Annotated in this window: 330 protein-coding genes, 5 tRNA genes, 1 rRNA gene, 1 other RNA gene, 7 pseudogenes, 1 riboswitch and 1 other annotated feature; of the genes and pseudogenes, 239 read left to right on the top strand and 105 right to left on the bottom strand. The window is 52.6% G+C overall.

Features of this window, described 5'->3' with window-relative positions:
- Positions 1–82 precede the first annotated feature (82 nt).
- From IEV46_RS10070 to IEV46_RS10060, 3 genes are all read right to left on the bottom strand, one after another.
- Positions 83–403, bottom strand: coding sequence for an NAD(P)-binding domain-containing protein (locus IEV46_RS10070; protein ID WP_229736022.1), 321 nt, complete (start codon positions 401–403; stop codon positions 83–85).
- A 92-nt stretch (positions 404–495) separates the two neighbouring features.
- A complete protein-coding gene (locus tag IEV46_RS10065) occupies positions 496–819 on the bottom strand; it encodes an ArsR/SmtB family transcription factor (protein ID WP_040387547.1) in 324 nt (107 codons plus the stop codon).
- A 78-nt stretch (positions 820–897) separates the two neighbouring features.
- Complete coding sequence (locus tag IEV46_RS10060) at positions 898–1,326, bottom strand: ArsI/CadI family heavy metal resistance metalloenzyme (protein ID WP_009710660.1); 429 nt, start codon at positions 1,324–1,326, stop codon at positions 898–900.
- Between the two features lie 382 nt (positions 1,327–1,708).
- Here IEV46_RS10060 and IEV46_RS10055 point away from each other — a divergent pair, with 382 nt between their 5' ends.
- Positions 1,709–2,593, top strand: a complete 885-nt coding sequence (locus IEV46_RS10055) for a tyrosine-type recombinase/integrase (RefSeq protein ID WP_040387546.1) — start codon at positions 1,709–1,711, stop codon at positions 2,591–2,593.
- 11 nt (positions 2,594–2,604) lie between these two features.
- A pseudogene (locus IEV46_RS18095) lies at positions 2,605–3,108 on the top strand (DUF4158 domain-containing protein); the annotation flags it as partial.
- A gap of 514 nt (positions 3,109–3,622) precedes the next feature.
- Here the strand turns inward: IEV46_RS18095 and IEV46_RS10045 are convergent.
- The 45 genes from IEV46_RS10045 to IEV46_RS09825 all read right to left on the bottom strand — a co-directional run bounded on the left by IEV46_RS10045 (position 3,623) and on the right by IEV46_RS09825 (position 34,045).
- Positions 3,623–4,882 (bottom strand): replication-relaxation family protein, encoded by a 1,260-nt coding sequence (locus tag IEV46_RS10045; RefSeq protein ID WP_188432428.1) that lies wholly within the window; start codon positions 4,880–4,882, stop codon positions 3,623–3,625.
- 189 nt (positions 4,883–5,071) lie between these two features.
- Complete coding sequence (locus IEV46_RS10040) at positions 5,072–7,570, bottom strand: type IV secretory system conjugative DNA transfer family protein (RefSeq protein WP_188432427.1); 2,499 nt, start codon at positions 7,568–7,570, stop codon at positions 5,072–5,074.
- A 32-nt stretch (positions 7,571–7,602) separates the two neighbouring features.
- Positions 7,603–8,262: a hypothetical protein gene (locus IEV46_RS10035; protein WP_188432426.1), complete on the bottom strand. Its 660-nt coding sequence runs from the start codon at positions 8,260–8,262 to the stop codon at positions 7,603–7,605.
- Positions 8,263–8,274: 12 nt separating this feature from the next.
- Positions 8,275–9,333 carry a CHAP domain-containing protein gene (locus IEV46_RS10030; RefSeq protein ID WP_229736030.1) on the bottom strand — a complete coding sequence of 353 codons (1,059 nt, stop codon included), beginning with the start codon at positions 9,331–9,333 and terminating at the stop codon, positions 8,275–8,277.
- Positions 9,287–9,904, bottom strand: a complete 618-nt coding sequence (locus IEV46_RS10025; protein WP_009710655.1) for a hypothetical protein — start codon at positions 9,902–9,904, stop codon at positions 9,287–9,289. Before IEV46_RS10025 ends, IEV46_RS10030 begins: the two co-directional genes overlap by 47 nt.
- Complete coding sequence (locus IEV46_RS10020) at positions 9,901–11,850, bottom strand: acyltransferase family protein (RefSeq protein ID WP_188432424.1); 1,950 nt, start codon at positions 11,848–11,850, stop codon at positions 9,901–9,903. Before IEV46_RS10020 ends, IEV46_RS10025 begins: the two co-directional genes overlap by 4 nt.
- Positions 11,847–12,296: a hypothetical protein gene (locus tag IEV46_RS10015; protein ID WP_009710653.1), complete on the bottom strand. Its 450-nt coding sequence runs from the start codon at positions 12,294–12,296 to the stop codon at positions 11,847–11,849. Before IEV46_RS10015 ends, IEV46_RS10020 begins: the two co-directional genes overlap by 4 nt.
- Positions 12,296–14,953, bottom strand: coding sequence for an ATP-binding protein (locus IEV46_RS10010; protein WP_188432423.1), 2,658 nt, complete (start codon positions 14,951–14,953; stop codon positions 12,296–12,298). The genes IEV46_RS10015 and IEV46_RS10010 overlap by 1 nt, the downstream gene beginning before the upstream one ends.
- Positions 14,954–14,994: 41 nt before the next feature.
- Positions 14,995–15,468, bottom strand: coding sequence for a TcpE family conjugal transfer membrane protein (locus IEV46_RS10005; RefSeq protein ID WP_009710651.1), 474 nt, complete (start codon positions 15,466–15,468; stop codon positions 14,995–14,997).
- Positions 15,469–15,474: 6 nt separating this feature from the next.
- On the bottom strand, positions 15,475–15,771 hold the full coding sequence (locus IEV46_RS10000) for a hypothetical protein (RefSeq protein WP_009710650.1): 297 nt from the start codon (positions 15,769–15,771) through the stop codon (positions 15,475–15,477).
- 13 nt (positions 15,772–15,784) lie between these two features.
- Entirely contained in the window at positions 15,785–16,588 is an 804-nt protein-coding gene (locus IEV46_RS09995; RefSeq protein WP_040387545.1) for a conjugal transfer protein, read from the bottom strand.
- Positions 16,589–16,643: 55 nt separating this feature from the next.
- Entirely contained in the window at positions 16,644–17,507 is an 864-nt protein-coding gene (locus IEV46_RS09990) for a tyrosine-type recombinase/integrase (protein WP_009710648.1), read from the bottom strand.
- Positions 17,508–17,837: 330 nt separating this feature from the next.
- Positions 17,838–17,987 carry a hypothetical protein gene (locus IEV46_RS09985; RefSeq protein WP_009710646.1) on the bottom strand — a complete coding sequence of 50 codons (150 nt, stop codon included), beginning with the start codon at positions 17,985–17,987 and terminating at the stop codon, positions 17,838–17,840.
- A gap of 21 nt (positions 17,988–18,008) precedes the next feature.
- Complete coding sequence (locus IEV46_RS09980) at positions 18,009–18,161, bottom strand: hypothetical protein (protein ID WP_188432422.1); 153 nt, start codon at positions 18,159–18,161, stop codon at positions 18,009–18,011.
- 1 nt (position 18,162) lies between these two features.
- Positions 18,163–18,753: a hypothetical protein gene (locus IEV46_RS09975; protein WP_009710644.1), complete on the bottom strand. Its 591-nt coding sequence runs from the start codon at positions 18,751–18,753 to the stop codon at positions 18,163–18,165.
- Positions 18,754–18,757: 4 nt separating this feature from the next.
- Complete coding sequence (locus IEV46_RS09970; RefSeq protein WP_052528785.1) at positions 18,758–19,243, bottom strand: hypothetical protein; 486 nt, start codon at positions 19,241–19,243, stop codon at positions 18,758–18,760.
- Positions 19,244–19,310: 67 nt separating this feature from the next.
- Positions 19,311–19,901, bottom strand: a complete 591-nt coding sequence (locus IEV46_RS09965; RefSeq protein ID WP_040387544.1) for a metal-dependent hydrolase — start codon at positions 19,899–19,901, stop codon at positions 19,311–19,313.
- 63 nt (positions 19,902–19,964) lie between these two features.
- Complete coding sequence (locus IEV46_RS09960) at positions 19,965–20,240, bottom strand: HU family DNA-binding protein (protein WP_009710641.1); 276 nt, start codon at positions 20,238–20,240, stop codon at positions 19,965–19,967.
- A gap of 22 nt (positions 20,241–20,262) precedes the next feature.
- A complete protein-coding gene (gene srtD / locus IEV46_RS09955) occupies positions 20,263–20,934 on the bottom strand; it encodes a class D sortase, LPxTATN-specific (protein WP_009710640.1) in 672 nt (223 codons plus the stop codon).
- 12 nt (positions 20,935–20,946) lie between these two features.
- Complete coding sequence (locus IEV46_RS09950; RefSeq protein WP_040387543.1) at positions 20,947–21,651, bottom strand: hypothetical protein; 705 nt, start codon at positions 21,649–21,651, stop codon at positions 20,947–20,949.
- Positions 21,652–21,779: 128 nt separating this feature from the next.
- Positions 21,780–21,977, bottom strand: a complete 198-nt coding sequence (locus tag IEV46_RS09945) for a hypothetical protein (protein WP_009710638.1) — start codon at positions 21,975–21,977, stop codon at positions 21,780–21,782.
- A gap of 251 nt (positions 21,978–22,228) precedes the next feature.
- Entirely contained in the window at positions 22,229–22,906 is a 678-nt protein-coding gene (locus IEV46_RS09940) for a DNA-methyltransferase (protein WP_229736029.1), read from the bottom strand.
- A 319-nt stretch (positions 22,907–23,225) separates the two neighbouring features.
- Complete coding sequence (locus IEV46_RS09935; protein ID WP_229736021.1) at positions 23,226–24,383, bottom strand: helix-turn-helix domain-containing protein; 1,158 nt, start codon at positions 24,381–24,383, stop codon at positions 23,226–23,228.
- A 27-nt stretch (positions 24,384–24,410) separates the two neighbouring features.
- Positions 24,411–25,067 carry a hypothetical protein gene (locus IEV46_RS09930; RefSeq protein ID WP_009710633.1) on the bottom strand — a complete coding sequence of 219 codons (657 nt, stop codon included), beginning with the start codon at positions 25,065–25,067 and terminating at the stop codon, positions 24,411–24,413.
- Positions 25,068–25,349: 282 nt separating this feature from the next.
- The gene (locus IEV46_RS09925) at positions 25,350–25,856 is read right to left on the bottom strand and encodes a hypothetical protein (protein ID WP_040387542.1); all 507 of its coding nucleotides are present in this window, start codon (positions 25,854–25,856) and stop codon (positions 25,350–25,352) included.
- A gap of 106 nt (positions 25,857–25,962) precedes the next feature.
- A complete protein-coding gene (locus tag IEV46_RS09920) occupies positions 25,963–26,529 on the bottom strand; it encodes a sigma-70 family RNA polymerase sigma factor (protein WP_009710631.1) in 567 nt (188 codons plus the stop codon).
- Positions 26,513–26,665: a hypothetical protein gene (locus IEV46_RS09915; RefSeq protein WP_188432421.1), complete on the bottom strand. Its 153-nt coding sequence runs from the start codon at positions 26,663–26,665 to the stop codon at positions 26,513–26,515. The genes IEV46_RS09920 and IEV46_RS09915 overlap by 17 nt, the downstream gene beginning before the upstream one ends.
- A complete protein-coding gene (locus IEV46_RS09910; protein WP_009710630.1) occupies positions 26,666–26,953 on the bottom strand; it encodes a hypothetical protein in 288 nt (95 codons plus the stop codon).
- 3 nt (positions 26,954–26,956) lie between these two features.
- Positions 26,957–27,121 (bottom strand): hypothetical protein, encoded by a 165-nt coding sequence (locus IEV46_RS09905; protein WP_009710629.1) that lies wholly within the window; start codon positions 27,119–27,121, stop codon positions 26,957–26,959.
- Positions 27,106–27,267, bottom strand: coding sequence for a DUF3970 family protein (locus tag IEV46_RS09900; RefSeq protein WP_009710628.1), 162 nt, complete (start codon positions 27,265–27,267; stop codon positions 27,106–27,108). The genes IEV46_RS09905 and IEV46_RS09900 overlap by 16 nt, the downstream gene beginning before the upstream one ends.
- 19 nt (positions 27,268–27,286) lie before the next feature.
- Entirely contained in the window at positions 27,287–28,549 is a 1,263-nt protein-coding gene (dndC, locus tag IEV46_RS09895; RefSeq protein WP_009710627.1) for a DNA phosphorothioation system sulfurtransferase DndC, read from the bottom strand.
- On the bottom strand, positions 28,543–28,815 hold the full coding sequence (locus IEV46_RS09890) for a hypothetical protein (protein ID WP_009710626.1): 273 nt from the start codon (positions 28,813–28,815) through the stop codon (positions 28,543–28,545). The genes dndC and IEV46_RS09890 overlap by 7 nt, the downstream gene beginning before the upstream one ends.
- 2 nt (positions 28,816–28,817) lie before the next feature.
- Positions 28,818–29,102, bottom strand: coding sequence for a hypothetical protein (locus IEV46_RS09885; protein ID WP_040387541.1), 285 nt, complete (start codon positions 29,100–29,102; stop codon positions 28,818–28,820).
- A 94-nt stretch (positions 29,103–29,196) separates the two neighbouring features.
- Positions 29,197–29,508: a hypothetical protein gene (locus IEV46_RS09880; protein ID WP_188432420.1), complete on the bottom strand. Its 312-nt coding sequence runs from the start codon at positions 29,506–29,508 to the stop codon at positions 29,197–29,199.
- Between the two features lie 57 nt (positions 29,509–29,565).
- Positions 29,566–29,805: a hypothetical protein gene (locus IEV46_RS09875; RefSeq protein ID WP_009710623.1), complete on the bottom strand. Its 240-nt coding sequence runs from the start codon at positions 29,803–29,805 to the stop codon at positions 29,566–29,568.
- Positions 29,806–29,816: 11 nt separating this feature from the next.
- A complete protein-coding gene (locus IEV46_RS09870) occupies positions 29,817–29,999 on the bottom strand; it encodes a hypothetical protein (RefSeq protein ID WP_009710622.1) in 183 nt (60 codons plus the stop codon).
- A 3-nt stretch (positions 30,000–30,002) separates the two neighbouring features.
- Positions 30,003–30,212, bottom strand: a complete 210-nt coding sequence (locus tag IEV46_RS09865; protein ID WP_040387539.1) for a hypothetical protein — start codon at positions 30,210–30,212, stop codon at positions 30,003–30,005.
- A 64-nt stretch (positions 30,213–30,276) separates the two neighbouring features.
- Positions 30,277–31,143 (bottom strand): ATP-binding protein, encoded by an 867-nt coding sequence (locus tag IEV46_RS09860; RefSeq protein ID WP_083820578.1) that lies wholly within the window; start codon positions 31,141–31,143, stop codon positions 30,277–30,279.
- Positions 31,061–32,047 (bottom strand): phage replisome organizer N-terminal domain-containing protein, encoded by a 987-nt coding sequence (locus tag IEV46_RS09855; RefSeq protein WP_009710619.1) that lies wholly within the window; start codon positions 32,045–32,047, stop codon positions 31,061–31,063. The genes IEV46_RS09860 and IEV46_RS09855 overlap by 83 nt, the downstream gene beginning before the upstream one ends.
- Before the next feature lie 53 nt (positions 32,048–32,100).
- Positions 32,101–32,415 (bottom strand): hypothetical protein, encoded by a 315-nt coding sequence (locus tag IEV46_RS09850; protein WP_040387537.1) that lies wholly within the window; start codon positions 32,413–32,415, stop codon positions 32,101–32,103.
- Complete coding sequence (locus tag IEV46_RS09845; protein ID WP_009710617.1) at positions 32,375–32,686, bottom strand: SH3 domain-containing protein; 312 nt, start codon at positions 32,684–32,686, stop codon at positions 32,375–32,377. The genes IEV46_RS09850 and IEV46_RS09845 overlap by 41 nt, the downstream gene beginning before the upstream one ends.
- 166 nt (positions 32,687–32,852) lie before the next feature.
- On the bottom strand, positions 32,853–33,098 hold the full coding sequence (locus IEV46_RS09840; protein ID WP_009710615.1) for a hypothetical protein: 246 nt from the start codon (positions 33,096–33,098) through the stop codon (positions 32,853–32,855).
- Between the two features lie 177 nt (positions 33,099–33,275).
- Positions 33,276–33,416 (bottom strand): hypothetical protein, encoded by a 141-nt coding sequence (locus tag IEV46_RS09835; protein ID WP_188432419.1) that lies wholly within the window; start codon positions 33,414–33,416, stop codon positions 33,276–33,278.
- A gap of 50 nt (positions 33,417–33,466) precedes the next feature.
- Positions 33,467–33,760, bottom strand: a complete 294-nt coding sequence (locus IEV46_RS09830) for a helix-turn-helix domain-containing protein (RefSeq protein WP_009710614.1) — start codon at positions 33,758–33,760, stop codon at positions 33,467–33,469.
- A gap of 15 nt (positions 33,761–33,775) precedes the next feature.
- Positions 33,776–34,045: a helix-turn-helix domain-containing protein gene (locus IEV46_RS09825; protein ID WP_052528783.1), complete on the bottom strand. Its 270-nt coding sequence runs from the start codon at positions 34,043–34,045 to the stop codon at positions 33,776–33,778.
- A gap of 169 nt (positions 34,046–34,214) precedes the next feature.
- Between IEV46_RS09825 and IEV46_RS09820 the strand changes: the two genes are divergently transcribed.
- The 3 genes from IEV46_RS09820 (at position 34,215) to IEV46_RS09810 (ending at position 36,455) form a co-directional block, all read left to right on the top strand.
- Complete coding sequence (locus IEV46_RS09820; RefSeq protein ID WP_009710612.1) at positions 34,215–34,541, top strand: helix-turn-helix domain-containing protein; 327 nt, start codon at positions 34,215–34,217, stop codon at positions 34,539–34,541.
- Between the two features lie 92 nt (positions 34,542–34,633).
- Positions 34,634–35,257 (top strand): ImmA/IrrE family metallo-endopeptidase, encoded by a 624-nt coding sequence (locus IEV46_RS09815; protein WP_009710611.1) that lies wholly within the window; start codon positions 34,634–34,636, stop codon positions 35,255–35,257.
- A 40-nt stretch (positions 35,258–35,297) separates the two neighbouring features.
- Positions 35,298–36,455: a site-specific integrase gene (locus tag IEV46_RS09810; protein ID WP_188432418.1), complete on the top strand. Its 1,158-nt coding sequence runs from the start codon at positions 35,298–35,300 to the stop codon at positions 36,453–36,455.
- 74 nt (positions 36,456–36,529) lie between these two features.
- Here the strand turns inward: IEV46_RS09810 and IEV46_RS09805 are convergent.
- The 18 genes from IEV46_RS09805 to guaB all read right to left on the bottom strand — a co-directional run bounded on the left by IEV46_RS09805 (position 36,530) and on the right by guaB (position 52,209).
- Positions 36,530–36,622, bottom strand: a tRNA-Ser gene (locus IEV46_RS09805).
- 77 nt (positions 36,623–36,699) lie between these two features.
- Positions 36,700–37,158, bottom strand: coding sequence for a tRNA adenosine(34) deaminase TadA (gene tadA, locus IEV46_RS09800; protein ID WP_188432417.1), 459 nt, complete (start codon positions 37,156–37,158; stop codon positions 36,700–36,702).
- Positions 37,159–37,170: 12 nt separating this feature from the next.
- A complete protein-coding gene (locus tag IEV46_RS09795; RefSeq protein ID WP_188432416.1) occupies positions 37,171–37,611 on the bottom strand; it encodes a Fur family transcriptional regulator in 441 nt (146 codons plus the stop codon).
- Positions 37,612–37,623: 12 nt separating this feature from the next.
- Positions 37,624–38,478 (bottom strand): metal ABC transporter permease, encoded by an 855-nt coding sequence (locus tag IEV46_RS09790; protein ID WP_188432415.1) that lies wholly within the window; start codon positions 38,476–38,478, stop codon positions 37,624–37,626.
- The gene (locus IEV46_RS09785) at positions 38,475–39,266 is read right to left on the bottom strand and encodes a metal ABC transporter ATP-binding protein (protein ID WP_188432414.1); all 792 of its coding nucleotides are present in this window, start codon (positions 39,264–39,266) and stop codon (positions 38,475–38,477) included. Before IEV46_RS09785 ends, IEV46_RS09790 begins: the two co-directional genes overlap by 4 nt.
- A gap of 308 nt (positions 39,267–39,574) precedes the next feature.
- Complete coding sequence (locus tag IEV46_RS09780) at positions 39,575–39,946, bottom strand: YndM family protein (protein ID WP_188432413.1); 372 nt, start codon at positions 39,944–39,946, stop codon at positions 39,575–39,577.
- Between the two features lie 192 nt (positions 39,947–40,138).
- Positions 40,139–42,292 carry a YhgE/Pip domain-containing protein gene (locus IEV46_RS09775; RefSeq protein WP_188432412.1) on the bottom strand — a complete coding sequence of 718 codons (2,154 nt, stop codon included), beginning with the start codon at positions 42,290–42,292 and terminating at the stop codon, positions 40,139–40,141.
- An 89-nt stretch (positions 42,293–42,381) separates the two neighbouring features.
- Complete coding sequence (locus IEV46_RS09770) at positions 42,382–42,984, bottom strand: TetR/AcrR family transcriptional regulator (RefSeq protein WP_188432411.1); 603 nt, start codon at positions 42,982–42,984, stop codon at positions 42,382–42,384.
- Positions 42,985–43,053: 69 nt separating this feature from the next.
- A tRNA-Arg gene (locus IEV46_RS09765) sits at positions 43,054–43,129 on the bottom strand.
- Between the two features lie 99 nt (positions 43,130–43,228).
- Positions 43,229–43,357: a hypothetical protein gene (locus IEV46_RS18350; RefSeq protein WP_268235887.1), complete on the bottom strand. Its 129-nt coding sequence runs from the start codon at positions 43,355–43,357 to the stop codon at positions 43,229–43,231.
- A gap of 154 nt (positions 43,358–43,511) precedes the next feature.
- Complete coding sequence (gene asnB, locus IEV46_RS09760; RefSeq protein ID WP_188432410.1) at positions 43,512–45,356, bottom strand: asparagine synthase (glutamine-hydrolyzing); 1,845 nt, start codon at positions 45,354–45,356, stop codon at positions 43,512–43,514.
- A gap of 111 nt (positions 45,357–45,467) precedes the next feature.
- Positions 45,468–45,704, bottom strand: coding sequence for a hypothetical protein (locus IEV46_RS09755; RefSeq protein ID WP_188432409.1), 237 nt, complete (start codon positions 45,702–45,704; stop codon positions 45,468–45,470).
- A gap of 5 nt (positions 45,705–45,709) precedes the next feature.
- Entirely contained in the window at positions 45,710–46,027 is a 318-nt protein-coding gene (locus tag IEV46_RS09750) for a hypothetical protein (RefSeq protein ID WP_188432408.1), read from the bottom strand.
- A 634-nt stretch (positions 46,028–46,661) separates the two neighbouring features.
- Positions 46,662–46,751, bottom strand: a tRNA-Ser gene (locus tag IEV46_RS09745).
- 83 nt (positions 46,752–46,834) lie between these two features.
- Complete coding sequence (gene serS / locus IEV46_RS09740; RefSeq protein WP_188432407.1) at positions 46,835–48,115, bottom strand: serine--tRNA ligase; 1,281 nt, start codon at positions 48,113–48,115, stop codon at positions 46,835–46,837.
- A 37-nt stretch (positions 48,116–48,152) separates the two neighbouring features.
- Positions 48,153–48,381: a binding site (T-box leader), on the bottom strand.
- Between the two features lie 32 nt (positions 48,382–48,413).
- Complete coding sequence (gene pdxS, locus IEV46_RS09735) at positions 48,414–49,298, bottom strand: pyridoxal 5'-phosphate synthase lyase subunit PdxS (protein WP_188432406.1); 885 nt, start codon at positions 49,296–49,298, stop codon at positions 48,414–48,416.
- Positions 49,299–49,377: 79 nt separating this feature from the next.
- Complete coding sequence (locus IEV46_RS09730) at positions 49,378–50,622, bottom strand: D-alanyl-D-alanine carboxypeptidase family protein (RefSeq protein WP_188432405.1); 1,245 nt, start codon at positions 50,620–50,622, stop codon at positions 49,378–49,380.
- 129 nt (positions 50,623–50,751) lie between these two features.
- On the bottom strand, positions 50,752–52,209 hold the full coding sequence (guaB, locus tag IEV46_RS09725; RefSeq protein ID WP_188432404.1) for an IMP dehydrogenase: 1,458 nt from the start codon (positions 52,207–52,209) through the stop codon (positions 50,752–50,754).
- A 370-nt stretch (positions 52,210–52,579) separates the two neighbouring features.
- Between guaB and IEV46_RS09720 the strand changes: the two genes are divergently transcribed.
- Both IEV46_RS09720 and IEV46_RS18655 read left to right on the top strand, forming a co-directional pair.
- Positions 52,580–53,644 (top strand): YaaC family protein, encoded by a 1,065-nt coding sequence (locus IEV46_RS09720; RefSeq protein WP_188432403.1) that lies wholly within the window; start codon positions 52,580–52,582, stop codon positions 53,642–53,644.
- A gap of 26 nt (positions 53,645–53,670) precedes the next feature.
- Positions 53,671–53,940 (top strand): annotated as a pseudogene (locus IEV46_RS18655) (group II intron maturase-specific domain-containing protein); the annotation flags it as partial.
- A 51-nt stretch (positions 53,941–53,991) separates the two neighbouring features.
- Here the strand turns inward: IEV46_RS18655 and gyrA are convergent.
- From gyrA to dnaA, 7 genes are all read right to left on the bottom strand, one after another.
- A complete protein-coding gene (gene gyrA, locus IEV46_RS09715) occupies positions 53,992–56,454 on the bottom strand; it encodes a DNA gyrase subunit A (RefSeq protein WP_188432402.1) in 2,463 nt (820 codons plus the stop codon).
- 31 nt (positions 56,455–56,485) lie between these two features.
- On the bottom strand, positions 56,486–58,411 hold the full coding sequence (gyrB, locus tag IEV46_RS09710; protein ID WP_308420297.1) for a DNA topoisomerase (ATP-hydrolyzing) subunit B: 1,926 nt from the start codon (positions 58,409–58,411) through the stop codon (positions 56,486–56,488).
- Entirely contained in the window at positions 58,412–58,717 is a 306-nt protein-coding gene (gene remB / locus IEV46_RS09705; RefSeq protein WP_188432401.1) for an extracellular matrix regulator RemB, read from the bottom strand. It abuts the gene before it with no gap.
- Positions 58,718–58,721: 4 nt separating this feature from the next.
- Entirely contained in the window at positions 58,722–59,840 is a 1,119-nt protein-coding gene (recF, locus tag IEV46_RS09700; protein ID WP_188432400.1) for a DNA replication/repair protein RecF, read from the bottom strand.
- A gap of 13 nt (positions 59,841–59,853) precedes the next feature.
- The gene (yaaA, locus tag IEV46_RS09695) at positions 59,854–60,072 is read right to left on the bottom strand and encodes a S4 domain-containing protein YaaA (protein ID WP_188432399.1); all 219 of its coding nucleotides are present in this window, start codon (positions 60,070–60,072) and stop codon (positions 59,854–59,856) included.
- A gap of 19 nt (positions 60,073–60,091) precedes the next feature.
- Complete coding sequence (dnaN, locus tag IEV46_RS09690) at positions 60,092–61,228, bottom strand: DNA polymerase III subunit beta (RefSeq protein WP_188432398.1); 1,137 nt, start codon at positions 61,226–61,228, stop codon at positions 60,092–60,094.
- A 342-nt stretch (positions 61,229–61,570) separates the two neighbouring features.
- Positions 61,571–62,923: a chromosomal replication initiator protein DnaA gene (dnaA, locus tag IEV46_RS09685; RefSeq protein ID WP_229736020.1), complete on the bottom strand. Its 1,353-nt coding sequence runs from the start codon at positions 62,921–62,923 to the stop codon at positions 61,571–61,573.
- Between the two features lie 599 nt (positions 62,924–63,522).
- Between dnaA and rpmH the strand changes: the two genes are divergently transcribed.
- From rpmH to rsmG, 8 genes are all read left to right on the top strand, one after another.
- Positions 63,523–63,657, top strand: coding sequence for a 50S ribosomal protein L34 (gene rpmH, locus IEV46_RS09680; RefSeq protein WP_009710580.1), 135 nt, complete (start codon positions 63,523–63,525; stop codon positions 63,655–63,657).
- A 372-nt stretch (positions 63,658–64,029) separates the two neighbouring features.
- Complete coding sequence (gene rnpA / locus IEV46_RS09675; protein WP_188432397.1) at positions 64,030–64,413, top strand: ribonuclease P protein component; 384 nt, start codon at positions 64,030–64,032, stop codon at positions 64,411–64,413.
- The gene (gene yidD, locus IEV46_RS09670; RefSeq protein WP_188432396.1) at positions 64,410–64,619 is read left to right on the top strand and encodes a membrane protein insertion efficiency factor YidD; all 210 of its coding nucleotides are present in this window, start codon (positions 64,410–64,412) and stop codon (positions 64,617–64,619) included. Before rnpA ends, yidD begins: the two co-directional genes overlap by 4 nt.
- A gap of 63 nt (positions 64,620–64,682) precedes the next feature.
- Positions 64,683–65,420 carry a membrane protein insertase YidC gene (gene yidC / locus IEV46_RS09665; RefSeq protein ID WP_373284591.1) on the top strand — a complete coding sequence of 246 codons (738 nt, stop codon included), beginning with the start codon at positions 64,683–64,685 and terminating at the stop codon, positions 65,418–65,420.
- 18 nt (positions 65,421–65,438) lie between these two features.
- The gene (gene jag, locus IEV46_RS09660) at positions 65,439–66,071 is read left to right on the top strand and encodes an RNA-binding cell elongation regulator Jag/EloR (protein ID WP_188432395.1); all 633 of its coding nucleotides are present in this window, start codon (positions 65,439–65,441) and stop codon (positions 66,069–66,071) included.
- A 157-nt stretch (positions 66,072–66,228) separates the two neighbouring features.
- Positions 66,229–67,605 (top strand): tRNA uridine-5-carboxymethylaminomethyl(34) synthesis GTPase MnmE, encoded by a 1,377-nt coding sequence (gene mnmE, locus IEV46_RS09655; protein ID WP_188432394.1) that lies wholly within the window; start codon positions 66,229–66,231, stop codon positions 67,603–67,605.
- A gap of 13 nt (positions 67,606–67,618) precedes the next feature.
- Positions 67,619–69,505, top strand: a complete 1,887-nt coding sequence (gene mnmG, locus IEV46_RS09650) for a tRNA uridine-5-carboxymethylaminomethyl(34) synthesis enzyme MnmG (RefSeq protein ID WP_188432393.1) — start codon at positions 67,619–67,621, stop codon at positions 69,503–69,505.
- Positions 69,506–69,535: 30 nt separating this feature from the next.
- Entirely contained in the window at positions 69,536–70,264 is a 729-nt protein-coding gene (gene rsmG, locus IEV46_RS09645) for a 16S rRNA (guanine(527)-N(7))-methyltransferase RsmG (RefSeq protein ID WP_188432392.1), read from the top strand.
- 108 nt (positions 70,265–70,372) lie between these two features.
- On the opposite strand, the gene IEV46_RS09640 is transcribed toward rsmG, so the two are convergent.
- Both IEV46_RS09640 and IEV46_RS09635 read right to left on the bottom strand, forming a co-directional pair.
- Positions 70,373–71,890 carry an FAD-dependent oxidoreductase gene (locus tag IEV46_RS09640; RefSeq protein ID WP_188432391.1) on the bottom strand — a complete coding sequence of 506 codons (1,518 nt, stop codon included), beginning with the start codon at positions 71,888–71,890 and terminating at the stop codon, positions 70,373–70,375.
- 154 nt (positions 71,891–72,044) lie between these two features.
- Positions 72,045–73,235, bottom strand: a complete 1,191-nt coding sequence (locus IEV46_RS09635) for a ParM/StbA family protein (protein ID WP_188432390.1) — start codon at positions 73,233–73,235, stop codon at positions 72,045–72,047.
- A gap of 767 nt (positions 73,236–74,002) precedes the next feature.
- On the opposite strand from IEV46_RS09635, the gene noc reads away from it, so the two are divergent.
- The 6 genes and pseudogenes from noc to IEV46_RS09605 all read left to right on the top strand — a co-directional run bounded on the left by noc (position 74,003) and on the right by IEV46_RS09605 (position 80,772).
- Positions 74,003–74,821, top strand: a complete 819-nt coding sequence (noc, locus tag IEV46_RS09630) for a nucleoid occlusion protein (RefSeq protein ID WP_188432389.1) — start codon at positions 74,003–74,005, stop codon at positions 74,819–74,821.
- 649 nt (positions 74,822–75,470) lie between these two features.
- Complete coding sequence (locus IEV46_RS09625) at positions 75,471–76,865, top strand: reverse transcriptase/maturase family protein (protein ID WP_188432388.1); 1,395 nt, start codon at positions 75,471–75,473, stop codon at positions 76,863–76,865.
- A 431-nt stretch (positions 76,866–77,296) separates the two neighbouring features.
- A pseudogene (locus IEV46_RS09620) lies at positions 77,297–78,019 on the top strand (ParA family protein); the annotation flags it as partial.
- Positions 78,006–78,878 carry a ParB/RepB/Spo0J family partition protein gene (locus IEV46_RS09615; RefSeq protein ID WP_188432387.1) on the top strand — a complete coding sequence of 291 codons (873 nt, stop codon included), beginning with the start codon at positions 78,006–78,008 and terminating at the stop codon, positions 78,876–78,878. The pseudogene IEV46_RS09620 and the gene IEV46_RS09615, both read left to right, overlap by 14 nt.
- A 28-nt stretch (positions 78,879–78,906) precedes the next feature.
- Positions 78,907–80,055, top strand: a complete 1,149-nt coding sequence (locus tag IEV46_RS09610; RefSeq protein ID WP_308420296.1) for an aminotransferase class V-fold PLP-dependent enzyme — start codon at positions 78,907–78,909, stop codon at positions 80,053–80,055.
- Positions 80,056–80,070: 15 nt separating this feature from the next.
- A complete protein-coding gene (locus IEV46_RS09605; RefSeq protein WP_188432385.1) occupies positions 80,071–80,772 on the top strand; it encodes a DUF554 domain-containing protein in 702 nt (233 codons plus the stop codon).
- 110 nt (positions 80,773–80,882) lie between these two features.
- On the opposite strand, the gene yyaC is transcribed toward IEV46_RS09605, so the two are convergent.
- On the bottom strand, positions 80,883–81,476 hold the full coding sequence (gene yyaC, locus IEV46_RS09600) for a spore protease YyaC (protein ID WP_188432384.1): 594 nt from the start codon (positions 81,474–81,476) through the stop codon (positions 80,883–80,885).
- Between the two features lie 98 nt (positions 81,477–81,574).
- On the opposite strand from yyaC, the gene IEV46_RS09595 reads away from it, so the two are divergent.
- From IEV46_RS09595 to IEV46_RS09535, 13 genes are all read left to right on the top strand, one after another.
- The gene (locus IEV46_RS09595; protein ID WP_188432383.1) at positions 81,575–82,612 is read left to right on the top strand and encodes a YkvI family membrane protein; all 1,038 of its coding nucleotides are present in this window, start codon (positions 81,575–81,577) and stop codon (positions 82,610–82,612) included.
- A 64-nt stretch (positions 82,613–82,676) separates the two neighbouring features.
- Entirely contained in the window at positions 82,677–83,291 is a 615-nt protein-coding gene (locus tag IEV46_RS09590) for a lysophospholipid acyltransferase family protein (protein WP_188432382.1), read from the top strand.
- A 56-nt stretch (positions 83,292–83,347) separates the two neighbouring features.
- On the top strand, positions 83,348–83,554 hold the full coding sequence (locus IEV46_RS09585; RefSeq protein WP_040387529.1) for a DUF951 domain-containing protein: 207 nt from the start codon (positions 83,348–83,350) through the stop codon (positions 83,552–83,554).
- A 634-nt stretch (positions 83,555–84,188) separates the two neighbouring features.
- Positions 84,189–85,289, top strand: a complete 1,101-nt coding sequence (gene ychF, locus IEV46_RS09580; protein WP_188432381.1) for a redox-regulated ATPase YchF — start codon at positions 84,189–84,191, stop codon at positions 85,287–85,289.
- Between the two features lie 123 nt (positions 85,290–85,412).
- A complete protein-coding gene (gene rpsF, locus IEV46_RS09575) occupies positions 85,413–85,706 on the top strand; it encodes a 30S ribosomal protein S6 (protein ID WP_188432380.1) in 294 nt (97 codons plus the stop codon).
- Positions 85,707–85,751: 45 nt separating this feature from the next.
- A complete protein-coding gene (ssb, locus tag IEV46_RS09570) occupies positions 85,752–86,219 on the top strand; it encodes a single-stranded DNA-binding protein (protein ID WP_188432379.1) in 468 nt (155 codons plus the stop codon).
- A 46-nt stretch (positions 86,220–86,265) separates the two neighbouring features.
- Positions 86,266–86,493 (top strand): 30S ribosomal protein S18, encoded by a 228-nt coding sequence (gene rpsR / locus IEV46_RS09565; RefSeq protein ID WP_188432378.1) that lies wholly within the window; start codon positions 86,266–86,268, stop codon positions 86,491–86,493.
- 134 nt (positions 86,494–86,627) lie between these two features.
- A complete protein-coding gene (locus IEV46_RS09560) occupies positions 86,628–86,939 on the top strand; it encodes a MazG-like family protein (protein ID WP_009710554.1) in 312 nt (103 codons plus the stop codon).
- 7 nt (positions 86,940–86,946) lie between these two features.
- Positions 86,947–87,861 carry a DUF2232 domain-containing protein gene (locus tag IEV46_RS09555; RefSeq protein ID WP_188432377.1) on the top strand — a complete coding sequence of 305 codons (915 nt, stop codon included), beginning with the start codon at positions 86,947–86,949 and terminating at the stop codon, positions 87,859–87,861.
- A gap of 549 nt (positions 87,862–88,410) precedes the next feature.
- Positions 88,411–90,372, top strand: coding sequence for a DHH family phosphoesterase (locus IEV46_RS09550; RefSeq protein ID WP_188432376.1), 1,962 nt, complete (start codon positions 88,411–88,413; stop codon positions 90,370–90,372).
- Positions 90,369–90,821 (top strand): 50S ribosomal protein L9, encoded by a 453-nt coding sequence (rplI, locus tag IEV46_RS09545; protein WP_188432375.1) that lies wholly within the window; start codon positions 90,369–90,371, stop codon positions 90,819–90,821. The genes IEV46_RS09550 and rplI overlap by 4 nt, the downstream gene beginning before the upstream one ends.
- A 166-nt stretch (positions 90,822–90,987) precedes the next feature.
- Complete coding sequence (dnaB, locus tag IEV46_RS09540; protein ID WP_188432374.1) at positions 90,988–92,337, top strand: replicative DNA helicase; 1,350 nt, start codon at positions 90,988–90,990, stop codon at positions 92,335–92,337.
- Positions 92,338–92,472: 135 nt separating this feature from the next.
- Positions 92,473–93,759 carry an adenylosuccinate synthase gene (locus tag IEV46_RS09535; protein ID WP_188432446.1) on the top strand — a complete coding sequence of 429 codons (1,287 nt, stop codon included), beginning with the start codon at positions 92,473–92,475 and terminating at the stop codon, positions 93,757–93,759.
- A 124-nt stretch (positions 93,760–93,883) separates the two neighbouring features.
- Here IEV46_RS09535 and rlmH read toward each other — a convergent pair whose 3' ends face one another.
- The 8 genes and pseudogenes from rlmH to yycF form a co-directional block, all read right to left on the bottom strand.
- Complete coding sequence (gene rlmH, locus IEV46_RS09530; protein WP_188432373.1) at positions 93,884–94,363, bottom strand: 23S rRNA (pseudouridine(1915)-N(3))-methyltransferase RlmH; 480 nt, start codon at positions 94,361–94,363, stop codon at positions 93,884–93,886.
- 40 nt (positions 94,364–94,403) lie between these two features.
- A pseudogene (locus IEV46_RS18650) lies at positions 94,404–94,559 on the bottom strand (CxxH/CxxC protein); the annotation flags it as partial.
- Positions 94,560–94,620: 61 nt separating this feature from the next.
- The gene (locus IEV46_RS09525; protein ID WP_229736019.1) at positions 94,621–95,811 is read right to left on the bottom strand and encodes a S1C family serine protease; all 1,191 of its coding nucleotides are present in this window, start codon (positions 95,809–95,811) and stop codon (positions 94,621–94,623) included.
- A 516-nt stretch (positions 95,812–96,327) separates the two neighbouring features.
- Entirely contained in the window at positions 96,328–97,137 is an 810-nt protein-coding gene (locus IEV46_RS09520) for an MBL fold metallo-hydrolase (RefSeq protein WP_188432371.1), read from the bottom strand.
- Entirely contained in the window at positions 97,134–97,925 is a 792-nt protein-coding gene (gene yycI / locus IEV46_RS09515) for a two-component system regulatory protein YycI (protein WP_188432370.1), read from the bottom strand. Before yycI ends, IEV46_RS09520 begins: the two co-directional genes overlap by 4 nt.
- On the bottom strand, positions 97,895–99,280 hold the full coding sequence (yycH, locus tag IEV46_RS09510; RefSeq protein ID WP_188432369.1) for a two-component system activity regulator YycH: 1,386 nt from the start codon (positions 99,278–99,280) through the stop codon (positions 97,895–97,897). Before yycH ends, yycI begins: the two co-directional genes overlap by 31 nt.
- Entirely contained in the window at positions 99,277–101,061 is a 1,785-nt protein-coding gene (locus IEV46_RS09505) for an ATP-binding protein (protein ID WP_188432368.1), read from the bottom strand. Before IEV46_RS09505 ends, yycH begins: the two co-directional genes overlap by 4 nt.
- Before the next feature lie 5 nt (positions 101,062–101,066).
- Complete coding sequence (gene yycF / locus IEV46_RS09500; RefSeq protein ID WP_188432367.1) at positions 101,067–101,774, bottom strand: response regulator YycF; 708 nt, start codon at positions 101,772–101,774, stop codon at positions 101,067–101,069.
- A 1,005-nt stretch (positions 101,775–102,779) separates the two neighbouring features.
- Between yycF and IEV46_RS09495 the strand changes: the two genes are divergently transcribed.
- Both IEV46_RS09495 and IEV46_RS09490 read left to right on the top strand, forming a co-directional pair.
- Positions 102,780–103,541 (top strand): YheC/YheD family protein, encoded by a 762-nt coding sequence (locus IEV46_RS09495; protein WP_188432366.1) that lies wholly within the window; start codon positions 102,780–102,782, stop codon positions 103,539–103,541.
- 219 nt (positions 103,542–103,760) lie between these two features.
- Positions 103,761–104,417, top strand: coding sequence for a hypothetical protein (locus tag IEV46_RS09490; protein ID WP_188432365.1), 657 nt, complete (start codon positions 103,761–103,763; stop codon positions 104,415–104,417).
- A 218-nt stretch (positions 104,418–104,635) separates the two neighbouring features.
- Here IEV46_RS09490 and IEV46_RS09485 read toward each other — a convergent pair whose 3' ends face one another.
- On the bottom strand, positions 104,636–106,033 hold the full coding sequence (locus tag IEV46_RS09485; protein ID WP_188432364.1) for a PTS transporter subunit EIIC: 1,398 nt from the start codon (positions 106,031–106,033) through the stop codon (positions 104,636–104,638).
- Between the two features lie 325 nt (positions 106,034–106,358).
- Between IEV46_RS09485 and IEV46_RS09480 the strand changes: the two genes are divergently transcribed.
- The 3 genes from IEV46_RS09480 (at position 106,359) to IEV46_RS09470 (ending at position 109,204) form a co-directional block, all read left to right on the top strand.
- Positions 106,359–108,116, top strand: a complete 1,758-nt coding sequence (locus IEV46_RS09480; protein WP_188432363.1) for a sensor histidine kinase — start codon at positions 106,359–106,361, stop codon at positions 108,114–108,116.
- A gap of 143 nt (positions 108,117–108,259) precedes the next feature.
- Entirely contained in the window at positions 108,260–108,757 is a 498-nt protein-coding gene (locus IEV46_RS09475) for a YwhD family protein (RefSeq protein WP_188432362.1), read from the top strand.
- Between the two features lie 204 nt (positions 108,758–108,961).
- Entirely contained in the window at positions 108,962–109,204 is a 243-nt protein-coding gene (locus tag IEV46_RS09470) for a hypothetical protein (protein WP_188432361.1), read from the top strand.
- 24 nt (positions 109,205–109,228) lie between these two features.
- Here the strand turns inward: IEV46_RS09470 and IEV46_RS09465 are convergent, their stop codons facing one another.
- Positions 109,229–111,274: a transglycosylase domain-containing protein gene (locus IEV46_RS09465; protein WP_188432360.1), complete on the bottom strand. Its 2,046-nt coding sequence runs from the start codon at positions 111,272–111,274 to the stop codon at positions 109,229–109,231.
- A gap of 270 nt (positions 111,275–111,544) precedes the next feature.
- On the opposite strand from IEV46_RS09465, the gene speE reads away from it, so the two are divergent.
- The 8 genes and pseudogenes from speE to IEV46_RS18090 form a co-directional block, all read left to right on the top strand.
- Entirely contained in the window at positions 111,545–112,384 is an 840-nt protein-coding gene (gene speE / locus IEV46_RS09460) for a polyamine aminopropyltransferase (RefSeq protein WP_188432445.1), read from the top strand.
- Between the two features lie 3 nt (positions 112,385–112,387).
- On the top strand, positions 112,388–113,257 hold the full coding sequence (gene speB / locus IEV46_RS09455) for an agmatinase (protein ID WP_188432359.1): 870 nt from the start codon (positions 112,388–112,390) through the stop codon (positions 113,255–113,257).
- A gap of 214 nt (positions 113,258–113,471) precedes the next feature.
- A complete protein-coding gene (locus tag IEV46_RS09450) occupies positions 113,472–113,903 on the top strand; it encodes a YwiB family protein (RefSeq protein WP_188432444.1) in 432 nt (143 codons plus the stop codon).
- Positions 113,900–115,570 carry an arginine--tRNA ligase gene (argS, locus tag IEV46_RS09445; RefSeq protein ID WP_188432358.1) on the top strand — a complete coding sequence of 557 codons (1,671 nt, stop codon included), beginning with the start codon at positions 113,900–113,902 and terminating at the stop codon, positions 115,568–115,570. Before IEV46_RS09450 ends, argS begins: the two co-directional genes overlap by 4 nt.
- A 660-nt stretch (positions 115,571–116,230) precedes the next feature.
- A complete protein-coding gene (locus IEV46_RS09440; protein ID WP_188432443.1) occupies positions 116,231–117,193 on the top strand; it encodes an AAA family ATPase in 963 nt (320 codons plus the stop codon).
- Positions 117,190–118,323 carry a DUF58 domain-containing protein gene (locus tag IEV46_RS09435; protein WP_188432357.1) on the top strand — a complete coding sequence of 378 codons (1,134 nt, stop codon included), beginning with the start codon at positions 117,190–117,192 and terminating at the stop codon, positions 118,321–118,323. The genes IEV46_RS09440 and IEV46_RS09435 overlap by 4 nt, the downstream gene beginning before the upstream one ends.
- Positions 118,320–119,549, top strand: coding sequence for a DUF4129 domain-containing protein (locus IEV46_RS09430; RefSeq protein WP_188432356.1), 1,230 nt, complete (start codon positions 118,320–118,322; stop codon positions 119,547–119,549). The genes IEV46_RS09435 and IEV46_RS09430 overlap by 4 nt, the downstream gene beginning before the upstream one ends.
- A gap of 101 nt (positions 119,550–119,650) precedes the next feature.
- Positions 119,651–120,246, top strand: a pseudogene (locus IEV46_RS18090) (group II intron maturase-specific domain-containing protein); the annotation flags it as partial.
- A gap of 84 nt (positions 120,247–120,330) precedes the next feature.
- Here the strand turns inward: IEV46_RS18090 and IEV46_RS09425 are convergent.
- The gene (locus IEV46_RS09425; protein ID WP_188432355.1) at positions 120,331–121,914 is read right to left on the bottom strand and encodes a hypothetical protein; all 1,584 of its coding nucleotides are present in this window, start codon (positions 121,912–121,914) and stop codon (positions 120,331–120,333) included.
- Positions 121,915–122,286: 372 nt separating this feature from the next.
- Here IEV46_RS09425 and IEV46_RS09420 point away from each other — a divergent pair, with 372 nt between their 5' ends.
- Positions 122,287–122,526 carry a hypothetical protein gene (locus IEV46_RS09420; protein WP_188432354.1) on the top strand — a complete coding sequence of 80 codons (240 nt, stop codon included), beginning with the start codon at positions 122,287–122,289 and terminating at the stop codon, positions 122,524–122,526.
- A gap of 360 nt (positions 122,527–122,886) precedes the next feature.
- Here IEV46_RS09420 and IEV46_RS09415 read toward each other — a convergent pair whose 3' ends face one another.
- Together IEV46_RS09415 and IEV46_RS09410 are read right to left on the bottom strand one after the other, a co-directional pair.
- Positions 122,887–123,117: a hypothetical protein gene (locus tag IEV46_RS09415; protein WP_188432353.1), complete on the bottom strand. Its 231-nt coding sequence runs from the start codon at positions 123,115–123,117 to the stop codon at positions 122,887–122,889.
- On the bottom strand, positions 123,118–123,465 hold the full coding sequence (locus IEV46_RS09410; RefSeq protein ID WP_188432351.1) for a hypothetical protein: 348 nt from the start codon (positions 123,463–123,465) through the stop codon (positions 123,118–123,120). It lies immediately after the preceding gene.
- 264 nt (positions 123,466–123,729) lie between these two features.
- Between IEV46_RS09410 and IEV46_RS09405 the strand changes: the two genes are divergently transcribed.
- From IEV46_RS09405 to IEV46_RS09240, 34 genes are all read left to right on the top strand, one after another.
- On the top strand, positions 123,730–125,145 hold the full coding sequence (locus IEV46_RS09405; protein ID WP_188432349.1) for a sigma-54 interaction domain-containing protein: 1,416 nt from the start codon (positions 123,730–123,732) through the stop codon (positions 125,143–125,145).
- 179 nt (positions 125,146–125,324) lie between these two features.
- Entirely contained in the window at positions 125,325–126,386 is a 1,062-nt protein-coding gene (gene kdd / locus IEV46_RS09400; RefSeq protein WP_188432340.1) for an L-erythro-3,5-diaminohexanoate dehydrogenase, read from the top strand.
- Positions 126,387–126,425: 39 nt separating this feature from the next.
- A complete protein-coding gene (kamA, locus tag IEV46_RS09395) occupies positions 126,426–127,733 on the top strand; it encodes a lysine 2,3-aminomutase (RefSeq protein ID WP_188432338.1) in 1,308 nt (435 codons plus the stop codon).
- A gap of 5 nt (positions 127,734–127,738) precedes the next feature.
- On the top strand, positions 127,739–128,770 hold the full coding sequence (gene kamB, locus IEV46_RS09390) for a lysine 5,6-aminomutase reactivase subunit KamB (protein ID WP_188432337.1): 1,032 nt from the start codon (positions 127,739–127,741) through the stop codon (positions 128,768–128,770).
- A gap of 20 nt (positions 128,771–128,790) precedes the next feature.
- Positions 128,791–130,449: a lysine 5,6-aminomutase reactivase ATPase KamC gene (gene kamC / locus IEV46_RS09385; protein ID WP_188432334.1), complete on the top strand. Its 1,659-nt coding sequence runs from the start codon at positions 128,791–128,793 to the stop codon at positions 130,447–130,449.
- Entirely contained in the window at positions 130,446–132,053 is a 1,608-nt protein-coding gene (gene kamD, locus IEV46_RS09380; protein WP_188432332.1) for a lysine 5,6-aminomutase subunit alpha, read from the top strand. The genes kamC and kamD overlap by 4 nt, the downstream gene beginning before the upstream one ends.
- Positions 132,028–132,783 (top strand): lysine 5,6-aminomutase subunit beta, encoded by a 756-nt coding sequence (gene kamE / locus IEV46_RS09375; RefSeq protein WP_188432329.1) that lies wholly within the window; start codon positions 132,028–132,030, stop codon positions 132,781–132,783. Before kamD ends, kamE begins: the two co-directional genes overlap by 26 nt.
- A gap of 240 nt (positions 132,784–133,023) precedes the next feature.
- Complete coding sequence (locus tag IEV46_RS09370; protein ID WP_188432325.1) at positions 133,024–133,830, top strand: ParM/StbA family protein; 807 nt, start codon at positions 133,024–133,026, stop codon at positions 133,828–133,830.
- A complete protein-coding gene (locus IEV46_RS09365; RefSeq protein WP_188432324.1) occupies positions 133,823–134,155 on the top strand; it encodes a three-fingered domain-containing protein in 333 nt (110 codons plus the stop codon). Before IEV46_RS09370 ends, IEV46_RS09365 begins: the two co-directional genes overlap by 8 nt.
- A gap of 752 nt (positions 134,156–134,907) precedes the next feature.
- Positions 134,908–135,594 carry a hypothetical protein gene (locus tag IEV46_RS09360; RefSeq protein WP_188432322.1) on the top strand — a complete coding sequence of 229 codons (687 nt, stop codon included), beginning with the start codon at positions 134,908–134,910 and terminating at the stop codon, positions 135,592–135,594.
- Between the two features lie 130 nt (positions 135,595–135,724).
- Complete coding sequence (locus IEV46_RS09355; RefSeq protein ID WP_188432320.1) at positions 135,725–135,982, top strand: hypothetical protein; 258 nt, start codon at positions 135,725–135,727, stop codon at positions 135,980–135,982.
- A gap of 12 nt (positions 135,983–135,994) precedes the next feature.
- Entirely contained in the window at positions 135,995–136,198 is a 204-nt protein-coding gene (locus tag IEV46_RS09350) for a hypothetical protein (RefSeq protein WP_188432318.1), read from the top strand.
- A gap of 180 nt (positions 136,199–136,378) precedes the next feature.
- Entirely contained in the window at positions 136,379–138,487 is a 2,109-nt protein-coding gene (locus tag IEV46_RS09345) for a (Fe-S)-binding protein (protein WP_188432316.1), read from the top strand.
- Between the two features lie 662 nt (positions 138,488–139,149).
- The gene (locus IEV46_RS09340; protein WP_188432314.1) at positions 139,150–140,328 is read left to right on the top strand and encodes an acetyl-CoA C-acetyltransferase; all 1,179 of its coding nucleotides are present in this window, start codon (positions 139,150–139,152) and stop codon (positions 140,326–140,328) included.
- A gap of 371 nt (positions 140,329–140,699) precedes the next feature.
- Entirely contained in the window at positions 140,700–141,557 is an 858-nt protein-coding gene (locus IEV46_RS09335; protein WP_188432312.1) for a 3-hydroxybutyryl-CoA dehydrogenase, read from the top strand.
- 31 nt (positions 141,558–141,588) lie between these two features.
- Positions 141,589–142,731 carry an acyl-CoA dehydrogenase gene (locus IEV46_RS09330; protein WP_188432310.1) on the top strand — a complete coding sequence of 381 codons (1,143 nt, stop codon included), beginning with the start codon at positions 141,589–141,591 and terminating at the stop codon, positions 142,729–142,731.
- Positions 142,732–142,793: 62 nt separating this feature from the next.
- Entirely contained in the window at positions 142,794–143,936 is a 1,143-nt protein-coding gene (locus IEV46_RS09325; protein ID WP_188432308.1) for an acyl-CoA dehydrogenase, read from the top strand.
- On the top strand, positions 143,933–144,928 hold the full coding sequence (gene meaB, locus IEV46_RS09320) for a methylmalonyl Co-A mutase-associated GTPase MeaB (RefSeq protein ID WP_188432306.1): 996 nt from the start codon (positions 143,933–143,935) through the stop codon (positions 144,926–144,928). The genes IEV46_RS09325 and meaB overlap by 4 nt, the downstream gene beginning before the upstream one ends.
- The gene (locus IEV46_RS09315; RefSeq protein ID WP_188432304.1) at positions 144,925–145,569 is read left to right on the top strand and encodes a TetR/AcrR family transcriptional regulator; all 645 of its coding nucleotides are present in this window, start codon (positions 144,925–144,927) and stop codon (positions 145,567–145,569) included. The genes meaB and IEV46_RS09315 overlap by 4 nt, the downstream gene beginning before the upstream one ends.
- Position 145,570: 1 nt before the next feature.
- On the top strand, positions 145,571–148,831 hold the full coding sequence (gene icmF / locus IEV46_RS09310; protein WP_188432302.1) for a fused isobutyryl-CoA mutase/GTPase IcmF: 3,261 nt from the start codon (positions 145,571–145,573) through the stop codon (positions 148,829–148,831).
- Between the two features lie 307 nt (positions 148,832–149,138).
- Positions 149,139–149,585: a DNA-directed RNA polymerase subunit delta gene (gene rpoE, locus IEV46_RS09305; protein WP_188432300.1), complete on the top strand. Its 447-nt coding sequence runs from the start codon at positions 149,139–149,141 to the stop codon at positions 149,583–149,585.
- A gap of 181 nt (positions 149,586–149,766) precedes the next feature.
- The gene (pyrG, locus tag IEV46_RS09300) at positions 149,767–151,380 is read left to right on the top strand and encodes a CTP synthase (RefSeq protein ID WP_188432298.1); all 1,614 of its coding nucleotides are present in this window, start codon (positions 149,767–149,769) and stop codon (positions 151,378–151,380) included.
- Between the two features lie 368 nt (positions 151,381–151,748).
- A complete protein-coding gene (locus tag IEV46_RS09295) occupies positions 151,749–152,126 on the top strand; it encodes a response regulator (RefSeq protein ID WP_188432296.1) in 378 nt (125 codons plus the stop codon).
- A gap of 27 nt (positions 152,127–152,153) precedes the next feature.
- Positions 152,154–152,549 (top strand): 3-aminobutyryl-CoA ammonia lyase, encoded by a 396-nt coding sequence (gene kal / locus IEV46_RS09290; RefSeq protein ID WP_188432294.1) that lies wholly within the window; start codon positions 152,154–152,156, stop codon positions 152,547–152,549.
- 613 nt (positions 152,550–153,162) lie between these two features.
- Complete coding sequence (gene kce, locus IEV46_RS09285; RefSeq protein WP_229736016.1) at positions 153,163–153,987, top strand: 3-keto-5-aminohexanoate cleavage enzyme; 825 nt, start codon at positions 153,163–153,165, stop codon at positions 153,985–153,987.
- A 616-nt stretch (positions 153,988–154,603) separates the two neighbouring features.
- Positions 154,604–155,458, top strand: a complete 855-nt coding sequence (gene fba, locus IEV46_RS09280) for a class II fructose-1,6-bisphosphate aldolase (RefSeq protein ID WP_188432292.1) — start codon at positions 154,604–154,606, stop codon at positions 155,456–155,458.
- A 51-nt stretch (positions 155,459–155,509) separates the two neighbouring features.
- A complete protein-coding gene (fsa, locus tag IEV46_RS09275) occupies positions 155,510–156,169 on the top strand; it encodes a fructose-6-phosphate aldolase (protein ID WP_188432290.1) in 660 nt (219 codons plus the stop codon).
- Positions 156,170–156,282: 113 nt separating this feature from the next.
- Entirely contained in the window at positions 156,283–157,530 is a 1,248-nt protein-coding gene (murA, locus tag IEV46_RS09270) for a UDP-N-acetylglucosamine 1-carboxyvinyltransferase (protein WP_188432288.1), read from the top strand.
- Positions 157,531–157,837: 307 nt separating this feature from the next.
- Positions 157,838–158,803, top strand: coding sequence for a class II fructose-bisphosphatase (gene glpX / locus IEV46_RS09265; RefSeq protein WP_188432286.1), 966 nt, complete (start codon positions 157,838–157,840; stop codon positions 158,801–158,803).
- A gap of 99 nt (positions 158,804–158,902) precedes the next feature.
- The gene (gene rho / locus IEV46_RS09260) at positions 158,903–160,165 is read left to right on the top strand and encodes a transcription termination factor Rho (RefSeq protein ID WP_188432284.1); all 1,263 of its coding nucleotides are present in this window, start codon (positions 158,903–158,905) and stop codon (positions 160,163–160,165) included.
- An 87-nt stretch (positions 160,166–160,252) separates the two neighbouring features.
- Positions 160,253–161,230 (top strand): peptidoglycan DD-metalloendopeptidase family protein, encoded by a 978-nt coding sequence (locus IEV46_RS18480; RefSeq protein ID WP_188432282.1) that lies wholly within the window; start codon positions 160,253–160,255, stop codon positions 161,228–161,230.
- A gap of 185 nt (positions 161,231–161,415) precedes the next feature.
- A complete protein-coding gene (gene rpmE / locus IEV46_RS09250) occupies positions 161,416–161,613 on the top strand; it encodes a 50S ribosomal protein L31 (protein WP_188432279.1) in 198 nt (65 codons plus the stop codon).
- An 85-nt stretch (positions 161,614–161,698) separates the two neighbouring features.
- Positions 161,699–162,307, top strand: a complete 609-nt coding sequence (locus tag IEV46_RS09245) for a thymidine kinase (protein WP_188432277.1) — start codon at positions 161,699–161,701, stop codon at positions 162,305–162,307.
- Between the two features lie 31 nt (positions 162,308–162,338).
- Positions 162,339–162,824 carry a hypothetical protein gene (locus tag IEV46_RS09240; protein WP_188432275.1) on the top strand — a complete coding sequence of 162 codons (486 nt, stop codon included), beginning with the start codon at positions 162,339–162,341 and terminating at the stop codon, positions 162,822–162,824.
- 179 nt (positions 162,825–163,003) lie between these two features.
- On the opposite strand, the gene IEV46_RS09235 is transcribed toward IEV46_RS09240, so the two are convergent.
- The gene (locus IEV46_RS09235; RefSeq protein ID WP_188432273.1) at positions 163,004–164,068 is read right to left on the bottom strand and encodes a CPBP family glutamic-type intramembrane protease; all 1,065 of its coding nucleotides are present in this window, start codon (positions 164,066–164,068) and stop codon (positions 163,004–163,006) included.
- A 445-nt stretch (positions 164,069–164,513) separates the two neighbouring features.
- On the opposite strand from IEV46_RS09235, the gene prfA reads away from it, so the two are divergent.
- From prfA to IEV46_RS09070, 33 genes are all read left to right on the top strand, one after another.
- Entirely contained in the window at positions 164,514–165,581 is a 1,068-nt protein-coding gene (gene prfA / locus IEV46_RS09230) for a peptide chain release factor 1 (RefSeq protein WP_188432271.1), read from the top strand.
- 186 nt (positions 165,582–165,767) lie between these two features.
- Positions 165,768–166,661 (top strand): peptide chain release factor N(5)-glutamine methyltransferase, encoded by an 894-nt coding sequence (prmC, locus tag IEV46_RS09225; protein ID WP_229736014.1) that lies wholly within the window; start codon positions 165,768–165,770, stop codon positions 166,659–166,661.
- 356 nt (positions 166,662–167,017) lie between these two features.
- Positions 167,018–167,704 (top strand): stage II sporulation protein R, encoded by a 687-nt coding sequence (gene spoIIR, locus IEV46_RS09220; protein ID WP_188432269.1) that lies wholly within the window; start codon positions 167,018–167,020, stop codon positions 167,702–167,704.
- Between the two features lie 110 nt (positions 167,705–167,814).
- On the top strand, positions 167,815–168,261 hold the full coding sequence (locus tag IEV46_RS09215) for a GNAT family N-acetyltransferase (protein ID WP_188432267.1): 447 nt from the start codon (positions 167,815–167,817) through the stop codon (positions 168,259–168,261).
- A gap of 289 nt (positions 168,262–168,550) precedes the next feature.
- The gene (locus IEV46_RS09210; RefSeq protein ID WP_188432265.1) at positions 168,551–169,609 is read left to right on the top strand and encodes an L-threonylcarbamoyladenylate synthase; all 1,059 of its coding nucleotides are present in this window, start codon (positions 168,551–168,553) and stop codon (positions 169,607–169,609) included.
- 107 nt (positions 169,610–169,716) lie between these two features.
- Entirely contained in the window at positions 169,717–170,280 is a 564-nt protein-coding gene (locus tag IEV46_RS09205; protein WP_188432263.1) for a manganese efflux pump MntP, read from the top strand.
- 120 nt (positions 170,281–170,400) lie between these two features.
- Complete coding sequence (locus IEV46_RS09200; RefSeq protein WP_188432261.1) at positions 170,401–171,045, top strand: low molecular weight protein arginine phosphatase; 645 nt, start codon at positions 170,401–170,403, stop codon at positions 171,043–171,045.
- A 330-nt stretch (positions 171,046–171,375) separates the two neighbouring features.
- Positions 171,376–171,816 (top strand): ribose 5-phosphate isomerase B, encoded by a 441-nt coding sequence (gene rpiB / locus IEV46_RS09195; protein WP_188432260.1) that lies wholly within the window; start codon positions 171,376–171,378, stop codon positions 171,814–171,816.
- Between the two features lie 4 nt (positions 171,817–171,820).
- Positions 171,821–172,381, top strand: coding sequence for a TIGR01440 family protein (locus IEV46_RS09190; RefSeq protein WP_188432258.1), 561 nt, complete (start codon positions 171,821–171,823; stop codon positions 172,379–172,381).
- Positions 172,382–172,412: 31 nt separating this feature from the next.
- Positions 172,413–173,705, top strand: coding sequence for a serine hydroxymethyltransferase (glyA, locus tag IEV46_RS09185; protein ID WP_373284595.1), 1,293 nt, complete (start codon positions 172,413–172,415; stop codon positions 173,703–173,705).
- Positions 173,706–173,819: 114 nt separating this feature from the next.
- Positions 173,820–175,247, top strand: a complete 1,428-nt coding sequence (locus IEV46_RS09180) for an RtcB family protein (protein ID WP_188432254.1) — start codon at positions 173,820–173,822, stop codon at positions 175,245–175,247.
- Positions 175,248–175,544: 297 nt separating this feature from the next.
- A complete protein-coding gene (gene upp / locus IEV46_RS09175) occupies positions 175,545–176,174 on the top strand; it encodes a uracil phosphoribosyltransferase (RefSeq protein ID WP_188432252.1) in 630 nt (209 codons plus the stop codon).
- A 258-nt stretch (positions 176,175–176,432) separates the two neighbouring features.
- Positions 176,433–176,651 (top strand): AtpZ/AtpI family protein, encoded by a 219-nt coding sequence (locus IEV46_RS09170; protein WP_188432250.1) that lies wholly within the window; start codon positions 176,433–176,435, stop codon positions 176,649–176,651.
- Positions 176,652–176,710: 59 nt separating this feature from the next.
- Positions 176,711–177,124, top strand: coding sequence for an ATP synthase subunit I (locus tag IEV46_RS09165; RefSeq protein WP_188432249.1), 414 nt, complete (start codon positions 176,711–176,713; stop codon positions 177,122–177,124).
- A gap of 9 nt (positions 177,125–177,133) precedes the next feature.
- Entirely contained in the window at positions 177,134–177,850 is a 717-nt protein-coding gene (gene atpB / locus IEV46_RS09160; RefSeq protein ID WP_188432247.1) for a F0F1 ATP synthase subunit A, read from the top strand.
- Between the two features lie 50 nt (positions 177,851–177,900).
- On the top strand, positions 177,901–178,128 hold the full coding sequence (gene atpE, locus IEV46_RS09155; protein WP_188432245.1) for a F0F1 ATP synthase subunit C: 228 nt from the start codon (positions 177,901–177,903) through the stop codon (positions 178,126–178,128).
- Between the two features lie 106 nt (positions 178,129–178,234).
- The gene (atpF, locus tag IEV46_RS09150; protein ID WP_188432440.1) at positions 178,235–178,699 is read left to right on the top strand and encodes a F0F1 ATP synthase subunit B; all 465 of its coding nucleotides are present in this window, start codon (positions 178,235–178,237) and stop codon (positions 178,697–178,699) included.
- Positions 178,696–179,241, top strand: a complete 546-nt coding sequence (locus IEV46_RS09145) for a F0F1 ATP synthase subunit delta (protein ID WP_188432243.1) — start codon at positions 178,696–178,698, stop codon at positions 179,239–179,241. Before atpF ends, IEV46_RS09145 begins: the two co-directional genes overlap by 4 nt.
- Positions 179,242–179,268: 27 nt before the next feature.
- On the top strand, positions 179,269–180,786 hold the full coding sequence (gene atpA / locus IEV46_RS09140) for a F0F1 ATP synthase subunit alpha (RefSeq protein ID WP_188432241.1): 1,518 nt from the start codon (positions 179,269–179,271) through the stop codon (positions 180,784–180,786).
- A gap of 90 nt (positions 180,787–180,876) precedes the next feature.
- Positions 180,877–181,749, top strand: a complete 873-nt coding sequence (gene atpG / locus IEV46_RS09135) for an ATP synthase F1 subunit gamma (protein WP_308420295.1) — start codon at positions 180,877–180,879, stop codon at positions 181,747–181,749.
- A 76-nt stretch (positions 181,750–181,825) separates the two neighbouring features.
- Complete coding sequence (gene atpD, locus IEV46_RS09130) at positions 181,826–183,235, top strand: F0F1 ATP synthase subunit beta (protein ID WP_188432239.1); 1,410 nt, start codon at positions 181,826–181,828, stop codon at positions 183,233–183,235.
- 23 nt (positions 183,236–183,258) lie between these two features.
- Entirely contained in the window at positions 183,259–183,663 is a 405-nt protein-coding gene (locus tag IEV46_RS09125) for a F0F1 ATP synthase subunit epsilon (RefSeq protein WP_188432237.1), read from the top strand.
- Positions 183,664–183,920: 257 nt separating this feature from the next.
- On the top strand, positions 183,921–184,199 hold the full coding sequence (locus tag IEV46_RS18075) for a group II intron maturase-specific domain-containing protein (protein WP_229736012.1): 279 nt from the start codon (positions 183,921–183,923) through the stop codon (positions 184,197–184,199).
- A 543-nt stretch (positions 184,200–184,742) separates the two neighbouring features.
- Complete coding sequence (locus tag IEV46_RS09115; RefSeq protein ID WP_188432235.1) at positions 184,743–185,117, top strand: NADH-quinone oxidoreductase subunit A; 375 nt, start codon at positions 184,743–184,745, stop codon at positions 185,115–185,117.
- The gene (locus IEV46_RS09110) at positions 185,108–185,632 is read left to right on the top strand and encodes a NuoB/complex I 20 kDa subunit family protein (protein ID WP_188432233.1); all 525 of its coding nucleotides are present in this window, start codon (positions 185,108–185,110) and stop codon (positions 185,630–185,632) included. Before IEV46_RS09115 ends, IEV46_RS09110 begins: the two co-directional genes overlap by 10 nt.
- On the top strand, positions 185,622–186,344 hold the full coding sequence (locus IEV46_RS09105; protein WP_229736011.1) for an NADH-quinone oxidoreductase subunit C: 723 nt from the start codon (positions 185,622–185,624) through the stop codon (positions 186,342–186,344). Before IEV46_RS09110 ends, IEV46_RS09105 begins: the two co-directional genes overlap by 11 nt.
- A 290-nt stretch (positions 186,345–186,634) precedes the next feature.
- Positions 186,635–187,603, top strand: a complete 969-nt coding sequence (gene nuoH / locus IEV46_RS09100; protein ID WP_188432231.1) for an NADH-quinone oxidoreductase subunit NuoH — start codon at positions 186,635–186,637, stop codon at positions 187,601–187,603.
- A gap of 211 nt (positions 187,604–187,814) precedes the next feature.
- Positions 187,815–188,249 carry an NADH-quinone oxidoreductase subunit NuoI gene (nuoI, locus tag IEV46_RS09095; RefSeq protein WP_188432229.1) on the top strand — a complete coding sequence of 145 codons (435 nt, stop codon included), beginning with the start codon at positions 187,815–187,817 and terminating at the stop codon, positions 188,247–188,249.
- A gap of 5 nt (positions 188,250–188,254) precedes the next feature.
- Positions 188,255–188,755, top strand: a complete 501-nt coding sequence (locus IEV46_RS09090; protein ID WP_188432437.1) for an NADH-quinone oxidoreductase subunit J — start codon at positions 188,255–188,257, stop codon at positions 188,753–188,755.
- Positions 188,755–189,060: an NADH-quinone oxidoreductase subunit NuoK gene (nuoK, locus tag IEV46_RS09085; protein WP_188432227.1), complete on the top strand. Its 306-nt coding sequence runs from the start codon at positions 188,755–188,757 to the stop codon at positions 189,058–189,060. The genes IEV46_RS09090 and nuoK overlap by 1 nt, the downstream gene beginning before the upstream one ends.
- Before the next feature lie 39 nt (positions 189,061–189,099).
- The gene (nuoL, locus tag IEV46_RS09080; RefSeq protein ID WP_229736010.1) at positions 189,100–190,959 is read left to right on the top strand and encodes an NADH-quinone oxidoreductase subunit L; all 1,860 of its coding nucleotides are present in this window, start codon (positions 189,100–189,102) and stop codon (positions 190,957–190,959) included.
- Positions 190,956–192,494 carry a complex I subunit 4 family protein gene (locus IEV46_RS09075; protein ID WP_188432223.1) on the top strand — a complete coding sequence of 513 codons (1,539 nt, stop codon included), beginning with the start codon at positions 190,956–190,958 and terminating at the stop codon, positions 192,492–192,494. The genes nuoL and IEV46_RS09075 overlap by 4 nt, the downstream gene beginning before the upstream one ends.
- A gap of 3 nt (positions 192,495–192,497) precedes the next feature.
- Positions 192,498–194,003: an NADH-quinone oxidoreductase subunit N gene (locus IEV46_RS09070; RefSeq protein ID WP_188432221.1), complete on the top strand. Its 1,506-nt coding sequence runs from the start codon at positions 192,498–192,500 to the stop codon at positions 194,001–194,003.
- A 79-nt stretch (positions 194,004–194,082) separates the two neighbouring features.
- Here the strand turns inward: IEV46_RS09070 and IEV46_RS09065 are convergent, their stop codons facing one another.
- On the bottom strand, positions 194,083–194,448 hold the full coding sequence (locus tag IEV46_RS09065) for a hypothetical protein (protein WP_188432219.1): 366 nt from the start codon (positions 194,446–194,448) through the stop codon (positions 194,083–194,085).
- 400 nt (positions 194,449–194,848) lie between these two features.
- Here IEV46_RS09065 and IEV46_RS09060 point away from each other — a divergent pair, with 400 nt between their 5' ends.
- The 26 genes from IEV46_RS09060 (at position 194,849) to IEV46_RS08935 (ending at position 221,405) form a co-directional block, all read left to right on the top strand.
- A complete protein-coding gene (locus IEV46_RS09060; protein ID WP_188432218.1) occupies positions 194,849–195,088 on the top strand; it encodes a DUF1146 family protein in 240 nt (79 codons plus the stop codon).
- Positions 195,089–195,172: 84 nt separating this feature from the next.
- Positions 195,173–195,913 carry a YwmB family TATA-box binding protein gene (locus IEV46_RS09055; RefSeq protein ID WP_188432216.1) on the top strand — a complete coding sequence of 247 codons (741 nt, stop codon included), beginning with the start codon at positions 195,173–195,175 and terminating at the stop codon, positions 195,911–195,913.
- Positions 195,914–195,934: 21 nt separating this feature from the next.
- Positions 195,935–197,239, top strand: a complete 1,305-nt coding sequence (gene murA, locus IEV46_RS09050; protein WP_188432214.1) for a UDP-N-acetylglucosamine 1-carboxyvinyltransferase — start codon at positions 195,935–195,937, stop codon at positions 197,237–197,239.
- 123 nt (positions 197,240–197,362) lie between these two features.
- Positions 197,363–198,397 carry a stage II sporulation protein D gene (gene spoIID / locus IEV46_RS09045; RefSeq protein WP_188432211.1) on the top strand — a complete coding sequence of 345 codons (1,035 nt, stop codon included), beginning with the start codon at positions 197,363–197,365 and terminating at the stop codon, positions 198,395–198,397.
- Positions 198,398–198,426: 29 nt separating this feature from the next.
- Complete coding sequence (locus IEV46_RS09040; protein WP_188432209.1) at positions 198,427–198,681, top strand: YciI family protein; 255 nt, start codon at positions 198,427–198,429, stop codon at positions 198,679–198,681.
- A gap of 206 nt (positions 198,682–198,887) precedes the next feature.
- Entirely contained in the window at positions 198,888–199,559 is a 672-nt protein-coding gene (locus IEV46_RS09035; protein ID WP_188432207.1) for a M23 family metallopeptidase, read from the top strand.
- A 182-nt stretch (positions 199,560–199,741) separates the two neighbouring features.
- Positions 199,742–200,029 carry a sporulation transcriptional regulator SpoIIID gene (spoIIID, locus tag IEV46_RS09030; protein ID WP_009710430.1) on the top strand — a complete coding sequence of 96 codons (288 nt, stop codon included), beginning with the start codon at positions 199,742–199,744 and terminating at the stop codon, positions 200,027–200,029.
- Positions 200,030–200,383: 354 nt separating this feature from the next.
- On the top strand, positions 200,384–201,154 hold the full coding sequence (locus tag IEV46_RS09025; protein WP_188432204.1) for a DNA-directed RNA polymerase subunit beta: 771 nt from the start codon (positions 200,384–200,386) through the stop codon (positions 201,152–201,154).
- A 107-nt stretch (positions 201,155–201,261) separates the two neighbouring features.
- Entirely contained in the window at positions 201,262–201,783 is a 522-nt protein-coding gene (locus tag IEV46_RS09020; protein ID WP_188432202.1) for a CDP-alcohol phosphatidyltransferase family protein, read from the top strand.
- 70 nt (positions 201,784–201,853) lie between these two features.
- Positions 201,854–203,158, top strand: a complete 1,305-nt coding sequence (locus tag IEV46_RS09015) for an NAD-dependent malic enzyme (RefSeq protein WP_188432199.1) — start codon at positions 201,854–201,856, stop codon at positions 203,156–203,158.
- A gap of 390 nt (positions 203,159–203,548) precedes the next feature.
- A complete protein-coding gene (fabZ, locus tag IEV46_RS09010) occupies positions 203,549–203,977 on the top strand; it encodes a 3-hydroxyacyl-ACP dehydratase FabZ (protein WP_188432436.1) in 429 nt (142 codons plus the stop codon).
- Between the two features lie 191 nt (positions 203,978–204,168).
- The gene (wecB, locus tag IEV46_RS09005) at positions 204,169–205,239 is read left to right on the top strand and encodes a non-hydrolyzing UDP-N-acetylglucosamine 2-epimerase (RefSeq protein ID WP_188432198.1); all 1,071 of its coding nucleotides are present in this window, start codon (positions 204,169–204,171) and stop codon (positions 205,237–205,239) included.
- An 87-nt stretch (positions 205,240–205,326) separates the two neighbouring features.
- A complete protein-coding gene (locus tag IEV46_RS09000) occupies positions 205,327–206,538 on the top strand; it encodes a glycosyltransferase family 4 protein (protein ID WP_188432196.1) in 1,212 nt (403 codons plus the stop codon).
- Positions 206,539–206,689: 151 nt separating this feature from the next.
- Complete coding sequence (locus tag IEV46_RS08995) at positions 206,690–207,763, top strand: Gfo/Idh/MocA family protein (protein WP_188432194.1); 1,074 nt, start codon at positions 206,690–206,692, stop codon at positions 207,761–207,763.
- Positions 207,760–208,872: a DegT/DnrJ/EryC1/StrS family aminotransferase gene (locus IEV46_RS08990; protein ID WP_188432192.1), complete on the top strand. Its 1,113-nt coding sequence runs from the start codon at positions 207,760–207,762 to the stop codon at positions 208,870–208,872. The genes IEV46_RS08995 and IEV46_RS08990 overlap by 4 nt, the downstream gene beginning before the upstream one ends.
- Before the next feature lie 18 nt (positions 208,873–208,890).
- Positions 208,891–210,204 (top strand): nucleotide sugar dehydrogenase, encoded by a 1,314-nt coding sequence (locus IEV46_RS08985; protein ID WP_188432190.1) that lies wholly within the window; start codon positions 208,891–208,893, stop codon positions 210,202–210,204.
- Positions 210,205–210,224: 20 nt separating this feature from the next.
- On the top strand, positions 210,225–210,965 hold the full coding sequence (locus tag IEV46_RS08980; RefSeq protein ID WP_188432188.1) for an acyltransferase: 741 nt from the start codon (positions 210,225–210,227) through the stop codon (positions 210,963–210,965).
- Positions 210,966–210,982: 17 nt separating this feature from the next.
- Positions 210,983–212,446 (top strand): lipopolysaccharide biosynthesis protein, encoded by a 1,464-nt coding sequence (locus tag IEV46_RS08975; protein ID WP_188432186.1) that lies wholly within the window; start codon positions 210,983–210,985, stop codon positions 212,444–212,446.
- Between the two features lie 24 nt (positions 212,447–212,470).
- Positions 212,471–213,850, top strand: a complete 1,380-nt coding sequence (locus IEV46_RS08970; protein WP_188432184.1) for an O-antigen ligase family protein — start codon at positions 212,471–212,473, stop codon at positions 213,848–213,850.
- Positions 213,847–214,950, top strand: coding sequence for a glycosyltransferase family 4 protein (locus tag IEV46_RS08965; protein ID WP_188432182.1), 1,104 nt, complete (start codon positions 213,847–213,849; stop codon positions 214,948–214,950). Before IEV46_RS08970 ends, IEV46_RS08965 begins: the two co-directional genes overlap by 4 nt.
- 23 nt (positions 214,951–214,973) lie before the next feature.
- The gene (locus IEV46_RS08960; RefSeq protein WP_188432179.1) at positions 214,974–216,227 is read left to right on the top strand and encodes a glycosyltransferase family 4 protein; all 1,254 of its coding nucleotides are present in this window, start codon (positions 214,974–214,976) and stop codon (positions 216,225–216,227) included.
- 323 nt (positions 216,228–216,550) lie between these two features.
- Complete coding sequence (locus tag IEV46_RS08955) at positions 216,551–217,465, top strand: NAD-dependent epimerase/dehydratase family protein (protein WP_188432177.1); 915 nt, start codon at positions 216,551–216,553, stop codon at positions 217,463–217,465.
- 188 nt (positions 217,466–217,653) lie between these two features.
- Positions 217,654–218,304: a sugar transferase gene (locus tag IEV46_RS08950; RefSeq protein WP_188432175.1), complete on the top strand. Its 651-nt coding sequence runs from the start codon at positions 217,654–217,656 to the stop codon at positions 218,302–218,304.
- Between the two features lie 439 nt (positions 218,305–218,743).
- Positions 218,744–218,853, top strand: a riboswitch (SAM riboswitch).
- A 74-nt stretch (positions 218,854–218,927) separates the two neighbouring features.
- Positions 218,928–219,932: a methionine ABC transporter ATP-binding protein gene (locus tag IEV46_RS08945; RefSeq protein WP_188432435.1), complete on the top strand. Its 1,005-nt coding sequence runs from the start codon at positions 218,928–218,930 to the stop codon at positions 219,930–219,932.
- Entirely contained in the window at positions 219,922–220,578 is a 657-nt protein-coding gene (locus tag IEV46_RS08940; protein ID WP_188432173.1) for a methionine ABC transporter permease, read from the top strand. Before IEV46_RS08945 ends, IEV46_RS08940 begins: the two co-directional genes overlap by 11 nt.
- A 17-nt stretch (positions 220,579–220,595) precedes the next feature.
- A complete protein-coding gene (locus tag IEV46_RS08935) occupies positions 220,596–221,405 on the top strand; it encodes a MetQ/NlpA family ABC transporter substrate-binding protein (protein WP_188432170.1) in 810 nt (269 codons plus the stop codon).
- A 50-nt stretch (positions 221,406–221,455) separates the two neighbouring features.
- Here the strand turns inward: IEV46_RS08935 and IEV46_RS08930 are convergent, their stop codons facing one another.
- Positions 221,456–222,094, bottom strand: a complete 639-nt coding sequence (locus tag IEV46_RS08930; protein WP_229736009.1) for a YigZ family protein — start codon at positions 222,092–222,094, stop codon at positions 221,456–221,458.
- 96 nt (positions 222,095–222,190) lie between these two features.
- Between IEV46_RS08930 and IEV46_RS08925 the strand changes: the two genes are divergently transcribed.
- Entirely contained in the window at positions 222,191–222,610 is a 420-nt protein-coding gene (locus IEV46_RS08925) for a hypothetical protein (protein ID WP_188432168.1), read from the top strand.
- Here the strand turns inward: IEV46_RS08925 and IEV46_RS08920 are convergent.
- On the bottom strand, positions 222,607–223,566 hold the full coding sequence (locus tag IEV46_RS08920) for an LCP family glycopolymer transferase (protein ID WP_188432166.1): 960 nt from the start codon (positions 223,564–223,566) through the stop codon (positions 222,607–222,609). The genes IEV46_RS08925 and IEV46_RS08920 overlap by 4 nt on opposite strands.
- 113 nt (positions 223,567–223,679) lie before the next feature.
- On the opposite strand from IEV46_RS08920, the gene IEV46_RS08915 reads away from it, so the two are divergent.
- The 11 genes from IEV46_RS08915 (at position 223,680) to IEV46_RS08865 (ending at position 236,956) form a co-directional block, all read left to right on the top strand.
- A complete protein-coding gene (locus IEV46_RS08915) occupies positions 223,680–225,989 on the top strand; it encodes a S8 family peptidase (RefSeq protein WP_188432164.1) in 2,310 nt (769 codons plus the stop codon).
- Positions 225,990–226,350: 361 nt separating this feature from the next.
- Entirely contained in the window at positions 226,351–227,544 is a 1,194-nt protein-coding gene (gene metK / locus IEV46_RS08910; protein WP_188432433.1) for a methionine adenosyltransferase, read from the top strand.
- Positions 227,545–227,755: 211 nt separating this feature from the next.
- A complete protein-coding gene (locus IEV46_RS08905) occupies positions 227,756–228,154 on the top strand; it encodes a glycosyltransferase family protein (RefSeq protein WP_188432162.1) in 399 nt (132 codons plus the stop codon).
- Between the two features lie 74 nt (positions 228,155–228,228).
- Positions 228,229–229,878: a DEAD/DEAH box helicase gene (locus IEV46_RS08900; RefSeq protein ID WP_188432160.1), complete on the top strand. Its 1,650-nt coding sequence runs from the start codon at positions 228,229–228,231 to the stop codon at positions 229,876–229,878.
- Entirely contained in the window at positions 229,875–230,585 is a 711-nt protein-coding gene (locus IEV46_RS08895) for a ComF family protein (RefSeq protein ID WP_188432158.1), read from the top strand. Before IEV46_RS08900 ends, IEV46_RS08895 begins: the two co-directional genes overlap by 4 nt.
- A gap of 257 nt (positions 230,586–230,842) precedes the next feature.
- Positions 230,843–231,115, top strand: coding sequence for a non-specific DNA-binding protein Hbs (gene hbs, locus IEV46_RS08890; protein WP_188432156.1), 273 nt, complete (start codon positions 230,843–230,845; stop codon positions 231,113–231,115).
- 317 nt (positions 231,116–231,432) lie between these two features.
- Positions 231,433–231,630, top strand: coding sequence for a cold shock domain-containing protein (locus IEV46_RS08885; protein WP_009710392.1), 198 nt, complete (start codon positions 231,433–231,435; stop codon positions 231,628–231,630).
- Positions 231,631–231,783: 153 nt separating this feature from the next.
- The gene (gene hpf / locus IEV46_RS08880) at positions 231,784–232,335 is read left to right on the top strand and encodes a ribosome hibernation-promoting factor, HPF/YfiA family (RefSeq protein ID WP_188432154.1); all 552 of its coding nucleotides are present in this window, start codon (positions 231,784–231,786) and stop codon (positions 232,333–232,335) included.
- A 225-nt stretch (positions 232,336–232,560) separates the two neighbouring features.
- On the top strand, positions 232,561–235,104 hold the full coding sequence (gene secA, locus IEV46_RS08875) for a preprotein translocase subunit SecA (protein ID WP_188432152.1): 2,544 nt from the start codon (positions 232,561–232,563) through the stop codon (positions 235,102–235,104).
- A gap of 101 nt (positions 235,105–235,205) precedes the next feature.
- Positions 235,206–236,319 (top strand): peptide chain release factor 2 gene (prfB, locus tag IEV46_RS08870; protein ID WP_188432145.1). Its coding sequence is split into 2 segments (ribosomal slippage): positions 235,206–235,277 and positions 235,279–236,319, totalling 1,113 coding nucleotides; the frame shifts between segments, so codons are not numbered across the junction.
- A 196-nt stretch (positions 236,320–236,515) separates the two neighbouring features.
- Positions 236,516–236,956: a hypothetical protein gene (locus IEV46_RS08865; RefSeq protein WP_188432143.1), complete on the top strand. Its 441-nt coding sequence runs from the start codon at positions 236,516–236,518 to the stop codon at positions 236,954–236,956.
- 118 nt (positions 236,957–237,074) lie between these two features.
- Here the strand turns inward: IEV46_RS08865 and IEV46_RS08860 are convergent, their stop codons facing one another.
- Positions 237,075–237,857 carry a YwqG family protein gene (locus IEV46_RS08860; RefSeq protein WP_188432141.1) on the bottom strand — a complete coding sequence of 261 codons (783 nt, stop codon included), beginning with the start codon at positions 237,855–237,857 and terminating at the stop codon, positions 237,075–237,077.
- A gap of 219 nt (positions 237,858–238,076) precedes the next feature.
- On the opposite strand from IEV46_RS08860, the gene IEV46_RS08855 reads away from it, so the two are divergent.
- From IEV46_RS08855 to IEV46_RS08645, 43 genes and pseudogenes are all read left to right on the top strand, one after another.
- Positions 238,077–239,207: a conserved virulence factor C family protein gene (locus tag IEV46_RS08855; protein WP_188432139.1), complete on the top strand. Its 1,131-nt coding sequence runs from the start codon at positions 238,077–238,079 to the stop codon at positions 239,205–239,207.
- Between the two features lie 115 nt (positions 239,208–239,322).
- Complete coding sequence (locus tag IEV46_RS08850; protein ID WP_188432137.1) at positions 239,323–240,108, top strand: enoyl-CoA hydratase-related protein; 786 nt, start codon at positions 239,323–239,325, stop codon at positions 240,106–240,108.
- 102 nt (positions 240,109–240,210) lie between these two features.
- Complete coding sequence (locus IEV46_RS08845) at positions 240,211–240,525, top strand: hypothetical protein (RefSeq protein ID WP_188432135.1); 315 nt, start codon at positions 240,211–240,213, stop codon at positions 240,523–240,525.
- An 82-nt stretch (positions 240,526–240,607) separates the two neighbouring features.
- Positions 240,608–240,931, top strand: coding sequence for a c-type cytochrome (locus IEV46_RS08840; protein ID WP_229736008.1), 324 nt, complete (start codon positions 240,608–240,610; stop codon positions 240,929–240,931).
- Between the two features lie 143 nt (positions 240,932–241,074).
- A complete protein-coding gene (locus IEV46_RS08835; RefSeq protein ID WP_188432133.1) occupies positions 241,075–241,845 on the top strand; it encodes an ABC transporter ATP-binding protein in 771 nt (256 codons plus the stop codon).
- The gene (locus IEV46_RS08830; protein WP_188432131.1) at positions 241,820–242,803 is read left to right on the top strand and encodes an FtsX-like permease family protein; all 984 of its coding nucleotides are present in this window, start codon (positions 241,820–241,822) and stop codon (positions 242,801–242,803) included. Before IEV46_RS08835 ends, IEV46_RS08830 begins: the two co-directional genes overlap by 26 nt.
- 1,060 nt (positions 242,804–243,863) lie before the next feature.
- Entirely contained in the window at positions 243,864–244,895 is a 1,032-nt protein-coding gene (argC, locus tag IEV46_RS08825) for an N-acetyl-gamma-glutamyl-phosphate reductase (RefSeq protein WP_188432129.1), read from the top strand.
- Between the two features lie 18 nt (positions 244,896–244,913).
- On the top strand, positions 244,914–246,158 hold the full coding sequence (argJ, locus tag IEV46_RS08820; protein WP_188432127.1) for a bifunctional glutamate N-acetyltransferase/amino-acid acetyltransferase ArgJ: 1,245 nt from the start codon (positions 244,914–244,916) through the stop codon (positions 246,156–246,158).
- 21 nt (positions 246,159–246,179) lie between these two features.
- Positions 246,180–246,989: an acetylglutamate kinase gene (gene argB / locus IEV46_RS08815; RefSeq protein ID WP_188432125.1), complete on the top strand. Its 810-nt coding sequence runs from the start codon at positions 246,180–246,182 to the stop codon at positions 246,987–246,989.
- Positions 246,958–248,151, top strand: coding sequence for an acetylornithine transaminase (gene argD, locus IEV46_RS08810; RefSeq protein WP_188432123.1), 1,194 nt, complete (start codon positions 246,958–246,960; stop codon positions 248,149–248,151). The genes argB and argD overlap by 32 nt, the downstream gene beginning before the upstream one ends.
- Positions 248,129–249,184 carry a carbamoyl phosphate synthase small subunit gene (locus IEV46_RS08805; protein WP_188432121.1) on the top strand — a complete coding sequence of 352 codons (1,056 nt, stop codon included), beginning with the start codon at positions 248,129–248,131 and terminating at the stop codon, positions 249,182–249,184. Before argD ends, IEV46_RS08805 begins: the two co-directional genes overlap by 23 nt.
- Positions 249,177–252,398: a carbamoyl-phosphate synthase (glutamine-hydrolyzing) large subunit gene (carB, locus tag IEV46_RS08800; protein ID WP_188432118.1), complete on the top strand. Its 3,222-nt coding sequence runs from the start codon at positions 249,177–249,179 to the stop codon at positions 252,396–252,398. The genes IEV46_RS08805 and carB overlap by 8 nt, the downstream gene beginning before the upstream one ends.
- Positions 252,395–253,372 (top strand): ornithine carbamoyltransferase, encoded by a 978-nt coding sequence (gene argF, locus IEV46_RS08795; protein ID WP_188432116.1) that lies wholly within the window; start codon positions 252,395–252,397, stop codon positions 253,370–253,372. The genes carB and argF overlap by 4 nt, the downstream gene beginning before the upstream one ends.
- A 268-nt stretch (positions 253,373–253,640) precedes the next feature.
- A complete protein-coding gene (locus tag IEV46_RS08790) occupies positions 253,641–254,090 on the top strand; it encodes a hypothetical protein (RefSeq protein WP_188432114.1) in 450 nt (149 codons plus the stop codon).
- Between the two features lie 19 nt (positions 254,091–254,109).
- Entirely contained in the window at positions 254,110–254,388 is a 279-nt protein-coding gene (locus IEV46_RS08785) for a hypothetical protein (protein WP_188432112.1), read from the top strand.
- The gene (locus IEV46_RS08780; protein WP_188432110.1) at positions 254,385–255,629 is read left to right on the top strand and encodes a glutathionylspermidine synthase family protein; all 1,245 of its coding nucleotides are present in this window, start codon (positions 254,385–254,387) and stop codon (positions 255,627–255,629) included. Before IEV46_RS08785 ends, IEV46_RS08780 begins: the two co-directional genes overlap by 4 nt.
- Positions 255,630–256,100: 471 nt before the next feature.
- Positions 256,101–256,556, top strand: a complete 456-nt coding sequence (locus IEV46_RS08775; RefSeq protein ID WP_188432108.1) for a hypothetical protein — start codon at positions 256,101–256,103, stop codon at positions 256,554–256,556.
- Between the two features lie 843 nt (positions 256,557–257,399).
- Positions 257,400–259,010: a DNRLRE domain-containing protein gene (locus tag IEV46_RS08770; protein WP_188432106.1), complete on the top strand. Its 1,611-nt coding sequence runs from the start codon at positions 257,400–257,402 to the stop codon at positions 259,008–259,010.
- Between the two features lie 322 nt (positions 259,011–259,332).
- On the top strand, positions 259,333–260,568 hold the full coding sequence (locus IEV46_RS08765) for a Tm-1-like ATP-binding domain-containing protein (protein WP_188432103.1): 1,236 nt from the start codon (positions 259,333–259,335) through the stop codon (positions 260,566–260,568).
- A 21-nt stretch (positions 260,569–260,589) separates the two neighbouring features.
- Entirely contained in the window at positions 260,590–261,411 is an 822-nt protein-coding gene (locus IEV46_RS08760) for a phosphoenolpyruvate hydrolase family protein (RefSeq protein WP_188432101.1), read from the top strand.
- Positions 261,412–261,563: 152 nt separating this feature from the next.
- Positions 261,564–262,826 carry an argininosuccinate synthase gene (locus tag IEV46_RS08755; protein ID WP_188432099.1) on the top strand — a complete coding sequence of 421 codons (1,263 nt, stop codon included), beginning with the start codon at positions 261,564–261,566 and terminating at the stop codon, positions 262,824–262,826.
- Positions 262,777–264,180: an argininosuccinate lyase gene (argH, locus tag IEV46_RS08750; RefSeq protein WP_188432097.1), complete on the top strand. Its 1,404-nt coding sequence runs from the start codon at positions 262,777–262,779 to the stop codon at positions 264,178–264,180. The genes IEV46_RS08755 and argH overlap by 50 nt, the downstream gene beginning before the upstream one ends.
- A 244-nt stretch (positions 264,181–264,424) precedes the next feature.
- The gene (gene ftsE / locus IEV46_RS08745; RefSeq protein WP_188432095.1) at positions 264,425–265,111 is read left to right on the top strand and encodes a cell division ATP-binding protein FtsE; all 687 of its coding nucleotides are present in this window, start codon (positions 264,425–264,427) and stop codon (positions 265,109–265,111) included.
- Positions 265,101–266,000 carry a permease-like cell division protein FtsX gene (ftsX, locus tag IEV46_RS08740; protein ID WP_188432093.1) on the top strand — a complete coding sequence of 300 codons (900 nt, stop codon included), beginning with the start codon at positions 265,101–265,103 and terminating at the stop codon, positions 265,998–266,000. Before ftsE ends, ftsX begins: the two co-directional genes overlap by 11 nt.
- A gap of 43 nt (positions 266,001–266,043) precedes the next feature.
- A complete protein-coding gene (locus tag IEV46_RS08735; protein WP_188432091.1) occupies positions 266,044–267,180 on the top strand; it encodes a murein hydrolase activator EnvC family protein in 1,137 nt (378 codons plus the stop codon).
- A 163-nt stretch (positions 267,181–267,343) separates the two neighbouring features.
- Complete coding sequence (locus tag IEV46_RS08730) at positions 267,344–268,408, top strand: M23 family metallopeptidase (protein WP_188432089.1); 1,065 nt, start codon at positions 267,344–267,346, stop codon at positions 268,406–268,408.
- A 370-nt stretch (positions 268,409–268,778) separates the two neighbouring features.
- Positions 268,779–270,227 carry a S41 family peptidase gene (locus tag IEV46_RS08725; RefSeq protein ID WP_229736007.1) on the top strand — a complete coding sequence of 483 codons (1,449 nt, stop codon included), beginning with the start codon at positions 268,779–268,781 and terminating at the stop codon, positions 270,225–270,227.
- Between the two features lie 101 nt (positions 270,228–270,328).
- Positions 270,329–272,320 (top strand): excinuclease ABC subunit UvrB, encoded by a 1,992-nt coding sequence (uvrB, locus tag IEV46_RS08720; protein WP_188432087.1) that lies wholly within the window; start codon positions 270,329–270,331, stop codon positions 272,318–272,320.
- Positions 272,321–272,323: 3 nt separating this feature from the next.
- A complete protein-coding gene (gene uvrA, locus IEV46_RS08715; protein WP_188432085.1) occupies positions 272,324–275,215 on the top strand; it encodes an excinuclease ABC subunit UvrA in 2,892 nt (963 codons plus the stop codon).
- Positions 275,216–275,283: 68 nt separating this feature from the next.
- The gene (locus tag IEV46_RS08710; RefSeq protein ID WP_188432083.1) at positions 275,284–275,673 is read left to right on the top strand and encodes a DUF302 domain-containing protein; all 390 of its coding nucleotides are present in this window, start codon (positions 275,284–275,286) and stop codon (positions 275,671–275,673) included.
- A gap of 373 nt (positions 275,674–276,046) precedes the next feature.
- Positions 276,047–276,394, top strand: coding sequence for a phage holin family protein (locus tag IEV46_RS08705; RefSeq protein WP_188432081.1), 348 nt, complete (start codon positions 276,047–276,049; stop codon positions 276,392–276,394).
- A gap of 321 nt (positions 276,395–276,715) precedes the next feature.
- Positions 276,716–277,705 (top strand): PucR family transcriptional regulator, encoded by a 990-nt coding sequence (locus tag IEV46_RS08700; protein ID WP_188432078.1) that lies wholly within the window; start codon positions 276,716–276,718, stop codon positions 277,703–277,705.
- A 108-nt stretch (positions 277,706–277,813) separates the two neighbouring features.
- Positions 277,814–278,923 (top strand): ABC transporter ATP-binding protein, encoded by a 1,110-nt coding sequence (locus tag IEV46_RS08695; RefSeq protein ID WP_188432075.1) that lies wholly within the window; start codon positions 277,814–277,816, stop codon positions 278,921–278,923.
- A gap of 222 nt (positions 278,924–279,145) precedes the next feature.
- On the top strand, positions 279,146–280,063 hold the full coding sequence (locus IEV46_RS08690) for a CDP-alcohol phosphatidyltransferase family protein (protein WP_229736006.1): 918 nt from the start codon (positions 279,146–279,148) through the stop codon (positions 280,061–280,063).
- A 101-nt stretch (positions 280,064–280,164) separates the two neighbouring features.
- A pseudogene (hprK, locus tag IEV46_RS08685) lies at positions 280,165–281,102 on the top strand (HPr(Ser) kinase/phosphatase).
- Positions 281,103–281,248: 146 nt separating this feature from the next.
- Positions 281,249–282,157 (top strand): prolipoprotein diacylglyceryl transferase, encoded by a 909-nt coding sequence (lgt, locus tag IEV46_RS08680; protein WP_188432071.1) that lies wholly within the window; start codon positions 281,249–281,251, stop codon positions 282,155–282,157.
- Positions 282,154–283,107, top strand: a complete 954-nt coding sequence (locus tag IEV46_RS08675; RefSeq protein ID WP_188432069.1) for a nucleoside recognition domain-containing protein — start codon at positions 282,154–282,156, stop codon at positions 283,105–283,107. Before lgt ends, IEV46_RS08675 begins: the two co-directional genes overlap by 4 nt.
- Positions 283,104–283,775: a pyrophosphatase PpaX gene (ppaX, locus tag IEV46_RS08670; RefSeq protein ID WP_188432067.1), complete on the top strand. Its 672-nt coding sequence runs from the start codon at positions 283,104–283,106 to the stop codon at positions 283,773–283,775. Before IEV46_RS08675 ends, ppaX begins: the two co-directional genes overlap by 4 nt.
- On the top strand, positions 283,772–284,257 hold the full coding sequence (locus IEV46_RS08665; protein WP_188432065.1) for an acyltransferase: 486 nt from the start codon (positions 283,772–283,774) through the stop codon (positions 284,255–284,257). The genes ppaX and IEV46_RS08665 overlap by 4 nt, the downstream gene beginning before the upstream one ends.
- A gap of 232 nt (positions 284,258–284,489) precedes the next feature.
- Positions 284,490–285,140, top strand: a complete 651-nt coding sequence (locus tag IEV46_RS08660; protein ID WP_188432062.1) for a TetR/AcrR family transcriptional regulator — start codon at positions 284,490–284,492, stop codon at positions 285,138–285,140.
- A 41-nt stretch (positions 285,141–285,181) separates the two neighbouring features.
- Complete coding sequence (locus IEV46_RS08655; RefSeq protein ID WP_229736004.1) at positions 285,182–288,235, top strand: efflux RND transporter permease subunit; 3,054 nt, start codon at positions 285,182–285,184, stop codon at positions 288,233–288,235.
- A gap of 472 nt (positions 288,236–288,707) precedes the next feature.
- Complete coding sequence (locus tag IEV46_RS08650; RefSeq protein WP_188432058.1) at positions 288,708–289,331, top strand: thermonuclease family protein; 624 nt, start codon at positions 288,708–288,710, stop codon at positions 289,329–289,331.
- Between the two features lie 439 nt (positions 289,332–289,770).
- Positions 289,771–291,444: a CocE/NonD family hydrolase gene (locus IEV46_RS08645; RefSeq protein ID WP_188432056.1), complete on the top strand. Its 1,674-nt coding sequence runs from the start codon at positions 289,771–289,773 to the stop codon at positions 291,442–291,444.
- On the opposite strand, the gene IEV46_RS08640 is transcribed toward IEV46_RS08645, so the two are convergent.
- Both IEV46_RS08640 and IEV46_RS08635 read right to left on the bottom strand, forming a co-directional pair.
- The gene (locus tag IEV46_RS08640; protein ID WP_188432054.1) at positions 291,416–292,906 is read right to left on the bottom strand and encodes a YutH/CotS family kinase-like spore coat protein; all 1,491 of its coding nucleotides are present in this window, start codon (positions 292,904–292,906) and stop codon (positions 291,416–291,418) included. The two genes, IEV46_RS08645 and IEV46_RS08640, sit on opposite strands and share 29 nt — an antisense overlap.
- Before the next feature lie 24 nt (positions 292,907–292,930).
- Positions 292,931–293,449, bottom strand: a complete 519-nt coding sequence (locus tag IEV46_RS08635; RefSeq protein ID WP_188432051.1) for an adenylyl-sulfate kinase — start codon at positions 293,447–293,449, stop codon at positions 292,931–292,933.
- Positions 293,450–293,639: 190 nt separating this feature from the next.
- Here IEV46_RS08635 and IEV46_RS18645 point away from each other — a divergent pair, with 190 nt between their 5' ends.
- Positions 293,640–293,771 carry a helix-turn-helix domain-containing protein gene (locus IEV46_RS18645; RefSeq protein ID WP_188432049.1) on the top strand — a complete coding sequence of 44 codons (132 nt, stop codon included), beginning with the start codon at positions 293,640–293,642 and terminating at the stop codon, positions 293,769–293,771.
- Between the two features lie 173 nt (positions 293,772–293,944).
- Here the strand turns inward: IEV46_RS18645 and IEV46_RS08625 are convergent, their stop codons facing one another.
- Positions 293,945–295,027 (bottom strand): quinone-dependent dihydroorotate dehydrogenase, encoded by a 1,083-nt coding sequence (locus IEV46_RS08625; RefSeq protein WP_188432047.1) that lies wholly within the window; start codon positions 295,025–295,027, stop codon positions 293,945–293,947.
- A gap of 95 nt (positions 295,028–295,122) precedes the next feature.
- Positions 295,123–295,266: a hypothetical protein gene (locus IEV46_RS08620; protein WP_188432045.1), complete on the bottom strand. Its 144-nt coding sequence runs from the start codon at positions 295,264–295,266 to the stop codon at positions 295,123–295,125.
- Between the two features lie 197 nt (positions 295,267–295,463).
- On the opposite strand from IEV46_RS08620, the gene IEV46_RS08615 reads away from it, so the two are divergent.
- From IEV46_RS08615 to IEV46_RS08535, 17 genes are all read left to right on the top strand, one after another.
- Positions 295,464–296,054 carry a non-canonical purine NTP pyrophosphatase gene (locus IEV46_RS08615; RefSeq protein WP_188432043.1) on the top strand — a complete coding sequence of 197 codons (591 nt, stop codon included), beginning with the start codon at positions 295,464–295,466 and terminating at the stop codon, positions 296,052–296,054.
- 69 nt (positions 296,055–296,123) lie between these two features.
- Positions 296,124–297,290, top strand: a complete 1,167-nt coding sequence (locus IEV46_RS08610; protein ID WP_188432041.1) for an ATP phosphoribosyltransferase regulatory subunit — start codon at positions 296,124–296,126, stop codon at positions 297,288–297,290.
- Positions 297,280–297,930 carry an ATP phosphoribosyltransferase gene (gene hisG, locus IEV46_RS08605; RefSeq protein WP_188432039.1) on the top strand — a complete coding sequence of 217 codons (651 nt, stop codon included), beginning with the start codon at positions 297,280–297,282 and terminating at the stop codon, positions 297,928–297,930. The genes IEV46_RS08610 and hisG overlap by 11 nt, the downstream gene beginning before the upstream one ends.
- Entirely contained in the window at positions 297,930–299,210 is a 1,281-nt protein-coding gene (gene hisD, locus IEV46_RS08600) for a histidinol dehydrogenase (RefSeq protein WP_373284593.1), read from the top strand. Before hisG ends, hisD begins: the two co-directional genes overlap by 1 nt.
- On the top strand, positions 299,203–299,793 hold the full coding sequence (gene hisB, locus IEV46_RS08595; RefSeq protein WP_188432035.1) for an imidazoleglycerol-phosphate dehydratase HisB: 591 nt from the start codon (positions 299,203–299,205) through the stop codon (positions 299,791–299,793). The genes hisD and hisB overlap by 8 nt, the downstream gene beginning before the upstream one ends.
- A 1-nt stretch (position 299,794) precedes the next feature.
- Complete coding sequence (gene hisH, locus IEV46_RS08590) at positions 299,795–300,418, top strand: imidazole glycerol phosphate synthase subunit HisH (protein ID WP_188432033.1); 624 nt, start codon at positions 299,795–299,797, stop codon at positions 300,416–300,418.
- Positions 300,415–301,155 (top strand): 1-(5-phosphoribosyl)-5-[(5-phosphoribosylamino)methylideneamino]imidazole-4-carboxamide isomerase, encoded by a 741-nt coding sequence (gene hisA, locus IEV46_RS08585; protein WP_188432031.1) that lies wholly within the window; start codon positions 300,415–300,417, stop codon positions 301,153–301,155. Before hisH ends, hisA begins: the two co-directional genes overlap by 4 nt.
- Entirely contained in the window at positions 301,152–301,910 is a 759-nt protein-coding gene (gene hisF, locus IEV46_RS08580; protein ID WP_188432029.1) for an imidazole glycerol phosphate synthase subunit HisF, read from the top strand. The genes hisA and hisF overlap by 4 nt, the downstream gene beginning before the upstream one ends.
- Positions 301,907–302,536, top strand: a complete 630-nt coding sequence (gene hisIE, locus IEV46_RS08575) for a bifunctional phosphoribosyl-AMP cyclohydrolase/phosphoribosyl-ATP diphosphatase HisIE (RefSeq protein ID WP_188432027.1) — start codon at positions 301,907–301,909, stop codon at positions 302,534–302,536. Before hisF ends, hisIE begins: the two co-directional genes overlap by 4 nt.
- Before the next feature lie 518 nt (positions 302,537–303,054).
- Complete coding sequence (locus IEV46_RS08570; protein WP_229736003.1) at positions 303,055–304,779, top strand: tetratricopeptide repeat protein; 1,725 nt, start codon at positions 303,055–303,057, stop codon at positions 304,777–304,779.
- 158 nt (positions 304,780–304,937) lie between these two features.
- The gene (locus tag IEV46_RS08565) at positions 304,938–305,417 is read left to right on the top strand and encodes a CBS domain-containing protein (RefSeq protein WP_188432023.1); all 480 of its coding nucleotides are present in this window, start codon (positions 304,938–304,940) and stop codon (positions 305,415–305,417) included.
- Between the two features lie 159 nt (positions 305,418–305,576).
- Positions 305,577–306,029, top strand: coding sequence for an 8-oxo-dGTP diphosphatase (locus IEV46_RS08560; protein WP_188432016.1), 453 nt, complete (start codon positions 305,577–305,579; stop codon positions 306,027–306,029).
- A gap of 174 nt (positions 306,030–306,203) precedes the next feature.
- The gene (locus tag IEV46_RS08555) at positions 306,204–307,166 is read left to right on the top strand and encodes an ROK family glucokinase (RefSeq protein ID WP_188432014.1); all 963 of its coding nucleotides are present in this window, start codon (positions 306,204–306,206) and stop codon (positions 307,164–307,166) included.
- Between the two features lie 38 nt (positions 307,167–307,204).
- Complete coding sequence (gene rapZ, locus IEV46_RS08550) at positions 307,205–308,086, top strand: RNase adapter RapZ (RefSeq protein WP_188432006.1); 882 nt, start codon at positions 307,205–307,207, stop codon at positions 308,084–308,086.
- Positions 308,087–308,108: 22 nt separating this feature from the next.
- Positions 308,109–309,077 carry a gluconeogenesis morphogenetic factor MgfK gene (gene mgfK, locus IEV46_RS08545; protein ID WP_188432004.1) on the top strand — a complete coding sequence of 323 codons (969 nt, stop codon included), beginning with the start codon at positions 308,109–308,111 and terminating at the stop codon, positions 309,075–309,077.
- Positions 309,078–309,119: 42 nt separating this feature from the next.
- On the top strand, positions 309,120–310,064 hold the full coding sequence (gene whiA / locus IEV46_RS08540) for a DNA-binding protein WhiA (protein ID WP_188432002.1): 945 nt from the start codon (positions 309,120–309,122) through the stop codon (positions 310,062–310,064).
- A gap of 181 nt (positions 310,065–310,245) precedes the next feature.
- Positions 310,246–310,506: an HPr family phosphocarrier protein gene (locus IEV46_RS08535; RefSeq protein ID WP_188432000.1), complete on the top strand. Its 261-nt coding sequence runs from the start codon at positions 310,246–310,248 to the stop codon at positions 310,504–310,506.
- A 277-nt stretch (positions 310,507–310,783) separates the two neighbouring features.
- On the opposite strand, the gene IEV46_RS08530 is transcribed toward IEV46_RS08535, so the two are convergent.
- The 4 genes from IEV46_RS08530 to IEV46_RS08515 form a co-directional block, all read right to left on the bottom strand.
- Complete coding sequence (locus IEV46_RS08530; protein ID WP_188431998.1) at positions 310,784–310,921, bottom strand: hypothetical protein; 138 nt, start codon at positions 310,919–310,921, stop codon at positions 310,784–310,786.
- A 525-nt stretch (positions 310,922–311,446) separates the two neighbouring features.
- Positions 311,447–312,157: a hypothetical protein gene (locus tag IEV46_RS08525; protein WP_188431996.1), complete on the bottom strand. Its 711-nt coding sequence runs from the start codon at positions 312,155–312,157 to the stop codon at positions 311,447–311,449.
- Between the two features lie 709 nt (positions 312,158–312,866).
- Entirely contained in the window at positions 312,867–313,451 is a 585-nt protein-coding gene (gene clpP, locus IEV46_RS08520) for an ATP-dependent Clp endopeptidase proteolytic subunit ClpP (protein ID WP_188431994.1), read from the bottom strand.
- Between the two features lie 119 nt (positions 313,452–313,570).
- Positions 313,571–313,645 (bottom strand) — tRNA-Arg (locus tag IEV46_RS08515).
- Positions 313,646–313,930: 285 nt separating this feature from the next.
- Here IEV46_RS08515 and rpoN point away from each other — a divergent pair.
- The 18 genes from rpoN (at position 313,931) to IEV46_RS08430 (ending at position 330,931) form a co-directional block, all read left to right on the top strand.
- A complete protein-coding gene (gene rpoN / locus IEV46_RS08510; RefSeq protein WP_188431992.1) occupies positions 313,931–315,328 on the top strand; it encodes an RNA polymerase factor sigma-54 in 1,398 nt (465 codons plus the stop codon).
- Between the two features lie 161 nt (positions 315,329–315,489).
- Complete coding sequence (locus IEV46_RS08505) at positions 315,490–316,515, top strand: sugar-binding transcriptional regulator (RefSeq protein ID WP_188431990.1); 1,026 nt, start codon at positions 315,490–315,492, stop codon at positions 316,513–316,515.
- 38 nt (positions 316,516–316,553) lie between these two features.
- On the top strand, positions 316,554–317,567 hold the full coding sequence (locus IEV46_RS08500; protein WP_188431987.1) for a glyceraldehyde-3-phosphate dehydrogenase: 1,014 nt from the start codon (positions 316,554–316,556) through the stop codon (positions 317,565–317,567).
- A 69-nt stretch (positions 317,568–317,636) separates the two neighbouring features.
- On the top strand, positions 317,637–318,818 hold the full coding sequence (locus IEV46_RS08495) for a phosphoglycerate kinase (RefSeq protein ID WP_188431985.1): 1,182 nt from the start codon (positions 317,637–317,639) through the stop codon (positions 318,816–318,818).
- Positions 318,819–318,836: 18 nt separating this feature from the next.
- Positions 318,837–319,607, top strand: coding sequence for a triose-phosphate isomerase (gene tpiA, locus IEV46_RS08490; protein WP_188431983.1), 771 nt, complete (start codon positions 318,837–318,839; stop codon positions 319,605–319,607).
- Complete coding sequence (gene gpmI, locus IEV46_RS08485; RefSeq protein WP_188431981.1) at positions 319,604–321,139, top strand: 2,3-bisphosphoglycerate-independent phosphoglycerate mutase; 1,536 nt, start codon at positions 319,604–319,606, stop codon at positions 321,137–321,139. The genes tpiA and gpmI overlap by 4 nt, the downstream gene beginning before the upstream one ends.
- Positions 321,140–321,168: 29 nt before the next feature.
- Complete coding sequence (eno, locus tag IEV46_RS08480) at positions 321,169–322,455, top strand: phosphopyruvate hydratase (protein WP_188431979.1); 1,287 nt, start codon at positions 321,169–321,171, stop codon at positions 322,453–322,455.
- A 141-nt stretch (positions 322,456–322,596) separates the two neighbouring features.
- Complete coding sequence (gene secG / locus IEV46_RS08475; protein WP_188431977.1) at positions 322,597–322,827, top strand: preprotein translocase subunit SecG; 231 nt, start codon at positions 322,597–322,599, stop codon at positions 322,825–322,827.
- 24 nt (positions 322,828–322,851) lie between these two features.
- Positions 322,852–322,965: a glycine zipper domain-containing protein gene (locus IEV46_RS18345; RefSeq protein WP_505712043.1), complete on the top strand. Its 114-nt coding sequence runs from the start codon at positions 322,852–322,854 to the stop codon at positions 322,963–322,965.
- A gap of 232 nt (positions 322,966–323,197) precedes the next feature.
- Positions 323,198–323,314: ribosomal RNA gene (rrf, locus tag IEV46_RS08470) — 5S ribosomal RNA — on the top strand.
- On the top strand, positions 323,306–323,629 hold the full coding sequence (locus IEV46_RS08465) for a hypothetical protein (protein ID WP_188431975.1): 324 nt from the start codon (positions 323,306–323,308) through the stop codon (positions 323,627–323,629). Before rrf ends, IEV46_RS08465 begins: the two co-directional genes overlap by 9 nt.
- Positions 323,630–324,055: 426 nt before the next feature.
- A complete protein-coding gene (locus IEV46_RS08460) occupies positions 324,056–324,817 on the top strand; it encodes an alpha/beta hydrolase (RefSeq protein WP_188431973.1) in 762 nt (253 codons plus the stop codon).
- Positions 324,818–324,849: 32 nt separating this feature from the next.
- Entirely contained in the window at positions 324,850–327,150 is a 2,301-nt protein-coding gene (gene rnr / locus IEV46_RS08455; RefSeq protein WP_268235888.1) for a ribonuclease R, read from the top strand.
- 82 nt (positions 327,151–327,232) lie between these two features.
- On the top strand, positions 327,233–327,700 hold the full coding sequence (gene smpB / locus IEV46_RS08450; protein WP_188431963.1) for an SsrA-binding protein SmpB: 468 nt from the start codon (positions 327,233–327,235) through the stop codon (positions 327,698–327,700).
- Positions 327,701–327,811: 111 nt separating this feature from the next.
- Positions 327,812–328,182, top strand: a transfer-messenger RNA (tmRNA) gene (gene ssrA, locus IEV46_RS08445).
- A 13-nt stretch (positions 328,183–328,195) separates the two neighbouring features.
- Positions 328,196–328,271: transfer RNA gene (locus IEV46_RS08440), tRNA-Thr, on the top strand.
- A gap of 1,224 nt (positions 328,272–329,495) precedes the next feature.
- Positions 329,496–330,227 carry a FadR/GntR family transcriptional regulator gene (locus tag IEV46_RS08435; RefSeq protein WP_188431957.1) on the top strand — a complete coding sequence of 244 codons (732 nt, stop codon included), beginning with the start codon at positions 329,496–329,498 and terminating at the stop codon, positions 330,225–330,227.
- A 77-nt stretch (positions 330,228–330,304) separates the two neighbouring features.
- On the top strand, positions 330,305–330,931 hold the full coding sequence (locus IEV46_RS08430) for an extracellular solute-binding protein (protein WP_188431954.1): 627 nt from the start codon (positions 330,305–330,307) through the stop codon (positions 330,929–330,931).
- On the opposite strand, the pseudogene IEV46_RS18070 reads toward IEV46_RS08430, so the two are convergent.
- Together IEV46_RS18070 and IEV46_RS08425 are read right to left on the bottom strand one after the other, a co-directional pair.
- Positions 330,833–331,213 (bottom strand): annotated as a pseudogene (locus IEV46_RS18070) (cation:proton antiporter regulatory subunit); the annotation flags it as partial. The gene IEV46_RS08430 and the pseudogene IEV46_RS18070 sit on opposite strands and share 99 nt — an antisense overlap.
- An 804-nt stretch (positions 331,214–332,017) precedes the next feature.
- Positions 332,018–335,320, bottom strand: a complete 3,303-nt coding sequence (locus tag IEV46_RS08425) for a golvesin C-terminal-like domain-containing protein (RefSeq protein ID WP_188431945.1) — start codon at positions 335,318–335,320, stop codon at positions 332,018–332,020.
- Positions 335,321–335,800: 480 nt separating this feature from the next.
- Here IEV46_RS08425 and IEV46_RS08420 point away from each other — a divergent pair, with 480 nt between their 5' ends.
- From IEV46_RS08420 to IEV46_RS08410, 3 genes are all read left to right on the top strand, one after another.
- Positions 335,801–341,377 carry a DNRLRE domain-containing protein gene (locus tag IEV46_RS08420; RefSeq protein ID WP_188431937.1) on the top strand — a complete coding sequence of 1,859 codons (5,577 nt, stop codon included), beginning with the start codon at positions 335,801–335,803 and terminating at the stop codon, positions 341,375–341,377.
- 878 nt (positions 341,378–342,255) lie between these two features.
- On the top strand, positions 342,256–342,432 hold the full coding sequence (locus tag IEV46_RS18640; protein ID WP_083820616.1) for an RHS repeat-associated core domain-containing protein: 177 nt from the start codon (positions 342,256–342,258) through the stop codon (positions 342,430–342,432).
- 157 nt (positions 342,433–342,589) lie between these two features.
- Positions 342,590–342,847: a hypothetical protein gene (locus IEV46_RS08410; RefSeq protein WP_188431921.1), complete on the top strand. Its 258-nt coding sequence runs from the start codon at positions 342,590–342,592 to the stop codon at positions 342,845–342,847.
- Between the two features lie 98 nt (positions 342,848–342,945).
- On the opposite strand, the gene IEV46_RS08405 is transcribed toward IEV46_RS08410, so the two are convergent.
- A protein-coding gene (locus IEV46_RS08405) for an IS3 family transposase (RefSeq protein ID WP_268235881.1) occupies positions 342,946–344,111 on the bottom strand; the annotation gives its coding sequence in 2 pieces (ribosomal slippage) (positions 342,946–343,850 and positions 343,850–344,111; 1,167 coding nt in all).
- Between the two features lie 1,030 nt (positions 344,112–345,141).
- Between IEV46_RS08405 and IEV46_RS08400 the strand changes: the two genes are divergently transcribed.
- The 4 genes from IEV46_RS08400 to IEV46_RS08380 all read left to right on the top strand — a co-directional run bounded on the left by IEV46_RS08400 (position 345,142) and on the right by IEV46_RS08380 (position 348,936).
- A complete protein-coding gene (locus tag IEV46_RS08400) occupies positions 345,142–346,215 on the top strand; it encodes an RHS repeat-associated core domain-containing protein (RefSeq protein ID WP_188432430.1) in 1,074 nt (357 codons plus the stop codon).
- Positions 346,216–346,648: 433 nt separating this feature from the next.
- Positions 346,649–347,140: a hypothetical protein gene (locus tag IEV46_RS08395; RefSeq protein WP_009711480.1), complete on the top strand. Its 492-nt coding sequence runs from the start codon at positions 346,649–346,651 to the stop codon at positions 347,138–347,140.
- A gap of 954 nt (positions 347,141–348,094) precedes the next feature.
- Positions 348,095–348,802, top strand: a complete 708-nt coding sequence (locus tag IEV46_RS08385) for a hypothetical protein (protein ID WP_172998893.1) — start codon at positions 348,095–348,097, stop codon at positions 348,800–348,802.
- A complete protein-coding gene (locus IEV46_RS08380; RefSeq protein WP_188431919.1) occupies positions 348,787–348,936 on the top strand; it encodes a hypothetical protein in 150 nt (49 codons plus the stop codon). The genes IEV46_RS08385 and IEV46_RS08380 overlap by 16 nt, the downstream gene beginning before the upstream one ends.
- The last annotated feature ends 696 nt before the right edge of the window (positions 348,937–349,632 follow it).

Genomic DNA, 349,632 nt, shown 5'->3' with positions numbered 1-349,632 from the left:
TTGCCCTTTTTTCGCCATAAGAAAATCCCCTCCGGCAGTTCAGTGCTTTTGTCCATCTTACCAGATGGACTTTTTTCACTGTCTACCGTATGGGGATAATACCAACTTCCACGGCTTTTTTTGTGGTTTGCACATTGAGATTGAAATGCTCCCGATATTGGTTCAAATAGCGGACGACTTCATCTTTGGTGGGATAATGATCGGGACCTCCAGGAATATCCATACCAGGCAGAGATGAATATTGGACTGGAGAAAATAACGTTAAGCTATCATAGTATTTTGGCCATGATCCTGCTGTTTGTTCGCTGGCTTCCAAAATGACATAATCGAGTTTTTGGTTGTGTAAATGATATCCGGCTGCTAAACCGGCTTGACCGGCTCCCAAAACAATGACTTCATACAAGTTATCTGAACCTCCGTGAATTCGAATAAATTGTGCTACCTGGCAACCAAATGGTTTGTTACCAAGCATTTAATCCAATCTTCATGGAGTCTTTAATCAACGCTTAAGTGAAAACGGAGGGACAGTTCATCACAGAAGGCCTTCAGCATGGCTTGGTTGACGGAGTAGTAGTTCCATTTTCCTTGTTTACGCTCATGCAGCAGACCGGCGTTTTTTAGCTCCTTGAGGTGGTAGGAAACCTTGGATTGTTTCAAATCCAAGGTTTCCTGGATATCACAAACGCACATCTCGGTCGAACAGCAAGCTACAGTATCCTCCGTACCACCCCGGGCGATCAGGTCAAGTATCTGATACCGGATCGGGTCCGACAACGCCCGGGCGATCAGAGACAGTTGTTCACTGGTACAACAAGTCATCGTTTTCCCTCCCTCCTTATTGGACACGCGCAAAATCCAGGCATTGCCCAGGTTTTCGCAAATTCTATCGGTTTATGATTATTTGGAGGTGCAACAAGCGCTGCCGGTTTCTGGAATGACGGGTGACTGTCCAAATGAATCGGCATCTTCTTTCACGAAGAAGACTTCCCATCGGTGACCATCGGGACTGGTTACCCAAATTTTGTCCTGTCGGGCGTAGCAACAGGTGGTATCCATTTCGTCGAAGGAGGCCAACCCCGCGTTTTTCAAGCGCTCCTTGGCAGCGATTACCGCCTCTGTCGACCCCACTTGGATTCCCAAGTGATTGAGCCCACCGGTGATTTCTCCTCCCTCATTCAAGGTGAAGTTCAGAGCCGGTTCATCCAGGTCAAACTTCGCGTAGCCGGGACGCACCTTCGCCGGCTCCTCCCCAAACAGATGGCGGTAAAACTCGATCGAGACGTCCAGCTCCTTTACATTGATGGCAACATGGGGTTTCAATATCATTTTCCATCCTCTCCTCTGGGTGGGTTATTCACAGCAAAGCGGCGCTGAGCAACAAGACAACTGTCGTTTACATGCCTGAGGAACTCGTTCATCACAATGGATCGGAGTGCTACTGCTTCACCTCAAATCAATTTTTGTTGATTCGATGATACATCAAAAACGATTGATCCGTCAATCCATAAATCAAAAAAAGTTGATTCATTTTGTGACGAGGTATTCCGAAAACTTCATCAGGAGACGAAGCCCCAAACAGGAGCTATTTTTTCGCAGAAAGTCCATTCTGCGATATAATCAAGGGGCATTCCGTCGGAGGAGGCCCATCAACGGATCAATTATCTCCCGGAATTTTCATCGTAGAATGATTTTCAAAGGAGGTTGGTCTGTGCATCCCACGATCCCCAATTTTCTATTCGACCTACAGTCGGACGGACGAAGCCCAAAAACGATGAAGACGTATGAGGGAGTGGTCCATCAATTCATCCGGTGGTTTGAAGACACGACGGGGGAACGATTCGATCCCGAGAGCGTGACCCCAATCGATGCCGCCGATTATAAGCGCCATCTGTTGGATCGTTCCAAACCGGCGACCGTCAACAAGGCCCGAATCGCGCTAAAACGTTACTTTGATTGGCTGGTCAAACAAGGCGTGTGCAAGGAGTCCCCCTGGAAATCCATCCAGCCGGTCAAACAGGGGCGACAAGCACCCCGGTGGCTGGACCGCAAAGAACAGCGGGCCCTAATCCGCCAAGTGCAAAAAGAGCGGAATCCCCGGGACATCGCGATCGTTTTTTTACTCCTGCACGGGGGTCTTCGGGTCGAGGAGCTGTGTCACCTGCAATTGGAGGACGTGAAGCTGTCGGAGCGGAAAGGCAAAGCGGTCGTCCGGCATGGCAAGGGTGGCAAATGGCGGGAGGTCCCGCTGAACCGGGACGTTAGGAAGGCGCTGGAGGAATGGCTGGCAGTGCGGTCCTCCTTCAGTCCCTGGCTGTTCGTTTCTACTCGAAAAGATCAGATGACCACTCGCGCCGTTCAGTACGTTGTGCGAAAATACGGGCAACGGGCGGGGATGGACCAATGCTCTCCCCACACCCTTCGGCATACATTTTGCCATGAATTAGCGGTCAAAGGAGTGCCTCTCGACGTGATCGCCGCCTTGGCGGGACACATGACCGCTGACGGACGCCCAAACATCGCCACAACGGCAATCTATACCACGCCGGGGGACCAAGACCTGCGCCGTGCCGTTGATCAACTTTCCTGGGAATAGGGGGGTGAAGGGTGTATCGCAATACCAGGCAACTGTTGACGGAAGAGCAGAGAAAACAATGGATGTGTATTTCCCCCACATTGGATGAATGGGAATTGGGCGCTCATTACACCCTGTCGGAGCAAGATCGGAAGATGATCCGGCAAAACCGTCGGGATGCGAACCGGATGGGATTCGCCGTTCAATTGTGTGTGCTTCGTCACACGGGGTGGTCCTTCGTGGATATTAAGGAGGTCCCGAACCGGGTTCTTTACTACATTGCCAACCAGATCGACGTGGATTCCGAAAGCTTTCACAACTATGCCCGAAGGGATGCCACTCGCCGGGAACATATGCAGAGGATTCGTGAGGAATACGGTTACCGTTCCTTCACGGCCCGGGAGTACCGGCAATTAGCCAAAGCCTTGCTTCCGCGAGCTATGGAAAAGGACCAGGTGATCCCTTTGATTCACTGGGCTATCGATTGGCTTCGGGAACGGAAGATCATTCTTCCGGCTCTCACCACAGTGGAGCGTTTGGTCTGGGAAACGCGGCGGCGGGCGGAAGAAAAGATCTACCGCCTACTGAACGCCGCTTTGACGCCCGACCAAAAACAGCAGTTGGACCAGCTGGTCGGAAGCCGGATGGAAAGCGGGAAAACGACCCTGGGTTGGATCAAGGAGGATCCCGGTCAATCATCTCCCCGGGCATGTAAAAAGGCGATCGATCAACGGAACCAGATCCTTTCCCTGGGGTTGGAGATCGACACCCGGGGGATCCAACCCCAACGTCTCCGACAGTTGGCCCGCCTCGGACGGAATTATGACCCGCACGCCTTCCGCCGGTTTCCTGAAGCCAAAGTAGGTGCAACGGGGGTAACCCGTGGTATTCAAACACGGATAAAGCCCTTGAAAACGCAATCAAGGGGCATAGGCGAAGTTTTTCCGACGCCTACGCCCCTTAGCTTACAATTTTCCCTTTTTGGTCTGGTCAGTACAAATAATAAAATTATCAACACCTTTTCATCCCAACAATTTTGGTCCGATTCTCTTATTCCCCCGGCAGCTTGTTATTTTGCATATACTCCTCCAAGGCCCAACCGGGTGTCACCTTGGACAAGAACCCTCCTTGTTGATTCTGAAGATGCTCCACCAACCCCCGGGTCCAGTCCTCCCACTCCGTTTTCCCCCGCTGATTTTCCTCCACCATCCGGGTCAAATATTCGATCCGGCTTTCTTTCCGTTCCAGTTCCGTTTGCAACTCCTGCACCTGTTCCTCCATTTGATCCCGTTCCTCTTGGATCCGCTGGATCTCTTCAGATGACTGTGCTTCCCCACTTACCCCGGCCACCCCCTCAGCCGTCTCCTTTCCCTCCCCATTGACAAATAGTTCCGTCTCTTCTCCCTCAGTAAAAAAATACATCGTCGGAACCGGAAAACTTTCCGGATACTTCGCCAGCACCTTCGGATAAATCCGGTCCCGCAGTTCCTCCGTCCGCTCCACGTTCGGCGTGACCCACACCACCGGGTCTATCGGTTTCCCCAGCTTGGCCCGTAACTGGATATATTGATCCAACTGATCCCGGATCTTTTCACCGGTTTTCGAGCCCCGGTCATACTCGATCCAATACCACTGATCCTCTATTTGAACACTGGCATCCGGCAGAATGTGGGGGCCGATGTATTCCCGTTTGACTTCCCAACTCCCCTGACCGTCCGGCTCCATGTTCCACTGTTCCCGCATCCTTTTCAGCCGGTCCGTTGTCTCCCGGGTATTCAACCACTGCCGGGGACGAATCCCAGCCCGCAACAAGCGAACCAAGATTTCCGTGGTCCCCACCGTATGAAGCCGTTGCCCTGGACTCAACTCCCGATAGCTTCCCAGCGTCCGCCCCATCAAATCGGCCACATAACGGTTACCCTGTGATCCCAGGGTGTAAATGATCACCTCCCGTTGAAATGTAGTGTAGAACCTGAGCCACTCGTCTTTCTTCACTTCGCTTTTGGCCAAGGCACGCAACCCGTTCCGGATCCACTGCAGTTGGTTCTCCGTTGCTGGAACCTCGCCATCTGCCATGGATCGAACCTGTTTAACCACCTGATGCAACAACTGTTCCTCTGCCTTTGGCTCCCCACTCTTTCCCCGAGACCGAATCCCCTCCCGTGCATCCTTCAGTTGTCGTTTACTCCAGCCGGTGATCACTTCCAATTGATCCGCCGTCGCCATCCCCAGATCGAACAGGACACCCATCAGCCGCTCCGATTTGGTCAATTCTGGTATTTTCTGTTCATCCAGCCAGTCGAAAATCACCGGCTTCCGCCTCCTTTTTCGCCGGGGAAAACCCCTCTGTTCTCCCCGGCTCAATGTCCGCTCCTCGTCCGCTCTATGCTCGCTCCTCGTCCGCTCAATGTCCTCTCTCTATCGCTCAAATCTCCCGATTCATCGCGCTTCCGCTCCGGACTTTTATCTCCTATAGGAGATAAACCCCCTCCCCGGAGGTCATCCGCCGATCTGCTGGTACCTTGTCAAAATCTCCTCATCCACCTTCTTCACCGGTGTCCCTTCCCCCGATCGTTTCTGCAGTTCCATCGCCTTTTCCAGTGCGATCTCCTTCGCTTCGTTCTCCTCCGGCGAATCCTCCGCCGTGGCCTTTCCGTTCAGGTAGTAGACCGGTGGCTTCAGCTTCACGGTCACGGTTCCCACTGATCGCACCCATGCCGCCGCTTCCAGGGTCTTCAGATCGCTCAAATATTCCGGGGTAAAACTCCCCCCCAGTAACTCCGCCGCCTTCCTTGCACCGGCTGATCCCGGGTTGAGGGAAACGACAATCCCGGAGTTCACCTTTAGCGATTCCGTCAAATCCTTATCCAACTTATCGACATCCTGGGTGAACATGGCCAAACCCAACCCCCGTTTTCGATCCTCCTGCACGATCTCGGTAAAGGTAGGCACCTTCTTCAACAGGGGAGCCTCGTCAATCCACAAATAGTGAGGCCGCCCGGATACCCGACGGACGGCCTCATTGTGATACCGGTTGGTAATCATGCCCCCCGCCAATTGAAAGGTGGCTGGGGACACGCCGTTCATATCGACCAAAACAATGTGTCCCTCTTCAAAAAAGCAACGAGCATCCAAGATGTTTTTGGACTGCCCAAACATCCGCTGCATCGCCATATTTCGGAAGAAAGGGTTTAATCGAGTTAGCAAGGCATCAATATTGGTGTCTTTCTTCTGCTTTTGCTGGCTTTGTTTCCGGTCTTCGTTGGCCCAGAAATCCCGTACCGCTGGATTCTTCACCCGATCCAAAATACCGTTCCGGAATGCTTTATCCTGAAACAACCGGGGCAACTCGGCAATGGTCCGGGTCCGGTTGTCAGAAAGAAGGGTGGCAATTCCGTTTTCGATCAACACACTGGTTCGGGAAAGTTCTCCCGGGTATGCAGTTTTGATCAGTTCTGCCGCCTGTTCCGTCAACTGATCTATATCATCGCCTTCCCGCTTATACAGCAGATTCAGCCCTGCCGGATGATCATTCGGCCCCAAATAAAAATAATGAACCCGGTTCCAATCGATGGGGCATCCTTCCTTCTCCATCTTCATCAGCAAGGTGATCACCTTCAAAATGGTGGACCGGTGAGGGTCCACAAAGGTCCATCCGGCGTGGTGAGTCGGGTCCTTTGCCCACCCTTGTAAAAACTCTTCGGCAAAAGTGGTGATAAAAGCCCCTTTCCCGGATCCCGTGGCCCCGGCCACCACCGGATGCCAAACAAATTGCCGGACGGGAAATTTAATCGGTCGCTCCGGAAGGAAAGGATGCATTTGGGTTCCAACGGTGTACCCTTCGTGAAACTCATCTTTGCGAAGTTGCCGCTGCCCCTGAGCCAGACGGACGAGTCGCTCATGAACCTGATGCTCCGGATCCGGAAACATGAAGAAGTTCGCCAACTCACTGTCACTTAGGACCAATCGACGCCAAGGCAATGGCACCGTCCATTTCCAGGACACTGCATTCCGCCAAGCCGCAAGCCAAAGATACCGGTTTAATTTCAGTGCATTGTGCAAGCGGAAACTGCTGTAGATCTGTCCGGCCAGACTGCTCGTCTTGTTTTTGCTATCCCAAAGGGAGATGGAGACGCTAAAGGCTGTGTGTCCTAAGTAACGATCTGTTGCTGCCTCGATCTTTTTTCGGTCCTCCCGAGTTCGCATCGTCCACTGTTCCTTTTTCCCCCGGGTCAGCTTTTGGACCAACCGTTGTCCCGGCTTGGTCAATCGCTTCCGATTCTCCGGGCTGAACCGAATATCGATCCAAGAACCCTGATTCATCGCCCAGAGGATGCCTCCCATTTGGTTGGTGGATTCTTGAATCCCAAAGGCGCTTTCTTCCCCTTTATTGCGAACTAATTTGAGATGACCCCCTTCTCCCTTTTTTCCTTTGGGAAGGGGAACGGTGTGCTCGATATGCAATTCCGCATCCGGGTAAGAGTTTTCTAGCAATCCCCTCACCCGGGCGATTTGATCCATCGGGGTGACCAGCCAAACATGAATCTTCCCCTGTTTGGCGTCCCGATGAATCACCCACCGGAGCCAGACCCTTCCCTTTTGGACACGACCACCCAACCGCCGCCGGACAGTATTCATCTTGGTAGCCAATTCGGCCACCTGCTTCTCATCCACCTTCATTCCTTCCCGTGGTGTGATCCGGATCGCCTTTCCGAACTGAGTTTGATGAATCTGGTATCCCTTTAGACTGACATAACCGATCAACAACAGAAGCAACAGGATTCCGACGGTTGTAGCATCTGGAAGCCAATCGGGTATCCAATCAAACGGAATCCCCAACTTCGATAGAGAGGGCCACCGAAAGGAACCCCGATCAAAAAAAGTCTGGTCCACCCAGGGCTTCAGGTGCTTATTCCATGCAAAATACCCGATCAGCCCCAACAGCGCAATCCAACCTAGGATCGTCATCTCATCCTGTTTGGCCAGCCATTTTCCCACCTGATCGCCTCCTCAAAATAAAAAAAGCCCATTCAGGCTTTGTACTCCTTTTGATACATCTGATATCCCCACCGGCCAGCCTTCCACGCACCAGCCAACACCATCACCGATAGGATCGTCCAGATGGCTTTTTCCACAGGTGGCCATATATCCACCATGAAAAAGAAACCGCCCGCTGTGTAAAACCCTGCTATGATCCAAAGCGAAAAACTGGGATCTTTTCTCATCAACCCGACAGTCGCTTTCACAGTCAGCCGTAATCCCATGCTAAATACGAAGATCGCTACACTTAAAAACAGCGATTTTTCCAGTCCTTTTGTGTTTGGGAGAACTGTTGCCGGGATCATCTCCGCCGTCCACAACCCCAAAAGCAAACCTCCAAACAGGGCAATGCACCCAGAGGTGATCACCCAGATGGCCCCCTCCCTGGCTCCTTTAAGGATCCATCCAATGCCCACAGTCAACAGGAGGAGACTGAAGAGGTGTGGTGCAATGGACTTGAAAAAGGAAAGCGGAACCTCAAGCCCCATCACCTCCGTCATCCCCATCCAACTGAGAATATATCCCACCCCTGACATTCCAACAGCCAACCAAGGCGAAATCTTGGAGGCGTGCTGCCAACTCTTCATCACTGGAGATATCGGAAAGTGGATCACCAACAAACCAAAAACAATAAGCATCCATCCAAACATCCAGATCACTCCTCATTTGAAATGCAAATAGTAGCTGGGCTGACTGGCCGGAAGTGTCCGACGGGAGAAGCTATACGGCTTGTAGTTGTACTCTTCGATGGTGATCTGGTCTCCCTTCACCTCCGTCACATAAGCCACATGACCGAATTGGCTGGCATGGTTCCCGGCCTTCCACTGTGCTACTGCCCCCGGAGCCGGTGTCTTGTTCACCTTGATACCTCCGATCTGTCGGGCATTCACATCCCAGTTGGTGGCGTTTCCAAACCGTCCGCCCTTCATATGGTTGTGAAAGGGGATCCCGGCATCGTTCAAGCGCCACGCCACAAAGGAGGTACACTGCCGGTTGTAGAACTTCCATGCGTCTACACCGGTGACGCTTGCATTCCGATATGGGTACGCCGTAGGAGACGAACCCTTCGCTTTTCCGGACTTCCCCGCTTCTCCACACTTGTACGTAGCTCCGCCCAGCTGCTTCATTTGTGCCTTAATCCCGGTGACCCAATGTTTGTTTAATCCAAGTGGGTCGTTTTCTGCACCAACGGGTGCATATTTGGGACCGATTTTCTCGGGGGTAGTGAGTCCAAGCTTGATATACAGCCGGTATAAGTTGCTTGTCATCCGGTCAATCCCCTCATCCAGTGAAGAAAAGGACATCGGCCCGTTTTTTTCCCTCAATCCACCAGGATTGTTCAAATCCCGGACCTCATCTGAGGTTCCGTTTCCAGTCTCATGCATGGCGATGGCCGCGACCAAAATGGGATCAACGCCATGCCGTTCCCCGGCATCGATAAAGACTTTCCCTTTCCCCTTGAAGACCCCCTTGTTTTTCAATTTTTTATCTAACCTTTCAGGACTAAGCCGCTTTGAATCCGACCAGCAATAAACCTCTTTGCCTTTTTTACTGTTTTCATTCTCTATCGAAATCGCCCCAAGGATAGACAGAAATAGAATCAGCCCCATAAAGCCGATAAAAAACATCCCCGCCACGGCTCCACAGCCGATGACAGGGATGATCGCTTTCCATTTACTCTTCTTCGATTCCTCCGATTTGGAGGGGTTCGGCTCCGGCATCGCCACCTGGATTCACCTCCTCCACCACCCATTTATCTCTCTCTTTCCCTACAACCACCTCATACAGGGACCAGGCTTTCTCCGCTCCGCCACGGTCAAAAGTGGTTTCCGTCTGTGCTTTCACCGTCCAAACCCAACCCCCGACGTCTTCCGCTCCCGCTGCCGTTTCCACCTTCAACACTTTGGCCTTTTTGATCCCGTCTGGATAATCCAGCCCTTCCCACCCTTCAGCCATTGTGGAGGAGAGGTACGGCCTCATTTCTTTTAGCTTCTTCTCCGGATCCTTGGCATCAAAAGATAAATAAGCCCGGATAAACCGGGCCACCACCTGTTTCGTTTCCTCGCGAGCTTTTTCGGCTTCATCCTCTTTCACCACTTCATCCGTTCCTTCCGCCTCAAAAGGCTCCTGATTGGGCTCTTCCGGCAACGCTTTCTCTTTGGCGGTAGGAGGCTTCGTCTCCGCTTCTTCCCCCCCGCTGCCCCAAAACATCACGACTGAGATACACATCCAAATGAAAACCGCCCCCAGAAACAACACCCATTTCCGAAAAGCGGATCTTTGCCGACTCATATTTTGGTCACCACCTTGATTCCGGTCCTGAGGGCGATTTTCCCGGCTGCCTTCGCCGCGGCCTTGGTTCGTTCATCCTTCATAACCGCTTTTACCCGTTCATATTTCTGGCCGTTCACAATCCGGCCGTTTTGGATCGACCGTTTGGTTGGCACATAAGTGACCCCGTTTCCGCTTATCGGGCTACTGACGGGCAGGGCCGTCTGTCGCCGGGTAGCTGCCGTGGTTGCCGGAATCGCCCGATTCGTTGTTCCTCCGATCATCCCGCCTGGTGCGGAACCTTGCGGAGCGCCGCCCCTTCGGTACAGACCATCTGGTGTTTCTTGCTGGCTGGTAGTGTTTCTTATCGGCTCCACATACCGAGGGGGCCGCTTTGACCCGGAGGAGCCCATCAGGTAGCTCTGAAGGTAGGCTTTTCCGCCCTGGTACATTGCCTTTCCGGATCGAATCCCGACCCCGGCGCCTTTAGTCGCCAGCTCCTCCGCCGCCTTCGCTTTATTTCTTGCCCACATCTCTGCCCGGTTTTGGATCTCCTTGGGTGTCTGCCTGTTTAGATTCTGTGTAAAGTTTCGGGCCTGGGTCATCGGGCGTTTCAAGATCTGGAAGACCTTTTTGTGTTTCCAGATGATGATGACGAGCAAGGCGATCTGGATCACAATACTTCCAAACCAGCCCCATCCCCGAAAAATCGTGTACAGCTGGGTCGATATCAACAGGTACAAGGACAGCAAAAAGACGGCCACGATTTTGTATAACCCGGCTCCCAGCCATTGCTGGAACCAGTTCACGATGGACCAAATGCCCCCTTTGGGCCAGAGAGCATACAGGAATACAAACGCCGCCAGCCCTCCCAACAGGAGAAAACCGATGCTGTATCCCGCTACAAAGAGTGAGAGCACCAGCAACAGAGGGATGAAGATCACCGCACCAATAAACGCAAAGAAGGTGATGGTTCCCCGGGACATCAGTCCGCCCCAGCCGGTCATGGAAGAGTAGACGGGAGCGTCTTTCTTCTTTTTCGTTCCGAACACATTCTTAAAGTGTTTCTCCAGCTCCTCCACTTTCCCACCAACAAGGGGGACATCTTTCAAAAAGCTGACAATCGCGTTCTCATCCACTTTTACAAGTGCTTCGGTATAGTCGTTACGTTTTTTAGGATCTTTTTCATTTAGCATCTTGTACGTTTGTTGAGCAATCGGGTCCTTTGACTTCGGACTGATCTTCGCGTTGGGATCTTTCATGGTCTCCCCAAACTCCCCCAGTTGCCAGGGGATGATTACAAAGTTCCTCCAGATCTGATTGCTCGTCTCCACCATGGCTTCTTTCCCCGGTTCAGTAGAGACTTCCTCTCCTTCTTCACCTTCTTTTTTATTTACAGAGTTCATCCCCAAAACAATTTCATCCCCGGCCTTGGAGCTGAAATCATCCACCTGGGTGAAGACAGTGTACATATTGTTGAACAACAGTGAGGCCAACGATAGCAGGAGCAGGCTCTTCCCCACTTCCTTCATCGAGTCGGCATACCGGTGCCGTATCAATTCGAAGAGGATATAAACCCCCATGATGGTGAATCCGGCATGGAGGAGCGCATCGAAAAAGGTGCCTCCCAACTGCTCCACCAAATCAGAAACGGCTCTCGCCAGCGTTTTAAAACCGGGGATCTTGTACCCCAATTGATACAGATAGATCCCCATCTTCACCGTCAGGGCCACCATCACCATACCCCAACCAAACATAAAATTGAGTGTTTCTTGAATCAGCCCCACCCCGCCGGGGTAATAACCGTCAAAGTGATAGGCTTCAATGTCAAATTGCTCGTACAGTTCATTTTCCGGATCGTTGGCAGGAGAGTGGCTGGGCAACATGTTGTCCAGCGCACTATCTGCAAACACGGGTTCAGGGGTTAACACCAACAAAAAAAGAAGGAGGAGCCATCCCTTTCTCATGGGCGCTCCACCCTCTTCCAACTATCCTCGTCTGCAAACTGATTGATTTCGATTTGATTAATCGACTCGTGATCAAAAACACTCCATTCGCCATCCTCTTTGTAAACCTCTACCCTAATATAAGTCTGATCTGGCATCCGGATGTAGTAGGTTCCCCTAGACTCGGTTAATGTTTCTCCTTTCATAGGTTGGATTTCAATTGGGCCATTAGTTGACTTCCTCACTATCCCTGTCCTATCTTTTCCAGCAAGCTTTTGAGCCCTTTTTTCGTCCCCGTCCACATATTTCGCCTTATAAAACTCGATCGCGGCTCGCTCCCCCGGCGTCAACCCCGGTCCCTTGGGTTCCTCCGGCTGCTCCTGTGTAGACGCCTGCCCGCTGCACCCCGCAGCCACCAGGAGGACGGCCAAGACTCCCCCCAACCATTTCAGCCTATGGGATCGCATTAACTCACCCCCTTTGCTTTCGATTCTCCAACCGTAATCCTATTCTCGCGAAGATGCCCAAATTCCTTCTCCCTCCTTCGGTTTGCCTCCGGTCGGGTATCAAAAGCCCGAAACAAGCGCGGATCCAATCGTTCCAGATCCAGTTTCACTTTTGCGACGCGATCATCCAGATCCCGCATCAGCCATTCCCCAGGACCTAACCCCATGATTTCGTTGAGGTTTTTCCCGGTTGGTGGAATGCCCAAAATGTCACAGGCGGACTCCGCCTCCGCTTCATCCCCCACTGAGAAGCAGAACCGGTACCCCAGGTTGGAACGGATCTCCTCTCCGCCGTCCTCCCCTTTCCGAAGTTTTTTGTCCTGCTTGGTTCTCAAATCCCGGGCATTGTGAACGATGGTCATGACATCCGCATCTTTACTTCGGCACGTCCGCATAAACTCCCGGTACGCCATTTCCCCTTCCTTCACTTCGATCAGCCGGTGGTTTTCCTCGAAGATCACGCCCTTTGGAAACGGCGTTGGCCGGTTGACGAAGCGTCGGGCAAATTCCGTCATGGCGATCAACAATGTCATATTCAAGCGATAATCCGGTCTTCCCTCCTGGGGCATCTGCAAACCTTGCATTTGAAGCAGGGTCAGAGGATAGGAAAGATCAATCGGCTTTTCGCTTCCGTCCCCAAAAAGGAGCTGGGCCTGAGACTGTCGTGCCTTCCGGTTCAAGTTGGCCAGCACCCGGGCCACATCATCCCGAGCATGTTCGTTCAGCACCAGATCCGGATACTTCCGTTCCCCGGTGGCAATGGCCCGTAAGTGATCCAACACCCGCATCATCGAGGGATGATCCTCCTGAATCGTTTCATGGACGGCGTAACCCAGAGCCGTCCCTGCCCAAGAAGAGTCCGATTCCCCTGAAAGAAACAGCAGCATGCTTTCCGCCAACTGCTCCTTGTACAACCGTTCCTCCGGATCCTCCCCGACTCCAATCAAAGGATCAAACTTTCCTTTGTCCCTGACGGAATTGCTAATGGATACAATATTCGTCAACTCGGCCAGCTCCGGCAGTTCATGCGCAATCGCCCAAAGCTCATCCTTGGGTTCGAACAGGAGCTGATGCACCCCTCTTTGTAGCCGCCGGTACATCAGGTAACATTTCAGCATCGTTTTCCCCCGACCCAAAGAGCCCAAAATGAGGGAAGACGACGTTTTTGACAAATGCTCCCGCGCCCTCCGCTCATCCATAAACACCGGGGTGTTCCCTCGCGCCCACTGATCGATTTGATCCTGATCCGCCCGGGTGCCCGTCATAATCGTAGTGCCCAGAAAAATCCCCGCTGGGTCCCCCACTTCCGTGGTTGCCAGGGGCATCAAGCTGGAGATGAACTCCGCCGTCGGCCGGACAATATAGTGACTGTTGATCTGTTCCGCCCCGGGCAAAGTAGACTGGTATAACGTTTTCTGTTCAGTTCGGGGGATCTCCAAGCGCAATCCGATCTCTTTCATCTTGGAGATCAATTGCCGTCGCCGGTTTTTCACTTCTTCCGTGGTATCCCCCCATACACAAAAGACCAGGCGCATCTTGAAAAGTGGGGTTTTCTCCTGCTCCAGCCGCTCATCCAGCTCTTCGTTTGTGGCCTTTCGTTCCGCATCCCTTCCAATGTCCCTTTGTTCCGTCTCCTCCCCTTTGGACCTAACGGTATGCTTGATTTGCCCTACAATCAGGTCATACTTTTTCTTCAGCTCTTTTCGAGCTACCTGGTTGGACATCTGCTCCAAATCCATGTCGATCTCGACGGGAAATGGGAGTTCCTTTGCCTTTTGGAATGCCTCCGACCGATTCGGAAAAAGAATGGCCGGGGGCAGCCAGGAAGTGGACAAAAACTGAAAGTAACCCGTCCGGGTCTCCTCCGGGAAGTCTTTCCGCCAGCGGACCATCCCCATCGGTTTTTTGAAATTCAGGTCCACATCGGTTAGCCCCCGCTCCACATCCGCTTTGGAAACGTGGATGTAACCGTCCCGGACCAAGAGGTCCATCGGCTCTTCCTGCATCCCCGGACTGACTCCCCGACAACCGCAACGCTCCGTGAGATAGAGTACCTCTTCCTCGGACAACGGGGTAATCCCGCCGTGAAAATAGGTCGTCAGGTACTTAAAAACATCCCGCTCCGCCTGTTCAAACCGTTCCCATTCTGTAACGGGAAGCCGATACCGCTCCCCTCCCACGAACTGATCGGTCATCGCCAGCGGATCCCGCACCAGTTCAAAAAATCCCCGCTGGATTTCCTCCAACCAGTCTCCACTGACGCTCTCCATGCTCACCCGCAATACCAGCATCTCCCGGCTGGGAACCAACGCCTGCAAGACCCGCTCCACATTGGCCAGAGAGGTTTTCCAAGCCTCCCGCAAGCACTCCGGCACCTGATCGGGATCATCGTTCACGCTTTCCCAGGGCGAATAGGGGATCGGAATCGACTTGAAGCCCACATGATAGGGGCACTCATTCAAGAATTTTTCCAGGTGGTTCCGCAGTTGAAACCGTTCCCCGTCCGAGAGAAACTCGTAATTCAGTTGCGGAATGTGATAAAAACCATGCGCCTGCCCGTTTTGCGAAACGACAAGATTTGCGGAACGGAGCAGAACGGGAAACCTCATCTGTTTCATCTTCTTGCCTCCCTCAAAAAATGAAATGGCGGCTTTCCTGTTCAGGAAGCCGCCATCGTCTTGTTGGATCGGCGGAACCATCTCTTCCGCCGTTGTTTTTTCTTTTCTTGCTTTTCCCCTGGGTAATACCGATTGAGAATGACCAACCGGCCCGGAGAGGCATCCACTGGATTCAACGCCCCATCCGTCTCTTTTTCCGTAAACATGTAGCGAAAAAAGGAATGGCACCACTGATACAAATACTTTCCTTCAGGCTTGATCTTTTTCAGCAAAATCGTCAAGCCGATCGGAATCACTCCATATTGAGTCAACGGTTCAAAACCGAGCCCCATGGAGTCAAACGCATAAGCCAGCACTTCCAAAAGAATGAAGAAAAGACCTTCCTGGAACTCAATAAAAAATCCCGGAAGGTATGGCAGCTTCACCCACACCCGAATGGGAACGTTCCATCCCTCATGATAGGAATAGACGGTCTGCACGTTAAAGGATCGGCGATATTCATCTTCTGCAGACATTTTTCATCAACCTTTCCGAGTAGCCAAGCCTTCCAAAAACTCGACCACGGTCTCGAGAAAATCCGTCCCTAAAACAAAGAGACCTGCCAATGCAATCCAACCAATAATATTCAGTATCCTCGGACGCAATTGCCGAACACAGATGTGGATCAATATCAAAACCGATGCGACTAAAAAATAGGCTTCTTTCAGGTTCGGACGAAGCCAGTCACTAAAGTTGTTAACGACTCCCCACAAAGACGAATTTTCCGGGTCAGCCAGATAAATTCCCGCGGTGGCCAGGTACGTCAACATGTCTGTCATCAAAAGAACCTCCCTATTCCTCCAGTGGAATCACTGGATTGGTTTTGTCAATGAGCCATTTCGATCCGCTTTTCTTGAGCCAAAATTCATAGGTCTGAGAAACCACCTGTCCGTCGATTCGAAGGGATGCATCCGCCTGGACATAGACTTGACCATTTTTCGGATGACTGATCTCCATTTGCACTCCCTTCAAAAACTCCCCCTCCAGATCCAACACCATCCGAGGGCGGCTGTCCAAAAACAAGTTGGAGAGATCTTCTGGGGACCCCCCTGCATAGTTCCGGAAGAAGGATTGGACGATCTGCCGGACTCCTGCCTCCGCCTTCCGGTCATCGATGGAATCGATCTCTGGGGAATCCGGTTTTTTCGCGGTTCCCGGCTCCGGAACGAAGGTCGGGATCCCATACACCCCATAGCTCCCCCGATCCGCCACCACCGGCACCTCCAACCAGAGGACCCGATCTTTTTCTCCCCGGGCCCGGATGGTGACCATCACCCGGTGATCGTCCAGACTCCGAGCCCCCCAGGTGATGATGTTTTCCACCTTTTGCGGTTTGGGAAGGCTGTTAGGCACTTCAAATCCTTTGGCCGCATATTTTTGGGCTTCCTCCAGATTCCCGGTCAGCCAGTAGTTGGTGAAATACAGGGCATAGGTGGCGGCTCCCTGGGTGGAGTCCACCGACACCCCGGTGGGTTGTTTGGACTCCTCCGCCGCCGGAGCGACCTGAGAAGGAAACAGGGCGTTATACGCCCCGACTCCCACGATCCCCAGCATGAGGGTAGTGGTCGTGGTGATGCGGATCTTTCTCCAGTTCATGACGTCCTCCTTTCTTTGCATGAAAAAAAGCCTTTCGGCCCGGTACCTATCTTGATCAAAGTCGGTCAATCTTCTCCAGCATTGACTTCCGGCTGGGGTGGGCATAAATCAGGGTGGTGTTGACGTTGGCATGACCGGCAATCTGCCTCACCTCCTCAATTGTGTATCCCGCCTCCAAAGCCCGAGTGCAAAAAAAGTGCCGAAGGCTGTGCGGTGTAATCTCCGGATTCACCCCTGCCTGTCGGCTGTACTTTACCAGTAGACTGTATACTGTTTTCCGTGAAATCTGCCGTCCGCGTGAACTGACAAACAAATAAGGGCTTCGTTCCGCCGTTCGGTATTGAGGCCGGGTGTCCCTCAGGTAGCTTCGGATGACCTGAACCAGGCGGGTACTCAGCGGAATCTCCCGCCGCTTCTGCCCCTTCCCAAACTGAACCACCAATTGTCTGGCCGGGAGGTTCACATCCTTTATCTGAAGGTGGATCGCCTCAGATACCCTTAACCCCGTGTACGCCAAGAAGAAGGCCAGGGTGTAATCCCGCCGGTTTCCGGATTCCAATATCACCTGCAGAAACCGCTCTACCTCTTCTGTCGTATGCTGGGTGGGCGATTCGTTTCCGGCCTGTGCCTTCCACCGGTCCCGTTTGAGGATCACAGTATCCGACTGAACGCCGCTTTCAATCCAGAAAGCATTCAACCGTTGAAGTGCCGCCAGATGAGAGTTGTATGTGACGTGCCCCACCTCCCGGACCTTCAGATCCTGAAGGTAATCCACAATGTTTTCTCTGAACAACTCCCGGGGATCCCGTCCATACTTTCCGTTGAACCAATCGAAGTAGCTTCTGACTCCCCGGATGTAACTCTCGATCGTGTTCGCAGAATAGCCGTTCATTTCCATCCAGCGACGGAAATCATCCAAGGCCTCTCGTCCTGATTTATTATGTCTCATCGCATTTCTAACCTCTGCCTTTCTGTTATGTCTCAAAAACCCATCGAATCCCCACCGCTTTTCCCTCTTTTTCGGACATAATTCCCATTATGTCTATCCCATTCAAGAACTTATCCTGACCTTTATCGTAGGTCTGTAGGTTTACCTTGGATTATTTCAAATGGTGCTCCCACCAACCCGGAATAAGCCCGGTCCATATTTTCTTGCCCAATTACAATCAACCCACCGGAAAGTACAAGTAACAGCAAAGCAGTGATTCCAATTTTCCTCACTCATCTCACTCCTTTGGTTTCTTATCTCTCAATTGAATCCCCACACGAAGTAAACAACAGCAACTGAAACAGCCGTACCGATGACAATCGACAACATCAAAAGAAAATCAATCGGGTCAGCCAAATAAGAAAAAACTATCCCAAAGATGAGAAGGCCGAAAAACAAGACCGTTTCCAACCTATTTCCCTCCCCTGTTTATTACCGGAACCACCTTCCCATCAGTCGGCCCGTCACTTTTCCAGCCAGCCGCCGCTTTAACCTCTCCTTCACTCTCCCCTGTCGTACCGCATTGATGTCCCCCAAAAACCGGGCCGCGCCGTATAACAGGGTTCGGATCTTTCCAATGCTCATATCAGTCATCCTCCAGCTCGACTGATGTTTCCAATCGACTCGGATGAACTGGTTTTCTTCCAAGAGCCCAGAAAAGCAATGAGCTACAAATCAAACTTCCTATCAACAACAATAAAATCGCATCCAAAACTCTCATTCCAAACGAGTTTGTTAAAAAATATTTCATCCAAAAGCTTATACCTATCGTTGATAGGGCGATAAAACCCAACTTCATTTCGAGTGAAATTAGGTCGCCTTCCCGCAATGGAGTAATCACCTGGTCTGGATAGTACCTTTCATAGCTCCGTATCGTGTGTTGAAACATTTGGTCGACCCTGACATTCCCTAGCACAGACTCTGTAACATAGAAACGGTGATAGTATATCCTTTTCCAAGGGAAGGTTTGTGCTATTTTACCGGAGCGCTTTTTCCACAACGTCACCTTGCAAATTCTTTTCTCGATTTTCTTCGTTACGTCCTCCGCAATCCAGTCCCAGCTCACCCAATACTCTTCTCCAGTCTTCTCGGATATCACCTTATAGCGACTCTCACGAGGAGTAACTTTTGTTTTACCTGGCTGGTAATGATCCCGGAAAATCACCCGCTGTTCCACTTTTTTATCCTCCTTCTACTCGTACCAAATTCCCATTGGTCTCCATATGAAAGGCTGTCCCTGTTAACCTCTCCCTTTGAAGCCGCTCATTTTCTCGCTTCAATTGGCGTATCACCTCCTCTTTTCTCCGGATCTTCTCCTTCAACTCCTTTCTTTCACACTCTCTCGCTGCCCAACGATCCCTCCACCACCGCAAATAGCGAATCATCCAGTTGACCAACCTAGGAATTTCTTTTTCATCCCATCCGTCTTCCAGGCGGAGCTTGGATCGTGTCCGAACGGAACGGGCCTGCTCCTGTGCGATTTGCAATGACGCTTCATATTTTTTTCGCAACACGTTGTTCCACCGGAATCCACAGGCTTCCGGTGATCGGCCTAACCGTTCTCCTGTTTCCGCAAACGCTGCTAATTGAGTGCTTCCGTCTTCGATGTGTTTGAATATGGTTTCCGCCAGCAATTGATCCTCATGTTTGCTCCACTTCCTCGCCATCTCTCCTCCAACCCTTTCGTTTTTTCGCATAACAGAAAGCAGCCCGAGACCGCCGGACCGCTTTGTCTTATGCGAAAATTAGCCAAATCAACATGAGCCCGGACCCCCATCCGGCCAAAGTGCCAGTCACCTGATCAGTTGTTCTTCCTGTCCGGATTCGCACCCCCACATTGCTCAGGCTTACTCGCTTCTGCCACGGCCAAAACAGCGGAACACCTTGGCTGGTTACTGCATCCGCCAGTAAATGTGACAAATAACCGGTTCCCACCGCCAGGGTGTAGGTGGAGAAAGCCTGAAATGTTACCCATACCACAGCAACCAAGGCAAGTAATGAGTGCGTGAGTCCTCGATGGGGAGCCACAGCAGTTAATACGGCAAACAGACTCAATACCAACACCCACAACGGTAACGAATACAACATAAAACCGCCGACACCCGCCAAGCCTATAACAGCAAGAGCCGCTGATCGGTAAGATCGTGGTAACCTTCCAAACAGTGCTTGATTGATTTTGCTGGACTGCTCATCTAGATCTGGCAGAAGTGCCGCTACAGTGGCCGCAGCTAAGGTGAAAACCAACTCGCCTCTCTGGGCCTCGGTATACCATGCTACCGCCGTACCCGTAGCCAACCCGAGCGATGCGTGTGTCTTCCCAGTCATAGAGATCCTCCTTTGAAAGGAATAATAAAGGCGTCCCGCTTGTGGCAGGACGCCCTGATTAATTTATCCATTGACGACTTCTTTCAACTGCTTTCCGGGCTTGAACGCTGGGATGCGTTTCGCCTCAACGTGAATTGTTTCTCCTGTCTTCGGGTTCCGAGCCATTCGTGCCGCTCGTTCCCGTACCTCGAAGTTGCCAAACCCGAAAAGAGAGACCTTTTCCCCGCGTTGCAAAGCTTCGGAGATCTGATCCAAGACTACATCAACCATTTGTCCGGCTTCTGTTTTGCTCTTCCCCGTTTCCTGCGCCACCCGTTTGGTCAATTCCGTTTTATTCATGATTCATCTCTCCTTCATTTTGTTATTTTTGAACATCCACCAGATCCGCCTGAACGATGTATCTCTCAGGACTCCCGATTGCATTGAAAGGATAGCAAGTTATCACGGTAAGCTTTGATGATTCGTGTGAAACAATCACGGACCGATCATTCTCGTCTGTAATCCAATGCTTGGTCACTTCATAGGTAAACGTCCCTTCATGTTTCGTCTTAACAACAATTTCATCACCCTTCTTCAGCTTCCCGATCTTCCCGAGTGCCGATTCTCGATGTCCGGCTAAGACTGAATTGTCCGGTTCCCCCGGGAAAACGGAGGTGGCATAGTGGCCGACACCCTTCCGCAATTCTTTCACACCAGTCCCCTCCACCACCGGAAGCCGAACTTTCAAAGCGGGGATCTCCAGATCCGCAAACCGCTCCCCTTTCTTGGGAAGGTGTTGCCAGACGACTCCAGAGTCCTCCTCTGATACCCGTACTTGGGATAAAGCGATTCTAATCGCTTCCTCTCCCACCTTTTCAGGAGTGGCATTCACCTGCGGGAGTGGCTTTGCTGACTGGCCCAGTGTTGCTTGCTGATACCAATCGACTCCACCGTAAAGGAGAAGGGCGAATCCTCCAAGAAGAAGGATCCGCCCGATCAACTGCCTTGGATACCACCATGGATAGTTCAGATAGTATGGCTTTTTACGAAACATCAGCAATCACACCTACCCACGTCGGAAGCGGAACCGTTTTACCACCGCACCCCCCACCATCAGTCCAGCCCCCATAAGGGTTGCCAGGGGACCGGGTGCAGCGGTCTTCGGCATCTTCCCACCATCTTGGGTCTCGGGTGTCCGCTTGGCTTCTTCTTCAGTCGTCCCGGCATCCGCTTTTTCACCCTTGCTCTTTTCGCCATTGGGAGCCCCCTTCTCTTCTTTTCTCTCCGAATCCGACGCGGCAACTTGCTTTTCTTCAGATACATTCACCGGTTTTTCCCCAGCGGGTTTCATGGCAGATTTTGAAACGTCGCCTGTCGCTCCGTTCGCTCCACTTTCACTTTTGGAAGCTGAGGAGGGAGGTGTTTGCTGTGAAGAAGCCTTTTCTTCGCTCCTTGCTGGGCTCCGCAGCTCCTGTTTTGGCGGCTCCTGTGCGGGCTTTTCCACTGCTTTGGGCTTCTCTTCTACCTGCCCACCGACCTCAGCCTGGACCCGAGGTTCCGGTTGGGGCTTCTCCTCCGGCGTTGGTTCCACTTCCGATTGCGGCGCCTCCTCCACTGGAACGGACTTCACTTCCGGTGTTTCCACTTGGGCTGGTAGATCGCTGGCCGGGGTTCCGTCCGGGTTGGCAAAGACCGCCGCCGTCCCTCCAGCCGCCACCATGCCCAGAGTCACCGTTGCTACGGGAATCACTTTTTTCATGTTCTTTTTCACTCAACTCTCCCTTTCTTGTGTTGAATTGTGAGCAAAAGAAAAACACCCTGTTGGGTGCCTATTCTTTCGATGTTTCCGTGTCCGCTTTACTTCGCCCCAAGTTCAACACTTTCCGAAACATTTCCTCATCAATAAGAAGGTTCGTTTCGTCTGGAAGCCACAGCAACCTTTGTCACCTCCTTTCGGATTCCCTCACCCAACTTTCCAAAGGTTAACCCCTCCGGCCAGTCTGACTTTGGATCTACGAAAACGATCCTCGCCCCCCTTTGTTCCAACTCAGCCAATCGTAACATGCTTTGCATAGCTTGGAGGTGTCCCATACTCATTTTTCATCCCCCTTTGGTTCAGCTTCTATGGTCATCAGTCGACCGGATCGCCTTCCTCATCGAAAACGACAGTCACATCCCGATATGCTCCACAAGCGCAAGTTGAAACAGCTTCATCCGGATCCGAAATCCGTTCGTAACTCACTTTTTCACATGATCCGCAGTATACTTCCGCCGTATAAACATCGTATCCACCCATCTTAATCGTCCTTTCCATTCCGTTTACAAGAGTAAGCACCCTACTGGGTGCCCTATCTCTTGATCGAATCAACCTTTTCCAACTCCGTCTCCGCCCGAAGCCGCTCCTTGGAAACTTCCGCATAGTACGGATCCCGCTCGATCAGAACATAATGGCGGCCGGAGCGCAAACAAGCCACCCCAGTCGTTCCACTACCCGCAAAGCTGTCCAGAACCAAGCCATGTTCAGGACACACCACAGAAATGAGACGTTGGATCAGATCCACTGGCTTTTCTGTGGGATGCTGACCGTTTCGGACCGGCTTCTGGGAAAGGACATTGCCCACGTCTCTCCGTTGCGGCACGCCCTTTCCTTTTGAAAAGTGGAGAATCAACTCATGTTGGTTCCGGAAGCAGGCCCCCATGGTGAAGTAGGTTTTGTCCCAGACCAGCAGGGAGTTGTACCGAAAGTCGGCACTCTCTATGGCCGCCGCCAAGTAAGGCATCATCCGCCAGTCGATGAAGACCAGAACATGACCGCCTGGCTTCAACAATCGGTTCCACTCCAAAGCGCACTGTCGCATAAACCAAAGAAAGCCCTGGGTGGAGAGACCGTCACCCCCGAACCACCGGCTGGATTTGGTTGTCGTCATCCGGTTTCGCTGTCCTTTCCCCGACTCCTGTCGGGATCCGCTGCAGTATGGTGGGTCCGTAATGACCGCATCCAGAATTTCCGACGGCAGGTTTTTCATTTGCTCCAAACAGTCACCTTCAATTACTTGATTGAGAAAACGTTTATACCCCTCCTCTGCAAAAAATAAAAGGCACTCGGATATACCGAATGCCTCTCAACCTATTGTTTATTTTGTTTTCAAAACCTCGCTTATTCCTGTTATACCCGATTTCCGCTGTTTTTTTCCGGAGGTTTTCCGGTGTTTTTCCGGTACTTTTCCGGTTTCTTTTTCACTTTTATAGCATGCCATTTTTAACATATAGATTTCCTATCTCCATGTTAAGGGCAACTTACCTAAAACAGGAATGTACGTTCGGTTCCTTGGTGATAAAAAAAACTTACATCCCCATTTTTTTTCGATGTCTGAATCGAATTATGTTTTGATCGGAAACAATCTTATCAGAAAGAGTTCCCGTTTCTAAATTCGCATAGATTTCCAATTCACCTTTTGTGAGACCTAGATACCGCTCGATATCTGACTTATTTATAACATTATGTTTTATAAGCGCTTTGATTGCTTGCTTGAGTACAGTAGGTTGTTCAAGTTCAAACTGTTCATCCAAAGGTTCATGTTTTCTCCAATTGTTTTGACCAATTTTCCTCATAATATTCCTGTACTGAAATTCACTAATAATATCAAGATCACGTGCACGATAAGCCATTGCTTGTATAGACACCTTCCACCTCTTTTTCAAATTAATAAGGTATTCTAGAGAAGTAGAAACAAATTCACTGCTGAAACTTTCAACAGGCATTAAGAAAGCTGATGCAAAACGGTCCGCTTCGGATTCGATCAATTTCATGTTCTTTTCAAATTCATTACGCTTTAGATTAGAATGTAACACCAGATGACCCAACTCATGGGCTACATCAAATCGTGAACGCACAGAAGATTTTTCTGTTCCTAATAAGATAAAAGGTCTTTGATCATCACGCCAAACAGAACAAGCATCAACTTTTTGATCATTAAAATCAGCTCTAGCAGCAATAACGCCTTTCTTTTCAACTAGAAGCAATACATTACTAATTGGACCGTTACCCAACCCCCAAGATCTCCTTACTTCCACAGCCAGTTCATCTATATCATCCATATCGGTAGGAAAATATATGGGGGAGGTATTTATTTTCGGAATAAGAACTTTAGGGAAATCTAGAATTTTCTCTAATTCCACACTAATATCCTGTAGCCAGTTAATCTTTATCTCATGTAATTTTTTAGATCTAGATGTTGTTGCAGCTTTGCTACGAAAGAAAACAACTGAATCCTCAATTCCTCTATGAATTGGTTTATAAAAAAAATGAATAGGGAGATTCAGTGTGAAAAGCAATTTTTGAAAAACCATCCCACTAGGTACAGCCTTTCCATTTTCATATTTGGATATAGACTGGTGAGAAACTCCTACTCTCTCGGACAATTCTTGGATGGTTAATCCTCGAGCCTCCCTCCCTTCACGTAACCTCTCTGGTATAAAATTGCGACGAAGATCATTCAACACCACGACTCTCCACCTCTTTACAGAAGCCTAACTACCAATTTCCTTACTAAATTCCTTAAAGCGAATCATTTCTTCCTCAGTAATTTCTTCCTCTGGCACTTGTTCAACTGCACTTCTCTCTAGCTCATCTATTAACTCTATACGATAAATCCAGTTCTTTTTACCCGGTATCCCCAGATTAACAAAATGTGGTTCACTTCTTTGATAACCGTGTGTCAACAATAAAACCCGATCCTGATTGATATTCACGCCAAGATCTTCATCAAACAAATCCAATCTACCTTGACCATACTCATATAAGTCATCTCTGAAATCTGCTTTTCTTGGCACCTTAGTAGAGGATTGAACCTGACTTACTGTTATTGTAACTGTATTCGTACACAACAAGAAATATTGAAAGGTTCTAGGTTTGTTATGGTCAAGTTTAAAATCTAAGGGAAGCTTCCCTTGCTCAATAATTTCCTTAAACGCAAAAGCAACACCAACATTTAAGAGATCACCTCGCTGTTGACGCCCAATCGACCAATTTAACATTTTGTTTGTTCTAATCAACTCATCAGTATATTGATACCCTTTTCTTACAATCGGAACAAAATTACTCCGTATTTCAAACGGGACAGTCTCGTTAATAACCTGACTCGGAGCCTCCGGGACTGTGACGATACCATTGTTCCAAATTACCAACTACTAACCCCTCCCGCAACTTTTTGCAACTATATTACTAAATCCAAACTCTTTTTGCAACTAGGGAGAGGCCACATTTTACTGTCTTAGTGACAAAAAACCTGATAATGTCCAATAGGAAAGGGCATTCAGATTCCCGAATGCCTAACCTATTGTTTATTTTGTTTACAAAACCTCGCTTATTCCTGTTCTACCCGATTTCTTCGGATTTTTTCCGGAGGTTTTCCGGTACTTTTCCGGTTGTTTTCCGGTCACTTTTCACCATACATTCTTCGGGATACCCTATAGCTGATCCCCCAACACATCCAACACTTCCGCAAGAACCTCATAAAACCTGCTTTTCTGGATCCGCATCTGTATACAAGTGCTCTCCCACCGCTCTTTCTGAAAATAATACCGCCTCACGATCTCCGCATGAAAGGGGTTTAGCTCGTTTACGGCCATCTCGATCACATTCAAATCCCGTTTTAAGTCGTGCAATCTTAGTTCATTTTCCATGATCGACAAATGAAGTTCATCTCTCTTATCCACCAGCCGGGCCACAAGATCACCGACTTTATCTGAAACACCTTGCCCCCCGGGCATATCCATCGTTTCGTATTTGGGAATCATGTATGAATGAATTTGATCATCCAAGTGCCGGAGAGCTTCCCGGTCCTGTTCAATCAACCGCTGAAGGCGTTGGGCCTTCTTGTCAAGGTCTGGCCAAGAGAGTAGCCGATCCCGTACCCGCCTCCGGGCATCAGTTCCGAAAATGGTCAACTGTGCTTTATCCACCATGCGACTCATCCAAACCCTCCCTTTGAAAGAGGTTTCCCCCTCCCCGGTCTTGCGTTAGACTCGGGGAAGAGGGGTTGCCTGCCTCTCGTTTTCTCCCCTTAAGGATGGAGGGGCTTTATCTTACCATCTGCCGCCGCAGCTTGCGGATCGCTTTCTGTTCGATCACACGGATCCTCTTTTCCGGAACATCGAACAGCTCCGCGATTTCACCCTGGGTCCATTGTTTGCCGAAGCGAAACGAGATCACCTCCCGCTCCTGATCAGTTAGATCAGCCATGCTCTCCTCCAGAGCAACCCGGTTACTTACTGTGGTTTCAACCTCGTCCGGATCCGTTCCCAAGGTATCCATCAGCCGGATCTCGTCATCTTCCCCACCGCCTTCCACCACATTCTCAACGGAGACTTCCATCGCCGGATTATGCCGTTTCAGAGCCCGCAACTCGTGTAGGATTTCGCCTCGAATATAGTGGAATGCGAAAGTTGAAAACTTCACTTTTTTGATGCCTGGATTATACCGGTCAACAGCCTTGATGAGTCCAATGAATCCGATCTGGACCAAATCATCCCATTCCATTTTGGACTGTCTGAACTGGTTCGCAACAAAGTACACTAACCGTTGATGCTGTTCCACCAACTCCTCACGTAAATCCCGACCCATCACTTTTTCAACCGGCTTTGCCACTCACTTCGCCCTCCTCTAGATGTTTTTCTTTCATGGCATCTGTAACAATGTCTATCGCAAGCTGGATCTTTTTGTTTCGCGGGTCCTGCTTTCCGGCTGCCCAGAGGTGGTGTAATGCCTCTTTCAGTGCTGACATTTACCCGTTCTCCCTTCGGTATTCCTGAAGAGCCGTAAATAAGAACCTACTTTCATCCCGTGTCAGCTGATAATAATCATCGTAGGCAAGTCGCTCCCCCTCTTGCAGTTTTCCCGTAAACCAAGTGATGTTCAGCTGGCCGGAACCGATCCGCCCTTTCTCCTTCGTCTTCGCCTTCGGGCGGCAGGAAAGGCAATATTTTTCGTCCCTGTATGCCTTGTCGAAAACATCCTGTTGCACGCTGATCTTTCTCTTGCATTCCTGACACTCGAACTGAACAATTTTCACCCGTCATCCCTCCCGGTTCAATTTTTCCGCCAGAGCTTCTGCCTGTTCCATCGTGACAAAGTCGGCAAATACCGTTTCCCCACCGTCGTCGTCCACTTCCACAACCGCATATAGGTAGTCAATGAACCCCAAGCATTCTCCCGTCTTTTTGATTACCTTGTAGTGCATACCACCACCTCCACATACGTGCGAACCATCTCATTGTTCCGGTTCTGGTACGGCTCCGATACATTCATCACCTGAAACACCTTTCCCAAACGCTCCACTGTCTCTTCAACCTTCTTCCGGTCTCCCATCACCCGGATCTTGACCATGGGGATCCCCTCCCGTCGTCTATGCAATATTTTTTGCTTCGGCTTTCCAAATGCTTTGGATCATGGCGATCTCATCCGGTTGTATAAGCCGGATATCATGTCCGCTTTTTCGTACCACTCTTTGAACATTCAAGAGCCGCCGGAGTATCTTTCTTCTAGCCCTTAGCGTGAACGGTCCAAGACCCAACACATACTCCTCAGGAAACAGCAGTCCCTCATCCTTCTCAATGATGATGTCTTCCTCGATCGTTCGAAGGTCAACAGCATCCAAATAGTCATCAAGCCTTTCATAGACCACCCGGGGCGTGTTGGGGTTCACTCCGGGGTTCTTAATCAGATAGATCCTCCCACCCGTCCGGCATTTTTGCCTCATCTTCCGATCAGACCGGATCTCCACTAGCCAATTCCGAAATTCCAGCAGTGGTCGAAGCCAGTCGGAGCCGCTTTGGATGAACCCGTTGAGGGATTTATCCTTGCTGACTACCGTGCAGGTCCAGCATCCGAAACGACTGCTCCCGCAGGATCCGGACTTCTTCATGCCGGGATCGATGACTAGGGGACAGTCGCCGCCGCTCGAATCCCGATACATCCGGTTCAATTCGTGATTGTCCCCGCCCCAGGGAGATGGGGTGCCCAAGAGATAGTCCCAAACATCTTCAGTAGAGAAGTTTCGAATCGGTGCAAAAGTGAATGCGTTGTGGAGGGTGGTATGCCGCATCAGGTCGGTTCCTTCGATACTATGCAATCGGATGGAGTCCCCCCGGGCTTTCGATTCATCCTCCCGGACACCTAGGACTACGATGACTTCGCCGTGCTCAGAAACTTTATCCATGATGAAGCGGTTGGCCGGGTCAATTTTCAGCCGATCGGTGCACCAGCGGAAGGTCGGAGTGGGTGAGGGATAGCCCCGTCCAATGAGATTGACCCAGAAGGATTTCTCGATATCCGGTCGGACTTTATGTGCCTCGACGGGAAGACCCTGTTCCCGGGCCGCCGTTTGGATCTGATTCAGTGCCAGATCCACCGTAGCCATCACCAGCGGGTTCTCCACCAGGGTATCGCTTGAGATCACATAAACCGGTTTTGTCCGGCTTTCCTCAGGCAGTTCGCTCAGTGCTTCAAACAGTAGTTGAACCACCACGGTGGAATCTTTCCCGCCGCTAAACCCCACGACCCAGGGACGAGTGTCGGCCAGATACGTCTGTTGGATCAGTGTTTTTGCTTCATCCACCACCGTCTGCTTCCCGTCCAGCAAATCGGTAATCAGATTGGTGATCAGCATAGAACTTCACCCTGTAAACCCAGCCGTTTCATTTCTTCCTTTGCGCCAGATACAAGATTTTGAGGACTTGTCACTCTCACGGCTCTGCCTGTATTTTCCACAACGATGGAGAAATAGGCGGTCTCCCCTTCCCCTGGAGTATGAGTTTTCAACAGATCTTCAACCAGCTGAACAAGTATCCCGTACACGTAGTGGCCGGTATCTCCGTGCCAGGCTCTGCTTCCTCCACCGTCAACCACAACCGTCGCTGTCACCTTTTTTCTCATCCCTATACCTCCATGGTCAGCATACCTCTCTCCGCTTGTAAGAGCTCGCTGACGGGTTTTAAATTCGTTCCGAGGGGTTTTGGTACCTGACCGGTCTTTTTTTCGTCTCTATCGCCCCGTTTCGTGACGGATGATAGTTTTTCTTTCACCCTCTCCCGTCGATCATGGTACTCTGTCATATCCTCCGGGAATAAGCGGGCCAGGATCGCCAAATCGTTGATCTCATCCAGTCGTTCGTCGATCTCCATCTGATCAATAGTTCGCTTCACCTTGTCGTCATGCGCCACCCCTTCCACCTCCTTGACATACCCCTCAGACCTTGTGAGCGGCGTGAGGAGTGGTTTAAATCCCGTCCGAGGGTCTTTGTACCCAAGCGCCTTTTTACACGTCTCTATCACGCCGATTTTTTTTTTTTTTGCCTTGACCAACTTTTCCGTGCTCCAACTCTTGAACCGCTTCAATGATCTCCGCCTTGGCTGCCATGATCTCGATCTTAAGTTCCTCGATGGATTCTGCTTTGCTCTTGAGAACCCGTTGGTCCAGTGCCCACTTGCAAAAGTGCTCCAGCTTGCTGAAGAAGGCGACAGGCCGGAGTGAAGGTTCTCCTCCGTCCTTCCTCTTGGCCGTTTCATTAGCGATCAGATTGTGATGTCCGTCAGATGTCAGCGTGTACTTCCCGATACGAATTTTCATGTTGGCCTCCTTTGCCAATCTCACAAATTCCTGAGCGATTTCACCGCCAAGATCTCTTCACCAGTCGCCCTCCCATTCATGGTCTTTCTGATCCACATCCCAGAAGGTTTCCAAGAAGTCATGTTGCACTGTCTTCCCCCGCTGAACCTCACATTCGATACAGTTGGGGATCATCAGCCCCACCATGTATTCCGGAACCGTAACCCTCCGGCCACACTCGGGGCATTGGTACCGGCCATACATCAGAAGATCCAGGTTATCGGGTCCTGCTCCTTCCCGCACATAGATGTTGCTCATTCGTATCCCCCTTAGGCCCTCGTGCTGAAATTCAATGACATGTGAATCTCTACCGTGACGGAGCCACCGCAGGCCCAGCACTCATATTCGATCTCGTCTCCATCGCCCGTGGTTTCATCCATGATCTCAAGATAGTCTTTTTCCACCGTCCCACAATGAGGGCAAATTGGGAAATCCGTGCACTCCAGATCCATCTCTCACCGCTCCTCTGCTTTCCGTAGTAGTTCCTGCCACTTCCTGAGTCCTTCCTGATCGCCCGACGCCGCACACTCCAGGGCCGCCTTCCGGAAGACACGAATCAGGGTCTTGTCTGCATCTCCCAGAACCTGCCGCTCCCAGCCTTGCATTTCGTTGATCAGTTCCCGGTTGGTCATTCGGCGGTAAAGATCATCATTTGGATGGCTCATAACTTTTCCGCCCCTTCTGTCTCTCGGGCCGCGGATCGATTTCCCCCTTGAGCGCCGCACGTTCTCACTCGCCCCCAGCCAATCTCTTCTTGGCAAGGTATCGCCGGTAAGACTCCCCTTTAAGCCGGATCGGCTGGGCTTGCCCGAGCAGACGGTCGAACAATCGTCCATGGGGATCCAGGGGTTTACCGTTTCGGTCGTATTTGAACCATTGTTCCAGCTCTTCCAATCCGAGATTGCTCGTGAAATTAGTCAACCTCCCTTTTCGTCCGTTGATGATCTGGAACAGTAGATCAAACTCATACTGGCTTAACGGCGTCAGCCCGATTTCATCCAAGGTCAGAAGTTCGCACCGGATCGCCGCCTGAACGTAATCCTGATCCGTCTTCTTGCTACTGTTGTTAAAGGTGCTTTTCGCCAGGCCGAACAGTTGCGGTGCGTCGATGTAGACAGAGGCAATTCCTTGTCTGCTCAGATGATTGTGAATCGCCGCTGTCAAGTGACTTTTCCCCACTCCAACTGGTCCGAACAGATACATTCCCGCTGATTGTTGCTTGAAATTCAGAGCAAAGTCCTTTGCCATCTGATAAGCTTTTTCGGAACCTTCCCGGGGGATAAAGTTATCGAAAGACGAGCGTTTCAGGTCATCGTCGATCAGCCCCTCACCATAAACCCGCCGGATATAGTCCCGCTTGTTCGCCAGCTCTCGCTCTTGCCTTCTACGTTCGGCGTCCTCCGAGACACATTTACAAACTGGGAGGGGGCGGATGGTTTTTCCCAACAGCTTGATTTCCAACCGACGGATTTCTTTTCGACAGCGCGTGCAGCAGTAGGCATAGGCCATGGGGTCATTCGATGACAAATTCTTCGTATCGATCTGCGGGTTCAGCGGGGGAAGAGCTTCCAGAAGGGCTGGTCCAAGGTGGTTCATGTTGGGGTACCTCCTTGTTACTTTGTTTTTTGTTTTTCAACAGGATCATCTTCCTGTTGGCCTCATGTTCATCGGTGTTTCGCATGATCCCCAGTGTGTATTCTTCTTTTTTGTCGTCATGCTTTGTTAGGTGGATATACATTGCGTATTGAACGACAACTGGGGGAAACTGCTGCCATTTCTCCCAGTGGCTGAGGATGATGCTTTGGGAGATCCGTCCCGTCTTCCGTGTCAGCCTCAGGCAGTTGATATATTTGATCAAGAGATCTTGAGGAATAGGTAAGGGGTTGGAAGCCGATAGGCTTTCAACAAAGGTCTTTATATCCTCCGTGGAACAAAGATTTTCTCTCCCCCCAGTCCTCCCTCTCTTTTCTCTTTCTCTATCTTTATCTATATCTTTATCTTTATCTTCTTCTTTATCTGTTGCGTGACTTGGCGTGACTTCTTCCGGGACGTCACGTGACATGTCACGTGAATCATCGGAACCAGAGTCCGGATGAGGTTCAGGTTCTGGAAGCTCTTTTTGCCGTGCTCTCTGTCTCCGTTTACGCTCCCGGTTCTGTTTTCGGATCTTCTCCAGTCCGTCAATGTTCTGGTGCTTCTCCCAGTTGAGAATGCAAATCCCTTGTTCATTGACCTCGATCATTTGAAAGTCTGAGAAGGTTTGGAGTGCCAAATCCACTACTGTTTGAGGTTTGTTCATGATGATAGATAGCATTTGCGGGGTGTACGGAGTCCCTTCGTCTAAGTAGATATAACCTCGATCGTTCGTTTTTCCAGCTAGAGTCAATAGCCGAAGCCAGATAACTACCAATGAGTCTCCTTCAGGAAGTGCTTGAATCAATTTGACCTTTTCATCTTCAAACATGTTGGTCGAGATTCGTATCCAAGGAACACCAGCCATTACTTAGTCTCCCCTCCTCTTCCCTTCTACGTAAGCAATTGTGACCGCCCCATCTAGAAAAGTGATCCTTGTATGGATCTTGTATCTACTGGTTCATACACCGCACATTTCTTTCCGGAGATACTACAGGTTCGCTTCCCGGTCACTGCCACTTCCCCAGCTTCAACCAACTCATTCAGCCGGGGGTGCACCCGGTTCCTCTCCGGCATTGGAATGACTCCGCTGTTCCACAGCCGGACAGCTAGCTCGTTGGCCGTCAACCGAGGGCATTTCCGAAGCTCTCGCAAGACTACCGCCTGACGGGTCTCCAGCGTTTTCAGAACCGAATCATACGCTTGCCGCCGGGTCTCCCGTGTGATCGTTCCCATTGCTCTCCACCTCCCACGAGTTCACGATCCACCATTTTCCGTCCTCATAGACCAGTTCAACCCGATCACCAACTTCAAAGCAGGTTACACACTCAATGCCACCACGGACGGACTTGATGCGGAGCACCGCCGGATAGTTGGGGTCATTGATACCCGCCACACCACCCGTAACTCGCCCCCACCGGCCCATTGCCCTTGAGTGAACCTCTTCACCCTGTTTGATCAGATCCAGAATCCGCTGATGGAAGCCGTACCGGCGTTTTTGTTTCACTCTTCCTCCTCCTTCAAGCTCTTCAATTTTTGCCGTCGGTCGGCGGTGTTCACCCTCATGAGTGCTCCAAACATCACCAGCATTTCATGCAGTGAACTCACTTCATCCTTGAATCCGTGGTCATCGATTGCGTCCGCCAGCTCTGCCGCCTTATTTTGCAATCCTTTTAATGACTGGATCTCAACACGGAGTCGTCCGATTTCTTCTGCCCGTGCATTTTCCCATCCCATGTCGACTCCTTTTCGATAGTGGTCCGGGGGTTACCCGGTGTGGGCTCCCATCCGCCCGGACCGTTCACCCACTTTTGGGTGAACCGTCCCGGCAGATGAATGCCGGTGCCGTCCCCGATCCGGTCCGCCCGCTGTCCGCGTAATGCGTCCCGCTCGCCGGTGACCCGGGTCGTCGCGCTCACGGAGCTTCTGCTCCCGTGCTTCCTTGATCGGTTCCGCGCTATCCAATTTTCAAGGTGCAAGATTGAGGCGGTTTCCCGCCTTCGATTCAGGTTCCGGACAATACCGGAATCTGAATCCAGGGCGGGATGCCCTGTTGCTTTCAGCTTGCCGAATCGGTAAACTTAAATCGGATTTCCTCAATCACTACCGATCAACTTTTTGAACAGAGGTCCAAACGGTGGCCGCCGTTGGTCCTCTTCATCTCCTTTCAGCTCCTCTTGCCGCTCTTCCTCAAGAAGTGGCCAAGCTTGCTCCACATGAGTAAAGAACTTTGTCATACCATCCCCCCCTGTCAAAAGAGCTTTAATGTACCTATGAGAAATTGAAACTAGGTAATCGAGATCATGGCTTTGCTTTGCGCCGACTCTGACAACCAGCGTAAAAACTCATCGCGTGGAATCTTGTGGGACCGGCCCAGTTTCAAGGACGGAAACTCTTTCTTTTTCATCAACTCCAGGGCTGTATAGTGACTAACCCGCAAGATTCGTTCAACATCATCTACGTGTAAAACTTCAGGCAATTGGTTTTGTTGTAGTGCAGTGAGTAATCGAACGATATCCTTGGCTGAGATACGAAAGTCTGCTTCTTCTTGAGCTTGGATCAACGCAAATGGCGCAGACATGTTCCTCCCCCTTTTTTAGGCAGTTATCTTTTTCGGCGTTTTACTTGATGTTTCCTCAACATCATCCTCATAAAAAAGAAGGGTAACCAATTGAACGATCGTCAAACCCAACATTTTCGCTATTATCGGCAGATGTTCTGCTTTCAATTTGACATTTCCAGATTCGATTCTTGCATACCCCCCTGGAGTTTTTAGCCCAAGCGCTTCAGCCATTTCTCGCATCGAAATCCTTTTTTTTGACCTGTAGTTGGATAATGCCTTCAGGTTGAGAAATAGTTGTCTCACGAACGAATCCTCCTTTCTTGAGCTTTCCTCAACTTCTTGATCTCAGTTTATTTGATCATAGCTCAAATGTCAACAACCAATTTGCTATTTGATCAACTGTTTATTGGTACAATATATAACGTGGTAAGATGAATTTGATGAAACAGCAAAATAACGGAGGACGAATTAAATGTCTTTTGGCCAACGCCTTAAAGAACTTCGGAAAAAAAGAAAGATCACGCAGGCGGAACTAGCTAAAGTATTGGGGGTTGATAACACAACCATTTCAAAATGGGAATCAAATACTTATGAACCTGAAATGACCGCAATTAAAGAGATAGCTGACTTTTTTAACGTCTCAGCCGATTACCTATTAGGACGTACTAATGTACCTAGCCAATTTGAAACGGAAGCTGCTCACCGTACAGACGATCCAATGGACGATCTTCCACAACAAGCTCGTGAAGACATCGAAAAATTCAAGGAGTTTATTCGGCAGAAATACGGTATTGAATAATGCCGTATTTCTTTTTGTCATAAAATTGCACGGATATCCAGATTGTTATACAATAGGAACATATGATCCCCAAAGACATCTAAGGAGGATACATGCTAGCAAATCTAAATCTTTTCGACCTTGCGCAAGAGGAAGGAATCATTGTTGACTGGTTTCCTTTCCGTCCCCCTCTTTTGGGATACTACTGGTGTACCAATAGCGGACAAGCGGTGATCGGATTGTGTGAAGAAATCCAAAACGATAAAAAAGCAACTCGATCAATTCTCGCTGAAGAATTAGGACACCATTATACATCGGCAGGTAGATTCACAACTCAGCACCACTACCGTTATAGAAATCGATTGAATGTCAGTCGCTGTGAAGAAAAGGCCCTTCGGTGGGCTGTAGAAACATTGATTCCCCTTGATGAGCTACAAAAAGCATACTCAAAAGGGATCACGAATCCTTGGGATCTCGCTGACTACTTTGATGTTTTGGAAGAAACCATTCATTTCCGTTTGAAATTCGCACAATTAAAAGGGGAATTAAAAAGATTGATCAAGTATATTTGTGATGAGTGCGAGAAAGAAGTTGAGAACCTTGATTTCCCGGAATCTTGGGTAACTATGATCGACAAAACTGCTTACAGCCTTGAAGAAAAACATTTTTGTTCATGGAGTTGCTTAAGAGATTACAGACAAAGGGAAGATGCTTTGTTGAAGAAAAAGGTAATTTAAAACTTTCGTTTAAGCGAGAGTTTTAACGGGAGGGATATCGTTGAGGGGACACATAAGAAAAAGAGGTAGCAAGTGGGCGATCGTTTTGGACATTGGAAAAAAAGCGGACGGTTCACGAAATAGGAAATGGTTCAGTGGGTTTAAAACAAAGAAAGAAGCTCAAAGCTTCCTAAACCAAAAACTGCATCAAATTGAGTCTGGCACCTATGTAGAGCCTTCTAAAATTACACTTGGGGAGTATCTTAATCGCTGGCTTAAAGATTATGCTGAGCTAAATACGGCTCCACGAACATATCAAGGTTATGAGTATATGATCACACAGCACATAATTCCTCAAATCGGGGACATTCCGATGGACAAACTCAAACCAATGCATATTCAGGGATACTACTCAGAAAAATTGGCTAAAGGGAGAAAGGATGGTTCTGGGGGGCTGTCTCCCCGATCTGTACTTCATCATCATCGGATTCTCCATCAAGCCTTAGATCAAGCCGTAAAGTGGCAAGTGATCCCTATGAATCCAGCGAAGTCTGTTACTCCCCCAAAACCTCAAAGGAAACAGATTAACACACTTAGTAGAGAACAGGTTCATCAACTTTTATCCGCAACAAAAAACACTCCGTATTATGAACAAATCTTTTTTGCAATCAATACCGGAATGCGTCGAGGTGAGATATTTGGGTTAAGGTGGAAAGATATTGATTTTGCGAATCGTACCATCAGCGTTCGACAAACCATTCAAAGAATAAAAAATAAAGGGCTTGTTTTCCGGGATACAACTAAAACAGATGGCAGTCGTCGGTCCATCGCCGTTTCCGATTCAGTCATACATATGCTTAATAGGATTAAAAAGCGACAAGCTCAAGAGAAAATAAGTTGTGGGCCACTGTATCAAGATCATGATCTTATTTTCGCTAATTCTGACGGTACTCCCATTAATATCGATTATCTTTCCCGAGAGTTTGGCCGTCTAATCAAGAGGATGAAATTACCTCATATAAGGTTTCATGATTTGCGTCATACTCATGCCACTTTATTACTTCAGCAAGGAGAGCATCCGAAGGTTGTATCCGAACGTTTGGGACATTCAACTATCACGATCACCATGGACACTTATTCCCATGTAATGCCCAATATGCAAAAAGAAGCTGCCCAAAAACTGGACAACTTCCTCTTTGGTAGCAAGAATACGCTTTAGTCAGGTGAAGGGTTGCAAATGGGTTGCAAACGGTCAATTTCTTATCCGTTGGATAGCCCCAAAAACCCTTGATATGGCGGAGAGGGTGGGATTCGAACCCACGGTACGGGGAGAACCCGCACAACGGTTTTCGAGACCGCCTCCTTCAACCACTCGGACACCTCTCCATAATGCCTGACAATTTATTATCATAGTCGAAAAGAACGCCGAAGTCAAGAGGCTTCCTGTGGACCCCTTTCCGACTTCACTTCCTTTGCTCCCTGAGTTTACGGAAAAATCCTCTCAGTAATTCCCCGCATTCCTGTTCCAAAATTCCCCCCACCACTTCCACCTGATGGTTGAAGCGATCATCCCGGGGAAGATTCATCAGGGTACCGGCACAGCCGCCCTTGGGGTCATACGCACCGTAGACCAGGGTGTCCAATCGGGACAAGAGGATGGCACCTGCGCACATGGGGCAAGGTTCCAGGGTGACATACAACTCACATCCCGCCAGTCTCCATCCGCCCAGGAGGCGGGCGGCTTCCCGGATGGCGATCATCTCCGCGTGGGCGGTGGGGTCCTGATGGCTTTCCCGCAGATTATGCCCCCGACCGATGATCTCCCCCTCCCGAACCAAGACAGCTCCAATCGGCACTTCTCCCTTTGCTTCCGCTTCCCCGGCTTCGCGGATCGCTTCCTTCATCCACCGATCATAACTCATACCGACACCGCCTCACGCTTTGCTCTGCAATTCTTTCTGACCGGAACCGCAATCCTGACAAAATCCGAAGATCTCAAATTTATGATCGGTGATGGTGAAACCATCAGGCTCCCCGAGGATGGCATTCATGGGACAGACGTTAAGTTGACGGGTCTTGCCACATTCCTTGCAGATCAAATGGTGGTGATGTTGATCCCCACCGCAGTGGAAGCGATAGCGGCGCTCCCCTTCCCATTCGGTCCCTTCCACAATCCCCAATCTCTCAAACAGGGACAAATTCCGGTAAACCGTATCCACACTCAACCCCGGATACTCCCCCTGCATTTCCTCCAGGATCTGTTTTGCAGTCAGATACCGGTTTTCCCTGTTGAAGATCTGAACCATTCGTTCCCGTTTTCCAGTGAATTTGTATCCTTGGGATTTTAATGTGTCCAAAGCCCGTTCCAGATCCACCGCTTATCCCTCCTAAATCTTTCTTCCCTTGGCCAAGCTCCGAAACAGTCGTTTTCCTCCCGTCACCAGCAGCAGGATCAGGATGGAGACGAGAATGATGGTCCCTCCCGACGCCCAATCCAGATAAAAAGCGGCCACCAATCCACTTAAAACGGAAATCTCGGCGAGAAGCACCGACAAGAACAAAGCCTGCCGAAAGCTGGATGCCAATTGCATACCGGCGGCCACCGGCAAAGTGACCAACCCCGAAACCAACAGAATGCCGACGACACGGATGGAAGCAGTAATCACCAGTGCCGTCACCAGGCTGAAGAGGAGAAGGATCCGGCGGCGGGGCACCCCTGAAAACACCGCAGCCTCTTCATCGAAGGAGAGTACAAACAACTCTTTGTAAAAAAGAATCACCATCACCGTCGCCAACATGCCCGCCGAGATGATCGCCATCAGATCGGACTTGTCCACAGCCAAAATACTGCCAAAAAGATAACCCGCCACATCCACATTGAACCCGTCGGCGGCGCTGATCAACACCACTCCGAGACCCACCCCGCCGGAGAGAATCACCGGTATCGCCAGTTCCTGGTAAGAGCGATGCAAATGGCGAAAACGCTCAACAAAAAGGGCTGCCCCCGCCGAAAATCCCATCCCCATATATAACGGATTCCACGACTGGAATAAGGGAACATGCTTTTGCAACAGGAGACCCGCCGCCACTCCGGACAAAGTGACATGGGCCAGGGCATCGGCGATCAGGGAGAGTCTTCTCACCACCAGGAAAAGTCCGACCATCGGAGCAATCCCCCCGATGATCAGTCCGGCGATGAGCGCCCGTTGCATAAATTCATAATGAAGAATCATGTCCATCATAACAGAGGATGCGCCGATTTCGCATCCACCCCTCCCTCCCGGATCTCTTTCCCTGCAACGTCACCGGACGCCATCAGGATCCGGTCTTCCTCCTCCCAGACCGGTGGACCGGCATCCTCCTCAGCAACAAAGTGCCCCCGGTCCAACCAGACCACCCGATCCACCACATCGGTCACCGCTTGGAGATCATGGGTGATCAATAAAAGAGAGAGACCCTTTTCCCGGTGAAGGCGACCCAGCAAGCGGTGAAAATCTTGGGCAGAGCGGGAGTCCACCCCGACGGTGGGCTCATCGAGGATCATGAGATCCGGATCACTCACCAGCGCTCTGGCGATAAAAGTTCGTTGTTGCTGACCGCCGGAGAGGTGGCCGATCCGCTGACCGGCCAGAGCACTGAGGCCGACCTGATGAATCGCTTCTTCCACACGCAACCAGTGTTGTCTCTTCATCCGCCGCAAGAGCCCCAGCTTCCCGTAAAGTCCCGAAGCCACCACTTCCCTGACTGTGGCTGGAAAATCAAGATTGAAGCTGTTGGCCTTTTGGGAAACATAGCCGATCCGGGACCACTCCTTAAACCGGCTCACCGGTTTTCCAAACAGAAAGATACTTCCTGAATCCGGTTGGATGGAACCGAAGGCCAACTTGACCAATGTCGATTTCCCCGAACCGTTGGGACCAGCCACTGCCAGGAATTCTCCGGACCTCAGCGTCAGGTTTACTCCCTTCAGTACTGGGTGGCGACTATATGAAAAATGGATCCGTTCCATTTTCAGTACAGATTCCGTCATATCCTCGCCCGCGTCGATCCACGATCAACAGCGGACCCCCTCCTTATTGTTGCAGGTTACCAAGTTATTATATCTGAACTCCGCCTCTTTGTAAATCGTAACAGTTACGTTTTGTCTCCCAAAAAAATAGACGGGGGCATTCCCTCGTCAATTCCAGTCATCAACGATTTATCAAGTATGTCGATGAGCCTCGGGTTTTTAGAATCATGTTTTTACCAGAGCTGTTTACCCCCATGGAACACAAGTTTCTCCCAACGTCATTTCGCTCCCAGTCTCGCTGTGACACCTTTCCAACACCGATTTTCCGGCTAATCGACAGCCCCCGCAGGATCCATTAAAACTTGATTCTTCATATACTTGTGGAACAATATTTCTCCAATCGCGATAAAGAAAGCTGACATGAAAGAGGCAGCTCCCAACGATACCGCTTGTTCAAACAGAAAAGAACCCAAAACCCAGATTCCCAGCCACACAAGACCCAGATCAGCGATCGTCGCCACCGCATTTCCGAATTTGGGCAGGATCAGCAAATCTCCGATTAAAAACGAAACACCGGTCAATACCACACTTGCAGTCAGTATGGCTGGAAAGGAAATTCCAAAGAAGGCTCCCAAAACCAACCATGAAATGACGACAGTCATTACAAACTTAATCAACAATCCTGTTACATATCTCAACATTTCTTCTTCCTTCCCACATGGTTTACTAAAATTGTGTCCTTTTGCTCCAGGACCTACTCAATGCTCGGCCAACAAAGACTGCGTGCCACTTTTTAATGGGAAATAATCAAAACCCGCCCGTCTCCTTCCCTGCAGGAGACGGGCGGGTTTTTCTCCGTTCAGAGGACCATTATCACCATCCCGTTTCGGTGCTTATCCGTTGTCAACTGCAGTCTTCGATTTCAGCTTGCCAGGCAGGGTCCGCCACAGCCATTCCGCCAGCTTGCGCAACAGCCAAGCCGCGATGCCGATTCCGATCAGGATTTTAGCCTGATCCATGATCACCGCCGTATCCCCTGTGGAGATAACTGCCCGCAACCCCTCAATCGAATAAGTCATGGGCAAGAAAGGACTGATCCCCTGGAAGAAGGAGGGAAGCAGATCCGCTGTATAGGTGCCTGAGCTGGAGGTGAGTTGAAACATCAGAAGCAAAATCGCGATAAAGCGTCCCACATCCTTAAAGGCTGAGACCAGGAGGTGATTGATCGATGTAAACACAATGCCTGTAATCACTGCAAACAGGTACAGCCAGCCTTCATGCACCGGTTCAATCCCCACCAAGTGAATCAGGACCCAAATGAGCAGCAACGCCTGCAGGCTGCCCATCAACAGGGCGGACAGGCCTGAGAGTGGCCGGTTGTCATTCCCGAGCAACGGCCGTTTCAGATCCATGACGGTAAAGAAAATCATCGCGCCCACCCAGAGAGACAGGGAGATGAAGTAGGGGGCAAAACCCGTGGCATAGTTGGGAATCGGATGCACCCGATCTTTATCTACCTGGACGGGATCAGCCATCTGGTCCGCCTTTAGACCCTTTCCTGCCAGCGCCTCCCTCGCCGCATCCACCCCTTCAGCCAACTTGTCAGCCAAGGTGTTTTGCTCATCGGAAATTTTACCCAATCCTTGGGACAGTTCCTTTAATCCTGCGGAAAGTTTGGAAAAACCGTCAGACAGTTTTCGTGGGGCTTCCGACAACTGTCCCACGCCTTGATCCAGCTTTTCCCCGCCGGCAACCAACTTATCAAGGCCATCCTTCAGCTCTCCCAGTTTTGTGGACAGGAGAGAGGCACCAAAGTGAAGTTCCTTCACACCTTTCAGCTGCTGGTCCATCCCCTTCTGAATCGCCCCGATTCCATCCACCACTTGGGTCTGACCCTCATACATCCGATCGATGGCGTTTTGTGCCTGTTTCAAATCCTGTTCCAAACGGGCCGCCCGATCCAACAGGGTAGAATGATCCCTTCGACTGTTGTCCAGCGTTCTCTTCAGTTGAATCACATCGGGGTCATCGGCCAGTTCGGGATATTTTTGAATCATCCGTTCAAAGCGACGATCCGCTTCACTGTTGTGCCCCTGCAATTTGCGAGCAATCTCCGAGATCGCGCCCACTCCCCGTTCCAGTTTCGGATTGTGAATAATATCTTTGAATTGGCCGATTCCATCCCGGATCTGTTCTGCTCCTTCTTTGAGACGGGGCAAATCTTTCATTCCCTTTTCAATGCCCGATTCCAATTGACCGAGGCCGCTGTCCAACTTGCCCGCCCCGGACTTCAGTTGATCCGCGCCGGTTGCGGCAGTGTGCAGACCTTTCACCAGTTCGCTGACACCAGCAGTCAAGCTACCGATGGCCTGGTCCAACCGGTCCACTCCAAAGACCAGTTGAATCGCCCCTTCCTCCAGCTGGCCAGTTGCATTCTTCGCTCTTCCTGTTGCCCCCGCCAGTTCCGAGGCACCCTCCGACGCTTCATCCAACTGATCAGCGGATTCCTCCATCTCCTCAAAAAGAGCTTCCGCATAGGTGTGAATCAACTTTTCTCTTACATGATCCTGCAATCCCTGGATCATCCGCTGACCGATTTGGGAAGAGAGATAGTTGGCTCCTTCGTTCACGCGATATTCAAGCTTACCTTTCAGGGGCTTGGGATCTTTCAAACTGGTAGCGTGACGGGAGAAATCTTCCGGGATCACCACCGCCAGATGGTATCTGCCTTTCTCCAAACCATTCTCCATCTCCGACCGGTTCACAAATTTCCACCCGAACTGATCGTCATCCTTCAGACGGTCAACCAATTCTTTTCCCACATTAATCTTATCACCGTCGTTCTTGGCTCCCTGATCTTCATTGACAACAGCCACAGACAGGTTTTTCATCTGATCATAAGGATCAAAAAAGGCCGTCAGGTAAATTCCGCTATATAAAAGAGGGATACAAAGGATACCCAATATCACCACAATCAACTTACGCTCTTTCCAAATCATTTCATTTAGCGCAAGTGTTGTCTTTCTCCTTTTTCGCCACAACCCCATGGAGAAAAACCCCCTCCTTCTTCCACGAACATGAACTGACTGGTCAGTACAAAAGGGATTATATAATGAACACTCCTTTTTGAAAAGGGTTATTTTCCTGATCGGGAGGCCACTACGCCTTTGTAGATCAATTGTTTGAGGTGATCCGCCATTTCGCCTATCCGTTCTTCAGGGGCCGGTTTTTCATCCGGATCGCGAAAAAGATCCTGCAACACGGCCACACTGGCCGCTCCAAAAATAGCCACGGCCGTATCGTGCCCTTTTACCGGAAGAAAACATCCACGGGCGCCCCCCCGGCCCAGCACATCTTCGATCAGTTCCACCAATTCACGAAGGCGGGCGCGAAACTCATGTTGCCTTTCAATGGAGCCCCAGGATTCACTGATCAACAATTTGGCAAAGGTCCCGTTATGGTAAAGATATTCAACCAATCCTTCCAACAGACCCTCCAATTGATGAACTGGATCCTCCGTCACCTCCATCCGTCGCCGCAGTTGATCCATGATCCGTTCCATACCGTCATTCATCAGGGCGACAAACAGCTCTTCCTTACCCTTGAAATGATAATAGATCGTTCCTTTGGCCACCCCGGCACGACGTGCGATCTCATCCATCTTGGCTCTCTCAAAACCGCTGTGAGCAAAAACTTCGACGGCCGACTGAAAGATTTGTTCAATGGTTTCCGGGCGCATGAGCCAACCTCCCCCGCTTTTTCCAAGCAAAAGAAACGCCTCCCCTTGAACAGGGAGGCTCTGCCGTTCTGGCACGCCCGAGAGGAATCGAACCTCCGACACGTGGTTTAGGAAACCACTGCTCTATCCACTGAGCTACGGGCGTATGATTTCAATCTATATCATATCAGATGGATGTCATAGGACGCAACCCCCACCGAAAGAGCAGCCCTCCCTCTCCCGGATGGCTGCCCCTTTTAAAGCCTCAGCGCCTGCCTTTGATGCGCCCCTTTTTCCGGTGCTGCTTTTTCCATTTGAACAGAGTTTCCGGCAACTCCAGAAGAACTCGGACCAACGATACAACTGCCACCAACAATTGAACCCACTTTTCCATCAGATCGCCCCCTTTTGAAGGTGGGTCGGGTTCAGTCCTTGTCTCAATTATAGAACATATGTTCGTAATTTAACACCCGTTCGACAAAAACTCCGTTTATTTTTTCCCATAAAAAAATGCCGCCGATTTATTAGCGGCGGCGATAACCGGAATATTACTTGATGATCACGCGATATTCTCTCATCCATTGATCCAACTGAATCAGATAGGCGAACCACTGGGGAACATTCATCAATTGGCCGAACCAGGGAAAGTGGCTCCCCTTCAAATCCTGACCGGCAAACCGGCGCCAGGCGTCGATATTGAGAAGATCCAGTACCTGTGATGTTCCGTCATTCAGGATCCCCAGCGCCTGATCCACCACCTGTTCCAGGTAGACGGGGTTGTGAGTCTTGGGAAAAGGACTCTTCTTCCGCCACAATACATCCTCTGGCAGAAGGCCCGCCATCGCCTTTCGCAACAGCCCTTTCTCCCTTCCTTCGCTCTTTTTCATGGACCAGGGAACATTCCAGATATATTCCACCAAGCGATGGTCACAGAAGGGAACCCGCACTTCCAGTCCGGCTGCCATACTCATCCGGTCCAACCGATCGACCAATGTAGGCATCCACCGGGTCAAGTTGAGATGGAAAATCTCCCGGATTCGCGCTTCCTCCGGATCCTCCCCCGGCAACCGGGAGACCTCGGACAAAGCCTCTCGGTAGCGATCCGCCACATACTCCGAAGGTCGTATCTTTTGAATCACCTCCGGTGAGAGAAATCCGATCCTCTCCCCAATCAGGCGGGCCCAGGGAAAGGTGGCGGCGTGGGTCAGTTCCCGTCGGTGGAACCAAGGGTATCCTCCGAACACCTCGTCGGCACATTCTCCAGAGAAGACCACCATCGCCTGCTTTTGGATCTCTCTGCAAAACAGAATCATGGATGAATCCACATCAGCCATTCCAGGCAAATCACGGGCTATGACGGCATCCTTCAGCGCCGTCACCAAGTCCGGGGTATCTATCAGGATTTCGTTGTGTTGGGAGCCGATCCTTTCCACCATTCGATTCACCCAGGGAGCATCGGCATGGGGCTGGAATTCATTCGGCCGGAAAAACCGGTCGTTTCCCACGTAATCCAAGGAAAAAGTTTGCAGCTGTCCCCTCTCCTCCTTATGGAGGATTTCAGCGACACAGGCGGAGATGGCACTGGAGTCGAGCCCTCCGGACAACATCGCTCCCACAGGCACATCAGAATCCAACTGGCGCTGAACCGCATCCATAAACAATTCCCGAACACGTCGCACTGTAGTCTCCAAATCATCGGCATGGGGTTGGCTCTCCAGCCTCCAGTAGGAATGGTGGCGGATGCCATTTTGGTTCGCTCTGAGCACATAACCGGGCAAAAGTTCCCTGATCCCTTTAAAAACCCCATGTCCGGGAGTTCTGGAGGGTCCCATCACCAGCACCTCTGCCAATCCCTCCCCATCCACTTCCGGCGCCACCTCAGGATGGACCAACAATGCCTTCAACTTCGAAGCAAACAAGATTCCCCCTGCTCTCTCAGTATAAAAAAGAGGCTTGATCCCGAACCGGTCCCGGGCCATGAACAGGCTTTGATCTCCTTCATCCCAAATTGCAAAAGCAAATATTCCGTCCAGGTGTTCGGGAGCCGCATCCCCCCATTCTGCATAAGCTGCCAAGACCAGTTCCGGGTCGGAAGGGCTATGCACGGGGTATCCTCGGGATTTCAATTCCCGGGACAAATCCCCTGTGTCAAACAGTTTCCCGTAAAAAGTGATGATTAGATTCCTGTTCCCGAATCGACGTACCATCGGTTGGGAGAAGACTTCGGGGTCGGTACCGAGCAACTGCCGGTGGCACAGACCTGCATGTTGGGATTGCCAGATCCCCTCCCCGTCCGGTCCATCGCATGTCAGTTGCTGATTCATCCTTTCCAACGTTTGTCGTTCCCGGCTCAGGTCCCGATTCCAATCGATCCAACCGGTGATCCCGCACATGATGAATTCCCCCCAGACGGAGATGTTGATTCGGCCCTGCAACGATGACCGGATGGCCGAATGCCCACCTCATTCTATGCAGGGGGGAGAACAGTGGTGCGGAGAGGATGATTACACCTGGATTCCGGCATAGTTATTGGAGTCAATACTTTGACTATCCTGAAAATCACTGTCCAGGTTGTTCACTTGACCAGTAGGCAAAGATTGGTGCCCATCGCCGATTACGAAATTTCCAATATTCTGCTTGGTGGAATTGCGATTCTGAACCACATTCACCCCCAAGGTGATCGTCGCTCCCTGACTCAGGTTGTTGTTTTTGATTACGCCGACACTGATATGGGCCGGCATCCATCCTACACCTGACCCGTCCCAAGGTTGTTAGTATCGAGGTTCAATTGATCCTGCAGATCCGGATCCCCATTACCGGGTTTCTTTATCCGCTTCTTAATCTCGGACCGGATCTCAGGGGTCCATTCGTTTTCAGTGAAGATATGAAGGTTTCCGCCGCATAGAATCTCGTCTGTTGCCTCGTCCCGTCGAACCCATTCAAAAGACTTGGCTACCTTCTCCGCCGCTTCCTGAGTGAAAAAATCGGTCCATCGAATCTGAATGCTTGCTCCCATGATATTGGTCCCGTCGGTACTGAGAATATTGCCCCGAAAACTTCTCAACCTTACACAGTCTTTTGTATGAATATTGTGTCCAAGAGTCTAAGCGTACAATTTTCCCGAAATGGCCCGGTGCCCCTATTTTCATAATATACACACAATTTATTTTACACTCAATACCGGAATGAGACGAGGAGAAATTTTCGGATTAAGATGGAAAGTCAAGGATTAGTAATCCGAGAAACAACCAAAACAAACAAAAGTCTCCATACCGTAGCACTTTCTCATTCTGTTATCAATCACCTGAAACATATTAAAATACATCAAGGTAAAGAACGTTTGAAACTTGGAAAAGCGTATGATGACCACGATCTGATTTTCCCCAGAAAAAACGGAAAGCCAATCGATATAAGTCTGCCACATGTTCGTTTTCATGATCTACGACACACTCATGCTACATTATTACTCCAAATGGGATCCATCCCAAGGTCGTTTCGGAGCGCTTAGGGCATTCCACCATCACGATCACCATGGACACATATTCTTACGTGATGCCTAATATGCAACAAGAAGCTGCCCAAAAATTGGACAACTTCTTGTTTGCAGACTACCATATGCTTTATCTAAATAAAGGGTTGCAATTGGGTTGCAAATGGTCTGTTTCTCATCAGACGATCAAGCCCAAAGCCCTTATTTTTGGCAGAGAGGGTGGGATTCGAACCCACGGTACCCGCGAAGGTACGGCGGTTTTCAAGACCGCTGCCTTCAACCACTCGGCCACCTCTCCACATTCTCCATCAGATCACCATTATAGAGGTGGATCGCTGTCTGTGTCAAGAGGGCTGCGTACGACAGCCCTCCTTGCCAGCTTTAAGCTTTTTCGATTTTCTCCAGTCCCCCCATATAGGGACGCAACACCTCCGGGATACGGATGCTGCCGTCTTCCTCCTGATAATTTTCCAACAGAGCGGCCACAGTTCGGCCAATCGCCAGTCCCGATCCGTTGAGGGTATGGACATACTCCGGTTTGGATCCGGCATCCCGGCGGAAGCGGATATTGGCCCGACGGGCCTGGAAGTCTTCAAAATTGCTGCAGGAAGAGATCTCCCGGTAAGTATTTGAGCTGGGAAGCCAAACCTCCAGGTCGTATTTCTTGGCGGCGGTGAATCCGAGATCTGCCGTGCACATCAGCAGGACCCGATAAGGAAGGCCCAATTGCTGCAACACCATCTCCGCATTTTGAACCAAGCTTTCCAACTCATCATAGGAGTCCTCCGGTTTGACCAATTTCACCAGTTCCACCTTGTTAAACTGGTGGGTGCGGATCAGACCCCGGGTGTCCCGTCCCGCCGAACCTGCCTCGGAACGGAAATTGGCGCTGAATCCGGCGTATTTGACAGGTAGTTCCGTGGCGGACAAGACCTCTCCCCTGTGGAAGTTGGTCACGGGCACCTCCGCCGTGGGAATCAAATAGTAATCCGTGTCCGCCACTGCAAAGGAATCTTCGGCGAACTTGGGGAGTTGCCCCGTCCCGGTCATGCTGTCACGATTCACCATATACGGTGGGATCATCTCCGTGTAGCCGTTCTTTTCCGTGTGAAAATCCAGCATGTAGTTGAACAATGCCCGCTCCAGTCGGGCACCCACTCCTTTGTAAAAAACAAAGCGGGATCCTGTCACCTTGCCAGCACGCTCAAAATCGAGAATATCCAATTCCGTCGCCAACTCCCAATGGGGCTTCGGTTCAAAGTTCCACTGGGGAACTTCTCCCCAATGACGGACAGGTTGATTATCCTCTTCGCTCTCGCCGATAGGGACACTCTCATGAGGCAGGTTAGGCAAGGTGAGTAACACATGATCTAGTTCCCGCTCCACCTGACGCACTTCTTCATCCAGTTCCTTGATCCGGTCACCCACACGTCTCATCTCGGCGATGGTCTCCTCTGCCTCTTCCCCCGCTTTCTTCTTCTGTGCAACCTCCTTGGATACCACATTGCGCCGGTTTTTCAATTGTTCCGTTTCCCTCAACAACTCCCGTCGACGTTCATCCAGTCGGATCACCGAGTCCAGACCGCTGATATCCTCTCCCCGATGTTCCAACCTCTTGCGCACCTGCTCCAAATCCCGTCGCAACATCTTCAAATCCAACATCAACTGAACCCTCCTCATAAAAAATAGAACTCCCATCCCAAGGGACGGAAGTTCCGCGTTGCCACCCTCATTGGCCGAAACCGGGTTTCGGCCCTCTCCACGGCGGGGATTACGGTCCGCCCGACCGGCAGCGCTTCACGGATCATATCGTCCGTTTTTCGCGTGCAGCTCCGAGATGGATTCCCCGGCTCGACGGGACGGTTCACACCAACCACCATCTCTCTGAGCCGCCTGTGCCAGGTACTGATTCTCATCGTTGCTTTTGGGTGATCTTCTCCGAAAAGGAATTTTCCGTCGGTTACCAGCCCCGCTCCTGCATTCGCTGGGAAGCTTCCAGGGTGGAGATTTCAATCCCTGGCATCGCCGCTCCCAGTCCCTTGGACAACTCAACAATCCGGCCGAAATCTTCATAATGGGCGGCCGCTTCCACGATGGCCCGGGCGAACTTGGCCGGGCTGTCCGATTTGAAGATCCCTGATCCGACAAAGACACCATCAGACCCCAACTGCATCATCAAAGCCGCATCCGCCGGAGTGGCCACACCCCCTGCGGCAAAGTTGACCACAGGCAGACGTCCTTTTTCGTGGACTTGCCGCAACAGTTCATAGGGGGCACCGATGGCTTTCGCTTCCGCCATCAGTTCGTCCCGGGACATGTTTTGAACTTTGCGGATCTGGGACATCATCTGACGCATGTGCTTGACCGCTTCGACAATGTTTCCGGTCCCCGGCTCCCCCTTGGTCCGGATCATGGAAGCCCCTTCCCCGATCCTCCGCAAAGCTTCCCCGAGGTCACGGGCTCCGCATACAAAAGGAGTGGTGAATTCGTTCTTGTCAATGTGATATTTATCATCCGCCGGAGTCAGCACTTCGCTCTCATCGATGTAATCAACACCCATCGCTTCCAACAGGCGTGCTTCCACAAAGTGTCCGATCCGCGCCTTGGCCATGACAGGAATGGAGACCGCTTTTATCACCTCTTCAATAATACGCGGATCCGCCATTCGCGCCACTCCACCCGCCGCACGGATATCCGCCGGTACCCGTTCCAGAGCCATCACCGCCACGGCACCCGCATCTTCAGCAACTTTCGCCTGTTCCGCGTTGACGACATCCATGATGACGCCGCCTTTCCGGAATTGGAGGGTGCCCCGGCTCGCTCCGCCCCTCTGTTGATCCTTCATGAGTTGTTTCCTCCTTCATTTCCCCGACACTATTTAGAAACATTGTAACCAAAGGATCTGTCATTGACAACAAAATCACTTATCGGAACCACTCGGTGACGGAACGGAAAAATAGAGTCCACCAACCGGCTCTCTCTACATCCTTGCCCGCTTTCAATGGAACCGGCGGCACCCCTGGTACATCCTTTCCTTTCAACTGAATCCGAGCCGTTCCAACCACATCTCCGGAGCGAATCGGGGCTTCCAGTCCGGACTTGAAGTCCACCCGAAGGGTATATGGGGCTTTCTCCCCGTTGCGAACCGGGAGGGCACGGGAGGCTGCCGCCACAACCGGCACCTCTGTCTCCACTCCCCCATGGAGGGCGACTTTGCTATGGCTTGGAACGGACTTTCCTTTCTTCAGCAGGGGTTTCATCCTATAATTTTGAAAACCGAAGTCCAGCAGTTTCTTCGTTTCTATAAACCGGCGACTCTTGGAATCGGTTCCCATCACCACCGTGATCAGACGCATATCATCCCGTTTGGCCGTACCTGTAAAAGTATAACCCGCTTCCCGAGTATATCCTGTTTTCACTCCATCCACACCATCATAAAAGTGAGATAAACCCGGTAACATTCGGTTGGAGTTGGGCAGGATCAATTCCCGTTTTTCCCCTTGACGGAATATGTATTCCGGAAGCGAAATGGTCTGGATCACCTGGGGATGATCCCGAAGAAGGTGACGTGTCAACCGGGCGATGTCCTTAGCGGACATCCGATGCTCTCCCTTTACCTGGGGAGGATCTGGATAACTGTGCCGCGGCAGACCTGTACAGTTGATAAAATGGGTCTCTTTCAGTCCAAGGCGCTTGGCTTCCTTATTCATCTTCCCCACAAAGGCCCGCTCGCTGCCGGAGATGTACTCGGCCAGAGCGACAGCGGCATCATTGGCCGAATGGATGGCCATGGCATGGAACAATTCCTCCACGGTCCGTTTCTCCCCGGCGACGAGATTCACTTGGGCCTCTCCAATGGAAGCTGCATTTTCACTGATTTTCACCGGGTCATTCCACCGGATCCGACCCGACTTCACTTCCTCCAACACCAGATATTCTGTCATGATTTTAGTCAGACTTGCCGGAGGATAGGGACGTTTCTCCCCTTTTCCGGCCAATACCTGCCCCGTCTCCATCTCCATCAAAACGTAAGAGCGGGCCTGAATATCTAAAGGAGCCTTCTGTGGGCCGTCGGCAAAAACTTCCCCAGCAGGCAGAAGCGACAAAACCGACATCAACAGAACACATAAAATGATGATGACCGGCACTCTACTCTTCCATCCGACCATCCTTGTACCCCACCCCGTTCCACTCAAGATGCGAACTTGTCATTCCAAGTGTAACGGATGGGGAGAAAAATTGGAAACCATTCCTCGGTATTTGTTCACTCACAGGGAAATCCCTGTATCGCCCATCCCTCAGAGATTATAGTTGGGCGCCTCTTTCGTGATTTGGATATCGTGGGGATGACTTTCCTGCAAAGATGCGTTGGTGATCCGGACAAACCGGGAATTCTCCTTCAACTCCCGCAGATTCCGGGTGCCACAGTACCCCATTCCCGCCCGGATCCCTCCCAACAGTTGATAAACGGTTTCCGCCAGCGGCCCTTTATAGGGGACACGACCTTCGATTCCTTCGGGGACCAATTTCCGCTCGTTCTCCTGGAAATAGCGGTCCTTGCTTCCCGCCTTCATCGCTCCGATCGATCCCATACCGCGATAAACTTTGAATTGCCGCCCCTGATAGATCTCCGTTTCACCGGGGGATTCCTCCGTACCCGCAAAGATGCTACCCAACATCACCGCATCCGCTCCGGCAGCCAGGGCTTTTACGATATCCCCGGAAAAACGGATCCCCCCGTCGGCGATAATGGGAATCCCGTACCGGCGGGCGACGGTGGCGCAGTCATAAATGGCTGTGATCTGGGGAACCCCGATCCCGGCCACCACCCGTGTGGTGCAGATCGAACCGGGGCCGATTCCCACTTTGACCACACTGGCTCCGGCCTCGATCAAATCCTTCGTCCCTTCCCCTGTGGCCACATTTCCGGCAACAATCACCAGATCGGGATGCTCCCGCCGTAACCCGGCCACTGTCTCCAACACACCCTTGGAGTGGCCGTGGGCGGTATCCACCACCAATACATCCACTTCGGCCTCCACCAATGCAGCGGCGCGCTTCATCGTGTCTCCAGTCACCCCGACGGCAGCACCGGCGAGCAGTCGGCCCTGGGCATCCTTGGCTGCGTTGGGGAACATTGTCGCCTTCTCTATATCTTTGATGGTGATCAGTCCTTTGAGGACTCCCTCCCCATCCACCAACGGCAATTTTTCAATCTTGTGTTTCTGCAGGACCTCCTCCGCATCGGTGAGGGTGGTGCCCACGGGTGCCGTCACCAGGTTGTCACGGGTCATCACTTCGGAGATCGGAATGGAGTAATCCCGGACAAACCGCAGGTCCCGGTTAGTGATGATACCCACCAACTTCCGCCCCCGATCCACAATGGGCACCCCGGAGATACGGAATTTGGACATCAGGGACTCGGCATCATACACCTTGTGATCCGGGTGCAGGTAAAAGGGATTGGTGATCACACCGCTCTCCGAGCGCTTCACCCGATCCACTTCCTCTGCCTGCTCTTTGATCTCCATACTTTTATGGATAATCCCGATCCCCCCTTGGCGGGCAATCGCAATCGCCATGGGAGCTTCAGTCACCGTATCCATCCCCGCGCTCAAGAGGGGGGCATTCAGCTGAACCTGATCCCCCAAGCGGGTGGCCACTTCCACATCCCGCGGAAGAACTTCGGATTTGGCGGGTATGAGCAACACATCATCAAAAGTGAGTCCTTCTTTGGCAAATTTATCTTCCCACATCGGAGTTCAGTCCCCTTTATTTATCAATCCGCATTTTGGTTTGTGCAATCGTACCAGACAGCCTTGGGCCCTGTCAAGCCGCGCCATGACAAGGTTTTCGCCTTGTCGATCTCTTCGGAAAACGTTCCGTTTTCAAAACACCTTTGGAGCCGAAGTTCAGTCATATCTATCTAATCCCGGGAAAAAGAAATAAAAAACCGCCCTGCTAGGACGATTTTTTATTTGTTAAAAAGTTCTCCCCATTTATCCACAAGTTGTCCACAGCTATAGAAAGAGAACCTCTTAAAAACGTCTTGCTCTCTTCATGATTTATAAAAACCGAAAAAAGGGTACAGACTACTCTGTTGTAGAAGGGAAAGCAGGGATGGACATGGTCTCACAGATTCGGCGCATTCTCTGTGATTCACCGGAGCAAAAGATGTGGAACCTGTTTTTGCTTCTGGAGAATGAAGCCACCGTCCGCACCTTTCTGGAAAGCAAATACCGCAAACATGGGGTGGAACATCCCTCAAGGGCCGCCTTCCGGGCAGCCCAACCCCTCATGTATCATGTCAAACAAGCCCGAACATATTATGAGGCGGCCCGAAGAAGTGACCTGTTTGTCCGCCCGTTGCTCTCCTACTATGGAATGATGACCCTGTGCAAAGCTCTGATGCTCACCAGGGTTCCCGATTACCCGGAAAACACTTCTGTTCTTCGCCACGGGATTTCCACGCGAAAACGAAAACGTGGGGATTATCAATTTTTCGCTGATGAAGTCCGGGTGCAGCGGGAAGGATTGTTTCCGGAACTGGCCCGTTACCAGGGGCGAGAGTCTCTGATCGGAGAAAACTGGACCTTAAAGGAATTGTTCTCCCTGATCCCGGAACTGCAAGACGGATACCGTCAGCTTTTTCCGGAAGAGACCCTGTTTCCTGTTGCCGTTCCGGAGGTCACTTCAGTTCCAAATCGGGGGATGCCCCTGGTTTTGGAGGATCGGATTCTGGATGCGCTCCATCTGACTCCCCGGGGATTGGTCAACCGGCTCAACCGTTTTTCACCCGGCGGGGAAGTCCGTTTCACCTTTGAAGAGGATCCCGTCTCTGTTCCCCGGTTTCTTCTTTTTTGGCATCATCCCTTCATTTCCCATGTCAACCAGTGGGAGCGGGGGTTTGACCACCCCCTGTTTCGGGAAGACATGCATGGAAACCACTGGCTGTCCCCTTTCCAACGGGTGGAGTCCTGCCTCCCGGAGATGTTTGTTCATTATGCCCTTCTGTTCGCCCTCAGCATGCTATGTCGGTATGAGCCCCCTCTGTGGGGGGAGATGATTTACGGGATGGCTTCTGAAGAGATGGTATTGATCCAGGAATTTCTTCAAGTGACGCAACGGAAATTTCCCAACCTGATTCTGAACGAGTTGTTTGAAGAGAAGATTCTGTTTCAGCAGATGTGATATAACGCCTCCGCCGGGCGGAAACCCCAACGGTGTTTCGGCGCTTGGATGAATGGCTGCGAAGGCGCCTTCGGATGATCCGCTGGAAAGAGTGGAAACGGCCGAAGACTCGGGTACGCCAGCTTATTTCTATGGGCATTCCGAAAGGGAAGGCCGATAAGTGGGGCAACACCCGGAGGAAATACTGGCGCATCGCAAAGAGCCCTATTCTACACCAAACCCTTGACCTTGCCTATTGGCAAGACCAAGGGCTTCTGAGTGTCGCTCGTCGAACCCAATTCCTTCGTCAGACGTAGTGGAACCGCCGTATACCGAACGGTACGTTCGGTGGTGTGAGAAGACGGGGGTTAGTCGCCCTCTCTTACTCGATTTTCTTCCTCTTCTTCCTCTTCTTCTGTGGGAACCCGGGCCAAGGTGGCCACCTCTTCATCTGGCTTGACCGAGATCAGTTTGACCCCTTGGGCATAGCGGCCCATGCGGGAGATTCCCTCCACATTCATCCGGATCACCACACCGGAATCGGTGACGATCATCAGATCTTCCTCCGGAGAGACCACCTTCAGACCCACCACTTGCCCTTTGGTTTTGGTCACGTTCTGCGCTTTGATCCCCTTTCCGCCGCGGGACTGGGTCCGGTATTCGGACAGGGCCGTTCGTTTTCCGTATCCTTTGCTGGTCACCACGACCACTTCCCGCTCGGGATCCACCACTTCCATCCCGACCACTTCGTCATCTTTGCCCAGGGCGATTCCCTTCACCCCGGTGGCTGTCCGACCCATCTGACGAACATCCTGTTCCGGGAAACGGATGGACATCCCCCGGCGGGTGCCCAGCATGATCTCCTGTTCTCCGTCCGTCAGACGGACACCCACCAGTTCATCCCCTTCCCGCAGATTGATGGCGAACAAGCCGTTCCGTCGAATATGACCGAACTCTTCCAGGGGAGTCTTTTTGACCACCCCGAATTTGGTACCGAAGAAAAGATAACTGTCCGGGGAGAACTCCCGAACCGGGATGACCGCTTCGATATATTCCCCCTGTTCGATCTGGATCAGGTTGATGATCGGCGTGCCCCGGGCGGTCCGGGACAGTTCCGGAACCTCATAGGCTTTCATCCGGTAAACCTTACCCTTATTTGAAAAGAAGAGAAGGTAGTTGTGGGAATTAGTGACGAAGAGATGCTGAACGAAATCATCTTCCCGCGTTCCCATACCTGATACACCCCGGCCGCCCCGGCGCTGGGCCCGATAACCGGAGAGGAGCATCCGCTTGATATACCCCCGATGAGTCATCAAGATGGTGACCTCATCTTCCGGGATCAAATCCTCATCAGCGATCTCCCCTGTATTCAACATGATTCGGGACCGGCGTTCATCACCGTACTTGTCGCGGATCTCTGTCAGCTCGTCCCGGACCACCCCGCGGATCTTCTCTTCGCTGGCCAAAATCGCCTTCAATTTGGCGATAGTCTTCAGGAGCTCACTGTACTCGGTCTCAATCTTTTCACGTTCCAGACCGGTCAAACGTTGCAGGCGCATATCCAGGATCGCCTGGGTCTGCTTTTCACTCAATCCGAATCTTTCCACCAAACCGTCCCGGGCTTCCTGAGTCGTGCGGGAGCCCCGGATCAGTTCGATCACTTCGTCGATGTGATCCAGTGCGACCCGGAGTCCTTCCAGGATATGGGCCCTCTCTTCCGCTTTGCGAAGATCAAACTGGGTCCGGCGGCGGATCACTTCCACCTGGTGTTCCAGGTAATGATGCAACACCTGTTTCAGATTGAGCACAAGGGGTTTTCCATCCACCAGTGCCAGCATATTGACCCCGAAACTCGTCTGGAGGTTGGTCTGCTTGTAGAGATTGTTAAGCAACACCTTCGGATTGACGTCCCGACGCAATTCGATGATGATGCGCATTCCGTTGCGGTCGGATTCATCCCTCAGATCGGTGATCCCGTCAATCTTTTTATCCCGGACCAACTCGGCAATTTTCTCCACCAGTTTAGCCTTGTTGACTTGGAAAGGGAGTTCCTCGACCACAATCCGCATCTTGCCGTTGTTGGCTTCTTCGATCCGGGTCTTGGCCTGCATCTTGATGCTACCACGCCCGGTCCGGTATGCCTTCCGGATCCCGTCTCTGCCCAGGATGAGGCCGGCAGTCGGAAAGTCCGGCCCTTTAATGTGCTCCATCAATTCATCGATGGTGATCTCCGGATTTTTAATCATGGCCAGCAATCCGTTGATCACTTCTGTCAGGTTGTGTGGCGGGATGTTGGTGGCCATTCCGACGGCAATTCCCGCCGACCCGTTCACCAACAGGTTGGGAAAGCGGGCGGGAAGCACCACCGGCTCTTCCAAGCGTCCGTCATAGTTCGGGGTGAAGTCAATCGTCTCTTTCTCAATATCCCGCAGCAATTCCCGGGTGATCGGCGCCATCCGGGCCTCGGTGTACCGCATCGCCGCCGGGGAATCCCCATCGACGGACCCGAAGTTTCCGTGTCCGTCCACAAGCATGTATCGATAAGTGAAATCCTGAGCCATGCGGACCATGGTGTCATACACGGCCGCATCCCCATGGGGATGATAGGAGGCGAGAACGTTACCGACGACGTTGGCCGATTTCCGGTAGGGCTTGTCCGCGGTCATCCCCAGCTCATGCATCGTATACAGGATCCGCCGGTGCACCGGTTTAAGGCCGTCCCGGACATCGGGAAGGGCCCGGCTGACGATGACACTCATCGCATAATCCAGGAAGGAGCTGCGCATTTCCTGGCTGATATTGATCTCATTGATGCGCTGTTCTTCAGGCATTCGCTTCCCTCCGTTTTTTGTTCACATCCGCTCAGATATCCAGATTGCGCACCTGCTTGGCATACTCTTGGATGAATTTCCGACGGGGCTCCACCTTCTCTCCCATCAGGGTTTCAAAGACCTGGTCCGCATCCAGGGCATCCTCCAGGGATACCTGCAACAATGTCCGGCTTTCCGGATCCATCGTCGTTTCCCACAGCTGGTCGGCAGTCATCTCCCCCAGACCTTTGTACCGTTGAAGCTCCACTTTCCCTTTGGATTCCAACTCCGAGACGGTTCTGTCTTTCTCCCGGTCGTCAAAAGCATACAAGATTTTTTTGCCCTGGGTGATCTTGTAGAGGGGGGGCTGGGCGATGTAGACATACCCCGCTTCGATCAAAGGACGCATGTACCGGTAAAAGAAAGTGAGGAGCAAGGTGCGGATATGGGCTCCGTCCACATCGGCATCGGTCATGATCACGATTTTGTGATAACGGGCCTTCTCCAGCTGAAAATCTTCTCCGATCCCGGTTCCCAGAGCGGTGGTGATCGTTCGGATTTCGTCATTGGACAAGGCTTTATCCAACCGGGCCTTCTCCACATTGAGAATCTTTCCGCGCAAGGGGAGGATCGCCTGGAACATTCGGTCCCTTCCTTGCTTGGCCGTACCTCCTGCGGAATCCCCCTCCACCAGATACAGTTCACTGATTTCCGCTTTGCGGGAGGTGCAGTCAGCCAGCTTTCCCGGGAGAGAACTCACTTCCAGGGCGTTTTTGCGCCGGGTCAGCTCCCGTGCTTTGCGGGCGGCTTCCCTTGCCCGGGCTGCCATCACCGCTTTGTTAATCACTTTTTTGGATACGGAGGGGTTTTCTTCTAGGAAGGTGAGGAATTGTTCGGAAAAAATGGCTTCTGTCACTGTCCGGGCTTCGGAGTTGCCCAGTTTGGTCTTGGTCTGCCCTTCAAACTGGGGATCCGGGATTTTGATGCTGATGATGGCTGTCAGGCCTTCCCGGGTGTCGTCTCCGCTCAGATTGTTGTCATTCTCCTTGAGCAGATTGTAACGCCGGGCATAATCGTTGATCACACGGGTGAGAGCCGACTTGAAACCTGCCTCGTGGGTGCCTCCCTCATGGGTGTGAATATTGTTGGCATAGGAATAAAGGTTACTTGAAAATCCGTCATTGTACTGCAGGGCGATCTGGACCACCAGGTCATCTTTCTCCCCTTCGATAAAAACCGGCGGTTGATGGAGACTTTCCCGGTTCTTGTTCAAGTGTTCAACAAAGGATCGGATACCTCCGTCATACTTGAACTCGTTAGACTTTCCTTCACCCCGTTCATCCGAAATCCGGATCCGGAGTCCTTGGTTGAGAAATGCCAACTCCCGCAGGCGGTTTTGCAAGATTTCATAATCATACACAATGGTCTCCGTGAAAATTTCCGGATCGGGTTTGAAGGTGATTCGTGTTCCTGTCTCCTTTGTCTCCCCTGTCACTTTCAGATCGGATTCCGGCACCCCTTTTCGATACCGTTGGACATGAATTTTTCCTTCCCTTTTCACCTGCACTTCCAACCATTCGGACAGGGCGTTTACGACGGAAACGCCCACTCCGTGCAGGCCGCCGGAAAATTTGTATCCTTCGTTATCAAATTTACCGCCGGCGTGAAGGACGGTCATCACCACCTCCACAGCAGGCCGGCCCACTTTGGGCTGAATCCCCACCGGAATCCCACGCCCGTTGTCCTCCACGGTGACACTGTTATCTTCATGAACGGTCACTTGAATCGTATCACAACGTCCGGCCAAGGCCTCATCGATGCTGTTGTCGACCACTTCCCATACCAAGTGGTGCAGTCCCCGGCTGCTCGTGGCCCCGATATACATTCCCGGCCGTTTCCGGACCGCCTCCAGCCCCTCCAGCACCTGAATCTGCGATTCATCATAGTTTTTCTTCTCAACGGTCACCTTTTCGTTCACCTACTCCTTGAGTTCCTTTTTCTCCGGATTTGGTCCGCACCATTCATCAATCATCCGACGGGAGCCGCTCTGTCGCGCCCGTTTCAACAAAGTCAGGGATGAAATCGGCGAAGCATATACTCCGGTTTGGGTAACCACGTAGGACTTCACCTCTTCCTGGGTGGAGATTTTCTCCATTCTTCCCTGTCTTTCAACATCATCCAAAAAAGGAATCATGGTGACGGGAGAGCGCCGATTCCCGGCATCCAGGATGGTGATCACTTCACTGATCCGAATCATCTTATTGCCGCCGAGATGGATAAACACCGTTTCACCCCTGTTCTGTAATACTGCCCTGATGAACCCGGCGAATCCGGGCTCGGTCCAGTGTCTCCCGGTCAATTCCCTCCAAACCGGTGGTTGTGACAAAGGTCTGAACACGACCTCGGATGGTCTCCAGCAGATGCGTTTTTCGACCATCGTCCAGTTCCGATAAAACATCATCCAACAAAAGAATGGGATAAGTGCCGGTCTCTTGATGAATCAATTCGATTTCCGCCAGTTTGAGAGAGAGTGCGGCGGTGCGCTGTTGTCCCTGAGAACCGAAAGTGTGCAGGTCCGTACCGTTGGCGGCGATCCGCAGATCATCCCGATGGGGACCGATCAGGGTGGTCCCCCGCTGAATCTCCTGTTCCCGAATCAACATCAGCTCCTGGGTCAACACCTCCTCCATGGTTGACCGATCCATCCCGGGATTCACGGTGGCCAAGGGGCGGTAATGGAGGGTGAGACTTTCACTCCCCTGAGTGATGGAGTGGTGAATCTCCTGTGCCCATCGGGAAAGGATGTTCACAAAGGAGAAGCGTTTGATCCACAAGTGTGTGGATAACTCGACCAACTGTTCGTTGAGAACATCGAGGAGTGCGGCCTGTTTTCCCCATCCCTTTCCCAGTTCTTTGAGCAAGCTGTTTCGTTGCTGAAGCAGCTGATTGTAACGGGTCAGATGATAGATATAAGCGGGACTGACCTGTCCGATCTCCATATCGAGGAAACGTCTCCTCACTTGGGGACTGCCCTTGACGATGGACAAGTCCTCCGGAGCGAACAGGACAGCTGTGAGGGAACCGATATATTCGCTCAACCGGCGCTGCTCCACTCCGTTTCGCAGCACCCGCTTTCCCCGGGGCGTCAGTCGGATCTCCAACCGTCGAGCCGACTCTTTTCCGGAAACCTCAGCCTTCAGGAGAGCTCCTGTCTGTTCCCAGTGGATCAGCTCCCGGTGACTGCGGGTTCGATGAGACTTCCCGATGGCCAGGACATAGAGAGATTCCAGGATATTGGTTTTACCCTGGGCATTGGGCCCGACAAACATGTGGAGCTCTCCGGAGCAATCCAGTTTGAGGTGTTCGATATTGCGGAAGTGTTTCAGTTCCAGCCGCTCCACGAACATAGCCGCTCCCCTCTCAATCCCTGGCAACCAGACTGATGTTGCCGTAGCCTTCGATCACGACCTGATCCTGTGGATACAGCTTTCTCCCCCGCCGTACCTCCAGCTCCCCATTCACCAGCACCCGGTTTTCGGAGAGAAAGTGTTTCGCCTGTCCGCCTGTGGCCAAAATATCCAACTTTTTAAGGAGTTGACCCAGTGTAATGCTATCGGTTTGAATGGTCACCTGTTTCATCGGACTCACCTCTTAAACCTCAGCGCGTCCGGATCGGCACAATCAGGTGCAAGGCATCTTCCCGGTCGGCCGGCTGGATCAAAAACGGCGTCATTGTCCCGGTCAAGAGAATCCGGATTTCATCGGAATCCACGGCGCGCAGGGCATCCATCATGTATTGAGCGTTAAAGGAGAGACTGATCTCTTCCCCGTCCACCCGGGCACCCACTTCCTCCAACACACTGCCCACATCCTGGGCTGCGGACTGGACCTGAACCACTCCTTCTTTCTTCACTGTCCATTTTATCACATTATCGCGACCGTCCCGGCTGATCAATGCGGCACGATCCACGGACTGCAGGATTTCCTTGGTGGAGACCCGAATTTCCGTCTTTCCTCCTTTGGGAATCACCCGGTTGGTATCGGGATAAGTTCCATCCAGAAGGCGGGAGAAAAAGAGAAGGTGGTCTGACCGAATCATAATTTGGTTATCCGCAAGAATCACATCCACCCATCCCGTTTGATCCGCGAGGATCTTCCCCAATTCAGACAAGCTTTTTCCGGGAATCACCACATTTTCCAAGGTGAATTCCTCCGGAACCTCCACCTCCGCTTCCCGTCGGGACAGACGAATGCTGTCCGTGGCGACAAAAGTGAGCCGACCTGACTCCAATCGCCACAAGACACCGGTTAGAACTCCCCGGGCTTCTGAGGTGGAAACCGCAAAGCCAGTCTGGCGAATCATCGATTTCAAAAGCTCTGCCGGCAAACTGAACATCTGATCTTCATTAAATCGGGGAACCCGAGGGTATTCCTCAGGATCCAATCCCTTCAGCTCAAAGTGAGCCTGGTCGGAATGAAGGGTGGTTTTCCAACGTTCATCCACATCCCATTCCACTTGGTCCCCGGGTAATTTACGGACGATATCTGAAAAGATCCGCCCAGGCAGAACAACACTACCCATTGTTTCCACATTGACCAGTTCTTTATCATCCCGGCGAAGGGGAATACAAACCTGGATGGTCAAATCCGAATTGCTCCCGGTCAGCCACAACCCTTCTTCGTCGACAGTGGCATGGATCCCGGTCAAAATCGGAACGGTGGTTTTGGTGGATACAGCCTTGGACACCTGGGATACGGCTTCCGTCAAAGCGGTACGGCAGATCCTGAATTTCATCGGGTTTTTTTCCTCCTCATCTTTTCCACAGAGGGTGGATCTGTTTTTTGTTTATCCAAGAGAAAGAACCCCACTGTATCATTCAATCATGCTTTTCCCATCCTTGAAAGCCTTTGGAGGAAAAATAGGAAAAGTGGTGGGGTGTCATAATCGCTTGTGAATAACATATATATATTAATTTAAAGATCATAGTCATAGTAATAGGGGCTGTGGATAGTGTGGAAAAGTGCCTTCAACCCTTGTGGGACAAGGGATTTAAGCTGTGGATATGTTGTGTATAAGTAGGTTCATTTTATCCACAGTTTCCACAGGGGAGGCGTTTCAACTTTTCAGGGAAGATGTTCAGGACTCCTTCATGAGGCGCTTTTGCAAATCTTCCACTGCCTGTTGAAGGCTGAGATCCATCGACAGGGTTCGGGTGATTTTTTCATGGGCGTGGATCACCGTGGTGTGGTCCCGTCCGCCAAACTCTTCCCCGATTTTGGGTAGGGAGGAATCTGTCAGTTCACGGCAGAGATACATAGCGATCTGACGGGGAAGGGCCACATTTTTGGTTCGTTTTTTGCCTTTCAGATCTTCTATGCTGAGTCGATAATAGGAACAAACTTCTTGTTGGATATCTTGAATCCCGATGATGCGGGGTTTGGAATCGGAGATGATGTCTTTCAAGGCCTCCGCAGCCAGTTTGACGGTGATCGGTTGATTGGTCAAGGCAGAATAGGCGACCACCCGGATCAATGCTCCTTCCAATTCACGGATGTTGGTTTCGACCCGATCCGCGATAAAAGCCATCACTTCGCTGTTGTTAATTTCCAGATTATCGGCGATCGCTTTTTTTCGCAGAATGGCGATTCGTGTCTCCAGATCCGGGGGCTGGATGTCTGTGATCAATCCCCATTCAAAGCGGGATCGGAGCCGATCCTCCAAGGTGGGGATCGCTTTGGGCGGACGGTCGCTGGATATGACAATCTGTTTACTTTCCCCGTGAAGGGCGTTAAAGGTGTGGAAAAATTCTTCCTGGGTCTGTTCTTTTCCTGCCAGAAACTGAATATCGTCGATCAAGAGAATATCCACATTCCTGTATCGGTTGCGAAAATCATCGACTTGGTTGTCCCGGATCGAGTTGATGAATTCATTGGTGAATGTTTCGGAGGAAAGATAAACGACCCGGGTGTGGGTCGAATGGGATTGGACGTAATTGCCGATGGCGTGCATCAAGTGGGTTTTCCCGAGACCGACGCCTCCATAGATGAACAACGGGTTGTAGGACTTGGCCGGTGCTTCCGCCACTGCCAGAGAAGCTGCATGGGCAAACCGGTTTCCCGATCCGATGACAAAAGTGTCAAAAGTATAGCGGGAATTGAGCATCGTCTTGGGAGGCTCGTCCTGAAAGAGGATTTTTTCAGCACTTGTTGCGGCTTCTTCCTCCCCTTCCGATCGTATGGAGGAATGGGTGATAAATTGGATCCCGATCACTGAACCGGTCACTTCCTGCAGAGTGTCGCGGACCAGATTGGCATAACGGGATTCCAGCCAATCCCGGGCAAACTCGTTGGGTGCCGACACCACCAAGGTGTCATCGCGGAAATCGACTGCTTCCGTAGCCTGAAGCCAGGTTTCAAAGCTCGGTTTGGAAAGTTTTCCTTGAATATGTTCCAGCGCTTGTGCCCACAGTTCCTGAATATGTGTATCCACAGGCTTCCCCCTTTCATCCGGATTCTCTTTTTTCTTTTCCACAAGATTATCCACAAGAGGATTCCTTGTTTGAGGGGAGAGTCCCCATCTTTCCACAGTTTCCACAGGCTGTGGAAAAAAGGTATCCACAAGGCTCTGTAAATTTCCACAAAGTTATCCACAGGCTGTGGAAAACTTTTGGGTCCGACATACTTATCCACAGACGGAAACATGAACATCATATCAAATCTATCCAGACTCCACAACGAAATCCAGTTTCTTTCCACACAATTCACAGGCTGTGGACAATTTTTTATCCACAGGTGTGTATTCTGTGGATAACCGGTGGATAACCGGTGGATAACCAGTGGACAACCCTGCTGATAAAATCAGTTATCCACAGCAGAGGGGATTCCCCTCCCTTTCTTGACATATTTTCGGTTCCACAGCTATAATGATTAAGACTGTCATCCCGATGATGTCTCTCTTTCGGGGAACCTTTCGGTGGAAAGGAGGAGGATCCGGTTTCAAGGCAATGATTGGACGGGTTTGGTTGACCCTTCGGCTGAAAACGAGCATTGATTCGGTGTTTTTGCCTGTGAAGAGACCGGAGTGAACATATGAAGCGCACATTTCAACCAAGCAACCGGCGCCGTAAAAATGTACACGGCTTTCGGCAACGTATGAGCACCAAAAACGGACGCAGGGTGTTGAAAAATCGCCGTCGAAAAGGCAGAAAGATTTTGTCCGCATAAGGCCACTCCCTAAAAGTGGCCTTTTTTCCTATCAGATATGGGTTTATTTCCGTCCGGATCCGATACATACTAGTATGCAGGCATGTTGATCAGCCATATTTTATGTAGAAAACAGGATCGGGATCATGGGGCTTTGATTCACCTATGCACTCAGAGGAGACAAGTCTCGCCCGGGTCGCTTTTGTTCCCGATCTTCGATCTTCAGATACTTTTTTGCAAGAGATCGTAGCCGGCACATCCATCTCCTCCAACAAGTAATATTTACGATTGGGCGGGTGAAGGGAAAAAGGTCGGTTTTGTTTCAACACCAATGAATCAACAGCCCTGACTGGTATGGATCCATCGTTTCGGAAATGGAAGGATGCGTTTTTCTTGCAGAAAAAATATCGCCTGAGACACCGTGTTGATTTCCGGCGAACTTTTCGAAAGGGCACATCGGTGGCCAACCGTCAATTTGTGGTGTATTGGTCTGTTCGTAAAGAGGAGGGACCGGTTCGCATCGGGATCTCTGTGAGCCGGAAGGTGGGAAATGCAGTGACTCGCAATCGGATTAAACGATTGGTGAAAGAGATCACAAGGCAATGGGTGGACTCCCTCCCTCCTGAGACCGACCTGGTTTTGATCGCTCGCAAGCCCGCCGCGGATATGGATTTTCACCGGATGAAGACCAGTCTGGGCCACCTGATGAACAAGGCCGGGCTCTTTGTGAAAGAATCAGGATCATCCCAACCCCGTAATCCAGGAGGGTCTGTATGAAACCTGCAGCTCTTTTTCTGATCCGATTTTATCAGCGTTTTATTTCCCCCCTGACCCCTCCCACCTGCCGTTTCGCTCCCACTTGCTCCCATTACGGCTATATTGCCGTCTCGCGATACGGCGTTCTTCGGGGTGGGTGGCTCACCGTCAAACGAATTGCCAAATGCCACCCTTTTCATCCGGGGGGATTTGACCCGGTGCCCTGAACGATCCAGTTTAAATCTGTTGGATCAATTTTTCACCGGCCGATTTTGAAGGAGGAGTCTTTCTTGCGCAGAGGACGCCTGATGTTCATTCTAACCCTGGTCGCAGCGGTTTTTCTCATGGGCGGTTGCAGTCCCGACCCAGACCAGATGAAGCCCATCGACCCGAAAAACGCGGGTTTTTGGGAAACCTATTTTGTCTATCCCTTGCAACAATTGTTGGATTTCTTCAATGATATCCTGGGGAGCTGGGGCTTGGCCATTTTGGCGGCGACGATTCTGATCCGGTTAGTGGTGCTTCCGCTCACTCTGAAACAGATGAAAAGTTCCCGAGCGATGCAGGTGTTGCAACCGGAGATGAAGAAGATTCAGGAAAAGTACAAAAATAATCAACAGAAATTGCAGGAAGAGACGATGAAGCTCTTCCAGAAGCATAATGTGAATCCCATGGCCGGATGTCTTCCGATGTTGATTCAGCTACCGATCCTGATCGCTTTTTATCAAGCGATCATGCGGGATCCGACCATTGCCAAGTCAAGCTTTCTGTGGATGCAGTTGGGAGAACACGATCCATACTATATCTTGCCCTTATTGGCTGCTCTGACCACTTATTTGCAGTCTGTGGTCATGGGGATGAGTGACAATCCTCAGCAGAGAGCCTTTCTGTTTATCATGCCGGTCATGATCTTTGTATTGGCTTTCCAATTTCCGGCAGCTCTGCCCCTGTACTGGATCTACAGCAACTTGTTCACGATGGTTCAGTATTACTTTCTGGGGGATAAATACAAAGTTAACAAAAGCTGAGCGGGAGGGTGCAGCCCGTTGAAAAGACTGACCGTAACGGGAAAAACGGTGGAAGCCGCAGTGAGGGAGGCCCTCAAACAATTGGGTGCCACCCGGGATCAAGTGAAGATCTCTGTGTTGGAAGAGGCGAGTCGGGGATTTTTGGGTTTGATCGGCAACCGGGAGGCTAAGGTGGAGGTGGAACTGATCCCCACTCCCTTGGACAAAGGGCTCTCGTTTCTGCGCGATGTCCTGGATCGGATGGGACTGAAATCGGTGAGTATGGAAGTCAAAGAGGAGACGGACCAAACTTGGATTCTCTTTGACGGAGAAGATTTGGGGATGCTGATCGGTCGACGGGGCCAAACCTTGGATGCCCTGCAATATTTGGTCAATGTGGCCGCCAACCGGAATGCCGGGCCCTACACCCGGATCGTGCTGGATGCACAAGGGTATCGGGAACGGCGGCGACAAACCTTGATGGGCTTGGCGGACCGAGTCGCCGAAAAGGTGATGGCAACCCGGCGATCCGTTTCCCTGGAGCCCATGAATCCGATGGAACGAAAAGTGATCCATACCCGAATTCAAGAGAAGCACACCGGCGTGGTAACTTACAGTGAGGGGGAGGCTCCCCGTCGTCATGTGGTGGTGGCTCCCAAAACCGACCGTTGATATTTATTTCCGTTACGGCTGATTCGGCTGATTGTTATGGACTCTCCATTCCGGGGAGTTTTTTTGCTTTGCCCGGGGGTTGTTTGTTTTCCATTTACCGTATGCTATGATTAAAGATCGGATCATATGTGAAGGAATATTCGAGGGGTGAAGCGGGATGGAAACCGATACGATTGCGGCCATCTCGACTCCCGTGGGTGAAGCGGGAATCGCGGTCATCCGGGTGAGCGGTCCGGAAGCCATCCGAGTGGCCGATCGCATATACAAGGGGAAAAAATCATTGAACGAAGTGGAAAGTCATACCGTCCATTACGGGACCATCGTGGACTCGGAGCAAGGAAATCCCATCGACGAAGTGCTGGTGACGGTGATGCGATCTCCTCGCACTTTTACCAGGGAAGATGTGGTGGAGATCAGTTGTCACGGAGGAATGGTGCCGGTTCAGGCTGTGTTGGAGGAAGTCTTGTCGGCCGGAGCACGGCTGGCGGAACCTGGAGAGTTCACTAAACGGGCTTTTGTGAACGGACGGATTGATCTCTCCCAAGCGGAGGCTGTCATCGACCTGATCCGATCCAAGACGGATCGTGCAGCCCGGGTGGCGATGCAACAGGCGGAGGGGAGATTGTCCCGCCTGATTCAGGAGTTGCGGGGAGAGATTCTTGAGACCTTGGCTCATCTGGCTGTCAATGTGGATTATCCGGAGTATGATGCGGAACAGTTGACAGGTGAGATCATGCTGAAAAAATCCCGGAGAGTCGAAGAGAGAATCACCCATCTTCTTCAGACCGCCCGCCAGGGAAAAATCTACCGGGAAGGGATTGGGACGGTGATTGTCGGCCGACCCAATGTGGGGAAATCATCCCTCTTAAATGCCCTGGCCCGGGAAAATAAGGCGATTGTCACGGATATCCCCGGAACGACCCGGGATGTGATCGAAGAATATGTCAATGTGAGGGGGATTCCCCTTCGTCTGGTGGATACGGCGGGGATTCGGGAAACGGAGGATGTGGTGGAACGGATCGGTGTGGAACGCTCCCATCAAGCACTGGAAGGGGCAGATCTGATCCTTCTGCTTTTGAATTATGGGGATCCACTTTCGGAGGATGACAAGAAACTGTTGAAAATGGTCCGGAATCAGACCGCGATTGTGGTCGTGAACAAGATGGACCTGCCACAGCGCCTTGACCTGCAGGAGGTGCGCAATCTGATCGGGGAATCGCCTTTAATCACCACTTCGATGATCCGTGAACAGGGGATTGATCAATTGGAAGAGGCGATCGTGGATCTCTTCATGGGTGGAAAGGCTGCTGCTGCTGATGCCACCTATGTCAGCAATGCCCGCCATATCAGTTTGCTAAAACAAGCCCGAAAGCAGATCCGGGATGCTATTGAGGGAATTGAGGCGGGGGTTCCGTTGGATATGGTGGAAATCGATCTGAAGAACGCTTGGCAATCCCTTGGTGAGATTATCGGGGATGCTGTGGCCGAGGATTTGATCGATCAGATCTTTTCCCAGTTCTGTTTGGGTAAATAAAAGGGGGATAGCCATGCCAACTTCTGGAGATGAATTTGACGTAGTGGTGATTGGAGCGGGTCATGCCGGATGTGAAGCGGCTTTGGCCGCTGCCCGGATGGGGTGCTCCACGCTCCTAATCACCTTGAGTCTGGATACGATCGCCTACATGCCCTGCAATCCATCCATCGGCGGCCCTGCCAAAGGACATGTGGTGCGTGAAGTGGACGCACTGGGCGGGGAGATGGGGCGAAACATTGACAAGACCCATATTCAGATGCGGATGCTGAACACGGGGAAAGGACCCGCTGTCTACGCACTTCGGGCCCAGGCGGATAAAGTGTTGTACCAACAGGAAATGAAAAAGACACTGGAGAGCGAACCGCATTTGCTACTTCATCAAAATATGGTGGAACGGCTGTTGGTGGAAGACGGGGTCTGCCGGGGTGTGTTGACCCGGACTGGGGCAAAGTATTATGCGAAAAGTGTAGTATTAACCACAGGTACATACCTGCGGGGAAAGGTTATCATCGGAGATCTGACATACGAGAGCGGACCCAATAATCAGCAACCCTCCGTCAATCTGGCCCATCATCTGCATGAGTTGGGCTTTGAAACCGTGCGCTTCAAGACAGGGACACCTCCCCGGGTCAACAAATTGACTGTGGATACGGATAAAATGGAGATTCAGCCCGGAGATGAAGAGCCGAGGGCATTTTCATACGAAACCAAGGAATATATCACCGATCAACTGCCCTGCTGGCTCACTTACACCAATGAAAAAACCCATGAGTATATCCGTGACAATCTCCACCGGGCACCAATGTATTCCGGGATGATTGAAGGACAGGGACCCCGTTATTGTCCTTCGATCGAGGACAAGATCGTTCGGTTCGCCGATAAAAACCGGCATCAGATTTTTCTGGAACCCGAAGGTCGGGAGACGTTGGAGATGTATGTTCAGGGTCTTTCGACCAGTTTGCCGGAGGAAATTCAGCAACCGTTGCTTCGGACCATCGACGGTTTGGAAAACGCGGAAATGATGCGAACAGGATATGCCATTGAATATGATGCCATCGTTCCCACCCAACTGTGGCCCAGTCTGGAGACCAAGCAGGTGGCAAATCTTTTTACTGCAGGGCAGATTAATGGAACTTCCGGCTATGAAGAAGCAGCAGCCCAGGGAATTATGGCCGGGATCAATGCGGTTCGGAAGGTCCGGGGGGAAGAACCGGTTATCCTCGATCGCTCCCAGGCATATATCGGAGTCCTTATTGACGACTTGGTGACAAAGGGTACCAATGAACCCTACCGTCTGCTCACTTCACGGGCGGAGTATCGTCTGTTGCTTCGCCATGACAATGCGGACCTCCGGTTGACGGATCTCGGTTATGAAGTGGGTTTGATCTCTGAAGAGCGATATCGTCGGTTCCGGAAGAAGCGGGAGGCAATTGAACGGGAGATCCATCGCCTTCGGGAAACAATTCTAAAGCCGACTCCCGATGTGCAGGCCTTACTCCGAAAACTGGGATCCAGTGAATTGGACCAGGCTGTGGAGTTGGCTAAGTTGATCAAACGGCCGGAGGTAAAAATAGAGCATATTTACCAATGGTCTCCGCCGGCGGAACCGGTGGCTCCCGAGGTGGCGGAACAGGTGGAGATTCAGCTGAAATATGAGGGATATATTAAAAAGTCCCTGCAACAGGTGGAAAAAATGAGAAAGATGGAAAACAAGCGGATCCCGGAATGGGTGGACTATGATCAAGTGAAGGGAATTTCGGCGGAAGCGAAGGAGAAATTGAACCAGGTTCGCCCCTTGTCCTTGGGTCAGGCTTCCCGGATCTCCGGAGTCAATCCATCGGATATTTCCATCTTGCTGATCCATCTGGAGAAGGGAAGGCAGTCACGTGCCAGCAGTTGATCTGTTTTCAGAAGATGAAAGGAGAGCATCATGGATTATCGGGAATGGTTGGGGGAAACGGCCCGGGAACTTTTGCGGGTTCCCTTGAACACAGAGCAGCTGGACCTTTTATACCGTTATTACCGCCTGTTGGTGGAAGGTAATAAAAAGATGAATCTGACAGCGATTACTGATGAGAAGGCAGTCTTCGTGAAGCATTTTTTTGATTCCCTCACCCCGGCACCACATCTCTCCTTTTCTGAAGTGGATTCCCTGATCGATGTGGGAACGGGAGCCGGTTTTCCAGGGATCCCCTTGAAGATTGCTTACCCTCACTTGCGGCTGGTTTTGTTGGATTCGTTGAACAAACGTGTCACATTTTTGAGGGAAACCGTGGCGCAGCTGGGGTTGCATGGGGTGGAGTGTGTGCACGGACGGGCGGAAGAAGTGGCACGAAGACCCTTGTTTCGGGAATCCTTTGATGTAGTGACAGCCCGTGCAGTGGCGAAGTTGAACGTACTGGCTGAATACTGTCTTCCCTTTGTTCGGGTCGGAGGATGGTTTGTGGCGCTGAAGGGAGCCGATATAGAAGAGGAGGTGGGACAAGCGCGTCCAGGAGTGAGAACCTTGGGAGGGAAAGCACCTGATTCCATTTCTCTTTCCTTGCCGGAAGGAATGGGAAAGCGGCATTTGATTTTTGTAACAAAGGAGCGACCCACACCTAAATCGTATCCCCGTAAAGTGGGAACTCCCGTCCGGAACCCGTTGCACAGCTCATGAGACTTTCGGTTTCTCCCCCGTTGGATGCTTTTTTCCGAAGGGGGTTTTTGCTTTTTTCAGAGGAGATTCAACAAAGGAAAAAGCAGCCGCTGACAACGGCTGCTTTTTCTAGCCCAGATTGTTGATCAAATTGTGGAGTCCACGAAGGGCCAGCTTTCGTTTTTCCAATTGCTCATCCTGAAGATTTCCTCCTGAAAATGGGGTGAAAAACTCGTCGTAGGATTGTCCAAAGGGATCAGATATATCGAGTTCATCTTTTTTCAATCCGTCATTGGAGTTTTTCAATACGTTACGGGCCACCTCCTGATTGAGATGGAAGTGGCTTCCGGTTTTGGGCTCCTCTCGCCGAGGGGGAGAAGCGGGTGCCATCTGCTGTTGTTGGGATATCATCCCGTGATCCTCCCGCTTTGCAGTTGGGGGAGACTTCCGGGATTGGCTCTGTAATGGCCCGGGGGTGGGAGGAGAGAAGGGGTGGCCCCCTCTATGATTGCCGGATTTCCTCCGGGTTGAAGCACTGTGGCGGGACAGGGGCCCTTTCTCCTTCATTTCCTGAAAAGGTTCATACGTCAAGGTCTGCTCCCGATGAGAAATACTCTCCTCCCATACCAGTGAAGAATCGGAGGAGGTTGGCTCCAGATTCGATGAGGAAGATGGTGCCCGTTTCTCCTTACTGACGAAACGGAAAGGCTCTTTTTGACGGCTGGACTTCCGATACTTCATCCGACCTTGTTCCATGGGTATTACGGAAGAAGAAGTCCGTTTCCCAGGGCCTCGACTGGTTTGGGTGAAGGGCTTTGGATGAGATTCCTTTGCATCCGGAAGGGGAAGCTCTTCGGTTGCTAGCGATTCCCCGGTTCGTTTTCCGTGAAAAGACGGAGAAGAAGGGAGATCCCTTAATCCCGGGTGTGTCTGATCCATAGGGGAACGACGATCTTGTACCAGCTTTTTTCTCAAATCCTTTTCCCTTTCCCGGAAGACCGGTTCCCTTGATTTTTCCTCTGGACCGGACGGGATGCCGGTGGTCGATTGATCTTGGTAAACCAGAGGGGATTGACGGTGCAACAAGCGTTTTCGGTTGTAAATTTCCCGCTGATGGAGGACACTATCCTCCTCCGGTTCGGGCTCGGAAGGAGAGGAGTTGTCATCCTGGCGATAAAGAGAGTAATCGGAGGCTGAGACATTGTCACGAGTCTCCTCGAAAGGTTCCATGCTCTGATCGGGTGAATCCGATTCGGCAGCAATATCCACTACCTCAATCGCAGGTTGAACCGGTTCGTCCTCATTGGGAAGACTTTTTCCATACAGGGAGATTTCTTCTTGACTCACTTCCGGGACTTGCAAGATATAAACAGAGTGATGAGAGATGGAATCCAGCTTTTCAAACTTCAATTTGGGTGACCAATTGCTCTTATCTTCTAGACTGACGAGTTGGGCATCGATTCCGGAAGGAATCCCCTCTGGGGATTCCTGTTGGGAAGAGCTGCACATGACGGAGGCGATGGAACCCGGATTCAATTTGAGCAGTAAAGCTGTCTTTCCCATACGGGCCGCTTTTTTTGCTGCTTCCTTTCCGGCATGCCCTTTACCGATCACAATGACATCATAATCTTCTCCCGAATAAGTCATGGGCTTTCCCTCCTTTTCATTTCCCCCGGTGTTTTCGGGTTTTTACGGCTGCCGCGGAATGGTTGCAGATCATCGGCCCTTTGGGTAAAGGGTTACGGAATCCCCCAAGGTCTCCATGCCTTGGGGGATTACCCGGATCGGAAGGAAGCTTCAGTTATTTTTTAGTTTGTCCTTTCCGTCCGACCCGTTTCTCCGCGGAACTGGGAACTGTAAACTCCTCTTGAATGGTGGCGGCCACTTCCTGTTGTGTTTTCAGCGGAACGGTTTTCGATTTGGACTGGGTGAACTTGCACAAGCCGAAAGCATTGGCGAACTGGGCATCAATGCCGTAATCTTCGGCAAAGATCAGTTTGTCTCCAAATCGATCCCGGTAATATGGTTTGAAAGGAATGGATGAGCCGCCGGTCAGGATGATATATGTGATGTCATCAGCGTAATCGAGTCGATTCCACACTTCCTCCACAAGGGAGGTCCCCACTTCCTCTATGCATCCTTTGACAATTTCATTTACATCGTAGACTTTTCCTTTAAAGCTGATCTCCCCGGAACGGATAATTCGGTTCAGACTCCAAATCGGATACTCTTTTCCTTGTTTGTCCGGATCCACTTCCCGGGAGAATTCTGTCAACCGCTTGGAGAGAAGTTGGTAGACATTGATCATTGCATGGCGGGAGGTGAAGCTTTGCCGCTTAATGATGGTCTCCCCATGAAGGGTTTCCACATCGGAAGTTCCAAAACCCAGATCGTTGATGCTCACTTTTTGAATGAACAAGTCCTCATTCAGAAGTTGACCTTCCCGGTCCAGTGCGATATGGAAGAGGGTGGCCATGGGCTGGCTGATCACATATAAATTTTCCCGTTTGATTTCAAATTCAATCTTCCGGTAGGGAAGGTTGCCCTGTTTTACTTCAAAGCTATGCTTTCCGACGAGACGCCGTTTCAGTTCTTCTTTGTAGTCGATATAGCTGTCTGTGGGTAAGGCGACAGAAACGACGGGTTCGGGCTTGTCGGTTCCCTGCAGCATCAGACCGGTGCTTACACGGAACATAATCATGTATTCTTCTTCCCGAAACCAGGTGGGGCTGAACAGACGGCGCTCGTGGGAGTCGAAGAGTTCATCGTCGGCGGATTGTTCAATGGCCAGTTTCCCTACAAACCATTCCCGGTCTCCTTCCCGTTCCCGGTACATGATGTTGTGAGGGTCGTTGTTATAGGTGATTTCACCCACTCGGTTGGGGACCACCATGTTACGGATAAACATCTTCAAGAATTGGTCCCCGTTCCTGCTGACAACTTTGGTCCCGTAATATCCTTGGTCATTCCCTATGTAGATGGGTACGCTCATAACTTGTTCCTCCTGTTTTTTGTCAAAGGTCTCAAACTGTTCTTTCTACTGGTCTTCTATTGATTCTATCAATCCGGGTTACAGGGGGTCAATAAGAAGAAAGGCGGGTTTCTGCATTCACCGACCATACCTCCTCTTTTTCGACAAATTTTTGGTGATGGGATGATGCTTTTATGTTTTTATAGGGAACCTTTGTTTGGTGAGGTGTGCAAGGGGGAGGGATATGTTTCACGTGAAACATGGATCGGTTTTGCAAAAAACCGGAGGTCGAGAAGCGATGTGATTTAGCGATTTCCAGGTCTGTCGGGATGGGGGTTCGGATTCTGCACAAAAGTCCTGAGAGCTAAAGAGGCTGCATATGCAACTCTTCTTGTGATGAGTTTTACTGTAACGCTTCGTGTGATCAACTTTGAAACAAAAGTTTGACTACCTGTGAGAGACAGGAGGGTCTTCCGAAAACATCGAATTAGATATAAAGTCTATATATGGTCACAGTTTAATCAGATCCGGAAGGGAGAGCATGCTTTTGGGAGGATCATTCCAAGTACTGTGCATGGGGCAGACCTGTGTGAGTTTAGAAGCGGTTTGGAAAAGTCATTGATTGGGCGATTCCACAGATGTCTCTGGATGTCATGTCAAGGCAATGAATTGTGAGGCCTGATTATTCTCCGGTCCAGTGTGGAGCCGACGGATCCCTGCAATCCGCAGCCGGAGAAATAACAAGGGATTATAAACGAGGGATCTTACAGTTATTACAGGTGGTGTCCATGAAGATGAGAGAGCCATTCAGCCGGTTGTTTGGGATGGCGGAAAAAGAAGAACATGAAGAAGTAAGACAGTTGGAAGTCAGATTGATCCGGCCGAGTCCCTATCAACCCCGGTCGATTTTTGACGATGATCGACTGAATGAATTATGTAAAACCATTCGTACCCATGGGGTCATTCAACCGGTGGTGGTGCGGCGGATTCAGGATCAATATGAATTGATCGCCGGTGAGAGAAGGCTTCGTGCCGTCAAGAAATTGGGGATGGAAAGAATCCCGGCCATTGTTCGGGAAATGTCCGATATGGATGCAGCTTCGGTCTCCTTGATCGAAAATCTGCAACGGGAGGGTTTGACTGCTCTCGAAGAAGCAGAGGCTTACCATCAGTTGATCGAGATCCACGGCTTGACACAGGAAGGGTTGGCCAAACGGTTGGGGAAGGGACAATCCACTGTGGCGAATAAACTGCGTCTGTTGCACCTTCCCAAGGAGGTTCAGGATGCAGTTCTGGATCGGTCGATCACGGAAAGGCATGCCCGGGCATTGTTGGGATTGAAGGAGAAGGAACTGCAATTGAAACTGTTGAATGAAATATTGCAGAAGGGCTTGAACGTAAAACAGACCGAGGAACGGGTGCAACGCTTGACGCAGATGGGGAATACTCCCAAACCCAAACGAAAATCCTTTTCCAGGGATGTGCGAATTGCGGTTAATACCATCCGCCAATCCGTGGACATGGTGAAAGAGACCGGTCTCCCGGTGACTGCCGATGAAAAGGATCTGGATGACTTTTATGAAGTGGTTATTCGCATCCCAAAATAAAAAGTGTACAATTTCGGGGAAGGGACTCGTGAAGCCCTGACTCCTATCAGCCATGAAATGAGGTGCAAGTTCATTGAGTCGAATTGTAGCCATTGCCAATCAAAAAGGCGGGGTTGGAGTGCGTCCGTAAGGGACTGTGAACAATGCCTCCATGGAGGTTGGGATTGGGGAGGAATCCCATGGTCAACCGGCTTACCTGAGGTGGAAACGCCGCAAGGGACCATAGCATGCCGGGAAAAGCCGATCGGTTGATCCAATCAGCGTGCAGCCGGATCGGCGAGACCAAGGAAGTGATATGGTCAAGGCTATACTGCCTGAATCCCAGTTTCTTGGCCCTGAGCGCCGGGGTGTGCGAAAGCTGATTGAGACGCACACGGAAAGAGGCTATGAAGAGTATTTCCAGCGCTCTTCATACTCCCCGCCTCTTTCCCAGCGCATCGGAGATGCGTCAAAGAGACGAACAGGAACCTACGTCACTTCCATTGTGTTTATGTGTCCTAAACGGAGATGGCCTAAGGCGGGACTCCAGCTGGGATGAGAGGATCTCGCTATGGCCACGGAGCCCCCATAGTAGTTTGAGACGGGGAAAGCCCGTTACTTGGCGAAGGGGGGCAGGTCGTTCAAACGATGGATTATGGAGGTATGCGAAATGCAGAGAGCCGAAGTAATCTTATCGTTACTGGGCCGGAAAGCCGAAAGCGATGAGAATTTTATCTTCCGAAGACTGTACCGCAACTTGTTTAATCCGGATTTCTATCTGAACGCTTGGGCCCGAATCCAAGAGCGGCTGGAACAAAAGCCTTCCGGGTTGCCCAACTGTTCTATGGACAGAATGAAGCCCGATTGGGAACAAGTCATCCGGCAGATGAAAGCCGGAACATATCATCCCAAACCATTATTCAAAAAACAGGAGAGATGTGATGAGGATTTCGCCTTCCGGGATCGATTAATCCTGGAGATACTGAGACAGATCCTGGAGGCGATCTACGAGCCGCACTTTTTGGAAACATCACACGGTTTCAGACCCCAACGGAACCATCTGACAGCTTTGCACACGATCCGGACATCCTGCCAGGGTACCAATTGGGTTATCAAAGGTGAAATTAAAGACATCCTTCATCGAATGGACTCTCAGCTCCTGATTTCCCTGCTCGCCAGGCGGATCGACGACGGAAGGTTTTTGGATCTGCTCAACCGGTTTATCCGGGCCGGATATCTGAAATCCGGGGGGATTTCCACCGATGTTCCGGCTTCATTTCGCAGAGAGGATATTCGCTTTCTGCTTGTGAATATTTATCTTCATGAACTGGACCGATTTATGAAGAACCGATCCTTGTCCACCATGGATGCGAGGACCCCGATGAACTATCTCAGGTATGCTGGGAGATTCCTGATATGCATTAGCGGTGGAAAAGTCTTGGCTCAATCCATTCGAAATGATATTCAAACTTTCCTTCAATCCACCCTTCACCTGGATCTCACGGGAGACGATATCCGAATCACCCACCTGGCGAAGAAGGGAGTGCGGTTTCTGGGTTACGAGATCCGATCGGAAAAGCCCATACCGAGGCAAAGTCCTTCGGACTGCGGAAAGAGATCCGCCTTTGGAAATATTCAATTGTTGGTACCGGGTGAAGTGATTCGTCAGAAGATCCGGCCTTTCATTAAGAAGGGCAGGCCGGTTCATATCAACTCCAGAATTCATTTGTCATTGCCGGATTTGATTCATCGATATCATGAGGAAATGCGGGAGTTGTACAACTTCTATTGTTTGGCTGAGGATGTCAGCGCCAAACTGGGGAAGTTTAGATATTATCACTATTGGAGTCTGGTGAGGACCATTGCCCGCAAGGAAAAATCCTCAGTGAAAAAGGTGTTGGACAAATACGGCACAGACATCAAAGGAATCCAGGGTACCGGGACAAAAAAGCGGATCGGTGTAAAGATTCAAGCCGGAGACGGAAAGGAAAAGGTGATCACATATTTTCACGCACCATTGAAGAAGAGAGTCCATCCGAATCCGGTCTTCCCCCCACCTTGCTGAAAAGCCAACTCCAAGTTGCCTGAAGAGGCACGGATCGTGTTGTGATTCAGAGTGTTCCGGGGCCACTTTTTCAGTTCCTAAGAACATGACGATGGATTGCTTTTTGAGTCCGTCGGGATTGGGTTTCACATTTCGCTTCAGGTTCTTACAAGGCAAAGATGCTCCATGTGAAATCGAACCCTCCCTGGAACCAGCGTTTTTCACAATGTTTTGATGCAAACCTTGACAGGACATCTCAAACATGACAGTTGCGGCGCAATCAACTTGAACAGGGTGCCGGGATAAATTTTGAAGGAAGACTCTCATCAGTTTCTCACCTGGCTCAGGAACGGCCGGAGAGCCGAATACACTGAAAGGTGTACGTTCGGTTCGGAGGGGGGTTCACAGAAACCTGTCATGTAACATGATAAGGCGCTGGGTTCCCACCCTACAAAACCACAACATCTATCAATTTGGGAGCTAGTTTGGTTCACCAAGGTAAACGAACTTTAGTCGTGGACACGGATCCGCAGGGCAATACCACTTCCGGACTGGGGATCAATAAAGCGGATGTGAAACAGTGTATCTATGATGTGTTGATCGATGAAGTACCCGTCAAAGATGTTCTGCTCTCCACTTCCATTGAGGGATTGGATCTGGTCCCCGCGAGAATCGAATTGGCAGGGGCGGAAATTGAATTGGTCCAAACCCTTTCCCGTGAACATCGACTGAAGCGGTCACTTCAATCGGTCAGGGATACTTACGACTATGTATTGATCGACTGCCCACCGTCTCTCGGTGTGCTGACGGTTAACTCGTTGACAGCGGCCAATTCTGTGTTGATCCCGATCCAGTGCGAGTTTTATGCTTTGGAAGGGTTGGGACAATTGCTCAATACGATCCGAATTGTGCAAAAACACCTGAATAAGCGTTTGGAAATTGAGGGTGTTCTGTTGACGATGTTCGATAGACGTACCAACCTTTCTGTACAAGTGATGGAAGAAGTGAAGAAATATTTTCAGGAAAAAGTTTATCATACAGTCATCCCCCGAAATGTCCGCCTCAGTGAAGCACCTAGCCACGGGATGACCATCCTGGATTACGATGCCCGTTCCCGTGGAGCGGAATGCTATATTGAATTGGCGAAGGAAGTGATCCGGAATGGCCGGCAGTAAAGCTTTGGGCAAAGGACTGGGTGCTCTTTTCCCCGGTGCCCAGGTGAACGATGAGGATGTGGTGAATGAGATTGCGGTGGATGAACTTCGTGCCAACCCTTATCAACCGCGCAAGCATTTTGATCCCGACGCATTGGAGGAACTGATCTCTTCTGTCAGGGAACATGGAGTGGTTCAGCCTTTGGTCGTGCGAAAAAGCATTCGGGGATATGAGATTGTAGCTGGTGAGAGACGGTTTCGGGCTGCAAAGGAAGCCGGATTGGATCGGGTCCCCGTTGTGGTTCGGGAATTTACTGATGAGCAGATGATGGAGATCGCTTTGATTGAAAATTTGCAGCGTGAGGATCTCAACTCCATAGAAATCGCAGAGGCTTATCAAAAATTGATGGATCGTTTCTCCCTGACCCAAGAAGAATTGGCTAAACGGGTGGGGAAAAGTCGTCCCCATGTGACAAACTATCTTCGTCTGCTTCAACTCCCCCGGGAGATTCAGGAAGATGTTTCACGTGGAACATTATCCATGGGACATGCCCGCGCGTTACGTGGAGTGAAAGATCGTGAAACCTTATTAAAATTGGCCAAGCGGGCGGTAAAGGAAGGGGTCAGTGTCCGCCAGTTAGAAGATTGGGTTCAACAAGTAAATGAGGGCGTGAAGCGGACTCAGAAGAAAAAGGTCCGTTCCCAAACTCCTCTCCGTCCGGAATTTAAACGTTATGAAGATGTGTTGCAAGAAGCTTACAGCACCCCAGTTCGAATTCGACACGGAAGAAAAAAAGGACGGATTGAAATCGAGTATTATTCGGAAAGAGAACTGGAACGGCTGGTGGAAATGTTGCAGAAGGATCGGATTCTGGATTGATACCCAGACCGGCGATGGAGGGGTGACTGTGATTTATCTGGATAACGCTGCCACCACCTGGCCAAAGCCAAAGACCGTTTTGAAGAGTATGGAGGATTGTTTGGCAAACTACGGGGCAAATCCCGGCAGGGGCGGACATCGATGGTCCGGAATGGCGGGGGAGAAGGTGGAAGAAACACGTCGCAAGCTGGCACAATTGTTTCGAATCCGGGATCCGAGAAATCTAATCTTTTGTCAAAACGGAACCCATGGGATCAATCTCTCTCTCAAAGGATGGTTGAACTCAGGCGATCATGTGGTGGCCACCGGCTGGGAACACAATGCAGTTGTCCGTCCACTGGAGATGTTGAAAAAGACCCGGGGGATTCAAGTGGATTACATCCCCCCGGGATCAGAAGGGCCTGTGGATCTCCGCCGGTTGGAAGAGGCTTTGGGGTCTCGTACCCGTTTGATTGTTTCCACCCATGCTTCCAATGTGACCGGGGTGTTGCTCCCGGTGGGAGAAATCGGCGATATCGCCCGCCGGAGGGGAATCCCTCTGTTGGTGGACGCCGCCCAGACGGCGGGAGTGGTCCCCATCGATGTGGAATCGATGGGAATTTCCATGTTGGCTTTTTCCGGTCATAAAGGACTGATGGGTCCGCAAGGCACCGGAGGATTATATATCTCGCCGAAATTGTCACTTCGCCCCTTGATGGAAGGGGGAACAGGGAGTCACTCCGAACAGTTGTGGCAACCTGATGAACGTCCGGCGGGCTTTGAAAGCGGGACGCTCAATACTCCCGGAATTGCGGGCCTGAATGCAGGACTTCAATTTTTGTCTGAACAGGGGATTGAATCGATCCGGCAACATGAAACCCTTCTCGCTCAACAAATCTCTGAGGGATTGAGTCGGATGGAGGGGATTCGTGTATACAAACCAGAATCCTCTTCTGTTCCCGTGGTTTCATTCAATGTGGAGGGAGTGGACGGAAACGAGGTGGCCGCCATCCTGGATCAGCATTATGAAATTGCGGTCCGGTCCGGATTTCATTGTGCCGCTTTGGCCCATCGGACACTGGGGACAGCAGATGCGGGAACCATCCGGGTCAGTCCGGGCTTTTTCAACACGGATCAGGATGCGGCGGCATTGCTGCAGGCGGTGGGTGAAATCCGGGAATCTTATGTGCTGGGATAGGGAGTGGAGCGGGGAGTGATTTTACTTGGCACTCTGGTGAACGGGATTGCGATTGCATCGGGATCCCTGTTGGGGATTTTTTTTACCGGCATGCGAAAAGAGATTCATGAGACGGTGATGCAAGGGATTGGGCTGGTGGTGTTGGTGATCGGCCTGTCCATGGCTTTGGAATCCCAAAACTTTATCAGTGTATTGCTCTCTTTAGCGATAGGGGGAATCCTGGGTGGTTGGTTGAAAGTGGAGGATCGGTTGAATCAATTTGGAAAGTGGGTGGAGAACCGATGGAAAGGCGAAAGTCCCTTTGCCACCGGATTTGTAACCGGGACTTTGGTTTACTGTATCGGTCCCATGGCTGTTTTGGGAGGGTTGGACAGTGGATTGCGGGGAGATCATGAAGTGTTGTACACGAAATCCTTACTGGACGGGTTCACCGCGATCCTGTTTTCTTCCAGCTTGGGGAGCGGAGTGCTCTTTTCGATGATTCCTGTGGTGTTATATGAAGGGGCGATCACCTTGTCTGCAGGGTGGATCACCCACTTTCTCGACAAGGAAGCCTTGGATCAGGTAATTCAGCAGGTGACGGCAACAGGAGGAATCCTGATTATCGGGATCGGGATCAATTTGCTCGGGTTGGGAAAGATCCGGGTGGGAGACTTACTTCCAGCCATCCCTGTTGCAGTTGCGGCTGCTCTGGTCATGATTCGATTTTCCATCTGATGCTGAAAGCTGATATGTCCCCGAATTTCGACAAAAATATGCTTGATTTTATTCCGTCACGACAAACCCGGCCTTCCTCTGGTTGGCCGGGTTTTCATGTTCATCATGATTTAAAGAAATCTTTGGCGAGAACTTTCGGTCTGGGCCGCAGAATAGATGGCGGAAGCAATCACATGGGCCATCTTCATCACCATGCTCAGGCGTGTGTTCTGAAGAACAAAGTACTCCATAAAGCCCGCCACATTGACGATCCCTGTCACATGTACCTGTCCCACCTCGGGAAGCTGTTTATTGACCCCGGCTCCGGGCCTTACCGGTCCGTTGCCTACCTGGATCCATCCCACGCTGGAAAGCTGTCCGAGACAGGCATCAACGGCGATCACTCTGGGATTCCGCATTTCTTTGTTCAACTGAATCAAGGTGTTCTCCAAGTTGACCGCATGTACAGGCTCGTCCAATGTTCCGTATACACGGAGGAAGGGAGACGCCATCTTCTCCAATTGAGTTCCGACCAATGGGCCGAGGGAGTCCCCTGTCGACCGGTCGGTTCCGATACAAATACAGGCCAATTCCCGGGTACCGGGATACAACTGAAGTGTATTGATCAGCCAGTCAGCACATCGGTGAGAGGCACTGGGATGGGTGAATTTGATACGGTTCGGACAGTCGGACCCAAGGTCCGGGGTTGGAGCCGGTTCGGTCATGGCAGTCAACCTCCGAAAAGGAATTCAAATCCTTACCAGTATACGGATGGAGAATAGGAAATATACATGTAGGGACAACCCGGACAAGGGGGATCAATATGCGGTTCAACCTGTGGAACTCCCTCAAAATCAGTATGACAATTATCGGCACCACCATAGGAGCCGGATTTGCTTCGGGTCGGGAGATATGGGAGTTTTTCGGTTCTTACGGGGAAGAGAGCAGTTCCGGCATTGTTCTCGCCACTCTACTGCTCTTTGCGGCAAGTGTAGTGATCCTTCAGATCAGTTGGAAAGAGAGAACTCAGCACTATTCAGAGGTGCTGGTTCATGTGATCGGAGTTCGCCTGGCCCGTCTGTTTGACTATCTGGTGATGGCATCTCTCGTGACCAGCACGCTGGTTATGGTGGCCGGAAGTGGGGCCACATTTCAAGAGTGGAACGGCTCCTTCACCATGGGAATTTGGGTGATGGCGGCAGCGGTGATTCTGATCCTCTTCTTTGATCTCAAAGGGTTGATGTCGATGAATGCCGTTTTAATTCCTGTCATGGTTACAGTATTAGTGGTGGTTTGCCTCCAATTTCTACAAGGGACTGGATGGATGTTTGTTCCGGAGGAGGGAGACCTGCCCACTCTTCCTGTTTGGCCGTCGGCTATCACTTATACCGCTTTTAATATTTTGTCTTTGCTGGCTGTACTGTCCACCATGGGCAGACAGATTCAACACCCGGCAGAGATCTGGGTGTCCGGAGGAATCAGTTGCCTGTGTCTGGGACTGTTGGCTAGTCTGTATAATTATTCGTTGTTGCGAGTGAAAAGTCTCATTTCCCAATATGAAATTCCGTTGTTTGCCCTGATGCGTGATTATTCCGATCTTTGGGTGGCCACGATCTCATTGATCCTGTGGCTGGCCATCTATACGACGGCGGTCAGCAATGTTCATGGTTTATCTTTTCGCCTGTCGGAGTACCTTTCATTTCCCCCCTGGGTGATCGGTGGAGGGGTGATCCTGTTGTTGGTGCCGGTCAGTCGATTGGGTTTTTCCAATCTGGTCACCCTTTTGTACCCTCTCTATGGTGTGCTCAATCTGTTGATCCTGACGATGATCCTTCTTTATCCTTTTACCAAAGAACAATGACCGGCTGGGAATCCCCTCCTTGCTTGGGTACAATAGCAGAGAAGACAAGGGGAGGGAGAACCGAATGTATCGCTTGATTCAAAAGGGAATCTGTCTGTTTCTGAAGATTTACCATCGATTGGAGATGGACGGGCTGGAACATGTACCAACAAAGGGGCCGTTTTTGGTAGTGGGAAATCATATCAGTGTTCTGGATCCTTTTTATATTGCAGCCGTCCTGCCGGGACGGATTTCATTCATGGCCAAGGAGGAATCCTTCTCCCATCCTGTGAGCAGATGGTTTCTATATCGGGTGGGTGCCTTTCCCGTAAACAGAGAGGGGGTGGATACGCGCTCCCTCCGGACCGCCCTGGCTCTGTTGAAGGAAGGGAAAAGAGTGGGGATCTTTCCCGAAGGAGGCCGGAGAGAGTCAGACCCGCTGAAAGAGTTGAAAGATGGAGCCGCCTGGCTGGCAATCCGGTCCAATGTTCCAATCCTCCCTGTAGTGATCGAGGGGACGGATCAGGCTCTTTCCCGCGGCAGTCGTTGGCTTCGGCCGGCAAAAGTCCGCATTCGGTTTGGCAAGCCCCTCTCTGGTTTATACCAAGGGAAACCGAGGGGAAAACAGGAATATCTGACCGGCAGAATTCTGAACTCCTTCCGGTCTCTCCAGTCTGAATCCCAAGGGGCCCCCCGTTGAAATCCACCGACAGACTTTTTATAATAAAGGGCAACAGACAGGGAGGACGGTGGCCGATGGAGCGTAAAAGCTTTCAGCTCGGGGATGTGGTGGAGATGAAAAAAATGCACCCCTGTGGAACCAACGCTTGGAAAGTGATCCGGATGGGAATGGATATCCGGATGAAATGCACAGGGTGCGGTCACAGTGTATTGCTTCCGCGTTCTCGTTTTGAAAAACGGATGAAGCGGATCTTGGTTCATGGGGAGGCGGAGGCAGAATAAAAACACCCACAGGGCTGTTGATTAACCAAAAAGTGGACGGCGGAGGGAGTTGTGTACTGCCAAAGTGACCTTTGCCATCCTACCCAGTGGGAAGTCTTACGGGAGGGGCGTTTAGGGGCAACATTCTCCCTTGTGATACTTCGTGATCGGGCTTTGCCCCCGCCCTGACCGGAAGATTCGGAGCGGACAGTCTACACATCCTTGCTGGATGGCAACCGGAGCGGGGCAGAACACGATCTCCCCACCTAAAATATGGTTAATCAACACGCCTGAAACACCCATACCTTTATTCCAACCGGGGTCCCATGACCCCGAACCTGTACCGGTTTGGGAGCAACCAATCCGGTGTTTTTTTCGGTGAGGAAATCTTCGATAATGATTTCCTGCGGATGTTGTGCTATTTCCTTTATTCTGCAGGCTGTCCACCTTTCAAGAGCTATGGTCAGTTCAACCATAGAGTTTTTGAAACGCTTTTGTTCAATTTATGATTTCAACCCCCGCCGGGGAAATTGCCGAAGGAGGCCCGTTTTCATCCCTCCCTTCAGAATGTGGATTTCTCCCTTGTCCTTTTAACGGGTCAAGTGGTTGCCTGAGTGGGGGTTTATTCCCTGAAATCAAGAGGAGCTGACATTCCATGTCGCTTACAACCGGTATTGTCGGTCTGCCGAATGTAGGCAAATCGACCTTGTTTAATGCGATCACCCGGGCCGGTGCGGAATCGGCCAATTATCCCTTTTGCACGATTGATCCCAATGTGGGAGTGGTGGATGTTCCCGATCAACGGATGAATCGCCTGGCGGAGATCGTAAAACCCCAGCGGATCGTCCCTACATCTTTTCAATTTACTGATATTGCGGGTTTGGTGAAAGGCGCCAGCAAAGGTGAAGGTCTCGGCAACCAGTTTTTGTCCCATATCCGTGAGGTGGATGCGATCATTCACGTGGTCCGCTGTTTTGAAGATGAGAATATCACCCACGTTTCCGGCGGGGTGGATCCGGTCGGAGATATGGAGACCATCAATCTGGAGTTGGTCCTGGCAGATCTTGAAACCGTGGAACGGCGGTTGGATCGGGTCGCCCGTCAGAAGCGGAGCGGTGATGCCGAAGCGAAAAAGGAGCACGAAGTCTTGGAGAAACTGCAACAAACTTTGGCGGAGGGAAAACCGGCCCGAGGATTGAATCTGAAGGAGGAAGAGGTGGAACGGATCCGTTCTCTCCATCTGCTCACCCTTAAGAAAATGCTTTATGCCGCCAATGTGTCGGAAGAAGATGTGTCCGAACCCGGTGCCAATCCCCATGTCCGGGCCCTTCGCAAGCAAGCGGACGCGGAAGGAGCGGAGGTGGTGACCATCAGTGCCCAGTTGGAGGCGGAGATCGCAGAGTTGGAAGGGGATGAGCGGGATCAATTCCTGTCTGAGTTGGGACTGGCCGCATCCGGGTTGGATCGTTTGGTGTCGGCGGCCTATCGCCTGTTGGGATTGATCACTTATTTCACCGCCGGGGAAAAAGAGGTTCGGGCCTGGACGATCCGGCAAGGAACTCGGGCGCCGCAGGCCGCCGGTGTAATCCACTCCGACTTTGAGCGGGGATTTATCCGGGCGGAAGTGGTTTCGTTCACTGATCTGGTCCAATCCGGCTCTCTGGCCAGCGCCCGGGAGCAGGGACTCCTGCGCTCCGAGGGTAAGGATTATGTGGTCGAAGACGGAGATGTAATGCATTTTCGGTTCAATGTGTAAGAACCTTTAACCTTGCCTTCTCCAACCATCTTTGATAGAATACAGTATCGTGAATATGGATTATTCACTCCTTGCTCCGCTGATCCGGTGGGGCCGTCTCAGTCCAAAAGGAGGTGGAACAACGTGCACAAGTATGAGCTGATGTATATCCTGCGTCCGGAACTGGATGAGGAAAAAAGCAATGCCAACCGTGAAAAATTCCGGGGGATCATCGCTGACAACGGTGGGGAATCCATCGAGATGGAGCATTTCGGCAAACGCCGTTTGGCTTATATGATCGATGACCATCGCGAAGGCATTTACACTGTGGCGACCTTCAACGGCACCGTTGACACCGTAAACGAACTGGATCGTCAACTGAAGCTGGATGATGATGTGATTCGCCACATGGTGATCAACATTGATGACAAAAAGTAAGGAGCATGACACGGGACCAAAATCGGCTTTGGGGAGGGGTTGCCGATGTTAAACAGAGTGGTTCTGATCGGCCGTTTGACCAGGGATCCTGAGCTTCGCTACACACCTGGAGGTGTGGCCGTCACCAGTTTTAATTTGGCGGTCAATCGCCGTTTTACCAACCAACAGGGAGAACGGGAAGCGGACTTCATCGATATCGTGGCTTGGCGCCAACTGGCGGAAACTGTAGCCAATTACATGAAGAAGGGACGCCTGGTTGCTGTGGAAGGGCGTCTCCAGATCCGCAGTTATGAAAATCAAGAAGGCCGTCGGATCAAGGTGGCGGAAGTGGTCGCCGATAATGTCCAGTTTTTGGAGTCGCGGTCTCAAGCCGGCTCAGGTTCCGGATACAACCAGGATTATGGAGACAATGGCGGTTTTGATAAGAACCAAGGCAACCGGGGCCCCTCCACCGACCCCTTTGCGGACGACGGTAAACCGATCGATATTTCCGATGATGATCTGCCCTTTTGATCCGATTGTGGGACCAAATGAATCTCTCAGGAAAGGGGGTCTTTCCATGGCCCGCCGTCGCGGTAATAAGCGCCGGAAAGTCTGTTATTTCACAGTCAATAAGATCGAATATATCGATTACAAAGATGTGGACCTGCTCCGGAAGTTTGTCAGCGAACGGGGCAAAATCTTGCCTCGCCGGGTGACGGGGACATCTTCCAAATATCAGCGGCAGTTGACCCGGGCAATCAAACGTGCCCGGCAAATGGCTTTGTTGCCGTACACCACGGACTGATGAGGCCGAAGAAGGGGCGTGTGTGCTCCTTCTTTTTTTTGGGGATTTCCGTTTCCCTCGGGAAAAGAAGGAAAATGACAGGTAATTGTTGAAATTAGCACCTGAGTCAAGCTTTTTCGAGGGGTGTGGAATCCATGAGCAGGCCGGAGAGAAGCATGCACATCGCAAAAAGCATGAAAGCGATCGAATGGTTGAAAACTGAGATACTGGATCAAATTGCAAATCTGTATAAGGGATTGCATACGGCGAACCAATCCCTCATTTCCGACAGTCTGGCCAGCCTGGTGGTTGCCACCTATGTTCTTGCCCGACGGGTGGGGTTTTCTTTCCGGGAAGTGGATCAGGCGGTGACGAGAAAACTTCGAGAACATGCAAGAGAACGTCACCAGTTGGAAGATTGGTACGGCGATCTCTCCCAGTTGGAAGAATACATTAACAAGAGGTGAACCGGGTTTGCCCCGTATTCCAGAGGTTCGTGATGGACTGATCACCACGATGCTGTTCCTGCTCATTGTCTTCTCATTGATGACTCCACTGAACATCTTGACCATCTGGCTTCTTCCCCTCCCTTTTTTACTTCAGACAGCAAAAAACGGATGGGTTTCCGCTGTCTTCCCAATTCTCCTCATTATATTCTCCTTTCTGGCTGTCACCGATCATCTGTTCTATCCGGGGGCTGTTTTATTGGTGGCGACGGCCGGAGTGGTCATGGGGGTGTTGTACCGGCGCCCTGACACTTCCGGAACGGATGTGGTACTGGGGGGGTTGACGATTGTAGGGATCAGTCTTTTGATCCTGATGATGGCAGCCACTCATTATTTTGATCTCCAGAATCGGTTGAACAGCTACCTGGCGGAAGAGTGGCAGCGGAATGCGGAGTGGTTCCGGATTTACGGGGTGGAATCCGCCACGGATTTGATCCCCTACGTGGCCACAGTGATTCCGTCTGTGATTTTCATGCTGGCCGTCCCCGTTCCGCTGTTCAATCTTGTGGTGGCTCGCAAATGGCTTACCCGTCGGGGATTGCCCGGGAAATATTTGCCCCCATTCAGAGAATGGCGCCTGCCTCGTTCATTCTTCTACTTCTATCTCGTGTTTTTTCTTCTGTTTCTTATTTTAGGAGTCGGGGAAGAGTCGTCCATGTGGATTCCGGCCAATGTGATGACCGTGCTGTTCTTTCTCTTCTACATACAGGGACTTTCCTTCATTGCTTGGCTCCTCCATCGATCGGGAAAAGGGAAGGGTTGGGTGATTCTTGTTTCTCTTGGTTCCCTTCTGATTTCCCTGTTTACCGTGGTCGTTCATCTGCTGGGGATCATGGATACTGGGAGTAAGATCCGGAAGTGGATGGACAGTAAAAGGGAGTGACTGATCAAGAATTCTCGGACCTTGCTGAAATCATCGCCTCATCCCTGTGAAATCATCCCCAACTGGGGTAAAATAGAAAAAATCAGGCGTGTTGATTAGTCATATTTTGGTTGGGGAGATCGTGTTCTACCACGCGACGGTTACAATCATAAGGAACAAGTCGCACCTGGGGGCGTTCCTCCCTAGTCGGCTTGCCATCCTGCAGGGAAGTAATGACCGGCCGCTCCGGACACTGATTGTTGGGCAGGGGCAAAAGCCTTGCGGAAGCGTCACAAGGAAAATGTTGCCCCTAAACGCCCTCCCGTAAGATTTCCCGCTGAGTAGGAGGGCGACCTTCACCAGGGCTTCAGCTCATTTGGATTGCAGTACCTGTGGTGCAAAGGTCGCTTTGCACCCATAGGGCACAAGTCTCGCCAGAATCGCTTCGCCCCCGTTCTCGCTATGGCAACGTAGGGTTGCCATCTCCCCGCCCATTTTATGGCTAATCAACTGCCCTGAGAAAAGATATCTTTTTGTAAAATACGGGTTCCGGGAGTAAGGGAGGTCATCATGCCGAATCTTATCACGAAACGGTGGCACGGTTATCACATGGTTTTGGCCATGTGTTTCAGTTTGGTGTTGATCGCCCTTCTGTCCACCTACAACTGGGCCTTCGCCTTGATTGGACTCTTCTTTTATCTGTTGTTGGGGTATGTGCTCTACCGGGCGGAAAAGCAATTCAGACACGAATTTAATGAATACGTCCAAACCCTTACCCAACGGGTGAAGGGGGCCAATCAAGCAGCCTTTGATGAGATGCCTGTGGGGATCCTCCTTTATGATCGGAAAGGTCAGGTGGTCTGGCACAATCCCTTTATCAAAGGGATGGCAGACAAGGATTCCCTCGTCGGGTCAGCTGTGACCGATGTATTTCCCGACTTGGCCGGTAACGGGAGCGACACGGAGAAGCTCCTCTTGAACAACAGGACCTTTGAAGTGATTCATGATCATGAAGAGCGGTTGTATTTTTTCCGGGAGATCACCCGCTTGGAAGAATTGAGAAAACGATATGAACGGGAACAAAATATCGTTGGCTTTCTTCATATGGATAATTTTGAGGAAGCGGGAGCGGGCTTGGATGATCAGGAGCGGACTCTGCTAGTAACCGATGTGCAGTCGGTGATCACCCGTTGGGCACAGAAACAGGATATCACCCTCAAGAAGTTTGATGCGGAGAAATATTTCATGGTTTTTCGCCGGGAAACCTTGGAGCGCCTGATCCGGAATCGTTTTGACATCCTGGATGTGGTGCGGGAGATGACCCACCACAACAAAATTCCGATTACGCTGAGCATCGGTGTGGCCACCTTCCGTTCTTCGGTTGTGGAGCAGACTCATGCAGCGGAAGCGGCCCTGGATATTGCTCTGGCGAGGGGTGGAGACCAGGCGGCAGTCCAGCAAAAGGACCGAGTGGTCTTTTTTGGGGGAAAAACCAATGCCGTGGAGAAAAGGACCCGTGTTCGGGCTCGGGTGATCTCCTATGCACTTACCAATCTGATCCGAGACAGTGAACGGGTATTGATCATGGGTCACGATCAGCCAGATATGGATGCAGTGGGAGCGGCAATCGGCGTCTTGCGGTCGGTTCGTATGGCGGATCGGGAAGGATATATCATTTTAAAGGACTCCAACCCTTCCATCGATGCCTTGATGACGGCCATCTCGGAACATCATTCCCTGGAGGGGGCTTTCATCCCGCCGGAAAAAGCTCTTTCTCTCACCGGAAAGAACACCCTGCTCATTTTGGTGGATACCCATAAGCCATCTTTGACCATTGAACCCCGGCTGGTGGAACGGTCGGAACGGGTGGTGGTGATCGATCATCATCGTCGCGGAGAGGAATTTGTGAAAGATCCGGTATTGGTTTACCTGGAACCTTATGCCTCTTCCACCAGCGAATTGGTGACAGAGTTATTACAGTACCAGGATGAACGGTTGACCATTGAACCCTTGGAGACTACCGCCCTGTTGGCGGGGATTGTGGTGGATACCAAAAGCTTCGCTTTCCGGTCGGGTTCCCGAACCTTTGAAGCGGCATCTTTTCTCCGCCGGCACGGAGCTGATCTGTCCATGGTTCAAACGCTGTTGAAGGAGGATCTTTTCCGCTTCGTCAAACGGGCTGAGATTGTCAAAAATACGGAAGTGGTATACGATAAAATTGCGATCGCCATCGGGGAAAAGGATGAGCGGTATGACCAACTCATCATTGCCCAGGCGGCAGATACGTTGCTCAATATGAAAGGGATCAGTGCCTCCTTTGTCATCGGGTGGAGGGATGATGGCAAAGTGGCAATCAGTGCCCGCTCTTTGGGAGAGCCCAACGTTCAGTTGATCATGGAATCCCTCGGTGGCGGAGGACACTTGACCAATGCAGCGGTACAGTTCGAGGGACTGACCCCGCTGGAAGCGCGACAGCGCTTGCAGGAAGTATTGAGGGAGTATTGTGAAGAGGAAGGGGGCGGCGTCAAGTGAAAGTGATCTTCCAACAGGATGTCAAAGGCCAGGGGAAAAAGGGGGAAGTGAAGGAAGTCTCCGAAGGGTATGCCCGTAATTTTTTGTTTCCCCGGAAATTGGCTGTAGCAGCCTCCGCTGGCAATCTGAATACTCTAAAAGAACAGCGACGACGGGAAGAAGAACGGAAGAAAGAAGAGTTATCCCGGTCCAGGCAGCTGGCGGAGAAATTGGAAAAGACGGAGATTACCCTCCATACCAAAGCCGGAGAGGGCGGCCGTCTGTTCGGTTCGGTTACTTCCAAACAAATCAGCCGTTATCTGGAAAGAGAATACGGCCTTCAAGTGGATAAAAAGAAGATACAATTGAGTGAGCCCATCCGCACACTCGGTGTAACCAAAGTGCCGGTGAAACTGCATCCGAAGGTGACGGCGACTCTTTCCGTACAGGTCTTGGAGGAGAAAAGTTGAATATAAAGAGAAGCGACTTCCCTAATTGGAAAGAGAGTCAACGGGTGATAGAGACTGAACGTTCGGTTGCAGGGCGTGGAGCGGCCTCCCGATTTTGGATTTAACAGCTCCGGCGCTTCAGAGGGGGAAGCGCCTTTTTTTTGTAGAGGGTGGAGGATGATGGAGGATGAGTGAATTATTTGCGGATCGGATGCCACCCCACAACCAGGAAGCTGAGCAAGCGGTTCTGGGGGCGATCCTGATCGAACCTTCCGTGTTGGTCACGGTTTTGGAGCGGATCCGACCGGAGGACTTTTACCGACAGGCTCATCAGCGTCTGCTTCAGGTGATCATAGATTTGAATGAGCAAGGGGAACCGATCGACTTGGTAACCCTGACATCGGCGCTCTCAGACCGGAAACTGCTGGACGAGGTCGGGGGAGTTTCCTACCTGACGGAATTGGCGGAATCGGTGCCTACAGCGGCCAATGTGGATTATTACAGCCGGATTGTGGAGGAGAAGTCTGTTCTCCGCCGCTTGATCCGAACTGCCACTGAAATTGCCACCTCTGGTTATACCGGTGGGGACGAGGTGGCCCATGTGATCGATTCTGCCGAAAAGAAAATCCTGGAGATCTCCCAACGTCGAATAGGCAAAGGGTTTACCCCCATCCGGGAGATTTTGATGGAAACCTATGAACGGATCGAAAGCCTTCACTACAATAAAGGGAAGTTGACCGGAATCCCTTCGGGATATACGGATCTGGATCGGATGACTTCCGGTTTTCAGAAGTCGGATCTGATTATCCTGGCGGCCCGACCCAGCATGGGAAAGACTGCTTTCAGTCTGAATGTGGCCCAAAACGTGGCTGTCCGGGCAGGTGTACCCGTGGCTATCTTCAATCTGGAGATGTCCGCTCCCCAGTTGGTGCAACGGATGTTGGCGGCAGAGGGAAACATCGATGCCCAAGTGTTTCGGACAGGGGAGCTGGCGGAGGAAGATTGGGAAAAACTTACTATGGCGATCAGCTCTTTGTCGGAAGCTCCCATCTTTATCGATGACACTCCGGGAGTCACTGTCTTTGAGATTCGTTCCAAGTTGCGGCGTCTGCAGGCGGAACACGGTTTGGGAATGGTTCTGATCGACTACCTGCAGCTGATTGAAGGCAAGGGGCGGGACAGTCGCCAGCAGGAGATCTCTGAGATCTCGCGGTCGTTGAAGTTACTGGCACGGGAGCTGAATGTTCCGGTGATCGCTCTTTCTCAGCTGTCACGTGCGGTGGAACAGCGGCAGGACAAACGGCCGATGCTGTCCGATCTTCGGGAATCCGGCTCCATTGAGCAGGATGCCGATATTGTATCCTTTCTGTACCGGGATGATTATTATAACGAGGATTCGGAGAAAAAGAATATAATCGAAGTGATCCTGGCCAAACATCGGAACGGTCCGGTGGGGAAGGTGGAACTTCTCTTCTTGAAGAACTATAATAAGTTTCTCAGTCTGGATCTGCATCATGGCCAGCAAGAGAATGGATAAAAAGCGAATGATTTTATATTTATATATCTTAATGTTCGGTTTTTCGTTGACACTGAACTTTTTTCACTGTACACTGATAAAGGCTGAATGCAGGAGGTCGTGAGCAGAACCCGTCAGGAAAGGAGAGCCTTGATCATGTCGACGGTGGTCGTTGTCGGGACTCAGTGGGGGGACGAAGGGAAAGGAAAGATTACTGATTTCCTTGCGGAAAAGGCGGAAGTGGTCGCTCGCTACCAGGGAGGAAACAATGCCGGTCATACCATTGTCTTTGGTGGAAAGCGATATAAACTTCATTTGATTCCGTCAGGAATCTTTTATTCCGAAAAGGTTTGCGTTCTGGGAAACGGAATGGTGCTTCACCCGCAGGCGATGGTGGAAGAGTTGGATTATCTTGAGGAACATGGAGTTTCCACCGGCAATTTGCGGATCTCAGACCGGGCCCATGTGATCATGCCATATCATATCAAGCTGGACATGGCGGAGGAAAACCGCAAGGGTTCAGGAAAAATCGGAACCACTGGAAAAGGGATCGGTCCCGCCTATATGGACAAGGCGGCCCGAATCGGAATCCGGGTCTCCGATCTTCTGGACCGGAATCGTTTTGCTGCCAAACTGAAAAAGACCCTGGAAGACAAGAACCGGTTGCTGGAGAAGTATTATGACACCACCGGGTTCACTTTTGAGGAGATATACCAGCCCTATCTGAGCTGTGCGGAGCGGATCCGCCCTTATGTGACAGACACCTCCGTCGTCTTGAACGAGGCGATCGACCAAGGGAAGCGGATATTGTTTGAAGGGGCTCAGGGTGTGATGCTGGATATTGATCAGGGAACGTATCCCTTTGTCACTTCTTCCAATCCAGTTGCCGGAGGTGTCTGTATCGGATCCGGTGTGGGGCCTACCAAGATCCATCAAGTGATCGGAGTGGCCAAAGCCTACACCACCCGGGTCGGGGACGGCCCGTTCCCGACGGAACTTCACGATGACACGGGGGAACGGATCAGGGAAGTGGGACGGGAGTATGGAACGACTACAGGGCGCCCCCGCCGGGTGGGGTGGTTTGACAGTGTGGTGGTGCGCCATGCTCGCCGGGTGAGTGGGATCACCGGTCTCTCCCTGAATTCCCTGGACGTGTTGACCGGCCTCCCCACAGTCAAGATTTGCACAGCTTACCGTTACCGGGGACAGGTATTGGAAAACTATCCGGCCAACTTGGATATACTGGCGGAATGTGAACCGGTGGTTGAAGAGTTGCCAGGGTGGGAGGAGGACATCACCGGAGTGCGGAATCTGTCAGACCTTCCCTTGGCGGCCCAGCATTATGTAGAGCGGATCACTCACCTGACGGGAATCCCCCTCACTCTCTTTTCTGTCGGTCCCGATCGGGAGCAGACCATTCAAGTACGTCCGGTGTACGCTTGAATCACTGCAGCTGTTCAGAAATACAGCAATGGATTTATCAAAAGCGCTCTTCCATGGCGCTTTTTTTTATGGAAGTTTACCCACCTTCCCGCCCAGCAGGGGAAGGTGGGTACGAGAGGTTCCTTTACTTATGATAAGTTTCTCCGCGGTTGATCTTGAAGGAGCGGTAGAGTTGTTCCAATAAAATTAAACGCATCAATTGGTGGGGAAACGTCATCTTGGAAAAGGACAAGGAGTAATCAGCCCGTTGCCTCACCTGTTCTGACAATCCATAGGAGCCGCCGATGATAAAAGCGATGCGGCTTTTACCGTAGGTAGCCAGTTGTTCCAAGTGGTTGGCCAAAGTTTCGGAGGACAGTGCAACCCCTTGGATGACAAGGGCGATGGTGTAGGTATCCGGAGACAACTGACGGAGGATCCGTTCCCCTTCCCGGTTGGTCACCCGCCGGATTTCAGCTTCATTCAGAGGTTCTGCGGTCTTTTCCTCGGCAATCTCTTTCACTTCCACTTTGGCGTAGGTTGAGATTCGCTGAAGATAGTCTTCCACCCCCATGCGAAGATAAGATTCCTTCAACTTTCCCACCGCAAGGATTTGAATTTTCATTTTCTCCTCCCATTCTTTCATTCAGGGTCAGTAGATAATCCGGCTTTTTTCCACACCATTGGCAACGGACTTCTCCGGCGCACTCTTTCGTTGTCAGGGGGAGGAGATCCGGGGCCCGACCCTGTTCATCCACCATTTCGTCCAGGACAGGATCGAGATGTTCAGCACAAGCATACCGGATCAGGCATTCCCGCATGGATTTCACTCCTTTTTGCGGCAAAGGATCCGCCCCGCACTCGCGGGGCGGAGAGGAAGGGTTATGACAGGTGTTTGGGAGCTTTGGTCAAGGTAAGGGTGACACTTTTCTTCTCACCGTCACGATAAAAGACGACTTTCATCTGATCACCGATCTCTTTTTTCTTCCACAGATAGGATCGAAGGTCGGAGCCGTCCCGGATCTTTTGTTCGTCCAGTTGAACAATGACGTCCAACCGTTGCAATCCCGCTTTGGCAGAACTGCTGCCCGGGGTGATGTCCAGGATGACGACGCCCCGTGTGACAGAATCGGGCAGATGAAGTTTGGTGGAACGGGCTTGCAAATCAACCGTTTCCAGATCCCTTAGTGCGACACCCAGATAAGGCCGGTGCACCTCGCCGAATTGGATCAGATCATTGAGGATCGGTTTGGCGTCATTGACAGGGATGGCAAAGCCGAGTCCCTCCACCCCCTGTTCCGCAATCTTGAGGCTGTTGATGCCGATCAGCTGACCGGCGGCGTTAACCAGAGCTCCACCACTGTTTCCGGGGTTGATGGCGGCATCTGTCTGGATCACGTCCATATCCATCGTTTCGGAAACCTTGATTTGCCGTTGGGGAGAACTGATTACTCCGGCGGTGACTGATTGGGAAAATTCCAGTCCGAGGGGATTTCCGATGGCAATCGCCGGTTCACCCGCCTTCACTTGATCCGAGTTGCCGAATTTGGCCACCTTTGTCACGTATTTTGATGAAATCTCCAGAACAGCCAGATCGGTGGCCTTGTCACTGCCCAACAGTTTGGCTCCAACGTTCTTCCCGCCGTCTTCCCCGGGAATCACCACACCGATTTGGCTGGCACCCTCAATCACATGGTGGTTGGTCACCACCAAAGCTTTCTCCCCTTTTTTCTCAAAGATAACTCCGGAGCCAGTTCCACTTTGCACAGGTTCCTGGTTGAAGGGGCCACCGCTCTCCTGTATGTTGACCACACCCACCACCGCCGGACGCACTTGCTGCACTGCCTTGGTGATATCATTGTTCACATCGACGCTGACAGATTGGGTGGGGCCGGCTCCTTCCGAGAGGGGGGCATTTCCGCGGGAAAAGTATTCTTGTGGCAACAGGCCCATCCTCACCAAGGCCGGGGACAGGGTGAGGACCAGGAGCCCTCCAATCACGGCGGATATGATTGCAGTCAGAAACACCAACATGCCGCGGCGTACACGGTCAGATTGGTCATAATAGCCCACGGCATCAAGCCTCCTCATTTCATTTTTGCGTGAGAGCCTGTTTTTACTATTTCCCATTCATCCCGAATTAAAGCCCAAATCGCTTGTATTTCGGAATCCGGTTTCACCTGGCTGTTCAATGGTTTCCTGGGACGGGGATCTTGGGACTCCTCGGGGAACATGAGTTGTTCCCACTACCATATCATAACAAGGTGATAGGTCGGACAAAAGGGAGGAGAGTGGTTTCTCATGAACTTTTTTAGTGCTACTTTGATTGTGGATGAATTTCGCCAATGTTGACGAATAGTGTATGAAGTCAACAGTGAGACTACATCCAGAAGCATTGTGATTTAAATCGTTCTTGGGGAGACGGGATCGAGTTTCACAGGAAGCCTCTTATTGCCAGAACAAATGAAGCGGGATGTGAAACCCAATCCTCCCTGTGATGTTGTTTCACAACGCTTCCAGAGCCAGAATTACTGACAATGCTCGATATCCGCTGATGATTTTAAACCTCAAAGCAGTATAGAAGGCCCTTCACAAAAAGCGGTGCTTTTTTTCAAGTGTGGTGAGTGGGGTGGGACGGTCCGGGTGGGTCTCCCAAAGTCGGACGTCCCGTCCCACGTGAAGCCCCTGTTCTTGAAGCACCTCTTTGACGGTCAGATGTGCGAGCTCAGTCAGATTGTTATCCTGGCTGAGATGGGCGAGAAAGATATCCTCCCCGTTTCCCCTCAAAATCTCCACAAGAGCCCATCCCGCATCTTCATTGGAAAGGTGACCCACATCGCTCAGGATCCTCCTTTTCACATTCCAAGGGTATCTTCCCATCCGCAACATATTGACATCGTGATTGGACTCAAAGATGAGGGCGTCACAGCCGGCCACCTTGTCAAGAATCCGCTGATGGATGTATCCGGTGTCGGTTACCAGGCCCAACTGGGCCCCTTCATGATGAAAGCAAAATCCCATCGGTTCCGCTGCATCATGGGAGATCGGAAAGGACTCCACTGTCAGGTCTTCCAATTCCAGTGTGGACAGAGTGGAGAAGACATGTTGTTGTTCCGGAGGGATCCGGCCCACACTGGAGGGAAGACTCTCCCAGGTGGCTTCATTCATATAAACGGGCAGTCCGTATCTGCGGGCGAAGACACCCAACCCTTTGATATGGTCGCTGTGTTCGTGGGTTACTAGAATAGCTTGAAGAGTGGAAGGATTGACATCGATGGAACGGAGAAGATTCTCCAGCTGTTTCCCGCTCAATCCGGCATCCACCAGAATTCGGGTCCTCCCGGTTTCCACATACAGAGCATTTCCACTGCTGCCGCTCGCCAGGACACTGAATTTCAATTCAATCTTCCTCTTTCTGTTTGTTGCTCATGGATCTGACTGTTGGTATCAATTTCGCTGGCACCGGTGATTGCATTGACATAGAATGTGGTGTCCTCGGTGCGGATTCTCCAGACGGGGGACAATAACCGTTTATCGCCGTCATAGGACTGGCCGTGGTAGCCCAAGGTGACATCGGTGACCGCGGAGCCCTCCCGGATCTGGCCTGATTTGATCAGAGTGACCAGTGCACTTTGAGCCGACCAACCGGGTCGGGTGGCGGTATGGTTGTCTGAGCGGATCTGATAAGGGGTGAGTTCCAGTCGGGTGATGCTCTCTCCTTCCATGACCACGGTCAGACGATCATCAAAGATCGGCCGATCGTTCCACATTTGGAAAAAGGTTGAGGAATCCCCTTCCGCTTCGTCCAACAACTTGTATTGCTTCAGGTCGGGGACGTACTGGTTCAGGATTTTCTTCAAGTCCCCGTTTTTCTGCAAAGGAGTCCCGAAAGTTAGTGTGTAACCTCCTGATGAGTTTTTCCGCCAACGTGGATCCTGTTTGCGCAGGTTCTCTATTTGGAGAGGTTCGGCCTGCAAATAGGAGACGTTGGGAGTGTTTTCCGGAAGTTGGTCCCGAATGTGGATGTTTTTATCGGAAGTGAGCTCCGTCAGCTCCCTCCGGGTATCCTGGGATACCTGCTGGGTCTGGGATTGTTCCCCCTTCGCCTCGAGCAATTGGTAGGCGAGAAAAACATTTAGAGAGAAAAAAGCCAGGATCAGGATGGATTTGGCTTTGCTCCAATCCATTTTGCCCCCCTCCCCTCTTCCGAAGCCGCCAGGAACCCCTGTTTGCCATTTTGAAATTGAATCACCCATACCGGTTCCAGTTCCATCTTTTTTTCCTTCAACGCAGCCTGGTAGCCGGGATGGATGGAACGAAGATTTGCCCAATCGGAGCCCACACTCTTCAAAGCCGTGAGCACTTCATTGCGTGTTGGCAGCCGGCTCTTTTCCTCCCGGCTGGGCTGGGGAGAGAAATAATGGAGAGACCGTTCATAGGTGGAAACCCCTTGCCGAGCGGTCAATCGAATGGTGTTCAATCCGGAGCGTTCGGAGGCGTACACGGGGTAGCCCTTCAGATAGAGTTGAAAAATGTAGTTATTGCTTCCGTTGTCCAAATCCATCTCCACGCGATCCAAGAGGAAGTTTCCTGTCCAGCCATTATGCCGATTCATAAATGTGGTGATCGTGGCCAGATCATTGCTGGGAGAGGATTCCTCCCCGGTCTCGTTCAAGGGATTGTTGTACACCATGGTCTGATTTTGCTCGTTATGCTGAAGAGTTCGCCCGGAGTCTGAATCCATATAGATGTAGGTGGAATCAAACACCTGGCTTCTTTTCGGGTTGTATGGATTTCTGAACAGGATCAGGATCATGTCGTTCACATCGATTTTTTTGGGACGAAAGGTGAGTCGGTTCACCACGGGGGATTTCTCCGGAAGGTAAAAGGCATAGGGAATTTCCCCGTCCCTCAGCTTTTTCTTATCCAGGTTGGATTTCCCGTCGGGGAAGACCGGGTGGAGAAGTTCTCCCTTGAACCGTTCTGCCTGGTCCAACCAATCTGTGTAATCCCGGATCAGAGCGGTTCCCTCCAGCACCGATTGTTCCCGGTCTGAAATCAACCAGATGGTGACTCGGTTGTTGTCTCCCTCTCCAAAAAGCCAAATTCGGTTGATAAATTGGAGTCCGTGGATCTCCTCGTTTCCGGAGAAAAAGGTATTCACCACATCAGCAGGGAAATCCTGGTGAAACCTCAACTCCAGTCCCGGCTCATTCTTCATCAATCCGATCCACTGGGCGGGAGAGGGTTCCACGGTTCGAATATCTTCCAACCGGGCACGATGGAGTTGATCTGTCAGGGACCAATACTCCTTGCCGGGGAGGATCCGCTGCTGTCTTCCTTCCCGATGCAACAGGATCTCCGGAGGAGAGATCAATTGATATCCCCCTTTCTTTTGAAAGGTTTCATGTCCGATTTTGGGGATATCTTCGACGTTTCTTTTTTCCTGGTAGGACGGCGAACTGTACCAGAGGATCCCGGTTTGGAGCAAACTTGCGCCCACCAGGAAGATCAAGGCCAGGGATTTCAGATGCTCCTTCACAACTGCGTCACCTCCGGCTCACAGGGCGGGAGTGTGAATCGTACGGTGGTTCCCTTTCCATACGTGCTTTCCAGTTGGATCGAACCTCCGTGGGCCCGCACGATTTCCCGGGCGATGGAAAGGCCCAGCCCGGTCCCGCCCAACCTGCGGGAGCGGGCTTTGTCCACCCGGTAGAAACGTTCGAAAATTCGTTCCAGGTCCTTTTTGGGAATCCCGATTCCTTTGTCGGCGATAGACACCTGCACGTACCCATCAGAACATTTGCGGGCAGACAGAGAGATCTTTTTCCCCTCAGGGGTGTACTTGACTGCGTTGGACAGAAGATTGTCCAGGACCTGATCGATTTGGTCCCGATCAGCGTAGACCCGTGGCAGGTCCTCCTCCAGGGAAAGTTGGAAATCGATCTCTTTCTGCCGGCATTGGAAGGAAAACCGGTCAGCGGCATCCGACAGGACGGTTTCCAGTGGGAGCGGGACTTTGCGGAAGCGGACTTTCTCGGCATCCAATCGGGACAACTGCAACAAATCGTGGATCAGCCGGGTCATGCGCTCCGCTTCCTGCCGGGTTACCCGCATAAAACGGGAGGCCAGTTCCGGTTCTTCCATCACCCCACCTTCATCCAAGGCTTCCAGATAGCTTTTGATGGTCGTCAGCGGTGTTCGCAACTCGTGGGAGACGTTGGCCACAAATTCCTTCCGCTGTCTGTCCAGCTTATCTTCTTCCGTCACATCCTGCAAAACTACGATCAGGCCTACAGCTTCCTTGGCCCGGAGAACCGGGGTGAAGGTGAGTTTGATGATGGTCTGCTCTTCCTCGTCCTGTGCATCTAGTTCCAGGAAGGTTTGCCTCTCTTCCGTCACCGGGAAAACCAGGGGATTGGCCAAAGGTAGAACCTGGTTGATCGCTTCCCCGTCGCTGATTTTTTTGTCCAGCATCTCTTCCGCCCTGCGGTTGGAGACAATCACTCTTCCCTTGCGATTGGTGGCGATCACCCCGTCACTCATGTTGGCCAAGACGGACTGCAGTCGACCTTTCTCCTCCTCGTTTTGGGAGAGGGCGTCTCTCAGATGTTGGGCGAGATGGTTGAAGGCTGAGGCCAGCTTTCCGATCTCATCATCGCTTTTGACCGTCACTTGGCGGTCAAAGTCACCTTCGGCCATGACCGTGGCCTGTTCTGTGATCTCCTTGATCGGATTGGTGATGGTCCGGGCGAGGACAATCCCCAGGACGGAGGAACCTACCATGGAGACCACTGTGATTTTGATCAGAATCTCTGTGATGTTGCGGATGTTTTCATACATCTCCCGCATCGGTGCTTCGATATAGACGGCGCCGAGAACCTTGCCGTCCTTCTTGATGGGGAGACTGAACAACATGTATCGGTTGCCGGCTTTGGGAATGATCTTGGTCAGTTTTTCTTTACCTTGCAAGATGGGGTTCACCCAGGTGTTTTTCTGTGCCTGGGAGCTGTCGTCTCCAGTGGTAGCGATGATAAAGCCGTCCTGGTTCACGATCTGGACGGTATTTTTTTTATCCAGCGTGAGTTGATCCAGGAGTTTATCCAGTTTTTTTCGGTCAGAATCAGCCATGGCGGAGGTGCCGATGACGGAACGGATGGATCCGGCCTGCTTTTCCAGACTGTTTTCGAGATTGTTTTCAAAGGTGGACTTCAGCTCCTTGAAAAAATAGACCCCGATCAGTTGCATGGAGATCAGAAGCAGCAAGCCGTATATGGTCACCAGTTTCCAGTGGACGCTGTTGAAAATGCGCAGCCATTTCATGAGGTTCACCGGTCGGACCCGGGATCCCGCATGGTGTAGCCGATTCCGCGCCGGGTGATGATGTACTGGGGTTGACTGGGATCTTGTTCGATTTTCTCCCGCAGGCGTCGAATCGTCACATCCACGGTGCGGACATCACCGAAGTAATCATATCCCCACACCGATTGCAACAGATGTTCCCGGGTCAGAACCTGGTTGACATGTTTGGCCATATAAAGGAGAAGTTCAAATTCCCTGTGGGTCAGATCCAGCGTTTTTTGATTCTTGGTGACGAGATAACTCCCCTGATCAATCGTGAGTGATCCCACTTGAATTCGACCGCCGGGATCGGTGGAGGATTGGCCCTGATCCCGGACTCGGCGTAGATTGGCCTTGATTCGGGCCAACAGTTCCCGATTGCTGAAGGGCTTGGTGACATAGTCATCCGCCCCCAGTTCCAATCCCAGCACTTTGTCCACTTCCGAGTCCTTGGCGGTGACCATGATGATCGGCATCCGGTATTTCTCCCGGACTTTACGGCAAATTTCAATGCCGTCCGTCCCCGGGAGCATCAGATCGAGCAGGATCAGGTCCGGGGGTTCCTCATAGATTCGTTTCAAGGCTTCGTCCCCATCATGGATGCACTCCACTTCAAAACCTTCTTTGCTCAGGTTGAACTGCAAGATATCAGCAATCGGTTTCTCGTCTTCAACGACGAGGATTTTAGCAGCCATCGATCTTTACACCCCTGTCATCTTAAAAATTAGGTTGTCTGTCGGTACTATTCTTCAAAGGATTCCCTGGGAGAGCTTCCAAAGACCCGATTATAGGCAAAATCAAAAGGAATTCCCCGGAACAGTCGGTGGTGGAGGCGGTCGAGGGAGGAGTCCTCATGGGCCTCCACCATCCAACAAGCCACAGAAAGGTTTGTCGGTAGGCGAGAGCCGGGCTGGAAAGCTCAGTCCCCGCTAGTTCCCGGTATTTATGAGTGGAAGCTGGGATAGGCCGTTCGCCGGGACCGCACATTCAGAACCGAGCTCCCGGTATTCCACCCGTTGAGCAGGACTCAGTATAACAGAGAAGATCATTGCCACCTGGTACCGGTCGAGACAGAGACGGGCCGTTTCACAGTGCAGGGATCCCGCCTATGGAAAAGGAGGGCCCAGCGTTTGGGAACCATCTCAGCAGAAGGAACTCCCTCGTTCCACACCTGCGATTCAGAAGATCTCTTCCGGAAAGGTAGACTTCCGTGGCACCCCCAGGAAAAGTGGTCTGAAGAGAGTTGCGATCGGGAAAGAGAAAGACGTAAACAGGCCATCCCGGATCAAATCCATATTCTTTTCGAAACCGGCGAGGACCCGATCCTACTCCCGGGCCGACAACTCTGCCTGGTTCCGGAATTCGGGATGACAGTATCGATCACATTTTTGCCGGGCCATTGTGGGTCAATAATCCCGGAGGCGCTGACTTCCTTTATGAAGAACAGATTGGGCAAACATCTTGCCCTGAGGACTGAGAAGAGTCGTTGATAGAATGGAAAACTGAAGCCAAGCTGAAAGATTTTTTATACGGGAGGGATGTTTTTTGTACATTTTTTCACCATCCCTTCCATGCGGAATTTAACGCCTGTTGCCTTTACATTTTAACACATTCAGCAATTTTGGGCGGAAAAACCCTTCCTGAAGAAGCGGACCGGGAATAGACTGACAGTGTCGCGACTTGCCAATGAGACGGAAGGGATGGCTGTGATGCAGTATAAGCGAAAATACCGTCAGATCGCCAGCAAAGGGTTGAAACACGTTGTGATGTGGCAACACCCCCATCTGCGGTCCTGTCTGCCTGAAACCATCTGGTATTCTGAAGAAAACATAAAAAAAATGTTGAAGCAATCCCCCTCCGTATTTGTAAAGCCGGATAAGGGTGGAGGCGGTTCCGGAATTATCCGGGTCCGGAAGCTCATCCCCCGGTTTGAGGTCTGTTTTCGAAAGAACTGCCGGATGGTGGAGGAAAGGGACTTGGGCCGGATGGTAGGGAGGCTTCTGTCTCCCTCTCGCAGGTATATTTTGCAGGAAGGGGTGGAGCTGGCCACCATCGAAGGGAGGCCCTTCGATATCCGGGTTTTGTTGCAAAAGCCCGGGAACCGATGGATCCTTAGCGGAATGGTGGCAAAGGTGGCCGCTCGGGGACGGTTTGTCACCAATCATTGTAAAGGCGGTCAACCCATGGATATGAAAAAGGCTCTGCAATTCATGGATGGGGAAGGGATTTTTCCCGAGAGGGTCATGCGGGATTTGGCGAAAATTTCGTATTTGACTGCTGAGGTGTTGGAGCGGCGTTTTCCGGGGTTGAAGGAGTTGGGGATCGATGTGGGCTTGGACTGGATGGGCAAGCCGTGGATTTTTGAAGTGAACACCCGCCCATATTTCCGCATGTTCAGCAAGATCAGAAATCCATCCATGTATCGGAGAATTATGAACAATCATTATCGGATCATCAAGTGATGCAGGTTCCGGGAGAACTTGTCCATATTCGACAAAATATTCTGTTGACGATTCAACCAAGCCACTGATAGTATATTTGCCAAAAGAAGGGTTCGCGGCGGTATGGAGAGAAAAAAATGCAGCGTCACCTTCTTTGTCTGTTTTCGGGTTCCGATTCCGTTTTGGCAGTCGGCCAAAACGGAATCCCCATCCTAAATCAATGAAAGGCGGGTCGACAGAATGGCAATTACTGTGGGGGTTTACCTCGGGAAGAAAGACCGTTTTCTTCGTAACTGGTATGATATCCTGCCCAGAGGACAGTTTCCGTTGCTGGTTAAATATTGCATACAGTCCTATTTGAGAGGGATCTACTTTCCCTTGGACACGATCTGTGATTCCGATGCCTTCCGGGAACGGCTCACCTCAATGAAGGAGTTGTCCCCCACTCAGCGAAACGTGACCTTTACGAAAGAGGATGGTCCGGTGTTTAAGTGGGTGGAAGAAGTGGACAATGGGTACCGGAGTGAGGAAATCAAAACGATTCTGAAGGATACCATCGTACATACACTCCTGGAGGAACACGAGCGGACGCCCCTGGCCCGGCAGCGCTACAACAAACTGTGGAAGGATTCAAAGCCTCCGGTGTACGAACCTGCCGGTAACGGAATGATGGTCCGTTGGCAAGACAGGGCAGATTCCCCAGCCGAAGGCCAAGAACGATGGACATCGACAGCGGTCGGGGAAGGGGTGGATGCGTATCCGGTCCCCAGGCCCGGGAAAAACAGACCGGAGGAAGGGGGTCAGCGGGTTTTGTATCGTTGGCAGGAAGAGAGCAAAGGAGATTCGGGAGACCGGAAGAAGGAGCCATCCCCCCGTTGGGTCGGCCGGATGGTCTAGGGCGGGTTCTGTGTTTCCAACACCCATTTTCGGTTTATCGTCATCCCCGGCTTCAATGGTTTTCATCCTGACGGGTGCCGGGGGGACAGAAGAAAAAGAAATTCCAGAGAGAAGGTCACTGAGGGTCGGGAAGGAGAAGGATAAAAAAACAGCCCCCGTGGGAAGAGGGGGCTGTTTTGCGAACAAGGAGTGGTTGGTTACCGGTTCGGTGACGGGTGTCAGGTTGGCAAATTCATCCCCGACTGGCTGGTGCTTTTACCGTAGTTGCCATCCAGTTCTTTGTTAAACCCGAAGAAGTAAGTGAACACGAATCCAGCCCCGTAGGAGATCACCACACCGAGCAGGTACATCAGGATCTGTCCAGGTTGGACCAAGAGAGCCATCGGCAGGCCTGAGACTCCGATGGCGACGGTGGCGATTCCCAGGACCGCTTGAAAAGCGCCGCCAACAGCTGCACCGAGGCAGGCGGTTACAAAGGGACGCCCCAGGGGCAAGGTGACGCCATAGATCAGGGGTTCACCGATACCCAGAATTCCCACAGGGAGTCCTCCCTTGATCACGTTACGCAGGGTGTCGTTCTTTGACTTGATGTAGATCGCGATGGCAGCTCCCACTTGACCGGCGCCGGCCATGCCCAAAATCGGGTACAGGGGATCGAGACCTGTCTGGGTCAACATTTCCAGATGAATGGGAGTCAGTCCCTGATGAAGGCCGGTCATCACCAAGGGCAGGAAGGTTCCGGCTAAAACCGCTCCGGAAACGATCGCCATCAACCCGCTTTGGCCCGCATCCAGCAAACCGGTCAAGACACCGGTGATTCCGTCGGAGATCCATCCGCCGACCGGCTGCAAGACGATATAGGTGACAAACCCGGTCACCAGAACAGAGAGGGTGGGTGTGAAAATGATATCGACGGCGTTGGGCACAATTCTCCTGATCTTTCCTTCCAACCAGCTGATAAACCAGGCGGCCAGGAGAACACCGATCAGTCCGCCGCGATTGACCACCAATTCTTCGCCGAACAGTTCGATCCCTTCAATACCGGGGAAGGAAATCATTCCTCCGGCCAGCGCCCCCAAGGCGGGCGTGCCACCAAATTCCCGGGCCGTATTGATTCCGACCATCACCGAGAGGTAGAAAAAAACCACTCCACTGATGGCATTCAAAAGCTGGATCCACGAACTCTTCTCATTGACATCAAAAGAATGGATGGCCACATTGGTCAACCCCATGATCATCCCGCCGGCGACGATGGCGGGAATCAAGGGGATGAAGATGTTGGCCAACCGACGCAGGAACAACTTGAAAGGCGTACGGTTTTTATCTTGTACAGCTGCTTTGTAATCCTGCACTTCTCCCGCTTGGATTCCCGTTTGTTCGGCGATGAGGCGGGTCACCTTGGCAGCGGTACCCGGTCCCAGAACCACCTGGATCTGATTTTGAGACTGAACCACTCCCATCACACCGGGAAGCGCTTTCAATTCTTCCAAACGGACTTGTTCCCGGTCTTTGGGCGTGATGCGGAGACGGGTCATACAATGATTCAAACTCCCGATGTTCTCTTCTCCACCCAGCAGTTCCACAATGGAGTCGGCCAGGATTTTCTCCTTTTCCATGAACGGTCCCCCCTGAGCACACAGAGAATCTGGTGGATTTGTCCACCATTAAAGCGTACGATGATTCTGAGGAAAGCATTCCTCACTTTCGGGACTGGTCAGAATATTTACAATTTGAATTTTAACACAAAGGGAGAAGTGAATTTTATATCATTTTTTGATAGGTTTTGTCGAAGGCTGATTTTCAGGAAGGAAATATGGGAACGAAAATGGAATCTTAACTTGATTTTTACCGGCAATCTGCCATATGGAATAAACAAGCGGGGAAGAAAAACCGTTAGAATAGATCTTGAATCGCCGATTGGAAAAAATGGGGGGTTCAAACTTGGCAAACAGGTATGAAGCCCTTGGAGCAATGGCTCTGTCGCTTTTCGAACCAGAGCTGAGGTGGTCTGCAACCGGGGTCATCCTAGGAATCCTGCTGCTGATGCTTTGGATGAGGCGCAAATGGGCTCCGTCGTTTCCTTTTCTCCTGTATCCCTTGACCGTGCTCGGTCTGTTGGCGATCTTGGACCTTCTGACCGGGAACGTGACCTTTCTGTGGGCTTACCTTGTAGTTCTGGCTCTCTTACATGATCGTTTATCCACAGATACCACGATTGTTTCTGCAATCTGTTTTTTCTTGGTGTACGAATGGGTGAGTCCCGGTGCATCGGCGGGAGAAGATTCCTTTCGTCTCATGGGTGAGATCATCCTCTTTGCCTGTTCTGCGTGGCTGGGCACCCACCTTCGCCGTGTAAATCGCCGATCGGATGACTTGAAGGAGGAAAACAGAAAGCTGCTTCGGAAGGTAGAAGATGCCCACACCCGTCTTCATTCCCATATCGATGAATTGAAGGAGATCTCCCGAAGAGACTATCTGACCGGAATGTACAATTTCGGCGGTTTTCAGGAGCAAGTGACCAAAAGTTTGTCCCGGTGTTTGGCGGCTCAACAGTCCTATCATGTGGTCTGTGTCGATTTGGTCGACTTCCGGCAGGTAAACACGAAGGAAGGGATCGATGCCGGAGATCAACTGTTGATCGGGATCGCACGGGAATTAAAAAAGAATCTCCCTTCCTATGCACAAGTGGCACGCTATGACGGGGATCAGTTCGCCATCGGGCTGATGGGGGATGATTCCACCATGCGCCTCATTCTGGATACGGTGGAACTGGTGATCAACGGCTTTCGGTTGGAACGGTGCAGTGTCCATTACTGTATCGGTGCAGCATCCTATCCGATGGATGCTCAAAATGGAGCCGAACTGATCCGGCTGGCGGAACATCGGTTGTCCATTGAACAAACCCGGATTCGGCACCGGGAGGAAGAACAGCGGCGCCATCTGGAGAAGCTGTCCGCTGTCGGTCTGCTGGCGGCGGGGCTGGCCCATGAGATTCGCAATCCCCTTACCTCCATTCGTGGTTTTATCCAAATCTCAGCGGCGGAGTCACCGGAAGTGAAAAAGTGGGAGTCTGTGATCCTGCCTGAGATCGATCGCATCAATGATCTGTTGAAACAGTTTTTGCACTTGAGCGAATCCCGGCCGGTCAGGCACACCTTGTTCAATCTGGATCGATTGATCGATGATGTCCTGCAACTCCTTAACCCCCGGGCCATTTTGATGGGACATGAACTGGTTCCCCGCCCTCCGGCTTCTCCTGTGATCGTCGAGGCGGACACCGAGCAATTGAAGCAAGTCTTGATCAATCTGGTGCAAAACGGTCTGGAATCCCTCAACACCAAGGGGATGGTCAGCGTTGGTTGGAAAGAGGCGGGAGACCGGGTTGTGGTCCGCGTTCGGGACAGTGGCAGCGGAATCCCACCGGAACATATGTCCCGCATCTTTGATCCCTTTTTCAGCACCAAAGGGGACGGGACGGGAATGGGACTTTCCATCTGCCACCGCATTATATCGGAGCACGGGGGGCAGATTCATGTGACCAGTCAACCGGGACGCGGCACGACCTTTAACATCCATATGCCATTAAGGCAGCCGGCTCGGGAGAAAAAACGCTCGCCGGAGCCGGAACAGGTGCCCCTGGTTCATAATCTCAACCGGAGTGAAGTGGTGGAACGGGTCAATATGTTGAGGAATTTCTAGAAAATGTTGTTTCGGTGCCTTTGAATCCGTCTCGCTCCATGTAAAACCCAACTCTCTGTGACGTGTTTTCACAAGGTTTCCGGTACCCTCTTTTTGAAAGGTGATGAGCCCTGAGATACAATACAACAAAAGGGGGGAGTTCGGTGAGCAGAAAGAAAAAATCGGAATTCAACATCATCCGGAGTGACTCCACCACCCATGGCGGTTACTACACGGGGACACTCAACCTGAGCAACCTTTCCGCTGTCCTGATCGAAGGGGATGAGGCCCGGATCGACCTTGGCTTGATACATGCCAAAAGCAGAGTGGAGAGAGGAATCAAATTTCTGAGCAACCCGGATGAGGTTTCGGGTGGAACAGAGTACCGGGTGGTTTGGGTGGCTGTGGATCGCAAGGAGGAAGGACCTTACTATGCCGGTGTGGCGGCCTGTTCAATGCGAGTGAACCGGGAAATCAGGCGGGGGTGGAAAAACCTGGCGGATCATGTCAATCGGATGGATGACGCTCTGAAGCGGCGGATCCGAGTGGAGGAATTAAATGAAGTGGAAAGGGGTGCCCTGCGCCGGTTGTTGATAGAGAATGATCCGGATATGTGGAAGCGGTCATCCAATGAATTGAAAGAAGCCTTGGCTGCCGAATAATGAACGCTGTGTGAACAATCGATGGGTCTCCTTGTGTGGGGGGATTTCGTGGGTTACACTTAGATCCAGGTTGCGGAACCAACTTGCTAGGACACCAAAACAGCGGGCTGATCAGCCCGCTGTTTTGGTGTCTTTTTCAAGTGGTTTCAACCTTTGTGGATTCCTTCTTCGGTGCATGCTACAAAGCAGAAAGGAGGAATTGTCATGACACAGGAAGGACGGGAAGAAGCCAAGGGAGGACACTTTGCTCTTCACGGAGGGACACATTTTACCCCCAAAGCATCTCCGGAGAAGATCAACCGGTTTGTGCAAAACCTTCCGCCGGAGCGTCGGGAAACCTTTTATGAAATCATGAAGGAACTGAGCCGAGCGGATCTGATCGCCTTGCATAATGACGGTCTGTTGGCAGATGGAGAAGGAAAGATCGGCGGCAGTGATGATTGTTGAAGATGCAAAAATGGTGGGCCGGGTTTAACCGGTCCACCATTTTTTGATCCGTTGCCACAAGGAGGGTGGGGATGTGGTTGAATCCGCAGGTGGTGGATGAGCTCTGCAGGTGTGCTTCGGTTCCGTTCCGGTCAGAAACCAGTAGTCGATGGATCGGGGACAAGATGGGCTAGCTAGTCCCCCCGTTTCAGGATCCACCTTTGCTTTGACAACCCCTGCAGGCGGTTGAAAGGATTGAGGAGGGATCCCCTCCAAAGCGGCACGCATGTAACTTCCCCAGATTCCGTGAGTGAGACGGGAGGCCCCGTCGGGCAGGGCTTTCCCGCGGTCGAATCCCACCCAGACTGTGGTTGCCAGACGGGGGGTGTACCCGGACAGCCAGGAATCCCAATCGGTGCTTCCGGTTTTTCCTGCCACCGGCCGGGAAAGCATCTGCTTTACCCGGTTGGCGGTTCCTCCCGGAGTGAAGACACCCTCCAGCATTCGGGTCATGACGAAGGCCTCTGCAGGAGTGATCACCTGCTCCGGCGACGGTCGGCTTTCGGACAAAATGTTTCCCTCGGCGTCCTCAATCCGGAGGATGGAGACTGGAGGGTGATGAAGACCTCCGGCCGCCAGACTGGCATAGACTTGAACCATGTCAAAAGGGCTGACGGCACTCGTTCCCAATGCCAGGGAGGGAACCGGTTTCAACGGGCTTCCGATTCCCAGTCGCCGGCCCATGCGGACCGCTTTTTCCTCTCCGATGGCCAAGTGGGTGTGGACAGCATAAATGTTGTCCGAGGTGGCCAGGGCTTCCGCCATTGTGATCGGCCGGTTGGCATACCGATTGCGATAGTTGGTGGGGCGGTAATTGCCACCTTGGTAAACGAAGGTGGTCGGTTTGCTGTCAAAGCGGGAGACGGGGGTGAAACCCTGTTCCAGAGCAGCCAAATAGAGGATGGGTTTAAAGGTGGATCCCGGCTGTCGTTTGCCGAAGACCCGGTTATACTGGGAACGACCGTAGTCTTTCCCTCCAACCATCGCCCGGATCTGTCCGTTTCGCGGGTCGATGCTGATCAGGGCAGCCTGCAATTCGCCGCTGTTTTTCAAATACTTATGGACCGCCTTCTCCGCTTCTTCCTGCATCTTCAGATCGAGGGTGGTATAGATCTTCAATCCGCCGTTTTGGAGCAGACTCTCATCCAATCCCAACCGGCCCGCCTCTTGAATCACATAATCCCGAAAATAAGGGGCTTGTGCCGGCTGGGGATGGGGAGGGTCGGCATAGACGAGGACTTCTTTTTTGGCGGCTTCCGCCTCCTGTGTGGTGATCCGACCCGACCGGGCCATCCGGTCCAGAATCGATTCCTGACGCGTTTTGGCCCTGTCCGGGTCGTTCAAGGGAGAATACCAACGAGGGCCCCGGGGGATCCCTGCCAACATGGCACTTTCCGCCAAGGTGAGATCATGGGCCGCTTTGCCGAAGTAGATCCGGGCAGCCCGCTCAATGCCATAAGCTCCATGACCGTAATAGATCTTGTTCAGATACATCTCCAAAATCTCTTTCTTGGAAAAATGGAGCTCCAGTTGAGTGGTTAGAACCGCTTCCCGCCATTTACGGGACCAAGTCCGGTCATGGGTCAGATAAAGATTGCGGGCCAACTGTTGTGTGATCGTGCTGGCCCCCTGGGAGACCCGACCCTTTTTCAGATTGATCCATACCGCCCGGAGGATCCCCTTGGGGGAGAACCCCCGGTGTTCGTAAAAGCGTTGATCTTCCGCTGCTAATGTCGCCTCCTGAATCGATCGGGGCAACTCTTTCAACTGAACGGGATCCCGTCTCTCCCCGTGATCCAGGGTATCGATCAGATTACCGCGGGAATCCAGAATACGCGTGGTCAGTCCCAGTTGGGGGGGCGGCAGGGGCTTGGATTTCAGATAAAGAACGGTAATCAGCGCCAGGCTGATTCCCGCAACCAGGCAAAATCCAAACCAGCGCAGAAACATCCGGCTCCACCACTTCTCAGGGGGGAGGCTCTCCCAGGCTGATGTCTTCGCCGGCAATGACCGATTCAGTTCGTCTCCCATCGGACCCCACTCCTTGACAGGCTCATCCATAGGCGGCTGGTAAGGGGAAGATTGGAAAAGTCCATGGAGTAGTATGAGAGATAAGTGATTCCTCTATGCATCTTAGTTGGGATATCAGAGCTGTTGATAAATTGGAAATGGAAGTTGGAAAGGAAGTGAAATGGAGACCGATCCATGATTGTCTCCGGCGGGGAGTTGGATTATCCTAAGGAAAGGTTTTTCATTCCAACGGATATGGACCATCGGAAGGAGCAGTTGAAATTTATGGATATGGAACTTTGGTATACAGAAAAACAGACTCCCCACTTCGGAATCACGGCAAAGATCAGCCGCACACTTCATCATGAGAAGACAACGTTTCAGAAGATCGATGTGATCGAAACGGAACAGTTTGGGCGCATGCTCGTGCTGGACGGCATGGTGATGATCACTGACAGGGATGAATTTGTTTATCACGAGATGTTGACCCATGTGGGAATGAACACCCATCGGTCACCGAAGCGGGTTCTGGTGGTCGGCGGGGGAGACGGCGGTGCGATCCGGGAGGTGTTGAAACACCCTTCTGTGGAAAAAGCGGTTTTGTGTGAAATCGATGGTCGGGTGATTGAGGTTTCCAGGGAATACTTCCCGGAGATTGCCGGTGCTTTGGGGGATTCCCGGGTGGAGATTCGGGTGGAAGATGGCATCAAGCACATTGAAGCCCATCCGGGGGAATATGACCTGATCCTGGTCGATTCCACCGAACCGGTGGGACCGGCGGTGGGATTGTTCCAGAAACCGTTCTATCAGGGGATTTTCGATGCGTTGCGAACCGGGGGCGTGATGGTAGCTCAGACGGAATCCCCTTGGTTTAACCGGGATCTGATTGCACAGGTGTATCGGGATATCTCGGATATTTTTCCCGTCACCCGTTTGTACACTGCCAGCATTCCCACCTATCCCAGTGGATTGTGGAGCTTTACGCTGGGATCCAAGGGACCGGATCCTCTAGAGGTGCCACCGGAGCGACTCCGTGTGCCGGATACCCGGTATTATTCTCCCGAATTGCATCAAGCTCTTTTTCAGTTGCCCCGCTTTGTGAAGGAATTGATGGTTCAGAAGGAGCGATGAGGGATGCGGTTTGACGAAGCTTATTTGGGAAACGTGTTTATCGGAGCCTGTCCGGATCTGGAATCATCCAAAATTGTCATCTTCGGCATGCCGATGGATTGGACAGCCAGTTTTCGGCCGGGGTCCCGCTTCGGTCCCAAGCGGATTCGGGAAGCGTCCCTGGTGTTGGAAGAGTACAGCCCCTATCTGAGAAGGGAGCTATCGGAAGTAAACTATTACGACGCTGGAGATATCCCCCTGCCCTTCGGCAATCCGGAGAAAAGCACGGCTGCCATCGGGGAGTTTGTGGACCGGATCATGCAGCGGAAGAAGATGCCGCTGGGAATCGGCGGAGAGCACCTGGTCACCTGGCCGGTGGTTCGGACCATTTATAAATATCACCGGGAATTGGCGGTGATCCATCTGGATGCTCACGCCGATCTTCGGACCGACTATGAAGGGGAAAAATTGTCCCACGCCACTCCTCTGCGCAAGATCGCCGAGCTTCTGGGGCCGGAAAATGTGTACCAATTCGGCATCCGTTCGGGAACCCGGGAGGAGTTTGCATATGCGGAGCGGGAGAAGATTCATTTTCACCCCTTTGAAGTGCTCAGTCCGTTGAAGGAGGAGCTCTCCGGACTCCGGGGACGGCCGGTTTATATCACTGTAGATATCGATGTGCTGGATCCGGCCTTTGCACCGGGTACGGGAACCCCGGAACCCGGCGGAATCACCTCCGGGGAACTTTTGGAGGCGATCCACACCATCGCCCGTTCCGGAGTGGAGGTGGTGGGAGCCGATTTGGTGGAAGTAGCCCCGGTCTACGATCCCACAGAACAGACACCTGTGACTGCGGCCAAAGTGATCCGAGAGATGCTTCTCGGTTTCTACTGAGGATCATCTTCCGGAAACGAAGAGTGCATAGGGAGACCAGAGAGTGGGGCGACCTGGGCGAGACTGGCCCTATGGGTGCAAAGGCGAATCAAATCCCCATCCTTGCCCTTCTGTGATTTTCGACACCATGTTTGCTGAGGGAGGCACTAGGTTACTGGTAATGGCGGGCTGCCCATGGTAAGATACAAAGCAATCGAAAGGAGAGCGATCAGCCCTGAAACAGATTCGACTTTCGATCATCTCCACGATCGACCCTGAAGACGGCGGGGATCCCGAGGAGATTGTACAAGAGATGGAAGGCCGGTTGATTGAACGGGATTTGGAATCGGTGCTAAAGTATACGGAAAAACCGGGGACGCCGGATGAAGTGAAGACCACAGTAAAAGCAGGCGAAGATGAGGTGACGATCATCCGGCAGGGGATGATCGCCTACAGACAGAGGTACCATCCGGGGGAGACCACCATCTGTGTGGTGGAGACGCCGGGGGGCACATCGGAAATGGAAGTTCATACCTTATCTTACCGGCGGGAACGGAAAGGGACACATGGACGGATTCAATTTTCCTTCCGGCTGGCCATGGCCTGTGAGCCGATGGGCCGGTACCGGTTGCTGATTCAATGGACGGAGGTGCCTGCACAAGCATGAATGCATTGGAGCAATTGAAGGAAAACTTGAGACAGGAGATTCGGGAGGCAGTGCTTCGGGCAGGCTTGGCTGCGGAGGAGGAGCTTCCCGAAGTGGTTCTGGAAGTGCCCCGGGAAAAATCCCACGGGGATCTGGCCACCAATATGGCGATGCAACTGGCCCGGATCGCCAAGAAAAACCCCCGCCAGATCGCGGAAGCGATTGTGGCCGGGATGAACGGGGATCGGGTGGCGGTCAAGGAGATCCACATCGCAGGACCCGGTTTTATCAACTTTTTCATCGATCGTTCCCACCTGCGTGAGGTGCTGATGGAAATCGGGCAGGCAGGGGATGCCTACGGCCGCAGTTCTGTCGGTCACGGGGGGAAAGTGTTGGTGGAATTTGTTAGCGTCAATCCCACCGGCAGCCTTCACCTGGGACATGCCCGGGGGGCGGCCATCGGGGATGTTCTGTGCAATGTGTTGGAAGCGGCGGGTTATGATGTTACCAGGGAGTATTACATCAATGATGCCGGCAACCAGATCCGCAACATGACCCTGTCCCTGGAAGCCCGCTACCGGGAGGCCCTCGGCCAGAAGGTGGACTTTCCGGAAGATGGATACCGCGGTCAGGATATCGTCGATCTGGGGAAACGGTTGGCCGAGGAGGAAGGAGACCGACTGCTTAATTTAGGTGAAGAGGAGCGGCTTGCTTGGATTCGCAGATACGGGCTTGACCGGCTGTTGGAAGGGATCAAAAAAGACCTGAAGGAATACCGGGTTCAATTTGACAGCTGGTTCAGTGAACAATCCCTGCACGACTCCGGTTTGGTCCAAGAGAGTGTGGAGGAGTTGACCCGACGGGGCCAAACTTATGAACGGGACGGAGCCCTCTGGCTGAAGTCCTCCCAATTTGGAGATGACAAGGACCGGGTGTTGGTGAAACAGGATGGTTCCTATACCTATATCACTCCGGACATCGCTTATCATCGCAATAAATACAATCGGGGCTTTGACCGGATAGTCGATATCTTCGGAGCGGATCATCACGGCTATGTGCCTCGGATGAAAGCGGCTATGGCCGCCTTGGGCTTCGATGTGGAGAAGATGACTTTTCTCATCACCCAGATGGTGAAACTGTACCGGGGCGGAGAATTAGTCAAAATGTCCAAACGGACAGGAAAGGCGATCACCTTGGCGGAACTGATGGAGGAAGTCGGAGTGGATGCCACCAGGTACTTTTTTGCCTCCAGAGGACCGGACAGCCACTTGGATTTCGATATGGATCTGGCGGTCTCCCAATCCAATGAGAATCCCGTTTTCTACGTACAGTATGCCTACGCACGCATCAACAGTGTCTTTCGTCGCGCACGGGAACAGGGGATTGAGGTGAAGCTGGATCCGGACAGCCTGTCCGCTTTGGAAGAGGAAGCAGAGTTTGATCTGTTGCAGATACTGGCGGAATTCCCTGAGGAAATCGTCACGGCGGCAAAGCAGATGGCTCCCCATCGGATGGTCCGCTACCTGTATGATCTGGCCACCCAGCTGCAAAGCTATTACAATGCTTATCGGGTGATTCAGGAAGATGAGAGGCTGACCCGCGCCCGTCTCTCTCTCTTGATCGGGGTGGCCCAGGTACTGAAAAACGGTCTCCGGATGATCGGTGTCTCCGCGCCGGAACAGATGTAACCTCCAGCTAGAAGAGTTGTGAATTCGTACTGGACGGATGGTCGGGAATGGGTTTCACATGACCTTTTTATTGTTCTTACGAAACCCAACCCTCCCTGTGAACGACTTTTTCTCAAACGCTTCTAGACCTCCTTTAATAAGAAGACCGGACCCGGGGAAACCCCCGGGTCCGGTCTTCTTATTGCGTGACGGCGTCTTTACGGCCCCACGAACAGCAGTCCGGCACCCATGAATGCACCGGCGACCGCAAAAGAGTAGATCAATGCGATCACCTGGTTATTCCTCGACATCCCGATACCCACCTTTTCCAAGTCCTTGTCATCTCCAGAGTCATCGGTTGCAGGATCAAAGACGGGATCTGTTGGATGGAAAGTTTTTGCGAAGCTCTCATTACAGAGGATAGCACCTTATACCCCGATTTGGGACAGTTTTTGTGTCCAACAGTTGACAAGTGGTTGCCCGTTGCTTTCCGGTCGGGTTTGAAGCCATTTGGGGCCACTGCTCAAGCGGAATATGTACAGTGATGGGGAGGTATCGATCCAAGACATGGCTGATTGCACACTTTCAGTGCTTCTCAGATTGTAAGAGTGTATCAAAAAGAGTAGTATCGGTATGTAAAGCTTGGGAATATTGATTTTTTCAGGGGGCGATGAGTTGGAAATGATCATAGAGGAGACCGCGAAAAAGATTCGCAAGGCTGTGGCCAAGGCCGTGGTGGGACAGCGCGAGACGTTGGATTTGCTCTTGGTCGGGTTGTTTTCCGGGGGGCATGTGTTATTGGAGGATGTGCCCGGGGTGGGGAAAACCCTGTTGGCCAAAGCCTTGGCGGCCAGTATTGACAGCTCATTCGGCAGAATTCAGTGCACACCGGATCTACTGCCATCGGATGTGACAGGAACGACGGTCTACAACCGGAAAGAAGGAAACTTTTATTTCAGAAAAGGCCCTCTGTTCCATCGATTGCTTTTGGTGGATGAGATCAACCGGGCCATTCCCCGGACCCAATCCGCCCTGCTGGAGGCGATGGCTGAGGGACAGGTGAGTGTGGACGGGGAGACCCGTCTGCTCGATTCCCCCTTCTTTGTGATCGCCACCCAGAATCCGGTGGAATCTCAGGGGACCTTTCCCCTCCCGGAAGCCCAGTTGGACCGGTTTCTGATGAAAGTCTCCATGGGTTATCCCAATGCAGAAGAAGAGCGGGAAATCTTCCGGTTGGCCAAAAACGAGGAGGTGTCGAAGGAAGTCACCCCGGTGACGGAACCGGCGGAAATCATGGCCGTACGGGAAGCGGTCCGGAAAGTTTACATGAACGAAGCGGTGGAAGGTTATCTTTTGGAAGTGGTGTGGCAGACCCGGGAGATGGACGGGGTGGAACTGGGAGTCTCTCCCCGGGGATTGATCGCTCTGGGGTTGGCCGCTCAGGCTTTGGCCGGGATCCGGGGACGGAACTATGTCATCCCCGACGATATCAAGGAACTGGCCCCCCATGTCCTGTCCCATCGCCTGTTATTAACCCCTTCTGTCCGCATGAACCGGCAAGGCCCCGCCGATCTGATCCGGGATCTGGTAAACCGGGTCCCCGTACCTGTGGAAGGGGATGGGGAGTCGGTGGAAAGCCGATGAGTCTTCTGTGGTGGATGTTGCTTCCGGTGGGAAGCATCTGGGTGTACAGTCGATTGTGGAGGCGCTGGACCGACGGAAAACTCTCCTATCGAATCCAGATCCCTTCGGAAACAAGTTGGGAAGGGGATTCTTTGACGGTGGAGATGGAACTGGAGAATCACTCTTGGTTGCCGTTGCCCTGGGTGGCGGTGGAACAACCCTTGCCACCCGTACTCCGGAGTAAAGGGAGGGACTCTGAGCGCTTGCGGTGGGCCACCTATCTGTTACCGCGACAGCGGGTGAAGGCCGGTTTTCGAGTGACCTGCGTTCGCAGAGGGTTTTATCATTGGGAGCCGGCCCGGTTGGAGACCAGTGACGGGATCGGGCTGGAGGAAAGACTGTACCAGCTGGATCCCGGGTGTTCAGTGCTCGTCCGGCCCCGTCCGCTGGAGGAAGCGGAGCTCATTTCCGAACTGCGGGAGATCCTGGGGGAAAAAGTCATCCACAGATGGTACCAGGAAGATCCCTCCCGGTTGTCCGGGGTTCGCCCCTGGCAGGAAGGGGATCCCTTCCGATGGATCCACTGGGCGGCAAGTGCACGCAGTGATGAGTGGTTGGTGAAGCAGTTTGAGACCACATCCCACACCACTATTCACCTGCTTCTCAACTTTCAGTTCTTTGAGTTGCATCGGATCGGAGCGGATTCCCGGATGATCGATTTTTCCTGCCGCCTGGCTGCCAACCTTTTTCGACAGGCGGAGGGGATGGGATTGAGCTATGGGTTGGAGAGCAATGCTTCCTGGCAGGGAGTCGGAGGGATGTCCGTCCCTCCCGGCAATTCCCCGGTTCACCTGGACTGGACGGAGGAGGCGTTGGGGCGTCTCCGCCCCACAGCGGCGGAGTCCTTTTCCCATCTGTTGGATCGGTTAAGCGGCAGATTGGATCCAGGGGCTCAGCTGTTGGTCATCACCGGGTACTGGGATCGGCGAATCGCCGCCGGACTGGAGCGTCTGCGGGGGGAAGGACACCCTCTCACCCTGTTTCTCCTGGATGAACCGGGACGGGAGTGGGATCTTTTTGGGCTCCCGCAGGATGTGATCCGGATTCCGGTCCCCTTGCCGGTAGGAGAACAGAAGGAGGTGCCGGCATGAGACCGGGTCGACGTTTATTGCTTTGGGCGGCTCTCAGTCAGGGAGCGGCCCTGGCCACCCTCTTCTCCGCTCTGGGGGAGCCGGGACCGCTGTTTCTGTTGGTGGCGGGTTTGTTGCTGGTCAATTTGTCGATCACGCTTGGCCGTCGCGAGGGGGTCGCCCGGGTGAGACTGGTCAATCCGAGCCTCTTCATGGCGGCGGGTCTGGGGATCTGGGCGATGGCCGAAGGGTTCCCCTCTCTCTGGACTTTCTTGGTGGCCGTGGGGCTCGGGTACTGGTTATGGAGCCGGATGCAGTCCCTTTCCGGCGGTCATCCCCGCCAGCTTCGAAATCAGCTGTTGAATGAAGGGAAACTGGATCTGGTTTTGATCCCGCTGGCTCTTGGCCTGGCAGCAATCTATAACCAACAAGTGGACGTGGGAGGGGAAGTGGTTCCCCTTCTGCTGCTGTTCTTCTGGACGCGCCTGTTTGCCCTGATTCAAGCGACCTGCTCCATGGCTGCCGGGGAAGTTTCCCGGGGCCTGATCGTAAAAGAAGGGATGCCGTATCTGTTTGTGACCGGCGTCCTGTTGCTTCTGCTCTGGAGTTTGCCTTTCACCGGTCCCTTGTGGAAGACGGTTGCCGGTTGGGCGAAATGGGGATTGATATGGATCTTCTACGGGGTCGGCGTGTTGCTTGAGCCCCTCGCCAATTGGTCCGGCTGGAGGGAGGGATGGGAGCGTTATTTTTCCAAAATGGAGCCGGAGGAACCCGAATCCTTTTCTGATGAATGGCAGACGGTTTCCGGGGGGAGCCTGATCGAACAGGACATCCTGTACCTCTTGTTCACGCTGGCGGCACTGACTGTGATGATCCTCTGGTTCCGCCGCAGGTGGATCCGTCGTTCCCGAATCGCCGCCGAATCAGAGACCACCGGAGAGGTGCGTCAGTTTATCCGGACCGACAGACGAAAGTCCCCCGGTCCTCCCGTTCCGGAAGAGGCTCCCACCTGGATGCGAAGACAGTACCGCCTGTTTCTCGAAAGGATGTGGGAACAAGGCAGAATCCGCCAAGTGGGAGAGACACCGTTGGAATTTGCGCACCGGGTGGGTGAAGAGCAGCCCGGCTTGGGGGAGATCTCAAGGGAGCTGACCGCCTACTATATGGAAGAGCGATACGGGGATCTGCCGTTGGAATCCCGGCGGCGACGGGTCACCGAATTGTTGGAGTTTCTGAAAGGGCGTTAGAAAGCACCAATCCTCCAAAAGATGGAGGGTTGGTTTTGATGCGCGCCCGGCATGGGCACATTCTACAGGGGGAAAGTCCCGAGCGGTGAAGGCAGCAGTGTCACCGGTTCACCCAGTATGCGGATGACTGCCAAATCTTCGTGAAAACGAAGAAGGCGGGACGACGCATCCAAGACTCGAGGACCTGCTTTCTCGAGAAGAAACTTCGTTTAAAGGTCAATCGGCGGAAAAGTGCGGTGGACCGCACATGGAAGCGGAGCTTCCTTGGATTCTCCTTCACATCGCATCAACAACCTCGCATCCGGATCGCCAAGGAAATAAAATCCGTCAACTGACATCCCGCAGTCGCCCCATTCCCATGGACCGGCGGATTCAGGAACTGAACCACTACCTCATGGGTTGGTGTAGCTATTTCAAGTTGGCGGAAACCCCAACGGTGTTTCGGCGCTTGGATGAATGGCTGCGAAGGCGCCTTCGGATGATCCGCTGGAAAGAGTGGAAACGGCTGAAGACTCGGGTACGCCAGCTTATTTCTATGGGCATTCCGAAAGGGAAGGCCGATAAGTGGGGCAACACCCGGAGGAAATACTGGCGCATCGCAAAGAGCCCTATTCTACACCAAACCCTTGACCTTGCCTATTGGCAAGACCAAGGGCTTCTGAGTGTCGCTCGTCGAACCCAATTCCTTCGTCAGACGCAGTGGAACCGCCGTATACCGAATGGTACGTTCGGTGGTGTGAGAAGACGGGGGTTAGTCGCCCTCTCTTACTCGATCCTACACTCAGGATGTGGCCGGTGGGTGGTTGGCGTAACGTTCCGCCACGACGGGGGCGAGGTCACAGGGGGTTCCCCAGCTCTGGGAGACCAACAGGCGGACATATTCAGCGTGGGCGGCCAGGTCGGGAAGGGTCCCCCCTTGTTCGGTTTCCGGCAGCAACCCCCATTTTTCCGCCAGAGTCTCGATGGCAGAGAGATAAGAAGTCACATCCCGGTCCAGCAACAGTTCATAATGGGCTCTCTCTCCGATGGAGATCAGCCGCTGCCCATTTTCCGTCCCGGGCTGTCCAAAAGAGGGGTTCTTTTCCAATGCAGTCCGCACCAGGGGATCTCTCGCCGGTCGCACTCCCATCCGGACGTGTCGGATCAATTCCTCCACCTTGAATGACTCCGGCGCTTGGAGGATCTGCTGCTTCAGCCAACGGTCGGCTGTTTCCCGATAGCGGCGCGCGGATGATTTATCGCCGCGGGATTCCGCCAGATCGGCGGCACAGATCAGGGCGGCGATCCCTGTTTCCGGGGGCGTGGTTCCACCACTTTTCACCAGGGAATCGGCAGCGGACCGAATCCCTTTTTCAAAGAGACGGACCGCTTCCAACTGCCAGGCCAACTGAATAATGCAGGCGGTCTCCTCCGGAGAGGATGGGTTCCCCGCCGTCGATGGGGGGAGAAAACCTCCATCCGCCTGCTGTCTCCGGGAGAGTAGATACTTGAGTGCCCGTTTGGGAGTTTGCAGTTCCCCTGCTGCCCAGAAGGCAGTCAGGAGCGGAATCAGTGTCTGGACAGAAGAATCGGCTGCGTCTTCCGGAAACCCGGCGCGGAAAGATCCGGGTTCCTTTTTATCCTCCAGTGCCCGGAACAGCATCAGGCTTTGGTAATAAAGCGGAGGCGCCCATCCCTCCAGGCTGTTCAATTTGCGGCAGTAGAGCTGCCAGTCCCGATTGTAGGATTCCAACAGTTCAGGCCAGGGGCAGCGCAGGGTTCCTTCCGCCTCTTCCACTGCTTTGGCTTCTGTTTCACCAAAACTGAGGACAAGGGTGAACCCGTCTTCCTTCCCAGGATGGATGGGGATGGACAGGATTCCTGCCTCTGTCACCTGCACCGGACTTCCCAATGGGACGGTGGAGGCGACAACGGTGACTGCTCCTTCTTTTTCCTGCAGAATGAGAGCTTGCCGTCCCCCGATAGAATCGATTCGGAGTCGGTGGTTGTTCCCTGTCAGCTGAAGAGAAAGGTGGAGATCTCCGGGGGAGGCCGACGGGAGATTCGGTTGAACCCGGAGTGCCAAAGATTGACGAAGCGGGTCGGTGATCACGGTTTGATTCACCCTCAAGCGTCGGTCGGTGTCCATGAGGAGTTGTCGAAAGGCAAGAGAGTGTTCTTCCACCGGTTCCACCTGTTGGGCAGCACTCTGAAGAGGGATGGACCCATCGGCGACTGTCCACTGCAATCGGCGGAACCGGGGAGAGGCGAGGTCCGGATAAAAGACTTCCCCCAAAGCTTCCTCAGTCAAAGTGAACCAGACCTTGGAGTGATGATTTTGTGCGGTTCCCCAACCCAGTCGATACTTGGTTTGTGATGGTTTCATATGGTGTTTTCCTCCCCCGTTTGTCGTTGTTCAGCCCTTTCCATTACGGATCGATCCGGCATATTCATAATGTGAAGCCGGAATTGAGGAATACCGGCAACCGCCCGGTCGAGCCGGATGTCTACTCCGGGAAACCGGGTTGCGAGGTGAGCCTATGATATTTTTGCTTGGAATGGCCATCGCCTTGACCAAAGCACTTTGGCTGTTGTTTTTCATATTCCTGTCCTTATGGACCATCTGACCCCTCCCGGTCGGGCCTCCGGAATTCCGCTGATGAGGGGGATTCCTTTTTCCTGATCTGTTGAAAGATTGAAACGACAAAAGGTATGATATGGAAAAGTTGAACTGATTGAGGAGAAGGGGGTTCAGATCGTGAAACTGTTGCGATGGGCGGTGATGGCCATGTTTATTTTGATGACGGCCACCTTGTTGCCTTTCAATCTGTATGCTCAATCGAAAGCCCCTGAGGTGGAAAATCGAGAAAGGGTGGGGATCCGATTTCCGGTGGACAGTCTGGATATGCAAGAGGAAGAAGTCAGGCCGGGTCAAATCAAGCCGGGGAACAAAGGAGTGGAAAAAGTGGATGTCCGGTGCCGGGCCGGTCCGACGTAATCTGCCGCTGAAATTCGGGCAATCATCAAGAGGATGTCCGGATCACCCCCCCCTTAAGCCCGAAAAAACCCGGGTGATTCGTCCGACAGATGATCAAATTCCACTCCACATCTCCTTCACTCCGGGTCAGGCAGGATGATTGACCACATGGGATGAGGTGATCGTGTTGTTTCAGGTGACTCGCCCCCGCAGGGCATAAGTCCGGCCTGAGCCGTTTCCCACCCGGTCTCGCCAAGACAGTACACACGACACCCTTTCCAATGCATGTTTTTCGTTGATCAACCAGCTCACTTCAGAGTGTGTCGGATTTTCATCATCCATTCTTCAGGAGGTGATCATGCAAACCCGCTTTTTATGCGATTAGCTCCCGGTATCGGTGATATCTGACTGTTTGTACGCGATTTGGCCTCCGGATCTGCTGCTGTACAAGTTTGAATCCACCCATGTTTCCCCGGTGATTTTTCCGGCTTCCGCCACGGGAGCCCTTTTCTTTTTCAAAGAGAGTCGGGGAGACCTTGGTGACGCAATACTTGATTTAGGCAGGGAACCGACCGATGTCACTTTGGAGAAAGGCATGGCCGGCCTCCGCATTCATTCACCCTCCATCTCTTTCCGTTCCGGACTTCCCGGGGGCGCCCACAGGGTGTGGCCAGGGACGAGCAAATCCGGATCGGTTCCCAAGTGGTGGAGGAGAGCCGGTGCCACTTCCCGGGGAAAGAGATCCAGGTGATGAGCCAGAAAACCCGCTCCATACTCCTTAAAGGTGGGATGACGCTCTTCCCAATCCCGGTCATAGTAGTGTTCAAAGCTTTCGTTCCAGTGGGCCTCGATGATTCCGAGGGCGGCTTCCAGGCGTTCCCTCATCTCCCGCTGACCATCCTTCACCATCGGCCACAGTTCTTCCAGGACTCCTTCCCGTTCTTCACGTGTCCAAGCCATCCCAATCCCTCCGTGTACTGAGTGATCCCTTGAAGCGTTGAATGAGTGCCGGCCGGGCCGGTCGGGATTGGGCTTCACATTTCTTGCGATCCAAAATCACTCCATGTGAAACCCAACCCTTCCTGTGATGACATTTTCACAACGATATCTTGTGACAGAGGATGTGATCAAAATAGACTATAACCAATGTTTTGCATATAATCAAAGTGATGAATTTTCGGCACACCGGTGATCAATATTCGGCACAGGTCAGGGGGGAGACGCATGGAGGAGATCTCTTTTACGGAAAAGGTGTTGCGGGAGGTGCTGAAAGGGATTGATGAAGGGATACATGTGGTGGACGCTGAGGGAAGAACCGTCTTTTACAATCAGTTTGCCGCCCGTTTGGACGGGATGGAGGAAGGGGAGGTTCTGGGGAGCCACCTGTTGGAGGTGTTCCCTTCCCTCACACCCAAAACGAGTACCCTGTTGAAGGTGATCCGCACCGGGGAGCCGATTTACAATCAGCAACAGAGCTACACCAACCGTCACGGGAAACGGATCGTGACCGTCAACTCCACCATGCCGGTGTTGGTGGAGGGCCGGCGGGTGGGGGCGATGGAGGTGTCCAAGGATATCACCCGGATCCAAGAGCTGTCAGAGAAGGTGATCGATCTGGAACGGAGGATGCGTTCCCCGGTGGAAGGGAAGCGATCTGTCAGCAGGGGATTATATCGCTTTGAGCAGATCCTTACCCAAAGCCCTGTGATGAAAGGGGAGATCCATCGGGCCAGACGGGCGGCTGCCACCCGGTCACCGGTGCTGGTGGTGGGGGAGACGGGGACGGGGAAGGAGCTGTTGGTTCAGTCCCTCCATTCCGCTTCCCCCCGTGGCAAAGGGCCTTTTATCGCCCAAAACTGCGCTGCCATCCCCTCTTCCCTGCTGGAAGGGATCCTCTTCGGAACCGTGCGGGGGGCCTTCACCGGCGCCGAGGACCGGCCGGGTCTGTTTGAACTGGCGGAGGGGGGCTCCCTCTTTTTGGACGAGATCCATGCCATGCCCGTCGATCTGCAGGCCAAACTGCTCCGGGTGCTGGAGGATGGTGCCGTGCGGCGGGTGGGGGATGTGAAGACACGACCGGTGGATGTGCGGATTTTGGCGGCCACCAACGAGGATCCGGAAACCAGTGTGAAAGAGGGGAGGCTGCGGAAAGATCTATACTACCGGATCCATGTGGTCCGGTTGGAAATTCCTCCTCTCCGGGAGCGGCGGGAAGATATCCCCCTACTCACCCGCCACTTCATCCAAAAGTACAATTATCGCTTTGAGACCTTGGTCACAGCAGTGTCGACAGAAGTGGAAAATTTGTTTGCCGATTACAGTTGGCCGGGAAATGTACGGGAACTGGAACACGCCATTGAAGGGGCGATGAATCAGGTGGAGGGGGATCGGATCGAGTTGGAGCATCTACCCCGTCACCTGACCGATTCTGGGAGAAGAGAGGGAAAGTTTGAGCTCTTCCGGGATATGGACCTGAATCTTCCCCTTCCTCTCCTGCTGTCACGGGTGGAAGAAGAATCCATCCGCCGGGCTTTGAAAACCACCGGCAACAATGTGCGTCGAGCGGCGGCACACCTGGGCATTCCCCGCCAAACATTGCAGTACAAGTTGCGAAGACTGGGCCTGAACCCGAACCGGTGAGTGGATGTACAGGAGAACAAACACTTCTGTTTCAGAAAAAAATTTTTTATTTCCCTTGTGGATGCCGATTTTTCGGCATCTCTTTTTTTGAGGTGTGAGAGAAATTCCCGCCATTACCCGCTTTCTGAAGATGGCATACTTTTTGCTTTCTAAAAACAGGGACGGATGGGGGTGATGGTTTGGAAGACAAAAGCAGTCACAGGAAAGGGAACCGGTTCGGATTGCACCGGGTGGTCCAACCCAAGGGGTTGCTACCGCAGCCCGCCTGGAAGCTGGATCCGGAACCGGTCTGTTATGACAATGAACTTCTGATCGATGCCATTTGCCTCAATATCGACTCCGCCTCCTTCAATCAACTGAGGGAAGAGGCGTGCGGGGATCCGGCCGGAGTAAAGAAGCGGATTCTGGAAATCGTGCGGGAGCGGGGAAAGATGCACAACCCGGTCACCGGCTCCGGAGGGATGATGATCGGACAGGTGGCAGAGGTGGGCTCCGCCTTTCCCGATCGAAAGATCCGTCCAGGAGATCGGATCGCCACGTTGGTCTCTCTCAGTTTGACCCCGCTGGTGCTGGATTCCATTGAGTCGGTCGATCTGGCGACAGGACAAGTGGAAGTCCGGGGAAAGGCAGTCCTGTTCGCCAGCGGTTCCTTTGCCGTTTTGCCGGAGGATCTGTCGGAAAGTCTTTCTCTGGCAGTCTTGGATGTGTGCGGAGCACCGGCCCAGGCCGCCCGGTTGGTGCAACCGGGACAGAGGGTGACAGTGCTGGGGGCCGGTGGGAAATCGGGGCTTCTCACCTTGTATCAGGCCCGGAAACAAGTGGGGACGGAAGGGATCGTCCTCGCTTTGGAATCCAGGGGGGCCGCCTGTGAGGAGCTCCGTTCCCTGGGACTGGCCGATCAGGTGATCCAGGTGGATGCCAAGGACCCGGTGTCGGTTCTGGAAGCGGTGGAGACTGCCACCGGGGGCTGTTTGTCTGATGTGACCTTTAACTGTGTGAATGTTCCGGATACAGAGTTATCAGCTGTCTTGGCCACCCGGGAGAGGGGAATCGTCTACTATTTCAGCACTGCGGTCCGGTTCACTCAGGCGGCCCTTGGAGCGGAAGGGTTGGGCAAAGATGTCCAGATGATGATTGGGAACGGCTTTGCTCCAGGACATGCGGATCTGGCGCTCAACCTTCTGCGGGAATCGCCGGAGCTGAGGGCACTTTTTGAATCCCGGTATGTGTCGACCTGCTGAAAGGATCACCTAAACTTATCAAGGAAGGAAGGGATTTATATGGCGCGGGACTGGCGTGAAGTGGAGCTGTGGAAAGATGTGACCGAAGAACAGTGGAATGATTGGTTGTGGCAGCTGACCCACACCATCCGCAAGCTGGATGATCTGAAAAAAGTGGTCCACTTGAAGGAAAACGAGGTGGGAGGCGTCGGAATTTCCCATCAGACGATCCCGCTCAACATCACCCCATACTATGCATTGCAGATGGATACAGAGGATCCGACCTGTCCGATCCGGATGCAGTCGGTCCCGTTGTCCACGGAACTGGAACAGACGAAATACGATATGGAAGACCCCTTGTTGGAAGACACCGATTCCCCGGTGCCGGGCCTGACCCACCGTTACCCGGATCGCGTTCTCTTTCTGATCACCAACCAGTGCTCCATGTATTGTCGATACTGCACCCGTCGTCGTTTCTCCGGCCAGATCGGGATGGGCGTCCCCAAAAAGCAGATGGATGCCTGTATCGACTATATCCGGAGTAATCCGCAAGTGCGGGACGTGCTTCTCTCCGGCGGGGACGGTCTGTTAGTCAATGACCGGATTCTCGAGTATCTGTTGAAAAACCTGCGGGAGATTCCCCACGTGGAGATCATCCGGATCGGAACCCGGGCACCGGTGGTGTTTCCCCAACGGATCACCGAGGATCTGTGCAATATTCTGAAAAAATATCACCCGGTCTGGCTCAACACCCACTTCAACCATCCGAAGGAGATCACACCGGAAGCGAAGCGGGCCTGTGAAATGTTGGCTGACGCCGGTGTTCCCCTGGGCAACCAGGCGGTCATTCTGGCGGGGATCAATGACTGTCCCCACATTATGAAGAAGCTGAACCATGAGCTGGTGAAAATCCGGGTCCGCCCCTATTATATCTACCAGTGCGACCTGTCCGAAGGGATCGGTCATTTCCGCGCCCCGGTTTCCAAAGGTTTGGAGATTATGGAATATTTGCGGGGTCATACCTCTGGCTATGCGGTGCCCACCTTTGTGGTGGATGCCCCCGGCGGCGGTGGCAAAATCCCGGTGGCCCCCAACTATGTGATCTCTCAAAGCTCACAAAAGACCATCCTGCGGAACTTTGAAGGGGTGATCACCTCCTACCCCGAACCACAGAATTATAAAGAGCACGATGCGGAAAATTGCGAGTACTGCCGGGCCAGTGCCGGGAAAAATATCGGGATCACCTCCCTGATGGCGGATGAGAGGATCAACCTGGAGCCCAAGGTGTTGAGCCGGGAAGAACGTCGCGGAGATTTTGAACGGAAGAAGAAAAAAGTGCCGAAAAAGTCTCCAGCAACCAAGGCCTGACCCCGATGCTGAAGCGGTTGGCAGAGGAAGGGGTCCGCTCTCTTTCTGTCGTCGGTCTGTCCAAAAACGCAGGCAAGACGACAGTGCTGAACACCTTGGCGAAAGAGGGCGAGGAGAAGGGCTTACTCCCCGGTTTTGTCAGCATCGGGGTGGATGGGGAAGAGCGGGATGTCTGGAGTCTGCGGGAGAAGCCTCCCGTTCGGGTTCCGGCGGGGGGATTGGTTGCGACAGCGGCTTCCCTGCTGGAGGTCCGGGGCGGGGATTGGGAGCTGGTGGAATCGACCCCTCTTCAATCCCCCTTGGGCCCCGTCATCCTGGCCCGCGCTCGTCACCGGACAACGGTCAAACTGGCAGGGGTGACCCGGAGCGACGGGGTGCGGAAGGTAGTGAGCCGTCTGAGTGACCTGGGAGCCGGGATGGTATGGGTGGATGGAGCCTATGACCGGAAGGCGGCGGCCAGCCCCTGGGTGACGGATGCGACTGTCTGTGTGGTCGGCGCTGCCATGGGACGGTCATTAGATCTGATTCTGCAACGAACGGAAGAGATGATTCGCCTCCTCACCCTTCCCGAGGCGAGAAACCCGTTGGTCCGATCCGCTGCTGAGATCGCCAGGTCGAACAACAGTCTGGTGGGGATGCGGGAAGGACGCATCGAGGTGTTGCCCGCATCTTCCCTGTTGTTGGAGGAGTCGGTTCGGGAAGCTCTGGCCGGGAAGAGTTGGGCGGGATTGGCCTTGCCCGGCTCTCTTACGGACCGGGGGTTGGAATTTTTGATGAGTTTGGGGTTCCCTCTCTCCTTGACGGTAAGGGACCCCACCCGTTGTTTTGTCTCCCTGTCCACACTGCGTAAGTTTTACAGGAAGGGAGGCCATCTTTCCTACTTAAAAGGAATCCGGTTGGCCGCTGTTGCCATCAACCCGGTTTCCCCCGACGGATATGCCTTCGACCCGGCGGGGATGAGAGCGCAAGTGGCTCAAATCTGTGAACCGGTTCCTGTCTTTGATGCGGTTCGGGATCTGCGGATTCCCGGATCATGAAATTTAAGGGATAGCGGGGGATGAAAGTGTGGATGGACGAGGACACCGGGCGGTCCCTCCGCTGGTATGACATTTGGTCCCGTTTTCAGCCCCGAACCCCGATGGGGCAGCGTGCCAAAGAGTCACTTTCTCCTTTTATGCCGGGGGAGGAGAAGGAGTGGCAGCGGTCGCTGGCGGAACAGGAAGGGTTACGGGCAGCCCGGAATTCCCGGGCGGATTGGGGGAGGCGGGTGGAGGAGCTTCTGAAGCGGTTGCCGGATCCCTCTGCCGTTCTCCGGATGTTGGAGCGGAGGGAGACTCCAAAGGTGTCCGATTGGTTCAGGCTGAAGCAATTTTTGTGGCAGGGCAGGTTGTTGCGGGAGTGGATCCCGGAGGCGGCACCTGATTTTCGGTTTCGGACCCAGGAGGAGGAGTGGCGGGAGGGGATCGCCTTGATGGATCCCGGTTCAGTCCCTTCCGCCGCTTTTGCGCTGACCCCGGCTTTGGATCCCAGGTTGGGCCCGCTTCAATCCCGCCGCGACGAGGAAGAGCGACGGGCGGAAGAAGCCAGGGAACGAGCGGCAACGGTTGTGGAGGAAGACTATCCGCTGCGGCGAAACCGGGAGGGGGAATGGGTGGTGGACCGTCACTCCCCCCTCCTAAAAAAGATACTGGAAGATCCACGGGTGCTCCGGGTGCGGGAGACCCCCTTTGAAGTGATCTGTCGACCCTCTCCCACCCGGGAGGAGACAGAAGCGATACGTCGGTTGAACTTGGCAAAGGAAGAACTGGAGGCGGTGGAGCGGGAGATTCTGACCCGCCTCGTCGCCTCTTTCCAACCCAAACTTCCCTTCCTTGCGGAGGCCGTGGAGGAGATGGCTCATCTGGATCTGCAATGGGCACGGATGCAGGCGGCGGAAGGATGGGATGGCACCCGTCCCCTTCCGGGAGAATCCTACCGAATCGAAGGAGGGGTTCATCCCCTGGTCGCCGAAACCCTGGAGCAGCAGGGGAGAAGTTTCACCCCGGTGAATGTAGAGGTGGGACAGGGGGCTACGGTGATCATCGGTCCCAATATGGGCGGAAAAACCGTGGCGCTCACCACGGTGGGCCTGATCGCAGCCCTTGGGCAATACGGATTTTTGGTACCAGCCTGCCGTTCCTCCATGCCTTTGGTGCCCTGGATTGTCGCGGTGATCGGGGATGGCCAGGATTCCCGATCCGGGCTCAGCACCTTCGGAGCGGAGGTGCGGCGGATCGCCGACACCTTTTCTCTCCCGGAAGGAGGGTTACTGTTGGCTGATGAGGTGGGCCGGGGCACCAATCCGGTGGAGGGGGCGGCTTTGTCAGCGGCTCTCACCGGTCACTTGGCAAGATGCGGCAACCGTTCGCTGCAGGTGACCCACTTTCGGGAGGTGCTTGAAGTTGGGGAGGCGAGGGTATACAGGGTGATGGGCCTGTCCCGAGATTTAGGTTCCTCATCCTTTCCTCCTTCGAATGGAGAGGGGGAAAGAATCCTGGCAGAGGGGATGGATTACCGGCTCATCCCCTGGGAGGGGGAACCCGTACCCCGGGATGCACTCACCATCGCCGGCCTGTTGGGACTTCCCCGTGGGATTTTGCAGGATGCGCAGCGCCGTCTCGGGCAAACCGCGACAGAAGGTGGGAAAGCAACGAAGAGCAAGGGGGTTACGGAATGAGAGATAAATTGCGGTTGGATCCGTCGCAAATTGCCCGGGCCCGAACTGCGGCGACCCGGATTGCCGCAGATATGGACGAATTTATCGCAAAGCGGACGACGGTAGCGGTGGAACGGACCGTCCTGCGGTTGATGGGGGTAGATGGAGTGGATTCCGAGGGGGTCCCCCTTCCCAATGTGGTGATAGATCATTTGCTGCAAAAAGGGGAGCTGGAAAAGGGAGCGGCATTCTGGGTAGTGAACGCCGGAGTCCAATACGGGCTGACCCCACAGCAGGTGGCGGAACGAGTGGCATCAGGTTCCCTGGACCTGACATCGATTTCCCGCTGTGACGGGGAAGCCCTCCGCCGGGAAGGGAGCCGGTTGGCTGCGGCGGGATTGAATCGGATTGCTGCCAACCGGAAGGATCGGGAAGAGCGGATCCGGCGATTGGGGGAAGGGAGGAAGCCCTACCTCTATGTGATTGTGGCCACGGGAGATATTTATGAGGATGTGATTCAGGGGAAATCTGCCGCCCGTCAGGGAGCGGATATTGTGGCTGTCATCCGGAGCACAGGACAGAGCTTGATCGATTATGTTCCCTTTGGTGCCACCCGGGAAGGATTCGGCGGAACCTACGCCACCCAGGAAAATTTTCGATTGATGCGGAAAGGGCTGGATGAAGTGGGGGAAGAGGAGGGACGGTATATTCGTCTCTGTAACTATTGCTCCGGCCTCTGCATGCCGGAAATTGCCGCTATGGGGGCCATGGAACGGCTGGACGTGATGCTCAACGATGCCCTCTACGGGATCCTGTTTCGGGATATCAATATGCAACGGACTTTGATCGACCAAGCTTTCTCCCGCATGATTAACGCATATGCCGGAATCATGATCAATACCGGGGAAGATAACTATCTTACCACCGCCGATGCCGTGGAAGCGGCACATACCGTGCTCGCCTCTCAATTCATCAATGAGCAGTTCGCCCTTCAGTCCGGTCTTCCGCCGGAACAGATGGGACTGGGTCATGCCTTTGAGATCAACCCAGAGCTGGAGGACGGGTTTTTATTGGAACTGGCTCAAGCCCAGATGGCACGTCAGATCTTTCCTGAGGCTCCGTTGAAATATATGCCTCCGACCAAACACATGACCGGAAATATATTTAAAGGACACCTTCAGGATGCGATGTTTAACCTGGTCAGCATCATGACGGGCCAAGGGGTGCAGCTCCTCGGAATGATGACGGAAGCGATGCATACTCCTCATATCCATGACCGGAAACTGGCGATTGAAAATGCACAATACATTTTTAACAATGCCCGTCATTTAGGGGAGGAAATCTTGTTCCGACCCGGGGGACGGATAGAACAGAGAGCTCAGGAGGTGCTGAATCGGGCGGTCGCCATGTTGGAGGATGTGGAAAAGATCGGCCTGTTCACCGCTTTGGAACGGGGGATGCTGGCAGATGTGAAACGGAGCCGGACCGGAGGCAAAGGACTCTCCGGTGTGCTGGAGAAAGGGGAAGATTACTATAACCCCTTGGAGACCGAGCTGAGAAAACGGATCGGACTTCCCCGACGGGAGGAGGAACAGGCACATGGCTGTGGACTTGAGGCGAATTAAACCTTATGGGGATACAATGGATGATGGAGCCGTGCAACTCAGTTTCTCCCTCCCGGTGCCCTGCGGCGAAGAAGCCCGGGAAGCGGCCCGGCAGCTGGTGGCTCAAATGGGGATGGAGGATCCCCAAGTGTATCACATGGCCGACTTGGGGGAAGGGTACACCTGGTTTATCGTTTACGGAAAATGCATGCATCGGGTGGACTTCACCCGGATCCGCGTTCCCAAAGTGAAATCCGACCGGATGGATTTTTACCAGATCAATGAATGGATCCGGAAGCGGATCGGGCGAAAAGTGGTGGTGATCGGCGCTTGCACCGGCACCGATGCCCATACGGTCGGGATCGATGCCATCATGAACATGAAAGGATATGACGGAGAATATGGATTGGAGCGCTACCCCGAAATCGACGCCTACAACCTGGGCAGTCAGGTGCCCAATGAGGAGATGTTGGCCAAGGCGATTGAACTGAAGGCAGATGCGATTCTCGTATCCCAGGTGGTGACTCAGAAAGGGATTCACATCGCCAATCTGACTCAGTTGGTGGAATTGGCCGAGGCGGAAGGTTTGAGGGAGAAGTTGATCCTCATCTGCGGTGGCCCTCGCATCAATCATGAGATGGCCCTGGAGTTGGGGTATGATGCCGGGTTTGGACCCGGCTCCCTCGCCCCCGACGTTGCCTCCTTTATCGTTCAGGAGTTGGTACGGAGACAGCAGGGAACGGACGGCTGATCATATCCTGATCAGCAGGGATTTCTCTCCAATCATTAGATGCCCGGACCGCCGGTATGGCGGTCTTTTTTTACCCTGGATTTTCGGTCCATGGAAGAGGGATGGCCATGCCGGAAAAATCAGTCGACTGAAATCCAAAGGCTGTTGTATAATCAAATGTATATACAAACTTAGTTTGGATTTGCAATTGTATATACAAATGTAAAACTCCCATGATTACATAATAGGAGTGGTGAATCGATGTCTTCTCAGTTGGTAGCGGTGGATGCCGGTCGTCATGGCACAAAAGTGAAATACAAGGAAGAAGGAGGAACTTTTTGGTTCCCCAGTGCTGTCAGTAAGGCGATTGAAGGTCATCGCGAGTTTCTGGAAGGGGATTTGGAGGTCCGATACAAGGGCAAAGCCTACTTCATCGGGGAACTGGCTCAGCGGGAAGGATATCCCCAACGTTTGATGACGGAATCGAAGGTTCATGAACAGACTTTGTTGGAAGTCCTCGTGGCTGTGTTCAAATCAGGGGTTGCGGGGAGCTGTCAAGTGATGACCGGTCTGCCGATCAACCTGTATACGGATGAGAAGGAACGTGCGGGCGTGAAACGATTACTGGAAGGGAAACATGATCTCACCGTGAACGGTATCCATCGGGAGATAACCATCGAAAAAGTGGGCCTGGCCCTTGAATGTGCCTCCAGTTTTTTTGCCCAACCGGAACAAGGTACGATCCGGATCCTCGATCCCGGTGCCCGTACCACCAACTATGCCACTTTTCAGGATGGTACGTATATTGGGAGAGAGTCCGGTACGATTCCATTGGGATGGGACAGTGTGCGTGGCGCCGATGCGGATGTGATGGCGGGCCAAATTGTCTCCGAAGTGGGAAAATCTTGGAATCCCTCTGACCGAGTGAAGATCATCGGGGGGAATGCGGCGCCTCTTGAGGAGCCCTTGAAAAGAATCGGGTTCGGATTTGCCTTTGCTGCGGAAAATCCGATGTTTGCCAATGTGGAAGGTTTTTATGCGGTGGGAAGGAGCCTGATCGATGCCTGATCCATATGAGGGAAAAAGTCGGGTTCATCGCTTGGTCAGCTTTAATCCCCGGGATCGTACACAACGGATGCTGTTGGAATACATCGATCGACGGGATGTGAACTTCAGCGGGTTGGTCAAACATCTGCTGTTTGCTCATCTGACAAGTGGTGGAAGCCCGGGAGGAGCCCTTGCACAGTCGGTATTTTCAACACCTACCGCTGGCAGGGGAGAGCGACAAAGGGGGATGGAAGCTGAACATATGCCAACCTCCACTTCACCCTCATCTCCCGTTCTATCCACCTCCAATAAACCGCCCTTCGGGGGAATGCCCGTTGACTTTTAGACCGCAGAAGCGGTCTTTTTTATTCCAATGAAGAAATGGGACATCCCATCACTTGGGAGTGCTGATCTATCCATTGTTGGGGATCCAGCTGTCTGACTGTATCCGATCTCTTGCAGAAAGTGCATCATGAGATATCGGGGAGCGGAAGCGCCCCCCAGGCGAGACCGGTGCCCCCTGAGTGGTAAGGCTCTCCCCGGTCACACCAGTCTCTGCCTGCATCACAGAATCTTGAATTATCGGACTCACCCTAGTACTACCTTGAGCCTTACTTAAAGAGTGTCAATCGATGTCGAACATAGTCTGTATTGTGGGTGTGGAGCGAGCTCCAAATGCAGAGTCACGGTCTGTTTTCAATTGATTTGGGACAATATTCGACGTTTTCTTGAGTAAAATTCATCAACACTCAAAGCAGTACCAGAAGTTCTGTTAATATAGTGTTTCCGAGTTGGGAATAGGTTTCACATTCCACTTCATTTGTACCGGTGATCCGATACCGTTCCATGTGAAGTCCAATCCTCCCTCTGACGGGTTTTTTCACAATGTCTTTAGGTCCCTGCAGTAGTTCCGGTATCGACGATTTTAGAGTAAAATGAGACCCACTTCCGAAATTTGAGGTGGAAGCGCGGATCTATAAATTGGAGAGTGAGGGAGTCGATTGCGCATCCGAGCGATGATGTGGACGATGGCTGTGTTTGCAGTCGGGATGGCGGTAGAGACATGTTTTTAACCGGTACGATGAGTTCTTGGAATATGTGCCCGTAACAAACCGGATTCAAGGCGGAAAAAAGGGTTGGAAAAAAGCTGCGGCAATGGCGGGTTCTTTTCTCATTCATTGGGTGCCAGGTTTTTTCACCTGCTGGGTCCTGCTTTGGTTTTTCAACAACACTGCGGTTCTTCTCCTTTTCTTCCCCACTTTCTTTGTGGTTTATGAGATGGTCAAAGCCAGAGGGAGATATAAAAAGGCTGTACTGAGTCTGGGAGGGCTTGCCCTTTTGTCCCTTCTGACTTATTCAGGTTTTCTGGGATACATGGAGGCGGGTAAATCTCCGGAATCGGAGAAACCGATGATATCCGACAGGGCTTTGGAGCAGGCGGAACTGGCCCTGAAATCTTATCATCTTTTGGAAAGTTATCATGTGGAAGTGGATCACGATAAGAAGAATGTCAAAGTTAAGATCAGCACGACCCGAAAGGTTCCACATTTCGAAGCGGTGCAAGTGGGTGAGACCTATGCACAGGTTTTGGCGGATGATTTCGGGGGTTCAGCAAAGGTTGACTCAGGTTTCCATGAATATACAGCGGAATTGTGGAATCACTGGAATCTGGAGATCACGGTGGGACCCGGGTTCCTCTGTGATTACCGGGGTGAAAAGAAGCGGGGGGAGGAGTTTCATTGGCAAGGTCCCCTGACGTGTCCGGAATGGTTTGGGGTTCATTAAAGTGAAGTTTGTTCTTTTCGGTTTCGCTCAAGATTCTGTACAATGGGTACAGGATAAAACTTATAACCCTTTGACTGTTTTTTCAGAAGGACTTTTCCACGGGAATCGGAGGTGAAAAGGAGGGAGTGTTGTGCAGGGGTGGAACAAGAGAGGTTTGCTCCGTGAACAGGGGAACCGAGTCTTGTATGAGGGTTACTCCATCCGCGGGGTGATCACTGAAGATTACTGTTCCAATTGCGGGACGCCCTCTGTTTTTTCCGAGGAGTATGTGGCTTGTTGCTGTCTCGTTTGCAATGAATGGTTGGAGGGAAGTTGTGGTAGTCCGGATTGTGACATTTGCCTTCACCGGCCGGTTACTCCCCTTCCTCCCGATCATTTTTCTGATTGAAGAGGTGTAACCATGACGGTATCCGATGGATCAGAGACAGCGGGAAAGGGATGGAAGCATCCTGTTTCGCGGAAGGTCCGGGGAAGGGGACTTCTCTGCTCATCAGTCATGGATCAAAAGGGTCTGTTGATCGACGGGCTCTTTTTTTGGAATATCCAAGAGATCCCCCACATCGGCGGGGTGTCTCGACATATTTTCTTCCTGCGGGTAAGATGAAATGCGGAGATTTGAACCGGAAGAAAAAATGAATGAATGACCACTCATTTTATGCTACAATGAGATTAAGAAAAAAGTTGGATATCCGATCCAAGTGATGTGGTCAGACCGGAGTGTAACCGGTGTCAACTGTACGAATATTCCCCCGTGGCTGATTCTCGAGCAAAGGAGTGGATTGACGTGTCCTTGTTGGAAATCATCAACCTGATCGCGTTTCTCGCGGTTTTCGGGTATGCGTTTTACCTGTTTGCCAAGGTTGTCTATTCCCGTTATATGTATGTCCGACTGGGAAAATCGGCGGATTTCTCCGCGGATCTGAAGTATCGGATGAATCAGCTCCTGGTCAATGTCTTTGGGCAGAAAAAACTGATGAAAGATCCCAAAAGCGGATTGATGCACATCATCCTCTTTTATGGTTTTATCATTATTCAGTTCGGGGCGATTGACCTTTTTATCAAAGGACTGTTTCCAGGGAAGCATTTACCCTTGCCCGCCTATCCGGTGTTCACACTGATCCAGGAGATCACGGTGTTCACCGTGCTCCTGGCCACCCTGTATTCCTTCTACCGGCGCTTCATCGAGAAGTTGCCCCGTCTCAAACGCGGTTTTAAATCTGGCTTGGTGGTTATCTTTCTGACTGTTTTGATGACCTCGATTCTCTTTTCTGCCGCTTTCGAACATCTGTGGGGGTTGACGGAGCCGTTGCCAGCTTGGTCGACACCGGTTTCTTCCGTGATTGCCGCAGCTTTCTCCTGGATGACGCCGACGGCGGCCATCGTGATGTTCTATATCTTTTGGTGGATTCACACCCTTGATGTGCTTGCCTTTCTTGTCTACGTGCCCCAATCGAAGCATTTTCACTTGCTCGTGGCACCGATCAACTGGTTCCTCAAGCGTCAGAAGCCGCCAGGGAAGCTGAAACCGATCGATTTTGAAGATGAATCCTTGACAGAGTACGGGGTCAACAAAATCGAGCAGTTTGACCAAAAGGATCTGATCGACCTTTACGCTTGTGTGGAGTGCGGCCGTTGTACCAACGTCTGTCCCGCCTCCGGGACGGGAAAGATGCTTTCCCCGATGGACCTTTTGGTCAAGATGCGGGATCATCTGACGGAGAAAGGGGCTGCCATCACCTCCAAGAGTCCTTGGATGCCAGCTTATGCTTTCAGTGGAGCCAATGCTGCCACGGAGGTGGCAGTAACCAAGGAAGAGGGCGGGAGCTACGATTATCCCGTCGATCTGATCGGGGATGTGATCACGGAAGAAGAATTGTGGGCCTGCACCACCTGCCGCAACTGTGAAGATGCCTGTCCGGTTTCCAATGAGCACGTGAGCAAGATCATCGACATGCGTCGTCATCTGGTGATGACGCAAGGGAAGATGCCGGCGGAAGCCACCCGCACCTTCCAAAACATTGAGCGCCAGGGAAATCCCTGGGGACTCAGCAAAAAGGACCGGGAGAAATGGCGGGAAGATCTTGAAGAAGGAATCCAAGCCCCCACAGTGAAGGAGCAGAAAGACTTTGAATATCTGCTCTTTGTCGGCTCCATGGGTTCCTATGACAACCGGAGCCAAAAGGTGATGCAATCTCTCGTGAAACTGCTCAACCATGCCGGAGTCAAATTTGCCATACTGGGTAAAAAAGAGAAAAACTCCGGAGATACCGCCCGTCGTATGGGAAATGAGTTTCTGTTCCAGCAACTGGCCATGGATAACATCGCTCAATTCCAAAAATACAATGTGAAGAAGATTGTGACCGCTGACCCCCACGCTTATAATGTGTTTAAAAACGAATATCCGGATTTCGGTCTGGAAGGGGTGGAAGTTTACCACCATACGCAGCTGTTGGCGGAGTTGCTCAAAGAAGGACGGCTGAAACCGGTGAAGGAAGTGAAGGAACGGGTCACGTATCATGATTCTTGTTACCTGGGCCGGTACAACGACGAGTACGATGCTCCCCGATTTATCTTCCAGTCCATCCCGGGAGTGGAGCTTGTCGAAATGGAGCGGAACCGGGAGAACGGGATGTGTTGCGGTGCCGGCGGGGGAATGATGTGGCTGGAGGAACAGTCCGGGGTTCGGGTCAATACCGCCCGAACGGAACAAGCCCTTGCTGTCAACCCCACACTGATCGGAAGTGCATGTCCTTATTGTCTGACCATGATGAGCGATGGAACCAAAGCCAAAGAGGTGGAAGACAACGTAAGAACCATGGATGTGGCCGAGGTGTTGGCGATGTCCGTCGATTTCGGGAAACAGCTGGCCCCAGTTGCCGAAGAAGTCCACTGAATCGCTGGAGACGGATTCCGAGGGTTCCATACCGACTGCCTTTGGCATTTCAGGAAGTTTGACAGTTATGGGAACCCTGAGCCGCTCAGCAAGTTAAATCACTGATCATGAATCACCCGGGGGGGGGATTTCCCCCGGGTCTGTTTTATTGGAGGGAAAATCTTTTTGTAAAGGGGCAATTTCATACGCTGTGGAAGCTGTGTCTTCCCGGTCATGGGAAGGAGGATTTTCGCATCTCCATCAAAGGAACATTGTATGAAAGATTGTTATTCCATTTTATGGGGTAAATCCAAAGGCGACCCCTGGGGAGATCAAGCAGGCCTATCGGCAACTGATCACGAAAGGCCTTGGAGCGATCCGGGAGAGGTTCCTTCCGCCTCCGGTGGAAGGGAGAGGGATTTTCAGGCTCGTCGTCAGGACTGTAAAGCATCATCTGGGCAACGTCCCGGATATGGAAAACAGAACATCTTGTGGTTTCAAGGGTCCGTCGATGGCCAGGATGCCTTTTTTACTCGGAACGGGGGGGTTGCATTTTTTTCCAGTCGGGAAAAGAGCGTTGCCAAGGTGGAAGAAACAGAGTAATCTTGATATTGGAAGCGTTTTTCTGACCCGATTCCGAACGAGCGCTCAGTTGGATGAACGGATTTCATGGAGGTGCTGACATGAGGGAAACAGTTGTGCTCGGGGGGGCCCGTACCCCTTTTGGCCGGTTTGGCGGTACATTGAAGGATGTTGCTGCAGTGGATTTGGGGGGGATCGCAATCCGGGGTGCCCTGGATCGCTCGGGAGTTCCCGATGAAGCGGTGGAGGAAGTGATCATGGGCATGGTTTTACAGGGGGGGCAAGGTCAGATCCCCTCCCGCCAGGCGGCCCGAAAAGCAGAACTTCCCTGGGAAGTGGGAACGGAAACGATCAACAAGGTTTGTGCCTCAGGAATGCGGAGCGCCACTTTGGCGGACCAGATCATCCGCTCGGGAGATGCGGAAGTGATCGTGGCGGGTGGAATGGAGAGTATGTCCAATGCCCCGTACTTGCTTCCCGGCAGCCGCTGGGGTCAGCGGATGGGAGATGGGAAAGTGGTTGATCTCATGATCCACGATGGTCTCTGGTGTGCCTTTGATGGGGTACACATGGTGGTGCACGGAAGCAATGTGGCTGCCGAATACGAGGTCTCCCGGGAACAACAGGACAGATGGGCTCTTCGCAGTCATCAACTGGCCACTGCAGCCATTGACTCCGGCAAGATGGCGGAAGAGATTGTGCCCGTGAAGGTGAAAGGGAGGAAAGGGGAGACATGGGTGGACACCGATGAAGCACCCCGCCGGGACACCTCCCTGGAAAAACTGGAAGGCCTGAAGCCGGTCTTTCTCAAAGATGGCACAGTGACCGCGGGGAACGCTCCCGGAGTGAACGATGGGGCCTGTGCTCTGGTGCTCTCCTCCACCGACAAGGCGGAAGAGCTGGGGATTCGGCCCATCGCCCGCATCCTCGGGCATGCGGCAGTGGGGATGGAGGCCCGTTATTTTCCTGTCACTCCGGCCTATGCCATTCAGAAACTCTTGAAGAAACACGATCTCACCCTGGAGAGCATCGATCTGTTTGAAGTGAACGAGGCGTTTGCCGCCGTCGCTCTGGCGAATGGTAAGATCCTCGGTTGGGACGAAAAGAAGGTGAATGTGAACGGAGGTGCGATCGCTCTCGGTCATCCGATCGGAGCCAGCGGTGCCCGGATCATCCTCACCCTGATTCACGAACTGCAACGGCGCGGGGGTGGATTGGGAGTTGCCGGCATCTGCAGCGGCGCCGCCCAGGGTGACGCGGTTCTGATCCGGGTCGATTGAACCGATTGGTTCCGGAGGCAGACGGGGTGGTTAGGGATAAGGGCGTGTCTTGTAATTCAAGCGCCTAAAGGAAAGTCGGTTACATCTAGAGTTGTGAAAACATCGGAGGGAGGGTTGGTTGGGTTTCACATGGAGTGATTTTGGATCGTAAGAACAACGAAAAGGTCATGTGAAACCCAATCCCGACCGGCCTGGCCCCAGTCCTTTGTCAGCATGTTTACCGGAAGTGCGAAAACAGGAAAATGTAGGGTCGTCGCAATTTTTAGCAATTATTTACCAGTCACCCACAAGCATTACATTGAGATGGTTCTCTCCGCGGGGGACTTTCGCCTCCCGCGGAATCACTACAACCCACAGGAGGGGGATATGCTTTGAACATCCGAAAATTCACCGTGATCGGTGCGGGTCAGATGGGCAGCGGGATCGCCCAGACGGCGGCTCAGTCCGGACTGGTGGTCTGTCTGCACGATTTGAAGGAAGAGATTGTCCAAAAGGGATTGAAGGGAATTGAGAAAAACCTGTCCCGGAGCGTGGAGAAAGGGAGGATGAGTGATGCGGAGAAGGCGGAGGCTTTGGGGCGGATCCGGGTCACCACTAGTTTGGAAGAAGCCGCATCCGAGGCGGATATCGTGGTGGAGGCCGCTGTTGAGAATATGGAAGTGAAGACCGACCTGTTCCGACATTTGGATCGCTATGCCCCCGCTCACGGAATTCTCGCCACCAACACTTCCTCCCTGCCCATTACCGAGATCGCCGCTGTCACCCGTCGTCCGGAGCGTGTGATTGGAATGCACTTTATGAACCCGGTGCCGGTGATGAAACTGGTGGAAGTGATCCGGGGCTTGGCCACTGCCGATGAAGTGTTTGATGCAGTGGAACAACTGGCTCGCCAGATGGGGAAAACTCCGGTGGAAGTGAATGATTTTCCCGGATTTGTTGCCAACCGGATCCTGATGCCGATGATCAATGAGGCGATTTACACCGTCTATGAAGGTGTGGCCGAGCCGGAAGCGGTGGATCAGGTGATGAAGTTGGGCATGAATCATCCCATGGGTCCTCTCACTTTGGCGGACTTTATCGGGTTGGACACCTGCCTGTATATCATGGAAACCCTTTATGAAGGTTTCGGGGACTCCAAATACCGTCCCTGCCCCTTGTTACGGAAGTATGTGAAAGCAGGCTGGCTCGGCCGGAAAACGGGACGAGGCTTTTATACCTATGAATCCTGACACCCAGAGTGGTTACGGGGAGGTTTGAATTATGGATCTCCGGTTCACGGAAGAACAGGAAATGATGCGGAAGATGGTGCGGGATTTTGCCCGCACCGAAATTCCCCCCTGGATTCCTTCGATGGACAGGGAGGACCGGTTTCCAAGAGAGTTGGTCCGAAAAATAGGGGAGCTGGGATTGATGGGGATCCCGATTCCCGAAAAATGGGGAGGAGCGGGGGCTGATTTTATCAGCTATATCCTGGCCCTTGAAGAGATCTCCAAAGTGAGTGCGGCTGCAGGTGTGATCCTGGCCGTACACACTTCAGTGGGTACCTTTCCCATCCTCCGCTACGGGACGGAGGCGCAAAAGAAGAAGTATGTATCCCGCTTGTCCCGGGGGGAGTACCTGGGTGCCTTTGCCCTGACGGAACCCCATGCGGGCTCCGATGCCTCCGCGATCCGGACCCGGGCGGTGAGAAAAAAGGATCGGTACATCCTGGATGGGAGCAAGATCTTTATCACCAATGCCGAGGCTGCGGATACCTATATCACCTTCGCCGTCACCGATCCCGATCAAGGTCCCAAAGGGATCTCCGCATTTATCGTGGAGAAGGACACCCCTGGATTCATCATCGGTAAAAAAGAGAAAAAGATGGGACTGGGGGGATCCAACACCTGCGAGCTTATCTTTGAGTCGGCGGAGATTCCGGTGGAAAACCGACTGGGGCGTGAGGGTCAGGGATATGAGATCGCTTTGTCCAATCTGGCTGGTGGCCGGATCGGCATCGGTGCACAAGCTTTGGGTATTGCGACATCGGCTCTGGAAGCGGCAGCCGCTTATGCCAAGGAGCGTCATCAGTTCGGGAAGCCGATCGGAAAGCTTCAGGCGATCCAGTTCAAATTGGCGGACATCGCCACCGAGGTGGAGGCGGCCCGCCTGCTGATTTATCGGGCGGCAAATCTTTATCAGGAGGGTCGTCCCTGTCGGAAAGAGTCCTCGATGGCCAAAATGTTTGCCTCAGATACGGCGATGAAGGCGACCATCGAAGCGGTCCAGGTGTTCGGCGGTTATGGCTACACCCGGGAATATCCGGTGGAACGATTGTTTAGGGATGCCAAGATCACTCAAATCTATGAAGGAACCAATGAAATCCAGCGGATCGTGATTGCCGGGGAGTTGCTGAAGGGTTGAATTTTGAGTGAATCCCATGTTGACATCGTATGATAAAGAGAGTAAAAGGGAGGATCACCACCATGCAGTTCCGATTAAATGAGGAACATGAGATGATGCGGAAGATGGTCCGGGAGTTCGCAGAGAAAGAAGTGGCCCCCACCGCAGCGGAGCGGGATGAGCAAGAGCGCTTTGATCGTTCGATCTTCGATCAGATGGGCCAGTTGGGTATGACGGGAATTCCGTGGCCGGAAGACTTAGGGGGTGTAGGTTCCGACTTCCTCAGTTATGTGATCGCCGTGGAGGAACTGTCCCGGGTGTGCGCCTCCACCGGAGTGACCTTGTCAGCCCACCTGTCCCTGGCAAGCTGGCCGATTTATAAATTTGGAACTCCAGAACAAAAAGAGCGTTTTCTCCGCCCGTTGGCGGAAGGGAGCCAATTGGGGGCATATGGCCTGACCGAACCGGGTTCCGGATCAGATGCGGCGGGCATGCGGACGACGGCGGTCCGGGACGGGGATGCTTATATTCTTAACGGAAACAAGATCTTTATCACCAACGGTGGGGAAGCGGAGATTTATGTGGTCTTCGCTGTGACCGATCCGGAGAAGAAACACCATGGAGTCACTGCCTTTATCGTGGAAAAGGACACCCCGGGCTTTTCCATCGGAAAGAAGGAACAAAAACTGGGGATTCGTTCCTCTCCAACCACGGAAATCATCTTTGAGGACTGCCGGATTCCCGTGGAGAACCGTCTCGGGGAGGAAGGTCAGGGCTTTAAGATCGCCATGATGACTTTGGACGGAGGCCGTAATGGGATCGCCGCCCAAGCCGTCGGAATCGCCCAGGGAGCACTGGATGCTGCCACCGCTTATGCCAAGGAGCGAAAACAGTTTGGTAAGCCGATCGGAAAGCTGCAGGCGATCCAGTTCAAGCTTGCGGATATGGCGACCCAGATTGAAGCAGCCCGGCTTCTCACTTATCAGGCGGCCTGGTTGGAAAGCGAGGGTCTCCCCTATGGAAAGGCTTCGGCCATGGCCAAATTGTATGCCGGTGATATCGCCATGCAAGTAACCACCGAAGCGGTTCAGGTGTTCGGTGGGTACGGTTACACCCGTGAATATCCGGTGGAGCGTTTCATGAGGGATGCAAAAATCACCCAGATCTATGAAGGGACCAATGAGATTCAGCGGGTGGTCATCGCCAACCACTTGATGAAAGAATGACCTTTTTCCGGGAGTATGAGGAGGATGGGATCCGACAATGGGCTGATCAGATTCAAAATGGCGATAACCGGATGATCGCCCGGGCGATCTCCTGTCTCGAATCCGGGGACTCCCGTGGGGAAGCCTTGTTGGAAGAGTTGTATCCCCGGACCGGTCGCGCCTTTCTGGTGGGGTTGACGGGAGCTCCCGGAGCAGGTAAGAGCACCCTGACGGACCGGCTGATCACCCATTTGAGGGGGGAAGGATACAGGGTTGGTGTCCTTGCCGTCGACCCCACCAGTCCCTTCACCGGTGGTGCCATCCTGGGAGATCGCGTCCGGATGGGGCGTCACGCCCTGGATTCCGGAGTCTTTATCCGGAGTATGGGCAGCCGGGGGAACCTTGGCGGCCTCGCCCGCGCCACCCGGGAAGCGGCCCGCGTTTTGGATGCCGCCGGGTTTGAGGTGATTGTCATCGAAACCGTGGGCGTGGGCCAATCCGAAGTGGAGATCATGCATCTGGCCGACACCGTTGCTCTTGTGCTGACTCCCGGCAGCGGAGATGCGGTTCAGGTGTTTAAGGCCGGGATCATGGAGACAGCGGATCTTTTCGTTGTCAACAAGGCGGATCGGGAGGGAGCGGCCCGATTGGTCCGGGATATCGAAGAGATGTTGAGTCTGGTCAAAGAAGAGGGAGACTGGATCCCTCCCATTCTCCGAACGGAAGGGAAAACCGGGCGGGGGATTGACGAGCTGTGGTCCGGCCTTCAAAAACACCGACAATTCCTTCAGGAGAGCGGGCAGTGGGAGGATCAGCGCCGCACCCATCTCCGCCGGGAATTGGAAACCATCATCGAAGAAGCGATGCGCACTCACCTGTTGAGGGAAATGAACACATCCGCCTTTCAAAGAGATTTGGATCGGATGCAGATTCGACAGGAAAGTCCCCGCCGGGTGGCGCGAAAATGGCTGGACCGCCTGGTCGGGGGAAACCCGGAAGGAGGGGGAACATGAGCCGGGATTCGAAAAGGATTCCTTCCGTGGTCAAAAACCGGCAACTGGTTGAAAAACGTCGGCAACAGATTATCCGGGGAGCTTGCGACCTGTTTGTCCGAAAGGGGTTTCACAGGACCACCACCCGCGAGATCGCCCGGGAGTGCGGTCTTTCCATCGGCACCATGTACGAATATATTCAAAGCAAAGAGGACGTTCTTTACCTGGTGTGCGACCATATCCATTCCGAATTGGAATCCCGACTGAAATCAGCCCTTGCGGAAACGGGAAGCGGCAGGGAAGGACTCACGAAGGCCATTGCCCAGCATTTTCGCGTGATGGCGGAAATGAGCGATGATGTTCTCCTCATTTACCAGGAGACCAAATCACTGCCCGGAGAGGCCATGTCCTATGTCTTGAAAAAAGAAGAAGAGATCACATCTTTGTTTGAAGAAATTTTGCAAAGGGGCATCCGGGACGGGACCCTGACACTGGATCCCTCGGTAGTGAAGCTGATGGCTCATAACATCATGGTTCTGGGTCAGATGTGGACCTTTCGCAGATGGGCCTTGAAGGGGCTTTACACTCTGGAAGAGTACACCCGTCACCAGACAGCCCTGTTGCTTAATCAATGCATCCATCCGAAAACGGGAGGGAAGTGACATGTCAACAGAGGTGTATCAACCGCGAAATCCCGTTCGGTTTGTGACTGCGGCCAGTCTCTTTGATGGTCATGATGCCGCGATCAATCTGTTCCGAAGGCTTTTGCAGGCGAGCGGTGCGGAAGTGATTCATCTGGGGCACGACAGGTCCGTGGACCTGATCGTCGATGCCGCCATCCAGGAAGATGTTCAGGGGATCGCCGTCTCCTCTTATCAGGGGGGACATATGGAATTCTTCAAATATATGATCGATCGGCTGAAAGAAAGAGGAGCCGGTCACATCCGAGTGTTCGCAGGAGGAGGCGGGGTGATTGTTCCCCGGGAAATCCGCGAATTGGAAGCTTATGGTGTGGTTAAAGTGTTCTCTCCGGAAGACGGGCGAAACTTGGGCCTGCAGGGAATCATCAACCATATGATGAAAGCCTGTGATTTTCCCACAGTGGAACAGGAGTCCTGGGAGAGGGAAGCCGCGGAGAAAGGGGATCACCGAGCGATCGCTCGTCTGATCACCCTGGCTGAGAAGGATGTTTTGGAGAAGTCAGATGGAAACCCTTCCGGGCAGCAGCCACCCACTGCAGGAAAAGGAGAGGATTCCGGATACAAAGTGCCTGTGGTCGGTCTCACCGGTACCGGCGGCGCCGGAAAGAGCTCCTTGACCGACGAACTGGTGCGGCGGTTTCTGGCGGACTTTCCTGATAAAAAAGTGGCCGTTCTGTCCATCGATCCCTCCAAGCAGAAAACTGGCGGGGGGCTGCTCGGAGATCGAATCCGAATGAATGCTGTGCACCATCCTCGGGTTTACATGCGGAGTCTGGCCACCCGGAAAAACCGGTCGGAGCTCTCCGGAGCCACTCAAGAAGCATTGTCTGTATTGAAACGATCCGGTTTTGACATCGTTTTTCTGGAAACCAGCGGAATCGGTCAGGGGAATGCCGATGTAGTCGATGTGAGCGACTTGTCCGTCTATGTGATGACATCGGAATTTGGGGCTCCCTCCCAACTGGAGAAGATTGAAATGCTGGATTATGCCGATTTGGTCGTGATCAACAAATTTGACCGCAAAGGCTCCAAAGATGCTCTGCGGGATGTGAAAAAACAGTATCGTCGCAACCACGAACTTTTTGATGCCCCTGACGAAGAGGTTCCCGTCTTCGGTACGATGGCCAGCCGATACAACGATCCCGGTACCAACCGGTTTTACCGGGCACTGATGGATCGGTTGACGGAGAAGATGTCTTTGGATTGGAAATTCGGTTGGGAGCCGGGCACAGACCGGCAAGGAGACATCCATATCATCCCGCCGGAACGGAGTCATTACCTGAGGGATATATCCAACACGGTCCGAAAATATCGGAAGCACGTGGAAGAACAAAGCCGGCTGGCACGGAAAGCCCATCAGTTGGAAGGAAGCCTGGAAACCCTTGCGGAGTACGAGGAGGAAGCAGAAGGACTCTCGGAGAGGTTGCATCGGGTCAAAGAGAAAGTGGAAGTGGGGATGGACCCCGAAGCGAAGCGGTTTCTCGAAGAGTGGCCCAAGCTGAAGGAAGCCTATCGACAGGATGAATATAAGGTGACCATCCGGGACCGGGAGATCCGCACTCCCCTGTTCACGGAAACTTTGTCCGGAACCCGTATTCCCAAAGTGTCGTTGCCCAAGTTTGAGGATCGGGGCGAGCTGGTGCGATGGGGGATGCTGGAGAACGTACCGGGACGATTCCCCTTCACGGCGGGAGTGTTTCCCTTCAAACGGACGGATGAAGATCCCAAACGAATGTTTGCCGGCGAAGGGACCCCGGAGCGGACCAATCGCCGCTTCCACTACCTTTCCGAAGGGGAGACGGCCAAACGGTTGTCCACTGCTTTTGATTCGGTGACACTGTATGGAAGGGATCCCGATGAACGGCCGGACATCTATGGGAAAATCGGGGAGAGCGGGGTCAGTGTCTGTACCCTGGAGGACATGAAAAAGCTGTACGCCGGTTTTGACCTGTGTGCTCCCAACACCAGTGTCTCCATGACGATTAACGGACCTGCCCCGATCATTCTTGCCATGTTCCTCAATACGGCCATCGATCAGCAGATTGACAAATTCCGGGAACAGAAGGGGCGGGAACCCAAGCCGGAGGAACAGGAGGAGATCCGGGCCCGGGCCCTGTCCACGGTCCGGGGCACGGTACAGGCGGATATCCTGAAAGAGGACCAGGGACAAAACACCTGTATCTTCTCCACCGAGTTTGCTCTGAAGATGATGGGAGATATCCAGGAATACTTCATTGCCAACCGGGTGCGAAACTATTACTCTGTCAGCATCAGCGGTTACCACATCGCCGAGGCGGGGGCCAATCCGATTTCGCAGTTGGCTTTCACTCTGGCCAATGCTTTCACCTATGTGGAGTATTATCTTTCCCGGGGAATGGACATCGATCAGTTTGCTCCCAACCTCTCCTTCTTTTTCAGCAATGGGTTGGATGCGGAGTACTCTGTGATCGGTCGGGTGGCCCGCCGCATCTGGGCAGTGGCGATGAAAAGGCTTTACGGGGCCGGTGAGCGAAGCCAAAAGTTGAAATACCACATTCAAACCTCTGGCCGCAGCCTGCACGCTCAGGAAATCGACTTTAACGATATCCGGACCACTCTCCAAGCTTTGATGGCCATCTATGACCAGTGCAATTCCCTGCACACCAACGCTTATGATGAAGCGATTACCACACCGACCGAAGAATCGGTACGACGGGCTATGGCCATCCAGATGATTATCACCAAGGAACTGGGCCTCGCCAAGAATGAAAATCCGCTTCAGGGTTCCTTCATTATCGAAGAGCTGACGGACCTGGTGGAGGAAGCGGTATTGTCGGAATTTGATCGGATCAGCGATCGGGGAGGCGTCCTCGGGGCGATGGAAACCCAGTATCAGCGGGGAAAGATCCAAGAGGAGTCCCTTGACTACGAGACCAAGAAGCACTCCGGGGAACTGCCGATCATCGGAGTGAACACTTTCCTCAAAGAAGGGGACGAAGCGGAACCGGAAGTGAAGCTGACACGGGCCACCCCCGAAGAAAAACAGACTCAGATCCAAAACCTGCGCGAATTCCAGGAAGCTCATCGGGAAGAGGCTAAAGCGGCCCTCGACCGACTGAAACAGACAGCCCGGGAGAATGGCAATCTGTTTGCGGAATTGATGCATACCGTTCGCCATGCCAGCCTGGGGCAGATCACAGACGCCCTTTTTGAAATCGGCGGTGAATACCGTCGCAATATGTGATCTGGGACAGTATCCGTTCTCTGCCGGCCGGCGGGCCGGCTTTTTTTATATCGGCACAGGGAATCTGATCGGGTTCTCCCGCATCAGTTGACTTCGCAAAGGTTTTGGTTAAAATAGACATACGGTAAACAAGAGATTGCGGAGTTCCCCAGAAGTGTTGTGAAAAAGATGTCACAGGGTGGGGGTTACATGGAGCGTCGGATTGTCAGAACGTCTGAGCGAAATGTGAAACCTTATCCCAACCGTTCAAAGAAAGTATTAAATCACAACATTTCTGGACTTTTTAAAGGAAGGAAGTGCGTGACGGATGAACCTGGCAGAGTTGAATGAAGAAGACATCCGGGAGACCGCCATGGTCGACATTGCTTATCATATATTGCGGGAAAAAGGTGAACCGATGTTATATCGGGAGATCATGGGGGAGGTTGCCGGGTTGAAAGGGTTTTCAGAGGAGGAAACCCGAAGCTTGATCGCCCAACTGTATACGGAAATCAATATCGATGGCCGCTTTATCTGTGTCGGTAAAAGTCTGTGGGGATTGAAACGATGGTATCCCACGGAACAGGCCACTGACGCCGCCGTCGCCCAGAATGTCAAAGAGGATGACTCAGACGAGTTGGAAGAAGATCCGTTCGATGAGGAGGATCCGGATCTGGAAGAGGCGGACACCGACGGGGATGAGGATTTTGGCGGGGATTTTGACGACAGGGAGTTTGATGATGCCACCCTGGACAAGGAAGAAGAGGGATCTTGACAAAGCGGGACCTCAGCAGTAAAGTAGCATATGGGCTAAATTTTGTTTTACCTTTAACAGCTGAGCGGCTGTTGCCGCTGAATAAGCCTTTTGCGCGTAAAGTGCCCCCCAAGCACAGGGAGGCGCTTTTTTTTAATTTCTGGAAGCATTCTGGGAACGATAACCGGAGGAGGGCGGATCGATGACGAAGTTTATTTTTGTAACCGGCGGCGTGGTATCATCCCTGGGAAAAGGGATTACTGCGGCTTCACTGGGGCGGTTGCTGAAAAACCGTGGTTTGAGTGTTACCATTCAAAAATTTGATCCTTATATCAACGTGGACCCCGGAACCATGAGCCCTTATCAACACGGAGAGGTCTTCGTCACTGACGACGGAGCGGAGACTGATCTTGATCTGGGTCACTATGAACGGTTCATTGACATCAATCTGTCCAAAAACAGCAATGTGACCACCGGAAAAATCTATTCTGCCGTGATCAACAAAGAACGGCGGGGGGACTATCTCGGTGGGACGGTGCAAGTGATTCCCCACATCACCAATGAGATCAAAGACCGGGTGTTCCGGGCGGCCCGTGAGACCCATCCCGATGTCGTGATCACCGAGATCGGTGGGACCGTGGGGGATATCGAGAGTCTCCCTTTCTTGGAGGCCATTCGCCAGATCAAAAGCGAAGTCGGTCGGGAACATGTCATGTATATCCATTGTACATTGATTCCCGAACTCTCAGCCACCGGTGAGCTGAAGACTAAACCGACGCAGCACAGTGTAAAAGAGCTGAGAAGTATCGGAATTCAACCCCATGTGATCGTTTGCCGGGCCGGACGTCCCCTTTCCGAGGAGATGAAGCAGAAGATCGCCCTTTTTTGTGATATTGACCGTGAAGCGGTGATTGAGACGCTGGATGCAGATACATTGTACGAAGTGCCCCTGATGGTACAAGCCGAAGGATTGGATCGGATTGTGGTTCGTCACCTGGGGCTGGATTGCAAGGAAGCCGATATGACGGATTGGATCGCCCTCGTCGAAAAGGTGAAAAATCTGAGCCATCGCTTGAAAATCGCCGTGGTGGGCAAGTATGTGGCCTTGCGGGATGCTTATATGAGTGTGGTTGAAGCCTTGAATCACGCCGGGTTTGCCAATGATACCGAAGTGGAGATCCTCTGGATCAATTCTGAAGAGGTGACATCTGAAAATGTCCATGAGCTTCTGATGGAGGCTGACGGCATTCTGGTGCCGGGCGGTTTTGGCGACCGGGGCATCGAAGGGAAGATTGCGGCGATCCGTTATGCCCGGGAACGTAAGATTCCCATGTTCGGAATCTGCCTGGGTATGCAGATGGCCTGTATCGAAGGGGCTCGTCATATACTGGGTTTGAAGGGGGCCAACAGCTCCGAGATCGATCCGGAAACCCCTCATCCGCTGATCGATTTGCTCCCGGAACAGAAGGAAATCGAGGATTTGGGCGGAACGATGCGACTCGGCCTTTATCCCTGCAAACTGAAACCCGGTACCCGGGCCCAAGAGGCTTACGGGAATGGATTGGCGTATGAACGGCATCGACACCGCTATGAATTCAACAATGAATACCGGGAGCAGATGATGGAAGCAGGCTATGTATTCTCCGGCACCTCACCGGACGGACGTCTGGTGGAGATCGTGGAACTGAAGGATCACCCTTGGTTTGTCGGCTGTCAGTTCCATCCCGAATTCACTTCCCGGCCGGACCGTCCCCAACCCCTGTTCCGGGAATTTGTGGCGGCATCATTGAAAGCGAAACAAAGGGCCCATGTCTGATCGGGTGTAATCATCCTTCATCATCCGTCATTTTTCATCGCGCCACCCGGCGCGTTTTTTTGTTTTTATTAAATGGAAAGAAAGTGATTTTGATTCATTTATGAAAGGGGCGAAAGAACACGAAACAGGGGTTCTGTCCGTAATTGCTTCTTTTCGAAAAGGGGTCCTTGACAGCTTTTTCAGTCGAGAATAGAAGGAAAACAGACATCGGATTGTGAATATAAAAAAAGAATCCACTTTTTCCTCAACCGGCACAGCCAGTTCCGAGAAGTTGATACCGGTTATACATAGATCGAAAAGTCAGGAGTCAGCATGGATCATGATTTCCTTTTATATGCCGAAACGGGTTCTCACAAGGGGGGACAAGTATGTCGCTATCAGACAAAAAAGTCCTGGTTGTCGATGATCAGTACGGGATCCGTATTCTTTTGACAGAGGTATTTTCCCGGGAGGGGATGAACATCTTTCAGGCAGCCAACGGTAAATTGGCGTTGGAGCTCATCCGGAAAGAAAACCCGGATTTGATTTTACTGGACATGAAAATGCCGGGAATGGACGGTCTCGAGCTGCTTCGACAACTGAAAAAAGAGCAAATGGACGTGATCGTGATCATGATGACAGCCTACGGGGAATTGGATATGGTGGAGGAGGCAACCAAATTGGGAGCCCGTGCCCACTTTACGAAACCTTTTGACATTATGGAACTGCGGACAGAAGTGATCCGTCAACTGACACAAACAGAGTGACGGAACCAAAAGACAGGAGGGAAAGAGATGCTGGAAGAAGTGAAAATCCGTTTGCGCATGAGTCAAGCTGATGCCCATTATGGAGGAAATCTGGTGGATGGTGCCAGAATGATGTCCCTGTTCGGTGATGTGGCCACTGAACTCCTGATTCGTCTGGACGGGGATGAGGGCTTGTTTGTGGCTTATGACTCGGTTGAGTTCACAGCACCGGTGCATGCAGGGGATTATATCGAGGCGACAGGCAAGATCACAAGGAAGGGGAAGACCTCCCGGGGGATGAGTTTTACCGCTCATAAAGTGATCGAGGCCAATATCGACCCTGTCAATCCCTCCGCCGCACGTGTGCTGGAAGAGCCGCAGCTGGTGGCCCGGGCGACTGGGACTTGTGTGGTTCCCTTGGAAAAGCAGCGTTTGAACAGATAAGGCAAAAAGATTCGAGTGCCTGAGTCCATTTGGAAGCGTTGTGATCCCTACAACCTTGATCCTTACTCCAAGAGTGTCAATCGATGTCGATCATTGTCTCTATTGTGGGAAGCGAGCTCCAAATGCAGTAATCACTGTCCAGGTTCATTTGTTTTGGGACAATCTTCGACATTCCATAATTCATCAACACTCAAAGTAGTACTGGAAGCATTGTGAAAAACCGTTCACAGGAAGGTTTGGTTTCACATGTAGCGTCTTTGGATCGCATGAGCTTTGGCTCCAAAATGCGAATTCCAATCCCGACGGACCCGGCCAGCACCAATTCACAACGTTTTTAGGTGACAGGCACGGGTTGGTGACTCATACGGCTTTCCCCAAACTACGACAAGTGAGAGGCTTTCAAAGAGGAATATGGTGTTACCAAAGAGCATAAAGGCCGGGGTTTTTATGCGGGTCGGTAGCAAAGGGAGTTTTTATGTGAAAAGTGATCTCTGAGACAGTGCGGGGCTTGGCTCGCAAACATCTGCAACTGTTCAGAGAATGGATATCACTAAAAAAGGAGGGCGCGCCTCCGCCCACGGCTAACCCGTGGGTTTTCGGCGCTATCATTTCTATGAAGACCATGGAGAAATTGATCATCACCGCTGCCTTGGTCGGGGCTGAGGTGACCCGGGAAGACACCCCCCACCTCCCCGTCACTCCGGAAGAGATCGGGGAGGCGGCCGCCCAAGCATGGGAGGCGGGAGCAGCCATCGCTCATATCCATGTCCGGGATGAAACAGGCAAGCCCAGCCAGAGCCGGGATCTGTATGAGGCGGCCATCCGGGAGATTCGGAAGCGTTGTCCGATCATCGTTCAGGTATCCACCGGGGGAGCTGTCGGGATGTCACCGGAGGAGAGGTTGCAACCGGTTTCCCTAGGCCCGGAGATGGCGACCCTGACTACGGGCACGGTCAATTTCGGGTCGGAAGTGTTTATGAATCCTCTCGCGGAGATCCAATTCTTTGCGGAGGAGATGATGCGGTATGGAGTGCGGCCGGAATTTGAAATTTTTGATACAGGGATGATTGGAACCGCTCTGGGGCTGGTTCGTGATGGGTGGGTAACCGGACATCTCCATTTCGACTTTGTGATGGGTGTTCCTGGGGGGATGCCCGCGACGGCCCGTCATCTCCTGCTCCTGATCGACCAATTGCCCAAGGGTGCCACCTGGACGGTGGCGGGGATCGGCAGACATCAGTTGCCCATGGCTGCTCTGGGAATCACTCTGGGGGGACACGTCCGGGTCGGGCTGGAGGACAACATTTACTACCGCAAAGGGGAGTTGGCCACCAATGCCCAACTGGTGGCACGGGTGAAACGAATCGCCGGTGAACTGGAGCGGGATGTGGCCACGCCGGAGGAAGCCCGGCAGTTGTTGGGTCTGGGAGAGAAGTAGAGTATTGTTCGGCCATCATCGAGTGGGCGGTCGAATTCATATTTTGGTGTAAAATCGGGTAAAAGAGAAGGAACAAGCAGGTGGACAGAGCTTCCACAGGGACGGCCAAAGGAGTATGAACCTCTGCTGGATGCCTTCAAGAAGGTATGAGGAAAGACGGTTTTAGCGGTCACCCGGGTCACGGGTTTAGTATCACGTCCTTGTGGGGAGGGATCTTCTCCTCTTATGGTTGCCAAACATTGGAGATCTTGTGGGCATTACGGGGCTCTGATTCCGTGTGCAGCCGCCGGTGAGTCTTTCCACACGGGGAGTACATGTCTCGTCAAGGTCGCTTTCGCTTTCCAGGTCTCGCTGCTGTGTGTTGGTAAGAGAGTGGGTCACATCGGCCCGACTCTCAGTATCAGACACGCTCCGGTGCGTTGACAGTCATCATAACCGGATGTCGGTTCAGGTACCGCAGGGTGTTTTATGTTAAAATACGGGTGGACACTTTCCCGATGCGGGGTGGACCCGCTTTGTTTGGGCGAAGCCGGCGCTCCTGGTATATTAGTAGATGGTACATAACGGGATTTCGACGGTTCATTTTTCAAACCCATCCAGATGAGGAGGATTTCAAATGCCATTGGTACCGATGACCGAGTTTCTCCCCCGTGCCAAAAAAGAGGGATTTGCGGTGGGACAATTCAATATGAACAACCTGGAGTTTGTCCAGGGAATCGCTGCTGCGGCGAAAGAAGAAAAGTCCCCCTTTATTTTCGGTGTCAGTGAAGGGGCCATGCGTTATATGGGACTTGAATATGTGGTGGCCATGGCTAATATCGCTGCCGAAGAGGCAGGAGTGCCGGTGGCACTGCATCTGGATCACGGCAGCAGTTTTGAGGTGGCGATGAAATGTATCCAAGCCGGTTTCTCCTCTGTCATGTTTGACGGTTCCCATCATCCGTTTGAGGAAAACATCCGTCTCACCAAGGAAATCGTCAAAGCGGCCCATGCAGTGGGTGTATCGGTCGAAGGGGAATTGGGAACTATCGGCGGAGTGGAGGATGATGTTCAAGTGGATGAGGCGGAGGCTGCCCTGGCCAAACCTGAGGAAGCGATCCGCTTCTGGGAGGAGACCGGGGTCGACGCGATGGCGATCGCCGTCGGAACCGCTCATGGCATGTATAAAGGGGAACCGAAGATCCGCTTTGATATTATCGAAAAAGTCGCTGACAACATCGATGCCCCCATCGTGCTTCACGGAGGTTCCGGAGTTCCTGACCAAGCGATCCAGGATTCGATCCGGCTGGGTGTGGGCAAAATCAATGTCAACACGGAGAGCCAGGTTGCCTGCACCCGGGTGGTTCGTGAACTGCTCGACAGTAAACCTGACATGATCGATCCCCGTAAATATTTGGGTCCCGGCCGGGAGGCGATCCAGGCGACCGTTCAAGCGAAGATGCGTCTGTTCGGCAGTTCCGGAAAGGCTTGATTTCAGGGGAAGCGTGACCCCTTGCTCATTTTTCACAGGAGATGATCCGCTTTGAAATTTTTTATCGATACTGCCCAAGTGGATGAGATTCGTGAGGCAAATCAATGGGGCATCCTTGCCGGAGTGACCACCAATCCAAGTCTGGTGGCCAAGTCCGGGCGGGAATTTACTGAGGTCCTCCGGGAAATCGTGGACATCGTCGACGGTTCAGTCAGTGCGGAAGTGATGAGTGATGATGCCGAGGGAATGTGGAAAGAGGCGGAGCCGCTCACGGCTATTTCCGAAAAGGTCACCATCAAGGTTCCGATGACTGCTGAAGGATTGAAAGCGGTCCACCGCTTTTCCCGGGAGGGGATCCAGACCAACGTCACCCTGGTTTTTTCTGCTAATCAGGCTTTGATGGCCGCACGGGCTGGGGCCACCTATGTGAGTCCTTTTATCGGGAGATTGGATGATATCAGCCATGACGGAATGGAATTGATCAGACAGATCGCCCATATTTTCGATATACATGAAATCGGGACAAAGATCATTGCAGCGAGTGTACGCCATCCCCTTCATGTCACCCAAGCAGCGGAAAGCGGTGCCCATGTCGCCACCTTGCCCTTTGGCGTCATGAAAAAACTGTTTCAACATCCCCTGACCGATCAAGGGATCAAGCGGTTTAAACAAGACTGGGAACAAGCGAACAAAGGATATAGCAGGAACTGACGATCACCATCATCAGTGTTCCGGCGGTGCGGGTGTGTGGCCTGTCGCCGCCGGATTTCCCTTTTCATGAGGGGTCCGCCCGGGTCAGACGTGAATTGGGAAGGAGGGTCAAGATGGAAAAGCTGATGATCAAAGGAGGACGCCCGCTTTACGGCCATGTGCCGATCAGCGGGGCAAAGAACAGTGCACTGGCTTTGATCCCCGCCACCATTCTTGCCGAGTCGGTCACGGTGATAGAGAATCTACCCGGTATCCGGGATGTGCAAGTCTTTGAAGAAATTCTACGCCGCTTGGGAGCGGAAGTGATCCGGGATGGAGATACTCTGCGCATCGACGGGCGACAATTGAGAAACCTGCCGATGGACGATTCAAGCGTGAAAAAATTGCGGGCCTCCTATTATCTGATGGGGGCGATGCTGGGTCGGTTCGGGGAGGCGGTCGTGGGAATGCCCGGAGGCTGTAATCTGGGCCCCCGCCCCATCGATCAGCATATCAAGGGGTTTGAAGCATTGGGAGCCCAGGTGGTTTACAAGGATGGTTCGATCCATCTGACCGCGTCCCATCTGAAAGGGGCAAGAATCTATCTCGATGTGATAAGCGTGGGGGCAACGATCAATATCATGTTGGCGGCCTCCCGGGCGGAGGGTGTCACTGTGATCGAAAATGCAGCCAAAGAACCGGAGATCATCGATGTGGCCACCCTTCTTTCATCCATGGGGGCCAGGATCAAGGGAGCCGGTACCGATGTGATCCGGATTCGGGGGAAACGTTCTCTTCAGGGATGCCGCCACTCCATCATCCCCGACCGGATCGAGGCCGGAACCTATATGATTGCTGCAGCGGCCACCGTGGGAGATGTGACAGTGGAAAATGTCATCCCCCTTCATCTGGAGCCTCTGTCGGCTAAATTGAGGGAAATGGGCATCACTGTTAAGGAATCCGATGAGTCGCTCCGGGTGATCGGGAAGGAAAATTATCAGGCTGTAGATATCAAAACCCTCCCTTACCCCGGCTTCCCCACGGATTTGCAACAGCCTTTCACTTCCTTGCTCATCCAAGCGGAGGGGACGAGTCTAGTGACAGATAACATTTATGTTTCCCGGTTTAAACATGTGGATGAGCTGTATCGAATGGGTGCCGATATTCGGGTGGAGGGGCGGACGGCACGGATCCGGGGAGGCTCATCCCTGCATGGAGCAACTGTCCGGGCGACTGATCTTAGGGGAGGAGCCGCTCTTGTGGTGGCGGGCTTGGCAGCAACCGGAGTGACAGAGATCATCGGAGTAGATCATATTGACAGGGGATACGAAAACCTAGAAAAAAAACTTTGCTCCCTGGGAGCGGAAATCTGGCGGGTCTAATCGATTCCTTCCTGGCTGATCGACCGGGTTCACTCTGCGGGGTCAAATAGTGTAACATATAAAGGTGATTATGCCACTCCGTTGGGTGTTTTTATAAATTGGCAGGGTTATTGATTAACCAATAAATAGGAAGAGGGAAGGAGTCATGTGTTACCAAAGCGAGATCGGAGTGAAGCGTATGCCCTATGGGTGCAACGGTCGCGTGGTGGGACACGATCTCCACTCCCAAAATACAGCTGATCAACACGCTTGATAAATTTGAATTCCGGAGGTTCCCGGAACGGAAAAAGCTGGGGAGGGATTGAAGTTGGAACGTAGTTTGACAATGGAATTGGTCCGGGTTACGGAAGCGGCTGCCGTGGCATCCGGTCGCTGGATGGGTTTGGGGAAAAAAGATGAAGCGGATGAGGCTGCCACGTCTGCTATGCGAACCGTCTTTGACACGATTCCGATGCGGGGTACCGTTGTCATCGGTGAAGGGGAGATGGATGAAGCACCGATGTTGTACATTGGAGAGCGGCTGGGTCTCGGTTACCTTCCGGAGGTGGATGTGGCGGTCGACCCTCTGGAGGGGACCAATATCGTGGCGAAGGGACTTTGGAACGCTCTGTCCGTCGTGGCTGTAGCTGACCGCGGCAACCTGTTGCACGCCCCGGACATGTACATGGACAAAATTGCAGTGGGACCGGGTGCTGTCGGACATGTGGATCTCAACGCCCCGGTGGAGGACAATCTCTGTTCCGTTGCCCGGGCTCTCGGTAAGGATGTCAATGACCTGGTGGTCGCGTTGCTCGACCGTCCGCGGCATGCAAAAATCATTGAAGATGTCCGCCGGACCGGTGCCCGGATTAAACTGATTCCAGACGGGGATGTAGCCGCGGCCATCCATACCGCTTTTCCTGATACCGGTGTGGACCTGCTTTTGGGTCGGGGAGGAGCTCCCGAAGGGGTGTTGGCAGCGGTGGCCTTAAAATGTCTGGGTGGAGAAATCCAAGGGCGTCTGATCCCCGAGAATGAAGAGCAGTTTCAACGTTGCCTCAACATGGGGATCCAGGATCCGGGTCAAACCTTGTTTATGAAGGATTTGGTCGGTGGAGATGACGCTATCTTTGCAGCCACGGGGGTAACCGACGGTGAATTGCTGAAGGGAGTTCGTTACAACGGCACCATCGCCACCACCCATTCAGTGGTGATGAGGGCCAGGACCGGAACAGTCCGATTTATTGACGGTAAGCATCGTTTGGAGAAAAAGCCGAATCTGGTCTTGGAATAAGGGGAAATCATCCGGCAGGTTCGGAGACTCCGGAATATCCGCCGGAGGAATGGGCCAAGCTGATAGGACATTCTGAAAAAAGTGCGGTGATGGCTATTGATGGATCTTTCCTTAAACAATCTGGAGAACCGGCGGTTGCCGGAACTGTATAAACTGGCCAGGGAGTATCAGATTTCCAATTACAGTCAAATGAAAAAGAAGGAACTGATTTTTGCAATTCTGAAGGCTAAGGCGGAAAAAGCGGGTTTGATGTTCATGGAAGGAGTGTTGGAGATTATGCCGGAGGGATATGGGTTTCTCCGCCCCATCAACTATCTTCCGTCCACAGAAGACATCTACATTTCCGCTTCGCAAATCCGTCGCTTTGACCTTCGCACCGGGGATCTGGTGTCCGGAAAAGTGAGAGCCCCGAAAGAGAATGAGCGGTATTTTGGTCTGTTGCAAGTGGAAGCCGTCAATGGCGAAGATCCAGAGCAGGCCGCAGAACGTCTTCATTTCCCCGCCTTGACCCCCCTGTATCCCCAAGAGAGGCTCAGTCTGGAGTCGCAACCGGATAAGTTATCCACTCGAATCATGGACCTGGTCGCGCCGGTCGGGTTGGGACAGCGCGGGCTGATCGTAGCCCAGCCAAAGGCCGGGAAGACAATGTTGCTCAAAGAGATTGCCAACAGCATCACAACCAATCACCCCGGAATATCCCTGTTTGTTCTCCTGATCGACGAGCGGCCGGAGGAAGTGACAGATATGCAACGCTCGGTCAATGGAGAAGTGGTCAGCTCCACTTTTGATGAGATGCCTGAGAACCATATCAAAGTGGCGGAGTTAGTCCTGGAGCGGGCCAAGCGGTTGGTTGAACACAAACGGGACGTGGTGATCCTGCTCGATAGCATCACCCGACTGGCCCGGGCGTATAACCTGGTGATTCCGCCCAGTGGTCGTACCTTGTCTGGAGGGATTGACCCGGCTGCCTTCCACCGGCCCAAACGATTTTTCGGTTCCGCCCGAAATGTGGAAGAGGGCGGCAGTTTAACCATTTTAGCCACAGCGCTTGTCGATACGGGCTCCCGGATGGATGATGTGATTTATGAGGAATTTAAAGGAACCGGCAATCTGGAACTTCACCTGGATCGCCGTCTTTCCGAGCGACGGATTTTTCCGGCCATCGACCTCCGCCGCTCCGGCACCCGAAGAGAGGAACTTCTTCTGTCCAAGTCGGAACAGGAAAAATTGTGGACTCTGCGCAAAACCATGTCCGAGGGGCTGGAATACACCGATTCATTTTTGCGCAAGCTGGCTGAAACGGAGACCAACGAGGAGTTCCTCTCCAAACTTGAATCCCGTCCTCGGTCTTCCACCGCATAATTTCATAATCCCTGCTTTTCCGTCATAGGATGCATTGGAGAGACGGGTTTTCATCTTTCCAAAACATCCTTTGGGGTGGGTGGTGTCATGACCAATAAGACCACACTGGTGGCTTCCTCCCTTTCATTGTGCACGGCTTCCTTTTTCACAGGCAGTGATGGAGAATCCGTCAGTGCCGCAACAGAAGAGGGGATCCAACCCCACTCTCCGGAATGGAAAAAAGAGAGACTCGCCCAGGAAGCTCTCTATCAATACCTGAATCCAGTTTCCTCTGTTGCGGAAGGGCATCTGGCAGTCAAATGGGATAAAAAGCTGCTTTCCTATAAGGTGGAAAAAGGGGATACTCTCTACGGGATCGGTCTTCGCTATGGGGTGGACCACAAGGTCCTGGCGGATTTGAACCGCATTAAAGATCCGCAGTTATTACAGGCGGGGCAACGATTGAAGATTCCGGTGGAATTGAAGCGGATTCGAGTCAAGGAAGGACAAACCTTGATCTCCATTGCCGAGGAAAACGAAGTGACGGTCACTGCGCTTAAAGAGGCCAATCCGGATCTGAATCTCTCTTCTGCCCCCTATGTGGGACAAGTGCTGACTATCCCCCTGGAATTCACTCCTGCTATATCCCGATCTGCAACCCAGCCAGCAAAGGGCGGTGTCCGGCTGGCAACGTCGGACACCGGCGTGGGCCATTCATTTTTTCGTTGGCCTGTCACCGGCCAGATCACCAGCCGGTTCGGCTTGAGACACGGAAAGATGCACACAGGGATCGATATCTGGAATGAGCGCGGTGCACAGACACCGATTCAGCCGGCTCGGGATGGCACCGTGGTCCGGGCCGGGTGGGGAGGCAATTACGGTAATTTGGTGGTGGTGGATCACGGCGGGGGCTGGACCACCTATTATGCTCATTTGAGTCGGATTTCGGTCAGCATTGGACAGAGGGTCACCCGTAAAAGTGAGATCGGCCATATGGGGACCACCGGAAATTCGACAGGTGTCCATCTTCATTTTGAGATACGACGGAATGATCAACCGATCAACCCACTCACAAAGCTCCCTTGACCGGTCTGCGGGAAGCACTTTTATTGTTTATCACTGAGACTCCGATAATCAAGCTGGTTTTGGGAAAAGATGGGATGTCCGCCTCCTTCCTCTTGCAGGTGAGGATTATCCGTGATATAATTTCTTAGTGGTTTTACGTCGGATAAGCGATGGATGGAACCCGATGTGAAAAGAGGTGAAGTTTCATGAAAGCGGCTATTCATCCTGAGTACAAACGGACTATGGTGACCTGCGCTTGCGGGAATACCTTTGAAACCGGCTCGACAAAGGAAAACCTGCGCGTGGATATCTGCTCCGCATGCCATCCCTTTTTCACCGGCAAACAGAAGCATGTGAGTGCCGGGGGTCGTGTGGATCGATTTAAGAAGAAATACAACCTCTAAATCTTGATATAGATGGTTCAGGGGAATAAACAGGCAGGCGGCCATCGCTTGCCTGTTTCTCCGTTGATACATAGGGGGGAGAATGATGAACCCGGTGACCAGGGATGGATGGATTGAGGTCATCTGCGGGGGGATGTTCTCGGGAAAGAGCGAGGAGCTGATCCGCCGGATCCGCAGGGCACGGATTGCGAGGCAGAGGGTGGCTGTTTTCAAACCTGCCGTCGATACCCGTTATCGCTCTGAAGCTGTCACTTCCCATAACGGAGTTTGTACGGATGCGACGGTTTTGCACAGGGCAGTACATATTCTGGATTATGTATCTGATGAGATCGATGTGGTGGCAGTCGATGAAGTCCAGTTTTTTGATGAGGAGATCGTCCATGTCGCTCAGGCATTGGCCGACCGGGGAATTCGGGTGATCTGTGCAGGGCTGGACCAGGATTTTCGGGGAGTTCCTTTCCGCCCGACGCCAGACCTGATGGCGGTGGCTGAGTATGTGACCAAGTTGCAGGCAATCTGTGTTCGCTGCGGCAACCCGGCAGGCCGGACACAGCGGCTGGCCGACGAGGGGCCGGCGGGTGTGGACGAGCCTGTTGTACAGGTGGGAGCCAAGGAAAAATATGAAGCCCGATGTCGACACTGTCATGAATTGGCGGAGCGGAAATCTTTATCCAAGAGTTTTTCACCTTCCTGAGAGATACACTAGTCTCAGGGAGGTGTTTTTTATGAATCGGTGTACCGGTGTCTTCATCATCCTATGCCTCCTGTTTGCCGGCTGCGCCGGTGCGGGGAATCAGGGGGCGGCCACCGACCGGGATCAAAGTCCGGCCCGGACCGGTTACCGGTTTCAAAAGGATCAATACAGATATCTTCAAGATGACGGTCGGTTCGGGATCCGAAATGCCAATCCCAACCTGTCAGATGTGGGGCAATGGTCCGAGATCAAACCTGTGCGGACGGACGCCGAAAAACAGATGGGGGCCGTCGCCCGAAGCGTGGAAGGTGTCAAGGATGCCGAAGTTCGGATAGTGGGTGGACATACTGCAGTCAAGGTCACACCCGAGAGCAAAATTTCCCGGAGGGATTACAGGTTGTTGGAGGAGAAGGTTCTCAGGAAATTGACCTTCGTTTTTCCTCGTTATGAAATCCGGGTCCGTGTTGGAATGAGCAAATGGAATCCTCTGCGCTATCTTCCCAGTGGAGGGAAATGAGTAACAAAGGCTTGAGCCATGGAGGGATTGGCTCAAGCCTTTGTGCACCCAGAAGTATTGTGAAAAAGCGTTGACAGGGAGAGTTGGGTGTCACATGGAGTGATTTTGGCAGTTCAGAACAACGAAAAGGTCATGTGAAATCCAATCCTGACCCGGGCCAGCACTCATTCACAACGCTTCTAGGAGTAGAGAGCGGCCAAGACCCCGAGGGAAATGTTGTAAGTGGCATGGACCACCATGGTGGTGCTGGTGTTGTAACGATTGCGAAGCAAGCCGAGGACGAGACCGACCAGGAAAACGACCAAAGTGGACAGACTGAGTCCGTAATTGCTATGAAGCAATGTGAACAGCAGGGTGGTCAGCAATAACCCGAATCGGGGCAGCAAGGCTCCCCGGAAAATGGCTTCTTCCCCCAAGGCGGCGGACAGTCCCAATGTCAGGATTCCCCATAACGAACCGTAAAGGGGCCCCAACAATTCTTCCGTCAATTTTTCCACATGGGGATCCTGGGTAAATCCGATCCACTGAGCCAAATTTTCCAACAACAAGGCTCCTGCCACCAATAACAGGCCTGAACCGATTCCGATTAGCACCTGACGCCCGGTCGGCAGGACCAATCCCAGGCGGCGAAGGCTCTCTTTCAGGTTTCGTCGGGTGAACCAACCCACTCCGATCAGGGCAATGAAGAAAAAAGTGATCTGTTGCGTCCATAATTCCGGCATCGGATTGGCAACCTCACCAGGAGTGGCGGTCAGCCGGCTGATGGTGTCCAGTCCCAGGGCGATAAAGAAGAAGAAATAAATCCAGATACACATGGAAAAGGACAGGGAAGCCGTGTGGACCATATGATCCGACCGGATGGGAAGGACACGGGCAATCATTCGCCGCACGGCCGGGATCAACAGCAGGAGCCCTATCAGAGATGGAATCCAGAAGCTGGCTCCCACATAGGGAAGGGATTGAAACAGGGTGTTCACCAGTTTGGGGTCGATTCCGGGCATTTCAACCGGAACATCGATTCCCTCCCGGGAGGCTATGAAACCGGTCAGGTGAACCATTGCTCCGACGATGAACATAAAGAGATAGGACATGATGAGGAGTACATAAGAGAACACCAGCAGTGTGACAGAGGCTCCTCCCCGTTTTCCATCCTTTATCAAGCGGGGACTCTCCGCCCCATTTGCCAGCAACAAAAGAATGAGAAGAGGAATGAATTGTATAATTACTGCGATTACTTCTGTCATGGATACACTCCTTTATGGCTCGCGCCTTACTTGGCAGGATCTAGTGTTTTCTCCAGACTGCGGGTATGATGTAATACTTCTCAACACAAGCTTGTTGATTAGAAGCGTTATGAAAAACCTGGAACAGGGAGGGTTGGTTTACTGATTACCAGACACCTCATGTGGGAAGATCACAGTCCTGCACAGAAGGATCGGAATACCGCCTTTCATCCACCGCAAAAACCTGTAACGGGATACAGCCTGAATTTGGTTTCCCAGTTCAACTTCCGATCTCCATTATATCACAGATTTTCAGATTAACTGGTACAAAAGGTGTCCGGGATCTGTATCCCTTTTTGACGGAAAGGGCTGATTATCCTATAATAATTACGTTATCCAACTATTCGGCTCATCACACACAGGCGGGAGATTCTCCCCCTCAATGAACCTGCGGGAGTGAAGCGGTGTGTTGGAGCGATTGGAATCGATCCGTCAACGGTATGAAGAATTGAATCAACTTCTCAGCGACCCTGAGGTGATCCATAACACCGATTTGCTTCGCAAATATTCGAAAGAACAGTCTGATCTGGAACCGAAATATCATGCCTACTGTGATTACACAGAGGTTGCCACTCAGTATGAAGAGGCCAGAATGATGCTGGAAGAAGAGTCGGATCCTGAGATGTTGGAATTGGTCAAAACGGAACTAGAACAGCTCTCCGATCGGAAAAAGGAATTGGAAGAAGAGATTAGGTTGTTACTTCTCCCCAAAGATCCCAATGATGACAAAAATGTCATTGTCGAGATCCGGGGAGCTGCCGGCGGGGAGGAGGCAGCTCTGTTTGCGGCGGATTTGTATCGGATGTATACCCGATACGGAGAGCAGATGGGTTGGAAATCGGAGATCCTGGATACGAACACCACGGGGTTGGGCGGTTTTAAAGAAGTGGTGTTTTCCGTTCAGGGGCAAGGTGCATACAGCCGGTTGAAATATGAGAGTGGGGCTCATCGGGTTCAGCGGGTGCCGACGACGGAATCCGGAGGGCGGATCCACACCTCCACCGCGACAGTAGCTGTTCTCCCCGAAGCAGAAGAGGTGGATGTGGAGATCCAGGACAAAGATCTTCGGATCGACACCTTCTGTTCCAGCGGCCCGGGGGGACAAAGTGTCAATACGACCAAATCCGCCGTTCGCATCACCCATCTGCCCACCGGGATCGTGGTCTCCTGTCAGGATGAAAAATCCCAGCTCAAAAACAAGGAGAAGGCGATGCGGGTGCTCCGGGCCCGGCTGTTGGATCAAAAACAGCGGGAAGAAGAGGCTAAACTGGCCGATGCCCGCAAGGTGCAGGTGGGTACAGGGGACCGCAGTGAGCGTATCCGGACATATAATTTTCCACAGAGCCGGGTGACGGATCATCGGATCGGGCTCACTCTTCACAAACTGGATCTGGTGATGGAAGGGGAGCTGGATGAAATTATCGATGCCCTGGTGCTGGAGGAACAGGCGAAGCTTTTAAAACAGGCAGAGTAAAAAAGGGTGGCGATGCCGCCTGTTTTTTTGTCTTTTTGGAAGCATTGTGAAAAACTGATCACAGGAAGGGTTGGGTTTCACATGGGGTTCTTTGGCTCGTCTGAAACTTTGGCATCCGTTTGTGAAGCTCCATCCCGATCGTTTCAAAAGCGCGCTATATCACAGGGATCTTGAGAGGTGGTCCCCTTGAATTCGGAATGGAATCAGATGGTGACCGTTGCACAAGCCTACCGACTGGGAACCCGTTTCCTGGAGGGGTATCGGGTGGAAAGCCCCCGGTTTATTTCGGAGCTGTTGCTGCGGGTTGCCTTGGGCTGGGATCGGACGGAGCTGTTCACCCGGTTTCATGAGCCGTTGCCTTCAGAGGCAGCCCATCGTTTTATCACTTGGTTAAAGAAGAGGGCTGAGGGAATTCCTGTTCAGTATTTGACCGGGGAGCAGGAATTTTTCGGCCGCTCCTTCCGAGTGGAACCTTCCGTGCTGATCCCCCGCCCGGAAACAGAAATCCTGGTGGAGACGGTTCTTCGGGAAGCGGACAACATATGGAAGGGGAGATCTGTAACCGCAGCCGATATGGGAACAGGAAGCGGTGCCATTGCGGTCACACTGGCCTTGGAAAGACCCGACTGGGGAATAGTTGCTGTGGATCGCTCCCCGGAAGCGCTAAATGTGGCCCGTCAAAACGGAGTGAAAAATGGGAGTGGGGATCGTATCCGCTGGCTGCAGGGGGATTGGTTGGATCCGCTTCGGAAGCGGGATATCCGGGTAGATGTGCTGGTTTCCAACCCGCCTTATATCCCGGTGGGGGAGATTCCCCACCTCGATGCAGAGGTGAGAGAGCATGAACCCCGGATCGCGCTGGACGGGGGACGAGACGGATTGGACCCTTATCGTATCCTGGTGAGGGGGATTCCGGCAGTTTTGAAAAATCCGGGTCTGGTTGTTTTTGAAGTAGGAGAGAACCAATCGGAAATCGTCGGGAACATGCTGGAAGAGAGTCTTGCCGGCGCACAGGTTTCCTTTGTGTCCGATCTGGCCGGGCGACCGCGGGTGGTAGTCGCCCGAACAGACAAGAGGTGACCAGGGTAAAAGGAGTCGTCTATGGTCACAGCGAGACCGGGGGCGAGTTCGTCGGGATGGTTGTTTTGTGGGCTGAGTGGTCGGAGACGGATTCCCCCGGCAACTTATAAGCGTTGTGAAGAATCGTCACAGGGAGGGTTGGGTTTTACATGAAGCCTTTGGTTCGTCGGAATCTTGGGGCGCCGTATGTGAAACCCATCCCGACTGATTCAAAAGTGCTATATCACAGAGCTTCTATGGATGGGAAGGAGGGAGGAATTCCCCGGGAAATGAAGTTCAAACCCGTGTAATCTGTGATTAAACCTGTGGCTGCCTGTCCATAATGAAGGATAGATCAGTCTAGGAGGGTTTATCCGATGCGGGTTCGCACTTATACGGTATTGTTTTTGTTGACAGTCATTATTTTTGCATTCATACAATGGACCGACAGTGGAGAAGATAGGGAGCACGGGGTGGGGGCGGTGAGGGCGCATTCCGGTGAAGAGGGGGAGATTCCCGACGAGGCGATTCGTCTCCGGATTCTCGCCAACAGCGATTCAGACCGGGATCAACGCTTGAAACAGCAAGTGCGGGATGCGATGATCCGGGAGATCGGAGGTTGGGCACAAAAACCGGCCACTCTGGAAGATGCCCGGCAACTGTTGCGCTCCCATCTTCCCCGACTGGAAGGGGTCGCCAAGCAGACCCTTCGGGATAACGGATTTTCCTATCCGGTCAAGATTCGGTTCGGGGAAGTTCCCTTTCCGACCAAACTTTACGGAGACAAGGTGTATCCCGCCGGGAAATATGAGGCTCTGTTGATCACCATCGGGGAAGGGAAAGGAGACAATTGGTGGTGTGTACTGTTTCCACCGCTCTGTTTTGTCGATATGAGCAACGGGGATGCCTTGGAGGAGACGGACCGGGCTGTTGCTGCCGGCCAGGCGATGGCAGCACCTGCCCGGGTGGAGAAGATCAATTTCCCCCAGGGGCCCGAAAAAACGGAAATTCGTTTTTTTCTCCTCGATTCTCTGGAGGATTTCTTTTCCGGACTCTTTGATTGATCGAAGGTTCCCTGTCACTTGTGGACAGGGAACCTTTTCATCTGTTTTTGGTTCTGCATCCTCTGTTCACTTCATAGATTCATAGAGAGAAGTGAGAGGAGGATGGGACTGTGTTCACTGTCAGGCACGCAAATCAAGGAGATCGGGAAGTGATCCTTCAGTTGCTTCAGCAGGCAGGGGTCAGCAAAAAAGGCGTGGATCGTCACTTGGAAAATTTTTTACTGGTGGAAGAGCCTCCAAAGGGAAGAAAAGTGGGGACGGTGGGGTTGGAAATCTACGGTGACCGGGGGCTGTTGCGTTCCTTTGTGATGGAAAGGAGTTCCTGGAATGCAAAGACCGGCTTGGAATTGATCACAGTGGTTCTCTCCTTTGTACAGCGGTTGGAGTTGAAAGAGATTTATCTTCTGACAGGGATCTCTCCAAATTTATTTGAATATTTCGGATTTCAACCGGTGAAGTGGGAAGAGCTTCCCGGGGAGATCCGCCATTCCGCTGATGTCCGGGTCGACGAAATAAGGGCAGTGCCGATGGTGTACCGGAATACCGGAGGCTGTTGATCAACCGGGAAAACATTATTCAGAAAAGGGACTGCATTTTGGCAAAGTGAATCCTGGGGAGACTTGTGCTGGTGAGAGTACAAAATCTCTCCGCCGATATACACGGCCCGATCCGCAGCAATGGTTGGATCAGACACGGCCTGACCCAACCGCCTGTTCTTTGCCTGGGTGGGATGAGAACCAGAGGATATGGTATCATAGGGAAAGTTCAGCCGGACCCGGCCTGTGACACTGGTGTAAGACCGTTTTTGCAGGCTGATTTTTTCCATGGAAAGGGTCGAATTCGGGAATGGAAACAAAACACTGGCAGATCGACGTGGAAGCTGACCTGAACCATCATCCCGCGATCCGGGAAGCGGCGACACTGTTGCGGGAAGGACGTCTGGTGGCATTTCCCACGGAAACGGTTTACGGATTGGGAGCCAGTGCGACCGACCCGGAAGCGGTCGCCTCTATATACAAAGCGAAGGGAAGGCCATCGGACAACCCTTTGATCGTACATCTTGCCGATGAACAAGGATTGAAGGATTGGGTTCGGGAAATTCCGGAGTCAGGCTGTTTGCTGGCTCGCCGTTTTTGGCCCGGTCCCTTGACCCTGATTTTACCCCACCGGGGAAATCTGGCCCCTCAAGTGACTGCGGGATTGCCCACTGTGGGGGTGCGGATTCCTTCTCATCCCGTGGCGCTCGCCCTATTAAAAAACAGTGGGTTGCCAGTGGCGGCCCCCAGCGCCAACCGGTCAGGTAAGCCGAGTCCCACAGAAGCCGGACATGTACGGACCGATTTGGCGGGTCGGATCGACGGAATTTTGGATGGAGGGGCCACGGGGGTGGGGGTGGAATCCACTGTGGTGGATGTGACGGTGACACCTCCGGTGTTGTTGCGGCCGGGGGGTATCACCTTGGAGATGCTGCGGGAGGTCGTCGGGGAAGTCCGGGTTGATCCCGGATTGCAGGAAGAACGTAAATCCCCCCGTTCACCCGGAATGAAATATCGCCATTATGCGCCCAGAGGGGAGATGTGGGTCATTACCGGGGAAGGGGAGGAACAAGTGAACCGGATTCAACAGATGGTAGATGAGGCGGTTCGGTCCGGAAAGAAGACAGGAATCCTGTGTACAGAAGAACATGCTTCCCGTTACCGGGCCGACTGGGTCGTTGTATGCGGAACCCGCTCCCGTCCGGATACCATCGCCCGGGAATTGTACGCAGCACTGCGCCGGTTTGACGAAGTGGGTGCCCAATGGATTGCAGCGGAAGGCTTTCCACCGAGGGGAGTATTATACTCTGTGATGAACCGGTTGAGCAAAGCGGCGGAAGGCCGGGTGATCGACCCTGATCGAGATTGAAGCGGCGGAGGCCCTGCCGCTTTGCCCGTCCCTTGGGACGGGCGGTTCTTTTTGTCCACTCCACCGCATATCTTTCAAAGACATGAGAGGTGCGGGGAGGAGTGAGAATGGACTTTTCCTTGCCACTGTGGGGGCAGTTTTTCACTTTGTGGATGATATCCGTGGCCCTTGGGATGGACGCCTTTTCTCTGGGGATCGGAGTGGGGATGCAGGGGCTCAGGTTTCGTCGTATCTTGTTGATCAGCGGGATGATCGGTGTTTTTCACATATTGATGCCTCTCGTGGGCTTCACCGTCGGACGGTTTTTGGGTTCATTGGTGGAAGAGATTGCCGTGATGGTGGGTGGAGGACTCCTCTGTTTATTGGGGACCAATATGTTGATGAATGCATTTCACGTCACAGGGGAAGAGGAATCCCCTCTCCATGACAGCCTGTGGGGTCTTCTTCTGCTTTCTTTCAGTGTCAGTCTCGATTCTTTGTCAGCGGGTTTGTCCCTTGGCTTTTTTGCGGCAGATCTCCTGCTGGCAGTGCTGTTGTTTGGAACGACAGGGGGTGTCATGGCCTGCACGGGCATGTTGCTGGGACGCCGCGCGAGGTCCTGGATCGGAGATTACGGAGAGGCTGTTGGGGGCTTGATCCTGATCTCTTTCGGTCTCCGGTTTTTACTGTGACGGGACAGACTTGTTTTGATTGATGTATGATGGGAAAAACAACGGTTGCATAACCTTGTCGGGGCTTGAGACAATGTAAAGTATCAACCGCCAGTACTTCCCGGAAAGGGGGATGAATGGGTGAAAAGGGTGTTGTTTGTTTGCACCGGGAACACTTGTCGCTCCCCCATGGCTGAGGCGATATTGCGTGAGAAAGCAGTCAAGGGGGGATTCCGGCTGGAAGTTCGGTCTGCCGGAATTTCCGCCATGAACGGAGCATCCCCATCCGATGCAGCCCTCCAAGTGATGAAAGAAAAGGGCATCGACCACAGCTCCCACCGGTCCCGTGCCCTCTGTGAGGAATGGGTGGACTGGGCAGACCTCATTTTGACGATGACCCCGGCTCATAAACAGATGTTGATCCGCTATTATCCCGAGGCGGTGGACAAGTCGCACACACTGAAGGAGTATACGCTTGGAGACGCCCAAAAGGAAAAGGTGAAAACTCTCCAACGCCTTGAGGCGGAATTGGAAACCCGCAGGGCATTGCTGGAGAAGGCCCGGAAAGAGGGGGACCATTTGAGGGAAAAGGATTTGCAGGTGGAATTGAAGGAGCGGGAGGTCTCCTCTGCATCTCTCCGGAAAGAAGTCAACGAGATGTTGTCCCGGATGGATGTGGCGGACCCCTTTGGCGGAGATGTGGAGGAATACCGGCGCTGCGCCGCTGAGATCGAGGTGCAGGTGGAGAAATTGTTGGATCGATGGAAGAATGAAAGAAAATCATGAAACAGGGTTTGGAGGATCAAAAAGCGTGGTGAACATGTTCACGGGGAGTGCCTTTGGATCCAAAGTGCGACAGGTCGGGTGAATCCAACCCCGTGGGATCAAAAAATGGCAACGTTTTTAGAAGCGTTGTGAAAAAGCTGTCATACCCACAGGGCACAAGTCGTGCCTAGGGTCGCTTCGCTCCCTGATCACGCTATGCAGGGAGGGTTGGGTTTCACATGGAGTGATTTTGGCAGTTCAGAACAACGAAAAGGTCATGTGAAACCCAATCCCGACCGATCCGGCCAGCACTCATTCACAAAGCTTTTAGTGGACAGGGGGACTCAAGAGATGAGAATCGTGATCGGATCCGACCACGGAGGATTAAATCTGAAAGAAACGGTGAAGCAAGTGTTGAATGAACTGGGGATGGAAGTTACAGATGTCGGTTGCGACTGCCCAGACTCCGTGGATTATCCCGATTATGCTCTGCCTGTGGCGGAAAAGGTGGCACAAGGTGAATTTGACCGTGGCATTCTGATCTGCGGTACTGGGATCGGCATGTCCATTGCCGCCAACAAGGTGAAGGGGATTCGTTGCGCCGTGGTGACGGATGAATATTCGGCCCGGATGAGTCGGGAACACAACAATGCCAACATCCTGGCCCTGGGTGAACGGGTGGTGGGTCCCGGGCTGGCTGAAGACATTGTCAGAACATGGTTGACGACGGAGTTTGCCGGTGGCAGGCACCACCGTCGTGTGGACAAAATCGGTGCTTTGGAAGGGAAGTGAACTTGTGCGGGAGCAGATCCGGAATCAAGTGGTCCGGGTGACGGAAGAGCTGCTCAAGACCAAGCCTTTGGATCACCGTAACCTCCTGGTGATGGGTGTCAGCACCAGTGAAGTGGCAGGCAAGCAAATCGGGAGCGGGGGCAGTGACGAAGTGGCCACCGCCATTTTGGAGGGGGCCCTTCAGGTTCAGAATTCATATGGTTATCACCTTGCGTTTCAGTGTTGTGAGCATCTGAATCGGGCACTGGTGGTCACCCGCCAGACACAGGAACAGTTTCAACTGACAGAGGTGGCGGCCGTTCCGGTACCCAAGGCAGGAGGTGCGATGGCTTCCCGGGCATACCGTCATCTGAAAGGGGCGGTCTTGGTGGAGGAAGTCCTCGCCGATGCGGGGATCGATATAGGGGATACCCTGATCGGGATGCATCTGAAGCCGGTGGCAGTTCCGGTTCGCCCCTCGCATTACATCGGCGAAGCCCATGTCACCATGGCTGTCACCCGACCCAAATTGATCGGCGGAGCACGGGCGGTTTATATTTTGACAGAGACGGAGAAGAAGGGTTGAAGAGTTTGATGGATGGTTTTCTCCGTTTTTGATGTTAGAATGGACGGGAACGGCTGGAATAAAGGAGGAGAAGCCAGTGAATTCTGTCAGGCAAAAGGATCCGGAAATCGCGGCGGCCATCAGTAAAGAACTGGGCCGGCAACAAGAAAAAATTGAACTGATCGCATCTGAAAACTTCGTAAGCCGGGCTGTCATGGAAGCCATGGGCAGTGTGATGACCAATAAATATGCTGAAGGTTATCCGGGCAAACGCTACTATGGTGGCTGCGAATTTGTTGACGAAGCGGAGGAGCTGGCAAGGGACCGGGCCAAGCGATTGTTTGGAGCAGAGCATGTCAATGTTCAGCCTCATTCCGGAGCTCAGGCCAACATGGGGGTTTATTTTTCTGTACTGGAACCGGGGGATACCGTTCTGGGCATGAACCTGGCCCATGGTGGTCATCTGACCCATGGGAGTCCGGTCAATTTTTCCGGAAAAATGTACAACTTCATCGCCTATGGGGTGGATTCGGACTCCCATCGGATCGATTATGAAGAAGTGCGGAGGCTGGCTCTGGAACACAAACCAAAGTTATTGGTGGCCGGGGCCAGCGCCTATCCCCGAACCATCGACTTTGCCAAAATGGGGGAAATCGCCAGGGAAGCAGGAGCCTATCTGATGGTGGATATGGCTCACATCGCGGGACTGGTGGCGACGGGACACCATCCCAGCCCTGTATCCCATGCCGATTTTGTCACCACCACCACCCACAAAACTTTGCGCGGCCCCCGGGGCGGAATGATTCTTTGCAAGGAAAAATACGCCAAACAGATCGACAAATCGATTTTCCCGGGAATTCAAGGCGGTCCCCTGATGCATGTGATCGCAGCCAAGGCTGTCGCTTTCCGGGAGGCTTTGGACGATTCCTTTAAAAAATATTCCGGACAGGTGGTGGATAACGCAGCCCGCCTCGCGCAAGCATTGATTGGGCGCGGTTTTCAACTGATTTCCGGTGGGACGGACAACCATCTGATTCTGATCGATGTCCGCAACCTCGGCCTGACAGGGAAAACGGCGGAGCATCTGTTGGATGAGGCCGGGATCACCACCAATAAGAACGCCATCCCCTTTGATCCGGAAAGCCCCTTTGTCACCAGCGGTCTTCGCATCGGAACCGCGGCGGTCACTACCCGGGGGATGGACGGGGAAGCGATGGATGAGATTGCCAATATCATGGAGCTGGTGTTAAAAAATCCGGAAGACGGGCAGTCGAGGGAGAAAGCCCGCCGGCGTGTCGCCTCCCTCACATCCCGCTATCCACTATATGCCGATATGGAGAACTGACCGGAAGCCCCTCCTTCGAGGGGCTCATTTTTTGAAGGAAAAAACGGAAATGATCGTATTTTCTGCCCCCTTCTGCTAAAATAGTGGGACTTGGGTGATTCGGGGGAGGATACGATGATTGAAAATCATGGAAACAACCATCGCGAACTAAGGCTGACCCATGGGAATCTCCATGTATTCGCCAACGATGAAGTGTTTGCGCAGCTGGATCAAAAAGTGTTTCAGATGGCCGATAACAATTTGAGAATTCCCCGCAGCATTCACATGAGCTACACTCCAGACACCCATGTGGGAATCGGCACCTGCATCGGGACGACGGCGGTGTGGGGGATGAAAGACGGTTTTGTCTCCCCTTCCATCGTCGGTTCCGATATCGGTTGCGGGATGCGTCTTCATCTGACCGGTCTCAGGGAAGAAGATTTGCGGGGACGCCAGGTGAGACGGGAGTTGGTACAGGCGGTGGAGAAGTTTGTGCCCGTCAACGAGCGTTCCACTTCGAGATACAGTGACATCCGACTGGAGAACGTGGTCAAGGAAGGGATTAAGGGCCTACCGAAAAAATATGTCCCTGATGCTTACACTCCGCGCTCCACCCGTTCCTTAACCCATGTGGAAACCGCCCGGTTCAAATTTGACACAAATTTCCTGGGAGAGATTCCCGATAAGGTGTGGGGGCGAGCTTGGGGACAACTGGGAACTCTGGGGGGAGGAAATCATTTCATCGAATTTCAGCGGGTGGAAATTTCAGAGCAGAAGCGGGATGTGGCTGAAGCCTGGGGATTGTTCGATGGACAGATCGTGGTGATGATTCACTCCGGGTCCCGGGCATGGGGCGGAATGATGGGAGCTCGCTATGTAAAGGACTTCAAGCGGGCGATGCAAAAGTGGGGTGTGGGGACTCCGGACCCCAACCTTGTCTATGCCCCCATCGATTCGGAAGAGGGAAAGCGGTACATCAACTTGATGTATTCCGCACTCAATTTTGCCGTCGCCAATCGGCATATGATCGCTTACGGGGTACTTCAGGGATTGAAAGAGTTCGCCGGGAATAACATGGAAATGCCAGTCTTGTATGACCTGATGCACAACTATGCCCTGAAGGAAGTTCATCGCAACCAACCGATGCTGGTTCACCGAAAGGGAACCACCCGAGCTCTCCCGCCTGGCCATTTCATGAACGCGCCTCCTTACAGAAAAACGGGGCATCCCGCCTTGATCCCCGGGTCCATGGGGACGGCTTCTTACATCATGGTCGGAGAAAAGGCCGGGGAGAAAAACTTCCACTCCATCTGTCACGGGGCCGGACGACTTCGCTCCCGGCGTGCCACCAAAGAATTGGTCACAGTGGATGCTTTCTCCCGTTCGATGAAAGTGGGAACCGATGAAGAAATCGTGGTCAATCAAAACACTTTGGAGTCAATTCTGGATGAGTCTCCTCAAGCATACAAAGATGTGGATCAGATCATCGACTCCGTGGAAGGGGCGGGTCTGGCCACGGTGGTGGCCCGCTGCAAGCCGGTGGCCGTGATCAAGGGAGTTTGAGCTAGATTTGGACCTGGGCGCACCTTGGTTGGGAAATGGGTGATGATCAGGGAGTCCGTCTGTTGTAAAAATTCTCTTTGCCCTCCATGGTAATAACTCGTACATCACTTTCCGATTTGCACATCAAACCCGCCAATTGAGGGCGGGTTTCCTTCTTCCGGGGCAATATATAAAAGAGGATCGAAAGTATTGTGCAAAAATCACCAGTCTATTGTCCGTCAAGTCGATGGACAATCGCCGAAAAGACCAGTAAAATGTTTGAGAACTGTTGAGATCCGATGGAAGGGAGTGTAAAATTTGAGCAATGTTTATGTTTTTGATCACCCGCTGATTCAGCACAAACTGACCTACATCCGGGACAAGAACACGGGAACCAAGGAATTCCGGGAACTGGTGGATGAGGTTGCGGCACTGATGGCCTATGAGATCACCCGGGACATGCCCTTGCAGGAAGTAACCGTACAGACTCCGGTATCCGAAGCCAAATGCAAAGTGCTGTCAGGAAAGAAATTGGGTCTTGTTCCCATTCTGCGTGCAGGCTTGGGGATGGTAGACGGCATATTGCGTCTAATTCCCACTGCAAAAGTGGGTCATGTCGGATTGTACCGGGATCCAAAGACTCTGGAGCCCGTTCAGTATTATGCTAAGATGCCATCGGATATCGGAGAGCGGGAGTTGATCGTGATCGATCCCATGCTGGCTACGGGGGGATCTGCCGCCGAAGCGATCCGTCGCATCAAAGATATGGGGGCGAAAAACATTAAACTGATGTGTTTGATTGCAGCCCCCGAAGGGATTGAACGGGTGCAACAAGCTCATGAAGATGTGGACATCTATGTTGCCGCTGTGGACGAAAAGCTGGATGAAAACAGCTATATTGTCCCCGGTCTGGGGGATGCCGGCGATCGCCTCTACGGTACCCGGTGAAGAAGTGGCAGTAGCAAAAAAACCGTAAATGACCGCCCCTTCTGGAGCGGATACGTTTTTAGGAACCCTGTTGGGAATAGTATTTCTCTGTTCCCAAAGGGGGAACAAAATGTGACAAATTGTTCATCTTTGGGGCCGGTGGAAGCGTTGACACATTCCCCGAGCCTTCGATACGATGTAAAGTGGGATGGAGCGATTTTTGGCTTGCTCCTTACAACGGCATCTTACCTGCAACCCTTTTGTGAATGGGGGAGATCCTTGAAGAAACAACCGGAGAATCCCTGGAAGATCATTGGTTTGTTCGGTTCTTTGGGCGTGGAAATCCTCTTGTTCATCGTGGGCGGAGCTTGGCTCGGTCGGTTCTTGGACGACAAATGGGGGAGCTTTCCGACCTGGACAGCCACAGGGTTGCTGGGAGGAATGTTGCTGGGAGGAGTCAGCACCTTCATGGCCATCCGTTTTTTACGGAAGAAATAGTGTTGAAAACTTCTCAAGCCGTGACAGCAGTCAGCTTTGGTCACTGAGGGAGGTTGCCATTGGACTTTCAACCCTACAGGGAATCCCTGGAGATTCGGCGGCGCCGTGTCATGATCCTGACAGCTTGTTCTCTGGCACTGATCTTTCTTCTGTGGTTTACCTTGCCCACGAAATCTTTTTTTGCCGGAATGTTTTTGGGGGGGCTGGTCAGCCTATACAATGTTCTCCATATCGCCAGAAAACTCCGGTTGGCCGGAGAAATGGCCTTAGCCGGTGAAGGGTCTCGTCCGGGCCTCGGATTGACCAATCGCTTCCTCGCCTTGATTCTCCCCTTGATCCTGGGAATCCGCTATCCGGAGCAAGTAAATGTCCTCAGTATTTTCCTTGGGCTTCCCCTCGGCTATGTGGCTGCAGTTGTGGTAGAGTTAAGTTTGATAAAATCTGGTTTTGGCAATCAAGAAAAAAGGGGGTGAACGAAAAGGATGGAGTCAACGCCGAAGGTTGAGTTCCTCAACATGACCTTTGATCTGACCATCATCATCGGGACAACGGTGACCTGTCTCATCGTTTTCCTGATCTCGGTGCTGGCCACCCGGGGTCTCAGCAGGGTTCCGAGAGGTCTTCAGAATTTGGTAGAGATGGCGATCGACTTTGTCAGGGGCATCACCCGGATGACCTATGACAACAAAACAGCGGATAAGTATGTGGTTTTCAGCTATACGCTGTTTATGTTTATCCTGGTCGCAAACCAACTCGGCATTTTCCTCATGGTCACCATGCATGCCGATCAACCCTTCCCTGCCTTGGGGATTGCGGAAGATGACCATGTCGCCTGGTTCAAGTCACCCACGGCGGATCTGAGTGTCACCTTGGCAATGGCGGTCGCCGTCGCTCTGTACACTCATATTGTCGGGATCCGGTCGGGGATGAAGAACTATCTCGGTCACTACCTGACTCCGTTGGGACCGATTCATTTAATTGAAGAGTTTTCAAAGCCCTTGACCCATGGGATGCGTCTGTGGGCCAATATCTTTGCTGGTGAAATCCTGATCACGATCATGATCACCGAGGGATCCCCCTTGATCACAGGTGCTCCCGTCATTGTTTGGATGGGCTTCTCGCTGTTTGTGGGTGCAATTCAAGCTTATATCTTCACGGTCTTGGCCAATGTGTACATCTCTCAAAAAATGGCACACTGAGTTTGGTGATACAACAGATTTTTGAACAGGTATAAGGGAGGAAAATGAGAATGGATTTCAACATGCTTGCCGCCGGTATCATGATTGGTTTTGCTGCTCTGGGTGCAGCTCTGGGGAACAGCTTTTTGTTCAGCAAGTATATCGAAGGGATTACACGTCAACCGGAAACCCGCGGCACCCTCTTCGGGCAAACGATGATCCTCTTCGGTCTGATCGAGGCCCTTCCGATCATCGGTGTCGGGATCGGGATCCTGCTGGCTTTCGGTATTATCGGTTAATAAGCCGGTTCAAAGTGAGTGGCGGGGGAGTTCTCTTTTCCCCGCCATCTGTTCGATCCTAGGGTATTGAAGGGAGTGATCCGGATTGTCTTTCACATGGGGGACCATGTTATTCCAGGTCGTCGCGATTTTGATTTTGATGTTCCTGTTGAAGCGTTATGCCCTGGGCCCGGTCATGAAGGTGATGAACGAGCGATCAGAGCACATTGAGCAACAGATCACCACTGCGGAGCAGAATCGGGCGGAAGCGGAAAAATTGGTGGCTGAACAAAAAGAAGCTCTCAGTCAAGCCCGCCAGGAGGCCAAGGATCTTCTGGAACGAGCCAGAGCCCAGAAGGAGCGGGAAGCGGAGGAAATCATCCGGGATGCCCGTGAACGCGCTGAACGTTTGATCAGTGAAGCCAAGTCCGAAATCATCTCGGAGAAGGAGCAGGCGATCCAGGAACTCCGGGATGAAGTGGGAACTCTTTCGGTGATGCTGGCTTCCAAAATGATTGAAAAAGAAATCAAAGCGAAAGATCAGTCTGCCTTGGTGAAAAAATACTTGAACCAGGTGGGCGAACTGCAATGAGCCGCTCCATCATTGGCAGACGATACGGAAAAGCCCTCTTTGAAGCCGCCAGGGAACAGAACGCTCTGGATCAAACGGCCCAAGATTGGCAGCTGGTGACCGACGTTTGGACCGGGCATCCGGAGCTTCGGGAGTGGGCCCTTCATCCCCGTGTGACCCCGGGGGAGAAGAAGGAGGTTTACGACAAACTGTTCAAAGACTTGTCTGAGCTGACCCGCAACCTCCTTCATCTGATCGCCGAACGTAACCGGGAAGATGCCATCGAGGCCATCGGCTCCGAGTATAAGGCCCTTGTCCATGAAGCGAAAGGGGTTGCGGAAGCGGAAGTGATCACCTCCCATCCTCTCACCAAGGCAGGGGAGAAAGAACTGATCGCTGTCTTCCAGAAAATCATCGGAAAAACCCTGGTGATCACCAACCGTGTCGATCCCGACATCCTCGGCGGAGCCGTTGTCCGGATCGGGGATCGTCTGTATGACGGCAGTCTGGCGAACAAACTGAAACGATTCCGGAAAGAATTGACCGCGTCCCGCATCGGATAATCGGATGGGAAGGATAGAGGTGAAATCATGAGCATCAAGCCTGAAGAGATCAGCTCTCTGATCAAGAAGCAGATCGAACAGTTTGAAGGAGACATCGAGGTGGTCGATGTCGGCAGCGTGATCCAGGTCGGGGACGGGATTGCCCGGGTCCACGGTCTGAAAAATGTCATGGCCGGTGAGCTCGTCGAGTTTGAAAACGGCGTGATGGGCATGGCGCAAAACCTGGAAGAAGATCATGTGGGTGTGGTGATCCTCGGTCCCTACACTGAAATTGGCGAAGGAGACCAAGTGAAACGGACCGGCCGGATCATGGAGGTTCCGGTGGGAGAAGCCCTGCTGGGCCGGGTGGTCAACCCTTTGGGGCAGCCTCTGGACGGAAAAGGGGCTGTCGAAACTTCAGAGTACCGTCCGGTGGAATCTCCCGCACCTGGTGTCATGGACCGGAAGTCGGTTCATGAACCGCTCCAGACGGGGATCAAGGCGATCGATTCCATGATCCCGATCGGCCGCGGCCAGCGGGAATTGATTATCGGGGATCGGCAGACCGGTAAAACCACGATTGCGGTGGATACGATTATCAATCAAAAGGATCAGGATATGATCTGTATCTATGTGGCGATCGGTCAAAAGCAATCCACTGTGGTCGGTGTGGTGGAAAAACTGCGTAAAGCAGGTGCCATGGATTACACCATCGTGGTGAGTGCCAGCGCCTCGGAACCGTCACCGCTTTTGTTCCTGGCTCCCTATGCCGGGTGTGCCATGGGTGAACATTTCATGTATCAAGGGAAGCACGTGTTGGTGGTATATGACGACCTGTCCAAACAGGCTGCCGCCTATCGTGAACTTTCCCTGCTCCTGCGCCGTCCGCCTGGACGTGAGGCGTTTCCGGGGGATGTCTTTTACCTGCACTCCCGCCTGTTGGAGCGTGCTGCCAAGCTATCCGATGAAAAAGGTGGCGGTTCCTTGACAGCTCTTCCCTTTATTGAGACCCAGGCCGGCGATATTTCAGCCTATATTCCGACCAACGTGATCTCCATCACCGACGGTCAGATCTTTCTGGAGACCGACCTTTTTCACTCCGGTGTGCGTCCCGCGGTCAACGTGGGTACGTCCGTATCCCGAGTCGGTGGGGATGCCCAGATCAAGGCGATGAAAAAAGTGGCGGGTACCTTGAAGCTGGATCTGGCTCAATATCGGGATTTACAGGCTTTTGCCCAGTTCGGTTCCGATCTGGATAAAGCTACCCAGGCCAAGCTCTCCCGCGGGGAGCGTCTCGTGGAAATCCTGAAGCAGGATGAAAACGATCCGATGCCCGTCGAAAAACAGATCATCTCCATCTACACCGCCACCCGGGGTTATCTGGATGATATTCCGGTGGAAGATGTGCTCCGGTTTGAAAGCGAACTTCTCTCTTTTGTGGATGCTGAACGGGCCGATCTGTTACAGAAGATCCGTGAGCAAAAGACACTCAGTGAAGAGATTGAAGAAGGCATCAAGAAGGCAATCCAAGATTTCAAAAAGGGTTTCGCTCCTTCTAATCAGTAACCGATGTTGAAGTCGCGGCTGGACCGTCGTCGGCTTCCTCGTGATGGAAGCCGACGACTCCGCCCGACGGTGGAAAGGCGGTGAAGATGGTTGGCTGAAAATATGCGGGATATCAAGCGGAGGATCACCTCCGTTCAAAATATCAAACAGATCACCAAAGCCATGGAGATGGTGGCTGCGGCCAAGTTGCGCCGGGCTCAGGAGAAGGCCGAGTCCGCCCGCCCATACACAGAAAAGATGAGGGAAGTGATCGCCTCTGTCGCCGTCGCGACGGATGAAGTTCAACACCCGATGCTAGTCTCCCGTCCCGTGAAGAAAACGGGATACCTGGTGATCACATCGGACCGGGGACTGGCGGGGGGATTTGACGGAAACGTGTTGCGCACTTTGGTCCAAACTGTGGAAAAACGTCACGGGAGCAAGGACGAATATGTGGTCTTCGTGATGGGGCGGAAGGGGAGCGACTTCTTGAAACGCCGGGACATTCCGGTGATCGGGGAGGTGACGGGTCTTCCCGACAGTCCGGAATTCAGCGACATCAAATCGATCGTATCCCAGGCGGTCGGTATGTTTGCCGAGGAAGAATACGATGAATTGTTTCTCGTATATAACGAATTCATCAATCCGGTCACTCAACGCCCTGTCGAAAAGCGGCTCCTCCCCCTGGCTGATCTGGGAGAAGAGGAGAGCAAAAGCGATCTGAAGGCTCTGTACGAATACGAACCCTCCGCCGAGGAGGTACTGAGCGTACTGCTTCCCCGTTATGCGGAAACCTTGATCTACAGCGCACTTCTGGAGTCCAAGGCGAGCGAATTCGGAGCCCGGATGGCAGCGATGGGCAATGCGACTGACAATGCTTCCGAGATGATCGGGGCTTATACATTGCAGTACAACCGGGCCCGCCAAGCCGCCATCACCCAGGAGTTGGCCGAGATTGTGGGTGGGGCCAGCGCTTTGGAATAAAGCCGAACCGTGTATTTGAATCATATATCCCGTCAGGTTCCACGGGATGGCACTTGCAGTTTAAGGAGGGAAACGGATGAGCACCGGACGCGTCATGCAGGTGTTGGGTCCCGTCGTCGACATTCAATTCGACCAGGGTCACCTGCCTGAAATCAACAACGCGATCAAGATTGATTATAAAGCGAAATCTTCAAGTGAGCGGGATCTCAACCTGACTGTTGAAGTTGCGTTGCAACTGGGAGATAACATTGTTCGTTGCATTGCGATGGGTTCCACCGACGGTGTGGTTCGCGGTATGGAAGCGGTGGACACGGGCAAACCGATCACCATCCCGGTGGGGCGCCCCACCTTGGGACGGGTGTTCAACGTATTGGGAGATCCCATTGACGAAAAGGATCAAGTCAAATCGGAAACCCATTACTCCATCCATCGTCCCGCACCCAGCTATGAAAATCTCTCCACCCAGGAAGAGGTGCTGGAAACCGGAATTAAAGTGGTGGACCTGTTGGCACCCTATGCCAAAGGTGGAAAAATCGGGCTCTTCGGAGGGGCCGGTGTGGGGAAAACTGTGTTGATCCAGGAACTGATCAACAACGTCGCCCTTCAGCACGGGGGGCTGTCCGTTTTTGCCGGAGTGGGTGAGAGGACCCGGGAAGGGAACGACCTCTACTATGAAATGAAGGATGCTGGCGTTCTGGACAAAACAACCATGGTCTTCGGCCAGATGAATGAGCCTCCGGGGGCCCGGATGCGGGTGGCCTTGACCGGGCTGACCATGGCGGAGTTCTTCCGGGATGAAGAAGGACAGGACGTATTGTTCTTCGTCGACAACATCTTCCGTTTCACCCAGGCTGGATCTGAAGTGTCCGCTCTCTTGGGGCGGATGCCGTCCGCCGTTGGTTACCAACCGACTTTGGCCACAGAGATGGGTCAACTTCAGGAACGGATCACTTCCACCAAGAAAGGGTCCGTCACCTCGATCCAAGCGATCTACGTACCTGCCGACGACTACACCGACCCGGCGCCGGCCACCACCTTCGCCCACTTGGATGCCACCACCAACCTGGAGCGTTCCTTGGCGGCAAAAGCCATTTTCCCGGCGGTGGATCCCCTGGCATCCACTTCCCGGATCCTGAGTCCGGCCGTTGTGGGAGAGGAACACTACAATGTGGCCCGTGGGGTTCAGGAAGTGTTGCAGCGCTACAAAGAACTGCAGGATATCATCGCCATCCTGGGGATGGATGAATTGAGCGAAGAAGACAAACAGATTGTGGCTCGTGCCCGCCGGATCGAGAAGTTCCTGTCTCAGCCGATGCACGTGGCTGAGCAGTTTACCAACGTGCCTGGTAAATACGTTCCGATCAAAGAAACCGTCCGCAGTTTCAAAGAGATTCTCGAAGGCAAGCACGACGATCTGCCGGAAGATGCTTTCTATATGGTGGGAACGATTGAAGAAGCAGTTGAGAGGGCAAAAACTCTCGTCTGACGGGCTGGAAGGAGAGAGTGTCCATGAGCACCATGCAGCTGGACATTGTGACGCCCGAGCGTAAGGTCTACTCGGAACAAGTGGAGATGGTGATTGCCCGTGCGGAGGAAGGTGACATCGGAATTCTGCCGAATCATGCACCTTATGTCAGTCCGCTGAAAGTCACCGCGGTGAAAGTGAAGAAAGATGGGGATGAATTTTTCATCGCCGTCAGCGGTGGTTTTATCGAAGTGAGGGAGAACACTGTCACCATTTTGGCAGAAACCGCCGAGATGCCGGGCGAGATCGACATAGAACGTGCCGAATCGGCCAAGCGAAGAGCAGAAGAGCGCTTGGCTGACCGCAAGCGGGATGACATCGATTTCAAACGGGCCGAAATCGCATTGCAAAAAGCTCTTACCCGACTTCGAGTCGGAAAGAGCGGATAAGTGTGGAACGGCTGAAAAGCAACCCACATTTGTGGGTTGCTTTTTTTGATGCGCGCCCGGCATGGGCACGTTCTACAGGGGGAAAGTCCCGAGCGGTGAAGGCAGCAGTGTCACCGGTTCACCCGGTATGCGGATGACTGCCAAATCTTCGTGAAAACGAAGAAGGCGGGACGATGCATCCAAGACTCGAGGACCTGCTTTCTCGAGAAGAAACTTCGTTTAAAGGTCAATCGGCGGAAAAGTGCGGTGGACCGCACATGGAAGCGGAGCTTCCTTGGAATCACCTTCACATCGCATCAACAACCTCGCATCCGGATCGCCAAGGAAATAAAATCCGTCAACTGACATCCCGCAGTCGCCCCATTCCCATGGACCGGCGGATTCAGGAACTGAACCACTACCTCATGGGTTGGTGTAGTTATTTCAAGTTGGCGGAAACCCCAACGGTGTTTCGGCGCTTGGATGAATGGCTGCGAAGGCGCCTTCGGGTGATCCGCTGGAAAGAGTGGAAACAGCCGAAGACTCGGGTACGCTAGCTTATTTCTATGGGCATTCCGAAAGGGAAGGCCGATGAGTGGAGCAACACCCGGAGGAAATACTGGCGCATCGCAAAGAGCCCTATTCTACACCAAACCCTTGACCTTGCCTATTGGCAAGACCAAGGGCTTCTGAATGTCGCTCGTCGAACCCAATTCCTTCGTCAGACGTAGTGGAACCGCCGTATACCGAACGGTACGTTCGGTGGTGTGAGAAGACGGGGGTTAGTCGCCTTCTCTTACTCGATTTGGGCAGGAGAAGATTGGGATCCAGTTAAAAACTGTGTTAAAATATCCAATAGTGCCCAAGAATGTGGAAGATAGGCCATCAGACCATTCTGATATCAGCCCTTCTGAGGTTCCGTTCGGTTTTCGGTTGGAGGAAAAGAAGGACTTCTGATATAATCAGTAACTGGAGTTCCTTTTTCGAATCTTTCCAATTGGGGACTACGATTGAATATTTCAGTCAAGTGTAAGTCGGGCAATAAGGTAAAGCAGACCCTTCGGATGCCGGTCTGCAACAGGAAGGTGGGGGAGACGTTAATGGAGTATGCACAGAGCTACATGACCATCCTCGTGTTTATCCTGGTCGGGTTGGCATTGCCGGCGGCGGCCCTAACCCTGGGTGCCTGGCTCAGACCGCACAAACCGACGTCGGCCAAGGCAATCACCTATGAAAGCGGTGTCGATCCAACGGGTGACAGCTGGGTCCGGTTCAACGTTCGGTATTATCTCTTCGCCCTTCTGTTTGTCATATTTGATGTGGAGACCGTCTTTCTCTACCCTTGGGCGGTAGCTTATGATGTCCTGCGGGCGGATGTCGGTCTTTTTGTGTTGGTTGAAATGCTGATCTTTGTCTTCTTTTTGGTGATCGGTTTAATCTACGCCTGGAAGAAGAGGGTGCTGGAATGGACATAAATCTGAAAGACCTTCTCCCCGAAGAGGCTGAGGAACTGAAGCGAAATGTGTTCACCACCACGTTGGAAAACGTGAAGGCATGGGCCCGTAGCAACTCCCTATGGCCGATGACTTTTGGCTTGGCCTGCTGCGCCATTGAGATGATGGGAACCGGGGGTGCCCACTATGATCTGGATCGGTTCGGTTCTTTCTTTCGGGCTTCACCCCGTCAGTCTGATGTCATGATTGTGGCGGGGACGGTGACCAAGAAGATGGGGCCTCTGTTGCGCCGTTTATACGATCAGATGCCCGAACCCAAATGGGTGATCGCCATGGGTTCCTGTGCCACGGCGGGAGGCCCCTATGTGAAGTCCTATTCGGTGATCAAGGGTGTGGATCAAATCGTGCCGGTGGATGTTTATATCCCCGGTTGTCCGCCCAATCCGGCGGCTTTGATTTACGGAATTCACAAACTGAAGGAGAAAATCCGCTATGAAGCCGGAACCGGAAAGAAGGTGACCACCCTTGACCCGTGATGACCAAAAGAAACCGGAAAGGACATCGGTGAGACCCGACCGGCAGCATTCTTCCACCTCCGGTGAGAAAGAGGGTCTTTCCGGGGAAAACAGGGAGGAATCCCTTGATCCACAGGTTGGGAAAGAACAGGAAGATCGGGCTGCACAGGCCGTCCAGAGATTAACACAGGCTAAAGCCCGGGCGGCGGATGTGAAAAAACGTCCCTCAAAAGAGAAAAAGCCCCCGGAACCTTCACCCCTTCAACCTTTGTTGGATCGATTTGTCAAGGTGTTAACTGAAGGAGTGGGTCTTGATGCAGTGGAGGAAGCTTATATCAACCGGCCCGGAGGAGACCGTCCCACATTGGTGATCACTCCGGCAAAGTGGTTTGAGGTGGCCCGTCTGCTGTTGAAGGAGGAGTCTTTAGCTTTTGACTACCTGGAAAATTTGTCAGGTGTCGATTATGAAGATCATATGGAAATTCTCTATCATTTGACATCGCTGACCCATGGCCATGATATCTGTGTCAAGGTGAAGACCGGACGGGAGGAGCCGGAGGTGCCATCGGTGACCGGAGTATGGCGGGCCGCCAATTGGCACGAACGGGAGATTTACGATCTGCTGGGGGTCCGTTTCCCCGGTCACCCTAATCTGGAGCGAATCCTGATGCCGAAGGAATGGGTGGGGCATCCATTGCGGAAGGATTATGAACCTTATGATCGTGGAGTTTGAGACAAGGGATGTAAACAGCGGAGGGAGGATGGCGTTTTATAGAGCGCGCAATTCCGACCGTTCGAAACGCATCGTCCAGACCGGTTGAAAGCGCTGTCACCAGAATTGTTGTAAAGGTATGAACCGACCCCCAGAACGCATATGATCACCAAACAATCGGACGTGGTTGAGAGCGAATGAGAGGAAATCCCGGAGTGGAATGGTATGGAATCGACAGATCTTCCTGATCCGGAAGAAACAGATGTTGAAGAGGGAATGTCGGAGGTTTATGCGGGGAGGTGGATGAGGACATGAACGTGTGGATGTTGCTCGGCCCGGTGCTCCTCTTGGGGGTGGTGCTCGGGTTTGTCACCTACGCCATCCTGCTGGAGCGAAAAGTGCTCGGCTGGATGCAGGGGCGACATGGACCCAACCGGGTCGGTCCCTGGGGAATTTTTCAGACAGTGGCCGATGTCTTTAAGTTGTTGATCAAAGAGGATACGATACCGGCCAAGGCGGACCGGACCCTTTTCAAAATGGCACCGGTGATCGCATTTGTCCCGGCCTTTGTCGTGCTGGCTGCGATTCCCTTCAGCGAGGATCTGGTGTTTGCCGATATCGGTGTGGGGGTTCTCTATATCATCTCGCTTTCCAGTATTACCACGATCGGGATCCTGGTCGGGGGATGGGCTTCCAACAACAAATATGCCCTGCTCGGGGCGATGCGGTCTGTCGCTCAGATGATCAGCTATGAGATCCCCTTAGTGATGTCCGTGGTGGGGGTGGTGATGGCCGCAGGGACGCTCAACCTGACCGGGATCGTGGAAGCCCAGCAGCGGATGTGGTTTATCATTCCTCAAATCATTGGATTCCTTGTCTTTTTCACTGCTTCTTTGGCGGAGCTGAACCGGACTCCCTTCGACCTTCCGGAAGCGGAATCGGAGTTGGTGGCCGGTTACCATGTGGAGTACAGCGGATTCCGTTTTGCTTTTTTCATGTTGGCGGAATACGTCTATGTCTTTGCCATGGCGGCTTTGACCACGGTTTTGTTCTTGGGCGGGTGGAATCCGGTCTTTGGTCTGGAGTTTATTCCCCCGTTGATCTGGTTTGTTCTGAAGTTTGCTCTGATTGTATTCACGATCTTTTGGATCCGGGCGACACTTCCCCGGATCCGGGTGGACCAGCTGATGCAACTGGGTTGGAAAGTGCTTCTTCCCCTGGCTCTGTTCAATATTTTCCTCTCAGCACTTCTCAAGGAAGTGCTCGAGGGTTGGTACTAGGGCGTGTCTGATAACTCTCTGGGCCGAACCGGTCGGGATTGGGTTTCATTGTTCTGAACTGCCAAAATCACTTCATGTCAACCCAATCCTCCCTCTGTTGCTCTATACGTCTCACAATCCATGGAAACTTGAATGACCAGACGCGTCCCAGAAGCATTGTGAACCCACTTGTCACCGAGCTTCCGGACTTTAAATGAACGGGGGGATTCTCATGATGGGTCTGATCAAAGGGATGGGGGTCACTCTCAAAACCATGACCCAAAAGAAAGTGACCCATAAATATCCTGACGAACCCATTCCGATGCCGGACCGGTTTCGGGGAATTCAGTACCTGGATCCGGACAAATGCATCGTCTGCAATCAATGCGCCCGGGTTTGCCCGACGGACTGCATCACCCTGACCGGCCGGAAAAACCCGGAAAAGCGGGGGAAAGTGCTTGAGACCTTCGATATCAATTTCGAAATCTGCATCTTGTGTGATCTGTGCACAGAGGTCTGTCCCACAGAAGCCATCGTGATGACGCATAACTTCGAGTTGGCCAGTTACAGCCGGGATGACCTGTTTAAAGACATCCACTGGCTTAGGGAGAACAACTCCAACATCCGGAGTGAAAACAACGTGAATGCGCGGGGTGTGAAAAAATGATCGAGATGAGCGGTGAGTTTATCGCTTTTTTTGTCCTGGCTGTGTGCGCTATCGGCGGGGCAGTCTTCATGCTCAATTTCACCCGGGTCGTCCACATGGTTCTGTCCTTGGCCTTCACTCTGTTGAGCATCGCCGGGATCTATGTTCTGCTGAATGCGGAGTTTCTGGCAGTAGCCCAGGTGCTGATCTATACCGGGTCTGTGTCGATTCTGATGTTGTTCGGAATCATGTTGACCCGGCACAGAGATCAGGAGGAGACGGTGGTCCGTCCCTGGCACGGTTTCTTCAGTTTTATCGGGGTAGGGGCTTTGTTCGGGATTCTGGTCCACACCATTTACAACACTCCTTTTGAAGAGAGCACAGCCTCTGTCAAGGAGTTTACGGTCTCCCGTCTGGGAGAGATCGTCTTCAAGCAGTATGTCATTCCTTTTGAAGCCCTCTCCATCCTGTTGTTGGTTGCACTGGTCGGGGCTGTGATTCTGGCGAGAAAGGAGTCGAAGACCTGATGCCGGTCTCATCTTATCTCGCATTGGCGGCAATTTTGTTCAGTGTGGGATTGTACGGGGTTCTGACCAAACGGAATGCTGTGATCGTCCTTTTTTGTATCGAACTGATGCTGAACGCGGTCAATATCAATCTGGTCGCCTTCTCCAAGTACGGATTGTATGCCAATCAGACGGGACAGGTGTTCACCCTGTTCACCATGACGGTGGCGGCGGCGGAAGCAGCGGTGGGGGTGGCCATCCTGCTGGCCATCTACCGCAATCGGAACACGGTCAATGCCGACCGCTACAATTCGATGAAAGGTTGATCCGGCATCATCAACATCAGATGAAGGATGGGTGATCCCATGATCGAGTATGCGTGGATAATCCCCCTCTTTCCATTGGCCGCCTTTGTCTTGCTCCTGCTGGGGAGAAAAACCTTCAGCGAAGGGACGGCGTCTTGGGTAAGTTCCTTGGCGGCTTTTTTCTCCCTTGCAGGATCCGCGGCGGTGTTGTGGGAACGGATGGGTGGGAAAGACCGCGTTTTTGGGCTGGAGTGGCTTTCCTTCGGGGAGACGACGATCCGGTTCGGAATCGAAGTGAACGCCCTCAATGCATTGATGCTTCTGATTGTGAGTTTGGTGGGCTTTCTCGTCCAGGTGTATTCCAGGGGATATATGATGGGAGATGGGCGTGTCCCGGTCTTCTATGCCTACTTGAGCTTGTTTACCTTTTCCATGCTCGGGTTGGTTCTGTCCCCCAACTTGCTCCAACTGTATATTTTTTGGGAACTGGTGGGGGTCTGTTCATTCCTGCTGATCGGCTTCTGGTATTTTAAACCGGAAGCGAAGCGGGCGGCCAAAAAAGCCTTTATCGTGACCCGCATCGGAGATATCGGGCTGTTGATCGGGGTGATTCTCACCTTTGTGCATGTGGGCAGTTTTGAGTTTGACCGTGTGTTTGAAGCGGTGGGTTCCGGGGAGATCCCCCCCGGGACGGTGACACTGATCAGCTTGCTGCTCTTTGCCGGGGCTGTGGGAAAGTCAGGTCAGTTTCCGTTACATACCTGGTTGCCGGATGCCATGGAGGGACCCACTCCGGTCAGTGCTTTGATTCACGCGGCGACGATGGTGGCAGCGGGCGTCTGGCTGGTCGCGGGAATGTTTCCCTTGTTTGCCTCATCACCGGTGGCTATGGACACGGTGGCTTGGACAGGGGCATTCACGGCGATCTTTGCTGCCGGCATCGGGCTGGTTCAGTATGACATCAAGCGCATATTGGCTTACTCCACCATCAGTCAGTTGGGGTATATGATGTTGGCCCTCGGGGCCGGGGGTTATGTCGCCGGGGTCTTTCACCTGATGACCCATGCCTTTTTCAAGGCGCTGTTGTTCCTGGCGGCGGGTGCGGTGATTCTGGCTCTCCATCACGAACAGGATATTCGAAAAATGGGTGGTCTCTGGAAAAACCATCGGCGGGTGGGGTGGCTCTTTTTGGTCGGTTGCCTGTCCATCGCCGGGATTCCGCCCTTCTCAGGCTTTTTCTCCAAAGATGAAATTCTTTGGTCTGCATATGCCGATGGTCGGCTCGGGGTGTTTCTGGTTGGGACCGTAACAGCCTTTTTAACCGCTTTTTACATGTTCCGCCTTTTCTTCCTGGTGTTTGGGGGAGAAACCCGGGGGGAGAGGGAAGCCCAAAGGGTGCCGACTGTCTTGATCTGGCCGCTGGGAGTGTTGGCCCTGTTCTCGGTGGTCAGTGGATTCCTCAATTTCCCGGGAGACTTTCTGGGCCGGTGGTTGACCGAGGGGATGGGAATATCGGGGACGGCGGGGACCGCCCCGGTCTGGATTCCGCTTCTTTCCGTTCTCGTCTCACTGAGCGGGGTGGCTCTCGCCTGGGCGATGTACAGTAAAAAAAGTATCGACCCCGACGGAGTGTCCCGTGCACTTCCCGGAGTACAGCGGCTGTTGTACAGGAAATATTATGTGGACGAAATTTACGGTTTTGTTCTGGTGCGCCCCTACCGGTGGTTGGGAAGGTTCTTGAATGGATTTGACCGCTATATCGTGCAGGGGGCGGTCGGACTTGTGAGCACACTGGTCCGATCGGCGGGCGGTCTTTTCGCCGGAATCCAAAACGGCCAGGCCCAGACCTACGGCTTGGTGAGTGTCGTTGGACTGGTTCTGATGATTCTCTGCCTGACAGCGGGGAGGTTGTTCGGATGATGGAGAGTTGGCTCAACTGGCTTCCCACCTGGATCGTGTTGTCGCCCTTGCTGGGGGTGGCAGCCCTCCTATGGATTCCACGGGAACAGACGGGTTGGCTGAAGAGGGTTGGTCTTTTGGGAACCCTGCCGCCACTGGTGTTGGTCCTGATCCTGTTCTCCCGTTTTGATCCGGGATCCGGTAAGGTTCAATTTGAGCAATCGATGACGTGGTTTCTGATCCATCTGCCACAGGTTCAAGGGCCGGTCCCTCCCTGGTCGGTCAGCTATCATCTGGGGGTGGATGGACTCTCCCTTCCATTGGTGGTACTGTCGGCTGTGATTGCGACACTGGCGGCCTGCGCCTCTATGTACATCAGGGAGCGGCACAAAGGGTATTTTCTGATGTTTCTGCTCCTGGAAGCCGGAATGCTTGGGGTGTTTCTGGCCCGTGACCTGTTCCTCTTTTTCCTCTTTTTTGAGGTGACCTTGGTCACGCTGTTTTTCCTGATCGGGATTTGGGGAGGTGTCTACCGGGAACAGGCGGCCAACCGTTATCTCCTGTATAACGGATTGGGATCAGCCTTTCTGTTGTTGGGGATCATCGGGCTGTTTGTTCTCTATCAAACCCTGGACTTCGATCGGATCCGGGAACTGGCCCATCTCCCCGAAGCTCGCCAACTCTTTGCCCAGCCAGCTTTTCAGAGGGTCTTCTGGGGAAGTTTCCTGTGTCTCATGTTGGCATTTGGCATCAAGCTCCCCGTGTTCCCTTTCCATACCTGGATGTTGAAAGTTCACGCGGAGGCACCTCCGGCAGTGGTGATGATCCACTCAGGTGTTTTGTTGAAAATGGGGGCCTATGGGCTGATCCGGTTCGGCGTTGAACTTTTTCCCGATCCGATCCGGGAGAGTGCCATTGTTCTGGCCGCTCTCGGCTTGGTCAACATCCTCTACGGGGCTGTTCTCGCCTTTGCACAGTCGGATCTGAGGCGGATTCTCGCATACGCCAGTGTCAGCCATATGGGGATGATCCTCTTCGGAATCGCCGCCCTAAATGAAGCCGGACTGACCGGGGCGGTATTTCAGGCGGTCTCCCACGGCTTGATTTCCGCGCTCCTCTTCTTTTACATCGGAAGCTTGCATGAGCGGACGGGAACCACTGAGGTGAATGAATTGGGAGGTCTGGCCCAACCGGCCCCGGTACTGACGGGAATTTTTTTGGCCGGTGGGCTGGCACTCCTGGGATTACCGGGAATGTCGGGATTTATTTCGGAATTTCTGACCTTCCTCGGTTTGTTCCAGCGAGAGCCCGTCCTGGCAGCTCTTGGGACCTTGGGGCTGGTCCTGGCAGCGGTGTATACCCTTAGGGCTGTGTTGAAGACCGGATTTGGACCGCAACGGGAGCGCTGGTCCCGGATCCCGGATGGCCGGAGCGTGGAGACGGTTCCGATGTTGGTTCTGCTGGGCTTCATCATTTTGATCGGCGTCTGGCCCAACGTCCTCGGGGGACCGATGCAAATCACTCTGCAGACGATTGCGTCGAGGATCGGAGGGTAGGGGATGGAAAAATATTTTCTGGATTACGACTGGACGGTGTTGGCTCCGGAATTGATCATTGTCGCAGCTGCTGCCCTGCTGTCCATTATCGATCTGTTCTTGAAAGAGAAGAACGATCGGCATTGGCTTCATTGGGTTGCGATTGTGGCGGTGATTACGGCGGGAGTGTTCGTCTTTCGGCAATGGGGGGGAGCACCCGCTGAAATACTGTTGGACACATATCGCGTGGATGACTTTGCTCTTACCTTCAAATTGATTCTCCTGGCCGGAACGGCCCTGGTGTTGTTGGCTTCTTACCGGGACGACGGGCCGAAGGAGGCACGGGGTGAGTATACGTATCTTCTGTTGACGGCCCTGTTGGGGGGGATGTTGCTGACTTCCTCTGCCGATCTGATCACTCTCTTTATCGGATTGGAGTTGTTGAGTCTCTCCTCCTATATCCTGGCCGGGATCCGGAAGAAGCGGCTTGCTTCTAATGAAGCAGCCTGGAAATATGTTGTACTCGGCAGTGTGTCCACAGCTTTTATCCTGTACGGGATGTCCTTTGTGTACGGATTGGCGGGCACCACCCACTTGTATACAGCCCAGCAAAGATTGGTCGAAGCGTACAACGGGGGGTATGAATCCTTTGTGCTGTTATCCTTGTTTTTGATGTTGCTGGGATTCGGCTTCAAAGTGGCCTCAGCCCCCTTTCATATGTGGGCACCGGATGTATATCAGGGTTCTCCTACACCGGTGACCTCATTTTTGGCGGTAGTGTCCAAGACAGCTGCCTTTGCCTTCATCCTGCGCATGCTGTTGTCCCTCTATCTGTTCCTCGTTCAGACAGGACCTTGGACGGAACTGGTGGGTCCAGCGCTGTTGACCCTGGCGGCCGCTTCCATGATCCTGGGTAACATGGCTGCTCTTCGGCAGCTTCGGACCAAGCGGCTGCTGGCCTATTCAGCCATTGCCCAGGCCGGTTATATGTTGGTGCCCGTTGCCACCTTGACCGGAGCGTTGATGTTTGAGAGCACTGTCTATTACCTGATGGCTTATCTGTTTATGACCTTGGGTGCATTCACCGTTGTGATGCAGGTGGAACGGGACTCCGGCAGGGAAGGGATTGAGGCATTCGCCGGGTTGTCCCGCCGTTCTCCTTGGATGGCGGCGGCGATGACCGTCTTCCTTCTCTCCCTGGCGGGGATTCCGATTACTGGCGGGTTTTTCGGCAAATTTTACATCCTTTTCCATTCGGTGACGGCGGAAGCCTATTGGATTGCGGCTGTCATGCTGGCCACGACGGTGGTCTCCTACTTTTACTATTTCGGGATCATCCGGATGATGTACTTTCGTCCGGCGATGGACGGGACGAAAGTGCGGATTTCGGTTACGGCTGGAGCGGTGGTTCTAGTATCCCTTGCCGGAACCCTTCTCCTCGGATTTTTCCCCCAATGGCTCCTCGATCATTTGGGCAACCTGGATTGGATCCAGGGTTTTCAGCCCATCCATGGGCCGGTGGAACAGTGACTCGAGTTGCGAAGATACCTTTCTCCCCTTCTTTTACGGAAGGGGATTTTTTCACGCCACTTGGAGAGAGACCATTTTTTCAGGTGTTCCGTCCTTTGCCGGCGGTTACTGATAAAAGGGGGTGGAAGAGCAACTCTGAGCCTGCCAGCAACAGTCCCACCGTCAGGGCTGTATTGGTGTCCACATAAACCGATGGAAACAGGTATTGCAAACCGTAAAAGAGTGATGAGTAGATCAAAAGGTCCACGATCGCCGCTGTGGTGGAACGATTGTCAGCAACCATCAGCCGGTCCAGCCAGAGCCCGATGACAGCCAAGATGAAAGAGATGGAAAGCCCTTGGTGGGAAGCCCCCAAAGACAAACCGTCAGTCCATCGATCGACCAGTATGATCATCATCCAGGCCACTCCCCATTTCATTGCCGCGTACAGGTACACAGGAGACATGGGAGTTCCTCCGATCCGCTTTTCCCGTAGTTTTCCCGGAAAAACAACATGTAAAGTTCAGGGGAAAAAATTCTCCCCTTTTTGATTAGAAGCGTTGTGAAAAATCCGGTCAAGGGAGGGTTGGGTTTCATATGAAGCGTCCTTGGATCTCTAGACTTTGGCGCCGAAATGTGCAACCCAACCCCGACGGACCCGGCAGATACGAATTCATAACGCGATCGTACCGGGTCGGGTTCATGCATATGGGACAAAGGCACCTTCACATGTGAACTCCAACTTTTCTGTGAGATTTTTTCACTGTCTGTTCAGAACTCAGGGGAAGGAAAAACGTTGCGTTACTTCTGGTTTTGGGTTAGCATGGGAATATCGTGAACCCACTGTACCGGGGGTGCATAAGCATATGGATGGAGCGACACAATTCGCTGTCTCAGCACTTATCAATATCTTGACATCCTTGATCTGTATCACCCTGAGTTGGTGGGTCTTGCAGAATGTTCGTCTCGATCTTTTTTTGCGTAATCCCGGGGGGATACAGGGGAAAATGTTGCAGGTTCTCCTCTCGATTGTCCTCGGGCATGGTTTGGCTGTCTTTTTCATCGACTATTTGGGTTGGTCGGGAATGATCGGCCAACTGTTTTGACTCCGTTCTGAACACCTGAGAAGGGTATATCCTCTCACTGTACCGAGAACAATGGTGAAAAAGAGGTACGGGAGAGGATGAGGGATGCATCGGAAAAGAATTGCTGTCTGGGTATGGCTGTTTTTATCGGTCTTTCTGATCGCCTCTGCCAAAGATCCATCACAAGAAGAAGAATTGCTCCGGGTATTTGACCGGAGGGGGGCAAAAATTGATCGCTATATGTTGCATGTGGGAAGCCGCGCCCCTGGAAATTATTCATCGGCGGATCTCCAAAATCTGGCAGATCGACTATCTGGTGAGTTGGGGCTGGGGGAGGTTCAGACGAAAAACATGGCCGATGGGACGCGTTATGAGGCACATGGAAAGTGGAACCGAAACCTTCAGGTGAAAATGGCCGTTATCAACGATAGGCCGGGAGATTCGTTTGTGAAACCTTATATTTCCATAAGTGCAGCGGGCCGCGGGCCGCTGAACCAGGCACATTTTTTTGAAGCCCACGGCCGTCTGTTCCGCACACTGCAGAAATTCCGGATAGACACAAACACTCATTTTTCCATACAGGGGAAGCTTCCCTTTGAGCACCGGGCAAACAGAGATGACCGGGAAGAACTCGTCAATCAAGTGGTCAGGGAGCTCGGGGCTGAGGAAGTCGAATCGATGCGGACGGAACGGACCACAAGTGTGTCAGCACACACCCCTCTTTTCAACGGGGGATTGAAGACCAAGGGTGGGACGATGAATGTTCAAGTGGCAGCCAAGATCGGTGATGACGACCGGCAGATCATTCTTACCCTGGGGACCCCGATCATCACGATAGAATACTAGACATGCTCGGAGGGAAAAGTCTTGGAAAAAATCATCGTTCGAGGTGGCAATCGGCTAAAAGGACGGGTGAAGGTGCATGGAGCTAAAAACGCCGTCCTTCCGATTATTGCTGCTTCCATCTTGCCATCTCGGGGGGATATCGTTATCCGGGATGTTCCCATGTTGGAGGATGTAAAAACAATAACTCAGTTGCTTGCGAACCTGGGTGTCAACACGGAGCTGGATACTGAAAACGAAGCGATCCGGATTCAGGCCGAGTCTGTGGGAAATACAGAAGCACCCTACGATCTCGTTCGAAGAATGAGGGCATCTTTTCTGGTGATGGGACCGTTGCTCGCCAGGAAAAAACACGCCCGGATTCCTCTTCCCGGCGGTTGTGCTATCGGGAGCCGCCCTATTGATCAGCACCTCAAAGGCTTTGAAGCGATGGGGGCGGAATTCACCATCGGGCAGGGCTTTATCGAGGGGACTGTTCCCCAGAGATTGTCCGGCGCCAGGATTTATCTGGATGTGGCTAGTGTCGGGGCCACAGAGAACATCATCATGGCTGCTGCCTTGGCAGAAGGCCGAACCGTCATTGAAAACGCCGCTTGTGAACCGGAGATCGTCGATCTGGCCAATTTCATCAATGCTATGGGGGGCCGGGTTCGAGGAGCCGGTACCGACACGATCCGGATCGATGGCGTGGATTTCCTTCATGGCACTGAATACACTGTGATTCCGGACCGGATCGAAGCGGGTACATATATGGTGGCCGCCGCGATTTCCGGAGGGGAAGTGTTTGTTGAAGGAGCTATCTCCGACCATCTCAACCCCTTAATCGCCAAAATGAGAGAGATGGGGGTGGAGATCCTGGAGGGCGTAAACGGCGTTCATGTCCGGGCAGATCGGCCACTGAAGCCCGTGGATGTAAAAACTTTGCCCTACCCCGGTTTTCCCACAGATATGCAGTCCCAAATGATGGCGTTGTTATTGACCGCCGAGGGCAACAGCATGCTCACTGAGACTGTGTTTGAAAATCGGTTCATGCATGTGGAAGAGATGAAGCGGATGGGGGCTCGTATGAAAATCGACGGCCGTTCAGTCTTGATCGAAGGAGGGCTCCCGCTGTCCGGTGCCCAGGTGAAGGCGACAGACCTTCGGGCCGGTGCTGCCTTGGTGTTGGCGGGTCTCGTGGCCAAGGGTACGACGGAAGTGACGGAACTGCATCACATCGACCGGGGATATGTCGGTTTGGTTGAAAAGTTGTGCGCACTGGGTGCCGATATCGAACGGGTGATGGTGGAACCCGGGGAAAAAGTGGACGTTCAGCACTCATACGCTTAAATATGGAGGTTTAACCGCAGCCGGGAGGTCTGGTTGCGGTTTTTTTGTTCTAGGTTGATTCAACCCCTCATAGGTTGGAAGAGAGGTTGTCCCTCGGATGATTCCAACAGGAGGCGGGTCGGATTGCATAAAGGGATGGTCCTGATCTTGGCGGTTTTGATCGGAGTGATGGTTGCCGTTCCGGCAGCTTTGGTCAGTTTGGATCGGAATGACCGGCCGGTTTCCAGCATACGGGTCGATGGCGGCTCTTCAGCGTCATCTTTGGATTCAGGCCCTGAAGTGAAGGTTTATCTCAGCAAGGAGAAAAAAATGGAGACCTTTCCGATGGAAAGCTATATTCGGGGAGTGGTGGCGGCGGAAATGCCGGCCCATTTTCACCCCGAAGCCCTGAAAGCACAAGCCCTTGCAGCCCGGACCTATATCGTGGACCGATTGTCCCGTGGGGATTTTTCCGATATGGCCAAGTGGGGGGAACAGGCCGAAAAAGCGAATGTGACCGATACCGTGAATCACCAGGCATATCTTACAGACAATCAGTTGAAGGAACAATGGGGAGATCATTATGAAACCTATTCCGCCCGAATCAACCAGGCGGTGGCAGAAACAGCGGGTCAAGTGATCGAGTATCAGGGCAAGCCGATCTATGCTGCCTTTTTTTCCACCAGTAACGGCAAAACGGAGAACTCTGAGGATTATTTTTCCGAAAAGTATCCCTATCTGAGAAGTGTCTCTTCCCCCTGGGATAAAGCTTCCCCCAAATATCGTGACCGCAAGCAATTTCAGGTGGCGGATTTAGTGGACAAGATTTCTCAATCCACCGGAAAACAAGTGGCGGTGGAAGCATCTACCGGAGGCGATTGGCTCCAGGTGACCCAAAAGACAGAAGGAGGCAGTGCCGACAAGGTTCAGGTCGGGGATCAGGTATTTACCGGACGGCAGATTCGGGAGGCTCTCCAACTCTCCTCCGCCGATTTTACTTTTCAACTCTCAGAGGGTATAGTCACGGTGGAGACAAAAGGTTACGGTCATGGAGTGGGAATGAGTCAATGGGGGGCCAACTTTATGGCCAAACAAGGAAAGTCGGCCAAGGAGATCATCCGACATTACTACCGTGGGGTGGAGCTTGGAAGCATGAATACTTATCTGAAGAAGAATTGACACCGATAAATGGTAAAGGAGAGAGGACTGTGCCCCATTTTGCGGCAATTCTCCATATGGAAAGACCGGAGTTAAATCAGGAATATCGTCCCCTTCATCTGGAATATCTAAACAGGCTGGAACAACAGGGGAAAATATTTGCGAAAGGTCCTTTTGCCGACGGTTCCGGAGGGATGGTGATCTACATTGCGGACACGGCGGAAGAGGCGCGGGAATTGGCGGAGGGGGATCCCTATGTAGTGAAGGGGGTTCGGCGACTGGAACTGCATGAATGGAAGATATGATTGGATAAGAGAATCGGGGGATGACGGTCTGCAGGCCATCATCCCCCGATTTTTAAGAGAAGGTGACCGGCCCGACCCAAGACTCTGCTTTGAAAAAGGCGGTGGCATTTATCCTTTTCTATCTTGGGATATATATGAAAAAAGGAGAAGAAAAGGTATAAATTCAGGATTCCGTGTCCACAATGGATCCTGAGGTGATAACCCAAATGAAACCAGAAGATCGCAGGCCGACGGGATCGGTCGAAAAAATCTCCCGATTGAAGTGGAAAAGATGGATGTCAAAAAAATGGTTTTTCCCCACCGTTTATCTGACAGCTGCAGCACTTATCCTCAGCCTGGTTTGGTGGTACCAAAATGCCCAGGATCTGGGTGTGACCAAACCCAACACCGGGTTGGAAGAGCTCAAGCAGGAAGAGACGGTGCCGACGGATAAACCGGCGGTCGAAATGAAACCGCCCATCTCCCCCGGATCCAAAGCCGGGACCACGATGGAGTACTACGATGAAGCGGGTTCTGAAAAGTCGAAAGAGGCCGCCCTGGTCCATTATGCCAACACCTTCTGGCCCCATTCTGGTTGGGATTTTGCCCGCAAAGACGGAAAAACCTTTGATGTTACCGCCGCTCTTGCCGGTAAAGTCATCCGGGTGGAAGAGAATCCACTGACAGGCCATCTGGTGGAAGTGAAACATAAAAACGGCCTTATCACCGTGTATCAGAGTTTGTCCGGTGTGATGGTAAAAACCGGGGACACGGTAAAGCAAGGTCAGAAAATCGCTGAAGCCGGTCACAATAAATTCGAAAAAGAAGCGGGGGCTCATTTACATTTTGAGGTGCGAAAAGATGGAGAACCTGTAAACCCTGCTGCTTATTTGAAATAAACTTGAGACCGGTGTACCCAGGATCCGCTCCCCGTGAGTGGATCTATTTGTTTTTTGGTTCGCCGGGTCAGAAAATTGGCTAAAAAATGGCGGAATCGGGCTTGTCAGGGCTTGTTAGATGAGAATAACGGGCAAGACGGCTCATATAATGTACCAGACATTAGCAGAGGGAGGCGAGGGGAGTGCACGATTACATCAAAGAGCGGACAATCAAGATCGGACGTTACTTTGTCGAAACCCGAAACACCGTCCGCACGATTGCAAAAGAGTTTGGGGTTTCCAAAAGCACCGTGCACAAGGATCTCACGGAGCGGTTGCCCGAGATTAACTCCGAATTGGCCAACCAAGTAAAGGAAATCTTGGAGTACCACAAATCGATCCGTCATTTGCGGGGAGGGGAAGCGACCAAGATTAAATATAAAAGAGCACGTCCGCAAAAGGAGAAGAAATTGGAGGCGACAAAAATCTGAGGAGGACCAAATTTTGGCACACCCCGCCCACCAATCAACCAATGGACCCGGTTGCGACATTTGGTCGCTACATAGAGGCAAAAGCCTCTCCGGCCGCTTCGGATTGTTGCATATGCGCACAGGAAACCCAGGGTGGAAAATGTTTCAGATTCCACCTGGTTTCTGTTTGAAGGAAGCTTTGGGTTTGCAGTGGACTTCACGGTGGAGTTGCGATATATTCTATCTATGGAGATCTGTTGCTGGCGTTTTAAAAAAGGAAATACATAAACAGGCGGGTCCGTTTTTTGGGTTGGACAGGCAGGCCGGGGCGGACCCGTCCCATCCCACCATAACGGCTGCTCGGAGAGGATAGTTATGCAGCAAAAAGAAGAAAAACCAACCCAAGTTTGGGCCAAAAACACGGAATCGAATACGAAGGAAGCTCAGGCGGGAGTGTCAGAAAAGGAGAAAGCGGTGGCAGATGAGCAGCTGACCAAACCGACTGCCTCCCCTCCCCCTTCTGAACAGGATGCGGAGGAGAAAAGGGGATCCCCCCCCAAACCGGTTAAAGAGGAGGCTTGCGGGAGCGGGGAGACTCCACCGGAACCGGCGGATCAGATTTTCCGGTCAGATAGGGAAAAAACCGGGGCGGACCGCCAGCCAACAACGGACTGTGAGGATCAGCCGGATTGCGACTCAGTGGGTGGAGCAGCCCCTCCCCCATACCATCCCAGGACGGAGGATGGGAAAATCGAGGAGGATCCCGGCGTTACCACGAAGGCTTCGAACCGACCGGAAGAGTATCCCAAGCCGGCCGGGGTCTTAAAATGGAAAAAAGGTGACTCCGGAGAGGACGTGAAGACGGAGCCCGGACCGGTCAGGGAATCGGCAAAAGAGAAAATCTCATCTGGGGAACCGGGCTCCCCGTTGGATCATCAGGAGGAAGAAGAAGCACCGGAGAAAGGGGAGCGAAAGAAACTCACCAAAAAAGTGTTGCTGTTCACCTTTGTCTGGTTCCCTTTGTTGCTCGTGGCGGCATTGGCCGGAGGGTTGTTGATCGGGTACAGTGTCATTGGAGACGATCCGGCCGGTGACGTGTTCACCCGGGATTTGTGGGAGCACTTATACAATCTGATCTACGGGTAACACCCGTCCCCGCCCGGACCACCGGGCGGCGGAGACGGGTCTTTTCTCGTAACTCCAGTTTTTTCCGGGTATCAACAAGCGGTGGAATCCTTGAGGAGGGACTCCGATTGAATTTACCCAATACAGTCACCTTGATAAGGTTTACTCTGATCCCAATCTATCTGGCTGTTTTTTTCTCCGATCTTCCCTATCGGATGCAGTGGGCCTTTGGAGTGCTTCTCCTGGCTGGGATCACCGATGTGATCGATGGGTATCTGGCAAGGAGACACAGTCAGGTGACACAGTTGGGAATCATGTTGGACCCTCTGGCGGACAAATTGATGATGTTGGCGGTGTTTCTCTCCCTGCTTATATCACAGCGGATCAGCATCCCTGCGGCGGTCGCGATTTTTCTCCGGGATCTGGGGATGATTGTCGCCTCTGCCTTTTTTCATTTTCGGGGAAAACTGACAGTGCCGGCCAATATCATGGGAAAGTTGACCACCGTACTCTATTATTTTGCTCTTTTCCTGTTGATGTTTGATCACCCGATCGGGGAGAAATTCCTTTGGGGTGTGATCATCTTTTCCTTCGTCACTTCACTGGTTTATCTGATCCAATTCAATCTGATCAATGAACGATCCATGTGAGGAAAAGAATCGGTTGTTGCCGGTTCCCCCCTTGCCGGATCGGTTTTGAGGTTGTGGGAGGTGTTCTTTTTTGGCTGACAGAAACATTATCCGGTCGCTGGTGGTGGAAACACCGTCCTTTCCCGGAAATCTGGGCAAGGTGGCAACCGCCATCGGTTTGTCGGGAGGAGATATCGGCGACATTGAAACGGTAAAAGTGGGAGTCGCCTCCACCCTGCGAAATATCACCGTTCACTGTGATGATGAAGAACAACTGGAACAGGTTTTGGATGGAATTCGTCGTCTCGGGGATGGAATCCGGCTACACGCAGTCTCCGATGATGTGCTGAGGGCCCATGAAGGCGGAAAGATTCGCATGAAGAGCAGGTTGGACATCCGCTCCCTGGCCGACCTGCGCCGGGTGTACACTCCCGGGGTGGCCGATGTCTGTCGCGAGATCCACAAAGATCCGGAAAAAGCCCGTCACTATACCTCTATCGCCAACACAGTCGCCATCGTGACCGATGGAACAGCCATTTTGGGATTGGGAGATATCGGTCCGGTGGCCGGGTTGCCGGTCATGGAAGGAAAAGCAGCTCTTTTGGACCGGTTTGTGGGCATCAGCGGAATCCCCATCTTGTTATCCACGCAGGACCCGGAGGAAATGGTCCGGACGGTCAAAAATATTGCTCCGGGATTCGGCGGGATCTTGCTGGAGGATATCTCCTCCCCTCGCTGTTTTGAAGTGGAGGAGCGGTTAAAGCGGGAGCTGGACATCCCGGTGATGCACGATGACCAGCATGGGACCGCAGTGGTCACCTTGGCGGCGGTGATTACAGCAGGTCAGAATGCAGGCGTCAATTTGAAGAATGCCGTGGTCGGACAGATCGGACTGGGAGCTGCCGGCCTTGCCATTTGCCGGATGTTGATGGATTACGGAGTGAAACAAGTGATAGGCGCCGACAAGTCAACGAAGGCGAAGGAACGCCTGTGGAATATCGGTGGTGAGACCGTGGATGGTCTGGAGGAGCTGATGGAACGGGCTGATATCGTAGTTGCCACCACCGGCGTTTCCGGTTTAATCCGGGAGGAATGGGTTCAAAAGGGACAAGTGATCCTGGCCCTCTCCAATCCCAAGCCTGAGATTGAGCCGGATGTGGCTCGGCGGGCGGGGGCGGCTTATGCCGCTGATGGCCGTTCCGTCAACAATCTTCTCGGCTTCCCGGGAATTTTTCGGGGGGCACTAAACGCCCACGCCAAAAAAATCACCAGACAAATGTTGGTGGCGGCTGCAATAGCGATTGCCGAATGTACGAAGGAGGGGGATTTGGTACCTCATCCTCTGGATCCTAAAGTGCATCAGGCAGTGGCGAGAGCTGTGGAAAAACATGCGTAAAAAGAGCACCGGGGGATCATCCTCCGGTGCCTTTTATTTGAACCCCCGCCGTATGCCGGCAGGGGGACACTTTTATTGTAGTAAGGCTTTCGGCCTTTCATACATGGAAAAGTGGTTCCGATGCCTGGATCTTGGCGGAGCGTTTGGCTTTTTGATCAGGACCCTGACGATTGTGTTAGAATCAAAAAGAATGAAACCGGGCTGTCGATGAACCAGAAAAAAGGCGGAGGGAAGGGATACGTGTGTTGTCGCAGCAAGACCGGGAGAGATGCGACCCTGGGTTTTACGGTCTCCTGTCCACACACGATCTTTCCACCTGGAGTATGGTTGATCAATATGCCTGTGAATGACCATCACTTCGCATAGGGAAAGAGAGGATTTTGAGTGGAGATGGATATCAATCAGATTCAGGAAGTGATTCCCCACCGCTATCCGTTCTTGTTGGTTGACCGAATTTTGGAATGTGAAGTGGGGAAGCGGGCAGTGGGCACCAAAAATGTGACCATGACGGAGCCGTATTTTCAGGGACATTTTCCCGGTCAGCCTGTGATGCCGGGAGTGTTGATCGTGGAAGCGTTGGCCCAAGTGGGAGCTGTCGCTGTTCTCGGGATGGAGGAAAATCGGGGAAAGCTGGCTTTTTTCGCAGGCATTGAAAAGTTTCGCTTTCGGGGTCAGGTCGGGCCAGGGGATGTGCTCACACTGGAAGTGGAGATGTTGAAGCTGCGCCCCTCTTTCGGAAAAGGGAAAGCGGTGGCACGGGTCAAAGATACGGTGGTGGCAGAAGGAGAGATGTTGTTTGCGATTCAGGATCCATCCTGAACCATGCAATGAAGACCCCTTGAAGAAGGGGTTTTCTTTGTAAATGGTAAATAAAAAAAGTGTAAACTCCGGAACAAGGGACTGGAAGATTCCGTTTCTCCAACATAGGGGGTATCCCGTTGCGTATCGAAGTTGAATGAGCAGACATGCCCTGACAACGCCAGATAGTTGCCTGAGAAGGAGTGTGGTTCGTGAAAGTGGTCACCGTGGTGGGGGCACGCCCACAATTTATCAAAGCGGCTCCCGTCTCCAGATGTCTCAGGAGAAGGGAAACGGAAATCCTGGTCCATACCGGCCAACATTATGATCCGGCGATGTCCGAAATCTTCTTTGAAGAACTGAAAATTCCCCGGCCGGATTACCATCTGCAAGTCGGATTCAAGACCCATGGGGCCCAGACCGGAGAAATGTTGTCCGGATTGGAAGAGGTGCTGATTCGGGAACAGCCGGATTGGGTACTGGTGTACGGAGACACCAATACGACTCTGGCAGGAGCCCTTGCCGCCGCCAAGCTCCAAATTCCAGTCGCCCATGTGGAAGCCGGGCTTCGCAGCTTCAATCGACAGATGCCCGAAGAGATCAACCGCGTCCTGACTGACCATATATCGGATCTTCTGTGTTGCCCGACAAAGACGGCGGTTGAACAGTTGGCTTCGGAAGGTATTTTTCGGGGGGTGGTTCAGGTTGGCGATGTGATGGTGGATGCAGTTGAATTTAACCGCGCCCTCGCCAATGACCGCAGAATCCTGGAGCAACTGGGGGCCAAGCGGCGAGAGTATGTCCTGGTGACTCTGCACCGCGCGGAAAACACAGATGATCCCGATCGGTTGGAGGAAATCGTATCCGCTTTGAACGAATTGGAATCCTCGATGATCTTGCCATTGCATCCACGGACGCGCAACCGGATGGAGAGACAGGGACTCACCTTTACCAATTCCCGCTTGAAAGTGATTGAGCCCGTGGGCTATCTGGACATGCTCCAACTTGAAATGAATGCTGCCAAAATCTTGACTGATTCCGGTGGAGTACAAAAAGAAGCCTTTCTCCTGCAAGTTCCATGTATCACGATGCGGGACGAAACGGAATGGACAGAAACGGTGGAACAAAAAACCAATATCCTTGTCGGGGCAAATAAGAGGAAAATTATCGAATATGTGGAAACTTTTCATGTGGATTTCTCCAAAGCTTATCCCGTTTTTGGGAAGGGTCACACTGCGGAGCGGATCGTGGAACTGCTGAGAAAGAACGGAGGATGCCGATAGTAGTCGCGGATCCCCCCCGCCCAGGCCTGTTTGGCAGTCGGGTTTTGGCGACGGGGGAGCGCAGGAGAAAGGAAGAACAACAACATCATGAGCCTGAAGATACTAGTGATTTCCCATATGTATCCCAACCCGGCCAATCCGATGTCGGGGGTCTTTGTTCACAACCAGGTGAAAGCGCTGAAACAGATGGGGATGGAAATTCGGGTCGTTTCCCCCATTCCCCGGTTTCCGCTCTACCCCAAATGGAGGGTGTATACCAAATTCCCCCGGAGGGCCACAATGGACAGGATTCCGATTCACTATGTACCGGCCCGGATGTTCCCAGGCGGTCTGTTTTTTCAAGCTTTCGGGTATTTGTATTATCAAGCCTTGGTTGGTGAAATTCAGCAACTGAAAGAGTCCTTCGACTTTGATCTCATCCATTGTCACACCATATTTCCCGATGGATATGCGGGAACTTTGTTGAAGAAGGTGTTTTCGGTTCCGGTGGTCAGCACGATTCATGGATCTGACATCCGTCTGTATCCTTTCCGGAATAAGGGAGTGCTGGAACGCACGGAGCTTGCTCTTAGAAACTGCGATCATATCGTGACAGTGAGCAACCGGTTGAAACGGGATGCCCAGAAGCTTGTGGCCGGAGTGGAGGCGACCACCATTTATAACGGATTTGATCCGAAGCGTTTTTATCCCCGGTCTCAAAGTGTGGCAAGAGAATATCTTCAGCTTCCGGAAAAGGAGAAAATCATTCTGTATGTGGGCAATCTCCACAAAGTGAAGGGGATTGAATATCTGATCGATGCTTTTGCCACAGTGGCCGCTCAGCATCCCGATTCCCACCTGTATCTGGTGGGGGACGGTCCCTTGAGAGGATCACTGAAAAAAAGATCCCGGGAGAAAGGCATCAAAGATCGAATACATTTTATGGGGAGAAGACCCCACAATGAAATTCCCTGGTGGATCAACAGCAGTGATGTGGTGGCACTGTCCAGTCTCAGTGAAGGGCTTCCCTCCATTCTTCTGGAAGCCATGGGGTGTGGAAAGCCGGTGGTGGCGACGGATGTCGGAGGGGTCTCCGAGATCCTTCAGCACCGGAAGACGGGGTTTTTGGCAAAACCGAAAGATCCGGAAGACCTGGTTCACTATCTGGGGATTCTGTTGATGGATGACGAGGGTCTTGCCCATGATATGGGAGAACGGGCCTATGCGGAATCCGGCTCCCACACCTGGCAGAGAAATGCTGAGCGGATGGTGAAGCTGTACACCCACCTGTTAGATAAGAATCGTAAAAGAAATGACTAAGGTTTCGTAAAGATTAGCCTTTTCGGATTCTAAATATATTTCAGCTGTGTTACATTGATACTGGTGTTGTAACATGTTTGTAATAAAGGACAGACCGTTAACTGTGCCCGTCTTCGGACGGGCACAACCATTCAGAAAGTGAGGGACCATCATGATCCATTACGGCATCATCGGATGCGGACACATCGCCAATAAGCATGTGGCAGCGATCCAAGCCGTGAAGGGGGCCCGATTGGCTGCAGTTTGCGATACGGATCCGATCCGTCTGGAACCATTCATGGGCGGGGACGTGGTTGAATATACCGATGTGGAGGAGATGTTGGCTCATCCTGATCTGGATGTGGTCAACATCTGCACGCCCAGCGGCACGCACAAAGACCTCACGGTTCAGGCAGCCCATGCCGGGAAACATGTAGTGGTGGAAAAGCCGATGGCGCTCACGCTGGAGGATGCTGACCAGATGATTGAGGCTTGCAGGGAAAATGGGGTTCAACTTTGTGTGGTCCACCCCAACCGCTTCCGGCCGGCGATGCGCCGGTTGAAGGAGCGGGTGGAGTCCGGCGCTTTCGGCACCTTCAGTCATGCCAATGCCACTCTCCGCTGGAACCGAAATCAAGCATATTATGACCAAGCCCTTTGGAGAGGCACACGCCGGATGGATGGAGGAGTGTTGATGAATCAAGCCATACACAACCTGGACCTCCTTCTGTGGTTGATGGGGGAGGTGGAGGAGGTTGCCTCTTATCAGGCTACGCGTCTCAGACAGATTGAAACAGAAGACACTTCGGTATCCATCCTCAAATTCAGAAACGGGGCTCTCGGCGTAATTGAGGCAGCGGTCACGGTTTATCCGAACAATCTGGAGGAATCCCTGTCCCTGTTTGGAGAAAGAGGCACCGCGGTGATTGGAGGGACTACGGCCCACCGCATCCGAACCTGGAGATTTGCCGATCTGAGTGAGGAGTATGGGAACAGAATCATTCAACAGGTGGATGAGGACCCTTGGGGTGTGCCGGGGCATCAATGCCTGATCGAGAATATGACTGCAGCTGTCCGTTCTGGAAAAAAGCCTTCTGTGACCGGGGAAGATGGCAAAAGAGCCCTCAGCTTGGTGATCGCTTGTCAACAGGCAGCTGAGTTCGGTCGACCGGTCAGGATCAAGGAGCTTTTGGCAGAGTCGGGGGAGCGACATTCCCCGACGCGAACAAGGGGGATGGAGAAATGAACCGGACACCATTGTTGGATCTGGCAGGCCAGCACCGGTGGATTCGCGTGGAGATTCAAGAGGCGATGAGGAGGGTGTTGGATAGCGGACGTTACATTCTGGGGCCTGAGGTAAAAGCCCTGGAGGAGGAAGTGGCCGCCTTCAGCGGTACCCGACATGGGATCGGGGTGGCCAACGGAACGGATGCTCTGCTCTTGACCCTGGATGCCTGGGGGATCGGTCCGGGGGATGAGGTGATCACCTCTCCCTTTACTTTTTTTGCTACCGCAGAGGTGATCTCCCGGTTGGGGGCCCGACCGGTTTTCATCGATATCGACCCTGAAACTTATCTTCTCGATGTGGAACAGCTGGAACAGAAATACACTCCCCGCACCCGGGCGATCCTTCCGGTCCACCTCTTTGGTCAACCGGCGGATATGGATGAAGTGACGGCATTTGCAAAGGATTATGGACTCAAAGTGCTGGAGGATGCCGCCCAAGCCATCGGAGCGGAATATAAAGGGCGGAAGGTGGGATCCTTCGGTGATGCGGCCAGCTACTCCTTTTTTCCCACGAAAAACCTCGGTGGGTACGGGGACGGGGGAATGGTGATCACCGATGACGAAGAGCTGGCGAAAAAGTTGCGCAGCCTCCGGGTTCACGGCCGAGGTTCTCAATCCAAATACCATCATATCGCCCTCGGCTACAACAGTCGCTTGGATGAGTTGCAGGCGGCGGCTCTCCGGGTGAAACTTCGCTATCTGGAAGCCTGGAATGAGGCGCGGAGGGTGAAGGCCGAGATCTATGATCAGTCCCTGGCAGATCTGCCGATTGTTATACCGACTGTCCCGGCGGATCGGAAGCATATTTACCATCTCTATATCATCCAGACCCGGCGGAGGCAAGAATTGATGAAACATCTGAGAGACCAGGGGATTGACACCGCCGCCTACTATCCGGTTCCGCTTCATCTCCAGGAAGTCTACCGGGATTTGGGATACAGGGAAGGGGACTTGCCCGTGGCTGAAGAAGTCTCCCGCCGTGCGATGGCATTGCCCCTCGGTCCGGAGCTGGATGAGGTGGCCCAGGATGGAGTGGTAGCTGCGATCAGAGATTTTTTCCTTGGATGAACGGAGGGAAGAGGAAGGATGAACACCGAAGAGGTGTTGGATAGGTTCAACCGGAAGGACGCAGTGATCGGTGTCGTCGGTCTCGGTTATGTCGGACTGCCGCTGGCGGTGGAAAAGGCGAAGGCCGGCTACCGGGTGATCGGGTTTGATATCCAGCAGAAGCGTGTGGATATGGTGAACCGGGGAATCAATTATATCGGGGATGTGGTGGATGAAGAGCTGGCCAACCTCGTTGAGACCGGGCAGTTATGCGCAACTGCGGACTACTCGGATATTGCCCGGGTGGATGCCGTCTCCATCTGTGTTCCCACTCCTCTGGATCGTTATCAACAGCCGGATACCTCCTATGTGGAGGAATCGACGCGGCAGATCGCCAAGCGACTCCACCCCGGGATGCTGGTGGTCCTGGAGAGCACCACCTATCCCGGTACCACAGAGGAAGTGGTTCTACCCATCCTAGAGGAGAGCGGGTTGAAAGTGGGACGGGATTTTTACCTCGCCTTCTCCCCGGAGCGGGTTGATCCCGGGAATAAGGTCTATAAGACCAAAAACACTCCCAAAGTGGTGGGTGGAATCACGGGGGACTGCACCCGGATGGCAGCGGCCCTCTACCGAAATGTACTTGAAGGGGAAGTGTTTGAGGTGTCCGGTCCGGCAGTGGCTGAAATGGAAAAAATCCTGGAAAACACCTTTCGCAATCTCAACATCGCCCTTGCCAATGAGATGTCAATCCTGTGCAACAAGATGGGCATCGACTACTGGGAAGTGGTGGAGGCGGCCAAAACCAAACCCTACGGGTTTATGGCCTTCTATCCGGGCCCAGGTCTCGGGGGACACTGTATTCCGATTGATCCCTACTACTTGACCTGGAAAGCCAGAGAATACAAGTACCACACCCGTCTGATCGAGCTGGCGGGTGAAATCAACAATTATATGCCCGATTTTGTGGTGGAGCGGATCATGAAGATGTTGAGCCGCCACGGAAAACCCCTGAAAGGTTCCAAAGTGCTGCTCTTAGGCGTCGCCTATAAGCGGGATATTGATGACATGCGGGAATCCCCGGCGATCGAGATCCTCCGACAATTGGTGAAACAAGGTGCCGACGTCCGGGTGAATGATCCCCATATCCCCTCTTTCCATTTGGACGGTCAGATCTATGAAAGTGAATCCCTGAGTGCCGAACTGTTGGAAGAAGCGGATATCACTGTGATCACTACGGATCACAGTGCCTATGACTATCCTTTGATCGGGGAGAAGGCCCGGTTGATTTTTGATACCCGTAACGGATTGAAAGGTGTACAAAAGATCCGGGGGGATTACGAAAAGATTTAATACGAAGGGAGGGGTGGTTGATGGACTGTTGGATTCATCCGAAAGCTCAGATCGGAGATGGAGTGAAAATAGGTCTTTTTACCGTGATTGAAGAAGGAGCCGTTTTGGGCGATAATGTCACCGTCGGAAACCATGTGACCATCCACGCGGATACGATCATCGGAGCTGGGACGACGATTGCCGATCAGGCTGTGGTCGGACGCTGGCCCCGGCCGGCCCAAACCAGCACGGTCCAGGTGGATCCCACCCTTTCTCCCTTGTCCCTGGGGGAGGGATGCACCATCGGCACCCACGCTGTCCTGTATCGGGGCAGCCGGATCGGAGCGGAAGTCCTGGTGGCGGATCATGCTTTTGTCCGTGAACATTGTCTCATCGGCAACCGCGTCCTCATCGGCTGCGGAGTTGCCGTGGAAAACCGGGTGGAGATCGGTTCCTGCACAAAAATCCAAACCAACGCGTATATCACTGCCCACTCCCGGTTGGAAGAGCAGGTCTTTATCGCTCCCGGGGTGATCACCACCAATGATAACTACATGGGGCGAACCGAGGAGCGCTTCCGGCAAATCAGGGGGCCCACGGTGAAACGGAGGGCCCGGGTCGGGGGCGGGGCCATCCTCCTGCCAGGTGTGGTGGTCGCAGAGGAGAGTTTCATCGCCGCGGGGGCGGTGGTCAACCGGGACACGGAACCGGCCTGGGTCTATGCCGGAGTTCCGGCGAGGCCGCTCCGCCGGGTTCCCGAGGGGGAGATGCGCGGAAGTTAGAGAGAGGTAAAGGGGTTATGCTAACCAAGATCAAGCAACTCTTCTCCGATTCCACCGCCTTTGCATTTGCGTTGATGGGAAACAAGATTGTCAGCTTTCTGTTGGTTCCGGTCTATACCCGTCAACTGCTCAGTTCGGAGTTTGCGGATTGGGATCAGACGAACACCATTGCCATGGTTCTCACTTATTTGTGCATACTGGGTACAGACACTGCTTTTGCCTATTATTACTTTGCGGCCAAGGATGAAAAAGACCGGAACGGGTATTTTACGGCGGCGGTGATGTTTCCGACGCTGATCAGCCTCGTCTTTCTCCTGATTGTCTATTTCATCAGCGAGCCTTCATCCAAGCTGCTATACGATCATCCCGAAGGATATCCGCATTTGCTGACGATGGCGGTCTTGGTGATCGTCTTCAATGTGATTATCCAGCAAACCCTCGCTTATGCCCGCTACAGCCGTCAGGTATGGACCTTCAATATCGGAAGTATGAGCTTTGTTATCGGCTCTTCTCTGGCCAGTGTTTACTTTGTCGTGGTGGAAAAACAGGGTGTAATGGGGATCTTTTACGGACAAATCGTGGCCCAGGCGCTGGTGGCTGCCGTGCTGCTCTGGCATTACCGGGATAAATTCACGCTGTCAGTGCATAAGCGGCATGTGAAAGATCTGTTGAAGTACGGGGTCCCCCTGTTGCCGGCGTTGCTTGCGTTCTGGGTGATGAACGCCGTCAGCCGCCCCATGATCTACCACATGGTCTCTTCCGAAGTCGCTGGGGTGTTTGGCTTGGCGCTGCGCTTCGCCAGCATGATCGCCCTCCTGACAACGGCTTTTCAGCTGGCTTGGCGTCCCTTCTCCGTCTCCATCAAAGACAGGGAGGACGCACAGCAGATCTACAGTTTGCTGGGACGGGGATTTTTGGTGTTGGCCACTTTCTTCATCTTGTTTTTAACATTCTTTATCCAGCCGCTGATCCAGGTGGTGGCCGGGAGTGAAGAATACTTTGGAGCCTACCCGTATGTCTGGATGCTGGCTACAGGCACGGTGCTCAACACCATGCACTTGATCGTCGGGGTCGGTCTGCTGATTCAAAAAAGGACCAAAGAGATCTCCAAAACCTTTTTGGTGGCTGCCGCCATCTATCTGGTGGGCAATGGGATCCTGATCCCCATCGTCGGTCCATGGGGAACTGCAGCCATGAACGTGGTCACTTATCTCTATGCATTCCTCTCCATCTACCGGAAAGGACAGAAGGTATACCGGGTGGATTTCCGGATGCGATCGATGCTGACCTATTTCGGGATATACGTGGTGGTTCTCTCCACGATCACCTACGCCCAGGTTCAGGGATGGAGCGGGTTGTGGATGGTTTATCTCTTCTCCCTGGCCGTGATGGTGGCAGCGGTGTTTATGACGGGCGTGTTCAACAAAAGTTCCATCACCTACCTGCGTGAACGATTGCCCAACCTGATTGGAAAAAGGTGAGTGTGTTTGATGAGTTCCCCGTGGATGACAGGACAAAGACAGCTGAACCGGCTCTTCCACCTGATGGTGGTGTGTGCCGTATTGGGTCCAACCCTGGGAGTGCCACTTCTTCCCGGATTCAGATTGACCTGTTTCCGGGTGGTTTTCTTCCTGTTGGTGGCTGGACTGATCATCCGTCAGGTCCGACATCCCTCCCTCGCATTCTCTCAGTTGATTCCGGTGCGGTGGTATGTCGTTTTCTTCGCCGGATGGTTGATCTATGGGGGCATCTCTTTGGCCTGGGTCGGCCACTTGGAATTGGGTCTGAAGTATATGGCATTTTTGATGATGATGTTGCTCCTGTGCCTCTCCTTCCCTTATTTTATCCGTAGCTCAGGAGGCATACGGCAGACTTCCCGGATCCTGTTCGGCGTCTTTTTTGTCCTTGTCGTCTTCGGGCTGGTTGAATCAATCACCTTATGGCATCTTCCCGTATCCCGGTACTTTGGGGAAGATCAACCTTATCCCACTTCTTTTTTCACCAATCAGAACGACTTTGCCACAGCGATCACCCTCGGCCTTCCCTTCTTGGTGACGGCCTTGTATATGATCCCGATGCGTCGCTGGAATAGGTCAGTGGTGTATGCGACGGGGGTGGTCGCCCTCGGTTGTCTCCTGATGACCGGCTCCCGCAGCAACAATGGATTTGTCCTTCCTCTGGCGGGTTTGGTGTGGGGATTGCTGATCCCCTTCACTGTGGAACGACGGAAGTTGACTCGAGCAAATCTGCTCAAAGGAGCCGGGTTGCTCCTGTTGGCGCTCCTGTTGGTTCATCAGTTGACCTCCGTCCTGCTCTCTCAGCATACCCGTGACAAGCTGGGTTCCACCTTGGGTGTCATACAGGATCTTCAGGGGAGCTGGAACTTCCGGGAGGAGGGGGGAGAGGAGCCGAATCAGGCGGTTTCCGGGGATCAGAGTATTCATACGCGCAAGGCATTGATTATGAATGGTCTGCGGTTGCTTCATCAGAGCCGCTATTTGGGAGTGGGGGCCGGAAATATCGAGTACTACATGCAGAAAATGCCTGAAGTGGGCAAGACCAATATCCATAATTGGTGGGCAGAGGTGCTGGTCAATTTCGGGGTGGTGGTTTTCATTCCGTATATACTTTTGTACTTCCTGCTTCTGTACCGGCTGTGGCGATTGGCCCGAGTGAAAGGGCCAAATCCCCCCTCTCCCTGGATCCGCTGGGGAGCGGTCTCCAGTCTGGTCGCTCTCATCGGCTATTTCTTTGGCGGCATGTCTCCCAGTACGGCGATCCATTTCACTCCGATGTGGATCGTACTGGGTTTTGCGCTGGCAGTGGTGGCGATGGGGAGCCGGGAAGAGGAGGCAAGTTTGCCCCGAAGAAGGGATGCCACATGAGGAAAAAGGTGATGATCTTCAGCTCTGTCCACAGCTACAATGATTCCCGGGTGTTTTACAAAGAGGCGGTCTCTTTGGCCCGGGCAGGATACCAGGTGGAATTGCACGCTCTGGCTGATTTTGACCGACGGGAGGAACAGGGTGTGCGAATCATCGGTCTCCCTCGTCCCAAAAACAGAGTCGCCCGATTGTTGAGAGGGTGGCGCCTCTTTCAACGGGCACGCTCCAGCGGGGCGGACCGATTTCACTTTCACGATCCGGAGCTGCTGCCCTGGGGAGTTCTCCTTCGTTGGTGGACAGGAGCCCCCGTTATTTACGACGCCCATGAGGATCTGCCGAAACAGATTCACACCAAGCCATGGATTCCAAAGCTGTTGCAAAGGCCACTCTCCCGGATGGCTGACCTCCTGGAAAAGAGGATGGCCCGACACTTGTCGGCAGTGGTGACGGCGACAGAGCCGATCGCCCGCAATTTTTCCACCTGTTCCCGGGTGGAGGTGGTGAAGAACTATCCTCTTCCATTCCATCCGACCCCCTTCTGTGGAGAGGATGAAAAAAACAGGATCTTGTATATCGGCGGGATCTCCTACTTGCGGGGCTACCGGGAGATGATCGAGATGATGGATCACCTGCCCGGGGAGTTGAAGGCGGAGCTTCATCTGATCGGACCCTTACAACATATAAAGCCCGAAGATCGAAAGGAGGAGTTTCTGCGGCAGAAGGGGATCATCCTCCACGGAAAGGTTTCCTATACAGAAGTGCAGCAGTGGCTGGGACGGGGGAAGGTGGGCCTGGTCTGTCTTCATCCCGTGGAGAATTACCGGGAGTCACTTCCGATCAAGATGTTTGAATACATGGCAGCCGGATTGCCTGTGATTGCCAGCCGCTTTCCTCTGTGGCGGGAGATCGTGGAGGGAAGCGGGGCCGGTCGGACGGTGAATCCGCTTCGACCACGGGAAATGGCGGCGGAAGTGGCGCAGATCCTTCAGGATGATGGGCTGCGGAGGCGGATGGGAGCCAACGGGCGGCGAGCTCACCGGGAAGTATACAACTGGCGGGCGGAGGAGAAGAAATTAATACAGCTCTATCAAGAGCTGTGAGGGATCAAAGGGAGTGAAGCCAATTGCGTATCTGGATCGCCAATCACTATGCGGCTCCCCCCCATCTGGGCGGGATTACCCGACATTATGAGCTGGCCCGGGAATGGGCGACGGAAGAACAGGCGGAAGTGACCCTGTGGCTCTCCTCTTTCAATCATGTCCGGCGGCGCTTGATCCGGGAAGCGGAACGGGGTTCGGCAGATATCCCCGGTCTCCGCCTCCGCTGGTTGTGGTCCTTTCCCCATACCCGGAATGATTTCCGTCGGGTGTTGAATATGGTCAGCTTTTCCTGCCTCTTTTTGCTGGCCGGATGCTTCCGCAGGCGGCCGGATCTGTTGTACGCTTCCTCCCCCCATTTGCTCACTCCCCTGGCCGGATGGCTGTTGTCCAAGGTGAAACGCTGTCCCTTCGTCCTGGAAGTACGGGATCTTTGGCCGGATACTCTGATCCAGATGAAGGGACTGAAAAATTCTGCTGTGATAAAAGCTTTGACCCGGCTGGAGTCATTTCTTTACCGGCGTGCGGATAAAATCGTCGTGTTGACAGAGTATCAGCGCAAGTTCATCGCCTCCAAAGGAATCGATCCCCACAAAATCTCTCTGATCCCCAACGGAATTGTACCGGGGTCCTGGCACCCCCGGGAATCGGAGAAAAGGTCCTACCGACGTCGGATGGGGGTGGATCCTTACCGGTTTGTCGCTCTGTATGCCGGAGCCCACGGCCCGGCCAATGCACTGGAACACGTCGTCCGGGCGGCCGTCCACTTGCCCGCGGAGTGTGCAATCGTCCTGATCGGGGATGGACCGGAAAAGGGCCGTCTCCGGCACCTGAAGAAAGAGCTGGGGCTTCATCATGTTCACCTGCTAGACCCGGTTCCCAAAGAGGAGATTTATCATTATATCGATGCCGCTGATTGTGGGATCATCTCCCTCGCAGATCATGAGATTTTCAGAGGGGCCCGCCCCAACAAACTGTTTGACTATCTGTATGTCGGCAAGCCGGTGATCACCACCGTTGACGGTGAGATCCGGTGGATTTTGGAAGAAAACGGCGTGGGTCTGTTTTCCGGTGCGGAAAATCCACAGGGATTGGCCGAAGCAATCAAGAAATTGATGAACTTGTCACAGCAGGAACGGGATCGAATCGCCAAAAACGGCCAACGGTACATCGAGAGATTCGGCAATCGAAGAGAGTTGGCCCGGAAGCTGTTTCGGGAATTGGCGACCCTGCTCCACTCCGAGATCAAGCAGATGGAGGAAGTCAACCGCTCCGGATGAAGGGGGCTTTACAGTTCTGTTGCTCACCCATTTGAGTGAAGAGAAGAAGCGGGATCGCCTGGTATTCTTCAGTACCAGTCTCTCCAAGGTTGCTTCTCTCCCGGATTTCGTCATGTACTTATTGTGAAAAAATGGTATCTTCCCGGCACCCTCGACCTCCTAAAGATTCAACACCGATCGGGATCTGGGATTTATCCCCGGCATACCTCGAAAAACTTAAACCGGGGGAATCCCGTTCCTTTATAAAGAGGCACCACTACTGAAGCATTGGAGGATTTTCGTGAAGGGGCGGAATCCTTTGCGACAGAGAAGGAGTTATGGACATGAAAGTGCTGGTGACGGGGGGAGCCGGTTTTATCGGCTCCCATATCGTGGACCAATTGCTGGAAAAGGGGCATCAGGCGGTGGTGGTTGATAATCTGTCCACCGGAGAAGAAGAGTATCTGCGACCGGGTCTCCCATTTTACCGGATGAACATCCAGGATGAGGGGATCGACCGGGTGGTCGGCGAAGAACAGCCGGATGCGGTAATCCATCAGGCAGCCCAATCCCAGGTAACCCGCTCTATTGAGGATCCTCTTGGGGATGCCCGAACCAATATATTGGGCACGATCCGCCTGTTGGAAGCTTGTCGCCGCCACGGGGTGGCCAAATTCATCTATGCTTCATCGGCGGCGATCTATGGAAATCCCCAATATTTGCCCATCGACGAACAACATCCGTTGTCGCCATTGTCTCCATACGGTATTTCCAAAGGAACACCTGAAGAATACATCCGGGCCTATCATAGTTTGCACGGACTTTCTTTCACCATCTTCCGGTATGCCAATGTGTATGGGATTCGGCAGGTTCCTCATGGTGAAGGGGCTGTTATTTCCATCTTTATCGATCGGCTGTTGCGGGATCTTCCCTTGACTGTTCATGGGGACGGGGAGCAGACCCGGGATTATATTTATGTGGAGGATGTGGCCCGTGCCAATGTGGCAGCATTGGAAGAGGGAGATGGGGAAATTTTCAATCTCGGCACCGGGGTGAATACCTCCCTCAATGATTTGGTCAAGACGATGGAAAAAATCAGCGGACGGAAGTTGGAGGTGAACTACGGACCAGACAGGCCCGGCGACATCAAATACAGTTACTTTAACATCGATCGGGTGAAGTCCGTTCTGAATTGGAATCCAATAACGGACTTGGAGACAGGTTTGGCGAAAACACTGGATTTTTACGGCGTACTGTAACATCTCTGTAATCTTTGTGTAAAATAGATGTTCCGATCTATTGTAAAACCGGGGCATCTGCAGTATACTGAGTAACAGATTGAAACGGCGTTTGACAGCAGTACAGAATTCGGTTGTAAAAGAACTGTAATATATTTCATCCATAAACCGACCCAACGGAATCATCATACGGCAGGAGTGGTTTGCGGATGCGTTCCAAAGCGGTGGCTTACGAAAACGATCTGAGGGCGCGAACCGAGAGTTCGCCTTATACGACAACCCGTTTTTATCCCTTGTTCAAGAGAGGGTTTGAAGTGGTTTTCTCCATTGCCCTGCTCATCTTTATTCTTCCGGTGTTGGTTTTGACGGCGATTGCGATCCGGTTGGAATCCAAGGGCCCCATTTTTTATTCACAGGAGAGAGTGGGGCTAAACGGGAGTCGTTTTCATGTGTTCAAATTGCGTTCCATGCGGATTGATGCGGAGAAAAATGGACCGCAATGGGCGACTAAAAATGATCCCCGGGTCACACGCGTCGGAAAGTTCATCCGTAAGACCCGGATTGATGAGGTTCCCCAGTTGATCAATGTGCTGCGGGGGGATATGAGTTTGATCGGTCCCCGGCCGGAGCGGCATGTTTTTACCGAAAAATTTTCCCGGGAGATTCCGGGGTTTAAGCAGCGCCTGTCAGTGAAACCGGGATTGACTGGATGGGCACAGGTGAACGGAGGCTATGAGGCGACTCCGGAGGAAAAATTCCAGATGGATATGTACTATATCCGCAGCCAATCCTTTGCCTTGGACATGAAAATTTTGTGGCGGACAGTCTGGGTGGTTCTGTCGGGAAGCGGTGCCAGATAAAGGCCTCAAAAAGAGGGTTGCCGATCACGGCAACCCTTTTGCGATGATTGATATGGAATGGGAACAGGAAGCATCTGGAGCACGGTATGGGATGGTTCCCTTTAGAACATCAAACGCAGGGACAAATAAAAGAGCAACCACAGCGGGATACTCAAAAACGCTGCGTTGAAAATGCCCAACCAGAAAGGTTTGCCAACTGCGGGTGTGTTCATCCGGGGCACCTCCCATACCCTCTTGATAATTCTATTATAAGAGATCGGCCTTGAGTTTAGTGATTCCCTGCGCAAATGTAAAGTAATTGTAATCTCCCGAAAAACATCCGAAATAGATGAGTGGGAAGGGTAGACGAAAATAAAGCGAACGGGAAGGAAATATCTTCTGTTGACGTGATTCGAAGGCCGTGGTATGATCACATCTGAACATTTGAATACATCGCTTTCTCTTATCAAGAGAGGTGGAGGGACTGGCCCGATGAAACCCGGCAACCGACCGCACCCTGCGGTTAAGGTGCCAATTCCTGCAGAGCTTGAGGACTCTGACAGATGAGAGGAAGGATCTGTGATGAGCGAATCGGTCCTTTCTACATCTGTGGAAAGGACTTTTTCTATTGGGTGGTGATGTCATTGATTCAACTGAAGAGAGTGAATAAAACCTTTTCCCGGAGAGATTCACAGACGGTTCAGGCATTGATCGATGTGGATCTGGAGGTTGAAAAAGGTGAGATCTTCGGGATCGTCGGTCGCAGCGGTGCAGGTAAAAGCACCCTGTTGCGTCTGGTGAACGGATTGGAGATCCCGACAAGTGGAGAGGTTGTGGTGAACGGACAGGTGATCTCCAGTCTCGGGGAAAGGGAACTGCGGGCTGCCAGAACAAAAATAGGTATGATCTTCCAACATTTCAATCTACTCTGGTCGCGCACGGTCCGGGAGAATGTGTCCTTTCCTCTGGAAGTGGCGGGCCGGCCGAAACAGGAAATTCGTCGCAAAGTGGACGATCTCTTGGAGCGGGTGGGTCTGGCAGACCGGGCGGAAGCCTACCCCGCTCAACTTTCCGGAGGCCAAAAACAGCGGGTCGGCATTGCAAGGGCATTGGCCAATGATCCCCGTGTGCTTCTGTGTGACGAGGCCACATCAGCCCTCGACCCGGAGACAACCTCCTCCATTTTGGAACTGCTGAAGGAGATTAACCGGGACACCGGCATCTCTCTGCTGTTGATCACTCACGAAATGAGTGTGGTGCAGTCCATCTGCCGGCGGGTGGCAGTGATGGATGAGGGACGGATCGTGGAATCCGGGGATGTTGGTTCGGTATTCCATCAACCCAGCCATCCCCTGACGCGCCAATTTGTCCGTCAACTGCGGGTTGAAGGGGTGGGAGGAGAGGATTCCCTTTCCCCTGAAAGGAGCATCGTGATCCGTTGTGATTTTTCCCGCTGGGATCAAGTATGGAAAATTCTGAGCGATGTTGTCGGCAACTCCCGGGTGACTGTCCGGATCCTGGATGGTGAACTGGAGGAAAACGGGCGGATCTCATTCCAAATCGGCGGGGACCCGGGGGATGTGAATCATCTCCTGAACCGGATCAGGGAATATGTTGAATTGGTGGAGGGGAAGGCACTTGTTTCATGAAGTGGATTGGCCGGCTGTGTGGCAAGCTACGGGAGAGACCGCTTATATGGTGGGAATTTCCACATTTTTTACGGCCCTGTTTGGGATTCCGCTGGGAGTCCTGTTGGTGGTGACCGAGCGGGGGAATCTCTGGGATCTGCCCTGGTTGCAAAAAATAGTGTCCGGATTTGTGAATATCTTTCGGGCGGTTCCTTTTATTGTGTTGGTACTGTTTCTGTTTCCCTTGGCAGAGTTTTTGGTGGGGACCAGCCTGGGGCCGACTGCGGCCACCATCCCCTTGATTGCCGGAGCAGCTCCTTTTTACGCCAGAATGGTGGAAACCGCCTTGCGGGAAGTGGACAAAGGGGTGGTGGAGGCGGCCCGATCCGTGGGAACAACCCGCCTTCAGGTCGTAAGATATGTCCTGATCCCGGAAGCGACTCCGGCTTTGGTCTCGGGACTGACCGTCACCTGCGTCACTTTGATCAGTTTCTCCGCGATGGCCGGTGTGGTCGGCGGCGGTGGCCTCGGGGATGCCGCTTTTCGGTATGGCTTTCAATCTTTTAACGACGGCATGCTGTATGTCTGCGGGATCCTCCTGATCCTGATGGTCCAGTTGGTTCAATGGTGCGGAGACTGGATATCCCGGCGTCTGGATAAGCGGTAATAAACGGAGGGATGAACATGAGAAAAAGATGGTCGTTGTTGTTTTTGACCTTTTCCCTGGCCCTTGCTCTGACTGCTTGCGGAGACCAAGAAGCAGGAGGAAAAGACGGAAAACAGATCCTCAAAGTGGGTGCCTCCCAGGTTCCCCACGCTGAAATTCTGGATCAGGTGAAGCCGGATTTGGAGAAAAAGGGGATTCAGCTGGAGGTGAAAGTGTTTCAGGATTATGTCACTCCCAACAAAGGGGTCGAAGAGGGGCAGTTGGATGCAAATTTTTTTCAACATATTCCATGGATGGAGACCACCAATAAAGAACGGGGCTGGCACTTGAAAAAGGTGGTCGGAGTCCATATTGAACCCATCGGTGTCTACTCCGAAAAGATCAAGGAAATTTCCCAACTGAAAGAGGGTTCCACCATCGCTCTGCCTAATGGAACCAGTGAGGTGACACGGGTTTTGCTTCTGTTGGAACATGAGGGTTTGATCGAGTTGAAGAAGGGCGAAGGGGAAAAATCGATCAAGGATATCACCGGCAATCCCAAAAAGCTGAAGTTTAAACCTCTGGAAGCGGCCACACTTCCCCGGGTGCTGGATCAAGTGGACTTGGCGGCGATCAACACCAACTATGCACTTCAGGCCAAATTGAACCCTCTGAAGGATGCTCTGATCATCGAAGGAAAGGATTCCCCCTATGTCAACGTCCTGGCGGTCAAAGGGGGGAAAGAGAAGGACAAAGCGATCCAAGAATTGGCTGAAGCACTTACCTCTCCCAAAGTGGCCCAGTTTATTGAGAAAAAATATAAAGGTGCCGTGGTTCCGGCATTCTGAACAAACCAAACCCTCCCCTGCACATTGGATGAGTGCCGAGGAGGGTTGTTTTACTTTTCCAAGGGGCGATGTTCCTCTCCTCTGACGGCGACCCGTCCCCGGCCGCCGGTCAGCTCCGCCACCAGCTCTCTAATGGATGTTTCCTGACCGACGGGAACCCAGATTCTCCAGTGAACCTGATCGTCGAATCGGGGGGATTCTACCTCAACCTCCATCGATCGGAGTGCGTGCTCCACTTTTCCCATGGCAGGGTAGTCCACCGTAATCTCCACCCGGCTGTGTAGCACCCAGTTCAGAGTCCCGGCAGCATCCAAACCGGTGGAGGCTGATTGACTGTATGCGCGGATTAACCCCCCGGCCCCCAGTTTGATTCCTCCGAAGTAACGGGTGACCACCACAGCGGTGTTGACCAGCTCCCGGGCCTTGATCACTTCCAGGATGGGGCGGCCTGCCGTGCCGGCGGGTTCTCCGTCGTCGGAGGATTTCTCTGTTTTACTCTCCGCCAACACGGAGTAGGCATAACAGTTATGGGTGGCATCCCAGTGGCGCTTGGAGATCTCGGAGATCCAGGCGACGGCTTCCTCTTCTGTTTCGATACGGTTCACATGGCAGATAAACCGCGATTTCTGGATGTGGATCTCCGCTTGTCCAGCCCCCTTCACCGTGTAATATTGGGATGGTTTTTGCAACGGAATGCCTCCTCTCTTGTCGAAGTGGGGGTAACCTTCGGTTTTGGAGTGAACAGGAAAAAATCTTTTGGCAACCTTTGTCGAAGGGGTGGTCAATTGGATTCTTCCTGTGTATTCTTTGAATCATTAACGGATGCTTGTCCGCTGAAAGGATGGATTCTTTTGTATGCCATCGGCATTTCACCTGTTTATGAAGCGTGTCTGATCCAACAGCTCCCCTGGATATCTCTCGATTCCAAAGATGGGAAAAGATGTGAGGAGCGTACGGCTACAGGAACAGCGGGGCCGGGATGGAGGTGGATTTTGGCCGGGGTGGAGCCGGAGACGGCCATCCGGGGAAAAGTTCTTTTGCGTGATCCGCCCACAGAGGGGATGATCAGGTGGAATCATCTGTTGTTCTATCGACGCCATTATCATGATACCGGAGACAGTGTGAAAAAGTCCATCGGAACCGGGAAAATACCGTATTACGGTGGAGGTCGTCCCAAGGGAGAGGTACAAAAAACAGGCCTTTAAGGCCTGTGTGACACAGAATCCGGAGCTCTTTTCAGTTCCAGGTGCTCCCGCAGGGCTTGACCGACCCGACGACGCTCTTTTTCGGGCACGATCATATAATAATGGGGTGTCCATTGATCGGTTCCGGACAAGTGAAGCACCTCCACGTTTTCTTCCCGGATATTGCGCAGGGTGCGAAAGAGGCGCCACGTATCCTGCAAGCTGAGATCTGTTGTGACATGATTTTGAATGACGTGGTACAGATCATCCATTTTTAAAAGGGTGGACCATTCGGTTCCTTTTTTCCACAAACTTTTCATCACCTGTTGCTGTCGTTCATGCCGGTCATAATCGTTTCCCCCTGTCCGGTCCCTGACGTAAGCCAAGGCCTGGGACCCGTTCAGTCTCATGGGACCCCTTTTAAAATGGTGCCCCTTATAGGAGAAGCTGCGGCTCACTTTGACATCCACACCTCCGAACAGGTCGACCACCTTGCGAAAGCCGGAGAAGTTGACTTTCACATAATGGTGAATGGGAAGTGTTAAAAATTGCTCTACTGTGCGGACAGTGGAGGGAACTCCGTTACCGAGGGAATAAGCATGATTGATCTTATCCTCCCGGTGAGACCCATCGCTTAACACGAGGCGGGTTTTACTGTCACGTGGAATGTTGAGCACCTTCACTGTTTTCCGGGAGGGGTTGAGCGTGACCACCATCAGGGCATCAGCCCTACCCACATCTCGCTTGCGTTGGTCCACTCCGATCAACAGCAGGCTGACGGGTTGACCGACGGGGGAAGGAAGCCGGGACTCGGGTGGAGAGAGTATCCTCTGTTTTGTCCAGGGAGTGATGGTGTCCGAAGGCTGGTTTTTCTCCTTTGGGGCCGGATTCATCCGAAACTGGCTCAACCACAGAAGAGCCGAGACCCCGATGATCAGGATCAAAAACAGAAAAACCGAGCGTTTGGTATTTCCCAACGCAGATCACCTCTCCCATTGCCTCATCTTCTTATTATGGTTCGAATCCCCCATTCCATTCCGATTCATGGTAAGCTGAATTTAACAGAGCCGACGGGATGGGGATGAACGGGATGAACAGAACAGGTTGGTTGGCCGCGGTCGGGATCTTGTTCCTTCTCCTGGTCACCGGTTGTACGGAACCTGATGGAAGGGACGGGCCTGACCCTGCGCCAGGGAATCAGGAGACAGGAAAAGAGACGGTGCAGAAGGAGTGGGTCATCAAATGGAAGGAAAACCAAGTGGATCCCGCTTTCCTTCGCACCGTGGATGTGCTTCACCGTAGGGAAAACGGAGGCGGGATCAATATGCTGGTCCGCCTGAAAGGAGGGGTCAAGGAAGAAGAGTGGTTGGATCATTGGTCCTCCCACGTGAATGTGGAGTTTATCCACCCCAACCAGAAGTACAAAGTGGAAAAGCAAGAGGAGCACCGAGCCGGGGATCAAGACAGGGGAATGTATTATATCCGCCAGATCCGGGCAGATGAAGCATGGCGGAAAGTCCCCTTAAAATTTAAAAAGACAGAGTCCAATCGGCCGGTCACAGTGGCGGTGGTGGATACAGGGGTGGATCTGGACCATCCGGCTCTGGTGCCCTATCTCGTGGAAGGAGTGAATCTGAAGGATCCATCTTTGCCCCCCGAAGATAACATGGGTCATGGCACCCACGTGGCCGGCGTGGTCGCCGAAGTGTGGAAAGGGTGGGAAGGGAAGGGAGAGCTGACTGGTCTGCATCTGATGCCGGTAAAAGTGATGTCCGATGGTTCTGACGGTGACGTCTATTACACCTCCGAGGGGATTCGGGAGGCGGTTCGCAGAGGTGCACGTGTGATTGTTCTCGCTCAAGGGAGTTGGACTTATTCCGAAGCGATGGCTGATGCGGTGGCTTACGCTGAAGAGTCTGGATCGGTCGTGGTGGGGGCGGCAGGAAACGCAAGTGTCAATCCCGAAGGTGAGATCCTTTACAACAGTCCGATTTACTATCCCGCCGCCTTTCCAACGGTGATCGGGGTAGGTTCCGTCGGTCCAGCGGGCAAGGTGGTGCCCACTTCCAACTGGGGACCGGGGATCGATGTGGTGGCCCCGGGGGAGGGAATCCGGGCCGCCATCTTGGAGGGGAAATTTGGGAGGGATTCGGGCACTTCCTTTGCCACACCCCAGGTGGGAGCCTTGGCAGCCTTGATCCTCCGCAAGGACCCGAATCAGACTCCCGGGCAAGTGCGAAATCTGATCCGTCAGACGGCCCAACCCCAAAAAGGTCACCGTTGGAACCAGCAATATGGCTATGGACTGATCGATGTACATGCGGCACTGACACAAAAGCCTCTCGAAGATATTCATGAATCCAACGACCGTGAAGAAGAGGCGGCACCTTTTTCGATCAATCAGGTGGTGCAGGGTGTGCTGGAGGGGTCGGAGGATCGGGATTGCTTCGAGGTGGAAGTTTCCCACAACGGAATGCTGACCTTGACCTTCAAGGGAGACGGGAAGATTCCGAGGGTGACGGCGCAGATCACGGCAGCAGGCAAAAAGCGTGTCCAATACGAAGGAGAACAGGCGGAACAGATCCGGGTGACGGTCCCTCACGGGTCTGTGATTGCCTGTTACTCCACTTCCCGGGATCGCTCTTGGGAATACACCCTGGAGAACCAGTATCGGCCGCTACCCGATGAATATGAAAACAATGATCATCAGTGGAATGCTTTCAATATCAAAGTGAAGCCCGGATACAGTGTGTTCAGGGGAACCCTGCACAAACGACGGGATTACGACTGGTACCGGCTGGATATTCCGGAAGAAGGCAGCCTGACTCTCCGGGTGGATCTTTGGAGCCCGCGGGGGGATCCTGTTCTGTTCATTCAACGGGAAGGGTCCTGGAAAGGAAAAAAGGTGGATCAAGGGGCAGAAGGAAAAGTGGAGGAGTACCGGATGAAGGTGAAGCAAGAAAGTGTCTACGTCCGGGTGTCCGATTACGGAACCAACTTCATCGATAACCCATACAATCTCATGGTCCGGTTTGAATCGAAAAACCGGGATGCACAAGAGACTCATCATACTTCTTCCCGTGCCGCCCCTCTTCAACCCGGCGTAACCACGGAGGGAAGATTGGATGGAGAGGCGGATCAGGATTGGTACATTCTTTTCCTTCCCCAAACAGAGAAGAGCCCGATCCAAATCCGAATCCCCCGGGGAGCCGAGGAAACCACTTTGTGGCTCTACGACGAAAGCCTGCAGGTCCTGGATGAAAAGCATCTGTCCAAGGGGGGAAAACAGGGCGAACTGAATCTTGAGCTGGCTCCCGGAACCTACTATCTCCGGGTTCGCGGAGGATCCGCCGACGCCGGCAAATCTTATCAACTGAAGGTTAAACCCGGCCCTTCTTGAGGGAAGTCTCTCTTCGGGGATCTAGGTTAAGTTCCGTCGGGCGATTGATTGAAGGGACGAATGTGTTCTCCTGAAAAATCGGAGGCAGGCACATGGTGAAAGTCCGGTTCCCATAAGCGATGGGAGGCGGACTTCAATGTTTCTTCTGCCAGTATACATGCATAATCCATATGCGAATACGTCCTGTTTGATCGAGATTTCGCAAAAGGCCATCCGCTTGTCATTAGGCCCCTTTTCATGTATTCTTGAGATGAATTTTTCCAGTGCTATCAACTTAGAAGAGTAGCCGGATTTGGGAAGGTCTTCAGGGGCCTGCTCCGGGTTTTTTTCTGTGGATACAATCTTTGGCTGTGAAGGGGGAATCAGCTTGCGAACGCTGTTCACATCGGAGTCGGTTACGGGGGGACACCCGGACAAGATCTGTGACCAAATCTCTGATGCCGTATTGGATGAAATTCTGGCCCGTGACCCCAATGCCCGTGTGGCCTGTGAAACCTCTGTAACGACGGGGTTGGTGTTGGTTTCCGGAGAGATTTCCACCACTTGTTATGTGGATATTCCCAAGATCGTCCGGGAGACGATCCGGGAGATCGGATATACCCGTGCGAAGTATGGATTTGATGCGGAAACCTGCGGGGTGTTGACCTCCATCGATGAACAGTCCCCCGATATCGCCGCCGGGGTGGATGAAGCTCTGGAAAAGCGGGAAGGGCAGATGACCGAGGAGGAAATCGATGCCATCGGTGCCGGAGACCAAGGACTGATGTTCGGTTTTGCCACCAATGAGACACCGGAACTGATGCCGATGCCGATCTCGCTGGCCCACCGCCTGGCCCGTCGCCTCCATGAGGTGCGGATGGACGGAACCTTGGATTACCTCCGGCCCGACGGGAAGACCCAGGTGACGGTGGAGTATGAGGGAGACCGCCCGGTACGGATCGATACGGTGGTCGTCTCGACGCAGCATTCGGAAGAGGTTACCCTCGACCGCATCCAGGAGGAGATCCGGGAGCATGTGATTCACCCGGTGGTTCCTGCTGAGATGCTGGACGACCGGACCATTTTTTACATCAATCCCACTGGCCGTTTTGTCATTGGGGGCCCGATGGGGGATGCCGGGTTGACGGGGCGGAAAATCATCGTTGATACTTATGGAGGTTACGCCCGCCACGGAGGAGGGGCTTTCTCCGGAAAAGACCCGACCAAGGTGGATCGTTCCGGAGCATATGCTGCCCGATATGTGGCCAAAAATATCGTGGCAGCCGGCCTGGCGGACAAATGCGAGGTTCAGCTGGCTTATGCCATTGGTGTTGCCCGCCCGGTCTCCATCCATATCGATACTTTTGGGACAGGCCGGGTGGATGAAGAAACCCTCGTCGATTTGGTGCGGAAGCATTTTGACCTCAGGCCGGCGGGGATCATCCGCGAATTGGATCTGCGCCGGCCGATTTACAAGCAGACGGCGGCCTACGGCCATTTCGGCCGATCGGATCTCAATCTTCCATGGGAGAAAACTGACAAGGCGGAGCTTCTTCGTGAGGGTGCCGGTCTGTAATCAGTGAGCCGGAAGCTCCAAGCTGTCAGGAGTATCCAGTGTCAAGGGGCGGAGCGAAAAGAAAGAGTTGCCTGAGGGCAGCTCTTTTCTTTTCAGCAGTCTATACAATAAAAGGAAGAGAAGATAAAATAAGGGGGGCGGTTGGTCCCTGTCTTTTGAACCCTCTGGATCTCTTGTGCATATATTGGGGTCAAAGGGGGACAAAAGAGCGATGGAACAGTGGCTGTTCTTTGGAATCGCGCTGTTCGCGGTCATCCGGATCACGGCGGACCAATTTGCAAGAATATTCAGCTTCCCCGGCCTTCACAGTAATCCCCCCCGACTGGTCCTGTTGACCCATAACAGCCAGAGAAATGTGGAGTGGGTGATTCGTTCCTATTTTCAGCGAACAAGATTGGTGGGAAAACCATCCGAGATCCTGTGTTTGGATACAGGTTCCACCGATGATACACCTTTGATTTTGCAACGATTGAAAAGACGATACCCTTCTTTGGAAGTGTTTCCGCACACCGCCGCCCCCACCGGATGGGATGGGGAGACGGAGCCGGAGTTGACGGAAGGGGGAGAAGCTTTAGTTCTCGATTTACGCAACGATCCCGGAAGCAGGTAGTCAGCAGTGCCATCCACGCAGGACTGCCCCTCCCCGCCGGAGGGGATTTTGCATGGAAAGGTGGTTAAGATCTGTTGGAATTTGCAATCTACCGGGTACGGGAGTGCACACGGGTTACACTCGCTTTCGAGGTGGATCGTGGTTTTTGGAAGATTTACGGCGAGGAGGTCCGGAAGGTCCAAACTTTTTCTTCATTTGGACAAGCCTTCCGCCGGGTGGACGGAGGAGTTCCTCCACCTTTGGCTGGGGAAGGAGAAGAGGTGATCAGGGGGTGGGAAAGGTTGGCCCACTCTTTGCATCTTCGGCTGGAAGGAAGGGCTCTTACCTGGGATGAGTTGAGGAGTGGAGAATGGGATGATTCCCCCGATGAGGAGAGACTCCGACAGGGGATACAATGGTTGATACTGACAGGTCGGGCCACCCTGCTGCCCGGAGTTGAGGCGACAGGGGCAGCTCTCCGCCGAAGGTGCAACCGCTGCGGGGCAGGGGCTGATCGGATCCGTACCGGTCCTTGTGCCCGCTGTGGAGGTGGATGCGCTTGGTGCGACCGCTGTGTCATTTTGGGAAGGAACCGGGCTTGTATGCCTTTGGTTTTGGTGGAACCTCTGGGAACTCGAACCGGGGAGCCAAAGGTGGAGATGAGATTACCTGCCTTGTCTTTGGCTCAACAGGATGCCGTGGAAAAGTGTCTGAATTGGTTGGAAGAAGAAAGGGAAATGCTGCTGGTGTGGGCTGTTACCGGCTCCGGCAAGACGGAGATGATGTTTCCGGCAATCCGGAAGGTCCTGGAACAAAAGGGGCGGGTGGTGTGGATCTCGCCTCGCCGGGAGGTGGTCACCGAAGTGGCGCGGCGGATGCGCCGGGCTTTTCCAGGGACAGAAGTGGCGGAGGTTCACGGAGAAACGGGAGAGATCCGGGAGAATCGGCCGCTGACAGTGGCGACGGTTCAGCAGAGCCTTCGCTATTACCGCCGGTTCAGATTGGCGGTGGTGGATGAGGCTGATGCTTTTCCTTTACGGGAAGATTCCCGCTGGTTCAGCGGAATCCGTCGGACTTTGATCGACGGCGGTCAACAGGTTTATCTGACGGCTACACCGCCATCAAGCTGGAAACGTCGGGTGCGTCGGGGAAAAGTGGATTCAGTGACGGTTCCGGTCCGGTTTCACGGCCATCCACTGCCCGTCCCCAAAAGGTACCGTGTTGGGGGGCTGTGGCGAAAGCTGAAACGGGGGGCTTCCGTTCCGAGGTTGGAATCTTTTCTGGAGGGAGTGTCAGCGGAAAAGGGACAAGCCTTTCTATTTGTTCCACGGATTTCCGATACCAATCTTGTTTTGGACTGGGTGGGTCTCCGGATGCCCGGGTTGAAACCCGTCGTCGGAGTGGCCACAGGCAAACATGAACAACGACGGGATACGATCCGGGCCTTTATGGAAGGAGGGCTGCGGATTCTGGTGACTACCACCATTTTGGAACGGGGAGTGACGGTGCCCCGTTGTCATGTGTTGGTGGTGGGGGCGGATCACCCGGTATTCGATCGGGCTGCCTTGATCCAGATCGCGGGGCGTGTGGGAAGGGATCCCGCCTGGCCCCGGGGGGAGGTCTGGTTTCTGTCCATGGTGTCGACAGAGGCCCAGACAGGTGCGATCCGGGAGATCCGGAGCCTGAACCGATATGCGGAAAAGAGAGGCTATCTGTCCGCGAAGAGGAATGCAACGGAGTCATGAGGAAATGGTGGGAAAAGTGGTTTGCCAATCCCGGATTTTGTCCTCTGTGCGGGTCCGTCCACTCCACTTCCAACTGGGGCGACATTTGGGATCGTCTCTGTCCCTCCTGTAAAGCCAGACTCCATCGGATCCGGCCGCCTTGTTGTTCCCTGTGCGGCCGGAGCTGGACCTCTCCTTCCCTCTGTGGTGATTGTCTCCGTCATCGGTCCCGGGACCTGGAGCGAAACGTGGCTGTACTCCGTTATACTGCATATCCGAAAGAACTGATGCGTCTGTTCAAGTACCGGGGACGGGAAGTGCTGGCTGAACCACTGGGGGAGATGATGGCGGAAGTTCTCTTTGAAGCCGGGATTCGGCCGGAGGTGGTCACTTATGTTCCCCTCCATCCAGACAGGATGCGGCAACGGGGGTTCAACCAGTCAGAACTTCTGGCCCGGCAAGTGGCCCGTCGTCTGAATCTCCCGCTGAGATCTGCACTGCAAAGGATCCGTCCCACCCTTCCCCAGAGCCGTCGCAGCCGTTGGGAGCGAATGGGTGCGCTCTCCGGAGCTTTCCGGCTGAACCCCCGTTCCGTCGGAGCCGTGGTGGATAAGAGGTGGCTGGTGGTGGACGATGTTTATACCACTGGCTCCACATTGGTAGAGTGCGCCAAAACCTTGAAAAGGGCAGGGGCAAAGCAGGTTTGTTCCCTGACTTGGGCCCGGTGAGCGGAATTGATGTGACAGTGACGCAAGCAGGAGGTCGGTTTGGTTTTCAACGCTCATTTTCTGTTTGATCGACAGTCCTCAAAAAGTGAGATTCATATGCGGAAAAAAGGGTATAGAACGGCGAGAGTTGGGTAACAAAGAGGAATAGAGCTCTATTAAACCTTCCTCACGACTTGAGAGGAGAAAGATTTGTCATTCAAAAGGGGAACAGAATGGAAGGTTTGAGCAGGTTTCATAAGAAAAGGAGTGTGTTACCGATGAACAAGACTGAGTTGATTGAGCGAGTGGCCGAGTCCACCGGAAAAACCAAAAAGGAATCCGCGCAACTGGTGGAAGCAGTTCTCAATTCCATTGCTGAAGCATTGCGAAACGGGGAGAAGGTTTCCCTGATCGGTTTCGGAAATTTTGAAGTGCGGGAACGGGCAGCCCGGATCGGACGCAATCCCCAGACCGGGGAGCCGATCGAAATCGGTGCGAGCAAAGTACCCGCTTTCAAACCCGGAAAACAACTGAAGGAAGCCGTCAACTGAGAACGGCTCTTCCCCTCCGGAAAAACCGGAGGCTTTTTTGTTGGGTTCAGGAAGAAAAACTGCCGTCTGAAAGGAAGGTGGCTTCCACCGGGCTTTGTTGATGGAGATCGGAAAAACTTGGGTTAAGAAAGCAAAAACGGTTCAATTATCCAAAGGAAGAGCGGATACTGGCATTTCTGAGCAAGGTGTTAAGACCGTTCTTTCCTCTGATCACTTCGGAATTTCCTTGACTTTGGATAAAATGAAGTGATATAGTTAATCTGCATGGAAGACCCTTCGGTATTTCATGTGGATTAACTAATGAAGGGATTGTTAATATGCAAGGCAAAGTCAAGTGGTTCAACGCGGAAAAGGGTTACGGGTTTATCGAGCGTGAAGGTGGAGATGATGTTTTCGTCCACTATTCCGCCATCCAGGAAGAAGGATTTAAAACCTTGGACGAAGGTCAAACCGTTGAGTTTGAAATTGTGGAAGGGCCGCGTGGACCGCAGGCTGCCAACGTAATCAAGGCTTGACCCAACTTTGGATTCGACCCCTCCCGAGTGCTCTGTTCGGGAGGGTTTTTACGTATATGAAGCTTTTTTCGACAAGAATTCGTCAAAAAAGAGCAGGAATTCAGGTCGCAAACGGGAATAAATACAGTAGAAAGCGAAAGGGGGATTCGCTTGATGAATTACAACATCCGTGGGAACAATATTGAAGTGACCGAAGCGCTCAGGGATTACGTGGTGAAGAAATTGGGCCGGCTGGAGAAGTACTTTGACTCCACGGCGGCGACAGACGCCAATGTGTCCCTGAGTGTATTCCGCGACGAGCACAAGGTGGAAGTGACGGTCCCCTTCCCGGGTCTGCTGGTTCGTGCGGAAGAGGCGTCGGAGAACATGTACGCCTCCATCGATCAGGTCGTGGAAAAATTGGAGCGCCAGATTCGCAAATATAAGACGAAGGTGAATCGAAAGTTCCGCCAGGACGGAACGATCCGCACCCTGGAAAACGGAATCACCCCTGAGCTGGAAACGGACCTGTCTGACGATGACGGCGGGTTTGAAGTGGTACGCACCAAACGATTCAATCTGAAACCGATGGATACGGAGGAGGCGATCCTGCAGATGGATCTGCTGGGACACAGTTTCTATGTCTTCTCCAATGCCGTCACGGATCAGGTGAATGTGGTCTATAAACGAAAAGACGGACGTTACGGGTTGATTGAACCTGAATAAAGCGAATGGACCCTGTCCAGGTCCGGGGGCAGCACTCTGCGCTGCCCCTTTTTTAGGTGATGGAGCCTCAATCTTTTATGAAACAGTGAAAAAGTGAGCTGATGTTTGTTAAAATAATTATAGAGAATACCTTTTCATGGAACCCACAGACAACAGAGTCTGTTTACCATAGGTTTGATCTATTAACCAGGAGTGCCAAGCAGTCTTAAGAAAGGGATGAAAGCCATGCTGAAGCTCTTGAAAAAGGTGCTGCCTGATTCCAATGAACGGGAACTGAAAAAGTATTACAAAATAGCGGATCGGATCGAGGCTTTGGAACCGGAAATTTCAGCTTTCTCCGACGAGGGGCTTACTGGGAAGACGGAAGAATTCCGGAAGCGGCTCACCGAAGGGGAGACGCTGGATGATCTGTTGCCAGAGGCTTATGCCGTGGTCCGGGAAGCGGCGAAACGGGTTCTCGGCATGCGTCACTTCTATGTTCAACTGGTGGGGGGGATCGCTCTCCATCAGGGCAACATCGCCGAAATGAAGACCGGGGAAGGAAAAACCTTGGTTTCCACCTTGCCGACCTACCTGAACGCTTTGCCCGGTGAAGGTGCCCATGTGGTGACCGTCAACGACTATCTGGCCCGTCGGGACAGGGAATGGATGGGGCAGGTGTTTGAATTTCTGGGTCTCAAGGTGGGGCTCAATCTGCCGGACATGGATCCTGACGAAAAACGGGAAGCTTATCAGGCGGATGTCACTTTCGGGACAAACAATGAGTTCGGGTTCGATTATTTACGGGATAACATGGTCCTGTATCCGGAGCAGATCACACAGCGCAAACTTCACTTCGCCTTGATCGACGAAGTGGACAGCATTCTGATTGACGAAGCCCGAACCCCCTTGATCATCAGCGGCCAAGCCAATAAAGCCACCGACCTCTATTACATGGCGGACAAATTGGTGCGCAGGTTAAAGCCGGAAGAGGATTACACGGTGGATATCAAGACCAAGAGCGTCTCCCTCACAGAGAAAGGTGTGGACAAAGCCGAGGCCTTCGCTGGGGTGGAGAACCTCTTCGATGCCAAGAATATCACCATCAATCACCATATCCAACAGGCTCTCAAGGCCCATGTCATCATGAAACGGGATCATGACTACGTGGTCAACGAAGATGGAGTGGTGATCGTGGATGATTTCACCGGCCGTCTGATGCACGGCCGTCGGTACAGCGACGGATTGCACCAGGCCATTGAAGCCAAGGAAGGCCTTCAGGTGCAGCGGGAGAGTATGACCCTGGCCACGATCACCCTGCAAAACTATTTCCGCATGTATGACAAGCTGGCTGGAATGACCGGAACGGCCAAAACGGAGGAAGAAGAATTCCGCAAGATCTACGGAATGAATGTGATCCAGATCCCGACACACCGGCCGATGATCCGTAAAGATCTCTCCGACCAGTTGTACAAGACGGAGGATGGCAAATTCAGGGCCGTGGTGGAGGAGATCGTCAATCGTCATGCCACCGGTCAGCCAATGCTGGTGGGGACCGTCTCCATCGAAAAGTCGGAAAAACTGTCCAAGATGTTGAAAAACAGGGGGATTCCCCACCAGGTGCTCAACGCCAAGAACCACGCCAGGGAAGCGGAAATCATCGCCCAGGCGGGTCAGCGGGGAGCGGTCACCATCGCCACAAACATGGCTGGACGGGGGACTGACATCGTTCTCGGTGAAGGAGTGGACAAACTGGGGGGCCTCCATGTGATTGGAACAGAACGCCATGAGAGTCGCCGGATCGACAACCAGCTCCGGGGTCGGTCCGGACGTCAGGGGGACCCGGGTTCCTCCCAGTTCTACCTTTCCTTTGAAGACGACCTGATGCGTCGGTTCGGCTCTGAGCGGATTCAGGGGATGATGGACAGCCTGGGGATGGATGAGGATACCCCGATCGAAGGGAAAATGTTTACCCGGGCGGTGGCCAATTCCCAAAAACGGGTGGAAGGAAACAACTTTGATGCACGTCGTTGGGTGTTGCAGTATGACGATGTATTGAACCAGCAGCGGGATATCATCTACAAACAACGGCGGGAGGTGCTGAATGGGGAGGACCTGCGGGATGCGATTCTCAATATGGGGAAAGAGCTGATCACCCGTGTGGTGGAGGCACATACCTCTGACGATGATATTCCCGAGGAATGGGATCTGGAGCCTGTGGTGGAGTTTGCCAATTCCTCTCTTCTCCGGGACGGGGAGTTGGAGGAAGAGGACCTGGAAGGCCTGGAACGGGAGGAGATCATCGATTTCCTTTATGACAAACTGGTCAAACACTATGAGAATCGGGAAAAGGAGATCGGAGCCGAGCGACTGGAAGAATTTATTAAAGTGGTTACTCTGCGGACCGTGGACCGGAAATGGATGGACCATATCGATGCCATGGATCACCTTCGTCAGGGCATCCATCTTCGGGCCTACGGACAGACAGATCCACTGCGCGAATACCAGTTTGAAGGCTTTGAGATGTTTCAACAGATGGTTGAGGAGATCCAGGAAGAACTGGTTCGCTATGTGATGAAGTCAGAGCTGGCAGAGGATGAAGAGATCGAGCGGGAAGAGGTGGCCACCTACCAGACGGCGTCTTCCGGGGGATCCCCTCACGAGGAGGGGGAGAGACCCAAACGGCAACCGATTCGAAACGCGGACAAGGTGGGTAGGAACGACCCCTGCCCCTGTGGGAGCGGTAAGAAATACAAGCATTGCTGTGCCCGGGCGGCCAGTACCGGTTGACGGACCGATTTGGACCCAGGTCCTTGCGACAGTGATGCAAGGATCGGTTGGTCTGTGATATCCTTTCTTGTGAGTACATTTTCAAAAAGGGGAAATGAACGATGCTATTGAGTGACATCCGTCATGAATTGAACAATACAGCCAAGCGATTGGCGGACATCAGGGGGTCTCTTTGACCTTCCTCAAAAGGAGAAGCGCATTCAAGAGCTGGAACAAGTGATGACCGATCCCGATTTCTGGAATGACCAGGGAAAGGCGCAAAAGGTGATCGATGAGAACAATCATCTGAAGGGGATCGTCCAAAGATTGAAGGATCTGGAGGAAGCCCAGGAAGAGATACAAGTGATCACCGAACTGATCGCCGAAGAGGATGACGAGTCCATGCTTCCCGAAGCGGAAGACGGGCTGAAGGATCTGAAGCGGAAGCTGGACGAATTTGAGTTGTCTCTTCTCCTCAGCGACCCCTATGACAAAAACAATGCCATTTTGGAGCTCCATCCCGGGGCTGGGGGAACGGAATCCCAGGATTGGGCCCAAATCCTGCTCCGCATGTACACCCGCTGGGCGGAACAGCGGGGATACAAGGTGGAGACCCTGGACTTTCTTCCGGGAGAAGAAGCTGGGGTGAAAAGCGTCACTCTGTTGATCAAAGGCCATAACGCATACGGTTACTTGCGGGCGGAAAAAGGGGTGCACCGCTTGGTGCGGATCTCCCCCTTCGACTCCTCCGGACGGCGTCACACTTCCTTTGTCTCCGCCAATGTGATGCCGGAGATTGAGGATGATGATGAGGTTGAGATCCGGTCGGAAGATATCAAAATCGATACCTACCGTTCCAGCGGCGCCGGCGGGCAACATGTCAACACGACGGACTCAGCGGTCCGGATCACCCACTTGCCGACCAACATTGTGGTGACGTGTCAATCCGAGCGGTCTCAGATCAAAAACCGGGACCGGGCCATGAAAATCCTGAAAGCTCGTCTGGTGGAGCGGCAGATGGAAGAGAAACAGAAAGAGATTGCCGAGCTGAAAGGGGAGCAAACAGAGATCGGATGGGGGAACCAGATACGATCCTATGTTTTCCACCCTTACAGTATGGTGAAAGACCACCGGACCCAAGTGGAAGTGGGGAACGTCCAGTCTGTGGTCGACGGGGAGATCGATATCTTCATCGAGGCGTATCTGCGTCAGCAGATCGGCCGGGGTGACCAATAATCATCAGGGCTGCCGGAGAACCGGCGGTCTTTTTTGATGGATTAGATTTGGTAAAAGCGGGCGTGGGGAGGAAAGATAGGAAAAAATCCGCTGCTGGAAGGGCTGGGTTTCATATAGCCAGTCATGTGAAACTCCGCCATGATGTGGACGACCTCATGGAGAGCGTTCACCCGGGTGGGAGAAAAGAGGATGGACCATGTGCAACTTCATCTCTGTTACAGCCCTGATCGGTATCCTGTTAAGCCCCCCGGCCCAGGTTGCCGGTCTCCCTTTATCCTATATCGAATGGGAGCAACCCTGTCCAACCGTTCAACATTGCTGGGAGTTCCGTGCCAACGTCTGGCATATGGAAGGGGAGAGCGAAGCGTTAAACCGGGGACATGCTTTTCATTTTCCAAAAGGGGAGCCCCATCGCCTGGAACTCACTCTCCGCCCTGGCGGAGAGCCGGCGGAATTGGTTGTGGAGCTGTTCGATCTTCACTATCAGTTGGTGGATCGGTTGCTGATCCGCTCCCGAACTCCCCTCCGTCGCACCGTCGATTGGTCCGGGGTGGAGACGGGCCACTATCATGTGTTTGTCTACTTCCGCCGGGGAGGAGTCCATGCACAGGTGAGCGGACGCCTGTACCATGGATAAGGTGGGGTTCATTTTCCTTCGCAGATTTTTTTATGGGGGTTGGCTTTTTGCATGGAGTGATTTTGGCAGTTAAAGATCATGTGAAACCCAATCCGGCCTGCACTCATTCTCACCGCTTCTAGTCCCTCTGTATCACCAGGCAGGTTTCATCGAAGCGGCCGGTCAACAGATCCTCCTGGGAGATGCAGAAAGAAAGGATTCCAAAACGTCCCCAGGCCATCTCCAACTCTTCATCGGAATCCATTTGCAATAGCAACACCCAGTCCGGGGTTTCTTTTCCCGTCTGTCGCCGGCAGGCCTCAAAAACGTCTGTTTCCAGTGACAATGGTTGCCCGAAGGCTTGATGGTGGGTGGAGGACCTCTCCTCCAGCTCATACAGTTGATCCATCAGATCATACCAGAGAGCATCCATTTCTCCGGAAGCCTCCACATCAGGCAGTGCCTTCTCCAGACGGAACCGGATTCCTTGTTCAGGAGGGCAGGCTTCCCTGGAAAGATCATCGGGATAGATGGCGGGTTGTAAACTGGAAGGGTCCACATCCCGGTACAGTACTTCGAAGGGAACAGAGTCCCGGGGTGTCCCCCAGAGAAGATCATCCCCCGCCAAAAAGAAATACAACATCCCCCGGTCAGGCAAAGGATTCATCCGGTCTGCCCGGTGGATTTCCGCCAGATTATACTGGGCGGCAAAAATGAGCGGCTTTCCGTCTGCACAAGGCCAGCCCATATCCGGCGGAAGATCGGGAAGACCACCGAATTTGGAGGCACCTGTGGCAACCCCCTCTCCAGTGGTCTCGATCATGATACAGGGCACCAATGTCTTCACAATTTCCTGTTCCATTTCGGAGAGGCCTTGTTCGGCCAACCATTTCTTTATTTTCTCTTCCATTGTTACTCTCACGGCATACTCCTCCAAACGGTTGAAACGTCTCCGGCCACCGGTTGGATCAGAGGGGAGGCCTTGGTGGCAAGGATCGGAGTACTTATTATTTTAACCTTTTCGAAGTCCGAATGAAAACGCGGTCTGGATGAAAGAGTGGGGGAGATGTGGTAGAATCCGAATGAGTCAAAGAGGACTGGACAGATAGATGTGGGAAATGCCTTGGAAGGGGGAATCTCAATGAAGATCCGATCGATTGAACCGACACCCAGTCCGAATGCGATGAAGCTGAACATGGATGAACGGGTCTCCGATGGCAAGACCTACACTCGGGAATCCTTGGATCAAGCACCTGATTACATCCGACGGCTGCTGACGATTGACGGGGTGAAAAGTCTGTTCCAGGTGGCCGATTTTATATCTGTGGAGCGCGACCCCAGAGCCGACTGGAAGCAAATTCTCCCCCGGGTCCGGGAAGTGTTTGGTGAAGAGGTCACCGGTGTCCACAAGAATACAGAGGGACATGAACCGACTCAAGGATATGGGGAAGTACAGGTGTATCTTCAAACCTTTCGCGGTCTCCCCATTCAGGTTAAATTGACACGGGGAGAAGAAGAAAAACGATTCCCCTTGCCTTCCCGCTTTGAGGAAGCGGTCATGAAAGCGCAAGTCGCCTCCGAAAATATGGTGATGGAACGCAGATGGGAAGAAAAGGGAATCCGCTATGGTGACCTGGATGAAATCGGGGCGGAAGTGGTGGAGGAAGTGGCAGCCGCTTATGATCCGGAGCGGTTGGACCGCATGGTGAAGATTGCACTTCAGCAAAATCCGGGGGAACCCGCGGCAGATCCCAAGCGGGGACAGCGGGTCACGCCGGAGATGATGAAGGATCCCGATTGGCGCAAGCGATATGCGGCCCTGGATCAGATGATTCCCACCTTGGAAGATCTGGATGTGTTGGATCTGGCGCTTCAGGATTCGAAATCTTCCATCCGGCGTTTGGCCACCGCTTATCTGGGTTCGTTGGAGGATCGGCGTGTTCTTCCTCTTCTGTTCCAGGCTTTGAAGGACCCTTCGGTCACCGTCCGTCGCACTGCCGGTGACTGCCTCTCTGACCTGGGAGATCCTGACGCGATCGGCCCCATGATGGAAGCGTTGAAGGACAAGAGCAGGTTGGTCCGGTGGAGAGCCGCCATGTTCTTATATGAGACCGGTGATGAAAGGGCGCTTCCGGCCCTCCGGGAAGCTCGGAATGATCCAGAGTTTGAGGTCAACATGCAGGTAAAGATGGCGATCGAACGGATCGAACAGGGGGAGGAAGCAAGCGGTTCCGTCTGGCAACAGATGACGCGGCGGAACGAAACGAATTGAACCCGCGACAGGTCGCATGAAAATAAAGGAGTTTTCTCCTCTTTGTCGAATTAAAGGGACGGACTATCCCCCGCTTATTCAGCGGGGGAGAAAACTGTGCAGAGGTGAATCAATCATGGAATGGGAGAATATTCAACTTAAACGAGAGAAGGGCTGGGCCTTGTTAACCATTCATCGCCCCAAAGTCCTGAATGCTCTCAACCGGGAGACCCTGGAGGAATTGGAGCAGGCCTTGAACCATGTGGAATCCTCCGATGACATCCGGGTGCTGGTAGTCACCGGAGCGGGGGAAAAGGCATTTGTGGCTGGTGCGGATATCAAGGAGTTGCGCCAGATTCCTTCTTCCGGTGAAGCGGAGCGGCTGGCTGCCCGGGGACAGGCCCTTTTCACCCGGATCGAAGAATTTCCGATTCCGGTCATCATGGCTGTCAACGGCTTTGCCCTGGGTGGTGGTTTTGAATTGGCACTCAGCGGGGATATTCTGTTGGCTTCGGAGAAAGCACGTTTCGGTCTGCCGGAAGTCAACCTGGGTGTCCTTCCCGGCTATGGAGGAACCCAGCGTCTGGCCCGTCTGGTTGGAAAGCCCACGGCCAAATATTACGCTCTCACTGGAGATATGATCTCGGCGGAAGAAGCGTTGCGCTTGGGGATCGCTCAAAAGGTGACAACTCCCGATCAACTTTTGACTGATGCATCCCGGTTGGCTGAAAAGCTGGCCCAAAAGGCACCGGTGGCGATGCGTTATATCAAGCAGGCCATCAATCAGGGAACGGATGCGGATCTGAAGACGGCTCTTCGGTTGGAGGCGTCCTATTTTGGTGTAGTATTCAATACAGAGGATCGTTTGGAAGGGATGGACGCCTTTCTTGAAAAACGGGAAGCCTCTTTCCGTGGAAAATGACGTCACTTTCGGGGACCCGGATGAACCGACGGACCCCTGTGGTCCGTCGGGGTTCTCTTCCGGTGCTGACATAAAAGAATTGAATTGAAGGAGGGTCACCCCATGATTGCAGAATGGTTGCAGAGGATCCCTGTTTTCGTCTGGCTGGCATTGGCAGTGGTTCTGATCGTATGCTTTGTAGTGATTTTCATGGTTGCCGGCAAGCGGAGCAGGGAAGTGGATGAATTGGAGAAGGCTTTCAATGAACCCTACCATCCTCCCCAAAATGAAGTGAACGACCAGGAGCAGATTGCAACGGAAAAACAAGGGAGTGAAGAGGAAGAGGCCAAGTCAGATGAAGCCACTGATGACGAACCTCCAAAGGATCCCCCAACTGTGCGGGGTAGCAAATCCCGACATCGTGGAGACGAAGGGTGACCGACTGCCTGTGGATGAGTATATCCGGAAGCGATTGGTGGAATTGTAGGTGGAAGAAGTGAATCAAAGGAGATGACACCGTTTGCGGAAGCAAGGGATTGCCTGGATCGCGGCCATGGTTGTTTTCCTTCTTCTGTCGGCCTGCGGACCCCAAGGGGGGGAACAGGGTGAAAAAAGTACAGCTAACGCCTCACCGGAAACCCTCTACAAAAACAACTGTGCCAGTTGCCACGGGCAAAACCTGGAGGGAAACGCCGGTCCTTCTCTCGAGAAGATCGGACAGAGTGCTGCCAAGGAAGATATCGAACGAATCATCCAAAACGGTAAGGGACAAATGCCGGCCCAAAGACAACTTTCAGATGAACAAAGATCGAGACTGGCATCATGGCTGGCGGAGAAAAAATGAGGAGCGACCCGAATGCGGGTCGTTTTTTTGTGGAATGTGACAAAAATGTTAGACAGATGAGAGGTTAATCGAAAGAACTGTGTTTGGCTTTCCCTTAAACTTTGAAACATGAATTGATCACGTGAAGAAGGTGAATCAACAAGATGGACGTGTTGAAAGTTAATCACTTGAGTAAAGTATACGGCGGTAAAGTCCCTCACCAGGCGTTGTCCGATATCAGTTTCAGTATTCAGCAAGGGGAGTTTGTCGGTATCATGGGCCCTTCCGGCAGTGGGAAGACCACCCTTCTTAACCTGATCGCCACCATTGATACTCCCACATCGGGGGAAGTACAGTTGCACGGAAAAAGACCTCATCAACTGAAAGGACCCAATTTAGCCCGCTTTCGGCGCAGGAAGTTGGGATTTGTCTTTCAGGATTTCAACTTGTTGGACACCTTGACCGTCGGGGAAAATATTGTCCTTCCCCTGACCCTGGACCGCAAAGATGTGAAGGAGATAGAGCAGAAGTTGAAGGATGTTGCCGAGCGGCTGGATATTGCCGAAATCCTCGACAAACGGACTTATGAAATCTCCGGGGGTCAGAAACAGCGGGCGGCGATCGCCCGGGCAATCATCCATGAACCCTCTTTGCTGTTGGCGGATGAACCGACAGGGAATCTCGACTCCAAAGCTTCCCACATTGTGATGGAAACGATGGAAGCGATCAATGAACAGGATGGAGCCACCATGATGATGGTGACCCACGACCCTGTGGCCGCCAGCTATTGTCATCGGGTGATCTTCATCAAGGACGGGGAGTTGTTCAACGAAATTCACCGTGGGGAACACCGGCAGACGTTTTTCCAGCAGATCATCGATGTGCTGTCGTTATTGGGGGGGAACTCACATGACCTTTCGTCAGTTCGCCTTTAATAATGTAAGGCATAACTTCCGCTCCTACCTGGCCTATTTTTTGAGCAGTGCCTTTGCGGTCATGATTTTCTTCATCTATGCGGTGTTTATCTACCATCCGGAGATGAATCAAGGTGAGCTGAAAGCGTCGGTGGTCAAAGGGATGACCGCGGCTGAGTATATCATTTTTATTTTCTCCTTCTTATTTGTCTGGTATTCGGTGAGTGCCTTTCTCAAAGTGCGACAAAAAGAGTTCGGCGTACTCACCCTGCTCGGGATGTCCCGCGGTCAATTAAACCGCATGGTCTTTCTCGAAAATCTGATCATCGGCTTGGCTTCCATCGGGACGGGAATGTTGGCAGGTCTCCTATTTTCCAAAGGATTCCTGATGATTGGAGCCCGGGTGTTGGAGATCAAGGAGTTGCCCTTTTATTTTCCGGTGAAGGGACTCTTATTGACCTTGGTTTCCTTTCTGATCCTCTTTCTCGTCATTTCGGTGTTCACGGTGTTTATGGTGCGAAACCGTCGCGTGATTGAGATGCTGCAGGGCAGCCAAAAGCCGAAAAAGGAACCGAAGCCCTCCATTCTGTTGTCTCTGCTGGCCGCCGTGTTCTTGATCAGTGGCTACGGATTGGCCTTAACTAGTGATGCTTTAACGGGTGGAAACATCATGTTTTCGGTCATCGGTCTGGTGATCGTGGGCAGTTACTTCTTAATACACCCAACTGAGTGTTTTTCTGATCCGACGCTTGAAAAAGAAACGCGGTTTCTACTGGCGGGGAACCCGGTTAATGTGGCTCTCCGACCTGACCTATCGCATGAAAGACAACGCCAGGATGTTTTTTCTGGTCACCATCGTGTTTACCATCTCATTCACTGCAACAGGTACACTGATCAATTTCTACGATCAGATCTTGAAAACGGTGAAACAGACAACTCCCTTCAGCATCAGTTACCAAATGACGGAAGAAGGATTTGAGGGAATTTCTCCCGAGTCCGCTCAAAATATTATTGAAGGGAAGTTGAAAAGAGAGGACGTTTCGTATCAGAAATGGAAAGCGGAGTATTTGGAACTTGGCCCTGACAATATGAAACAGTTTGTCACTGTCATCAAGCTGTCCGACTATAATCGGTGGGCCAAAATGGTGAAGCGGCCTGCCCGGACCTTAAAGCCGGGAGAGGTGTTTGCCTTCGATACGAGACCGGATCAATTCAAAGCCGATGACAGGATCGGCCGGGTGCTCCAGCTGATGGAGAAGCCTTACAAGGTTGCGGGTTCCATCGATCAACCGATCATGTTCCGTGGATCCGTTGAAATTGTGGTTTCGGATCCCGCCTTTGAACAGTTCAAAAAAGAGGCGAAAGAAACCGGACCCGATCAACCCCGCGTGGAGGCCAGAACCTTTGCCGGTTATTCCGTCCCGAAATGGGATGCTTCCATGCCACATCCCCAAGGAAATCAAGTCGGTGAAACGTTGAAAGAGAAACTGAAGATGCCCGATGTGAGTTGGCCCGGTTTTACCGCCCGGGACGCCGCCTTTACGGAAATGAAGCAGTATATGGGAGCAACACTTTTTGTCGGACTGTTTATCGCGGTGGTGTTCCTGATCTGCGCCTGCAGTTTCCTGTATTTCCGCCTGTACACGGACCGGGACCGGCAACACTACCATGCCATTTCCAGGATCGGGTTGACCGAAAAGGAAATGAACAGAAGTGTCACGGTACAGATCGCCCTCTTGTTCTTCATCCCCTTTGTGGTGGCAGTGATTCACACTTTGGTGGCCTTGGGTGCCTTGCAAAATATGATGATGATGAAATCGATCCTGGTCCCGTCGGCGTTGATCATCGGTTCCTTCTTGGTACTGCAGTTGGTTTATTTCATCATCGCGCGACGGAGTTACCTGCGGAATTTGAAAGTATTGTAGGTGAATATCATTGCTTTCCCCCTTTGGCCTTTTTTTTGCAACCCATTGCATAAATATTAATACATATGTATAATGATACGAAACCGAACCGGGAGACGGAAGGGGAGACGAAGGATGAAGGTGGCGGTGGTGGGTGCCACCGGATATGGAAGTGCCGAATTGATCCGGATTTTACACAGGCATCCCTATGTGGAATTGACTCAATTGATTTCTTCATCAACAGCGGGCGGGGAGTTAAAAGAGGTGTTTTCCCATCTGTCCCATCTGTCTCATTCTTTGACGGAATGGGACGAGGAGGCTGTCGCCGAAGAAGCAGAGGCGGTATTTTTTGCCGCTCCGGCGGGTATCAGCAGCCGGTTGGCCCCTCCCCTGGCGGAAAAGGGTGTGCTTGTGATCGATCTGGCGGGAGATTTCCGATTGGGGGCGGAGGAGTACCGGAGGTGGTATGGGGCAGAGCCGCCGGCGCATCCATGGCTGGAGCGGGCGGTATACGGGCTGAGCGAATGGTCGGTTCCTGCGATCCGGCAAGCGGAGCTGATTGCCAACCCCGGGTGTTATCCGACGGCGACTCTGTTGGCGTTATTACCCCTGCTGCAAGCGGGCTCTATCGCCGATGGGCCGGTCACGGTGGATGCCAAGTCGGGCATCTCCGGGGCGGGACGTGGACTGAAACTGACCAGTCTGTTCTCAGAAGTGAATGAGAACCTGTTTCCTTACCAAGTAGGTGTCCATCGCCATACTCCGGAGATCGAAGAACATGCCTACCGAATCGGAGGACGGGAGACACCGGTGATCTTCATCCCGCAGGTGGTTCCCATGAGCCGGGGAATTTTGGTGACTCTTTATGCCCCGGCGGCCGACGGGTGGACCACCGCCCGGCTGATGGAGATGGCGAAGGAGGTGTACCGGAAGGCCCCCTTCGTCCGGGTGCGGGGTGAAGGTGCATGGCCCCGCACCAAAGATGTGCAGGGCAGCAATTTTTGCGACATCGGTTTTCATGTGGATGAACGAACGGGCATGCTGGTCGGAATGGCCGCCATTGACAACCTGGTCAAGGGGGCGGCAGGGCAGGCGGTGCAAAATCTGAACTTGCGCATGGGTTGGCCGGAGACGGCAGGGCTGGATTTGCTGCCGCAATATCCGTAGATAAAGGGGAGGAGAAGGATGGAGCAGCTTCAGGTGAAGGCGACGGCAGGGACGGGAATTGAGATGGCGGGGGAGCCCCGGATCACCTCCCCTCGGGGTTTTACAGCGGCGGGTTTGCATGCGGGTATCAAGCGGAAACGGAAAGACCTGGGGTTGATCACCTGTGAAGTGCCGGCCACAGCCGCTGCGGTTTATACGCTGAACACCTACCAGGCGGCACCGCTGATGGTGACCCGGGAGGGGTTGGCGGTGGAAGGAAAGATGCAGGCGATGATCGTCAACAGCGGCAACGCCAACGCCTGCACCGGCCCCCGCGGTATGGAGGATGCCAAAGAGATGAGGCGAGAGACGGCACGGTGGTTGGATATTCCCGAGCATCTGGTCGGAGTGGCAAGTACCGGTGTGATCGGTGAACCGTTGCCCATGCATCAGATCGGTTTGGGGATCCCGAACCTGGTGAAAGAGCTGGGGCCGGCCGGGCACGATTCTTTCTGCCAGGCGATCTTGACCACCGATACCTGCACCAAAGCGGTGGAAGTTCGTTTGACCGTGGACGGTCGGGAAGTGCGGGTGGCCGGGGTGGCCAAAGGTTCGGGCATGGTTCATCCCCGCATGGCCACCATGCTGGCCTTTATTAATACAGATGCGGCGATCGAGAGACCGGCACTTCAGTCCCTCCTGAGGGATGTGACAGATGAGACATTCAATATGATCACTGTGGACGGGGATTGCAGCACCAACGATATGGTTTCAGTCATGGCCAGCGGACTGGCCGGAAATGATCCGTTGACACCGGAACACCCCGATTGGCCGCTTTTTTTCCAGGCCTTCTCCCATGTGGCCCGGGGGCTGGCGCAGAGGATTGCCCGGGATGGGGAGGGAGCCACCCGTCTGGTGGAAGTGGTTGTGACCGGGGCGGAGACGAGGGAAGAAGCCCGGAGAGCCGCCAAAGCGATTGTGGGTTCCAGCCTGGTGAAGACGGCGGTCTTCGGCGCCGATCCCAACTGGGGACGAATCCTGTGTGCCCTCGGATACAGCGGCACCCGTTTTATTTCGGATCGGGTGGATCTTTACATCGGATCGGTGTGTGCAGTCCAAAACGGCTGCCCGGTACCGATGATGGAAGTGGCGGCAAGGAAAGCACTGGCACAAGATCCCGCCCGGATCCGGGTCGATCTGAAACAGGGGGATGCCGGGGCGACCGCTTGGGGGTGTGATCTCACCTATGATTATGTCCGGATCAATGCCAACTATCGCACTTGAAAAAGTGAGGGAGGGAAGCAGATGGATTTTCAGCCGCTGGTGATCAAAATCGGGGGGAGTGTGCTGGAAAACCTGGACCCCTCATTTTTCCGGGAATGCGGGCAGTTGATGAAGCAGGGATACCATCCGGTGGTGATTCACGGAGGCGGGCCGGAGATCACCCGGGTCCAGAAACGATTGGGTCTGGCCGCCCGCTTTATCGACGGCTTGCGCGTCACGGATGATGAAGGGTTGAAAGTAGTGGAAATGGTACTGGCGGGGAGGATCAACAAATCCCTTACCACCTGTTTCCATGCGGCAGGGGCGGTTGCTGTTGGGATCTCCGGAGTGGACGGTGCTCTGTTGGAAGTGGGGCCAAAGGATCCGGCGCTGGGATGGGTGGGGGAGGTGACTGCTGTCCGCCCCCAGCTGTTGCACAGTCTGTGGAAATCAGGCTGGATTCCGATCGTGGCCTCCCTCGGTGTGGATCGTTCTGGCAACCGGTACAACGTGAATGCCGATACCGCCGCCGGGGCCATCGCCCGGGAATTGGCGGCGGAGCGGCTGATCCTGGTGACAGATGTTCAGGGGATTTGGAGGAGGGAAGCAAACTCCAGAAAGTTGCTCTCCCGGATAACCCCGGGAGAGGTGCGGGAGATGATCCGAAGCGGGGAGATCACAGGCGGAATGATCCCCAAAGTGAAGGCGGCCCTCACCGGTCTGGAAACGGCAACCCGCGGGGTGCTCATCACAGATGGACGCATTCCGGGGTGTCTGAATGGAGAAGCAGGTACTTGGATTGTAAAGGAGGCGACCACCGATGACATTGTTCCCCACCTATCAGCGAAATGATCTCCGTCCCGTCCATGGAGAAGGGGCTTGGCTGTGGGATGAGTCGGGAAAAAAGTATCTCGATTTCACCTCAGGATTGGGTGTCTGCAATCTGGGGCACGCCCATCTTGGGGTGAAAGAGGCTGTCAAGGAACAACTGGATCGATTGTGGCATGTCTCCAACCTGTTTCAGATCCCTCTGCAAGAGGAGGTATCGGAGCGGCTGAGCGAGGCGAGCGGTCTGACCTTCACCTTTTTCTGTAACAGTGGAGCAGAGGCCAATGAGGCGGCCATCAAGCTGGCCCGTCGCTACGGACGGGAACGGAGAGGGTTGGCCAAGCCGGAGGTGGTCACCTTCCGGTCGTCCTTTCACGGCCGCACCTTAGCCACCTTGACCGCCACCGGTCAGATGAAAGTGAGAGAAGGCTTTGATCCCCTGCCAGAGGGATTTCGTCAGCTGCCCTACAACGATGTATCCGCCCTGGATGAAGGCCTGACTGATACCACTGCGGCCGTCCTGTTGGAACTGATCCAAGGGGAAGGGGGAGTCCACCCTGCTGATCCCTCTTTTCTCCGGAGATTGGAAGAACTCTGCCAAGAACGGGCGATTCTGCTGATGGTGGATGAGGTTCAGACAGGGATGGGCCGGACCGGGAATCTGTTCGCTTTCCGGGAGGCAGGGATTCAACCCGATGTCATCACCTTGGCCAAGGGATTGGGGAACGGGATTCCCGTCGGTGCCATGTTGGGACGATCCGGTCTGGAAGCCCACTTCGGACCGGGAAGCCACGGCAGCACCTTCGGTGGCAATCCGGTGGCGATGGCGGCTGCCAAAGCGGTTCTCCGGGAATGGATGGAAACGGATCTGCCCATCCGGGTGAAAGAGACGGCCCGTCATCTGGCTGCTTTGCTCCATGAACGGGTGGCGGGGTTGCCTTTTGTCCGGGAAGTTCGGGGGCGGGGCTGGATGTGGGGAGTGGAGTTGAACCGGCCGGTAGCCCCTCTTCTCCCTCTCTTGCGGGAACGAGGGGTGTTGGCCTTGGTGGCGGGTCCCTATGTTTTGCGCCTGTTGCCGCCCTTGGTAACGAAAATGGCAGAGCTGGAGTGGGCGGTCACCCGGATGGAAGAAGCATTGCTGCTGTTGGAGGAGGTGGGCGGAGATGAGAGCATATCTCGTGTTTGAAGACGGAGAGGTGTTTCCGGGTACCTGGATCGGGACTCCCCGAGAAGTGCCCGGGGAAGTGGTTTTTACTACTGGAATGACTGGTTTTCCGGGGGTGATGACGGATCCCGCCCACGCCGGTCAGATCGTAACCTTTACTTATCCTTTGATCGGAAACTGTGGTCCGGCTTTGGAAGGCGTGGATCAAGATCTGCCCAGGTGCGCCGGAGTGGTGGTGAGCGGGCTGTGTGAGGAAGAGGGAGTGGGGGATTGGCTGGATCGCCACGGTGTTCCAGGGATCACCGGTGTCGATACCCGGAAGGTGGTACGTAAAGTGAGGAAGAGCGGTGCCATCCGAGGGATGATCTCCTCCACTCCCACCCTCCGGGTGAAGACATGGCCTGCTAACTGTTCCCTCCAGTGGGTGACAGAGACTACGGTGCAGGACCGGATTCAACTTCCCGCGCCGTCTCCGGAGGCTCCCCATCTCGTCTTAATCGATCTGGGAACGGATACCTCCACCTTGGAGCATCTCCGCCGGCAGGGATGCCGGGTGACAGTGGTCCCCTTTTCCACTCCGCCCGGAGAAATCAAACAGTTGGCTCCGGAGGGTCTTCTCTTCTCCGGCGGTCCAGGAGACCCCAAAGCCTTACTTCCTTTTTTGAAAGGATGGCAGGCTCTTCTGCTGCACCGGATCCCCACCCTGGGAGTGGGCTTGGGACATCAGGTGTTGGCTCTGGCCTGCGGGGCGGATACAGAGCGGCTGGCCTGCGGTCATCGGGGAAACAATCATCCGGTGAAGGAAACGGAGACGGGACGGGTCTGGATCACCTCCCAAAACCATGGGTACACCGTCACCGCCTCCTCCCTGAATCCGGCGCATTGGGTGGTGACCCATCGACATGTGCAAGACGGTTCCGTGGAGGGGTTGGCTCACTGTCTGCAACCCCTGAGCTCCATTCAGTTTCACCTGGACAACCCGGCGGCGGAAGGGGTGTTTTTACGGTTTTTACACCAGGTGAAGGCGAAAACGGAGGTGGAGATCCATGGTTGAACCGGTGCCGAAATGTGTGTTGGTGATCGGTTCCGGACCGATTGTGATCGGGCAGGCGGCGGAGTTTGACTATTCTGGAACCCAAGCTTGCCTGGCCCTGAAGGAAGAAGAAATCCGGGTGATCCTGGTCAACAACAATCCGGCCACGATTATGACCGATCCGGAGACAGCGGATGTGGTCTATTCGGAACCCCTGACAGTAGACAGTCTGACCCGGATTATCGAAAAAGAACGGCCCAAGGGATTGTTGGCCACTGTCGGGGGACAGACAGGGCTCAATCTGGCTGTCCAGCTTCAAGAACAGGGAGTTTTGGACCGGTTTGGAGTGAAACTGTTGGGTACCCCTGTGGAGACGATTCGACAGGGGGAAGATCGACAGGCATTCAGGGAGATGATGAAGCGGATCGGGGAGCCGGTTACGAAAGGGAAAACGGTCTCCACCACCGAGGAAGCTCTCCACTTTGCGGAGTCCATCGGCTATCCGGTGATGATCCGTCCCGCCTACACCCTTGGCGGTTTTGGAGGTGGAACGGCCGGGAATGAGGCGGAGTTGACCCGGGTGGCCCGGCAAGGCCTGGCCGCAAGTCCCATCGGTCAGATTTTGGTCGAGGAGAACATCCGCGGCTGGAAGGAAATTGAATACGAGATGATGCGGGATAGTGCGGACACTTGTATCGCTGTCTGTAACATGGAGAATATCGATCCTGTCGGTGTCCACACTGGGGACAGTCTCGTCACCGCCCCCACCCAGACTTTGACCGACGGACAATGCCGTCTTCTTCACAGTGTCGCCTGCAAAGTGATCCGGGAGCTGCAGGTAATCGGGGGGTGTAACATCCAGTTTGCGGTTCATCCCGACACTGGGGATTATCGAATCATCGAAGTGAATCCCCGGGTCAGCCGCTCCAGCGCCCTCGCTTCCAAAGCGACGGGATACCCTATCGCCCGGCTCGCCGCCAAGGTCTCCATCGGTTACCGACTGGATGAGTGCCTCAATCCCGTCACTGGGCACACGTTTGCCAGCTTTGAACCTGCATTGGATTATGTGGCCGTCAAGTTGCCGTGTTGGCCTTTTAACAAATTTCCTGATGGGGACCGCTCCCTGGGCACCCGGATGAAGGCGACAGGGGAAGTGATGGCCTTGGGCCGCAATCTGGAGACTGCACTGTACAAAGGTATACGCTCCCTTGACCAGAACCGGGATACTTTGCTGCAACCGGAGTTTGGAAAGTGGTCAGATGGAGAGCTGGAAAAAGGGCTCACCCAACCCGATGATCGGCGCCTCTTTGTTCTGGCGGAGGCCTTCCGACGCGGGTGGAAACTGGAGGATCTGCACCGCCTGACAGCGATTCATCCCTGGTTTCTCCGTCGGATCCGGGACATGGTCGCCTTGGAGAATGAGATGGCCTCGCTCTCCTGGGAGGATCTCTCCGATGATCAACTGATGCACGCCAAGGAGAAGGGGGTGGCCGATTCCGCTTTGGCGGGTTGGCTGAGCGTCGACGAAGGGAAGATCCGGGAGCGTTTGCATCGGATCGGCCGTCACCCTTCCTATAAATGGGTGGATACCTGTGCTGGGGAATTTGAGGCTGAGAGCCCTTATTTTTATTCTTCCTGGCAAGGGGATGACGAAGTCCCTTCACCGAAGGAAGGTCGGCGGGTGCTTGTGCTCGGGGCGGGACCGATCCGGATCGGACAGGGAATCGAATTTGACTACTGTTCCGTCCATGGGGCAAAGTCTCTGAAAAAGCAGGGGGTCACTTCCGTGGTGGTCAACAACAACCCGGAGACGGTCAGCACCGATTATGCCATCGCCGATCGTCTCTACTTTGAGCCGTTAACGGTGGAAGATGTGCTCCGGGTGGCGGAAAAAGAACAGGTGGACGGGGTCCTAGTCCAATACGGGGGACAGACGGCAGTCCAGTTGGTTCGCGGGTTGGAAGAGGCGGGTCTCTCCATTTTGGGGACTTCTGCCGACATCATCGATTCGGTGGAAGATCGCCGCCGGTTCTACAGTTTGCTGCGGGAGTTGGAAATTCCCCACATCCCTGGAATGACGGCCAACACCCTTCAGGAGGCACTTCAGGCGGCGGATCAACTCGGTTACCCCCTTCTGCTCCGTCCTTCTTATGTGATCGGCGGCCAGGGAATGCAGGTGGTTCGAAAACAGGAGCAATTGGAAGCGGCCATGACCCGCTATCTCCGGTCCTTGCCTGAACAGGCTTATCCGATCCTGTTGGACCGGTTTGTGGAAGGAATGGAAGTGGAAGTGGATGCGGTCACGGATGGAAAGGACCTGCTGATTCCCACAGTAGTTCAGCATGTGGAGAGAGCCGGTGTCCATTCGGGAGACAGTCTGTCCATCCTGGCCGCACCCCATCTGAGTGAGAAGCAACGGGAGACCGTCGTCGAATTCACAGGGCGGATCGCCCGTGCCCTGTCCCATGCCGGACTGATCAATATTCAGTTCGTCGTGGAGGGAGAGACAGTTTACGTACTGGAGGTAAATCCCAGGGCTTCCCGCACTATCCCTGTGATTAGTAAAGTGACCGGTCTGCCCCTGGTGGAGTGGGCCACCCGGGTTCAATTGGGTGAATCCCTTGCTTCTTTTGCTCCCCTGGGATTGCAACCTGCCCCACCCCGATGGGCAGTGAAGGGGCCAGTCTTTTCCACACCGAAGCTCCCCGGCGTGGATCCGGCCTTGGGGCCGGAGATGCGTTCCACAGGGGAAGTGCTCGGATTGGGGGGGACTTTGGAAGAAGCGATGGCCAAGGTGCTTCCCTTGGCATTCAACGGACCGCTGCCCCCGGTGACTGCCGGTACCCGTTTGTTTCTGTCGATTTCCGATGATAGCGGAGAGACAGGGGAGTGGGCATCTCTGCTCATCCGGCAGGGAATCCGTCTTTTCGCCACTCCACGGACGGCGGAGGTTCTCGGGAAGCGGCGGCAGGTTCCCGTGGAGACGGTCACTCCCGACCGGTGGGAAGACTGGTTTCGCCAAGGTGGACCGTCACTGCTCTTCAGCCCTGCCACTGGGGGGGAAGGGCAGGAAGGATTCCGGTTGCGGCAGATGGCGCTGGAGTGGGAGGTACCCTGCTTCACCTCTCCCGATACGCTCCAGTGGTGGATTCGTATCGGGAGAGCCGGGAAGCCAAAGGATGTCCCAGTGATCCCTTTATATAGAACCAAGGAAAAGGAGGTCGTTTGGGGATGAGTTCCAATCCAGGGACAGCCTGGACAGGGGAGGCTTCTCCCATCACTTCGTTGAAAGGTCGGGATTGCCTGACTCTCCTCGACTTCACGCCCCAGGAGATCCAAGGGTTGGTGGAAGAAGCATTGAGGATGAAACAGGAGTGGAAGGCGGAAAAGGCCGACCGTCCGCTGGCTGGGAAAGCTTTGGCCATGATTTTTGACAAACCTTCCACTCGCACCCGGATCTCCTTTGAGACCGGCATGGCTCAGCTCGGAGGGCATTCTCTTAGTCTGAATCGGGGGGACCTGCAGCTGGGACGGGGGGAAAGTCTTGCGGATACGGCCCGGGTGCTGTCCGGCTACGTGGATGCCGTTCTGATCCGCACGTTCAGCCATAAAGCATTGGAAGAACTGGCTCAGCACGCTTCCATTCCCATCATTAACGGGCTGACCGATCTGCACCACCCCTGTCAGGCACTGGCGGACCTTCTCACTCTGAAAGAGAGCCGGGGTGGACTTACCGGACTCACTCTGACTTATATCGGGGATGGGAACAATATGCTTCATTCCCTTTTGGAAGCCGCCGCCGCAACGGGCATTCATCTGAGGGCAGCCACCCCTCCGGGATACGAACCCGATCCGGTGGTTATTCAACGGGCACAACAGGTGGCAGCCCGGACAGGGTCTGACTTGCATTTCACCTCAGATCCCAGGGAGGCAGTAACAAAAGCTGATGCAGTCTACACCGATGTTTGGGCCAGCATGGGGCAGGAGGAGGAGAAGGAGCAGCGGATCCGGGATTTTGCAGGTTTCCAGGTGGATACGGCACTGATGTCCTTGGCAAAACCGGATGCTTTGTTTATGCACTGTCTTCCCGCCTATCGGGGGCTGGAAGTCACCGCCGAGGTGATCGATGGTTCCAGCTCCGTGGTCTTTCCCCAGGCGGAAAACCGACTGCACGCACAAAAAGCGTTGTTAGCTGCTTTAATAGGCTAGAAACGTTGTAAAAAGAGACAGGGAGGGTTGGCTTCCACGTAGAATAACCTTGCTAGTTCAAACCAGAAACGGACTAAAAACCCAATCTCCACACAAACCCAATCTCAACCCTCCCAGTTGGGATAAATCCGCCATTTATGGCGGATTTTTTTATCACGCTTCCTTGCTGGGGAAACGGTTTTTTTCTCACCGCCTTGTAGAAATTCCTTCCTTTACGAAAGGACAGGAAGAAGCTAAGCTGGAAGGGACGGGGGAAAGGAGGGTTTATTTGGAGTATTTGGAATACCGGCTTTATGATCAGGAGTCAAATTTTCCTGTTCTTTATCAGTACGAAAATATGGATTCCGGGGAGGTTTCCAGCCGACTGCTTTGTGATTATTTCATCAAGGATGGCCAAGTCTTTGAGAAGGTGTCCACAGCGGTGGGACCGAAGGAAGTGATCCTTTTTGTCACGGAGGCGGAAGACGAGGAAGTGATCAACGAGGAGAGGGTCACCTGTCCCGACTGGGAAGGAATCCGTCTGGAAATTCGCCATTATAAAGAAGGGGCTGTCTATTATCCAGTGGTGAAATATCTGCATTTTTCCTCTCATGGGGAGGTGAGTCTGTATCTCGCGTCGGACAGTTTTTGTGTCGACGGGAGCGAGTGGCGGAAAACTTCAACGGAGATTGACGAAAATCGCAAGGTGTTTGTCATTTATGGAGAACCGATGAAATAAGGGGGTTCCATAACCGATCATGAACCATGGCAATCTTTTGGGCACGGGAAATACTCACAAACTGGTCAGCCTGTTTATGGCGACGGCACTGGTGACAGCGGGATGCGACACGAATCAATCCAAAGACTGTACAGACAAGAACGGAAACCAGGACCCGTCTTGTAAAGAGGAAAAAGGTTGGTCCTCCGGTGGATCCTCCGGCGGTGCTGTCGGTGGTTCTTCCGGCATCTCCTCCGGGAAAAAATCCAAAGGCGGGGTGGGCGGCCGCTCCGGAGGCGGTTGGTTCAGCGGAGGATGATAAGGGTGGATGACTATCAAGAACGTCGCAAGCACTGGTATGATCCGATCCGGCAGGAAGGAATCTTCACCTGGGACTGGTTTTACGGTCAGGAATACGCCCTGGCGGATCTTCACTCCATCAGTCCGCAGTTCCGGGCGGAATTGGCCACGGCCACCGAAGCACTCGGTCAAGTGTTTGCCCGGGTGGCCGAAGTGACCCGGCAAGGGAATGAACAGCTGTTCGCGGAGCTGGGACTTCCCCGGGAGACCTGGCAGGCAGTCCGAATCACCCTCGACCCTGAACTTCCGACGGTGATCGGACGGTTTGATTTCGCCCTTACCCCAGAGGGATTGAAGATGCTGGAGTTTAACAGCGACACGCCCACCGGAGTGGTGGAGGCCTTTTATGTAAATGGGAAGATCTGCGAGCAAGGGGGGATGGAAGACCCCAATGCGGGTATGGATCAACATATTCGGCAGGCCTTTTCGACAGCAGTACATTCATACCGGAAGCGGGGATTTTCATGTGACGGGATCTTTTTCAGCGCTCTGGGCTGGCATGAAGAAGATGCCGGAACCACCCGTTATTTGATGGAAAACTCCACTCTGCCGGCGCGGTTTGTTCCCTTGGAGGATTTGAGGGTGAAGGGAGATCGGATGACAGCGCGCTGGGAAGGTGAAGAGGTTCCGATCGATGTTCTGTACCGGCTTCATGCGTTAGAAATTTTAGCTGAAGATACTGACAGAGACGGCTACCCCACGGGAGCCCATGTGTTGGATTTGGTTGCGCGGGAGAAACTCCTTTTGATCAATCCTCCCTCAGCCTTGATCTCCCAGACCAAGGCATTGCAAGCATTGATCTGGAACCTTTACGAAGAAGATCAATTTCTGACCCCGGGGGAACGGGAGACAGTGGAAACCTATATGTTGCCCACTTATTTGGAAAACCGGTTTCTGGGAAAAGAGCCCCATGTGATCAAACCCATTTTCGGACGGGAAGGAGGGGCTGTCCGTCTTTGTGATGCACAAGGGCGGGTGGAGCATCGAGATTCTGATAGATTGTACGAAAATCAGCCGATGATCTACCAGAAACGTGTCGAGCTGGAGACTGTGGAGACAGAAACCTTGAAGGGACCTTTTCAAGGTCGGCTGTTGTGGGGTTCCTTCCTGGTCGGAGGAAAAGCCTCGGCGATCCTGGCCCGGGCTGATGGCCCGATCACCGGAAATCTTTCATATTTTCTCCCGGTGGGTTATTCATGAAAGGAAACCGGGGTGGAGAATGAAGTGGATCAATTGCCGGACTGATTTTGTCTATTTTATCAGGCGTGTTGATTAGCCATTTCTTGGTTGAGGAGATCATGTATTACCATGCTCCGGTTGCACCCATAGGGCACAAGTCGCGCTATGCCATCCTGCAGGAGGTAATGACTGCCGCTTCGAGTCTTCCTGTCGGGCAGGGGCAAAAGCCTTTCGGAAGTGTCACAAGGATGATGTTGTCCCTAAACGCCCTCCTTCCAGATTCTCCGTTGGGTAGGACGGCAAAGGCCGCTTTGGAAATACATGACTCGCATCACTTCTAACCCCTGTCGAAACAAGGAGTCTCCGTATTGTGAGAATATGTAAGTTTACGATCGGGCAGAAAGGGGTTATGATTATCGACCGTATGGACCAGAATCGGTCTGTACAGAAAAAACAGAGAGAATGGCCTGCAGGGTCAAGGAGGGGAAAAGCATGCATTTGTCGATGGAAACCTGTATCCAAACCACACAAGCACATCTGTTTGACTGTTTGGAGACGGAAGGACAACTGAAGAAGTGGGTTCCCCGGTTGATTCGGATCACTTACAAAGAGATGCCGAAAACGGGTGATTGGAAGGGAGCATCATTTATCCTGCATTTCCGGGGCGGAAAGAAAGAACAGGAAGTGCACGGAGAAGTCGTGGCGTATCGGAAGCCGGAACTCCTCGGAATTCGACTTTTCTTTGCACATACCATCCTGGATGTGTTTTTCAATATCCAGCAAGAAGAGGAGGGTCAGCTCCAGATCACCTGTGATTGTGAAATCAGTGTCGGTGAAAAGGGGAATCGCCTCAAAGCCCGTCTGGACGCCTGGCAAATCCGCCGTGCCTTTTCCGCTTATCTTAGACACTTGAAAAACAGAGCGGAAAACTATCCTTTATCGGCATAAAAACCACCCCCGGTTCATGATAGCCGGGGGATTGCTGTAGAAAAGGAGACTTTACTTTGTTGCCCCGTGAAAAAACCTGGCTTCCATACAGGGATGCCGGGTTTTTCATATAGTCGGGATCTCTTCCATGAGTTTTTTCCTCCCCTAGACCGTACGTGTTTGGGGTTTCCGGTAGAGAAAGGAATCGGGGGTGATTTTTTCGTCCGATCCACCTCGCACAGGCGGGAGGATGTAGGAGAGATCACGAGGAAAGCGACTCTTTCATGGACTACTTCACCTTCCTTATCTTCCCTTTCCGAACTGCGGCGCCTGTTAACAACAATATTTTAAAGGAGAGCAATAACTTAAAAAGCAAATCCTCATTCCCTGGATATGATCGAAAGGGAAGACTTTATTACTAATTGAGTATAAAAATGTTGATAAAATAGACCTTTTGCATTATTATATCATTCTATGATTTTATTTTTTAAGTGAATCATGGAGGTTTAGATGATGATGCACCTGGCTTCCCTTTCTAAATCCGATTCAAAATATTTGCGTTATAACAGAAGTTTGAATTGGATTCTCTCTTTTTTAAATCTGAGAGGGATTGGTTTAGAAGCGTTGTGAAAAAACTTCGGAGGGAGGGTTGGGTTTCCATGGAGAGTCTTGCACTCAGGGGAGCAACTCTCGCCCAAGGTCACTTCGGCTCCCGAGTCTCGTAATGCGCTTTTTGCAATGGATCAGAGACAGTGACACCTGGCCCACCCCCAGCAATGGTTTGGTCAAACATTCCTTAAAACCAAATTCCATGATGAACTGAACATTTAGTTGTAAAACGAGATCAAGGAATGAGGAAAACAGATGAATAAAAAAAAACAGCGGGGGAAAGCCCTGGTATGGATGGTGATCATCACACTTCTCTGGGCGATGATGCCCTGGCACTTGATCGGCTCCGTCGACTCCCGGAAAAAGTCTGAAGCGACGAACCATCCTGTGGGTGAATACAAGGGGATCCCAGAGAAAAATGAAGAGTTGGAAGGTGAACACAGCAGGACAAGGAGAAACAGCGATTTGACCAAAAGGGTGGAAATTCAACCAGAACCGATCTTAGACCAAGAAAAGAGAAGTCCAGTCCGGAAAATCGCCGATCAGCGAGTGACCGGGGAAGCGGAGGAGAAGAAATATCGGTCCAAAGCTGGAATGGATACCTATGTGCAAGAAAAATATCCGGACTACAACTACCATCATTCTCCTGAGTTGCGGACGGGCTATGCCACTGAGGTGGGAAAGACCCGTTCCTATATCCAGTTTGGATCGAAGCTTCCCGACTTGGATGGGGGGTTGCTGATCAGTGCCAAATTCAAAGCGTATAAATACTACGAGTATCCCAACCGTGCCGTGGATACGACGATCCGGATCCATCACGCGGATTGGAATCCGACCGGCATCCATTGGAACAAGCAACCCAAAATCGGCGGTTCTTATGCCAGCAAGTTCTTTCCGAAAGGAGCAGCCGAGGGTTGGTATGACTGGAATGTTACCCGCCTGGTGAAATACTGGTACGACAATCCCACCAGCAATCACGGTCTAGTCATGCAAGCTTCCAACGAGGGGATTAACGGCAGCTATCGGAAGTTTTACTCCGGTGATTATAGCACCGGGAAATACACCCCCCGTCTGGAAGTGTCCTACTCTCCGAAGCCGGAACCTCCCACGGGAACCGTGGTGGGCAACGGTCCGGGCTCCAAAACAGGATATATCAATCTGAAGTGGAACAGAGTCCCCGGAGCCGAGGGATATAAAATTCTGATTTTCAACGGCAAGAGTTATGACATCGTGGATGTTGGCGATGTGACCCGTTGGAGTACCAAAGGCAAGAAGCTGTGGCCCACCGCATCCCAGATCGAGGCGGGGGAATACAAATTGCGGCTGGATGGTTCCGGAGGGGAGTTGGCGGATGACCCCCGTCCTGTATATCGGAATGCCAACGAAGGGGGTTACAACAGCTCAAATTATCTGATCCGTGTAGTGGCTTACAACGCCTATGGAGAGACGGCGCCTTCGGACGCCTACCGGCCGGAGATTCCAGATCAGACACCTCCCTCCAAGCCGGGAAAGCCGGTATTGAGCAGAGGAGCGAATGACCGCTTCACCTTTACTTGGCAGACTTCCACCCCTGCTTCCGAAGTGAAAAAATACCGGGTCTACATGGGAACAGCTCCGGGTCAGGCGGATCTTGTCAACGGGACGGAGGTCGCCACTAACCACTATATCTATCCCAAGGCTTTAGATTCCCGCATGACGTATTATCTGTATGTTGTGGCGGTAAATGGCGTGGGTAATACGTCCCCCCCTTCGGAGAACGGCACGGGTCGGGGATGGCCAGCATGGCATTGGAGGCCGGTCTGGGCTTTGCTTCCAACCCCATTCCGTTTGAGAAGGATGAAGGGGGCCGGGTTAAGGGTTGCTTAAACGGATCCAAGGAACCGGATATTATCAAAAGAATGCTGGAAAGATGATAAGGAAAGCCGTTCTTTTATGGCCATGCTATGACAGCTTCCTTATCATTCTCTTCCGGCTCCCCACCCCGACGGGCAATGTTTTAATCAGGTTGATCGATGTCGGGGAATGAAGGAATTTATTAAAGCAGGAAAGATAAGAAAATCTGCCGAATGTAATTGCTGACGGACACAATGTGTCTATCGGGGACTGGGGGCCTAGATCCGAGATGGTTCATGCCCGAGAATCGAAACTCAGGTGAGAAGCAGATCACACATTCAGTAGGGGTGAAGAGATGAAAAAAGGTCAAAGTCCGGTGGTGGCCTTGTTGGGAACATTGGATACCAAGGGAGTGGAATACGGTTTTGTCCGGGACCGGATCGCCGGACTCGGAGTCGATACCTTGTTGATTGATGCGGGGATTATCGGTGACCCACAAGTGGAACCGGATATCAGCCGGGAGGAGGTCGCCCGGGCCGCCGGTCGAAAACTTGATGAGCTGGTTCAAGCGGGGGATCGCGGTGCGGCGATCAAAGTGATGGCGGAGGGTGCCGCCTCCTTGATCAGGAGATTGCATCGGGAGGGACGTCTGGACGGGATTCTGGGTCTGGGCGGCTCTGGGGGAACCGCCCTGGTGACAGAGTCGATGCGCGAGCTGCCCGTGGGGGTGCCCAAGTTGATGGTGTCGACGATGGCCTCAGGGGATACCCGCCCCTATGTCGGTGCGATGGACGTAACCATGATGTACTCGGTTGTCGACATTTCCGGAATCAACCAAGTGTCGGCCCGGATCTTGGCCAATGCCGCCGATGCCATCGCCGGAATGGTGACCGGGCAAGCACTTCCCCGATCGATGGAAAAGCCCCTGATCGGTGCCTCCATGTTTGGTGTGACCACACCGGCGGTGGAGGTCGGACGCAAGTGCCTGGAGGAGCTGGGTTACGAGGTGCTGGTCTTCCACGCCACGGGGACCGGGGGCCAATCGATGGAAGCCTTGATCCGGGATGGGTATATCACCGGGGTGTTTGACCTGACCACAACGGAGTTGGCTGATGATCTGGTCGGGGGTGTTCTCTCGGCAGGTCCCCATCGTCTGGAAGCAGCGGGAGAGAAAGGCATACCCCAGGTGGTCTCCTTGGGAGCGCTGGACATGGTCAACTTCGGTCCGAAAGAAACCGTCCCGCCTTCCTTTCAGAAACGGCGTCTGTACGAGCACAATCCCACAGTCACTTTGATGCGGACCACGCCGGAAGAGTGTAAGGAGCTGGGCCGGCGCCTCGCCCGGAAGCTCAATCAGGCGAAGGGGCCTGTCGCCCTGTTTATCCCCCTGAAAGGGGTTTCTGCCCTCTCCAAAGAGGGGGAGTTCTTCCATGACTCCGCGGCGGATGAGGCCATGTTCCAAGCTTTGCGGGCAGAAATCGACCGGAATGTGGTGGAATTGCATGAACTGGACACGGATGTGAATGATCCGGCCTTTGCGGAAACAATGGCCCGGCGTCTTAATGAACTGTATGTCGGAATGGAGAGTTGAACCATACAAGGAGGGACTTTGATGATCAACAGAGAGGATGCATTGCGACGTCTACATAAGGAAGTGAAGGAAGGACGTCCGATTATCGGAGCCGGAGCGGGAACCGGTCTGTCAGCCAAGTGCGCTGAAGCCGGCGGAACGGATCTGATCATCATTTACAACTCGGGTCGTTATCGCATGGCGGGGCGCGGTTCCTTGGCCGGTCTGCTCCCCTACGGTGATGCCAATGCGATTGTGGTGGAGATGGCCGGGGAAGTGTTGCCGGTGGTTCAAGATACTCCGGTGCTGGCCGGTGTTTGCGGCACTGATCCTTTCCGACTCATGCCGGTCTTCCTGAAACAATTGAAGGAAATGGGTTTTACCGGGGTGCAAAACTTTCCCACCGTGGGTCTGATGGATGGAAACTTCCGGGCCAACCTGGAGGAGACGGGAATGGGTTATGATCTGGAAGTGGAGATGATCCGGGAAGCGCATCAACTCGGATTGTTGACTGCTCCTTATGTCTTTGATGAAGAACAAGCGCGGAAAATGGCCGAAGCTGGGGCGGATGTGTTGGTGCCCCATGTCGGTTTGACCACCTCCGGCAACATCGGGGCCAAAACCGCACTTACCCTGGATGAAGCGGTGGAGCGGGTACAAGCGATGCATGATGCTGGCAAAGAGGTGAATCCGGAGATCCTTGTCCTCTGTCATGGCGGCCCGATCGCCGAGCCGGAGGATGCTGACTATGTTCTGAAAAATACCACAGGTATCGTCGGTTTTTTCGGAGCTTCCAGCATGGAGCGCCTGCCCACGGAAGTGGCCATCACCGAAAACATGCGCAAATTCAAGACGATCGGTTGAACCTGTGGTGAAACACGATCTCCCCGACCAAAATGCGGCTGCTCAACGTCTTGTAGAAAGATGGTTCCACCCCGAAATCAAGGGTGGACTTTTTATTCATCGATCCGTATAATAATACATAACGATGAATGATTATAAGAGGTGTTCGGACCATGAGCAAAGGGAAAGTGATTCTCGCTTATTCCGGCGGCCTGGATACATCGGTGGCGATTCAGTGGCTAAAGGAAAACTATGGATATGACGTGGTGGCGGTGGCTCTCGATGTGGGGGAAGGAAAAGACCTGGATTTTATCAAGGAAAAGGCACTGAAAGTGGGGGCGGTCAAGTCGCTGGTGGTGGACACCCGGAAATGGTTTGCGGAACATTATCTGCTGCCGGCGCTGAAGGCCAATGCCATGTATGAGGGGAAGTATCCTTTGGTCTCCGCTCTGTCCCGCCCACTGATTGCAGAAGTGCTGGTTCGGGTGGCCACAGCGGAGGGGGCGGTGGCGGTGGCCCACGGGTGTACCGGGAAAGGGAATGACCAGGTAAGGTTTGAACTGGCAGTCAAAGCCTTCAATCCCGAATTGGAAGTGATCGCCCCGGTCCGGGAATGGGCCATGTCCCGGGAAGAGGAGATCGCTTATGCTCAAAATCATGGCATCCCGATCCCGGTGGATCTGGATAATCCCTACAGCATCGATCAAAACTTGTGGGGCAGAAGCTGTGAATGCGGTGTCCTGGAGAATCCCTGGGCGGCGCCGCCGGCAGGGGCATACGAGTGGACCGCAGCGGTGGAAAAGACCCCGGATCAACCGGAGGATGTGGAGATCGCCTTCCAGCGGGGAAAGCCGGTTTCTCTGAACGGGAAAGAGCTGCCGTTCCACCGGTTGGTGTCGGAACTGAATCAATTGGCCGGTAAACACGGAGTGGGACGGATCGACCATGTGGAGAACCGGTTGGTGGGAATCAAGTCCCGGGAAGTTTACGAATGTCCGGCGGCGATGACGTTGATCACCGCCCACCGGGAGCTGGAATTCCTGACTCAGACCCGGGAAGTGATCCGGTTCAAACCGGTGGTGGAAGGAAAATGGGCGGAGCTGGCCTATGAAGGACTCTGGTTCTCTCCATTGATGAAGGCGCTGAATGCTTTTGTGGAGGAGAGCCAGGCGACGGTATCTGGGACAGTCCGGGTCCGCTTGTTCAAGGGGCAGGCTGTGGTGACAGGTCGGAAGTCGGAACACTCTCTGTACAGCGAAGAATTGGCCACCTACACACCCGAAGACACCTTCAACCACCAGGCGGCTGTGGGTTTTATTCAGCTATGGGGATTGCCGACGGAGGTCAATTCCAAGGTGAACCCGAAAAAGGAGGATCCCTCATTCAATGAAACTCTGGGGCGGGCGATTTACCAAGCCGACCAACCGACTCGTTGAAGAATACACCGCATCCATCGGTTTTGACCAAAAACTGTACGAAGAAGATATCCGCGGCAGTCTGGCCCATGTGAGGATGTTGGGGGAGTGTGGGGTTCTGACGGCGGAGGAAGCGGAGACGATCTCGGAGGGATTGCGGAAGATTCGGGATAGAATTCGGTCCGGTGAAGTGAAATTTTCCGTAGCTCACGAGGATATCCACATGAACATCGAGAAGTTGCTGATCGATGAAGTGGGTCCAGTGGGGGGGAAACTCCACACCGGCCGCAGTCGGAATGATCAAGTGGCACTGGATATGCATCTGTATGTCCGGGCCCGGACACTGGATTTGATTAAAGGATTGAACGTATTGCGCGAAGCTCTTGTAGCCAAGGCGGAGGAGCATGTGGACACTATTTTGCCTGGCTACAGCCACCTGCAACGGGCCCAGCCGGTCCGCCTCGCCCACCATTTGCTGGCTTACGTTGAAATGTTCGGGCGGGATACGGAACGGTTGTTTGACAGCTACAAGCGGGTGAACACCCTCCCCTTGGGGGCCGGTGCGATCAGCGGCACCACTTTTCCCATCCGCCGGGAGTTAGTGGCGGAGGAGCTGGGTTTTGATCGGATGTATGACAACAGTATGGACGCGGTCAGTGACCGGGATTACCTGGTGGAGTTTTTGGGAGCGTCCTCCCTGATCATGGTGCATCTATCCCGGCTGTCGGAGGAGTTGATCCTGTGGTCCAGCCAGGAGTTTGGCTACATCGAACTGGATGATGCATTCTGCACCGGCAGCAGTATGATGCCTCAGAAGAAAAACCCGGATGTACCGGAATTGATCCGGGGGAAGACGGGACGGGTGACAGGACATTGGGTGGCTTTGATCACCACTTTGAAAGCCCTCCCCCTGACCTATAACAAAGATATGCAGGAGGACAAGGAGGGAATTTTCGATACCGTCGACACCTTGCAGGGAGCGCTGGCACTGATGGCTCCGATGGTGGCCGGGATGAGGGTGGACAAGGAGCGGATGCGGCAAAGCGCGGAACAGGGCTTCACCAATGCGACGGATCTGGCGGACTATCTGGTGACCCGGGGTCTTCCCTTCCGCGAGGCGCATGAAGTGGTGGGCCGGCTGGTTCTCTCCTGTCTGGAGCAAGGACGGCACCTGAGGGATCTGACTCTGGAGGAATTCAAAAATGCTTGCCCGTTGATCGATGAAGATGTCTATTCGAAGCTGGATGTGGAACAGGTGGTCGACGCCCGGAAAGCTGGAAGCGGCACTGCACGGAACCGGGTGGTGGAAATGATCGCCAAGAAAAAAGAAGAATTGGATGAAACCCTTCGCTGGCTGGACACCGTTTCATATTAACAGGTGAAGAACTGAAAACCTGCCCGATTTTTTCGGCGGGTTTTTTCTGTTCTCCACCTATCAATAACAACTTCATTTCTGGAAAAGTTCATATAGATGATATACAACAAATACGTAGATGATATAATAAAAAGGATTTCCGGCATTCATTTGCGAATTTTTCTATCTAAATCTACCATATTCGATAGAGATTGGACGGAACTTGAACCACGTGTCAAAACCCAATACGTACGAGGGTGATCACATGATTGAGATGCATGATGTGTACAAGGTTTATCCCAATGGTGTCAAAGCCCTGAACGGAATCAATGTGAAAATCGACCAGGGTGATTTTGTTTATGTGGTCGGACCCAGCGGTGCGGGTAAAAGTACCTTCATCAAATTGATGTACCGGGAGGTAAGTCCCACCCATGGAGTCATCCTGATCAACGGGGTGAATGTGAAGCGGGTGCGGGACTGGAAAATCCCGTATCTTCGCCGGAAGATCGGTGTTGTGTTCCAGGATTACAAGCTTTTGCCCAATATGACGGCATATGAAAATGTTGCCTTCGCCATGGAAGCGGTGGAGACACCCAAGCGGAAGATCCGGCGTCGGGTGCAGGAGGTTCTGGAATTGGTCGGCCTTTACGATCGGATGAATGCTCTTCCTTCCCAGCTTTCCGGGGGGGAACAGCAACGGGTTTCCATCGCCCGGGCCATGGTGAACAACCCCAGTTTTATCATTGCCGACGAGCCGACCGGAAACCTCGATCCGGAAAACTCCTGGGACATCATGTACCTGCTGGAGGAGATCAATTCCCGTGGTACCACGGTTGTCATGGCCACACACAACAAAGAGATTGTAAACACCATGCGTAAACGCGTGATTGCGGTGGAGCAGGGTGTGATCGTCCGCGACGAACAGCAGGGGGAATACGGCTATGAGGATTGACACCTTGTTGCGACATACCCGGGAAGCTTTCAAAAGTTTGATCCGGAACAACTGGATGACCTTTGCTGCGGTCAGTGCCGCTAGTGTTACCCTGTTGATTTTTGGACTCTTCCTGGTGTTCGCCTTCAATATTAACTACATGGCTTCCGAATTGGACCGGGAAGTGTCGATCCGGGTCTTTCTGAACGCCTCCATCTCCAGTGATGAGATTGATCAGGTGAAGAGCAGCATCGAAAAAAAACCGAAAGTGGAGAGTGTGAAATTTATCTCCAAGCAAGAGGGCCTGGAATCGATGAAGGGATGGTTCGGCGAGGATGAGAAGTTCCTTGAGGGTCTGGAGAAGGACAACCCCATTCCGGACATGTTGGAAGTGATGGCGAAGGATCCCCGTCAGAGTGAATCCTTGTCCGAGGAGCTCAAAAGAGATTATCCGAACCAAGTGGATAATGCCGACTTTGGCGGCGGGGTCTCCCGCAGCATTCTCGATATGTCGAGTCTGATCCGCAACGTGGTCTTCATTTTCGGATTGGGATTGGCGGTGCTGGCGGCTTTCCTCATCTCCAACACGATTAAGCTGACCATCTTCGCCCGTCGCCGGGAGATCGAGATCATGCGGCTGGTGGGCGCCAGCAACTGGTTTATCCGCTGGCCCTTCTTCATCGAAGGGACCCTGATCGGGTTGCTGGGTTCCGTCGTCCCGGTTGCTGTGGTTCTGGCCGGTTACAATGCCGTCGTCCGGATTTTGGACGCCGATAAAGCATACAGCTTTTTCAAACTGCTCGGGATGTGGCCCCTGTCTCTCTGGGTGGCGGGGCTGACCGCTCTGTTGGGTGTGATGATCGGGATCTGGGGAAGTCTCATTTCCATCCGCCGGTTCCTGCGTACCTGACGGCAGGTGGGTCCGGAGTGGAGAATCAGGAGGGGGAAACGGAGTGAAAAGCAACCTTTCCACACGTTGGGTCGGCGGTGGATTGTCCCTGATTTTGGCCGCTGCCCTCCTATTTCCCGGAAGCATCCGTGCCGATGAGATCCAGGAGAAGAAACAGGACATCAAGGAACGGGATAAGGAGATTCAGAGGCTGGAGAAGGAAAAGGCCGCGACAAAGAAGGATCTGAAATCGGTTTTTGCCGAGCTCGACCAAAAAAAGATGGAATTGGCAGACCGGAGCAGTGAAGTTTATGAGTTGGAACAGAAGCTGAAGAAGACGAAAAAGGATCTTCAACAGAAAGAAGAGCAACTGAAGATTCAGGAGCAACGGTATAAGGGCCGGGTTCGTACGCTTTATGAGCAGGGTGAGATGTTTTACGTGGAACCCTTGCTGAATTCGGAGAGTCTGGGGGAGTTCCTCAATCGGCTCAAGTTTGTCCAGATGGTGATCCAAAGAGATCAGCATCTGGTTGAACGGTACCAACGGGACCGGGTGGCACTCAATCGGAAGAAGCAAAGTTTTGAGCATCTTTTGGCTGATCGGCGGAAAAAGGAGAAAGAGGCGCGGGAACTTCATGCCCAGCTGATTCAGGAGTACAAACAGGTTGAAAAAGAATTGAACCGATTGGCCGAGGAGCAGGAACACCTGGAGGAAGTGAACGAAAAGGAGAGTCAGCAGGTCCGGGAGCTAGTCCGCAAACAGCAGGAGGCGGGGCGGACAGCGGAAGCTTCCGGCACTTATGACGGGGGAGCTTTTTTGAAACCGGTGAAAGGCGCCTCCATCACATCGGGTTACGGGATGCGTTACCATCCGGTACGAAAGCAATACAAAATGCATACGGGGGTGGATTTCGGTGCACCCCTCGGTACCCCGATTCGTGCCGCCGCCGCCGGTAAGGTGATCGCCTCCCGTCCCATGAGGGGATATGGATACATTGTCGTGATTGACCATGGTGGCGGGCTCTCCACCCTGTATGCCCACGTTTATGCCCAGGATGTCAAAGTGAGCGTCGGCCAGTCCGTATCCAGGGGACAGGCCATCGCGGCAGTGGGTAACAACGGATGGTCGACCGGGCCTCACCTTCATTTTGAAGTATTGAAGAACGGGGAACATACCAATCCGATGCGGTACCTGAAATAGGAGCGTTGTGAAAAAGTCGTCACAGGGAGGACTGGAGCGTCTTTGGCCCGTCAGAGCTTTGGCGCCGGAATGTGAAATCCAATCCCGATCGTCCAAGAACGCACTAAATCACTACCTCTCCAGTGGGGGAATAACGGGTGGCTCAGAAGGAAGGAGGGATCGGATGAAAAGAAGGTTATTGACGGGTGCGACAGCTTTCACCCTTGCCTTTTCCAGCATTCCGAATGTGCAGGCGGAAGAAGATATGGAAAAGGCCTGGAAGGATCTGGAGGAGATCCGGAAGGAGAAGAAGGAGATCAAGGGTGAAATTCGGGAAGCCAAGGAAACGATGGATCGGGAAAAGAAAAAAATGGAGCAGATCAGCGAGCAGATCCATCAATCCAACGAAGAAATATTTTCCGCCAAGCAAAAGATGAAAAAAGTTCAAAAGGCTCTCAACCAGGCGGAGAATCAATTTCATGATCGCATCGAGAGCGTTTACCGAAGCGGGAAGCTGGGGTATATGAGCACCTTGTTGGAATCCGATTCCCTGTCCCAATTTCTGGCCCGTTTTGAGACGCTCAGTCTTCTGGTCAAACAGGATCATCTCTTGATGGAAAAAATCGCTGCAAAGAAAAAAGAGATCAAGCGGCAACAGAGAAAATTGGAGAAATTGAACAAAAAACGGGAGCAAGAAATCGAAACGGCCGAAGAAACCTACAATCGAATGCAGGAGAACCGAAAAAAAAGCAAAGTGGCTTTGGCAGGGATCGAAGAAGAGGAGAACATCCAAGAAAAAGAGGTTCGGCGTGTGAATCTGCTCGCCCTGAAAAATGGATCGTTCAAGTATCCGGGGGGGCCCCTGAGCTGGCCGGGAAAAAGTCGCCGGATCACTTCGCCCTACGGGTATCGGGTTCATCCAGTCACCGGTGTATACAAACTTCATACCGGTATCGACACCGAAGGGAATGCTGGGGATCCGATCTATGCCGCCGCAGACGGAATTGTCCTGGAGAGTCAGCCTGCTTCCGGATACGGCTGGATCATCATCTTGGATCACGGTAGTGGACTGACCACCCTGTACGCCCACATGTATCCCCACACGGTTCGGGTTCAAAAAGGGGACTATGTAAAAAGAGGTCAGGGGATTGCCAGTATCGGAAGCAACGGTTATTCCACCGGACCTCACAATCACTTTGAAGTTCGCAAACAGGGTCAATTGCAAAATCCCTTGAAATACTTGGAGTGATGATTCCAGGAAGTATTTTGGAAAAGTACAATCAGGGGGAGTGCGGTGTGTTTCCGCTCGGAAAATCTCAGGCCGACAGCGAAGGAATCGTCCCGACCGGCCAAAAACGTACTTGAAACACAACTTCCATGACCGCGACAACCAATGCCTCGGCGCATTGGCTTTTCTTTTTGGTGAGTGTCCGTCCTTGTGCGGGAGTGTAAATTCTGCTAGAGTGAACCTGATACTAACCTCGGCTCGCTTGTCATATATTGAATCAATCCCTCGTCAGTTCCGGGCGGTTGACTGCAGGTGACCCATCAGATCCCTTCCATGAGGAGAAGGATGCCGACTCGGCTGCCCATGAGATGTAATCAAAGGTGGTGTTTGGATGTATATGCGTGGACGTACCGTTGCCCTGATCGTGGTCTTTGCCGTCCTGTTCAGCAGTCTGACAACGGCGGTGGTGGTGGGTGACGGGGGCTTGTTATCCCGGGCGACGGGGTCTTCATTCTTCAGCGGGGTCAGCAGCAACTCCGAGCTGGAGGATCATCTGAATAAATTGAAAGAGGCCTACGGAACGATTAAATCTCAGTATATCGGTGAGGTGGATGATCAAAAGCTGATCGACGGGGCGATCCGAGGGATGGTGGATTCCCTCAACGACCCTTACTCCGCCTATATGGATCAAAAAACGGCTAAACAGTTCCATTCCTCTCTCGACTCCACCTTCCAGGGGATCGGTGCGGAAGTCACCATGAAGAAAGGAAAGGTGACGATCGTCTCTCCTTTTAAAGGCTCTCCTGCGGAAAAGGCCGGGCTTCGGCCGGAGGATCAGATTCTCAAGGTGAACGGGGACAGTCTGGAGGGAATGGACCTGAATGAGGCGGTCTCCAAGATCAAAGGGCCCAAAGGGACGAAAGCGCGTTTGGAAGTGTCCCGTCCCGGGCAGAGTGAAGTTCTCAAGATTGTAGTGGTCCGTGACGAGATCCCGATTGAAACGGTTCATGCGGATATGCTGGATGGAAAAATCGGAAAGCTTGAGATTTCCCAGTTCTCCACAGATACATCCAAAGATTTTCTGAAGGAGTTGGAAGAGCTGGAATCGAAGGGCATGAAAGGGCTTGTGATCGATGTTCGCGGAAATCCCGGCGGGTTGCTTCCGGCTGTGGTGGAAATCAGTGAACAACTGGTGCCTGACCAAAAGAAAATTATGATGACTGAAGACAAGACAGGTCATCGCATTGAATACAAATCCAAAATGAAAGAGAAAAAAGAGTATCCGATCGTGATTCTGACGGATAAGGGATCAGCCAGTGCTTCCGAGATCCTGGCCGCTGCGTTGAAGGAATCCGGCGGATACAAAACCGTTGGTGAGGCCACCTTTGGCAAAGGGACGGTTCAAACGGCGAAGGATTTCGAGGACGGAAGCAATCTGAAACTGACCATGGCCAAATGGTTGACCCCGGAAGGGAACTGGATTCATAAAAAAGGGATCAAACCAGATGTCAAGGTGAAACTTCCGGACTATTACAGCGCAACTCCACCCCAACCGGATAAAACCCTCAAACGGGACATGACATCTCAGCAGGTGAAGAACTTGCAGTTGATCCTGGAGGGGTTGGGCTATCGGCCGGATCGGACGGACGGATACTTCAGTGAACAGACGGAAACTGCCGTCAAAGCTTACCAACGGACCGAAAAATTGCCAGTCACCGGGGTGGTCGACAGTAAGACAGCGATGAAGTTGCAGGATTCGTATATCGAGATGTTGCGCAAGCCGGAGAATGATTTGCAACTTCGGGTGGCCGTGGAAACGTTGAAAAAAGAGATGAGGTAACCCCCCTTGCCCCGGGGGGGTTTTTTCATGTTTCTTGGAACGGGTGTTCCTGTTTTTCCATCAGGTTGTGCTATAATGGAACGGATGACAAATACGAGGTGATGGCTGTGGCTAAAAACAGGTTTCGCCTGGTTTCCGAATATCAACCCCAGGGGGACCAACCGAAAGCGATTGCGATGTTGACGGATGGCCTCCTGACAGGGAAAAAACATCAGACACTGCTGGGGGCGACCGGAACGGGGAAAACCTTCACTATCGCCCATACCATCGCTCAGGCAGGAAAGCCCACGCTGGTGATCGCCCACAACAAGACGCTGGCGGCCCAATTGTGCGGGGAACTGAAGGAGTTCTTCCCCGAAAACGCTGTCGAATACTTTGTCAGTTACTACGACTATTACCAACCGGAGGCCTATGTGCCCCAGACGGATACCTATATTGAAAAAGATGCCTCGATTAATGACGAGATTGATAAATTGCGCCACTCCGCCACCAGTGCCCTGTTTGAGCGACAGGATGTGATTATTGTGGCCAGTGTCTCCTGCATCTACGGACTCGGTTCCCCCGAGGAATACCGCAGTCAGGTGGTCTCCTTGCGGGTCGGGATGGAGAAGGATCGCAATAGAGTACTGCGGGATCTGGTGGATATCCAATATGAGCGGAACGACCTCAATTTCATCCGGGGAACTTTCCGGGTTCGGGGAGATGTATTGGAGATTTTCCCCGCATCCCGGAGTGAACAGGCGATCCGGGTGGAGTTTTTTGGGGATGAGATCGATCGCATCCGGGAGATCGATGTGCTGACCGGGGAGATCCTGGGAGATCGGGAGCATGTCGCCATTTTTCCTGCTTCTCACTATGTTACGCGGCAAGAGGTGATGCGCCGAGCTCTGAAAGAGATCAGGGCGGAGTTGGATGAACGCCTGTCCGCTCTGAAATCCCAGGGCAAGCTGTTGGAAGCTCAACGGCTGGAGCAACGGACCCGCTATGACATGGAGATGATGCAGGAGATCGGCTTCTGTTCCGGGATTGAAAACTATTCCCGGCACCTGGTGGGCAAAAAGGCGGGAGAACCTCCCTATACACTTCTCGATTACTTCCCTGACGATTTTGTGACCATTATCGATGAGTCCCATGTCACCATTCCACAGATCGGCGGGATGTACAAAGGAGATCGTTCACGGAAAGAGATGCTGGTGGAACATGGTTTCCGCTTGCCCTCCGCCTTAGATAACCGGCCCCTGCAGTTTGAAGAGTTTGAAGAACGGTTGCACCAGGTGATCTTTGTCTCCGCGACCCCCGGTCCCTACGAGCTGGAGAAGACCCCGGAAGTGACAGAGCAAATCATCCGACCCACAGGTCTGCTCGACCCCAAAATTCATGTTCGCCCCATCGAAGGCCAGATCGACAACCTGATCGGAGAAGTGAACAAGCGGGTGGAGCGGAATGAACGGGTGCTGGTCACCACCCTGACCAAAAAGATGGCGGAGGATCTGACCGATTACCTCAAGGAAGCTGGGATCAAGGTACAGTATCTGCATTCCGACATCAAAACGATTGAACGAATGCAGATACTGCGGAGTCTTCGTCTCGGTGAGTTTGATGTTCTTGTCGGGATCAACCTTCTCCGGGAGGGATTGGATCTGCCGGAGGTTTCTCTGGTGGCGATCTTGGATGCCGACAAGGAAGGCTTTTTGCGAGCGGAGCGATCGCTCATCCAAACCATCGGCCGGGCGGCCCGCAATGCCAATGGGGAAGTGATCATGTATGCTGACCGGATCACGGAGTCCATGCGGAAGGCGATTGATGAGACGGAACGCCGTCGGTCAGTGCAGATCGCTCATAATGAAAAACACGGGATCACGCCGCAGACCATCCGCAAGGCCGTTCGTGAAGTGATTGAAGCTACCAAGGCGGCGGAAGAGAGTGAAACGTATCAAGTGGCCCCCGACATGGAGAAAATGAGTGGAAAAGAACGGAGACAACTGATCGAAGGACTGGAGAAAGAGATGAAACAGGCGGCCAGGGATCTCCAATTTGAACGGGCGGCGGAGTTGAGGGATATGATCTTGGAACTCAAAGCGGAGGGAGCATAAACTGTGGCCCAGGAAAACATCATCATACGCGGAGCACGCGTCCACAATCTGAAAGAGGTGGATGTCACTATCCCCCGGGATCAATTGGTTGTACTGACGGGTCTGTCAGGATCCGGAAAATCTTCACTCGCCTTTGACACCATCTATGCCGAGGGACAGCGACGATATGTGGAGTCCCTGTCGGCCTATGCCCGTCAGTTTCTGGGACAGATGGATAAACCGGATGTCGATTCCATCGATGGACTTTCCCCGGCGATCTCCATCGACCAGAAGACGACCAGCCGCAATCCCCGGTCCACTGTGGGAACAGTCACGGAGATCTATGACTATATCCGTCTCCTCTATGCCCGGGTGGGTCGCGCCTACTGCCCGGAGCACGGTATCGAGATCTCTTCCCAGACGGTTCAACAGATGACTGACCGGATCATGGAGTTGCCGGAACGGACCCGGATCCAAATCCTGGCCCCGATGGCGGAAGGGCGTAAAGGGGAGCATGCCAAACTGCTGGAGGAGATCCGGAAGCAGGGCTTTGTCCGTGTCCGCATGGATGGAGAGATTCGGGATCTTTCCGAGGAGATCAAACTGGAGAAAAACAAAAAGCACACCATTGAAGTGGTGGTGGACCGGATCGTGATCAAACCTGGGGTCGAAACGCGGCTCACCGACTCCATGGAAACGGCACTCAACCTTGCTGGCGGCAAAGTGTTGATCGATGTGATCGACGGGGAGGAAATGCTGTTCAGCCAAAATTTGGCCTGCCCCGAATGCGGCTTCAGCATGGATGAGTTGTCTCCGCGGATGTTCTCCTTCAACAGCCCCTTCGGGGCTTGTTCCACTTGTGACGGATTGGGCAGCCGGATGGAGGTCGACCCCGCTCTGGTGATTCCGGACAAGGAAAAAACCCTGCGTGAGGGAGCCATAGAACCCTGGGTCAGTAAATCCAGCACCTATTACCCATCGCTGTTGGAGTCGGTCTGTAATCATTATGAAATCGACATGGATGTGCCGGTGAAGGACTTGCCCAAGGGGGATCTCAAAAAGCTTCTCAAAGGAACCGGTGAACGGATTCCCTTCCGTTATGAGACAGAGGGACGAGTAAGACAACTTCAGATTCGATTTGAAGGCGTCTTGAATAACCTGGAACGCCGATTCCGAGAGACGGGCTCCGACATGATCCGGGAGCAGATTGAAAACTATATGAGCAACAAACCCTGTCCCACCTGTCAAGGGGCGAGACTGCGCAAAGAGAGTCTCAGTGTCCGGGTGGGCGGACAAAGCATCGATACCCTCACCTCCCTCTCGATACGGGAAGCCCGGGAGTTTTTCTCTCATCTGGAACTGACGGAGAAGGAGAGGGTCATCGGGCGTCAGATTCTGAAGGAAATTGACAGCCGCCTCGGTTTCCTGATCAATGTGGGTCTGGACTATCTCACATTGAACCGTGCCGCCGGGACCTTGTCCGGCGGGGAGGCGCAGCGGATCCGGCTGGCCACCCAGATCGGTTCCAAGCTGATGGGAGTCCTCTATATCCTGGATGAACCCAGCATCGGGCTGCACCAGCGGGACAACGCCAAGCTGATCCGGACCTTGGAAGAGATGCGTGACCTGGGAAACACCCTGATCGTGGTGGAACATGATGAAGACACCATGCTGGCTGCTGACCATATCATTGATGTAGGTCCCGGAGCGGGGACCCATGGAGGCCGTATCGTTGCCCAGGGAACCCCGGAAGAGGTGATGGCGATGGACCATTCCCTGACCGGGCAGTATCTGTCCGGCCGCAAGTTCATTCCCCTGCCGGAAGAGCGGCGCAAGGTGGGTGGCAACTGGGTGGAGATCAAAGGAGCCAGGGAAAACAATCTGAAAAACATCAACATCAAGATTCCCCTCGGTGTTTTCACCTGTGTCACCGGAGTGTCCGGTTCCGGGAAAAGCACCCTGGTCAATGAGATCCTGTTGAAGGCGTTGGCCCGGGAGTTGAACAAATCCAGGTGGATTCCCGGGAAACACCGGATGATCAAAGGGATGGAGCACCTGGACAAGGTGATCAACATCGACCAATCCCCCATCGGCCGCACCCCCCGCTCCAATCCGGCTACCTATACCAGCGTGTTTGACGACATTCGGGATGTATATGCCAATACTCAGGAGGCCAAGGTGCGGGGATACAAAAAGGGCCGGTTCAGTTTCAACGTCAAGGGGGGCCGTTGTGAAGCCTGCCGGGGAGACGGGATCATCAAGATTGAAATGCACTTTCTGCCGGATGTCTATGTTCCCTGTGAAGAATGCAAAGGCAAGCGGTACAACCGGGATACCCTGGAAGTGAAATACAAAGGAAAAAACATCTCGGATGTGTTGGATCTTCGTGTGGAAGATGCACTGGAGTTTTTTAAAAACATCCCCCGCATCCGGCGGAAACTGCAAACCCTGTATGATGTGGGGTTGGGTTATATCAAACTGGGTCAACCCGCCACCACCCTGTCCGGCGGGGAAGCCCAGCGGGTGAAGCTGGCTTCCGAACTGTACAAGCGGAGCAACGGGCGCACGTTGTACATTTTGGACGAGCCGACCACAGGTCTCCATGTGGATGATATTTCCCGCCTGTTGCATGTATTGCAGCGCCTGGTGGAGAACGGCGATTCCGTCCTGGTGATCGAACACAATCTGGATGTGATCAAGACGGCGGATTACCTGATTGATCTCGGACCTGAAGGAGGGACGGGGGGAGGTACCGTCGTTGCCACAGGGACCCCGGAAGAGGTGGCCCGGGTGGAAAGCTCCCATACCGGACAGTTTCTGCGGCCGATTCTGGAAAGAGACCGCCGTCGGATGGAGCGCTTTCACCAGGAGTTGATGGACGGAATCTCCCGCCGGGCCAAAGACAGAACCGGCTGACCGGGTTTTCTGATGCAAGGCGGGATCGTGTAAAATAAAGTTGCAGAAAACGAAAAGGGGGAAATCGGATGTTTGACTACACGGTGGAAACCCCAAAGACAGTGGATGAAGCGATCGCAGCTTTGGAGCGGACACTTTCCGACCATCAGTTTGGAGTTCTGTGGAAACTGGACATTCCCACCAAGCTGATGGAAAAAGGAATTGCTCTGCAACAGGACTTCCGCGTACTCGAAGTCTGCAACCCGGATATTGCCAAGAAAGTGCTGATCCGAAACCAGAAAGGCGGCTACTTTCTCCCTTGTAAAATCGTGGTCTATCGCAGTGAGGAAACTTTGAAGACCCACATCGGTCTTCTCCGTCCCACTTCGCTGCTGGCGATGACGGAGGATGAGGATCTGAAAGAAATCGCTGCAGAAGTGGAAAAAACCATGATCCAGGCAATCGATGAAGCCAAATAACCGGAATCACAAGAAAGCCAGTCCAGTCCTGCGGGACAGGGCCGGCTTTTCCGTTATCCAGTGAGAAGGGATCTCATCATGGTGCGAAGGGGGTCATCATGGACCAGATGGAGCGAATCTTTCCCCACATGTTCATCACTTTCGGAAAAAATCTGCAATCCCGCCAAAAAGTCCGGACCACCCTTTCATACCGCTTCTGCCAAAGAATAAGGCATTTGAGACCCTTTGGGGAAGAATCCGCAAGTGGCAACCGGGAAAATGAAGCAAGAAGTCCAGTTCATCGAAGGCGGGCAATTCGGAAAAAAGATGGCTTGCACCGGAGTGGTTGGGTTGGGATACTATAGGGAATAGATGTGCGTGAGGAGGAATAAAGATGGGAATAATTGTCCGTCTGTTACTAAACGCCTTGGCAGTGTTGCTGGCCGCCCAGCTGATCCCGCAGATTGAAGTGGAGGGGTTTGGCACTGCCCTTTTGGTGGCGCTGGTGCTGGGATTGATCAACACTTTTATCCGTCCAGTGCTCATTTTCTTGACCCTCCCCATCTCCTTTATCACCTTGGGCTTGTTTATATTTATACTGAACGCTCTGCTTTTTTGGGTGACCGGCTTCCTGGTTCCGGGATTTGAAGTGGGCGGGTTTTTCGGTGCCTTGCTGGGTTCGATCCTGGTCAGTGTCATCTCTTGGCTGTTGAACGGGATCTGGAAAGGGTTGAGGGAGTGAAGGGTCACGGCTGAACAAGCAAGTGGTCTTTCTTTCTTCCTCAGTCTTGGGAGGAGCGTGGATCGCTCCTTCTTTTTTTACAGGGTGAATCCACTGTGTACAATAGAGGTGGCCCTAAAAGCATTGTGAAAAAGTCATTCCAAGAACACACTGAAATCATTGTAAAAAGCCGTTCACAGGGAGGGTTGGGTTTCACATGGAGTGATTTTGGCAGTTTTAGAACAACGAAAAGGTCATGTGAAATCCGATCCCGACCAGGCCAGCACTCATTCACAACGACAACGTTTCTAAGATCCGGAGTGAAGATTGGAGGGGAGAGTGTTGCGGGAGAGGGAGTTTTCCAGACTGGTTGGTCGATTGGAGGCGGCATTGGGGAAAAGGGTGAGGGTTCTGCGGGATGAAGCGCCGCCACCCTCTGCAATCGATTCTTTTCAGCTGGATGGAAGGCACCGGTTGTCGGTGGCAGGGGGGCTCACCGAACAGGAAAAAGCTCTGATTTGTCTTTTCTTGGGAGAGTGGAGACAAAACCGGGTTCAGGAACCAGACTCTGGGGAACCTTTGGCCATCCTGGAGAAGTGGCTGAAACTGACGGAGGTTCGTGGGGGACTCCCTCATCCCCCACCGTCGGTGGAGGAGCTGTTCCGAAAGGAACGGGTCCCCTTTTTGGCTGTTCATCCCGCTCTCTCGGGGAAAAGGATGAGCGGTTTGAAAAGAGTGGTAAGCAGTTATTTTGAGGATCAGGCATGGTTGGTCCCGCTCAACCGGGCGGAATCACTCCTCCTGTTGCCCCTTTCCTTTATCTATGGAGAGGACACAAAGGATCAAAAAAAAGGATTGGAAGAAACGGCACAGGGGCTGGTGGAGGTGATCATCACCGAAGCGGGGGAGGATGTGAGAGTGGTCGTCCATCCTGCTGTAGGTGAGGCGCATCTTTTGCCCCGAGCGATAGCGACGCTGCGGGAAGTTTGGCGGATAGGTCGAACCCATCGTCCCGCCGATCCGGTGTACACCACCTGGCAGTTTTCCCTGGAAAAATTGTTGGAGTCGGTGGATGAGGAACGAGTGAATCAATTTTTGGCTGATGTATCCTCAACTCCTTTCTGGGAGGATGAAGAACTGTGTCAAACGCTGGAAGCTTTTCTGGAACAAGATCTCAATGTGAGTGAAACCGCCCGAAGGATGTTCATCCACAGGAACACATTGATTTACCGTCTGGAACGGCTCAGGCAGGAGTCCGGGCTGGATGCCCGCCGGTTTGAGGACGCTGTTCGGATCCGATTGGCACTCCGGTTGTCCCGACTTTTCCGGTGATGGGCAAATTGCTCAAACCAAGCCGTCCATTTTTGGTTGCCTTGTCGATGGAGTCCCTTCACCTTCCGCGGTACAATGGAAAAAATGGAGAATGAAAGGGGTTTCATCATGGCAGAGCTCAAACTGAAACACATTTATAAGCACTACGGAGGAGTGACAGCAGTCAATGATTTTGACCTGGAGATTAAAGATCAGGAATTTCTGGTATTGGTAGGTCCTTCAGGTTGCGGAAAGTCGACCACTCTCCGTATGATTGCCGGATTGGAGGAAATTTCAGAAGGGGAGTTGGTTATCGGCGACCGACTGATGAACGATGTACCCCCGAAAGACCGGGATATTGCCATGGTGTTCCAAAGTTATGCTCTCTACCCGCATATGAATGTATATCAAAACATGGCGTTTGGCCTCAAACTTCGCAAATTTAAGAAAGATGAGATTGATAGACGGGTTCGGGAAGCGGCCAAAATCCTGGATATTGAACATCTGTTAAATCGCAAACCGAAAGCCCTCTCGGGTGGACAGCGGCAACGGGTCGCCCTCGGCCGGGCGATTGTAAGGGAGCCCCAGGTGTTTCTGATGGACGAGCCCCTGTCCAATCTGGATGCCAAACTCCGGGTTCAGATGCGGACGGAGATCAGCAAACTGCACCAACGGCTGAAGACCACCATCATTTACGTCACCCATGACCAGACGGAAGCGATGACGATGGGGGATCGGATCGTGGTGATGAAAGACGGAGTCATCCAACAAGCGGATACGCCGACCCGGATCTATCACCATCCTGCCAATGTGTTTGTCGCCGGTTTTATCGGATCTCCCTCGATGAACTTTATCCAGGGGCGGTTGGTGGAAAAAGCCGGGGCGGTTCACTTCAGGGGGAGTAGCCTGGATGTGAAGATTCCCGAGGGGAAAGCGAAGATCCTGCGACAACAGGAAATGGTGGGTAAACAGGTGATTTTCGGAATCCGTCCCGAAGATATTCACGATGAGCCTCTCTTTCTGGATTCGACTCCCGACAGCTGTTTTACAGCCAAGGTGGAAGTGGCGGAAAATATGGGCTCGGAGATGTATCTCTACTTGTCCGGGATCACCGACCAATGGGTAACAGCCCGTGTAAACGCCCGAACCGGATTTACCATCGGCAACGAAGTGAAACTTGCCCTGGATATGAACAAAGTGCACGTTTTTGACAAGGAGACGGAAACAGCGGTATTCTGATTTTCTCATGTTCATCCCATAAAGCCAGCGAAAGCATTGAGCGGTAATGGAGAAAGCGGTTCTCTTCCGCAAAGGGCCGCTTTTTCTGTGCAAAGGGTTATCATTAAGCATAACAACCACACGAAAAAAATATTAAAATGACATGAAATTCGATTTCATCTCCGAATAACTATAATAGAGACCTGATTCTTCCTAACCTACAAAATGGGGGTTTTCGGTTTTATGTTCACATTGGAAGAAGTAAAGGAGAAAACGTACAAAAAGAGAGATGCCTGGTGGACCGTGTTGCTGGTGGATCCCTTGGCCTCCCGGTTGGTGCTACCCTTGGCGAACCATACCCGTATCACACCCAACCAGATCTCTTTGGCTGCTTTTCTGGTTGGATGCGGAGCTGCATGGTTCTTTTTCCAAGGAGATTCATTCTCATTGTGGATGGGTGCCTTATTGTTTCATTTCAGTTTTGTACTGGACTGTATGGATGGGAAAATCGCACGTTTGAAAGGAACCGGATCTGTTTTTGGAATGTGGCTGGATTACATGTTGGACCGGGTGCGGGTGGTGATTTGCGCCTTGATGTTGATGACCGGCCAGTTCCTGTTAACCGATGATCCGACGTATCTGGCCCTGGCTATTTTGATTATCTTTATGGATATGCTCCGCTATATGGATGCCTTGCAATTGTACAAACTCCGCCGTGAAATGCGCAAGAAAATCCGTCAAGCCAAGCGGAATGCACAGCAGACCCTTGAGTTGGAGGGGATTGAAAGCTGGGAAGAAGAGGATGGGGCTGATCCGCAAGTCAGGGAGCAAAATAAGAAAAAGGTGGATCTCAATCAAGCTTTCAAAGAAAGGTTTGGCTGGTATCTGAAGATTCGGGACCGGCTGGAACGGGCACGGATCCGCCCTCATCTGTTCAGCGGGATTGAGTATCAGATGTTCGTGTTTATACTGGGTCCGATTTTTGGCCTGATCATCGAGACTGTGGTGATCAGTTCGATGATTCTCTTTGTGTTTGAGTTGGCGATCATCTACAAGATGTGGTTGAGCACCCGGGATCTTCAAAGGGAACTGGAACAGATCCGGTCCGCGGAGATTGTCAATCGAACTCAACCGGCTTCACCGGGTTCATCGATAGGGTAAGACACTTTGACATCAAGCCTGGAAAAGGGGTATTCTGACATCTGAAGGGGCGGCCGGATTCCCGGCCGTTTTTTTGTACGTGGATGGAAAGGAGCTCGGGGATGGGAAAATCAGTGACGGTGAAAGAGCTGGCAGCACAGTTTGACTTGGAGATTTTCGGTGGGGAAGCCGGTTTGGACCGGGAACTGATCACCAGTGACCTTTATCGCCCCGGATTGGAGCTGGCCGGTTTTTTCACCTATTATCCTGCGGAAAGACTTCAGATGTTGGGACGGACAGAGCTAACCTTCCTCCGGGGTCTGTCTGAGGCGGTACGGCGGCAACGTCTGCAGTTTCTCTGCAATGACCGGACTCCCTGCTTTTGCATCACCCGGGGAGAAGAGATCCCCCCGGAGTTGACAGCAGCAGCGGAGGCGAAGAAAATTCCGGTTTTGCGCACTTCCATTTCGACCACCCGTTTTGGGAGTAAAGTGACCAGCTATCTGGAGAAGCGGATGGCTCCCGCGACCACCATGCACGGGGTTTTGGTGGACATATACGGGGTGGGGGTTCTGATCATGGGCAGAAGTGGGATTGGGAAAAGCGAAACGGCGTTGGAGCTGGTGAAACGGGGACATCGTCTGGTGGCGGATGACGCGGTGGAGATCCGGCAGGCGGAGGAGAACGATCTTGTGGGACATGCACCGGAGTTGATCCGGTATCTCTTGGAGATTCGAGGTTTGGGGATTATCAATGTGATGACTCTCTTTGGAGCGGGGGCGGTACGGGATTACAAGAANAAATCTCCATGGTGATCCGCCTGGAAGCTTGGCGGGAAAACAGGCAATACGATCGGCTCGGTTTGGATGAAGAGCGGATGCGGATCATGGATACGGAGATTCCGCTACTGACAGTTCCGGTACGTCCTGGGCGCAACTTGGCGGTGATTGTCGAAGTGGCTGCCATGAACTTTCGCTTGAAGCGGATGGGCTATCACGCCGCCCGGCACTTCGCCGAAAAATTGAACCAGAGTCTGGATGATCCCGAGGATTTTACTTAAAACCGGGGCCCTGTAAGAGCAGGTCCCCGGTTTTAAGCGGATCAGAGGGTGTCACGGCTTTGCTTCCCCGCGTTTCATTTCCGACGCAAGTAGGTTAAAATGAGTATTGACTTTTTAATGAACGCGATACAAAGGAGGAGCCATGGATGCAGTTTGCACAGGCAATCGACCCGGTCGCCGTCTCATTGGGCCCCATCCAAGTCCACTGGTACGGCATCATCATGGGTACAGCAGTCCTGATCGGGCTGTGGATCGCCATACGGGAAGGAAAGCGCCACGGGCTCGACAGTGAACTGTTTCTCGATATGATGATCTGGGTGATCCCGGCGGCGATCGTGGGCGCCCGCTTATATTATGTGGCCTTTGAGTGGGAGTACTATTGGCAGAATCCCGGTGATATCATCGCCGTCTGGAAGGGTGGTCTGGCGATTCACGGAGGCTTGATCGGTGCCCTGCTCGCCGGAGCCTTCTTTGTGAAGAAAAAGGGAGTTCCCTTTCTGCAAATCGCGGATATTGTTGCTCCCAGCATCATATTGGGGCAAGCCATCGGCCGCTGGGGCAATTTTATGAACCAGGAAGCCCATGGTGGAGAAGTCAGTCGGCAATTCCTGGAAGGACTGTTTTTACCCGATTGGTTGATCAATCAGATGAATATCCAGGGAGCTTATTACCACCCGACTTTTCTGTACGAGTCGCTCTGGAATGTGGCGGGCTTGGTGATCTTGCTCCTGTTGCGCCGGTGGAATCCGCGTCGGGGAGAGATTTTCTTCACCTATCTCATCTGGTACTCTTTGGGCCGTTTCTTTATTGAAGGGTTGCGGACAGACAGTCTGACTTTCGATGGTCCAAACTGGCTCGTTTCCTTGTTGAATGGGCTTTGGTCTCCCATGAGAGTGTTGTTTGAGCCGGGAATGATGGCCGGCGGCAATATCCGGATCGCCCAATTGGTCAGCCTGTCTCTGGTGTTGCTGGGAATCATCCTGATCCTGCTTCGCCGGATGAAAGGATTGGCCAAGGACCCCTATCTGAAATCAAAGGAGAGCGTGTCAGGTTGAAAGGGATTCAGTGGGGCCGGGGGGTTCATTCGGGTCTGATCACTTCTTGGGAACTGGGGAAAGTGATCTTTCCCGTCACTCTTCTGGTCAGTATTTTGCAATATACAGCAGTCATCGATTGGTTTGTGCGGGGGCTGACCCCCATCATGTCCTGGATCGGGCTGCCGGGGGAGGCGGCCATCCCGCTGGTTCTGGGAAATCTCTTAAATCTTTACGCCGGGATCGGAGCCATCCTCAGTCTGGATTTAACGGTGAAGCAAGTCTTTATCCTGGCCCTGATGCTGAGTTTTTCCCACAATCTGTTGGTAGAATCGGCGGTCTGCCGTCGGGTCGGCATCTCTGTCTTTCTGGTGATGGGAGCACGGATTTCTCTGGCTCTCCTGGCCGCTGTCCTGGTCCAGTGGACATGGAAGGGCGGCAGTGAGACAGCGGTGTATGGGCTGATCCCGGCTTCTCCGTCGACTCCTCAAGGTGGGTGGGAGACGATTTGGGCCGCATCGGAAACGGCCCTGATGGGCGTGTTGCAAATGGCTATCGTGGTGTTCCCGTTGATGATCTGCATCCAGATCCTGAAGGATCTCCGCTGGTTGGACCGGTTCGCTGACTGGATGAGACCGGTGCTGCACCCCTTGAGGATCGACCCTCGGGGATCGGTGATCATGGCCGGAGGGCTCCTCTTCGGTCTGGCGATGGGGGCGGGGGTGATCATCGAACAAGCCCGGGAAAAGCGATTTACCCGGCGGGAGATGACGGTGATGGTTCTCTTTCTCGCCGCATGTCACGCAGTCGTGGAGGACACCATTATTTTTATTCCCCTGGGGATTAACGTTTTGCCGCTACTTCTGATCCGATTTGGTGTAGCCGTATTACTCACTCTGTTGCTGGCCTGGTTCTGGCCGGGTTCCAAACCGGTGGACCGGCGGGTGGCTACGGAAGGGGATTGTGCATGAGGTTCCACACCATTCTATTTGATCTGGACGGCACTCTCCTCAATACGACGCCACTGATCCTCTCTTCCTTTCTACACACCGTGAATCACCATTGTCCGGAGAAGGAAATTAATGAACAAGAGGTGATCGCCTGTTTGGGGGAACCCCTGAGGGACCAAATGGTCCGCTTTGGGGGGGAGGAACGGGCGGATGCGATGGTCCAAACCTATCGGGAGCACAATGTGGCCCATCATGATGAATGGGTGGAGGCTTTTCCCGGTGTTCCGGAGGTACTGGCGGGTTTGTGGCGGCAGGGGTTGAGGATGGCCGTGGTCTCCAACAAACAGCGGCAGACGGTGGAGATGGGGCTGAAACTTTGCCGGCTGGAAGAGTTCTTTTCCGAAGTGATCTGCTTCGGGGACGCGGATAAACCGAAGCCCGATGGAGCACCGATCCGGCTGGCGATGGACCGGCTGGATGGAAAGCCCGCAACCACCTTGATGGTGGGAGATTCCAGGTATGATCTGCTGGCGGCCCGGGATGCGGGTGTTCCCGCGGCTGGTGTTGCCTGGACAGCCCACGCCCGGGAGTCTCTGTTGGCTTATCAGCCGGAATACATGTTGGAGTCGATGGAAGATCTGTATGATGTCATCGGGTTGAAAACAGTGGAAAGTGATCCGGAAAGATGAGAAGAACAGAGCGACATCCGGTGAAAGACAGCAACTCACTTTGGCAACTTTACCGGATTCTCCCCTTTGCCAAGGTATTTCGCAATGTCCTCGTGGCTGAGATTTGCCGGTTTCTCCCGGTATTCTCCTGGAAAAATGTTTTATATCGCCGCCTACTCGGCATGGAGGTGGGGGAGAAGACTGCTTTTGCATTCAAGGTGACGGTGGATCTGCTCTATCCGGAACGGATCCACATCGGAAACAATACGATTATCGGTTATAACACGACAATTCTCACCCACGAATATCTGATCGAAGAATACCGGGTGGGTGATGTCGATATTGGGGATTCGGTGATGATCGGGGCCAATACCACCATTCTGCCGGGAGTGCGGATTGGTGACGGGGCAGTGGTGGGGGCGGGATCTCTGGTCAACCGGGATATCCCCCCCGGCGCCTTTGCCGCCGGCAATCCAGTCCGCGTGATTCGGGAGAATAGATAATCACCAACCCCCGTCGGTTTTGACCGGCGGGGGTATCTGTATTCCTTTCGGAAAGGATCAAGTTTTTTGTCCATACAAAAGGACAAGCATCCATCCGGTCCCTCCTGTTGGAGAAACATTCACAATCCCGTTAAAAAATTGCGTTGAACCCCCAGTTTTCTCAGTATACAATTCAATTTGACGCGTTGATTTGACACGATGTCAACGAAAAGAAAACGGGAGAGTGTTTCGGATGCCTCGTTCACCTGAACAGAATCAAGTGATCAGGGAAAAACGGATACAGCAGATCTTGGAGGCTGCTCTCACCGTCTTCAGTGAAAAAGGGTATCACGGGACCGAGATCGGAGTGATCGCGAAACGGGCAGGTCTGGGGCGGAGCTTGATCTATTACTATTTCAAAGATAAGCAGGATGTATTTATCCAGCTCATCCACCGGACGTTGCGCTTGTGGAGAGAGGAGATGAATACTATCCTGGAGTCCGGCAGCTCTGTGACGGACAGGATGGGACTCATCCTGAAAAAATCCTGTGCCCTCTGTCAGGATGATCCGGATCTCAGTCGCTTTCATCAAATGATCGCCCGGGATTTGCAATTGCTATTTTTCGGTCGGGAAGAGGAAGTCCGCAGGTATTTTGAGGAGAATATACGGCAGCCCGTGCGGGCATTGATGGAAGAAGGGGTTCAGACGGGGGTGATTCAGGTCGCCCCGGAATTGGCTGAACGGTTTTTCTTCAGTATCCTTTTTGGTGCAATCCACCATGAATGCATGTTGGATAAGTCTCAGTTGAATGATTGGGTCAAGCTGTCCCTGTACGGTCTGACTGGTGAGAAGTCCGTCTCCGTTTCCCGGGATGACGGTCGGCGGATGAGTTATCATGAATAATCAGTGTTCCAGATACAGGTATGGAAACGGAGGAATCGTCGATGTGGTTAGCCCGATCAGCCATTAAGCGGCCGGTCTTAACTGCCGTGGCCGTAATCATTGTTCTGGTGATGGGCTTTGTCGCCCTCAATGATCTGCAGATGGATCTATTGCCGGACATTCAGCCCCCGGTGGGAGCTGTTGTCGCCTCCTATCCAGGGGCGGGGCCGGAGGAAGTATTGGAGAAGGTGACCCAACCTTTGGAGAAGCAGCTGGGCACTCTGCCCGGACTGAAAAATATCCAGAGTCAGACACGGGAAGGGTTGACCTTGGTTCTGCTGGAGTTTGAATGGTCCCAGGATATCAATCAGTTACAGAATGATGTGATCTCCCGGATCAATCAAACTTCATTGCCCGATGATGTGGACACACCCAGCTTCCTGAAATTTGATCCGTCCACCTTTCCGATTGTACAGATGTCGGTCATGACCAAGGGGACTTCTGACAAACAATTGCGGGAGGATATCGACCGGATCAGCCAGTCTCTCTCCCAGCTGCCGGGAGTGGCCAGTGCCGATGCTTCCAGTTTGAGGGAGCAACAGATCCAGATCTCCCTCGATGCCGATCAGATGAAAAAATACCATCTGTCCCAGTCGGCCATCCAAGAGCGGATTCAAGCGACCGAGATCAGCCAGCCTGGGGGGATCATCCACAAAGGGGATCAGGATCTGACGGCCAGAGTCTCTTCCGAACTGACCAGTCTGAAGCAGTTTCGGGAACTGGAGCTGGCCGTGGATCCCCGCACCGGAAAGAAAATCACCCTGGATGATGTGGCAGACGTCCGCATCGCCAAAGAAGAAGAGAATATCATCACCCGAACCAACAACAAGCCCAGCATCGGGATAAATGTCTTTAAACAGTCGGGAGCCAATACAGCCGAGGTCTCCCAGGATGTGCGGATAGAACTTGACAAGCTGAGCAAGGAACTGGATGTGGACACCCAGATCATCTTCGACCAAGGGAAATATGTGGATATGTCCATCCAAAATGTGAGCAACAGCATGGTGATGGGCGGTATCTTGGCGATGTTGGTACTCTTCCTGTTCCTCCGTTCTTTCCGCAGCCCCCTGATCATCGGTGTGGCGATCCCGATCTCTGTGATCACCACCTTTGTTTTGATGTACTTGTCCAACTTCACTTTGAACATTATGACTCTGGGTGGTTTGGCCCTGGGAATCGGGATGCTGGTGGATAATGCGATCGTGGTGATCGAAAATATCCACCGGCACTTGCAGCAGGGCGAAGAACACAAGCAAGCCGCGATCAAAGGAGCCGGGGAAGTGGCGGGGGCCGTGACCGCTTCCACGCTGACAACGGTTTTCGTCTTTGTACCGGTGGTATTTGTCAGCGGTATCGTCGGTCAGCTGTTCAGGGAGTTTGCATTCACCGTCACCTTCAGCCTGTTAGCCTCTCTTCTCGTCTCTCTCACCCTGGTTCCGATGATGGCCGCCCGTATTATGAAAAGGCCCAAGGCCGACTGGGCAGAACAACGGGAGAAGAGCCGTTTCTATCGTGGCTTCCGCAGGTTGTTGCAATGGTCTCTCGCCCATCGGTGGGCCGTGATTCTGATCTCATTCGTCCTCTTGGGAGCTGGCGCTTTGGGAGTACGCAGTGTCGGGACGGAATATCTCCCCGCCTCCGATGAGGGAATTTTCATCGTGGAAGTGAGAATGCCCCAAGGGACCGGATTGGAAAAGACACAAAAAGTCTCCGCCAAGGTGGAATCGATCCTGGCTGAGGATCAGGATATTAAAAATTACCAGGCATCCATGGGTTCCGGGAACAATCAGAATGCCCTTTTTGGGGAGAGTGGGCGAAACATCTCCCAGATCTATGTCAATGCCGTGGATCAGAGTGAGCGGAACCGTTCCACCCGCGAAATTATAAATGACCTGCGGCCGAAACTGGCTAAAGTGGATCCCGACGTGGAAGTGGAATTGCGGGAGCAATCCTCTTTTGAAGCCGCTGGAGCTCCCAATACACTGGAGTTTAGGGTGAGTGGGGACAAAGAGGACTTGCAAAAATGGTCGGATCAGATCCACTCCACCCTCCAAGAGCTGGATATGGTGCGGCAGGTGACCGACTCTGAAAAAGAGACCCAACCGGAATTGGTGGTGAGCGTCGATCGGAAACAGGCACTGAAAGAGGGGGTGGCTCCGGCGCAAATCGTGGCCGCTGTCTCCGATGCCACCCGGGGGCAAGTGGTGGCCCAGGCCGATGTGAAGGAGGGTTCTTATGATGTGTTCCTTCATTATGACGATAAATTGCGTGACTCTCCGGACCAGCTGAAAAAGCTGCCAATTCAAACACCTGAGGGTGGAACTGTCCCTCTGTCCAAGGTGGCGGACCTGGAAGTGAATCAAGGGCCGATCACAATCAACCGGAGCGACCTCATGGACAGCATCGAGTACAAGGTGCAATATGACGGAACCGATCTGGGTACCGTGGAGCAAGCTGTGCAGAAGGAACTGGACCGTATCTTACCCTCCAACTTGACAGTGAAATTCACCGGGGGAGCCGAACTGCTCAGTGACGCCGTGGATGATTTGATGTTGGCAGCAGGTCTGGCCGTCCTGTTCGTCTTCCTTGTCTTGGCGGCCCAGTTCGAATCCTTCAAGTATCCCTTTGTCATTATGCTGACCTTGCCGCTGATGGTGATCGGTGTTGCCATCGCCCTCTGGTTGACCCAGACTCCGGTGGGAGTGACGGCCATGATCGGACTGATCGTCTTGGTAGGAATTGTAGTCAATAATGCGATTGTGCTGGTGGATTACATCAATCAGCTCAAAGCGAGAGGAATCCCCTCCCGAGAGGCCATCGTCGATGCGGGAATCACCCGCCTGCGCCCCATTCTGATGACGGCCACCACCACCGTCTTGGGGCTGGTCCCTCTCGCCCTCGGGTGGGGTGAAGGGACGGAAATCCAGCAACCCATGGCCATTGCCGTCATCGGGGGCCTCTTCTCCAGCACCCTCCTGACCCTGGTGGTCATCCCCGTCGTCTACAGCTGGTTCGACCCGGAAACCCGTCGCATGAAGAATGAAGAAGTAAACTGATTCCATAAAAAATCCGGCAGAATGCCGGTGAAAAAGCACACCCGGCAACCTATTTGGAGGTTGCCGGGTGTGCTTTGTTTTTGAAATGAGATGAAGAATCTATTCCCTTGAAGACAGACACGAACGTTTCAGGACGATCTATCCGACCGGTATAATCGTTTGAGACGGAAGATAAATCAGAGTGTTTCATTGACAAGTGTATTTACAATGGTTCTGGTATTAGTACTAATGCCCCACTATAAAGATGGATACCTGGGTGGGAAATGTGAGCTGAAAGAAGAGTCTCCCTTGAAGATTAAGGGGAGACTTTTCTTTTTTTGCTTGAATAAGTTTTCTCGATCACATCCCATTTTCACGATGAAATTTGGAATTTATCAATAATTTACAAAAAAATTATTGCAACAGAGCAAAAGAACAGTTAAAGTGTGATCACCAACTATTTCTATTCATGGACTGATAAGGAGGAGTCGGTGTGAAAAGATGGTGGCTTTTCCTGTGTGCACTCGTCCTGATGATCGGTTGGAGTGAACAACCACCTGAGAATCTTCCTGCACCGGAGCCGAAACCTCCTGAGGAACAGCCGGATAGACCGGGGAAGACCTGTGATTCCCGGGTGGACCGGGTGGTGTATGGGGATACACTTCATTTGAAGGAGCCGGTGTTGGGGTCCACCAAGGCTCGCATGTTATCCATCGATGCGCCGGAGACCGATTATCAGGGACAGAGCCAAGGGAAACATGGAGAGGAAGCGACGGCGTATCTGAAACAACTGTTGCCGGAAGGGACAGGAGTAAAGGTCGTGCTCGGTGAAGAGGAAAAGGATGATTACGGGCGACTGCTGGCACATATCGAGAAAAGAAAAACAGATATCAACGAAGAGATGATCCGGCAAGGAAAGGCGGTTCCTTACTTTATTTATCCCAACTTTGATCGATTTGAAGCATATCGGGAGGCGCTGAAAGAGGCGGTTGAAGAGAAGCGGGGGATTTGGAATCCGGAGGATCCCTTGAAAGAGATTCCGTTTGAGTTCCGATTGAGAGTGGAAATCGAAACCCTGACAGGTTTGTCGGAGACTTTGAAACGAAGGAGTATGTAGCGCCTGAAAAATACCGGGAAGTTTCATTGGAGAATCGTGTCTTCTTCCAACAGGAGGAAGATGCCAAACGAGCGGGCTACATCAAAAGATAAGGAGCTGAAAAGCATGGCGGCATTTGCAGGTCTTCTCTGGATCATCGGCGTTGTCTGGTTTCTGATTCGCGCCGGAGAAGAAACATGACTGGTTGGAGATCGAACCCCTTGGAAGCGTTGTCATTTCTTGTTGTCTGAATCGGCCGGGATGAGGGTTCCCATTCAGCGCCGAATTTCTGACGAGCCAAAGACTCCCCATGTGAAACCCATCCCTTTCTGTGACGACTTTTTCCAAACGCTTTTACGGGGTGGGCTCTTTTTTATCTTAGCCACAGCGTAAAGGGCAGGGAAATCCGTTTCCGGGCAGAAAAAGAAAAGAGAATGCCATTGGAATGGAGGAGGAAATCATGCCGCAACAGAAACAATCGTTGCTGGATGTTCGGGTGCAAAGGGATGTTCGGGTGCCGATGCGGGACGGGGTGAGCCTGTCCGCCGACTTGTATCTGCCGGAGACAGAACAACAGGTTCCGGCGATCGTGGTCCGTTCACCTTATGGGAGGGCCGGGGAGTATATCTACAATATGGCTCCGTATTTTGCCGCCCGGGGATATGGATTTGTCTCCATGGATGTCCGGGGGAGGGGGGATTCCGACGGGGAGTTCATCCCCTACTTCAACGAAGGAGCCGATGGATATGACTCCATCGAATGGGCCGCGGCTCAGCCCTGGTGTGACGGGGCAGTGGGGACCATGGGGGCATCCTATCTCGCTCGGGTTCAGTGGTTAGCCGCCCTGACACAGCCTCCCCATCTGAAGGCGATGATTTCCACTGTCACCCCGTCGGATCCCTTTGTGGAGACCCCGACAGGGGTACCCGGACCGCAACACCTTTGTTGGTTGTATATGACCAGCGGCCGGATGATGCAGGATGTGGACGTAATCGATTGGGAGGAGGTGTACTGGCATCTCCCCTTACTCACGATGGATGAAAAAACAGGCAAATCCCTTCCAAGGTGGCGGGAGGAAGTGAAGCATTCCCGATTGGACGATTGGTGGCGCGGGATCGCCTACCAAGAGCGATTCCACGAGCTGGATCTGCCCGTGTTGCACATCTCTGGCTGGTACGATGATGAACAGGTGGGAACTCCCCTCAATTATATCGGGATGAACACCCGGGCCCGGACGGAGTTCGGCCGGAAGCACCAGAAGCTGGTGATGGGTCCCTGGCCCCATCAGGTGAACCGGTCCACCCGTCTGGGAGAGCTGGATTTCGGACCCCAATCCCTGATCGACCTGAACGGTCTTTCGTTGCGTTGGTTTGATCAATGGTTGAAAGGAGAGGAAAACGGGGTGGCGGAGGAGCCTCCTGTCAGCATCTTCGTCATGGGGGAAAACCGATGGCGCCAGGAGCAGGAGTGGCCTTTGCGGCGAACCCGCTGGACTCCATTTTATCTTCGCAGCGGCGGGCGGGCCAACAGCCGGTTCGGGGATGGGTGGCTGTCCACGGAGGCGCCGGGGGAGGAGCCATCGGATCGATACTCCTATGATCCGGCGAATCCGGTTCCTTTTATCACGGACCCCACATCCAGTCAGATCGGGGGTCCGGATGATTACTCCGCCGTGGAACGGCGGGATGATGTGCTGGTCTACTCCACCGAACCCCTGGAAGAGGCTCTTGAAGTGACAGGGCCGATCCGGGTGCGACTGTTTGCTTCCAGTTCCGCCCGGGATACTGACTTCATGGTGAAGTTTCTCGACGTCTGGCCCAATGGATTTGCCCAGAGGCTCACCGACGGGATGGTTCGGGGGCGCTTTCGCAAGGGGATGGATCGTCCGGAATTGCTGGAGCCCGGCAAAGTGTATGAGTATGATATCGACTGCTGGAATATTTCCCATCAGTTTCAAAAAGGACACCGGATCCGGGTGGAGGTGGCCTCCAGCGCCTTTCCCAAGTATGATCGCAATCTGAACACCGGGGCGGAGTTGGGACAGGGAACGGAGATGGTGGTGGCGGAACAGACCGTCTTCCACGATCGGGAACACCCCTCCGCCATCATCCTTCCGGTGATCCCCCGGGAGTAAGGAGGGTGAGGTGGTGCAGCAGGCTCTCCTTCATCTGTTCCCGCTGCAACAACTTGTGCAATTTGCGCCAGTCCTTGGAGCGGGCGTGGGGACGGCCGTAACAGCGCCGCACTCGTTTATAGAGGCGTTCGGGAAAGGTGAGATGAGCGCGGAGGAGGAGCCACTCCTCCCGGCTCAGCGGGGCGGCGGCACCCGATTCATAGGCGGAGAGAAATTGCCGTACAGCTGATGGGGGCCAACCGTAGGGTGCAGCGTGATGCTCCAGCAGATGGGCCAAATCCCGGACCCTCTCTGCGTAGGCAAGGGTTTCAAAGTCGATAAACCAAATTTGCTCTCGCTGATCCAACATGATATTGCGGTGTTGGAGCGCATTGTGACACCAGACAGCTGATTCGGGGTGATTTTGTAACAGAGTGTTATGGGAAACCTCCTGGAGGGTTTGCTGTGCCAGTTGACAGCGGGTGGAGAGAAAGGCCAGTTGGACGGAAACATCAGAAGGTGAGTTTCGGAACCGACGTTGCCATGTTTCCAATCGCTTTGAAGCCTTGGAGAGCAGGGCCGGATGTTTGCCCCACCGATTGCGGTCCGGGACGGTTTCCGGCGGGGCGAGTCCAGCGGATGCATGATGAAACTCTGCCAGGGCGACACCCATTTTTTTAAAATATGGGAGGCTGTGTGGGGGGATCTCCTTCAGATCGAGCCATTCCTCCATAAAGTAGGGTTCCCCCTCGTGGTCGACCATCAGCTTCCCATCGACGGCGGTTACCGGTTCCGGGATCCATTGGAATCCGTTTTCCTTGATATGACGGAGACAACCGGCGATCAATGGAAGATCGGGCAGCTCATCTGCTTTCTTGAATCCATAATCCCCTCGATCCGTCTCCACCCGGTACACTCCCCGAACCTTCTCCAGAAAGCGGACCGTCAGGCCATAATGTTCCCTGACCAACCGACGGATTGTATCGGGGGGAAGATCTACATCCGCTTTGACCCGGAACACACCATCGATCCGGATCCGGGGCAGCTCCTTTTGCAGATGGGTCTCAAGTTGGCGAAGCAGCTCCATATACCAAGGCTTGGGGAGAAGGTTTGATTTGATCCGCCGTGCCTGATCCAGTGCCCGGTTCAAAGGAAGACCGCATCGTTTCATCAACATCGCGGTCACCATAAATCCGAGCCGGTTGATGCCCCTGGTATCATGGACGTAAATGGAATGTCCGGCGTCCAGCCAATGATCCAGCAGAAGAATCATGTCCCGGGTCCAGGAGAGATCAGGTGCCCGTTTGTCCCGGATGGGCATCCAAAGCAAGCGGCGTCCGGTAAAATCGAAGGGAGGAGAATCGGGTATGGTTCTCAGGTTGACCACGACATCGATGTGGGAACGGATAAAGGACCAGCATCGGGGATCCAAGTCCAGACGCCCACCGCCGTACAGTCGGGGCAGAAACTCGTGGATCTCCATAAACAGCCTCCTCTCCGCAACAAGTCAGGCTTCCGATTGGATATACCCTCTCTCATAGAGGAGGCGGATCACTGCATCGGCTGCTTCATCGGCGGAACAACGGTCTGTCTCGATGATCAGCTCAGGTGCTTCCGGCTCTTCATAATAATGGATGGTGGCAGCGTGCTGTTCATATTTCCCATGGTCGATATCCCTTTCCAACCGGATTTCCAGAGGGCATTTCAGATAAACTTCCAGAAAATCCTCAATCTGTTGGCGGGCGCTTTTCCGCAACTCCCGAAAGCGGCCGACGGAAGAGAGCAATACAATAATTCCGTGTTTATAGAGTATATGTGAAATGAACGTCAAATTCGCGCATTTCTGGAATTGGCGTTTCCGCCAATCCGAGCTCAGGTCTTTGGTGAGGGAACGGGGAGCTTCGTCACTGTCGATCCGTTCTACGGGATACCCTGCGCTTTTCAGTCTTTGGTTCACTTTTCTGCTGATGGTGGACTTTCCAGCATTGGGATACCCGGTGAACCAAATGACCACACCTTTTTTCACTCTGATTCCCCTTTCATGTCGTTCTGAAAGAGTACGTCCACTTGCGGCTTGCCAAGTGTGGGGTTAGGCGTCGCCTAGAGGCATTTAGATTTGCGGTACATGGTATAATATTGTGAAAAAGGGAGGAGAGTGAGGGGAGAGATCATGGATAAAGCGTTTAGGTTTCGTCTATCCTATAGCAGAATAGGCCATGCTCATCAATAAATCCATTGGATGCATCCGTTTTGTCTTTAACCACTGCTTAGCTCAGTGGAATGAAACAACCGGCCAGACCGGCAAAGGACTCGGTTATAACGCTTGTGCAAAACTGCTCACCCTTTGAAGAATGAGTTGGAGTGGCTAAAGGAAGTGGATATTTACGCTTTGATTCCTCCCTTTATCATCCGGATGATGCATTTAAGAGATTCTTTAAGCCATGGGGGAATTGGTTTGGACACATCCGGGTCGTATAGAAAAAGAGACCGGTCAGCTGAAACTGACCGGTCTCTTTGTTGTTCAGGTATCGAGACCGACGGCGTCTGTGATGGAAGTGAGGCCGTCTTGTTCCAGAAGTTGGAGCAACTCCAGGTTGATGGAACGGGCAATGGAAGGCCCCCGATAAATCATGCCGGTATATACCTGAACCAGTGAGGCTCCCGCCCGGATCGAACGGTATGCATCTTCTCCGTTAAAGATTCCACCGACACCAATGATAGGGACTTTCCCCTCACTCACTTGGCGGATCTGTCGGATCCATTGGATGGACCGGTGATGGAGGGGGCGTCCGCTCAAACCGCCGGACTCCATGCGGTGGGGGCTTTTCAGCCCTTCCCGGGCCAAGGTGGTGTTGACCGCGATAAAGCCGTCAATCCCCTGTTCCAATCCAATCCGGACCGCCTCCGACAACTCATCCCGGCTCAAATCGGGTGCCAGTTTGACAAACAAAGGGCGGATCTCTCCTGTTTCCTCCCGCAACTCCTCCCGTTCCTCGATCAGAACAGACAACAGTTTCGAAAGGGAGTCCGCCTGTTGCAAATCCCGGAGTCCCTGGGTATTGGGGGAACTGATATTGATAACAAAGTAATCCCCATACCGGTACAGAGCCCGCAAGCCAGTGCGGTAATCTCCCGCCGCCTCATCTCCCGGAGTCTTCCGGTTCTTCCCCAGGTTGATCCCGACGGGGACGCCGGGGCGGGGGAGGGTGGCCAAGGATGTGGATGCCCGGATGATGCCTCCGTTGTTGAAGCCCATCCGGTTGATCACGGCCTCATCTTCAGGAAGCCGGTATAGCCGGGGACGGGGATTGCCTGGTTGAGGCTTGGGAGTGAGGGTCCCCACTTCCACGGACCCGAAACCCAAAGCCGACAGAGCTGGGTAGACATCGGCATTTTTATCAAACCCCGCCGCCAGTCCCACTGGATTGGGAAACTGGAGTTGGTTGCACTGAACCGTCAAACGTGGATCCCGGACAGCCATTTTCCGTTCCAAGGCCCATAACAGGCCGGGAAGGTGCTGTGCAGTCCGGAGACTGCGAAGGGCCCACTCGTGAGCCTGTTCCGGGTCCATTCGGAATAATAGATTGCGAATGAAAGAATACACGTTGTTGGAGTCCTTTCATGAGCTTCTTTACGTAGCATATCACAACTTCCGGAAGTTTTGTCACCTTCCCTTCCGGTGGAGGGGACCCCTGCCAGTCATATGAGGAGTCCCACCAACAAGCACAATATCCCCAGGATGATCAACTCCAAACCGGAGCTTTTGCCACGGAAGGCGTTGAAGATTCCCACCACTTCCAAGAGGACACCCGCAATGATGAACACAGGGCGAAGCTCTTCCATGTCCAGACCTCCTTTAAGCCATCGAAAGAAGTGAATCTGGATGTATGAGCAGTCGGATTGGCTCATCGGTGTGATGAGGGTGATGCTGTATTCGCTATTTATTGTACCTGAACAAATGAGTTTAGCTATGGAATCTTCTTCAATACCCGCTGGTGCGGGAAGTATAATGAACGACAGAGAGAAAGGAGGATACCAGGGTGATATTGCCCTTTGCCACTCAAAATAAAGGAAAACTGATAGAAGCGAGACAAGTGCTTGAACCCTTGGGGATTCGGGTGAAGCCTCTGTCGCTGGATTTGAGGGAGCCGGATTTCGGGTCGGTGGAGGAGGTGACGGGAGATAAACTTCGACAAGTCTGTGCTTTGGGTTACAGACGGGTGATGGTGGATGACGCAGGTATATTTTTCAGTGCTTATGACGGGTTTCCTGGAATCCTCAGCAAGCGGGTGTTTCAGCGGATCGGATACAAGGGGGTGATGAAGCTTTTGGAAGGGGAAACCCGGGAAGCCTGGTTTGAAGGGGTGGTCGCGGTGTTGTGGGAAGGGGAGACGGCTTTTTTCTCCGGAAAAACCCCGGGACACCTGTTGAAAGTGAACCCTGCCGATATATCTCCGGAACCGGATTTTCCTTTTAATCCGATTTTTGTTCCTCGGGGGGATTGCCGAACCTTGTCGCAAATGAGTCCACAGGAACGAAAACGGTACTCATACAGAGGAAAAGCGCTGGAGGAATTGGCGGGTTGGCTGAGACAACGATTTGACATTGACGGGCATCCCTCCCGATGTTAAACTAACAAGAAATTATCGTGACACTTTAGTTCGTTATCAAACTAAAGTGTACTTGGGAGTGGAAAGTGGATGCCCAAGCCTCGCCAGTTTGAGAAGCCTATGGGAGTGCGTGATTTCCTGCCCGATTTTGTGAATGGAAAGAAATGGGTAGAAAAGCAGGTGGGGGCCTGTTTTTCTTCCTGGGGGTACCGGGAAGTGATCACACCCACCCTGGAGTATTTTGACACTGTCGGGACTGCCAGTGCCATTGAGGAGCAGAAGCTGTTCAAGCTCCTGGACGGTCAGGGACAAACCCTGATCCTGCGGCCTGACCAGACGGCTCCGATCGCCCGTGTCATCTCCTCCGTGATGAGAGAGGAACCGTTGCCGATCCGACTCTCCTACCACGCCGGTGTCTTTCGATCCCAGGAACGGGAAGCGGGGCGGAATGCCGAGTTTTTTCAATCCGGAGTGGAGTTGGTGGGGGACGGCTCCCCGGAGGCGGATGCAGAAGTGGTGGCTCTTGCGGTGGAGTGTCTGCAAGCTTGTGGTGTCCGGAACATCCGGGTGGCCGTTGGGCATATCGGTCTGTTGGAGGCTCTGTTGCAGGAAGAGTTGGCGGATCGGGAGGCGGTGACGGAATTGAAAAAAAGCCTCGGTCGCCGCAATCTGGTCCAATTTCGGGAGAAAGTCCGGGCATCGGGGCTGCCGGAGCAAAGTCAACAACGACTGCTCTCTCTTCTGTCTCTCCGAGGGGAGCGGCAGGTGTTGCATCGGTTGCGGGATGAGAGTCGGGGGGAGGCGTCGGCTGCCGGGTGCGCTCATCTGGAAGCGATGTGGGATGCTCTGGAAAATTGGGGAGTCGCTTCCTATGTGATGCTCGACCTGAGTCTGATCGGAAGTCTCGATTATTATACCGGAATGTACTTTGAAGGGTATGGGGCTGATGGGTATTATCTTTTGTCCGGAGGGCGTTATGACCGGTTGATGGATCTGTTTGGCCGCCCGGCTCCGGCAAGGGGATTTGCATTGAAGACGGATCGGTTGGTGATGGCGTGTCCTGAAAGGACCGAGCCACGGGAGACAGTGGCCCTGGTTTATCCCCGCCGGATGCACCGGGAAGCTTGCCGGCAGGCAAAGGATTTGCGCAGACGGGGAAATCGGGTCACCTTGTTTATTGTCGAATCGGGTTTTTCCTCGGAAGGGTTGGCCGGGTTTGATCAGGTGGTGGAGGTGAGAGAAAAGGATGGGGATTGATGGGAGACTGACTGTGGCCATGCCCAAAGGAAGGATATTCAGAGATGCGCTGAATTTATTGGGGGAAGCTGGCCTGACTCTACCCCGGGAGCTGGTGGAGGACTCCCGGAAGTTGATAGTGGAGGTGCCAGGGGAAGACCTTTCCTTTCTGTTGGTGAAGCCGGTAGATGTACCCACCTGTGTGGAACATGGAGCGGCAGATCTGGGCGTGGTGGGAAAGGATGTATTGCTGGAGGAAGAACGGGACGTATATGAACTGCTGGATCTTCAGATCAGCCCTTGCCGGCTCTCCCTGGCGGGAACAACCGACTGGCAACCCGTTTTAAATCCGAAGGTGGCCACCAAATATCCCCGGATCGCCAATCGCTGGTTTCGGAAGCAGGGACAACAGGTGGAAGTGATCTGCCTGAACGGTTCCGTGGAGCTGGCACCTTTGACCGGTCTGGCTGATCGGATTGTGGATATTGTTTCCACAGGGCGAACCCTGCGGGAGAATGGATTGGTGGAGATGGAGGAGATTACCCGGGTCACCTCCCGACTGATTGCCAACCGAGCGAGCTACCATCTGAAAAGCCGGCAGATCGGGGAGTTGTATGAACGATTGGCCCAGGTGGTTAAGGAGGAGGGAGGATTGCAATGATCAAGGTGGTTCGTCCGGAGCAATTGTCTATATGTCGGAGGGTGGATGAAGGTAGTGTCCGCCGGGAAAAAACCGTCCGGGAAATCTTGTCTGCGGTCCGAACCGAAGGAGATGCCGCTCTCCGGCGGTATACCAAGGAATTGGACGGAGTTGATCTTAAGAGTCTGGAGGTGGAGGAGTCCGGGTTTGAAGAGGCTTACCGACAAGTGTCACAACCTTTTGTTCAATCCTTGCGGAAGGCCGTAAAAAGAATCCGGCGCTATCATGAGGGGCAGAAGCGCCGTTCCTGGATGGAAACGGAGAAGGACGGGACGGTTTTGGGTCAGTTGATCCGCCCCTTGGCCCGGGTGGGAATCTATGTGCCGGGGGGGCGGGCCGCTTATCCCTCCAGTGTGCTGATGAACGCGATTCCCGCCTCTGTGGCCGGTGTGGGGGAAGTGGTGATGGTCACCCCGCCCCGGCCTGACGGCAGTGTCCATGCTTCCACTCTGGTGGCGGCACGGGAGGCGGGAGTGAACCGGGTGTTGAAAGTGGGAGGTGCGCAGGCGGTGGCGGCTCTCGCCTGGGGCACGGAGTCTGTTCCGGCAGTGGATAAAATCGTTGGACCCGGAAACATCTACGTCGCCCTGGCCAAGCGATGGGTCTATGGACAGGTGGATATTGACATGGTGGCCGGGCCCAGCGAGATCGTGGTGGTGGCCGACGGAAGTGCCGATCCTGCATATGTGGCAGCGGATCTCCTTTCCCAGGCGGAACACGACCCCATGGCTTCGGCTGTCCTGATCACTCCTTCCCAGCCGCTGGCGGAGTCGGTGACACGGGAATTGAAACAACAGTGCGACCACCTGGAACGAAAGGAGATCGCTGCCCAATCGATCCGGGAGCAGGGAGCGATCTGTCTGACTGACGACCTCGCCCAGGCGGTGGAAGTGGCCAACCGGTTGGCTCCGGAGCATCTGGAATTAATGGTGGAAGATCCTTGGAGATGGGTGGGCCGGGTGAGAAACGCCGGGGCCCTTTTTTTGGGACCCTGGAGTCCGGAACCGGTGGGGGATTATATTGCCGGACCCAACCACGTCCTTCCCACCAACGGCACGGCCCGTTTTTTTTCACCGCTGGGAGTGGAGGATTTTATCAAAAAGACCAGTCTGATATCTTATAGCCGGGAAGCATTGACAAGGGATGCGGAAGATGTGATCAATCTGGCGGAAGCTGAAGGGTTGACCGCCCATGCCGCATCGATTCGTGCCCGGTTGGTGAAGGAGGAGAAGGATGGGTAACCGATCCGCGGAGATCCGTAGGGAGACGAAGGAGACACGGGTCCGGGTCCGGCTCGACCTGGACGGAAGGGGAAAAGCTCAACTGAAAACTGGTGTTCCCTTCCTGGAACATATGTTGGATCTGTTTTGTACCCACGGTTTGTTCGATCTGCTGGTGGAAGCCGACGGGGACATTGAAGTGGATGACCATCACACGGTGGAAGATATCGCAATCTGTCTCGGCCAAGCCATCCGGGAGGCGTTGGGGGATAAGAGTGGTATCCGCCGTTATGGTCAGGCTTGGATTCCCATGGATGAATCCCTGGGTCAAGTGGTGCTGGATTTGTCCAACCGCCCCCACTTGGAGTTTCGTGCCGATTTTCCCGCACAACGGGTGGGCTGTTTTGATACAGAACTGGTGCATGAGTTTTTTTGGAAACTGGCATTGGAGGCGCGCATGAATCTCCATGTGATTCTTCACTATGGGGGGAACACCCACCATCGGATCGAGGCTCTGTTCAAAGCTTTGGGACGGGCGCTGGATGAAGCGGTGTCGATCGATTCCCGCGTCACTTCCGTTCCATCATCCAAAGGGGTGTTGTGACGTGATCGCCGTCATCGATTACGGAATGGGCAATCTGTACAGTGTCAGCAGGGCCTTGGAGCGAATCGGATGCCAGGTCCGGGTCACCTCGGATCCAGAGGAGGTTTGCAGGGCTGAAGGGGTGATTTTGCCGGGAGTGGGAGCCTTCGGGATCGGGATGAAGGAGTTGAAAGAGCGTGGATTGGTGGATGTGATCAAGGAAGTCACCCTGAGAAAGAGAACCCCTCTTCTCGGGATTTGTCTGGGGATGCAGTTGATGTTCACCGGAAGCGAAGAGCATGGATACCATCAGGGACTCAATCTGCTCGCGGGACATGTCTTTCGCTTGGAGGGGAACTGCAACATTCCCCACCTAGGCTGGAACGGACTCCGTTTTAACGGTCCCCATCCGCTGTTAAGGGGAGTGGGAGAAGGAAGTGTATACTTTGCCCACTCCTACCATGTTATCCCTGCTAATCCCGCAGATGTTCTGGCTGTGACCGACTATTGTGGTTCGATCACGGCCATCGTGGGCAGAAATAACCTCTTCGGAATGCAGTTTCATCCGGAAAAAAGCGGAGAGACGGGTCGCCTGCTACTGGAACGTTTCGTCGCTCTCTGTGAGGAAAGGGTGAAGGTTGGATGAGTTTCACTCTGTATCCCGCCATTGACCTCAGGGGCGGACATTGCGTCCGGCTGTTTCAGGGGGATTTTGACCGGGAGACCGTCTACGGAGAGGATCCGGTTCAGGTGGCCCGCCGTTGGGAAGAGGAGGGCGCTGGTTGGTTGCATGTGGTGGACTTGGATGCGGCCAAGACTGGAGATCATGTCAATCTGTCGGCGGTACGGGACATCATCCGCTCGGCGAGTATCCCGATTCAGGTCGGAGGCGGCGTTCGGGATCTGAAGCGTTTGGAAAATCTTCTATCCCTGGGAGCAGCCCGGGTGGTGATCGGCTCCGCTGCCATCGATGATCCCGAATTTGTAAAGGAAGCCCTCCGTCGTTTTGGGGACCGGATCGCTATTGGGTTGGACGCCCAGGACGGGTGGGTGGCCACCCACGGCTGGCTGGAAACCTCCGAAGTCCGGGTGGAAGATCTGGGTCGGGAGATGGCCGCTCACGGAGCGGAAACTTTTATCTTCACCGATATTTCCCGGGACGGAACCCTGACCGGTCCCAATATTGCCGCTGTCCGCGCCCTGGCTGAAGCGACAGGCAAAGGGGTCATCGCCTCCGGCGGTGTGGGCAATACTGCTCACCTGACCACATTGGTCCGGTTGGCACCGTTGGGTGTGACCGGTGCCATCGTGGGGAAAGCCCTCTATACCGGTGCTCTTGATATAAAGGCCGGGTTGTTGGCGATAGAGGAGGGAACCCGATGATTACCAAACGGATTATCCCCTGTCTGGATATTCGGGATGGACGGGTGGTGAAGGGAGTCTCCTTCGCCAACCTGAGGGATGCCGGGGATCCGGTGGAGTTGGCCGCTCTTTACGATCAGACAGGTGCCGATGAATTGGTCTTCCTCGATATTTCCGCCTCTGTCGAAGGACGAAAGGCGATGGTGGAGGTGATCCGGGAAGTTGCCGGGGTGTTGAGTATCCCTTTTACTGTCGGAGGAGGGATCCGTTCCGCCGAGGATATGTTCACTCTGTTGCGGGCCGGGGCAGACAAAGTTTCTATCAACACTGCCGCCGTCAAAAAACCGGAACTGATCGAGCAGGGAGCCCGGCGGTTTGGAAATCAATGTATCGTCATCGCCATCGATGCCTGCTATGATTCAAAGAAGAAAGACTGGTTTGTCCACACCCACGGCGGCCGAAAACCCACAGGGAAACGAGCGGTGGACTGGGCCCGGGAGGCGGTGGAAAGGGGAGCGGGGGAGATCCTGCTGACCAGTATGGATCGGGACGGGCAGAAGAACGGATTTGACTTGGGGTTGACGGAATCCGTGTCGGAAGCGGTCCGGGTACCGGTGATTGCTTCGGGAGGTGCTGGGAACCATCAACATTTTTACGACGTCTTCACCTGTACCCGGGCGGCAGCCGCTCTGGCGGCTTCCATTTTCCATTACGGGGAAGTTCCTTTACAGGAACTGAAGGTATATCTCAAGCAGAAGGGAGTGCATGTCAGGTGAAACAGAATTCGGACCTCACCCGGCTCCGCTTTGATGATGGAGGGCTGGTTCCGGCCATCGTCCAGGATGCTGTGAGTAAAGAAGTGCTCACCCTGGCCTATATGAATGAAGCCTCCCTTGCAAAGACACTGGAAACCGGGGAGACATGGTTTTGGAGCCGTTCGAGACAGGAGTTGTGGCATAAGGGGGCCACATCCGGCCATACCCAGCAGGTGGTAGAAATCCGCCCCGACTGTGATCGGGATGCACTCCTCATCTTGGTCCGGCCCCGGGGGCCGGCCTGTCACACCGGTGATTATTCTTGTTTCAAAAGGGCAGGTGAAGAGAGTTCCGGGGACCGCTACGCGATCTTGAACACACTGGAGCAGGTGATTGCGGAGAGGGACACCCGCCGGCCCGGGAACTCTTACACGACTTATCTGTTGGAAGAAGGATTGGACAAGATTTTGAAAAAAGTAGGAGAAGAGGCAACGGAGGTGATCATTGCTGCTAAAAATGATTCACATCAGGAACTGGCTTGGGAAGCTTCCGATCTTCTCTTTCACCTGATGGTGCTGTTCAGACAACAGTCACTTCCCCTGGACAGGGTCCTCTCGGAGTTGCAACACCGGCACGGTTCCCGTTAGAAGCGATGTGAAAAAGAGGTTCACTGGGAGGGTTGGGTTTCACATGGAGTGATTTTTGCAGTTAAGACGAAAAGGTCATGTGAAACCCAATCCCGACCAACCCAGCACTCATTCACAACGCTTTTAGTTGTGTTGTAAGGAGAGACCGGCGATTACAGGACAGGCCCCCTTTTCCAAGGTCGGAAGGGTTTTTTTATGCGCTTTGGAGAAAGGGTGGCGTCAGTTGACGGACCGGAGGAATTGTCCCTACAATAAAAATGGGGGGAAATACCCTTGGGAAAAGACTGCTAAACCACTTGAAGAAATCGATGATATTCTTTTGGGGGCATTTCCGGACTTCAAACCGCAGAATATTTGGATATCGGTGGAGCTGGATGGGCCGGCGGTATAACAGTGGATCGAAACAGGTGTCCATCACGGGTTGGGTGGGTATGTAAAAACACTCCGAATGTGATATACTTTCTCCGACATGAACTGTACAAAACCTCATGACCCTGTTTGATGGGTGGGGAGTAGCGATGAAAAAACAACATGCCGATGCATGCTCCAAAGGACACAAGGTGGTCCGGTTACGGTTGGATGCGGGTTTTTTCTTTGAACGGGCCGTCCGTTCTCTGGATCGCCACCGTTATGATAAGGCACTGAAATACTTTCGGTTGGCAGTTGAAAAAGAGCCGGACAATGCGGTCAATCAGTGCAACCTGGCGGGGATTCTCTCTGAGATGGGCTGTTTTGACGAGTCCAACGAGGTGTTGGAAAAGGTATTGACTGAAGTGGATCCTCATTTGTCCGAGTGCTGGTTTTATATGGCCAATAATGCAGCCAACATGGAGCAATTTGAATTGGCAGAAGAGTACCTGATCCGCTATCTGGAGGAAGAGCGGGAAGGTGAGTTCGCGGCAGAGGCGGAGGATATGTTGGAGATGTTGGCCTATGAATTGGGACGTCGCCCCCGCCAACCCAAAGCGAGACCCAAGCAAGATTGGATGAGAAAACATGATGAAGCGAGGGAGTGTCTGGAGTCGGGTCGGTTTCTGCAAGCGATGGAGATCCTGGAGGAACTTCTGGAGGAACACCCCGATTTCCATGCAGTGATGAACAATCTCTCCCTGGCTTATTATTACACCGGTGATGTCGATCAGGCGGTGGAGATCATTGAACGGGTGCTGTCATCAGATCCCGGCAATCTGCATGCTCTCTGCAATCTGGCAGTGTTTTTCCAGCATATGAAGGAGCGGGAGGGCCGGGACCGGTTGGTCGGGATTCTGAAAAAGTGGATTCCCTTTTATCCGGAACATATGTATAAGTTGGCTACCACGTTGGGGATTCTGGGGGAGCATGAGGCCGCCTTTGCCATGTTTCGCCGGCTCATCCAGCGAGAAGAACGTCCTGAGGCCAGTTTGTACCACTATGCGGCGGTGGCCGCTTTCAACACAAAATCCTTTGAACGCGCCCGCAAGTATTGGCGCATCGCCAGGGAGCTGGATCAGGATTCGAAAATACCCGTTTTTTACCTCAATCAATTGGAGCAATGGGAAAACATGTCGCCGGAACAGGTTCCCCCGCTCAGTTATCATTACCAGCTGCCCTTTGAGGAGCAGTTGATGCAGTTGGATCGCGAACGGAGTACCATCCCGGAGCAAATCCGGGAAAATCCGCTGATACGCTCCTCCTTTTTCTGGGCGTTGAATCACGGGGACAAAGAGACTAAATTGCAGGTACTTCAAGTTTTTGAGTGGCTGGGTGACAAAGAGGTGGAGCAGGTACTCCGAAGTTTTTTGATGAAACGGGATGAAGAGGATGATCTGAAACGGCTGGCTCTCTATGTATTGAAAAAGATCGGAGCTGCCGAACCCTACCGGGCGGTCCTGGAGAACCGGGAAATGACCATCCACCCCTACGAACTGGCCCAGGAGCTCCCGGATTGGTTGAAGACGTGGGAGCAGGTTCTCCATTGTTGTCTGGAAGCGATGAAGGATCGGTATGATGTGGCTCATTTGAATGATGCGCAGATGATCTGGTCGGAATTTCTTCGCGAACATCAGACTGATTTCCCTGAGATCCGTAAGGTGGAAGGTTGGGCGGCAGCATTGGAGTACATCGTGGCCCGGCTGCACGGAACCTCACTCACCCAGGAATCCGTCGCCAAACGGCACGCGGTTTCTTCTTCCACTGTGGGGCGGAATGTTCGCTGTCTGGAGAAGGTATGTCGACTAAACAAGGATCATGAACCCCACACCTGATTTACTTCCGCTTTTCCCGGGATTGGGTTTTTGGCAGTTCTCTTTCTGGGGGGATTTTCCTTTTTAAAAAGGGTGAAATCGTATCGACGGATTGGCGGGGATTCCGGTTCTCACGTCCCATTTCTCATCTCTAACCTCTAAATCTGGAGGAATTTGCGATGGAAAAAGAGCAAATCAGTCTCTTTGATCGTGAGATCTCTCCTTTGATTGTCCCCCGGGAAAAAGTGGTGACGGTTCATCCGGATTGGACTCTGGAGAGAGCCCTGTTGGTTTTGACCCGGAGGGGATACGCCTCCGTTCCCGTGATCGATGATGACTGGAAGGTGGAAGGGGTCATCAGCAAAACCAACATTCTCGACTTGATGTTGAATCGAAGCCATTTTCGCTTGGATCGACTGGGCAGTTTCCATGTTCGGGATGCAATGAATGAGAATCACTCCGGGATCTTGTCCAACTCGATTTTTTCATTTGCCTTCGATGTGTTGTTGGATCGCCCCTACATCCCCGTGATTGATCTGGACAATCGTTTCATCGGGATCTTGACGCGCAGAGTGCTGATGGAGAAAGTGACGGAGTTTTTTCAGCAGGAATTTTTCAAAAGTGTATGGGAAGGGCGGGAAGGACCCCAAAAAGTATGATCAACGGCCGGGATGTGTTGGTTCTTTCGAAAACACCACCCATATAATTAGAAAGTGGCCCCGATCACTTTTCCACAGACTATACACCACGCGGGTTGAAAAACCCGCTTTTTTTGTGTCCGTACCGTCGCCAAGATTCAGATTTCAGAGGTGAAGTCCATGCAGCGGATTGCAAATTGCATTTTGATCTCAGAAGGCCATGTGTTGCTCTTGAAAAAGCCCCGGAGAGGTTGGTGGGTAGCCCCGGGTGGAAAGGTGGAGCCCAAGGAAACCGTTCTGGAAGCCGTTTGCCGGGAATACGAGGAAGAAACAGGCCTGATTTTGAGAGATCCTTTACTCTGCGGTGTTTTTACCATGTGTCTGGTAGAAAGGGGAGAGTTGGAGAAAGAGTGGATGATGTTCACTTTTCGGGCGGAAGAATTTCACGGGGAACTTCTGTCGCACTCCCCCGAGGGGGAGCTTTCCTGGCACCCCCTTGACCAAGTGGGCAGCCTCCCCACATCGGAGATGGATCGGAAGATTTTCACTTATTTGTTGGAAGGAAGAAACCTGTCCATTGGCCGATTGGAATACAGCAGAGAGGAAGAATTACTCAGTCATCATTTGCACTAGAAGGGTTGTGAAAGAGACGGCACTAATTCACAACGCTTCGAAGGTGGGAGAGATTCACACAAGTCCGCCCCCTGACAATGATTTGACAGATGACGCTGCAGGATATTTGGCCACCTTGACCCGATGGTTGCAATCAAGTATATTCGTAGCAAGTTTGAGGAGGGAACGGAAACCATGGGGAAAAATTTCATCGGGATTGACATGGGCGGAACCTCGATCAAATTGGGGATCACGGACGAGACAGGTCGTCTCCTGTACAAGCATGAGATGCCCACGCGGCCTGAGGAAGGGGCTGAGGCCGGTGTGGAGCGAATGGCGGCAGGAGTCCGCCGATTGGCGGAGTCAGCCGGGGTTTTCTGGAAGGATGTAAAAGGCCTCGGGCTGGGAGCCCCAGGCTTTTTGGATCAGGCAGAGGGCAAGATTTTCCGTCTTACCAATATTCCCTGGGAGAATGTGCCGATCCGGGAATGGTTGCAAAACCTTCTCGGGATCCCTGTCGTTATCGACAATGACGCCAATGTGGCAGCCCTGGGAGAGGTATGGAGGGGGGCGGGTGCCGGAATGACAGATATGGTTCTGATCACCCTGGGGACCGGAGTCGGCGGAGGTGTGATCGCGGGAGGACGGTTGATTCGCGGTGTTGGGGGAATGGCCGGGGAGATCGGTCACATCCCGGTGGAGCCGGGAGGTGTTCCCTGCGGTTGCGGGCGACAGGGATGTCTGGAGACTATTTCCTCAGCCACAGGCTGGGTCCGGCTGGCAAGGGCGGCAGTTGAAGCTGGGCGTGTCACTTCTTTGGAATCCAGTGTGGAGGCGGGGACGATCACCCCGCGGGATATCGTGAACGCGGCACAGGAGGGGGATCTCGTCGCCCTGGAAGTGATTGACTCCGCCGCTGATGCCTTGGCCCGGGTGATGGCGATTCTGACTGTGGTCAACAATCCCGCCGCTTTTGTGATCGGCGGCGGTGTATCGGGAGCGGGAGAAACCCTGTTCACCCCCCTGCGCGAGGCATATACCCGCCATGCCTTACCCGATGCGGCCCGGGACGTTCAGATCATCCCGGCGCGGCTCGGCAATGATGCGGGCATGATCGGTGCGGCAGGTTTAACAGCAAAAGGAACAATGTTGGGTTAAAATATCATATAATAAGGAATGAAAGCAGGTGACGGGGTATGGCTGCCGAAACGGACAAAGAGATTCAGCTGGTGGTGATCACCGGGATGTCGGGTGCGGGCAAATCCGTCGCGATGCAGAGCCTGGAGGATCTCGGCTATTTTTGCATCGATAACCTGCCGCCTGTTTTCCTGTCCAAGTTGGCTGAGCTGCTGGAGCAATCCGGTGGAAAACTGAGAAAAGCGGCGCTGGTGACGGATCTGCGGGGCAGAGAGTTTTTCTCCACGCTTTTCGAATCCCTGGATACCTTGGAAAAACACCATAATATCCATTACCAGATCCTCTTTTTGGATGCGGCGGATCAGGTGCTGGTCCGTCGGTACAAAGAGACCCGTCGCCGCCATCCCCTGTCTCCGGAGGGAAGTCCCATGGACGGGATTCGTCTGGAGCGCAATCTGCTTGAGGAGATTAAAGGCCGAGCCCATCAGATCATCGATACCAGCCAATTGAAACCGGCGCAACTGAAAGAGAAGATCGTCTCCCGCTTTGCCCGGACGGATCAAAACCGTTTGGCCATCACGTTTCAAAGTTTTGGATTTAAATACGGCATTCCCATTGATGCCGATTTAGTGTTTGACGTCCGCTTTCTTCCCAACCCTCATTATGTGGAGTCCCTCAAACCCAGGACCGGATTGGATGCGGATGTGTACGACTATGTGATGAAATGGGAGGAGACCCGGAAGTTCCTTGAGAAGATGACGGATATGCTCTCTTTTCTTCTCCCGCATTACCAACGGGAAGGAAAGACCAGTTTGGTGGTGGGGATCGGTTGTACCGGCGGTAAACATCGGTCGGTCTCCATCGCTGAATACCTGAACCGTCATTTTCAGGATCATGAACAGACCCGAGCGACACACCGAGACATCGAGAAGAGCGGTTGACAGAGAACAAGAGGTGTCCACCATGAAAACAAAGGAAGCCTGTCTTCGAAAACGGCGTATCGTGGTGGTGGGAGGAGGAACCGGCCTGTCAGTGATGTTGCGTGGGTTGAAAGAACTCCCCATAGAGATCACAGCCATTGTTACCGTCGCTGATGACGGCGGCAGCTCCGGCCGGATCCGGAATGATCTGCAGATGCCCCCACCCGGGGATATACGCAACGTGATGGTGGCTCTGGGGGATACAGAACCTTTGCTGGAACAAGTGTTGCAATACCGATTTCGAAATGGAAACGGTTTGGCCGGGCACAACCTCGGAAACTTGATGCTTGCAGCTTTAAAAGATATCACTGGGGATTTCAATCATGCTATACAGTATATGAGCCGGGTGCTGGCCGTCCGCGGCCAGGTCCTTCCCTCCACAGGAGAGGAAGTGAGCCTGTGTGCGGTTATGGAAGACGGGCGCGTGGTGGAGGGGGAGTCACGCATTCCCAAAGCGGGGGGGAGGATCCGCCGTGTCTTTCTGAAGCCAAAGGTGGCTCATCCGTTGCCGGAGGCTTTGCAGGCGATTGAGGCGGCCGATGGAATCATCATCGGCCCCGGCAGTTTATACACCAGCATCCTGCCCAATTTGTTGGTCAAAGGGATGGCGGACGCCATCCGAAAGTCCAAAGCAAAAAAAATATACATCTGTAATATCATGACCCAGGCGGGGGAAACGGATCACTACACCGCGGCAGATCATGTGATCGCCATTCAGGATCATGTGGGGGAAAATTTTTTTGATGTGGTGATTGTAAACAAAGAAATTCCCCCGGCTTCCATTCAAAAACGTTACGCCCTGGAGGGATCCTGTATGGTTCGGACGGATATGGAACGTTTGAAGAGGTTTGGTTGTCAGGTGATAGCGGATGATCTGACGCAATTTCAAAAGGTGGTCCGACACGATGCCGCCAAATTGAATCGATGGGTTCGTCGTTTGGTTCAGGCATAGGGGTCGGAAGGTCGTGATCGAGGATGAAGGAAGTGATGGATAATGTCCTTTGCATCCGCCACCAAACAGGAACTGACCCGTATCGATTCCCCACTTTGTTGCCGTCGGGCCGAATTGTCGGCATTGGTACGGATGAATGGAACGGTTCTGATCGGAAACGGTCGGATCAGTCTGGAATTTACCACTGAAAACAATGCCATCGCACGTCGCACTTACTCTCTGATCAAGGAACTGTACCAAGTACAGCCGGAAGTGTTCGTGCGCAAAAAGGTCAGGTTAAAGAAGAACAATACCTATGCGGTGCGTCTGTCCAGGGAAGCGGAAAACGTTCTCCGGGATTTGCGAATCCTGGGGGAGGGGATGAAACGGATCAGCGGGATTGATCCCGGATTGACGGCAAAAGAATGCTGCGTGAGATCCTATTTACGGGGGGCCTTCCTGGCCAGTGGTTCGGTCAACAATCCGGACAGCGGATCCTATCACCTCGAGATCGTCTCCACATATCAGGACCACAGTGAAGATTTGTGTTCCCTGATGAACAAGTATCATCTTCATGCAAAATGGATTGAACGAAAAAAGGGCTTTGTCGTTTATCTCAAAGAGGGTGATAAAATCGGCGAATTCCTGAATATCATCGGTGCCCATCGCACCCTGTTCCGATTTGAGGATGTCCGGATCCTGAAGGATATGAGAAACTCCGTCAACCGGCTTGTCAACTGTGAAACGGCCAACCTGAACAAAACGATTCAAGCTGCAATGCGGCAGCTGGAAAATATTCGTCTGATCGACAGGGAAATCGGCTTGGATCAATTGCCAGACCGTCTCAGGGAAGTGGCGGAGACCCGGTTGCGTCATCCGGAAATCTCTCTTACGGAGCTGGGCCAGATGCTTCCTGGACGAAAGGTGAGCAAATCGGCGATCAACCACCGCCTCCGTAAGCTGGAAGAAATCGCGAAAAAGTTGAAAGTGGGATCCACCGATCACTAGTGGGTTGTGATTTAAATCGTTCTAAAAACGCCCAGGATGGGGTTTCGTATGACCTTTTCATCGTTTTGACCTTCCAAAATCACTTTGAAGCCCAATCCTCCCTGTGAACGGCTTTTTCACAAAGCTTCTAAATCACTGTGACCCAGCCCATTTACCATACATTCTATGGAGGGATGACCCCATGGCAGAAAAAAATGTCACCGTCAACCTGAAAACCGGGCTCCATGCCCGACCTGCAGCTCTGTTCGTCCAGGAGGCCAACAAGTACAGCTCCGAAGTCTTTGTCAGCAAAAACAATAAAAAAGTGAATGCCAAAAGCATCATGGGGATTATGAGCCTGGCGGTTGCCCACGGTTCGGAGATCACCATCTCCGCCGAGGGTTCCGATGCGGAGCAAGCGATCGAGGCTTTGGCCGCCATTGTCAGCAAGGAGGATCTGTAAGAATCGATCCCGACAACCATATAATAAGCGCCGGTCCTCTACGAGAGGACCGGCGCTTTGTCTTGGTCTGGTCTCTGTCTTTATCTGTAAAGGTCTTGGCCTTCTTGATCTTATGATACGACGGGTATCGAACTGTTTCAATAGACGAAAAGTTGTTTTTATGTGACATCATCTACTACGGACCTTTTTGGTCCGAAAGCGTTGTGATTCAGTACTTTCTGAGTAAGTCGGGGGGTGGGGTTCGGATGAGCCCCCCTCTTCGGCGGGGGAGTCATCGTTAACGGCGGTTGAGTGCGTCGGGAATGCTCACCAAACCGAAACCGCTCTTCTCATCACATCCCTTTTTGAAGAGATCTTCTGCGGATTGCTTCAGAATCGCCTTCACCTGACACTGGGGAGAGATTGTTCTTCCCATGTCTGGCGATGATCACTCCGGCGGCCCCCGCCACTTTGGGAGCGGCCATGGAAGTTCAGGCATACCAGGCATGTCCGACGACCTTCCCGTTTTCTACCACGGGGACGGTGCTCTAGGAGTTATCGCGACCTGCTTAAGGTGTCGGGGTTGTAGTCAGGCCTGAGATCCCCGCCTGGAGCTATCAGGTCGATTTTGCCAGGAATCGAGGCTCGGAAGTTTCTTCACACCCCTTGGACAGAACATTCCAACCATAGGTCCGAAATAAGAAAATTGGATAGATGGGGAAGAAAATCATTTAGGTCTTTTTGATTATATATAATCAATAAAAGAGACAGACCATTTTGGTCTGTCTTTGGGTGGATGGGCGTTTAAGTATACTAAATCTTGATGTAGATAGTATCACAAGGGTGTTTCATCCAGATTCCATCACTGAAGTTTGAATGATGTACGGTGACCCCACTTCGGCTGAAATCCTCCTCAACCCCAAAGGGTACGGGCATCTGCTGTGGAGACTGCCGGATCGTCTCAATTGCCGGGTTGACGCAGGGAACGGAAGCCCAAAAGGGCGCATCCCAACAGGAACAGCAGTAATCCGAGCAGAGCCGGGAAAATGTCAATGGCGGTATCCGGCATTGGGCCTCCCGACTCCTTTTGGCCACTGTTCATGTGGTGCAAGGTTCCGGTCTCTTCTTCGCTGGAAGAGGTACCCTGCTCCGAGTTCCCGGAGTCGGCGGTGTTTCCGTCGCCCGAGGGTGTGGCCGGATCATCCACCGGAGCCGTCCCGGCGCTTTTCGCGGCGTCTGATTTTTTAGCCTGTTCCGCAATTTTGTCAAATCCGCAATCCTTCAGTTGAATCGGATCTGTTGCAGAGGCGGGCTCCCGGGCCTGGAGTTGGAAACAACCATCCAGATCGACGGGTTGTTCGCCATCTTTTCCGTAGAACACGGCGATGACCTGATAGTTTCTACCCGGCACCAGGTCGTCGTATTCGGCGGTAAACTTTTTCAATCCGGCGTCTTCAGGTGAGCTTTGTTCATCACTTCCGTTCAGAGTGACAAACCAGCTCCCACGGGGTTGGGTCGCCTCGGGAAGGGCGATCTCCACTTGGTGTTTGCCATCTTTGGTGGTATAGATGGCTTGGAGGGCAGCAGTCTCCTGGGGAGTTTCAGCGAAGGCGAAGGGTGCTGCCGTGAAGGCCAACAACAATAACATCAATGTGAGCGCGGCAGTCCTCAAAGCATGTCCTCCTCAGCATGCCCATCGCATACCCGAGGTTAGCGTATCATACAAAGCTGTATAAAGGCAATTAAAAATTCGGTAAAAAAACAACGAAAAAGCCGATAACCATGAGGGATCCACAGATTGACCGAAGATACGGAAAGCTTTGTATCCGCAACAAAGTATCAGCGGAAAATTCGGCCCACAAGGGAGAGGAGCATCACCAAACCGATCGAAACGGAGACCCAAAACAAGATTCGATCCTGTCTGTCAAAAGAATTCATCGTGTAGGCACCTCCTCGGATCAACCGAAATCTCCCACGAACTCTATCTTTATCTTAACCCTGTTCGAGGGGGGCAGGGGGAGGAGAGGTTAACTTTTAATGAATTTCAGGAAGAGGGAGGGCGTTTTTATGAAGGGGGAAATTCATGTCATGATCTCTTCTCCCCGTGTTTTGGAGAAGGACGTTTAATCCAATACTCACCAGAAGCGTTGTGAATTAGTGTTGGCCGGGCCGGTCGGGATTGGGTTTCAAATGACCTTGTCGTTGTTTTTAACTGCCAAAATCATTTCATGTGAAAACCGAACCTCCCTGTGAACAGCTTTTTTACAACTCTTCCAGGGGGAAAGAACGATCGGGTTTCAATCCGTTGTTTTTCTGGGGAGGCGATTTCTCCATAAAAAAAGCCGCGGATCCGAAAAAGTCCGCGGTGATGACTGAGAATGTCACTTTTGATGCTCGATGATTTTGTCGATCAGCCCGTACTTCTTGGCCTCCTCCGCCGACATGAAGTGGTCCCGGTCGGTATCCTGCTGGATTTTCTTCAAGGGTTGGCCGGTCTGCTCGGAAAGGAGTTGATTGAGACGATCCCGCATGCGCAGGATGCGCTTGGCACTGATCTCGATGTCCGATGCCTGCCCTTGAGCGCCGCCGAGGGGTTGATGGATCATCACTTCACTGTTGGGAAGGGCCAACCGTTTGCCCTTGGTGCCGGAGGAAAGAAGGAAGGCGCCCATGGAGGCAGCCATCCCGATGCATATGGTCTGAATATCGCACTTGACATGCTGCATCGTGTCATAGATGGCAAACCCCGCAGAGATGGATCCTCCCGGTGAATTGATATACAACTGGATGTCTTTGTTGGGGTCTTCGGTTTGCAAGAAGAGAATCTGGGCCACGATGGTATTGGCTACAGCGTCATTGATCTCGCTGCCGAGGAAGATGATCCGGTCTTTCAGTAGGCGGGAATAGATATCATAGGATCGTTCGCCACGATTGGTCTGTTCAACCACATAGGGAATCAGGTTCATCACGGTCCCTCCTCTGGGATAACATATACCCATCATAACCCAGTCAAATTCCTAAGGTCAAGATAGGTCAGAACAAGGTGTAAAAGAAAAACGGCAACCAGGATGGCTGCCGTCTCTTTTGGTGCGCCTACCAGGATTCGAACCTGGGCACCTGGTTCCGGAGACCAGTGCTCTATCCCCTGAGCTATAGGCGCATAAAATTAAATTAACCAGCGACAAAAATCATTATAACCAAGCTCTGAAGAAAAAGCAAGAGGTCGATTGGAGTTAGTTATAGTCGGAATTGTTCGCCGGCGTGTATGGCAGCCTGAAAGAAGGTTGATTCTGCTGTCGGAAGAGGTGAGGAAACAAAGGGGCCTTTATGATAAAATAAACCTGAAGATTACCGACAACCTCCCTTTGAACATCTGAAAATCGGCCTGGAAGTTGCATCCAAGGCGGAGAGAAGCACATATACTGAACACGCGGAGGTGACGGAAATGGCTTTATCCATGGGTTACGGATTGATTCAGGATCAGCGGATGAAGTTGGTGATGACCCCTGAATTGCGCCAAGCGATCCAGGTGCTTCAACTTTCAGCAGTGGACCTTATACAGTATATACAAGATCAGGCGGTTGAAAACCCGGTGTTGGAAATTGAAGACTCCGCCCCGATGGCGGAACCGGACCCGGTGGGGACCGAAAGTGCGGAACGACTGGCGGATTGGGGGGCGTTTATGAGGGGTGGCGGGACCCTTGGGCGATCCTCATCCACCCATGATGAGGAAGAAGGGCATCCGGTAGACCGGATCGCCGACTCGACTCCCAGTCTCTCCGGGGTTCTGGAAGAACAGCTTCGCTACCTTTCCATAGATTCTCACACTTATCAGATCTGCCGTTACATCATTGGAAATTTGGATGAGGACGGTTACTTGAGGTTGGATTGTGAACAACTATGTAAGCGCTTTAATATCCAGGAGCAAGACTTTGTTGTATCCTTGGAGGTGGTGCAGGGATTGGATCCAGCGGGTGTGGGGGCCCGGAATCTGGCGGAATGTCTGACACTCCAACTGAAACGGCAGGGAGATCCTGATCCGTTGGCTCTCGAAATTGTGAGCTTTCACCTACAGGATTTGGCCGAGGGAAAGCTGAAAAAAGTGGCCAAGGCTTTAAATAGAACCACAGTGGAAGTTCAGGATGCCGCCGACCGGATCCGGAAGCTGAATCCCAAACCCGGCCACGCCTGCCACGGAGAGAGTCCCCACTATATTTTTCCTGATGTGACTGTGGAAAAGGTGCACGGGGAGTGGGAAGTATGGGTGAATGAGGGTGTTATTCCCCGTCTGGGCATCAGCACTCAGTATGAACGGATTCTCCGTGAAAATAATGAAGGGGCCCACCAAGCCGCCGCCTATATCAAGGAACGGATTCAATCGGCCATGTGGCTGTTAAAAAGTATCGAACAAAGACGAAACACTCTGTATCGGGTCAGCAGGGCCATTATCGGTGTGCAGCGGGACTTTTTCGAACATGGGATCTCCGGTTTGAAACCCTTGACCCTGCGGGAAGTGGCGGAAGAGCTTGAGCTGCATGAATCGACGGTGAGCAGGGCAACCCGGCATAAATATATCCAGACGCCCCGGGGGTTGTTCCCTTTCCGCTTTTTCTTTCCTTCCGGTGTCTCCAATCAAGGCGGGGGGAATACATCCGCCCGAAGTGTAAAGGATCGGATTGAGCAGATGATCAAAGGGGAGAATAAGGGAAAACCATTGTCCGACCAGAAGATTGCAGATCGGCTTCAAGAAGCGGGAATCCGCATATCCCGCAGAACCGTCGCCAAGTATCGGGAAGAGATGGGGATCAGTTCCTCCCAGGCGAGACGGAGGTTCGACTCATAAAAAAAGAGCGGCTGATATGCACCCGGATTCCACCAGTTCCTCTTGTCAAGGGAGCTGAAATAGACTACAATTGAAATGGATGATGCTGTCTCTTTTTTTTTAACTTGAATGGGACGTATTTTGTCATGAGGGACGTTTTCTGTCCCGATCGGGAGGATGCCATGGAGTCCATATTGAAACTGCAGAGTAAACTGCTTCCCGATCTGTTGGAAGTGATGCGAAAACGATATGAAGTGTTGCGCCACCTTCAGTTGATGCAACCGGTGGGAAGGCGGAGTCTGGCCGCTGCTCTCAATCAGACGGAACGGGTCCTGCGGGGGGAAGTGGAGTTTCTCAAAGAGCGGGGTCTCCTCCGGATTGATACAGTCGGGATGACCTTGACCCCTTCCGGGGAAAGACTGATCGCGGAGATGGAGCCTCTCATCAAGGATCTCTTCGGCCTGACGGAACTGGAGATGGCCCTCGCCCGGGTACTTCAGCTGAAAAAGGCGGTGGTGGTTCCAGGAGATTCAGATCGGTCCGACTGGGTAAAAAAGGAGATGGGGCGAGCAGGTGCCCGTCTGTTGAAAGAGACAGCCCGACCCGGCCAAGTGACGGCGGTGGCTGGGGGGACGACCGTGGCTGCCGTAGCAGACATGATAACCGCATCCCCGGCTTTGAAGGAGACGATCTTTGTCCCGGCTCGGGGCGGATTGGGGGAAGCGGTGGAGTTGGAAGCAAATTATATTGTCTCCCTGATGGCCCGAAGATCGGGGGGACAATACCGGTTGCTGCACGTTCCCGAACAGTTGAGCGAAGAAGCGGTGGAAACCCTGGTTCGGGAGCCACACATCCGGGAAGTGATGGAGCTGGTCCGGTCGGCCCGCATCGTCGTTCACGGGATCGGAGATGCTAGAAGCATGGCATCCCGGCGGAAGTCCTCCCCCGAACTGCTGAATCTGTTGGAGGAAAAAGGAGCGGTGGGGGAGGCCTTTGGCTACTACTTCAATCGCAAGGGTGACATTGTCCATCGCGGCCGCCATATCGGCCTCAGTTTGGAAGACCTGGAAAACGTGGAGATGACGATCGCTGTCGCAGGCGGGGCGGGAAAGGCGGAGGCGGTGGCGGCTGTCTGCCCGGTTTTCGGCGGTGGCATACTGATCACCGATGAAGCGGCCGCCCGCGCCATTCTTGAAACTGCCAGTTGAATTTTTCCATATTTGAGTTGATGAATGGAGGGATCCCTATGGCAACCAAGATCGGGATTAATGGATTCGGACGCATTGGACGTGCAGTTTTTCGGATCGCTATGGCACAGCCTGCATTGGAAGTGGTGGCGATCAATGATCTGACCGATGCGGGGACATTGGCCCACCTCCTCAAATACGATTCTGTCCACGGCAGATTCGACCATTCCGTCGAAGTCACTCAGGGCGGATTGCGGGTGGACGGAAAAGAGATCCGGGTTTTGGCGGAGCGGGATCCGGCCCAACTTCCTTGGGGAGAGCTCGGGGTGGAGATCGTCGTCGAATCCACCGGCCGTTTCACCAAAAAAGAAGATGCTGAGAAACACCTGGAGGCCGGCGCCAAAAAAGTAATCATTTCCGCCCCGGGCAAAGACGAAGACCTGACTGTGGTGATGGGGGTGAATGACGATCAATACGACCCTGATCGCCATCAGGTAATCTCCAACGCTTCCTGCACTACCAATTGTCTGGCCCCTGTGGTTAAGGTATTGCATCAAACCTTTGGGGTACGTCGCGGTCTGATGACCACGGTTCATTCCTATACAAATGACCAGCAGATTCTGGATCTCCCTCACAAGGATTTACGCCGAGCCCGGGCTGCCGGCATGTCGATCATTCCCACTACCACCGGCGCTGCCAAAGCTGTTGCCAAAGTGTTGCCGGAACTGGAAGGCAAATTGAATGGTTTTTCCATGCGTGTGCCCACCCCCAATGTCTCCGTCGTCGATTTTGTAGCGGAGTTGGACCGAGATGTGAGCATGGACGAAGTGAACGAGACTTTTCGGAAGCAGGCGGAAACCGAGTTGAAGGGGATTATGGCCTTCACTGACGAGCCTTTGGTCTCCAAAGATTTCAATGGGGATGCTCACTCTTCCATTGTCGATGGGTTGTCCACCATGGTCCAGGACGGAAATATGGTGAAAGTGGTCGCCTGGTACGACAATGAATGGGGATTTTCCAATCGCATGATCGACCTGATTAACCACATTGCCAAGAAGGGGTTGTCAGTCTAGAATAGAGGAGAAAAAGAGAGGAGAGAGGAAGGCTCTCCTCTTTCTCTATGCTTTTCGAGGAGGAAGCCGATGAACAAGCTGTCGATCCTGGATGTGGATGTCAGAGGAAAGCGCGTCTTTTGCCGAGTCGATTTCAATGTGCCGCTGGATCAGGGAGAAATCACCGATGACAACCGGATCCGGGCTGCTCTGCCGACGATCCGCCATCTGACGGTACATGGAGCCAAGGTGATCCTGGCCAGCCATTTGGGAAGGCCCAAGGGGAAGGTGGTGGAGGAGTTACGACTCACTCCCGTCGCCGAGCGCCTCTCCCAACTGCTGGGCCAATCGGTGGTTAAGACCGATCAGACAGTGGGAGAAGAAGTGGAGAAAGAAGTTGCCGGATTGAAAGAGGGGGATATCCTCCTGCTGGAGAACGTCCGCTTCTGTCCTGGCGAGGAAAAAAATGACCCGGAATTGTCCCGGGCCTTTGCTAAGCTGGCCGATCTCTACGTGAACGATGCCTTTGGCACTGCCCACCGGGCCCATGCTTCCACGGCCGGCATTGCCGAACATCTGCCGGCTGTGGCGGGATTCCTGATGCAGCGGGAACTGGAAACCCTGGGGCAGGCTTTGCAGAATCCCGATCGTCCCTTCACAGCCATTATCGGCGGTGCCAAGGTGAAGGACAAGATTGGTGTCATCGACAACCTGTTGGATAAGGTGGACAACCTCCTTATCGGGGGCGGACTCTCCTTCACTTTCCTCAAAGCCAAAGGGGTGGAGGTCGGCCAATCCCTGCTGGAGTCGGAAAAGCTCGATCAAGCCAGAACCTTCATGAAAAAGGCGGAACAAAAGGGGGTTCGTCTTCTCTTGCCTGTGGATGCGGTGGTGGCCACGTCTTTTGCTCCCGATGCCCCGGCGAAGCTGGTGGATGTGGAGGCGATCCCCCAAGATTCCATGGGACTGGATATCGGTCCGAAGACCCGGGAGGTCTTCGCCGATGTGATCCACACCTCCAAATTGGTGATCTGGAACGGACCCATGGGTGTTTTCGAATTTGATCGGTTTGCCGAAGGCACTTTTGCCGTTGGCCGGGCAGTCGCCGCCTGCACGGGGATGACTATAATCGGTGGGGGAGATTCCGTGGCGGCTGTTAAAAAATCAGGTCTGGCGGAACAGGTGGGTCACATCTCCACCGGCGGTGGCGCTTCCCTGGAATTGATGGAAGGGAAAACGCTGCCCGGAGTGGCAGTACTCCAAAACAAGTGATCAGGGTGGTGATTCACATTGCGAACATCGGTCATCGCGGGAAATTGGAAAATGTACAAAACCGTGGCGGAAGCTTTGGAGTTTTTCTCAAGGGTAAAGCTCGCCGATAACAGGGATCGCGTGGAGACCGTGGTGTGCGCTCCTTTTGTCACGTTGCCCGCTTTGGTGAAAGAAGCGAAAGAGAGCGGAATCCGGATCGGAGCACAAAACATGCATTGGGAGGAGGAAGGGGCGTACACCGGTGAGATCAGCCCGTCCATGCTGACAGCGTTGGCAGTGACCCACGTTATCATCGGTCATTCCGAGCGGCGGGCATACTTTGCGGAGACAGACGAAACGGTCCGTCTCAAGACCCGGTCGGCCTTGGATCATCAGCTCACTCCCATCGTCTGTGTGGGGGAAACCTTGGAGGAACGGGAGGCGGGACGCACCCGGGAGTTGGTTCGGGAGCAGGTGGTGGCCGCCATCCAAGGGTTAAGTTCCAGGGAGGTCTGTCATCTCATACTGGCCTATGAGCCGGTCTGGGCGATCGGTACCGGCCGATCGGCCACTGCAGAGGACGCAACGGATGTAATTCGGTTCATCCGAAAAAGTGTGGCGGATCAGTTTGATCAACAAGTGGCTAATCAAGTCCGAATTCTGTACGGAGGCAGTGTCAAACCGGATAATATCGAAACCTTTCTCCAATCGGGAGAGATTGACGGTGCTCTGGTCGGGGGGGCCAGCCTGGATTCCGATTCTTTTGCCAGGCTGGTGGAAGCTGCTGCCCGACGGGGGGATCTGGGATGAGCCGACGCAAACCTGTGGCTTTGGTGATCCTGGACGGATTTGCTCTCAGGGAGGAAACCCATGGCAATGCGGTCGCTCAGGCGAAGAAGCCAAACTTTGACCGGTATTGGTCCCAGTATCCCCATACCACCCTCGGAGCTTCGGGAGAAGCAGTGGGCCTTCCCGAAGGGCAGATGGGAAACTCGGAAGTGGGCCATCTCAATATCGGGGCAGGCCGGGTGGTTTATCAGGACCTGACCCGGGTCAGCAAATCGATTGAGGAAGGTTCCTTCTACAAAAATGAGACCTTTCTCGGTGCGATTCGCCATGTGAAGGAGTACAACAGCAGGCTTCATCTCTATGGACTTCTTTCTGACGGCGGTGTTCACAGCCATATGGATCACCTGTTTGCACTCCTTGAACTGGCGGCCAGGGAGGGTCTTCGGGAAGTCTTCATCCATGCCTTTCTGGATGGGCGGGATGTGGCCCCGGACTCCGGAGTGAAGTATATCCGGCAATTGCAGCAGAAGATCACAGAAACTGGCGTGGGCCGGATCGCCACGGTTCAGGGTCGTTACTACGCCATGGACCGGGATAAACGTTGGGAACGGACGGAGAAAGCTTACCGGGCCATGGTTTACGGGGAAGGTCCCCGCTACCGGGATCCGGTGCAGGCGGTGAAGGAATCCTACGAAAAAAGCGTCTACGATGAATTTGTGATGCCGACGGTGATCGTGGATGATCAGGGCCATCCCGTCGGCTCGATTCAATCCCATGACGCTGTCATTTTCTACAACTTCCGTCCCGATCGGGCCATCCAGATTTCACTGGCTTTCACCAACGAGGATTTTCGGGGATTTGACCGGGGGGAGAAGCGGCCGGAGCATCTCTATTATGTATGTTTGACCAAGTTTAGCGAATCGGTGAACGGCTATGTCGCCTATAAACCGACGGATCTGGATAACACCTACGGGGAGGTGGTCTCACAGCACGGACTGAAACAGCTCCGAATCGCCGAGACGGAGAAATATCCTCATGTTACCTTTTTCTTCAGCGGCGGCCGGGAAGAGACCTTTCCCGGTGAAGATCGGATCCTGATCAATTCCCCCCAAGTGGCCACCTACGATCTGAAACCGGAGATGAGTGCCTATGAAGTGACGGATGCTCTGGTTCGGGAGATCGAAGCCGAAAAGCATGATGCGATCATCCTCAATTTCGCCAATCCGGATATGGTGGGCCACTCCGGCAAGTTGGAACCGACGATCCGCGCGGTGGAGGCAGTGGATGAATGCCTGGGTCGGGTGGTGGAGGCAGTCCGAGCCCACGGGGGAACAGCGGTGGTGATTGCCGATCACGGCAATGCCGATATGGTGTTGAACGAAAACAACGAGCCGGTCACTTCCCACACCACCTTTCCGGTTCCTTGTATCGTCACGGATCCGTCCGCAAGGTTGAGAGAAGAGGGGATTCTGGCAGATGTGGCTCCGACACTTCTCCATTTGCTGGGGTTGGCGCAACCTGCTGAAATGACAGGTCGTTCCCTGATTAAATAACTTTCAACAGCAGTGAGGAGGATACATGCATGAGCACGATCATCGATGTACATGGCCGGGAAGTGCTGGACTCCCGGGGAAATCCCACCGTTGAGGTAGAAGTGATCCTGGACACCGGCGCTGTCGGACGGGCGATCGTCCCTTCCGGTGCCTCCACCGGGGCCCATGAAGCGGTGGAACTTCGTGATGGGGATCGGGACCGCTATCTTGGAAAAGGGGTCCTTCAGGCGGTGCAAAACATCAACGAGTTGATCGTTCGGGAATTGGAAGGGATGAACGCATTGGATCAGGTGGGGGTCGACCGGGCATTGATCCAATTGGACGGCACCCCGAACAAAGGGAAGCTGGGCGCCAACGCCATCCTGGGGGTTTCCATGGCTGTTGCCCGGGCGGCAGCGGAAACAGCGGGGCTTTCCCTCTATACCTACCTCGGCGGATTTAATTCCAAGGTTCTTCCTGTACCCATGATGAACATCCTGAACGGTGGGGCCCACGCAGATAACAATGTGGATATTCAGGAGTTTATGGTGATGCCCGTCGGGGCGGAAAGCTTTCGTGAGGGACTTCGCATGGGTGCGGAGATCTTTCATCACTTGAAGATGGTCCTCAAGGAGAAAGGGCTTTCCACTTCTGTGGGTGATGAAGGAGGCTTTGCCCCTAACCTTTCTTCCAACGAAGAGGCACTGCAAACGATTGTCACCGCCATCCAGCGGGCCGGATACCAACCGGGGACTGAGGTGCTTCTGGCCCTCGATGTGGCCTCCACAGAACTTTACCAAGAAGGCTCCTATCACCTGGAAGGGGAAGGTGTTTCCAAATCTGCTGATGAGATGATCACCTACTATGAAGAGTTGGTTCAAAAATACCCGATCATCTCCATCGAAGACGGATTGGCCGAGGATGATTGGGAGGGTTGGAAGAAGCTGACTCAACGTCTCGGCGCCAAGGTGCAACTGGTGGGTGATGATCTGTTTGTCACCAATACGGCCCGTCTTCACCAGGGGATTGAAAAAGGAGTGGGCAATTCCATCCTGGTGAAAGTGAACCAGATCGGCACCCTCACGGAAACCTTCGATGCAGTGCAAATGGCTACACAGGCGGGTTACACAGCTGTAATCTCCCATCGCTCCGGTGAAACGGAAGATACAACCATCGCCGATATCGCCGTGGCGACGGGGGCTGGTCAGATCAAGACCGGGGCGCCTTCGCGAACCGATCGGGTGGCCAAATACAATCAGCTGCTCCGGATCGAAGAAGAGCTAGAGCGCTGCGGTCAATACTCTGGGAAAAAAGCTTTTTACAATCTGCGCGGATAATGTTTTTCAGCCGGACCGACGGTCCGGCATTCTTATGCCCGGATGTCGAGCCATTGTTGTTGAAAACTGTAGTGGGTTGTGATACATTAACACCAGTGAAAAATCGAACGGGAAACACCCGACCGGAGGTGTACCATAACTGTGAAACTCGCCATCGACATTTTGTTGGGCATTGTTTGTGTCGCACTGATTCTTGTGGTTTTATTGCAGTCGGGCAAGAGCGCAGGACTTTCCGGTGCCATCGGCGGGGCATCCGAACATTTGATCGGAAAAACCAAGGCTCGAGGTCTGGATGCTCTCTTGGGGAAAATCACTGTGGCTTTGGCCGTCCTGTTCATGATCCTCACCTTAACCGCCGCTTTCTTCGTCTGAGGAGGAGAGACCCTTTTGACAGGAATGGGAATCGTCTTGGGGGTGGTGCTGGGCCTGGCCCTAGACGATCTTGCTTTGGGTATTGCTCTTGGAGTCATCTTCGGAGTTGGAATGGATACGGGGAAGAAAAAGAAATGACATGGTCCACGGAGGTTTTCTTCAGGGCTGTGGAATGGGGGCGACTTCTCGATCCATCACCAGGGTGTGTCGGTCGATTTGCTTCTCCAGGTTGGTTTGGTGATGAAGAATCGTGCATCTGGTTATTACTCCGTGTCATATGAGGAATCCAAGTCCCCGATAAAATTTCCCTTGAGAAAAAAGCGGGAAAAACCCTTGCCAAGAAGTTGGGTTCGTGCTATTATATTAAGTGTCTGGTGGCGATGGCGGAGGGGATCCACCCGTTCCCATCCCGAACACGGAAGTTAAGCCCTCCAGCGCCGATGGTACTTGGGGCGCAGGCCCCTGGGAGAGTAGGACGTTGCCAGGCAAAGAGGCAGCTCTTCGGAGTTGCCTCTTTTGTTTTTTATATTTTTTTGCAAGCTGGGATCACCCCATGCTTTCGACTATGGGGATGAAAGCGAGCGTCAGAGAAGGTAAAGAACATGAGCCTCAGGAGAATGAAACTGTCCGGAATGTAACCGTCACCACTGTCGGTACATCAAGGCAGCCAAGAATTTTTGCAGAGAGGTTGCAGCAGGGCCGGAAGCGTTGTGAATTGTGGTGGCCGGGTTGGCCGAACATGACCTTTTCGTTGTTTTTAACTGCCAAAATCACTCCATGTGAAACCCAACCTTCCCTGTGATGAGTTTTTCATAAAGCTTCTAGTACTACCTTGAGCCTTACTTAAAGAGTGCAATTGATGTCGAACATAGTCTGTATTGTGAGTGTGGAGCGAGCTCCAAATGCAGAATCACCGTCTGTTTTCAATTGACTTGGGACAACATTCGACATTTTCTTGAGTAAAATTCATCAACACTCAAAGCAGTACTAGTGGTCTAAGTTTGATCCATTTTTCCGGGTGACCTGAGATTACCCAAGGATCCCCTGTGTTTATGGATGAGGAGCGGGTCAAGACAATGATTTTGATCTGTGATACCCTGAAAACAGACCGGATTCCAGTCCCCTTTTTATCCGGACCGGTTCGAAATCGACTGGGTTGGAAAAACTGAGATTATGGGAAGGGATGAGTCCGGCCAGGTTGAATAGCAGGAGGGGGCGACACAAGAGAATGAAGATGAAACGCCGTTCTCCGGATCCTTTTTTTTATCCGGGAGGAGAGACGGGGATTCTGTTGGTGCACGGTTTTACAGGGACGCCTTCGGAGATGCGCCCTTTGGGACAATTTTTGAAGGAGAAAGGATATACCGTCCATGCGCCGCTTCTGGCCGGACACGGAACGTCACCCGAAGAGATGGAAAAGACCACCTGGCAGGATTGGTGGCAGAGTGTACTGATAGCCTATGACCGGTTGGTGCAGGAGGGGAATGTGCGGCAGGCCTTGGCCGTGGGGTTGTCCATGGGCGGTGCTTTGGTGCTCAATCTGGCCCGCACCCGGCCTCTCGCGGGGGTGGTCCCTCTTTGCGCTCCGGTTTGGCTTCGGGATAAACGTCATCATCTGGCGGGTGCTTTCCGGTGGGTGCAGCGGTATCATAAACGGGGTGGAGGCAAACCCCCTCATATCGAGGAACATTTGGTTCCTTATGACCGAACTCCGATCAAATGTATTTCCAGTCTGAACGGATTGATCCGCCATGTACGGCGACATTTGCCTGAAGTGGAAACACCAGCGTTGATTATTCAGTCCAAATTGGACGAAACGGTGGATCCCAAAAGCGCCGAATACTTATACAAGCATATTTCCTCCAAGGAAAAGCAACTTCAGTGGTATGAAAAATCGAGCCACATCATCACTTTGGACAAAGAAAGGGAACGCCTGTTCAAGGAAATTGACGCATTCGCCGGCCGGGTGACCGCTGAAGATGACCGCTGAACTGGCCCTCATGGAGGGAAAGGAGATTTAAACTGGTGGAACCGGAAATTCTGAAATTCATGAGAAAAAATGCATACAAACCCCTGACTGCCGAAGAGTTGCACCAATCCTTTACCGATTTGGAGTGGGATGTATTTATCGGCATCCTGGATCAGATGGAGGCGGCGGGGAAGATCGTCCGCACCCGAACCAACCGCTACGGAGCGCCGGAGCGCCTCAACCTGGTTCGCGGGCGCTTGCAGGGAAATGCCAAAGGATTTGGTTTTGTTATCCCCGATGCGGATTTTCCCTATGAACAGGATGTCTTTATCCACGGGACAGATATGAACGGAGCGATGGATGGGGACTTTGTGTTGGCCCGAGTGGAGAGATATAAAAAGGAGGGAATGAGACCGGAAGGGGAAATCGTCCGTATTCTGAAGCGGAGTCGGACGGAAGCGGTCGGCACTTACACCGCCTCCAAACATTTTGGCTTTGTCATTCCCGATGACAAACGTCTGTCATCCGATATATTTATTCCCAAGGAAGCCAAAGGCAGCGCCAAAGAAGGGGACAAAGTGGTGGTGGAGCTGACCGGCTATCCCGAAGGGCGCCGCAGTGCCGAAGGTAGAGTGAAGGAGGTTCTCGGGCATAAAGACGATCCTGGGGTCGATATTCTGTCGATTATCCGCAAATATCATCTGCCGGAGGAATTTCCCGAAGAAGTGATCAAGGAGGCCGAAGCCGTTCCGGATTCCGTCACTGCGGGGGAGATCCGTGGGCGCCGGGATCTTCGCGGGCGGCGCATGGTGACCATCGACGGGGAGGACGCCAAGGATTTGGATGACGCCGTCTCCGTGGAACAGTTGGACAATGGCAACATCCGACTGGGTGTTCATATCGCCGATGTCAGTTATTACGTAAAAGAAGGCAGTGCGCTGGACCGGGAGGCGTATCATCGGGGAAACAGTGTTTATCTGGTGGACCGGGTGATTCCCATGCTTCCCAAACGCTTGTCCAACGGGATCTGCAGTCTGAATCCAAGGGTGGACCGCCTCACGATGACCTGTGATATGGAACTGGACGGTCAAGGGAATCTGATCCATCACGAGATCTACCCCAGTGTGATCCAAACCGACGAACGGATGACCTATCATGATGTGAAGCGGATTCTGACGGATGAAGACCCGGAGTTGATCCAGCGTTATCAGCCTTTGGTGAAAGATTTTCGCCTGATGGCCCGTCTGGCGGAAACTCTGCGGCAGCGGCGCATGGCCCGGGGAGCGATCGATTTTGATTTTCCCGAGGCCAAGATCCGGGTGGATCCACAGGGAAAGCCGGTGGAGATCGAAAAAAAACCCCGAACCGTGGCGGAACAGATGATTGAGGAGTTTATGTTGGCAGCCAACGAAACGGTCTCGGAGCATTTTTTTCAGCTGAAGATTCCCTTCATGTACCGGATTCACGAACGTCCCAACCCGGAAAAACTGCAATCCTTCTTTGAGTTTATCACCCGGTTTGGCTATTCCGTTCGGGGAAAAACAGATCGGATCAAACCCCGCGCCTTGCAGCAGTTGCTGGAAGAAATCAAGGGGGAACCGGAAGAGCCGGTGGTCAGCAGGGTGATGTTGCGCTCGATGCAACAGGCCAAATACTCATCGGAATGTCTCGGCCACTTCGGTTTGGCAGCCAAGTATTACTCCCATTTCACCTCGCCCATCCGCCGCTATCCCGATCTGGCGATCCACCGGATCATCCGGGAAGTGTGGGAAAACAAGGGGAAATTGCCGGACAAGCGGCGGGGTCATTTCAAGGAATGGTTGCCGACGGCGGCGGACCACACCTCGGACCGGGAGCGGATCGCCATTGACGCCGAGAGGGAAACCGATGATCTGAAGAAAGCCGAGTTTATGATGGACAAGGTGGGACAGACATTCAAGGGAACGATCAGCAGTGTCACCTCCTTCGGTGTCTTTGTCGAACTGGAAAACACCGTGGAAGGATTGGTCCATGTCAGTTATATGACCGATGATTACTACCATTTCAACGAGTACACCATGTCTTTGATTGGCGAACGGACCGGAAAAGAGTACAATATCGGGGACCGGGTGGAGGTCAGGGTGACCGGGGTCAACCTGGATGAGCACAAAGTCGACTTTGAATTTACGGAGAAAGAGGATTCTATCTCGCCTGATGCCACAACTGCTGATCCAACCGAATTCAAGGTCAAAAAAACGAAGAAAACGGCAACCGCCCATACCGTTTCGTCAGCGGCCAGGAAATCATCCACCGGTCGCCGAAGGAAAAACAAAGAGAAGGGGTTTAAAGGCAGCCGACACAGGCGAAAAGGATGAGACAGGAAATTTCCATTGACACCCACCTTCTGTTGTTGGTATACTATAGGTTGCAATATTTTAGCAACGGAGGTGGGACACGATGCCGAAGGGCGGAGTGAAAGTGGTGGCCCGGAACCGAAAAGCCCATCATGAGTACCATGTGGAAGACACCTACGAAGCGGGCATCGTGCTCACGGGGACGGAGATCAAATCGATTCGTCAGGGGCGGGTCAACCTGAAGGACAGCTATGCCCTGATCAATGACGGAGAGGTCTACTTGGTCAACATGCATATCAGCCCCTTTGAACAGGGCAACCGGTTCAACCATGATCCCACCCGAACCCGGAAACTCCTGTTGCACAAAGGGGAGATCAACAAGCTGATCGGACTGACAAAGCAGAAAGGATTTACCCTGGTCCCCCTGGATCTTCATCTCCGCAATGGCTACGCCAAGATTCAGTTGGCGTTGGCCAAAGGAAAGAAACTGCACGATAAGCGGGAAGCCGTCGCCAAGCGGGATGCAGACCGGGAAATCCGCCGTCAGCTGAAACAGAGGGTGTTGGGGTGACCCTGCCGGTTGAAACTTCCGACGGGATTCCTCAGGAAAACTCTTTACAAGGAAGCGGGTCAAGGGTTATAATAGTTGACGTTGACGCTTGCAAACCAAACCAGTCCATCCGGGGGCGTTTTGGGACTCGACGGGGACAGTTCGAGCGTCGGTAGCGAGCCGTGGGGCTGCGTCCTTCGTCAAAAACGCAGATTGCCTAAATTTAACTGGCAAACAAGAAAACTACGCTCTGGCTGCTTAATTCAAAGCCGGCCAGGATCCGTTACTCCATCGCCCGTGTGGAGTATTCGGGTCTCATAATTTCAGCGGGCTAGCTGACCGGATCCGCTGCTGACCGGAAAGCGAACCCAATGCAGCTAGCATTCCGGAACGCCTGTCGCTTGGGCAATCCGGGGTGCGAATCCTGAATACAGCGACTGCGCTCGGAGAATCCGATGTGGCGATGTCTTCGGACAGCGGTTCGAATCCGCTCGCCTCCACCAATATCATATTTTTGCTGATGTAGCTCAGCTGGCAGAGCACTTCACTCGTAATGAAGGGGTCGGGGGTTCGAATCCCTCCATCAGCACCAATCGCATTCTATGCAACAAGATACGGGGCATTAGGTCAGCGGTTCCAAGACCGCTAAACGCCACATTTCAGGCAATAAGTCTGGAATGTGGCGTTTTTATTTTTCTTTTTCCGTAAACCAACCCCCTTGTACAAAATCTTTGTGGGGGAACATCATGAAACGGTGGGAATAAGTTCGACGGGAACCTTGTCCCGTTTATTTTTTAATGTCTCATCCCGAAACCGGTTGGGAGCATTTATTGAAATTAAAGGAATCTACCGGCAAGATTGATATTCCTGTGAACAATGCCGGAATCTCTCCCCTGTGAGATCAAGCAGGTTCGGTGATGAAAGCAGGTCATAAACAGCAGATGCGGTTTCCCCGACAGGGGAGGGGCTTTGCAGGATCTTAAGGCATGAAAGTTGAAGATGAACCCTTGGAAGTCTGAAAACCCCTCGGGTTCGATAGGAGGGGGCCTGCCCGAAAACTTGGCCTCTGCCTGTGGCAGGAGGGGTTGAGTCGGACAGTCCCTGTGGGACAGCTTTGGTGCGCCTTCGGGTAAACGCAGCCCCTTGACTTTGTAGATTTATATCCTGCAGGAACAAGGTATCCTTTTGGATCGTTTTTGTTGAGACACCCAGTGCCCTGGAAAGAATGGACCGGCTTAATATGGATTCATTTTTTAGAAATTGATTCAACAGATCCAATAAACGTCGATGTACCTTAAGACGGCTGCGTTATATTACAGACCAAATCTTCCGTTCGGGCAGGGGCAAAGCCTTACGGAAGCAACACAAGGAAGAATGTTGCCCCTAAACGCCCTCTCTTCAGATTCTCCGCTGGGTAGGCAACCTTCATCCAGGGCTTCAGCCCACTGGGATTGTAGTGCCTGTGGTACAAAGGTCGCTTTGGCAGCACACGACTCCCTTCCGCCGCCCATTTTCTGGTCAATCAACAGCCCTGTGGCAAAGCAAAACATAATATCGGTGAAGAAACATAAGTACTATGCCTGGAGTAATCACAAGCTGGCCAAGATGAAAACATCTTTGTTCGGATCATTTTTGAGCAGAGCATTTTCCCGGAACCTCTTATTCTTGCATTTATTTGGCGATTCCGATCAGGAAGCGTCTTTTCATATTTTACCCGAACGGACTTGACGGGCACCGAATATTCAAAATATACTATACCCATCATACAGGTAGTTAGGAATATCGGTTTATATAAGTCATAGGTTAGGAGATGGAGATGCGTACAATTAAAAAAGTGTCATTGAGCAAAATGATCGCCGATGAAATCAAAGATTATATAAAGAACCAGCGCCTGCAGGAGGGGGACAAGCTGCCTTCGGTTGAAAGTTTGGTGAAACAGATGAACGTCGGTCGTTCTTCCCTCCGGGAGGGACTGCGATTTCTGGAAGCGATCGAAGTAATCCAGGTGATCAACGGCAAGGGCATCTTCGTCAAAGATGCCAATGTGTACCGGATTGAAGCGAAAATCAATATTGAGAATGAAAAGAGCTTCCTGTTGCAGATGAGTGAAGTGCGCCGTGCACTGGAAGGAAAAGCGGTGGAATTGGCGGTTGAACGTATAACAAGCGAGCAATTGGAAGAGATGGAAGCTTGCTTGGATCGCTATCAACACTTCCTGGAGACCGGGAAAAGGAATGAAGCGTCGCAGGCGGATGCCTCCTTCCACCAAGTGTTGTACCGGGCCTCCCAAAATGTCATCTTGGAGGGAATCATTCATTCCATCCGCGACAACCTTGATGAATTTTGGAAGAATCCCTTTGGCATTGAGTCCATCTTTGACAACTCCTTTCCCTATCACGTCACGTTACTGAAAGCATTGAAAGAGAGGGATCAGCAACAGGCGATGAAAGAGTTTTCCAAACTGCTCGATGTGGTGGAACAGGCCATCCATCGTGTCGATTTTGAGGGAAGGGTTTCCATACCCCCGGAATCAAGGGGTTCCAACTGAATCAAAAAATTGGAGGTTTCACAAAGAGTAGGTCCAAAACCAATACCTGAATAAAAAAATATCTAAAGTGTTCCGCCATGGGTGGGATAAAAGGAAGAGGTTGGTTGTCGCTGGTGGTGATTACTGCTTTGTCCACAGTTGCCGTTGGTTGTTCTTTATTCGGAGACGGTGGAACGAGCAAGGATGAGGTAATCACCTTTTGGCATGGGACGACAGATGTGGAGAAGGATGCGCTGGAAGAAATCGTAAAGCGATATAATGAAAAAAATCCGAAAAAAAAGGTGGAAGCCGTCTATATTGCGCAACAAGGGGAAGGCCAGAATGAGAAGCTGTTGGCGGCGATCGCAGGTGGACATCCACCAGATGTGGCCTACTTTGACCGCTTTGAAATCGGTTCATGGGCGGCTCAGGGGTCATTGACAGAGATCACCGAGCGGGTGGAGAAAGCCGGCATTGATGACGACTCCTACTATGATTATGCGATCGATGAGGCCAGGTACAAGGGGAAATTGTACGGTTTGCCGATGGATTCTGATGCGAGACTTTTGTTTTACAACAAAGATCATTTCAAGGAAGTGGGCTTAGACCCGGAAAAACCGCAGATGTTTTTGATGTCCTTTATCGATCACCGCGATGATGGTGGCGCCCGTCATCTCGCGAACCTTCAGATTGCCGATCGTGTTGCCGATACATCTCGCATCTGATTCAAGTTTGAACCATTCGATGACCAGGTCGTCGAGGGCGACCTCGATCGTTTCAAGTGCCTTCGGTTTATAGGTCATTCCGCCAATGATCCCAGCGAGGTGCCTCGCTTCGTCATCATCAAATGTCGCGATGGAGATACTTTCATCGGGATCATCGGGATTTTTTCGGTACAGTTCACGCCTTCCGTCATCATGAATAATGATGACCATTTGATCGCCACTTCGGGCGGACACTTCAAACTTACGCCCAATTCCCGGCAAGTCTGTTTCCCCAATATTCAAATTGAATCCCCTCCGTCTTTGGATTGCAGCAGTTCTCAGATGTCAAGTAGAGGTACTACAACCAAATCGTATCAGGATATTAATCATCGCCATATCCCGGATTCGTAGTATACCCCAAACATGGTCTGTATTCCGGTTAGACAGTTGAACCCATACCATATGGGAAAATCAAGCGAATTGGGAAGGAACAGATGGACCGGGAAATTACACGAAAGTGGAGGTGAATTTGGTAGGCATGAGAAACAAACGTTTCATCCAGATCACGATGAGATCTGTGACGAAAACGGTGGGAAATGTGAGTATGATCAAAATAACAGGATAAATGCACACATAGGACACCGGTTTTTTGATCCATTTCATTTTGACCGGCGACTTCAATCGGTTGCCCACAACCTGGTAACCAAGCTTTAATGAGGAAAGTATCGGGGATTCTTTCAGGAGAGGACGATCTTCTTCGATATATAATGGTGTTATGGCAGTGATAAGCAGAACCCAAATGAGGAAAAAACAGGTGAACAGGTTACAACGTCTGTCTCCATACATTGTCAACCTGTCCACCTCCTCTGTTTCAGATTACTACCAAAAATAAGGGTATCATTCAGTATGGTATAAATCAAGATCGATTTACTGCGAATTCCCTTCGATCCCATCTCCTTTTAACTATTGGGGATTGATGTGTTGGTTGGTCCGGCGAAACCGAAAGTAAACGAACCTGGTGGGTGGCTGGACCTGACGAATACCGACCCTATAGGATCCATTAAAGAAGGCATCACCTTCATCGAGGTGATGCCTTGGGGTGTTTGATCAGTTTTTCACCAGTCGCACTGCATCGGCGACCACAATGCCGTCAGCATTGTCGGAGAGGACGACCTTGCTGACGGTACCCTGGGCGAAGTTCCAAGTCCCGAGGTAGACCCATTGTCCGCCGCCGGAGCGCTGATCGACCCGTTTCACCGTTTTGCCCCCTTGATGGTGGACGGTATAGGGTGCGTCGGTGGCCCGGTCTTTGTAGTCCAGGTATTTGACATAAACCTTGTAGGAACCACTCTCGGGGATGTTCAGATTCCAGGTGAAGGTATTATCTCCGGTTCCTTTGTAGTCATACTGATAGTCGGTGCCTTCATATCCGGGACGGTTAGTGGAGGGCTTCCATGCTCCGACTCCCACATTGCCCGGGTCCCTGTTGTCACTGGTGACGGTGACCGGGGCCTGTTCCAGCTTGATTGCATCAGCGACCACAATGCCGTCGGCGTTGTTTGAGAGAACGACTTTCCCTGCTCCTTGGTTAAAGGTGTAGGTTCCCAGCTCCACCCAAACTCCGCCGCCGGTGCGTTGGTTGACCCGTTTCACGGATTCACCGTTTTGATGATGGATGGTGTAAGGAGCATTGGTGGCCCGGTCGGTGTAGGAAAGATATTTGGCATACACTTTGTAGGATCCGGTTTTGGGCACTTGGAAATTCCAGGTGAAGGTATGGTTTCCGGTTCCTTTCTGGCTGTATTGGTAGTTGGTCCCCTCGTAGCCTTTCACGTTGGAGGAGGTTTTCCAAGTGCCGATTCCCTCGTTGCCGGCATCGGTGTTGTCACTGATCACCATGTCAGGGACCCGTTCGATCAGGATGGCGTCAGCGACGACGATTCCGTTGGCTTGATCGGAGAGGACGACTTTCCCCGTGCCTTGGGCAAGATTAAAGGTACCCAGTGCCACCCATTTATCGCGGTGAGTGGTGGTCCGCTGATCCATTTTTTTGACCGTCTGACCGTTTTGGTGATGAACGGTGAAAGGGGCGTCGGTGGCCCGGTCCGTATGGGGTTGCCAACGGGCGTAGAGCTTGTAGGTCCCGGTTTCCGGAGCGTTCAGATTCCAGGTGAAGGTGTTGGCCCCGGTTCCTTTATGGCTGTAAATGTAGTCGCTTCCATAGTAGGTTTTCTGGCTGGTGGAGCTCTTCCAGGTGCCGGTTTTGCTCATGCCGCTGTCCCCGTTGTCAACGATTTTCATCCCGTCCACCTTTTCAAACTGGACAGCATCAGCAATGACATAGCCATCCGCCTGATCTGTCAGCTTCACCTTGGCCGCTTTCCCTTGTTGGAAGGGGAAGACCCCCAGTTCCACCCAGTTGCCGCCACCGGAGCGTTGGTTCACCTTTTTGGTGTAGGAGCCATTGGCATAGGTGACAGTATAGGGAGCATTGGTTGCCCGGTCCGAATATGAACTGTAACGGACGGTGACCCGGTAAACCCCGGTTTCCGGCGGCATGAAGTTCCAGGTGAAGCTGTTGGCGCCGGTCCCTTTGGCATGGGTTTGGTAGTTGGAACCGTAGTAACCGGGGGCACTGGTGGATTTTTTCCATGTGCCGACCGTCGAGACGTAGCCGGTGTCCGTGTTATCAATAATCAGTTTGGAAGGCTGCGGGTTGGAATTCAGTTTTTTCAGCTGGATTCCGTCAGCGATCACGTAGCCGTCAGCATCATCGGTTTGCACAATTTTGTTGGCCCCGGAGTTAAACTCATACGCACCGATATCCACCCATTGGCCGCCGTTTACCTGTTGGTTCACGGTTTTTGTCACTTCGCCGTTCTTGGTGTGGAGGATGTATGGTGCATTCGTGGCCCGATCGGAAGCGGAGGTGTAGTGAACAAACACCTGGTAGGTACCCGCTTCGGGCAGATTGAAGTTCCAGGTGAAAGTATCCGGTGCGATCCCGAGGAGCGCTTTGTCATTGGCTTGGTAGTTGGAGCCGTAATATCCGGGTACATTGGTGGAGGTTACCCAGTCGCCTTCAGCCACATGGTCGGGATCGGCATTGTCCAGGGTGATCGTTTTACTGTCCTCATTCATCTTGCTGTTTACACTCGTTCGAATGTTGGGCAAGTCCGCCTTGACATAACTGCCGGGGCAGGAGGTGCTGGCCCGGGGCAACTGCCCGTGCCCTTGGATCGTGGCCACGTCGCGGTCTGTTTTCGGAACACTGGGGTTGTCGTAGGGATAGTTACGGACAAAATCCGCCTTGCTCCGGGGATCGATCCCGTGCAGATCTGCCTGGTAGGCCAACATGTCGACCATCGCACTGCGCATTTTTGCCGGCAGTTTCATCTCACTGTAGTTTCCCAACAGGGAAATGCCAAAAGTGCCATTATTGAAGGAGAAGGCGTGTGCCCCGACAACGCCGGGAGTGAGGACATCCCCGTCTTTCCCTTTCCGTCCTTCATAGATGCGACCGTCACTTCCAACAATGGCGTTATATCCGATATCACCATAGCCTCTCGTCTTGGCGTGGTAATAATAGATGGACCGGATGCGGGCGGCGGGGTCCGGCTCGTTGTTGGGTGTGTCGGTATGGTGGACGACCAGGTGAGTCACCTTGGAGGCATACTCCCGGGGCCAGTCTTCTTTCCCATTGATATAGCGCAGAGATTCGTCGGCTCCCCACTCCGCACGGCTCACCACCGGCGGACGGTTGATCACGGCTTCCGCCTTGTCCGCAATCAGGGAGCCGAGAGAGACGGAACCTTTTGCCGGGATTTTTTCTCCATCTTCGGAATTGAGAAAGGTCACCTTGACATCCTGCAAGAGGGCGTCAGCATCTTCACCGGGTTTAAAGACCGCCTTGTATTGGAGATAGCGTGCATGATCCGCCACGATCAGATTGCTGAACAGCTCCGGAGTCTGCAGATCATCCCGTCCCTCGTTGGGGTCGGCACTGACCGCTTCCCACCCGGTCCAATTTTCCTTGTCTTTGGAAGTGCGGACATAGAATTGAACCCAGTCATTGGGGGAAGTGTCCTGAACCGGACGGGTGCCCTCTTTCCAATGGACAGCTGCATCAGTAAAAGGGAAATCAGACTGGATGATGGGAGAGACGTATTCTGAAGACTTCTTCTCATCCTCCATGGAAAGGACGGCCTTCTGTCCCTTCTGTGTCAGATCCAGGTTTTTTGTTTTCCCCTTGGCGAAATCGGCGGGTGTTTGATGATGGACCTCATCCGCCATCACTTTGACCGCAGTGGGCTTGGCCCAAGAAGCCGGGACGATCGGAATGGATAGGAGCAAGAGAAGAGCGATAACTCCGAAAAGCGTGACCAAAAGCTTGGGAGTAAAGGTTTTCATGGCAGACTCCTTTGACTAATTTGATAGTGGAAATGCTCGTATTCTTTTATTCGAGAGCGGAGTCCCCTTTGATGCCCTTTTCGACCAAAAATATTCTATTCATCTATTTTTCAAAAAAAGATAGCCTATGTGAACTAGTACTATCTTGGATGTGGACGATAACCGGGCATTTGGAGCCTGTTCCCACAGGTGTTCGACCGCTGTCAGTCCTTTCAAAGTAAGAATCAAGGCAGTAAAAGGTCGGTGACTTCCTTTTTTTAATCCATTTTCTGTCTGTGGAGGTCTAGCTGCAATTTTTTTATAGATGAAAAGGAGGAGAAATAAATCCTTTGTCGTATTAAATGTTCTGCGGGTATAATTTTCATTTTTATGAAGAGAAAATTATACTTGATTATTTCAGGTATGGAGGCGATCTGGGACAACCAAATCTACAACGGTAACGGTCCTGAAAAGAAAAAGACGAGAGGAGAAACAAAACACATGACACCCCATCTACTGAAAAAATGGTCCTGGATTTCCGTGCTGGTCATCATCGCTTTGATCGGAGCTACGCTGTTGCCGGATTATGCCGAGGTTTATGCAGCGGAAAAAGCAAGACAGGAACAGTTGAATCAGAAACGCGAAATTGTAGAACTGCGCACGGAAAATTCCAAAACATACATCAAGGGCGACAACACATATATGTTGGAACAGTACCTGGAGCCGATTCATTTCAAGGAGAAGGGCACCTGGGAGGAAATTGATAACGGAATTGCAACCGTTTCTTCCACCCAAGCTTTGGATTCAGAGCTTTCCTATCAAAATAAAGCCAACCGCTACCGGGCCGGCTTTGCACCTCACACCGGGGCGAAGAAACTCCTCCGCTTTCAACTGGGCTCCGCTTCCGTTGATTTAGGGCTCGTGGATGGGAAAAAGGTGAAGGCCGAGAAAAAAGGAAACCGGATTGCCTATAATCATGTCTATCCCGACACCCACTTGGTCTACTACACAGATCACAACGGTGTCAAAGAAGAATGGGTCCTCGACCGCTACCATGGGCAGAACAAATTGACCATGACCCTGGACACCCAAGGCGTGGAAGCGAAAAAACAGAAAGACGGCTCCATCGACTTCGTGGATTCCAAGGGGAAAGTTGCTTTTTCCGTTCCCCGACCTTTCATGGTGGATCAAAATCTCCGCTATTCCGGAGATGTTCAATTCCAGATCCGGAGCAAGGAAAATAAAACCTACCTCGATCTGGAACTGGATGAAAAATGGTTGCAAGAAAAAGAGAGGGCCTTCCCTGTGACAGTGGATCCGTCACTGGTGGTTCAGGGAAGTGACAAAGCCCAAGACACCTTTGTGGGGGAGAAACAACCGACGACCAACTTCGGCACGGTCACTTACTTCACCGTGGGGAACAACCCTGATCATGGAAAAAGCCGGGCCCTGCTGAAGTTTGATCTGCAACCGCTGTTGAGCAGTGCCACCATCACGTCGGCCAAGTTAAGTGTTTATCAAACCAACACTTCAACCAAGGCGGAACGGGAGAATCTTCACCCGATCACGGAGAATTGGTCCGAAACCACGGCCACCTGGAATAAACAGCCTGCCGTCGGTACCGCTATCTCCAATCAGACAGTGACAGATGCCGGCTGGTACGATTTTGATCTGACTTCCCTGGCCCGGGACTGGTACACCGGAAAGACCGCCAACCACGGGGTTTCTCTCCGTCATGCCACGGAAACCAACGACCGCAAGTCCTACTATTCCAGTGAGTTTGCCAATTACGAAGGCACCCGGAAGCCGAAGCTGACGATTACCTATACGATCGATCCCTTGGGCCAAGAGGAGTTCTGGACCACAGCGGCATCCAATGTGAATACGTATAACGGAAACTTCTTTTTGCAGGAAACGGATATGAATATTTCGGGTCGAGGTATTCCCGCCGAAGTCAGCCGGGCCTATAACAGCCGTTCCATGGAAAGTGGAATCTTCGGCCATGGCTGGACCAGCAATCTGGAGCAACGGATCACGGACCACGGCCAAGGTCCCCTGCTCTACACGGATGAGGATGGTACCACCCACACTTTCATTCCTGACGGGGACGGGACCTATACCGCTCCGCCGGGGAAACACTTTGAGCTGACAAAAAAGAGCGGGTACATCTTGGAAGATACCGATCAGACAAAATACCAGTTCAACACCTCCGGTCGCCTGATTTCGATCACGGATTCCAACAACAATAAGACGACCATCGGTTATACCGGGTCCAACCCGACCAGCATCACCGATGCTTCCGGACGAAAAGCCAATCTGAGCTATAACGCGGACAACCGGGTCACTCAAATAACCGATCCTGCCAATCGCAGCACAGAGTATACTTATGATGCCGCCGGCAACCTGAAAACGGTGACGAAGAAAGAGGCTGACGGGAAAGTTTTGTCCACAGTTACTTACGGATATGGTGACGGACATCGTATAACCTCAGTCCAAGATCCCAATGGAAACGTAAGAACCGTCGAATATGACAGCGAAGATCGGGTGAAAAAGCTGTCCCAACCCTTAACGGTGGACGGACAAGTGAAGACCGCCACCACTACATTTGCGTACGATGGGACTCACCGGATCACCACGGTCACCGATCCCAAGGGAACGCCGACGGTCTACACGCACAATGAATACGCCAATGTGATTCAAATCACCCAGGATCCCAACGGTCTCAACTACAAACAGACCTTTGTCTATAATGATCAAAACGAACTGGTCAGTCAAAAGGATGCCAACGCCAATGCCAAGGGCAGCGATGCCACGTATAATTACACTTACGATGGCAATGGCAACCTGACCAGCGTCACCAATCCGCTGAATGAGAAATCGACCACAGAATACGATGAAAACAACAATCCGATCAAGGAGACAGATCCGGAGGGAAACACCACCGTCAATGAATACGATGACGAAGGGAACCCAACCTCCAGCACCGATCCGGCGGAAAAATCCTCTGCCACCAAAGTGGATGCTTATGGAAATGTCATCGAAGAGACCTCTTCCATGAGTCCAGGGGACAACCTGGCCCGCAACGGCAGCTTCGAGATCGACCGGAACAATGACAATTGGCCCGATGACTGGTACCAGTGGACTGAAAGTGGGGCCAACAAGGTGACCTGGACCAACGGCGGACTGACCGTGGACGGAATCACCCTGGGCGATAAACGGATCCAAATCGTCAGCCCCGGAGAGGATACGCTGATCGGGAGCAGCAAGTTTATCCCCTATGATTCCAAAAAGGCCTATTTTGTCAGTGGGTTTGTCCAAACCGCCAATGCCAAGGGAATCGCCGGAATTCAGGCCACCGGCTATGATGAAAATGGCAATATCACCAAACGGATCAAGTCCAAGGAGCTCAGCGGCACCCACAGCCCCACCCGGCTGCATGTGGCGGTGGAACCCGAAGCCTTCCCCCAAGAGACCACCCGTTTTCGGGTTCGGGCCTACGCATTTGGGAAGAACGGCCAATTTGACGGCACCTATCGCTTTGATGGATTGCAGGTGGAAGAAGGCTTTTATGGTGCCTACAATATCCTGGAAAACGGAGACTTCGAACGGAATGATGACCCCGTCGACGACATTCCGGATCGCTGGTATCTGGCCGGAAACATCGAAGGTCCCGATGGTCTGGACAGCACCGAGAAGCATGCCGGCAAACAGTCTGTGAAGCTGGTGGGGAATGTAGATAAGTGGAAAATGGTTCGCCAGGATGTCAAGCTGAAGGGAGAAGCAGGCTCCATCCTGACGGTGTCCGGGTTTTCCAAAGTGGACAACCCTCGACCCGCCGGTGTCTATGGATACATCATTGAGACGTATCAAGGATCCACCCGTCAGGAAACCTTCACCCACAACTTCGACCGGACGAAGTCCCATGATTGGCAGCATCGTACCGCCCAACTGAAGACCACCAAGCCCTTTGACAATATCAAGGTCTTCTACGAGTACAGCGAACAAACCGGAAAAGCTTGGTTTGACACGGCCAAGGTGATGGTGGGCTCAGTCCAAACGAAGAATGCCTATGACACCAACGGGAACTACCAGACCAAGACCACCGACCCCCAGGGACGGGTCACGGAATCCGGTTATGATACCGTGGGCAATGTCACCAGCGAGAAAAGAGGAGCAGATACCACCACCTTCACTTATGACGGTCTGGACCGCCTCACCCAGGTGACCGATGCCAAGCAGGGGGAAACCAGCTACCGGTATGATCCCAACGGCAACAAAACCCAGGTGACCAACGCCCGGGAAAAAACGACCACCTATGAGTACAATGAAATGGACGAAGTGCGGAAAATCACCGATGCACTGGGACAATCCGTTCTCTTCGCCTACGACCTGAACGGAAACCAGACGAAAGTGACCCAGCCCAACGGCGACACCGTGGAGTATGGCTATGATGTCGTGAATCGGCCGACTTCTGTGTCCCACAATGGAACAAAAAAATACTCCTTTGCCTACGATGCCAACGGCAACGTGACCAAGGAGACAGATGAAGCCCAAAACGAATCCACCACCTTCACTTACGACGATGACAACAAGCTGAAGACGGTGACTGAGCCGGGAAGCAACAAAACCGAATACACTCACGACAAGAACGGCAATGTCACCCAACAAAAACTGACTGCCGGAAGCACGACCGTGACCCAGGGTATGGGTTATAATGAAGTGGATCAGCTCACCAAAGTGACCGAAAACGGCAAAAACCGTGCGATCTACACTTACGATGAGAACGATCGCGTTGCCAGCCGCAAAAATGAAGATGGCACCGTCAGCCTTTTCAGCTACAACGGCGCCGGCGATCTCACACAGCAGGTGGTTTTGGACAAGGGCGGGGAACAGCGGGAATCTTACACATACACCTACGACAACAAAGGCAACATCACCCAGGTGAAAGATTCCAAGGGAACCACCACCTACGTCTATGACGAGCTGGAACAGCTGGTCAAGGAAACCCGGCCCGACGGCACCGTCACGGAATACACCTACGATGCCACGGGCAACCGGCTGACGAAGAAAGTGACCCAAAACGGCATCGCGACCACCACGAACTACAGCTACGACGATGCCGACCAACTGACCCAGGTGGACGGTCAGGCCCACACCTTTGACAAAAACGGCAACCTGACCCACGACGGCAAACGAACCTTCGTCTACGATGCCGAAAACCGCCTCACCGCCGTCAAGGAAGGGGACAAAACCCTCGCCTCCTTCACCTACCGGGCCGACGGCATGCGCAAGACCATGACCACCGGTTCCCAGACGATCACGTTCCATTATGATGGGAACAACAACGTCATCTATGAGACGGATCAGAACCACCAGATCGTGGCCCACTACACCTACGGGGCCAACAATGAGCTTGTCAGTATGACCCGGGGCGGGAAGACCTACTATTACCAGACCAACTACCGGGGGGATGTAACCGCCCTCACCGACTCCACCGGAGAAGTCGTGGCATCGTATGAGTACGATGCCTTCGGGAATCTGCTGAAAGAAACAGGGACGGTGGAGAATCCGTATCGGTATGCAGGGTATCGGTATGATGAGGTCACGGGGCTGTATTATCTGCAGAGCCGGTATTACAACCCGGAGACGGGAAGGTTTTTGACGAGGGATTCGTTTGAGGGGTTTGAGGATGAGCAGCTTAGTTTGAATAAGTATATCTACACAAAAAATGATCCAGTTAGCAATGTAGATCCAAATGGAAAAGCCGGAATAAGGAACAGGTACGCAGCAATCATTATTGACTTAGCAATTGCTGCTTGGGGTGGTTGGCAGGCTTATTTGGCAAGAAAAGCGTACAAACGGCTTATAAAAAAGAGTTTTTATCGCCTTACAAGAACAATTGCCCGTAGATTTCAAAGGAAAAACTTTTCACGTGTCAGAATAGTTATGGGAGCTTTCCTCAACACTGCGTTAGCATTAGCAGGCAACAGTGTAGGTCAAATAATGGTGAAAGTAATTGACAGATATGTAGACCCTCGTTTGGGATACAAGAAGAACAATGGAAGAATTTTTGGCTGATTTGTAGTAGTATAGTAATGCTTGCTGTAATTTTACCCCCTAACTAAATTTGAAAACTATTAGAAGCGTTGTGATTTAGTGCGCTCCAAGACGGTCGGGATTGGGTTTCACATTCCGGTGCCAAAGTTCTAAAAGAGCCAAAGACGCTCCGTGTGAAACCCACCCCTCCCTCTGATGGACTTTTTCACAACGATTTTTGAATGATATTCAATTAAGTTAGGGGGGGAGGTTTGAAGAATATTATTCATGAGAAAAAAGTAAATGAAAAAATCCCAGCCTGTTGATTAGCCATATTTTGGTTGGGGAGATCGTGTTCTACCATGTTCCGGTTGCCATCCAGCAAGAAAGTAATGACTGTCCGCTCCGAATCTTTTGGATGGGAGGGGCAAAGCCTTAGAAGATATCACAAGGTAGAATGTTTCCCCTAAACGCCCCTCCCTCCAGATTTCCGCTCGGTAGGATGGTAAAGGTCGCTTTGGCAGTGCACGACTCCCTTTTCAACACTCATTTTATTGTTAATAGACAGTCTTGAAAAAAACCAACTAGAAATGAGTGAACATAGAATGAATTGGAATTTGGTTGTTAAAATAGGGTTTGGTTTAGTAATTATAGCTGCTGTACTGTTATACAGATTGAAAACGTACCGATTAAAAGAATTAAAGAAAGAAATAAAGGATAAAGGCGGCGAACTAACAGAGGAATTTCGTGAAAAAATGGAAAGAAACAGCGCTCAAGAATTTAAGTACTATATGATTCTATTTATAATAACTGCTATATTATTCATTCTATATCACTTCACTATACCGGAGTAATATGAGATAATGCTCAAACCTTTGGAGCCTAAGAAGGCTCCTTTTAATATATGAAGAGCATCAAAGATGTTATCAGAATGTACATTTGTTGTGCTTTATGATACGCGGCAGAGCACTTCACTCATAATGAAGTGCCGGTATGATGAAGTGACGGGGCTGTATTATCTGCAGAGCCGGTACTACAATCCGGAGATAGGGAGGTTTTTGACGAGAGATTCGTTTGAGGGATTTGAAGATGAGTAGCTTAGTTTGAACAAGTATGTGTACACGGCAAACAACCCTGTAATGTTTGTTGATCCGGATGGTATGGCGTATAAGTATGTAACAATATCGATTGTAAATGGTCACGAAGTGAACAAATGGAGGAATACGGAAGCGGAAATTAAGGAGGCGTTTTATTTTGGGGAAAATCAATTGGAGTGCAGAGAAAGTGAAATCATCCATGCGGGTAATAGGAGTAATTTTAACTATTATTTTATGCCTTGTTTCATTAGGAACTGATAGTGAGATATGGATTGATATGGCGATAATAATGGTTGGGCTATATTTGTTTATATGTGGAATATTGGATTTGAATGTTAATAAAAAGGTTTCAATATTCCTCATAATTTCGGGATCGATTTGTGTATTAGCAAATTTGATTCGTTTAATAGTATGATATTCAAGTAATTAGTTACACTCAGCCGAATAAGAACAAGAACGTCACCTACGAGACGTGGTATTAAGTCAATAAAGTAGACACACCGAATCGAGAATTTAACCTGTGTTTCGCAAACGATTATAGTATATACGTTCGAAATTTGTGGGTGATTGGTACCCGATCGATGAGTGAATCCGCTGTCGGTTATAGAATATTTCTATGTATTCAAAAATCCGCTGTTTTGCTTGTTGGCGGGTTTTGAATGTTTTCAGAAAAACAAGCTCTTTTTTCAATACACTGTGGAAGGATTCAATACAGGCGTTGTCGTAACAATTGCCTTTGCGGCTCATGCTGCCGACCATGCCATAACGGGATAACCTTTCCTGATATTCACGGGATGCATACTGACTCCCGCGATCCGAATGATGAAGTACCCCCGATTCGGGCTGTTGGCGTTGAACCGCTTGATCCAATGCTTTTAGCACCAGGTTTTTGCTCATCCGTTCATCCGCCTTCCACCCGACGATTTTACGGGTGAAAAGATCCATGATACTGGCCACATACAGCCAACCTTCCTGTGTGGGTACATAAGTGATGTCGGCCATCCATACTTCGTTAGGAGACTGCGCTACAAACTGCTGATTCAGCACATTGTCATGAACGGGTAGGGTGTGTTTGGAGTTCGTCGTCACCTTATATTTTTTGACCGTACGCGAACGCAAACCTTTCTCTTTCATCAACCGAGCCACCGTTTTCTGAGAAACCACATGCCCCTGAGACCGTAAAACCTGGGTGATTTTAGGACTCCCGTACAGTCTGCGTGAGCGAAGAAAGATCCGCTGGATGTGTTGGGACAGCCTCTGCTGTTTTTGAGTACGTTCGCTTCGGGGGCGTTTTAACCACGCATAGTAACCGCTTCTGGAAACACCAAACACTTGGCACATCTTCATTACACGGAAGGTGAAGTGGTTTTGATGGATGAAGGAATAAATTATTTCCGGTCTTTGGCGAAGATGTGCATAGCCTTTTTTAAGATACTGTTCTCCTCTTCCAGATCACGGATGCGTTTTTGCAGCTCGTGAAGAGCTTGATCTTCCGGATTGAGCTTCCCACTCCCGGGAAAAGCATGCTCCCCATCGCGTTTGTACTCCTGTACCCAACGGTGAAGGGTATTTTTGGAGATCCCCAATTCGCGCGAAGCTTGTGCAACTGCCTTGCCTTGTTCCAAGATCATTTGCGCCGTCTGAATCTTAAACTCCGGGTCATAATGCCGTTTCTTCATCGTTGAACACCTCGAACAAAGTTAATTTTATTTTTGCATTCTCTGTTCGATGTGTCCACTTTCTAGTGCCCCCTCAGCGAACATTGTATGGAAAATCACAGATTGGCTTGGATGGTGGGGAGGCGAAGAGCCTTTGCGCTCTTTGCAAGAGATCGGAGCCGCCCCACCATCCTGCCCCCGCCTTGCTGAAAAACAAGATCAAAGTTGCCTGAAGGGGCACTAGACTACCATCAAAGATGGGTGATTCATGGTACGCGGAGTTGGAAATTAGTTTTTTACGCTAAAGCCAACAAGAACTCTCGGACAGGCAAATATACAAGCTGTACTAATGTAGATGTTGATTTTGAAGGATTTCATCCTCACAAAAGCAAGAAAAACAAATCAAAACCTAAATGCACAATTATTAACAAAGGCAAAGGCGTTAAACTTTCGTGGAATGTGGCTCTTTACACCAGAGTTCCATATTTCAAAACCAGGTTATCTACTCGAAGATTCATGGCTACAAAGTACTTTTGGGTTTTAAAAGGATAAGTACTTCAGTTTTTATTAAAGAAAAAGCCAATTATCCCTCCCATAGTTCATTAGGGAGGATAATTGGCTAGAATAATGTACTGACCAAGTACTGCTTTGACTTGTCCTGATCTTCTTACTGAACTATCTTTCTTGTTTCGTTTGGACATAAATTCAGGGGGAATTACAAATGAAAAAAGTGACTTTCATTCTTATTTTGATTTTAGTGAGTTTATTAGGGACTTACTATGTATTCAGGATTCTACCTGAAAATAAGCAAGTAGTCTTGAGCCAAAATCAAACTAGATTAGAATGTTTACAAAAACACGAGGTCAATTTTACTGTCTCTAATGAAAATGGAAAGCCCGTGATACGCATAAACAAATCGGATCTTGAAAAGCTTCCAAAGGATTGTCATTAAGGCTCAAAATATTTGAGAAGAGTGATAATGTCGTTACTGTGAGGCAACATCATCCAAGTGCAGGATTCCAAGGGAACCACGTCCTATGTTTAGGATCAGATGGAACAGCTAGTCAAGGAAACCCAGCCTGACGGCACCGTCACGGAATACACCTACGATGCCACGGGAAACCGGCTGAAGCAAAAGGTGACCCAAGGAGACAAGTCTACCACCACAAACTATACTTACGATGATGCCGATCAACTGGCTAAAGTAAACGGACAGGCCTATTCCTATGACAAAAACGGCAACCTGACCCACGACGGCAAGCGGACCTTTGTTTACGATGCCGAAAACCGCCTGACCGCAGTCAAGGAAGGGGACAAAACCCTCGCCTCCTTCACCTACCGGGCCGACGGCATGCGCAAGACCATGACCACCGGTTCCCAGACGATCACGTTCCATTATGATGGGAATAAAAACGTCATCTATGAGACGGATCAGAACAACCAGATCGTGGCCCACTACACCTACGGGGCCAACAACGAGCTTGTCAGCATGACCCAAGGTGGGAAGACGTACTATTACCAGACCAACTACCGCGGGGATGTAACCGCCCTCACCGACTCCACCGGAGCGGTCGTGGCGACCTATGAGTACGATGCCTTCGGGAATCTGCTGAAAGAAACAGGAACGGTGGAGAATCCGTATCGATATGCGGGGTACCGGTATGATGAAGTGACGGGGCTGTACTATCTGCAGAGCCGTTACTACAACCCGGAGACGGGGCGGTTTTTGACGAGGGATTCCTTTGAGGGGTTTGAGGATAAGTCGCTTGGTTTGAACAAATACTCCTATGTCCTAAACAACCCCGTTATAAATGTAGATCCTGACGGGCATTGGTTTAGAACCATCCGTGGTAATCGAGCCTACATGTATTTCACCAAATTCGAAGTAAAGAGATTCATCAAATATTTAAAGTGGGGAAGAAAGGGTATAAAGGCTTTGGGTTGGCTCTTAAACTTTTGGTTGCCGGGAGCATTTGTAGTTGCTAGGATTGTTAACCTAATTCTGGGTGTGGGAGGAACCTATTTAAAGTGGGCCTCCAAACGGAAAGGGATTATTGTCAAATTCAAAAGGGTGAAAAAGGGAAAATCTTACTTTTACCCATACGCAATATCAAGGTGGAGATAAGTTATAAATAAATTATTGAACCGAAGCAGGTAGATGTACCTGTTTCGGTTCAATAAAATTAAAGGGTGATATAAGGTGAAGAAAATTTTTTTGTCTTTAGCAAACATTTTCATGTATACATTAGGATTTTGGTTTGTCTCCAATATTATCCTTTTTAAAGGATTGGGATTGATCGATAAGGAGATAAATATAGTTTACTTGATTTTGATTGCCACTATGTTAGTTATTATCGGGGGTATTTACAGCATAAGGAAGGAGTGGTTTGAAAAAAAGATGGAATGTTTTTTTGAGAGAATAGAGGATACAAAGTGGAATACTCTTTTTTTGTGGGGATTTATTTTTTTTCTTGGACTCTCGGTCATTTTAATTTTTGTTTTTATTTTATCATCTATGTATTCCCTATATAAAATATTCTGATGGAGGGATAAAATGTATGGAAATATTTCATTGGATCATGGCAATTGTAATCTTGATTATTATCAGTTTAATAATTGGGCTTTTCTTGATTGTAAAAATGGGGAAGAGGATGTTGAGTGAATCAAACCCTATTGATTTGTACTCAGAGGATGAAATAGAACGTCTTCTAAGTAATGTTATGGATGAATACAGAGTTACTAATTTAAATCCGGAACTTGAGTCGGGTGAATTTATCAATGTTCATGTTGAGGTTCATAATACGGATCCGATGGTACTTAAGAAGGTATTTGCGGATGTTGCGCAAAAACATAGCGAAAAATTTAAGGGTATTAACGTTTGTATCTCTAACAATGGTCAGTCTTTGTGCAGAGGTGTATACATTGGAGAAAAAGATGTGGTTTACAACATACCCGATCTTGATGAAGAGAATAAGGAGTTACTCCTTGATCTATTGAATCGGGAAGGGATACCACAGTATCTGTTTCAATTGCTTAATCCAAATAAGTAGATACTGATATCGAAAAATATGACTCGGAGGGCGTGTTGATTTAGCCATATTTCAGATGCACTCAGGGGAGCACAAGTCTCACAAAGGTCACCCCAGAAGGGGAGTTCTTTAGATTTGAAATACACTATTGAATTCAAATTAAAGTAAAAAAAGTAAATAAATTGAAATGAATGGGTTGTCATGGATTGGTATCTTGTGGTGATAATAGGTTTCAGTTCAATAACAGTGATTTTTATACTATTATTGGGGTTGCAATATTATTATCGAATGAAAGAAATGGAGAAAGAACTAGAGGAAAAATGAAGTGGATCAGCTTACCAAAGTGACCGAAAACGGCAAAAACCGCGCGATCTACATACGATGAGAATGATCGCGTCGCCAGCCGCAAAAATGAAGACGGCACCGTCACGGAATACACCTACGATGCCGTGGGGAACCGGCTGACGAAGAAAGTGACCCCCAATACTGTATGTTGACCCAAATGGAAATCATCCTGTTATTGCTGTAGCCTTGATGATTATCCGCTTCTCGGCACCTCTGCTAAGAAAATACGGGATGAAAGCCGCCCGAAAGGTTATCAACTATTCCGCTCGTTTGCTAAAACATTATAAGAAAAACTACACTATCCGCTACGGGTATGGAAATTCATTGGTTCAAATAATAAAGAAGAAACCTAAAAAGGGAGAGGATGCACGTATTTTCTCATTGGATTATCATAACCTCCCCTTAGTAACGAAAAAGGGGAAGAAGCTAAATAAAGGAAGAAAAGTATTTCACTATCACCTTAAAAATCCCGCAGTACACTATGTGTTCAGATGGTCAATTCCCAAGGGATATTATTTGCCTAAAAATAGGAATTACCGATTTGCGTAGGGTTATTAAATCTATTGCCATGGGTATTCCCATGGCAATAGAAATTCATTATATGATAGATATTTGAATGGAGGTAATTAAATGGATTCAATTGAAATTAGGCATTCCATTTGTAAGAGTCATTTATCTAAGGGGAAGTCTTTAAAGGAAATAATTGAATCAAATGCTATTCCTGCCTGTTCTATGCAAAGTGATGATCGATATATTATTGAATGTGGAGTGACTCAATCCCTACATCTACGTAGTACAAGTCCAACTCAGCCCATTCGCTTTTTTCCCAAGTTTTTAACAGATTGGAACTTATTTCCGATATATTGCTTGCTTCGTTGGCCTTCGGGGTTGTTTTCTACATTGGATTTTATAAATGAATTGAAACAAAAGGGGATAAAATTTGAAATTTTGGATATAAATCATCAATTTATTGCCCGTACAGATAAATTGAAAGGGGATTTAAACTTTTTGTTGAGAGTAGAGAACGGAAAAAGTTTGGATTCCATTTTCCAAGATTATTTTTTCACGATTGCATCAATCAATGATTTTATTGGATTTTGGCTAGGGGAAATTCCTTGCTTTTCATGGTATAAGGGAAATCAATATGATTCATACAATCGAGATCCTAGAATTTTGGTCGATTTTCGGCATTTTTTTGCTACAATTGAGTTTGATGCAGATGGTATTGCACTTTTCCACAAAAGTGAGTTATTAACGTTTGATAAGATAAAAAGTCGATTGAAGAGTTTTACTATCGAAGAGTTCATTGAAGAAGGTTATTCATGTTGTTACAAATGAGCTATACCTACGGGGCCAACAACGATCCGGTCAGCATGACCCGAGGCGGGAAGACGTACTATTACCAGACCAACTACCGGGGGGGATGTAACCGCCCTCACCGACTCCACTGGAGCGGTTGTGGCATCGTATGAGTACGATGCCTTTGGGAATCTTCTGAAAGAAACAGGGACGGTGGAGAATCCGTATCGATATGCGGGGTACCGGTATGATGAGGGAACCGGCTGACGAAGAAAGTGACCCAAAACCGGCATCGCGACCACCACGAACTACAGCTACGACGATGCCGACCAACTGACCCAGGTGGACGGTCATCTACGTAACCAGAAATGCAAGAGTACAATGGGTACCATTTTGGGTTAGAGGGAGAAGGATTTTTAATCCAAGTGCTACGGGTAGTTTTTTTTCACAAACTATCCGTAGCACTTGGATTAAATAGGTAAAAAAATTAAGCAAGAAGGTGGGAAAATGAAAACGGTACATAAATTCTCCAATGTTAATATAAATGGAAATGTGATTGATATTGAGATTAGATATATATACGTTATATATGCACTTTATATTAATAATCGGATTAAAAAGGTGTATTTGTGCGAAAAATGTTATGAACTCGATAATCGAATCAAGAAGTGTAGATTCCATTTTTCTATTAATAAACACAGTTGCTCTATTATATTAACTATTTATAATGAATCTTATTTACCTTATGAGGAGATACCTAAAATAGGGGATTGTCCCACTCGTCGTAGATTTTCGTGACGGCCTTTTTCGCTGTTTTACGCGGTGATGGGCTTATTTTCCTTTGGTTCGCTGTCGATGTGTTGTTCCAG

The organism is Kroppenstedtia guangzhouensis (assembly GCF_014637345.1).
Lineage (GTDB): Bacteria > Bacillota > Bacilli > Thermoactinomycetales > DSM-45169 > Kroppenstedtia > Kroppenstedtia guangzhouensis.
The sequence above is the reverse complement of the archived record's forward strand: the minus strand, read 5'-3'. Positions and strand labels throughout refer to the sequence as shown.

Coding starts and splice junctions, on each gene's coding strand:
- IEV46_RS08965 (WP_188432182.1), top strand. CDS start 213,847: ATGAGGAAAAAGGTGATGATCTTCAGCTCTGTCCACAGCTACAATGAT.
- kamE (WP_188432329.1), top strand. CDS start 132,028: ATGGCTGTGGACTTGAGGCGAATTAAACCTTATGGGGATACAATGGAT.
- IEV46_RS09720 (WP_188432403.1), top strand. CDS start 52,580: ATGGTCTCACAGATTCGGCGCATTCTCTGTGATTCACCGGAGCAAAAG.
- spoIIR (WP_188432269.1), top strand. CDS start 167,018: ATGCGGGTTCGCACTTATACGGTATTGTTTTTGTTGACAGTCATTATT.
- IEV46_RS09070 (WP_188432221.1), top strand. CDS start 192,498: ATGGAAAAATATTTTCTGGATTACGACTGGACGGTGTTGGCTCCGGAA.
- ychF (WP_188432381.1), top strand. CDS start 84,189: ATGTCGCTTACAACCGGTATTGTCGGTCTGCCGAATGTAGGCAAATCG.
- IEV46_RS09470 (WP_188432361.1), top strand. CDS start 108,962: ATGACACAGGAAGGACGGGAAGAAGCCAAGGGAGGACACTTTGCTCTT.
- IEV46_RS09850 (WP_040387537.1), bottom strand. CDS start 32,415: ATGGGAACGATCACACGGGAGACCCGGCGGCAAGCGTATGATTCGGTT.
- IEV46_RS09330 (WP_188432310.1), top strand. CDS start 141,589: ATGGATCTCCGGTTCACGGAAGAACAGGAAATGATGCGGAAGATGGTG.
- IEV46_RS09590 (WP_188432382.1), top strand. CDS start 82,677: ATGTATCGCTTGATTCAAAAGGGAATCTGTCTGTTTCTGAAGATTTAC.
- nuoH (WP_188432231.1), top strand. CDS start 186,635: ATGAACGTGTGGATGTTGCTCGGCCCGGTGCTCCTCTTGGGGGTGGTG.
- IEV46_RS10025 (WP_009710655.1), bottom strand. CDS start 9,904: ATGAGTCGGCAAAGATCCGCTTTTCGGAAATGGGTGTTGTTTCTGGGG.
- IEV46_RS09815 (WP_009710611.1), top strand. CDS start 34,634: ATGCTAGCAAATCTAAATCTTTTCGACCTTGCGCAAGAGGAAGGAATC.
- IEV46_RS09245 (WP_188432277.1), top strand. CDS start 161,699: ATGAACCCGGTGACCAGGGATGGATGGATTGAGGTCATCTGCGGGGGG.
- kamA (WP_188432338.1), top strand. CDS start 126,426: ATGGCGCGGGACTGGCGTGAAGTGGAGCTGTGGAAAGATGTGACCGAA.
- IEV46_RS08775 (WP_188432108.1), top strand. CDS start 256,101: ATGCATTTGTCGATGGAAACCTGTATCCAAACCACACAAGCACATCTG.
- IEV46_RS08850 (WP_188432137.1), top strand. CDS start 239,323: ATGGAATGGGAGAATATTCAACTTAAACGAGAGAAGGGCTGGGCCTTG.
- IEV46_RS09440 (WP_188432443.1), top strand. CDS start 116,231: ATGATCATAGAGGAGACCGCGAAAAAGATTCGCAAGGCTGTGGCCAAG.
- yycF (WP_188432367.1), bottom strand. CDS start 101,774: ATGGCTGCTAAAATCCTCGTCGTTGAAGACGAGAAACCGATTGCTGAT.
- argC (WP_188432129.1), top strand. CDS start 243,864: ATGAAGGTGGCGGTGGTGGGTGCCACCGGATATGGAAGTGCCGAATTG.
- IEV46_RS09035 (WP_188432207.1), top strand. CDS start 198,888: ATGAAACCAGAAGATCGCAGGCCGACGGGATCGGTCGAAAAAATCTCC.
- IEV46_RS09115 (WP_188432235.1), top strand. CDS start 184,743: ATGGAGTATGCACAGAGCTACATGACCATCCTCGTGTTTATCCTGGTC.
- IEV46_RS09075 (WP_188432223.1), top strand. CDS start 190,956: ATGATGGAGAGTTGGCTCAACTGGCTTCCCACCTGGATCGTGTTGTCG.
- kamC (WP_188432334.1), top strand. CDS start 128,791: ATGAAAGTGTGGATGGACGAGGACACCGGGCGGTCCCTCCGCTGGTAT.
- IEV46_RS08560 (WP_188432016.1), top strand. CDS start 305,577: ATGCAGCGGATTGCAAATTGCATTTTGATCTCAGAAGGCCATGTGTTG.
- IEV46_RS10065 (WP_040387547.1), bottom strand. CDS start 819: ATGACTTGTTGTACCAGTGAACAACTGTCTCTGATCGCCCGGGCGTTG.
- IEV46_RS09775 (WP_188432412.1), bottom strand. CDS start 42,292: ATGGGGTTGTGGCGAAAAAGGAGAAAGACAACACTTGCGCTAAATGAA.
- IEV46_RS08610 (WP_188432041.1), top strand. CDS start 296,124: ATGCCCAAGCCTCGCCAGTTTGAGAAGCCTATGGGAGTGCGTGATTTC.
- kamB (WP_188432337.1), top strand. CDS start 127,739: ATGCTGAAGCGGTTGGCAGAGGAAGGGGTCCGCTCTCTTTCTGTCGTC.
- IEV46_RS09025 (WP_188432204.1), top strand. CDS start 200,384: ATGCAGCAAAAAGAAGAAAAACCAACCCAAGTTTGGGCCAAAAACACG.
- IEV46_RS09945 (WP_009710638.1), bottom strand. CDS start 21,977: ATGAGTATGGGACACCTCCAAGCTATGCAAAGCATGTTACGATTGGCT.
- IEV46_RS10020 (WP_188432424.1), bottom strand. CDS start 11,850: ATGAGAAAGGGATGGCTCCTCCTTCTTTTTTTGTTGGTGTTAACCCCT.
- IEV46_RS09210 (WP_188432265.1), top strand. CDS start 168,551: ATGGAAACAAAACACTGGCAGATCGACGTGGAAGCTGACCTGAACCAT.
- IEV46_RS09780 (WP_188432413.1), bottom strand. CDS start 39,946: ATGTTGAGATATGTAACAGGATTGTTGATTAAGTTTGTAATGACTGTC.
- IEV46_RS18640 (WP_083820616.1), top strand. CDS start 342,256: ATGTTATCAGAATGTACATTTGTTGTGCTTTATGATACGCGGCAGAGC.
- dndC (WP_009710627.1), bottom strand. CDS start 28,549: ATGCTGATCACCAATCTGATTACCGATTTGCTGGACGGGAAGCAGACG.
- guaB (WP_188432404.1), bottom strand. CDS start 52,209: ATGTGGGAAGATAAATTTGCCAAAGAAGGACTCACTTTTGATGATGTG.
- IEV46_RS08430 (WP_188431954.1), top strand. CDS start 330,305: ATGGGTGGGATAAAAGGAAGAGGTTGGTTGTCGCTGGTGGTGATTACT.
- IEV46_RS08710 (WP_188432083.1), top strand. CDS start 275,284: ATGTTTGACTACACGGTGGAAACCCCAAAGACAGTGGATGAAGCGATC.
- IEV46_RS08530 (WP_188431998.1), bottom strand. CDS start 310,921: ATGGGAAGAACAATCTCTCCCCAGTGTCAGGTGAAGGCGATTCTGAAG.
- IEV46_RS08895 (WP_188432158.1), top strand. CDS start 229,875: ATGAGGAAATGGTGGGAAAAGTGGTTTGCCAATCCCGGATTTTGTCCT.
- hbs (WP_188432156.1), top strand. CDS start 230,843: ATGAACAAGACTGAGTTGATTGAGCGAGTGGCCGAGTCCACCGGAAAA.
- IEV46_RS08665 (WP_188432065.1), top strand. CDS start 283,772: ATGAGAAGAACAGAGCGACATCCGGTGAAAGACAGCAACTCACTTTGG.
- tadA (WP_188432417.1), bottom strand. CDS start 37,158: ATGAGTTATGATCGGTGGATGAAGGAAGCGATCCGCGAAGCCGGGGAA.
- IEV46_RS09315 (WP_188432304.1), top strand. CDS start 144,925: ATGAGCCGGGATTCGAAAAGGATTCCTTCCGTGGTCAAAAACCGGCAA.
- IEV46_RS08495 (WP_188431985.1), top strand. CDS start 317,637: ATGAACAAGCTGTCGATCCTGGATGTGGATGTCAGAGGAAAGCGCGTC.
- pdxS (WP_188432406.1), bottom strand. CDS start 49,298: ATGAAGGATCAACAGAGGGGCGGAGCGAGCCGGGGCACCCTCCAATTC.
- hpf (WP_188432154.1), top strand. CDS start 231,784: ATGAATTACAACATCCGTGGGAACAATATTGAAGTGACCGAAGCGCTC.
- IEV46_RS08460 (WP_188431973.1), top strand. CDS start 324,056: ATGAAGATGAAACGCCGTTCTCCGGATCCTTTTTTTTATCCGGGAGGA.
- IEV46_RS09585 (WP_040387529.1), top strand. CDS start 83,348: ATGGAGCGTAAAAGCTTTCAGCTCGGGGATGTGGTGGAGATGAAAAAA.
- yyaC (WP_188432384.1), bottom strand. CDS start 81,476: ATGACCGAACCGGCTCCAACCCCGGACCTTGGGTCCGACTGTCCGAAC.
- yaaA (WP_188432399.1), bottom strand. CDS start 60,072: ATGAAACAGGTGACCATTCAAACCGATAGCATTACACTGGGTCAACTC.
- IEV46_RS09535 (WP_188432446.1), top strand. CDS start 92,473: ATGTCGACGGTGGTCGTTGTCGGGACTCAGTGGGGGGACGAAGGGAAA.
- IEV46_RS09835 (WP_188432419.1), bottom strand. CDS start 33,416: ATGACAAAGTTCTTTACTCATGTGGAGCAAGCTTGGCCACTTCTTGAG.
- IEV46_RS08990 (WP_188432192.1), top strand. CDS start 207,760: ATGAACCGGACACCATTGTTGGATCTGGCAGGCCAGCACCGGTGGATT.
- lgt (WP_188432071.1), top strand. CDS start 281,249: ATGCAGTTTGCACAGGCAATCGACCCGGTCGCCGTCTCATTGGGCCCC.
- IEV46_RS08655 (WP_229736004.1), top strand. CDS start 285,182: ATGTGGTTAGCCCGATCAGCCATTAAGCGGCCGGTCTTAACTGCCGTG.
- ftsX (WP_188432093.1), top strand. CDS start 265,101: ATGAGGATTGACACCTTGTTGCGACATACCCGGGAAGCTTTCAAAAGT.
- IEV46_RS09770 (WP_188432411.1), bottom strand. CDS start 42,984: ATGCGCCCGGAAACCATTGAACAAATCTTTCAGTCGGCCGTCGAAGTT.
- IEV46_RS09870 (WP_009710622.1), bottom strand. CDS start 29,999: ATGGATCTGGAGTGCACGGATTTCCCAATTTGCCCTCATTGTGGGACG.
- mnmG (WP_188432393.1), top strand. CDS start 67,619: ATGCCAACTTCTGGAGATGAATTTGACGTAGTGGTGATTGGAGCGGGT.
- asnB (WP_188432410.1), bottom strand. CDS start 45,356: ATGTGCGGGATCACCGGTTGGATCGATTGGAATCGGGACCTGAGCCGG.
- nuoK (WP_188432227.1), top strand. CDS start 188,755: ATGCCGGTCTCATCTTATCTCGCATTGGCGGCAATTTTGTTCAGTGTG.
- argD (WP_188432123.1), top strand. CDS start 246,958: ATGACATTGTTCCCCACCTATCAGCGAAATGATCTCCGTCCCGTCCAT.
- rpoE (WP_188432300.1), top strand. CDS start 149,139: ATGAACCTGGCAGAGTTGAATGAAGAAGACATCCGGGAGACCGCCATG.
- IEV46_RS08400 (WP_188432430.1), top strand. CDS start 345,142: ATGGAACAGCTAGTCAAGGAAACCCAGCCTGACGGCACCGTCACGGAA.
- IEV46_RS09625 (WP_188432388.1), top strand. CDS start 75,471: ATGCAGAGAGCCGAAGTAATCTTATCGTTACTGGGCCGGAAAGCCGAA.
- mgfK (WP_188432004.1), top strand. CDS start 308,109: ATGAAAACAAAGGAAGCCTGTCTTCGAAAACGGCGTATCGTGGTGGTG.
- IEV46_RS09820 (WP_009710612.1), top strand. CDS start 34,215: ATGTCTTTTGGCCAACGCCTTAAAGAACTTCGGAAAAAAAGAAAGATC.
- eno (WP_188431979.1), top strand. CDS start 321,169: ATGAGCACGATCATCGATGTACATGGCCGGGAAGTGCTGGACTCCCGG.
- IEV46_RS09965 (WP_040387544.1), bottom strand. CDS start 19,901: ATGACTGGGAAGACACACGCATCGCTCGGGTTGGCTACGGGTACGGCG.
- IEV46_RS09180 (WP_188432254.1), top strand. CDS start 173,820: ATGATTGAAAATCATGGAAACAACCATCGCGAACTAAGGCTGACCCAT.
- argJ (WP_188432127.1), top strand. CDS start 244,914: ATGGAGCAGCTTCAGGTGAAGGCGACGGCAGGGACGGGAATTGAGATG.
- clpP (WP_188431994.1), bottom strand. CDS start 313,451: ATGAACCTGATTCCCTATGTGGTTGAACAGACCAATCGTGGCGAACGA.
- IEV46_RS09905 (WP_009710629.1), bottom strand. CDS start 27,121: ATGCACTACAAGGTAATCAAAAAGACGGGAGAATGCTTGGGGTTCATT.
- IEV46_RS09890 (WP_009710626.1), bottom strand. CDS start 28,815: ATGAGAAAAAAGGTGACAGCGACGGTTGTGGTTGACGGTGGAGGAAGC.
- IEV46_RS09875 (WP_009710623.1), bottom strand. CDS start 29,805: ATGAGCAACATCTATGTGCGGGAAGGAGCAGGACCCGATAACCTGGAT.
- uvrB (WP_188432087.1), top strand. CDS start 270,329: ATGGCTGTGGCTAAAAACAGGTTTCGCCTGGTTTCCGAATATCAACCC.
- IEV46_RS08905 (WP_188432162.1), top strand. CDS start 227,756: ATGGAACAGTGGCTGTTCTTTGGAATCGCGCTGTTCGCGGTCATCCGG.
- IEV46_RS08885 (WP_009710392.1), top strand. CDS start 231,433: ATGCAAGGCAAAGTCAAGTGGTTCAACGCGGAAAAGGGTTACGGGTTT.
- IEV46_RS08695 (WP_188432075.1), top strand. CDS start 277,814: ATGGCAGAGCTCAAACTGAAACACATTTATAAGCACTACGGAGGAGTG.
- IEV46_RS09900 (WP_009710628.1), bottom strand. CDS start 27,267: ATGGTCAAGATCCGGGTGATGGGAGACCGGAAGAAGGTTGAAGAGACA.
- speB (WP_188432359.1), top strand. CDS start 112,388: ATGCGGTTTGACGAAGCTTATTTGGGAAACGTGTTTATCGGAGCCTGT.
- IEV46_RS09240 (WP_188432275.1), top strand. CDS start 162,339: ATGAATCGGTGTACCGGTGTCTTCATCATCCTATGCCTCCTGTTTGCC.
- IEV46_RS08420 (WP_188431937.1), top strand. CDS start 335,801: ATGACACCCCATCTACTGAAAAAATGGTCCTGGATTTCCGTGCTGGTC.
- IEV46_RS09730 (WP_188432405.1), bottom strand. CDS start 50,622: ATGGTCGGATGGAAGAGTAGAGTGCCGGTCATCATCATTTTATGTGTT.
- IEV46_RS08980 (WP_188432188.1), top strand. CDS start 210,225: ATGGACTGTTGGATTCATCCGAAAGCTCAGATCGGAGATGGAGTGAAA.
- IEV46_RS09110 (WP_188432233.1), top strand. CDS start 185,108: ATGGACATAAATCTGAAAGACCTTCTCCCCGAAGAGGCTGAGGAACTG.
- IEV46_RS08995 (WP_188432194.1), top strand. CDS start 206,690: ATGATCCATTACGGCATCATCGGATGCGGACACATCGCCAATAAGCAT.
- IEV46_RS08855 (WP_188432139.1), top strand. CDS start 238,077: ATGAAGATCCGATCGATTGAACCGACACCCAGTCCGAATGCGATGAAG.
- IEV46_RS08505 (WP_188431990.1), top strand. CDS start 315,490: ATGGAGTCCATATTGAAACTGCAGAGTAAACTGCTTCCCGATCTGTTG.
- argB (WP_188432125.1), top strand. CDS start 246,180: ATGGATTTTCAGCCGCTGGTGATCAAAATCGGGGGGAGTGTGCTGGAA.
- IEV46_RS18350 (WP_268235887.1), bottom strand. CDS start 43,357: ATGGAAAAGTGGGTTCAATTGTTGGTGGCAGTTGTATCGTTGGTCCGA.
- IEV46_RS09790 (WP_188432415.1), bottom strand. CDS start 38,478: ATGATGGACATGATTCTTCATTATGAATTTATGCAACGGGCGCTCATC.
- IEV46_RS08395 (WP_009711480.1), top strand. CDS start 346,649: ATGGAAATATTTCATTGGATCATGGCAATTGTAATCTTGATTATTATC.
- atpE (WP_188432245.1), top strand. CDS start 177,901: ATGGATTTCAACATGCTTGCCGCCGGTATCATGATTGGTTTTGCTGCT.
- IEV46_RS09340 (WP_188432314.1), top strand. CDS start 139,150: ATGAGGGAAACAGTTGTGCTCGGGGGGGCCCGTACCCCTTTTGGCCGG.
- IEV46_RS08705 (WP_188432081.1), top strand. CDS start 276,047: ATGGGAATAATTGTCCGTCTGTTACTAAACGCCTTGGCAGTGTTGCTG.
- dnaN (WP_188432398.1), bottom strand. CDS start 61,228: ATGAAATTCAGGATCTGCCGTACCGCTTTGACGGAAGCCGTATCCCAG.
- IEV46_RS09125 (WP_188432237.1), top strand. CDS start 183,259: ATGAGCACCATGCAGCTGGACATTGTGACGCCCGAGCGTAAGGTCTAC.
- rpmH (WP_009710580.1), top strand. CDS start 63,523: ATGAAGCGCACATTTCAACCAAGCAACCGGCGCCGTAAAAATGTACAC.
- IEV46_RS09940 (WP_229736029.1), bottom strand. CDS start 22,906: ATGAAAAACCTGCCGTCGGAAATTCTGGATGCGGTCATTACGGACCCA.
- IEV46_RS09205 (WP_188432263.1), top strand. CDS start 169,717: ATGGACTTTTCCTTGCCACTGTGGGGGCAGTTTTTCACTTTGTGGATG.
- IEV46_RS09350 (WP_188432318.1), top strand. CDS start 135,995: ATGACGGTATCCGATGGATCAGAGACAGCGGGAAAGGGATGGAAGCAT.
- IEV46_RS08770 (WP_188432106.1), top strand. CDS start 257,400: ATGAATAAAAAAAAACAGCGGGGGAAAGCCCTGGTATGGATGGTGATC.
- IEV46_RS10030 (WP_229736030.1), bottom strand. CDS start 9,333: ATGCCGGAGCCGAACCCCTCCAAATCGGAGGAATCGAAGAAGAGTAAA.
- IEV46_RS08760 (WP_188432101.1), top strand. CDS start 260,590: ATGATCAACAGAGAGGATGCATTGCGACGTCTACATAAGGAAGTGAAG.
- IEV46_RS09485 (WP_188432364.1), bottom strand. CDS start 106,033: ATGGAAAAGGAGAAAATCCTGGCCGACTCCATTGTGGAACTGCTGGGT.
- IEV46_RS09430 (WP_188432356.1), top strand. CDS start 118,320: ATGAGACCGGGTCGACGTTTATTGCTTTGGGCGGCTCTCAGTCAGGGA.
- dnaB (WP_188432374.1), top strand. CDS start 90,988: ATGAGTGAATTATTTGCGGATCGGATGCCACCCCACAACCAGGAAGCT.
- hisB (WP_188432035.1), top strand. CDS start 299,203: ATGGGTAACCGATCCGCGGAGATCCGTAGGGAGACGAAGGAGACACGG.
- IEV46_RS08785 (WP_188432112.1), top strand. CDS start 254,110: ATGAACCATGGCAATCTTTTGGGCACGGGAAATACTCACAAACTGGTC.
- gyrA (WP_188432402.1), bottom strand. CDS start 56,454: ATGCCTGAAGAACAGCGCATCAATGAGATCAATATCAGCCAGGAAATG.
- atpD (WP_188432239.1), top strand. CDS start 181,826: ATGAGCACCGGACGCGTCATGCAGGTGTTGGGTCCCGTCGTCGACATT.
- atpF (WP_188432440.1), top strand. CDS start 178,235: ATGTTATTCCAGGTCGTCGCGATTTTGATTTTGATGTTCCTGTTGAAG.
- ppaX (WP_188432067.1), top strand. CDS start 283,104: ATGAGGTTCCACACCATTCTATTTGATCTGGACGGCACTCTCCTCAAT.
- rsmG (WP_188432392.1), top strand. CDS start 69,536: ATGGATTATCGGGAATGGTTGGGGGAAACGGCCCGGGAACTTTTGCGG.
- fba (WP_188432292.1), top strand. CDS start 154,604: ATGCCATTGGTACCGATGACCGAGTTTCTCCCCCGTGCCAAAAAAGAG.
- rlmH (WP_188432373.1), bottom strand. CDS start 94,363: ATGAAAATTCAAATCCTTGCGGTGGGAAAGTTGAAGGAATCTTATCTT.
- yycI (WP_188432370.1), bottom strand. CDS start 97,925: ATGGATTGGAGCAAAGCCAAATCCATCCTGATCCTGGCTTTTTTCTCT.
- hisG (WP_188432039.1), top strand. CDS start 297,280: ATGGGGATTGATGGGAGACTGACTGTGGCCATGCCCAAAGGAAGGATA.
- rpsR (WP_188432378.1), top strand. CDS start 86,266: ATGGCCCGCCGTCGCGGTAATAAGCGCCGGAAAGTCTGTTATTTCACA.
- IEV46_RS08985 (WP_188432190.1), top strand. CDS start 208,891: ATGAACACCGAAGAGGTGTTGGATAGGTTCAACCGGAAGGACGCAGTG.
- nuoI (WP_188432229.1), top strand. CDS start 187,815: ATGATGGGTCTGATCAAAGGGATGGGGGTCACTCTCAAAACCATGACC.
- IEV46_RS08640 (WP_188432054.1), bottom strand. CDS start 292,906: ATGGAGATCCACGAGTTTCTGCCCCGACTGTACGGCGGTGGGCGTCTG.
- IEV46_RS09090 (WP_188432437.1), top strand. CDS start 188,255: ATGAGCGGTGAGTTTATCGCTTTTTTTGTCCTGGCTGTGTGCGCTATC.
- kce (WP_229736016.1), top strand. CDS start 153,163: ATGAAGACCATGGAGAAATTGATCATCACCGCTGCCTTGGTCGGGGCT.
- icmF (WP_188432302.1), top strand. CDS start 145,571: ATGTCAACAGAGGTGTATCAACCGCGAAATCCCGTTCGGTTTGTGACT.
- murA (WP_188432288.1), top strand. CDS start 156,283: ATGGAAAAGCTGATGATCAAAGGAGGACGCCCGCTTTACGGCCATGTG.
- IEV46_RS09055 (WP_188432216.1), top strand. CDS start 195,173: ATGCATCGGAAAAGAATTGCTGTCTGGGTATGGCTGTTTTTATCGGTC.
- IEV46_RS08385 (WP_172998893.1), top strand. CDS start 348,095: ATGGATTCAATTGAAATTAGGCATTCCATTTGTAAGAGTCATTTATCT.
- secA (WP_188432152.1), top strand. CDS start 232,561: ATGCTGAAGCTCTTGAAAAAGGTGCTGCCTGATTCCAATGAACGGGAA.
- atpA (WP_188432241.1), top strand. CDS start 179,269: ATGAGCATCAAGCCTGAAGAGATCAGCTCTCTGATCAAGAAGCAGATC.
- IEV46_RS18345 (WP_505712043.1), top strand. CDS start 322,852: ATGGGAATCGTCTTGGGGGTGGTGCTGGGCCTGGCCCTAGACGATCTT.
- IEV46_RS18075 (WP_229736012.1), top strand. CDS start 183,921: ATGGAAGCGGAGCTTCCTTGGAATCACCTTCACATCGCATCAACAACC.
- IEV46_RS09980 (WP_188432422.1), bottom strand. CDS start 18,161: ATGAGCATTGGAAAGATCCGAACCCTGTTATACGGCGCGGCCCGGTTT.
- rpoN (WP_188431992.1), top strand. CDS start 313,931: ATGGCTTTATCCATGGGTTACGGATTGATTCAGGATCAGCGGATGAAG.
- IEV46_RS08380 (WP_188431919.1), top strand. CDS start 348,787: ATGTTGTTACAAATGAGCTATACCTACGGGGCCAACAACGATCCGGTC.
- nuoL (WP_229736010.1), top strand. CDS start 189,100: ATGATCGAGTATGCGTGGATAATCCCCCTCTTTCCATTGGCCGCCTTT.
- mnmE (WP_188432394.1), top strand. CDS start 66,229: ATGGAAACCGATACGATTGCGGCCATCTCGACTCCCGTGGGTGAAGCG.
- IEV46_RS09295 (WP_188432296.1), top strand. CDS start 151,749: ATGTCGCTATCAGACAAAAAAGTCCTGGTTGTCGATGATCAGTACGGG.
- IEV46_RS10015 (WP_009710653.1), bottom strand. CDS start 12,296: ATGCGATCCCATAGGCTGAAATGGTTGGGGGGAGTCTTGGCCGTCCTC.
- argF (WP_188432116.1), top strand. CDS start 252,395: ATGAGTTCCAATCCAGGGACAGCCTGGACAGGGGAGGCTTCTCCCATC.
- IEV46_RS09880 (WP_188432420.1), bottom strand. CDS start 29,508: ATGAAAATTCGTATCGGGAAGTACACGCTGACATCTGACGGACATCAC.
- IEV46_RS08555 (WP_188432014.1), top strand. CDS start 306,204: ATGGGGAAAAATTTCATCGGGATTGACATGGGCGGAACCTCGATCAAA.
- IEV46_RS18480 (WP_188432282.1), top strand. CDS start 160,253: ATGACCAATAAGACCACACTGGTGGCTTCCTCCCTTTCATTGTGCACG.
- IEV46_RS08690 (WP_229736006.1), top strand. CDS start 279,146: ATGTTCACATTGGAAGAAGTAAAGGAGAAAACGTACAAAAAGAGAGAT.
- IEV46_RS09560 (WP_009710554.1), top strand. CDS start 86,628: ATGAGCAGGCCGGAGAGAAGCATGCACATCGCAAAAAGCATGAAAGCG.
- argS (WP_188432358.1), top strand. CDS start 113,900: ATGAATGCATTGGAGCAATTGAAGGAAAACTTGAGACAGGAGATTCGG.
- whiA (WP_188432002.1), top strand. CDS start 309,120: ATGTCCTTTGCATCCGCCACCAAACAGGAACTGACCCGTATCGATTCC.
- IEV46_RS09145 (WP_188432243.1), top strand. CDS start 178,696: ATGAGCCGCTCCATCATTGGCAGACGATACGGAAAAGCCCTCTTTGAA.
- IEV46_RS09000 (WP_188432196.1), top strand. CDS start 205,327: ATGAGCCTGAAGATACTAGTGATTTCCCATATGTATCCCAACCCGGCC.
- IEV46_RS09865 (WP_040387539.1), bottom strand. CDS start 30,212: ATGAGCCATCCAAATGATGATCTTTACCGCCGAATGACCAACCGGGAA.
- IEV46_RS09435 (WP_188432357.1), top strand. CDS start 117,190: ATGAGTCTTCTGTGGTGGATGTTGCTTCCGGTGGGAAGCATCTGGGTG.
- IEV46_RS09065 (WP_188432219.1), bottom strand. CDS start 194,448: ATGTCTCCTGTGTACCTGTACGCGGCAATGAAATGGGGAGTGGCCTGG.
- IEV46_RS09405 (WP_188432349.1), top strand. CDS start 123,730: ATGGAGGAGATCTCTTTTACGGAAAAGGTGTTGCGGGAGGTGCTGAAA.
- IEV46_RS09860 (WP_083820578.1), bottom strand. CDS start 31,143: ATGAACCACCTTGGACCAGCCCTTCTGGAAGCTCTTCCCCCGCTGAAC.
- IEV46_RS08755 (WP_188432099.1), top strand. CDS start 261,564: ATGAGCAAAGGGAAAGTGATTCTCGCTTATTCCGGCGGCCTGGATACA.
- IEV46_RS08570 (WP_229736003.1), top strand. CDS start 303,055: ATGAAAAAACAACATGCCGATGCATGCTCCAAAGGACACAAGGTGGTC.
- IEV46_RS09465 (WP_188432360.1), bottom strand. CDS start 111,274: ATGGGAGACGAACTGAATCGGTCATTGCCGGCGAAGACATCAGCCTGG.
- IEV46_RS10010 (WP_188432423.1), bottom strand. CDS start 14,953: ATGAAACAGATGAGGTTTCCCGTTCTGCTCCGTTCCGCAAATCTTGTC.
- IEV46_RS09615 (WP_188432387.1), top strand. CDS start 78,006: ATGGCCGGCAGTAAAGCTTTGGGCAAAGGACTGGGTGCTCTTTTCCCC.
- atpB (WP_188432247.1), top strand. CDS start 177,134: ATGGAGTCAACGCCGAAGGTTGAGTTCCTCAACATGACCTTTGATCTG.
- IEV46_RS08435 (WP_188431957.1), top strand. CDS start 329,496: ATGCGTACAATTAAAAAAGTGTCATTGAGCAAAATGATCGCCGATGAA.
- ftsE (WP_188432095.1), top strand. CDS start 264,425: ATGATTGAGATGCATGATGTGTACAAGGTTTATCCCAATGGTGTCAAA.
- IEV46_RS08535 (WP_188432000.1), top strand. CDS start 310,246: ATGGCAGAAAAAAATGTCACCGTCAACCTGAAAACCGGGCTCCATGCC.
- IEV46_RS09640 (WP_188432391.1), bottom strand. CDS start 71,890: ATGACTTATTCGGGAGAAGATTATGATGTCATTGTGATCGGTAAAGGG.
- hisF (WP_188432029.1), top strand. CDS start 301,152: ATGATTACCAAACGGATTATCCCCTGTCTGGATATTCGGGATGGACGG.
- IEV46_RS08500 (WP_188431987.1), top strand. CDS start 316,554: ATGGCAACCAAGATCGGGATTAATGGATTCGGACGCATTGGACGTGCA.
- IEV46_RS10005 (WP_009710651.1), bottom strand. CDS start 15,468: ATGTCTGCAGAAGATGAATATCGCCGATCCTTTAACGTGCAGACCGTC.
- IEV46_RS08935 (WP_188432170.1), top strand. CDS start 220,596: ATGAGAAAAAGATGGTCGTTGTTGTTTTTGACCTTTTCCCTGGCCCTT.
- rapZ (WP_188432006.1), top strand. CDS start 307,205: ATGGCTGCCGAAACGGACAAAGAGATTCAGCTGGTGGTGATCACCGGG.
- IEV46_RS08425 (WP_188431945.1), bottom strand. CDS start 335,320: ATGAAAACCTTTACTCCCAAGCTTTTGGTCACGCTTTTCGGAGTTATC.
- IEV46_RS08565 (WP_188432023.1), top strand. CDS start 304,938: ATGGAAAAAGAGCAAATCAGTCTCTTTGATCGTGAGATCTCTCCTTTG.
- IEV46_RS10035 (WP_188432426.1), bottom strand. CDS start 8,262: ATGTTTGGATGGATGCTTATTGTTTTTGGTTTGTTGGTGATCCACTTT.
- IEV46_RS09785 (WP_188432414.1), bottom strand. CDS start 39,266: ATGACGGAATCTGTACTGAAAATGGAACGGATCCATTTTTCATATAGT.
- kal (WP_188432294.1), top strand. CDS start 152,154: ATGCTGGAAGAAGTGAAAATCCGTTTGCGCATGAGTCAAGCTGATGCC.
- carB (WP_188432118.1), top strand. CDS start 249,177: ATGGTTGAACCGGTGCCGAAATGTGTGTTGGTGATCGGTTCCGGACCG.
- IEV46_RS09915 (WP_188432421.1), bottom strand. CDS start 26,665: ATGTCAGCACTGAAAGAGGCATTACACCACCTCTGGGCAGCCGGAAAG.
- IEV46_RS08970 (WP_188432184.1), top strand. CDS start 212,471: ATGACAGGACAAAGACAGCTGAACCGGCTCTTCCACCTGATGGTGGTG.
- argH (WP_188432097.1), top strand. CDS start 262,777: ATGAAACTCTGGGGCGGGCGATTTACCAAGCCGACCAACCGACTCGTT.
- glyA (WP_373284595.1), top strand. CDS start 172,413: ATGTTAGAATGGACGGGAACGGCTGGAATAAAGGAGGAGAAGCCAGTG.
- rpmE (WP_188432279.1), top strand. CDS start 161,416: ATGAAAGCGGCTATTCATCCTGAGTACAAACGGACTATGGTGACCTGC.
- IEV46_RS08660 (WP_188432062.1), top strand. CDS start 284,490: ATGCCTCGTTCACCTGAACAGAATCAAGTGATCAGGGAAAAACGGATA.
- speE (WP_188432445.1), top strand. CDS start 111,545: ATGGAACTTTGGTATACAGAAAAACAGACTCCCCACTTCGGAATCACG.
- IEV46_RS08950 (WP_188432175.1), top strand. CDS start 217,654: ATGCGTTCCAAAGCGGTGGCTTACGAAAACGATCTGAGGGCGCGAACC.
- gpmI (WP_188431981.1), top strand. CDS start 319,604: ATGAGCCGACGCAAACCTGTGGCTTTGGTGATCCTGGACGGATTTGCT.
- IEV46_RS09995 (WP_040387545.1), bottom strand. CDS start 16,588: ATGAACTGGAGAAAGATCCGCATCACCACGACCACTACCCTCATGCTG.
- IEV46_RS09495 (WP_188432366.1), top strand. CDS start 102,780: ATGGCTGTGATGCAGTATAAGCGAAAATACCGTCAGATCGCCAGCAAA.
- IEV46_RS09235 (WP_188432273.1), bottom strand. CDS start 164,068: ATGACAGAAGTAATCGCAGTAATTATACAATTCATTCCTCTTCTCATT.
- IEV46_RS09365 (WP_188432324.1), top strand. CDS start 133,823: ATGCCTGATCCATATGAGGGAAAAAGTCGGGTTCATCGCTTGGTCAGC.
- IEV46_RS08645 (WP_188432056.1), top strand. CDS start 289,771: ATGCCGCAACAGAAACAATCGTTGCTGGATGTTCGGGTGCAAAGGGAT.
- IEV46_RS08865 (WP_188432143.1), top strand. CDS start 236,516: ATGTGCAACTTCATCTCTGTTACAGCCCTGATCGGTATCCTGTTAAGC.
- IEV46_RS08730 (WP_188432089.1), top strand. CDS start 267,344: ATGAAAAGAAGGTTATTGACGGGTGCGACAGCTTTCACCCTTGCCTTT.
- IEV46_RS08830 (WP_188432131.1), top strand. CDS start 241,820: ATGACCTTTCGTCAGTTCGCCTTTAATAATGTAAGGCATAACTTCCGC.
- IEV46_RS09060 (WP_188432218.1), top strand. CDS start 194,849: ATGGATGGAGCGACACAATTCGCTGTCTCAGCACTTATCAATATCTTG.
- yidD (WP_188432396.1), top strand. CDS start 64,410: ATGAAACCTGCAGCTCTTTTTCTGATCCGATTTTATCAGCGTTTTATT.
- IEV46_RS10000 (WP_009710650.1), bottom strand. CDS start 15,771: ATGACAGACATGTTGACGTACCTGGCCACCGCGGGAATTTATCTGGCT.
- hisA (WP_188432031.1), top strand. CDS start 300,415: ATGAGTTTCACTCTGTATCCCGCCATTGACCTCAGGGGCGGACATTGC.
- IEV46_RS08915 (WP_188432164.1), top strand. CDS start 223,680: ATGAACAGAACAGGTTGGTTGGCCGCGGTCGGGATCTTGTTCCTTCTC.
- IEV46_RS18645 (WP_188432049.1), top strand. CDS start 293,640: ATGCTCATCAATAAATCCATTGGATGCATCCGTTTTGTCTTTAACCAC.
- IEV46_RS09370 (WP_188432325.1), top strand. CDS start 133,024: ATGTCTTCTCAGTTGGTAGCGGTGGATGCCGGTCGTCATGGCACAAAA.
- IEV46_RS08780 (WP_188432110.1), top strand. CDS start 254,385: ATGATAAGGGTGGATGACTATCAAGAACGTCGCAAGCACTGGTATGAT.
- IEV46_RS09855 (WP_009710619.1), bottom strand. CDS start 32,047: ATGGCTGGTGTTCCTTGGATACGAATCTCGACCAACATGTTTGAAGAT.
- IEV46_RS08805 (WP_188432121.1), top strand. CDS start 248,129: ATGAGAGCATATCTCGTGTTTGAAGACGGAGAGGTGTTTCCGGGTACC.
- IEV46_RS08975 (WP_188432186.1), top strand. CDS start 210,983: ATGCTAACCAAGATCAAGCAACTCTTCTCCGATTCCACCGCCTTTGCA.
- recF (WP_188432400.1), bottom strand. CDS start 59,840: ATGTTCGTGGAGCGGCTGGAACTGAAACACTTCCGCAATATCGAACAC.
- IEV46_RS09490 (WP_188432365.1), top strand. CDS start 103,761: ATGGCAATTACTGTGGGGGTTTACCTCGGGAAGAAAGACCGTTTTCTT.
- IEV46_RS09830 (WP_009710614.1), bottom strand. CDS start 33,760: ATGTCTGCGCCATTTGCGTTGATCCAAGCTCAAGAAGAAGCAGACTTT.
- IEV46_RS08620 (WP_188432045.1), bottom strand. CDS start 295,266: ATGGAAGAGCTTCGCCCTGTGTTCATCATTGCGGGTGTCCTCTTGGAA.
- ssb (WP_188432379.1), top strand. CDS start 85,752: ATGTTAAACAGAGTGGTTCTGATCGGCCGTTTGACCAGGGATCCTGAG.
- IEV46_RS08955 (WP_188432177.1), top strand. CDS start 216,551: ATGAAAGTGCTGGTGACGGGGGGAGCCGGTTTTATCGGCTCCCATATC.
- IEV46_RS08845 (WP_188432135.1), top strand. CDS start 240,211: ATGATTGCAGAATGGTTGCAGAGGATCCCTGTTTTCGTCTGGCTGGCA.
- IEV46_RS10060 (WP_009710660.1), bottom strand. CDS start 1,326: ATGATATTGAAACCCCATGTTGCCATCAATGTAAAGGAGCTGGACGTC.
- IEV46_RS09755 (WP_188432409.1), bottom strand. CDS start 45,704: ATGCCGGCCCATATCAGTGTCGGCGTAATCAAAAACAACAACCTGAGT.
- fabZ (WP_188432436.1), top strand. CDS start 203,549: ATGGATATCAATCAGATTCAGGAAGTGATTCCCCACCGCTATCCGTTC.
- smpB (WP_188431963.1), top strand. CDS start 327,233: ATGCCGAAGGGCGGAGTGAAAGTGGTGGCCCGGAACCGAAAAGCCCAT.
- IEV46_RS09925 (WP_040387542.1), bottom strand. CDS start 25,856: ATGAGTCGCATGGTGGATAAAGCACAGTTGACCATTTTCGGAACTGAT.
- IEV46_RS08725 (WP_229736007.1), top strand. CDS start 268,779: ATGTATATGCGTGGACGTACCGTTGCCCTGATCGTGGTCTTTGCCGTC.
- IEV46_RS09425 (WP_188432355.1), bottom strand. CDS start 121,914: ATGAAACCATCACAAACCAAGTATCGACTGGGTTGGGGAACCGCACAA.
- rho (WP_188432284.1), top strand. CDS start 158,903: ATGGATCTTTCCTTAAACAATCTGGAGAACCGGCGGTTGCCGGAACTG.
- IEV46_RS09325 (WP_188432308.1), top strand. CDS start 142,794: ATGCAGTTCCGATTAAATGAGGAACATGAGATGATGCGGAAGATGGTC.
- IEV46_RS09505 (WP_188432368.1), bottom strand. CDS start 101,061: ATGAAATGGCTGCGCATTTTCAACAGCGTCCACTGGAAACTGGTGACC.
- kamD (WP_188432332.1), top strand. CDS start 130,446: ATGAGAGATAAATTGCGGTTGGATCCGTCGCAAATTGCCCGGGCCCGA.
- pyrG (WP_188432298.1), top strand. CDS start 149,767: ATGACGAAGTTTATTTTTGTAACCGGCGGCGTGGTATCATCCCTGGGA.
- IEV46_RS08835 (WP_188432133.1), top strand. CDS start 241,075: ATGGACGTGTTGAAAGTTAATCACTTGAGTAAAGTATACGGCGGTAAA.
- IEV46_RS09410 (WP_188432351.1), bottom strand. CDS start 123,465: ATGGCTTGGACACGTGAAGAACGGGAAGGAGTCCTGGAAGAACTGTGG.
- IEV46_RS08765 (WP_188432103.1), top strand. CDS start 259,333: ATGAAAAAAGGTCAAAGTCCGGTGGTGGCCTTGTTGGGAACATTGGAT.
- IEV46_RS09550 (WP_188432376.1), top strand. CDS start 88,411: ATGCCGAATCTTATCACGAAACGGTGGCACGGTTATCACATGGTTTTG.
- srtD (WP_009710640.1), bottom strand. CDS start 20,934: ATGTTTCGTAAAAAGCCATACTATCTGAACTATCCATGGTGGTATCCA.
- IEV46_RS09635 (WP_188432390.1), bottom strand. CDS start 73,235: ATGAGCGTACCCATCTACATAGGGAATGACCAAGGATATTACGGGACC.
- noc (WP_188432389.1), top strand. CDS start 74,003: ATGAAGATGAGAGAGCCATTCAGCCGGTTGTTTGGGATGGCGGAAAAA.
- meaB (WP_188432306.1), top strand. CDS start 143,933: ATGACCTTTTTCCGGGAGTATGAGGAGGATGGGATCCGACAATGGGCT.
- rpiB (WP_188432260.1), top strand. CDS start 171,376: ATGAGAATCGTGATCGGATCCGACCACGGAGGATTAAATCTGAAAGAA.
- IEV46_RS09415 (WP_188432353.1), bottom strand. CDS start 123,117: ATGCGGAGGCCGGCCATGCCTTTCTCCAAAGTGACATCGGTCGGTTCC.
- IEV46_RS09595 (WP_188432383.1), top strand. CDS start 81,575: ATGCGGTTCAACCTGTGGAACTCCCTCAAAATCAGTATGACAATTATC.
- IEV46_RS09970 (WP_052528785.1), bottom strand. CDS start 19,243: ATGGCGAGGAAGTGGAGCAAACATGAGGATCAATTGCTGGCGGAAACC.
- IEV46_RS09960 (WP_009710641.1), bottom strand. CDS start 20,240: ATGAATAAAACGGAATTGACCAAACGGGTGGCGCAGGAAACGGGGAAG.
- serS (WP_188432407.1), bottom strand. CDS start 48,115: ATGTTGGATTTGAAGATGTTGCGACGGGATTTGGAGCAGGTGCGCAAG.